We start from the raw sequence: 461,373 nt of genomic DNA, 5'->3' as shown, positions 1-461,373 counted from the left end.
GTAACTGTTCCGCTCTGCCACTTTCCTACAGTAAGGTCTACAACGGTCTGGTCTTTAATAGAGGAGGCCATTGATTCAGCATTTGCTGCCGTAATAACTTTTCCATTGATTTTGGTAATAATCATTCCCCGTTCCAGGCCTGCATTGAAGGCCGGAGAATTTTGAAGAACCAACTTAACGACTGTAATGACCTGGTTGCTGGCAAGCTTTACAACTGTATAATCGAAACCGTACATATTCCTTATGGAGCGTGGATAGCTGGAAGAATCCTCAGTGTTCACCATGAAAGAAAAGCGGTCCTGGGAAGACAGAAGGCTTTTAAAAAAATCCTTTACAGGAAGCCTGTAATCAGGTTTTTCAGGCATCTGATCTGCCCAGTAATAATACCGTTTCATACTGTCCTGAACCCAGAGATTCACAGATTCTGTACTTCCCTCCGGGAAAACGGGTGCGCTTTCGTCATTATTTGTGCACGAAATGAGAAGGACTACCAGCGCAATCAGTTGAAGTTTTAAAAAGTTTTTCATATACAATTACAGATATTCTGCTACATCAATATCTCCTTTTACAACCCATTCCCCATTTTCCATTTTTTCCTGAAGAACGATCATGTTTGCACCCGTATGCTGTTTCAATTTCACTTGAATCATTTTAGATCCGGCATAAGGTTCTGTAGTTCCCGGTTTATACAATTCCAGATATATTGGAGCTGTAGAACTGAAAAAACTATAGATTTTCACTGCGGTAAAGTTGTCTTTCCCGATATTGTCAAATTCTGCCAGAACTACTCCATTTTCTCTTTTCAGAACACCTTTTACATTTTCCAGTGAAGTCCCTGAAAGTTCGCCCAGGTTGGGGAAAATAAATTCAAACCCTACTTTCCCAAGATTAACCTGAGGTTTTACAGCATAAGTCTGCAGATAAATCCCCGGAAGATTGAAAAAGTATAAGTTTTTATAATCATTTATATTGTCATAAGTAATATTGTATTTTGCAATTTCAGTTCCTGTTTCATTATTATATACAGACAGCTTGTTGGTTTCTCCCTGATCCAGGACAAACTGAAGCTGGGTTTCTATTTTATTGGTATAGGACGTTTTTCCATCAATGGATACGGGAGCTCCGTTGAATCTCAGCTGAAGGATATCAGGCTTGGAAAATCCTTTGACATTAACCTCTCCGGGTTTCTGTACTTTATCATACAACTCCATCGTGTTACTGTCTGTGCATGAAAGCAGTGCAGTAAATAATAGTAGTAATGCGAAGATTCTATTCATCTTTCTTCAATTATTTCATTGTAAAACTTAAAAAATATTGCCCTACCCAAGAGCAGGGCAATATATAATTATAAAAAAACTAGTTGGATATGTTCTGGATAGCCTTTATCAAATACTATCCATTCTTTTATATTAAAAATTCATGGTGTTTCTAGAATCAGTTTCTAAGGAAGAAGGATTATTTTTTAATAAACTTCAACCTTTCCGTAGTCTTTCCATCTGTGATTTCTGCTATATAAGCTCCAGATGTAAGCCCTGCTGTATTAATCGCTTTGGAATACTGAGCGGTAAGTACTTTTTGTCCTGCTGCGTTATAAATGGTTACCACCGTCATATTTTCTTTCAATGCCGGGTTAAGCTGCAGCTGTAAAGATTCTTTTACCGGATTTTCTGCTATTTGTGTTACAATTTTGTTTCTTTTTACATCCTTAGTTCCCAAAAATGAAGTAGCGTAGATTCCCATTTCATCAATATTGATATTCTGGACATTATTTCCGCTTGTTTTTCTGTTTGACCACATTCCTATATAGATTTTCTTCCCTGCAAAAGCAGAAAGATCTACAAGAGACTCTACAAACTGCGTAAGATCAGCCGGAAAAGGATTGGCTGAATCACCTACCTGTATTCTATAAATACTCTGAACATCATTTCCACTTGCATCTACAGTCATTGCCTGGAAGTCTGATAACTCAGGAACTTCTTTCTGCGGTGTGCTTACATAGATAAAAAGCTCTCTGGCAACAATAGTATGAGTAGATCTCTGTCTCCCGATATAGGCGGCCAAAGTAACAGTTCCTGCAGTATTTGTAAGATCAATCTGAGGAGAAATAATCCAGTCACTTTCTGTCCCAAACCCTGTAGCACTTCCACTTGGAACCAAACTTATAGAGTGACGAAGAACGCCGGCAGTTCCATACACTAAGGATGTTCCGTTGTGATAGATGTTCTGTCCCTGTACCCATCCGTTGCCATTGTTGTTCAAATCATGGAAAGTCCATCCCTGAAGGTCAGCAGGAGTATCAAAAGAATTTCCCCATACCAGAGACTGTGCTGCAGCCAGGTGAGATAAAAACAGAACAGATGATAAAATTATTTTTTTCATAATGCTGAATATTAAGGTTTTTGAAGTAAAAGCAAGGAATCAGCATGTGCTGTTCCCTGCTTTTTTAAAGTTTTTATTATTCTACAATTGAGAAATTGTATTTTGTCCAAAGTCCCTGGAAGTTTCCACAGTTTCTTGGAGATACATTCCAACCACCTTCGTTGAAGAAAGGCTGACTCATACCCCATAGAGCTGCAGGAGTTCCTGTCTGTAGGTTAGCTGCAGGTATTCCTGCTGTTCCTGTACCCGTAACTGAAGTAGTAAATCCGTGAATCTGGATAGTGTTGTATGCTGAAGCTGAAGAAAGTTCAGAACCTGTACCTTCTACTTTGATTCCCACAGGGTATCCTGTAACTACAGCGTTATTTAATGTTAATCTTCCGTGTCTTCTGATGTGGATTCCGTTTTCATACAAAGCACCTTTAGTAGAGTTCTTAGAACCAACGATAGTAAGGTTGTTGATAACCGGATGAGTTAACAATGATGTAGAAGAACCGTCTGCGTTGTTATCAAGCTCGATACCGTTAGAATCCGGGCTTGATCCGCTAAGACTGTGTGTAGAGTTGTAATCTGCCAAAGCAAGAGCACAAGTAATAGTTCCTGTATATCCGTTATCGAAATCGAAGTTATCATCATCCGCAGCGAAAGAAACAAGGTTTGAAGCGTTTACAGTACCACCGAAGAATTCAAAAGAGTCATCTTTCCCGAAAGATACCTGAATATGATCCAAAGTAGTTCCGTTTCCTACTCCACCTAAAGTAAGACCATTGATTTCGTTTCCTGAATTCGGAGCTAAAAGATCGAATCCTGCAAACTCAATACGCACATACTTCAATGTTCCACCGTTGTGAGAAGCATTAGTACCACCGTAATAGAAATCCGGACCAGATAGTCCTTCAATTGTTTTTGTGAACGGAGTGTTGGTAGGAGCATCTCCTAATATGATAACTCCTCCAAAATCACCAGGAGCAGCAGTTGTATCTTCATTTCCATCCAGCAATTTGTAGCTTGTGAAGATGATTGGCTGCGCTTCAGTACCTGCTGCGTTAATTTTTCCTGTTTTAGCAATTACCAAAACTCCTGTAGCAGTATTGCTTGTGTTTGGCTTAGCTTTAATGAATGTACCCGGTTGGATTGTTAGTGTAGCACCATTTTTTACCGTTACAACTCCATCTAATTCAACTACACCGCTCCATGTAGTATTTGAAGTAATAGCACCACTTACGCTGGTTACCGGAAGAGCCGAAGCTGTAAGGTACTCAGCAGAAGTAGATTTCATTTCGAATGGAGATGATGAATCCGCCAGTTGATCGTTTTGACAAGCTGTAAGAGATAATGCTGCCACTGCAATTAGAGTTAGTCTTTTCATTGTTATAATTTTTAATAAATCCGGTCGTGTTATTTTATACCAGATCAGTTTTTTAATATTCAGGAATATCTGCCTCTCTATTCCTTCGATTTGGTTTTTAGAATTCATCCGTCACTGCAGGAGGAGCTGCATTGGGGAAGTTCCCATAGAAACCGTTAATACCCGGGAAAAGCCATTAACGCTCGGTTTTTTTCTGAACCGGTACTGCTGTGCGCATCATCAGTATTTTTCCAGTTTTTGATCAGGTTACCGAAACCTGTACGATGCTATCTTGAGCTCTTTTTTATAATTATGGTGTTTGGTGCATTTATTTTTTAAAAAGTATAATTCACGCTTAGGCTGAACATTCTTCCGCTGTAAGCCCGAAACATAATCTTGTCAATATTTTTATCATACCTGTCTGTTGCTCCCGGAAGAAGTTCCCAGCCTTCCCTTTCTGTTCCCACATTACTTCCTCCTCCATCTTTTGCAGCCAGATAAGAATTGAAGTTGTTATAATATTCCTTTACCCTGTTGAAGAGGTTTCTTACATTAAATTTCACTTCAAAGTTTTTATTACGTAGAAATTTATAGGAGATCTGAGCATCTGCCACTGCATAAGGACGTTGGATTTCTTCACCTTTATAAGCGTATCCTACTGTGATGTACTGGTCTCCCTTCGCGTTATACAAAAAACTAAGTCCTAAACGGTCTCCATCATAGGTCAATCCAAGGTTATAAGCATAGGGTGTCTGGCCGTAAAGCGGGCGTTTCACTTCATAGGTTTCATCATTATCACCTGTTTTGTACAGGTCTTTAAAGGCAACTACTTTCGTATGGTTATAAGTAAAGTTTCCGCTTATGAAAAGTTTTTCCAGAAAAGTTCCGTCAGCAATAAAACCAAGATTCTTTCTTACTTCTGCCTCAACTCCCAAAAGCTTTGCATTTTTTGAATTCCCATTATACAGGAAAAGGTTTCCTTCACTGGAAATATGACCTTCACGTTCGATAGGTCTGTCAATATTTTTATAATACAGTCCTGCAGAAAATATCTCTCCCAATCCCGGAAACCATTCAAACTTAAAATCATAATTATTAATCACTGATGAACTCAATTCCGTATTGTAAATTAACCCATTGGCAATGGGATCAAAATATGGAAGTCCTGTTCTTTCATTGAACTGAGGACGTATTACAGATTTGTTGTAGGCAAGCCTCAGGTTGATCTTATTGGTAGGGCTGTACGTAAAATTCACAGAAGGCATCCACTGCCATGGTTTATCATCTATAGCTGTTCTCGTGATGTATTTGGAGTCAGAAGCATCCAGCTGCTGGGAAATCATGTCGTATTTAAAATATTCTGCACGCAGCCCCCAGACAAGTCTCAATTTATTCTTCCAACGGTTGTCAAACATAACATACACAGCATGCTGATTGACTTCTCCTTCATACTTGTCATTTTTGTACAATGCCTTGGTTTCCCAACCAATACCACCCGGAACATAATGGGAACCATTAAACCAGTCAGCAAGTGAACCATACATCGTCAAATAGTTCTTCTCGCTATTCGGAACGTCCCGGTTTTCATCAACACGAAGGAAAAACTTCTGCTGTTGATTGGTATTGTTTTTTATAGCTCCGGCATATCCGGTTTTAATAGTGTTCTTAAAACTTCCTGCATCCATATCCCATTTCACAGAAGCGCCATAGTTGTAATCTGTTTCTTTGTTTTCAATATATCCTCTGTAAAAATCTGCTCCGGAATTGTAGATCTTATGAAAGGTTAAGATTTCATTTCCAATAAAGTCATACCGGGTAATATACTGTGTATAATCTTTGGTATCGGAAGAAACTCCTGTACGGGCCCCAAACCAGCTGATTTCTGTGTTTCCTATTTTATGATTTCCTTCAATTTTATTTTGTAAAAGGGTCTGAAAAATTGGATAGTTGGTATTATCAGTATAAGGTTTATCTAAGGTTTTGATCTGAGCCGGGTCATTATTGGGTATAATTCCGTTATAAAAATAATTATAGGCTAATTCTGCATTGGCAGCCATTCCGCTCCCGGTTGAGTATTCATTCCATCCGGTTACCCTTGTCAAAGTATTATCAAAAATATGGGTGTAGGAATTCCGGAATGAAATTCTGTTTTTACCCAACTGCAGGCCGAAATTAAGCATCCCTGCCAACGTGGAATTATAGTTGTAGGAAGCCCCGCTGTTTTTGAAGTTGTAAAACGGAATCTGCCCGTTTGCATCCGGCATTCCTGTAGTATCCAGCCAGTTTCCTCTTCCCGTATGGTCTATATCCAGTTTATTCTGTTCATTTCTGATAACAAATGCTCCGGCAAATCCCCATTTATTATTGTTTTTAAGCGCATATGTTCTTCCTAATGCCAGCTGTATATTGGATCCCATGTCACCTCTGGTTTTATAGGTGCTGAAATTGTCATTGGTAAATTGTTTGGACTGTTCAAAAAATTTCGGATCCGTCCAGTTTACCGCTTCAAGTCCTTTGGGAAAATCCCTTGTCCCGTCATCATATCCGAAATAATCATACTTTCCCCGCTTACGTGTCAGGAACTCTTTAAATGCTGACTGATCGTTATAGGAAGTTCCCATTGTTACGGTTGTAAAATTTTCATTGGGAATATCTTTGGTTCTCACTTCCACATAGCCTCCTGCAAAGCTGGCATTCATATCAGGTGTTGCAGATTTACTCACCACTACACTCTCCACCATGGCAGTAGGAATGATATCAAATGAGAAATTCTGATTATATGCCTCCGTACTTGGGAGATTAATTCCGTCCATGGCTGCGGTATTCCAGCGTTCGCCCATAGACCGTACGACTACATATTTATTATCAATAGTGGTAATTCCCGTTACTCTTTTCAGAGTTCCTCCTACATCGCTGTCCGGTGTTTTAGAAATCTGTTCTGCTGAAATACCGTCACTCATCTGTGCCGCTTTTTTCTGTTGAGCAAGAAGTCCTGCCTGAGTATCTGCTTTACGCGCTGCCGTAATCACAACTTCTTTAATATCTGTAATTTTATCAGAAGCTTTATTCAGGGCAAATGATACGGAGTTGGTTTCTTTATTGATTACAGATAATTTTTCAACTCTCAGCGTATTGTATTTTGGAGCTTTTATCGTTAGATTATAAGTTCCTGAGGGAAGATCTACTGTAAAATCTCCGTTATTATCTGTTACTACAGTTTTCTGGGCAATATTAATTTCTGCTCCGGCAATAGGATTTCCTACCTCGTCCACTATTTTACCGGAAATACGTCCGTTTCCCGGTACAGAGATATTAGAACTTTCATATTTTATAGAAATAAGATCACCAAGCAGACGGTACACAACGGGAAGTCCATTGGTAATATCTTTCAGACAGTCATTAACGGATGTATTTTCACATTTCACTCCTTTTACCTTCAGCTCTTTAATATCTACCTTGGAATAAGCCAGTCTCATCCCCGTTTTTCCGGCAAATTCCTCCAAAACTTCAATCAACGGTCTGTTGGCAGGTACAGAAAATGTTACTTTCTGAACCAGCTCCTGTGCTTCTACAGCTACAGTAAAAAATAAGGCTGCTATGGTAATCCCACATTTCAAACTTTTCATACTTAAAGTGTTCTCTTGATTATGATTATTTAATTTTTTGTGTAATGTTTTATTTCTTTAGGATATAGGTGTTTTCTTTTTTCTGTACTTCCAACCCCAGGATGAAAGCCAGTGATTCAATATTTTCTCCGACTGTTCCTCCGGTAAAGTCAGCAGTGATCTTCTTGTCTTCAGCATCTTTAGGATATAATACTTTTGTGTTATAATTACTCTCAAGAACAGCTACCACTTCTTTTAAAGGAACATCATTAAAGCTTAAAGACAGTATTGCAGAAATTTTCCTGGCCGCATTTTTCACCGGACTTATTGAAATGATCGCTGTAGTATGTGCAATTCCGAAATTTGTCCATTTCTGATTAGGCTTAAGGAAAGAAACCGGAACTCCGGGAGAAGATACAGCCACCTTTCCTTCATAAAGATCAACCGCTTTTTTCTTTCCGGACTGTGAGATCTTAAATACCGTTCCTAATACTTTAGTACTGAAACCGTCAGCACGTACTACAAAAGGATGTATTTTTGATTTAGCCACGGAAAAAATGGCATCTCCTTTTAAATCCACAACCCTGGTAGAGGCAGGAAATGATTTTTCAACAGTAAGTTCAGCACCTGGTAAAAGAGTAACTACAGATCCGTCTTCAAGATGAACAATACGGTTTTCTGATTTTGCAAGATAAACATCAGGCTTAATGAACATTGTATAAGTGAAAATACCTCCCAACGACAAAAGCAGAATAATAACCGCTGCAATTTTATATAGATTTGTTTTAAGTCTTTTTACAGAATGTATAGAAATAATATCTGTTTGAGGAAAATAATGTTCCAGTCCGGATAACACTCTTTCTCTGGATTCTTTTCTATGAACAGCATCCAGATCTTTTTCAGTCTGGATTCTCCATTGTGTTAAAAGTTCATTTTCCTTTTCAGAAATTGAGTCATCAGAAACTTCCCGTTCCCAAAGTCTGAAAACAAAGGCTTCAATATTTTTATATGTTAAATGTTTTTTCATAAAGTCTTTCATAGTATTCACAGATACTTCTATCTATAAGACAGTGAAAATGAAAAACTTCCCCAGGGCATTATTAACGTTATATTCACATTACAGCCAAATTGTTAATAATTTTCGTTGTTTTTCACATTTACTAAACATTAACATCCTATTTAACCCTCTTTTTTTAGAAATATTTAATCTTATCCTACCCAAAGTTCACAAAAAGTTAATTTTCCTTTAGGTAATTTTGTAACACAATATGAGCCCAACAGACTATACATTATTAAAGAAAATAAAATCAGGCGACCGCCCTGCATTTATGCTGCTGTATGACCGTTACTGGGATAGTCTATATAGCTTTGTTTTTGTACGGACCCGGGATAAAGAAATCGCGGAGGAAATCCTTCAGAACCTATGGATAAAGATCCTTGAGAATACAGATACGATACAAACTGACGACTCCGAAAGTGCAAAAGGCTACCTTCTCCGCCATCTTCATTACCGTATCCTTGACTTTTATAACAATTATAGAAAAGCCCCTCCCACGCTGAGTATTGATGAGTTTGACATCCCTAATGAATTTGAGATATCAGATACAGATTATTTTGAGATCCTTGAAGAAAATGAAATCAATAGTTTATTATTAATGATTGATGAAGTGGTTGCCCAGCTTCCTTCAACGGAGCAACAGGTATATGATATGAGAATCCGGAAAAATATGTCCGTTAATGAAACCGCAGAAGCATTAGGAATAAGCAATAAGACGGTAAGTAATAAATTAAGCAAAGCTTTGGGGGAAATCCGCGAACAACTGAATCCTGAATATCAGTCGTCTAAAAAACTGGTCTCTATTCTAGTACTGATGGAGATTTTGATGAGGTATTGAGGGGTTAGGTTTTTATCAATGGTCAATTTGCTGCGCAGCCAGTAGTCAATAATTTTTGTCTATATTCAAAATTCACAGCGAAGCGGATTCACTATTCACCACTCATTCTTCACTAAACACCGGAAGAAATGCTGTATTAAAATCCAATATTTTAAAATCGGCAAGATCCGAGTGTATGCTTTCATCATTATTAGTGAAAATTACGGTCTGCATTCCAGCACCTTTCGCTGCCTTTAATCCTGAATGGCTGTCTTCAATCGCAATGCAGTGTTCGGGAGAAACGCCCAGATTTTTTGCGGAAGTAAGATACACAGCCGGATGAGGTTTCCCATGCGTTTCAAATTCAGATGAATGAACGGTATCAAACAGATCACGAACCTGAAGTTTTTCAAGAACCACATGTGCTACACGCAAAGGTGCATTGGTCGCCAGTCCTATTTTATATTCTTTATTCTTAAGATTTTTAATAAACTCCTGTACTCCAGACATCGTACAGTCTTGGTTTTGTATCATTTCAATCACTCTTGTGACTACTTTATTTTCTAAATCAGACGCATCAAAATTTTCCCAGGGAAATCTTTCATACCAGAATTCTGTTACTTCCTGAGTGGTCATATATCTGGTTTGTGCTGCGAGATCCTCCGTGACCTGCACTCCATAAGATGAAAATACGTCAAGCTCTGCCTGAGTCCAGAATTTTTCTGAATCTATCAGAACTCCATCCATGTCAAATATTACTGCTTTTAAAGCCATCTTTTGAATGATAAATTATAAGTTATGAATGATGAATTACTAACTGATTTTATAGACACAGCGCTGACCGCCGGAAATAATATGATCTATTCTTTCAACCTTATATTCTTTCCCTATCAGCGACTGAAAATTAGATAATTCTGCGCGGCAAAACCCTTGACATTCTGTTGCCGCAGCACATATCGGGCAATGGTTTTCAATCAGAAAATAATCTTTCCCTTCTTTTTTCCATTCTGCCATATATCCTTCTGCACTACGTATTTTTGCCAGGGATTCAAGGCGCTGTTCCAAAGATTTTGCCTTAGAAAGTACTTTTTCGTATCGTTCATGAGTATTCTTCTCACGATCACTGATTAATAATTCCAATGCGTTTTCACCCAAAAGGTTTTTTACTGATTTCAGAATCTGAACGGTTACATCTGCATGGGTATCAGGAAACTGAGCCAATCCTTTTTCTGTAAGGGTATAGTAAGTAGAGGGACGCCCCACTCCTTCGCTCTTCACCGAAGACCGGATCAATCCTTCCTGAGCAAGATTCAATAAATGTTTTCTTGCCCCTTCTTTGGTAATCGACAATTCTTCGGCAATAAGAAGTGATGTAACCTCACCTCTCATCTTTAAAAACATCAGAATGCGATCCGCTGCCGGTTTCTTCATTTGGCAATATTTAGGTTGTTTTATTTTTCAACAACAAATATAGTAATTTTCTATAACCTCCAAAAAAGATAGATAAATCAAACATTTACAAACTGTTATCTTTTCAAACCACACAATCAATAAAACAACTCAAAAGTTGTTTTATTTAAATATATTTATACCTTTGTCTAACAATAATCAAAAAAATAAATACGATGAACCCATTTACATTGCCTCAGCTACCTTACGCTTATGATGCTTTGGAACCTTTTATAGATCAAGAAACAATGACAATTCATCATCAGCGCCATCATCAGGCCTATGTAGATAATCTGAATGCTGCGCTGGCACAAACCAATGAAACCAATCCTGATCTTGATTCTTTATTGCAAAGGATAAGTGAATACAGCCCTGCTGTAAGAAATAATGGCGGAGGACACTATAATCATTCATTATTCTGGGAAATTCTTTCACCTCAGCCCAAACTTAATCCCGAAGGTGCACTTAATGATGCTGTAATCGCAACTTTTGGAAGTCTTGAGAGCCTTAAAGCAGAAATTAAAAAAACAGGCTTGTCACAATTCGGGTCTGGATGGGTATGGCTTTTTGTAAAATTCAATGGATCTCTGGCCATAAGTTCCACACCTAATCAGGATAATCCTATGATGGATATTCTTTCGATGAACAGAGGCTTCCCTATTCTTGGGATAGATGTGTGGGAACATGCTTATTATCTGAACTATCAGAATAAAAGAGCAGATTATCTGGATTCTTTCTGGTCTGTTCTTGATTGGTCTTCTGTGGAGAGAAAATATGAAGAGGCTTTGTCAAAAGTAAGATAATTAACACTGAATGTAAATAAACTATGACTGAGGAAACATTTATCAATAAAGCAAAAACTTCAGGTATCATTGCCCTAGATCTTTCAGATTACAAACCGACAACAGAAATTGTGGAACTGGATATCAAAGACCATCTCTTCATGGGAATGATTGTCAAGGAGAAAGAGTTTAAAGAATCAATTGCTGCGGTGGATTTTTCTGTCTATAACGAAAAAGCAGTTGGAATCATCTGTTCTACGGATGCTATTATCCCGCCCTGGGCTTATATGCTGATCATGGAAAAACTATCTCCTTATGCTTCTTATGCCGATTTGAACAATGCAGAAACGGTTCTTCTCGATCTCTGGAAACGTCGTCTCATTTATGCAGACCTGAAACATTACAGAAATCAGAAAGTGGTCGTCCGGGCAAGTACCAATCATGATCCCGCACTCTATTTATTAGCTGCAGGACTGCTGAAACCTTTGGTTAAGACACTGATGTATGGTGAGATAGGATTACCCAAAGTAATTTTTAAACAATAAAAAAATGAAAGCAATCATATTCAATGGATCTCTGGAAAGAAGAACACAATCTACTTCCGGACTGATTTCCAACTATTTTTCAGAACGTCTGAAAATACGTGGAATTCATACTGATATTTTTACCCTTGCTGATTCCGGCATTCCGCTATTTGATGTCACACTTACCAAAACTCCTTTGGCAGTAGAACGCATGACCCAGATGTTCACCGATGCTGAGCTGCATATCTGGCTGGCTCCGCTTTACCATGGAAGTATTCCGGGAGTAATGAAAAACTGTCTGGATTGGCTTGAAGTGACCGCCAACAGATATGAGCCTTACCTCACGGATAAAACTGTCGGCTTGGTATGCTGGGCAGATGGACTTCAGGCCATGCAGGGAATCAATACCATGGATTCTATTGCCAAATCACTAAGAGCGTGGCCATTACCATTCAGTGTTCCTATTGTGAGATCATCGTTATTTGATTCTGAACATTCAAATGAAATTTCAGAACTCTATTCCGGTAAATTTGATAAACTTATCAGCATCGCAACCTCTAAAAAAATAGAAAGCCTGAATTCTTCAAATTTAATAGAACCAGCGGATTAGCCTGCCAGATCCACCTTACAGCTCAGATAGATGAGCTTGTGGTAGAAATTGCTGCAGATTAGTGATTTAAAAATAAAAATTAGCACACTTTATGCTGCTTATTTTCAAAGAACAGTGTTGAACTGCTGTAATTAAGTTTAGCAGGGATTTCCGAACCGTTCAACGTTAAAGAAATCCCTTTTTTAAAACCCTCTAAACATACACAATATGGCTATAAAAATAACGGATGCCTGTATCAACTGTGGGGCCTGCGAACCTGAATGTCCCAATTCAGCCATTTACGAAGGGGCCATCGACTGGCGCTGGAAAGACAAAACAAAACTTTCAGGTCATATAACATTCCCGGACGGGACGGAAGCTGATGCTGATACTTATAATGAAGCTGTTTCAGACGAGGTTTACTATATCGTATCCGGAAAATGCACGGAATGCAAGGGGTTTCATGAAGAACCTCAGTGCAAGGCTGTATGCCCGGTAGACTGCTGCATAGATGATCCTGATCACCAGGAAACGGAAGAAGTACTATTGGAACGGCAGAGATTTATGCATAGTGCCTGAGCTTATATAACGGTTCACTCTGATACATTATTGTAACAAGAACTCCGAATCTCCTACTCATCGGGAAAACAAATGACATCAATAATTTAAATTTAATGCTATAAATTATGAAACCGATATTATTTATTCTCGCTTTGTTACCTGCCTTTTTCTTTGCCCAGAGTGATGTTCAGAAGCTCAAAAAAGAATACATCCAGCTTTTAAAGAGTTCCCATTATGGTAATAATTCTAAAGCGGGTAAATATTATGATGTCAATGGAATCAAAATGTATTGTGAAACCTATGGCCAGGGACAGCCATTACTTCTCATTCACGGAAACGGAGGTTCTATTGTGGACTTCTCTAAACAGATTCCTTATTTTTCAAAGAAATATAAAGTCATTGTCGCTGACAGCAGAGCTCACGGAAAGTCAATTGATAAAGGAGATGCTCTTACTTATGAAATAATGTCTGATGATTATGCTGAGTTACTCCAGAAAATGAAAATAGATTCTGCCTTTGTGATTGGCTGGAGTGATGGTGGTATTAATGGGCTTTTGTTAAGCATGAGACATCCGGAAAAGGTAAAAAAGCTTATTGTTACAGGAGCTAATTTAAGACCGGATTCTAGTGCAGTACAGGCGGATATATTTAAAAGAGTAAGCGCCAATTATTTACAATTTAAAGAACAATTTGCCCAAAAGAAAGACAAAACAGATCTTGATTACACTGTTCTCAAATACAAGAGACTATTGAGTGAACAACCCAATATAGATTCTAAGTCTTTACACAGCATTAAAGTTCCTGTTCTCGTTATCGGAGGAGATAATGATGTTATAAAACCGGAGCATACCCTGGAAATTTTCAGAAACATTCCTAAAGCTGACTTATGGATTTTACCCAATTCCGGACACAGCACTTTGGTGGTGTATACCAATGAGTTTAATGCAAAAGCAGACACATTTTTTAAAACAAAATTCAGGACGATCAAAGACCGGGACCGGGAATTTTAATGACGGGACGGACAGATACGATATTGAATACGGGAATTCTTAAGAAATTTCTATCTTTTATATTTAATTTTCAATAGAGGCGGGTTTTAACCCGCCTTTTTATCCTACTTTTTTATTTGGCTTTAGCCCATCTATTTTCTTTAATCTCCGTGTAAATTTTTTGAGTAAAAGGAGTTTCGATGCCAAGTTCTGTTCCATATTTTAAGACAGCTCCGGCAAATAATTCCAGCTCATTATCTTTCTTTCCCGAATGAATATCAAGCTGTAAAGAAGTTGGGGTGTCAAAAGGAAATGTAGATGCTTTTTCAAAAGTTTTATCGATGATATCGTCCTGAAGGGAAATTCCTTTTTTATCTGCAATCTGCTTTATTTCATTCATAATTTCGGTGGCTTCATGCTTTTGCTGTTCATTTGTACATACAGCCCCGATGGATGAATTATGCTTAGCCGTTACCAATCCGAAACTGGCAATGAAAATAAATTTCGTCCAGATATCCGATAATGAATTGTCTTTAAAATCGAAATCAATTTTACTTTCACTCAATAGATCAGCAATCCATTCTACAGGGGCAGAAAAATGCTCGGGATCTTTTCCCACAATCATTTTCCCTGCTTTCCCCTTATGCTCCACAGTTCCTCTTTCTTTAATATGGGAAGCCACATAAATGCAGGTTGGCAAAACCGTATGATCTGGAATGACTGTACGTATTCTGTCGTAGATATCTGCTCCGTTCATCATCGGAAGCAATATTGTATCTTTGTTGATGACTGGCAGCAGCTGCTTACACACATTTTCAAGGTCATATTCTTTTACACAAATCAGGACCAGATCAGGACTTTTGATCTCACTGATATTCTGAGCTATAGCATTAGGATGCGTTTGGCTATTGGAGTGTTCGGGAGATAACAGAATCAAGCCATTTTCTTTCACTTTCTCATAGGTTTCTCCCCGGGCAACAAAAGAAACAGTATATTTTCCGGAAGTTTCATTGGTTTGATTTATTTTAAATCCAAAGTAACCGCCTACCCCACCTAATCCTACAACGACAATATGTTTTTTGTTCATGAAATTATTTTTAGCAAATATCAGTGATGATCTCTGAAATATCACTTGACAAATGAAAAGAAATTAAATTTTATGAATATCCCTTCTGATCCGGCTCAATGAACTGTCTTTGATGCCTAGATAAGAAGCAATTACCTTCAAAGGAACATGCTGAAAAATATCAGGATCTTTCTTCATGAGATTAAAATATCTTGTAGAAGCCTTCTGACTTGCCATTTCTATCAGCCTGTCGTGAATATTATAGTAATTAAGGACAAGAAGAAGCCTGCTGAACTCTCTGAATTCAGGAATATTGTGGAAGTTATGTTGTACATTTTCCAATCCTGTTTCCCAGAAAACACATTCAGTCACGGTCTGGTATATTTCTTTAGTAGGCTGTTGTTTGAAAAAAGACAGAAAATCATTAACGAAGCAGGGGGCTTTATAAATATTAGTGGTAATCTCCTCATTATCTTCGTTCAATATATACGACCGCACATAACCTTTTTCCAGAAAGTATGTTTTGGTACTGATGGCATCTTTATCCAGCAAAACAGTACTTGCTTTTAATTCAAAATGATTAAAAGTTTCAGTGATCTTTTCAACCACTTCCGTTTTGATGCTGAATAAAGAATGAAAGTAGGTATTAAGTGATGATTTGTCCATAAGATAGAAGCTGCAGCATATTTATTTTTTGAAATCTGTCTGGGACAAAAATAGCATTTATAAACTATTAAAATAAACTATAAACTTTTTTAATAGAACAGATGTAATTTTGTAATTTCCTTGTTTAAAAGACAGATAACATTCATATGGACAATGACTTCACTTATAATTTCGTCGAACCTGATAAAGAGATCGCAGATTTCGTTGAAAATCTGGGAACATTTCAGAACTTTTCGGATGAAGCTAAAGAAGTGGTGATCATTCCTGACGGAAGAATTGATTTATTTTTTTCACAGTCCGCTTCAGAACCTTTTCATATTACCCTTCTCGGACTGGAAACTTATCCTGAACAAAGGTATATCGTTCCACATACAACTGCATTTATCGTCAGCTTCAAACCTCTTGCTGTTGAATATATTTTAAATACCTCCATCGCAGATTTATTGAATATTGGAAAAGAACTCTCTCCTGATTTCTGGAATTTTAAAGCTGAAGACTTAAAGGATTTTAATCATTGCTGTAAAAAAGCAACTCAAAAAATAAAAGAACGGCTTCCTCAAAAGGTAGATGAAAGAAAACAGAGACTTTTTGAATTGGTTTATGCCTCAAAAGGTGAAATGAGCGTACAAGAAATTTCTGAAAAAACAGGCTGGAGCAGCAGACAGATCAACCGTTATTTTACCAAACAACTTGGTTTGTCATTAAAAGCCTACTCTACTATTTTGCGTTTCAGAACATCATTGGAACACATAGCACAGGGAAGACTCTTTCCTGAACTCAATTATACTGATCAGAATCATTTCATCAAGGAAGTGAAGAAATTTTCAGGGGTTGCTCCCAAAGAATTATCCAAAAATAAAAACGACCGATTTGTACTATTATCCGTGTTGAAAGGAAAATAAATTTGCATTGTAAAATTTAAATTAACAATGCTGATAGACAATAAATCAATAGCAATCGTTGGTGGTGGCCCTGCAGGACTTACACTGGCAAGACTTTTACAGTTAAAAGGTGCAGACGTAAAAGTATATGAAAGAGACTTCAATAAAAATGCACGGGTACAGGGTTCTCCTCTCGACATGCATGAAGATTCGGGGCTGGCGGCTATACGCAAGGCAGAACTTTTGGAGGAATTTAAAAAGACTTTCCGTCCCGGAGCAGACAGAACACTCATAATGAATGAAAAGGCAGAAATATTTTTTAATGATCACGAAACAAAGCCTGAAGAAGATTTTGGGCATGAACATTTCCGTCCGGAAATAGACAGAGGTCCGTTAAGAAATATGCTGCTGGATTCTCTACATCCCGAAACAGTAATCTGGGACAGTCATTTTCTCTCTATGGAACGTCAGAATGAAGGCTGGTTGCTACAATTTAAAAATGGAAATTCTGTGTACGCAGATCTTGTTATTGCCGGAGACGGAGCCAATTCCAAAATACGTTCTTATCTTACTGATATTAAACCGATTTATTCCGGAGTCATTATGCTGGAGGGAAATGTTTCAAAAGAAAATGCACCTCAGATTGATACTATGATCAAAGGTGGAAAAATAATGGCATTTGGAAATACCAAAAATATTCTGCTTGGACAGAAAGGCAACGGAGATCTGGGATTTTATGCAAGCTTTAAAGCTGATGAAAACTGGCCTGCCGACAGCGGTCTTGATTTTTCCGATCATGCACAGATGCTAAAATGGTTTAAAACAGAATATAACGGATGGAGCCCTATCTGGAATGAATTGTTTGAAAACGCCGTAACACCATTTATTCCACGTCTGATCTACTCTATGCCTTCAGATCAGACCTGGGAAGCACAAACCAATCTAACGCTGATAGGTGACGCCGCCCACGTAATGCCACCATTTGCAGGGGAAGGTGCTAATATGGCCATGCTGGATGCTCTTGAACTAAGCGAATATTTAACGAACAACAGCTACAGTACATTACAGGAAGCTATTTCCGACTATGAACATCATATGCGTAAAAGAGCAGCCATTTCCACACAGGAATCTCTTGAAAACGGAGAACGGATGCATTCTGAAAAGTCATTAGCAACCATGTTGGATTTTTTTAATGGTCATCAGACTTCATGATAAACAAAAGGCTGCCTCAACCAGAGACAGCCTTTTTCAGTTAAATAAACCGTTTTTCTCTCCGTTTTTTTAGATCCTGATACGGAGATTCATGTGTGTTATTTCTTGATTAACTTAGTATTATAAGTATTCTTGTCATCTTTTATAGTGATCACATACATTCCTTTTACTAAAGAAGCAACATTGATTTTACCTTCAATTTTACCTTCCTGAACTAATCTTCCATCTGCACTGTAGATTTTGTAGTCTGCTTTACCTTTAAGATTTTTCACTTCTACAAATGTATCTGCAGGATTAGGGTAAATAGCTATTTCCGAATATTTTGCATCTACTGCTTCTCTTACTGCAAGGTTAGCATTTTCTGAAATTTTCACAGAAAAATCTCTGAAAGATCCTACAGAAACAATTCCTCCACCATTTACAGGTACGGTAGGGCTTCCGCAAGGTCCGCTGGCTGCATTAAAGAAAGTACTTGCCACTCTCATTCTCAACAGTTTATCACCAGAATAAGCAGTATCAGGCACTGTAAATGTTACATTTCCATCACGAAGATAAGCTTGAGCAGCGGCAGCATAAAAAGGAAGTGCTCCACTAGTAACCACTTTTTCAGAACTTTCGAATACTCCGTTTCTGTTGTAGTCTATCCAGATTTCAAGCCAGTCATTATAGTTTCCTCCCGCAAGGTTTCTAAAGCTGGCGGTGTACTGAGTCCCTTTTGTTAAGTTAACTACTTTAGTAGCATCTTCACTAAAGTCAAGATATGTTTTATAAACATCCAGCCCTGTATATACATAAGCCAGATTAGATAGTGTCAGTTTTACAAGACCACTATTAAAGTTTCCGCCATTTCCTCCTGTCGTCATTAAACAATAATCTGTACCAGTTCTCAACCCTTTTGTTTTAAAGGCATAATTAGCTGAGAATGCCCCCGGAACACTATTCACAACAGCAGCTACCTGTACTTCATAATTGGTTTCATCCTCCAGATTTGACAACAATACGGAGTTTGCAGCGCTTGTTGTATTCGACCAGCTTGCAGTTCCCACTTTTCTGTAATTGACAGAGTAAGTAGCTCCCGGTACTTTATTCCAGGATATTCTTGCAGTCGTTTTCAAAACTTCTGTACCTATTGCAGATACCCCTGTTGGAGCAGCAGCAGGAGAAGTAGGAGATGTTCCTACTGTTACAGCAGGAGATACTGCATAAAAAACATTACCTACTGCTGATATTCTTAATTTAACAGTACCAGTTACATTAGCCGGCATTTGTACAGCATAGCTTCCCGTATTGGGTGTAGAAGCTATCAGGTCTGACCATGTAGTCCCATTATTGGTTGTATAATCTATTTTTACAGTGGCTACATTATAAGGAGCATTATTGGTGTTTGCAACATCCCACGTGATGGTATTGGATGCATCATTGTATAAGACAGATGCTGTTGTAAGTCCACTGAATTTGAAAGGTCCGTCAGCACCTACTGTCACAGCTGTTTCAGCGGTGGAGGTCATTGGTCTTAACGCATTCTGATCTCTTACTGTTACTGCATAATTCAATGTTCTTGGGATATAGGAAACGGTTTCCCATACTTGTTTGTCTGTCAGTACGCCATTCAATACAGTTTCCAGCTTAGGGAAATATCTTCTGCTGTTAGCTGTTCCCGGCAAAGATCTTGCGATAGCTCCTTCTGCATTATAGCCCCATCCGCTGTCTCCGGAAATTGTATTCCTGTCTCCTACACTATTATATTGTTCCCATGTATAGGTAACAGGGTCACTTTCTGCATCTGCTGCTACAGCATCCAGATAATAGGCCGTTCCTTTAGGAATAGAATAATTAGTAAGTGGTGTAATCACTGGTGCAGTATTGTTTATGATATCAGTAGCAATACCACATCCTACTTTAGCTTCCAAATTATTTAATACCTGTGAAATAGATTTATAATGGAAATAACCATCCATATTTGCCTGAATATTATCTTGTGTAATTCCAGGATATCCCATGATCGTTGTTCCTCCCCAAGGCTCTACATTAGCTCCCGAAGCTTCGGTTCTCATAGAAAAGGTATGGTTAGCACCCAACTGGTGCCCCATTTCGTGAGCTGCCATTAAATCAAATACTTCTCCTACAGGATCAGGGCTCATTGAAAAAGCAGATCCTTTTGCTAAAGAATTATTAGTTGCGGGATTGGTACAAACAATTCCTATCCCTCCCGCGTTTCCATTTCTGCTTTGTCCTGCATTACAATGAAATACGTGCCCAATATCATAGTTTGCATTTCCTACATCTGCTGTAAGTTTTTGTTGAAGCTGTAAGTTTAGTGACGGATCATTTGCAGCGGCCTGAGGGGTATAAAAATCAGTAGCAGGATCTGTATAAATAATTCCAGGAAGATCCAGAACATTAAAGTGAGCTCCGAAATCTCTTTCAAAAACCCCATTGATTCTTGTCATTGTGTTATTAATAGCTGCAACCGCTCCGGCAGCTGTACCACCATGAAATTGTGTATATTCACCGGTAGCAGCAATAGCCATTCTGAAAGTTCTATATTTGGTATTAGTAGGTCTTTTTGTAATTCCTACATTGGAAAGCATCTTTTTCCCATTTTCCACCAATTTACCAATATCTTTAAGATCATGCTCCGTATCACATTCAAACCCATGCATGTCTCCTTTTTCCTTTGTTTTATAAAATACACCATAAGTTTGTTTATCTTTGCTTATGGGTTCTATAAACTGAAACACACCGTCTTTGATGATCATAGACTGCATATCATTCGGGGATGTACTGAATCTTAAATACTTAGAAGAATCATCTACACCAATTCCCACATATGATCCCAGCTGATATTTGTCTGCAAGTGATTTATCCATTACAGGATTGCTATAGACAGCAAATTTTTCAATCTTTCCTTCTACTGTTGGTAAAGAAATAATAACAGGACGTGCATTTTTTCCCGTTTCTTCAGCATTTTTCAGCATCTCTCTAAGAGACTTCAGATCCACTCTGTAAGAATGCTGTACTTCTATTTCTGTTCTTATCTGTGAGTTTTTTTGAGAGACAGATTCCCATCTCTGAGCATTGAAAACCGTAAAACAAGACGCTAGCGCGCAAACTAATAAAATTCTTTTTTTCATAAAGCTATTTAAAGTTATTTTGGGAGAGTATATTGCAATTTTTATTGAAAGTATCATTTAACTTCTGCCTTTAAAGACACCAAACAATCATTATCATAAATTCAACAAAACGAAACATATCATATGATATTCACAACAAAACTCCTTACAAAACTTATATTTTTTGAATAAAAAACAAAAAAAGATGATACTACATAGATACAACATGATTATAAATAATTAAATATCAGTGATTTATATTTTAATCCTAATTATTTATTTAATCCATAAAAATTTTGAAAAGGTGAAATTATTTGAAAGTTTTTATCAAGATACTGGTAAAAAAATATTGAAAATCAGACTAAAAAATATTTTCAAAGAGCACATTATTTAAAAATATAAGCTAAAAAACGAGCTGTTTTAAAGTTGTTGGTTCTTTATTTTAAAAAAAAACAATAAATCCAACATAAAAAAACAACACACTAATTATCAATTGATTAAAAACATAAAAACACGATGTAGTATTCGTGTAGTATAGCTTTTTTTCTTGTTTTCGTTAAAAATTTTCATATTTGAACAAAGAGACCACTAAAAAAATCCAAGTGGTGAAAAGAGAATATTTCGAGTACTGTCTGACATAATGAATCAGACAGTTTTTTTTTGAATTATTTCAAAGTATCAAAGAAATGATAAATATCTGTTTCTCCGGGAATATTCAGTTTCTTTCTGATTCTGTATTTTTTCTGCTGGACACTTCTGTGCTGAACCAAAGTATAATTTGCAATTTCTTTGGATGTAAAATGCAGTTTCAGCATCGCACAAAAAATCAATTCAGAACTTTCAAGACCAGGATTAATTATTAAAAGTTGATCTATAAATTCAGGATAAGCTTCTTTAAAATGATTCAAAAATTCAGGATCATTCTTTTTACCAAGTTCTATGATCTCTTCCTGCTTGTTGTCATTCATCCTGATTTTCAGATTTTCGGCTTCTATTGTAAGTACCTCTTTTCTTTTTCCCAAAGCCCGGATGATTCTCCATGCATATAATCCTAGCAAAGAAAGACCTGCCAATGATAAAAAGAAAATCCAGTATATTTTACTTTTATGATGCTCTGCATCCTGCTGAGCTCCGGTAATAAAAGACTCCATATCCTGATTAATCGTAGCCAGTAAAGATGTATTGGTTTTATAATAAGCCTCTGTATATGCTTTCAAATAAAGGTATGCTTTTTCTTTATCTCCCGTGCGTTCATATAACATCCTGAGATCGTTATAGATATATTTACCATAGTAGGCATAGATACGTTTAGTTTTCTCATTGATCTTCAGGGCCTTCTTAAGTGTTTCTTCTGCCTTATCATATTGTTTGTAGGTAAGAAAATATTCTCCCATAATTGTATTGGCATACAGGGCAATTCCGTCTTCCTTCCCTCTTATATTAGCTTTATTATAAGCAGTAGTAACGTATTTGTATGCAGAATCTTTATTCTTATGCATATAAACATAATCACCTATAGCACAGTCGGTAAGACCTGTGCTATCCATTTTTTTTGCCCTGTGAAAATATTCAAGTGCTTTTTCGTAATCCTTTTTTTGGATAAAATAAATGGCCTGTCTGAAATAAATACTGAAAAGAAGATCATTTTTAAGCTCAGACTGACCGCTTTTCTGTATCAGGCTCATCGCTTCATTATTATATTGAAAAGCTTTGTCAACCCTTCGGAGTTCTATATTGAACCGGCCGTAAACATTATAAAACCTGGCTTTATGTATATTATCTTCTGAATGATCCAGAATTTCTTTTGCGTTATCAAAAAGAATCTGAGATTTCTGAAAATTTTCTAATGAAATATTAAGCTCAGCCAGATTGATGTAGCACAGTGCTTTTCCGTCCGCATAATTTATTTTATCGGCCAGTTTGTAATATCTTTTATTGAGATTGATCAGAGAGTCATATTCTCCGGCTACCCTGAATTTCTCATTCTGCTTCAGCAGAGAAACATCAAATTTCTTTTCAGCCTCTTTCTTTGAATGAGAATGGCACGAAACTAAAGTAATAAGTAAAACAGCAAGAAAAATACTTTTCATATGTTTCTCTATTTAAGCTAAATTCCTATATAAATTATGATTAAAACCTTTTATAAAACAGAATCCGGCATTTTTTATTGTGATGAAATTTTTTATTCTGTTAGGTTTTCAAAAAAGTCATAAATATCCGTTTCTCCGGGAATATTCAGTCTTTTTCTGATCCTGTATTTTTTCTGCTGTACAGATCTGTGCTGTACAAAAGTATAGTCTGCAATTTCTTTGGCAGAAAAACGAAGTTTCAGCATGGCACAGAAAGTCAGTTCTGAATTTTCAAGGTCAGGATTGATTTTCAGAAGTGATTTTATAAAATCAGGATACAGTTCTTTGAATTTTAATAAAAAGGAAGAATCATTCCGTTTGGCGAGCTCTATTACTTCTTCCAGCTGCTTAGTCTCCACATGGTTTTTCAGTTCATCCGTTTCTTCTTTTAAAGAGTTTTTCTTCAGCTTTAACTTATTGATTATTTTCCGGACATATACTCCTGAAAAAGTAAGAACAGTGATAGACAAGGCAATAAATAAAGGAAGATCATTTTTATGCCAGTCCGATTCCTGTTTTACTTCAGAAATAAAATCCTCGGTTGCCTTATTCATTGTGGTAAATCGTGCAGCGTCAAACCGGCCTTCTTCTTCCATATATTTTTTCAGATAGAAATAAGCTTTGCCTCCGTCATTCTTTTTCTTATACAGCTCTGCCAGTGCCTTATAAACCTCTTTTATATGTGAAGAATAAGTACGTCTTGTTTTAATATTGATGTCCAGTGCTTTTCTAAGTGCTTTCTCAGCCTGCTCACTGTTATTTACTTCATTATAGTAGTATCCCATGGTATAATAAACCCAGAGGGATTCTACATCAGTTGTCTTCTGGCTTAACATTTTCTCATCAGCCCGCTCAATATATATTCCTGCAGAATCAGGCTTATGAACAAATAAATAGTATTGGGCAACCATACAATTGCTATAGGCCGAGTTTTCCAGTACATTCGCTTTGGTGAAACATTTTAAAGAAGTTCCAAACCACCCTTTCCAGGCATAGTAAATTCCTTTGTTCACATACAGTCTCGGAAGAAGTTTTCGAGCAAGACTAGTTTTTGCGGCCTGTTTTAAATAATAAAATGCTTTATTATTGCATTCAATAGCCTTGTCATTTATTTTAAGATGAGAATAATACAGGCTGTAGTCATTATAGAAGGTTGCTTTATGATAATTATTCTCAGAGTTTTTCAGATCTTTCTCTGCTTTGTTGAAAAAAAAGCGGGCTTTATCATAATTTCCTGCTGAGACATTCACCCCTGCCATATTCAGGTAGCAAAGACCTTTTCCGGCTTTATACTTCATTTTCGCAGCTTTTTTCAGATATTTTATATTCAACCGGATAAGAGCTTCATATTCCCCTGCTAGCTGAAGGTCTGAAGTCTGATTTAATAAAGAAGTATCAAAATTTTCTCTTTCTTTATCCTGAGAATCATGGCTGCACGAAAGCATACATAAAAATAACCCTATGCAGATTGTACAGGCTATTATTTTTTTTAAATCGTTTGAATATATTTTTTTATTCTTAAGAATGATCAAATTAATTCTTTCCATCAGTACCACTTTTCCCTATGTCTACCTATACATATTTCATTTAAACATGTTAATAATTCTCTACTGTTATTCTATTATTATTCCCCAATAAGTGTTATAAATATACATAATTTATCATGCTTATTATGGAATAAGCAGTTAATTTTGCAAAAATGTAACATTTAAATAAAGTACCAAAATTTCCCCCTAAACAAACATTTTTTAAACTTTCCGGACGGCTATGTAAACTTTTCCGGTCAAAAAAATGATTGCTTTTGTTTATAATAAGACTAACTGAAATGGAATTTGTTACAAATACATCGTTTAGTTTTAAAAATTTTAATACAATTGTTGAAATTCTGCCGGGCATACTAAAAAGAAGTTCAAAATAATCTACATATTTGTATCCGGATATTAATGAAAATGACTATCCCAATAACTATGACAAATATTAGCTACCGAAAACTTATCCCTGAAGAAAGTAGAATTTACCGAGCCATCCGCCTGGAAAGTCTGGAAAAATTCCCTGAATCTTTTGGAGCAACCTATAAGGATGCCCTGAGTATTGAAAAATTTCGTATAGAAAGCGATATTGAAGAACAAACACCGGAAAGATTTGTATATGGAGCTTTTGCTCAGCAGGAACTTGTGGGCATCTGTACTTTTGTTAAAAATGAAAACAATACCGGAAGTATTTACCAGATGTATGTAAAAAGAGAATTTCAGGGAAAAAATATCGGCCAGGGATTGATTGAGGCTGTTATTTCCGAAGCGTGTCAAAAATTTAACGGTATTGAAATCATTCTAGAGGTTATTCCCGGAAATGATAAGGCTTACAATCTGTACCGGAAAATAGGGTTTCAGGAAATGCCCCATACTTCTCCTGAAGAAATCAGTATGAGATATGTTCCTAAGTAAGAATATTATTTTTTAATATTAAATCTTAATAATGAAAAACTTATCATTCCTGTCTCCTCTACTTACAACTTCAAAACCATTAACCAATAAGTAAAATACGGCTACGTTCATGCATTGCTCATGATCCATGAACTTGTCAATGCTTATCTGTAAAAATGACATGGGATTATAACAGACCGTTAACTAAAAAGCGATTTGGTTTGATATTTTTGAGCTGCCAGAAAAAACTGATATTAAATAGAAAAAGGCGCCTTTTTATGCGCCTTTTTAACTGTTTAAAACCTGAACAGGTTTTGGTGACCCCATTGGTACAAAACTCGAACTTTTTGTTGGAGGATTTAAGAAAACTAAATACTCTTGATCATGCATTTTTACCTTAACAGGTGGTAAATCTTATAATAATTAGATAATTACATATAAAATCCAAGCAAATACAAGTACTATTCTTTAGCGACCAAAAGAGTGTATGAAGAATTCTTAATTCAATTTCGAACTGTTTAATGAGATTAAATCACTGAAATATACTACTTACAAATAAACCTTTTCACAGATATAATTATTCTTTTATCTAAATTCTTCCAATAACCCAATAAGTTGTTCCATCGTCCAAAACGATCACCCCTGAATACGGCTGGCTGATTGAAAGATCAGACTGTGCATCAATCTGGTTCGGTGACTGAACTACAATATTATTACTGGAACCATCTGTTTTCTTAATAATAATTTTTTTCCCTTTTTGGGATGGAGCAGGTAAAGTAAGACTAAGGTCTGCAAAGGAAGCATCAGCTAAAATAATTTCATCTGTTCCGTTAATCGTATAATTTGCTGTGATCTTTTTTACAGAAGACTGTATTTCAATAATATCACCCTCACTGTTGGTTCCAAGTCTAAATGTATTAACCAAATTCGTAAGTCTCAATCCGGAAGTGCCAGGCTGTTCACTTTTCACTTCCAGATTGTTACCCGGCGAAGCTGTATTAATTCCTATACTGGCATAGCTATTCCCACCTGCATTCACATTGCTACCATAAATACTGTTTCCTATATTAAGCTGATTACTTCCCGAGGTATTTTTTAAGTCGATATCGGAGCCAATGACAATATTGTTTGATCCGGAGGATTGGTTCCTTGCAGCACTTTTTCCTATCATAATATTGTTGTCACCCATCATTAGTCCTTGACCTGAATAAGCACCCAATGTTACATTCTGTCTTCCCGATGACATGTTTCCAAGGGAAAGAAAACCAACTGCTGTATTTTCAAATCCGTCATTTAAATGTCCTGAGGCACCTTTGCCAAGGGCCGTATTGTAATTACCTGTCCTGTTGCTGCCTAAACTTTGATGTCCTACTCCTACGTTCCACTTCCCGGTTCTATTCAACATTAATGCCTGATAACCTATCCCTGTATTTCCTTCACCATCATAATTTGATGTCAAACTATGGCTACCAACTGCGGTATTGTCATGGGCAACCATATTTTCATTTTCTCCTTTAAGACTTTCGAATCCTATTGCTGTATTCCATCGTCCTACAAATCCTGGATTTCCTTTGTAAGATCCTACTCCAAAAGAGGTATTATAAATTCCTACCCCACTTAATTTTCCTGCGATAACACCTCCTCTTTTGAATATCAGATCCTGATTATCTGTAGTCCCTATAAAGTTGGTACCAGGATTGGTCGCACTGTTCCCATAAGTTCCCCATGTATTTTGGGTATCTGACAACAAGGTCCAGTTATTTCCGCTCCAATAATAATACCCGGGTACAACAGCATTTGTACTGTTACCTGCTACCGCTGTATTATATATTAAAAGTCCGGCTGCCGGATCTTTAATCGTTATACTGTCCCTGACCTCTTTCAGAGCAATTCTTGGAGGCAGAAATCCTTTATTGTCTCCCGCAACCTCTAAAGCCGCTGATGAATGAGGCTGGGTGGTATTGATTCCTACCTGACCAAAAATATTTATTGAAGTAAATACAGAAAGTATTACTGTAATCATTATTTTTTTCATTACATTTTTGTTTTAATTATTTACTATTTTTCGCTACCGGAAAAACCTTATATCATTCTACCAATTATTTTATGTTGCACCTATTTTTATAAATGCTGTTCTAAGATTTAAACTTATTTAAACAAGAAAAAGGAAAAGAAGATTTCTCTAAATAAGCAATCCTTGCAGCAGACATATGAAACTGTGTATTAATATGTATTGGAAAAACTTTAGTAGATTCTCCAATTCTTATCAATTGATCCTTAATTGACATGGCAAAATTAAAAAGGTCTCTGGTGCTATGAAGAAAAAAAAGTAAAAAGCCTCACTGACAAATCATCAATTTTATTTTACAATTTCACAAACAACTGATATTCTTAATATTACAAAATAAAAAAAATCAGTAACAAATCAATAAATCAATGTAACAATTTACAGTTACGGCTCTTATTTCTTATGATAAAAAATAGTAAAACAAATCTTATTCATCATTTTTTTACCGTAGAATTCTCATAAAATAATGTATAAATTTCTTAATCCATATGGGTATCTAAATTTATTCATTGCAACTTTTTTTCGGGTACTTTCGTAAAAGAGTTTACTATCATATCGATCATCTGAGGCAGTAAATTTTAGAAACCTTTAAGAAAAGTCAATAACATACAAATTCCAGTTAGAGTAAAAAAAACGGATTGAGAATTAAATTTCAATCCGTTTCATTTTTTTATTTTATCGTTTGTAATAAGCAACGATACTCGCTTTGGCTAACGTCTGGTTCCAGAGATTAAAACCAACAATTGCGGGATTTTTGTTTTCATCCAATCCTAATTTATCGGTTTTCAGGGCATAAACAGTGATAATGTATTGGTGAAATCCGTGTCCTTCAGGCGGGCAAGGTCCTCCAAACCCTTTAATTCCGTAGTCCGTTATACTCTGGACAGCACCTTTTGGAGCTAAATTCAATTTAACATTCCCTGAATTGGTTACTAGTTCGTTTACATTGGCAGGAATATCAAACATAACCCAATGCCAGAATCCACTACCTGTTGGTGCGTCAGGATCGTACATTGTGACAGCAAAACTTTTGGTTCCCTTGGGTACATTTTTCCATGATAATTGAGGGGATTGGTTATCTCCCGAGCAACCAAATCCGTTAAACTCTTGTATTTTGGTAGTTTCTCCACCCAAATCTTCACTTAATAACGTAAATGTTTTTTGTCCGAAAAGTGCTGTTGAGAAAATTAAAGACAACACTAAAATCAAATTTGCTTTTTTCATTGTATAATGATTTAAATTTTAAGCAAAATTAGGCTGGATAATACCAAATAAATTGAGAACAATGTTCAAAAACTGTTGATAAAAGCTCAATTTTTATGATGTTGTTTTGGAGTAATACCGTATTTTGATTTATAGGCCTGAATAAAACTAGATAAACTTTCGTAACCCATTTCAAAATAAATTTCAGTTGAAGTTTTTTTCTCTTGATTCAGCAAATAATGAGCATGTTCCAGCCTTCTGTTCTGAAACCATTTGATAGGCGATTCAGCATAATGTTTTTCAAATTCCCTTTTAAAAGTGGATATGCTCATATTGCACAAAAAAGCCAATTCCTTTAATGTCAGTTTACTTAACTGATTGGTTTCAACAGTGCGGATAAATTTTTGTGTAGTATCGTTACTGTTTTCTATTAGCGAATAAAGAAATTCGGTCCCGTGTATTTCCGTAAGATATAGTATTATCTCTTCAAGCTTCAAAACAAGCAATTTCTTTTGTGTATCTCTTGAAAGTTTGGAAATATCCAACAAACTGCTTACAAATCGTTGCGTAAATTCATCGTAGCCAAACGAATAAACGGATTTATATTCAGTGGGTTTGATTTGGTTTAGTTCAGTTTTCCGGATGAATTTCAGTAAAGTTTCGTTTGAAAAAAACAGAAGCACACTTCTATAATTCCGGATGTTTGAGAGCCTTTCGGTCATAAGGCAATGCCCGGATTTCATGATGAGGAATTTAGAATTATCTATTGACAGAGCTGAATTGTCAAAAATAACGTCTTTAGTTCCTTCGGTAAGAAAACTGAATGTATTTTGGTTTAATACAATTTGTTGTTTTGCTATTTCCTTTGAACTTTGATAATCAAAAATATGAACGGATTGTGATTGGTCTACATTGAGTTCGTCAGGAAGGGTGATGATCTTCATTTACTTTTTTCTTTGTTTGAATCCACATTTATGGAAAGTATTGCTTACAACATTTGGGGCTATGCATTGCATTGATGGGAAAATCGAAATACAAATATTGTTAATGGCAATTTATCCGTTATTTATATTTTATTTTATCAATTTTACTGTTTTTAAGGTAGTCAAAAGGTCATTTTCAGACTTTATTTCCCATAAATTCTTCATATTCTTCAAAATTAAGAAAAGGTAAGAAATGAAAGTGGTTATTCATTACAGCTTTTTTCAATTTTTTTCCAGATACTTCCATTATAAAGCTTAATATCACCTTCCACGGTATCATAGATCAGCATTCCCTCAACAGGATTTGTAATCTGTGAAGTCCCTGCAATTCTTGTCATTACAAATCCTTTCGTTTTTGAGTCCAGAACAATGAAAGCGCTGTAATGCTGTGGCCAGCCATCAGGCTGATTTTCTAATGATGAAATGCCTATCAGAGAGATATCTGCGGGAACTGAGGAATTACCTGGCTTGGTACATTCATTACAGTTAAGTTTTTCGACCACAGTTACTGTAGAAGTTGACCTTATTGGCCGAAAAATTTTAAACTCTGAATAATAGTAAAAAGGATAGTAAGTACCTGCCTCTACTGCTGACGGATCAGCAACAGGATCTCCTCCATGATGATCGTTGGTATACCAATATAGGTTTGGAGGATTTATATTGACCCCGCCAGAAGTCCAGGGTTCAATAATACCAGGAACTGTAAGGTCAGCTTTTTCTCCCGGACAAACAGTTAGTTGAGGCTTAAGGACAAACGGCTCTCCACCATTGGGAAGATTGGTACATGGTGTTGGAGGCACATTATTAGAAGAAATATTCAACCGTGGTGATGCATACTTTCTATAAGTTCCAGAAAGTTGATGATATGCTTTATTTGCATCATGGTATCCCTTGGGACCATAATAATCGATTGCCGGATCATAATAACGGGGAGAAACCGTACCTCCCCCTGAAGCATGTGGATTTGGAACTTCCAATAGATTAGTCCAATAAGAAGTATCTACAACATTAGCATTAATCTGTAAATCCGTATTAACACTACCCACCGAATACCATTTTACCACTGTTCCCGGGGTTACCATACCAGAAGCAGACGGAACTTCTAACAAAGTCAGATCAATTGGCTCACATATTGAAATTCTGTATCCCATACCCCCTGTTACAGCAGGATCATCAAATTCTGTATCAGTATACAGTCTTACCTGTGGGAAAGGAGCAATCTTTTTTATTTCCACGGCCTGCAGGGGCCCTTTACAGATTTGCCCGTTAAAATTTTGCTCATATCTGGTGTAAAAAGTTTTAGTAGTAGGGGGCAGCCCCGGGCTGGAGGGTCCGGTAAAATTTACGAGCGCAGGATTAGGAACAGGAACTGTACCTGAAGCATCTGAATACCACTTTACAGAAACACTTACCCCAACAGGTAGACGCGAAGTATCTTCCAACGCTATCAGGTTAAACGTTTGACCGAAACCAAAATACCGGGCTTTATTATTAAGATAAACCGGAGTATCCGAAAGTAATATGACGGAAACCGGATCTGAAGGCAGACTATAACAACTGGTCGCCGTATGGTAATAAAAGGCATAATAAGTACCTGTCTGAGTAATATTTCCACCATTTACCATACTTCCGGAAGCATTAGGATTATCATACCATCTTACCTCAGCTCCTTGAGGAATATCTCCTGAAATAACTTTAGTATTAATGCTTGTATTGATCCCGGGACAATGTGAAAATTCATTGTTTATAGAAAGATTTAACGTGGGAACCACTTCGTTACACTGCTGCGCCTTCATGGCGGTAAAAGGTAACATGATAATCAGCATTACCATTGCCAGTAATTTCTTTTCAATTTTTTTCATACTATTATTTATTTGCTATTTCCAGTAATGCCATTGATTACCATCAAATACTGCCAGGGTTTTGCTTACTGTATCATAACATAGAGTCCCAATAACAGGATTGGGAATATTCAGATGGGGATTGGCAACTTTAGGCAGGATAAGTGCTTTATTTTCAGACTCCAGGACCAATACTCCTTTCGCAGGAGAATCAGGAGCCCCAATGATGACTCCCCGACCGGTTTCAGCAGATGGATTTATCATACGTCTATCTGAATTTCCAGGGACATCCGTTAAAGAAATCCAGTTTCCATTACTAAATACCTTTACCTTCAGATCACTGTTGTCAACCACGAAAGTTCCGGGAGATGGGCTAGCAGGAAGATCAGGTAATAAAGGCAGTACAATTCCTTTTGGAGAATCGCCAAAATCCAGTATCCCGTCTCCATCCACCGATGTCTTTCCAATACCAATCTGCCCATTGCAAGGCATAAAAACAAACAAACTCAGAGGCAGGAATATTCCTGCAAAATGAGCACTTAACATTTTGCTGATCATAATTTTACTTTTCAAATAATAATAAAAACCAGTAATAAGGATATACTTCTTATTCATCAAAAACGATCAGGAGTTATATCTCAGCCGGAAAAATAGTGTAGTTACCAGGTTTTATGACAGCAAAAGTACTCGTATATCCGTCAAAGGGTGAAAAAAACGTAAAAACACAACTGACAAATCAGCAATTGTAATTTATATTTTTACAAAACACTGGATCATAACCATCCAGTTAAGATTTACGTTCGGAATGAACAGGAAATAATTCTCTGCTAAAGTTAGTATTTGGATTAAAACGGAAATGTCAGAGTAAAAAGAACCGCTTCGTTATTGGTTCGGTCCAGCATTAACAGCAGACTTTAAAATTTTCTCACTCCTTTTAAAGCTTTGATGGCTTCTGAAACCTGCAAGGTAAACCAATTCTTCCTCATCAGCCATTTTGTTTTCCGGGAGCTCTTTTAATCTCTGAAATTCTTCCAGCCTGTATCGGTTGATGTACATGCTGAAGTTAAGCCCATATGTTGTATTGATAAAAGAAGACAGATAGGTACGATTGGTACCAAAAGCAGTGATCAGATCTGTAATTTTAAGATTAGGGTCCAGATAAGGTTTCTTTACATCCATGTATTTTGAAACTACTTCATGGCTAAGAGGTTCCCTGGATTCCTTTTCCTGTTCTGACAGCCTGTCTGCTATGATATCTTCTGTAAGCAGTATAAAGTTCTGTCTGAAAATATGGTAACAAGTAGTTACATTTAATAGCAATATGAATAGAAGAGGAACTACCAATCCGACAAACTTCGTATATACCTCTGATCCAATAAAATAATATAATACAGGAAATGGAATAACCAAAAAAAGCACACCAAAGATCTGATAAAGCCATGCCAAAGAAGTTTCTTCCATATTGGAAGAATATTGCACTATTTCTTTTCTGTAACGAATTACTCTGTTGGCTGCCAGACCTAAATAAATCAGACTCAGAATCAACCTTATATAAAAACGACTGTAATCAAAAAAAATAAAGCCTTTATAACCCGCTATCCATTGAATATCTTTTGCATCCATAAGCAACAGAATGCTCCAGGGTGTTAATGCAAACCATAATCCATATCCTGCAGCCAAACTCAATGGGAGTACGTAATGCCAGAATGAAAATTGCTCAGCAGTCCGGAGTCTGGTTATTTTAAAGATCAAATGATAAAACATGACTGGTAACAGCAGCATTGTCAAAAAATTAACAGGTTTGGTCTGAATAAAAGTATCTTTATCAAAATTATAAAAGAAAATAGTAATCACATAAATAATTTCAACTATATACCCACTAATAAGAAGTATAATTACTCTTTTTATAAATTCATCTTTATTCCAAAACAGTCTTATCAAAAGCAATATACTGCAAAAAAGAGCAGAAAATACAGCAATAGAAAATGACATGATTAATAATAAACGTTCAATTTCCATATTTATTCATTGTCTTTTTGTTCAACCTTTTGTTCTGCAGCTTTTTTGGCTCTCCAGTATGCTCTTGGAGTAGAGAACCCAGCCATCAGAGCGAGTTCTTCCTGGTTTTTATCTTTATGTTCAGGATGTTCCAGAAGATATTTCATCTCTTTTAGTCGCCACAGGTTATTGTATTGGGAGAAATTGACTCCAAAGGTTTTATTGATAAATCCTGAAAGATAGGTTCTGTTCGTTTCAAAATAAACAGCAAGGTCCTGCATCTTAAACCCGGCATTCAGATAAGGTTTACTCTCTTCATAGTATTGTTCCAGCTCTTCCTTGGCAAGAAGCAGTGATGCATTGCTTACAGGTTTAGCCTCCTGATTATTAAATACATCTGACAATGCAATAATCTCCCCTCCTGCGATCATAACGGTATTATGGTCACCGAAAGATAATATTGCATAATTTCTCATCAGGATATTATAGACAATGATGATATGCTGTACAGGAACAAGAAGGGTCATTGCTATCAATACAAAGTTAAGCTGCAAAGGATTACATATAAACAGGATAAGAAGCAAAAATCTTACGACCATCAGTGGCACCATCCAACGCATCACTTTCCATTTTTCTCTTCCGTGTTTTTTTATCAATATTCTTTTATACCGGATAACTCTTATGCTTCCCAGTATCGCATAGCAAAGCATGAAAAAGAAAACTGAAAGAGATGTATAGGGCATAAATAACGATGAAACGGCGTCGTTTGAAAGCTGATTAATTCCCGTAAAAGTTATCATAAAAATTCCTGAAACAAAGAGAAGGATCAGTGGTATAATATAATGGACTTTTATATGAAACAGATTGTCTTTTTCTACAGGGGTCAGCAGGCTGATAAAATGATAAAAAATAACCTGATTGAGCTGCAATACAAAACAGACTAGAGGAAGGTAATATTTCAACAGATGCTCATAGTTAAAATTAAATTGGACATATACCCAGCTTAAGACCATAAAAGCAAAATAAACACCCAGTAATTTCTTGACCTGCTCCTCCACTTTGGTTAGTTCCTGTCCGTAAGCGACGACGAAAAGCATACCACAAGTGAGTGAAGAGATCATTGGTAGTGAAGTATATATATACTTAAATAGCTCTGCCATATCAATATCTGGTTATAAGTCCTCTTTCCTGAGGCTTACAAAAATAACGATTTTAAGTCTTATTTTTTCTCAATATATCTACTTTCTAATGATATTCTAATATTTTAAGAAAGCAAGGGCAGAACTTATATTTCCTGTTTCTTATTATTATATTTTATACTGAAAATATTTTTTCCATTTTGCGATAGTATTACGGCTGATTCCCAACTCCTTGGCTAAGCCAATATTTGTCATACTATTGTCATACTGATATTTCAATATTTTTGTTATTGAATTTTTATCATAAGACCTGTGTTTTCTTTTCGTCTTATTTTTGCCAAATATGATTCTGTTTATCTGGATCACATCAAGAGCAGTAATCTTAGTTTTTTTTAAAATTATACTACATGCTTCTTTCTTTTCAGGATATTTCATTTCAAGTAGATCTTTATAGATCCTTTTATAATCAGGACTTGCCTCATTGATTAATGGATTTTTCATCACTATCTATTATGGTTATTATTATATTTTTTTATTTGCTCCGTACTCTAATATACTTTTCCTTATCATTCCGTTGGTTTTTTGTTTTCTTGTGTAAAACCCAAGATAGGATATACTTATATAGATGTCCTTTATCACTTCTTGTTCAAAAATGAGAACAAGATGACGGGCAGATTCCCACCATCTTATTTTCAGTGCATAGCTCCAGGAACGTGCAGGAAAAAAATTGAATTCACTGCCCAGCATTTCTCTCACTTCATACTTCGTAAGCCCCTGAAGATTATAATATTGATTATTTTCAGATCTTTCCATATACTTACCTAAAAAGATAAACGGATCTACTATTAGTTGTTGATCTGGCCAAAGGATTTCTATAGATAGCCCTTGCAGATAAATGAGAAGCTTTCTCTTCTTCAAATTCAATAAACAATAAAGTTTTCTTCAACCAGGAAGTATCCAGCACATAACACCACATTTCTTTTGATTGCTCATCAGGATCTCTACCCATATCACAACAAATCTGATCCCTGCTTTTCCCTAACAGATTAAAATTTTTCATACTGTTATTGATTTTCAAATACATATTTATTATTAAAATTTCGTTTATAATACCTTTTTACAATGGGTATCTATTCATAATAACCTGATAGCTATCTGGCCCCAATGTGCACTAAAATTTTGCTCCAAAAAATAATAGATTAAATTTTGGATTTTGCTTTTTTGAAGGGATTTTACAGTGGCTATGAATATGCAAGGCCTTACACCCGCTTTAAAGTAGACCATAACGGGGAGAAAAATCTCCCCATTGGGCAGGCTATATTTGTGTATATCTTTCATGATTTTGTGTTTCATCATTTTTTATTCATTATTGCGTTTTCCGATACACTATCAAAAGCCTGCCAGGTCTTTCTAAAAAAGAATGCACACTCGATTTAAGTTTCTATATAGCATCGAGCCAAAATGTTCAGAAACATTAATTTCTAGTATGCAATCCTACCACATCACTTATATGTTTTACAATCACACTTTTAAGGAAAAAAAGATTTTATTTAGAGCTATTGTTAATTGTATCCATTGCCATATTTTCTTTCTGTTTCTTCCTGTACTTAGTTATCCATTTATACAAAGTTGTTTTAGGAATTCGATAATTTTCAATGATTTCTATTTTTGTTTTTTCCCCAGTCTCAATAAGCTCCAGGATAAACTGAATAATCTCGGGAGTGTAGATGTTTTTCCTGAATCGGGGCATAGAACCTTTTCTACTCTCTGTTTCCCTTCCGGTTTCCCTGGCTCCGGCAGGAGCATACAGCATGATATGCTGAGAATATAACCTAAAAAAATCATAACGCAGCAATTTACTCCAGCGAAGCAATATTACTGTATCTAAAGAAGGACTTGAAAGCATTTCTTTAATTTCTCCCTCTGTATTATTCATAAAAGCAGTGATCCTGTCCATGTCCATTGCAGATTCTTCAATTCGCTTTTTAATAAATTCTCCTAAATGGATATTTTTAAAATCTTCCATAACTCTCATTTTCGGATTAGGTAACACCCGATTTTAACTAAGCTTATTAATTATAGACAGACATGATGAGGAGAAATCTCCTCATCGGAAACTTTTTTAGCATACTCATTATCATTTGTGTTTTTCATCATTTGCTAATTCATCATCCATTGGACTATGCTTAGAGTTTTGTCTATCTGAAAAATTGAGATTAATCATAGTATTCAGTCGTATCATAAATAATTTTTATGCATACCCGGGTCTAAAACATCAGGCAGTGCTCTGAAACTTTGATGAGACAAAACTATAACCTCAAAAAAAAAATAAAGAAAAAAAGGTAAAAACAATAACTGACATTTTGTAAAACAGCATTTACAAAACAATCAAAACATTGATTTACAACCAAATATGAAATATTTTAAATTATTCAGAAAAGTACAGTAATTCCCATTTAATGATTTTGATCAATAAGTAATAATACCATTGTAACTAAAAGGATACAAAAATGATCATTACAGGAGAAGAGAATATATAGCATACTATATACAATCGCATTAAACAGATTAGGGTATAAAATACAATTGTTTTCATCTACGCATATATTGTGATTTAAGTAAATTAGCCCAAAAATAAAATATGAGAATTGCAGTATTTGGAGCGCATAATGTTGGTAAGACAACATTAGCAGAAGAACTTTTGGAGAGCCTTCCTGGCTATACCCTTGAAACAGAACCTTACTGTCAATTAGAGCTTTCAGGTTATGAATTTTCAGAACATCTTAATGCTGAGGATTTTGTTGAACAATTTAATTACTCGGTCCATCTTATTTCCCAAAGCGGAAATGACGTTATATTTGATCGGTTTGTCCTTGATATCCTTGCCTATCTGCATGTTATTGATCCAAATAGAAATATTCAATCCTTTTTTGAAAAAACTCAAACACTCATTGCAGAAATTGATCTCTTTGTTTTTGTTCCCATTGAAGAGCTGGATCTGATGCAGAACTATCAGACAAACCTTCCAAAACTTAGAAGTAAGGTTAATGATTTACTCTACGATTGGATTAGTGATTTTGGAATAGAGGTAATTGAAGTAAGAGGTACAGTATTGAATCGCAGAAACCAAGTACTTGATAAAATTTTATAATCGGCATCCGAACTGTTTCTCTTCATTACAAAGATACTTGATCTATTAGTACTGATAATAGAAGAAAGAAGCCATAAAAGGCCGATATCAAATCAATGTTATTTATATTACAGACTATCCTAATAATATCCGGAAGATTTATTAAAACTGTTTCTGATCAGCTGATGAACATCAGAAAGCTTATAATATAATTTACCGCTTATCGTATAGTACGGCAGTTTTTTGTCTGACCGGTAACGCTGTAGTGACCGTGAACTGATTTTAAGCATCTGAAGAACGTCCTGGTTATCCAGTAACTGCTCACAATCAATAGAAGACAGTTTATTTTGTTTGGTGCTTATTTTTTTATGAAGGATATCAAAACGAGTCATAATTCTCTCCATCCAAGCCATAAATTCTATTCTGTCAATATTCATGATATTTTTTTATGAGTAGAACAAAGTTTCATGGAGGGTTTTATAAAAATTTCCCAAACTGACATTCAGCGATCTTTCAGTAAAGCGTATTACCTCACTAAATTCAATATTTCCACCGTTAAAGCAACGTGTTTGATGAAGGGCATATAAAAGTTCAACCAATCCGGACTTTGAAGAAGACCAATCCAATGGAGACTGATCATTTATCTTTTCAAAAACATATCCTTCGGCTTCGCTTATAGATTTCAAAAGATATTTCTCCAGGCGGTCGTTAGCCAGAATCTGTGCGACTAAGTGGTCATGGGAAGTAACGAACTTTTCATCATAGTTATACAATCCCGATTCAAGTTTTGTTTTGTAAATCGTCATCAAGAAGTGAACATTAGATATTAAAAAGTTAAGGAGTGTTTTCATAAAAAAGAGTAATTTTAATTATAACATTCTATTATCCGGGACATGGCAATGATAAACCCAATGCTCGTGCAGAATATTAAGAAAGCGATATTACCATACGTTTTGAGTATGGTAATACCGCTTTGAACGAAGATGGCAAACAAAGACAACTATACAATTAACGTAAGCATGTAGCACTCATTACCTTTGATTCAAATCTGTCATCGTTATATGAATTTCATATCTTATAATGTTTTGTTGAAATTACTATTTCTTACTTTGAATAAAATATAGAGCAGGTACGAAAAGAAAAATAGTCCCGGATATATACACGGTTATCAAACTTAATGGAATACTTAATAGATAAAGTCCCATTGTCAACCAACTCATCTTCCGGTCAAACCGTATATTCTTTTCATTTTCTGATTGGGTGATACACTCCTGAAAGATTGCGTAGAAAAGTACAACCAATGTCGTAACAACACCATAGAACATATGGTTAGAAGTATCAAAAAAAGATTCACTTAAATGCGCTGTAGCAATAGGGATAAATGATATTACAAACAATAATCCGAAATTAATCCAAACAGAATTGATCCCTATCTTCTCTTTATGCAAAGTGATACGATGATGGTTAAGCCATACAATGACTACAGTCACAAAGCTCATGGCATAAACAAATATCTGATACAAAATACCAGGCAAATGTGCAAATGATAAATTTGGTATTTTGATATCCATAAGCATAAGAGTGCTTATCACAGCCATTATCCCATCCGTAATGGCATCTAATCGTTCTTTTTTCATAGTCATTAATAGCTAAACAGTAAAATTACCTAATCCAATTTTCCTGTTTATTTCTTCATGGTTCAAATAAACATTGTTAAAGGGCTCAGTAATATTACTTTTCAAGAGAATATTATATATTATTCACAATGGAACATCCATCCGCTATTTCTTAACGAATACACTATGAGGTATTACAATTTCATCACCCTCTCTTCCATATTGTGGAACAATGAATCCTTTTGGTTCATATCGATTGGTTCCTGAATTATAATACCAGTTTGCACAGCCACTTATTTGTAATTTGATATGTTGGATATGATCATATACTACTTCCTGGAATTCTCCAAAATCTGGTAGAGATTTATGCAAATCATTAAGCTCCTGGCAATATGCATCATGCAGTTTCATCGCTTCTGTACAAGAGTCCTGGTATGATAGATTATACTGGTTACTCAGAATGAAGATGATGTTCAAACTTTCACTTTCTATTTCAAGCTCTTTTTTTAAAGAGGCAAAATCATTCTGAATAACAATAACCAGAGAAAGTATTTCCCTGCAGCGCTGTACAATGGGATGATTGTAGAGGTGAACAGGTAACGGGGAGTCAGTGGCAGGATCTATCAGGTCACCATAAGGCCACATTCCGATTGAGTATTTCCTGAAACTCAGATAATGGGCAAGCAAGGGATAGGTTCTATTTTTTACTTGCCTGAAAGGAATTTCCTCTGCCATGCCATACATGATGAATTCATAGAAATTGATGGAGACACGGTCTATCCAAAATTGTGGCATTCCATTGGCCAGCCATTCTTTTCTTGCCTGTGCCATTTGTCGGAGGATTCCAATCTCATCCGGATTGGGCTCATCCCCCATCATTACCTCATAAACTCTATCGGCCATAACTTTCAATTCATCTCTTGGTGTTATTCCAAAATAATCATCAAAAATGGTGATATAGATCATCAACCTTGCACAGGGGCGCATAAGATCAATACTTTTGCAAGTTGGATTCATATAAGTGGCAACCCGAGACAAAAATTGAGGTTTACATCTCTTTATTCCTTCTTCAGAAATAAAAGTATAGTCATTGTCATACCATTCTTTTTCTTCTTCATCAAAAGCATTGGCAATAGGACTCTGGACTGTTTCCCAGGGATAATAGCATTTAGGAACAATTAATTCTTCTCTGATACTCATAGGTTTATTATGTATTTAAGATTATATGATTATTATATTTCATTTAGTTTTGCCTTCAGCTCTCCGGCATCCGGAAAATCCATAGCATTATATCTTCCCAACTTTGTAGATATATTCTTCCAACCACTCAAAACCATGCTCATGTAATGTACCCAATTAATAACCGCTTCCTGCCATTCACCAAAATCCGGAAGAGAGACTTGCAGTGCTAGAAATTCATTCAAGTCTTCATTATGCAGACGTAAATCTTCAAGACATGCCTCCATCAGAGACATTTGTCTTTCGTTCTGAATGACCTTCACTATGTTATAATACACGCTGTCTGTAGCTTCATCTTTCAAGACAGACTGAACTTCATTGAAATAGGTAACCAAATGACAGGCTAAAGTTTGTAAACGTTGTATTACCGGATTTGCATGAATTTCCGGTGGAAGAACGATTCCTGTTTCCACTTCAGTAAGTTGGAGGAAAGGATACAGGCAAATAGAGTTTTCGCGTAAAGCAATACACTCTACTACACTGGGATAAGTTTTGTTCTTCTTATAGATCAGCTCTGTTTTCAATCCCATAAAATATTTATCGATCATCTGTGTAAAACGGAAAAGTGATTCTTCCGGGATAAACTGTAACAGCTCCTGTCTCAAGGAAGCCAGCATTTTACCCAAAGGGATTCCGGAATCTTCACCGGTAACCTCACCCCTAAGTACAGCAATTGATTGTGCATGTACGTATTCGATGTTTTCAAGTTCACTTTCTTCATAGAGGTCATCATTATACAAGGTCCATAACATCAGTCTGCAAATTGGCCTCAATCGTTCAGGAGAAGCCGTAGGAAACCAATGGGAAGCAATATGTGCCGTCTTGGTCATCTTATACTTCTTACGAAGGTTGGGGTTTTGTTCGTAGAGCCAAAGATACTCTCCATCAATCCATTGATTCTCTGTTATTTCCTGCAATAGATCCGCATTAGGGTTCTTTAATGTAGGGAACGGATACTTAAATTGGGTTTTAAGTAGTTCAAGTGTGTTCATAGTCTTATTTTTTTGAATTTGACACAAGCTAATTACCATCCGAATATCCACCCAACTTGAGAAACAAATGGACAAAGGATGATGTACAAAAACTCATAAAACTCAGACTTAAAATGAGGTCTGAATATTTAGTTGTTTTATTATCGGAATGTAAAATGAGGTTGGAAGAATTAATTCCAAATCAATCACTGTCGACGGTATAAGCAATGGATTGATTTAACGTGCGGTTCTATTTATTAAATATAATACCTGCCTGGATAGTGGGGAGAGCAAGTTATTAGAAAATATTTTTAAAAAAAATCAAATTCTTATCAATTATTATTTATTAGTATATTTTTTACGATTGGATTTTGTTTCACTAAGTTAAAAAAAAGAAGATACATTCAATATTTTTTTCACTTAAAATTGATTTTCAATAAAAAAAATAAAATAAAACACTAATAACCAAATAGTTAACAAATTCATTCAAAACAAAAACAGCTGTAATAAATTCGGAATTTCTTTCTAATTCAACCATTCCAAACATTAACAATTCATTCAAAATAAATAATTATAATTAACAATATTAAACTACAAAAAAAAATGGTAACACGATCTAAAATATATCTATTTCAATACCTACATCAATATCTTTCAATTCAAATAGATTTTCTCCCTTATATTTAAACTTCCCTTTCACTGTAAAAGCTTTATTATAAAACTCATTGTGTTTATTTCCATTTCTAACGAACGTTATATATGAAGATAGAAAACCATCATCAACAGCAAACATTCCGGAATTAAGATCAATATTGATATTCTTTGAATCGATATCTACCTTCCAATGATTACAAATATAACCTTCCGGCTGAGTATTGTTCAATACAGTATGCCATGTATTAAAATCATTACATAATAGCACTGCGAGTTGATTTTTTAAAGTATCAATTTCCATAATTAATATTTTAGGGCTGTTATCAAAAATAAAAACACCCACAAAATATGAGTGTTTTCTTTATTTATAGAATTTTAATAAAAGTGAAAAAAAAAATCACAATAAACATAACAAGCTCCTAATCTAAGTAAGGAGTTTCCAGATGTTATGATCCACTAAAATAGCTATTGCAAATACATTAAATCTTCTTGCTTTAACTGGCTGATAAAATAAGAAGGAGTCATTCCCGTTTCTTTTTTAAAAATAACTGCAAAGACTTCCCTGGATGTAAAACCACATTCCTCTGCCAGATAACTGATTTTATACTCTCTGTATACAGGGTTTTTATAGAGTTTATTGGTAATATAGCCAATTCTTAATCCATTAATATAATTATTGTAACTTTTTCCTTTATGTTGTTTTATAATTTCAGATAAATATCTGGGATTTGTATTCAGCTCACTGGCAAGAAATGTGAGTGTAAAATCCTTTTTGATAAATTTCTGTGAATTTTCAATTTTCTTCAGTTTTGACAAAATATTATCTACAGTATTATTTTTAATAATAAGGTTTGATGTTTTTTCATGGGGATAGACAATATTTCCAGCATTTTCTATGACCAGAGTATCAGCATGAACATCCTTTTCTTCAGCAGATACAGATTCTGCTTTTTTTAAGTTTTCGATGATCTCCTCATAATTTTGATGTAAGATTTTATTTCTTCTTTTCCAATAGATCCATCCTCCTGATATTGAAAGAACAAATAAAGCTGCCCCTGTTATCAATATTCTATTCATTGAATCATGGTTATCACTCTCTTTTTCAGATAAAATATGTTTCATTGGAGTATTAATCGTTATCTTTTCTGCATTTACAATACTATCATTCAACTTGGTAAATTTCGCCATGTATTCGGCAGACTCTTCTTTATTTCCTTTCTCTACTTGGGATTTAAACAGAATTTCATAAATATCTCTTCGGATGTATGGAAAACTGAATTGCTTCTCCATAACAGCAGCTTCTCTAGCATATTGTATAGCTTTGTCATAGTTTTTCTGATCAAAATAAAGCCACGCAAATTCGTTTAAAACGAGTATCTCTGTTTGTACATTTATTGAGTAATTTTTATTTCTGCAAATTTCTAAAGCTTTGGTAAAATACTCTTCTGCTTTTTTAGGGTATCCCTTCGCTACATTCATCATTCCCAAATTCGTATAAACATTGGAAATCAGGTAATATTTTTTACTTACAAAGTTTTTATCAGCACTCATCTTCAAAGCTTCAGTCAATGTCTTTTTTTCATAAGACATTACAGAATCTACGGGAGCATTGATATGGGCCATATAGCTTCCTATCCCTGTATAGATAAGAGCTCTATAATAAAATTTGGAATCAGAAGATGTGATCTTTTCAGATATTTCTAAAGCTTTGGTAAAGTCTTTTAAGCTTTCATCATTGAATCCCAGCTCAGTATAGGCTGAAGCTCTGAGTCTGAAGGTATTTGATAAGTCTTCCGCATTATCTAGGTTGCTTGACAGAAGTTCTGCTTCTTTGCTGATTTCAATTACCTTTTTAAAATCTCCAAGATCAAAATACTTTGCCATCTGGATCATAAGATTGCCAAGCATGCCTTTCTTATAGTCTATTTTTTTTGCTGAATTATAACTTTCTATTGAAAGTTGAATAGCTTTTTTAGGATTAACACTGTTTAGTTCCCTTAGTTCATTAATCTCTTTGTCTAGATCTTTTTCAGATAAAGCCTGGGAATAGATACTGCTAAAAAAGAAACACAATATGAGGAAGATAAAATTTTTCATGGTTGATGTTTATAATATGTAAAATAAACATTAATTCAAGCAACTTGGTTAATTTTTTTTGTTATATTTTCGGAATCCATCACATAACAAATTACAATTAACATACTGTATTACAGATAGATAAAATCATTAAACCATCGCTTTAATTCGTTACAATTTCTGAATAGAAATGAACCAGATACTTAAGATTATATCCAATTTAAGGCAATTTAAATTGAGTATTATAAGAACATAAGTGTTGATAATACAATCACTATCTTCAGCTTATTTTGATATTGATTCTATTTTTAAATCAATACTCTCAAGATATTGCATTAATCTATGGTGAAGCAAAGTATCAACTGTCAAAAGACCAACAAACATTATGGCAAAACCAAGCGTTAAACCTTTATAATAACCATCAGGCATCACCAGATATAATATTAAAGAAGTAATAATTAATATAACCCAGATTTTCTTCAGCACTAAAAAGACAGTGTGATCTTTTTTTAGTTTTTGGGATTCATTTTTAAGAGATTCGTCAGCGGATGGTTTTATATGCATTTCCACTTTTTGTCCCTGTTGATTTCTATTCATCATTAAATAGCCTCCGTATCCAATATTAACTGCAAAAAGTAGAAAAAGCGGCAGGGTCATCCCACGCAAAATTACATTACTATTTTTCACGAGCAGTATCAAGACAGGAACCAGAAGAACCGCAGCGGTTACCATCCATTTTCCCTGTTCTATTTCACCTTTGGTCCAAGCATAATAATTTTGGAAAAAATCATTTCTCATATTTATGTAAGTCTTTGAAATTATAATTATTAATTATTTTCACATTGTTTTATTTGATATTCAGTAGAACTTCTATTATTTTTATATTTGGTTTCTATATTGTCAAAATTATAATAGCTTCACTTTATTATTGTTGGTAGTTAGTCCAATAATATATTGTTAAAAAGTCCATAAACTTAAAGAATACCTTCTAACCGTATCAGAAATTCTACTTACCCTACCAACAGTTAATTTTAACGTTGAACAATCTAAGAGAAGAGTGTTGCCGCTTTTATTCTTCCATATATTCACTATACTTATTCAGCCATTTGTAAAGGGTTGTTTTGGGGATCCGGTATTTACTGATGATTTCTTCTCTGGTCATCTCTCCTTTATTGATTCTTCTGATGATAAATTCAATAATTTCTTTTGTATAAATATTTTTACGAACCTGAAGCTCTTGAGTATGTACCTTTTTTTTGATTTCTACCTGATTATATCTATTAGCATTCGGAGGAGCATATAAAACCAAATGTTGAGAGTACAACCTGAAAAAATCATATTGCAATAACTGAGACCATTTGATTAAAATATCTGTATTCAAAGCATCCGCGCTATACATCTGTTCAATCTGTTTAGCTTCGCAATTAAAAAAGCCACACAAGCTTTCTATTTTAATATGATTTTCCTTTACACTGTTCTCAAGTAATTGTCCGATATTAATTTGTTTTAAATCCATCATAAGTTCATTTGCTTTTATTGATCCATTCTATATATTTTAAGTCTAAAAATGTATATTCCAGTTCTATTTCCAGTACAACAATATGGTTTTAGGTGAATACAGAAAAAAGAACTGTGTGATAGATTCTGAATACATTGCGATAAATGCTTAAAAAGCATATCAAGCTCTATCCAATTAATCAAAATATTACGACTCAATCTTGAAAGAAATTATCTTGCATAAGGTGGCTACTTAAACTACTGATAAAGCATGAAGGAGTAATTCCAGTTTCTTTTTTGAAAGTCACCGCAAAAACCTCTCTTGACGAAAATCCACACTCTTCAGCCAGATAACTTATTTTGTACTCTCTGTAAATAGGATTCTCAGCGAGTTTTGTTTTAATATAGGCTATCCTCAATCCATTAATATAGTTACTGTAGCTCTTTTTTTTATGCTGTTTTATAATTGCTGAGAGATACCGTGTATTAGTATCAAAATCATTAGCCAAGGAACTAAGACTTATATCCTTTTTTAAAAATTTCTGAGATTTTTCGAATTTAACAAGTTTAAGCAATATTGATTTTGTTGTATAGTCAGGAATGTTTAGATTTTTCTCATTTGAAGATTCCTGAGATTCATCTTGCATTACTGTGTTATTTTCCGTGTTTATTTTATATAATTTTTTCCATAAAACGGGACAACCTATTATAAATAATAATGATAACAATAATCCAGATTATGATATATTACCCTGCTTTGTTTCCGTGTCGCCTGTTTGTTTGCCTATTACAGATTCTTTTCTATTGTTATTCACCCCATTCTTCTCTACATTCACAAGACTGTCATTTAACTTGATGTAAAGATTGGTGTATTTTCTTGCGGGAGCCTCTTGTTTTAATGCCGAATATGCTTTAAAGGAAATTTCATAAATGTCTCTGCGAACATAAGGTATACCCACCTTCTTTTCTTCCCTTTCTGCCTGATTTGCATATCGCACAGATTTATCATATTTTCTCCGTTCATAATACATCCATGCAAATTCATTGAGTATACTTACTTCAAGATCTTTATGGATATGATACTTTTCATTCTGGCAAATCTCCAGGGCTCTTGATAATTTACTGATAGTTTCTTCGGTGTTTCCCAAAGCTGTATTCATCACCCCTAAATTCATATAAGCTACAGCCAGAGTATGGTACTTTCTCTCCTGAAAATCTTTGTCATCATCAATATTCATAGCAGTTTTCAAGCACTTATTCTGATAATACATTACCGAATCAATGGATGCATTCACATGAGAGAAATAAGTTGCAAACTCTTTATATACAAGAGCTTTCATATAATTCTTATCATTTTGAAGCTCTATTTTATCTGCTACCTCAAGAGCTTTTTTAAGCTCCTGAAGACTTCTATTATTAGAATTCAGTTCAATATATGCAGATGCCTTATATCTGTGGGAATTAACCAACATTGTATCATTTTTGCCAGCCAGTTTTTCTATCTCGTTACACAGTTCAATGGCTTTTTTAAAATTTCCAATCTCACAATATTTATTGATGAGAAAGCTGTTAATTTCCAGTACGCCCTTTTTGTACCTTATATTCTTGGCAATACGATATACATCTGTAGAGAGTTTAATAATTTTATTGGGATTATTGTCTGGAAGGTTTTGAATCTTTTTAATTTCTTCTTCAATTTGTGATTCTTTTAATGATTTTAAGCTTGTAAATGAGAGTATACAATACAAAAAAATCAAAATTTTTTTTTCTATCATTAGTCGTGTTTGTGTTAACAAATTAAATAATAACCCATTGATCCACACAAAAGAACAATGTAAGTTTTTCTGAATTCAACTCGTATTTAACTATGTCTAAAATTTTTATAGTCAAATAATTAAGTACAACATCAATCATATTGGATTACCTAATTTTCCATAAGAATATTTTCGAAAAAAATGGGACATATTCATAAATCATCTTGTATTAAACTTTCTCTGACAGAGGCAAAGGTGTAGGTTTGCAAACCTGTTAATCACAGACCGGTTGAACACCAAACTAAAAAAACATAAAATGAACAAAAAATTATTGACTGCAATTACAGTCCCTTTATGCCTTTCGCTTTACGCTCAATCCAACAGTGTAGGTATCAGTACTTCCACTCCCACAGAAATCTTAGATATTAATGGTACGGAAAGAATAAGAGAGCTTCCGCTGGACGGAGCCTCAAACGTTATCTATACTAAACCAGATGGAACAAAGTCCATTAATAAGGATCAGTCTTTCAAAGCTCTTAAAACTCTTGTAGCCGATTCTAATGGTGTGATAGGTTCCGTAAACTGGATTCCTGCACAACCTTCCGTAATTATTGGCGGTGTCGATGGTTTGGATGCTGTACCAACCACCAGTACAATATCAGCCGTAAACGGTGAACTCACTACAACACCAGTTTTAGCAACAAAAACCTTCACTCTGTCTAAAAAATCAATGGTTACATTTTCTTATAATATTTCTGCTTCTGATATTGTAAAAGCCAACGGGGACGCTCTTTTTGACGGAACTTCAAAAAGAATAGGTGCTAAACTGATCTTAAACTCCAAGGATATTATCAATTCAGGTATTCCTTTTACCAATAGCGGACAAAAATATGTCTTCGGTGTTTTTTACCTGAATGGAAACAGAAGTATTGTTTTAAATGAAGGTACCTATACTGTTAGCCTGGTTGGTAATGTATTTGCCTACACCGGGGACACTATGGGTATAAGAGCTACCTTTGGAGCTACTTCTACAGATCAGTTTGATATTATTGCAATCCCTGTTCAATAATTTATTCTTCCTAATCGAGAATTATATTTCCCTAAAAACAAAATACATAATAACATTCATTATTAACTTTAAAAAATCATTTACGATGAAAAAAACATTATTCGCAGGATTATTACTTGCAACATTAGGAACTGCTAATATCAGTGCAAATACACTAAATATTAAAGATGCTGAAACAGCACAATGCTATAGACAAGTATGTACAATAATTACAGTAAAAGAAGGAAATTGTACTGTTACTTATAAAGTGACAAAAACTTATTTCCTTTGTTTTGTTGTTTGTGAAAAAAGAACTGAAGTAAAAAGAGACTGTTCCGGAGGTGGAAATGGTAATTTTACAAAGTAATTATTTAAACAATCCTTAACAAAAAAAGCAATTTTGTATAAGAAAGGAGACCGTTTGGTCTCCTTTTCATATATAAAAGGTTGTTTTCTTTAACAAAAATTATCTTTTTTAACACCATTGATATTACCTATAACAGGAACAGTTTTTTCCATTTAGCTACTGTATTTCTACTTAATTTAAAATGATTGGCAAGCTTCATATTACTCATGTTATTCTTTTTCTGATATTCCAATATTTCAAAGATGTCATTGGAACTGTAAGATCTGTGTCTTTGATTGAATCTTTCTACTGACTTATCTACCTTTCCAAAAATTTTTTGATTTATCTGTAATATCTCCAAGACAGACAATGTTGGTTTTTCAAGTAAATTTTTAAATTCATCCATTCTCTCCGGATATTTATCAGAAAGGATATCGTAATATATCATTCTATAATCAGGCATCAATTGTTGGCTTTTTTCATCCATGCGTATAGTGTTGTTTTAGGAATTCCGTAATCTTTTATAGCCTCCCTATGGGTTGTTTCACCTTTATTGATCTTTTCAAGGATATGATCTTTCATTTCCTTCATATAAATATTCTTACGGAATTGGGGTAATTGGGTTTCTATATTTTTATTTTGTCCTTTTTTAATCGGATTATAGAGTATTAAATGCTGAGAGTAGATTCGGAAAAAATCATACTCAAGTAATTTACTCCAACGCAGTAGTGTATTAGTATCCAGATTCTCTTCGTTATACATGCTGATGACCTCTTCTTCGGAGCATTTGAGAAAACTACAGATACGGGACATTTCTACCTCATTTTGCGCTACGGTTTCTTTAATTAATTCTCCAATATTAATGTTTTTTAAATCCAAATCAAGGGTATTTTAAGTGAGTTTAAATATCAATGGAGCTTTTCCTTTACTAACCGGAAAGATTGCTACAATTGTTTACAAGTATGTTATCCATACTAAAAACACTCAGTTTTAAGCTTTACGAACTACCGACATAAAAATCTTCTTTTGTCCGGATACTTCCATACACCACCATTTAAATTCATACCACCTGTAAGTACTATTATCAATCTGTATTTGAAGATTTGTAGTCTCAACCTCTGCTGCGTCTGTACGCCAAAATACTATATTATTAGCATCAATCTGAAGATAACTTCCTGCCTGCAGATTGTTATTTAATGAAGTTTCATTTTCATTACCAACTGTAGCAAACGACTGATAACTAACAAGTAAAGCTCCATTAGATGTATTATATATACGTGGGTCATAATAGTCTGAATTAACTCCTTGTAAATTCATTTCCAAACCATCAATAGATGGTAAGGACTGCAACCCATTGGCTACTATATAATTTTTTAAATTAAATGTACTAGACTGAGCAGTGGCAGCAGGAACGGAATAAATTCGTGTAATAGCATCTCCTATATCCAAACCTCCACCATTGGATTTGGGTAATCCATCAATATATCCCAAAACTCCATTTGCATCTGCTACCACAGTTTTAGTTGCTATAAATGACTGATCTTTATTGTCTGATTTCGAACCGTCTGGTTTTGTAAAAATAGAATTTGCCGTCTGATGTTTGGGAAGTATTCGTACTCTCTCATTACCATTAACATCCAATATTTCGGTTGGATTTCCAGTATTGATTCCTACTTGGCTATAGGCATTGACAAAAAAGAAAACTGCCAGGAAACTAATTTTTTTCATAATGTTTTTTTAACAAAAGGATTATACAATTATTTTATTATTCTATGTTTAGGGGCTATTTCAGATTGATCAACTACAATTCAATACAGCACACCTTATATTAAACAGATGCAGGAATTCCGTGCATCCCCGTTGGAAAGTTTGGGAATAATATTCCCAGCCATATATTAAGACATTTGTGTTTTGTTTCAGAAGTTATAAAGTATTAAATGCTGAGAGATTACAGTTGTTTATTCATATATCTCACAGAAGGTATTTAGCTTTAAGCTTTACGAACTACCGACATAAAAATCTTCTTTTGTCCGGACACTTCCATACACCACCATTTAAATTCATACCATCTGTAAGTATTACTATCAATCTGTACCTGCAGATTTGTGGTCTCAACTTCCGCTGCTGTTGTACTCCAATACACTATGTCATTAGAGTCAATCCGAAGATAGTTTCCCGCCAGCAGATTATTATTTAATGAAGTCTCATTTTCATTAACCACTGTGGCAAATGACTGATAGCTGACAAGTAAAGCACCGTTTGATATATTATATATACGAGGATCATAAAAATTTGAACTAACTCCCTGTAAATTCATTTCCAAGCCATCTATAGAGGGTAAAGCCTGTAAACCATTGGCTATTATATAATCTTTTAAATTAAACGTATTAGACTGAGCAGTAGCAGCAGGTACAGAATAAATCCTTGTAATAGCATCTCCTACATCCAAACCTCCACCATTGGATTTGGGTAATCCATCAACATATCCCAAAACTCCATTTGCATCTGCTACCACAGTTTTAGTTGCTATAAATGACTGATCTTTATTATCTGATTTCGAACCGTCTGGTTTTGTAAAAATAGAATTTGCCGTCTGATGTTTGGGAAGTATTCGTACTCTCTCATTACCATTAACATCCAATATTTCAGTTGGATTTCCAGTATTGATTCCTACTTGGCTATAGGCATTGACAAAAAAGAAAATTGCCAGGAAACTAAATTTTTTCATAATGTTTTTTACTTAAGGATTATATAATAATTTTTATTATTTCTATAACTAGGGATCATTGTAAACCCAATGAATTACTATTCAATATCTTTATCCCTTATATTAAATTGATCCGGGGAAGTAATATTCTATCCCCTGTGAGAGGGCTGGGAAATAATATTCCCAGCTATATATTAAGACATTTGTGTTTTATTTCAGAAAATACAACTGCTTGATTTTCTTGACAGGTGCAATATTAGATAAAAAGAACCCTAACACTAAAAAAAACAGTTTTCACATCTACTTTCACACCTACTTAGTTATACTCAAAGCAAATAACCAACTGAATATCAGTAAATAATTAAAAGGTTTTTATAATATATAGATTCAAATCAGTTTCTGTAGGAAGATTAATTTTCTTACGAATCCTATGCTTTTTATTCTCCACAGCACGGATAGTTGTGTTAGTCGCAATTGAAATTTCCTTTGTGGTTAAGTTTAGTTTTAATAAAGCACAGATTTCTAGTTCTGATGAGATGAGATTTGGGCAGACTTCTAAAATTTTTTCAAAAAACTCAGGAAATTCAGATTTAAAATAGGTAATAAAAAGTGAGTTCTTACTCATTGCTAATTCATACAATTCATTGGACGAACTTATCTTATCTGTTTTCTTTATAAAGTCATTAAGCTTCTCTTTTTCTATATAATATTTTATGATCATTTTTTCCTTCCTATGTATAATATACATCCCAACAAAAGTGCAAAAGGAGATCTCCAATGCCTTATAAACTCTTATATACCAAAGTTTTACAGGAGATAGATTTTGATGAAGAGATGAAAATATAGAATAGTCCGTGATGATGTTGATCAAAAAAAATATTACATAGGTAACCACAAGCATAAAAATGATATACTTATCCTTATCATAGTCAAAAAAAAATGCTACAGCGATGGTAAGAGATATATATGACAGATAATTCATAGCCCCATTTCCACTTATAGTATCACAGTAAAAAATCACCAATCCCAGAAACCAGAAAAGAAGCATTAAAAGATACCTGTTAAACCGTATCTTATCCGGCCAAAGCAATGTACACAACATAAAAAGAACCATTCCGAAGAATATTCCACCATACACAAGTTGATTTAGAAAGAAAACATTCAGGACTACATTGCAACCAAGAATCAATACAAGTACAAGAGTATAAATATCAAAGTAAAGACTTTTTTCATACTCAATCTCATCAGCAGCCAGCTGCCTTTTTTCTTTTATATAATTTAACATGATAATTTATATAATCCAAAATAGAGCATTTTTTCACCAAAATATCTGTCATTTAATCCAAGTACATTAAACTCAAGAAAATACACCTGCAAAACCTCCAATAACAACAATTTACCTCCTTGATTTAGTTGTAAGAATTTCCGAAAATAACAGATTTTTCTCGTCAAAAATCTAAATTTCACTTGAAATTAAAGCCTTCCGTACTCATGTCACAGGGTAAAACCATAAAATTTTCTTAGAAAAAATTCTCTTCTCTGTAATTATTTTAAGATGCTGCAGTGTTTTAGTCTAAACCTTGTTTTGTACTACTCAATAGTTATTAATCTGAATTTTTACAACATTAAATGAAGTTATACTGTAATTTGAGAAAACTCACCATAGCGCTCTGCTTATAGCAATGAAACAGGCCTGCCATATAGAGAATTCCACCAATGATCACTCCCCATTGTAGTAGACTTTCTATATCTTATGGCAAAGAATTACAAGAAACCCATAGTAAAGAAAGTTTCAAAACCTTAATGAGAAATCGAACTTTTAAAAAATCTCACGGGATAAAACAAAAAGCATTTTTTTAGAAAATTTTGTTCAGGCTTTTAAAGGGTATAGTTTAAAAATCCAACTATAAATATTTCAAAATTAATACATTGAAATCCTATTACAAAAAGAACTTTTTTAAAACACAAACTCCGACAAATGCTCACATTACGAAACTAAAGGAATTGAGAGATGCTATTGTTCACACAAAATCAAATCATCTATTTATGGAACAATCAAAACTCATTGAAGCTCTACTTAAGTTTAAATACGATGATACACTTTTGGCAATTAGAAAGTTTATGAATTTTTATAAAGCAGAATATATTGTAGATTGTGATTGTAATGCAGATTTTTAAAGACTTTCAATCTTAGAAGGAAGATAACAGACAGGGGAAAAATTTAGATGCACCAACCACAGAGGTTTCCATGACTGACAAAAATGCATAGGTTATTAAATAGTTTGCAAAAGGATAATGATAAAAATAAGCGTCTCAACTGAAGTTCTTTTAGAACATGAGGATGGACACTAAATCTTATTAGAGAATAATCTTTTCCATTTGGCAATTGTATTCCTGCTTAATTTAAAGTGAGATGCTGCTTCCGTATTATTAAGAGCGTTGATTTTCTGGTACAGTAGAATCTCTAAAATAGCTGTTTCATCATAAGAACGAAGTTTTTGGTTAAAATTTTCAGACTCGTCACTAAACAGTATAGAGTTTAACTTAATCACATCTAAAGCAGATAAAACTTTCTTTTCCAGCAATGCTTTACATTTAAACTCTTTCTCCGGATATTTTAATTTAATAAAATCTATGTAAATCCTACGATAATTGGGATATCTATTCACTTTTGAAATTTTTTCATCCATTTATACAGTGTTGTCTTAGGTATACGATATTCCTCGATAATTTGAGACTTTGTTTTTCTACCGGATGTTATCAGTTCTAAAATAAATTCAATAACTTCTTTTGAATAAATTCCTTTTTTAAAAACCGGCATTCCGGTCCTGTTCTTTTGAACTTGTGCCCCTTTAGATGGTGAATACAAGATCAGATGCTGAGAATAAATACGAAAAAAATCATAGTCAGTCAACTTAGATATCCGTAGCAGTAAATCACTATCAATGCTTGCAGCCTTATATATTTGCTGTAAACCTACTTCCGTAACATTCAAAAAACTACAGATACGGGATACTTCTATCCCGTTCTCTGCAATTTTCTGTTCTATCATTTGTCCAATATGAATGGTTTTAAAATTCATAACAAAAATTAAATAGGTATATATGTAATAAAAACAGTCGATCCTGGTGCTGTCCTATACTGTTGGTCCCCATTACGGAGACATCTTGATTCTACGGTAATATTACTATTTGCATTTAGTATCATCGTTCTTGTTACATTTGTTGTTCCATCACCTAGTTCCCATCTACTCCCGATTAACTGGGCGGTTTTTCCACCTGTATCTACCTTTATCGTACATCCTGTTCTTACTCCATCATTAGCTTCAGGAATATCGGAAAATAATCCCCATACTTCTACGGTATAAATTCCATACTTATTTACTCTAAAAGTATTAGGACCTGTTTTGGTAATATATGCATTGTCCACTTTATTAACATCATCAAAAGCCAGGGGTCTGGGTACTCCATCAGCATTTCTGGTAACCGTTTGCGTACTTGTCGCAAACAATCCAAATGAGGGAAGAGCGATATCAAACTTCTTTAAAATTCCTTCACTGGTAATTCCAACATATTTATCTGTGTCATTTAAAGCTCCTAAAGGAACTGCCCTAATGCGGGCATTCCCATCCACGTCCAATTTATTCTCAGGGTCAGCCACTCCAATACCTAATCTACCTGAAATAATTCCGGTTCCCTGAACATCAAGTCTTTTGGAAGGTGTTGTTGTACCAATTCCCAAATTGCCGTTTTCATCGAGCTTCATATCAACATTTGAAGTACCGCTGGTACGGAAATCTATAGAAGATTCATTTCCAGTTCCATTTCCCTGATAACTGCTTACAATTGTTGATAAAGGAGTATTATCAACCCCATTTACTCTTCCGTTAAAATTAAAATATCCAATAAGATTTCCATTTGACAAATTGGTTCCGTTATTGTTGCGCATCAAATTAATATTAGCAGGATTAATACCATTGGAAACGATATCGATATGAGTATTTCCAGACTCAAACTTACCATTCCCGCTTACTTCAAGTTTTTGAGTAGGAGAAGGATTACCAATTCCAACATTTCCATTATCTTTAATGACAAAGTCCGAACCTGCAATTCTGGAACTTCCTGAAGAAGAAAAGCCAAGTTTGACCATATTGTTGGCAATATCATCTATAAAAGCATCCGGTGACGGATCTCCATTAAAAGTTCCGCCGTACAGTTTGATCCATATACTGCCATCGAAATAATAATATCCGGCAGAAATCACATTAGCTGTTTTAATACTTGCCGGATTTACACCTTCAGTCACGTATACCATTGCTCCCTTAAGTTCATCTGTATACAAAGCATCTTTTGCTTTTAGCTGGTTTCCGGTAATTCTTGGTGCTATTACGCCATCTGCCTTTTTAACATCAGTTTCAAAGCCATGAATATCCAGAGTAGCTTTAGGCTGGGAGATGTTGATTCCAGTCTGAGAATACAGAAGCGTTCCGCAAAGAAACGCTCCTGCTTGAAATAATGTTTTCTTCATTTATAAGAATTTTATTGTGTTTTTTAATTAAAATTCACTCAATTTTTTCTTAACAAATTCTCAGAGGGCTAAATATCTTCAATAAGACAGAAAGTTATACCAAGATAAGCAGTGGAATTACAAGGGTATAAAATTGAGTGAAGCATCTGTTGTGTTTTTAGAATCTTTTAATTTTTGTGATTTTAGACTTAACATCTCAAAATCACAGAACAGGTTTGCTTTTCTACATTATTACTGTATTTTGATTTAATAAAATTTTTAATTAAGTAGGTAATCATAGTTGGTTATTCATTGTTCATTTGCAAAACGAATGTATGTGATCAAAACAAAAGAATTCATACTGCATTTATACTTCAAAATACAAAACATTGATTTTCAAATCATTTAATCACAAGAATGAAAGTAGGTCAGAAATCATTAATCCATTTATAGAGATCAATATCCCTGGACAAGTTTAATTTCTTTCTCAACCTATATTTTTTTGATTCAGCAGTTCTAACCGATATGTGATCATAATCAGCAATCTGCTTGTTGGAGAAGTTTAGTTTAAGAAATGCACATAACTTCAAATCATTTAAGTTAAGATCTGGATATTTTGAAAGAAGGCCATCATATAAATCCGGATATGAGTCTCTAAACTTAAGCATAAAAGATGGATCTGACTGCCTAGCCAGCGTAATCAATTCTTCATAAGTGTATGATAACCTTTGTAAAGAACTTTCTGATTCTTCTACCCTCACATACATCAAAGAGCTCTTAATTTTTTCCCGCCTTATCAAAAACTTATAAATAAAGCGCACAGTCATTGCACTCAATAAAAAGCCGCCAAGTGTGATATAAAAAAAAATATAATTTTTCCTCTTTTTTTCATCTGTCTGCTCACTGCTTAATATCTTAATCACTTTATTAACTCCAGCTTTTTCTTCTTGTTCTATGCTATCATTTAGCAAACCATATTTTATCAGATATTCGTTCTGATACTCAGGAAGATTTAATTCTTTGTATACCTCAGCAATTAACTTATAGGATTCCAGTGTACCATTTTCCAAATGTGCTTTTGAAGTAATATTTACGGAACTAAGTAAATAATCCAGTGCTTTACTGTAATTTCTCTTTTCAATATTTAACTTTCCAAAAGCCCTAAGCACATTAGCCTTGCCTTCAATAGGTATCTTCCTGGTATAGAGCAAGTTATTTGCTTTATTAATATAATATTCAGCTGAATCTATATTTTTTAACTTAAAATGTCTTTCAGCAATTGTTATATAGAGCATTGGCATAGGTGATTTCATACATTTCCGCTCATTACTGTAGACAGAATCCATGATTCCCAGATGTTCAAAGCTGTTTCTTTTCCAGTCATAAATGCTGTAAAGCCTATACTCCTTTTCTTTTTCGTCTTTGATCTTGTGAGCTATTACAAAAGCATCATCAAAATATTTAATTGCCTGCTCATGTAATCCCAAAGAATTATAGTTGGTGCCGTAGACAAAATACATATACGATTTAAGTCCATAATCATCTTCATCTCTTAATGCATTCTCTGCTTTTTCAAGCATCTGAAGACTCTCTTTGTTTTTTTTCATTACATTCAATACAGTTGCTATATCAAGATAGCCTCGGATCTCACCTTTTTTGTAATGTAATTTCTGACATTCTTTTCGCAATTTAGTTTCTAATTGTACGATTTTATACAATTCGCCGTGCATAAGGAGTTTACTAACAGATTGGGTTTGCATACTATCAATTTTCGCAATGGTGATTTGAGATTGAAAATGACTTATCAGAAAAAATGGCAGAACAAAAAAAATGTTTCGCAAATGAGTCATAGATATTAGAAGATAGGTTAAAATAAGTTTAGGATAAATTGTAAGTAAATATATGTAGAATGTCGTTTTTATTTGCAGCTGTTAATCGTTAAATATTTTTATTTAGAGATTAAGAAGTTAAGCCATTTATAGTAGTTCCAAATACTTTTCATCAAAATTAGGGAGTGTTTAAAAATACAATTATTTCAAAAAATAATGTGCTGTTGTCATCACAAAATTGACCTCTTTTATATTTTAGAGGCGATTTTAAAATCGCCTCTAAAATAACAGTACACTTACTTAAAGCTTTGGTGAATAAAAAACACAGTGTACTATAGCAACTAATTTTCACCTTTTATCATTTCATATGATTACTGCTATGCATTATCCGATACAGTAGATTGATAAACGTTACTTCATAAACTCATTTAGAATAATTTCATTTATAATGAAGTATAGATAATATGCATAAAAGATTGCCCTTGAGTATAGCTAGGGCTACCAATACCCGTCCTTGTTTCACAATAAATAACATCTCCCACATTAAGCAACTTTACGTAAGTCCCACCTAATACAAAAAAATTCCCTACTTGACTAGTCCCGTTGAATGTCCATACCTGGCCACCTGCATAAATATAAAGTCCATAATTTGCACCACTAGTAGTATTTTCCAATTTTGCTCCTGCTACAATATGATAAATCCCCTTTTTGGAAACAGTGTAACTATTATTAGTCGAATTCCATGTGCCCGCCCCGGCAGTATCAATATTAACTGTTCCAAATACAACTCTGTTAGAAGCTCCACCTCCAGGTAGGGTGGTTGCAATACTGGTCGTCTGCTCAGCATTAAAAATATTATTTGGAGTTTTCAAAGTGTTAATAAAGTCATTACTGCTAATCTGCGAAACAACTCCAGAGCCATCAGAAAGCAACATATTTGAAGTCCCAAGTGTGGTTTGTATGGGTAACGAACGAAATCTAGCATTACCGTTTACATCCAATGTGTTAGTTGGTGTAGTTGTAGCAATACCTACATTACCACCTGCAGTCATTGTCACTCGCGAAGTGTTACTACTTACCAGGTTTAAATCATGTGATGTTATTGTTCCCATCCAGGCAGCACCTGCTCCAATATAAGATTTAAGGCTAACAGTCCCATTCGTATGATGGAAACCAAAACTATTATCTGGTGTAGTGATTGTTAGTTTAGTATCCGGTGAAGCTGTACCAATGCCCACCCTATTATTAGCAGCATCTACTGAAAATGTATTTCCGGCTACTGAAAAAGCATTGGGTTGAGTTGCTGTAAACGCTAAGGTATTAGCTCCCTGTGATACAACTCTGTTACTATTGAGTGTACCATTTGCTGTATAAATATTAACTGGAATTGCGCCTACAGTTCCTCCATCAGTAGCTCTCCATCCTGCACTGCTGTACACAAATTCCAGAGCTTTCGCATTTGGGATTGTAACCCCATTCAGCGTTGCACCAAAACCACCTGATGTATTGTTAAAAACAACAAGTCTTTGTCCGGAATTAGGTGCAGCCGGAGCCGAAATTGAAACTGTTCCCGTAGCAGCTCCTGTGAGCTGTACCTGACTTATATTAGCGGGAACAGTAACAGCATTACTGACAACATTAACTGTTGTTTCACGATTGGTAATAGCTCCGTTAACATCAAGTGTGGTACCTGGTGTTGTTGTATTAATTCCTACATTGCCGGTTTGCGCAAAAAAAGCTACACTTAGTAATGACAAACCAATTGAAAATAAATTTTTTGTGTTCATTTTTGAATATGTTTTTGTTAAGGGATAATTTAAATTTCTATTCAGTTCTTGTTTAAACGGCTTTGTACTTATTCCAACTTGTGCTAAATACAATCCGTAAAAAGGGATTAACAGGAAAAGGTAATATCTTACCTTTTTAATGGGTTCAATTTTTTTAAATAGCCCGAGAGCTATGATTTAGATATGCAATAAAATTATAAGAATTTCTCTCATCAATCCTTACTGCATTTATACTGCAAATCATAAAGAACTGATTTTCAAAACCATTCAGCACTAATATGGCTCGATTTGATTTTAATAATTAAATCTAAAACTTGTTTCCTGCGGGATTTACTGAAAGCAGAACGTCCTATTCAGCCAGAATAACTAAATGTTGCTTTCACTGATTTTGAGAAATATACAATACTGATGATTGGTCTGAAACTGAGCAATTTGACCTGTAAATCAGCATCATAATAATCGCAGTATAAAAGCAGTAATATTTTTTTGTTCTAATTGGATAAATTTGTACAGGAAATTAACAAGTCAGCTATTATCTCCAACCGTACAGATTCACTAGAGTTTAGCCATTTCCAAAAGATAGTCTAAATGTAGTAGATAATATTATTCTACAATTACAAAGATTTTTAATCTCTGCAATCTCTTGTACGGATCAACCTCCGATTCATTCTAAACCATATACTATGAAAAAAAATATTATACTTATTGCATTACTGTGTATAGTAAATTTAAAGGCACAAATTGGCATGAATACCACCACTCCTTCTTCCACTTTAGATATTACTGCGAAAATCCCTACCGGAAACTCTACTGAAGTTGATGGGTTATTAATTCCCAGAATAGACAGACAAAGAGCTCAGAGTATGACTCCAGTACCAATCTCTACACTTATCTACATAAATGATACTTCTACAGGAACACAAACAGGTTCTGCAATAAACATTGATTCTACAGGATATTATTATAATAATGGAAACTTTTGGGTGAAACTGACTCCCAACAGTTGGCTTATCAACGGCAATACAGACACAAATCCCGGAACTAGTTCTGTAGGATATGCTATTGACGGAAACTTTATTGGAAATTCAGATGCTAAAGACCTTACATTTGGAATTAACAATATCAAAAAAGGAGTTCTGGATACTCGTGGAAATCTTATTATAGGTGGTGCCCAAGATAATCCAGCAAGCGGAACAAAAAACATGATTTCCGGAGCTACTTCTGTTGATAACCTTATAGTAGGATCTAATAATACAAGCAATTCACGTAACGGTATCATACTCGGAACCGGCAATACTTCATCGGGTTCGTATTCTATTGCGCTAGGTAACAGCAATTCAGCATCTTCTAATTATGCCTTTGTGCAGGGGCTAACCAATACCGCAACTGCCCAGTTCGCACAAGCTTTAGGAGAACAGAATAATGCCTCTGGAATTCATTCATTAGCCTTGGGATTTACCAATGTAAGTTCTGGGATATATGCTAAAGCGTTAGGATCTTTTTTAACTGTACAAGCATTTAATGATACAGCAATTGGCCAGTATAATGCTTTTACCGCAGGAAACTCTTCATCATTTATAGCAACCGACCCAATTTTACAGGTAGGTATAGGGCAATCCTCAGCTACTGCTGAAAATGCTTTTACGATACTTAAAAATGGTAATACAGCCGTGGGATCACACACAACAAAGCCAGCAAGCACATTGGAAGTAAATGGTACAATTGCTGGTAAATTAATAGTAATCAGTGGCAATATACTTGATCTGAACAACACCAGTGCCTACTCTATTATTAACCCTTCAGGGAATGGAAATGTAACAATTAACTTACCAGCGGCAAATAGTTGTCCCGGGCGATTATACAGAATTATAAATCATGACTTCGGAAACGGAACCGTTACTTTCAGTACTGGAATTAAATATGCTAACATAACCACTACAAATTTAGACAATATGGACCTGGAAGGCAGTTCTGGAACAAATATTACCAAAGTAACAATTCAGAGTGATGGTACAAATTGGTGGATGATTGGGAATTAATTCCATATTAAACATTAATGAGAGAAAATACCAACTTTATAATATACTCATAATAATCTTAAACAACATACAAGTACAGTATTTTTTAATAAATTCTTTTCTTGGGACATATTTTAACAGCAACAATAGTTAAAATTAGTATTTTACAAATTTCCCCCCACTTCCTGGGAATGAAATGGTAGAGTTTATAATGTGAACCTATATTAATAATAATTAATTTTTTGATGGAAATTTGCTGATCATTACAATATTTTTCTTTAATACAAAAAAAAGTATTACAACCTAAATTTTGGTATTAATATTACCCAATAAAAAGAGCTGTGTAATTCTTTTTTATTGGGCCCAAACGAACCCAATCATCGATAAAAGTGTTGAAGATACACTCGTGAAGGGTCTCCAAAAGTCAAATGGCACTAACTGAAGACAGTTAGTGCCATGTTTATTAATAAGAATAAATTATTCTTAGGTGATAAAAACATAATCAAAGTTTACATTGAGGACTTCTCTGCCAAGACCTTTAATAGACCTGAATGGCAAAAATACCTAGCAACTCTACGGAGAATAAAAAAGAATACAACAGCTTCGCTATTACTATTCACAAAATGGGATAGGTTTAGCCGTAATGCTGGTGATGCGTACCAAATGATCAATCTGCTGCGCTCATTTAGCGTAGAGCCAGAAGCCATTGAACAGCCCCTTGATTTCGACATTCCAGAAAACAAGATAATGCTTGCATTTTATCTTGCTACTCCTGAAGTAGAAAATGATCGTAGATCACTGAATACTTTCTATGGAATGAGACGTGCTAAAAAAGAAGGCCGGTATATGGGGACAGCACCTTTAGGCTACTGCAATAAAATAACAGAAGATAATAAGAAATATATCGGTATACATGAAGTCAAAGGACCTTTATTAAAATGGGCTTTCGAACAAATTATTCTAAACAATTACAATACTGAACAAATATGGAAAATGCTCCGCTTTAAAACCGGTGGCAAATACAGATTCAGTAAAAATAATTTTTGGGTAGCTTTAAGAAACCCGTTGTATTGCGGAAAAATATTTATCCCGGCCCATAAAGATGAAAAAGCACATTTTGTTTGGGGACAGCATGAACCACTCATAACCGAAAGTATGTTCAATGAAGTTCAGCAAATACTTGATGGAAGGAAGAGAAAAATCAAACCCAAGGTAGTTTCAATTGACAACTTGCCTTTACGAGGATTCCTGAAATGTCATAAATGTGGTAAAATGCTCACCGGAAGTGCATCAAAAGGAAAAATGGGAGTCTATTACAATTATTATCATTTTTCAAGCTCATGTGGTGTTCGATTTAAAGCAGAAATTGCTAATGATGTTTTTCTCAAACAACTTAAATCCTTAATACCTAAAAAAGGAATGATTGATGTTTTTATAGAAGCATTCACTGAAGATTTTAAGGCACACACGAAAACTCAAAACGCAGAAAGAACAAATATATTAAATCAAATTGCAGAATTAAACAATCGTAAAAGGAAAGCTCTTATCCAAAAGATTGATCGTGATATTGAAGCTGATGAGTATATTTTTCAGAAAAATATACCACTGAAAAAATTGAACAATTAGAAGTAAGATTGAATAATTTATCTTCTGTAAACAACGAAATCAAAGATCTATTTAAGTCTGGGTTAAAAAAGATTGCAAATCTTGACATACGCTATCAGAACGGAAATACAGAAGAAAAGAGACGTATCATAAGTTCGATGTTCCCTGATTTTTTGGTTTTTGACGGAACACTACATCGAACTCTAGGAATGAATTCAGCAGTCGAACTTATCTATCAGGATACCAACAAATTAAATGGTAAAAAAATGGGACAAATCTATCTTTTTTAGATTTGTCCCAACAAGTGACCCGGCTGGGATTCGAACCCAGGACCCATACATTAAAAGTGTATTGCTCTACCAGCTGAGCTACCGAGTCGGTCACTTATTTTTTTAAGTAAATCCCTTTATTTAAGGGACTGCAAAGATAGAAAGTTTTTCTTTATTTACAATACTTTCCAGACATTTTATGAGCAAAACCCTGCTAACTTTTACAAAATCAGAGACAAAAATTTCATGCTCTATTGCAGATCAGATTATTTGAATTTTAAATATTACAAAATGAATAAGAAATATAATTCAAGTAAAAATGGATAAAGAAAAAAGGTAAAAACAACACCTGACATTTTGTAAAATTACATTTACAAAACATTCAAAATACTGATTCAATTACAATTAAATGATATTAAAAAATAAAAACAATCTAACTTTATTATTTAGCAATTATATTCATTCCAGCTTTTTGAATCAATGGAATAATAGCATCTTAAACTTAACCTCTGCTAAGTTATATATATCTTGTAGTTAGTTTTAATACACTTAAATGTACCAATAGAGATATATGAGGATTTATAGGCGATCATACCTTTAAAGTTATTTAATTATTTCTTACAGCATAACAACCAGTTTGCCTAGAATATCTTTTCAATTTTCCTATCTTTAAACTTTCAAGTAAGAATTTTTCTATGAGCAAGTCTTCTGATCCCAATGCAGAAATGATGAAACGCCTGCAGGAAATGCAGAAAGAACAGTTTATTATTTCTCGTTTAACAAAAGAGTTGTCTACCATTCTGGACCCAAAACAGCTTCAGCTTGTTTTAAATAAGTCTTTCAAAACAGAACTGGGATTTAATGATTTTATGGTTATAAAGGATTACAAACAAACTGTTGAAATTCTCAGCAGCTGGGTAGAAAATCAAAATTGTACTATAGATAATCAGCTTGATATGTATGTTAAAAGCTGTCTTGATTCTGCGGACCCCCTGCTTTTTGATCTGAAAGAACTGTCACCGCTTCCTTCTTGTTTTACCAAAGCTAAAAATTCGGGAATGCGAATGGTTATCGGGTTGGGTTTGCCTGCTGTCAGTGAAAGTAAAAGCGTAATTTTCCTTTTTTACAGAAATTTCATTTTGTCCAATGATATTCCGGAAAGAATTTTAAATGGTATTTCTACCCAGCTTTCAATTACCCTTCATAATATTGATGTTCAGGAACAGTTGATAGCACTTAAGGGAAATATTCAGAACTTCCCGAAAGAAGCCGGAGAAGAAAAGAAAAGCGGATACGGTTTTCAGGGAATTGTGGGAGAAAGTGAAGTGATGCAGCATATTTTCGAACAGATCTCACAGGTTGCTCCTTCGCAATCCAATGTAATCATCTTTGGAGAAACGGGCACAGGGAAAGAACTTATAGCACAGGCCATTCACGAACTTTCAGAATTTTCCGGGAAAAAGATGATCAGAATAAACTGTGCAGCCATTCCTGTCAATCTGATAGAATCTGAACTGTTCGGACATGAAAAAGGCAGCTTTACCGGTGCAACGGAACAGCGGAAAGGAAAATTTGAACAGGCACACAACAGTACTATCTTTCTGGATGAAATAGGTGAACTTCCCCTGGAATTACAAGCCAGGCTTCTAAGAGTTCTTCAGGAAAAAGAGATTGAAAGAATTGGTGGAAACAAAAGAATCAGAGTAAATGTACGGATCATTACAGCCACCAACAGAAACCTTGAAAAAGAAGTAGCGGAAGGACGGTTCAGAAGTGATCTTTTTTACAGACTTAATGTATTTCCTGTTCATCTTCCGGCATTACGGGAAAGAAAAGAAGATATTCCTTTGCTGGCAGACTATTTTCTTGAGAAACTATCCCTGAAAACAGGCAAAAAGATCAAAGGTTTTTCACAGAAAATAATAAAAATGATGATTGCCAATCCATGGCTTGGTAATATCCGTGAACTGGAAAATATGATTGAAAGAAGCATGCTGACTGCAAAAGGAGATATGATCAGGGAAATGGATCTTCCGAAAGTTATTAACTCTCAAAACACGGATCAGGATTTTCAGGTTAAAACGCTACGGGAATTTGAAAAGGAATATATTTTAAAAATAATCAAAAAATGTAACGGACGTATTTTCGGGGAAACAGGTGCTGCAAAGCTGCTGGGATTACCACCAACTACACTGATTTCCAAAATGGGGAAACTTGGAATAGAAAAAAAGCACTATTTCAAGGAATCTGAATAATCTTTATCTAATGTCATTTCAATTTTTCCGGAAGACAACGCCCAGAAAATCCAAAGCCCCAAAATGATCAGTAAGGAAACTGCAGGAAACCAAAACGACAGAATCAACGCAATAATATAGATAGGCAGCCCATATAAGTAATTATTACGGATCTGTTTTATAGCAGCATTGGTAATTCCGGGGCGTAAAAGCTTTTTATTACGGGTGGCCACAAACCACAATAGATTGTAGGCAAGATTGATCAGAACAAAAATACTGGTATAGATTGCCACGACAACGGAAGAAGCCTGACCGTCAAAATAACGGGCCAGCAAAGCTGTAGGATAAGAAACTGCCGAAACCAGAAAAAGGATCAGCCCATTGGCAAACATGATGGCAGAATTCCTGCTGTAAATCTGTTTGAAGATTTTATGATGATTCACCCACATAATGAAAATGCTGAAAAATGAAAGGATAAATGCCAAAAATGAAGGCCATTGATTACTCAGAAAAATCATCAAATCATTTCCACTCTTTATTGAATTTTCCTGGGGGAAGTGAAGGTCTAAAACTAAAAGAGTAACGGCTATTGCAAAAACAGCGTCGCTGAATCCTTCTATTCTAAGTGTTTCTTTTTCCATAATGATCTGATTATTTGTTCATTGATTATTATACGTAAAGGCGTAAATATTTTATCCTCAAACAATTTGAAGAGTGATTATTAATAAAATTAAAAGGAGATATTGGCTAAAGTCTTTCCCGGACTAGCTTTGCTCCCGATTATTTATACCCTTTGTCGATTCCTAATTTTTTCATTTTTGAGTATAAAGTCTGGGGCTGAACCTTCAACAGCTCTGCAGCGCCGCCTGGCCCGGAAACTTTTCCGTTGGAGTTCTGAAGCGCATTCATAATATGATCTCTTTCCATATCTTCCAATGACTTCAGCTGGTATGGTGTTTCAGAAGGTTTTTCAATGATCTTAGGCAGATCGAAGCTTTCTATTTCTGTGGTTTTTGTCAATAAAACACTTCTTTCAATAAGATGTTCCAGCTCACGGATATTTCCAGGCCAGTGGTAATTCAAAAGTTGTTCTAATGCCTTTTCGCTGATTGAAGTGATATTTCTTCTTGAAGCAGCAGCATATTTATTCAGGAAAAAATTGGCCAGCAATATGACATCTTCCTTTCTTTCTCTCAGCGGAGGCAGTTCAATAGGAAAAACATTCAAACGGTAATACAGATCCAGCCTGAATCTTCCTTCGGCCACTTCTTTTTCCAGGGAACGATTAGTAGCTGCAACAATTCTTACGTTTACTTTAATGGTATTATTTCCTCCCAGTCTTTCGATTTCCTTTTCCTGTAAAACTCTTAGCAATTTAACCTGCGAATCTAATGGCAGCTCACCTATTTCATCCAGAAATACCGTTCCTCCATTAGCCTGTTCAAATTTTCCGATTCTCAATGTATTGGCCCCTGTAAAGCTTCCTTTTTCATGACCAAAAAGCTCGGATTCAATAAGCGCATGAGGCAGTGCTGCACAATTTACTACAACAAGAGGATGAGTACTGCGATCTGAAAGCTCATGAACAGAATGGGCCACCTTTTCCTTTCCTGTTCCGCTTTCTCCTACCACCAAAACAGAAGTTTCTGTAGGGGCAACAACTTTTATTTTTTCAACAACATCCTGAAGCCCTTTACTTTTTCCGATAATTCCTTCAATCACTTCATTATTTCCAGTATCAACGCACAATTCACGGCCCCTTTCCATATCATAACGATATTTTGCTATATCAAGCATGACAATCATATCACGTTCACGGAACGGCTTTACCATAAATCCGTAGGGCTGTGTTTCTTTCACGGCTTCCAAGGTTGACTGATTGGTATTGGCTGAAATATAAAGAAAAGGCAGGTTGATTTCACGCAGTTCCCAGGCAAGATCAATTCCTGTAAGATTACCTTTTAAGATGATATCAAGTAGTACCCAATCAGGTTTGTTTTCTGCAATCAGTTTTCTGGCCTGAACCACTGAAGAAGCAATTCCTGTAATCTGATAACCGGCTTTCATCAGCATCAGTTTCAGATCATTGGCAACAATAAATTCATCTTCTACAATTAATATTTTTTCTTTCATTATAATCAGCTTTAGTTTGAAGGAGTAATTTCTATATTTTTTCTGAAGGTAATCATCACTTTTAATCCATCTTTATTTTCGAGATGGAATGTTCCATCCAGCTGATCGGTAAGCCCCCGCATCAGATTCATTCCCAAAGATTCCGTTTTCTCCATATCAAAATCTTCAGGAAGTCCTACTCCATTATCTGAAATAATCAATTCGCAAAGGTCCTCACCTTTATTTTTGAACGAAACAGTCACTTCACCTTTCTCATCCTCCGGAAAGGCATATTTTACGGTATTGTTAACCGCTTCATTGACAATCAGCCCCATGGGAACTGCCTGTGCAACATCAAGAAACACTTTGTCTGTATCCACCGTAAAGTTGATTTTCCTATCTGATGAATAACACTCTTTGATATAGGTAATCAGCTCATAAATGTACCATGACATATCAATCATTGAAAGATTATCAGACTGATAAAGCTTTTGATGGATAAGGGACATGGCGTGCATTCTGTGCTGGCTGTTCTGAATGGCCATCAGGGCATCTTCATTGTCAAGATAAGCTGACTGTGTGTTCAGCAGACTGATCACAATCTGCAGATTATTTTTTACCCTGTGATGGATTTCCTTTAAAAGCCATTCTTTTTCTGAAAGTAATTTCTTCAGCTGTTCATTCTGTTCATCAATCTGCTTACGTTTCAGTTCCAGGTTTTTATTTGCATTACTTTTTAATCTTGAGCGGTTATACAGCAAAGCAGCAAAAAGGATCAATGCCAGAATGCTCCCAATAAAGACATATCTGATAAAGGTATCATTAGCAATTTTAATATCCTGCAGTTTTGCTTTTTGTGTCAGCAACTGAATATTTTTATCCTTCTGCTCAGTCTCAAACTGAATTTTAAGACTGCCGATCTGCTTGCTTTTTTCACCATTAAAAACAGAATCAGAAAGCTTTTTGTACAGCTGGTAATGTTTTATGGCATCAATGTACTTTCCCTGTACGGAATCTGCTTTGAACCACATTAAATGATTTTCTGAACGAAGCATATCATTCCCGTTATTTTTGGTTATTGAATCGAAAAGTCTGGCTTCACGATACATTTTATCAAAATTCCGGGTCTGGTAATGATAAAAAACAAAACTTCGCAGCAATGAGGCCTGCTGATTATTTTTTTCCGCATTTTCACCGTAATAGGCTACCAATTTTTTGTAATATGCTTCAGCACTGCCAAACTGCTTTAAAATAGTATAGGTGCTGAACAGAATATAGTTTTCGGACATTTCAAAATCCTGGTCTACAATCGGGTACCGTTCCTTGTATTCTTCTATCATGGTTATGGCCTGCTTAAACTTTTTCTGTCTGATCAGCATCGTAGAAATATTATTGGCAACCGTTCTGATATAGGTATTATCTTTATTCTTTTTTGCAGTAGCCAGGGACTTTTCCCAGTATTTCATGGCGTCATCATTCTGACGAAGATAATAATATACCATTCCGATATTGCTGTAAATAGAGCACATCTGCAAAGAGTAATCATTTACATTTTCCGCTGTTTTTTCTGCAAGAAGGCCATAGCGGAGGGCTTCCTCATAGTCCGCCTTCTGAATTTCAACCTGGGAAATAAGATTGTATACACTCTGTAATTCTCTGAATTTCAACGATTGATAAACAGACAGGGATTGTTTGAGTAATCCCAGAGCCTTATCAGGGGTTTCTTTGATATAATAAAGCTCGCCAAGATCTTTTAAAACACCTGCCTGATTCAGCTTTGATCCTGAATTTGTAAAAAGTTCCAATGCTTTTTCTTTCAATTTAATTTTAGTATCAAAATATTCAGGTTTGTTGTCATACATATAGGATAATTCATTGTATGCTTCTCCGGACTGTTCCTTAAATTGATGGATTTCAAAATAAGAAAGAGCCTCTTTCATTCTGGAAAAGGCAATTTTTTTGTTTCCTCTTTCTTTATCTATTTTAGCATCCAGAAATATCAGTTTTCCTGCAGACATAGGATCTCCGGACTTCATATTCAGCGCTCTTGCCTGTCTGTTCAGAATAGCTGCACTGTCGAGATCAGCTTTAAATTCTCCTTTTTTAGTAATGTAATAATTGCTCAATCGCAGCAATAAAGTGATTTTCTGAGCATTATTTATTGAAGAGGAAATCTGTTTTCTCAACAGTGCAGGATTTTCTTTGGTCTGTGCTTCTGCTATGCATGAAAACATAAAAACCAATGAAAAACATACTATCTTTAGTAGATTTTTAGATAAAAAATACAGGCTGAAATTCATTTTTTAAAGGTAATCTATTATCCTGTAATCTACCACAGTCCTGTGCTAGTTTTTACGGTGGTAAAAATAACAGATTATCATTGCCAGCCCCGGTAGAATCAGTGTTACCAGCCCTAGCTGCTTTCCTGCATAAGCCCCTAAAAAACAGCCCACCAGAAATCCGAGTATGGTAATCAGCTGCTTTTTCAGGCTTGCCAATGCTTCAGGATTGTGAAAGCCGTTTGACAAAAGTGTTCCGAAATCCAGAGAGGCCTGGGTTACATTTCCTGTCATCATTGTAGTCGGACCATGAGTTTCTTTCGCATACAGTTTTCCGAAAGCATTCTGAAGCCCCATAGCAAAGACAGTAATCATAGCAACAGCATACATCACCACTTCCGAAAATATTCCGTAATAACTGAAAACTGCAACAATAGTTCCTGCTGAAAGAAGCAATGCTCCTTCCCAGAATAACAGTGTATAATGATTGATGACTTTCCCAGCAATCCTTCCTCCCGCCATAACAGCGAGAATAAATACCGGAAAAGTAAGCAGCTTTACCCATGCATGAATATCCGATCCCTTCACAAACTGATAGGCAAATACAATAAAGTTTCCTGTAACATGTGCAGAAAAAAGAGCATCTGCCGCTACAAAGGTTACTGTATCACAGTATCCGGCAATCATGGTTAACAATAAGGTAACAAAACCGATATTATGTTTTACTTCCATTTTTCTATTTTAAGTGTGAACGAAGCATCCAGGCCATTTTCTCATGTGTTTCAAGCAATCCGGTAATATAATCGCTTGTGCCTGAATCACGGAATTCAACAGCAAAGTTTTCAATATTTTCACGAAAATGAATGATGATACTTTCGTGGTCGGAAAGCAGTTCTCTGATATAAGTCAGACTGTCGTTCGATTCCAGGTGATGCTCAGACAAATGCGTTAAAGCAAGATATTCCCTTAAAGTAGCCGGCGCATAATGTCCCAATATTCTGATTCTTTCAGCCAGATCATCGATCATACCGTCCAGCTGTTCATACTGTGCTTCAAAAAACAAATGTTTGTTGTAAAAATCCGGACCTTCTACATTCCAGTGTGCCTTTTTTGTTTTGGTATACAATACAAATTCATCTGCTAAAGTTTTAACCAGTACTTCAGCAACTTTTGCTAAATTTTCGTTTTTAATTCCGATTGAAGTTTTCATTTTATAATATATTTAATAAGTAATAATCAAGTGAATATCTTCCTGCACCCAATGCAAGAATGAGTAACAGCGACAGCGTGTACATAAAAGGAACATCCCGCACTTCCAGTGAATCCTTTCTGTGAACCACAAAATATCCGATTGCCGTTACTCCTATAGTTGGTAATACCGCAAGTCTGGTTCCCAATCCTAAAATAATCAGAAACGGAACCACCAGATCAGCAAATGAAGCTGCCATAGCATTGAGTTTATCTGGTAATCCTAAAGGATTTGGTATCATTTCTCTTTGTCCGTTTTCCAGTCTGAATTTCTTTAAACCATGTACTCTGAACAGCTGAATAGCAAGGAGTGCCCGGAAAATCAGAAATGCAGTATTATTCATTGGTGAGCCTAAATCTGAGGAAAGGATCTGTTTTAAAATTTCCATAATTTTTACGTTTAAAAAGCAAAACAGGAACAACCTAAAGCTCCCCAGAATGCGTGGTAATTATTAACAGGCACATTGCTCATTCTTGCCTGGTTGTGATTATGATAGTGAATGTCACAGTTCCCTGTACAACTATGAATTTGGGAGGTTAATGTTGGTTTTACATACTTTTTATCATTTTTCTCAATTTCTTTCTGCAAATGTCCGCCGGCTGAATAATACCCATTATAAAGATTTGCAGGAGACCAATCCGGAAGTACGGGGATGGATGGCGGTGCATAGGATGAAAATATTCCTTTTGCATATACTATTTTTCCGTCTACAATGGTCATTTCCGCTTCAATATTTTTAATTTCTTCATCCTCAACACTAAAGTAATCTTCATTAAGAACTGCCAGATCAGCAAACATTCCTACTGCGATATCTCCTTTTTTCTTTTGCTCCTGAGAAAACCATGCACTGCCTTTTGTGTATAATTCCAAAGCTGTTGCCCTGTCCAATCTGGTTTCATGGTACAATTGAAGTCCGCCAACTGTTTTCCCTGCTGTTAACCAATACATAGAAACCCATGGATTATAGCTGCTTACTCTTGTGGCATCCGAGCCTCCACCTACAGGAACTGCCATTTCCAGCATTTTTTTTACGGGTGGTGTACTTTCTGCAGCAAAGGAACCATAACGATCTGCGAAATATTCTCCCTGGTAAGCCATCCTGCTCTGAATGGCTATTCCTCCGCCAAGCATTTTTACCCGTTCGATATTTTTTTCATCAATGGTTTCTGCATGATCAAAAATCCATGGAAGACCATTAAAGGGAATATCCAGGTTTACTTTTTCAAAAACATTTAAAAACCTGGTGATACTTTCATTATAGGTTGCGTGAAGTCTGAAAGGCCAGCGGTTTTCTACAAGTAAACGGACTACTTTTTCAAGATCAGCTTCCATATTTTCAGGCAGATCCGGTCTTGGCTGAAGAAAATCTTCAAAATCTGCAGCCGAAAATACCAGCATCTCTCCTGCCCCATTGTGACGGTACATGTCATCACCCTGATATAATTTTACGGTATTGATCCATTCACTGAAATCTTCAAATTCATGCTTAGGTTTCTGTGTAAACAGATTATAAGCAATCCTTACAGTAAGCTGTTTTTTTTCATTCAGTTCATTCACCACCTGATAGTCGTCCGGAAAATTCTGGAATCCTCCTCCTGCATCAATAACACTGGTAATTCCGAATCTGTTCAGTTCTTTCATAAAATGTCTGGTAGAATTCAGCTGATGTTCATAAGAAAGCTTTGGGCCCTTTGCCAATGTTGAATATAAAATCATGGCATTGGGTGTGGCAATAATCAGTCCCGTAGGTTCACCGTTAGTATCTCTTTCAATATGTCCTCCTGCCGGAGCCGGAGTGTCTTTGGTAAATCCTACCGCTTTCAAAGCTGCTCTGTTCATTAAAGCTCTGTCATATAAATGCAGGATAAAAACCGGTGTTTCAGGAGCTATGGCATTAATTTCCTCCAAAGTTGGCATCCTTCTTTCTGCAAACTGGAACTCTGTCCATCCTCTTACTACACGTACCCATTGCGGTGAAGGTGTACGATCTACCTGGTCTTTTAACATTCTGAGTGCATCGGCCAGTGAAGGAACACCATCCCATCTTAATTCCAGATTATAATTCAATCCGCCGCGAATCAAATGGATATGAGAATCATTAATCCCAGGTACCACTCTTTTCTTTTTAAGATCAATCAATTCTGTAGAATCATCTGCAAACTGATCTGCTAATCCGTCATTTCCAACTGCAATAATTTTCCCGTCTTTAATGGCTACTGCAGAAATTTCGGGTGTTTCTTTATTGAAAGTGTGTATTTTTCCGTTGTATACAATTAGATCTGCTTTCATCTTTGATTATTTACTGTTCAACTTTGAAATAGCATCCTGAATTCCTCCTCCTGCAACGGTAAAAAAAGATGGACCGGCCAGCAGAATCAGTTTTTTTAATTTCATTCTGTCAGATAAATGCAGGGTATTTAAATAAGACTGTGTACGATAAGCATCAAAAGCACCCAAAACCACATTTTCTGCCACTAAGGCTGTTGGAGAATCAATCCCGGCATCTTTGATATCGCTGGCAAATGATACGGTGTGTACCTGCAACTTTAGGGCTTCTCTCATCGCAACACTTCCTACCTCTTTCATAAGCTCAGCATTAAAAGAATTTCTGTTTCCCAATCCGATCAGCAGGAGTTTTCCAGAAGCAAGACTTCCTTTTGGAGGATTAATTAATAATGTTTCCAAAGCATGGCCTTTGAACTGTCCTTTTTTACGAACTTCTGTAATAACTCCTTGTAGTGCTTCATCCAGATGGACCATTCCGTTCAGTTCCTTAGGGAGCGCAGGCGGATTGAAAATATCTCCTTCGGTGTACTCGAAAACACAGGCGATCTGTAAATCTGCTTTGGCAGCAGAAGGTCCCTGTACCAGGCCTACCACAGAAATCCCGTCAACAATTCCCCATGTTTTTGAGGTTCCGACCACTGTTTTTTCTACGACAGCCTGTGCTGAAACGAAGTTTGTCCCCGCTGTTGTCAAAATCAATGCTGTAAAGATTGATTTTGACCAGTTGATGTATTTTGAAATTGAATTTTGCATAATAAATGATTTAGTAATGATTAAAATTTGAATCCCAGACGGACATTCCAGAAAACACCGCTTTTTGCATCCTGAATGATATCTTCAATAAAAGGACCTTTGTGGAAATACTGAAGTCCGCTCACCAAAGAAAAGTATTTGTTGAAACTATATGCTAAGCTTGTTAAATAAGCGGTTCCAACATACCTTTTATTTGAGCCGCTTCCCGGACGGTTTAATACTCCGCTAGGCCGGTAGACCCCATCATTCAGAGAGTATCGCCAGTTGAAGACAACATCCATCTGCATTTTGAGCTTAGAAGTCATATCCAGGGTCATATACGGATGAATATCAATTAAATTGACGGGCCCCACCTGCGGGCTGAAGCCAAAATATCCTCCTTTCGGATATAAAGGATTAAATGTATTGAGCTTTCCGTCGTTTTTTGAATGATCTCCTGATATATAATCGTTTCTCAGGTTGATGCTTGGACTGAATTTAAAGTTTTCAAAGAGGTATCCGATATCCACAGAGCCTGTCCAGGCGCTGATGTCTTCATTTCCAAAGCGTCCGAACTGGTAGGCAGCTTCCAGATTATATATAAATCCGCCGCCATATTTCCAGAGTCTTCCGCCGATGGTGTGGCGTTTTTCTTTTGCCATCCCCGCTTCGAAAGCCGACTCGTCCCTGCGGATTCCCAGGTAATATAAATCCAGGTTTCCGGCTTTAGGAATAATAATTTTGGAATAAAGCCCCCAAAGATTGAGCTGCTTAGAAATGAGATTATCAAAAACCCCGGTATTGACAGTATCTGCCATCATCGCAAAAGCATCTACAGAAAAACTTTTATAGGAATACATGATTTTAGCTCCTGTAAATGGCAACCTTGCATTCGGTCCCTCCCTTACAGAAATTAATCTTCCGGAACCATAGTCAAGCTCCTGTCTTCCAAGTCTGAATACCAGCTTCTGATCTTCTTTGTTCACTAAGCTGGCATCCACAAAGAGGTTCTGAATACTCAGCTGGTCTTCATCAATACCTCTTGAACCGTTTTTCCTTCCATTTTGCAAAGCACTTCTGATCTGTGAAAATATTCTGAAGTTTTTCCCGAAATGCCAGTCTGCATGAAGATCATAGCGCTGCAGAAAAAAGTCGTTATGTCCTATGTTAAGCCTTCCCCAATCTTCATTGTTGAAATCCACATATTCATACCTTGTTTCACCACCCAATGAGAGATAGATATTCTTCTTTTCATTGAGAGGAAGATATTTAATTTTATCATAAAAGCTTTTTGTGGAATCTTTCAGGTATTCATAATTTTCATCATACCGCAGAAGTTTAAAACTCTGAGATGAGAAAGTTTCAGAAAATAAAAGAACTGTTATGATAAAAGCTTTTAAAAGCAGTATTGAAGGTGCAGATTTCAACATTGAAAGAGGTATATAGGTTTTAGTGATTCAGCATATGATGGGCATAGTGGATACCCAATCCGTAAGAAGCACCATATTTTTTCATCAGATCAGTTACAGGACCATATGTTTCCTGGCGTGCCCAGTCTCTCTGAAGTTCCAGGATATACTGAATTGAAGTCATAGGCTTTACTCCTGAATGGATCATTCTCTGGATGGCTCTTTCGTGAGCTTCGTCACTTACATCTCCGCAAGCATCAGTGATTACGTAAACATCATAGTTTTCCTCGAGAGCAGACAGTGCTGGGCCTACAATGCACACCCCTGTCCATAATCCTGCGAAAACCAGCTTCTGTTTCTGTGTTCCTACGATTGCTTTATATGCAGCTTCATCTTCCCAGGTATTCATTGTTGTTCTGTCGATATAGCCTGATGTTGCCATAGGGTATGCTTCCTCAATTTCCGGGAAAACAGGACCTGAAAAACTTTGTTCAGCAACGGTTGTAACGATGGTTGGAACATTGAATATTTTAGAAGCTCCACAGATTACCGCAACATTATTACGCAGCTCATTCATAGAGATACTTTTGGTTGCAAATGCCATTTGTCCTTCAAAGTCGATCAATACCAGCGCGTGATTTTCAGGAGAAGGTAATTTTGATGATGGTTTCATAAAGTTATTTAGATGTTATTTTAGTTTAAATTTTATTGCGTAAGAAATTTCAATAATTCTTCATTGAATTTGTCTTTTTCTTCTAGGAACAATGCATGTCCGCTGTTTTCAAAAGGAATAAGCTTAGATCCTTTTATAGCTTTGTTCATTTGCTCTGCCAGAGCGTAAGCCACTATTCTGTCCTGTTTTGCCTGCATGATAAGGGTCGGAATCTTGATTTTCGGTAAATCTCCACGAAGATCTTCGTCTCTTAAAGCAATTAACGCCTGCTCCATTGCATAAGCAGATGACTGCATTTCGATCCCTCCCAACCAGGTACCTACACCAGGTGAAACAGAAGTTGCAGATAAAACGAATCTTTCACCTATCGTATTCAATAATCCCGGTCTGTCTACGCTTACAAGGTCTATCCATTTGGTAATGTCTTCTTTGGTAAATAACGGATAAGGATAATCAGGTTTTTTAGTATGAACAGGTGCAGCAGCAGCGAATAATGCCAATTTACTGATATGAGCACTATTGTATTTCGCCACATAATGCAAAGCAATTGCACCGCCCATAGAATGTCCACCCAACGTAGCATCTTTGATATCTAATTTGTCTAAAACAGTTTTGATATCAGAGGCAAACTGATCATAATCATATTTCCCATACGGTTTGTCCGACTGTCCGAATCCTCTCAGAGTGATTCCTATAACACGATAACCCGCTTTGATTAAAGGAAGATATTGGTACTCCCAGGAAGCATCACTTACCGGATAACCGTGAATTAAAACAACTGGTTTTCCTTCTCCAAGGTCGGAAACATGAAGTCTTACATTAGGTTCCACTTCGATATATTCTGCTCTGCCTTTTGTAGATTTCGCCGTATTTTGTGCGTTCATATTAGTAAAGAATACCGTTGGCAATAACACGGCAGCACCAAGAATTAATTTTAGTTTCATAACGATGATATTTAATGGTTGATTTTTGACAGATTTATTTTAAACATGTCAAGGTGGTAATAAAGTATTGAATCAGCTGCCTTCCTTAAAAAGGGTTTCTATTTAAAAAGAAGACAGCAGATTCAAAAAAAGGAATTATCTTTTTAGTAAATATTTATGCTGTCCTTCCAACACGAGTTCAGATTTTTGATTATAGACTGTTACTTTTGTAGTAACTATACCTTTGTCTCCCTGTGGTGTTAAATCGGTAATTTCTAACGAAGAATACATAGTATCTCCTGAATGTACCTCCTTCAAAAAATTGCATGATAATTCTAAAAAAGCAATGAAAACATTTCCGAAATAGTGAGGCAAAAGAGTTGCTCCTGGTGCGGTAAAAGCCAATACCTGCAAACCGTGAACTACGGGAGCTTCGTGGCCGTATCTTTTTGCGTATTCCACATCATAATGAATCGGATGATTATCACAGGAGACCGTTTGAAAAGCTGAAGCATGTGCATCAGTAAGAGTTCTGCTTGGTGCTCTGAACACTTCACCTACTTTCAGTTCGTCGAACGTACGAGCCGGAACAATAGAAAAATCTTCAGGATTGAATGGCGATTCGTAAGTTTTTGAGTTTTCCATATTTTTGGATTTGAATTGAGTGATGATTATTCAGCAATAAATTCCAAAAGATCTTTATTGATTGTCTCATGCTCTGTAGTCGGCATACCATGTGGAAAACCCGTATAAGTGATCAGCTTTCCGTTCTTCAATAATTTAATTGATTTTAATGCTGCATTTGCAATAGGAACAATTTGGTCATCTTCACCATGCAACACCAAAACAGGAATAGCAACAGCTTTTAAATCTTCGGTTAAATCTGTTTCTGAAAAGGCTTTGATACCGTCATAATGGGCAACAATTCCTCCCATCAATCCCTGTCTCCACCAGTTTCTCTGTACTCCTTCTTTTACGTTTGCTCCTTCTCTGTTATAACCATAGAAAGGGAAAGTCAGATCAAAATAAAACTGATTTCTGTTGTTCAGAGTCTGTTCTCTGATATTATCGAAAACTTCCATAGGAACACCATCAGGATTGTTCTCACTCTGAACCATTACCGGAGGAATGGCACTGATCAGAACCGCTTTTTTAGCCCTTCCATTAGAATATTTGTTGACATAACGGATCACCTCACCACCGCCTGTTGAGTGTCCAATGTGTACAACATCTTTTAAATCAAGAAATTCTACCAGTTCAGCGGCATCAGAAGCATATTGTTCAATAGTATGGTTGTAGATATTCTGGCTGGAACGGCCGTGACCTCTTCTGTCGTGGGCAATCACTCTATAACCTTTCTGTAAGAAGAAAATAACCTGCGCATCCCAGTCATCAGATGATAAAGGCCATCCGTGGTGAAACATCAGTACAGGTCCCTGCCCCTGATCTTTGTAAAAAATTTCTGTTCCGTCTTTTAATGTTAATGTACTCATTGTTGTATATTTTTTTGAATTAAACTTATGAGCATAATGCCAAAAAGTAACCCAAAATAACAAACAACCTGATTTACAATACATTATTTAAACAATCACAATAAAATAAACTACGAAATATCGTATTTTTATGATTACACTATTCAATTTTATATAAAAATTGCCTTTTTATTTAATCTTATTTTGTTAAAGTTCTCCAATATACCTGAGAATATTACTGAATAGTATAATCTTTGGCATCCACTTCTTACAATCTGAAGTAACCCAAAGGTGCATTGGCAGAATTGGTTGAGTTACTAATATTTCCATTAACAGAAGTAGGAGTCGTAGAAAACGGACCGCTGTCAGAGCCGGAAGCATTCAGTAGTTTGCGGAAATAATCATAATATCTTTTAGAAACTGCAATCAGCTTAATATTTACAACATCTCCTGCAGCCAGGTCTTTTGCCGTAACAACCACTTCATCCAAATGATGTCCTTTTTGCTGCATAACAAATGGCTCGGCAAATTTAAAAGCTCCTTCTGTCAGCTCAATCTCTCTGGTGATACTTTCAAATCCTACTGAACTAAGTATTAGGTAATATTTTCCATATGCTATGCCTTCAAATTTGAAATACCCCTCGTATACCTTTATAAGATAAACAACCGATAGCAGATTCATTTTAAATCATTTATCATTATTTTTAGAAGTTCAGAATAACTTTTTCCAGAACCCTTTCATAAAGTCTTTTGTTATCAGTCAAAATCTCTCCTTCTCCAACTACTCCATCCGAAAGAATCGTATCGCCCGCAGCTGTGATCGCCAAGTCTACCATATACTTCTTTTCATCACCGTTTACCGTTTTGACAGTATTTCCCAAAAATGAAACTTTTATCACCTTTGCTTTTATGACTCCGTATTCTTCATGAGGAAAATTGTTGAGTCTTATCAGTACATCCTGGCTTTGTTTAATTTTACCCAATCCAAAATCTGAGATAAGCATCTGGCCATTGACTTTATTGGATGCTGGAACAATCGCAAAGATGGGATCCTGATGATTTATATATTGATTATTTTTCAGAAAACTTAAAAATTGCACCTTTCCACCAACAGGAGCAATAATCAAAAAAGCCCTTTTCCAAGCCCTGATTTTATTAATAAGGTCATTATAGCTATTGTACAAATCGGAGATAAGTTTTTCTTCTTTTTCCGTTTTCAGAATCCGTGCCTCTGTACTTTTATTTTTTGTACTCAGAATTTCCTGGTCCAGTTTATGAATCTCCTGTTTAGTCGTATTATTATATTGTAGCGCGCTGAGATAGTTTTGCTCTGTATCTTCAAATTGCTGCTGGCTAATTATCTGGGCATCCCTAAGCAGGGAATCTCTTGTAAGCTTATTATACCCCAATTTGTCATTCTTGTTGATCAGTTTAACCCTGTCTTTCTGTAGGTGCAGCTGCTTCTCCTGTTTACTTGCAAGATTGTCTAATAGCTTTTGCTGTTTGTCATAAAGGTCGTTCTTGGAAAAAAGGACATATTGCTGTAAGGCATTAAGGAAAGTAAAATAGTTGTTATTGATTTCTCCAACATGAACAATTTTGGGAAGTGAGTGGTAAAATGAGGCAAAATCTGTATCCGCATTAAAATTTAGCATTGTCTTTTCCAACGCTAACATTTCCTGAAAAGATGCTTCATTTTCAATATAAGCTACAATATCTCCTTTATTAACAGCATCGTGATCTTTTTTCAAAATAACTACCGGACCCTGATGATTGGCCACAAGAGATATGGATGGATTATCGGCCACGATCGTAACAGATCCTTTATAAGAATCTGGATATTTTATCGCAAATAAGGCTATGATAAGTACTAATAAAAGTAAACTGATCAGAGCAAAAATCCGTATACTGATATTACTCGGTATTCGTGAAACTAGAAAAGTAATTTCTTCCGAATTATGCTGTGGTGGTCTCTGTATGTAATTTCTCGGCTCCATTTAAAACATTTATTTGACTTTCAAAAAGCTTATAATAATGTCCCTTTTGATTCATAAGAGTCATGTGGTTTCCTCTTTCTATAATCCTACCGTCTTTCATTACGATAATCTGATCTGCGTTCATAATGGTACTTAAACGATGAGCAACAATTACAACCGTTTTATTAACGAATACCCCGGAAAGGGAATGAACAATATTTTTTTCATTGATTGAGTCAAGTGCATTGGTCGCCTCGTCCAGAAAAATATATTTCGGATTTCGGTATAAAGCTCTTGCTATAAGGATTCTCTGCTTTTGTCCACCGCTTATTCCCCGTCCGTTTTCCCCAATTTTAGTTTTGTATCCCAAAGGCATGTTCTCAATCTCTTGCGTCATGTTGGCAATCGCAACGACATCTTTTAGCAGTTTATAATCAATAGTACCTGTGTTGAGGACAATATTATTTAATACGGTATCATTAAATATCTTACCGTTCTGGAAAACACTTCCACACTGATCTCTCCAGTTAGAAATACTTATATTCTTATAATTCATCTCACCCACTGTAATATCACCGGCAGAAGGCTCGTACAATCGCAGTAAAAGCTTTAGTACTGTAGATTTGCCACTACCGCTGTCCCCCACAAAAGCAGTAGTCTTTCCTTCGGGGACGACAAAGTTTAGATTCTGTAATACGTATGGCTGGCGGGCAGAATACTGAAAGTACACGTTTGAAAACTTTAAGGTTCCCGAGGAAGGCAGCGTAAAGCTGTTATTTTCATAATTATCTTCTTCGGGCAAACTTTTGATCTCGCGAATTCGGCTAAAGCTTAATTTCGCCATCTGGAAACCCAGAAAAAACTGAACCAGTTGCTGAATGGGACCATTCAACATTCCCAGTATCATTTGAATGGACAAAAGCTCTCCAAGAGTCATTTTAGCATTAATCACCAGCACTGCACAGTAAAAAGTAATTGATACATTTTTAAGATTATCAATAACCTGCGCTCCCACGTTCTGCCTGTTCGTAATGGACTGCATCTGCAGATTCTGTTTAAAAATTTTGGCCTGTATTTCGTCCCATTTCAGTTTTCTGGAAACTTCATAGTTATTGATCTTAATTTCCTGAATATTATTAATCGTTTCAATCCAGAATCCCTGGTCCTTACCCATTAAAGCAAAATAATTCATATCAACCTGTTTTCTGGCTTTAAAAAAAAGAAAGATATAGGTAAGATAAATTGCAGTACCCGCGATGAAAATAAGGAAAACGGGGATGCTGTAAATAACAAGAACAAAAATGAAAGCAGAAAATGATAAAAGGGAAAAAATAATATTCAAAGAATTTCCCATGATAAAACTTCTTATTCTTTCATGGTCATGGGCTCGCTGCAGGATATCTCCAGGATGTTTGTTCTCAAAAAAACTGAAAGGCAGTTTTAACAGCTTTGATAAATAATCTGAAATAATATTAACACTTACTCTGTTTGAAACCTGCAGGATGATCCAGTCCCTTATAATCGTTGAGAAAAAAGAACAGATAATAAGCGCCAGATTAGCGATCAGGATCATCTTAATAAACTGTAAATCCCTTTTGTTCACCCCAATATCAATTACAGACCTTGAGATAAACGGCAGAAATAAATTCAATCCCGTAATTATAGTCATTACTACAAGTAATAAAAACAGTATTTTTTTGTAGTTTGAAAAATACCTGAGGAAATCGAACAGTGTATTCTTCTGCTCAATGACTTCTTCAATATGGACAGTTTTAAAATTATGGGCAGGTTCAATCAAAAGGGCAATCCCCTTTTCATTGTTTTTTTTCCATTTGCTTTGAAATTCATCCAGCCTGTAAACAACTTTCCCCCTTGCCGGATCCGATATATAAATCTTATCTCCCTTAATTCGATAGATAACAACAAAATGACTTTCACCCCAGTGAAGAATCGCGGGTAGATGAACCTGTGAATTTAATTCCTGAAAAGTACAACGTACTGCGTGAGACTTGATTCCGATTTTTTCGCAGGCATATATAAGGTCAGCCAGAGAGACCCCCTCTTTTGTTATGCTGCATAAATCCCTCAGAAATTGTAACGAATAATATCTTCCGTAATGTTTGGCTATTATCTTCAGACATGTTGGACCACAATCCATCTTATCATACTGCCTTTCGTGCGGAAAGCTTTTGATCATTAGTTTTTTTTGCAAAATAATAACCTCTAAGAATATAAAAAAAACCATAATTCAACAATTAATAGAATGTTCACAATCCATTCACACCCGTGCAATTTTTATGTTCTAGTTTTGACATCAGTTAAATGAAACGATTGATGAGAACGAAGAAATACATTATAATTGTGGCGGCTGGTGAGGGTAACAGAATGGGTGCTGAAAACGCAAAACAGTTCCTTCCCCTTGATGGTAAACCAATTCTCATCCATACCATCGATACCTTTTTAAGCCACCCCACTCTTATTTTTGACATAATCCTGGTTCTTAATAACTCTCATTTGGAAATTTGGGATGATTTATGCCAGAAATACTATTATCTCAAGCCCATTAAAATTGTCATCGGAGGCAGGGAAAGGTTTCACTCCGTAAAGAATGCAATTGACACCATTACCGATCATGAATGCTATATCGGAATTCACGATGGTGTCAGACCATTCGTAAGTGAAACGGTCATTGAGAGTGCTTTCTCAGAAGTAATTAAACATGATGCTGTTATTCCCGTTGTCGCCATGGTTCCTACCATAAGAATGACAGATGGTGAAAATAACCGGAGCATGAACCGCAGCGATTTTAAAGTTGTTCAAACACCCCAGGTCTTCAAGTCTGAAATTATAAAAAGAGCTTATCAGATGCCCTATCAATCAACTTTTTTTGATGATGCTACAGTGGTTGAGTTTTACGGACATACTATAAAACTTATTGAAGGCAATGAGGAAAATATAAAAATAACACTTCCCATCGATTACCTTACTGCAAAAGCCTTACAAAAAACAAAACTAATACATGATATTTCAAATTAAAGAAGGAGCCGTGTACTCCACTGCCGGCAATGAGACAGTTGAAATCAGTTCCAATATAACGGAATTACCCAATGATCAAAATTTCCATAAAGATAAATATGGGTTTGAAATGTCTCCGACAGACATTCAGAATTACGCTGCCCACATTTTTATTTGGGAATATATTTTAAAAAATGACATAACAATACCCTGCATTATTATTGAGAATGATGTTAAACTTAAGCATACATACGAAGAACTGTGTAAAGACATCAGTTCACTTCCAAATGAGTGGGATTTAATCATTCCATACAATAAATTGCAAGAGGATACCATCCCCAGGAACGAAATATTCCCCAGCAGACTGGGCTATTATTGGGGCAGTTATATTTACGTTATCAATGGAGAAAAAATCACATCAATGGACTGCTTAAAAAGTATTAAACAGCCAATAGATGAAGAAATACTGGAGTGTTCCTTTAACAACTCTTTAAAGACCCTTGTGGTTGACACCGGCTGGTTTGAATATGATGAGGAAAACTGCCCAATCTATAAAAGCAGAGGATCGTTTTTTATTGAGAAAATAAAGAAGATTAATCTATGGGAAGAAAGACATAAAGAACAGGCAGTAGAAATACTCAAATACCTGGGAGAAAAAGCAAAGGAACTTGATTTGAGTCTTTTTGCTCATGCAGGAACGCTTCTGGGGATCATAAGACATGATGATATTATGCCATGGGATGATGATTTAGACTTATGCATGGATGAGAATGAAATTCAGCTCCTACTGCGTGCAGTGGAAAATGACAATATCATCAGATATACAAAGCGTATCTGGCATAAAACAGGATCTGAATATTACAAGTTTTTCTATAAAGATGGAGAATACAAGGAAGGTTATGATTACACATTTCCATTTGTGGACATCTGGCTGCTTTTTCACAAAGAGGAAAGTTCATATATGACTTCAGACGGCTATGAGATACTAACTACTGATTACTTTCCGGGAAAGGCTTATGAACTGTATAAGGCCCCTATCCTTGTTCCCCATAATCATGAATCAATTCTACAAAAAATGTATAAAAACTGGGACAAATACATTAAAGTTTTCTCATGGTCTCACCGCAAAAAAGAAAACTGCATTGATAGTATTATTGCCCCTATCCAGACTGACGGCAAAGGCCGTCTTATTAACTAAAACTAATAACCTTTTTAAAATTTAAATACATGAGAAACTCGAAAGTACTCGAGCTCAACAGTACATTGGAACTGTTGACAGAAAATGAATTGTATGCATTCAAGGGAGGTCTTGAAGGCGGACAGAGCGAACATGAAATTCCGGAAGTCATTATTACTGTTCCTGGAGGAGATGATGGCGGAGGAAATGATCCGGGCGGGAACGATGATGGCAACCCTCCAACCTGGGATGACGATGATCCTCCTTATGGGGGTGATGGTGATGACCCGTTTCCTCCCGATGGAGGTGGTGATCCAGATGGTAGTAATCCAAGTGAGGCAGATGGAATTTTAGAAACCCCTACAGCCAGGGAAGTCCTGTGGCTATTTTTGAATACATCAGGAGCAGATCGTGATAAGATGCGACATAACGCAGCCTTAGCAGCTCAATATGGAAAAGGACAGGTTGACAACGTCTATGATGCATTAAGACATGCGATGTGGTCAGCAATGGATGCCGCAGATATCGGGCTGGATAAGGCTAAAGAATTTCACACTCTTCATGAAACCGTAAATCCAGGAAACGATAATACAATGGATCTGCATAATAATGATTGGGGGTTCAATTGGTTTTCCCAGCACGGAAATCCTGATAACAACATGCAGCAGTTTATCAATGACTTTAATGCAGCAGTAGCAAGCGGACAAATACAAACCCATCCATAAAATGAGAATAAAAAGGCTAAATTTTTTGATTCTAATACTATTAGCATCTCTTACATTTTCCTGCCATGCACAAACCAATACGGAATGCTTAACAAGGCTTGAACAAAAACTTTCTCCTAAAATTAATACCAATAATAAGGTAGGAGAAATAATAAACGTTCGAGATGAAGTAAACTGTTTCGACTGGGATACATTAGTCGTACAAATGGCAATAAACCCTAAAGAAATGACCGAGCAAGCGCTCAGCATTAAAATTCCACAAAGCTACGACTACAGTTGGGAGAGTGATAATACAGCAATGCTGTTATTTTTAAAAGGCAATACTGTTGTTCACTATATTCTTCAGAAGCCTACTGTTGATAAGCAGACATTTGACTCTGCTCAATCAATCAAAGCATATGATTTTCTGAAGCTGGTGAATAACGACGGAGATAATGCATATGCAAAAATTCCAAAGGAGAAAGCTGTTTTTGAAACGTATCAAATTTATTATCATGATGCAAAAGGTCAAAAGACAAGCAATCCAAAATTTGGTCTTGGAATAAGGGTGAAAAGTTAGAACTACAACTATTAACTCACATTCTTTTTGTTTTATTAGGCTGTCTTTGGACAGCCTTTTTTAATGATTCATTCCGCCTATAACATTAATCTATTTTGCAGGAGATTCTCGTAGATTGGTTTTCCCTCATACATAAAAGACTTCGTGACCTCCAGACGTTTACAAATTGCAGTGAGAGTGTATCGTATGATGTATACAAAAAAAACCTTAGTTACTCGAATCTGTGTTATTTGAAACGATTAACGTTTTGATGTTATTAATGCTCCCACGTTCTATGTAACATCAAATGGAACAAGCTCCCATCAACATAAAGAACCGGATTTTATCCCATATATTTAAATAATTTATATCTTTATAAACGAGATATCCTTTTTACAAATCTCTACAACAAAATTATAACCTGTAAAACCATCGAAACAACATCATGAAAAACAGAGCAGTAAGCGAATACACAAATGAAGAACTCATCAGTAATGAAAAGAAAATTAAAATTATTACTATCATACTGGGCATTGCAATCCTCTTATTATTTCTGAGTAATATATTCTTAACATTCAAACGGGGATTTAGTGCTATGAGCGTAATTCCTATCGCTCTGGTTCCGATCCTAATTCTGAATATCAATAACTGGAACCAGTTAAAAAAAGAGAAGGCAAATAGAAATTTATAAAGATAAAAGTCAGGTTCAGTGCATTTATCCCCGAAGCCTGATGACTAGTGGTCAATGAAGTGTCCAGATCCGCCATTCATCATTAAGACTTCTAAAATGCTCGTACTAACAGCTTTAACCAGCTCATCTTGATCTTCGACCGGAGCAAAATGATGATTTTTAACATATCCAAGCTGCCCATCTCTCCCTCCAAAACCAACTATATATTAAGGGATATCATTAACTATAATTCATTCCAGACCTTTCCATCTTCATATGATGTGCTAAAAATATGAATGGAATAATTTTTCAGAATAGTGAAGTAAGTGTAGGCTGTTCAGCTAAATTTTTATTCAAACCCCAAAACCGCTCAAAGAACAATTCCTACAATAGCCGAATTTGCAAGTAATGAAAAAGCTTATGTCGCAATTGAAAGGGTGCTTTCTTCCGAAGTGATTATACAAGGAAATAATTAAAAAATATTCAATCCCAACTTCTAAAATCTTGCAAATCTAGGAAAGGTAATGTCCTACTTCAATAAATATATTTTCGAACCAGAAGTAGAAAGCATAACTGTTCCGGATTTTTCTAGGCGACTGGCTTATTGCTATACCACCTTTAATCAATTTTTGATGCAGATCATCGACCGCTTTTAGATCATCTAAAATAAAACCTATATGGAAGTCTTTTGGATATGTGGTATCTTCATTTTTACTGTTCATTAGAACGAGTGTAAAATTTTCTTTATTACTTAATATAGCAATTATGTGCTCTCCTTTTATAAGCTCACAAGTGAATTCAAAATATTTCTCAAAAAAAAGAACCGATTTACTAACATCGGTAACGACGAGGTTTAAGTGATTAATTGTCATAATATCAATTTAAAAGGTTATATATTATCGAACATTCATTCGATTAAAATTTAAAATTTTTATAAGCGCAATGCTTTTGCTACCAGCTCGAAAGTTTGACGTAAATTTTGGACAGTCAATGAAAATGGTTTACCGGACATTGTAGCTTTATCAAGATGGAATTTGATGAGTGTATAAAAAGGTCCATAAGCGACAGTCCAAAACACCTCAATTGGTAAATCCGGTATCTCTTTACGTATCACTGCATTTTTAACAAAATCATTCATTATTTTCCTGAAAACAGTTTGCTGCATTCCATTCATATTGATCAGTGGAGAATTCCTAAATTGTTCATGGAAACGGTATTCCAAAGGATTTCGTAAAATATTTTCAAGTCGGTTTTTCCATTGAAGCCACAATCCTTCTTCAAATTTCAGATGAGCATCAAACCCTATCAATGCTTCCTTTTCAAATCTGTTATGCACATCAATATAGAGCTGATTTACCAGATCTTCACGGCTTTTAAAGTAAACATAAATGGTAGATGGAGAAATAGCAGCCTTTTTTGCCAGTTTCTGCATACTAAATCCATCAAAGCCACTTTCGACGATCATCTTTATGGCTTCCTGCCGAATGATCAATTCCTTTTTGTCATCTTTTAATCTCACTCTGCAAATATAATCGAATAATCATTCGATTAAAAAAAATTAACACTTTTTCTAATATATGCAGCTGGATTGTTTAACCAGCAGACAGAAGAAGCTCACTACCATGCAAGAATTAAAACAATTTTGTCTACATGTTACTTACATATTTAGGCATCTTTGGTTAAAAAAGATTTAAAAAAAATGAGCCTACCCTGAAGTACCTACAGCTTAACTAATAATATAAGTTATTCTATTTTCCGGGACCACCGCAGTGATCGCAATAATATTCCCTTTTTTTGGGTGTTATTGTCTTACATGGCTGATCGTTTTGTGAGATTAATTTAGCTGAAATTTTCTAGATCAGCAGAACCTTGAATTCTTTTTAAAATCAACGTTCTTAGCCGATCCTCATGTTGATCTGCCCATTGACCTAAAATACTTATTACAGGAATCAAACTTTTACCAAACTCAGTTAAGCTGTACTCTACTTTTGGAGGCACGACCGGATAAATTTTCTTTGTAACCAATTCGTGATCTTCCAATTCCTTTAACTGAATGTTTAAAACCCGTCGTGTTGCATCCGGTATCTTACGCTGTAATTCACTTGGTCTTTTATGCCCCTGATCAATAAACCAAAGCAAACGTATTTTCCATTTACCATACAGTACTTCACCGATCAGATCAAGACCGCAATTTAAGTTCGGTATTATTTTTCTCTCATACATATTGCAAAATTAAACGTATGTTCCGATTAGTGCAATAGGGGAATAATTTATCCCTATATGAATCGTAATTCCGTACTTGTGCAAACTGTTTTTATACCCCAATTTTGTCCTATAAATAATTCTAAAAAATGGAACAATTTAATTTCAACAATGAGTTATCAGGCAAGATTGCATTGGTAACAGGAGGTACAAAAGGAGCAGGAAAAGCAATTGCAGAAAGGTTGCTACAAGCTGGCGCAACAGTTATCATTTCTGCTAGAAATGCACCTGAAAAAGAAAACAGCAATCTGCATTTTATTGCCTCCGACCTGAGCAAGGCAGAAGGAACACAAAAAGTAATCAGCGAAGTATTGTCTACTTATGGAAGGCTGGATATTCTTGTAAATAACCTTGGTGGATCATCAACACCCGCCGGCGGCTTTACTACATTAACAGATAAAGATTGGGAATCAACTCTACAAGCTAATTTGCTTGCTCCTGTTCGACTGGACAGAGGTTTTTTACCACAAATGATCGATAGGAAAAGTGGTGTTATCATTCACATTGCTTCCATCCAGGGTAAACTCCCTTTGTACGATTCAACTTTGCCTTATGCAGCTGCAAAAGCAGCTTTGAGAAACTATAGTAAAAGTTTATCAAACGAAGTTACCCCTAAAGGTGTTCGGGTTCTGACTGTTTCGCCAGGCTGGATCAATACGACAGCATCTGAAGCCTGGCTGGGCGAAATTGCAAGAAACGCAAACAGTACTGTAGAAGAAGCGCAACAAAGTGTAATAGATGCATTAGGTGGAATACCTTTCGGTAGACCTGCCGAACCAAAAGAAGTAGCTGAATTAGTTAGTTTTCTTGTATCACCAAGAGCCGGCTATTTATCAGGAACTGAATTCGTAATCGATGGTGGCACAGTACCAACAATTTAATAATCTTAAAAAAAATAAAATATGAATTTACCAAAAGTAATCACAGAATTAGTAAAAGCTCAGAACGATTTTAATAGCGTTGCCTACGCAAATTGTTTTTCTGATACAGCTGTTGTTTTTGATGAAGGAAAAACACACAATGGAAGAAAAGAAATAGAGCATTGGATAGCAGATTCCAACGAGCGTTACAAATCGGTTATGACGCCTGTCAGTTATGAAGAAAATGGCAGTTCAAGTGTCTTATCTGCAGAGTGTTCAGGTACATTTCCTGGGAGTCCAATTATATTAAAATTTCATTTCGAAATTGTTGACGGACAAATACAACATTTGAAAGTAACTGATTAAAAAACGGCTAAGTTTAGCCGTTTTTTTTGAATAACGGGCAAACCATTCTCGGAAGTGATTTTTATTGTTTTTTGAAATTTTAAATATTTGTATTTATAAAATACTCCAAACATTCAGCAAGTATTGCGCAGAGATATGTAAAATCTCAAAATACCACCCTTATTTAAAATTGACAACTCCCTGAAGGCCGTGAATAAAAAAGGTGAAACTTTAATAGTTGATTTAAACCACTATTTTAAATACATACTTTTGTCCCCGAAAGCAAAAGCCTTCTCACAAAGGCTTTCACATCCCCTCCCTCTCTTCCTGCTCTTCCCTTTCTCCGCCTTCCACACATTCCTAAACGAAAACTCAAAACGCAGAAAGAACAAATATATTAAATCAAATTGCAGAATTAAACAATCGCAAGAGGAAAGCTCTTATCCAAAAGATTGATGGTGATATTGAAGCTGATGAGTATATTTTTCTAAAAAAATATACCACTGAAAAAATTGAACAATTAGAAGTAAGACTGAATAATTTATCTTCTGTAAACACCGAAATCAAAGACCTATTTAAGTCTGGGCTAAAAAAGATTGCAAATCTTGACATACGCTATCAGAAGGGCAATACAGAAGAAAAGAGACAAATAATAAGTTCGATGTTCCCCGAATATTTAGAATTTGATGGCAATCAACATCGAACTCCAAGATTAAACTCAGCTATCCATCTTATCTATCAGAATACTAACGAATTAAAGAGCAAAAAAATGGGACAAATCTATCTTTTTTAGATTTGTCCCAACAAGTGACCCGGCTGGGATTCGAACCCAGGACCCATACATTAAAAGTGTATTGCTCTACCAGCTGAGCTACCGAGTCGGCCACTTACTTTTTTAAGTAAATCCCTTTGTTTAAGGGACTGCAAAGATAGAAAAACAGTCTTTAATTCCAAATTTTTCCATGCTTTTTTGCAATAAAATTTACAGCTAAAAAGTCAAACAACTGTTTATAAATTAATTACGTTAATTATTTTTTTCCAATAAAAATCTTAGGAATAATGGGATTTGCCAATGAAACAGTTTTTTTGGCCATAAAAATATTTGACTAGATCAAAAACAAATATTATCTTAGCAACTAAGATAATTATAAAATAATTAAATTAATGACTAAAAATACTATAACGCATTTTCGCGAATCCAGCAGAGCGTACTCCGATGCTTCTATTTTTATGCACGAAGCTATTGCCAGAAAGGCAGGACTTTCCAGTGCTGATCACAAGTATCTGGGACTTATTTTGCAGTATGAATCTATTACAGCCGGTGAAATATCAAAATTAACAGGTCTTACTACCGGCGCTGTGACAGGGTTGATAGACCGTCTGGAAAAAAAGAACCTTCTTAAGAGACAATTTATCCGGGAGGATCGAAGAAAAGTAATCATTATTCCAAATGTTGAGAACAGTATGAAATTATTGGGACCTATTTTCGATGAGCTACAGCAAAAAACGCTTAGCCTCATTGCTACTTTTTCTCAAAAGGAAATAGAATCTATTGAGCGGTATTTCAGGGAAGCAACCATCCTCATGAAAGAAACAGCAGATCACTTAAACAACCCATAAAACCATAATAAACTCATGGAAAATTTAACCGTCACTTCAATTGCCCGGGCAGAAATATGGCTTTGTATTACAACATTGCTTTACTTCCTTATGAATGGTGCACAGATTTTCGAAACTCTTATATTTGTGCCTAAATGGGCTTCTTCCCCACCCGAAACCTTTAAGATACTTCAGGATGGAAAAGGAACAAGTCTGAAGATTTTTTGGATCATCCTTCATTCCCTTCACGAAATCGCCTTCATTCTTGCCATTATTTTTTGCTGGAAAGTTGATCCGGTAAGGAACTGGCTTTTAGCTTTATTCATCATTCATGCAGCTGTAAGAGTCTGGACATTAACATTTTTCGCGCCAAACATTATACAATTTCAAAACCTGGTATCTTCTTCTATTTCAGAAGAAATAATATCTAGAATCTTGCTTTGGAAAACCCTTAATTATATTCGGGTAGCTATTTATATTGCCGTTTCAATCGGCCTTATTCCTCTTTGTATTAAACTATTCAGTTTCCATGATTAATTACTTTCTAAAAATTATTTTCGCCGGCTGTAAAAGCCGGCGAAAATTTTAAAATCAAATTAATTAAATTGAAATATCAGCTTTACCATTCTGGTATTCAAAAAGTTTAATAATGGTATCCACGGTTTCCTGACCAAGACGTTTTCCAATCATATAAAGAGCAGCATCAATTCCGGCTGTAATTCCTGCAGTAGTTATCAGCTGTTCCTGGTCAATATAACGTACATTCCGGATTACATTGGCTTCCGGATTGTGCTGTTCTAAAACATCTAGAAGCATACTATGAGTTGTGATATCATGGCCTGCAAGCATACCTGTCCCGGATAGCAGCATACTTCCCGTGCATACTGTAAATACAACAGTTCCGGTATCATAATGATTTTTAATCCATTCCAGTACAGTTTCGCGGAAATCTTTATCCTGAATACATTTCATAATCTGATCAGGATTTGCTCCGGGAATGACAATCATATCTGGCTTTGGACACGTCTGTAAGTCATATGTAGGAATAACAATCATTGTATTCGCTTCTGTATTTATGGCTTCTTTTGTTTTTCCGACTGTAAAGCAATAATAACTATTGGGTTGTATGACATTGGCTTTAACAAAAACATCCAAAGGGCCGCTTAAATCAAGTACTTCCACCTGATCATAAACTAAAAATGCTACATTCATTGTTTCACTGTTTTGTACGTCTTTCATAATTCTATTATTTTTAAGATTGTTATTTGAGATAAAGGCATAGGTTTTTCCTGCCAACCATTGATGATGATCAGTTTCATTTTAAATCAGTAAGAAAAAAAAATTAATCTGTAGTCTTGAATGCTTTCCGGTATTGTGCCGGAGAAAGGGAAATATTTTTAAGGAATACTCTGCGAAGCGAAACTGAGCTGCTAAATCCAGATTTATTGGCAATCATATCAACACTCATCTCAGTATATTCCAGCATATTTTTAGCCTGATCCAGTCTCATTTTTTCAAGAAATCTGCCGGGAGTCATTCCTGATTCTTTTACAAATACTCTTGAAAAATTACGAACACTCATGTTCAGGAATTCTGCAATGTATTCTATTGTTATAGTTTCTGCCAGCTTATCTTTCAACAGATCCCGAACTTCTTTTGTAAAAGGAGACATTACTTCATATTCCGGCAGTGCATCTCCAAACTGCGATTGTATTCCGGATCTTTTTAAAGGCAAAACAAGATGCCGGGCAACTTCTGTGGCCAAAGGTTTTCCAAAGTCTTCTTCCAAAAGAGCCAATGCAAGATCCATTCCTGACGAAACACCTCCTGAAGTATAGATAGGTTTATCACGAATAAAAAAAGGATTGACATTCACCTCCAGCTTTGGGTAGGATTTCTGCAATGTATCTGCAAATTTCCAATGGGTAGTCACTTGTCGGCCATCCAGCAGACCTGCTTTGGCAAGTACAAATGCTCCCACACATACTGATCCCATCCGTCTTACTTCTGGTGTTATATTTTGAAGATAATGATAAACATCGGGACTAATCTCATCCAGCATACTCAAACTAGTACCAGCAACGAGTAAAGTATCTATAGGAAAGTCAATATCATAAATGGTATAACTGCATGATAACGGCATTCCAGAACCAGAATATATTATCTTTTCTGATGTGCCGGATACCAAATGAACATGATAACCGGAATTCTGTTTTTCGCTGTTCAAAAAACGGTTTGCTGATGTAAAAACATCCCACGGTCCGGCAATATCAAGCAGCTGTACCTGTGGTAATGCCAAAAGCACTATGTTTTTCTTCCCGGTATTTTGCACTTCTTTCTTCATATCTCGTTCTGTATGAGTACAAATGTAGAGAGAAAGTTCCTTGTCTGCAATGACAAAAAACATGCAGTTCCGGCCAAAATGTTTTTATTTTTTTCTGCCATAACAAAAGAGACTGCCTTGTGAAGACAGTCTCAGCACTCTACTATAAAATTAGCTTAACAAGCTATACTTTCAAAATATTAAAAACTTCACCTAAGCTGGCGACAGTCTTCGGGATTTCAAATAAAGAGCCGTACGGTTCAAATAGGGAAAAAGAAAAATTAATAACAGCGAAACCGCAAGAAGCCACACCATTATTTCATAATAATCCATAGCAAAACGGACATGATCCTGAACATTCATTCTTCCTACCAGCAGCTTATTGGCAGCTTTTACCGCCTTGTCCTCAGGCATTCCTCTGGAAATAAGTTTAGCGGTCTGATAATGAAGAAAATTTTTGACTGCCGGATCCACAACACTTAAATGATCTTGAAAAGCATTATAATGGCGGCTTTTTTCAAACAATTCAAAAAAATTGATCAGCGCTATACTGATGCAGAATCCCAGGTATCGGACTGCCAGAGCAGCTGCTGCAGCTGAAGGACCAATAATAGCAGGAACTGAGGAAATAATAAAAATAATCGTCGGAACCATAATCAATCCTACTCCCAATCCCTGAAGAAATAACGGAATATAATAATTAAACTCATCAGCCTGAACATCAAAAGAGTAATACATTAATCCATGAAAGATCAACAGCATTAAGAATCCGGAACCCCAGATGTACCGTATATTTTTCTTTTGTAATACCATACAACAGGCAATAATCACCCCAACAACCAACCCTGCAAGGTTAAAAATATTTATATAGGAAATATGAAAAGGATCCAAATGCAGTTCTGAAGCAAAATAATTGTTGACAATTCCTGATGCAAACCGACAGATATACATTACAAAAAGGATCAGCAGCCCTATTTTAAAATTTCTGTATTTAAAAATCCGTAAGTCAATATAAGGTCTTTTAATGGCCTGCTGGCGGAAAATGGATATTCCTCCCAAAACAACAATCCCTATGACACTTCCCAGAATCCGGTTATCTTCCAGCCAGTAATATTCCTGTCCAAAAATGGTAATATATCCTATCAGTACCAGTATAGTACTGAAAAGCCCAAAGCTCTGCCAATCTAGTTTATACAGATGAAATCTCGCATGAGTTCTGTAATTGCTCATGGCAAGGGTGAGGAAAATAAGCCCGGGCAGGTAAGAGAATATAGCAGTTTTATAGACAATATTAAAATTATATGAATCAATAAGATCTGCAGTAATCAGATTATTAAATGGCAGAGCACAGATCAGGATTCCAAAGAATACTGAAAAACTAATCTCCCTTCCTCTTTCACTGCTCAGTCTCGTAAAAATAAGAGTCAGTGACAGATTCACGTTTCCTGCAAATAACATTCCCTGTATGAAACGCACCGGAAACAGGATATAAATTTCACAGGTTAAATAACATACCAGGCAGGCCAAAATCTGCAGTGTGGTAAACAGAAGAAAGTATTCCTTTGCAGCAAGAAAGCTGAAAAACCTTCTTTCCAGACTGTAAAATCCTACATATCCTGCATAAAACAGTGCTACAGAAAACTGAATATCCGCTGGTTCACTCCCATAATATCCCGCTGCTGCATTCACATTAGCCAAAGGAAGAAAAAATATAATGATTCCCGGAAGAGTCATTGAAAAGAGAATGATCTTGATCAGCCATTCGGGTGCCCATCTTTTGAAAAACGGCATTTGTCTTTTAGCCATTAGAATGTCTTTTATCGGCATATACATTCACATTCATTCCCACTTTCAGGACATCAATATCTTTCCTTACTCCATCTACTTTTATTCTTACAGGAATACGCTGTACAATCTTCACATAGTTCCCGGTAGAGTTATCCGGTGGCAGCAATGAAAAACTTGATCCTGTAGCCGGGGATAGCGAAATGATGGTTCCTTTAAATTCTCTGTCAGGATAAGAATCTGCTACAATTTTCACATGATCCCCGATATGCATATCCTTGATCTGTGTTTCCTTATAATTTGCAACCACCCATTTGTCCGTTTCATTATTAACAATAAATGCCAGCGTTTCTCCGGCATCAATCATCTGCCCTACTTCAACGGTTCTTCTTCCCATTCTTCCGTCATAAGCAGCAGTGACTGCGGTATAGCTTACATCCAGTTTATGGCGGTCCAGCAGTGCTTCCAGTCTTGTAATTTCTGCCAGTACAACTGTTTTTTCCGCTTGAATATCATTTATTTTTGATTTCGAAGCAGCATAATTATCCTGAGAAGATTTGTAATCACTTTCATTTACATCCAAAGTTGCTTTTACATCTTCAAGCCGCTGTTTTGTGGCAGATTCTTCATCATAGAGTTTTTTATATCTGTTATAATCAAGCTGCTGCTTCCATACTTTTGCTTTATTGGCATCTATCTGAGCCATTGCTGCAGCGGCTTCCTTTTCTGTGGTACCTGTATTGCTTTCCAGTACTTTCAGCTGGGCGCGGGCTTTCTGAAGAGCTGCCTGAGTCTGTTTTTGCTGAAGGATATATTCACGGTTATCTATAATCAGAAGCGTATCCCCTTTTTTAACTTCCTGGTTTTCTTCAAATTTCACGGCTACGATGAATCCTCCGGCTCTTGAAATAATAGGGTTTACATATTCCTGAACCTGTGCATCATTGGTCTGTTCATATGTATAATAATTCTTTAGAGTAAAACCGCCCCATACGGCAAGTGCGGCAACGATTGCAACTGAGATCCATCCTGTGATCTTTGTAATTAATCTATCGGTGGGAGTATATTTTTTTTTCATTGTATTATAAAACGCCTGTAATGTTTTGTAGTAAATAATAATTGTTCTGTGCCATAATTTTTGCTGCTTCCAGTTCAAATTTTGTCTGAAGAAGCTGTATATCTGCATCCAGCAGCTCTGTAATAAGAGAAGTCTGACTGAAGTAGGTATTCTTAATAATGCGCGCATTCTCTTTGGCCTGGGTAACATTGGCTTCTGCTACCTTTATCTGCTCAAGAGCTTCCTGATATCTCAGATAGGCTTCTTTCACCTGCTGTCTTACTTTATCCTCAGTATCCTTGTGTACCTCCTCTTCTTTTTCAAATTCCAGCTGTGCGGCTTTTACTTTATGGGTATTATGATAAAGGGAAGAAATGGAAAATGAAGCCTTAATTCCCACTATTCCTAATGAATACCAATAAGGATTGTAGGGATAAAGAAAAATCTGCGGATTGGCATAGTAAAATTCACCATACATCCCGATTTTAGGTCTTACATTAGCTTTTACCTGCTTCAGCTTTATCTTACTCAGTTCTGTCTGTTGTTCAGAGACATGATAACTGAAAGAGTGATCCATTGCCAGTTTCAAATAGTCGCTGTAAGTAATATTTTCATTCCATTGATTAAATGGTGCTTCAGGAATGACAATCTGCTCATCAGGAATACCCAGGATAATGTTCAGTTTTTGTGTAGCAAGGAGAATATCATTTTCTATGGTCACCAAAGCCATCTTTCGCTTTGAAAGCTCAAGCTCAATCCTTAAAACATCACTTTTTAAAACGACCCCGTTTTTATAAAGGGCCTGAATTTCTTTAAGCTGTGCTTTCTGATCGGCAATATCTTGCTGGATAAGGTTTCTGAAAATTAAAGTTTTCTGAAGTTCAAGATAAAGAGCTGCCGTTCTGTAATGAATATCAGAAACAGACTGCTCTTTCTGGATATCCTTAATTTTCTGAAGGGTCTGGTTTTCCTTAATCTTAAGATTCAGCTTGTTTCCGTTATAAATGTTCAGATAAAAATCTGCTCTGGCCCGGTAAAGCGTGTGAATGACTTCATGCTGGGTCGGTTTGGAAAAGATTCCGTTTTCATAGATAGGAATGTTGGACGCTTTTTCGGCAGAACCTTTAACTTCTATTTCCGGAAGCCGTTCTCTTTTCGCATCTTTTACTTCCGCTTCAGCAATGTCAAGGTTGATAGTATTAATTCTGATGTGACGGCTGTTTTCTTCAGCTTTTTGCCATGCATCTTGTAAGGAGAGCCGTAGAGTATCCTTTGTTGGACTGCCTGTCTGAGCTGATATTGTGTAGGAAACTCCCAGCATCAGCAATCCGGCGACATAAATTTTCATTTGAATTTTTGAATTATTGCACTGCAAATTTATCTTCAATCCGGAAATTATATTTATCTAAAATAGTCAACTTTTACATGATTCCGGCCAAATTATTATATTTGCATTTTCATTGGTATTTTATATTTTTTATGGGATTAATTGCTGCACTTCCGGATATTGATAAAGACGACAAAAGTGTATTTGTTATGCACGAAAAATCGGAAAAACTGATTCCTTTCCACAAGCATACAAAAGGACAGCTGAGTTATGTAGAAGGTGGTATTGCCTATATTACGATCAACAACAGAACGTATGTGGTTCCGGCCCGGCATTTTTTCTGGATTCCGCAGGGAATGGAACATATTTTAGAGATCGGGCACTCCGCCACTGTTCTGCGTTCTCTTTATTTCTATGCTCATGATGACTTCTCAGATCCTTTCTACAGCAGACTTGGAATCTATCCTGCATCGGAACTGCTGATTCAGATGATAAAGTATACTGAAATATGGGATGAAAAACATGTTACCGCAAAAGACGAAAATTTTGAATTTCTGGCAGCTTTAAAAAAAATTCTGCCAAAAACTCATCAACAGCCGTTACCCATTATTCTTCCTGCTACTCACAACAAGCAGATGACGAGAATTGTATCTTATCTGGAATGGAATATCGGGGAAAAACTTACTTTGGCCAATGTAAGCAGCAGATTCGGACTGAGTGAACGCTCTATGTCCCGACTTTTCAAAGCAGATATGGATATTTCTTTTCTTCAATACCTGAAAACGTTAAGAATCATCAAAGCTATTGAGCTACTTTTAAATACAGACAAACCTATCAATGAAATTGCTGATGATGTAGGCTACAGCTCCATTAGCGCCTTTAGTGATACTTTTCGTGAATTTACCCAGTCCAGGCCTTCAGACCTGAGGAAAAGTAATAAAACTTCTCAAAGCATAACAGGGTAAACTGCTTTACAATAAATGACTTTCTAAAACAAAAACAAAAGCCTTTAAATATTGAATTTAAAGGCTTTTCCATTTATAATTTATTGGGTTGCTTTCATCATAGCATTGGTAATTTCAATTTCTTTTTTTCTGGAATAAGCAGAATCAAAAGGCTCCATGACATTGAACAAATACTGGTAAAAAGGAGCAATCTGGCGGACATTTTCTGATTCTTTAATCGCTTTTTCTTTGCTCATTTGCTGCAGTCCTTTTATAAAAACTCTGAACTTTTTATCAATTGGTTCTATTGATCGCAAAAGATAGGCATGTGCTTTTTCATTCTGTCTCAACGTTTTGTAGGCTTCTGTAACTGCGGAAACCACTAATGCATATTCCATTGGTTTTGACCTCATCTGTTTTCTTGCTGCTGCTTTAAATGTCGGAGAAAGGTTTTGATAATAATCATATTCTTCAAATACCCCTTTCTTAAGGGTTTCTGCCAACTGAAGACCTTTCTGCTCCTGCCCTGCAACAATATATCCGGTTACCATTGAACTTAATGATCTTGGGTCATTGTATTTTTCAACAGGAATTTCTTTTGCCGCAAGATCCAACAGCTCTAACGCCTTAGCTTTCTGTCCATTAACCACAAGTGCAGATACAGCCCTGCTTACTGACATTCTGTAGCCTAAAATATTGGAAGTTGCGGTTTCATTATAATAAACACTGAGGTCTTTAAAATTTCCCCATCTGAAGTTTTTCACCACCTGATAAAGTGAATTGGCATCCACCCTTCCTTTATCCCCATCCGGACTCTGAGGCGTGTGAATAGGAACCAATCTGTAACTGAATCCATCAAACTGCAGATATTCATCAAGATAAAAAATATTCTCACTGTCATACATTCCGCCTGATGAGAAATTTACAGGACGTTTCCAGTCGAAATTGGCCAGCATATCCAACATCATCAGATTGCTTTTGTAAAGAGTATTCGCTTCATAATTGATGATAATCTGATCTACCGCTTTGGAAAGATCAGCCTTATTGATGATCCCTGATTTTACAGCATTTTGCTTATTTACGGGAAGAATAAATTTACTTACCGGAAGAATATTATATTTCTCATATTGCTTTTCCCCGAAATACATCTTCAGCAATTCATCTTTTTCGGATGATTTAAGTTGAAGGAATCTGATAGCATCTTTCAGCGTCAGAGAATCCTGAGTAAGGTATTTTCTGAATTCCTGAAAAGTAGTGTCTGGTGCACCCTGCTCTTTCAACATTTTGAAAATACCTTCCCAATCCTCTTTTTTCATCAGATAAACCTGATCATTGACACCATCCCTGTACTCTTCATGAGTTAGCGCTCCCGGAATTCCCCTGGCATTGTATGTTCTTCTTTTTACCTGGTCTATATTCCATGGAGTGGCTAAAAGGGTAAAATTAACCGTTTTCACATCATCTCTGAATCTTTCTGTCTCCTGAATCGCCCATACGGGAAAAGTATCATTATCACCATAAATGAAAATAATATCATCTTTGGGCAGCGAACGTAAAAATGAATAAGCATAATCACGGGCTGCAGTCTTTTTACTCCTGTCATGAGAAGTATAATTCTGGAACCCCATCATAAAAGGAATTCCCAACAACATTATTCCCAAAACAATATTAGCCGCATTAGATTTAAGTTTAGACTGAATCAGCCAAAGTACAGCTCCTGCTCCCAGACCGATCCAGATGGCAAAGGCATAGAACGAACCTACCATCGCGTAATCTCTTTCTCTTACTTCAAATGGTTTTACCCCGGTATAGAAGACGATTCCCATACTTGTAAGAACAAACAGAGAAAGAATAGCATAAAATCTCCCGAAGTCCCTGTTCAGCTGGAAAAAGAAGCCTATAAGTCCTAAAATCAATGGCAGAAAGAAAAACTTGACAGTACTTTCATTTTTAAATTTAGCCGGCATATGATCCTGATCACCCAACAACGCATTATCAATAAAAGAAAATCCTGAGATCCAATTGCCATTGGTATTTTCCATATGTCCCTCAAGATCGTTCTGTCTTCCGACGAAATTCCACATCAGATATCGAACAAAATAGTATCCGTTCTGGAAAGAGATGAAATAATCCATATTCTGAGCAAAAGAAGGACGTTGTACCTTGATAAGATCATAAGGTTTTACTTTCAGGTAATCTTCTGCTGTGATGGAATCTCCTTCATATTTTGCTCTCAGTTCATCAAAAATCCTTTTAGCTTCCGGATTGTCTGCTACGTCTTCATTATCATAATTGAAGGTAAAATCAGGAGCACCATACAAGGCGATATAATTTGCGGTCACTTCTTTATCCTCATTGAACATCCTCGGCATAAAGCTGATGTGTGATTTATTGAACACATAATTGAAACGTTCCCCGGTTTTTCTGTAGGTTCCGGTTTTTTCATCTTTTTCATAAATATCTCCTGTCACATCTCTTTTGTAGCTTCCGTCTTCATCTTTTTCCAATCCGTTTTTGTCGAGAAATGCAGTGTAGTTTTGTCCGTAAATTGTAGGCCAGTCACCATATTGTACCCTGTTATAGTAATCTCTCATTCCTATTGCAGTATCCGGATCATTGAGGTTCATCGGCGGATTGGCATTTGCCCTGATGGGAATCACCAGCCAGCAAGAGAAACCAATCATCATATACACAAGGGATAAAACGATGGTCTGATAAACTTTTTTTTTCGTTTTTCTTGCGTATTTAATCAAGAAATAACTGATTGCTGTCATAAGAACAAACGCCACAATTGTTCCTGAATGGAAAGGAAGTCCCAACCCGTTTACAACGAAAATCTCAAGTTTTCCAAAAATTGTCATGACCAAAGGGAAGATAATCTTGAATACGAATACAAGAATTCCTAATGTAATCATATTGGCAGTCATGAAACTCTTCCAGGAAAAAGTATAGTTTCGGGCGTAATATACCAAACATATGGCCGGAATTGCCAGCATACACATCATATGCACGCCTACGGAAAGTCCTATTGTAAAGAAAATAAGAATGATCCATCTCTCGCTGTCAGCAGCTTTAGATTCATTCTCCCATTTGGTGATCAACCAGACCAACAATGCGATAAACAGAGAAGCCATTGCATATACCTCCCCTTCTACTGCTGAAAACCAAAATGTATCTGAAAATGTAAAACATAAAGCCCCAATAACCCCGGCAAACAGGATTGAAATTTCCTGCGATCTGGTAACATCGTCAAAATCTTTATTCAAAAGCCGTCTTAAAAAATGGGTAATTGTCCAGAACAGAAACAGAATAGTAAATGCACTGAATACTGCTGACATCGCATTGATCACAAGGGAATAATGCTCTTCCTTCCCCAATGCAAAAATACTCACTACAGCTCCCATAATCTGGAATAAGGCGGCTCCCGGAGCATGAGTCACCTCAAGTTTTACCGCAGAAGAAATATATTCTCCGCAATCCCAAAAGCTCAGGGAATGCTCCATTGTTGAAAGATAAGTGATCAGTGCAATAACGAAGAGGAACCAACCCAGTACGGTGTTCCATTTTTTAAAAGACCAGTTTTTCATATAATATTTTCAATATTGATATGACAACCGGGGGAAATGGTTTATTACATTTTAATAGGTATTATTCAGCCCTCCGTCCAAAGGAATACTTGTTCCGGTGAGATATCCGGCATATTCTGAAGCCAGAAAAGCCACCAGATGTCCATATTCTTCCGGCTGCCCGAATCTTTTCATAGGAATCTTATTTTCTCTTGCCTTTTTTATTTCTTCCGCCGGAGCACCGCTTTGCTGAGCTTCATGGGTAACCAGATTTTGGATTCTTTCGGTGTCAAAATATCCTGTCAGAACATTATTCACGGTGATGTTATGCTGTGCAATTTCATTCGAAAGGGTTTTTGCCCATGCAATTACCGCAGAACGGATAGAATTTGACAGCGCCAGATTTCCGATAGGTTCCTTAACTGATAAAGAAGAAACATTGATAATACGGCCTTTTTTCTGTTGGATCATATGAGGTAAAGCCAATAATGTTGTTTCACAAACCGTTTTAAAAAGAAGATCAAACGCTTTCTGATAATCATCTGGATTTTTATCGAGTGCCAACCCTGGCTCCGGACCGTTTGTATTATTAACCAGAATATCAACAGAATGGTCATTAAAATATCCTGTTATAATTTTTTTATAATTTTCAAAGTCCGAGAAATCGGCTACCAGATATTCATGTTTTTGTTCAGGATTGATGACCGGCAGTGAAGAAACGAAGGCTTTAAGTTTTGTTTCATTTCGGGCCATAACCGTAACATTGGCTCCGCATTTTGCCAGCTCTATGGCAATTCCGGCGCCAATACCCTGTGTAGCTCCACCTATTAAAGCATTTTTTGAAAAAAGTTGAATATTCATAAGATCTTTGGATATAGTAATTGGTTAGGATAAATGTAGGAAAAAACCTCCAAATTATATTTTGAAGGTTTATTTTTTTAAGCCCAATTTCTCATTTATTTTACGACTGTAGCTTCAAGTTCCACTTTTAAAGTTTCAAACAAAGCTTTTACTTCAAGCATTGTTACAGCCTGCTGAATTTTATGTTCGGCAATCCATTCCTGAAGAATTGGAAAATATGGCCAGAGTTCTTCAGTAGAAGTTGTATAGATATTTAATCTTACGATGCCGTTACATTCATATCCCGCTATGCGGATTACTTCTTCCAGATTGGCCAATAGCCTGTTCCAGCTGCGATTTCATATCCTTATCACTGGACGTTCCATCAGGATCAATAGCCGCTTGTCCTGAGCAGTATAAAGTACTTTCAACATTTTTTACCTCTACAGCCTGAGAATAACTTCTTTCATCCTGCCATTTCCATGGGTTAACCGTTCTTTTTTCCATTGTATGAATTTGTTATATGTTACGGTACAAAATTGCAGAACAAATACAGCAAATCCCTGTGATCCGGATCACGATTATTGTGTGAGTTCCATCACAGTTTTACAGTGGAAGGCGGCTTAAAGTTTCTCTGGAAACGCCTAAATAAGCAGCTAAAAGAGATTTCGGAACACGTTGAACAAGGGAAGGATATTTTTTCAAAAGCTGGTCATACCGCTCTTTTATTCCGGTTGTCATCATGGAAATGGTTCGCTGCTGAGCGGTAATAAATCCCATATATGCTTTTTCCAGAAAAAAATGTTCCAGTTTTGGCAGATGGGCACAGAGTTTTTTATAGTCATCTAACTGAAGACACAATACTTCCGTATCTTCAAGACATTCTAAAGACATCGTTGCCAAAGTTTGCTGATAGTAAGCCGGAAAGTCTGTTTCCCACCAGTCTTCCATTGCAAATCCAATAATGTGTTCTTTTCCGGTTTCATCAGTGTAAACCAGTTTCAGAAGGCCTTTCAGAACAAAATAATTATAAGGCACCGTTTCTCCTTCCTGTACTAAAAACTGATGTTTCTTATATTTTTTATAGGTAAAACAGGATGATATGAATTCAAATTCTTCATCATTAAGAGGAATTATTTTTTCAATGTGAGACCTTAGCAAATGCAGCATGTTCTATTTCTTGTAGTATAAAAGTACTCTTTTATCATCAAGACATTTAAATTCATTGTCTTGATGATATAAACAGTGTTAAAATGTAAACGGATAAATATCACTTAATGCTGGATGAAGCCTATTCAAGGTTTTATAAAACTCTTGTTGAACAGGTTCCGGGATGTTGCCGTATTCATCGAAATACATATCCAACTGGCGGATAACAAAAGCCATTTGCAACCATTCTTCAAAATTAATATTCATAGGTTCCATCTTTTCATCATAATCATGATTATAGAAAAAAACCTGATCATCAGTATTCAGAAACCATCGATCGCCCTGCCCGTTACCTGCAAAACACCAATAATCAGTAAGAGCAAATTCTTTATTCTCATTGACAGCCTCAACCGAATTATACAGGACCGTTTCAGAAGATATTTCTGCTGTTGGTATCTGAGTGACCCAATTCCTGTACCGTTCAGAGAAAGGAAATGGTATTGTTTTGGAAAAATTCTGCACAGGACTTTTCACTTTCAATATTTCAGATTCTATTTCTACTAGAGTTAATATGGCAAAAGAAATCATAAGCTGTAAAAATTAAGGCTTTTGCTTCAACAGTTCATCAATCTGCTGGTAAAAAGAATCTTTACTATAATCTGCCAATCCTTTATGATGCAGACGTATTTCTCCTTTTTTATCCAGCACTACCGTTGTGGGTAATGATCCACTGTAAAGTACTCCGGGAATATTGCCAGCCGGCACCAGAAAAGGAACTGTAAAGCCTTTTTCCTTTAAATAAGATTTTCCAAGAGCCGTGTTATCATCAAGATTTACGGTAAGAAATACGATGTCCGGATTATTTTTATACTGATCATACAGCTTCTGAACGGAGGGAAATTCTGCTCTGCAGGGTGGACACCAAGACGCCCAAAAGTTAATGAAGACCACTTTATTTTGTAAAGCAGAAGTATCAATAACAACTCCTTCTTCATTTTTCAGCATAAACCCAGCATAAGAAATCCTTGCTGAAGTATTTTGACTCTCTTTTGATTCGGATATACTGGAATTGAGGATTCCCGTGGAAGCAACCTGTCTCATCAGCCATGCTTTTGCATCTTTATTCACCAACACGATAATGAACAATATTGTCAGTACTGCAGTGGAGGCATTTTTCCTGATCCATATTTTTACATTTTCCATACTCTTTCCTCTTAATTCTTAGCCAAGATAAGACTAAAATTCCGATCAAAAGCTCTAAAGGAGCGTTTTTAAGCTAAAAAAGTCTTTACATCACAGGATATAAAAATCCTTTAAATGTTCTGGTGTATAATTTTTATAACAAATAGCAATAAAGTTCACATAACAACCGTTAATAATTTATTTTTTAACATAATTAACTAAAAAACAATTAATAAATCAACATACAATGCATAACATTGTTTTTTATGTAACAGTCTTATTTTATTCTTGCTTTTACCATTTTTAAAAACACATTTTTTCAATGGATTTATTTCATAATTAATTTGTTACATGTAACAAATTCACTATTCATCTAACTAATCGTACATCAACAAAACATTAATTCCTATACAAGAGATCTACTACTTTAAAATAAACTAATGCAAACATCCTTTTTAAAAATTACCGCTGCCACCGCAGCGCTCTGTTTCAGCACCTTGGCAATAGCCCAACAGACCTATTCTGTAAGTGGAACTGTGAAAGACAAAAAAAACGGTGAGCTGTTAATCGGAGTATCAGTAAAAGTAAGTGAAGATCCTTCCATCAACGTTGCAGCCAATGAATATGGATTTTATTCTCTATCATTACCTGCAGGCAATTATACCATCATTATTTCCAATCCGGGATATAAAGATTTTGAACAGCAGATTACAGTAGATCAGAATATAAAACTTGATCTTCCTCTTCTGCCGCAGGAAGAAGTTACAAAAACAATTGACGAAGTAGTGGTATCCGCTGTCAAAAAGGATAAAAATTTAACATCCGCTCAAATGGGAACGGAAACATTAAGCATTAAAAATATTGAAAAACTGCCTGTCCTTTTTGGGGAAAAGGACGTCATGAAAACCATACAGCTTTTACCGGGTATCAAAAGTAACGGTGAAGGAAGCAGCGGATTTAGTGTAAGAGGTGGTGCTACTGATCAAAACCTGATATTACTGGATGAAGCTCCGGTTTATAACGCATCTCACCTTCTTGGGTTTTTCAGTACATTCAACAGTGATGCCCTGAAAGATGCCAGCATCATTAAAGGAAACAGCCCCGCCCAATATGGGGGCCGCCTTTCTTCTGTTCTGGATGTAAAAATGAAAGACGGAAATAATAAAGACTATAACCTGAATGGAGGAATCGGTCTGATCAGCAGCAGGCTGAGTGTAGAAGGCCCTATTCAGAAAGAAAAATCATCATTCATTGTTTCGGGAAGAAGAACTTATGCCGATTTGTTTCTTAAAACGAACAAAGATTATAAGGATAACAAGTTATACTTTTATGATCTTAACCTGAAAGCCAATTATCAGATCAATGAAAATAACCGTATTTATCTTTCAGGATACTTCGGAAGAGATGTTCTGGGGTTGGGAGATACGTTCAATACAGACTGGGGAAATACAACAGCCACATTAAGATGGAACAGCATTATCAGCAGCAAGCTATTCTCCAATACATCTTTCATCTACAGTAATTATGATTATAAAATCAGTCTTAAAAATGATGATACTGTATTTGATTTAAATTCAAAAATACGTGACTGGAACCTTAAGCAGGACTTCACCTGGTTTGCCGGGAATAAGCATTCTGTACGTTTCGGTCTTCAGTCTATTTATCATACTCTTACTCCTAGCAGTGCTTCCGGTACTACGGTGAGCAGTTTTCCAAGAAATCCGAGATACTCATGGGAAAATGCGGTTTATATTAACGATGATTTTAAAGCAACGGAAAAGTTAACCATCAATTACGGAGTAAGACTTTCCATATTCAGTGTATTGGGAGGAGATACATTTAATACCTATGAAAACGGGATACTTACTGACAGTGAATTCTTAGAGAAAGGAAAATTCGGAAAAACGTATGTGAATCCTGAGCCGCGAATCAGTGCGAACTACCGCATCAATGAAGTAAGCAGTGTGAAGGGAGGCTATTCCCGCAACACACAGAATCTTCACCTTTTAAGCAACAGCAACAGTGGAAATCCTACTGACCAGTGGATAGGAAGCAGCTATACGGTAAAACCTGAAATTGCAGACCAGATCAGTGTGGGCTACAGCAGGAATTTCAACAACAATAATTATGAATTGAATGCTGAAGTTTACTACAAATCCATGAAAAATCAAATCGACTTCAAAAACGGAGCTCAGATTGGGTTTGATGCCGGATCTGATGTAGAAAGTGAACTGTTGTTCGGAAAAGGAAGAGCTTATGGTCTGGAACTTATTGCTAAAAAGAAAAGCGGAAAACTTACAGGATGGATTTCCTATACCCTTTCTAAAACGGAAAGAAAGATCAACGGAATTAATAATAATGAATGGTATAATGCCAGAATGGATAAAACCCACGATCTATCCATTGTTGCCACTTACCAGCTTAATCCAAAATGGAGCTTCTCAGGATTGTTTGTTTACAGCACAGGAAATGCCGTTACCTTCCCTACCGGAAAATATGAGCTGAACGGTCAAACAATATTCCAGTACAGCAACAGAAATGCTGACAGAATGCCTGCGTATCACAGAATGGATCTGAGTGCAACTTATGAACCAACTTCCAATAAGCGATTCCGTGGTTCATGGACGTTCGGTATTTATAACCTATACGGTAGAGAGAATGCCTATACCATCAATTTCGAAGACAATCCTGACCGTCCCGGAACAACACGTGCGATGCAGACCTCTTTGTTCCGCTGGGTACCCAATATCACTTATAACTTCAAATTCTAAATCATGAAAAATACTTTTTATATCATATTATCTCTCTTTGCATTAACCTCTTGTGAAAAAGAGATTGATCTGGATCTGAATAATCAGAGCGGAAATATTGTCATCGAAGGGAATGTAACGAATCAATCAGGACCTTATACGGTAAAAATTACAAAATCAGTTAGCTTTTCAGAACCTAATCAATATCCTGCTGTCACAGGAGCTCAGGTTGTTTTAAGTGATGATATGGGGCAGACTGAAACGCTTCAGTATGCAGGAAACGGAATGTATCAAACCACCACTTTTGTAGGAACGCCTGGCAGAACTTACACGTTGAAAGTACAGGCGGAAGGAAAACAGTATACTGCTCAGAGCAGAATGCCTGAAAATGTTCATTTTGACGGGCTTGAACAGAGTTCGTTCAAGTTCGGTGATAAAATTACGTATACTCTCTTACCAATCTTTACAGATCCGATGCCACTTGGGAACCGTTATCTTTTCAGTTTTACGATCAATGATCTTCCTAAAAAATACATGAATACTTTTTCAGACAATGTAAATAACGGAATGCCTAATCAACAACCTCTGATTCTGCCAAATGACGATAACAAAGGAAGAGACCATGAAGTGATTGTGGGGGACAAAATCCATGTAGAAATGCAGTCTATTGATAACAATATATTCACTTACTATAGTGCTCTGCTTCAGATTTCCGGAGGTAATGGCGGAGGCACTACTCCAGCCAACCCACCAAGTAATATCAACAACGGAGCTTTGGGCTATTTTTCCGCCCATACAACAGATACGGAGACTTTTGTGATCCAGCCTGTAACTCCATAAATTTAAAAGGATATTCCAATCACCGGAATATCCTTTTTTATTCTGGTTATCTCAACTTTCTTTTCAAGGAATAATATCTGTACAATGGTTTATCATACCGTATTACACAGAACAATAATCACCTTTAAGCAATTATTTCATATTGCTAATTTTTATTAGTAAAATGATTTAAATTAAAAAGCTTCAATTCTTCTACTGACAATCTGTTGTCATAACTACCTATTACCTTTGTTTAAAATTAGTTTAAACAAAAAATACCCTATGAAACTTACCTCATTACGACTCATCAGCAAAGACATCAAAGCAGCAGTGGAATTTTACGAACAAACCATGGGAGCAACTGCCAGATGGTATACTGAAGATTTTGCAGAGCTTTCTACAGATTCTATAACTATTGCGATCGGAAGTACCCGGACGATGCAAATGTTTTCAGAAGGTCTTACAGAGTTCGCAGGAACAAAATCAACTATTATTGAATTTATGGTTAAAAATGTAGATGAAGAATATGAAAGAATAAAAAGTATTGCTTCGGATATTATTCAGGAACCTACAACAATGCCCTGGGGAAACAGATCACTTCTGTTCTGTGATCCGGATGGAAATATGATTAACTTTTTTACTCCTGTAAGTGTAGAAGCTGTAAAGAAATTCAACTAAGTTTTTCATCAATAAAAACAATAACTCGCTGAATTCCACAGCGAGTTTTTTATTAATATGAATTTTAAAAAAAATAAATTTATTTCCCTAGGAACTCAATCGCTTTCCCTACAAACATATCATGGTATTGATAGAAAGAGGCATGTCCTGAATCCGGGAAAATCACCAATTCTGCCTGATCTAAGTTCTGAGCCATATTTTTAGCATTCTGAACAGACACTGGAAGGTCATTCTCACCGTGCACAATCAATACCGGATTTTTGATTTTTTTTATTTCCGTAAGAGCATCAGCGCTAGGCTGGGCCCAGCTCAATACCGCTGTAAATTGTGAATTTGAAGCATTATCATTTAATGGAAGATCTCTATCTACTGTACGAAGCTGGATTCTTGCATAAGATGCTTTTCCTTCCGCAGTACTCTGAGCCGACTCTGTAAATCCAAATTTCAGAAAGGAAGCTTCAGGACTTAATCCCGCTGTTCCCGCAATAATATTAGGTAAGTTCGATAATCCGATTGCCCCCTGAGGTCCTGTTCCGGTTAAAATCACTTTATTAATTAATGAAGGGTGGGTCAGTACTATTCTCTGTGCAATAAAACCACCCATGGAAAATCCCATGATATTCACTTTGTTCAAATTCAATGCATTGATAAAATCGACAGCATCATCGGCCATTGCCTGAACAGTATTGGGGGTAATTCCCTTTGAAGAAGCAACTCCTTTATTATCGAAGATAATTACTTTATATTTTTTGGCCAGTCCATCAGTCACTGCAGGATCCCAGTCATCCATTGAACCGCCTAATCCCGGCAGAAGAACTAATGGAATTCCATCTTCTTTTCCTAAAACGCGGTATGCAATGGCATTTCCTTTAACGTTTATGAATTGGGTTTTGGCAGTTTGGTGGTTTCTGTTTTGTATCTCCTGTACCGTGGGAGGTTCATTTTCTTCAGTGCAGGACACTGTCACTACGGTAAAAAGAGTTAAGCATAGCAGGCTAACGGCTGAAATTTTTCTGATTGTTTTCATTGTTTATTTTTGTTTGATTATGGTGCAAACATAAAACATAAAAACTGGCAGAACATTCAAAAGCTTTATCAACAGGACATTTTAGGAATTCAATTAGACATTTTTGAAGGTGAAAATTTGAAGCGAAAGTTTAAAGATGATTTCTTGAAAGTTCTTAGACCGTTTTCAAGACATGGAGAGTTTTCATTGCTTTTTCAGCATCTTCTTTTGCAATAAAAATATGATCATGAAAATAAGCAGCAACTACATTACAGCTGATATTTTTCTGTTTCAGCGCATTTGCAAAGGCTGCCGTTAGCCCTACAGCTTCCAGGGAAGAATGAATATTCAGAGTAATCCATGAAGCAATATAACTGTAAGTCATACTCCATTCATCTGCAACCTCTTTTTTTAAAACAATGGTAACCGCCTCAGTTTCCCGAAAGAAAAATAAGATCTTTTCTATATCCGGAATCTCTCTGGGGGTTTCAACAGCACAAAACACATATTCTCCGGCATTTAATATTGGTTCCATATTCTGAAGCAGAACGGCCAGATCTTTTTCTCCTGACATCTTTTTGGGTACAAAACTAAGATATAGATTGCAACATCAATTTATCAAATGATAAAAAAACAAAAAAGGAGGCTGTATGCCTCCTTTTTTGTTTTGTAATTATAACCTTTCAACAGAACCTCTTTATATGTATTTGTGTTTTTCATTTGGCTTTTTAAGAAGCCCGTTTAAGGTTATTCATCACTCCGTTTAATTTCATCAGTGTTTTATTAATTTCATCATTTGTGTTTTTATAACTATCGTTTATTAATTATATAGTTATAATCATTTGTTGTTTTGTGTATGAAATTTAAAATCTGAATAAGCTTTTTCATTTACTTTTTTCATTACTTAAATTTCACAGTACAAAGGAACAACATTACAAAATAAAATCTTCTATAAACCCCATCGATACATCTCGATTTACTTATAGATATTTATCGATAAAACAAATTCTCTGACAATAAAAAGTGAAGAATATCCTACAGACTGCTATAGTTTGTGGTGTGTTTTTATGAGGTCTACCAGTTCAACCATATTCTCTATCTTTAGTTTTTCAAAGATATTTTTTTTAATTGTGCTTACTGTATTCTGTTTGATATTCAAGCTGTTTGAAATTTCAAGGTTTCCATATCCCTCAGCATAGAGTTCTGCAATCTGCAGTTCCCGTTTGGTCAAACTGTTGAGAGGGCTTATCAGGTCCGGATTGTAAACAAGCTGTACCAATAAGTTTCTTAAAAGGTCAGAAAAATATTCTCCCTTCTCTATAAAAGTTGTGATCGCTTCCCTTACCTCTTCCTCTTCACTCAGTTTGCTTAGGTATCCGTTAGCACCCGCTTTAATAAATTTAAGGCCATGCAGATCCTCTTCAAGTCCCGTAAAAATCAAAACTTTAAGATCAGGATTTACACTTTTCATCTGGGGCAGAATATGCAGGCTGTTCCCGTCCGGGAAATGAGCATCAATGATGGCCATCTCAACGCCCTTTGATTCTATCAGCTCCAATACCTGATGTAAGGATGAAGTCTGATAAACTTTGGCATTGGGAACAATATCATTTATAACAATTTCCATTCCCTGGCGCACAATGCTGTGATCATCTGCCAGCAGGAAAATAATTTCTTTATTTTGAATTGATGTTTCCATTATTATTAAGATTTAAATTGATCCTGAATGTCACTTTCGTTCCTTTGTGCAGTTTACTTTCCACTGATATATCACCGTCGAAAAGTTCTACGATTTCCTTTACCAGATTAAGACCAAGTCCTGCCCCCAGATTATCTACTTCATCAGATACCATTCCCTGATAGTAAGGATCAAAAATTTTACCAAGATCAGATTCTGATATACCTACTCCGGTGTCTCCTACCGTTGTAATCAGAGAAATTTGATTTTTTCCTATGGGTTCTGTGGTCATAACGAGATCAATCTGTCCGTTTTCTGTAAATTTATTGGCATTCCCCAGAATATTCATGAAAATCTGGTTGATTCTTATATTATCAGAATATACCACTATCTCATCAGGAATTCTGTCTGTTACCACAAACCTGTTGTTTCTGGTTTCCAGATAAGGAGTAATTACTTTCACAATAGAACTGATCTCATCTTTAAGATTGAAAACCGATTTTATAAGTTCTTTTTCAGCATTCTCATTTTTAGTGTATTCAAGGATTTGGTTAGATTGCAGAAGCAAAGTACTGTTGGTAAACTTGATAGATTTAAGATAATCCTTTATTGTTTCATCCTCTGTAGTTCTGTGGATCTTATCTATAAAAATATTGATAATTTTTAACGGAGATCTGAGATCGTGGCTCAGCATTCCCAGAATTCTATTTTTAAAGTTAAGATTCTTTTTAATCTCTTTATTCGCAGCATTAAGTTTTTGTTCATAAATAAATGCTACTCTTGTAAAATACATGATCAGAACAGATACAATAAACATAAGAATCATTAATCCCAATACCAGATAGGTCCTGATCGTGTTATTATTGGAACTCTGCTCGTTGTATTCCTTTTCCAGTTCTGTTTTAAAATCCTTGATGGCATTTTCATAAACCTCTATCAGTCCGTTACTATAAACAAGTAATTTACTGAAATTGCTGTAAAACTGTAAGTTATTTTTCTGATTTTGGGCAGCAAGCAGCTGTACTTTCTTTACTTCAGCAGCATAATGTTTATCCATAGACTTTATCGTGTTGTCCATTTTAGATTTAACCTGAGAAAGATCCAGCGTCTTGTTGTTGGTCATTGTGATTACCGTGCTTTCTTTCTGAACATCCACTTTCCCTGTTACAGCATCTTTTAAACGACCGAAGAAGCCTTTCTTTTTAACAGTATCGGCATAAGTACGGGTCTGAATTTTAAGATCTTCAAAGTCATTTTTATACTTTGCGGGCTCATATTGCTTATCCTCTATCTTTGCAGGCGGATTCAAAGAAGTCTGGTATACTGAATCTATCAATGTTTTCAGTTTTGCAGTCTTCACCATATCCTGGTTATGAAGAGCCAGGGTCTTTTTCAGTCTGGGACTTGTATTTTCATATTCACCGATTTTATCAAAATTGATTTTAAGTTTTCTCAACGACTGAAAATATAACTGCAGCTCTTTATTATCCTGAGCAGCCATGTATTTCTGAAGATGTTCCTGGGCATCCAGAAAATCTTTTCTGGAATTATCCGTCAATCCTCCCAATGCACGGCTCTCTTCCAGCTGATCTTTAATAAATTTCAGCTTCTTCCCGTTGACAAATTCATTATAAAAAAATATGGCGATAATGACCTGTATCAGTAAAATACAAAGGATCAATGAGTAATGAACAACTTTTCTCAATTTAAAATTTAAGAATTTATATTTCATATCTGTTTATCAGTTAAATCAATTTCCTGACTACATAAGTCTATTTGGTATTAATTTTCAACAATATACCATTATTTTCAATAATTCCGTAATAATGATATATTTTCCAATTCGCAAAGTTAAAGTAATTTTTGTCTTCTTATAATAATGAATATTTGATTAAACCCACAAAAATGAATTTTATTTTTTATCAAAACGTCTTATAAGCATTAAGTTTTATTCACGTAAACTCATTTTTTTAGATCAATTGTAAAAAGTGAGGTACAGTAAAATATTCTGCATCTGCTTATTTTATTATATCTACCGAATAATATCTGATCAGATGGAGCATGAAAAAATCAACCCGCCACTTCTATATTCAGTTATTTTAAAGAACCATTCTTACTCTCTCCAACAAACTTTCCGCCCATTAAGTATTTCTACTCAATACCACAATTGGTTATTTACACTCTAAGAACATATACCCTCTTCTTTGTTACTTTGAAATGCTTATTAATACGGTAGAAAACCATGAGATGGGCCACAAAATTCACGCCTTTCTTAGGTAAAATCATGTCTGATCTCGCATTAGACTGACATACCGATTTTGACATTACCCCTTTCCGATTAGGATATAAATATTTCTTAGCATTTAAAAAAATTATAAAACCATGAACAGAGAAAACGTAAATAAAGATACACCGCTGTATCCGGGAATGCAGCCCGACCTGAAAGTAGAAGTAGCTATTATTGGTGCCGGAACTTCCGGACTATACACTGCTTTCCGTTTGGTAACGGACAATAAGTATAAAGGTAATGAAGTCCAGATTTTCGACATGAGTGACAGATTAGGCGGAAGACTGGAATCCGTAGTCATGCCGGGAATGAATTTCTGGGGTGAGCTAGGAGGTATGCGTTACCTGACTTCTCAGGAAATTGTAACCACACTGATAGAAGGTTACCCATTGAAAGAACAAGATTTAAACAAAAGGACTCCTGTTCTGAAAGATAAGATGACTCCTATTCCATTCCATATGGGAGAGCCTGAAAAACTTCTTATGTACATCAGAAAAGAACGTTTCAAGCAGAATGCCTGGACAGAAGAACAGAAACATGACAACAAACTGATTACCCGCTATTACCTGAATGAGGAGGATGAAGGATTTAGTTCTGATCAGTTATTCAATAAAATTATTTACAATGTTTTAATGGCTGATTCATGGGTAGCTGAAACCTATAAAGAACTGATCATTGCAGACCCTAACGGGTATGATTATACATTTAAACTGACCAGCCGGGACTGGGATGCTATAAAACCAAGACTGATTTATAATTTCCCTGGTTCCCCTTATGACAAACGTCTGGTAAATGATATCGGTTTCTGGAATTTAATCAAAGACCAGGTTTCTCAGGAAGGTTATGAGTTTTTGGCCAATGCCGGAGGATATTATTCCAATACCATCAACTGGAATTCTGCTGAGGCATTTCCGTATATGGTAGGGGATTTTTCTGCCGACACCACCTACAAAACCATTGAAGAAGGATATGACAGCATTGCTTATGCGGTAGCTAACGCTTACATGGAACATGAAGGTGCTCGCATCTGGTCTGAAAATAAGCTGATTACTTTCACCAAAGATCATCATTTGACCCATACTCATAAATATGAACTTACTTTCCTGAATATACAAAGCAATACAACCTGGAAAGTATATGCTAATTCATTAGTATTAGGTATGCCAAGAAAATCCCTTGAGCTTCTGGATCAGAACAACTTCTTCTTCGATGCCAGCAAGCAAGAGAAATTGAATGAAAATATCCGTTCTATCATTATGGAACCGGCTTTTAAAATCCTGATGGGCTTTGAACGTCCTTGGTGGAGAGATCTTGATATTCATTCCGGACATTCTATTACAGACTTACCTATGAGACAGTGCTATTATTTCGGTACCGATGATGAAACTAAAAATTCTATGCTGTTGGGAAGCTATGGTGATATGGAAACCGAAACGTTCTGGAAAGCACTTTCTGATGACAAAGTTCTGTTTAAAGTAAAAGCAGCCAAATCAGCATCGCTGGAAGCCTTACACAAGCTTGATGATGTTCAGGCGACCCAATTTATGGTTAATGAATTGATGAATCAGCTTAGAGAACTACACGGTGACAGTGTTGACATTCCGGAACCTTATGTAACCTATTTCAGAGACTGGACGGATGATCCTTATGGCGCAGGATATCATGCATGGAAAGCCGGCTTCTCTGTGAAAGAGGTCATGCCTTATATGAGAAAGCCATTGGCAGATGAGCAAATCCACATCATCGGGGAAGCCTATTCTGATCAGCAAGGCTGGGTGGAAGGCGCTTTCTGTGAAGCTGAAAAAATGCTTCAGACCCATTTTAAATTAGACTGGCCGTACTGGCTGGATCGTGAATATTATTTAGGATGGTAATCTTGAATACATAATAATAAGATGATGTATATTAATAAAGCTCCGGACTGTTTCGGAGCTTTATTGTTTTTATTTCAACCTCATATAACACACTTAATGTAAGTACTTTAATTTACTTAATAATTTTTAGATCAAAATATTTATTGGAATATTTATTAATTTACTACATTTGCATAACTAGTTATATAATCAATTATACTTATGGATTTATTTAAAAAAACAGGGAAAATTGCATTAGGCAGCAGATTGCGGTTTATGGCCTCAAATATTACAGAAGAAGCAGCAAAAATCTATGAACTATATGATGTTGATTTTTCACCAAAATGGTTTCCGGTATTTTTTGTTCTTTCCGAAGAAGGTTCAAAAACAATAACTGAGATTGCAGAAGAAATAGGACATTCCCAACCTTCTGTAACCAAAATCATCAAAGAAATGACCACAGCGGGATTGGTAAAGGATAACCAGAAGTCACAGGATAAAAGGAGAAATATTGCAGGACTTACCGAAAAAGGAAAAAAGCTTTCTGCTAAAATAAAAGTTCAATGTACAGATATTGACCATGCTATTGATGAAATGATTAGCGAAGCAACACACAATCTTTGGGAAGCTCTCGCAGAGTGGGAACATCTGTTTGAACAAAAGTCTTTGCTCGCAAGAGTAAAAGAACAGAAAAAAGCCCGTGAAAGCAAAAATGTAAAGATCGTTGAATATGAACCAAAATACCAATCCGCATTCAAAGCACTCAACGAAGAATGGATCTCAACTTATTTTGAGATGGAAGATGCTGATTATAAAGCGCTAGACAATCCTGAAGAATACATTTTAAATAAAGGAGGAAAAATTCTTGTAGCCTTATACAATGAAGAACCGCTCGGGGTTTGTGCTCTTATAAAAATGAATGATCCCTATTATGATTTTGAACTGGCAAAAATGGCTGTTTCTCCAAAGGCACAGGGAAAAAATATAGGCTGGCTGCTGGGACAGGCAATCATCAGAAAAGCAAAAGACTCCGGAGCATCAAAAATATACCTTGAAAGCAATACGCTGCTGAAACCTGCCATTAATCTCTATTACAAACTAGGTTTCCAGAAAGTAACCGGACGATCTACCCCTTATCAGCGCTGTAATATTCAAATGGAATTAAATGTAAATGATTAAAATATGTATAATAAAAAAGTAGCCATCGTCATTAAGGACGACCTGTTACCATGGCAAAAGCTCAATGTTGCCTCTTTTCTGGCAGGAAGTATTGCTATTGAGTTTCCGGAAACTCATGGTGAAAGATTCGTAACTGCAGATCAGGAAGAGTTTTTACCCTTTATAAAGCATCCTACTCTTGTCTACAAAGCGGAAAGCACAGAAAAGCTTCAAAGAGCATTTCGCCGCTCGAAAGACCGCGATCTGGCTATTGGAATTTATACTCAACAACTTTTTGAGACCCGCTCAGGTGAAGAGAATGTTCTTGAAATAGCAAAACATACTGCTGATGAACTGGATCTGGTTGGTATTATCGTATATGGTGAAAATAAAAAAGTAGATAAAGCTTTGGATGGACTCAAATTTCATGAATAAATACAGGCAGAAAGAGCACTTACCATTTGTGAGGGCTATGTTTATGATCAAAAAGAGGAAAAACTTATTGCAAAAATGACGGCAAGAATGATTGTCATTCAGTCATAAAGCCAATTTTTTCTCATAATACTTAAAATGCATGAATCTTCTTGTTTGTGCATTTTTCTATATAAATACTGATATTCATTGCACTGGATATTGCCAAAGTATGAGCTGTTATATACTAATTCCATATCGACATCATTAGTTTTTTCTATTTCTCAAGAGGAATCTTGAGGTGATATTTTCCTAACTTTTCAGTTTGAAACAAAGTAAAGGAATACTGAATACTTCAGACCGTTCATTTTATAGTAAACTGAAATATTCACAACAAATAACAGCAAAACAGCTTCATCATCTTATGACAGATAAAAATTTTAATCCTCAGAAAGGCTTTATATTCAGTAAACATATGCCGGAGGAATTATCACATTTTGACCGGGTCTTTGATGTTTTCAAAGATTTGCTCACCCATACCTCCGGAGATATTGAAGAAGCCTTCGAATGGCTTGATATGCTTGATAAAGAATATGACATTTTTGACGAGGAATATACCCTTCAGGATTTTGAAGAAGATTTGAAAAAAAGAGGTTATATCAAAGAGGAAGACCCTGAAGAAGGTAATACCGGAAGTGGAAAAGGTAAAAATATATTAACTCCAAAACTGGAAGCAGCTCTCCGTGAATATGCTTTAGACCAGATTTTTGGAAAACTGAAGAAAAATGGGGCAGGAAATCACCGCACCAGCAAAACAGGAATTGGTGATGAGCGTGATGGTGAAAACCGTTCCTTCCAATATGGAGATGACTTAGCCGCAGTGAATATGACTGAAAGCTTAAAAAATGCCCAGATCAATAACGGAATTTCAGACCTGCGCCTTACAGAAGATGACCTCATTGTAGAAGAAACCAAACATAAGGCACAAATGAGTACCGTCCTCATGATCGACATCAGCCACTCTATGATCTTATACGGTGAAGACCGCATTACTCCAGCGAAAAAAGTTGCCATGGCACTCGTGGAACTGATTAAACGAAAATATCCCAAAGATTCCATTGACATCATCGTTTTTGGAAATGAAGCATGGCCAATCAAGATCAAAGACCTTCCCTATTTAAAAGTAGGCCCTTACCATACCAATACAGTGGCTGGACTTGAGCTTGCAATGGATATTCTCCGCAGAAAAAGAAATACCAACAAGCAGATTTTTATGATCACAGACGGAAAACCGAGCTGTATTCAGTTACCAAGCGGTGAGTTTTATATGAACAGTTTTGGTTTGGATGAAAAGATTGTTAACCAATGCCTCAACAGAGCAGCACAGGCCAGAAAGTTGAAAATTCCCATCACTACTTTTATGATTGCCCAAGACCCATATCTGCGTCAGTTTGTAGAAGAGTTTACAGCTCAGAATAAAGGTAAAGCATTTTTGACAGGGCTATCAGGTTTAGGACAAATGATCTTCGAGGATTACGAAAAAAACAGAATAAGAAGAATATAGAGGTCGTACTTCAGACTTCATCAAAGCATTAAAATAAAAATCTTACCAGATAATTAGCAGTATAAGAAAATGAAAAACGATATTACATTCAAAGAATTAAAAGGCTCCGGCTATACCCATAAAACGATTAATGAGGAAATCCAGGCGAACCTGATTGCCAGGATTAAAGCTAAAGAACCCGTATTTGAAGGGCTTTGGGGCTATGAAGACACCGTGGTTCCACAATTGAAAAAAGCTATTCTTGCCGGCCACCACATCAATTTATTAGGTTTACGCGGACAGGCAAAAACAAGAATTGCAAGAAGCATGGTCAATCTACTGGATGAATACATGCCTATTGTAAAAGGATCAGAAATTAATGACAGTCCGTTTCATCCGATTTCAAAATTTGCCAAAGATCTCATTGCAGAACTGGGTGACGAAACCCCGATTTCATGGGTACACCGCTCTCACCGTTTCTATGAAAAACTGGCAACTCCGGATGTGAATGTTGCTGATTTAATTGGTGACATAGACCCTATTAAAGCAGCTACTTTAAAACTTCCTTATTCCGATGAACGTGTTTTACATTACGGAATGATTCCACGTGCTAACCGTTCTATTTTTGTTTTAAATGAACTGCCGGATTTACAGGCACGCATCCAGGTTTCCCTGTTTAATATTTTACAGGAAGGTGATATTCAGATCCGTGGATTTCAACTGAGAATGCCTCTTGATATTCAGTTCGTTTTCACAGCCAATCCAGAGGATTATACCAACAGAGGAAGTATTGTAACACCATTGAAAGACAGAATCGGATCACAGATTTTCACCCACTATCCAAAAACAATTGCTCTTGCCAGACAGATCACAGAACAGGAAGCCCTGATTTCTGCTGAAGATAAAGCACAGATACAGATTCCTGATCTGGCGAAAGATCTTTTGGAGGAAGTTGCTTTTGCAGCCCGTATCAGTGAATATGTAGATGCAAAAAGCGGTGTCAGTGCCCGTCTGACCATTAGTGCCATGGAGAATTTAATTGCAGCAGCCAAACTGCGTCTGATTGAATCCGGGGTTGAACAAACCACCGTCCGCCTGCTTGATTTTATGTCAATTATCCCATCCATCACAGGAAAAATTGAACTGGTCTATGAAGGAGAACAGGAAGGCGCAGATTATGTCGCCAAAATATTGATTGACAAAGCAGTTATGACCCAATTTGAAAGTATTTTCCCACGTATTTCCAAACTGGAAAAAGAAGGAATCAAGACTCCATACACCGATCTGATCAGATGGTTCAATAAAAATCATTTGGAACTTTATTACAATGATACTGATGAAGAGTTTTATTCTAAGCTTGATAAAATAGCTCCTCTGGCAGCCGTAGTGGAAGAAAATACCTCTGAGTTGAGCAAAGAAGACCAGAATTTCTGCAAAGAACTGGTGCTATGGGCATTAACCATAAGCAATAAAATTGATAAGTCTGAGAATCAAAATACTTTTACCTTTGATTCTCCGGGGATCGGACAATTCTTACGTAACTAAAATCAGTAAAATAATATAAAAATAAAACCTTCAGTTGATCTGAAGGTTTTTATATTTTAAAGAAACAAGAACAGTTTTATACCAAGTTGTCATTTTTAAGTACAGCAGAACCAAAAGGATTATCTATCAGCCACAGCCATTCACCGTCTTCATTTTTTTTCATAATACAGGAAGTATGACCTGTCATGTGTATTAAATGCCCGTCAGGAGCGGTTCCCGTCATTTCCCACTGATCAATCCACATCGCAAGATCATTCACAACGGTTACATGTGGAGTTTCGCCTTGTATATCCAGTTTTAGTCTGCAAATTTCATTCATTGCAAGCTCTATCTGGTTAAGTCCTCTCAGCTCTCTCCCATCTCTGTCTATGTAGACTGCTTCAGGGTGAAAACAACTTAATGCACCCGCTGCATCTCCATTCTTTATACAATAACGGAAATAGGCTACAGCGCCCACTTCTGTTTTTCGGTTAAAATTCTGCATTTACTTTAGATTTCTGGAAATTAATTCTTTTTCAAGTGCTTTCTTGTTTTTATTCCAGCTGTTCACGGCAAGACCTACAAATAATAGAGGCAACGCTGTAAAAAGTACCAAACCTTCGGTTACGGCACTATAAATCGAAATCCCTACCAGAGTGCCTAATATTATGGCATTGAGAATCTCGTTGGACTTGAATTTTCTTTTCTTCTCCAGCAGTTCCTGATCGCTTAGTTCTGATAATTCTTTTTCCATGGTTTGTTTTAGGTTTTTCAGTTATTCTCTATTTTAAAACGATAAAATTTATGATTTCTTTACCTATTTTTTTGAAAGCTAAAATACAATATTGTGGAGACATTTTTTAATTTCTTTTATTTGTAATTTATTTCATGCTGTCTGTTTCTGAAAATTTCAAAGCTTATGGAAGACAACCTGAATTCTATTTACAGAGTTATCAATTTCATAGAAAAGAATTATGATCGGCCTGTTTCTGTAAAGGAACTGGAAGATATCTCTCATTATTCTTACCGGAATATCCAGCGTATTTTTAAATACAGCTGCGGAGAAACAATAGGTGCTTTTCAGCAAAGGCTAAAGGTAGAAAATGCTTATAAGCGGATTCTTTATACTCAGGAAAACCTTACCACTATTGCTATTGAAGTAGGTTTTTCCAATATCGCTTCTTTTTCCAAAGCTTTTAAACAGCATTTCGGGATTTCTCCAAAAGCAGCAAGATTAAGTAAGGAAAAACTTTTGTGTGAAGAAGAGATCATTCCGATAACATCTGACGAACTGCTGGAACCGGAGATTGTTTACCTTAAACCACTGCAGGTTTACTATCAGAGTATTAAAACTTATTATAACAATGAAGAAATTGAAGTACTGTGGGAAAAATTCATGGAAAATGAGTTTCCCGATTCCGGAACAGAATATTTTGGTGTAATAGCAGATGAACCATTAATTAAAACTAAAATTAACTGCCGATATGATTCATGTGCTTCTGTACAGCCCATCAATAAAAAGCTGCCTTCAAAAACAATATTTGGAGGTAAATATGCCCGCTTTGCCCATACAGGCAGCTACGAAACAATAGATGAAACATACACTAAAATTTATTCCCGCTGGATTTTTAATTCTGGTCTTGAATTTTCACATTCTCCTATCATAGAAAAATACGAAAGACATGCTGAACAGGAAGAACAGCTGACTTATATTTTACTGCCTTTGAAGTAAATTGTCAATTTGGGACAAGTTTTCACATTTTTATCGATCTAATTTTGCCCTGTTAAAAATAGATCAATTATGCAAAAAAAGAAAATAATGTCCCTGTTATTACCAGCTCTTTTACTTTCATGCTCTCAGACAGAATTACCACAACCTCCAGGTACAACAAATCCAGGCACTGCTGTTTACAAAATGCCGGAAGAATCTGCAACACATGAAGGAACCTGGCTTCAATGGCCACACCAGTATCAATATGGAACCACCTACCGCAACCGGCTGGATGCAACCTGGGTGGCAATGACCAAAGAACTGGTACAGAGTGAAAAAGTTCATATCATTGCTTATGACAATATAGAAAAAAACCGTATCACAGGGTTATTAAACAGTGCCGGAGTTCCCCTTACCAATATCAATTTCAGACTTTATCAGACAGATGATTTCTGGATTAGAGATAATGGTCCTATTTACGTAAAGGATCAAAATGGCCAGTTATTCATTCAGGACTGGGGATTTAACGGCTGGGGTAATAAGGCGGATCACAGCAGATGTAATACAATTCCTTCAAAAATAGCGGCAGACACCAATATCCCGAAAATCAATCTCAATTCGGTGATGATCAATGAAGGCGGAAGTGTAGAAATTGACGGAAACGGAGTATTGATGGCATGTAAAAGTTCCATCCTTAATAACAACAGAAATCCGGGGATGACCCAACAGCAGGCAGAAGCCATATTTACTAAGAATTTAGGAGTGACTAAATTTATCTGGCTGAATGGAAAAGCAGGTCTGGATATTACCGATATGCATATTGACGGTTTTGCCCGATTCGCAAGTTCATCTACTATTATCACCATGAACCCTGATGATCTTAACTACTGGCAGGTTCCTGACGGCGACATTGATAAATTATATGATGCCACCACAAAAAATGGCTCTCCTTACCAGTTTGTAAAAGTTCCGTTAACCAGAAATGATGTGATAACCACTTACGGAAAAAATGTAGGCCGTGCTTCTTACATCAATTATTATATCGCAAACAACCGTGTATTGGTACCTAATTATAATGATCCGAATGATGCCGTTGCCAATAATATCATCCAACAGCTATATCCCGGTAAACAGGTTGTTGGAATAGACTGCCGTAACTTATTTGCCAATGGCGGTATGATACACTGTGTAACGCAGCAGCAGCCACAATAAATAGTCTTAAAAATAAAGCCTGCTCATTTTCAGCAGGCTTTACCGATAGAGAATGCCAGTCGCCAAAAAATAGCGTAAATTTGTCCTCCCCATCTTTGTAAGAGATGGCTTTCTATTGTAAGTATTATGAAAAAAACAGCACTTTCTTTATTCATTTTCCTGAATATTGTTTGTCAGGCACAAAATTTTGATGTAATTCCTTTAGGAATATATGGCGGTGAGCAGGAAGATAACTTATCTGCCTATCTGGTAGGCGCTCCAAAAGACAATGCATTTCTTTGCCTTGATGCCGGTACCGTAAATGCCGGAATACGAAAAGCGATTGAATTGAAAAGTCTTGAAGGATCCACAGAAACAGTTCTCAAGGATCAGATAAAGGGATATTTTGTATCACATGGTCATTTGGATCATTTATCCGGACTTATCATCAATTCCCCGGCAGATTCCAAAAAGGATATTTTCGCTATAGCTCCGGTAATTCAGATTTTGCAGAATCATTACTTTATCACTGATACCTGGATTAATTTTGCTGATCAGGGGCAGAAGCCTATCCTTGGAAAATACCATTATAATGAGCTTCAGGAAGGAAATGAAATCCCGGCACCCCAAACCCCATTTTTCATAACAGGCTATGGACTGAACCATGTAAACCCCTATAAAAGCAGTGCTGCGTTGGTAAGAAGAGATAATCACTACCTGCTTTATCTGGGAGATACAGGTGCAGACCGCATCGAAAAATCCGACCGTCTCGATAACCTGTGGAACACTATTGCTCCGCTTGTCAAAAAAAGACAGTTAAACACCATATTAATTGAAGTTTCTTTCCCAAACAGCCAGCCTGAACATCTGCTGTTCGGACACCTTACTCCTAACCTGCTGATTGAGGAACTGAGTAAGTTGAAAGAAAAAACCGGACAAAGCAGCCTTGAGGGACTCAACATTGTAGTTACTCATAGAAAACCAACTGGTGATAATCCCGAACTTATCAAAAAAGAACTGTTGAAAAACAATCCTCTGAAAGTAAATTATATTTTCCCTGAACAAGGCAAAAAGATTAGTTTACCATAAAAACAAATAAAAAGATGAAGCATATCTCTGTTTCATCTTTTTTATTTTCGATATTATCAAGCATTAAACAAATTCAACAAATTCAAAATCAATTACTTAAATCAAAATTATTAAAATTAATTAAATTTTTCATGCTTATATCAATTTAACATCGTAATATTGCAATATAAAAATAAAACAATGGGAGTTACTAAAACCGAAATCTATACTGAAGAACAAAATAAACTGGCTTCACTTCTTAAAGTTTTGGGACATCCGGCAAGAATAGCCATTTTACAGTATATCATCAATCAAAAAGCTTGCATCTGCAATGATCTTGTTGAAGAACTTGGATTGGCTCAGGCTACCATTTCTCAACATTTAAAAGAGCTGAAGAATATAGGAATCATCAAGGGTTCCATTGAAGGAAAGTCTGTATGCTACTGTATTAATGAAAGCATCTGGAAACAATTTCAAAACGAGTTTAACCTGTTTTTTAATCAGGATGTCACGATAAAACAATGCTGTTAAGGCATTTTTTTGAATACAATTATCGTAATATTGCAATATAACACTAAATAAATTTTAATCTAATGAAACTATCAGAAATCAAAGAAATTCTTCCGACACTGGAAAATGTAGAATTTCAATTGGAAAACGGCACTTTTGTTCCTGAGCATTTCCATGTAACAGAAGTGGGACAGATTGTAAAAAGATTCATTGATTGCGGCGGCGTAATCCGAAATGAGAAAGCAGTCAACTTCCAGCTATGGGATGCTGATGATTATGAACACCGTCTGAAACCGGGAAAACTGCTTCATATCATTCAACTTTCTGAAGAAAAACTGGGAATAGAAGATTCAGAAATTGAAGTAGAATATCAGGGAGAAACCATCGGTAAATATGATCTGGAATTTAACGGTAAAAATTTCGTCCTGAAAAGCAAAACGACAGCCTGTCTTGCTCAGGAAGCCTGTGGAATTCCTTCTGAAAAACAAAAGAAAAACCTTTCTGAATTATCTGCAAACCCAGCACCAGCTTGTAATCCGGCTTCAGGCTGCTGCTAATTAATCCTTATAAAATAGTATGTATCGAGAATTATTAAACACGGTTCAATCTTTACAATGGGAAAATATAGGGCCCCACAGAAAAGAGATTCTGGAACCATTGATAAGTTTTATCCAGCAAAAAGTAAATGAAGGAAAAGAAATTAATCTGAATTTTATCTGCACCCACAATTCACGCCGCAGTCATTTGGCGCAGGTTTGGGCACAGGCAGCGTCTGCTTTTTTTACAATTCCACAAGTTCATTGCTATTCCGGAGGCACGGAAACAACGGCATTATTCCCAAAGATAGCAGAAACTTTATCTGAACAAGGTTTTACAGTCTTCAGTATTGCAGAAACAGAAAATCCGGTGTATGCTATTAAATATAATGAAAATAGCCTGCCAGTTATTGGCTTTTCTAAAAAGTATAACAGCCCATTCAACCCTGTTTCAGGATTCGCAGCAATTATGACTTGTTCGCAGGCAGATGGCGGATGCCCATTTATTCCCGGTGCAGAAAAAAGAATTCCGATCACGTTTGAAGATCCTAAAATCTCAGATAATACCCCTGAGCAAAGAGCAGTATATGCTGAAAGAAGTTTACAAATTGCAGAAGAAATGTTCTATGTTTTTTCTAAAATAAAAAAATAATCATGCAGCCCAGATTAAAATTTCTTGACCGTTATCTTACCTTATGGATCTTTCTGGCTATGGGTATAGGGATTGCTTTGGGACACTTTTTCCCTTCCATTCCTACTATTATCAATTCGCAGTCTATAGGGACTACAAATATTCCATTGGCACTCGGGCTCATCCTTATGATGTATCCGCCATTGGCAAAGGTTGACTACTCTCTTCTGCCAATGGTATTTAAAGATAAAAAAGCAATCGGTGTTTCCTTATTTCTCAATTGGATCATCGGTCCGGTTCTGATGTTCGGTCTCGCGATCCTCTTTTTAAGGAATGAACCCGATTATATGGCAGGTCTGATTCTTATCGGGCTGGCAAGATGTATCGCTATGGTCATCGTCTGGAATGATCTGGCCAAAGGGAACCGGGAATATGCCGCTCTGCTGGTTGCTTTAAACAGTATCTTTCAGGTGTTTACTTATAGTTTTATGGTTTGGCTGTTCATCAATGTACTTCCCAATCAACTGGGGCTGGCCAGTTTCAATGTAAATGTTTCTATGAAGGATATTACAGAAAGTGTGCTGATCTACCTTGGAATTCCTTTCCTGGCAGGTTTTCTCAGCCGTTATTTTCTGATAAAATCTAAAGGTACAGAATGGTACAACAGAAAATTTGTTCCTCAAATATCTCCTGTTACGCTGTATGCCTTATTGTTTACAATCGTGTTGATGTTTAGCTTAAAAGGCTCCGGAATACTGGAATTACCCATGGATGCAGCTAAAGTAGCAGTACCACTTATTATCTATTTTATTCTTATGTTTTTCGTGAGCTTCATAATCAACAAAGCTTTAAAAATTACATATGATAAAAATGCATCTATTGCCTTTACAGCTACCGGAAACAATTTTGAACTGGCTATTGCAGTGGCCATTTCGGTATTTGGAATTCATTCACCACAGGCATTTGTAGGAGTGATTGGACCGCTGGTAGAAGTTCCGGTATTAATACTTCTGGTAAAAGCAGGTTTATTATTGAAAAGGAAATGGTATCATGAATAATCCAATAAACTGGATAAAAAGCATCACAGGAATAGTGATGCTTTTTATTATTCCGTCTTTGCAACAGATAGATATTTTTAAAAGTTTCATTGGTAACTAAATTTCATCAATAACAGATCTATTCTTCTCATCTTTCGAATTGACATAATCGTAAACAAAATACCATGTAAGGAAAAGGAATTTCCGTTGAATACCAAGCTCCCGTTGTTTTGATCTTGGCAATACGAAATCAAGCTTATTTCTATTTATCTCAAAACGATAAAATACTTTAGTTTGAAAATATGATCTGTCTCAACTGATCAATGATAGTTATGTCATTAATTATTCTTGTGATTACCTTCGAGCTGTGATACGTCACAATTTATATAAGGTTACTCATTCAATTAAGTTTTAAACAGATTATTTCATTAATATTCCCTTTTGTTATATAAAATATGGCCATTTTCCTTTCAAATAGCTATAATTTGATTAAATTTACGTCAATAATGTCTGCTGTTCAGACATCTTAAAAAATGCTCAGAAAAATCAGTATGAATAAAAAAAATGCCACAATATATGATATTTCCAATAAGCTCAACGTAAGTGTGGCAACTGTTTCGAGAGCATTGAATGATCATCCGAGAATAAGTGAGGCAACCAAAGAGCTGGTACGTAAAACGGCCAAGGAAATGAATTACAAGCAAAATAACCTTGCCAAAGCTTTAAAAAGTGGTGAAACCAAAAACGTTGGAATTATTGTTCCATATATCAATACCAATTTCTTTTCATCTGTGATCAGAGGCATCGAGGAAGAACTTTCTCCACTCGGCTATCATGTTATCATTTGTCAGAGCCATGAAGATGTCAATGTTGAAAAAAGACAGCTTAATACATTGCTGAATGCTCAGGTAGATGGTATTTTTATGTCCGTTTCCAAAACAACAACGGATATCAGCCATATTCAAAATATTATACATACTTCCAATACACCGGTTATCTTTTTTGACCGTAAAAAAGATATTTCAGGCATCAGTACAGTGACCATTGATGATTATCGTGGCGGATATATGGCTACAGAACATCTTATCAAAGAAGGTTATAAGAATATATGCCATTTTGCAGGGGATCTTAATCTTGAAATTTATCAAAACCGTCTCAATGGTTATAAACAGGCTTTAGCTGATCATCATCTTCCTGTAAAAGAGGATAATATTATTTTTACAGGCAGTTCTATTGAAGAAGGAACGGAAGCCATCAAAAAACTTTGGAGTAAAAAATCTGTTCCCGATGCTATATTTTCTTCCAGTGATTTTGCTGCGTTGGGTGCCTGTCAAGAATTGAAGAAACGAAATATTAAAATTCCTCAGGAAGTTGCTATTATCGGGTTTTCTAACGAACCTTTTACCCAGTTTATGGAGCTTCCGATCAGTTCTGTTGATCAGACACCTGTATTGATGGGGAAAATGGCGGGACAGGTATTTTTAGAAAGTGTAAAAGAAAACGGATCAGGAGTTTCTATTGAGAAAAAAGTTGTACTTACACCGCAGCTTTATATCAGAAAGTCATCGAAGAGAAAATAGTTTTCTTTACTATACAGATTAAATGGACTAAAACCTGCTCTTATTGAAATATATGATTGCAGTTCTTTATCGTAATCTTGCTCATGATTAATTGAGTTCAATTTTTAGAAAAAGAAAATACCTCCTAGCAATCTAGAAAGCATTTTCAACCCTAATTAATATTTATATTAAAAAAACATTTTATAAACTAACGCCTCTTCTCCAGGGAATAAAATCGTTTTGATTTAAAATAGCTGCCTTTGTTTTTATTTCTCCGCTGGCTACTTTAATAATATATTCCAGCAGTTCTTGAGCCTTTTCGTCAATTGTCTTTTCACCTGTGATTACATCGCCTGTATTGAAGTCGATAATATCCGGCATTCTTTCTGAAAGTGAGGTGTTAGACGATATTTTCACTACAGGAGCTACAGGATTTCCGGTAGGAGTTCCAAGGCCCGTTGTAAATAGTACGATATTAGAGCCTGAGCCCACAAGGGCTGTTGTACACTCTACATCATTTCCGGGTGTACAAAGTAAATTCAATCCGGGTTTCTTAATGTATTCCGTAAAATCAAGAACATCATTGATGGGTGATGAACCTCCTTTTTTAGCCGCTCCTGCAGATTTCATGGCATCAGTGATCAACCCGTCTTTAATATTCCCCGGTGACGGATTCATATCAAAACCAGATCCTGCAGCAACGACTGATTCTTCAAAATCTTTCATCAATTGTAAAAATCGTTCCGCATCTTTTTCATTAACGCAACGGTTCACCAGTTCCTGCTCTACTCCGCACAATTCCGGGAACTCTGAAAGAATGGTTGCACCACCAATTCCAGCCATTAAATCTGAAAGCTGCCCTAAAACCGGATTGGCAGAAATTCCTGAAAAGCCATCTGACCCGCCACATTCTAATCCTAATACCAGTTTTGAAACAGAAGCAGGTTTTCTTTGAATCTCATTGGCTTTCTTAATCGCTTCATAAGAATCTTTGATAATCCCGCTCAGCATTTCATCTACTGTTCCGGATTTTTGCTGTTCGTAAACAATGATTGGCTTTTTATTTTCAGGATTAATCTTTTCCAAAGCATCTTTGAAAATCTGAACCTGAAGATTCTGACATCCCAGACTTAAAACGGTTGCTCCGGCTACATTCGGATTATTGACATATCCTGCCAATAAACGTCCCAAAGCTTCGGCATCCTGACGAATTCCGCCACAGCCGCCCTGATGAGTAATAAATTTAACTTCAATATTTTTAAAAATTCTTTCATTCTGATCTTCTTCAGCGATAATTTCCGTATCTGAATTATTAATCAGAGATCTCAACAATAGCTGATGTTTTGTTACTTTTTCAAATAAAAGTTCTTTTTCAAAAACATCTTTTAAAATCTCCACATTTCTGTTTTCACAAAAAACCAGAGGAAAAAACAGCCATACATTTTCCGTTCCTACCTGTCCGTCTTCTCTGTGATATCCCATGAATGTTCTGTTTTTCCATTCATCAACGTTAGGGGCTATCCAGGCAGTGGTTTCTGTTTTACCTTCTACTTTTGCGCTTTGATGTTTTACGTTTTCAGTAGTAATTACTTCACCTTTTTGAATCGGCTTGCTGGCCTTTCCAACCAAAACTCCATACATTATGACGGCATCCCCTGATGAAAGATCTTCCGTGACAAACTTATGTTTGGCTTTTGTATTTTTTATTATTTCATAGGTAAGTTGATCCAAAGTAACCGTTTCACCCTGCATAAGATCCACCAGAGCTACAGCTACATTATCTTTGGGATTTACTTTCAGTACTTTCTTTTGCATGGTTTTTAAGAATAGAATTGAACAAAATTATAGTAAGCTGTTTCCAGATCGTGATGATCTATTTCCCACAGGGCTTTCTCCACCGCGTCTTTCAAGCCTTCAATCTGAGTCAGATCTGTATCCCAGAAAGATTTTTCACTTAAGGCAAGTTCTGCTACTCGTTTATAATCATTTGTCAACCAGATTTCTTTGAATCGATTGATAATTGTCGCTTCATCATTCAATGGAAGAGATTTGTCTTCAAAATTTCCATGATAAAATCTGATGAGTGTTGCTAAGGAGAACGTTAAATTGAGCGGTAATTTTTGATTGGTTTCAACATACCCCAACAAACTTGGAAGGATTCTCACCTTAAATTTAGAGACAAAATACAAAGCAATACTTTCCAAATGATGCTTAATAAAAGGGTTTCTAAACCTGTCAAAAACTTCTTCAGCAAAATTTTTCAATTCATTTTCATCCAGTCCTAAGGTTGGGTTAACTTCATTGAAAATTGCATCTTTTAAAAACTTTCCGATGAACGGGTTGTCAATGGATTCCTTTACCGTTTCTTTTCCTGATAAAATGGCCGGAGCCAGCATCAAAGTATGTCCTCCGTTCAGGATTCTTACTTTTCTCAGACGATAAGGCTGGATATTGTCTACTATAAGAATCTGCTCATTAATTTGATCAAAAGGTATTCTTTCCTTTAAATTCTTAATATCCTGAATGACAAAAAGTAAAAATACTTCAGAAACCACCATCATCTGATCTTCATAATCCAACTGCTCTTCATACATTTCTGCATCGTCTTTAGGATAGCCCGGAACAATTCTGTCTACCAATGTATTGTGGAAGTAATTAGATTGTTCAAGCCATTGTGCAAAACTGTCATCTAAATTCCATAGTTGAGCATATTGAAGAATGATATCTTTTAAAGCAAAAGCATTATCCTCAATAAGTTCGCAAGGAATGATTCTTAACCCTTTTTCCGGTTCACCATTGAAATGTTTAAATCTCTCATATAGTAAAACCGTCAGTTTCGCTGGAAAGTTTTTATGGGGTCCGGCATATTGATCTTCAGTTTCATCATAAGCAATTCCGGTCTCTGTGGTATTGGAAAAGATAAATTCAAGCTCTTCTTCTTTTGCCAGATCTAAAAATTCATCATATTGTGCATAAGGATTTATTGATTTCTGAATAGACGAAATCACTTGTTTTTCATCAATAATTTTACCTTTTTTTATTCCTCTTGTAAAAAGAGTGTACAGATTATCCTGTTCTTCCAACTTGTGAACAGAACCTCCCGGTGTAGGCTGAACATTTACAATTCCTGCATTGAAACCTGCTTTTTTATTTAATTGATCAATAATATAATCTGTAAATCCTCTCATGAAATTTCCCCCTCCAAACTGTACGATTTTAATCGGAAGCTTTTCCTGAGAACCATTGAATTTTCGATTTAATTTTTGTTTTATCTGATTTTCCATTTTTTTAATCTTGATATATTTTTGAATTGTAATGCAAAGCTGCAAAGACCAGTAACATTGCGCATAATTTCGTTCGCAAATGCTTTTACCCGGCTGAAAAGCCTGGTGTACCTTCTGTTGATCTTTTATTTTATCACTTTATATTTCGGGACCAGTGTTTTCATAATGCTCCATGCAATAAGGTAAGCCACTGCGCATACAGAGAAAATAATCATATATCCCTTATCAATTCCATCGGAAATAATAGCTCCTGATTTTTCCAGATCGTGAAGAAAATTCTCCGGCAAACGTTCATTGATGTATTGTGGATACTTTTCCAGTAAAGGTGTTCCGTCAACAGTAGTCCATGCTTTATGAGCATGATCAAATAACACTCCCGATGATTTATTGATTAAAAAGGAGCCGATTCCTCCTGCCATTCCACCGATTCCTGTAATGGTAGCAATGGCTTTTTTGGGAAACATATCGCCTACCGTTGAGAAAATATTTGCTGACCAAGCCTGATGAGCCGCTCCTGCTACTCCAATGATCAATACCGGAATCCAATATGAAACAGAACCTAAAGGTTGTGCTAAAAGAGCCAGCAAGGGGAAAAATGCAAATATCAGCATCGCTTTCATTCTTCCTGAATAGGCATTCATTCCTTTTTTCTCTACGAAATACTTAGGAAGCCATCCTCCGATAATAGACAATAAAGTGATCATATAGAGAACAAATAATGGCAAGGCACTTTGTGTAGAATCCATTTTGTAAACAGAACTAAGATAAGCCGGTGTCCAGAAAAGGAAAAACCACCAGATACCGTCTGTCATAAACTTTCCGAAAGCAAAAGCCCAGGTTTGTCTGTAACTAAAGCATTCCCTGAAAGAAAATCTCTTTTCTGATGCTGATAAACCCTCCGCCGCAAAATCATCCTGATCCTGCTGAATATAGGTAAGTTCATGTTCATTTACTTTATGATGATCTTGTGGTTTTTTATAATAAAACACCCAAAGCCCCATCCATACAAAACCTAAAGCCCCAATGATGATAAATGCCCACTCCCAGCCCATAGATTTTGCAATAAAAGGAATGGTAACCGGTGCAGCCAAAGCTCCAACCGTTGCACCAGCATTAAAAATACTGGTAGCCAGTGCTCTGTCTTTTTTAGGAAAATATTCTGCTGTAGTCTTTATTGCGGCAGGAAAATTTCCGGCTTCCCCCACTGCCAGAACGAAACGGGCAAAAATAAACAATGTGACACTGGTACTGATAATTGCACCAATATTATCTACTCTTCCAATGATATCTTTGGATTCTTCAAAGCTTACGAGCCAGTTTCCTGTAAGAACCCCTGAGGTAGTAATACCACAGAAAGCATGAACAACAGCTCCTATAGACCAGATTCCTATAGCCCATAGAAAACCTTTTTTGGTGTCCATCCAGTCTACAAACTTCCCTGCGAAGAGCATACTTACTGCATAGAAAATAGAAAATAATGCAGTGATATTCCCATAGTCATTATTATTCCAGTGAAACTCCGGAGCAATGAAATCTTTCCAGGTGAGTGACAGTACCTGCCGATCCATATAATTGATGGTCGTTGCAATAAAAAGAAGCATACAGATCGTCCATCTGAAGTTACTCGGTTTCGGGGATATTTCTTTTTTCATATCAATCGTTAATAGTATTGATTTTTATTGATTTTAACAACAAAACGGAGCAAAAACCCCTTATCCATGCTATTTTAGCGCAGAGATAATTAATTTTTTAAACCATTTGAATTTGATAAGGGATTAACAAATAATTAGATTGAATATTATTTTCTGTTTGGTCTCTAATTCATCTTTCTGAGTTCCCTTTATTGTCTGGTTAAAGTGATAATCCAGTTATCTTAGTTCTTTAATAATCAGTATTGAATGAGCTACAGCTTCTGTAATTTTTGCATAATCATATTCTCCATTTTCATTTTTCATAAACAGCTGTGAACCCAGCCCTACGCAATAAGCACCAGCAGAAATCCATTCACTAATGTTTTCTTTCGCAGGAATTACTCCGCCCGTAGGCATTATGTTTGACCATGGCATCGGACCTTTCACAGCCTTGATGAATTCCGGACCACCTACCTGCGTTGCCGGAAAAATCTTCACAATTTCTGCTCCGAGTTCTTCAGCATAGGAAATTTCGGAAACAGAGCCGCAACCCGGAATCCACGCAATTTTTCTTCGGTTGCAAACCTTTGCTACTTCAGGGTTTAATGAAGGAGCCACAATAAAGTTTGCTCCATTCTGGATGTATAAAGAAGCTGTTGCCGAATCAAGGACAGATCCAATTCCCAGGATCATTTCAGGAATTTCCCTGCCTGCATATTTCACCAGTTCTGCAAAAACCTCGTGGGCAAAATCTCCTCTGTTTGTAAATTCAAAAACTCGGGCACCTCCATCGAAACAAGCTTTTACAATTTTCTTGCAAACATCAATATCTGCGTGATAAAATACAGGGACAATCCCTGTTTGCTTTGCCATTAAGGTGACTTCTATTCTATTAAATCTTGCCATAATTATCTTTTTATTCTTCCTCCTGAATTTCCGTTCATCACTTCCAGAATATCTTCCACACTTGCATAATTGATATCTCCTGGAATGGTATGCTTGACAGCACAGGCTGCATTGGCAAAACTCAAGGCTTTTTTATGATCAAAATTCTTTAAACCATAGATCAATCCTGCAGCAAAAGCATCTCCGGTTCCAATTCTGTCTACAACAGGGTTAATTTCAAGAAAATCAGTTTCAAAATAGGATTCATCTACCCATGCTCTTCCCTGAGTTTGCTGAGTGCTTGCCGTAACACCAATTCTTATTTTATCAAAAACCTTATGAACAGAAGGAATCTGTTGCTTTAATTCTCTACAGGCTTCAATGAAACCCTCTTTGTCTGACGAAAACTGAGTCCCGAGAATTTCATTGATTTCATTCACTCCTCCAATAAAAATTGTGGAATAAGAAACCAGTTCTTTAAGTACTTCATCCCCTTTTTTACCGTATTTCCAGAGATTAGAACGATAAGCAGGATCTGTAGAAATCTCAATTTCCATATTCTGAGCGGTTTTCAGACCTTGTTTCAATGCTTTGTAAGCAGATTCGGAAATTCCGGGACTGATTCCTGTCCAGTGAAAATATTCACAGTCTTCAAGCAAATTTTCCCAGTTTATATTTTCAGGATTGATATTGGCAAAAGAGCCATTCAATCTGTTGTAAGCAATTCTGCTGGCACGGACTGATGAACCTACCTCAAGAAAATACAGTCCTAAGGGATATTCATTTTTATTAATGAAAGTGGTATCAATTCCAAAGCTTTGAATGAAAGAAACTGCAGATTCCCCTACAAAATCATCCGAGACACAACTGATATGTCTTACTTCGCAGCCCATTGTTGCTAGTGAAGAAGCAACGTTCAGCTCAGTTCCTCCGAAAAAGAATTCCATTTCGTTGCTTTGTTTCATCATTCTGTTTCCAGGTGGGGAAAGTCTCATGATCACTTCACCGAATGTGACTATTTTACCCATAACATTTCAATTAAAAATCAAAATAATTTTTCGCATTATGGTAGCAGATATCTGAAATGGTCTTCCCGATCAGTTCTATATCATCTGGCAATTCACCGTTTTTCATTTCTTCACCGAAGAGATTACACAATACTCTTCTGAAATATTCATGTCTCGGATAAGAAAGGAAACTTCTGGAGTCTGTCAGCATTCCTACAAAACAGCTTATTAATCCCATATTGGAAAGGGCATTCATCTGTTTGATCATCCCGTCTTTCTGGTCAAGGAACCACCATCCGGAGCCAAACTGTACTTTTCCTTTGATGCTCCCATCATTGAAATTCCCGATCATCGTTGCAAAAATTTCGTTATCCGCAGGATTTAAATTGTATAAAATAGTTTTTGTCAGTTTATCCTTCCCATCTAAAGTGTTTAAAAATTTAGATAACGTTTCCGCCTGTACAAAATCACCGATTGAATCCCAGCCAGTATCCGGTCCCAAAATCCTGTGCATTCTTTCATTATTATTTCTCAAGGCTCCTAAATGAAATTGCTGAACCCATCCATATTGATGATAGGCCTCGCCAAGGAATAATAGAATAGCCGTTTTATACTGGTTAACCTGCTTTTCTGCAATTACGTTTCCTGCTAATTTATCATTGAAAATAGCATTTACTTCTGCTTCTGTAGCTTCTTCAAAAGAGATATTGTTCAAGCCATGATCACACAGTCTGCATCCGTTTTCGTGGAAATATTCTATCCTTTTCATCAAAGCATCACATAAAGTCTGATAAGAATTGATTTCAATACCTGCTGATACTCCCAGTTTTGCGATGTAATCTGCAAAGTTGTGATTTTCAATCAGAATTGCCTTATCAGGACGGAATGCTGTGCTTACTTTGATGCTGAAATCACTTTTCGCCAGATCCTGATGATAGTTCAAAATATCTGTAGGATCTTCTGTGGTGCACAAAGATTCTACATTCATCATTTTCAACAGGCCTCTGGTAGATTTCTCAGGAGTTTGAAGCTGAGAGGTAATGTTTTCATAGATTTCAGATGCATTGTCACCATTCAAAAGTTCATCAATTCCGAAATATCTTTTTAATTCCAGGTGAGTCCAGTGATACAGAGGATTTCTCAAAGTATACGGAACTGTTTTTGCCCACGCTTCAAATTTTTCTTTGTCTGAAGCATCTCCTGTGATAAATTTTTCATTGACACCCATCGTTCTCATGGCTCTCCATTTGTAGTGATCGCCAGCAATCCAAACTTTGGAGATATTATCAAAAACAGTGTCTTCTGCAATATCCTTAGGAATCAAATGATTGTGATAATCTATGATAGGCTGCTTTTCTGCAAATCTGAAGTAAAGTTCTTCAGCGTATTTATTTTGTAATAAAAATTGGTCTGTTATAAAAGGTTTCATTTTTTGTTTAATCAGTTGTTATTCATTAGCAGGTTTTCCAATGGTAGCAAGGATTCCTCCATCCACATAAATAATCTGCCCGTTGATGAATCTGCTTGCATCTGAAGCAAGGAAAATCGCAGTTCCGGCAAGGTCTTCCGGATTACCCCATCTTCCTTCAGGAGTTCTGCTGATGATAAAATCATTGAAAGGATTTCCATCCACGCGGATGGGCTCTGTTTGAGAAGTCGCAAAATATCCGGGACCAATTCCGTTCACTTGAATATTATGTTTTGCCCACTCTGTTGCCAGATTTTTGGTAAGCATTTTAAGTCCCCCTTTTGCAGAAGCATAAGCTACAACATTATCACGCCCCAGCTCACTCATCATAGAGCAGATGTTTATAATCTTTCCGGATTTTCTTTTGATCATATATTTTCCGATTAATTTCGACATGATAAAAGGTCCGGTAAGGTCTACATCAATTACTTTTCTAAAGTCTTCCACTTCCATATCAATAGCCGGAATACGTTTGATAATTCCGGCATTATTGACAAGAATGTCTATTTTTCCATGAGTAGCTTCCATTAAAGCTACTTTCTGAGCGGCTTCCAGTTCATCCGTCACATCAAAAATATAGCCTGTGGCTTTATACCCTTTTTCATGATAATAATTCAATGCTTCTTCAAGTTTTGATGGCGTTGTACTGGTGACTGCCAGTTCAGCACCTGCCGCGGCAAGCCCTTCTGCCATTGCCATTCCTAACCCGTGAGTACCGCCGGTAACGACAGCTATCTTGCCGGATAAATCAAATAAATTCATTGGAAAAGTTACTTTAGTTCGTTTGTTTTAATGCCGTCCATATCACCATAGTCCATATTTTCTCCGGCCATGCCCCAGATAAAAGTATAATGGGCTGTCCCTACTCCAGAGTGAATAGACCATTCCGGAGACAACACTGCCTGCCTGTTCGTCATAAACAGATGGCGGGTTTCATGAGACTGTCCCATAAAATGGCTTACTGTCTGCCCTTCTTCCAGATCAAAATAGAAATAAGCTTCCATTCTTCTGGTGTGGGTATGAGCAGGCATTGTATTCCAGACACTTCCCAGATGAAGCTCAGTCATACCCATTTGAAGCTGGCAGGTTTCTAAAACAGAGTTGACAATCAGTTTGTTGATTGTACGCTTATTGGCATACTTTTCATCTCCCAGCTCCACAATTTCTGCTTCATTTTTTGTAATTTTCTTTGTAGGATATGTATGATGCGCCGGAGCCGAATTGATATAGAAATAAGGCTGTTCTTCACCTGTTTTCTCAAAGATTACTTCCTTAGCTCCTTTTCCAATGTATAAAGCTTCTTTATTTCTAAGATCATATACATTTCCATCTACAGTTACTTTTCCTGCACCTCCTACATTAATGATTCCCAGTTCTCTCCTGTCCAGAAAATTTTCTGCCTTCAGATCATCGGTAGGTACCAGTTTTAAAGCTTTTGATATGGGCATTGCACCTCCTACAATAAGCCTGTCATACATAGAATAGACCAGTTTTATATTATCCCCATTGAATAAATCATCGATCAGAAACTCCCTCCTGAGATCTTCTGTGGTATATTTTTTTACATCTTCAGGATGATGGGCGTAACGAAATTCTGATTGTGTCATACTACTATTTTTACTTTTACTTTTTTGCGGTTTTCTCAAACCCGTTAAACATAATGTAATCGATTGCATAAAATTACACTAAAATTGCAGAAATACTTGTGGGATAAATATATAATTAATCTTTAATTAGTTAACAAAAAATTAATTTTATTTTAAAAGTCTTTGATTATCAAATAAATAAAATTTAAAATCAAAGGAAAATTTAGAAAAAAAAGAAAATAAAAACTAAATAAAAATACCCAAAATAAGGGAGTAACTCGACTTAAAATATAAAACCGTGCCAAAAAACATGTAAAATAACAAATACTATATTGATTAAAATAAGATTAATTTAATACACATATGATATATAATAATAAATATTACTAAAAATAACAAAATACACAGGCAATGATAATTCCAAAAAGATGACAAAAATCAGAAAATGAGTAAAATTTTTCTTCTTGAGTATAAATTTCGGGAATTTTTATGCTCAAAAATAGACTTCTTTTTAAGCAATTTTTAAATTTTAAAATAATTAAACACTCCAGAAATTAATTTTTTTCAAAGCTTTTTGAAGCAACTTTATATAGGTTTTAAAATATTGATAATCAAAACATTAAAAACGAAAATATATTTTTAATATTATTAAAATCTATATGTTAAACAAATAAATTAATGAAAAAATAATATTTTTTTCTTTGCGTATTAAAAAATAATATTAGTTTAGAAGCCAGAATAAAATATTATGAAAAATTACGCAATCGATTGCACTAAAGCGTAAAAAAATGATAAAAAAACGTAATGGCCACTAAAATCCGCAGAATACCTAACAATCCTAAACAAAAACGATTGAAAAAACTTTCAACCAAGAATTAAAACTATAAGGATACATAATGGATAAAAGAGTACAATCAATAAAGTGGTTATATTTAACTGTTTTTCTGCTTCCTGTCCTTTCAATGGCTCAAGAAAAAGAAACGAAAAAAGATAAAGAAACCAAACTGGATGATGTGGTTTTGGTAGGCTATACAAAGGTTTCCAAAAAAGATGTTACCAACGCTGTTTCTTCCGTGAAAGGCGAGGCTCTTAAAGATATGCCTTCCACCAATGCCGCTGAAGCTATCCAGGGAAGACTGGCTGGTGTACAGGTTTCTCTGAGTGAAGGATCTCCCGGTGCAGATGTGGATATTGTAGTCCGTGGAGGAAACTCCATTACCCAAAGCAATGCCCCACTCTATATTGTGGACGGTATACAAATGGATAATGCGCTGACAATCTTGTCTCCTAAAGAAATAGAATCAATTGAAGTATTAAAAGACGCTTCTTCTACTTCTATTTTTGGGTCAAGAGGTGCTAACGGTGTGGTTCTGATCACAACAAAAGGCGGAAGAAAAAGGGGAAAAACAACGATTAACTATAATGGTTTTGTAGGAGTAAGAAGTATTCAGAATAAGATCAATGTGCTGGATCCTTATCAGTATGTGCTTTATCAATATGAGCAATATTATAAGAATGGTGACATAAAAGATATTGAAACCTTTAACGGACGTTACGGAACTTTTGATCAGCTGGATAAGTATAAATCTGTCAAGAATGTAAACTGGCAGGATAGGCTTTTCGGAAGAGAAGCATTCAACTTTACACATAATGTGGCATTATCCGGAGGATCTGAAAATTCTGCATTTTCTTTGACACTTAATAACGTGGAGGAAGATGGTATTATGATTGGTTCCGGATTTAAGCGTAATATGGCCAACTTCAGATATGATTATGATATTTCAAAAAAACTGAGCATTGGTCTGAATGCCCGTTACAGCCGTCAGATGATCTACGGAGCAGGAACATCTGCATCCGGATCACAAAGCACAAACCGATTGAGAAATGCCATCAGATATCAGCCTTTTGAAGGCGGATCTACAGTGGATGTTGACGAATTTGATCCTTTATTTGCAGATCAGACCAACCTTGTAAACCCAGTTTTACTGGCTAACGACGAAGTAAAAGAAAGCGGAAGAAACGATTTATTACTGAACGGAACAATTGAATATAAAATCAGCAAAGATTTTACTTTCCGAAGTGTAATCGGATACGTGCAGAGGGATCAGATCGTCAATCAGTTTTCCGGTCCGGTTACTAGCCTTGCAAGACAGAACAATGACCAGCCGGTTGTATTTATGAGTAATTCTCAAACCAGAAGAATCACCAATACCAACACCCTGAATTATAAAAGAGCATTTGGAAATCATAAATTTGATCTCTTAGCAGGTCAGGAAACCGTGAGAACAGATGGCGAATCTACTTCCATTAATATCAAATGGTTCCCGAAATCTTCTTCGGCACAGGAAGCTTTTGCCAATTCACAGCTGGCTTCACCGCCATCAGGAATGGTTCAGGATGCTCCTAAAACAGCAAGAGAAGTAGATCGTTTGGCATCTTTCTTTGGAAGGGTAAATTATATCTACAACAACAAATATATTGCAACTGTTTCAATGAGAGCGGACGGTTCCAGCGTTTTCAAGCCAGGACCTAACCAATGGGGATATTTTCCGGCAGCCTCTTTAGCCTGGAAAATCAAAGAAGAAAATTTCTTAAAACAAAGCAATTTTGTTAATGAACTGAAACTTCGTTTGGGATACGGAAAATCAGGAAATAACAGAATCGGAGCTTTTTTATATGATACATTCTTTACTTCTTCTTCGGATTATGGATATGCTTTCGGAACCAGTGTAACACCAGGAGCTACCACCGGAAACATTATGGCTAATCCTAGTGTAAAATGGGAAACAGCTACCTCTTATAATGCAGGATTAGATTTTGGTTTCTTTCAGGGAAGACTTTACGGAACGCTTGATGTCTACAAAACCCACACAAAAGACCTTTTACTGCTGGCGAAAATCCCACAGACTTCCGGATACGAGTATCAATATCAAAACTCAGGAAGCAGTGAAAACAAAGGGATAGAATTATCAATGGGAAGTACAATCATCAGTAAAGAAAATTTCTCTTGGAAAATTGACGCCAATATCTCTTCTAACAGAAATACCATCAAAAGCTTAGGAAGCAATGCCTCTGCAAGTGCTAATTCCTACTACTACCCTTCCGGATGGCAGAATAATCTGTTTGACTTCCTTGTGCAGGTAGGTAAACCGGTAGGTACTTATTGGGGATATGTTACCGCAGGAAGGTATGAAGTAAGTGATTTTAATTATGATGCAGCCACGCAGATTTATACTTTAAAGGGAGGAATTGCAAGTTCTGCTGCAGTAGCTAATGGTGCAAAACCTGTACAGCCAGGAGATCTCAAACTTCAGGATCTGAATGGCGACGGAGTGATTGACAACAAAGATATGACTGATCTTGGAAGCGCACAGCCTAAATTCTATGGCGGTTTTACTCAGACATTCCGTTACAAGAACTGGGATATGAGTTTACTTTTCAATTTCTCAATTGGAAACAAAGTGTATAATGCCAACAAAATAGAATATACTACTCAATATCTGTATAAAGATAATAATATGCTTGCTGAAGTGGCAGACCGCTGGAGATGGTTTGATAATGCAGGAAATAAAGTGACAGATCCTACTGCCCTTGCTGCTCTTAATGCCAATACAACGATGTGGACACCTCCTGCAGGAGCATATTTCCTTCATTCTTATGCCATTGAAGACGGCTCTTTCTTAAGACTGAATAACCTGACTATAGGATACAGCCTTCCAAAAGGATCTCTGGACGCAATTGGGGTTAAAAACCTGAGATTGTATGCTACCGTTAATAATTTATTTACGATTACCGGCTATTCGGGATTTGATCCGGAAGCCAATACAAGAAGAAATCCATTAACTCCCGGAGTAGATTATTCTGCTTATCCAAGAAGCAGATTTATCCTATCAGGAGTAGATATTACTTTCTAAAACGAATGCTAGCTATGAACAAAAATAAATTTTCAAGCCTTTTCTTATCTCTTGCCTGCGTGGTTACTCTTAATTCCTGCAGTGATTATCTAGAGGTAGAAAATCTTTCCAATACAGCTGAAAAACAACAATTCGATTCAGCACCAGATACTTTTGCTGCCCTTGTTGGAGTCTATAACAGCGCTATGGGTGATAATACTTACGGGCAAAGAATGAATCTCATCCTTTCTCAATCCGGAGACGATCTCAGAACGTCCGGAGACTATAATGCCAACGACAGAAGAGGAGTCAGCTGTTTTGGTGCTGTTCCTACCAATACGGAATTATTAAGACCTTTTCTGGATACTTACACCGGCATTGAAAGAGCTAATCTTGTGATCAAAAACATCCCTCTTTCTCCAGTTTACCAAACCGGATCTGTAGCCGATAAAAAGCTGATGGACCGCTATCTGGGAGAAGCATTAACATTGAGAGCATTATTCTATTATGATCTCATTAAAAACTGGGGAGATGTTCCTTTCCAGGATGCTCCATCAGCAGATCTTCCATCCGTTTATCTTCCGAAAACAGACCGTGATATAATTTATGAAAAACTTCTTGACGATCTGGCTAAAGCATCAGCTCTCGTACCATGGAAATCTGAAGGAGGAACAACCCCACAAAGACTTTCCAAAGCAGCTGTAAAAGGATTAAGAGCAAGAATTGCTTTGGCAAGAGCCGGATATTCCCTTAGAAGAAGTCCACAACTTATGACGCAAGGCACAAATCCTCAGAAATATTATCAGATTGCTTATGATGAATGCAAAGACATTATCAATTCCGGACAGCATAAGCTGAATCCAAGCTATGAAGGACTTTTCAGATCACTGCATACAAACAGTCCGGATACGACAAATGAGATTATTTTTGCCATCGGAGCCTTTGGTGGAAATTCCAGAACGGATTCAAAAATCGGCTATTATAATGGCTTAAGACATGATGATTCTGACTGGAAATCAGCTGGAGGTATCAGTGCTATTCCTACGTATTTCTATGAATTTAGTAAATATGATTTAAGAAGAGATGTTAATATTGCCATTTTCAGAGTAAGTACTTCAAAACAGGAAGATCTTCAGACTTCCATCAACTGGAATGACGGAAAATTCAGAAAATCATGGACGAGCATTACAGGAACTTCCCAGAACTTAGGAATTGATTGGCCATTACTAAGATATGCAGATATTTTATTAATGTTTGCTGAAGCTGACAATGAACTTCATGGCGCGCCTTCCCAGGAAGCCATTGATGCTGTAATGGCAGTAAGACAAAGAGCTTATGCTGGAAATCTAAGTCAGGTAGGAACTATCCCTACTACCAAGAATGAGTTCTTTAAGTATATTGTTCAGGAAAGATTACTGGAATTCGGAGGCGAAGGTCTGAGAAAATATGATCTGATCCGCTGGAATCTTCTGGAAACAAAGATCAATGAAACCAGACAGAAACTCACAGATTTCATGAATGGTACCGGAGCTTATGCCAATGTTCCTGAATATATATTTTATAAGAAACCGGCTTCCACTGTTGTCAATTATGTTCCAACAAAAACTGCCCAGCAAAACGTACTGGATATGGACATCTATGTCAACGGCATTAGCAAAGCTGATGTTTTCTATAATCCTAATCAAAGTGTTGCCACCCCTTCAGGATATACAAAAGTAAACTGGAGACTGGCTATGACACAGCCTTATATTAACGGAGACCCTGTGAAAAGTTATGCTTATTATTTCCAGCCAAACAAAAAGGAACTTCTTCCTATTGCACTGGATGTGATTAATTCAAATTATAACCTTACTCAGGATTACGGATATTAGATAGTTTAACATTCATATCAAAGTACAGGCTGTCTCCCACAGAGGTCAGTCTGTATTTTACCTCAAAAATGCTTTATGAAATATTCCATGTTTTTTAAAAACACAGCTCTGCTTTCTGTCATCCTGATTGCTTTATTCAGTCTCCTTTCTTTCAGAATCAAAGATAAAACCATTGTGGTTTCGAAAGACGGAAAGGGTGACTTTACAACCGTTCAGCAAGCAATAAATGCCATTGAAAACAATTCTTCAACAAGAACAAAAGTTTTTATTAAAGCAGGGATTTATAAAGAAAAGATTACTATCCCCGAAACAAAGGGCCCTATACTTCTGGAAGGTGAAAATCCTGAAAAAACGATGATTACTTACGATGATTATGCCTCAAAAAAGAACATGGAAGGAAAAGAGATCGGAACTACAGGCTCATCAACAATATTTATTTACTCAAATGATTTTACAGCAAGAAATATTTCGTTTGAAAACAGTTCCGGAAGAGTCGGACAGGCTGTTTCCGTATTAACCTCCGGTGACAGAATTGCGTTTGAGAACTGTAAATTTTCAGGCAATCAGGATACTTTATATTTAAAAGGAGCTCAGGATCTGGAGGACAAAACAAAACCATCCAGAAATTATTTTAAAAACTGTTATATCGAGGGAACTACTGATTATATTTTTGGAGCGGGAACTGCCGTTTTTGAAAACTGTATCATTTATTCCAAAGAAACGGCAAGCTATGTTACAGCAGCTTCTACTCCACAGGGAAATGAGTTTGGTTTTGTTTTTATCAATTCAAAAATTATTGGAAATGCAAAAGACCACTCCGTATATCTGGGAAGACCGTGGAGACCTTTTGCTAAGACAGTTTATATTAACTGTGAGCTCAATTCAACCATAAAGCCTGAAGGATGGCACAACTGGAATAAACCAGAAGCGGAAAAGACAGCATTTTATGCAGAAAGTAATTCAAAAGGAACTGGAGCCAACATCACTCAAAGAGTTGCATGGTCTCATCAATTAAATAGAGAAGAAAGAAAAAAATATACTCCGGAGAATATTCTTAAAGGAAAAGATAACTGGGACATAAAAAAAAGCTTGCAATAAATTAAACCTACTTCACAAGAGAACCTTCAATTATGACAAAAAACTTCATCAAACTGTTCAGCACAGGTTTTTTATGCAGTATTTCCATGCTGGCTAACGCACAGGAAGTATTGAGTTTTCCCGGTGCTGAAGGTTTTGGAAGATTCACAACAGGCGGACGCAGCGGAAAGGTATATTTTGTCACCCATCTGAAAGACGATAATTCTGAGGGAAGCTTAAGATATGCTTTGAATAAAAAAGGGCCGAGATATATTGTATTTAAAACTAGTGGAACAATTTATCTACAATCTCCTTTAAAAATAAAAGAAGGCAATGTTACTATTGCCGGACAAACCGCTCCCGAAGATGGAATTACCATTGCCAATTATGAAACATTTGTAGCTGCTGATAATGTCATTATCCGTTTCCTGAGATTCAGAATGGGAGATCAGAAAAAGTTTGAAGGAGATGCTTTGGGAGCAAGATTTATCAAAAATCTTATGGTGGATCATTGCTCGATGAGCTGGTCTACAGACGAAACTGTTTCTATTTACGCTAATGAAAAAACGACCCTTCAATGGTGCATCATTGCGGAAAGTCTGAGAAACTCTGTCCATCAGAAAGGTGCTCATGGCTACGGTGGAATTGCAGGAGGTAAATTCGCATCCTTCCATCATAATATATATGCTCATCACGACAGCAGAAATCCAAGACTGGGTGAATACGCAGGAAGCAAATTTGCTCTCACAGATCTTACTGATTTCAGGAATAATCTTATCTACAACTGGGGACATAACAGCATGTACGGAGGTGAAGGCATGAACGTGAATATCATCAATAATTATTACAAACCCGGACCTGCAACCCTAACCAGAAAACGTATTGTCGCCATCGATAAAAATGAAAATCCAAAAACAGAAGTTTATAATATCTGGGGCAAATACTACATCAACGGAAATGTAGTGGAAGGAAACCCTGAAATTACCAAGGATAACTGGACAAAAGCTGTTTTTGATCAAATGAAAACAGCGTACAACTTAACAGAAAAAGATAGAAAATCTATTCAAATCACTAAGCCTCATGATATTGAAAATAATATCAAAACACAATCTGCAGAGGAAGCTTATAGAAAAGTCATAAAATTTGGCGGAGCAAGCTTGGTAAGAGATGCCGTTGATCTTCATGTTATAAAAGATATTGAAACCGGAAGCTTTACTTATAAAGGTTCAAAAGGAAGTAAAAATGGAATCATTGATTCGCAAAATGATACAGGCGGATTTCCACTTTTAAAACAGTCATCCCCCCTCCCCGATTCAGACAATGACGGAATGCCGGATGAATGGGAAATTAAACATCTTTTAAACCCCAAAACAGCCAATGCCAACGGCAGAGATCTGGATAAAAACTACGACAATATAGAAGTGTACATAAATGATATTGTCCGTAAAATAACCGATGAATAAAACTATTAACCATGAAAACTCTTAATCAGAAATCGGTAACCCAAACAGGAAAAATATGAAACTTAGTTTATTTAAAATAGTCATAGCAGGAGCTTTTATCAGCACAAATTTATCAGCACAGACTTCTGTAGTTGAAGCCATTAAGAAAAACCCCAAAGCACCATTTTCGTATGCTGAACTGTCTGTAAAAGAAGGCGGAAAATGGCAAGGCAGTCAATATATCGGAGGAGCTTTCAAAAATGTTCAGGAACTTACCATTCCTGAAGCTCATACAGATCACTCTTCTTATATAAGATATGAAGGAATCGGTCTTGAAAACAACCAGATCGGCTACAGGCTCTATCTGGACTGGAGAAATGCTACAGACATTTTCGGTAAGAAAGTAACAGGACTTGTACTTCCGGAAGTGGGACAAGACGGCTTTGAATCTTATCATCATGATGCTCCATGGGGTCAGGATATTCTGAAATCCGGCCGTACCATCGGAATTGGCTCTTATGGAAGATATGATGATCAGAATGATTATGTTGAAACCTTTAAAATCGTAAAAAGTACAACCGCAAAAGTAATCAATGAAAAAGATCAGTCTTATACCCTTATTAACTACCAAGGCTGGAAAACCTGGGGTGATGCCGTAGATCTGCAATCAAAACTGACGATTTTTCCCAAAGACCGTTTCGTAAAAGTAGATCTTAATCTGAACAGCAGCCTTTCAGGTCTTTGTACCGGAATCGTTGCCTTCGAAGACATCCCAATGAAACAAGGAATCAGTAAAAATAAAAAATGGGCCTATATTGCTACTTATGGACAGCAGACTCTGGCGAAAAAAGAAGACAATCTGGGAATGGCAATCTTCTACCCTCTTGACAGCTTCGACAAATATGTAAAAACAAAATCTACCCATACCATCATTTTCAAAAAAACTAAAAATGTATCCTATTACTTTATGGGAGCCTGGTCTCAGGAACCCAATGGCTTAACAACCGAAGAGTCTTTTTATCAGGATCTGGATAAAAAGCTGGATATTCTCGATAAAACTCATCAACTTTAAAGTTTAAAATCATGAACTTTATCAACCATTCTATTAAAATCTATGCACTTGCAACCGTATGTTCCGGATTCTTTTTTTCCTGTGCTCAAAAACCATTGCAAAACCTATCATCAGAAATACAATCGGAAACAAACAGGAAAATTTCTGAAAAGCTTCCCTGGTCTCAAAGAATGCTTCTTTCTGAAATAAAACGTTTCCCTGAAGCCTGGATGCTGGACTACAACAAAGCCCCGAAATGGAGCTATCCGACAGCAATCGTACTGGAAGGTGCAGAAAGATTATATGAAAAAACAGGAAACAAAGAATATTATCAATATATCAAAACCTTTGGTGACACAATGGTAAAAGAAGATGGAAGCATCGTTTCTTATGATCTTTCCAAATACAATATCGATATGCTGAATTGTGGAAATGTTCTTCTCTACCTCTATCAGCAGGAGAAAAAAGATAAATATTTAAAAGCCCTGCAAACCCTGCGTTCTCAGATTGACGGCCAGCCCAGAACCTCAGAAGGCGGATTCTGGCATAAGAAAATTTATCCCAACCAGATGTGGCTGGACGGATTATATATGGGAGAACCATTTTACGCGCACTACACCCAATATTTCTCAAAAGGAGAAGAAGATGAAAAAGCTTATAATGATATCATCAATCAGTTTGACCTGATTCAAAAGCACCTTTTAGACAAGAAAACAGGTCTCCTTTATCATGCTTGGGACGAAAGCCGTCAACAGCAATGGGCAGACAAAGAAACAGGACTCTCACCCAACTTCTGGTCAAGAGCGATGGGCTGGTACGGAATGGCTATGGTGGATGTATTGGATTATTTGCCTAAGAATCATCCAGGAAGAACAAAGCTGATTTCTTACTTAAAATCTTATTCTGATGCTGTTATCAAAGTGCAGGATTCCAAAACAGGACTTTGGTATCAGGTACTGGATAAAGGAGGAGAAAAAGGAAATTATCTGGAAGCCACAGGTTCATCCATGTTTGTATACACCATGATAAAATCTGTAAACCAAGGATATTTGCCCCAATCATATAAAGCTTACGCAAAAAAAGGATATGAAGGCATTATCAAAAACTTAATCACTGTAGATGAAAACGGTGTGGTAAGCTTGAATAAATGCTGTGCAGTGGCAGGATTAGGCGGAACACCTTACAGAAGCGGCTCTTATGAATATTACGTAAATGAAGAAATTCGTTCCAACGATCCAAAGGGAACCGGCCCTTTTATCCTGGCGAGTTTAGAATTTGAAAAATAAAAAGGATTGAGAAGCCGTACTCCATCCATGTCAAGGTTTAAAACCTTGACATGGGGTGATAAGACAGGTAAAGTATAATTGATTGTATGAAGACGAAAAATATTTTAAATATCATTGCCATTACGGCAAGTTCAGTAGCATCAGGTTATCTTCAGGGACAGGAAAAAAACTCTGTTTCTGAAGTCTGGACCGCTGATCAGGGAAAAAATTACAGAAATCCGGTTCTGTATGCAGACTACTCAGATCCGGACGTTATTCGTGTTGGCAGTGATTATTATATGACTGCGTCCAGTTTCAATGAAGCTCCGGGACTTCCCATCCTGCATTCCAAAGATATGATCAACTGGAAACTGGTTAATTATGCTATTCAGGACATCCTTCCTCTGGAACATTTTGCCACTCCAAAAAGAGGTGATGGAGTCTGGGCACCAAGCATAAGATTTCATAAAGGGGAATTCTATATTTATTGGGGTGATCCGGATTTTGGAATTTACATGGTGAAAACCAAAGATCCTCTGGGAACTTGGGAAAAACCTTTGTTGGTAATGGAAGGAAAAGGATTAATAGATTCATGCCCGTTCTGGGACGAAGACGGAAATGCTTACCTTATTCATGGCTGGGCAGGAAGCCGTGCCGGAGTAAAAAGTATTTTAACTCTTAATACAATGAATCCTGAAGGAACAAAAGTTCTGGATAAAGGCATCCATATCTTTGATGGTCATGATGCACATCCTACCATTGAAGGTCCTAAAATGTATAAAAGAAATGGCTACTATTACATTTTTGCCCCTGCTGGAGGTGTGGCGACAGGATGGCAACTCGCACTAAGATCAAAAAATATTTATGGCCCTTATGAAGAGAAAATAATATTGGAACAAGGTTTAACAACCATCAACGGACCTCATCAGGGAGCCTGGGTAGATACTCCATCTGGTGAAGACTGGTTTTATCATTTTCAGGATGTGGATGCCGGAGGAAGAATTATTCACCTGCAGCCTATGAAATGGGAAAAAGACTGGCCGGTAATGGGGATTGATCATAATAAAAACGGGATTGGCGAACCTGTTTTAACATATAAAAAGCCTGATATTGGACAATACTATCCTATTTCCACTCCTCCGGAAACTGATGAATTTGATGAAAAAAAACTAGGATTGCAATGGCAATGGAGTGCTAATGAAAATATTGTATGGTCTTCCAAACTTCCCGGACAAAATTTTTTAAGACTATTCTCTATCAAAGTTGCTGAAGGAGAAAAAAACCTCTGGAATGTCCCGAATCTGTTAACCCAAAAATTTCCGGCTCCTAATTTTGCAGCATCAACAAAGGTGAAGCTAACTCCCGAAGATGCCAAAGAAGGAAAAACCGCAGGATTATTAATCATGGGACTAGATCACGCATCATTAGTGATCACCAACAAGCCTGATGGCTATTATCTCCAATTAAGAAAAGCGGAGAAAGCAGATAAAGGCGGGGAAGAAAAAATATTATTTGAAACTCAATTAAAAAATAACGAAGCTTATTTAAAAGTAAATGTCAATGAACCTAATGGTTTATGCCAATTCAGCTACAGCGAAAACGGTAAAAACTTCATCAAAGCCGGTGAAATTTTTCAAGCAAAACCCGGAAAATGGATTGGAGCAAAAGTAGGTTTGTACAGCATCAGTACTGCAAAAGCACCACGAGGTGGCTATGCTGATTTTGAATGGTTTAGAATAACTAAAAAATAAATAATGCAGGTAAACGCTAAGACGCAAAGGTATTATTTTCAATAAAATTAACAACCAGTCAACTTGCTGGAAATCTTTGTTTTTTTCGCCTAAAATAAAGAGTAAAGAACTAAAACCATGCGTTTTTGCGGTAAACCAACAAACAAAGAGTCATGAAGAAAAGAAAATATAAAACCGTTTCATTTTTATTCAGTGTGATGCTGCTCTCAGCATGTCAGTCGCAGGATATAGCACAAAAGACGACAGTAAAACCAGATAGAAAAATAACTCACATCTACCTCATCGGAGACTCTACAATGGCTGATTACACAGGAGATTATGATCCCGGAAAAGATTATATGAAAGTTCGGTATCCCATCACAGGCTGGGGACAGGTATTTCAGCCTTTCTTTATAAAAGACAGTCTTAAAGCTCTTAAGCCAGCTATCACTACAGATTCGGTGGCCGTTATTAACAGGGCCCATGGCGGAAGAAGCACAAGAACTTTTTTCCAGGAAGGAAGATGGCGTTATGTTTATGAACATCTTCAGCCCAATGATTATGTGATCATTCAATTTGGGCATAATGACGGTTCAGAAAAGCATCCTGAGCGCTATGTGAATATTCAGGGGTATAAAGAATTTTTGCGGTTATTTGTTTCACAGACAAGACAAAAAGGTGGAAATCCTGTTATTCTAACCCCTGTAGCAAGAAATTACCCTTGGAAAGACGGAAAACTTGAAAATGTGCATGGAGAATATTGGCAGGCCCCCATCGATATTGCTAAAGAAATGAATGTTCCTTACATTGATTTAAACAAATTATCCATGGAATATTTTACTAAAAAAGGACAGGATTTTACCACAAACCACTATTTTATGAATCTTCCGGAAAATACTTACGAAGCTTACTCTAAAGGACAGAAAGACAATACTCATTTTCAGCCGGAAGGAGCAAAAGCAGTGGCTTCAATAGTCTATCAGGAATTTAAAAATATAATTAAAACTCCAAGAAAATAACATGAAGAAGTCACTTACCATTATCAGTTTAGCAGCAGCAATGATGTTTTCAGGGCAGATATATGCCCAGAATCTGGATATTTATAAGAACATTGAGTTTACCATGCCTCAGGTTGCAGAAACCTCTTTTCCTGCCAATACGGTTTCTATCACCCAGTTCGGAGGAATTTCAGGTGGAAATGTAAAAAATACACAGGCCTTCAAAAAGGCAATTGATGACCTTAGCAAAAAAGGAGGCGGAAAACTGATTGTACCAAGAGGAATGTGGCTCACTGGACCTATTGAACTGAAAAGTAATATCAATCTGCAAATAGAAGAAGGAGCCTTTATCATTTTCAGCAAAGATAAAAATGATTATCCATTGGTAGACATAAGTTTTGAAGGACTCAATACCATTCGATGCCAGTCTCCTATTTCTGCTAAAAACGCCACCAATATCGCCATCACAGGAAAAGGTATCATTGATGGAAGCGGAGATGCCTGGAGAGCCATCAAAAAAAGTAAAGTAGCAGAGTCGGAATGGAAAGAAATCATAAAATCTGGCGGAATATTATCTTCCGACGGCAAAACATGGTACCCTTCCGAAAGCTATAAAAAAGGATTCGAAAGCAGCTCAAACTTCAATGTTCCTGATAAGATCTCTAAAGATGAACTGAATACTGTAAAAGACTTTCTGCGCCCGGTAATGGTAAGTCTGGTAGGCTGTGACAAAGTATTGCTAGATGGCCCTACCTTTCAGAATTCCCCGGCATGGAATCTTCACCCGCTGATGTGCTCCAATCTGATTTTAAGAAACCTTACCGTAAGAAATCCGTGGTTCTCACAAAATGGTGACGGCGTAGACCTGGAATCCTGTAAAAATGTGTTAATCTATGATAATACATTCGATGTGGGTGATGATGCGATCTGTATTAAATCAGGGAAAAATGAAGACGGTAGAAAAAGAGGAATGCCTACCGAAAATGTCATCATCAAAAACAATATTGTATATCACGGTCATGGAGGTTTTGTTGTAGGAAGTGAAATGTCCGGAGGTGCTAGAAATATTCATGTCTCCGACTGTACTTTTATAGGAACAGATATCGGGCTTCGTTTTAAAACCACCCGTGGAAGAGGAGGAATTGTTGAGAATATTTACATCAAAAATATTGATATGATTAATATTCCCACACAGACTATCGGTTTCAATATGTTCTACGAAGGTGCCTCCCCGGTTTTAGAAGACGGACAGAAGCTGGAAGGGAATAAGACCCCTGAAAAAATATATCCGGTAACAGAGGAAACTCCAATCTTCAGAAATATATTCTTTAAGAACATCAATGCAGTCAATTCTTACGAAGCCATCACATTATTTGGTCTTTCTGAAATGAACCTCAAAAATATAGTGATTGAAGATTCAAAATTTGATACCAAGAAAGCATTTACCATCGTGGATGCAGACGGCATTCAATTAAAGAATGTAATCTTTAAATATACAGAAGGAACGGGAGCAACGGTTTACAACAGTAAAAATATTAACCTTTCCACTGTAAAATTTGAATCACCGGTCAAACCTTATGTCAAAGTCTTAGGAAGCAAAACCACAGCTGTAGTTCTACCAAAAGATGTACTATCTGATAAGACTGCAATTTCCATAGGAACGGAGGTATCGAAGAACGCAGTTAAGTAGTTAATTACCTCAAAGATGCAAAAAACCACTTTACATCTCTGCAGTTTTCCAACATCTATAAAATTAAGAAATTCCCTTATCGGATGATTTTTAACAAAAGACATACTTATATTTCTATTTTCTTCGTAGGGACGATGGCATTCGGGCAGATAAGCAGACCGAATGCTTCTCCTTACACCAATGAAGGAACTTTTGAAAAATTAAAGAAAAAATATACTTTTATTACACCTATTGACCGTCCTGTTCCTAAAAACATTGGAATCGACAGGGATATTGAGTACACCAACATTCACGGAACCTCATTAAAAGCTGATATATACTACCCTCTTGATACCTCAAAAAAACATGCAGGGATCACAATGGTTCATGGTGGTGGATGGATTTCAGGCAGTAAGGAAAATGAAAAATATATGGCCATGGAATTAGCTTCAAAAGGATTTGTAGTGATCGCTGTTGGTTATCGTCTTTCGGATGCTGCGAAATATCCTGCCGGAATTGAAGACATAGAAAGCGCTATTCTGTGGATACGGACACATCACAAAGAATATTCTTTAGATAAAAAGAAAATAGCAGTTTGGGGCGAATCTGCCGGAGCGCAGATGGCAACTCTGGTTGGAGTACGAAAGAAAAATAATATAAAGGCTATCATCAATATCGACGGAATTGTTTCTTTTATTCATCCTGAAGCTGAAGAAAGTACTTATGCCGCGTACTGGCTGGGTGGAGACCGGAATACACACCTAAAGAACTGGGCAGAGGCCTCACCTTTGGAATATATAGATAAAAATACACCACCTACCCTTTTCATCAACAGTTCCCAGCCCAGATTTCATGCAGGAAGAGATGATATGATGAAAAAATTAAAAGCTTACAATATTCCCACTGAATTTCATGAAATTAAAGATTCACCCCATTCATTCTGGTCAGCAGAACCATGGTTTACTGAGACATTGAACTATACCGTTATTTTTTTAAATAAAGTTTTGAAATAATTTTTAACCTGATCTTATGAAAAAATTATTTTTAATTCTGTTTCTGCCAGCAATTCAATTTCTATGGGCACAAAGCAAACCCTATATCACCATTACAGTTGCTCAGGATGGAAGCGGCAATTTTACCACGATTCAAAAAGCAATCAATTCTGTAAGAGATCTTGGTCCGGCAGAAGCATTAATCAGGATCAAACCGGGAATTTATCCTGAGAAACTGGTTATTCCCTCTTCAAAACACAAGATAACCCTTGAAGGAGAAAATAAACACAATACTATTATCACCAACAATGATTTCTCTGGAAAAACAGATTCTTTCAATGAAAAGATGACTACTTTCAACTCCTATACCCTTCTGGTAATGGGTGATGATATCAAAATCAACAACCTTACCATTCAAAACAGCTCATGTAATGAAGGACAGGCTGTTTCACTGCATGTAGAAGGCGATCGTTTTGTTATGAAAAATTCAGATATCCTTGGTTGTCAGGATACTCTTTATTCCGCCACCAACCACAGCAGGCAGTATTTTGAAAACTGTTATATAGAAGGCACTACCGATTTTATTTTCGGACAGGCAACGGCCGTTTTTAAAAACTGTATCATTAAAAGTCTTGCAAACTCTTACATCACTGCTGCCGCAACAGAAATCGACAGAAAATATGGCTTTGTATTCCTGGATTGCAAGCTTACCGCTAAAGATAATGTTACTGAAGTTTACCTCGGAAGACCCTGGAGACCTTATGCCAAAACCGTTTTTATCAATACGGAAATGGGAAAACATATCCTCCCTGAAGGTTGGAATCCCTGGAAAGGAGACAAAATATTTCCCGATAAAGAAAAAACTGCCCATTACGCTGAATCTGGAAGCAAGGGTGATGGCGGAAATACATCCAAACGCATCAGCTGGTCACATCAACTGACAAAAAAAGACCTTAAAAAATACACTTTAGAGAAAATCTTTGACGGCTGGAATCCTAATATGAATAATAAGCAATAGAATATCATCTATACAAAGGCATTTTAATAAATAAAACATGAAAAAAAAGCTTACCCTTATCATTTTCTTCCTTTCAATTATAACATTTGCCCAGCAGCCCACTCTGTTTCTTATTGGTGATTCTACCATGGCCAATAAAGAAAATCCGGATAAAAATCCTGAACACGGCTGGGGACAGATGCTTCCACCACTTTTAACATCAGAAATAATTATTCAGAATCATGCAACCAACGGAAGAAGCTCCAAAAGTTTCAGGACGGAAGGCAGGTGGAACAGGGTCTTGAATCAACTTAAAAAAGGAGATTTTGTAATCATTCAATTCGGACACAATGATCAGAAAGTAAATGATTCTGTTCGTTTTACCAATCCATATACACAGTACAGGGCCAATATCGAAAGGTATGTAAACGAAACAAGATCTAAAGGGGCAATTCCAATCCTTATGACTTCTATTGCAAGAAGGAATTTTAATGAAAACGGTGTTTTGGTTGATACCCACAAAGAATATCCTATTGTGGTAAGAATGGTGGCGGATGATCTTAAAGTATCTTTTGTTGACTTGCAGTTATTATCAGAGCAGCTTGAAATTTCATATGGTCCGGAAGGCTCAAAGAAATTGCATCTTCATTATAAAAAAGGAGATCAGCCTTATTACCCGGAAGGAAAAGATGATGATACCCATTTATCAAAAATGGGGGCAGAATCTATTGCAAAACTGGCAGCCACTTCTTTGAAAAGTCTGAAAACCGGTCTGGAAAGATATATTAAATAATAAGGGCTTTTAGTCTCTCCTATTTTTAGGTTAAGTTTTAATTAAAAAAGATAAAAAATGGATTTCAAAAAAGAGGCTTTCTTCGATGGAAACTCGGCATGGGAAGATTTAGGAAATGGTATTTCCAGACAGTTTGTGGGATATAATTCCCAGGTAATGATGGTAATTGTAAAGTTTGAAAAAGGCTCCATAGGAACTTTACATCAGCATTTTCATTCTCAGATCACATATGTTGCTTCCGGAAAATTTGAAGTTACAGTTGATGGTAAAACAAAAATTTTACAGGAAGGAGATGGATTTTTTGCTCAGCCTACTATTTTCCATGGCGTGAAATGCCTTGAAGAAGGAAAGTTAATTGATGCTTTTACGCCTTTCCGGGAGGATTTTCTTGTATAATAAGAAGCTGGAGAGTTGGAATACCGTAAAGGCGCAAAAAAAATTTTATCCCTAATAAAATTGAGGACTGAAAGCTACAAAAGAAATATTGAACACCTAAGTTGCTTTTAACAAGCATTGTGCACAAAAGTCAATCTAAGTTTTGAAAATACTTGTTTTTCTTAAGTGAAATAAATCACTCATAATAAGCATATTAGCATATATTTCAGGTTAAAAACGCCTGACATTCATCAGATAAATAAGTCCTTAAATATTCTACGCTTTTCAGCATATTTTAAAAAATAATAAAAATTTGACTAAACAATAAAATGCAACCGATTGATCAAATAAAATATATAACATTATAATTATATAAATATTAATACAATAAAATATAAAACACTTTAATATCGAATTTGTAATTTTACACCAGAACAAATCACAAAATATAAACTATGAAAACAACGTTCAAGGCGGCCTTAATTACAGCCGCTCTAAGCTCAGCTTTTGCCTTATCCGGATGTGGTCAGGAAGAAATCAATAACGACATGACAGAAAGAGAAGTCAACCTTAAAAATTCTCTGACTCAAAAGATCGTTCCTTTAGCAAATTGTATAGCTCCAGGATGGGCTTCACAAAACGGTGGTACTACCGGTGGTGGAACGGCAGCAGAAACAACCGTTTCTACATATGCCCAATTAAAATCCGCTATTGAAAATACGGCTGTAAAAGTTATCAAAGTAACCGGAACCATTACAGTCACTACCCGCTTATCACTTCAGGATCAGACAGGAAAAACAATTTACGGAACAGCCGGAGCCAAACTGGTCTCTACAGATCAGACTAAAGATGGTTCAGGAATAATCAATATTAAAAGATGTAATAATATCATTATCCGAAATCTTATTTTCGAAGGTCCGGGAGCGTACGATACTGATGGCTGGGATAATGCCATTCTGGACGACTGCCGGAATGTATGGATAGACCACTGCGAATTCAGAGATGGTGTTGACGGAAATTTTGATATCAAGAATAAGTCTGACTATATTACAGTTTCCTATACGAAGTTCCATTATCTGAAAGCACCAAAACCTGGCGGCTCAGGAGGAACGGATGACCACAGATTCTCCAACCTTATCGGATCCAGTGACGGCGCCACTGCTGATGCAGGAAAACTGAATGTAACTTTTGTTCGCTGCTGGTGGGCACCGGGATGCAGAGAACGTATGCCGAGAGTAAGATTCGGTAAGATTCATATCCTTAACAGTTATTTCAACAGTTCTGTAAGTAACAAATGTATTGCTGCTGGAGTACAGGCTAATATCCTGGTAGAAAGAAATGTTTTTGAAAATGTAAAAGAACCCATCAGTTTAATGACCGGATTTACAGCTGTAACCCAATCAGGAAGCAGTTTTATCAATGTTACCGGAAATACGGCAGGAAGCGGAACAGCATTCACTCCGCCATACAGCATCACTAAACTTAATGCAGCGGATGTAAAGGCAGATGTAACCGCCAATGCAGGAGCTACTTTAGGTGGAAATGTTTGTGATGCATTTTAACAGAAGGCTTTAATAATAGTAGTAATAAAAGAACGAGGGTATCTCAGAAATGAGATGCTCTCGTTTTTATTTTCAAAACAAAGGTTAAAATCCGGCTATTTGAAGAAATAAACGGGTTGAAACCCGCTCCTATTGAATATCAATTATTCACTTAATTTATTTTTTTCCAGCCATTTCGGGTATTCTTTAGCTAAAAGCTTTTCCGCAAAATCACCAAACCAGCTGTATCCGTTTCTTCTTTCTTCCGAAACCTCATTATAATTATATTTTACACTTCCGTCACGGTCTCCAAACAAAGGTTTATTGGTATGGATATCATAAAACCTGGCCCAGATCACAGAATTTTTATCTTCAGCTAATACCCTTACTGCTTTTCCATTTTGTTTGGTCACATTGTAGCTGTAACCTTCTATTTTATTCTGTCTGAACCACTGTATAGCAGCTCTTATTGATTTTTCAATCTCAGGAGTCACCGACTGCAACATTAAAAATCTAACAATACCTACCGATTCTCCGGTCGCTAATGAAACGGGCTCAAAAGCTCTTGCCTTATCCGGCTGCAGAGTAATCTCATTATACTGATCTGCCCAGATGGAAGGAATACCCTTCTGAAGAACCTGAGTTTTTAAAATGCATCCAATTCCTTTTTGTACGGCAGTTCTTGATTTTTCCTTTAATGATAAAGAGACCACGTTGAAATCACTATTTCCTTCCGCAACATTATAAAGAACTGTCAAAGCATTGATCATCGCATTATCATTATACGTCACTTGTTTTCTATAGAGCCCTGTGTTGGGGTAATACTGAGGAAAACCTCCGTTATCATACTGCATAAGAATAAGGTAACTGATTCCTCTTTCTGCTGCTTTTAAATACTCCGGATTTTTTGTGGTTGAATATGCTTTAATCAATGCATTGATTTCCCTTGAAGTGGCATTGTTATCAATAGTGGCATGATCATCACCTGTAGATTTTATCTTTTTGAAAAGCGCTTTATCAATAGGCAGATTATAGTTAACCACCGATTTATCTTCAAGCTGTTTCCCCCACCCTCCATTGGGAAGCTGATAGATCAGCATTTTCTCCGCCAGTGTATCCTTTGTCTGGGCGGAACAATGAAAACCTAACAGCCCTAAAGCCAATGTAAATATTTTTAAATTCATTTTTTATTATTTAGAAATTAGACAGAATATTTTATATAAATTACATTCAAGCTATTCAACACTGCAACATTCAACTACTATAACCCTTCTGCTCTCAAACTAAAAACCTAGTCACTTAGCTAATTTTACCATCAATGGCTTTGCAGTGATCTCAGACTGTTTCCAAAGCAAATTTCCCCAATCATTAAAAACATGCATCATGCAATCGATTGCGCAAATTAAACTTAAAAGGAAAAATCCGGGTATCAACATAATTTATTCAATGAGTTAATAAGTCAAAAGTATAAATAATTTGGCAATTAACAGCCAAAATATAAAGTGAAAGAATAGTCTGTAGGAGTATTTAAGACTACATTTTAAGGAGTATGGCAATAATATACTTAAATGTACCAGCTAGATACAAAATCAGTTTATAGTAAAAAACTACAAGATACTGTATAACATTTAAAATAGAGCATGATTTTATCTCTTTTACTATTGGCACATTTAAGTATATTAACTCAACTCCATTAATCATAGGATTGTTTTAAAGACCTTTAAAATTATTCTTGACGAATGTATTTTATATCATAATCTAAAGGTTTTTCGCCTTGTACACCATATTTTGGGGTTGCAAAACCTTCAACTTGATAACGTTTTGTTCCAGATCGGTGATACCATTCATTCAGACAGGTAACCATCAGCTTGGTATGATAAACATAATTCTCAACTTCTTTTTGATATGATCCAAAGTCTGGCAAGCATTGGGAAATTTCTTCTAATTCGATCACAAAACTGTTATGAATATCCATTGCCTTAGTAAATGCTTCTTCAAGCGAAAGATTATGAGTATGATGAAGTAAAAGAATAATGTTAAATGTTTCATTTTCAGTTGCCAATTCCTTCCTTAATGAAAGAAAATCATTTTGTATGGCAATTATAATTGATTGAAGAAATAATACCCTTTGAATTGCCGGATGATTATAAATATGCTCCGGAATTGCTGAGCCAAGTGCCGGATCAATCAGATTAGAAAAGGCTATCTGACCAATTGAGCGGCTCCTGATTATTAAATAGCGGGATAAAGTGGGATAGGTTTTGGTAAGTTTAAAATGGGTTTCCTCCATAATTCCGTAGGTAACAAATTCCCAAAAGCTGTTTGCTAATCTTTCTATCCAAAATTGTGGCATACCGTTCGCTAACCACTCTTTTCTTGCTTGCTCCATTTGTCTGAACATTCCAATTTCATCGGGGCGGGCATTATCTCCCGTCATTACCTCAAAAGCGCGATCCCTAAGTGCTTTGACCTCCTCTAACGGCATGATTTCCACATAATCATCGAAATAGGTTTCATATAGCAAAAATCGGCAATTAGGTATCAGCATGTTTGGATCCGTTGTTGTCGGGGACATGTAGGGCACAACTTTTATTATATTCTGATGGATATACCTTCTCATACTTTCTGTCCCCAGATAAGCATAATCTTCTTCTATCCATTTTTTTTCTATCTCATCAAAAGCAAACATTAAAGGGCTTTCAACATATTCCCAGGGATATTTAGGAATCGGGATGTGAAGTTCTTGTTTCATAGATTTGAATTTTATTGGTGAATGAAAAGCAGCTGTGGGAAACCATTAAGTTATATGAGCAGTTTTGGTCTTCTTGTACTTTTTACGGATTTGAGAAACCATACAAAAGCGTGCATAGTGAGCTATTTTAAATTAGCCTACAGTACTATACACCAAATAAATACAATCATGAAACAATACTTTAAAGATAGAAAATAATTTCCATATAATCCTAAAAAACAGTGGTTTAATATTATTTTATTCTAAAAACATTTATTATATAGAGTTATTAAACAACTCATTTTCAGAAACACTGATTATTAATATCAAACATATGGATCTAATGACAAATTCTATATTTCAATTATTTTATGAGATTAAGTAAACGCATCAACCTGATACAGTCGTCATCCAACCAAGAGTAAAATATACAATAATGAAAAACAATATTTCAAAACCGAAATTATAAAAGAAATGCAATACTGTCTGGTAATATTTTCTCTAATATATACAGAAATCTGTTTTTTTATGAGCCAGATCATAAGATGAAATACTCTTGATTATTTGCATAAAATGTATGGTCTTAAAATTGCAGTTATTAATTCTCACCACTAAATCTATTATTATGGCAATCAAATCCACCACAAAAAAAAAGAGTCCAAGCAAATCAACCGCTGCAAAAAAAACAATTAAAACTCCTGCTAAAAAAGGAGCAGCTAAGGAGCTTAAAGACTTATTTGAAAATTCACTGAAAGATATTTACTGGGCTGAAAAGGCTCTAGTAAAAGCTTTACCCAAAATGCAGAAAAATGCTACAGACAAGAAGCTTAAGACGGCAATAGAGGCTCATTTACAGGAAACACAAATTCATGTCAAGAGACTGGAGGAATGCTTTAAATCACTAAAGAAAAGACCCCAAGCAAAGAAATGTGATGCTATGCAGGGGCTACTGGATGAAGGCAAAAGTATTATGGAAGAAACACAGGCAGGACCTGTCAGAGATGCGGGTATTATTGCAGCAGCCCAAAAAGTGGAGCATTATGAAATTGCCACGTATGGAACACTGGCAGCGTATGCAAAGGTTTTAAAAGAAAACTTCTGTCTTAAGAATTTCCTCGCTACCCTGGGAGAAGAAAAAAAGTGTGACGCTCTCTTAACTAAAGTTGCCGATACAAGACTTAATAGTCAAGCTCTACAATAGTTATTATTGTATATTTTAGGCAATGATATACTTAAATGTACCAGTTAGATTACAAAATGAGTTTTATAATAAAATTTACAAGATACTGCATAACGTCTAAAATAAAATCTAGAATTTGGTACATTTAAGTATATTTAACTCCAGGCAGTACAGTTCCTCTTTTTAAGCATAATGGATTATCCTTATAATGCTTTAGGTAGGAGCGGGATATCTGTGTCAGATTTTGATTTTTGCCTGCTGGACATGATCCAAGCATTTCCATCATTAGCTTCTTTAATATCTTCCCATTTGAGCTGGAAAGCATCGATATAGGACAATCCTGTATTATAATATGTACGGCAACTTTTGGTTGCCGTTAAATTATTATTGATTAAGGTGACTTAAAAATTAGTCTTCCTCATAAATACTTAAATACAATGGTTTATCTTCTTCCAGACACTTTTTTATAATATCGTGAAAGACGTAATAAATCTCGTAATGCTTTATCATTATCATTGATATCAATAGGCCGGATATCAAGTTCTATAGTTTCTCCTTTATAAATTACAGTATCCGTTCCTTCTTTTATTGGAATATGAACTCTTAATGATAACCAATATTCGATTTGTTTTTCCAAAGCCTCATTAAAAGCCAGTATTTCTTCTTTTGTAAGAGGTAAATCTTTGTAATCTGAAGACTTTAATCTGTTAGGAATAGATTTCTTAATTAATTCCAAGTACTTTCCATCAGAATACATATACTTTGAACCATGTACATATCTATTTGCTTTGTTAGCAATAAAATCAAAATGATCTTGATTATGTTTTATCGCATTACTAAATATAATTTTCATTTTATTTTTTTAAAAAATTAATAATTACTTGATCTTCTTCAATGTTATCAATTTCATACCGCACTTTTCCAAAACCTTTTGCTTTCATCCTAGAACCTGTGAAAGTTGATAGTGCTGCTTCTTCAATACTTTTTCCAGCAGCTCTTGCTTCCCAGAATTTAGTTAGGTTAATAGATTGACCTCCATAATCTTCATACATTGTCGCTTTTTTCCACCATCCTATAACACCATCCAATTGTCCAAACTTTTTATTAGTTTGATAAAAAGCCATTGCATCGGAAAGAACTAAATCTCCTAATCCTGAGTACTTATCAGTAATTGTTTTAGGAATATTAAAATCTCCCATAAGCATCCTTTCATTACCATAAACAGGTAAACTATTTGCTTGAGCACTTTTTTCATCTATAAACGGGTAAACAGATATCTAATTAAATTGCAATCAAAAAAAGTTAACCGTCAAAAATTGAACGGTTAACTTTTTAACTAGTCTTATTATCCGTATAAATTAGAATGATCAAAAATCATTATAAGTTTGGCATCGGACTTGGCTTTGCCCCTTGACTTATTAATCGCGTTTTCATATCTCGGAAATATTTTATGTCACCAAAAGTTCCATCTGAAAATTCTTCCTTATAATCTCCATTTCTCAATGTATCATGTAGAAACATTGGAAATACTTTATCTAAGCTTTGTTTATTTTTAGAAGAAACTCCCGGGTCATTTTTATACAAACTAATACTATCTATACCTACCCAGTTATATAAAAAACGAATATCTTCAAAATAGGGTCCGTCATCAATATATAATCGGTAGTTTGTAGGACGGTCAACTTTTCGAATAATATACATCCAATCATCCAGATTAAAATCTTTCCATAATTTGGGAATAATCGTAAAAAGACTTCTTATATCTGTATATCTAAAATCTTTTGTATCAAGCAGTTTAACAATTAAATCTTTTGAATTATAAGTTAATAATTCATTTTTTAAAGGCTTATAAGAGTCCCAGCCACTTTGTTTTATTCCATGATGTAATTTTTGTATAATCTGTTCCATTATTTTATATTTTGTATGTATATTATTTTGTCCTTCCCAGTCCGCACTACCTTTCCTCTGCTATTTATACCTAAAGGAGTGATTTCATTACGTGCTCTTTTAACAGGTATTTCAAGCTCATTTAGTATTTCTTCTAATCTCTCAGCTTCTTCTGCTGTTGGTCTATAGTGACCAGACATATTATTAAATTCTACTATTTTACCATTTTTAAATCGAACACCTCCTGCAGCTAGAACTTCATTTCGATTACCCAATAAATGATGCTTACTCCCTATTCTTAATTCACCTGATTTTGTAATTACAAAATCAAATTCTCTTGAAGGAAAAATATTATCATTCAATTGTCTAAAAACTCCCTGAGAATCCATTTTATACTCGAGAACAAATCCATCTTTTGGCAACTCTTCTATAGGATATTTATTTGCAATTTTCGGTATTCTTTCACAAAAAGCATTTATCCTATATTCCTCTAAAATCTTTCCAACCTTTTCAGCATCATAACTGACTTTTCTTATATCCTGCAAAACTTTCTGGTAAGCTTTATCATAACGGCTTCCCTGAGCAATAATCTCACCTTTATACACCAAAGCAAATCTCCTATTACTGCTTATTGAGCTGATGGCATCAGGATTAACATCTCCTTTTTTTCCAATACTCTCCATAATAGCAGCTGCATCAAGCTCCATAAAGAATGCCCCATTTTGTATCAAAGCATCACATTCCGATGTTTTTGAAATGAACCCTGCACTTGGGATTACCCATTCTGTAGGACTAAACATACGGAGATCTTTCCTTTGAAAGACTCCGCTGTTCAAATCCAAAAAATATAGAAAGTATAAATGAAAAACCGCTCAACGGATTGAGCGGTTGGCCTTTTCTAATTTCAATGTTCAGATATACTTAAATAAACAGGCTTATTTTCTTCTAAACATTCTTCACAAATTTTGTAAGCGCTAAAAAACATACTTATCCAATTATCCTGATGATTTATACCTAAAGGAGTGAAGTTTATACCAATAACTTGTCCTAAAAAATCAATTTTTGTCCTCACATCTGGCTCTGGACCCCTTGTAGATAGCAATTCTTTGATCTTATCCTCTAAATGCTGTTTTAATTCTGAAGTTTCTTCTGTAGTCAAAGGTTCATCTTTGAACTCTTCCCTCCCAATTCTTTCCAATATTTTTTTAGGAATAGCATTATCTTCAATTCCAAACGTCCTATATCTATTTTTTGGATTTCTTACAAAATCATCAAAAGATTGATTAAACCTAATTGTATTTGTAATATGTATCATATTTATTATTTTAAAAAATTAATTTGCACTCTTTCTCTTTCCACAAAATTATTTTTAATATTGCTTCGTAATTTGGTAAATCCATATTTCTTGGCTTGCTTTCCTGCAAAAGTTTCAAAAGCAGCTTTTTCATAAGGCATTCCATTATCAACTGCTTTCCAAAATTGCTCCAGATTTACAGATTGTCCACCATAATCAGTATAAATATCAGCCTTTATCCAAACGCTTATGGTTCCATCTACTTTACCATATTTTTTAAAATCGAAAAAGGCTGCAAAATGCAACCTTCAATTTTTATTAATCTTAGTTCTAGGAAGTACTTAAATATATGGGCTTATTATTTTCCAAACATTCTTCACAAATTTTGTAAGCTCTGAAAAATTTATCTATCAATAGGTCTTGGTCATTTCTCCCAAAAGGCGTATAGTTTAATCCAATAGTTTGACCTAAAAATTCAATTTTTGTTCTTATATCGGGCTCTGAAACTCTTATAGATAACAATTTTTGAATCCTATTTTCCAAATGTTGTTTTAATTCTGTTGACTCCTCTTTTGTTAAAGGCTCATCATTAAATATTACTTTTCCTATTCTATCTAGTACTTTTTTTGTAATAACACTATTTTCTTCATTAAACCCTTGATATCTTGTTTCATGGATTCTTGTAAAATCTTCAAAGGATTCATTAAATCCTTTTGCATTGGTTATAATGTATATCATGTTTTTATTTTAAAAAATTAATTATTACTTGATCTCTTTCAACAAAATTCTTATCCTTTATATCAAATCTTACCTTACTAAAGCCAAACTTTTTAGCTTGTTTTCCCGCAAATGTTGAAAAAGCAGCCTGTTCTATACTCATACCAGCATCTCTTGCTTTCCAAAACTGATCCAAATTGATGGATTGGCCGCCATAATCTGTATAAATATCTGCCTTTATCCAAACACTTACAGTTCCATCTACTTTCCCATATTTTTTTGCATTTAAAAAGTATTTTAAACCGTCCTCATAAATAATTTGTCCCAAACCAGAATATTTATCCGTGACTTCTTTTGGGATATTAAGATCTCCATATAATAAATGTTCACCTTCTTTTATCGGTAAACCTCTTAATCTATACTTATCATCCAAAAGCTTAATCGTACTTTTAATATCAATTTCTTTACCTCTAAATATTAACCTATAATAAAGATCGTTTTTATTAGGTGATCTGATAAGTTGTCCTATATTGTTACCAAGTTCATCAAACAAATTAAACAACATTTTTACTCCTTTATCTGGGGCTTTCCCTAAAAGTGAGACATCTTCAACTGAAACAACCCTTCTTCGGTTAACAAAAGACTCTAATATTTCTCCAACTTTCTCTGAGCTATAGCTTACCTTTCTTATTTCCTGTAAGACTTTCTGATATGCCTTATCATAACGGCTTCCCTGAGCAATAATCTCACCTTTATACACCAAAGCAAATTTTCTGTTACTGCTTATTGAGCCGATGGCATCAGGATTAACACCTCCTTTTTTTCAAATACTCTCCATAATAGCAGCTGCATCAAGCTCCATAAAGAATGCCCCATTTTGTATCAATGCATCACATTCCGATGTTTTTGAAATGAACCCTGCGCTCGGTATTACCCATTCCGTTGGATTAAACATACGAAGATCTTTCCTTTGAAACACTCCGCTGTTCAAATCCAAAAATAATAAAAAGTATAAAAATGAATAATCCGCTCAAGTACTTGAACGGATTATTACTAATTTTCCTCTGTAATACTTAAATAAACAGGTTTGTTTTCTTCTAGACATTCTTCGCAGATTTTGTAAGCTCTAAAAAAATTGTTAATCCAATTATCTTGGCGATTTTTCCCCAATGGGGTAAAATTTATACCAATAGTTTGTCCTAAAAAATCAATCTTTGTTCTTACATCTGGCTCAGGAATCCTTGTAGACAAAAGTTCTTTAATTTTATTTTCAAGAATTATTTTTAATTTTTCTGCTTCTTCTTTACTTAAAGGTTCATCTTTAAAAGGGACTTTTGATAGTTTTTCTTTAAATAAATCTAAAGCTAATCCTTCTGCAAAAGCAAAATTACTCCAACCTGCTGCTTTGTAAAATTTATTTATACCAACATTTTGAAACCATTCATCTTCAGATTTATCTAATCTTGTGGTATTAGATAATGATATTCTTTTCATATTAATTATCTTAAAAAATTTAATTGTACTTCATCTCTTGTTATTTGCTCTTGTTCGTTTATAATACGAACTTTTGTAAATCCAAACTTCTTGGCCTGTTTTCCAGCAAAGGTTGAAAAAGCGGCATCCTCAATACTTAATCCCGCATCCCTTGCTTTCCAGAACTGTTCTAAGTTTACAGATTGTCCACCATAGTCTGTATAAATATCTGCCTTTATCCAAACACTTACAGTTCCATCTACTTTCCCATATTTTTTTGCATTTAAAAAGTATTTTAAACCGTCCTCATAGATAATTTGTCCCAAACCAGAATATTTATCCGTAATTTCTTTCGGAATATTCAGATCTCCATATAGCAAATGTTCACCATCTTTTATTGGTAGATCATTCAATTTATATTTATCGTCCAAAAGTTTAATCATACTTTTAATATCTGTTTCTTTACCTCTGTAAATTAACTTATAATAAAGCTCATTTTTATTTGGTGATCTTACAAGTTGTCCTATATTGTTACCAAGTTCATCAAACAAATTAAACAACATTTTTACTCCTTTCTCTGGGGCTTTCCCTAAAAGTGAAACATCTTCAACTGAAACAACCCTTCTTCGGTTAACAAAAGACTCTAATATTTCACCAACTTTCTCTGAGCTATAGCTTACTTTTCTTATTTCTTGTAAGACCTTCTGATACGCTTTATCGTAACGGCTTCCCTGAGCAATAATCTCACCTTTATACACCAAAGCAAATCTCCTATTACTGCTTATTGAGCCGATGGCATCAGGATTAACACCTCCTTTTTTTCCAATACTCTCCATAATAGCAGCTGCATCAAGCTCCATAAAGAATGCCCCATTTTGTATCAAAGCATCACATTCCGATGTTTTTGAAATGAACCCTGCGCTTGGGATTACCCATTCTGTAGGACTAAACATACGGAGATCTTTCCTTTGAAAGACTCCGCTGTTCAAATCCAAAAATACGGAAATTGCACTTGCACGCAACCCCTGTTTCACATTTTCTGCAACATTCGCTGATGTTCTCAATAAACTTAAGCAACTTCTGTAAAAAGCGACAGTAAGCTGCGCTAAACCAACAGCAAGCTGTGGTACTGCTACAGCAGATCCCAATACGTTATAAATAAGATCCCATTGCCGCAGAAACTCATCTCCTCCGGGAAGTTTGGCAATTTCCTCCCGGAACGCCTGTATGGTGAGATCCGGTAATGCCAAACTAAGATCTGCAGCGGCAGCTAATAACAGGTACGGGTTTCCGGATAATGCTAATGTTCCGATTCCAAAAACGACTCCTACCATGTCGGCCACAATCCGGATCGTTTCATTAATATCTTCCCATTTTTCTGCATCAGCCAGCGCTTTTACATAAATAGCCGGAACCATCATAATAGTACCCTGCTGTTCTCCTCCTTCATTGGTTTCTGATGTATGCTGCTCGATGAAATAAACCATGTCAAGAGGATAAAACTCAGCTCCTTCATCCAGATCTTCTGTTACCTGTTCTGTTGCATTAGGATCTCCTTCCTTGGGTACAATGAAAATTCTCTTTGTTACTTCTTTCTGCTGCTGAAGAAAAAAAGTTTTTTCATCTGATTTTCCAAAGCCCAATAGATCTCCCGCAAGCCCAAACACTTCTGTATTTACTTTATACTCATTTCCTATTTTGAAAGTAGGAGCTCCTGCCTTCGGACGACTATAAGAAAACAGGCAATACTCCATCAAAATAGTAGCAAAAATGATACGGTTGGATTTCATTTCTCCATTGAACTCGCTTACTCCGTCAAGATTAAAATAAATCCTGTTACAGAGTTCAGGACTTTTTCTGAACTTATTCAATATAAAAATATGATCAGGAAATGCCTTCAAGACATTGACCAGAGCTGAGCTTCCATCTTTCCATCCGCTGAAAATCCCAGTATCATCAAGTTTTGTCAAAGCAAGCAGATGCCCGAATAACGTTTCATTTTCAAGAGCCATTCCCTGAAGGACAAACTCAGGAGTATTGGTATAAAGGAATTTAAGCTCATCTGCACTCTTTGCTTTAAGAAAACTTGATTTAAAGATTTCAATGAAGTAGTTTTTGTATTCTGTATGGTTTTCGAAATCATCATATCCCACATACTTGACCAGACTCCTAAACTCTTCGTAGGAAAAGGTTTCCAGTACAATTGCTTTCCTCCTTCTTAGTTCTTTTTTCGCAGCTTCTCTATAATAAAAATAAATAAGCTGGCAGGAAATCTGCTCTTGTGCAGCATTAATCACAAATTTGATTTCACACTCTGGCTGTGCCAGGTCAACAATCTCAGCGTTCTTATTGAGATATGTCTTTAAGTATATAATGCTCTCTTTATCATCTTTTATATATTTTTCTTCTGTATTTTCATCATAATCATTGATGTTATAATCCAGCATAAACTGCTGATTGAATTGATTACTGTATTTTAGTTTATTACATAACAGCTGTTTTCTTATATAATCATCAGTACGCCATTCTTTACTGATGATTTCTCTAAGTTCAAGTGTTTCCATAATTTTTTCTTTTTTGAAAAAGACAGGGCTTTAAGGCCCTGCCAGTAAAATGGTTATTGAATTCATCCAAATAATCTGTAATTAAGACAGCTTATTGAGTTCATTGCTTTTCAACTCAACAAACTCCTGTAAATAGCTTTTCAGAAGATCCAGAAAGCCTACTTTATTGTTCTTAACAAGCCAAAGCATATAATGATGGGTATTCACTTTGATGATAGACGTTTTAGGATATCCCTCCTCATCCAGTACAGGGTTCTGCGTTTCTTCATCTACCAGAGGAACAAGTATTCTGTCAAAGTTTTCATCTCTAAGGCTTGACCATTCCTCTTCTCCAATCAGCCATTCAGGAGTCGGAAGGTTTGAAGGTTCTATTTCATTGGTTTCTTTATCTCTTAAAACCTGCTGATAAAAAAGGTAAGTTCTTGGAAGCTCTGTGTCTACCACCATTTTATTGATTCTGATAAACCTATTAAAAGATGGAAGCAAAGGATGTTCAGAGATTTTGATTTCCCCAAGGTTGAGATCTGTTGTCTTAATTTCGTTTAAAAGTTGCTGTACCTTTTCAGGTATTAATAATTTTTCTTTCATTGTTTTAAAATTTTGCTGGTTTAAATAACAGTGCCTATCAGTTCATAGACATTGCTTGCTTGAAAGGCAGAATTTTCAGGCTCTGCCTTTTTATTGATTTTATCTTAAGGTTATAGTTTATACAGTTCAACGATATTGGCGCTTACTCCAGTATTTCCCATTGTGTTCATATTGTACATTCCAAAGGCAACCGGACCAGTATAGCCTGTTTTGGTATAGGTGACTGTCTTATTATTGAAATTGACAATAACCGTCCAGCTTCCCCCACGTCTTATAAATGTTGCATTAAGGGCGTAAGTAGGCTCCGCAGTAGTGACTGATTCTGCTGAATTATCCGGAAATATTTTTCCCATAGGATACCAATAAGACTGTACAAGCCTAACATTGGCAACGGTTTGATTTAACAGGTCTACTCCATTGCCTGCATTGACTAATCCTACAAAATGGGTCATCGTACCAAATCCGTTTGCTCCATTAATCGTTGCAGTTTTACCTGTAATTTCAACACTCATATAAAAATCTTCATCTGCTCCAATCAATTGGTTTGTCTTTCGGGCTGCGATGAAAGAAGAGTCATCAGCAAGTGCTTTTACATTACTATCAGAACTGTAGCTTACAGCAGCTCCTGCCTGTGTAATTGCTGGTGATACCGCATTATTGTATATTTTCTGTTCCCAAACAATGTTATTGAGAGGGATACGCTGTATCTGGGTTACTACACGGATGGTAAAACTTGTCAGATACCAGGCTACTCCATTCCACAATCTGATTTTATATTCTCCTACAGGAATATTTTTGAAGTTGTAATAGAAAGTGAGGTCAATTCCATTGGTATACAGCTGAACTTGTGAGCCAGGTATTGTAGCGACAACAGTAGCTGTATCAGCAGCAACACTGTCCTGGGTACATAATTCGACTTTAAAGCTGGTGGATGGAAGATTTAAATTAGCTCCCTTAAGATTGATCCAAAACGGTCTGTCTGTTTTATCTACAATTGGTGGCGATATAACAGCCACACTCATTGTATCCGTAGTCCAACCTCCGTTCATTTTTGTTTTCCATGCTGATCTTTCAGCTTCCGTCATTTGGTTTGGCATTTCCAACAGTAGATTTTTACTGTCTACCAAAGCGTTTAAGCCGCTGGTATTTTGAACTACAACTTTTTGAAAATTAGTAGTATCAGAATTCTTATTGGGCAACCCGGATAATACATAGGGATTTCCTAAGGTATTGATTGAAAATGAAGCATTAAGGGTATGACTTCTTGCTGAGCTGTTTGACAGGTTTGCATTCATCATATTTTTTCCTAAATCACCTGCCGGAAGTTTGGCCACATTTCCATTATCATTCAATCCTATAATTTTAGGATAGTCCTGGGCATTCCCATCTGTCAGAGGAATTTCTAGTTTCTTAGCTAATTTCTCTGTTGTCTTGATATTATACTGAGCCTGGCTTGCTATTCCTTCTGCTAAAAGGTCAGCATTTGAAATACTGACATGGCTATCAGCTAATTCCAGGGGAATAGTTCCATCAACAACAGCATGGGTCTTTAAATCACCGTTTTCATCAACGGCATAATCCGTGTAAGATAGAGAACCCGGAGCTGCTACCTGATAAATAGCATTAGTTTCCCTTTCTCCAATTGGAGGTAATTCATTGACACGTATAATTTTTCCTATAATTGGCATTTTTTTATTTTTTTAGGTTAATAACTATTTTATTTCCAGTCTCCTGAAATAACTTTCTGTCCTTCCAGAGATTCTACTCCCAGAAGATTATTATTGGGTTCAAAATTGGTCCCGCAGACTTCTCCCAGTTCATCATCGAACTTCACTCCCGGTTCACAGTTGCAAGGCAAAGCTTTCTCAACTTTTAGTCCAATAGATCCTGCCTGAAGAATGGTAAGGGATGTAGGAATTTTCTCTCTCCATGGTTCTCCTTCTTTTGTAGCTTTTGGTGAACGTAATTCATCCACAATGGATAAGAATAGAGGATCATCAATAACAGGAACTTCGCCTCCATTCCAAATTTGTCCTGTAGCAAGGAAATGTCTCACGGCTTCCTCGAATCCTGGTCTTACTGTAACAATAACCCTTGCCATCCCCGACTGCATAAAGGCTCTGAATGTAGGATCATTATCATCAAACTGATATAAATCTGCCCAGGATTTTCTTTCCCCCCAATAATAGGGATAGAAATAATAACTCATAATCTCCCATTCAAATGCCTGTTCCATAAATTTGATAAATGCAGCATATTGATCCAGTTTTTCATCCACTTTGATGTCTGTATTCTGGAAGGTTTCTATCGAAGCATTATCATTGGTATAATATCTTTTTTTACCAAAAGTGAGCAGTGCATCAGGACTTTGGTTCAGCATATAGGAGATACAGTTTCTTCTTAAAATGGTATTTTCTATTTTTCTGTAGAATCCCGGATTAGATCCTTTGATCTGGGCTCCTACAGCTTTTGCATCTGCCAATGCCGCTTCATATTTGCTGAGCTCCACTTTATAGGCTTCAATAATTTTATTGAATGCTTTCTGCAGCCAGCCATTTTTATATTCTTCCTGCAATACACATTTGATATTAACCGTGGCATGGAAATAATGGGCATTTGTTGTTGCAATAGTGATAGGAACCTCTCTTACAAATTTTAAAAAGGCATTGGATGCACCATTTCCTCCTACTAACAAACTAGCCCCATTTCCCCAACCATTATAACCAGGGAATGAATTACTGCTTTGCACAACATAGGATTCAGTGATATAATGCTCCGGAATAGCAATAAGATCAGATTTTGAAGAGGCCTGTTTTGATTCTGTGGAAGAGTAATCAATAGATTTTCCAACATACACCACAGGCTCCAGCTTTTCATCTACTTCAACATTATAATAACCCAGCCAGTATTTTAGTTTTGTGGAATCTGTAAGCGCACTCCAGTCTTTGATCTGCATCCCGGCGGATTCTCTCGGATCAATAGGCTTTACCAATTGATTTTCGGTAACACTACTTACCTTCATTCCTAATGAATGTAATTTTGCCGGCTCAGGAATCATAAACTCAAACATCATTCGCTTTCCATAGTTGAAGATCTGGTTTTTGACTACTTTGTCTACCCAACGGTATACTCCTACTACATGGTTGCTTCCTTTGGTATTATCAAAACCATGTTTGTTATTTTCCTCATATTCCTCAAGGATTTTATCAATTCGTTCTTCTTTCACTTTGGTAACAATCCTTTCTAAGGCTCTTGCTGTAACATCTTTAGCCTCGGTAACAGCCTGTCTGTTACTTTCTTCTTTAGAACTGTGGGTAGCATAGTTAGCAGCAGTATTTAACATATATCTTGGAGAAGCACTTCCTCCCCATGATGCATTAAATCCTGCCTGGGCTGCAAAATCCTTAGATTCCTGAAGGACTTTAGAAATTTCGCTTTGCATCTCATTTCTTTCAGTAGAAGTTGTGTCCGTCAATTTCTCTTTTTCAGATTCCGTAGATTTAGTAGTTTGAGATTCACTTCTTTTTAATCTTCGTGAAGATTTTTCTCTATACTCCCTTGCCATAATATTTTCGATGTGTGAAACATCTCCTTCTACATAACAGTAAGTACTTTGTTCTACTTTTCGGTAATCTGCAATACCAATATTTTTCATTCCAAAGCCTGATGGGATGAATGGCTGATCATCCTCAGATGTGGTCGGGGTATCTTTACTTTTCAAACAAACGCTTCCTTCACCTGTCAGATTATAGGTTTTTGTTACTGAATCTATTCCTCCTGCCATATATATTGTCATAGGAATTTTGCAGGTATATAATTGTCCGTCGTCAAGGGTAAGCTCTGCTTCAAGCTGGCAGCCATTCTTTATAGGATCTGTAATTTGTAATTGAGGTAAAATGCCATCGCTAAACAGGGATAAGTAATCTCCTCCTCCTGCAACTTGTAATTGATTTGAGGTTTGAACTACAGTCCCATTATTATCCAATATTTTGATGGTTCCTGAAGCTGATGAAAATAACGATGTAGTCTCTTTAGGCGTCATACTTAATAACCATCTGTCTGAATAGTTCTGAAAAGATCTGGTCCTTAACAAAACAGGCAGGCAGTTACCGGTTCCTCCATCACCTCCGGTGCCTCTATTTTTTAATGTAAAGGTTCCAGGTCCTTCAAATCTGTACATTCTGTTTGCCGTCCACAATAACTTTGCTTTCATGGTATAGGCAAGCCCATCATTAAGAATAACCTCGCCTTCCAATAGCAAAACTTCATTTGTATCGATAACAGCAACAGGAATTTTTTCCGGAGCAAGGAATAAGGAGGTCACGTTGGGAGCATCAAATGTATAAGCATTGGTTCCACCTGCTAAAAGTTGATCATCATAAGACTTTATAGTGTAACTTCCACTTACAATATGTTTAGGAACATTGATATCAGTGGTCAGAATCATACAATGATCCCCCAAGCCCATATTGCCACTCAATGTTCTCACAAAAAAAGGAACTTCTTGAGTATTTAGAGATTGCGTTACAGGAATAACTACACCTCCTACCGTTGTAGAAACCTGTGGAGTAAGATTTGTATTATTTAAGATCGTTTGCTGTAATTGCTGGCTGTTTTGTTCAATGGTTTGAAAAAGCTCTGTAAAGGTTGATACTTTATTTAATGTACCTGCCAGATCAGAAGTACCAAAGATTCGTTGTAAGGACTCATTATTTTCCTGGTTTAATTGTCGCTGCAGATCTTCTGCCTGAATTTCAGGACGAAAATTAAATGTAAAGGTTTCGACTTCCGGAACCGGAATATATTTTAAACTTGATAGGCCTTCACGATTATCTGCTGCCAGAAAAATTTCTTTCTGATATTCCTGTTCTTTTACAAGAGCATCATATCTGGCCTGTTCGGGTCTTACCTGTTCCTGATATTGTTTATAAGCAGTATCATATGCCGCTCCATATTCTTTTTGATAATTTTTTTCAAATTGTTCCAAAGTTCTTTTAAGCTCCTCATTTCCTTTTAAGTTTACTGTCGCCTCTGCAAACTTCAGGGCACTATCACTAAAAGGAGTACTTTGTATACTGCTTCTCTCTCGTGAAACAACTGTATTTGAAGAAACAGATTTTGCGCTAAAAAGTTCCTTAGGAAGGACAACTTTGGCGTTAATAACATCTTCATACTGCGCCTCAGTAGCTCCATCATAATTGGAAAGAATATGATCCAGATGTAAAAATTGCATTAAGGTTTCCTTTGCATAAAAATCTTTTTGAGTGACCACCTGATAAATAAGATTATCCCAAATGTTAGAGTCTATTTCAATAATGGGCTTCGGGGTCTCTTTATAAGTCTTGATTTTAGCATCAAATTCCTCTTTGGTTGCTTTTACTTTATTTTTTGCAATCCAAACTGACAATTCATAAAATTGTATACTTTTAGCTTTAAGAGACGCTTCTGTTTCTATTGTTAAACCTGTGATCTTTTCACAGACGTTTTTCAAAGATTCTCCAGCTTCTACTCTTGGGTCAATTACTCCCTTCTGTCTTAGATAGTTTCTGAAAATAAATCTTTTCTCCCTATTCTTTGGATCAGATAATTCTGCGCTGCGCATCGTTGCAAATCTGAATAAAGTTTGTGAGCTATTATTTTGATTAGTTGCTTCCATTTTTTAATTTTGTTTTGGTTTTTATAAAGGTTAGGATCTGAAGCTCTTTTTTAGTAGATTGTCTTCAGGTTTTAGCCTTATTTTTTTAGGTGGTTTCCGGCAAAAGATATCCACCATCAGCTTTTAAGTCTGATTTCATTTTCTGTGTTTTTTCTTGAAGCAAAGATCACCCCCAGAAGCGACAGAACTCGTCGTATTAAATTTTATTCAGAAAAAAAAGAAAACTCCAATACAGGAGTTATAACCTCGTAGAGAAAAAACAAAATGAGTTCGAAGATAGTACTATTAGAAAGTCTCTAAAAACAATAGTATGAATAAATTGACTTTATTTTAAATAAAGAACTACTCTTTTCACGTTGATATTTCATAAACCCACACTTATGAAATCAGCGTATTTATATGTCAGAGTTAGTACTGATGAACAAATGAGAAAAGGTTATTCTCTTCCCGAACAGGAATACAGATTGTTGAAGTATTGTATGCAGAACCAAATTGTTGTTAAAGAAATCTTCAGGGAAGACTTTTCAGCAAAGGACTTTAATCGGCCTGAATGGAAAAAAAATAATTAAAACTTTAAAAATAACAAAAAAAGGCCTGCAGAGAATATAGTATTCGTTAAAATAGGACCGCTTTAGCCGTAATATTGAAATTCTTATCAATGCTTGGTATCCTAAGAAGATTAAACATCCAACCATTCGATATTGACCAACCAATTAAAAACCAATAAATTATAAGCATAAAAAAGGGAGACGTTAAAAAATAAACGTCTCCCTAAGCGGAGAGTGAGGGAAATGAACTTTGTTAGAATTATTATAATGCATTATATATAAATATACTAAAAATCAATATTTTATGTATATTTACATAAATGAAAACAAATCGTTTTTATGGTTAATTATATAAGTATTAGCACCTAAATTAGCACCTCATGAATTCTACTTTTAAATTGAAAGAACCTAACAGTGAAAAGGAAACATTAATTTATTTTCGTTCTTACTTTGGCAGTGAAAATAAGAATTTTATTTATTCCACAGGTGAAAAAATAAAATCTTCTGAATGGGATTTTGAAAACAGGCAGCCCAACGATCTTAACGGAAGGACTAAACGAGCAGAGAATCATAGAAGCATCAAAAGGCAGCTCAACAGATACACAACTTTTTTCTTAGAAATTGTCAATCGTTATAAAAACATCGGGGAAGAGCTAACCGTTGATATTATCAGGCAACGTTTTGATGAAGAATTTAAAAAAGTTAAAATAAAGAATGATTTTTTCAGGATATATAATGAATTTCTTGAAGAAAAAGAAAACGACTATTCTGGTAATTCTATTTCTAAGTCCACTAAAGACCGATATGATTATAACAAAAGGCTGTTAGAAGAATTCCAGGAGAAATACAAATTAAAATTTACTCTAGGGAATTTTGATGAAAAGATTTATAATAAGTTTCTAAAATTCTGTATTGAAGATAAAGACCATTCGGCAAATACTGTCCACAGGAATGTAGGATTATTGAAAACATTCCTGTATTGGACTTTGAATAAGAAATACACCTACAATAACAGCTTTATTAACTTTAAGAAACCTCCTAAGTTTCGTACTGATGAAGTTGCTTTAAATTACCAACAAGTTGAAGAAATTTATAAATATGACTTCAGTAAGAATAAGAGATTGGAAAGAGTAAGAGACTTATTTATCTTTGGTTGTGTCACAGGAATGCGTTTTGGAAATTACAACCGTATTTCAAAACATGATATTCAGGGCGATTTCATCAGGGTTATTGATTTGAAAAGTAAAACCAAGAATCTTTCTATCCCACTCAATAGTATTTCACGAGCAATTTTAGAGAAATATGATTACGAGCTTCCTAATATTTCCAATCAAAAAATGAATGAATTTATTAAAGAGGTTTTTAAAGAAATGAAATTTACAGAAGATATTAAAAAGACCATGAAATACGGTGATGAGCTGGTAGAAATGAAATTCGAATTTTGGAGCAGAATTTCCTCACATACTGCAAGAAGAAGTTTTATTACTATAATGAAAAATAAGAGAGTTCCAGACAAGGTAATTATGAGCTACACAGGACATACGAGTTTGGAAGTCTTTAATGCCTATTATAGACCAAGTGAAGACGATAAAGTTAATTATATGAATGAAGTTTTTAAATAATTATTAATTTAGTTTATGGATCAGAAGAAACTATACGGACGATGGAATCTTTGGGAAGAATTTGTAGGTTATCCTATGATGATTTATTATCGTATCAGAGGAGAAAGAATTCAAAAGTTGCTATCAAAAAGAATTGACAAAGCCAAACAGAAAGCTGGCAAAATTATTCTTACTGAAAAAATGAAAAATGAGTTTTTGATTCAGTATGAAAAGTTAGATAATTTTTTCAGTTTTCATTTTAAAGACATTTACGCATCCAGAAATCATAATTTTGAAGAGAAGATCCAATACTGTTTAGACCAATACAGAAAAGAATCTAACAGCCTAATAAGTTCAAGTAATATGATGAAGTTGCAGGGGAATTTTCTCAACGGTGCTGAAGCTACCCTTTTTCTATATTTTGCTTTAGACAGCAAAACAAAAAAAGAGATTCTACTTTCCGATATTATGATCGGTAATAATAGTTCGAAAATTTTCATTGCTTTTTTGAAAGATAAAAAATTCATCGATGAAAATCACAATCTACTCGTAGATCAGAAATCTTCTTTCATCAGAATTCATCGATTCTTGAAGGACAATCATATTATTAATCCGGATTTTCAAGACACCACTATTATTGAGGCGATGGAAAACGAGTATAATGCCAATTTTGATAAAGGAACATTTTCAAGGGCGATCATTGTTAAACCCAGTCATTTTGAAGAAATTGTTTATCAAGAACTATCTAAATTGCTTAATATAAAGTATTAAATTTTATGTAGTTACTAGAATTGAATCAACATTTTACAATCAACAAATTGCGTATATTTGGATATTAGTATTTCAAAACAATATGCCGTTAAAATATTACCTCTTACTGATTACAATTTTCAAATTTAGTTTCTCGTTTAGTCAAACAAATTTACCTTTTGATGAAAATTTATTGTCAAAACTTACAATGGACTATAATAAAGACACGATTTTCCCAACTTACAAAAAATCAAATTTTGTTTATGTAAACCTAAAAACGAATGATACGCTTTTCAACAAAAAATTTAAAGAAGCATATCCTTTTATTAGAAATTCAGCTTTAGTTTTTGATGACAATTCAAATTCCTATAATGTTATTGATAGAAATGGAAATTTTAAATTTCAACAAGGAATTCTACAAAAAATATTAGAAACTAATCATCCTCTTAAATCAGTTATTCGATTTCTTAAAGTTGAAAACAATTTACAACAGGAAATTCTTTACGATTTATATGATGACAAAATAGTAAATGAATATGTTAAACCAAATATTTGCGCAGAATCTATCCCACCTCCGACAATCCAAAAATTGAATAATGGTAAATATACCTTGATACTAAAAAATGGTGAAAAAGTTTCTTATGATTATATTAAAGACATTAATTCTTATGGATTTATTGTAAAGAAAAATAATCTTTTTGGTGCAATTGATTATGAAACTGGAAAAGTGATTATACCAATTGAATATGATGACTACTCAAATTTTAATTCGGGGCAAGTTATAGCTCTAAGAAAAGGAAAAATATGGCATTATCACGGTTTTAAATTGCAGAAAAGTAAATATTTATGCATAGTTTATTTTCCCCAAGATGACTTTGATAAAAGATTTGGTATTTATAAAAATAAAAACCGATTTAATATTTTATTTAAAGACGAATCTTCTTTAACAAAGGAATTCGATTGGATTTCCGAAAATGGAATTCTCGCTAAAGTTCAAAACAATTTTTATTTTATTCCATTTAATACAAAAAATATTATTCCATATTACGAAATCAAATAAGAAACTACAGCTATTCAAATCCCAAATTTTAGCACATAAGAAATTGCATTTAATTCCATAATTAATCTCAGTTACTTAATATTAAGTATTAAACTTTACCCAATTGACAACGATTTATCATTTGTTATTCCAATCGTACAATTACGTATATTTGATTGTGTTCATTATTGTATAATACAATTCGAAAAATATGAGACAAATTATTACAATCCTATTTTTAACATTTTCAATTACCTTATTTTCTCAAGCTAAAATTGAATTTGATAAATTTCCCTTTAATATTGAAGCACTAAAGGATTTATCCTATAAAAAAGATTCGATAATGCCAAAATTTATTGGAGATAAATTTTATTATATCAACATAAATACAAATAAAAAAATATCAGAAGTTGGTTTTCAAGTTGCTTATCCTTTTGTTGGCAGGAAATCAACAATAATAAAAATGGAAGATAATTTTGGGGTAATTGACATTAATGGAAACGTATTGGCTAAACCAACATATAAATCATTTCAATTATGGCGCACACCAATGAGAGAAAATTTTGCTGCATTATGTCGGACAAATAATTGTTCTTCTTTTGAAGTTTTCGATTTAGCTAAAGGTGATTTTGTCATCCCAGACAATGGTTGTGCAATTCCTTATTTTGAAAGAGAAAGATTAATTTCATTTAAAAGTAAAAATAAGAAGTATGGTGTAAATCAGCTTGATGAAAATTATCAAAATCCCAAAACTGTTATAAAACCTGTTTTTGATTCCATATATGATATCAGAAGAAATTTTATTACCGCCAAAAAAAATGGGAAAATAGGCGTAGTAGATGGAAATAATAAAACGATATTACCATTTACATACGGCAAAATTATCCTTTCAAACGAGAGACCCAATCTTATTGGTTTAAAAAACAATTCGATTTGGGAATATTATAATTTATTCGATAAACTAGGTTTAGTTTTAAAAAGCAAATATGAATGTAAAAATATTGGTGAAATAATCATAGATGATGGTTTTGGAATTTATAAAGTAAATGATAAATACAATATTTTATTTAACGATGGGACTTCATTAAATCAAAACTATGATTGGATTTCCGATAAAGGTACAATTGCAATAGACAGTGATAAAGTTTATATATTCGGAAACGAAAAAGTCCCTTTTCTATATTACGAAAAATAAAAAAAATACCAACTAATTCCGATTAAGTATTAAACACTACTCAATTGATTAAAAATACATCTAAACGAGAAACTCAAGTAAATGACAAATATAATGAAGTCCATAGGAATAATAGCAACAATAGTTGGGATTGTATTTTTGGGAATATTCTACTATTCACTTGAGGACTTTTTTTATAGTGATTTTGGATGCGGTTGTAGTTCGGCTTGCATTGGGTACTATCCAGATATGCTTTCGAGGGTTATCGGCTACGGATTGTTAATTGCTTCAACAATTTTGTTAGTGGCAAGTATATGGAAGTTTAAAAGACTTTCAAGATTTTGGACAATCCCAGCATTATTTATTTTCGGAATCGCTTTTTATGGCAATGGGTATATGATTTTTGATAAAGGTACTTGTGGTTACTCATTAAATAAAACAACATTTTTTGTACATCAGACAAAACTTGGCGACTATGCTAAGGCAGACGGCGAAACCATAGACCTTAATAGCTTAAAAGTCGGAAAACTAAAGGGAAAATTACTAGGTTATGCAATTTACGGTAACGAACTGACAGCTTTCAGAATTGGAGAAAAACCTTTAAAAATCAAAACAAGTTTCCTGTTTTGGAAAGTTCAAAAAAATGTTATCATAAATCACATTTCTTATGGACTAAATACTTTCCGAAATATGGAAGCTGAAAAAATAAAAGGTCATTATGAATTTATTGGTGGACAAGGAATGACAGAGAAAGACTTCTTAAATGAGCTTGTTTTGACTCAAAAAGAATTATCAGGTAGATTAAAGAACAAAAAAATAATAGATAATATTGACGGAACTACTAGATTTTTGTTTGAAAAAGATTGATTGAAGAAATTATATATCAGGAATTATCTAAACTGCTTAATGTCAATCATTAAATTCTCCTCGATTGAATAGAGATACATAATAAATTATACTATTATGTATATTTGATTGTTATTCTTTGTTGAGAAAATAACCACACTATATATATATTTGAGAGTTAGCTGTTATTTTAGCAAAGCACTTCTATAAATAATTTTATTATGAAATATTTTTCTTGCCTTATTTTGTTTCTATTCATTTCGCAAAATTTTTTGTCACAAATTAGTAATAATAGTTCTGATGAAAATTGTGAGAAATTCTTACAAAATGAAAATGTTAAACTGCAAAAATTTAAGGAAAATGAAAGTAAATATAAAATTGATTTTTTGAAATTAAGAAATGAAGTTTTTAGTAAAAAGAATCTTAACAAAATAAAAACTAAAAATATTGGACTGTACATTTTATCAAATACTTTTGTAAATGACCATATAACAAATTGCGAATCAAGGTCGACATTACATTATAATAAAATGTTATTTCTTGACCAGATTTTTTGGTGTGAAGAAAACTTAAAATACATTAGTGTAAAATCAAAAAAGAATATATTTCCCGCTATCAACTATGGAACAAAATTCATAACAAATGAATTATTGGATTACTTGAAAGATGATTTAATTTCATATAATTATTTGAAAAATCTTCCAACTATTGATAACTATAAATACATTCAATCAAGTAAAGATTTAATCCAACATTTAGGATTAAATTATACAAAAGTTTTAGTAAATTTTACACAATACGAAAGTAAAAAAATGGTTAGTGTCCAGATTACAGATTTAAAAGAAAGAAACCAGAAAAATTTGATTTATAAGTTTGATGGAAAATGGATATTAATTTCTGAATCCACAAACAGAATATAAGAGATGCTATAACCAACATAGTATAGGTAAAATACGGGAAATCGAATCCAATGATTTTGAAGAAGACACCCATCAAGAACTATCTAAACTACTTAATACGAATCATTAAACTTTACGCAATTGAGTAAAATTGCATCATTAGTTATTCCAATCATACAATTTTGTCTGCAAATAAATATTACAGATTATGCAGACAACAAATCCATTCCAAACCATTCTTGATGAATTAGGGGAAGTAAAAGACCTACTCTATTCTCTTAAAAAAGAACCTGACATCGAGTTAAAAAAGAGACTGTACTCTATCAAGGAGTGTTCAGAAATTCTTAAACTCGATTACCAGACTGTACGCTCGCACATTTTAAAAGGTAACATTAAAGCAGAACAAATAGGACGGTTCTACCGAATCAGTCATTTGGATCTGATGAGTGCTTTGAGCGATGTTAAATCGCTAAAATACAAAAGATAGACGACTGCACTTGTCTATCTGAATCATTATTGTTCAACCTTCCCGTACTTCAGTACGGAACCAAACCCTTATAAAATGAGCGAAAAAATTCCTTATCTAAGAGTAGGAACAACGTATTATAAAACCATAGAAAAACCTTTAATTTCCGGAGATAAGATCTCAATATTAGTTCGCTGGAATCGGGAGACCATTATCAGCGACTACGGCAAAGTATACGTTTCAAAAGTTCCGAAGTATGATGGCTTCTGCTGTATTCCTTCAAATCTGGACTACCAGCAGATCATTCAAGGATTTTACAATACCTATAATGAAATCCCTTACCAACCAATTGTAGAGAATTTGAAAATCGATTTCCTTCAAGAAAAAATTCCATTTTCCCTAAAATTTATGGAACATATTTTCGGAGAACAGTTGGAACTGGGTTTAGACTATATTAAAATATTGTTGCAATATCCAATACAAATGCTCCCGATCCTTTGCTTGGTAAGTAAAGAAAGATCTACTGGAAAATCCACATTTATTAAATGGCTGAAATCAATCTTTGGACTTAATATGACCTACATTAAAGGCGACAGCTTCAGCAGTCAGTTCAATTCGGATTGGACATCTATGTTGATTGTTGCTATTGATGAAGTATTCTTTGACAAAAAAGAGATCACTGAACGGTTAAAATATCTTTCCACCACAGATAAAGATAAGAAAGAGGCTAAAGGAAAAGACCGTGAAGAAGTAGAATTCTTTGGCAAGTTCATTCTCTGTTCCAATAATGAAGACAATTTCATTCAAATCGATGAAAATGAGATTCGGTTTTGGATCATCAAAGTAAAATCAATCACAACGGAGAATACCGAGTTCCTGTACAACCTGAATAAAGAAATCCCTTATTTCCTTCGATACCTGATCCAAAGACCTTTTCACAGTCGCAAAGAGACAAGGATGTGGTTCACTGATTCCCAGATCAGAACAAAAGCCCTTCAGAAATTGGTTTGGAAAAACAACAATAAACTGGAATCTAAAATCAACGAACTGTTATATGAATTTTTTGAAAGCGCAGAGGATAGCAAGATCCATTGTATTCCACAGGATATTTTCAGTATGCTGGGTAAAATGTTCAGCAAACAATACTGGACAGTCAACGATGTCCGGAAAGTACTGAAAGAAAACTGGAAACTGGAACCTCAGAGCAATTCGTTAGCCTATATCAAATACGACATTGATTACAGCGGAAGCTTTTACCAGCAGAACAAAACAGGACGATATTTTACAATAGAAAGGGATTTTATTCTTAAAAAATATGATGAAATGATGAGTTAAGGTATAAATGAAATAAAATCAATTGGTTATATCTCATCAAAAGCCTCATCAAATTTTAAACCTTTGATTTTTGATGAGAGAGTGATGAGAAGAATATCTCAAGTTTGATGAGATGATGAGAGTTTGATGAGGATATAAAATATTATAATTCAATTAATTACAAGGATTTATCATCAATTCATTAAAAATTAGTCAAAACCAAAACCATCCGTTTTAACTGACAGGACACCTACTATTTATTACCAAAAAACATTAAAAATTACAACAATGAACTGCAAACAATTCAACAGCATATCGTTGGAAGAAGTCCTTCTTTCTATCGGACACCTTCCAACGAAACAAAATGAAAAAGAAGCTTGGTATCTCAACCCCTTTGCCAGCGAATCCCAAGCCTCTTTTAAATTGGATAAAAGACTCAACGCTTGGTATCTTCATTCAGAAGGTATTGACGGAAATAATACGGATTTTATCAGGAAATATTTCAGTTGCTCAATAAAAGAAGTTTTAGTCTGGGCATCAACCCGAAACTTTCCTTCTTTTCATAAGCAGACAAATACACAATCATTTTTTTGATAAAGCAAAGAATATCAAGCCAGATTATCAGATTGATGAAATAAAGGATATTGAAAATCAAAATCTTAAAAACTACCTTCAGGAAAGAGGCCTTAGCAAAAATGTATACTGCTATGTAAAAGAAGTAATGCTTATGATAAAGGGTAAGCAGTTATATGCGATCGGATTTGAGAATCAGTCAGGAGGTTTTGAGCTTCGAAACTCCTTTTATAAAGGAGCTTTTCTAAAGAAAGATATTTCAGTTATTGAGTTAACAGCAGAAAATAAATTATTAGGTATTAAGAGTAGTCATACAAATAACATTCAAACTAAGATTAATACCACTGCCAAAGATAAAGATAATGGTACATATAGAAAGACCGTTGTTTTTGAAGGTTTTATGGATGCGCTATCTTTTATAGAACTTCAAAAGCTTTTATCGGGGATGTATTGATCCTTAACCCCACTTCACTTTTAAAGAAAGCAAAAGAGCAGTTAAAAAGCTACTCAGAGATCAATCTCTTTCTGGAAAATGACAATGCTGGAAGAAAATGTAAATCGGAACTATTGGAATTATTTCCTGATGCAAAGGATTATTCCGGTTTATATGCCCCTCTCAAAGACCTTAATGACTATTTAATTTACAAAACAGGGATAAAGACGAAAACAGCGGAAGTGAAAACAGAACTCAACTCCAAAAGTTCTAGGCGGCAATTTGCATCTCAAATAGAACCAGCTGAATTTATCCAGCAAAAATCATTGCCTATTCCAAGGCTCCAGAAACAGGTTCCAAATGAACACAAAAATCAGGAAGAAACCATAAATCAGGAAAAACAACAGGAACAAACGACAACGCAAAATAGGCAAAGCTACAGAAGGAGAAGGTAAGGAAATCAGGGCTGGGTAAATTTTACCCAGCTTTTATGGCAGTCTGGTACTATTTTATCCAGGTTCTCATAATACCTGCCAAGTTAACTACCCTTAATACTGCAATTACATACCATAGTCGTTCCGGCCTGATTTCAGCTTAGTTACTGAACCACCAGTTTTTTACCAATGTTACTTTTAATCCTATTGAGAAAGAACTCATGCTGGCCATATGATCCAGATCTGTAGTGGCATACGTCTTGGCAAGTCCTTTTGAATAGAGAGCAAAAACTTCCATCCTATCGGAAATAATATAGCCTGCTCCTCCATTCAAAACATAATCCAGTTTTGTTGATCTGTACAGCCTGTCTTTATTGCCATACTGATAGTTTAATTTCCAGACTACATACTCAAACTTTCCTCCAATAAGTAAAAAAAATCTTCCTTTTTCAAAATTTTGGTTAATATATTTTTTCAGATGTACTCCACCAGCATATGTTGCAAACTTTAGATTACTGTTCAATGGATTCTTAGCTGGCAAAGAAGTTTCAACAAAAGGCTGAAGGTATAAGTCACTGGAATCAAAGTAAAAGACCTCTGAAAGAGCTACATCTACTGAAAGTGTTGCGGTATATTTACTGAGCCACCTGCTTGTTCCTTCTTCTTTATTGGGAAGAGCCCCCCCGGTATAGTTCAGTCCCAGATTCCATTTTACAAACTGAGATCTCCTGTCACTATAGTTCTGTGAAAAAGCGTGCATGGAAAACATTAAAATACTGCTCAAAAGCATAATTTTTTTAATCATATCATATTAATTTTTAATATTAACTACCCTGCTGGCAGCCAAGAATGTGTTTTTTTTATATAACTCCAGATTATTTGAAATGATCACAGGAATCCTGTTATAGCACATTGGAATCTATGAAATAAGGGAACTCTAGCAGACCAAAATCCCTGTCAACAGGTAAAGGTTATCAACACAGCCATAGAGTATGAGGTATAAAAGGAATATGACATTGCTGTACTCATGAGCATAAAAGGACAGCCACATATCACTTATCTTCATAAGAGATTTAGCTTCAGTAAAAAGAGAAACCTTCAACTGTGTTGATTCGGAACTTAACAAAGGAAAAAGTCTGAATGAGGAAAGAAATTTTTTTGCAGTAAAGGGAATCCAATTCCTCCACCCAATAAGTGAGCTAGAAAAGGAAAATCAGCGTCAGATTATAATCTTTTAAAGCAACACAAATCACAAAAAAATAATGTGTGTTGTATTATTTTATTACATATTTCTTGACAGATACAAATTTCCGAAATGTCTTCTTTATTCGTAATTTACAGACCTTATCGTCTTTAAAATACAGGACCAATATTACTTTCTGTCCTATCCAGTTTCTTTTCAAATAAGACTCCCATTTACAGGATAAATAATCTCTGGACTGATTGCTTAATTCTCTATCTAATTGCTGTTTACTCATCCCAATATACCTGTGATACTTATCTTTAATTTTCATTTGAAATCTTGCTACTTTAGAAGGATTTATATTTTATTTTTTGAAGCTCTGAGTATTTTCTTCATTGCCTGGTTTCCAATCACACGCAATTTTGTAATCCATATTATTATTTATCATTAATTTCACTTTTGATTGTTTATACCAATCTATCCATCCTTATATATCCTACTACTCTGTTTTTCAATGTTATTTGCAACATCTCTATAAAAATTCATTGACAACAAAACACCTATATTCACGGTTATACCCATTCATCTTTTATGGTAGATGAAATGGATTTCCTCCAAAGTTTGCAATTTTCAGAAACTTGAAGCTTCCGAAAAGTCAACCAACATTTTTAACATTCAACTCAGAAAGAATATTTTTTTTCTCATTTTCAATTAAAAACTCTTTCAAAGCAGAATAAAGCTTTCTACCCTGATAGCCATACATTACAAGGTCTAAATCGGTAATCTTTATATAATCACCTTTCTTCATAATAAACCATGCGTTGCATCGAACCGGCCAGTTAAGAGTTTGTAGAGGAATTTCGACACTTATCTTCTCAACTGAATCACAGGTGGTTTTTTGGTTAGCTGGTAATACAATGCTACAAAGAGTTATATCTTTAATTTCTATTTCACCATTCTTATAAAAGATTATTTCTCTTTCAAGCAAAGCATAGAAACAGAAATAAATTATTCCTCCTACAGATATTAAAACCATAAAAAACATTAAAATTAAAAATCTATTATAATTTCCATCAATTTCATGTTCTGATGTAGAGGTTACCACAGTAATAGCAATTACACATAACAGAAATAAAAATATGACCCGAGGTACTAAAAAAAAATTTCGCCCCTTAGTACATAAGTCTCCACTATCTAATTTATATGTACGAAATCCAAGTAAATGTGGGAAATTCATTTTATTTCTTATGGGTTAACAAAAAGTTGATTTTAGGTAATATCATTTTGGAGCAATACTATCAATCCAAGATTTATTATCTCCAGCAAGTAAATTATTCCTGTTTAAAAGTATTTAAGTTTTGATAAAAGCAGAGATAATAAAATACCTCTGCTCTGTCAAACCGACGATCAAGGATGAAAAAAAATTCATTTCAAATTTACTGATATTACACCTCAATATTTATACGTCAAAAAAACTTCAATTCATAACTTAATGATTATTAGCATACTAAATCTAAATTGAAGTACTTTTAAAGTACAAAGTATACAATTCATTTATAGATTCTCTTTAAAGAAGGAAAAAACTATTCACCAGGTGATCCCGTATATCGCTCTTTGCCATTCTTACGGTTGGCCGCTTACTTCTTGAAGCGCTTTGAAACCAAAGTCTGGCGTGTTGCCTGTTTGGCCCTGCATACATAAAATTTGTTTTGATACAAAACTTTCAAGTATATTTTCCATTATAGTTCTAATATCCATTTTTGAAGGTCCACATGCTGTGGCAATTTCAATTTTTTCTTCAATCTGTACCTCTTCGTCTCAGCACCTCTTAAACTTATACTTTCGTATTTGCAGATTTCTTTATTGGTCAGATTTAATCTCAGATAAGCACTGAACTTAACATCATGGTAGGTAAGATCAGGAGTATGTTCGATCAGTTTTTCATAAAATTCCGGATATACTTCTTTGAAACGTTTTAGAAATAGAGGATTCCGGTTTTCCATAAGGTGTATAACCTCCTCAAAGGAATCATTCACTTTCAGTTTAAGGGTTTCAACTTCTACTGTTTTCTTCCTAATAAGTCTGTCTTTTTTTAATTTATTTCTTTTATAGACTTTCCGGTTAAAATATATCAATCCTACAAAGACTATGAGGATTATTACAACGATCAGATAAAATACTCTCCTTTCCTGTCCCTTATCTTCATAATTCAATTCAACCAACTTATTGACAGCAAGATTTACAGCTTCTTTCTCATTTTTATCTAAGCTATCATTTAAGACTGTATACTGTCTTAGATATTCGTTTGATTTTTTAATTTCATGAAGTGATTTGTAAACATTGGAAATTGTATCATATGCCGTAAGTAAAGCAGGCTTATTTTTCGTTTGCTCAAAAATGTCAACAGTCTTCAGATAATACTCTAAGGCTTTTCTTTTATCTCCTTTAGTATTGTATAGATCTCCATAACTAAAAAATGCTATGGCTTTATCAGTAATGCTTGCAGTATTGAAATTAAGAACTGCTTTGTTCATATAATACTCAGCAGAATCTAAATGAATATTTTTATCAATAAAACCATCTGCTATTCTTGTATAAGTAAGTGTACCCGGCATCACATCCAGCATCTTCTTCTTCATACTATGTAAAGAATCAGCATCTTTAGTTCTTATAAAGTTTGTACATTTCCAGGAATAATTATAGAACAAAAGAAATTTTCTTTGCTTTTCATTTGAAACCTTTCTGATATAGTGTTCCGCTTTATTAAAAGCGATATTAGATTGTCCAAACAACCCTAATCGTGTATAGTTTCTGCCATATTCGTTATATAAATTTCCGGTTAAAAACGGAGAATTGATATTGTTCATCTCTTTTTTTGCTTTGTCAAGATACTCCAGGCTTTCTTTGTGCTTACTGAAACTGCAGAGAATACTTCCAATATTAGTGTACACCATAATAATTCCTTGAGTATCTCCATTGTTTTCATAATCCGTAAGGACGTGGGTATTAAATTTCAAAGCTCCTTCAAAATCTCCTTTTCTTTTATACGCTAATGTTGTTTTCATGGGTTCAGGGAGAAAAGAATAATTTTGAGCATTAAAAAACAAGAAAAGGAAAAGAGAGAATAAGGATAATATTTTAATTGTAAAATTTGGGAACATGTTTAGGGAAAGCATATTTATAAAAATATTTCATAGTTTTTTAGATATTAAAATATAATATCATAATATAAATAATGTGAATTTTTTCCAACAAGCTGCTGTGGATTATCATACAAATGTATTGGAGCATATCTTGAATAAAGCTAAATTGTTTTGACAAAAGCAGAGATAATAAATACCTCTGCCCTGTCAACACAACTACAAAGGATGAAAAAGTTATTTCGTTTTGAATATATCAACTATACAGCTTACCATCGATACATCAAAAAACCGTCACATCATAACCGCTTAATTATGTATTCATGACAATACAAATGAAGTAAATTAGAAGTAAAGGATATCAGGCTTAAATCCTCCATTCAAAAAACATTTAAATGCAGCAACTAAATGAACAGCATCTTTATATGATATAGTTCTATTTTTACATCTGCCTTTATTCCAAGTTATTTCTTACTATCAGTGCATCCTAATATGATGAATTCTCATGCAAAACAAATAATTTCTTCCACCTTGCTAGAGTATTGCGGCTTAATTTGAAATGTGAAGCTAATTCTGTATTGTTAAGTTTATTTTTTACTTGATAATCTAAAATTTCCATCACTGTTTCCTTATTATAGGATTTATGTTTCTGACTAAATTGCCACATATTTTGATCTTCACCTTCCCAAATGATGTGATTCAGTTTGAACATATCTAAAATTGTCAGTTTATCTTTATGTAATAGAGATCTACAGAGCCTCAACTTATCTGGATATTTTGTATTAATAAGGTCTGTGTAAATCCTTTTATAATCCGGCTTTAATTTTCCCATTGTGTAATTTTTTTTAATTCTTAGTGACCATTATTCCACAAGCTCTTTTGAAAAGGCAGGGGAATATCCCCATCCCCCCTGCCAGCAAACACAAACACTTTTCGAACATGAAAAAGTGAAAGAAGAATAACTTCCGGATAAATGTATCAACATTAGCACAAAGCCTTATTACATCAAATACACGTCAACATATAACAGACTTAAAATCAGTACACTTAATTTAAAATAGCGTAGATTTGAAGTGGAATAAAATATTCTATTGAGCAAAACCGATGTACCTTAACATGATTAATCAATCACTAAAATGATAGAATAAACCAATAAAAACAGCTTCAATAATTAAAACCACATTTATTATAGGAAACAATAACAACAGCCAACTATAACGCTTAACAGAGCAGTATTTAATTTTAGTAAAAGGTTTGCTAATTCTTATTGATTATAATTTTTGACCATATTTACTTATCCATTTATAAAGCGTGCTCTTTGGAATTCTATATTCTTCAATCACCTGAGATTTGGTTTTACTCCCGGTAAATATTAATTCTAAAACAAAATCTATGATCTGTTTGTTATAAAGATTCTTCCGGAACTTAGGTAAGGAACCCTCCACCTCAGAATACTCCTTATCACTCATAGAGCTTGGTGGTGAATAAAGGATAAGATGCTGACTATATAATCTGAAAAAATCATATTGTAACAATTTGCTCCATTTTAAAAGCATTTCAGAATCTATACTTTTCTGAGTAAACATTTCCTTAATTATTATCCTGTCCTTTCCGAAAAAATTGCACGTTCTCTCCATAGGAATATTCATATCTTTCCATCTGGTCTCAATCACTTCTCCAATATGTATGCTCTTTATATTCATTATTTTATTTTTAAAAATTTTTCAATTTGCCATTTAGAGTTTTTAATCCATGAACATTTCTTAATCTGATCATGGATTTTCAGATTAAGAAATATTAAAGTTTCTTGAAAAAACAAGGGGTATCAAAAAGTAAGGTACTTTTATAATACCCCATAAAAAAACAAGGTTGAAAATATTATACTAACACAGTTTCATCAATTTGGAAGCATATAATACCCAATTGTAACTTTTTCCTCCTTACTCTGTCGGAATTTTACATTGTACAGACATTGGCTATAAGTAGACGCTTTATATTTATATAATGAGATTTTATGTATGATAAACAATAATGTCAAACCCAACTATTTTATTTCGGCAAGACTGCTTATACCTTGTCAATCTATCATTCTTTAGTACCTTTTTTCCCAAAAATTTTTAACAATGATACTAGACAACATTACTATACCCTCTTCAAAAAAAATACACAGGTATTTTTTTCTCCAGAAATGATCCTTCTCTAAATAAAAGATCCATTCATCAGAATGTGGATCATTGAATTGATCATCTTTTATAGTTTCCAAAATTTCCTTTTTTGTTTTACCGGAAAGTTTGTCAAAATCTTTTTTCATAATTTTTTCATCAGCACCCGAAAGGGTAAGCAGAAAGCTATTCATTTGTATTCCTTTCATTATTTATCAAACTTATACTTAGAAAGTATTTTGTACCATTTTTCTTCTCCCAGCTGATAATTTTTCAAATTATAAAGAGTTCTGTTTCTAAAACTATGATACAACTTCGATTCTAATTTTAAGCTTATCATTTTGTAATCATTGTCAAAACGCTTTTCATCTTTCAGTACAGTTGTATGAAGTCTGATCCATAAATCAATGACTGCCATCCAACGACCGGAAGTATACAATACATTCCAATCCAGATCATTTGTAATCCAATCGGCATTATTACGCGCTTTTTCATTTTCACATTCAAGTAATTGAGTACCCTGCCCTCTTGAAACATTTTCAATTTGTAGAAACTTACTAACGTAATCATTATTTTTTCCTAATTGAATTTGAAAAGATTCGTATAGCTTTTTTTGCTTTATGCGTTCTGTATTGAATATACTATAGTTTTCATCCTCTTTTGAAAATGCAAAAACAGCCATTTGCATTGAAAGGTATCGGTCTACAATCCTGTTGTGCATTTGTGATAATTCATTTAGCTTTTCGTTTTCTTTAGTATTTCTGTATATAATGTTTTCTTTGGGCCATTGTATAGATTTACAATGTATAGAACAATTTTCTCCGGATATATATATATCTAAACCAGCAACTTCACAGGCATGATCATAAATAAGCAAACGTCCCATTCCCTTGTAGTTATTAAATTTCTTAGAGATATTTATTATAATCCTTTCATTTTCAGGAATGATACCCTGGCTTATTGTTATACAATTTTCGCCTTGATAAATTACAAAATAATAAGTCTTTCCTGAAAGTCCTGAGAAATACATTTTTATACTTTCAGTTTTTGAGTTGTTCATATTTATGTCATTAAAAATATTTAGAATAATGATATTAGTGATATCCATTATTTAAGCTCCTCATCATGTGTATTAGTATTTTTTACTACCTGTTTCAAATGTATTGCTGTTACTGTATAAATTAATTACTTCAAATTTACGCCAACGACCTACCGTGCTAAATATCAATAAAATAGCTTTAATTAATAATTCATTGAGGCGGATGTAAATGAAAATATTTATTTAGAAGTCCCCCTACTACATTGTACGTAAATATTACGAAGCAATCCAATCCGCATAATACTTTTCCCGGACCTTTCTCTTTTAATAAAAACAGATACATGGTTAAAATGTACCTGTCAATCAAATCAATCAAAATAAAAAAACAATGATTTTAAAACTTCTTTTTTAGGTTGCGATGATTTTTGTTATTATTGAACACTTCGAAAGTTTTGTTGCATAAGCTTAATATTATTGAATAACACATTTACCTGTTGTAGAAGTTCCTATTGGAACTGATCCGAATCCATAACCCCCTCCATTCCAAAGGCTTCCTGCAGAGCATGTATAATTGAGAAGGACTAATGTGTTATTACTATATCGGAAACATTCATAATAATTATTCTTTCCAGCAGGCCCAAAAAGATAACATGCTGAACCTGATGTACTACCAATATATCTTGAACATGAAACGGTTGTTGGTGCTACCTCTACTGTAAACGTACATAATCTTCCTCCAATATTTATCGCGAAACTGGCTGTTACATTATTTCCGGCTGATATTGAAGGTGTTCCGGTAATAGTAAGTGTAAGATTTCCACTACCATTAGCAAAACTCCCTGCAGCCAAAGTGGCTGTTAAACCTGTTACTCCTGTAGATGTTACGGTTTGTCCATTATGTAAGCCGCCGTTCCCACCTGTATAAGATTACTGAATTAACCCCTGAAGCTGCAGTACCTCCAGTTAAAGTACTATTATTAACTGCATTTGCACAATTTATGTAGTTATAGCTCTAGTACAATTATCCTTCCAGACAACACCATTCCAATATTGCATACAATACTATTTACGTAAACTAGTGTAGAGGGAACTACACTTGTCATCGACTGAGCTCTCTGTCTGTCTACCCGTGGGATCAGAAGCCCCTCTGCTATTGAAGAAGTTCCTGTACTGTTTTTAGCATTAATATCAAATGTTGCTTTAGGCTCCGCGGTGTTGATTCCAACCTGAGAAAAAGCAACACTTGAAAAAATCAATGCCAATAAAGTAATTGTATTTTTTTTCATTTCCTTAATTTGTTTAACATTAAATTTTTTATCCTTGTGTGTTTAGAATCGTAAATCAATCTCAGAAAATGACCGGTTAAAAAATTTTCATCATTGTTTCGTGATTACAGTTGCAAATTTATACCCTCACTGACAAAAAAATGGTACTACAACTCTACACAAATTCATTACACATTGATTTAAAGGTATTTACATCCATATATGTAGTAGAAATTAAGTAGAACAAAAAAGAGATGATAATAAAATAATGACCAAAATATTGGTTTTTCAGATCTAATGATTACTAATTTAAATCACTATTTGTTTTTTTATCAACTAAAATAAAAGAGATATGTATATTTCCAGATTATAAGTAAAAAGAAGCTGGTAATAAAATTATTACCAGCTTCAAAATATAAACAAGTGAAAAAAAATTGTTAGTATATTTTCCAATTATTTTTTTACAACCAATCAACAAGATATTATATAAACTCAATTAGCTTTTATTAATACTTTTTAAACTTAGCGTAAATCTAGGTAATAAGTAATACTACAATACTACGCATCGTATTATCTTACCAATTATCAATGATTTACAACTCACAGTAAGTAGAAATATAGTATATCTTATAAACAGTTAATAATTTTTTATATCTATAAACTTTTATTAATAATTTTAAATTATTACATTTGTTTTACGCAAAAAATAGATAATGTTCCCCAATTATATTATAAAGTTTTTTTCCCTATTATTCTTACTATTCGTTACACAATATCATTCACAGGATATTTCTTTTTTACCCGGACCCATAAAAATTAATGCAGAATACCTAAATAAGGGTGATTATCATGGGGCATTAGAATTTAATCTGAATGCTTTAAAGAGCTATGAAGAGAACAATGACACAGAGGGTATGGCAATGATTTATACCAATGTAGGGAATATACTTTTGATGTTCGGTAAATATAAAGAGAGTCTTCATTATCTGGATAAAGCCAAGGACAAAATAGGAAAAAATAAAAACCCTTTGTTAAATGCAAGACTATACAATGAGTATGGGAAAAATTACACCAAGCTAGGGTTGTTCAAACAATCTAATGCAGCGTTTGATAAAGCGGTACAAAATATAAAAAAGATTGCCAATGAAAAACAAAAGATATTTTATCTAGCAAGTAACTATTCGTGGAAGCGGAGTAATTTTCTAGAACTGCATCAAATAGATTCTTTACGAAATATAGAACAGAAATACTTAAATCTCAAATCTGGTGTTATTGCATATACAAGAAGGGCAGATTACTTTATTGCTCATAAAATGCATTTAGATTCTGCAGAATATTATTTGAATAAAGCTCTTTCATCACCAGATAAAACTTTTATTTATGATAAAGCTATCACATTGTTCAGTTATGGAGATCTGTATACGGTAAAAAAAGAACATGAAAAAGCGTTAGAATATTATTTTAGTTCACTCGAAATTTTTAAAAAAACAAAAACCGCAAATGCAATAAAGATAACCTACGACTCAATTTTTGGCGCCTATAAAGCTCTTAATAACATCGAAAAATCAAATGAATATTTAAGAAAATATACAGCTTTAAATGACAGCCTTAATAAACAGGAAAAAGAAGCTGTAGCTATAGTTCTAGACAGACTTCTTCTGGAAGAAAAAAAAGAAAAAGACCAGGAAAAAAACAAACTCTACTTGCTCATTTCTATTATTACCATTAGTTCCCTGATCTTACTATATTTTATTCGTAAGGCTTATATCTCCAATCAAAAGAAAAAAGATCAGTTGATTGAGAAACAATCTAAAAAATTAGAAGTACAGGTCAGTAAGTCTTTTGATCAGCTTACTGAGTTAGCAGCATCCGGGAGTCCTTTTTTTCTCATGCGTTTTAAGGAAATTTATCCTGAATTTTATGAAAGCTTACTATTATATAATTCTGATCTTACAGACTACGATTTAAAGCTTTGTGCCTATATAAGGATGAGTCTTACTACTAAAGAAATCGCCAAGTATGATAATATCAGCCTAAGAACGACTGAAACCAGAAAATACAGGCTTAAAAAGAAATTAGAACTGTCTCAGGAAACCGATCTCAATAAATGGATATTAGATTTATAAACCTAAATGCAGCATTCCCTATACAATAATAATATACCCACTATTATTCATTTAATAATTTATCAATAACCGCATCTAAAATATCTGCCTTTTGAATAGCAGCAAACAATGCAATTTTCGATTTTTTATCAATAATAAGTTGAGTTGATATGCAAATACATTGTATTGATTGATTATATTGTTTGCTTGAGGCACAATGTTATATTTAAACTCTTTTTTTGATAAAAATTTTGTCAAGGCAGCCTTATCACTAAAAGTTAGCCCTAAAAAAACGACATCCTTTCCTGAGTATTTATCTACCAGATGATTAAGTTCGGGCATTTCCTTTTCACACGGCTGGCATCCTATAAACCAGAAATTAATCACAATTACTTTCCCTTTAAGATTTTCTAAAGTATAGGTAGTATTGGCTAAGTCTACCGCTTTAAATGGTTTTGCAAGCTTTTTTGGCCCTTCTAATTTTTTAAGAAAATTATCTTTTGAATTATCAGAGACCTGTGGTTTCTCATCCTGAGAAAGCTTTCTTAATACATTCACTTTTATTTCCCCTTTTTCATTTTGATAAAAAGTAGATGCATATTCATTGCTATCAAGCAAACTAAGTAACTCTTCTATAGAAAGTTCTTCTCCTTCAGGTGAAAAAGATATAATTTCATCAAAATAGACAGGACCTTTCATTTCGTCAACTTTCTTAAGCCCTATTGCCACTTCATTAGATTTTTTGGCTGCACTAAGTTTATGTATAGAAGAGTTATCTTTTGGACCATTTGATGTATTTGCATTTACCTGAGCAGAATACATACAGGATAGTACAATCGCTGATAATATTAAGCATTTTTTTTTCATTATAAACCTGTTTAAACTTTTATTTTTCTAAGGAACAGAGGTAAAACACTTTCCAGCAAGTTTTTTTGCTTTTCATATTGGTTTTCTGTCCCGCCAACAGAATATTTATCTGCAAAGTCTCTTTCTAATTCGGCAAGCTTAAAAAAGAAATAAAAGTTTTTTCATGTTTGAAATTAAATTAAAATTACATTGGCCCTGATAGAAAGACCTCAACTCTTTTCAAAAAATAAATGAACAAATATTGCCCTTCAATATATACAAACATCAAAATAACTGTCTGTTTATTTAATTAAAATTCAATCATTTGTTAAAATTTATATAATTATTTAAAAACTCTCAATAAAACCAATCTTATATAAAATTTAAATATTTTTTTTCTACAAAAAAAGACAGCCAAGTTAGTCATCTTTAAAATATACTATCAATTCAAATTATTACTTAATAGTTTTAAACATTTCTGTTTAAAACCGTCTTTAAATATGTAATGTTATTAAATAGAATGTATTCTTTGAATATTGTTAATACAAAAAAGTCTCCCCTAAGGAAGACTAAAACACAAATGATGAAAAAAAAATTCTATCTCAAGTGTACAATAAAAAAAATAAATAATAAGACAAGTTTCTTATTTGTAAGGGAGGGAAATCTAATTTAATACGAAGCCATTTTGGTAGATTTTTGACTTTTTGACTCAGGTTCATGGTGAAAAACAACCATATCAAAATCTTTTCTCAAAAAAGTCAGCAACTCCATTTTCAAATGTATCGAAATCAGAAAACAATTTTTCACTTTTTCTTTCAACATTACCCGACTCACACAGATTTTGCATCCTCATAAATTGAGGATAATCAGTAATTATTCATAAAAATCCAAATATATTTAGTATAATCTAGATTTTCCTCATCCCTATTTTAAGACTTATCACTTTAGACGTTTTACACCAAAATAAGTTGATGGAAAGCCACTTAATTGCCCTCTCACAAGAGCCCCACCACTTATTCCTGTTTGATCTATTGCAAATGTATACGTTTTTCCTGATTCTAATTCCATAGCTACATTAAAACCTAAATTTTTCACACTTCCAGCTGGTAAATTAACTGTTTCCAGATTTCGAGAAAGCCATGAATTATCTGTTACACTACGTATCCCATAATAACAATTCCCACTTATGCTTCCCTGAGGCTGTATAGAAAAATTCATAGTTACCAGATAAGTTCCAGAATTGGCTACCTGAAAAGAGTTAGTTGTTGATGTTCCTGTAAATGAGTTATAATTATCTATAATTTCTGTAGTTATATTTCCTATACTAACAGCTGTAGCATTTACCATAGGCCAGTCGGCAGACATCCTAGCAGATATTTCTTGGGCAATCTGTTGCTGCCCGTTTATTACAATCAGGGTTCCGGTGCCATTGGGAAGGTTTAAAGATGGTGTAGTCACGGCTTGCCAAATTGTTCCGTCAAAAGAATAATTGCCGGGACTTGTCACATTTACAGTTTGCCCTGCAGGAGCTGTATCTGCAGCGGTTACATATACTAATGCTCCTGTTTGGTCAGTAGTATATGTTTTTGCTCTTAGTTGATCGCCGGTAAGCCGCGGGGCAATAATACCGTCTAAGCTTGAAGGCAATAGCGGTTTCCCTACAACATCCAGAGTAGCCTGCGGAGTAGACGTATTAACCCCAATTTGCGCACTGAACAGACCTGCTGTTGCTAATGCCAATAATAAAGTAACTTTGTTTTTCATTGTTTTTTAAATTTTTTGTGTGTTTTTTTTGTGTGTTTTTAGAATTGTAAATTTTGACGCTTAAAAAACGATATAAAAGTTTAGGCCGATAAAGTTAAATACTACTTAATTAAAAGGCACTACTGCAATTATACTACTCAATCATAGAGGTTTTAAAAAAAAATCAGTTATAGTATTTAACAAATAATAAGATAAGCTTCTTATTTGTAAGGGAGGGAAATTCAATTTAATTTAATACGAAGCCATTTTGGTAGATTTTTGATTTTTGGGCTCATTTTCATGATGAAAAACAACAATATCAAAATCTTTTCTCAAAAAAGTTAGCAACTCCATTTTCAAATGTATCAAAATCAGAAAACAATTTTTCACTTTTTCTTTCAACAAAAGCTATATTACTCGACTCACACAAATTTTGCATCCTCATCATTTGAGGATAATCCGTAATAACAGCATTTCTAACCTGTATTCTTCCCAATTCGGACTAAGATTTATCTTTTATTAAAAAGTATTACTCATCCAAATATTATAAAACTCAATTAGATATTAAACATTTTTTTCCATTTTGCCACAGAATTTCTACTTATTTTAAAATGTCTGGATACTTGAGAATTATTTAATTCATTTTTCTTTTGATATTCAAGTATTTCTAAAATCGCTTGCTGGTCATAAAACCTATGCTTTTGATTAAATACTTCAATATCTTTATCAGGTGCCCCACATATGAGCTGGTTGATTTTAATAATATCTAAAACAGATAGCACTTTCTTATTCAAAATACCTGAGCAAATAAGAATCTTCTCAGGAAATTTTTTAGAAAGCATATCTTCGTAGATTTTTTTATAATCAGGACTGTTTATACTTTGTTGCTGTATTTGTCTATCCATTTATATAAAGTAGTTTTTGGAATTTTATATTCTTTAATAATTTCTAGCTTGGTTTTTTCACCGGTATTTACTAACTCTATTAAAAACTCAATAATTTCTCGAGTATAAAGGTTTTTTTTAAATAGTGGAAGATTAGTATCTTCCTTTGCCTTTTCGATATATCCATTTGAAGATGGAGGAGAGTATAAAATAAGATGTTGTGAGTAAATTCTAAAGAAATCATACTCTAATAATTTACACCATTTAAGAATCCTATCCGAATCAAGTGTTTTTTCCCTCAACATCATTTGAATTTCACTTTCCGTAGAGCTAAAGAACTTGCATGCTCTCTCCATTGTAATGTCGCCTTCATTCCATTTAGCTTCTATTAACTCCCCTAATGAATATTTTTAAAATCGAGCATATTATTATTTTTTTAATAAAAAATTAAATACAATACTTAAATTTAAGCATTATAATGTAATTATGATTATTTTTCTTAACTCATCCTAAAAATATCATTTTTTTACATCAAATTTAAATTTATAAACATTAATTATTATTAATAACATATAAAAATTGTCACAAAAAACATTAATTAATTCAAATAAAGCACTGAAAATCAATACACATAAATTACAAAGCATTAGTAATGTATATTTATCTGCTAAATACCTTAAAAGAGAAATCTATTTTCGATTTTAATAAATTATACTTTTAGCATTATAAAATATTGTACACCCCATTATGCATTTAGAAAAAATATCATGGGATAAATCTTTTTTACCACCTGGAATTTCAGAAGTCGCTAAAGTACTATTAGAATCTACAACAAAAGTATCTGCATAAAGTTCCCATTGATCTGTATCCGTAGTATGTATAGCAATATATACAGTTTGACCAATGTAAGCCGACAAATTGAATGTTTTTTGTATCCAGGTGTCCGGTGCTTTTTCTTTTGCCTGAAGAACTGTTGTAAACGCTCCAATTGTTTGATTGGTAGTAGAAAGCAAAATTCATAATTTTCTAAGTAAGCAAAACTTCTTGGTCTGACATAAAAAGAAATTCTGTCACTCATTCCTGCTTGTACATTAATTGTTTTTGTAATTAAATAATCATCATGTGCATTGGCATCAAATAGGATAGAAGCTACATTTGCACCAGATTGAGCTGTCCCGGAACTTTACACATCAAAAAACCACTCTTCACCACCATCATTATTAATGACAGCCCATCCAGCAGGCAAGGTAGTTCCTGTAATAGAATTTTCTGTCCATTGCCCAAAGCTTGCAATGGGCAAGCTTAAAAAACGATATAAAAGTTTAGGCCGATAAAATTAAATACTGCTTAATTAAAACTCACTTAGTGTGATAAACTCGATATTTGCTTAAAATTTTTAAATCTTAGATAAATATTAGTTCCAACACATGTACGAATATGTTAAGCGATCATTTGAATCCATTATGGAGTTGGTTGATGCTTGTATTCTTATTGTATGCAAACCCTGGGTTAATTTAGAAGGGGTTAAATAGCTATAAGGAACAACAATATGTAAATTACTAGGCGAGGTTATAGCAGTCTGTACGGTTGACTGTAAAACATTATCAATATAAAATCGAGTTCCTATACCATTAATGTTTGAAGAAAATATTGAAGGGTAAATATCAAACTTACATTTTCCAGACGCAGGAAGTGTAAGTTGAAACTGATGATAACCTGTACCATTATTACCTGTTGAATTACTTGGAGCAACTGATGAACTCGTACCATCTGCCAAAAAAATATTTTGTATAGGAATGCTATTGCTCTGTCCTAATTTTGTCCAAACAGTGTCAAAATAATAAAACCCTACATTATCAATATTAATAGCGGCACCTGTCTGAGAACCTGTAGAAATATCATTAATATAAATTAAAGTCGAATTAGGAACAGCAGCCATATTTTGAGCTCTTTCTCTATCTACTCTGGGGATTAGTATTCCATCTATATTAGTTGCAGTCCCTGTTGGATTTTTTGAAACTATATCTAGACTTGCTGTAGGAGTTGTCGTATTGATTCCTACCTGAGAATAAACTAAATTTGAAAAAATTAGTGTTAATAGAATAATAAATGTTTTTTTCATTGTTTCTTAAAATTTTTGTTGATTTTTTTTGTGTGTTTTTAGAATCGTAAATTTTGACGCTTAAAAAACGATATAAAAGTTTAGGCCGATAAAATTAAATACTGCTTAATTAAAACTCACTTAGTGTGATAAACTCGATATTTGCTTAAAATTTTTAAATCTTAGATAAATATTAGTTCCAACACATGTACGAATATGTTAAGCGATCATTTTGATCTATTATGGAGTTGGTTGATGCTTGTATTCTTATTGTATGCAAACCCTGGGTTAATTTAGAAGGAGTCACATAACTATAAGGCACAATAATATGTGTCGAACTCGGTGAGGTAATAGCAGTTTGCACGGTTGACAATAAAACGTTATCAATATAAAATCGAGTCCCTATTCCATTTATGTTTGGTGAATATGCAGAAGGATAGATATCAAATTTACACCGGCCAGTGGTGGGAAGGGTAATTTGAAACTGATGATAGCCTACACCAATCGAACCAGCCACAAAATTACTTGGAACAACTGATGAACTCGTACCATCTGCCAAAAAAATATTTTGTATAGGAATGCTATTGCTCTGTCCTAATTTTGTCCAAACAGTGTCAAAATAATAAAACCCTACATTATCAATATTAATAGCGGCACCTGTCTGAGAACCTGTAGAAATATCATTAATATAAATTAAAGTCGAATTAGGAACAGCAGCCATATTTTGAGCTCTTTCTCTATCTACTCTGGGGATTAGTATTCCATCTATATTAGTTGCAGTCCCTGTTGGATTTTTTGAAACTATATCTAGACTTGCTGTAGGAGTTGTCGTATTGATTCCTACCTGAGAATAAACTAAATTTGAAAAAATTAGTGTTAATAGAATAATAAATGTTTTTTTCATTGTTTCTTAAAATTTTGTTGATTTTTTTTGTGTGTTTTTAGAATCGTAAATTTTGACGCTTAAAAAACGATATAAAAGTTTAGGCCGATAAAATTAAATACTGCTTAATTAAAACTCACTTAGTGTGATAAACTCGATATTTGCTTAAAATTTTTAAATCTTAGATAAATATTAGTTCCAACACATGTACGAATATGTTAAGCGATCATTTTGATCTATTATGGAGTTGGTTGATGCTTGTATTCTTATTGTATGCAAACCCTGGGTTAATTTAGAAGGAGTCACATAACTATAAGGCACAATAATATGTGTCGAACTCGGTGAGGTAATAGCAGTTTGCACGGTTGACAATAAAACGTTATCAATATAAAATCGAGTCCCTATTCCATTTATGTTTGGTGAATATGCAGAAGGATAGATATCAAATTTACACCGGCCAGTGGTGGGAAGGGTAATTTGAAACTGATGATAGCCTACACCAATCGAACCAGCCACAAAATTACTTGGAACAACTGATGAACTCGTACCATCTGCCAAAAAAATATTTTGTATAGGAATGCTATTGCTCTGTCCTAATTTTGTCCAAACAGTGTCAAAATAATAAAACCCTACATTATCAATATTAATAGCGGCACCTGTCTGAGAACCTGTAGAAATATCATTAATATAAATTAAAGTCGAATTAGGAACAGCAGCCATATTTTGAGCTCTTTCTCTATCTACTCTGGGGATTAGTATTCCATCTATATTAGTTGCAGTCCCTGTTGGATTTTTTGAAACTATATCTAGACTTGCTGTAGGAGTTGTCGTATTGATTCCTACCTGAGAATAAACTAAATTTGAAAAAATTAGTGTTAATAGAATAATAAATGTTTTTTTCATTGTTTCTTAAAATTTTTGTTGATTTTTTTTGTGTGTTTTTAGAATCGTAAATTTTGACGCTTAAAAAACGATATAAAAGTTTAGGCCGATAAAGTTAAATACTACTTAATTAAAAGGCACTACTGCAATTATACTACTCAATCATAGAGGTTTTAAAAAAAAATCAGTTATAGTATTTAACAAATAATAAGATAAGCTTCTTATTTGTAAGGGAGGGAAATTCAATTTAATTTAATACGAAGCCATTTTGGTAGATTTTTGATTTTTGGGCTCATTTTCATGATGAAAAACAACAATATCAAAATCTTTTCTCAAAAAAGTTAGCAACTCCATTTTCGAATGTATCAAAATCAGAAAACAATTTTTCGCTTTTTCTTTCAACAAAAGCTATATTACTCGACTCACACAAATTTTGCATCCTCATCATTTGAGGATAATCCGTAATAACAGCATTTCTAACCTGTATTCTTCCCAATTCGGACTAAGATTTATCTTTTATTAAAAAGTATTACTCATCCAAATATTATAAAACTCAATTAGATATTAAACATTTTTTTCCATTTTGCCACAGAATTTCTACTTATTTTAAAATGTCTGGATACTTGAGAATTATTTAATTCATTTTTCTTTTGATATTCAAGTATTTCTAAAATCGCTTGCTGGTCATAAAACCTATGCTTTTGATTAAATACTTCAATATCTTTATCAGGTGCCCCGCATATGAGCTGGTTGATTTTAATAATATCTAAAACAGATAGCACTTTCTTATTCAAAATACCTGAGCAAATAAGAATCTTCTCAGGAAATTTTTTAGAAAGCATATCTTCGTAGATTTTTTTATAATCAGGACTGTTTATACTTTGTTGCTGTATTTGTCTATCCATTTATATAAAGTAGTTTTTGGAATTTTATATTCTTTAATAATTTCTAGCTTGGTTTTTTCACCGGTATTTACTAACTCTATTAAAAACTCAATAATTTCTCGAGTATAAAGGTTTTTTTTAAATAGTGGAAGATTAGTATCTTCCTTTGCCTTTTCGATATATCCATTTGAAGATGGAGGAGAGTATAAAATAAGATGTTGTGAGTAAATTCTAAAGAAATCATACTCTAATAATTTACACCATTTAAGAATCCTATCCGAATCAAGTGTTTTTTCCCTCAACATCATTTGAATTTCACTTTCCGTAGAGCTAAAGAACTTGCATGCTCTCTCCATTGTAATGTCGCCTTCATTCCATTTAGCTTCTATTAACTCCCCTATATGAATATTTTTAAAATCGAGCATATTATTTATTTTTTAATAAAAAATTAAATACAATACTTAAATTTAAGCATTATAATGTAATTATGATTATTTTTCTTAACTCATCCTAAAAATATCATTTTTTTACATCAAATTTAAATTTATAAACATTAATTATTATTAATAACATATAAAAATTGTCACAAAAAACATTAATTAATTCAAATAAAGCACTGAAAATCAATACACATAAATTACAAAGCATTAGTAATGTATATTTATCTGCTAAATACCTTAAAAGAGAAATCTATTTTCGATTTTAATAAATTATACTTTTAGCATTATAAAATATTGTACACCCCATTATGCATTTTAGAAAATATATCATGGGATAAAACACGGCAAGGCTATCAATATTTTGTTTTTGAATGGAGGGGATATACAAAAATGAGACAACTTAAAAAGCCATCTCGTTTTTATTTGAATTAAAATCACATCTACTTTTTAATTATTTTGGTTGTTTGCTTAGAACCATCTTTCATCTTCAATGTCATCAAATATAACCCTGATTTTAACTCTTCTAGCAAGAGTGATGAAACGGGACTATCAATCGTTTTCACCAATTTCCCTGAAATATCCGATACAGAAATAGATTTTACATTAGTTATATCTGAAATATTTACCATTTCTACAAATGGGTTCGGATATACCTTAATCTCTTTTTTATCACCTGAAATTTCAGAAGTCGCTAAAGTACTATTAGAATCTATAACAAAAGTATCTGCATAAAGTTCCCATTGATCTGTATCCGTAGCATGTAGGGGTCAGCTCACGAAAAGTAAAAAAAAACAGGTTAAGGATAAAATCTATTGAGAATGCTAATTTTAATAGTTATTATGAATTGTTATTTGTTCTCAATGGTCTTAACTCTCCCGGTTTTAAAGTTATTTTATTATTCCAGACATAATCACCTGTTAGATGGATGTGTTCCCAGCCTAAAGGTGAAAGATACTGGAGTAGTTCCGGATTAATTTCTTCGCCCTGCTCTTTCAGATTTTCCACTACTTTTTCAATGTATACTGTATTCCATAAAATAATGGCAGCTGTCGCTAGGTTAAGCCCTCCGGCTCTGTACCGCTGACTTTCAAAACTTCTGTTTCTACCTCTCCGAGACGATTAAAATATACTGCTCTTGCCAAGGCATTCCTGGCTTCTCCTTTATTGAGCCCTATAGTAACCCTTCTTCGCAGAGTTGGGTCCATATACCATTCAAGCATGAACAACGTTCTTTCTATTTTGCCAAGTTCTCTTAAAGCTGTTGCAAGTCCATTCTACCCTGGGTAACTTCCAATTTTCCGGATAATAAGAGAAGCGGTCACTGTTTCATTTTTTATAGAGGTGGCCAGTCGCAGAATTTCATTCCAGTTTTGAGTAATTATTTTAGTGTTAACAGTTCCTCCGATATGTTCTGCCAAGACTGAATAATCATGGTTTCCTGGAGGTATATATAATTTTTTCTCATTCAGATCTCTTATCCTAGGAGCAAATTTGAATCCTAATAGATGCATTAAGGCAAATATATGATCCGTGAACCCTGCAGTGTCTGTATAATGCTCTTCAATCTGTAGATCTGATTCATGATAAAGAAGTCCGTCCAGAGTATAGGGAGCATCTCTTGTACCTACAGTAATGACTTTTGTATGATAAGGAGCATATTGATCTGAGATATGGGTGTAAAACTGAACACCCAGGCTGCTTCCATATTTGGGATTAATATTTCCTCTTTTCTGGGCATGGCTTCCTACAGCAAAACGCTGGCCGTCTGAAGAAGAAGTTTTACCCTCACCCCAATATACAGAAAAAGGATGTCTGTACTGATAATTTATAACTTCTACTAGAGCTGAAGAATATGTTTCATCCCGGATATGCCAGGCTTGAAGCAAGGAAAGTTTAGAGTAGGATATTCCGGGAGAAGCTTCTGCCATTTTCCTTAATCCCAAATTAATAGCATCAGATAAAATAACAGTAAGCATTAAATTTTTATCTTCAGCTTTATCTCCCGATTTTAAATGGGTAAAGTGATCTGAGAAATGAGTCCACCCATCGACTTCCTGAAGAAGGTCCGTAATTTTCATATAAGGTAATAGTCTATATACTTTTGCAGGCAAGGCTTCTGCTTCAAGGGAGACAGCATTGTCCAATGGTTTAATTTTTATTCTGTCATTACTTAGAGAAGCTTCCTGAAGAGCATTTTCCTGAGCCAGCCTACATGCAATTTCCATCTGATCTTCCAGCTGTTTAATTTTTTCATTTAAATATTGAGTTGCATCCAAAGATATATCCAATGGAAATTTGTTCTCATCCTTTATTGCTGAAAATAAGTCCTCGGGTATAAGATAGTCCTCAAAATCTTTATACTGGCGTGATCCCTGTACCCATATATCTCCGGAACGCAGATGGTTCTTCAGTTCAGAGAATACACAGAGTTAATAAAACTTTCTATCTGTTCCATTTTCTGTAAATACCAGTTCTTCCCATCTTTTTCTTATAAAGCTTCCGGGAAGCTTTTCCGGGAGTTTTTTTATTTCTCCTATAATAGCTGCCGGAGGATATCTACTGCTTTTAGTATATCGGTTGCTATTGGCGCTGACCGGACGTCAAGCTCTTGCAGGAATTCTCCGGCGTACCTCTTTATACTGGAATATTTATCAGCGGTCAAATACAGATAATCAAACTTTTCTTTTGTAGCTAGCTGTTTTGTTTCCATTATACTTTTATAAAGTTCTCCCAGGAGATCACTGATTCAACAACATCAAAGGCATCCTCTCCTGTTTCCCGGGCTTCAAGAAGTGCATTTCCAATTTTAAGGTAGAAGCTGAGCTGTTCTCCTATAGACTTTCCTGTGGATTGAAATATATGATTCTGAGTATTCTTGGCATAGCGGAAAATTGAACCTATGATTTTATCATTCATTTCTATGATTTCATCAATAATTGTAGCTTTGATTTCAATAAGTATGGCTGCCATTGTAGCATACCTCCGGGAAGCTTCAAAATCCTTAAGGTGTTGCTGAGTCATTTGCCTTCCTTCTCTGGCTATTTTTAAAAGGCGGTTCTGGTGAATTTCTTTCCCTAAATTTTCAGGAAAATGAAGCGATTTAATTATCCTGTGCCTCTGAATGTGTTCAGAAGATACTTTGAATTAAAAGCAGAAGGAGATTGTTTAAGCCAGCTGAGATAGCTGATGCTTGTTTTATCTTTTATGGTCAAAAGAAAATCAAGAGAACGTTTCTGATCCTGGGATAAAGAAGAAGACAATTTATCATAAATTTCTTTTTCTGCATAGGATGATGCTTCGGAACATATTTTTTCTATAACTGAAACTTTGGGAAATATAATCTTATTTATTCTTAAAAATTTTATTAGCTCTAATGCAAGATGTATCCCCTTATCGGTCTGTAATGTAAATTCTTTAAGGTGCTGTAAACTATTATCAAACCAATGGGAGGAGAAATTTTGATATCCATATCTCTTTCTAAGAAACTGAATATGATCCTGCCTGGTTTCACTTTGTACGGAATAATTTTTCCAGTCTCTTTTATTTATTTTTAATTGGCCACTGATAATTTCCATGATTCTGTCATCAGGAATAGTATCGGCAGGAAGAATTAAACCTGGAAATCTGATATAGCTTAATAATACCGCCACCCTGAGATGGTACATCTTTCCTCTAAAGGACGTTTTTATAAATAAGATATCATCTTCAGTAAGAGAATAAGTCCTTATCAATTCTTCTTCGGTTTCAGGTAGTGCATATAGAGATTCCTTTTCTTTCTCTGATAGTAATTTTCTTAGAGCCATAAAAAAAATGACCGTTTTTGATGAAATTATAATTAAATAAAAATAGATATTTTTATTATACATTTTTATATAGAATAACAAAGTATTTATAACTTTACTTTTAAAATAGCTTTTATTTCAAAAAATATAGTTTATCTAAGAGTATCAACAGCAGACCAGGATCTTGAAAAAAACAAAGCGGAAATTTTATTTTTAGCAAATGATAAATCTTTGGGGAAAGTAGATTTTGTAGAAGAAAAGATCTCTGGAAAGATCCATTGGAGAAAACGTAAAATAGGTGAGATAATAGAGCATCTGCAAAAAGGAGATACTATCCTTTTAAACGAATTTTCCAGATTGGGGCGTAGTATGCTTGAATGTATGGAAATAATTTCTATCGCTACAGATAAAGGCATTAATATTTACACTGTCAAAGGCAACTGGCAACTTGGATAATACCATTCAAAGCAAAGTTATGGCAATGGTATTCTCAATGGTTTCAGAAATTGAACGAGACTTGATTTCCAAAAGAACAAAAGAAGCGCTGCAGACAAAAAAAGCAAACGGAGTTAAATTAGATAGACCAAAAGGACCAGGAAAAAGTAAACTCGATGTATACAGGTTAGAAATAGAAGCTCTGCTCAAAAATGGTTCTACTAAAATGTTTATTGCAGATCGTTATAATTCTACTCCTGCGAATCTTCATAACTGGATACAGAAGAATCAATGTATTAAATACTAATCCTACAAAAAAAACACTAAACTCTCTTGGAGTGTTTAGTGTTTTTTTGTAGAAGAAAATTATTATAGATTCAATAGAGAGTTTATAATCAGAGAGGAATTTGCCGAATTTCCAGAATAAGTTACAGTTCCTACCCGTACTACGTAACTACTATCAAGATAGGCCTCTTTTGCAAATAATTTAATGGTATAAGTGTGTCCTTTAACAATATCGATTGGGATTAAACTCGGACTTGCTGCTGCATTGAGCCCCTGATTAGCAACAACCAAGACTGGTGAAATTAATATAGTTCCTTTTTGCACAATTGAGGTTGTCGTATCTGTCACCTGAATTTCACAATATGTATTGGAAACCTTTGGATTAGCATTATTGCCCATTATGGAATAAACAATATAATTTAAAAATATATTTCCATCAGAAGGTGCTGTATAAGTAGTACTAAGTTGTGTAATTTCTTGCAGCGTACTTGTCATCACTAAATTGGAACTGGTTTGTTTAAATTCTACAAAGTCATAAACCTTTCCTGTCAGGTTGAATTGCTTAGGAATCTTTATCCAGGTTCCATCTAAAAAATAGTAAAGACCTTTTCCTTGAACAAGGTTTGCATTTGTATTCCACACAAATAACCCTTCTGCTGGATTTAGTATCGTGGTGATATCAGTTATGGATTGCAAAGACACTCTCGGAAAAAGGACCCCTTTATTTTGACTTGTAATATCCAAGACAGCAGATGGGGCAGGCGTTGTTGTATTTATTCCGACTTGAGAATAAACTAAATTTGAAAAAATTAGTGTTAATAGAATAATAAATGTTTTTTTCATTTTAAGTAATTTTTGTTAGTTAAAATTCTTTTTTGTATTTAGAATCGTAAATTTTGACGCTTAAAAAACGATATAAAAGTTTACGTCGGCAAAATTAAATACTTCTTAATTAAAAGGCACTACTGCAATTATACTACTCAATCATAGAAGTTTAAAAAACAAGCAGTTATAGCATTTAACAAATAATAAGATAAGCTTCTTATTGGTAAGGGAGGGAAATCCAATTTAATATGAAGCCATTTTGGTAGATTTTTGATTTTTTGGCTCAGGTTCATGGTGAAAAACAACCATATCAAAATCTTTTCTCAAAAAAGTTATTTCACCTTGGATATCCAAGTAACGATATTCGGCATCTTCTGCAGTATAATTGGGCATATCATTATTTTTTTTAAGCTGATATGTTTGTCCTTCCAGATGTATGGTTGCTGTATTTTTAGTATGATTAATCACAACTTCCATATCGTCTTCTCCAAATTCGTCGTCAGTATAAACATTTTTAACAATATTATCAGTACTGGTAGTTTGGTTTTTAGCTGTAAAGGCTTTCCCTTTTCCAGGCTGCTTACATGCTGTTACTGTAAGGGCAGTCAGCCCTAAAACTGTTGATAAAAGTAAATGTTTCATGGTAATAAATTGTTTTCGGTTGTTTCATCTGTATGTTAATATTCTATAAAATTAATAAAAAAATCAATTAATTACACCAATAAATAAATAAAATTAACAAATAATTAATAAATATAATTCTTTCTATTAAAAATATTAAAGTGATTACAAATTCCATTTTTTTTAGCCTGTATCGTGTATTAACACATATAGAAAGAGAAAGAGAAAGAGAAAAATAAATACTATACCAAGTTCAATAGGATTAGCTGTTTACTTTTTCGGTATTTTACTAAAATCTATAAAAAAACAGCAGGGACTAATAAATGGGAATGTCCCTGCATGTCAAAAACACAAACACTAAGGATGTTATTTATTGATGTTCAATTAATAGATTAAACTATCAAATCTTATACTTGATATTAATTTGTAATAACAGCTTTCATACAAACTATTTTTTTTAGAATCTATAAAAACAGCAGGGACTAATAAATGGGAATGTCCCTGCATGTCAAAAACACAAACACTAAGGATGTTATTTATTGATGTTCAATTAATAGATTAAACTATCAAATCTTATACTTGATATTAATTTGTAATAACAGCTTTCATACAAACTATTTTTTTTAGAATCTATAAAAACAGCAGGGACTAATAAATCGAGATGTTCCTTCATGCCAAAACACAAACACTAAGGATATTAATTCCGTTCATGTGACGGTAATATTTTTTCGCCTATAGAATCCCTATCCGAATGATAAATTAATCAAAATCTATGGTTTCCAAAATGTCCATACAGTTCCATTAAAAACAGCCAACATTTTGTTTTTTGTATCATAAACCAACATTCCAGCATCAGGCTCAATAATATTTAGGTGAGGTTCTACTATCTTAGGCAATATCATAGCTTTATCATTATCAGCCAGAGCTAAAATCACCCTGCTTAAATCATTAACTCCTTGATTTGCTGCAATTGATACTTTTGCACCAAGATGTTCTTCCCGATCTTGATCTTGTACAGAAAGATCGACTGCCCCTGTATTATCAATACTCAGATCAAACCAAGAGTCCGAAGTTTGCAGATATTTTACTTTATGATCTACAGTATCATAAATTATTGTTCCTGTTTCGGATATATTTACTTTATCCATAACATAGGGAACTATCAATCCTCTATTTTCTGAATTATTAAATTCTATTGATACAGATCCGTTGGAAATATTAGGAGTAAGTATTCCTATTTGTGCTTTTATAGTTGCTGTAACAATTATTACAGAAATATTTAATATTTTTTTCATTGCTTAAGTTTTGAATTTAATAATATGATTTTATTCCGGGCAAGCTTGAGTTGCCATACAATACCATCCATAGGTAACTCCTAAATTTTGAGTAGTATATAGCTTTAAACATTGATTTGTTCTGTCATACACCGCCATTCCCTCTACAAAGTTTTGTGGTGGTATGCCAACAGGGTTTCCGGAAGCATCAAAATCAACCTTGTTCAGAATAAATCCTTTTGTTTGAGATTCTAAAACCAGCCATGCACCTTTGCGTACTGCCGGCCAGTTATCCTGAATGGATTGCAGTCCAGTTCTTTTCAAAGAGCTTATACCGGTAAGACTTATAAGCGCAGGTTTGCCCGGTGAAGATACCGCTGAAGGTTTATAACAAGGTGCAGAGTCACAATTTTCATTCACAACTTTTACTACAGCAGATTTTACACTGCCTGCACCGTTCGTAATAACTGCATAATAATAATCAGTTCCCGCAGCTGATGAAGCAGGAGGATTGTATGAAGATCCTGTAGCTCCTGAAATCGCTACGCCGCCAGAATTGCTGTTAATATTATTTTTATACCATTGATAAGTCAAATTAGTTCCGGATGCAGACACATTAATAGGTGCAGGAATTTTAGTTGTGCAAACCGTTTGAGTATTAGGTGATATTCCGGAAACTGCCGGAACAATTACAGCATTCACTTCGCAAAGTCTCAGGAAAGTTAAACCATTCGCAAACGATCCACCTCCTGATCCACTAATCGTTATTTTAGTATATGCAGAGGTCGTTTTTATAACAAAATTCCCTCCAGAGCCCGGACCCAATAATTTAACTTGATTACCTGAGACCTGACTGTTGCAAATCGGTCCAGGGTAATTAATCGGAATAATTTGCATAGATCCTCCATTCGTTGTAAATGTAATTGTTTCTGATCCTGTATATTTCCTACTTCTTCCAAGCATAAATGTCAGATTATTCACTCCTTTAGATAAACTAAAAGTTATTGACCATGCTGATGAATCACCAATAGTTTGAAATCCTGTTGAAAAAACACAAGATCCATTAAGTGCTCCTGCATTCCCATCACCTGAATACTCTCCCAGACCTCCTGATATTGGAGTCATCATAACCGTCTGCCCACCAATACTATAAGACTTGCCGTAGTAGACGTTTGTGGGTAGTTCTTTTCCTGCCCCCGCCATGCATGAATAATAAGTTTGAGCAAATGTAATATTTGAAATTAGTATTGTTAAAATATATAGGACAATCTGTTTTCTACTTATGTTACTAGTCATACATTTTTTTTCATTTCTTAGGATTTGTTATCAATTGTTTATTAGAATCAAAATAATAGATGAAGTTGAAAATAGATCATCCTCTGTTAATCCCGTGCAATGATCCTTTGACGTAGGCGTATTAATACCCACCTGACCGTATGCACCGGTGGCTAAAAATAAACCTGCCGAAAAAAATAAAATCTTGTTTTTCATTTTCCTTAAATGTTTTTTTTATTTAAATTATATGATTTATAATTTGACAATCTTAGTGTTTGGTGATGCAAATACGATCAAGAGTTCTAAGTTCGGAGGGCAAAAATAGTACTAAAGCAGATAAAGATAATTACTGCATTTACACTACAATACTATAACATGTGATTATCAGATATACCCCCTAACAGGTGTATTATTTACACCCAAAGAAAAATATATTGCTAATGCTTTTTACTTCACAAATAACTAAAAATCAATTATTTATAAAACGCCCATTAATATCTTATGTATATTATTAGAAAAGAGAATGTTCGAATATTTTCGTTTTTATTATCAAAAACATTGTATTTATTGCGACCCTTTCTTTGTTACTAATAAAAAAAATATGCTTTATCAAGAACTGTTAAACTGATAAATCAATAAACATTAATATCAAATATTTGCAACCCAGTTATTGTTTATTATAAAACATAAACAAATCATCGGAAAAAGTTTAAACAGCTATTTTAACATTCCAGGTATATATGAAAATAAGTCGGAAAAATTTTCCGACTTATTTTTTTAGCTTTTTTACATTGAATGAGGGATTTACAGCAAATACTTAAACAGACACTCATTATATAGAATATTAATATCTTGTGCCTGAATCTGATATTAGTTCAAAATAATAGCTTTGGGCTGTCTAACTATATTCATATCAATAGTTGCAATGGGGAACACAACTAAGCAGATATTCGCAGCTAATCCTGCGTTGATGCTAATTTGTAGTAAAAGCTTTTCATACAAACTATTTTTTTAATCAGTGATATTTTTTTTCATTTATTGTTTTCTAGAATCGCTTATTAAAGAAGCATATTTTTTAGTATTAAACTGCATGCTACAATAACAAGACTAAGAATTGAATTATTACTTTGATGTTATTAAAAATAGAGCCTTCTTTATTTATGATCATGCCTATCTTGTATTCTTAAGCTCGTCAAGGAGCTCTATCAAAGCTGCCGTTTTCCGGAGAACTTTTCCTGCCTTGCTGATGAGAAAGATTGTGGGAGTGCCTGAAACTCCATAATTTTTAAAATTAATCCCTTTCTCACCTTCATAGTCGCAATAAGTATCTTTCCATGGGAACTCTTTTGCTTTGCTTTTGAAAGCTTCTTCCTGCTTATCTGCTGCTATCGAAATAACACGAATTCCTGCCGACTTAAGAAGCTCATATTTCCCCGTAAGCTCATCCAAGACCTGCTCGCAGCTTCCGCAATCTGATTTATAGAAAAGCAACAAAGTTTTGTTGTACTTTCCCTTAGAAAAGTCACGGCTTTTAAGCACAGCATATCCTGAAGCCACCAAATCCAGATCAGGAGCCTGCGTACCTTCCTTCGCAGAAACATATACTGCCAATGCTCCTTCGTAAGATCTGATCTTACCGGAAGCAACAACCAAAGGAGCTATTACTTTGATAAAATTGTCTTTCCCGTTTTGGGTTAGGGAGTACGCTACTCTACCCGCAAAATCATTATACTGCTCAGTATTTTTAATCTTTTTATCAATCTCTGCAAAAGCAGCAGCAAAAGTATCCGGATCATTAAAAACCTCAGTATGTATAGCTACCCATGAAGAAATAACACCAGACCAATGCCCTGAGGTATAGAGCATCTGCCAATCCATCTCCTTAGCCATATAATCTGCAATATTTTTGGCTTTATCCTCTTCCGAGCTCAAAATACGGGTACCAATGCCCTGTGTAATATTAACAATATTAGTAAACCCCGCAGGATAATCACCCTTTTTCCTAAGCTCTTCCTGAAAATCTTCGTAGGCTTTGAGCTGATTCTGATACTCTTTTTCAAAAAGCGGATAATTTTTATCTTCTTTTGGGAAAGCTTTGATAGCCTGAAACATTGCATCATGCTTTGAGAAAATACCCTGCTGCTTTTTATAGAGCCTATTGAGTTCCTGTATTTCTTCGCTGCCTTTGTAGATAATATTACTATTATCAGGTTTAGCATCCTTACAGCTTACCGAAAAATCATGCCCGGGGATCAGCATGTCCAGCCCGCCGCCTTCCTGCGTACCGGTAATCAGCCAGCGGCTCATCCCGGTATAGGGAGCATATTCTTTAGGAATGCTGAGTGTAAACTTACCATCTGCCGGGATAGTACCCTGTACCACCATTTTGGTACCCGAACCCTGAAAAATAATAAAGTCGTAGGTTTTTCCTTTAAAATAAGGAAACTCCATCCGGATATTCTGGGAATACAAATTACTAAACAGAACGCCCAATATTAGTACTATTATTTTATTCATAAAATTTTATTATTTAATTTTAAAGATATAATACAATTGTACAAAATAAAAAAGTTTTGAATTGTATTAACTTTAATTTCTAATAATCTCATAAAATACAGTTTAAAAACCAGCGGCTTCAAACCGCCGGTAAATTGTTAAATTAATAAGAATAAATAATCTATTGTGATATACAACGAAGGTGATAGCCCCTTACTCGAGTGTTGGAGACCACTCCCCCACTGCCCTCGTTGGCCTGTAGGTAGAACGAGTTCTGATAATACATACTACTGCTCCAGTAGTTCCCAAGACCGCCACGGGATTGCAGAGTACCACTATACGAGTTCCAACGATAGCCTCCGGCAGGCAATGTCAGTTTATTATTTCCACTACTTAATACCTTAGCAGCTCCGAAATTGCTGGGGCTATTTGCTGTCCATGTTCCCACATTGCTTTTAGTGGTATTATTCCATAAATTTGATAATTGCTGCGACGTAGGAACACGAAAGCCTGCAGGACAAGGATCATTCGCTGTTTTGACAGTATCCTGCCATGAGTTGTCAGCAGCAGGATTTGGATTCCAACCCGGGATGGCTCCCTCAGGAGTATAGGCAGTAGCTACGGCAGCAGGCCTTCCCCACTGATAATAGTTCCCAAAGATCGCCTGAACAGGCACATCTGGATCCAAACTGTAATCCGCACCAAGGTTATGACGCATCCAAGCCTGAGGGTTTCCGGGCATTACAACTGTACTCCCAACAGCCACTGTGGTGTTTACATTACAGGCTGATCCTCCAAAAGATACAGGAACAGTCATTGCTCCGGAAGTGGCAGGTGTACCATTCACATTATACACCAAATTGCCATTACCATTTACCAGATTTCCCGCAGGAAGAGTAAAGGTTAATCCATTCTGGGTGAAAGAAGACTGAGGGTAGGCAGCACCGTTCCCACCTACATATGGCACTGTTAATGTACCACTATAAGCTGTTCCCTGGCTAAGAGCAGCCGGTGAAAAGACCGCTGATCCGCAGGTAAGCGAGCCTACAGATGCGAAAAGATCTGTTACCGGAATGTTAAAGCTGCAAGACTGGCCTGCTATAGAAATGGTAAAACTTGCAGTACCTGTACCTGCAGGTATCCCGGTTATATTAAATACCAAGCTTCCATTTCCGTTATTAAGCGTGCCACTCGGAAGACTGGCGATAAGGCCGCTAACCCCAGTGGAATTGAAGCTTGCCGCCTGGTATACGCCACCATTCCCTCCGGTATACGGAACCGTCGTTGTGACACCACTAGTGTTTTGCCCGTCATACAGCGTTCCGGAAGTCACAGCACTGGCACAGTCTAAAATTAACACAATCGGGGACGCAGCATTGGATGAGCACATAGAGCCCCATTGAGGAACCGAGGGATCTACAGAGTCATTCACCATTAAGCAGCCTTTTCCAGCACCTAAAAAATCGGTACAGTAGACCACCAGCCCCGGAGCAGGATTCACAATAGCATCCACCTGTGCTCTGGTCATTCTCGGAGGGAGAAAACCTCGCGTACTGCTTTGCAGCTCTAAAACAGATGAGGGATGTGAGCTACTAACCCCCACACTCATTCTGCCATTTACAAATCCCATGGTGCTGTTATTCATATCCATCGTACGTGCACTCGTTAAGGTACCATCTGACTTGTAAATAGTACTTCCGTTACCTACCTTTTCCCATCGGTTGGCAGATGCATCAAAGTAGTAGTATCCAGGAGCGTCTATATTCGCAGTCTGCCCGGTATCATTACCCGGAGAAACGGCTTGTGTAACATACACAATAGCGCCATCCTGATCGTTACCGTATTGTGGTGTTGTACCGGATCCTGCTGCAAATAGAGCATCCCCTGTCAATCTCGGTGCAATGATCCCTTCAGGAGCTGTACCATCGATTATTTTAGCAGTCACATCTAGTGTGGCTCTTGGCGTAGGCGTATTAATACCCACCTGGCCGTATGCACCGGTGGCTAAAAATAAACCTGCCGAAAAAAATAAAATCTTGTTTTTCATTTTCCTTAAATGTTTTTTTATTTAAATTATATGATCCATAATTTGACAATCTAAGTGTTTGGTGATGCAAATACGATCAAGAGTTCTAAGTTCGGAGGGCAAAAATAGTACTAAAGCAGATAAAGATAATTACTGCATTTACACTACAATACTATAACATGTGATTATCAGATATACCCCCTAACAGGTGTATTGCTTACACCCAAAGAAAAATATATTGCTAATGCTTTTCATTTCACAAATAAGTAAATATCAATTATTTATGAAGCATTCATTAATATCTTATGTATATTATTAGAAAAGAGAATGTTCGAATATTTTCGTTTTTATTATCAAAAACATTGTATTTATTGCGATCCTTTCTTTGTTACTAATAAAAAAAATATGCTTTATCAAGAACTGTTAAACTGATAAATCAATAAACATTAATATCAAATATTTGCAACCCAGTTATTGCTTATTATAAAACATAAACAAATCATCGTAAAAAGTTTAAACAGCTATTTTAACATTCCAGGTATATATGAAAATAAGTCGGAAAATTTTTCCGACTTATTTTTTTAGCTTTTTTACATTGAATGAGGGATTTGCAGCAAATACTTAAACAGACACTCATTATATAGAATATTAATATCTTGTGCCTGAATCTGATATTAGTTCAAAATAATAGCTTTGAGCTGTCTAACTATATTCATATCAAAGTTGCAATGGGGAACACAACTAAGCAGATATTCGCAGCTAATCCTGCGTTGATGCTAATTTGTTGTAAAAGCTTTTCATACAAACTATTTTTTTAATCAGTGATATTTTTTTTCATTTATTGTTTTTCAGAATCATTTTAAAAGAAGCATGCTTTTTAGTATTAAATTGCATGCTCCAATAACAAGACTAAGAATTGAATTATTACTTTGATGCTATTAAAAATAGAGCCTTCTTTATTTATGATCATGCCTATCTTTTATCCTTAAGCTCGTCAAGGAGCTCTATCAAAGCAGCCGTTTTCCGGATCATTAAAAACCTCAGTATGTATAGCTACCCATGAAGAAATAACACCAGACCAATGCCCTGAGGTATAGAGCATCTGCCAGTCCATCTCTTTAGCCATATAATCTGCAATATTTTTCGCCTTATCTTCTTCCGAGCTCAAAATGCGGGTACCCTTGGGAAAGCTTTGGTAGCCTGAAACATGGCATCTACCTCTAAAAAGCTTAGAAATCGAAGGCAGAAATAAAAACTCTTTGATGAATCTACCTTCGATATTTCTTAAAAATACTAAATGAAATTTGGAGATATAAATTTTTTAGATTCTTAAAAGAAATTATTGTTTAATACACTTTTTCGTGGGAGCGTCATAATATGCGTCTGGTTCTGCGCAAACGTATTTGAATTGTACCCATGAATTAAAATTAGGATAGAAAACGCAAGCATAAAACCCTCTAGGATTATTTGGATCTGGGTAATAACCATCTGCTTGACAAGCAGGTAAAGCTATTGGATTGTAAACGGTTCTTGTAAAATTACATTGAACACCATTTATATTGATTGAAAAATGCGCTTGACCAGTTCCTGATGGTAATCCAGTTATAGTGTATGTAAGATTACCATTTCCATTAGCTAAGCTTCCTGTTGCTAAAGTTGCCGTCAATCCCGTAACTCCTGTGGATGAAACAGATTGGGAAGGGTATGATGAACCATTTCCTCCTGTATATGGAATAATTGTGGTTACATCAATATTATAAGTATTTCTAAGTGTTCCATTATGGGTTGCTGCACCACAGTTTAAAGAAAATACAGATACTGTTCTGGTCAAAGTACAAGTTTGTCCTCCTATATTAAGAGCAAAACTTGCTGTTCCCGCAGCAGAAGGTGTTCCTGTAATGGTATAGGTAAGCGTTCCGTTTCCATTGGCGAGACTTCCTGCAGATAAAGTAGCCGTTAATCCTGTAACCCCCGTAGAAGCGACAGTCTGACCTCCATGAGATGCTCCGTTTCCTCCTGTATAAGAAATTACAGATGATACTCCTGAAGCCCCGGTTCCCGCAGTTAATGTACCGCTATTGGTAGCTCCTGCGCAGTTTAAACTACCTATCGTACCTACAAGAGCATCTACCGTTCTGGTCAAAGTACAAGTTTGTCCTCCTATATTAAGAGCAAAACTTGCTGTTCCCGCAGCAGAAGGTGTTCCTGTAATGGTATAGGTAAGCGTTCCGTTTCCGTTGGCAAAGCTTCCTGCTGATAAAGTTGCTGTTAACCCGGTTACTCCTGTAGAAGCTATTGTCTGACCTCCATGAGATGCTCCGTTTCCTCCTGTATAAGAAATTACAGATGATACTCCTGAAGCCCCGGTTCCCGCAGTTAATGTTCCGCTATTGGCAGCTCCTGAACAGTTTAAACTACCTATCGAACCTACAAGAGCATCTACCGTTCTGGTCAAAATACATGCCTGCCCGCCAATATTAAGAGCAAAACTTGCTGTTCCCGCAGCAGAAGGTGTTCCTGTAATGGTATAGGTAAGCGTTCCGTTTCCATTGGCGAGACTTCCTGCAGATAAAGTAGCCGTTAATCCTGTAACCCCCGTAGAAGCGACAGTCTGACCTCCATGAGATGCTCCGTTTCCTCCTGTATAAGAAATTACAGATGATACTCCTGAAGCCCCGGTTCCCGCAGTTAATGTTCCGCTATTGGCAGCTCCTGAACAGTTTAAACTACCTATCGAACCTACAAGAGCATCTACCGTTCTGGTCAAAATACATGCCTGCCCGCCAATATTAAGAGCAAAACTTGCTGTTCCCGCAGCAGAAGGTGTTCCTGTAATGGTATAGGTAAGCGTTCCGTTTCCATTGGCGAGACTTCCTGCAGATAAAGTAGCCGTTAATCCTGTAACCCCCGTAGAAGCGACAGTCTGACCTCCATGAGATGCTCCGTTTCCTCCTGTATAAGAAATTACAGATGATACTCCTGAAGCCCCGGTTCCCGCAGTTAATGTTCCGCTATTGGCAGCTCCTGAACAGTTTAAACTACCTATCGAACCTACAAGAGCATCTACCGTTCTGGTCAAAATACATGCCTGCCCGCCAATATTAAGAGCAAAACTTGCTGTTCCCGCAGCAGAAGGTGTTCCTGTAATGGTATAGGTAAGCGTTCCGTTTCCATTGGCAAAGCTTCCTGCTGATAAAGTTGCTGTTAACCCGGTTACTCCTGTAGAAGCTATTGTCTGACCTCCATGAGATGCTCCGTTTCCTCCTGTATAAGAAATTACAGATGATACTCCTGAAGCCCCGGTTCCCGCAGTTAATGTTCCGCTATTGGTAGCTCCTGCGCAGTTTAAGCTTATTATAGTACCTGTCGGAGGAGCAGTGACTGCACAAGTAGAAACCCATGCACTGGAGTTCCAGAAATCCATACAATTGGTATTAACGTTGTAGATCATCAATCCCGCAGGGATGTTTGTCATTGCATCTCTTTGAGCTGTAGTAAGCCTTGGAGGAAGAAAACCTTTGTTGGTAGAAGTAATCTCTAATGCAGCATTACTGTTGGGGGTTGTAGTACCAACTCCAATGTTTCCTATTGTATTATTAATCGTTAAATCTTCACGCCCGTCATTTCCTAATGATAAACGTCCTCCCGTTCTGTTATCAAAATATCCTTTCGGACCTACTCCGAATACTCCTGAACCACTGTCTGCTCCTACATATAATCCCCCGGAAGCTGATGTTATAGCGATATCTGCACGGCTGTTTGCCCCTGTATTAGCATTTTGGAAATAGCTTCTGGTAAGACCGTCACTATCACCCCTTACCTGAAAATTACCGGTTGTTGCTTCAAAAGTCAACCATTTGTCATCTATATTTACAGTCCTGCTTCCGGTAAGTGTTCCGTTTGAATTGTAGATGTTAACCTGGTCTGCATTTATATCATCTCCATTCATTACTTTTGTCCAGACAGAACCGTTAAAATAATAAAGTCCTACAGCATCAATTTTAAGAGCTGTTCCTGTTTGCGCTCCTGTAGAGACGTTGTTTACATAGATTAAAGTAGACACAGGAATATTTGTCATACTCTGGGCTCTTTCCCTGTCTACCCGGGGAATCAAAAGGCCGTCTACATTATTAGATTTCCCTGTAGCATTTTTGGCCATAATGTCCATCGTTGTTTGGGGATCACTGGTATTAACCCCGACTTGGGCACTCAACAGACCTACTGTTGCTAATGCCAACAGTAAAATAGTTTTGTTTTTCATTTCTTAAATGTTTTTTATTATAAATTATAACAGCTAATATCTGTTATCTGTTATCTGTTTCCTTAGTAAGCTTTAACAACAACAAATAATCAATTTGGCTAAATCCGGGGCGAAAATAATACTAAAACAGATAAAGATAATTACTGCATTTACACTACAACATTACAACATATTGACTATCAGACACAAAGCCTCTAAAAAGTGCATTGTTTACACCCAAAGAAAAATATATTGCTAATGCTTTTTATTTCACAAATAACTAAAAATCAATTATTTATAAAACACCCATTAATATCTTATGTATATTATTAGAAAAGAGAATGTTCGAATATTTTCGTTTTTATTATCAAAAACATTGTATTTATTGCGACCCTTTCTTTGTTACAAATAAAAAAAATCGGGTTATTTACAAGCTGCTGAAATGCTTACAAACCACCGCAATATATTTTACATCACCCTGTTTTTAGCTTTAAGTGATGAGAAAAAATTCAACTATAGTATCAAAAAAACAATTATTTTGATAACTAAATCTTAAGTTTATAATTAAAGGGATTATAAAAAAGTAAACAAAGCTACTCTCAAAGAAAACTCAAAGTCGTGTAGAACAACCAGTATATTTACATTATATGATACTACACAGCCAATATTAATTGATATACCATTCTATTATAAAATAGTTATAATAAAAGTTTGATATTTCCACAAATATTGTAAATGTTTAGAATTCCAGCTGAATTAATGTATTTATTCCCAGGTGGGAATGAATTAAAAGGTCATACATTCCAAGGTTTGAAAGTAAGTTATTGTAAATAAAACACTAATGACAGGCATATATAAATTATTATTTGAACTTTTCTAATAAGCAAATAAAATTTTATTCAGTAAATTTGGTTTTTAAAAGAAAATCTTTTAAATATTTCCCTATACGTTCTACAGTTAAATTTCTTTTTTTGCTCTTTTGTAGAAGGCAAACCATTTAACAACTGTTAATATAAACCACATATATTATTATTTCACATAATAATATACATAAAAACTACATTTTATCAAAATAATAATCTAAAATTGTGACAATAATTGTTTAAATTGCATTAAAAATTCAGTATTCAACAGTTTTGTTTCGTTATATGAAAAATATTTTACTCTTTTTATTTACTTCATTAATACTAAATTCATGTCGTTCATCTCAAAATGACCTTAATGAATATTTTCATGCTATCAATGGTGAGGTTTCTGTTGTGATCGATCAACCTAAAAAAATAAAAGCATTATACGATAGAGAATTACAAAAATACAGGAAGCATCCCACAATGCAATATCTTATAAGCACTAAATACATAGAGCTGTCCCTGCATAAAGATAATAATAAAAAATTAAAAATGGTGTATGAGCTTCTAAAGCTGAATGATGACAAGTATGATTATATCTCCATTGCCTGTAATTATAACCTTGCATTACAATTTGAGCAGGCTTCCCCGGAATTAGCTTTACAATTTTTAGACAAAGCCATAGAACTCGATGAAAAATCCGGAAAAAAATATTTTCTGCCTCATTTATTTCATCTAAAAGGACGGTGGTTTTATAATAAAAAAAATTATTCTAAAGCATTCTTTTATTTTAAAAAGTGTCTGGATAATCTAGATAAAAACGATATTTTATACATTGCTTCTATGCATAATAACTTTGCACTATGCTACAGCAAGATGAATAAAGTGAATCTGGCTATTGAAGAAACTAATAAAGCAATAACGATATTAGAGAAAAAAACAAATAAAATACCTGAGGATAAACTTTTCTTAAACTATATAAAAGGAAATCTTGGAGATTATTTTTTCCAAAAAAAAGATTATCAAAAAGCAGAAATTCTAATTTCTGAAGAATTAAAATTCTATCATGAAAATAATTATTCAGATGAGACTATCAATCCGAGTAAAAGATTATTTACACTTTACACAACAACAAATAATACAATCAAATTAAGAGAACTTATAACTTTTTTAATTAATAATCAATATAAATTAGAATCTCTTGTAGATAAAATTGAAACAAATAAGATAATTCAACTTTACTACAGTAACAATAATGATATCAAAAATTTAAAATATTTTTCAAAAAAATTAATTGAATTGAATGAAGAATATAATGAGAAGTCTAAACAAAATCTAAGTGAAACCTCTGATTTATTGAATAATTATGTCATAAAGAATGTAAACCAAAAATATGATTATCAAAAAAAGAAGAGTTTTCTATTGATTTTATTAGTCCTATTATTTAGTCTCGCAATCATCATTTTCATATATACTATCATTAATATTAGAAGGAACAGCAAAAAGGAAAAAGAAATTGCAGAAAAACAGAAAATAATACTAAATAACAAAAAAGAAATTCTTCAACAAGGGCTTAAGATTCAAGCGGAAAAAATCAATAGCCTATACTTAAGTCTTAATTTAAAAATAGAAACAGAAAAGGCATTTTTAGAAAGTCTTAAAAAAATTAAAAAACAAAAAAATACTGATCCTGAAGAAATATTTAAGGATTTACTGCTAAAAGTAAACAATCTCCTTCAGATTGACAGAAGGAACTATGACTTAATTAACGAGAGCTCTCTACAAAACGAATTGTTTATTAATAAACTTTCAGATAAGTTCCCCATGCTGACAAAGCAGGAATTAAAACTTTGTGTATACTTTAAACTCGATTTGTCCTCCAAAGAAATTTCATCTTTTGAAAGCACTACTCCAAACACAATTAGGGTGTATAAGGCAAAAATAAAATCTAAAATGAAATTAGAAAGAGAAACTGAATTAAATAGTTTTCTCGCGACAATATAATGTTATGAGTTTGAGCATATGTACCTGTCCTTTTTAATATAAGGGAGCCATAAGGATTTATTATGACCCCTGTTTCAAAAAATGATTGAAGTATGCAAGTACTTTATCAGTATTCAACAAAGAAGAAATATCAATAATGATTAATTCCCCAAATATGATATAGTAAAGGAACGGGTGCTTACTGTATAGGTAGATCCTGCACTACAACCATTACATGGAATTCCTCCCAAGGATAATATGGTATTCTGATCCAAATAAAGGACAATTACCCCTCCCCTATTATATGTGAAGGTTGGATTAACCCCTGCTATGCTACTAAAATTATAATCATCATTTCCATACTTTAAATTCCAAACAAAACTATTATTTGTACTTGGAGTGTTGGGTACAACAAAGCCATGCAAACTTATTTGATAAAAACCTGTTTTAGAAGTAGTATATGTATTATTGGTAACATTCCAGCCACCATCATTAGCTGCTACTGTAAAAACCCACTTATTAAACCCCGAACTATCAGCTATATTAAAGCTATTACTTGCTCGTCCGGCTGCAACAACAGTTGGTATAAAAACATTTGTACTGCCCGCTGAAATTGATAATTTAGCCCAACTACTACCATTAAAATAATAATATCCAGGGGCATCAATATTTATTGCCGTACCAGTCTGCGTTCCCGTAGAAACATTGTCTATATAAAGCATTGTAGAGACTTCAACCCCAATCATTGATTGAGCCCTTTCCCTGTCTACTCTAGGAATTAAAATACCTTCCGGATTAGAAGATGTACCTGTCCCAATTTTAGCAATAATATCTAAGGTTGCTTTTGGCACAGGCGTATTAATACCAATTTGTGCGTAAATTCTATTAATCGTAAGTATGGTTAATAGTAAAATAATTTTGGTTTTCATATATAATATACATTATTGGTTGTTAGTGTTTATTTCCATGACTTTAGACATCTTTAATATTAAGCCAATTTAAACTTACATTATGAATTCTACAAAAGCACCTAAAAGAATAAGAATATTTGGTTTTAAAAACTTATGGCTCTTCTTTCTTACAGTCCAAATCAAATTTAAATAATTAATGTATTTGTCAATATGTAAAAAATTCCTTCATTAAATTTAAAAATTTTCTAACACGTATTGCAACTATAATTTATTTATAAAAAGACCCCATTCCTTCTCATCATAAATGCTGAAATTGATATGGGAACAATACATTTTGGGGCCTTAATTCTATAAACAATCTATTTACATTCCGTCTTTATATTTTTGTTGGATTATCCCCACATCAATAAACCTAAAGGGATAATTTTTGTGGTTTGTGCATGAAAATTGTTATGATGGAATACTATAATTATGAAAATTACTCCGACATTTAATTTAAAAAAAGAGGTTCATTTTTCTAATAATTCGATTGTTCATTGGTTTTGGCTTTTATTCATTAATTGAGTATTTCTATGAATTTTTTGATTCTAAATTCATTTATACTTCTAATTGTCATGCAATTAAATAATTTAAAGATAAAATTAATAATGTTCGATTAATTTGTACATTTTTAAGTATTAATATGTATTAGCAAAAATGGATTTTTTTAATTAATTTATTATCCAACACACACATAAACAATTGAAAATCAACTAACAATATATATAAAAACATTAATAAATGAAATTTAAAACAAGAGTAATAAATTGTGTGAATTAATTCGATTTTTTATACAATTTCAAACACAAAAAATCATTAAATTTAAATAATTGATTAAATTCACATGTAAGCAGCAGTAGTTTTTAAAAAAAGGAGACCTTCCAAAATATGTAACAAACCATCCTGAGCCCAGTATCCTTACAAATAACAGATTTCTTACACCAGTCAAGTATTTCATTGGATGGACTTTTTTTCTGAATTTTGACGCAGGCTTTGATGCTGAAAATCTACGTTAAAAAGCTTTAGAATTGGGAATTGATCATCAACTATACAAAGAACGGCATGCCATAGAAAGAACAAATGTATGCCTTGACAGCTTCAGAACATTACTCAATAGGTTCTACCAAGCTGGAAAGGATTCAATTATTTAGCTTTTATTGTGATTGCTATTAGAAAGTTTCAAAAAATAAAGTCGAGATGAATTCATTGAAAATACCTTAAAAACATATAGTGTGCCTATGAATAGTTCGGATTTTACTTGAAAAATATTTTGTGTCTCTTATTTTGCGGTTAATTTTTTACGGAATTTGAATTTAAATCATTAAAAACCAAGTAGCTACAAACATTTCATTTAATCTAATATCCCCCTTTTCTAAAAATACTCCCAAAATAAACATTGTTTAAGGGGCATAAATTTTATTGATAAGCATTATGCTAAAAATAAAGTATGCCATAGTCGTTTACTTTATTTTGTTTTTGCCTTCTAGATATGATAGTATTTTATATGCAGTCTCTACTCTTTGTTGTATAGGATAATTTTTATTAGCAAATATCACAATGCCTATTTTTTTAGAAGGTACGTAGACAACATAAGATGCAAACCCGTTTGTGGAGCCTGTTTTATTGATTAACACATCTGAATTCGGTTTTTCAGGAGGCGTTAATTTATTGATCGGATTAGGCTTATAGATCATATCATCCGAATTTCCTGCCAGCAATTGGTTTAAAGTTACCGGATAATTATACTGTTCCCAAATAAGATCTTGAACCATCTCTGAAGTTTTAAAATATCCTATATGAGTATTTTCCAAAGCCTTAGCCAAATGATCATTTATGTTTCCAATTCCCATATTTGCATCTACAAACTTTATCATATCATTTGTACAAGACTTAATTCCATAAGCCTCATCTGCAAGAATAGCAGGATTTAATCTCACGGGATCATTGGTCTTATTGTATCCCTGTGCATACTCTTCCATTTTATCAGGTGGTACGGTATAAAATGTATTACTCATTCCTATTTTTGCAAAAACATTTTGAGTCATTGCTTGAGTAAAAGGTTCTTTCATTGTTTTTCCCGCAATAACACCCAATAGTCCAATACTTGCATTAGAATACACTCTGGTTGTACCAACGGCATAAAGAGGTTTCCATGTTTTGTAGAAATTCATAAGCTGATCAGTATTTGTAATATCATCCGGTATCTGCAAAGGCAACCCACCAGCAGCATGGGTTGCTAGATGATATAATTTTACTGAATCAAAGACAGTATCTCCCAAATTAGGTAAATATTTACTTACCGGATCAGAGAAATTAAGATTACCATTCATTTGAGATAAAGAGGCAAGAGTAACTGTAAATGTTTTACTTACAGAGCCTAGCTCAAATAAAGACTGATTAGTGACTTGTTTATTATTTTCTTTGGAAATTATTCCATAATTAAAAAAAGAATGTTTTCCATCGACCGTTACAGCTATACTTAGCCCGGGTATATCATTTTCACTCATCAATGGCTGAGCCAGATTATCTACAAAAGATTTAAGATCTGCTGTGGTGTCGTTTTTAGTTTCTGTACAGCTATAAAAACTCAGCAAAAAACATAAAATTAATTTTGGGGCAAATAACATTGCTTTCTCAAAATTCACCATTTTTGTGTAATTCATATTCATGTTTTTGATTTAGATTAACCCATAATTAATTCTTCCTAAAGCTAAAATTATGCCAGTAGAACAGACATATTTTCTTAATTTTTAATATTACAAATCAAGTAAATGACGTTGGAAATAAGTGCTAACGCTACAAACTTTCCTTTAAAAAACTGTCTTAAAAGTTTTAAGGCAGCTCTTTATATTGAACTTGTTTAAACTTTTTTAAGGAAAGAGTTTCCAGAAAATTAGCAATTTAGAGTTGAAAAAAAGAACTAAAATCTGGAACTCATAAGTAAAGATAAACTGAAAAAATAGATTTTACCTCATTTAAGTAAAGGGAACGAAGATTTTCTACGAGATTTGATTTAGGAAAAATCTTTAAACTCATTGTCAAACGACTAAAAACAGGCTTCCAATGGCGGGAATTAAGTCTCAAAGAATATTTTCAAAAGAGACAATAATAAGTTGGCAATTGATTTACTATTACTTTAATAAATGGCTTAAGGACGGTTCTTTCAGACGACTTTGGGCTTGTCTTCTGCAAAAACAATAAAAGAAAGCTGGATTTTTCCAGTGCCCAATTGGGTGGAAGTCATACTCACAGCAGAACAGGAGGTGAATCAGTAGGCTATCAGGGAAGAAAATCCAGGACTAGTAATTGTATTTTCCTTTGTGATAATCAAGGGCAAATGCTTTCAATGGGAGAACCTGTAAGCGGAGAGCATTATGATTTATATAATATTAAAGAAACCTTTGAAGATATCCTGGATCTTCTCGATGAAGCCGACATAGAATGTAAAGGATTATTTCTCAATGCAGACTCTGGTTTTGACAGTAAAAAACTCAAGGATATTCTGGATAAAAAAAAATTATTGAAAAAATTAAAGAGAATCCTCATAATGGGAGTACGAAGCATGAAAAATATTTTGATGCTGAGCTATATAAAAGGAGATTTAAAATAGAAAAAGTACATGCCTGGCTGGATAGCTTCAAGGCTTTATTAGTAAAGTTTGAAACTTTGAATATAGTCTGGAAAAATCTGCAATTATTTAGCCTTTTCAATTTGGTTTCTAAGGAAAATAAAAGTTTAAACAAGTTTATATTTTTTTAATGTCAAAAGATGTCACTGAATTTTATTTAGTTGCCTATATAAATAAAAGAGCTATCATGGTTCGTTTTATTTAATCAATTTTAGATTATTCATAGATAAATAGTCTTTTATAATTAAATATGTCATTGATAGTAATATGACGGTTTATATCATCTAGCCATGGTTGGATAGGGGTCGTATCCGGATCAAAAGACGGATGATATTCTGGTTCATTCACATACTTAGAATTTGGATAAAGTTCCTGCCAATCTGCCCATATTTTATCAAGCATACAGTGATGCAACCAGAATATTGGATCGTTTGGTGAAGCAGAGCTTCCCATAGCCCCGCCCACATCATTGTGAACCTCATCGTGCAGTTTTTTATTGAGATTGTATCCAAACCCTTCACCAGCCGCGTCTGGAAATGCAAAATTTTCTCTAGCTAATGTTTCCGATAGAATTGCAGGCTCAACCATAGGTTGCCCAAAAAGATTACTGCTTTTTGCTCTCATTAACCAAGTAATAGGGTTCCAATCACTATCAGGAACAATATTCCAGTTTCCTTTGGTGTGCGCAAAAGGACCATCTAATACCTCTTGAGTCCCCGTATCATCATCTTCTTTACCGGTAGTACCCATAAAATTATCCGTAAAAGGTAATACATCTCTTTGAGCTACCTGTGTCCAGTCCCAATAAGGGACCGTTACACTCTCGAATTCCGGCTGAGCACAAAGAAGACTTTCAAAATGATAGATAAAAATGCGATGCCATGGTAATAAAATGTTTTCATGTGCACTCCAATCATGATTAGTAAAAGTATCCATATGTACTTTTACAAAATCATCATAAAGAGATCTGAAAGTAATATTGTTTACATTATTTTTAAGCGCTAAAATTGCTTGGATAAACAAATCTCGTTCATCCTGAGACATATTAAGAATATTTTTTCTAATTCTTACCGGTCCAGGGTTATTCAGGTCTGGAAGCCCTTGGGGAAGACGACCTACACGGCCTTCCTGCATTTGGCTAAGCTCTCTGCCATCCAAAGCAATTACGGCTGCATTGGCGGTTTCTTCCAATGTAGTAAAAGTTTTAAAGGGAGTAACAATACTATGATAAGCTGAACCTTCCTGCCAAATTGCAAGAGGTTGGGTATTGATGAAGATGGTATTTTTATTTAAACTTATGTTACCTGGCTTCAAATCTGATTTGATCTCTACTTGGCATCCATTAAATTCATAAATTAATGGGTAATTATTTTGATTTTTAAAATCCATGGAATTAATAGTTAATTAAGTTGTTTTTCATTTATTCATAAGTATATAATCTCCTGTAATTCAGAATATCAATAGGTGTTATATTCCTAGTAACATCAATTAGCCATGGTTCTAATGGCGTGTCCGGATAAATTGGATTATCAGGCCTTGTGCTTTCATAATGTGGAATGCCTTGGTTGAGGTCTTGCCAATCTGCCCAAGTTTTATCGACCATACCATGATGGAGCCAGAAAATAGGATCACCAGGAGATCCCATACCTTGCATGACACCACCTATGTTGATATGTATCAATCCATGTATTCCATTAATTTTCCCAAAGAATTCGGGGTAAGAAATAGAAGATAATGCATCTTCTAGCTCTGTTGGTCCCACAAAAGGATAATCATAAAATCCTTCTGTATTTCTTCTCAAGGCAGTAGGTTCATCATCTGAAGAAGGCACTATCTTCCATCTTCCTTTTGTATAGGCAAAAGGGCCGTCAAGTACTGCTCCGAACGGATGTTCAGGAGCATAACCACCTAGACCTCCCATAAAGTCATCAGAAAAAGGTAGCTCACCTTCAAAAGAAATCCCCGTCCAGTCCCAATAAGGAACAGTTACAGTCTCGAATCCGGGCTGAGCCCGTAATAAGCTTTCAAAATGATATACGAAAAGTCGGTGCCAGGGAAGCAATGCATCTCCATGTCCACCCCAGTTAGGATTGTTCATAATATCAATATGTACTTTTACAAAATCATCATAAAGAGATCTTAAAATAATATTGTTATTATTTTTAAGAGAAAAAATAGCATTAATGAATAAATCTCGCTCATCTTGGGTCATATTCAGAATGTTTTTTCTGATTCTTACAGGCTCTGGATTGTCAAGATCTGGTAATCCTTCAGGTAAATGTCCCAATCTTCCCTCATGCTGAAGAGGAGTCAGACTCCTGCCATTTAATGCATTTACGGCATTTACTGTTTCCATCAAAGTCGAAAATGTTTGATAAGGTGATACAATACTACGAAAACCTGAACTTTCATGTTGTATGGTAAGAGGTTGTCCATTGATAAAAATAATAGCGTTTTTTTTCATTGTTTTTAATTTTTTTAATGGATAATTTGTTTGTGTATTTAGAATCATATGTTGCGATTTGAGGGAACAAATCAGCGATATTTTATAGTAAGTTTAACCAATTAGCTCCTTCTTAGTAATGAAATCACTATAAATACATTAAGTCTACATATAGACTTCAGCTATTAAAGAGAAGCAGTAAATGATAGTATAAGTTGGGATTCTTTTAGAATGGTTTGAAAAATCTCAGATACTCATAGAAAAGCGTATCTGAACATATTTTGGCGCAATTAAAGAAAATAAGGTTTTCGTTTCTCATAATTTAGATATTTTAATGGTTATTACTTTTAAAGAATGTATTTTTTACTGAAAAGGGCAAGCTTTATTAAAACAACTTACATTTTTAGTATACAATACCTTACAATAGATATAGCCGAATACAATCATGAGAATACGAGGGAAATTTACAAATTAATTTCTATTACACTTATTTTTTTTTCATCAGTTTAAAAAATACAATAATCATAAAGCTTTTGATTACTTGTTTTTATGATAACTCAAATTATTGGATACAGAAACTCAACCATTCAATGGCTAAAATAATCCTGCAATGTATAAACTTCCCCTGCTCGCCAGTGATTAAAAGGAATTTTTTGTAATCATTTGTTTTGCTCTATAACCCCGCGTCAGAGAAAAGAAATTAGTGAATGAAATAAAATGATATAGGAATTTTAATTTCGAACCTGTCTAAACTTATCAAAAATCTTCGATTTTTTAAACCAGTAAAAAATAAAGTATAGTTAAGATTAATCATTTTGACTTTTAAGCTTAAAGTGAAGCTTATCTTAATACTCTTCCCCTCTTTAATGTTTCAAAAAAAGTTTAAACAAGTTCTTCCTATATCATTTGTCTGTAATCTTTTATTTCCAGAAAAACCATTCGGTACCATTATACACGCAAATCATTTGAGTCCCGGGATCATAACATATCATTCCTGCGGCCGGAGACTTCACATTAGTAACCGGGTCCGTAACTTTGGGTAAAATAAGGGCCTTCGTATCCGATTCTAAGACCAATACACCTGTTGCAGCTGAAGATGCAGCACCAATAATTACCCCTGTAGTGGCAATATCATTTCCCGGAAGAAGCACAGGACTGTTCCCTTGTTTATCTGAAAGATCTTCCCAGATACCATTGAAATATTTTACCCGGGAAGATGCTGAATCAAAAACCAAAGTTCCCGGCACTATAGCATTCATAGTTCCAACATCAATAACACGTGGAAGAATAATACCATTGGTAGTGCCTGTTTGAAAATCCAGAAGACCACTTCCATCAATTTGAGTCTTTCCGATAGCAACCTGCGCATTGAAGATCGCAGAAAATAGTAATAATAGAATTAGTTTTTTCATTTTAGTTACATGTTTGTTGTATACAATTCCAGGATGTTCCATTGTAAAGCTTGATACAGTTGTCATCAATATCATAAACGATCATTCCTTCCACCGGTTGTGCAATTGCTGTTTCAGGGTCACTGATTCTGGTAATAACAAGTCCTTTATTATTACTTTCCAGCGTAATAAAACCATTATTAACATCCAGGGGCCAGTTGGCTGAGCTTCTTACGTCTCGTATGGAAATCCCTACTTTTGTCCCTGAATTTGGTGTCCCTACTGCACCTGGTTTAGAACATGGGCATGTATCGCTGGTCACAAAGTTCGAATCAATAGTACAGCCCCCCAAAGTAGTTACTACAATACTATATTCTGCCGGAGAAGTATCCGTAACAGGAAGGGTATATGTATTATTTATAGCTGTAGGAATAGCAACTCCGTTCTTAAACCACTGATATGTCCCTAATCCTGCTGCTACAGATAATGTAGATTGTCCAATACAGGCTTGCGGATAAGGAGTACTAAGGCTGATATTAACAATAGGGCTTGTTCCGAATCCTGAAAAATAACCTCCAAAACCCGCATTCGTATCTGCTCCCAGCAAATCAGCCTGGATGATTCCTGTAGAAGTTACCCTTACATTTTTTACGTTATTAACAGCATCACCAATCAGATAACGATAGCTTACCCAATCTGCATTTCCGTCAACAGACGCCGCTATTTGCGTTGGTGTTACCGGAGCTCCGTTTATTGTGACAGTAGGCGTATTGCCTGTTGTTGTAAGAACAGATAAAGTAGTATTGTCGTAGCCTGTATTTCCAATTTTATGAGCATCAGGAATTAAATCAATTTCATTCTGTCCAAAACACGATAAAGGTGCTACAACAACTATATTATTAGTAGCTCCTCCTGAACTTCCGTAAATTTTATGATAGACATATGACGGTTTACTAGTCTTTATAAACATATTCCCATTAGCATTAAAATTACCCGCGGCATTGATAATGGCATAATCACCGGCATTAGCCAGTGTAGTAAGGGGAGTTCCCGATCCATTTAAAGAAACTGTTGTATTATCTGCAGTAGCAACTACAATTACTCTTTCATTATTTCCACCCGCTCCCTGCATTACAATATATTCAAGACCAATCTGATTTACCGGAACCAATTGATCCAACCCAAAATCTCTGGCAGTTCCCGCAGCTCCCAGCATCATAAGCCCACCAACAATAACACTTACATTTTTATTTGAAACAATCTTTGCTCCTATCCATCCTGTATCCTGAATGGTAGCTCCACCTGTTTTTACAGGAGCATACAGTATAAAAGTTTCCCCTTTCTGTAAAGACCTGTAAAATGAGTTACCTATAAGAGGCGTGGAAGAGCTTCCATTAAGAAATTCCATACCGGGCTTAAGGTTTGAGATTTCTATATTTGTATTATCATCTGTAGCCATTACGGAAAGAATATTCCCAACATCTGCAGTTGCCGTAGTATTTTGTGTGGGAGCTCCCCCCCAGCGAAATTCAGTTCCCAATGCAGCTCGGCCTTTTGTAAGCACTGTTCCCGCATGGTTTGTATGCCTTCCACGATAGTTAACGTAAAAATTACCGGTTGATGTAAATACCAATCCTGCTGCATTACCTGAAATAATGGTTCCTGCATTTACCGAAGGAAGCGTAATTGGCGACTGTCCGGGAGCAATAATGAGATCAGAAGTATTAACAAAGCTTATTCTTTTTGGTTGTGCATTATCCAGGGTAATTGAACCGTTTGTTACAATAGTAGCTATATTAGTAGTAAGATCTAAAACAGACATTCTGGGTGAACCTATTCCGGAAGCAAAGTTTACTGACACATTAATTGCTGATATTGATGGTGTAGAGAGATAAATATATTCTTGTGTAATATCTAATGTATAATTAGTAAATACAACAGGATTTAGATAGTGAATATTATCAAGCTGAAGATCCCCGCAATAAGAGGGAATCTGTAATGCATGTGAACTTTTGCCGTACTCAAGAATCCAATTTCCGTTATAACCTGTAATATCGGTAGAAGCGGAGATTTTGACTTTTAATTTTTTTTCCAGATATGTGACAGCTTCTACTCCTTCCTTCCCTTTCGCAAATTCACATCCATAGATTAATAGTTCTTTTTTGCCATTGATTTTCTTTTTAAGAAACTCAAACAGTTTTTCTTTTCCCAACCATTCTCCATTGATAAAAAGACGGCCTGGTTTTCCATGAGAAAAAAGATGAAATAAATTTTGATCTTTTTCTAATTTGATTACAGGAAAGTGATTGAGTGACGCATCAACAAAAACAAGATCAGAGTTTTTACCCATACAAAAAAGCCATATGAATAAAAGGGTTATTGATAAAATTTTCTTCATAATATTAAAGCAATTGTGATTTAAATAAAAATATTATTCTAAAGAAAGGCTGTTAGAAAAATGTAGGAAACCTTCCAAATTAGGATGAACATTTCTTCCTGATACGCTAACTGGTATTTTAGTTTGGATATTAAAGTTTATTATCAAGACTTCAAAAAACAACAACGCAACAATTCTTACATTGTTTTTTTCATTTTGCAATAATCATTTTCTTATTAAGTAATCTAATAAAACCAAACTGTTATAACTTTTCAAATAAAATGTATTTGATTTTCTATTTGTGTGTTTAGAACCGCATCTTCATACTCTATATTTAGCAGGCTAAAAAATGGAATAAGAGTATTCTCTGGTTGTGTTTTGTAAATTCATCATTCTCAATCTTACAATTACAGCAACTTAATAACTCCTATTTAAAGGAACATAAATACTTATCATATTCCTCAAATTAAGATGGGTTGATGCAAAAGCTGAAAATGTTGTTATTGGGATTATTATATGAAATAAAGAAAAGTTTTTTACATGTAGGTTTATTAGTTTTTAAAGATTAAAATCTATTTAAAAGAAAGATTATGTCTTACTGTAAACGTTATTAATAAGAAGCCATTCTTGTGGATTTCTCTTTTTCAGGTTTGGGATTATAATGAAAGAGAACCATGTCAAAATCTTTTTTCAAAAAAGTGATTTCTCCTTTGATGTTAGAGTATTGATATTCGTCATTAGAAGCATTGTAATTGGGCAAATCAGTACTTTTTCTCAGCTTATATGTTTTTCCGTCCAAATGTATGATTGCTGTATTGGTGGTATTATTTATTGTAACCTCTATATTATCTCCAAGTTCATTAACAAAAATATCTTTTATACTCCCTTTGATATTTGTTTCTGCGGGGCGGTCAACTGCAGTATTGAATTTTTCTTCAGGGTGTTTACATGCTGTTATTATAAGAGTAGCTAAAGCTAGTCCTAAAAATATTTGTAGTAATAGTTTTTTCATGATAATAAATTGTTTTTAGGTGTTTCATAGGTGTTATTATTGTTATTGAAAATTATTTGCTGAAAGTGATCATAAAAAGTTTAGATATGTCACCATTGATATGGGGTAAGCAGATTAATCATTTCCCGATTTCTACCTCGTTATATTAAATTGAAGTATTAAAAAATAATATTCTTCAATAGTACGACTGTGATATCAATAAAGGAATGCTAAAGTACACATGGGTTAGAATGTTGTTTTCATATTTTGCTTATTAATTTTTCAATCAAATATAACAAAAATATCAACATATATTGAATATTATATATAATTCATTATCATAAACATAATATACTGCCATAACCATTAAAAAAATAAAGTACCAAAGTAGTAAATATAAAAATGGAATGCTATTACATTTACTACAAGAAATAAAATAAAGTGAACAAAAATCACTCATTTGTATTTCCTCTGTGTATGTAGCGATTAAAATCTTATTTTTTTTCATTTTATCGGTTTTTGAGATTATTTAATCGGTTTTTCGCAAATATTTTCACGAACACTATAGGCTATCGAATCTGGTAGAAAGAAGCCATAAAAGGCCGATATCAAATCAATGTTATTTATATTACAGACTATCCTAATAATATCCGGAAGATTTATTAAAACTGTTTCTGATCAGCTGATGAACATCAGAAAGCTTATAATATAATTTACCGCTTATCGTATAGTACGGCAGTTTTTTGTCTGACCGGTAACGCTGTAGTGACCGTGAACTGATTTTAAGCATCTGAAGTACTTCCTGGTTATCCAGTAACTGCTCACCATCAATAGAAGACAGTTCATTTTGTTTTGTGCTTATTTTTTCATGAAGGATATCAAATCTTGTCATAATTCTCTCCATCCAAGCCATAAATTCTATTCTATCAATATTCATGATATTTTTTTTATTAGTAGAACAAAGTTTAGGCTTTACATAGAAATTCCTTCGGTAGGCATTCGTAACTACCGAAAGATTTTATGCTAAAAAATAATAGAAGTCAAATTCAGCGGTCTGAATCCAAAAATGCCTGATTCAGATTATCATTTAAAAGCTGAAGAAATTTGGTCCTGTTTATTTTACGGTTCTTGATTTCATGGAGTGTTTTGTAAAAATTCCCCAAACTGACATTCAGCGATCTTTCAGTAAAGCGTATTACCTCACTAAATTCAATATTTCCACCGTTAAAGCAACGTGTTTGATGAAGGGCATATAAAAGTTCAACCAATCCGGACTTTGAAGAAGACCAATCCAATGGAGACTGATCATTTATCTTTTCAAAAACATATCCTTCGGCTTCGCTTATAGATTTCAAAAGATATTTCTCCAGGCGGTCGTTAGCCAGAATCTGGGCAACTAAGTGGTCATGGGAAGTGGCGAACTTTTCATCATAGTTATACAATCCCGATTCGAGCTTTGTTTTAAGGTCAAATTGACTGCGGACAAAATATTTGTGATCCAGAAATGCCGCTTTTCTCCTGTAATACTCATAAAAATCAATATGCTCCTGATAAAAATCTTTTAGCACCTCCAGTTCGCAGTGATAGTACTCTTTAATACTTAACTGCCCTGCATTCGGTTTTGCTGCCTCAATGGATAACAGTCTTGAATAATAGATAAAGCGGGAAATAAAAAGAGGCTTGAGTTCCTTAAAGAAATGGATTTCATCTCCTGCTGCCGAAAACTTGAGGACAACTACCATTGATTTAATATCTCTAATCGCAATATCAATCTCCATTAGCGATTTTTCACAGCATCCTATCCTGTCTTCACTATTTTCAAACTCAATCCTGTCCAATTTTTTATCCAGCAGGGCTAGTAATTTTTCACACTTTTTAAAAAACAACTGAGATTCCATATTTTTTTACATAAAAAGGTACAAAAATAAAATCAGCCACCTCTCAACCCTTATATTATCAACTTATTATTCAACCCCCTGTTCGATTTTCCTGATAAATTCAACGGGGCTCATCGCAGTCATTTCCAGAAACAATTTTGAAAAATTTGATCTATTTGAGAAACCGCATTCTCTGGAAATATCATCAATAGCATATTTTCGCCAAAGAGGATCATTAGTCAGCATTTCTTTGGCATACATAATCCTCAATCGGTTAATGTAGGTATTAAAATTACAGCCTTTATGCTCATTAATAATCGCAGAGAGATATGCAGTATTGGTTTTTAGTTTCTTAGCCAATTGACTTTGTGTCAACCCTTTTTCAAGATAAAAGTTCTTTTCTTCCATATGCTTCAGTTTATTTAAAATATCCGCAACCAGATGTTCTGGCAATTTGAAAGATTTAACAGAATTGGTTTCCTGAGATTCTTCACCAGAAATTTCCATCACTGCCTGAGTCCTCACTAACTCTCCTTTTCTCTTTTTCCATATTCTTTGATAGCCAACTCCAGAAATCACTAAAAGCCCAATCAGACAGAATGCTGCTATGGCGTATCCGAAGCGCGAGGTATTTTCTAATTTTTTCTTTGACTCAATCAGTACTTTTGTATCATATTCCTTATGAATCTTAGTAGACAAATACTTAAAATCTGCTGATAATATTTTATCAAATTTCAACAGCTGATTCGTATAATAAAGTTCTTTTTTAGGGTCTGTATTATTTCTGTAATAATCGATAAGCAGTTCATACGTTTCTCTGGTCGCAGGCAATACAAAGCTGTTTTGCTGAAAGATCGAATCTACTTTTTTAAGATAACCAACACCCTGCTGATCCTGGTTATTTCTGAGCAGAATTTTACCTTTCAAATAATAAATAACCGAAACATTCGTAAAATCATTCACTTTTTCAATACCTGCCAGTGCCGTATTAAAATCTGCTAAGGCTTCCCGATCATTTCTTTCCAAGTACCCCAGTATGGCTTTCAGTTTATAGAAATAGCTTCTTTCGAGGTCAAAATCCTTATCATTAGCAGATTGCTGAAGACCTTCCGATACCAATGGTTCAGCATCCTTATACCTGAACAAGAGTATCAGACATATACTCATCTGATTAAGACTGTTTAGGTATCCCCTCTTCCGGTTATGCCGAAGATTAGGCTGTGTTTCCGAAGCGTTCTGTGTATTATAGTACTGGCGGCATTTTGAAAAGATTTTATAGGCTTCTTCATAATATCCCAGGTAACTTTTAACTACCCCAATATGATACAGATTCTTGTGGTACAGATATGAGTCTTTAGAGTTTTCAAGATAAGCCCATGCTCTCAGATATTCGTCCAAAGCTTTTTGGTATTTCCGCAGCGTAAAATAATAGATACTTCCTTTAGTTAAGTAGGCATTACCGATTACGTCAGAATCCTTTGCTAAGGAAGCAGCCCCTATTACACTGTCTGCATACATAAGTTTTTTTTCTTTGCTGAAATAGACTGCATCCCGGTAAGCCTGTGAAAGTTCTTTATAATTCTTTACTTTTTTCGCTTCCCTGATATAGACATCAACAAATTCCATGGCATGGCTGTCATTTTCATCAAAATTATCATACCGTGCTCTATAGTCTGAAAATTTCTGACCATTCATTAAAACACCAATACACATGAAAAGAAATATTGCTTTTTTCAAAACGGAAAAAGTTTTATTAATAAATTTTTAAGATCTGATGAATATTATTCAAAAGTACGTAAAATGAAACAGGAATAAAACTATTTCAACGCACAGGGAATTTTACCACTGACAAAACACAAAACAAATAACTGATTATCAAATAATTAAACTCTAAACAAAGGCTGAATTAATTTACAAAACGGCCATATATTTTTTATAAATCAGCCCAAAACATCTTTTTTTTCAGCAAATACTTGTCCTACATTCGTTCTCAGAATTCTAGAGAAAACCGGCCGGGATTATTAATTTTTAAATCCCAAATCATGAAGAATGCAATTTATATTTCTATGGGAATTATATTCTCATTACTGTTATTTTCCTGTCATCCAAACGATCTTACCTCTACTGAAGACATGGAAGAAATGAATGAAAACATTCAAAACTACAGTACTTTTTCAGCCAAGGCAGACAGTACTACTTATAAAGATACTGATCCACCTAAAGACCGTGATCATTGGAGACCTCCAGGAATCTATAATGAGAGGAAATGAGCACCAAAGTGAAATTACCTGTAACCGCAGCATCCGGACAATTATGTCCAGTCAGCGGAGTTTGGAAAAACAAAGGAACTTTTACGACAATAATAACTATTTCGGAGAAAACAACGATGCCGGAATACTGCGGAGTAAAGGTTGTATGGATCTTATTATATCAATACTGAACTAATTACCATGAGAAAATTAATTCCCTTACTACCCACAGCGGTTACCTATTTTTTTGTATTATTATTTACCTACGCTTCGGTTAATAAGATCCTGGATTTTGAAAATTTCCAGATCCAGATTGCCCAGTCTCCACTTCTCACCGCATACGCTGGACCCATCTCCTACCTGGTTATTATCGTTGAAGTATTGATTGTCATGCTGCTGCTGATTAGAAGTACACGGCCGCTAGGTTTGTTTTTCTCCTTAGGAATGATGATGAGTTTTACTGTTTACATTTATCTGATCTTACACTATAGTGAATCAATCCCTTGTTCCTGCGGAGGCATTCTGGAAAAGATGGACTGGAAAGAACATCTCCTATTTAATATAGCCTGCGTAGTATTGGCCGTCATTGCCCTTATCTCTATCTATTTTAAAAGAAGATACAGAAGTAAGGTTTACTTACAAATAGCTGTAATGATTTTTATAAGTTCACTGCTTGTTATCCTGCTATATATAAGTTCTGAAAATACAGTTAGAAAAGAAAATAATTTTACCCGCCGTTTTCTGGCTCATCCTATTATCCAGGATAAGGTCCTGGAGCTGGACAATGAGTACTATTATTTTGCAGGAAACAGCCAGGGAAAAGTCTTTCTGGGGAACGCTTCTTTTCCACTACTGCTCACCACTATTGAAAGAATTTTTAAAACACCGGAATCAAAGAGAATACACCCTGATCATACTGATTTTAATTACACCAATTTACAGTTCAAAGTATCGGGACCTTATTATTATCTGTATGACGGCAGCGTCCCTATTATCTACAGAGGAAAAATAAAAGACTCTTCAGCACATACCATCAGCTATAATGACGTATACTTTAATCAGCTGGCGGTGATAGATTCTTCTCATTTTGCACTAAGAATCCGAAGCAGTGAAACAGGGGAATATGAGTTAGGACTGCTGGCTCTGAATAAACAGCCTAAATTCAGCTTAGCTGAGGAACTACTGCAAAAACAGATTGACGGAATATTCGATGCAGACGGCCAGCTGGCCGCTGATCAAAAAAGCGGAAATATTATCTATATGTATTCTTACAGAAACCAATTTCTAATCATGAATAATAGTCTGCAGTTAAAAGATAAGATGAAAACCATTGATACCATTTCAAAAGCACAGGTTGAGCCTGTTAAACTTTCAGACGGCACAATGAAGCTAAAGTCCCGCCCCTTAAAGGTTAACTCAGCAATTACTACAAACGGCCCCTTTCTATTTAACCAATCCCACTTAATGGGAAAACATGAACCCAAAGAACGCTGGAAAAATGCAACGGTAATCGACATTTATCGTACAGACCGGCAGGAATATGCAGGGAGCTTTTATATAGACCATATCGATCACAAACCTGTATCCCAGATTATGGTAACCGATCAATACCTGTATGCTCTTATCGGGAAGAAATTAGTCCGTTATCGATACAGAACAAGCAATGTAAAATATTTTACGACAGGGGAAGCTGAAAACCTGAACAACGAGTAAGCAATCATTTACCAAAAACTTCAATTATTATGAAAAAGTTTCTAATTCCTACCGCCCTGATAATTATGGGCACAGGAGGTGCATTAGCATCAAACATCGAAAGTTCATCCAAAGTAGTTACTATTGGATACAGAGTCGGAAATTTCGGAGAACCTACTTGTGTACCAGTTAAAAACTGTGAAACAACAAACACTGGAATTCTTTGTACCTACACAGATGCCACTGGCCCTCACAATCTAAAAAGAATGAGCGGCTCGCAGTGTTTTGGAGATTTGTTTGAAATTCTACCGTAAACCAACTTTCCATTAACAAAGAGAAGGATGCCACAAGGTATCCTTCTTTTTATATATCCCCGACTCTACCTATCCAATAAAAATTCCCGACAAAAAGTACCACACTTGCTACTAATGGCAAAAAAATTGTAATTATTTGAATAAATATATATCGTATGAACAATACAGTAAAAATAGCATTGGCCTTAGCGGCAGGGAGCTCTTTGCTTTATATGGGCCTGCGAAAAAGAATCAAACAGAAAAAAGTATACCTCGCCCCTGACGGAAATACTTATAAGGAAAATCAGATTTACCGTACCTATGACAACAAACTCTATAAAAACGGTAAAGAATTCCATTATAATCTTCCGGATCAACATGATGAACTAACCTCCAATATGAAGAGCATCAAAGTAAATAAAAATAGCCCCTTGAATTACAATACCACTCAGAAAAACACTGCTTACCATCATAAAGGAGTAAGGCATCATTAGAATTAATCATAAAAATATTACACCACTAACCACAAAAAATAATATTATGAGAAATTTATTATGGCTTATTGCAGTAATCTGCATCGTTGTATGGCTTTTAGGAATGCTTGGAATTATTCCTGGTATGAATACGGGGAGTCTAGTACACACCCTGTTGGTAATTGCCATCATTGTTGTTCTGATCAATATTTTTACCGGCAGAAAACCTCTTAATTAGAGAAACATTATACTGTAAAAGGATGCTTAAAGCATCCTTTTACAGTATAATGTTATATTGGATCGTTAGAAACCAAATTAATAAAAGTTTACGAAGCACTATATTTTCATTATCTATGTTTTACATTCTTATTATTCCAAATTACTAAGCCAATCTTTGAAATATCCTTTTTGTTATATTTTCAGTCTGTTGTTATTCTATTCACGAGTGTATTAATCTTCCGGATTTTAAGATTTTTTTAAGTACCACATCTCAGCAAATAGGCTGTTTAAGGCATGACACTTGCAAAGTTAATACTACCATTCAAAAAATATACAGTATGAACAACCAAAAAACAGTGTCAGTACTAAACGATTTACTGAACATTACAAACGACAGAATTCAAGGATTTTCTAAAGTTGAAGATAAGGTATGGGAGCAGTATCCTCTGCTACGGTCAGAATATGACACCATGGTATCGCAGTCACATACTATGAAAAATCAGCTTACCGATCTGATAACGGAGAGAGGAGGCACACCTGATCAGTCAGGTTCTGCGGCAGGCGCTATTCACAGAGCCTGGATTGATGTGAAAAATTCTTTTTCGGCAGACAAAGCCGATACAACTATAGGAAATGTGGTATATGGTGAAAGTGCTGCTATTGATGCTTATCAGGATGCCTTAGACAGCGATGATTTATGTCCGGAAAGTTCCAGAGTCATACTTGATCAGCTTCACCAATTAAAAGCTTCTCATGATAAATTTGAGAATCTTGAAGATTTAAAGAATTAAGAAAATATCTGCTTCATAATGATGAGCAGCATTCTATTGCCAGAAGGATAAGCTCGTTCATTTCTTTTAACCTAAAAAATTTAATTATGTCAAAAAAAATTGCAATATTGGCCACACACGGCTTCGAAGAGAGCGAACTAAGCTCCCCTAAAGATTATCTGGAACAGCAGGGATGGACTACGCACATTGTAAGCCCTGAAACGGGAGGTATCAAATCCTGGGCAGAAAAAAACTGGGGCAAAGAATATCCTGTAGATCAAAACCTGGAAAATGCAGATGCTTCAGACTACGATGCTCTTGTATTACCGGGTGGAGTTATTAATCCTGATCAGCTAAGAACCAATGAAAAAGCTATTGCCTTTGTAAAAGATTTTTTTTCCCAGCATAAACCCGTAGGGGCAATCTGCCACGGACCTCAGATTCTCATTAATGCTGGCGTTGTCGAAGGAAGAGATTTAACCTCAGTCTACTCTATCAGCCAGGATTTAAAAAATGCAGGAGCCCGTTGGGAAGATCAGGAAGTCGTTGTTGATTCCGGGCTTGTTACTAGCAGAACTCCCAAAGACCTTCCCGCGTTCAACGCAAAACTCGTAGAGGAAATCAATGAAGGTAAACACTAGAATTATCGGGGATTCAGCATTAGAAATTGAGGGAATAACCTGTTATAAATAGTTACAAAAGTATGTCAGGGTTTTAAAATATCACCCATATAAAATGGAAAAAGGATGCTAATCAGCATCCTTTTTGATTTGGTTGTCAATCCATGGGATGTCTCTCTTCCCTTTCAGAAAATAATCCCACCAATCCTGTATTCTTAAAGCCAGGTCTTTCTCTGCTTTTGAACCTATGGTAAAAACATGGGCTTCTCCCGGATAAAACAAGGCTACAACATCTTTCTTATTCCGTTTCAGCCCGATATAAAATTCCATGGTCTGGTCCCACACAATCCTTTTATCTTCCATTCCAGTCCATAAAAGCATGGGAGCATTTACTTTATGTACATTTTCAATCGGATTATTATCCATATACAGCTTTTTATTCTCTGCAAAAGCAGCATGCATATTATACTGTCCCTCTTCAAACTGCCAGTAAAAAGGAGTAGACGAGGTCTCATTATATGAAAAATACATTCTGGTCAGATCACTGGCTCCTGCACCCGAAATATAAGTTTTAAAACGATTGGAATTTCCTGCTATAAAATTCGCCCGGTACCCTCCAAAAGAATGACCGATCAATCCTACATTTGTAAGATCAACGTCTGTATGAGTTTTTAATACATCCAGTGAGCTTTCTACACAATCCAATGCTGACTTTCCTACCCCTGAAGGTCCGTTCACAATATCCGGCAGATACACAAAATACCCTTCCTCTAATAGCTTTCTAATCGAAAACCCCACCGGAAAATTATTCAGAGGGGATAGATACTGATTCGGATTCCTGCTCTGCACTTCATAGATATGAACCACGATTGGATATTTTTTCCCCTCAATATATCCAATAGGATAATATAAAAGTCCTTTCAGAGCCGTTCCTTCCCTATTGTTAAAACTAATCACCTCCCTCCTTATTGACGCTGATATTTTATCATGCACATTACTCTGAAATAAAATATTCCCTTTTTCTTTTCCTATCTCCTTATAGACAATCCTAGGCGGAAAATGAAGACTTTCTTCTACATACACCACCTTTTTTAAAGATTCATCCGTTTTATACCATGTTATATTCGAAGCTGAAGAAGCCATGAGTGTATCAAGCCTGCCCTTCTCCCATTTCAAAAAGGTTTTCTCAATCGTTCCTTTTCTGGTAACTGCCAGCAGCACCGGTACATCTACATTCAGTATACTTCTCCTAAAATTATAACCCGAATCAGGATACAAATCCGTTTCATCTTTCGTAACTACCTTTACTTCATTTTCATGATCGATATTAAGTGCGATAAACTGTCCCTTCTTTATTTCATACTTCCAAAGATCGCTACTACTTTCAAAATAGATCGTTCTGCCATCTGGACTGAAATATGCTTTTGTCAAATCTTTCTTCTCCAGCACTGTTCTCCTCGAAGTCTCCCTATCTACCAATACCCATAAGCACTCCTTATTTTTATATATAAAATGACTTCCCCGGTCTGACACTGAAACTTCTGCCTGTAGTATACCCAGATCCTCATACCTACCCTTTTTACGATCATACAGAAAACCGTGAATCAGAGGAAACAGTGTTGAATAATTCTGTAACTCCTCCCTGTTAAACATCAAAAAATAATCAGGATTATTCAGGCTTATTACTGTTGAAAAACGGTCAGAGGGAACACTCATCAACTCATTACCATCCTTTTTCCATATCCAGTACCTCTTTACAAAAGAACCTTCCTGCTTGGCTTCCAGATTACCATCATTTCCATACCAGATATCAACCGTACCCTTTTCCACCGGAATATGGGTCATTCCTGTAATCATCATAGCACTTCCGTTTTGTATTTCGGTAAAACGCAGGTATTCTTCTTTTCTAACCTCACCTATATTAGGAAACACCAGTTCCCCTCTCTTTGTATCCAGCAACACAACCTTCTGAAATGAACTGTTTACACCTCCTCCATCTCTTGTTTCTTCTTTAAGAATCAAAAAACTTTCTGAAGGTGTTTCTTCCATACTCCGGATCATACCCGGCGCAGCATACACGCTCTCTACTTTATTACCGGAATACTTTACCAGCTGAGTCTCCCTGCCTGATTTTTTTACGATATACAATACAGATCCTGAACCGCTCACCTTAAAATACTGCACCCGCTCTACTTTCTCCAGCAGAGCAGATTTCGCATCATAGATATGAAGAATACTGTCACTAGTCTGCAAAAAATACTTATCCCCTTTCTCCATCACTCCACTCTGCATTACATTTACTGATTCTCTGCCCTCCCGGCCTGTCTTCGGTTCTTTCTGCATTCCGGTCCGCAGATTCCACAGCACTGCTTTTCCCTGCCCCAATGCCAGCAGCTGGTCACCTTTTACAAACGAGTACTGGTATTTTTTGGTCAGTGTGCCTACCAGGGATGTTACCCCTGACCTCCCTGTAGCCAGTACTACTGCCGTATCATAATTCTGCCTGTAGACTTTTGTGGCCACTATCCACTTCCCGTCATCAGACACTTTGTTAACGGCAATATTGTAAAATTCTGAACTTTCATCTCTCACTGAATCCTGCCGAAACTGTCCATAACAGATCATCCCCATAAGAATCAATAAAAGAATTATCAGTTTATTGATATTAATAGCCATTATTCTGAGGTTTTAAATTAGGATTAAGCAACAGATCTTTCTGGGGAACCGGCCATAGGCTGTGAAAAGATTTCCAGTTTGGTTTTACCGCCTGCAAATCAACAAGTCTGTTATTTCGTTTTAAATCCAGGAATCGGTGTCCCATTTCGGTAAAGAACTCCCTCCTGTTTTCTAAAAGGATTTCACTCAGCAACACTTCTTTTGAAACTGATGCTAAAGCATTCAGTCCTGCTCTCTGCCTCACCGGATTGATATACTGCAATGCTTCCCCAACTTTATTCTGCTGAGTCAGTGCTTCAGTGAGCAGTAAATACACTTCTTCCAAACGAAACACTATAGAATCCTCCGTATCATTACTAGTTATATTTTTATACTTATTCACGCGATACCAGGTATTTCCTCCTACAGTTACCGCAGCCATCCACTGCTGTTTTCTAAGGTCTCCCGCTTCAAAAGAACTCATCAGACTTTCAGACAGCGCATATCCCGTAGGCGCTGCCCCTGAAAAGTAATACACCATGGCTTCTTTCACAGGATCACCGGGATTCGCAGGTTTTATCTGCCATATTATATGTTTTGAATCCCTCTGAAACACTTTTGACAGGTCATTCTGAAAATTATACAGCGGACTTCCCAGAATCGTTTTCAGGACAGTTTCTGCCTGAGCCCACTTCTGCTCCAGCATATACACTCTGGCCAGCATCAGCTCAGCTCCTTTACGGTTAGGATATACCCTTTCGGCATCCCTGTACTGATCTGGAAGCAACTCTCCACAACGTACAAGATCCGCTTCCAGTCTTGACAGCACTTCTATAGATTCTACCCTTGGCAGAGACTGATTTACTGTATAATCCGTACTTACCGGGTAAGGAACCGCCCCAAAGAGTTGCTGAAGATAAAACAGCATGATGCTTCGCACCAGAAGGGCTTCCCCTTCTATCCTATTCTTTTCATTACCCGGCAGCGCAGATGCTCTGACGCCTTCAATAATAGCATTGGCAGCATAGATGTGCTGATAGGCCGTAGACCATACCGAATACACCGTAGAATTGGTATCGGTCTGCTGGTTATGATACAGCGCCAGTACGCCATTGGTATCCGTTAAGGCATAAGAATCCAGATCATCCGTATAGACTCCTAGGAAAGCTCCCAGTGACTCCCCTGAGAGCGGTGAGTTATCTCTCAATCCTGCATACAACCCAGCCAGCGCTGCATTAGCGGTCTGAACATCCGCAAAGACCTTATCCTTTCCGATCTGATTGGAAGGCGTTTCCACTTCCAGCATCTTCTCACAGGAGAAAAGAAGCACACACAACAGCAGGACCAATCCCCTGCTTCTAAAGAACCTCATCAATTGACAACATTGATTTATATTGATTTTAGAATTTTTCATTATTAATTTTTTAGCTTTTATATTTTATAGTGTAATCAAAACCCCCATTGAATAGGTTTTTAAAGGAGGCAGGAAGCCAATATTCCTGAACTCAGGATCAGGCCCGAAATACTTCGTAAAAGTCAGCAGGTTCTGTCCCTGAAAATAGACCTTCACACTTTTAAAAGCTCCTTTTACCGGAACCTTATACCCCAGCTCCAGGTTCTTAAGGCGGATGAATGAAGCATCAGACACCGCTGCCGTACTGTTCATAAAAAATACATGAAGCTGATTCTTGATCCCATTGCTCCCTGAAGAATACGGCATATAGGTTCCGACCGGATTCTCAGCAGACCATACATCCATTACCTCCTGAGGCTGGTTATTCATCGTTCCCGGTATGGGCATGATATTGTTATAATTCCAGTTTCTCTGTTTCACAAACTGAAAGAGAAATGACAGGTTCCAGTTCTTAAGGCGGAGGGTATTGTTCCATCCCCCAAAATACCGTACACCGATATTTTCTATGGCCTGCCTGTCGTCCGGAGCTGAGATCTTCCCATCCCCGTTAAAATCTTTGAACCGATACAGTCCTGTAGCCGGATCAATCCCTTCATACTGATATACTTTTACCGATGTAATGGGCTGTCCTATAACATAGGTATTGGCATAGGTAGAACCTGCCAGCCCCGGAAAAGAAACCAGCTTGTTTTTAGGAAAACTGATATTGATCCCGGATTCCCACTGAAAATCTCCTCCTGAAAAAGGTTTAGCGGAAAGTTCCAGTTCCCAGCCTGAATTCTCCACTACGGCATCCAGATTGGCCAGTACACTTGGAAACCCTGTTATAGATGGAAGCTGATAACCTACCAGCTGGCTTGAAGAACGGTTCCTGTACCACGCCGCAGTCAGGTTAATCTTGTTCTTGAAAAATCCCAGCTCCAAAGCTGCTTCCAGCTTAGTGGTCTTCTCCCAGCTGTAATTGGGATTATACAACCTTGAAGGATTCAGCCCTGCGGTATTGTTATACAGGTATTCTGAGAGGTCATAGGTATCCAGATACCCATAGTCTCCTATATTATCACTTCCGGTAGTTCCGTAGCTGCTACGAAGTTTCCCAAAGCTCAGCCATTTCTTATTTTTCAGGAAAGATTCCTGAGAGAATATCCATGCTGCTCCCACAGCCCCGAAATTCGCAAACTTATTACTGGGACCAAATCGGCTGCTTCCATCCCTTCTTCCGGTCACATTCAGGATATACCTTCCGGCATACTGGTAATTCACCCTTCCAAAGAATGCAGCATACCGGTATTCCGTTCTGATCTGATCGGTAATGATCTTCGTCCTGGCTGCTCCTACATTCTTTATAAAAGCATTGCTCTCAAATCCAATTCCGATCATAGAACCCTGCGTGCCTGTTTCCCGCTGAAAGGTAGTCCCTACTAGCACATCCAAGGCATGTCTGCCCTTCTTCATCCGCCAGTTGAGCTGAGGTTCCAGAATAAACGAAAACCGATCCTGATTACTCTTATACGACTGCGAGCTTGCACTGGACTGTCCCTGATAGGAAGCAGGATTATACATGGTATTAGGCTTTAAGGACCTTTCATCAAAAGACTGGTAATTCAGTCCCCCATTAAATTTCAGAAACCAATGTTCGAGCAGTTCATACTGCACATTCATATTGGTTAAAAACTGCTTGTTCTCATAGGAATAAGAACTGTTATAGAGTCCTGCCGGATTGTTAAAGGTATTGTTCTCCCAATTGAGGCTTCCATCCGCCAGATACAAAGCCGGAGCATTGGGTACTATCAGGAAAGCCTGTCTGGTGATATCCTCACTCAGTACATTATTCTTTTGAAGCGAGAACCTGCTGGAAACACTCAGCTGAAAACGTTTATCTTCAGAACTGTGGCTGATATTGGCAGAAAGATTATCCGCCTTATACTTAAAGTCTTTTGAAAACACGGTAGATTGCTCATTGTGTCCATAGCCTACCAAAAAACTTGTTCTCTCATTCCCTCCGCTTAGAGAGACATTCGTGGTAAAAGCATCTGCGGTATTTCCGATCAGTGATTTCCTCCAATCCATATATCTCCCCTGATCCCACACTCCATTGATATCATAGGCATTAGCCGGATAGGAAGAAATCCCGTCATTCTGATAAGCCTGCCTTCGCATCCTTAGATAATCCCCAGTCTTCATCATGGTAAGGTTATTAATCACAGAACTTACTGCATAGGAAGTCCCCACATTTAATCCCAGATTCCCTGCTCCTCCTGCACCTGCACCAGCTTTCCCGCTCTTCCCTTTCTTCGTGGTCACCAGCACTACTCCATTCGCTCCCCTAGATCCATAGATCGAGGTTGCATCCGCATCTTTCAGAATCTCAATACTCTCAATATCCGCAGGATTAATACTGTTAAGCGGGTTGATACTGCTGGCAGGCAGTACCGCTCCTGAAAACTGGGAAGCCATTTCTCCTCCTACCGGAACCCCGTCCACTACATACAGTGGATTATTTCCAAGAGACCTGAGACTATTCTTCCCTCTTATCTGAATATCATACCCTCCACCCGGCATTCCCGAGTTCTGTACAATATTCACTCCCGCTACCCTTCCCTGAGCCGCTGAGAGTACATTGGTGACAGGTTGATTTCCGATATCTTTTGCTAAAACTTTGGCGATACTACCGGTTCTTTCTTTGTCTTTAACCTTATAGTAGCCAGCGTTGAGAATAACTTCTTCGATTCCCTTTACTTTTTGTTCTAAACTGATATTAACGACTTTCTGATTAGTGAGTGTGAATTTTTCTTCTGCATAATCAGGGTGTCTGAACAATAGGATGGTATTTTCTGCTGAAACCTGTATTGTGTAGGTTCCGTTGTTGCCGGTCATGGTTATCTGATCCCTACCCTCTTGGGAGATTATAACTCCCTGTAAAGGTTTGCCGGATGAGGTTACAGTACCGGAAATGGTGCGTGTTTGGGCTTTTGTATCGATGCTTACAGCGGTAAACATGAGCCCAAAGAAAATGCCTCCTATATGGTAATAGGAATTTTTCATAGATTTGTAAAGGTTTTTAATTTTTAAAGATTAATTACTGAACTACGCTCTTTCCCGTTGGTCTGCAAACTCTATGGGAAGGGGCTTTTTTCTTTCTTCTGATTTTTAAGTTGAGTAGTTTTTTGATTCATTTATTAAATAAAGACTTTCCTGATGCCCTTTGGTATGAAAAAGGACTGGTGAAGTTCTGTAATCAGTGACCTTTAGGGCACCGGAAAGAATTTAATATGAATGAAATCTGTGTTCCCGTGTAAGCTTTTTAAAGCCGCAATAGGTTGTACCCTCCTATTGTATCGTGTAATCTGATACTATTTTTGAAAGCGGGCTTAGATTTTTATGTAAAGATAAAGCGAACAGCATTGAAAAAAGACGGCGTGGGAACTCTACATTATCCGATTCGGGGTACTGGTATACCTTACATGCAGATAAGAGAGCCCACGCCTAGGTCGTGAGCTTAATACTTATCGTCTCGCATGTTAAAAATTACCAGTTTTCGAATCGAGATTCTAAGCAATAGCTTCTATTATTCTTTGAAGTATCGCAAAATTACGTTTATTGTAACTTATTTTACAAATATAAGAAAAAAAAGATATTCGATACAAATTTGTATCGAATAATATTATTTAATATTTCAATTTTTACTATATGAAAGAATATAGTAATGACGAAATCTATGCTCTAGGTCTGCAAATTGGTTGTATAATTCGAACTGAAAGACTCAAGAAAAAAATTTCTCAGGAAGATTTGGGTCTCCTTATAGGTTCTAATAGTACAACTATCGGTAGAATAGAAAGATATGAAAACAGTACTAGCTGGGAACTTCTAATTAAAATTTGTCAATCATTAGAAATTGACTTTTACTCTTTATTTAAGTTACATCCTTTGAGTTATATTTTAATGACAATCAAAGAGGCATTAAGTCTTGAGACTAAATTAACAAAACAAAAAGAACAGTACTATTCAGATCTTGAAAAAACAGTAAAGCTTGCATTTAAGAAAATAAAAACCTAACAAATACAAGTTTATTAATTCTATTCTATGACCAGTTAAATTTTTTTTGACCTAAAAATTTTATCTCCCACTGATAATATTAACTTACTTTATTCAACAGTAAGCAACCTATTATAACCAAATTACATTATTTCTACAAAAATTATTACTAATAACAATAGATTTAATATTACATAATCATATGATAAGAGGTGAGCATTCGATAATTGTCCTATAAAACTTCAAAAACCAGTCAAACAAGTCCATCAAAAACTTTATCTTTGTTTGCTAAATTCGCTTTGAACATTAGAAGTAATGAAAGGAAAAACAACAACAAAATCAATAGAACCAAATATTGCAGATTTAGCAAATGGATGGCTTAAAAAATATAAATTAGATTATAAATTAGAGCAGGAGTCACTGAACAACGAAATTGACAAAGCTCTTTCAGACTATTTTACAAAGAATGGCGGAGTAGGAGCAAATCGACCAGATGTAAAACTACTATTACAAGATAAGTATCAAAATTTTTTTCCTGTATTAATTGAATATAAAGGCTACAAAGGCAAACTCGTAAAATTAGATGGTGATGGTCAAGTAGAAAATAGAACGGTAAAAAATGAACCTAATTTAAAAAACATCAATTCATATGCTGTAAACGGAGCAGTGCATTATGCAAACGCCTTACTTCATCATACAAGTTATACCGATATTATCGCTATCGGAATGACTGGTTACAAAGATGAAACAGAAAAAATTCATCATGAAATAGGTGTTTATTATGTTTCAAAAAGCAATTTGGGAGCAGGGCAGAAAATTGGTAATTATACTGATTTTTCATTTTTAGCACCTAAAAATTTTGACACTTTTATTGATACTGTTAAAACTCTTCAACTTTCACAGGAAGAACTTGATAGACTTAAGGAACAACGAGAAAGAGAAATTGACCAAAGTCTTGTAAAACTTAACAATGACATTTACCAAAATGAAAAAGGTTTAGGAGAAAATGACCGTGTTTATTTAGTAGCTGCTTCAATTATTGCAACACTTGGTATTCCAGGAAAAGTCTCACCTCTCGAAAAATCAGACTTAAAATCATCAAAGGAGAAAGGTTATAGGGATGGGGATTTAATGATTAAAAAGATAGAATCATTTTTAAGTCATAAGGAGATTCCAGATGAAAAACGACAACTAATTGTAAGAACATTATCTAACACACTATTAACGGAGAACATTAATAAAGTTGAAGACGGAGAAAGCCAACTAAAAAGAGTGTTTGGTAAAATTGTAGATGATTTAGGCATCTATTACAAAATTGGCTTGACCACAGATTTTACAGGCAAACTGTTCAATGAAATGTACGGTTGGTTAGGTTTTTCTCAAGACAAATTAAATGACGTTGTACTTACACCTTCGTATGTTGCTTCTCTATTAGTAAAACTTGCAAGAGTTAACAAAGATTCTTATGTGTGGGATTTTGCCACAGGCTCAGCAGGTTTGTTAGTTGCCGCAATGAATGAAATGTTGAATGATGCTAAAAACACTATTCAATCCCCAGACGAACTAACCCAAAAAGAAATTAAAATCAAAGCAGAACAATTGCTTGGTTTAGAGCTGCTATCAAGTGTTTATATGTTAGCAATCTTAAATATGATTTTGATGGGTGACGGTAGTTCTAACATCTTAAATACAGACTCAATTAAAGACTTTGACGGTAAGTATGGATTTGGAAAACCTAAAACCAAATTCCCTGCGAATGCTTTTATTCTCAATCCTCCTTATTCTGCTTCAGGAAATGGAATGAACTTTGTCGAAAAAGCATTGAATATGATGAATAAAGGCTATGCTGCAATCATTATTCAACACTCATCTGGTTCAGGTAAAGCAGTTGACTATAATAAAAGAATCTTGACTAAGCATACGCTTTTGGCAAGTATCAAAATGCCAATTGATATTTTCATTGGTAAATCTAGCGTACAAACCCAAATCTATGTGTTTAAAGTAAACGAAAAACATCATAAAGATGAGATTGTAAAATTTATTGATTTTAGTAATGATGGTTACGCAAGGTCTAACCGAAAAAAATCCAGTAATAATTTAAAAGATATCGATCGTGCCCAAGAACGCTATCAAGAAGTTGTTGATTTGGTCCGTTTTGGTAAAAGCAAATTGAATATTTTTAAAGAAAATGAATACTACGAAGGCCATATTGATCCGAATAATGGAGCCGACTGGAATCAATCTGCACCAACTGAGACCAAACCAACTCTGCAAGATTTAAAAAAAACAGTGAGCGCCTATTTATCTTGGGATATAAGTAACTTACTAGAACAAAATTCAGTTGATGAAGAATTGGGAAAGTAGAATCCCCGCTTAACAAAAAATTGAAAAATGTTGAGTGGGGGAAATTTAGAGTTGGTCAATTATTCAAAATTGAAAACACTCTTAGTTTTAATACTAATAAATTGGTTTCAGGAAAACAATTTGATTACGTAACAAGAACATCTCAAAACCAAGGAGTTTTACAAAAAACTGGTTTTGTAAATAGTAAAAATATAAACCAGGCAGGCAATTGGAGCTTGGGGCTTCTGCAAATGGATTTTTTCTACCGGCAAACCCCCTGGTATGCAGGTCAATTCGTTCGTAAAGTAGTTCCTAAAATTGATATTAGACCCATAACAATTCCTTTTTTTACATCAGCATTAAATAAATTAAAGCAACCCTTATTGTCAGTACTAGTTAGAAATGTGGATAAAACATTTTTAAATTCGGAATTAACCTTACCAATAAAGAAAAACGGAGATATTGATTTTGACTTTATGGAGCGTTTTGTTGCTGAGTTGGAAGCAGAACGAATGGAAAAACTTGAAAAATATCTTTCTGAAAATAGATTAAGTAATTATGATTTAACAGAACAGGAGACGAACGCTTTAGAGAACTTTGAAAATATTGAATGGAGCGAGTTTAAAATTGGAAATCTATTTGAAAGAATAAATACAAAAAAGTTACCTTTCAAAGCGGATGAATTATCAAAACATATGACAGAAAAATATAATCTTCCGTGTCTCACATCTAGCTTCAAGAACCAAGGATTGAACTACTTTGTACCTAAAGAGGGAGCAACTATTTTAAAGAATGTGATTTCTATTCCTTCAAATAGTGATATTTACCGAGCTTACTACCAATCTAATGAATTTACGGTTTTATCAGATGCTTATGCAATTCGCTGGATTTTAGATGACAATAAATTATTGCCGAATCAGTATTTATTTGCTGTTCAATGTATTAATAAAGTAACTGATTTACCTTTATATTCATATAAAAATAAATTAGGTGGATGGAATGTAGTAAAAAACAAATACATTCAATTACCTGTCAAAAATGATAAACCTGACTATGAAATAATGGACTTTCTAATTTCCGCCATTAATAAATCAATAGTCCGAAAGGTAGTTTTGTATGTAGAGAGAAAAAAGACAGAATTAAATGAATTGATTGAAAATGCCAACGCATGAAGCGTAATAGTCATGACTTAATCTGACCGTTAGGGTTAAAATCATTGTAAATTATCAAAAATCCTTACTTTTGGAAGTAAGGATTTTTTTACTACTTCAGACTCTCTAAGTCGTCAACAGGATCATATTCCTTCTTATGAATCTTCTTACTCGTCAAATCAATTTTAACAGTTTCAATAAAGTCTTTAAAATCATTATTCATTGCCAGCTTATTCATTGTTTCAAAGTCTAAATTCTTTTTGTATTTAGCCGGAAGAATCACATCAGAAGAATGCGGATCGTCGAGATCAAGCTCGATAACCCCAATACCAAATGATGCAGCTAACCTCGACAATTCATTCATAAAATCTTCATCCTCTGATATTCTTGCAGCCACTAGATAAGACTCATTTGCCCAAGAAGAATTTGAAACACATTGAAAAAAACTTTCTCTCAAGTTGCCGAAGCTTAACTCTCTTTTGATTTCAAATGAATATAAAACGATGGAATTTACGCCAACGGCACTGCTAAATTCATTGATTTCCGGCTTCCAATCTTCCATACGATAATAGCATCCCACCATATCAGGGTGCACCCATTCTCCAAATTCTTTCTTACTAGAAGTATGATGCTTTATTGTTTTGGTATAACAATTTAAATGATAATAAACGAAATAGGTTAAGTATTTATGAAGGTCTTTTTCTAAAAAATCAAATTTCTTTTTTTTCAGTGGTGGTAGATCTTCTGGAATTGTATTTTCATAATCTTCCAATACCCCTTCCATTGATTTTAGATAAAATCTTTTCGGTCGTGAATCTGTTTTAGCAAAAACTGATTTCGGATTGTCTTTGCTATTCACATAGATCTGAGCTCCTAATGTTGACCATGGAGTCTTTCCCTGTGAATTTAGTTTTTTATTGTATCCTTTTTCGACAGCAAGGTTCCAAATCTCAGTGGCTGTCAATGGTTTCTTTTCTTCTTTTAATATGGATTGAGCAAGTTCTAGAAAGGTCATTGCACGTTTTTTTAATTAGATTAAATATCTAGCATTTATGTATTTAAATATTGATAATTGCCGATATCAATTAACTTTTAGCCAAAGATAACATATCTAAAATTTCCATGCACTAATTAAGATAAAATTATCAATCCCAAAAAGCAATCAAAGCAACTAAAACTTGAACAAATTCAAAAAGCTATTAAAAGAAATCAATAATATATTGTTTTTCATATTTAATTCAGTGAAAATACTGATCTACAAAAGCTAAGTAATATCTATTTTTGATTTTACGGAAAACCGTAATTATTACAATTATATATAAACTATTTTTTGATAACATTTTAAATATTACGATTTATTCAAAAGATTACAAAAAAGTAAAAGAATGAAATATTTATATCAGTTATTTTTAGCTTTTAACTCAACTTGGCTGATTGCTGTGGTATTTCTTGTAAAAGACAAATATGTATTTATAGTTCTTGAAAAATATTCGATGTATTTTTCCTGGGGCTTATTTATATTGATTCCAATTCTTTTGACAGCTCTGAGTTTTATGATTGCAAGAAAATTACCAAAAGATAATTTGCAAAGTGGTTCAGTGATGGAAATTGAATTGGCAAATAACAATTTCTTACCAACTTATTTAGGATATTTTTTTGTGTCTTTGGGTGTAAATGATATTCCAACTTTAATCGTAGTTTTTTTAATCATCTATATTTTCACCTACTTATCACAGACACTTTATTTTAATCCTATTTTTTTACTATTTGGTTATCATTTCTATTTTATAAAGACCTCGGCAAATATTAAAATATTCCTGATAACGAAAAGACAGCTAAAGACTCCTGGTAATGATCATTTTAATAATTTAAGGAGAATCAATAATTATACATTTATAGAACTTTAAAACACTTTGTATATGGCAACTTTTATTTATGGTAAAGTAAAAAGAAAACATAATATATTTCGAGTAATTGAAACAGAAGAAGAGGTATATAATACTTCGCAATTAAATTTAGTTGGAGTAGATTATAACCCAGTTACATTAATCGAAAATGAAGAGCTTTATAAAGTTACGCAGTTTTCTCAATCAGGCTATTCATTTGATTTTATTAATAATGATTTGAACTCTGTAAATCATGATCAAATAACAAGAAATGATCTTACAAAATTATCTTTTATTTGTACCGTACAGAATAATCTGTACTTTTTTCAAATTATTAACTCTAGCTTCTTTATCAGCAAAAAATGGTTTTCAATTGATGAACTAAGAATTGAAACAGAAAAACCAATTATCACAGTGAATCCATTTGCTGATGCTATATATGATAAGAATACTGATATATTATACTTCAAAAAGCTACCTGCGGCTCAGAAAATTTTTAAAGGAATGGATCAGTTATACAAAGAAGCAACTGCTTCAGAGACTGATTCCTTTTTACAAAACGATTTTCTTGCAGTAGATCCTAATTTCAGTAACAGAAATGTATCAGTCCCTAATAGAAAAAGAATTGCATTAGTAATGGAGACGTTAAATAATTTATCTGCTCCTGAAAAACAGGCTGTATATTCTTATACCAGTCAATACAGCCAAATAGTATTTGAAAATGGAAAATTTAAAATTGAAACAGATGAAGATCTTAAATTTGTTTTATGGGGAATTGAACAGAGATTTTATACCACTCCAATCGGAGGTGAAAAGAGAATTGCCAATTCAATCATTAGTATTTAGCTAATGTCAAAAGAATCTTTGTTAAGTTTATCCCAGTTGATAGAAAATCGAGGATGATTTAATTTGACAGTATCCCAGGAAGTATGTAAGATAAAATCCTCTACCTCGTACCCCCTCTATTTCAATACACTATAAGCCTTTAAAATCTTTCTCATTCTCCGTATTCTTAAACGAAAGTTTCCCATCTCTCTACCAAACCTCACACACTTGATACCTTTTCGCCATTACAAAGAAAAGTTTGTAAATTTTACAGAGTTGAATTTTATTTCAATATTTTAGAGCTTATCTACTCACAGATAGGCTCTTTTTATCTAATATATGGTGAATTTACTTAAGTGGCCTGATCATAGAATAAGTTGGTAAAATATGATTTAACCTCCTGTTTTAGGATCTGTAAATATTTCTAATTCAAGACGTATTTTAAACTCCCATGTATCCCATTTGCGAAGTCGTTGTTGATATTGATCGAATGTACAGTGCAACTCGAAATGCCGCTTATTTTCATCCCCATGAAATTCTACGATGGCACTTTTATCATCTGGATGAATTTCTTCCCTTATAGTAGCTTTAAGTTTCATAATATATTTTTTCAAAGCTATAACGGTAATACGACAGAATGTGTCATAAAATAAAATATAAATTGAAAAGTTTCCCCCTCACAACTTCTTCCCTTTCGATTTGCCAGAAACCTTCTTGAAGTCTTTCTCCTCCTTCCACACATTCTGGTCTTCATAAAATAGCTAAGACAGTCTTTTAAATTTAAGATCTACTTTTTCATTACAAAATATATCATCCATTACATCGATATCTAAATATTTATATGTAAACTCTACCAAAGTATACAAAGAAAAAGGACTGGTAAAGTTTTCAATCAAAGTGATTACATCATTAAAAATTAGCTTTTCCCATAGCTCTGGTAAACATACAAATAACTGAACACTATAGGTCGGGTTCATTTTTTCTAAATTGTAAAAAAGAAATTCTAAATGATTCGCTGATAATATTTTTCCTAAATAATTATTATCAACTATATAAAATCTGTCTATTGGGTAATATCTTAACTGTTCTGTTTTTCTATTATTAAATAAAGAATCTGATAATTCTTTTATAGGCGATGTGATATTAATTTTATTCATTATTCTTTAGATATTGTTAACTTAGCGTTACTTGTGTTTACTTTAGTACTAAAGAATAGTTATCTCTGTAAGCTATAAGGAAATGTTTTGTCTTGTGTTGTTTTATTTTTTAACCTTGTCAACATTATTCTAAACCTTAATTAAGCTCCATTTTAAATAACATATGTAGTCTAAAAAATATCTATTTCAATCTCAATTTTTATTTCCTCCATTTTTAGATTGCTTGCATTATCTAGGTTAAATTTACCTTTTGCAGTAAAGGCTTTATTGTAAAATATATTTTCATTATCTAACTCTAATAATGTTCCACTAGTAGAGAAAAAGCCGTCATTAACCAAAAAGACTCCATTAGGAATATCAATCTCAATATCCGTTGGACTGATGTCTACTTTCCAATGGTTACAAACAAAATCCTTTGGCTGTGTATTATTTAGCACATCATGCCATGTACTGCAATCATTGCTCAATTTTTCTGCAAGCCTGTTTTTTATTTTATTAATATTCATATAAGATCAGGTCAAAGGTCAAAGCCGCGTGGCAGATCGTTTTTGATTTTTATTCTTTTGGCTTCATTTTGTTATGTTGATTTAATTTTTAATATTCACACATTTTCTTTTGATAAGAATTTACAGTAGCTGGTCCATATTGCCGTTTATATTTCTATTTAGCTTTTGAATTGCCTTTCTTAAACCTGATCAGGTATAAGAAAAACATTGGGATTCAATCAACCTAAGATTTTATCGTATTCAGAACCGGGATCAGGATAGCCTCCTATATCATTATAGCGCACGCTATCTCCAAACTGATACCATTGGTTAATGCCGGCAATCATGTATTCGTAGTGTGTTATATAGTGATCTATAGCTTTGAGGTGCGCCCCAAAAACAGGGTGATCGGGCCCAAAATCGGGAAGCGCCTTATGTATAGCATGGAACTCTGCTACATCGGCATAGTGTATTTTCATGGCCTCTTGGTAGGCTTCCTCCAATGATATTTTGTTTTCATGTTGAATGATCAATATTAAATTCATCATTTCCAAACTTCCTCTTGACATCTCTCTTGCCAGGGATGACACATCGTTTTGTACTGCAATAATTCTATTCATCAGAACAACCAAACGCTGGATCATCGGATGCTTAAATACCTCTGGCGGCAGATAACAATCGGTTGCAGGCTCAATCATATCAACATAAGGGCACATACCTACTGTAAATTCATGAATATGCATATAATGAACCAACGAAGGGAAGCGTTTCTTCTCGGCCACTTTGTAAACAGCTTCTTCTATAATACCATAAGTTATGTATTTATAAAATGAATGCGCCAGACGATCAAACCAAAAGCCCGGTGCTCCAAGCGCCCTGATTTCTTCAGTGGTTTTAGCGATTTGTCTGAAAAGCCCAATATCATTCTGATGAGGTTTTGCCCCCAATACCACGTCAATGAAATGGTCTCGTATTCCATATAGTTTATCCACAGGGCAGTTCTCGAAGTAATCGTCAAATACGGTATGATATATTAAATAACGAGTGACAGGCATAATGCGATGCCATTCTGTGACGGTAGGCAACATCCAGACAGTTACCTGCGAGAGACCGTGTTGCTTGTATTTTTCTCTAGCTTTAGGCGACAAAAATGTATAGTCGGTATCGTACCATTCACGTTCTTCATAAAAGTCTCTCCTCGCAAAAGGAGAAACAGGAGCCGTCCATGGATATGTTGGCATAGGAAAAATTAGTTTTATAGTTTCCATAAATAATTAGTATTTTGTTTTATAATTAAGTATTTTTAATTTAATAGTTTTATAATATTACCTCGAATTTTATTTTCTCATTTCGGTTGCTTTTGGTTCAGCTTTTTTCTTTTAATTCCTTAGCATTTGGAAACTCCATATCATTATAACGGGCCAGTTTTGTAGAGATATTCTTCCATCCACTTAAAACCATGCTCATATAATGGATCCAGTTGACAACAGCATCCTGCCAAATGCCAAAATCGGGAAGAGAGGATTGTAATTCCACAAACTCCCTAAGATCTTCATTGTGAAGGCGCAGATCTTCCAGGCAGGCTTCTTCCAGGGAAATTTGCCGTTCGTTCTGGATGACTTTTACAATGTTATAATAAATACTTCCTGTAGCTTCATCCTTCACTACAGACTGCACTTCATTAAAATAAGTTACCAAGTGGCAGGCTAATGCCTGTAAACGACGTATCACGGGATGTTCATGAATTTCCTGAGGAAGGATAACACCGGTTTCCACTTCTGTCAGCTGCAAAAAAGGATATAGGCAGATTGAATCTTCCCGCAGGGCGATACATTCCGTTATTGTCGGGAATTTTTTATTTTTTTTATACTGCACTTCTTTTTCTAATCCGATGAAATATCTGTTAATCATTTGAGCGAATCTTGAGATTGATTCCTCCGGGATAAATTGCAGAAGCTCCTGTCTCAGTGAAAATAGCATGGCTCCCAAAGGAATGGTTGATTCATCGGTATTAATTTCACCATTCAGAATAGCGATAGATTGGCTTCGAACGGCCTCAATATTCTCTGGCTCACTTTCTTCATAGATATCATCATTGTAAAGTGTCCAAAGCATCAGTCGGCAAATAGGCTTAAAACGTTCAACGGGTGCAGTTGGAAACCACTGAGCAGCGATATGAGCCGTTTTGGTTTTCTTGTACTTCTTTCGCACGTCTGGATTTTGCTCGTAAAGCCACAGGTATTCTCCGTCAATCCAGTCATTTTCGGTAATCTCCTGCAAAAGATCTGCATTAGGATTTTTTAATGTTGGGAATGGATACTTAAAATGATTATTAAGTAGGGATAGGGTGTTCATGGCGGTATTATTTATTAATTTTTCATAGGGAGTATTTATTTTATTGATCAAAAAATCAGTGCTGATGGAATGATCAAGTTTCATTAATAGAGTAATATCTAAAAACCTAATGCAATCCATCACTTTAGTTTTTTTAAGATTGGGATCGATTATATAAAACAGAGATAGGCAAAACAATTTCTATCCCAAGTCAATCACCACAAAGCGTAGTAAATCTCTACTGATGATTACATAACGGTACCGGATTCAGGGGAGCTAAATATCTGTATGAATATTTATTGGAAAATTAAAAACGTGGATGATTTCAATTTTCTATTTTATTAAGGAGTATATTTTTCATATTTAATGATTTGGTAGTTAACATTTTGTGGTATTAATTTCTCTTACTAAATTAAAAAATTATTTAATATAAGTTAATTTTTTAAAGGAAATTTTAAACTTTAGCTTTTATGGTTAAAAAAATATATGGATTGTGCCTTTGATGATTCATTTTCTTTTGTGAGTTGAAATGGTTACAGGAAATAAGTTTTATGATGTGACAGCATATCTTGGTAGTCTTCTTTTTTTTTGAACATATGATCTGTATTTTCCTGTTGATAACTATTAGTGCTTTGATGTAAGGAAAAGGATTAATTTCTAAAATTTTAAAAAAATTTTCTTGGCGGGTGTATCCAGACGTTCATTTCAGTTTCAATTGCACCGGTTTCTTCTGTGCTCAGAAATTCGCTATTAGCCATCACATACTCGTACCCTATCGCTGTTTGATTATAATTAGGATTAATTCTTTCAAACGGGTTTCCTGGCCGAGGTCTTAGAATTAAATGATTTATGGTTTCCATATCTTGTTTATCGATCTCCACAAATTCCCAATCAGCAATAGTATAACCTTCGGGCTGTACAATTTCCTTCCCTTTTTTATCAGAAATTTCTCTCCTTTTATATTCTGATAGAAATAGGAGTAAGTAAATTTTTTCCCAATTGTGTATATGATATTATTGCTGTTATAAACTTCATTATATGTTCTGATGCCGTCAGGTTTTTCAACCGTTATACCATCATCAATAATATATTTTTCAGGATCCGTTTGTGAAAAACAAGAAATACTCAATAAATACATCTCAAGATTGAGACATATTAAAATTAATTATTTTTTTTAGATAATACAGTAAAATCGGTTACAAAAGATTGTATTCCAGACAATCCAAGCCAAATACTCACCTTTAGTGCCATCTTCATCTTATCTTATGCTATTACCCATAACTTCAATGGTAATTCAAAATTTAATATCATGGAAGATAGCACAAACACTCAAAACCCTGATCCCTCTTCACTCAATACTCTATTGGTTTTCAATCCCAAAACCCAGAAGATTGAAGCGGTAAAGACTGTTGATGAAAAAGGAGACCTTATGACAGTACCCAATACTCAAAAAAATCAAAATCAGTTTTTAAAAATTGATAAACATGGCGATTTACTCTCCAACTTTTTTTCCAATTTTCTGAGCCAGCTCAAAAACCCGACTTTATTCAACTTCTTCACCTGCCCACTCAAAGAATCTGAAAAGATTGGAAAACAGATTCAAAATCACCTCGAGCATCCAAGTACGGAGGGCCAAGAATTTCTAAACACCTATAAAATAGTAACCCCAAACACCAATAGTATGAGTACAAACCCATTATCAGAAAAAGAGAATCAATATTCCCCGGACCAGATTGACTGGGAAATGATGTCAAAATTTGGCTTAACCCAGGAAAAATTAGAAAAAGCAAATGCTTTGGAACCTATGTTAAGAGGATTTAAAACAAACGGCCTCGTTCCCATTAGTCTGAATCTCGGGTCAGCGCTTATCCGAATAGACGCCCGTCTTTCACTGAGCACCAATGATGCAGGAGATGTAAGGATTAATCTCCATGGCATCAGAAAAGAACCCAATTTCAATTTTAAGTTTCTGGGCCATGAATTTACCGCTGAAGACAGACAGAATTTAATCGAAAACGGAAATATGGGACGTGTGGTGGATCTTATCAACCCAAAGACAGATGAAATCATTCCTTCCCTTATCAGCAGAGACCGGCTGACCAATGAACTGGTTGCTTATAAAGTAGAGCATATTAAAATTCCTGATGAGATCAAGGGTATCAGATTAGATGAATCCCAAAAACAGACGTTGATAGAAGGCAAAGCCCTATATCTGGAAGGAATGATTTCTACCAAAGGGGAACCCTTCAATGCCCATGTTCAGTTTAATGCAGATAAAAAGTATGTTGAATTTCTTTTTGATCACAAGCAGAGTCAGCAACAATCTCAATCACATTCACAGACCGAAGTCCCAAGAACATTCAGAGGCAAGGAATTAAATGATGAGCAGTATGACCGTTTTAAAGCTGGCCAAACGATTTATTTAGATGGACTGCTGGATAAAAAGAATCAGCCTTACCAGGGATATATCACCCTTAATCAGGAGAACGGAAAGATCGATTTTTCATTTAAGGACCCTGATAAAATCCAGCAGCAGGCAAAACCTACGGAGGAGCACAAAACACAGACAGCGGTGAATTCGGAAGGCAAGACCAACGAAGCCACCAAACATCTAAAGGAACCTTTACAGAAAGGCCAGCAATCCCCGAAAGACAAAAGCCAGCAGGTAAAGCAGGACAAACCTCAGCCCCGCGCTAGAAAACGCATATAAATACCAACTTCAATCCATATTATTATGAAAGTAGTATTAGCAGAGAAGCCAAGTATTGCCAGAGAAATAGCCATAGCCTTAGGAGCAACAGAAAAAAAAGAGGGATATCTGACAGGTAATGGCTATGCTGTTACCTGGGCTTTTGCCCATTTAATAACATTGGGTATGCCGGAAGATTATGGAATTTCAGCTTTTAGCAAGCAGCAGCTGCCCGTTTTGCCAAGCACTTTTAAGCTGGTCATCAGAAAAGTAAAAAAAGGCAGCCAGCTGATCACTGATCCGTTCGCATCCAAACAATTAAAAATAATAGAAAAACTGTTTAGTGCATGCAGCAGTATAATCGTTGCTACGGAGCCAGGAAGAGAAGGCGAACTGATCTTCCGGTATATTTATGAATATCTAAACTGTACCCAGCCATTTGAAAGATTATGGATCAGTTTTCTCACTGAAAAAGCTATAAAGCAAGGTTTTCAAAACCTGAAGCCGGGTCATCTATATGACGGGTTGTTTCAGTCTGCTCAATGCAAAAGCAGAGCCGATTGGTTATTAAGCATCAATACGACTCAGGCATTGGGTATAGCAACAGGTGACGGCTTATATTCACTAGGCAGGGTTCAGACTCCGACATTGGCTTTACTCTGTAAACGTTATCATGAGCATACAAATTTTAAGAGTCAAAACTACTGGCAGATTGAGCTGATACATCAAAAAGATTTTACTGAGTTCAAAAGTCTTGGTGAGTTCAAGTTCAGCGAAAGAAAACAAGCTGAAGACCTTATCAAATCACTAGAAAGAACCCGGGCAACAGCAACAGTCTCCTCTATTAATACAAAAATAATAACAGAACAGGTTCCCCTTCTGTTTGATTTGAGCGGCCTTCAAAAGGAAGCCAACAAAAGATTCAGCTTTAGTGCTGAGAAAACACTGAATATTGCCCAAAGCCTCTACGAAAGAAAGTTCATTACTTATCCACGGACCGGCAGTCCATACATTCCTCAAGATGTATGGCCGCGCATTCCCGATCTCATAAGAATTCTGCAGGAACAAGAACCCTATAATAGCACAGCAGGCACAATTCCATGGGGAAACTTCAATAAAAGCATTGTGAATGATGCTAAAGTTACCGATCACCACGGACTGCTCACTACAGAAAAAATTCCTTCGGCACTTACAGCAGAAGAAAAAGCAATATACAACCTGATTGCTTTTCGATTATTTGAAGCTGTTTCACAACCCTGTGTCAAAGAAATCACAGAGATCAGTTTACAGGTGCTTCACTATGATTTCACAGCTAAAGGAGACAAGATATTGCAAACAGGCTGGCGCAATATCAACGGTATTATTTCAACCGACAATGAGATGATTTATGAATTTCCTGAAGTAAAAGAAGGAATGGAGCTAAAGATTAAAACGGTTGCTGTTCTGGAAAAGAAAACCCAGGCTCCAAATCTTTTTACTGAAGGGACTCTGCTGTCTGCAATGGAAACTGCAGGCAAAAGCATTGAAGAAACAGAACAGCGAAAAGCCTTAAGGAAGATTAGCATCGGCACTCCTGCAACACGTGCATCCATTATTGAAACCTTGATTGATAGAGATTATATCAGAAGAGAAAAAAAATTACTTATTCCTACTGATAAAGGCTTACAGGTTTATGATTTAGTTAAGGACAAAAAAATCGCAGACATTTCTAAGACTGCAGAATGGGAGCAGTCCATACAGAATATTGAGAATAATGAGTTGAGTCCAGCTGAATTCCAAAAGAACATTGAGAGCTATACAAAGTCTGTTACGGAAGAATTGCTGCAGATTCACCTTGAAAAACCTTATCTTCCTGTCCTTCTGTGTCCTAAATGCAGAACTCAGCAATTGATTATTAATGATAGCATTGTACAATGTCCCGATATACATTGCAGCTGGCATCAATTTAGAAATGTCTGCGGAGTCCGGATCGAACCTGCCGACCTTGAAAGACTTATCAAAAATGGAAGGACTTCATTGATTAAAGGCATGAAAAGCAGATCAGGAAAAAGTTTTAACGCCTTTATTATCCTAAAGGACAATGCTGAAAGTTCTTTTGAGTTTGAAAGCAAGCAAGGAAAAACAGCGAAACCCGTCTAGTTTTTAGCCTCTGAAAACAACTCTCATAAAAATCATTTAATTATAATACCACACATAGACTGAAACTTCTCTCTTTATTTTAAATTTGCACCCGATTTCTCATGTTAATTTGAGTTTTCATGGTAATTAGTTTTATCCCCGGCTTACGGGGATTTTTTTACTTTATTCCTTTGGTATTAAATGCTGCAACTCAGGGTCAGCTTTAATGCGCTCCATTTCATTTTCAATAATCGTTACAATATCAAGCTTCACTTTTTTATAATTTTCTTCAATAAGCGGTGTCATCCTATCTTCTCCATTCTCATTAACAAACGATAAAATCTCAGGGATGGGCTGATAGGATTTAGTTTCGGCCGCTACCTTTTCATGATCAACGACGATCTCAGCATGGAACATTTTCTGCTCGATACGTTCATCAAAATTATCAGATACAGCTCCCACAAACATTCCCTGGCTTAATGTTGAAATTTTAGAGGCCGGTATTAAACTGTCCAATTGAGTAGATATAGAGCTCGATGTATCATTTCGGTTGATGGTCAGGCTCTGTCTTTTCTGCAAAACCTTTCCAAAACGCTCCGAGAGACTTTTAGCGGTATCTCCTACCACCTGTCCGCTGAATATATTACCAACGGTATTCTGAATCACTTTACTTTCTTTGTCTCCGTAATCTCTTGTCAGCTGAGAAAAATCCTGAAACCCCAGGCATACCGCTACCTTATTGCTTCTTGCTGTTGCAATCAAATTATCAAGTCCCCGGAAATAAATGGTGGGAAGCTCATCAATTATGACTGAACTTTTTAACTGTCCTTTTTTATTGATAAACTTTACAATTCTGGAATTATACAAACCCAGCGCCGCCGAATAAATATTCTGTCGGTCAGGGTTATTTCCGACACATAAAATCTTAGGTTCTTTAGGATTGTTGATATCCAGAGAAAAGTCATCTCCGGTCATGACCCAGTATAACTGGGGAGATATCATCCGTGATAAAGGAATCTTTGCAGAGGCAATCTGTCCCTGAAGTTGATCCTGCGCCCCGCCCTGCCATGCATCCATAAAAGGAGAAAGATAATTTTCCAGATCAGCATAGGAAGTCAAAATGGTAAAAACATCGGAATACTTTTTATTCAGCAATTCAATGGCATGAGGAAAAGTACAGTATTTACCCTTTTCATAGATCTTCAGGAACCAGATAATAGCTGCTAGTAATATAATAGGAGATTCGACAAAGAAATCTCCCTGCTTTTGGATCCAGCTCCGGTTCAGATTTAACATGATGGTGTATGCCGCCTCATAGGCATCTGATATATCAGTCATAAAATCAGGATTCAAAGGATTACATCGGTGGCTTCTTCTCGGATCATCAAAATTAATCACATAAAACTTCGGTTTTACTGTATACCGATCATGATATTTCAGTACATGGTTATAGGCAATAGTCGAGAGATCATCAAACTTAAAATCATAGATATACATAGAAAAACCCTTTTCTATCTGCTGTTTGATATAGTTGTTGACAATAGCATAGGACTTCCCCGATCCTGGCGTTCCCAGGACAATAGTTGCCCGAAAGGGATTGACAATATTAATCCAGCCCTGATTCCATTTTCCTTTATAGTAGAATTTAGTCGGAAGGTTGACAGAATATTCATTTTCCATCAGCCGGGTTTCCTGCATAAAGCTTTCATTCTCATTGTTAAAAACATCATTCATAAGATTATTCTTCAATAAACGGCTCATCCATACGCCTGCCATCATCAAAGAGATATACCCTGCTGACATTGAAAACATATAGAGCATGTTTCCGATATTTCCAGACCGTCTTAACAGAAAAGTATTAGAGAAAAACAATATACACCCAATTCCCAGAACCCCAATAATCTGAGTCCATGTGAGTTTTTCATTTTTTACCCCTTTTGTTCCCAGGCAGCTTAAAGAGAGTAAGAGAAGGATAAAAACTTTCGTATACAGAGGGTGAGAAAACAGTCCTGCCGTTCTCTGGAAATTGTACAGTATTGTATTGATGACTTCCAATGTCCATCCTTTTTCAAGAAAAAAAGAGTAACAGTACCAGTAATAATGCATCAGCAGTATTACAATGCTGACCGCTCGCATGAATGCCATAATTTTGGCTAACCCTCTGAGATCATCTTCACCCTGCATATCAATTTTTTTAAGTTAGGATGATGAATTTAGCTGTTGATGGAAAGCCAATTTTTATGCTGGCAGTTCCTGTCGTTATAAGGAAGTATTTGGCACCATAAAAAAACTGATTTTCTGCTGAATCATTTAAGCTATTGATAAAGGAATTTCTAAATTTGCCTTATAACAAAATGCCTATGAAACCTATCCCATCAAAATATACAGATCTACTCGACAGCATAGGATCCGCTATTGAGATAGCAAGACAAAATGCAGTGAAAGCGGTCAATACTGAACTGGTGAAAGCAAACTGGGAAATTGGCAGGCACATTGTGGAGTACGAGCAGCATGGTGAAGAACGGGCCGAATACGGAAGTAACTTATTGGCCACACTTTCCAAGGACCTGAGGCAGCGTTACGGCAAAGGTTTTGGCAGGCGTAACATTTTGGATATGCGCAGGTTTTATCTGGCGTATCAAAAATGGCAGGCAGTGCCTGCCAAATTAAGCTGGACCCATCTTGTTACTTTATTAGGAATTTCTGATGATACGGCAAGAAAATTCTATGAAAAACAGGCCGTACTGGAAAACTGGGGGTATCGTGAACTGGAAAGACAGATTGGTTCTTCCCTTTTTGAAAGACTGGCTCTGAGCAAGGACAAAAAAGGCGTATTGCAGCTGGCAGAAAAAGGTCATATCATCACGGATTCCACAGAAGCCATAAAAGATCCTTATGTTCTTGATTTTCTCAAATTACCGCAAAGCCACCGTGTTACGGAAAAAGCGTTGGAACAAAAGATTATTGATAATCTGCAGATGTTCCTTCTGGAACTCGGAAAAGGTTTCGCATTTGTAGGAAGACAGTATAAGATATCACTTAGAAACAGGCATTTTTATATTGATCTTGTATTCTACCACCGTATCTTAAAATGTTTTGTCCTGATTGATTTAAAAATAAAGCAGGTTGAACATAATGATATCGGACAAATGAATTTGTATCTTAATTACTTTAAATCCGAAGAAAATGTTGCAGACGACAACGAACCTATAGGGATCATCCTTTCGGCAGAAAAAGATGAGGTTCTGGTAGAATATGCAACAGGCGGAATTTCCAATAAAATATTTGTTTCCAAATACCAGCTGTACTTACCGGACAAAAAAGAATTACAGCGCAAAGTTCAGGCTATTCTGGAGAAAGAAGGATAGCATCCATTACCATTTTCTTTTCCTTTTGCGCTTGCTTATCTGCCGGGCAAAAACTTCCTCTTCATGATCTTCTCCCTCTGCCAAAGGTAAAAGTCCGGGAAACAGAACTGAAGTTTCATCATTTGAAGGATTATCACTACTCTCATTCTTCAGAAATCCGAATAAAGGGTGAAGCTGATCAGACCGTAATTGATCTGACGGCGAAGATTTAGACAGGGGAAATTTTAGTTCAGAAGCTTTTTCCATGTTTTGCTGATCCTTCCAAAGATCATTAAAAGCATTGGCTGAATACTGCTTTCCCAGATTTGAGCCATTCCATACAGTTTTTGAATGGTGATCAATGAATGTAATCCCATAAATACGTCCGGATTCATTTCTTCTGACAACGGTACTAATATCCCATGAATTTAGCCTTTTAACAAAATCATTTTCCCCTTTACTATATTTGAGAACATTATCAATTCCGGTTTTTATCTCAGACCTGCCGGAAGAGTTTAAAACTAATTCTTTGCTTTTTAAAAAGTGTAACTCCAATGCAGCCAGTCCCGCATTCTTCCCTATCCTTGAAGCTTTGAAAGGATGTCCTATCTTGTTTTTATTTTTATCCAATGCAAAATACACCAGGCCACGCTGAGGTTCACCGTGCAACTCACCTTCAATTTTTTCAACCGCTATATTAAAAAGTGAAAGCAGAGCATTATACTCTCCAAGGGTCTTAAACGAATACTCCCCAGGTATATTTCTGATCACGGAAGCTATCTGGCGTTTGACATTTCCCTTATGATAATCAACAGGACTAAAAATCAGGCTATTTTCAGAACTCTTCTGCTCTACTGCGGGCAGTAAATTATAAGTCTTTTCCAGTTTCCTGCATATTTCCATTGAACGTCTTTTTTCAAACTTATCTGAGATTTTCCGGCCGTTTTCATCAACGCATACGGAAACAATATGCAAATGAGTACGGTCAATATCGGTATGCTTGAATATAATATAGGGTTGCTCTCCATAGCCCATCTCCTTCATGTACTCTTCTGCCATCTTTATAAAATATGTCTCACTGACCTTGTCCTTGGGATCCGGGTTAAGTGATAGATGCAGAGTATACTTTTCCGTATTTCTATTGGCTGCTAAATAAGGGTCAAAAGATTCTGCCAGCTGTGGTATGGTATACCTGCCATTTGGAGTTTCAACCATTTTATTCATGAACAAAATCTTACCTTTTTCCTGCTCTACTTTATTATGATTGTAAGCCAACGCGCCATACAAATTACTGCTTCTCCCAATTTTCGCAACCATTATGCTGTTATTTTTTTAAGCTCCGGCTGTTAAATTCGTCAGCCAATTCAATAATTTCCCTGCATAAAACCGCCAGTTCAGCGGTATTTTTTTCCAGCCGATACAGAAATGTCGCTGCTTTTTTTTCAGTAAAATGCGTATATAATAATTTCACCACCTGATTGTAATTGACTCCTACTGCTCTGAACTGAGCATAAAAAGAAGTTAATCTCATGTAAAAATCAACAGTTCCCTTATCTATTTTCACTGTTTTTATCTCTTTTGAAAACAGCAAAGACGTTATAAACTGAGCTTTATTATCCATTCCCGAAGCTTCAAAAAGAGACAGGAACTTATTATTGTCCTTATCATTCAGCCGAAAAACATACCGGTGGATGCAGGGATCTATCTTTGGCTTTCTTCCGCCCTTATTCCTTTGTTTTTTTCTCTGATCGTTCATTAGACATCCATTTAAAGTTAATAACCTCGACTTTGGAGAGCGTTTCCATGCTCCCCGGCAGGGCAAGTTGTTTTGAGGCACAAAAAAACAGTTATGAGGCACTCAAAACACAACTTGCCGTGTTCCGGTGAACACCCCTGTCTACCTCATCAAAAAAGTTAGCGCAACAAGCGTCCAACAGAATTAAGATGTTGTATTGAGCTACAAACTCCCCTCTAAAAATCATTACAACAATGTATATAGAATCAACCAAATACATACAATACTACCGACTGCCAATTACTGCCAAATCATTCCATTAATCACCTGGAAATTAGCATCGGTTTTGATTTTTTTTTCATTTACAGTAAAATATAAAACTGATTATAAAAGGGGTAAAAAATAAAGAGGTAAAGTTTTACAAGTGTAAAAGTGTAAAAGCAATTGTAACTCTTTAAGAGTTATCATATAGCCAACAAAACAATTGCAGATAGAAACAGAAAAGAAGGTAAATATATACAGATATTCAAAATCATACATCCATTAAAAAATATGTAAATACATACTGATCAAAAGAAAATAAAATTACAAAGCAATAATAAACAAGTACATAATGAAAGCAACAAAAAATCCTTTAAAAGTAAGTTTCTTTACCCAAAAAGGGGGTGTAGGAAAATCAACGATGACCACATTAATGGCCAGTATACTGCATTACCGATTGGGTTTTAATGTTTTAGTCATGGACTGCGATTTTCCACAATACAGCATAAGCAATATGAGGGAGCGGGAAAAAAAGGCAATCATACTCCATGAATACCATAAAAAAGCAGCAATGAGACAGTTTCAATTAATCAATAAGAAAGCTTATCACATTATACGTTGCAAAGCAGAGAATGCATTAGAGGAAGCTTCTCAATACATCAGCCAGGCTTCCGTAATTCCGGATATTCTATTCTTTGATCTGCCGGGTACCGCTAATACCAAAGGCGTTCTGACCACCTTAAAAACAATGGATTTTATTTTTGCTCCATTAACCGCTGACCGGCTGGTTGTAGAAAGTACATTGGGATTTACCAAAGCATTCCTGGGTCTTCCCCATGCAGCGCATGGCAGTAAAGAACAAGCGATCTGGCTATTTTGGAATCAGATTGATGGAAGAGAGAAAACAGGATTATATGAAATATATGAAAAGACTATTGCAGCACTCCAGCTGAATATCATGGAAACAAGGATCATGGATAGCAAAAGGTTTCGCAAGGAGTCGGAGGATATGGGTAACAGCATTTTCAGGTCTACTCTATTACCTGCAGATCTTTCACTCTTAAAAGCGACCAGAATGAATCTGTTTATCGAGGAATTCCTACAAATCACACCACTATAAAACTTGAACAATGAGAACGGATAAAGAAAAAAAAGATTTTGAAAAACCACATGTTGATGAAGAATACCTGATGCAGATAATCAGTGGTGACCAGAATGCTCCAGAGGTAAAGAGCAATGAAGCTAAAGAATCTATGCATCAAAAGCCAAGGGAAAAAGCACGAAGCAGTACATCCAAAAAAGCACATTATGAGGACCTCTTTCTCATCAACCGGTTTCCTTCGGGGCGTAGTGGTAAGGTTGTTTATATAAGACCCGAATACCATGAAAGACTGTTGAGAATCGTACAGCTCAGCCGGGAGGAAAGAACAACATTATACTCATATATCGATAATATCCTTGAGCAGCATTTTCTGGAATACGGAAATGAGATCACTGAGTATTTCAACAATCATTTTAAACCCATTTTATAACCATGGAAATTCTCATTATTATAAACCTATTGATCATTATCCTGTTATTACTGCATAAAAAAATCGGTATTAAAAAATCCCCTTTTCCCATTATAAAAAATCAAACAAACATTGAAAGCCCTTATCACATTATAGGAGAAACCAAAACTTCAGTAAGCCACCCGGAGACAATATCCTCCCCTGAAAGACAAAAGGAAGAAACTGGGTTTGATCCCTCTAATTTAGACATAGCATATGACATCAGTGAAAATGTACATCTTCAAAATCCGCAGGAAGAACCGGAATATGGTTTTAATAGCAACCTTGATTTTACTGAAGAGGAAGAAGAATGGAAAAAATATAGAATTATTGATGAAAATGACGGTTTTGCCCAGGGAGCTACCTTTGAAGAACTAAGCGCTGTGCAGATGATCTTACAGCAAAAAGTTGGTGATCCATCTGAAAAGGAAACAGCAGCAGCGGCAGTTCAGAAAATATATGGAACCGAATTATTCAACCTATTGGAAAATTCTATGGAAAATGCTTCCCAAATCATTGCCGAGCTATTGGATAACAGTTTTACACATGCTGAGGAAACCGGTTCTTCCACTTTGCGGACAGACGATATGAAAGATTTCAATATTGAAAACTTCACCTGATCCTTTAATTGAATGAATTCCTGAATTCTACAGGAGAAAGACCGGTCTGAACCCTAAACATTTTACTGAATGACTGTGGATGTTCAAAGCCTAATTCATAGGCTATTTCAGCTACCGTCAAATCAGTGGAAATCAATCTTTCCTTAGCTTTTTCAGTAACCTTCTCACGAATGTACTGCTGGGTATTTTTCCCAATCACCGATCGTAAAACATCACTCAGATAGCCGGGTGAGATACTGAGCTGATCAGAGAGATACTGCACGGTGGGAAGACCCTGATGCATTGATTCCTGATCGTTAAGGTAATGGTCCAGGATGGTTTCTGTTTTTTGAAGAACATCGCTATTGACTACTTTTCTAGTAATAAACTGACGTTTGTAAAATCTGTTGACATAACTCAAGAGCAGTTCTATCTGCGCAATCACTACCTCCTGACTGAATTCATCAACGCGGCTATTGAGCTCCTGTTCCATAATCCTGAAAACAGAAAGAATGATCTCCTTCTCAGTGTCTGACACATGCAGAGCCTCATTAGATGAATACGAAAAATAGCTGTACTGCTTTATTTTACCGGCTATAGGATGTCCCAGCAGGAAGTCAGGATGAATCAACAGCAAATAGCAGTAAGTTTCGCTGTTATAATCCGTGCTCCCTACCAATTGATTAGGAGCCAGAAACAGCATGCTGCCCTCATTATAGTCGTAAAAACTTCTGCCGTACTTAAGTCGTCCTTTGTTTCTTGTGATAAAAGTAATCTTATAGAAACTCAAGAGATTATACACAGGTGCCATTTCCGCATTGAAAGGATTGTCTTTATTGAAATGAATAAGACTGATCAAAGGATGCTGCGGGGCAGGCAGTCCGAAGGCTTTATGGCTTTCCGATATCGATATAAACCGTATCAATTTATCCTCTTTGCTTTTCATACTATAAATGTATAAAAAACCTATGACTGTGGATCATAGGTTTAATGTTAAAAATCCTACCACGGAAGAACGTTGTCTTTTCTGCCGAAATTCGCCGGACCGGTAAAACTACCTGTAGGAAGATCTTCTGTCAAGGCTACTCTGATCGGTTCCTTCGAACCTTCTTCAACAGAGTCTGTCCCCTCAAAATTATTAAGTGCCGTGGCCGTGAATCCCGGACTCACCATATGAACCTTGATATTGGTCTTCTCCAGTTCTATGGCTAAAGAGAGAAAAATTCCATTGAGTGCCGTCTTAGAAGCACCATATACCGCATCGAAATGTACACGATATGGGTTTTCGGGATTGGCATTGATCGTAAGAGAACCCAAGACACTGGAAACCGTCACAATACGTGAAGCAGGCGCTTTATGTAATAATGGCAGGAAAGCCTGTGTAAGAGCAAGGGTTCCAAACACATTGGTATCCCATACCGATTTCAGTTCATCTATAGTTGCAATGCTGGCACGCTGCGAACCCAATATTTCTTCCATAGTACGGCTGGCTTTTCCCGCATGTGAGATTGCCGCATTATTAACAAGCAGTGTAAGGTATCCGTATTCACCTTCAATAGTTTCTACAGCGGCTCTGATCGACTCATTATCGGTAATATCCAGCTGAATCGCTTTTGCCTTCCCACCTATTTCAGCTGTGGCCACCTGACCTTTTTGTAAATCGCGGGAACCTGCATAGACCACGTATCCGTTTTCTGCCAGCGCTTTAGCAATCTGAAATCCCACCCCGGTGTTAGCACCTGATACCAGTGCTATCTTATTTTCATTATTCGTTATCATATTCATTGATTTAAATTTTGTACAGCAAAGTTGCAGAATACAGAAACTATACGCGTAGTCAGATTGAGGATATCTGAAGCCGTATTGAGGTTTCAATGGGAATGTAAAAAGATATAATTCTTCCAACAGAAATCTGACAAGATAACTTATCAATGCCAAACAATTCCTCCGGATTCCTAATTTCAATTTAGCATCCTGCTACCCTACATCTTTGTCTCAGCACCCGTAAAGTGCGGGTTTCATCAACCAAAAAATCTATTATTATGAAAAGACAAAGAAAAAAAATCATGTTCACAGCTTTACTCCTGGCAATTAGCTGGAGTATCAATGCCCAAGGTAACGGTTCCGCCGGAATTACTGAGGCCACACAGATGGTCACTTCTTATTTTGATCCTGCCACAAAGCTTATCTATGCTATCGGCGCTGTGGTAGGCCTGATCGGAGGAGTCAAAGTATATAACAAATTCAGCAGTGGTGATCCTGATACCAGTAAGACTGCTGCCAGCTGGTTCGGAGCCTGTATCTTCTTAATAGTAGCGGCAACCATCCTCCGCTCATTCTTCCTTTAATTGAATAATGATGGACACCTATCACATTAATAAAGGAATAGGAAGAACCGTTGAGTTTAAAGGACTGAAAGCACAGTACCTGTTTATTTTTGCAGGCGGATTATTAGCAGTACTGATACTGGTGATGATCATGTATATGGCTGGTGTAAACACCTATCTCTGTCTTATTCTCGGCGGAGTCAGTGCCGGTATTCTGATCTGGAAAACCTTCTCTCTCAACAGAAAATACGCAGAGCACGGCCTGATGAAATTGGGAGCTAAAAAGAAGCATCCCCGATATATTATCAGCCGTAAGTCAATCTATAGATATCTAAAATCGAACTCCAAAAAAGCTTCACCATGAGAAATCAATCAAAAGCGGCAACATTGGAAAGCATGTTTCCACTACTGGCAGTTGAAGAAAACTGTATTATCTCTAAAGATGCAGATGTTACCGTTTGCTTTAAAGTCAGTTTACCTGAACTGTTTACTGTAGCTTCAACTGAGTATGAAGCCATTCATTCAGCCTGGTTCAAGGCAGTGAAAACACTACCGGACTATTGTATTGTGCATAAGCAGGATTGGTTTATTAAGGAAAACTACAGACCGGATCTCTCCGGTGATGATCAAAGCTTTCTATCCAAATCATTTGAAAGGCACTTTAACGAAAGACCTTTTCTGAATCATTACTGCTATCTCTTTATCACCAAAACCACTAAGGAAAGAATGAAAATGCAGAGCAATTTCTCATCCCTCTGTAAAGGAGTTTTAATTCCTAAAGAAATAAGGGATAAAGATATCATCACCAGATTTATGGAAGCGGTGGATCAGTTTGAAAGAATTATGAATGACAGCGGATATATTTTTCTGAAAAGAATGACCGCTGACGAGATAACCGGAACTGATAAACAGTCGGGATTGCTGGAACAGTACCTGACCTTATCCAGAGAAGCCAACCCATCATTACAGGATTTGAATCTTGGCGCAGAAGAAATGCGTATCGGAAACAACCGTATCAGTATGCATACATTGTCTGATACAGATGATCTTCCGGCAACCGTTTCTTCCCACAGCCGGTATGAAAAGCTCAGCACGGACCGAAGTGACTGTCTGCTTTCATTTGCATCTCCGGTAGGACTGCTGTTAAGCTCTAATCATATCTACAATCAATACCTGTTTATTGACAACAGTGATGATAACCTTCGCCTATTTGAAAAATCTGCCAGAAATATGCATTCTCTGGCAAGGTATAGCAGAGCCAATCAGATCAACAAGGAATGGATTGAAAAATATCTGAATGAAGCCCATTCCTATGGACTTCAATCCATCCGTGCCCATTTCAATGTGATGTCATGGTCGGACAATCCAGCTGAACTCAAACAGCTAAAGAATGATACCGGGAGCGCCTTGGCACTTATGGAATGTAAACCCCGTCATAACACCACAGATACCGCTACATTATACTGGGCAGGTATTCCCGGAAATGCCGGAGATTTTCCGAGCGAAGAAAGTTTCTACACATTTATAGAGCCTGCGTTATGTTTTTTCACTGAAGAAACCAATTATCAGAACTCACCATCCCCTTTTGGTATCAAGATGGCTGACCGGCTGACAGGTAAACCCATTCATCTGGATATTTCTGATCTTCCAATGAAGCAGGGCATTATTACCAACCGAAACAAGTTTATCCTCGGACCTTCGGGAAGCGGTAAATCTTTCTTTACCAATCACATGGTTAGGCAGTATTATGAACAGGGAGCTCATGTACTCCTGGTCGATACCGGAAACTCTTACCAGGGATTGTGCGAACTGATCAAAGGCAAAACCAAAGGCGAAGACGGAGTTTATTTTACCTATACAGAAGATCATCCAATTGCTTTTAATCCTTTCTACACTGATGACGGTGTATTTGACATTGAGAAAAGAGAAAGCATTAAAACACTGATTCTGACTTTATGGAAAAGAGATAATGAGCCACCGACACGTTCTGAGGAAGTGGCACTGTCTAATGCTGTCAGTGGATACATTGAAAATATTAAAAGCTATGACGGGCACTCTTCCTTTAATGGCTTTTATGAATATGTCAAAAATGATTATCAAAGAATATTGGAGCAGAAAAAAGTCAGGGAAAAGGATTTTGACATCGCCAATTTCCTGAATGTTCTGGAGCCTTACTATAAAGGCGGCGAATATGATTATCTGCTGAATTCAGACAAACAGTTAGATCTACTGTCCAAACGGTTTATCGTTTTCGAGATTGATGCAATTAAAGACCATAAGATCCTTTTTCCGATTGTAACCATCATTATTATGGAAGTCTTCATCAATAAGATGCGGAGACTGAAGGGAATCAGAAAACTCATCCTGATTGAAGAAGCCTGGAAGGCCATTGCCAAAGAAGGGATGGCAGAATACATCAAATACCTCTTTAAAACGGTAAGAAAATTTTTTGGGGAAGCGATTGTCGTGACTCAGGAGGTAGATGATATCATACAATCGCCGATTGTTAAAGAGAGCATTATCAATAATTCAGATTGTAAGATTCTACTTGATCAACGTAAATACATGAACAAGTTTGATGACATTCAGACGATGTTAGGATTGACTGACAAAGAAAAATCCCAGGTTTTATCAATCAATATGAACAATGATCCTAAAAGGCTCTACAAAGAGGTATGGATTGGATTGGGCGGGACTCATTCAGCCGTCTACGCTACAGAAGTATCCACAGAGGAATATCTGGCTTACACCACAGAGGAAACTGAAAAAATGGAAGTCATGGATCTGGCTCTGGAACTTGACGGCAATGTAGAGCATGCCATCAAGAGGATTTCTCTTAGGAGAATCAAACCGCACAAAAAAGAACATTAAATCAATTAAAATATTACGACAATGAAACATTCAATCATTACAACAATGATAATACTTGCTATGGCAATATCATCATTTGCAAAAGCACAATTTGTAGTTACCGATCCTGCCAATCTGGCATCAGGGATTCTGAATTCAGCCAATGAAATTGTACAGACTTCATCCACGGTTTCGAATGTGATTAAAAACTTCAATGAAGTCAAGAAGGTGTATGAACAGGGCAAAGAATATTATGATAAACTTAAAGCTGTAAATAATCTGGTTAAGGATGCCCGTAAGGTTCAGCAGACTGTTCTTTTGGTCGGTGATGTCTCGGAGCTGTATGTCAACAATTTCGGGAAGATGCTTAATGATCCTAATTTCAATACGCAGGAACTCACAGCCATTGCCAATGGCTACTCTACATTACTCAATGAAAGCACCGAACTGCTCAAAGAATTAAAGCAGATTGTCACTTCAACCAACTTATCATTGAATGACAAAGAAAGAATGGATATTATTGACCGGGTATACAAAGAGGTAAAGGATTATCATAATCTGGTTAGATATTATACCAATAAGAATATCTCTGTCAGCTACCTAAGGGCTAAAAAGCAGAATAATACCCAAAGGGTCCTGAATCTGTACGGAACAGCTAATCAAAAATACTGGTAAGATGGAACCTAATAATTTACATGAAGTCCTACGTTCTGTTTATGAAGAGATGATGCCATTATGCGCAGATATGGCTGCCGTAGCAAAAGGAGTAGCTGGATTAGGTGCATTATTTTATGTATCATTAAAAGTATGGCAGGCATTAAGCCGCGCCGAACCTATTGATCTGTTTCCGATGTTAAGACCCTTTGCTATCGGTATCTGCATCATGTTTTTTTCAACGCTGGTGCTGGGAAGCATTAACGGGGTTTTGAATCCCGTTGTTCAGGGCAGCCATTCGATGCTGGAAGGTCAGGTCTTAGACCTTAATGAACTGCAGCAGAAAAAAGATTTTCTGGAAAAAGAGGCCATGCTTCGAAACCCTGAAATGGCCTATCTGATTTCGGATGAAGAATTTGATAAAAAGCTGGAAGAGCTCGGATGGTCACCGTCAGATCTGGTCACCATGTCAGGAATGTATATCGAAAGAGAAATGTTCGCCATTAAGAAAGATATCAGAGACGGATTCCGTGAATTTCTGGAAATACTCTTTCAGGCTGCCGCTCTGGTCATCGATACGATCAGGACATTTTTTCTCATTGTATTATCTATTCTCGGACCTATTGCTTTTGCCATATCGGTATGGGATGGTTTTCAGTCTACTCTTACACAATGGTTAACCCGGTACATAAGTGTGTATTTATGGCTTCCTGTAGCAGATATGTTCAGTGCTGTTCTTGCCAAGATCCAGTCATTGATTATTGAAAGGGATATCGAGATGCTCGCTGATCCCGACTTTATTCCTGACACTTCCAATACGGTCTATATCATCTATATGATTATTGGAATCATCGGGTATTTTACGGTTCCTACGGTTACAGGATGGGTCATTCAGGCAGGAGGTGCCGGCAACTTTATGCGCAATGTTACGCAGATGGCACAGAAATCAGGAAATGTCGCAGGTGCTGCGGCCGGTTCAGCAGCGGGCAACATATCCGGCAGACTTCTTAAATAATAAAATCATAAAACAATGGAATTTAAAATCTTAAGAAATATAGAAAACAGTTTCAGGCAGATCAGGCTGTTCACTTTTGTATTTGCCCTGCTATGCTTGGGAGTTGTTGGTATAGCTGTTTATAAGTCATACAGCTTTGCAGAGGAACAGAGACAAAAGATTTATGTATTGGACAATGGTAAATCATTGATGGTTGCACTTTCTCAGGATATATCCATCAACAGACCGGTAGAAGCAAGGGAACATGTTAGGCGTTTCCATGAGCTTTTCTTTACAGTAGCTCCCGATAAAAGTGCAATTGAAAGCAATGTTAAAAGAGCATTCAATCTGGCTGACCAGTCGGCGTTCAATTATTACAAAGATCTTTCTGAAAAAGGATACTACAACCGAATCATCAGCGGAAATATACAACAGAGAATTGAAGTTGACAGTATAACCGCAGATTTCAGCAGCTATCCCTATGCAGTCAAGACATATGGCAAACAGTTTATTATTCGTTCAAGCAACCTGACCATAAGAAACCTGATCACCCAGTGCTCATTGGTTAATTCTGTCCGATCTGACAGCAATCCCCAGGGATTTACAATTGAAAAGTTCAATGTCGTTGAGAATAAAGATTTAGAAACAGTTAACCGATAAAGGAAAGAGCATGAAAAAATTAAGAATAAGAATTGATCAGTGGGTAAAAAGTACGGAGGCCCAATGGAAAACATTTCCCATAAAAAGACAACGTTTTCTGACCGCACTGTTTTTTACAGGATATTCACTGATGACCTTACTGATGATCATCATTCAGATAGCATCGAAAAAAGGAAGCGACAGCAAAGATATGCCACCCATAAGGCATATCATTACTAAGCCTGCAGATGTAACAATCAAAAATAAAGCAGGTTACCACTCACTCTATAATTCCTCACAAAATAATCAAGATGAAAAACCAAAATAGTTCCAATATCAGAGTAACGGAAGGTGATAAAAATGATGAACCAAAAAACCGTAAGCTGACCATTGAGCAGTTGAAGAAACCTGTCATTTACTTTCTAATGACCATTGTATGTGCAGGTTGTTTGTATTTGATTTTTAACCCCAAAGAAGAGAAAGACCATAGTGCAAAGATAGGGTTCAATTCAGTTATACCCCAGGCCTCTGATGGCCAGCTGCAGTCCGATAAGCAGAAAGCGTATGAACAGCAATTACTGGAACAGAAAAATGAAGAAAAGAAAAATGCGCTCAAAACCTTATCGGATTACTGGACTGATTCTTCTCAAGGTACCTCAGCTCCAAATCCAATACTTTTACAAAATGAATCTGGCACTGCACCAGTATCCAATCAGAATCCAACCAGCAGTTACCGGAATGCCCAGCAGGCATTAAGTTCATTTTACAGTAGGGATGATAAGGAAGTGAATACTCTTAAAAGGGAAATCCATAGACTAAAAACAGAAGCTTCACAACGCGAAGCAGTACCTGTCGGCACCAGCATTAATGATCAACTGGAACTAATGGAAAGATCTTATCAGCTGGCCGCCAAATATCTTCCGGCATCCAAGCATGAGGTGCCTGAAAATAAAAGTGGGATAAAAGAAGTATCAGCTTCTGCTAAAGCCAGAATCACTGTTGCAACACCAGTCACGCATTCTGTGGTTTCAAGTTTGTACCGGGATTCTGCAGACAGTATCATTTTCCGTAGTTTAAATGATAAAAGATTTACCGGAATTCAAGATAAGCAGTTCCAGGAATCTACACCCGGCAACAGCATCCGGGCTGCTATCCATGAAACAAAAATGGTCACCTCTGAAAGCATGGTCGCAATAAGGCTATTGGAGTCTCTCATGCTTGGAAAAATAAAACTCCCTGTCGGAACCGTGTTAAAAGCTAAGGTTAACTTTCAGGGTGGAAGATTACACCTGAACATCTCTACCATAGCGTACGGGGGAATCATTGAACCTGTTGATGTTAATATCTATGATAATGATGGACAATTGGGACTGTATATACCCTACTCCTCTGAACAAAACGCTCTCAGTGATATTGCAGCCAATATGGGTCAGAACTCAGGAACAAACATCATGATGACCCGGTCTGCAGGACAACAGGTGACTGCTGATCTGACCAAAGGACTCATTCAGGGAATATCAGGATATTTTCAGAAAAAAGTCAGACAGCAAAAAATTACAGTCAAAATAGGACACCTTGTGTTTTTAGTTTCAAAAAATAATTAACAAATAACCATATAATAATGAGAATAACTTTTAATATAAAGCTCTTAGCAATTGTTTTAACTTCTTTCCTATCCATTGTTACAGCGCAGGATACCATTGGGTTTAGAGCGCTATATAAGGCAAGGATTGATCCACAGAAAATGCAAGTCACGTATGATAAAACAACACACCTCTTATTTCCTTCTCCTATACGATATGTTGATTTAGGCAGTGATTATATTACGGCTGGCAAAACTGATGATTTGGAAAACGTTTTAAGAATTAAAGCAGCCGTAAAAGATTTTGAACCCGAAACCAATTTTTCAGTGATCACCAAAGATGGCAAATTCTATAGTTTTGATGTATTGTACAGCCCTTATCCTGAGGCTCTCAGCTATGATCTTTCAAAATTACGAATGGACAATTACAAAGGCAATAATTCTGAAATACTTTTTGAAGAACTGAAAGGTGATTCCTCCTCTGTTACAGATCATATCATGAAAACACTTAGTGAAAGTTCAAAACGCAGTACCCGGCACATCCATTCGAAAAGTGATGGCATAGAATTCATAGTAAAGTCATTGAACCTATATAAGGGAAGGTTCTATTTTGTTCTGCAAATTAAGAACAGCCGAAATATTAATTATCAGGTTGATTATATCAATTTCAAAATCACTGATAAAAAAAACCTGAAGCGTACCGTTGTTCAGAATAAAATATTATACCCACTTCGGATATACTCCCCAGCCGAAAGTATTGAATCCCAATCTACATCTAGCAGTGTTTATCTTTTTGACCAATTTACGTTACCTAACGATCAGGTATTGTTTATTGAAATATTTGAAAAAAATGGCGGCCGACATCAGCGGATCAAAGTAAAGAATAAAGACTTAATCAAAGCAGAGCCCATCGAAAAACATTTCTAATACCAAAATAAAATTTACTGCGAAAAGACACTTTGACTGTAGGGAGATCTGTCTTTTCGCCCGAAGTTTAGAAAGCAAAAACGGCAATTAAAACTTGCCGTTTTTTTACTATTCGTAAAATTTCAAAATTACTTATAGTAATCCTTCATCAGCAAATGATAGATATTCCGTAGAAGTTAAAATACAATGGTCAAGCAGTTGTATATTTAAAAATTCCGATGCATCCTTTATTTTATTGGTCATTTTTACATCTTCGGATGATGGTTTTAGATTTCCTGATGGATGATTATGCGTAACAATAAGAGATGATGCATTACATAAAAGTGCGGCCTGCATAATAATTCTAATGTCTACCAAGGTTGAGGAAATTCCTGATTCCGAAATTCTTTTTATTCCCAGAACCTTATGGGCGTTATTCAAATACAGTGCATAAAATGATTCCCTATAATCAATTTCACCACTATCAAAATGTGCCCTGAATACTTCAACGGCATCATTGGAATTAGTTATTAATTTTTCAGCATTCCCCTCCCTTGAATAGGTTAATTTAATTTCGTTGACAATATTAAACTTCATTTGTTTTGCTCCGTGTACGGCGGAGCCTTTATTTTCCCGTACCTGCTTAATAATTAATTCCCTTTTCCTATCAAAGCTTTTGGGCCTTGCTAATATTTTTCAAAAGAAAAACCGGAAAAAAGAAAGCAGAAAATTGTTACGGGCAAGGTAAAAGTCAAAAGGAAACGGAATAAATGGAGGGTACCATTTGGGAGGAAACCGTTTATGCCGTAGTCTTTTGGCAGGGCTAGGAAGGCTGGCCGTTACAACTTGGCTACCTTTTTATCGGTTTATTATGGATATATTAATAAAGAACAGATACAGCACAAATCTCAAGAAACTATTAACCAATCTGTATTCATTATACTTTTCATTTTTACATTTTTTTAAAATAAAATTTTAGCGAATTCGTCTGCAAACTTTTTAAAGCTGGTAGCCCCGGGCAATACACGCTGACTTTCTTTAAAAAAGGCTCTCAGCAAAGTTCCTTCCCTTAAAGCAATTCCCATATCTATAATATATGTATGGGCCACTTCAGGACTCATTCCCTGCTTTAAAAGACTTTCAAGCAATTGCTGATTGGGAAATTCCACCCATCGCAAATCCGGAATATTTGTGGCCTTTCCCAAAGTTTCTGCAATTTCTTTTCCTGTAATTTCATTACTTACTACATACAAACTATTTTTCTTATTAAAATTACGATGATGTAATGCTTCAAATGCCGCCTGCGCTATATCATGAGGATGAGAAAGGGGCAGGATGATATTTCCACCGAAGTTATTGCCGATGATATGTTTTAGAATGGGCTGAAAAGTACAATTCTATTAAGGATTTATTGGCTGAAGAAAGCGAATTGAAATTTAAACCTGAAAATTTATCAATCACACTTTTCACCGCTAAATACATCAGATTTCAAGAAGAAAAAAATCAAATATCTCAATATATTCTGCTGGATCGGTAGATCGATGACAGGTAAAGTCAGTAAAGATCAGAGCCTATCAGTTGTTAAAAAGATATTCAACAGACACCAAGCCTTATTTATTGATATCATTGGAGGAGAAATCAGACCGACCATTTTTGATGATCATCTTGAGGATAACACAATGGAGACGTTTCAGGCATTTTACAGCTATAATACTACTTATGATATGACATTTAAATGGATTACAGAGAAAGGACCTTTTAAATATGAATATCAATGGTTGACCACTAAATATTCAAATGAAGAGAAGATGATATGGAAGTTACGATTAATCACAGTAAAAATACAGCAAACAATACATTTGGAAGGACAAACATATCAGCTAAAAAAAGTAATGATTTGCCAAACTATACAGCAGAAGATACTGAATATCGATACTCTGATATTAATGGTGAGATAACTCTTTTAAGAAAAGATTTTGACATAGTCGTTTTTTACCATGAACGAGAGCCTCAAACTCAGAAATCTACTAAGATAACTTCATATTAAACTATATCTTTCCTTCTCGACAGTTCAAAATATTATATTCACAAATTCTGTAAACCATATATTTATTGTCTGTCGAAAAACTTAAACAACTTTCATCTGTGAAGCTCGTAGGATTTGCTCTGTATTCTTTCAAAAACTTCTCGAAATCTTCTGCTTTTGATGGTACAATGACAATCTCAAAATAACGAAAAGTCAATAAATCCTCTAAACTTTTCAAAATTTCTTTTTTGTGTTGTACAGCCTGATTGTAATTCATAGCTATTATGGATTTCTTTTATGGCTAATTTACAAAAATATATGGCTAATCATTATATATAAGTTAAGTTTTTAACTATATATCGATAATATTTTTAATTATATATTGTAAATGTTAATTAAAATATTTAAATTTGAGATACCCGATTAAATATTAAGATATTATTCTTAACGCTATTGCCACATTTTTGTGGCAATATTGTTTTAAACAATATTTGTGAGAATTTTAATATTACTTATGAGAATTTTCTGATATTTATCAACTCAATGTTGAATTGTAATTAGTCTGAGAAATGCAAAAGAATCAAGTGTAATTTTATAGTAAATATTAAAATAGTATTATTTTTTTATTGAAATAGTGAAATTCATGTGTTTTAAGGTCTTCCTTTTATAGGAAGGCTTTTTAAATCATACTGAGATAAATTACAATCTATTTATTCATAAAAAATACAATGGAAAAAAAATCACACTTTGCTATTCATAGCAACTTATCTTACGTGCTATACATAAATCTATTTACTTCTAGAAACATCAAAAAAAAATATTTAATAAATTATCAATATGGCATATTGGAAGACAATTGCATTAAAGAATGCTGATAATCTTTTTAGTTTATCATTTTATAGTGTGTGCATTCATTCATTTCATATTCCTAAAAGACTAATATTGTTGTTTATATTTAAAAAAAGTAAAAAAATCGTTAATTCTAGAGGAGTTTTTCATTTTCAGAGCCTAAAGTTTATAAAAGTCAATTAAAAAATAAAACTTCCAATATAGTAAGTAAAAATAAAGCGAAAAAAGAAACATATTGAATGAATTATGAAAAAGTAGTTTCGAAAGATTAAGGTTTAAATCATTAAAACCCCTTCTTGATAGGGAACTCTTTTCTCATCATGTGCGATTATTCAAGAGGTTAAGAAGGGGAATCTAAAATAGTATATGGAGAAAGTGACTTTCTTAAATCAAATATAATCAATTCTATAATAATAATTAAATTTAAATGTTAAATAACTGTAATAATATTGTTTTTATTATACATTTGAGAACGAAAATTTTTTTTTTCATCATTTGTGTTTTTTGAATCCTCCTTTATGGGAGACTTTTTATTTTCAGTCTAAGTGTTTAACTCAGGAAATCCGTGGGGAGAAAAAACAGATATTGAGCTAGGCAAAATTCAGATTATTGGCGGGAAATAAAAAATAGTAAATCATCTCCTCACTATTATGACCTAAGAGCAAAGTACAATAAGCTACTAGGGACGTATCAACTTAATACCATAAATCTACATGGCCTACTTCTTTATTGTCAATAAAAAGAAAATATTCATTTTTTTTTAACAAATTCTTCTTGGGATACTCACTTGGTGTATAGAAGCTATATCTAATGGTATTTTTTACATTATTCAATTTGGATCTAGTAAAATATTTGCTATTTATCTTATAATCTCCTTGATTATTATAAAATATAAATTGATTTACCTTTTTCTTTATCATCAATTATTCGATATTCTAGACGCACAATATAGCATTATTATTCTTTGTGTCCACTATTTTCCACCAATTTATTCTTTGTCCTGCATTGTTTATATAGCCCTCAACTAAATACTGGCTAAAACTGCCTTCAATTTTTATTAAGGAATCGCTCAAGATAGTTTTGTTAACTTTTTTCAAAGTTTTCAAATTTGTCGCAATTGAAAAATAATCATTAGTAATAATATCTGTTTTTCCTTCATTCTCCTTTTTAGGTTTACTACAGGAAACAAATAAAAGTATATTTATAAAAATAAAAATCTATATTTTATTATTTAAGCTTTTTGATTTTTGCCTGTCTTGATGAATCTGTTCTATCTATTAAGCGCGGATAAGCTAATGTATCATTTCTCCTACGCCAGATACCAGGAATACATTTTGCTCACTCCAAACAACAAAAAATCCTTTAAACACTAAGATTTAAAACATCTTACAAAACTATGATGAATTTACACATCTAAAAGCATTACAGCAAATTGATTTAAACGATTCACAAGCTGTCGAAATTTTTAAGGAAACCCACTTTGTAACAGATGAAGATATTACTTTGATGCAGGATATTACATTGTTACCAGACAGAACCGTTCAGGATTACCACTCAACGTATAATGATGTCTGCGATTGGTTCAGACGAGAAAAGCAAGGCAAAGAAGCCGAAGAATCTAAGATAGATTGGGATGATGTTGTCTTTGAAATCGATTTATTAAAATCGCAGGAAATAAATCTTGATTATATTCTAGAACTGATTTTTGAACACAACAAGAAAACCAAAGATAAAGGAACTTTAGTTGAAGAAGCGCGTCGTGTTATTAGAGCCAGTATTGGAAATAGGGCAAAAGAAGGTTTGGTCGTTGATTTTATCAATGAAACTGATTTAAACAGTATACTAGATAAAGCGAATATCATTGATAGGTTCTTCGCATATGCACAAAACAAACAAAAAGAGGAAGTTTCAGAATTAATTACAGATGAAAATCTGAATGAAGAAGCTGCCAAAAGATATTTAGCAACATCATTAAAAAAGGAATTCGCTACTGAAAATGGAACAGAACTAAATGCAATTTTACCTAAAATGAGTCCTCTAAATCCACAGTATTTAACAAAGAAACAAAGCGTTTTTAAAAAGATTATTGATTTTGTTGAAAAATTTAAGGGTATTGGTGGGCAATTGTAAGCATTTTTCTAGATCTTGAATTGGATAAAATATATTATCAAAAATTTTTAAAATCATATGAAAGTTTATGGTTAGATTCTGAACCAACCTGGAAATCTCTTCAAAAAATCAGATTAAATAATGGTCTACTTAAATATACAGTCGATCTTAATTACACCGATGAAATGGGAGTTGACACCAAATTAGCAGCATCAATAAATTCTGTTGGTGGTAACATTGGCCGGTGTATTTACTGGAATCACAAAGGTTATGTACAGGTTTGAGGTGGAGTTTTGGCCAAAGGATCAAATTTTATAAAAAATAATTACACGAGAATCTTAATTTTTAAATAATCAATTGTATTACTATTTTGAGATTAGTTTTTTTTAGGTGAGACTTGAGGTGAAAAGTCAAGTTTAAATTCTTTTCCTAAGCCCTTTCTTATATACATAGAAATATCGCTAATTTTTGCAAGAAAACAATAGTCTTCGATCTGAGTTATTTTGATGACGCTTAGATTTGATTTGAGAGAGAATTCCTTTTTTGAACATAGGCGTTTTGCTTTAAGCTTTAGACCGATAATAAATAATTGGTATTGATATCCAAATATTTCTTCGCTTAAATTTAACTCTTTTAGCAAATCCTCTTTTAAACTTTTCCAATCATTTTTAGCTTTCTCATCAGGTTTATTAAGAACATCTTCTGGTATTGAAAAAAGAAACCTACTATAATGTTTGTAAAATGGTGTTCTTAATTGTTTATCAAAACCTAAATTTTGATAATCTGGATATGTACCAAAATTCGTATTATAGTCATAATCCTCATAAAGATATATACTCGCTTCTAACATGAATAGCATTCTCATTTGTTTATTAACATCTAATGATCTTAGATATTCTAAAAACTCGTCCATTGAAAAGTTATAATATGGGTTCATATATTCTTACAAAAAATTATCACTTGAAAAATACACCACTCTCACTATATTAAAGTGCTTAAGTGATTACTCGTTATTTTATTTGCCATGAAATTAAAAATTATTTTTGTAAAAGGGTTAATTGATAAAATAATTGTGTAATTTGTTTGATTTAGTATATTTGAAAAATTTATTCATCTTTAAAAAATTTCACATGTGTTCATGATGAAAACAAACTTAGATAAAAACTAATAAACTTTTACCATGGAATATGATTATATAATTGTTCAAAGTGTTCTAACAAACGAAAGAGGAAAACATGGTCCTATACACATTAAACCTCTTCCCGGACAAGATCCTTATGATGAAAATATGTATGTGCAGTGTTCAAAAACAATGTCAAATGATTATCCCGTTGGAACAAAATTTAGAATAAAAGCTAAAATTGTTTACCCAGAAAACAAACGACCCTTTATCTCTACACATTATACTTGGGCGTTTGACATTGTTGAAGATTAGTAATTGTAATGTAAACTTTTTGATATGGATAACCTTTTAAAATCATTTAAGTTTGAATCTGAGAATATTATATTGTTTTTAGATTTAAAAAAGGAGATTTCTGATACAGCTATAAAAATGATAATCAGAGCTCGAATAGAAAATAACAATCCTGAGGTTACTATGACTGAATCTTTTAATGGTTCGTCTCATGATATATATCTGAAATATAAAACAGGCTCTTTTTTGTATATTGGATCAAATGATTGGAAAGGTGTCCGCTGGGATAAGTCTAAAAACGAATCTAAGTACATAATTTATCGAAGCATTAGTGAAATGAAGGAAGCTTACATAAAGCAAAGAGAGTTTATTATCCTTATCTCAAATTATTTCTATGATTCGATAAAAAAATTTAAAAACCTAAAGCTTCTTTTTGAAACTCCATTGGAGGATATATATTCAGATGAATAAAATCAGTTATAGAATTTTTAGACTTAAAGGTACTTTTGGAAAGATACTTTTTTAAGGTAAATTAACTAGACTCTCACTAAAATATCTAAAACTCATATACTAATTATCATTTGTACCATGAAATCATCAAATATAACAGCCATACTAACCACACTAATTTCAATTTGTGCTCTCGTTATCGCAACACTTAGTTATCGAAGAGATCGTAATAAGTCAAATCAAGATTTTCTATTTCAAGAAAAAGTTCTTGCATACAAAGAATTGATTTTTCATGTCAATTTTATATTTGAATCATTTTTTGATATAATGGATGAAATGCTAGATCACGAGAGATTCACTATAAAATGGGAAAAATTTTTGAATAAAGAATCAGAATATTATGATAGTCTAGTTGCTGATCTTTATTAATCAATATTCAGAGCTCTACCAATGATTCCGAGCGACATTTACAAAGAACTTATAAAATTCGGTCAAGATTCAACACAATTTATAGATTCTGCATTTGACAAAAATGAAGCTCTTACAATAGAAGTGCATGAAAAGCTTGACAAAAATTTAAGAAAGATTATTAATCTTGTAAGAAAAGATTTAAATGTAGATAATTTGAATCTTTCTTTATCCAATAGATTGAAATAATCGAAGGTGTAAAATTCTTAACTTAATAAGTTGCGTAAAAATCTGTAAATAAAATCTCGGTTCACTTTTTGGAGCATAGTACGACAACGAGAGCGAAGAAAATTTTAATGGTAGTGTCTCACTAACTTTTTAACTTACACAGTTAGTGAGACACTACCTAAAAAATAACTGATAGCATAATTTTAAGTTTTGCGTGCTATTAACGAATAGATTTTTATGAAAATTTCGTTTTGTTTTTCTTTCAGTTCAGTAATTGTTTTTAGTTTTTCATTAAAAGCTTTCAAAACTTCGATACTCATAAGTTTTTCAGCATTAGCTATTTTTGCTACCTGGTTGATGTTATTTTCAATCTTCGCAAAAAGATTATCCTGCTTTTCTATGAATGCAAGTATTTTTCTTCTTTCATCATCAAAAATTCTACTTTCTACTGAATCAATAATTAAACTGCTCAAAGAAATTCCTTTTTTAGAACAGAGTTTTTTCCAATTTTCTTTACGATGTTTTTGGAACCTTATGAAAATACGTTCTTCTTTTCCAGAGTTCTTCATTGTGCTTAATAATTGTTAAAAATTCTGACCCAAAATTAGTATCAAAAACAATAACAAGTCAATAGTAATGAGTACGTTTACCTCAAATAAGGTTATTCTGGAATCACATAGAGTTTCAAAAGATTAAAAAATAATAAATTGGATTATTTTGGAAGCTTAAACCTAATTTCAAGGAAAATAAAAACTAAGTTACGAAGTTTTTCCCATTGCAAAAAAGGCAAGATTACCTATAATATATATACACATCTCCATGGCGATCAAACTTGATTAGTATTTCATCTTTGAGAACACTTGCTGTTGATACTATTGAAGAGGTAATACTATTTCGATAGTTGATAAATAATTAATAGTCAATCAAATAAAAAAAAGAATATTACCTTAGAATCTTATCAATGAGCAAAGTTCATTTTCAAACGTAACTAAAATTAATGATGAAAGCATCTTAAGAATTTGTTTCAATTACGTAAAAAAATAAATTCTTACGTTTGGAGTTTTTTTAGTCTTTTATGCTTTCTAAAGTTGTGTATAAACTCTATTGTAATTATTTACCATTAGTGATAAAGCTTCTCGGTTATAATTGATATAATTCTCAATTGAAATATATTTACTATTATCCGGTACTATAATACCATTATCTAATGTCACAGGTTCATTTGATATCTTTTCATCATCGACAATAATCGTTCTTGTTATAAAATAACATAATCCCATTCTTAAAGCATCCATTTCATTATCAGGAGCAATCTGTATACGAAATATCTCATTGGCAACCTCATTATATTCTGTTGCTGTAAAAAGCTTTGAGTAGGGTTTAATTCCAAGTGAGCATACTCCTCCTGTATAAACTTCAGATTTATTATCTGTATAATCAATAAAAACCTGAAATAAAGGAAGATATCCAGCATTACCAGTTAACAAAGTAAAATATAATGATGTAACTATCGAATCTGGATTATATATATCTACAATTACTTTAAATTTTTCTATACTTTTTTCAAGTTTAGAAAAAACATGATTAATAAACTCTGCCCATTGTGGAGTATGATGAAGGCTTTTTTGACAGTTTACCCAGATTTCTTTTAATCTCTCCTTTTGGATTGATTCTGAGAAACCCACAAATTTATTAAAGCTACCACCATCATAGCCTTTTAATTCTTTTAAGAGTAACTCATTATTGTACCTTGGATCCGTATTAAAGATTCCATATCGGTTTATTGATATGATTGACCATTTTTGTGCTTCTATAATACTTTCAAATTTCTCAGAATAACCAACTTCGATAGTATCAGTATAAAGTCCCATTTCGAGAGATGCTATAAATACTTGTTCTAGATAATCCAAATATTCTTCATTACTTTCAAAATCATCTTTTACCATATCCAAATGCTGCTCCCCATCTAATATATCAATAAAGTTCAACAGTTCTTCTATTGAATATTTTTGGAATGCTGCATTTATAGCAAAACAATATGGAAGTGCCTTATTAATAGGGGCATCCAAATCGATGGCTATATAATCAGAAACTCCCGCTTTTTGTAATTTTTGATTAAGGATTTGGTGTGCTTCCCTTCGTTTCTCGATGGAGTTAAACAAATATAATATTTGTGTAGACATGAATTTTCGGGAGAAAACCCTAGAGGAAATTGGAATTACTTCTTCCATGGCTTCAGGCATATTTGTTTGAGGATTGGTGTAAATTTGTAACCCTTTTATTAAAAAATTTGATGTAAAGCAAGCATGGGAAAAAGCACGGATAATTTCGTTCCAATGAGTGGAAATTATAATGATTTTTATCTCACTATTACGGGCATTATATATTTTTTTAATAAGTTCTGCATATTTAAACACTTCTGTAAATGTTTGTCTAGCCGCAGAATCAGATCTTTTAATTTCTATAATTACAAAATTATTATAAATATCCTTACACAAAATATCAATAAAACCACTGCTCCCCATTTCGTCTGGTAAATAGTGCTCTTTTTCTATAACTTCCAATCCTTGTTCTATGAAATCAGGATGGAGAACCAGCCAATCTCGTATAGTGTGTTCAATTTTCATAAGTCCATTTATTAACAATTACTTTTTTCTCTCGACTTCATTTTCTCTTGCCTTAAATAAAGTGAAAAACAATTAAGATTAAGTTTACAGATTAAAATTAATAAATATTTGGATTAATAAATTTCTAAATACAAAAAAGAATAATCTGGACTAATTTGAAAACTTTGAATAAAGTTTCAACAAAAAACTGAGTTCCGAAGTTTTTCCCCTTTTTGCAAAAAAGGCAAGATCGTCTTTGTAGGTACAACTTGAAAAGTTTGTACGTACAAAGACACATCTTGCCGTTACTTTACATTAATTAAATAGAAATATTTTAGAGCTTTAAAAATATGAAAGTATTATTATTCAAACCACTAGTAATCAATGCTTTAATTTTTACTAAAATAATTTTTACTGCTGAAAGAAAAAAGAGTCGATTGGTAGGAAAGGAAAAAATAGACCGACTTGTATTCTTTTTACTCACGTTGGAGCATAACCTGTATCTATTTACGTACCCTACCTGTGAAGGGTGCGTAAAATAAACACAGCTTGGAAGAAACCTGCGTAAAAATTACACAGGTGTTACAATAAAATGGATGAGGATTACTCATGATTAAATAATAATATTTTACAACTCTCAAATATCACATATTGTGTTAATTATAAATTATAACCAATATAGCATCTACAGGGTGAACATTACATCTTGCCAGGCGTCAAAGACCTATAGGTAGCATTTGTCACTGTAGTTTGCTTTCATGTTGCTTGGTAACCTGTATCTATTTTACGCAGGTGCTACAATAAGGTGGGTAAATTTTACCCAGATAGAAAGAAAACCTGCGTAAAAATTATGCAGGCTACGATCTTTCCATTTGATTTTAGTTGATTTCTGTTAGGGTAACTTTTCGATCGAATTGATTCGGTTTCGAGGACACTCGACTTTTTCTTTTCCTTAACAATTGTAAAGCAGAACTTTTTATTGATGAGTTTCTGATTAGGTTAGAGTAATTTTGATTGAATTGATTCGTATGACTGAGGTTCCGACTTTTTCTTTGACCATGACCCATAGTGCAGGATCAGGCACATAAAACCGGAATGGAAAGCCTTGAAATGGAGGCTCCGAAATCTTTTTGTCCGCAGGATTCAGGAGTTTCTGAAAAAATTATTGAAACCTAGTTGAAAGAATTTTTTGAGATACCCAAAAAGATTTTTTTATGTGAATGATGCTGTTCTAAATTTGCAAAAGTAAAAAGTAACAACAGTTAGAAAATTAAATAGTTTTTTAGCTTTCAAATCACAATAACGGACTTCTCCGCAAAACCAAAGCCGATTACAGAACTGCAAAACAGAATAATTGCACACTTTAAAACAAGAATTCTGTTCTGTAATCCAGTGCTTATGCTGGTGAAAGAAAAAAATGTCCGGCTTATGCTTTAAGTACCCTCGCAAAATCAATAAAGTATGAAAGGCCTAAAAATCAAGATCTCAAAAAGGAAGCTTCAAAGAAAACACTTTTTATGAAGTGAATCTTATTTGTAAAAAAAGCTTAGGAAAATAAAATTTCATTTTCAACCTTGAAGAGATTTTTAAGAACAAAGAAAGAATCAGTTTCTATTTTCTTTGTTAAAAAGAGACATTCAAAGAACAAATATTGATATTTCCCAAGAAGAAAGTGAGTATCAAAATTTAATGTCTAATCAATCTAGAATAGCATAAAGAGTATATCAATTTTGTCTCAAAAATAGTTGCAAGTTGAATACCTTCCAGTTATCAATAAGTGTACATTTATTGAAAAACTTTAAAGATAATTTTAATACGTCAAGTTTTGTCGTTACCAACTCTGATCTTCGCAACAAGAAAAAATAATGAAAAAAGATGAAGATTATTAAGGAAGTCCTGAACTCATTGTTAAGGAACACATCATTATTAATAATAAGTTTTCATACTATGATAAAAACTCAACAGATCCTGCATTATTTAATTAATAATACATTAGATCGTGTTAAAATAAGTTAACACACGACGACACATGGTACTTTTATTATATATTTAACAAAACTATTTATAAATTAATAACCATTAATATCCCTAAGAATACTCAACATCTTTTTACAAATTTTCCAATCCCAACCTAGTTTAATAGCTTATTTTATTAGACAACCTCAATAATATAAACAAAATCAAATCACTACAATGACAGAAAATGAGATCACTGCAGATCCTATTGCAGAAAACACACCCACCCAAACACTTTTCAGATTTGTGAGCTTACGAAGCCCCCAGCTTTCTGATGAAACAGACCAGGATAAAAGGTTTATTTTTTTTCCAGAACAGATGAAGTCCGATACGGTTTTTTATAAGCCGGTAACGGAAGGTACAGGACCTAAACAAAAGCTTTTAAGAGAAAGAGCCGAGGTTTTTAAATCAAATGCTGACCGTATCGAGAGCCTGGCTGATTTTAAAGCCGACTATCCTGAACTGTATGCATTTGCCACTTGGCTGGCGGTCAATAAGACGAGATGCAGTTACGAAGAATTTGAAGCAACAAAACAAGAGATGTTACCACCGGGTTATCCCGCCCCTGAGCTTCATGTTTTATGGAATAACTTAATCTACCAGGTTGTCACACAAGAAAATTTCTATCTCAAGGAGACTCTTATACAAATGCTCCTGGCCCTTCATACGCTTGCTGTTACGGGTGAGAATAATGTCCTGTTAGCCCTTACAGCAAAAGTCGTTCTTCCCAAAGAGCTGATGATGGATGATCAGAACATAGCCACAGCACCTTCCAGCTCTAAGGCCCTGGGTAGGGAGGTTGTGCCCTCTCTTCCTACTGATGATATGAAAAAACAGCAGGAAATGTCTGCTGTAAAAATGAAGCTTAGTAGAATTGAGCTGCTGAACAGGAATCTTTCTGTCATCGTAAAACAATACAATAAAGACTACCAGGCAGAATTTAAAATTCAGAATCAAGCACATCAAGAGAGAGTGATTCCTCTTCTTGAAGAATATAACAAAGCTGTTGCTGATTCTAAACAAGAATATTGCAGCACCAGACCTCCCGGGACAGAATACAACCCTGAAGACCCATGCCAGCAGCTCCCGGCAGTTCCTTTTCCAAGACTGCCGGAGTTCGAATTCAAGTTTAGGGATGAGGTAAGTGCGGAATCGTTGGTAACAGAACTAAAACCGGAAAATTTAGAAGCTTTACTCGATGTCCTGGGATATAAGTTTGATCCCGAAAAAGAGCCGTCTCTACGTTCTGTGGAAGAAAGCATTAGTGATCTTGAATCTGTTTTAGAAGGGAGGAATACATTTGTAGAAATCAATACTGCTGTTGATAAAAATGTCGAGGAACTTAATAACCTAATCGTCCAGAATTTTCAGGGAAATGAAGAAGTTTATAAAAGCATCGGAGGTATTCTCATTCCCGCCTCAAGGACTATTTCTGTTCCATTTACTTTCCAGGTTTGCCCATATTTCATATACAAATGGTATACTCTTAACCTGGCTTTGAATGTTCCGGATTCTTCATGGGATGTGAACTTGTTATCCTATACCCTCACTCCCAATGGATCACCCACCTCAATTGACGGAGACTACTTTGTTAAAACCAGAACGGGAAATACCATTTTCTTAAATGATTTATACAGTCCAGGTGTAGATTTTTATGCCATTCAGGATTCTACCTTAAGGGTTAAAGTGGTGTTTGTTAACGGTAGGGTTGCCGAGTTTACCGTTCCCGGTATTACGGCAAGAGCATGCAATACAGGAGATTTTGTTCTTCAGGTTGAAGAAGGGGAAGATCCTGAGATCATTGACGATGAAAATAACTTTATCCCTTCCGGGTTTGGGTTTAAAAACATTGGTATCGCCGATTATTTAAAGGTGGAGCAAAGTACCCATGCTTATGTAGAGGGCGAAGTTGCCCATATAGAAAACGTGATGGCCAGGGAATACCGCGAAAAATCTACCAGAAGATTAAGAAGAAGTGAAAACACAACCACTACATCATCAGATACGGAACGGGAACAGCTTACGGATACCACTACAGCCAATCGTTTTGAAATGCAGAGCGAGATTTCAAAAATTTTGCAGGAAGCTTCCGATAACAGCACACAATTTGGTGTAAGCGCAGGTTATAGTGGTGGAGGCTTTAATATTAATACAAGTTTAGGCTTAAGTAATGCTCATCAGACATCAAAAGAAGAAAGCACCAGACAAGCCACAACACAGGCTCAGGATATCACCTCCAGGGCGATGGATAGGATTGTAACAAAAATTCATGAAGAAAGAATTGAAAAAATCATTGATGAATTTGAAGAAAATAATTCTCACGGCCTGGATAACAGAAAAGGTGATAAACATGTTGTCGGGGTATATAGATGGGTTGATAAACTCATGAAAAACCAGATCTATAATTATGGCAAAAGAACGATGTTTGAGTTCATGATCCCTGAACCCGCCAGGCTTCATTTATTAGGGATGAAAGAAATAAAAGACCCTGACCAGATGGACTTGATAAAACCTGTTGATCCGAGAGCAGATAGTGATATGCAGATTAGTGATTACAGCGCTTTATCCAATGAGGTGAAATTGAAATACTGGATGGGTAAATATAATGCAGAGCTTGATGAAAAGCCCATGGAGTCTTTTTCCATCACCAAGGCTTTTACGGGTCGGGATCCTGGATTTAGCGGTAAAGATGACGGAAATACCCAGGTCGTAAATGGAAACGGGGAAGTTATTATTCCTGAAGGATATGCTGCTACCAGTGTTGAGTATGTGTTCAATACCTGGCCTCATGGCTTTCTTGGTAACCATGCTGCCTTTATGTCTATAGCGGGTAAAAGCACGTCATGGATCATGAGTACCGCAGATACCCAAAAAAGCGGCACCATCGACGGGTTAAATGTAAAAGATAAACTTGAATTCTCATTTGCAACAGGAGAAAGCCCAATTATGCAGGGGGCTTTAAATATCACGTGCCGGCTTACTCAGGAGGCTAAAAATGCATGGCTGCAAAAAACCTTCAATGCTATTATCAATGCCTATGAAGATGCTCTTATAGCTTACAATAATGCTAAAGCTGAGGCGGATAATAAAGCCGTAGTTATTAAGGATTCAAATCCAAATTTCTACAGACAGATTGAAAATACTGTTTTACGCAAAAATTGTATTTCCTACATGTCTGACAGAGCTGCTGGTTCTACCCATGGATATGGTTTATCCGGACTTACACAGGGAGGCTCATTTAACGATTATGAAACCGTACTTTCTTCAAAACTCGACAAGTACACAGCTTTTGTAAAATTCATGGAACAGGCTTTTGAGTGGGATAATCTCTCTTATTACCTGTATCCTTACTATTGGGCGAACAGGCAAAACTGGGTGGATTTGTATCAGTCAGAAAATACGGATCCTTTGTTTAGAAATTTCCTACAGAGCGGTATGGCTAGAGTAATTGTAACGGTGCGTCCCGGTTTTGAAGATTCCGTTCAGTTCTACCTGGCTACCGGCAAGATCTGGAATGGCGGCGAAGTTCCTGTTATTGGGGATGAATTGTACTTATCGATCGTAGATGAAATGAAAGAACCTAAAGGTAAAAAAGAAGGAAAGGCATGGCTGACAAGAATCCCTACGGCATTAAATATCCTTCAGGCAGAAAGTATTGGTTTAAAAGTAGCGCATGCATTACCATTTACTACAGAAAACCCTGATGATTTTGAAGTGCCGTCAGAAGTAATTACTCCGGAGAAGTTCAATTTTGTACCAAATGATAACCTCCTGGGCGTGCAGCCGGGTGAAGAACAAAAAATCATTACCGGAGACTGGCTGTAAAAAATCCTTTAATTAAAAAATAAAAAGCATGTCCAATATAGGAAAAATTATAAGAGTAAATGCCCTGCCTCCAGCGGGTGAAAGGGAGATTAACGTCATTTACCAGGTAGCGGCATTAGGCTCTGCTACTTATACAGACTATGCCATTGATTCCAATGGAGACTTAAAAACCCATGCCGTGGTTGAAGGATCAATCCCGGTAGAGCTGTCAGACGACCATGTCAGCATTTCAGATCTGGATCTTATTTCAGAAGGAATTACAACCCAGGCGCAGTACAATACCAATACCCGGGAAAGATTAACCCTAAAATTAGATATTCCGGAGGTAGATGGTAATGCCCAGGATTATCCAAAGATCATAGGATTGAATGTTAATGGAGAAGCTGCAAAACTTCCTGCGGGAGACCTGGGCAAGAATATTGCCAATTCATCCCTGACAACAGTGGCCGGAGCCGGGCTTACCTTAGGAGCCAACTGGACGCTCAATACTTCAGGGCTTTATTATTCGATTACAGGACTTAGCGATAAATCCGCAGATACAACATTCAGCAGGATGATGGTTCAGAATGCTTCCGGACAGGTTTCCTGGACCAACGGAAAAAATATAATCTCAAATTATCCTTTATTACTAAACGATACTGAAAAAACAGCATGGAGAAATAATATGAAACTTTCGACAGAAAATTTCTCAACAGGAACTCCAAGAATTGATGTGCTGTTATTACCTTTTATTGATAATACCAAAAACTTCATCCAGTATACCACATTGGTTGGTCTCAACCTTTTTGTTGATAATATTTCACCCAATGCCTATATCAAAATTAAGAGGATTAAAGATGTAAACGGAACTAACCTTCCTGTTCCTGAAGAGTATAGTGTAGATAATTTTACGGTGATGCAGAATTTCCCTAATAATCTCAATTTCGGAATCAACTGGAGTACAAAGCCGGAAGGCTATTATCAGGTATTTGTAACACATAATGGGTTAACTAATGTCAGCTCACCGGAATTGGTTGTAAAAGCAGGCCTGACCTATAGTCAATTTAATGGTATAGCCAATTGGGTTATCAACAGTGGCTCAGGAACGATAAATGATACTGCGGTTGCTTTAGGATTGCTATGTAATACGACCTCCGACTACCTTATATCTACAAGTGATATTAATTCAGGATTTATGGTTTCGTTCGCTGTAGATAATGCACAAGGAAATAATGGAGCTAATTTCGTTACCTGGTGGCAATGTGGGTTGATCGGTGATGATAACGTATTCTATGGAGTCGTATATGCGGGAGTTTCTGGCGAATGGAAAATATATAACGGTCCTAATTTAACACTTACCCGAAATGATACAATTCATATCGCCTACTACAATGGGGTCATATATGTAATTGCGGAAGGCAATGGCCAAACGTATCAACAGTTTAACAGTTCTTATGACCTCTATCCCAGAAGGTTTATGGCCACAAGAGGCGGCGGGGGGATAGGATCATTAAGTATGACGCTAATAGGGAAAATATTATTGTCTTAACACATTAAAAAAAATAAAATCATGAACGAACATTTAATTATACCTCAAAACATTCAGGAAGTGCTTAATAATATCGAAGGGACTTCTTTAGGCCTTGCAGAACTACCAATGCACGCACATCCAATCCTTTCCCAGTTTGATAGAAGTATCCGTGTACTGGACATTGATGCTAAATCTGAACAGCAGTTTATCTATTTCAGATATGAGCAGGTCTTGAAAGATAAAGAAAGCGGTGAAGAGCTGAAAATCTCTTTGCCGGCTCCGGAATGGGTGATCTACAAAGAAACGACGAGCTATCTTCTTGATGATGAATTCAGTAGCCCGATAGAGCTTCCGCTAAAAGAACCGACAGAAGATATGACCCATGACAAGGTAAAAGTACCGAGCTATAAATATATGCTATGGCTCTTGAAAAACAACAAAGTCAGATTTTTAGAACTTTTGACCTATTATCTCCAGGAGTTCGCGAAAGCTCACAAAGATGAACTGGATAAACTCTCATAATTAAAATAAAGGCAGAGCCTGAAAACTCTGCCTTTTTAATCTTAAAAATCACAAAATGAGTTTAGATCTTTTAAATAGTAAAGGAAGGGGGAATCTAATTGGTTCTAAAGTCCTTTCAGAAGATGATATACAAAATGGATTGCTTGGTAAGCAAAACTTCTTCAATAGTAAAAAAAATACTTTTGAAGAAATCAGTGCATTTAAAGACAGTCCTTTTGGACAGTATTGGGAAAAAAGATTACCGTCATTTGCATTAGCCGATTATGGACCTGCAAGAGTCTTCAATGAAACAAATTTCAGTATTATTGATCTCCCTAAAAAGTTCAGTTCTGCATTGACTTCATTTTACAACAATTCTATAAATGAAAACTGGGATGATATAAAGTTTGTGGTATATGCTAATCCTGACGGACAGGAAATTCTAAAACAATATGCTAATCCGGACTTTAAACCAAAAGAGAATGAGGTTATGTTTTTAATAGAAACAGATGATGGGAGATTTGATTTTGGAAGAATTGTAAGGGTAAAACTTGGTATAAAAGCAGTACAAAAACTAAATCATCAGTTCCCATTATTAGGGCAAACAGATGCGGAAGAACTAACAGCAGAATTTTTAAAAAGGCCCTTTGAGTTAAAAAATGATTCAAGTTTAGAATTTGCTGCAACCAGTAAAGAAACGAAACTTAATACCGGTGAATTAAAAAATCTTTTAGCAAAAGCTATAAAATATGATTACAAACAAAAGAAATTTGATGACTTATCATGGTTTTTACTTTTTTTACAAGGTGAAGAGTATATTGGTTTAAATACTCCTAAGAAGATATTAGAAATCTCTCAACAGATGAGATTGAAAAAATATGAAGAGGAAAAGTTTTGGAATGCATTATTAGAAAAAGGTTTTACACCAGCCTTTCTACCAAATGTTATAGTTCCGCAAAATAGAGAAGGTATAAAAGAATCAATAAAAGCAAAGCTAAAAAAGCAGATTGAAAACATCACAAAACCAGAACAAAATGATGTAATTATAGAGAAGATCTTTAAAGAAATATTAAACAATGTTTTATTATATTTGTTTGATAAGTTTTCTTCCTTGATAGATAGCGGGTTAAAAATACTGGATGATATTTTACCTGCGGGAGAAATGCTTAATGAGATTTACAATCTCAATGCTTTTTTAGTTGGTCTTTGGAATGGATGTATAGAGTTTGTTGCCGGAATTGTAGATTTAGTCTCTTTACTAATGATTATTGCAAGAGATGGAATTGGCTTTGCGCTGACAGATGCATTAGGAGAAGCTTTCGAAAATCTTTTAAATGAAATTGTTTATAATTTTGAAGATTTTCTAAAAAAGCTATGGGAGAAATTTCGGACTGCAATAAAAGAATTCCCCGATTGGTATTTAAAGTATGGTAGTAATCAATATTTCCGGTATAAAGAACTTGGAGAGCTGATGCCAGACATTATTACTCTTTTAGTTCCGGCATTAAAGGCTGGAAAAGCAAGCAAGATTGCAGAGGAAGCTTCTTTATTGAAAAATCTTTCCAAAGCTGAAAAAGAGTTAGCACTAGAAAAGCAAACTCAAAAATATCTTGAAGGTTATTATGAAACTTTGAGGAAAGAATCTGATGATTTTTCTAAGAAACTGGAAGGGAAAACTGCGGAAAGTGAAGTTAAAGAAGTTTTTGATGATGCCGAAAATGAATTAGATGAAATAGTTAATACTAAAATCTTTGAAAAACTAAAAAAGTTTAATTCAATCACAAATAAATATCCAAATGATCCAAATCCTTTAGATGGGAAATTTTATGGCATTGTACAAATTGATAATGGTTTGCTAAGAATTGTAGATAAGCTAATTAATTATGAAGATGTAGATTTTGTTATTACAAATAATGGAGAATTGAGATTAGGGTTCAGACATGTATTTCTTGCGAATGAAAACGAAATAATAGCTGCAGGTGGCCTTACTGTAAGAAAGGGAACTGTAAAGAAAATTACAAATTTATCAGGTCATTTTTGGCCAACTTTAGATGAGGCACACATATTTCCTGATATTTTTGAAACATTAGGAGTAAACTTAGATAAAGCTTGGTTGCGTATAACCTATGAAAGTAAAGAATCACTTGACGGGACAAAAACTATTCAAAAAAAGATAAAAAAATAATTATTATGAAGGCATTAGATATTATTGATCAAATACAAAATAACAATCAAGATCTAAACGACTATAGCACATTTTTTAAAAATCTTGATAAAAAAAGCAAAAAAGAATTTTGGGTTGAATCTTTTTCAATTGATAATATACTTTTAAAAGAAGATCTATTTATTGGTCTACCTGAGATCTGGATGAACTTTGATAAAGAGGATTGGATAGATGTTTTAAAAGAAAACTCTCCAAGACCAGTTATAGAGAAAAATTCTGATTCTAGAATTTGGGATATAAATAATTTCAAAGATTTAATAATATTAAATAAATATTTTAAAATTAATCCTTTCGATTTATTATTGGAAAATAAAGACCAACTTACAAAGACTGATTTAAAAAGTTGTTTTAATTACGGAATTTTATTAAGTGGATTATTTTATGATCCCGAAGATTATATTATAGAATTACTTGAAGATAGTAATTTAAAATATTCTGATCTCAAAGAAAATTCAAATAAACTAAAATTACAAGGCTGCAAAGAAAGACTTGACAATCCTGATTTATTAAAAAATTGGTTAAATGAAAAATTAGAATTCTTTAATTAGAACTAGTTTGCTACAGAAATTGTTTTTTATAAGTATGATTCAGCAGGCATAGTTGGCTTTGCGCTGACAGATGCATTAGGAGAAGCTTTCGAAAATCTTTTAAATGAAATTGTTTATAAATTTGAAGATTTTCTAAAAAAGCTATGGGAGAAATTTCGGACTGCAATAAAAGAATTCCCCGATTGGTATTTAAAGTATGGTAGTAATCAATATTTCCGGTATAAAGAACTTGGAGAGCTGATGCCAGACATTATTACTCTTTTAGTTCCGGCATTAAAGGCTGGAAAAGCAAGCAAGATTGCAGAGGAAGCTTCTTTATTGAAAAATCTTTCCAAAGCAGAAAAAGAGTTAGCACTAGAAAAGCAAACTCAAAAATATCTTGAAGGTTATTATGAAACTTTGAGGAAAGAGTCTGATGATTTTTCTAAGAAACTGGAAGAAAAAACAGCTGAAAGTGAAGTTAAGGAATCTTTTGATAATGTAAAAAATGAATTAGATGAACAAATCCCGACACAAAAAGAAATTTTAAAAAATAAACTTAAAATTAAATATGAAAATAATGTTAGAAAATATTTTTATGAAGACGTTGAAATGGGAAGTGCCAGTATCTCTAATGGGGGATATCTTTCTTTTGATATTAATATTCCTAGAAACCTTCAAAAACAAAAGTTTAGCACAGAAATTATTGAAGAATCCATCTCTTTTTTTGAAAAACAAGGCAAGATGGTAAATGGAATTCAGGCAAGATGGCTATCTGCAGCAAAATATGAAAATGGAGTTTCAACAAACTTAAAATCATTTTCCTTTGATTATTTAGATAATCATCTATCTAAAGAAATTTCTGCATTTAATACTCCTACTGGGAAAATAGCTAAGAAAAATGGATTTACAAAAGTATTAATTGATGACTGGGATGTTCTCGACCTGGGAGGTAATAGACCTGCCGAAATATATTGGATTGAATTGAAATTTAAAAAACCATAAAAATGAAAAAATTATATACATATGATAATAAAAGAATTACTGTTTGTAATGATTTTGAATTAAAGTTTAAGAGCTTTTTATCTTTTATAAAAAAAGATGATGAAAAAATATATTTACTCCTAATCAATTCTTCTGACTTTAATATAAACAGGGAAGTACTTTTGGAAAAATTCCAAGGATTTTTTGAGAATTGGTTAAAAGACCATTTTGCCCTAAACCAACCTCTATCAATTAATAGTTTAGAAATTATTTTTAATGAAATTAAAATGACCGATAATAGATATGAGGAATTTTTTTCATATTATAATTTCTATAAAAAATTATTTGACTCAAAAGATATGAATTTGTTTTTTTATGATTCACAATCAAAAACACCACATGGACATTTTAAAAAATATTTGAATGAACTTTAAATTTTCACGTAAGTTTTTATAATGTCTTTTATTCCACTCAAAAATAAAGCACAACGGTTTGCTTCATTAATCCGTATATGAAATTTGAGCGTAAAAAAGATTTTTGTTAGAGAAAAAAATGAAATTTAAAACAAATATTCAAGCTCAATTTGAAAAAGTTCAGGGAATTTGGTTTGAAGTAGAAGATAAGATAAAAAAAAGACAAACCAATCGAGTTGTTTTACATCTAAAAATTTGGGATGGCGATATAGCAAAACTCCAAAAGCAGTTTTCAGATTGGCCTATAGAAGGACTGGAAGAAGTAATGTATATAACCAAAGAAGGAAAAATTAACTATTTAACGATAAAAAAGTAAAAAATATGTCGCTTACTTATTACTTAAAATTTAAAAGAAAAGTCGAAGAGAAAAAAAATTAGCTGATTTAATCGAAAAAAATAAAAGCTCAATTTTCTTAATTTCAGATATTCGTTCCTCAAAGTTTGGATATGTTCATGGTAATTTTGACAATCAAATCGTTGATTTAGAATTAGATAACGCTTCGTATATTTCCATGGATGTATTACAAAAAGACGCAGATCCAATATTGTTAAGAAAATCGGTATTACAAATGGTTCATAAAATTGTCAGTGAAATTTATCCTGATGACGACTACTATTTTGATCTTAACGGAGATTATATTTTTGAAAAAAGAGAAAATGGTATTGTTAAAAGAAATAGCAATACTGACTTTTATGATGGCTTAGATTAAATAGAAAAAATTAAAATCATATCATATCATTTCATATCATATCATTTCATATCATTTCATTAGATTATTAAACAACAGAAAATTTGCAAGGTGGGATTGGCTTTGCGCTTACTGATGCATTAGGAGAAGCTTTCGAAAATCTTTTAAGTCAAATCGTTTATAATTTTGAAGATTTTCTAAAAAAGCTATGGGAAAAGTTTCGCATTGCAATAAAAGAAATTCCTAATTGGTATTTGAAATATGGCAGTAATCAGTATTATCGCTATAAAGAACTTGGAGAGCTGATGCCAGATATTATTACTCTTCTAGTTCCGGCATTAAAAGCCGGGAAAGCCAGTAAAGCCGCAGAGGAAATTTCTTTATTGAAAAATCTTTCCAAAGCAGAAAAAGAGTTAGCACTAGAAAAGCAAACTCAAAAATATCTTGAAGGTTATTATGAAACTTTGAGGAAAGAGTCTGATGATTTTTCTAAGAAACTGGAAGAGAAAACGGCTGAAAGTGAAGTTAAAGAAGTTTTTGATGATGCCGAAAATGAATTAGATGAAATAGTTAATACTAAAATCTTTGAAAAACTAAAAAAGTTTAATTCAATCACAAATAAATATCCAAATGATCCAATTCCTTTAGATGGTAAATTTTATGGTACTGCAGAAGTTGAAAATGGATTAATTAAGATTGATGGAGCTCTGGCAAATTATCCACAAAATGTTGACTATATAATTACAAACGATGGTAAATTGCTATTAGGACGTAAACATCACTTTTTGGGAGAAGCAAAAGATGTTTTAGCAGCAGGAGATTTGAAATTGGTTAAAGGAAAAGTAAAAAGAATATCAAATTTGTCGGGGCATTATCAGCCAACAAAAATAGAAGCTGAACAGTTTCCCGAAATATTTAAGATATTAAATGTAGACTTAAAAAATTCTAATTTGAATATAGGTTATCAAACTACAGAAAATTTGCAAGGATGGAAGGAAATTACAACAAAAATAAAGTAATGATATGAGTGCAATAGATTTTATAAAAATGATGGATAGCAATCCTAATATTGATTATTCGGAATTATATAAAGAATACTTCAAACAATTCTCCAAAAGAGAAAGGATTGATGCTTTTATATATTCTATGACTTTATATAAGGTCACTAAAGGTTTATTTATATCAAATCCGGAATTATGGATAGATTTTACAAAGCAGGATTGGCAAGAGGTTTTGATAAAGAACACTAATAGGCCAGCAATACCTGACAATCCGGATGGAAGGATTATCGATCTATATGAATATGATGATTTGATCATCTTGAATAAATTTTTAAAAATAAATCCGTTTAGTATTATACTTGAAAATAAAGATAAAATCAGTAGGAATAATTTATTGAATTGCCTCAAATATGGATATTTTATGTCTACTTTTTTCTATCAGTCTGATGAGTTTTTAGTTGAAGATTTTGAAGATTTTTCTAACATATCATATGTTGAAGTTCAAGAATACTCCAAAAATTTAATTACAGAAGGATGTGAAAAACGACTAAATACTCCAGAGGAATTATATTCTTGGTTGGAAGAAAAAATAAAAGCAATCTAAATTTTATCCTCAATCAATTTAGATTTTTGACCAGAGTAATGCTGAGTAACCTAATATTTGAAGATTAACGTGAATAAAGGAGAATTGATAGAGCTAGGATATAAAATAGTAAACAGTGAAGGAACTGAAGAAGAAATAGATGAGTATTACGAATTATTCAGTAAAATGTTCCTCATCCTAATGGAGCTAATCTATTTTTTTATCCAGAAAATTATAACGCACGAACAGATGATTTATCTAAGTATGATCCTAGTGTCGAGGAAATTGTAGAACTGGCATTATCTTATCAATCTAAGACAATGTAATTTAATCAGCTCGAGCTACAGTTAATATATGATCTTAAAATTAAAAAAAACAATCCAAGACACAGCTAATCTTATTGGTGGCTTTGATATCGGTACAAGTTCATTCTTTTGAAGATATTATTGAGAGTGAAGGTAAAGGAAATCGTTTTTATAATAACCCGGTTCCAGTAGGAGGTTTTATTGCCGTGGGTGATTTTCTGGATAACGTGTATGTATTTGAACCAGAGTAATGCTGGGTAATGTTCCAAATATGTTGGTTTCTTTTATCAATGGGGCTTGACATAAATTATTTTAAATAAATTAATCAAGAACAGGCAATCTAAAATGTATAAACGGCAAAACAATTCATCCAAAAATATAAGTAAAGCATCCGATTTGGATGCTTTTTTTAAATACTGTTTAAACCCTATTTAACTGCGGTTTCACCATTAATAAAATCTTTTAATTATCTTACGGGTCCCCTGTCTATTTGAAACTGTATTAATGTGAACTAGTTAATACTTAATCTGTTTTAAAGTTATTCAATTTGATTATAACTGTCAGATTAAGTATTGACTAATTCATATAATATGGGAAAAATTTTTCTACTTAATTTTCGATATTCTTGAAAATTACAACAATATAAAAAAAGCTCAATCATCTGATTGAACCTTTTTTTATATTGTTGTAATTATTTATTTAACCTGAGTTCGGTTTAAGCAAAATTTAAAAATAGTTGACCGTCATTTACTTTTTTCAAGTTAAATGACGGTTTTTTTGGAACACTATCCCATAAAGTGTGTAAGTTAAAAAGTCAGGGCTTAGATTTTATAATCTGAGCCTTTTTTCAAAAATAAGCATAAATTGGTTGAGAACAACACCCCAATTCTGAATAGGCATCGACCATTTTTTAGTAGCTTCTTTTAATGCGAGATACACTGATTTCATTACGGCATCATCTGTCGGAAACGGATCATGAATTTATCATTATATATTCCTGAAATTCAAAAGTATTTTGTAAAACAAAACAGTGACAGTTATTATCTTTTAAATTTGATTGAAGAAGTAAAGAGGGATACTAATGAAGATGAAATGTATAAAGCTTTTACCATTGCAGAACATAGTTTATTCTTCTTGATTAAAATACGGCTTGATCATTTTAAAAATCTAATAAAAAACAGCTTTGCTGAAAAAGAAAACACGGATAACCGATTAATTACTGATATTACCGATCAGAAGGATGAACCCCTTGATATGGCAGTTGAAACCATTATATCATCTAAAGAACTCGAAGAGATGTATCTCTTTCATAAAGTTGTATACGGAGAAATCACCACCTATTATTTATTGCTAATCGGATTTAATATCAGCAATGATTTTCTAAGGAATATCAGGCATAAAATAAGAAACAGAAGTGCTGAAACTAACGATTATGTTCTCATTGCTCATGACCGCCAATGGATTCAGAAAAGTTTATGTATCCAACAACCTTTTTTTGTTAATATCATACAGAAAAAAAACAAAATCTATGAATCTAACCCTTATCATCCTGAGCCTCATTGGGAAAACCCTCATGATACTTCTTATTCGAATTATCTTAGTTTACAAAGCTTCTGTAAATCCACAGAGAGCAGTGCTAAACAGTTTTTGGGTATTGTAAAGAATAAAGAGGAAAACTATCAGGGACTACCGTATGTATTTTCTTTATTTTTCCTTTCATTTTGCAGGACTTATATTTTTGCAAAGCTTTGCTACGAACCCCATTATCTTCCCAGCCATTTTTTATGGAAATTATGCCTGTATGCAAATCCTGAATTAAAAAGACATGAATACTTATTTGATGAGTTCAGGCTTAAATTTTTCTCTTTTCTGGATCACAACAGAACACTGCATCATCGGGAAGATTATTTTGAAAGGAAGATATCGAAAAAATGAAAGCCATTGTAAACAAGCTGATGAATGAACTGTATGAATTAGTTGCAGAGAAAGGATTAATTTCTAAAATTGAGAAAAATGAAACAGCTGAGTGAACCTTTAAGTGAATCTATTGTAGATTTTATAGAACGTCATCCTCCCAAAACTTTGAAAAGAAATCTTTTCTCTATATTTGTTGAATATGTATATTCTGTCAGAGAAATGATTCCTAATGATCTTTGTGAAGTTACTTCTGATTTTAAAGCGCTCTTCCTCCTTCTTGATAAAATAGAGGATGAAATCGAAAAATATAAGGTCAGCAAAGGGGAATCTACTATCTAATTTGATGAACTATATATAATTACCAATAAAAATATTTAGCACCTAAATTAGCACCTGAAAATAAAAAATCCCTGTAAATGGTCATTTACAGGGATTTTGGCGGAGAGTGAGGGATTCGAACCCCCGGACCTATTACAGTCAACAGTTTTCAAGACTGCCGCAATCGACCACTCTGCCAACTCTCCCTAAACTCCGGCTATACCGTTGTTTTCAGTGGTGCAAATATAGAACGATTTTTAATTTCCGCAAAACTTTTGCAACACAAATTTTAACAAAACTTAATAATAGACTAGAAATCAAGGGAATTATTTTTCCCGAACAGATCATCTATTCCTTGTCTACGATTGTAATGAAGCTGTTTTTTAAAAGATCAGACGGATATACAAACTGATCTCCATCTTCTCCCTTAACCACAATAGCCCCCTGCTCATCGTTCAGGCATTTGTCCAGCTGGCTTTTCAGTTCATTAAGTTTTCCATGAGGAGCCTCAATGATGTAGGTTCCGGTAACGTGTATTATTTTGATGACTTTTGATTCCATATTCTTTTTAATAGTCGTTAAATGTAGGAATTTTACTTTAAGTATGAAGACATTTATTATAATGAATGGAACTCCTTTAGAAATGATTCAAAAACACGACATATGAAGCTTGACTAAAAAATACAAATCTCCTACATTGTAGTAAGAGACTGTATTCTATTTTTTAAAACTCTTGGGCCTTCTGTTGTAAAATCAATCGGGTTACTCCCCTGCCGGTTCAAATAATTCGATCTTGTTTCCTTCCGGATCAAGGATGTGTACAAATTTTCCATACTCGTAAGTAGCCACCTCATCCAGAACTGTTACACCTTCTTTTTTTAATTCCTCTACCAATGTTTCAATATTTTCTACATGGTAATTGATCATAAATTCTTTGGATGAAGGTTCAAAATATTGGGTAGACTCTTTAAAAGGGCTCCATAGTGTATATCCTTTCTTTTCAGACTCTGCTTCTTTCCAGTCGAATTTGGCTCCGTATGGACTGGTTGGTAATCCGAGATGGGTTTTGTACCATTCGTTTACTTGTTCCGGGTCTTTACACTTAAAGAAGATGCCTCCAATGGCGGTTACTCTTTTCATTTTTTATTCGTTTTTTGTTCAGTTTATAGTTTCTTACATGCAATTTCGAGTCGTTTTGTAATTTCACAAATATATCAATGTTTTTATTAGATATTTCATGAATTTTCATCTGAATATTTGGTATTTCTTACGTCTTAAAAATTATACATAAAGAACTAAAAAAATTGCGCCTTTGCGATTCTCCAACAGAATATAAAACAAAAAAGCGCACCCATCGGGTACGCTTTTATTGTAAACTGAATAATATTAGTGTAATTCAGCTAAGTATTTCTCTGCATCCATTGCAGACATACACCCGCTTCCTGCAGCTGTAATAGCCTGTCTGTAGATATGATCCTGAACATCTCCAGCAGCAAATACTCCCGGAAGATTTGTTCTTGAAGAACCTTTCTCTGTTAAGATATATCCATTCTCATCAAGATCTACCTGACCTGCGAAAATATCAGTATTCGGTTTGTGGCCAATTGCGATAAAGATTCCTTCAACATCTACTGTAGATTTCTCCTGAGTCTGGTTGTTGATGATCACAGCTCTTTCTACTAAGCTGTTTTCTCCTTCAATCCCGATTAATTCATGGTGAAACTTCACTTCAATGTTCGGAGTACTTTCCACTCTGTGAACCATTGCTTTTGAAGCTCTGAAAACGTCTTTTCTTACCAATAATGTTACTTTCTTACATAGTTTTGCAAGGTAAGTAGCCTCTTCAGCTGCTGTATCTCCTGCTCCTACCACTACTACATCTTTTCCTCTGTAGAAGAATCCGTCACACGTAGCACAAGCAGAAACACCACCTCCTGCATATTTTTTCTCATCATCAAGACCTAAATACTTTGCAGTAGCTCCTGTAGAGATAATTACTGTTTTTGCCAGAATCTCTTTGTTTCCTGCATATAATTTGTGAACACCACCAACTTCCTTAGAGAATTCAGCTTTAGTGATCATTTCATAATGAACTTTGGTATCAAATCTTTCTGCCTGTTTTTGCAGATCCATCATCATTTCAGGACCTGTAATCCCAGCTGGATACCCTGGAAAGTTATCCACTTCCGTAGTTGTAGTTAATTGTCCGCCCGGCTCCAAACCTGTATACAATTCAGGTTTCAAGTCTGCTCTTGCTGCATAGATAGCAGCGGTGAAGCCAGAAGGCCCAGATCCAACGATCACACAATCTAAAATGTTTTGCTCCATAATTTACTTTGTTCGAAAAGATTTAATTTGAATTAAGACTGCTAATTTCGGAATTTTTACCGTCTTTTTAAAGTTATTTTAATGATACTTGTCAATATCTGATATGTTGAATTTCGATAGTTGTTGCAGGGTTGGGATTCAGGGTTTCGGATTGTAAAAATTAAAAACTTCTGTTTTCATTTCCCGTAATCAGCATATCCCGCAAACTCACCTCACACCTTCATTTTGATCTTATCTACATTGATGATCTTATATACAAGTTCTCTGATCAGTTCCGCTTCTCCCATATTCACAGCTCCAAGCCCCTTTCCTTTCATATCGAATTCCCGTAAAATAGAAATGACTCTTGTGGCATGTTTTAAAGGATAAAGCCTGGCACTTTCCGCATAATCTTTGATGAAGTAAGGATTTACCCCCATCTGGGATGCAATTGCCTGTGGAGGCTGCCCAGCCATCGTTTGATAGATAATAACGTTTGAAAAGTAATTATAAAGACTTGCCAGCATCATTACAAAAGGATTGTTCTTCGGGTTCTTTCCCATAAAATGGGCTATTTTAAAGGCTGCATTGGCATTTTTAGTTCCTAAAGCCTTTTGAAGTTCAAAAATATTGTATTCTTTACTGATTCCGATATGATTTTCAACAATGGTTCCGTCAAGGATTTCTCCTTCTTTAAGAATGATTTTTAATTTGTTGAGTTCATTGACAATTCTTGACAGATCGTTACCAAGATATTCTGCCAGAAGATGAGAAATATTGGGCGCTGTATTGATTTTAAGTTTCACACATTCATCTGAAATCCATTTGGGAAGATTGCTTTCCTTTACAGATTCACTCAGAAAAAGTGCTTTGGCTTTATCTAAAGCTTTAGCAGCCTTTTTTCGGCTGTCCAGTTTCTTGTGTTTGTGTGCAAAAACCAATACTGTAGAAGGAACAGGGTTTTCTACATAAGATTCTAAAATTCTGTTTTCCTCTTCATTGAATCGTAAATCTTGAGCTTCTTTCACTATAATCACCTGCTTGTCTCCCATCATCGGAAACTGTCTTGCCAGAGAAAGGACTTCCTGATAAGAAGTATCTTTTCCGTAGGTAACCGTTTGGTTGAAAGCTTTTTCATCTTCTTCCAAAAAGTTATGTTCAAGGGCTTTCACAGCGACATCAATAAAGTAAGCTTCTTCTCCGTGGAAAAAATAAATAGGTAAAACTTCTTTATTTTTAATATTTTTGAGGATTAAATCTAATTCTTTCATCTTATTAATGGAACTTCCAAAACTGAATTTTCAGGAAACTTTTGATTTTAAATTCAAGAAAGACAAAGATAAGTTTTTTATTTATGATTTGGTTCGTAAAACTTATCTTCTGCTCACTCCTGAGGAATGGGTAAGGCAGCATTGGATACATTATTACCTTACTGTAAAATCCTATTCTACATCAGCCCTGATCACCGAAAAAAAGATTGTCCTGAATGGGCTGACCAAACGTGTTGACCTTCTGGTGACCGAGAAAACAGAACCTATAATTCTGATAGAATGCAAAGCACCGCAAATCAAATTAACGGAAAAAACATTCGAACAGACGGCCAGATATAACTCGATTATCGGAGCCAGAGAAATTATTCTGACCAATGGGCTTCAGCATATCAATGCGTACTATAAAGACGGGCAGTATCAGTTTTACAGACCAGAATAAATAAAGCCTGATTTTAAGACTAAGCACAATACCAATTAATATGAAAATCAAGAACATTATTTTCGATTTCGGAGGTGTACTGATGGACTGGAATCCGAGATATTTTTTCAAAGATTATTTTAACGATAACGAAAAAATGGAATATTTCCTGGAAAATATTGCCCAGGATGAGTGGAATGTAGAACAGGACAGAGGAAGAAGCCTTGCTGAAGGAACAGAAATCCAGGTGAAAAAATTTCCTGAATGGGAAAAAGAGATCCGGGCTTTCTACGATAATTGGACCGTCATGCTGAAAAGTGAGATCCCACAAAATGTAGAAGTGCTGAGAAAACTGAAAAACACGGATTATCACCTGTTCGGACTCACTAACTGGTCTGAAGAAACCTTCCCTTACGCATTGGAAAACTATGATTTCTTTCAGATATTCGAGGGCAAAATTGTAGTTTCGGGAACTGAAAAGCTGATAAAACCTGATCCTGAAATCTGGCATGTGCTGTTGGAAAGATACAATATCAAGGCTGACGAATCGGTTTTCATTGATGATAATCCGAAGAATATTGAAATGGCACAGTCACTGGGCTTCATTACCGTTCAGGTTTTTCCGGATACCGATTTAACGAAGGAATTGAAGAAGTTTGGAATTAATCTTTAATTCATTTAAATATTTCTTAATTTTAATCTGTTTTACAATTCACTAATTCACAAATAATTAATTATGATACGTTCTATTTTATTAGCCACAATGATTATGGCTTCAGGAACCTTATTCAGTCAGAAACTTAAAACTGTTTCCTATCAGGACGGTGCACAGAAACTGAATGGCTTAATCACCTCCAATGCAGGAAAAAAACTTCCGGGAGTTCTTATTCTCCCAGCCTGGAAAGGGATTGATGAAGAAGCTAAAACAGCCGCTCTTGAACTTGAAAAACAAGGTTACATTGCCTTTATCGCTGATATTTATGGTGAAGGAAAAATTCCTGCTGACAATGAATCTGCTGCTAAAACTTCAGGATACTACAAACAGAATTATAACGAATATCAGAAAAGAATTTCGCTGGCTTTGGAACAGCTGAAGAAAAATGGTGCTATTTCTGATAAAACAGCTGTTATCGGCTATTGTTTTGGCGGCACCGGAGCATTAGAATCAGCCAGAGGACACCTTCCTGTTGCAGGAATAGTTTCTATCCATGGAAGTCTGGGGAGAGATCAGAGCAGAAAAAATGAAGCATTAACTGCTAAAATCCTGGTTGAAAATCCAGCTGATGACAGAGGAGTAACTCCTGATGATTACAATAACCTCATCAAAGAGATGAATGAAGGAAATGCCGACTGGCAAATTATCACATATGCCCACTCAAAACATACTTTCACGGATCCAAAGTCACCGGATTATAATGAAACCATGGCGAAAAGAGCATGGAACCACACCCTGATGTTCCTGAAAGAGATTTTGAAATAAACATAAAAAAGGCAAATCCATAGATTTGCCTTTTTATATTTTTAAAATTTTCTTAATCTACTCCTTCCTCTTCCCTATGCACCAACTCCATAGAAAATGCAGGCAGACAAATTGCAAGATATTCGCAAGGTTCTGAAAATGGATTACTGTAACGGATTCTCGCTCCTTTTTCAATAAGAATACTCTGGCCTTTTTCCAGTGTAATGATTTCTCCGTCTATTTCAAATTGCTTTTTTCCTGAAATAATATAAGTAAATTCATCAAATTCGGGCGTCTGATGAGGCTCGCTCCAGTCTGGAGGTGCTACCATATGGGCAATAGAAACATTAGAATTCCCGGTAGAGTTTCCCCAATGTTCTTCGATCAGTTTGCCATCTGTAGTAGGCACTACAAATGGTGACTGTTGAATTTTATATTTTTTCATACCCAGGCTTCTTTTGTGATTTCATATACAAAATTGGTTCTTGTAGGCTCTGCAAAATAAGCAACTTCTTCTTCAGCAATTTTTTGCCCTCCAAGTCTTTCCAAAGCTGTCTGTGAACGGAAATTTTCTTTTCCGATATGAAAATGAACCTTATCTACAAACTGGAAGATATAATCCAGCATCAGCTTTTTAACCTGAGGATTGATTCCTTTTCCCCATGATTTTGTTCCATAGAAAGTATATCCGATGAAAATATGATTATCTTCTTCATCAAAGTCATAATAACGGCTGCTTCCCAATACATCTCCGGTAGCTTTCTCAATAATTTTGAAAGCACCTTTACTCTCCATAGCTCCTGTAAAAAAGTTTTCAAAAACCTCTTTCTTATAACGGTCTTTGTTTGGGTGTTGTTCCCAGACTTTGGGATCGGAAGCTACTTCATATAAAGATTCAAAATCCCCTTGCTGTAAAGGGATTAATTGAAATTCTTCATTCTCTAAAACAGGCTGAACAGAAAAATTCATTGTTTAGCTCTTTTTAGTAGAATCTGATTCTATTTTCTTGATTTCTTTCAATTTGTCAGAAATCTTGATTACAGTGTCTAATTTTGATGGCTTCAAAGGAACTTCTGCCTGAGCCATATCCCATTTGATGACTAAGTTTCCGGTGTTTTCGTCTGTAGGATTCAGGGTGATTTCAAACCACTCCTGTTTGTCTGTCAGTTTATTTACTGGTACGGTAACATCCACTACGTCCTGTTTAGGATCATAAGTATAAGCTCCCCACTGTTGGAAATCTTTATTCAGGATCACTTTCCATTCTTTTTCTGTAGGAACAATGAATAATCCATAGGTTCCTGCAGGCACTGTTTTCCCACCGAAATTAACGGCCTGTCCGAAAGTAATTTTCGTAGATGAGTTAGCTCCTGCTCTCCAAACCTGGCCATAAGGAACCAATTCTCCGAAAATCTTGCGTCCTTTCACTCCTGGTCTTCCATAATCGATAGAGATCTTGGACATTGAAAACTGCTGCTCTACCTTCTGACGCGGGCTTGCTGCCGGCACAGAATAATCCTGAGCAAAACTGAATGCTGAAACTGAAATGCAAACTGCTGCTAATAACTTTTTCACGTGTAAATTTTTGTTTAAAATTACAAAAAATCAAAATAAAATAACCTTTTCCAGCTCTACTAATTTTTGTTTTCCCGATATTTTTCTATTAACATATTATTCCGGTCTAATCTTTTTTAAAATCAATACCTGGCCATTGGAAATTTTACTTCTTTTAATCATTTTTCCTTTTTCTCAGCTGGATTGAGTGAAGAAACATTTTAAAAAAAATTACTAAAACAAAATAGCCTTTTCCAGCTCCAGTAATTTTTGTTTTCTCCAGATCCCTCCTCCATAGCCAGTTAGTTGTCCGTTGCTACCAATCACACGGTGACAGGGTATCATAATGGATATTTTATTCAAAAGATTGCAGAGTGTTTTACAACCGAAAAATGAACATCTATTTTTCAATAATCTCTAAATTCTAACTTCAGTTTTAAAATAGAATAGCTTTTTCAAGCTCCAACAGCTTTTGTTTTCTCCAGATACCACCGGCATAGCCTACCAATTCTCCATTGGAACCTATCACACGATGACAAGGGATTAAAATGGCAATTTTATTAATTCCGTTGGCTGTTCCTACAGCACGTATTGCCTTTGGATTTCCTAATATTTCTGACTGCTGCTTATAGCTTCTTATTTCTCCCATCGGAATTTCACGGAGAAGCTGCCAGACTTTTTCCTGAAATTCTGTTCCTGTGGTAAACAATGGAACTTCAAAATGGTTTCTTTTTCCTTCAAAATATTCTTTCAACTCTTCTTCCAGCTGTCTGAAATGAAGATGTTCTTTTTCTACAATCTCTGCTTTCAAAACCTTTGACAAAGCCTTCAGTTGTTTTTCAATATTCTTCCGGTCTGTGAATTCAAGCAGACAGATTCCCTGGTCTATGGCACAGGCAATCATTTCTCCCAATGGAGTTGATATGTTTTTTTGGTGTATTTTCATTTTGTGACAATAAAAAACCTCATAAGTTTTCTTACGAGGTTTAAATTTATATAAAAAAAAAATTAATATCCATAAATAGCAGATATTCTGAAATCATCATTTGGAGTATTATCTGAAATCTTCTCCTGATAATAAATTATGGAAGGGAGGCCATCATTTTGATACTGAGAAACCATTTTAAATTCTTTTTTTGGACTATCAGGCAACGAACCAAAATAATACTTTATCTTTTTATGCACATTATTCCTGGAAATTTGTGAATAATCCTGAAGCATAAAAATATTATAAGCATATTCAGGTAATGCCAATATTCTGTTTCTGTCAATCAAAAAATCAGGGTTTATATTCTGATCATATTCATAGGTTATCACATCCCTCAGCTTGGATAAATTTCCTTCCTCATATCTTTCAATTTTGGAAACATTCTGATTACTTATAAAGATTTTAAGCATTTCTGTGTTGAAGGGTGTTCCGAAATAATTAATATAGTTTTTAACCATAATGACATCTGCGGATGGATATTCAAAGGTTTTGTAATTCTTTTCGTAGTTTGGATTTAAATTTTCTACTTTTACAAGTCTTTGATTATCATCATAAATAAGCTTTCTTTTTTCACTAAACGGAGAAGGGTCAGATAGTCCGGGATAAGTGTTTCCTTCGATAGAAATTGAGGTTAGTAATCCATTGGTGTAGCCAAGATTTTCAGTATAATTGCCATTAAGATCCCAGATCTTAACCAATTTATCATTGTTGTATTCAAACTTAAAATCTAGTTTTTCGATAAGGGAAACTGTACCATTTGCCAGTTCTTCATCTTTAATGGTAAGCGTTTTAATTTTACCTAATGGAGGTTCATTAGTGGATTTTAGATTATCAAGATCATCTGAACTTCCACATGATACAATCGAAAATAATAAAATTCCCAGTAAATATTTTTTCATAAAAGGTTTTTAGCTCCGCAAAACTAGGAAAATTTCATCTACAACTCCAACTTTTATGAATTGAGTATTCTCTGAATCTGCCCAATATGTCTTTCATTGTGATAAATAACAAAACGGAAGGTATCTCCCAGCTTCAGCTTGATCAGCTTTGAAATGCTTATATTAGTCTTTACCTTTTCCAGATTCGTGTGTCGGGCTTCTTCCAATAATTCAAGTAATTTTTCCTGTTGTTTTATGAAGCTATCAATTACCCCTTTATTCATCTGGCTGTGGATAGGATTCATTGTTTTAAGCGTTTTCATCTTGTTCGGTTTCTCTTTGGGAAGCATACTTTTAGCAAAATAATTCCCAAGAATTCCAGGCTTAAAATAAGGTTGTGGAGTCTTCCCGGCAGAAGAAATATTATGGCTGATTTCAGGAATATAAAAATTTCCGTAGCGATTGAGATGTTCCAGACATTCTAATGTACTCCAGCTGTCTGCTGAAGTTCTGAAATTCAGCTCTTCTTCTGTTTTTAGGGTGAGGGTCTGCGCATATTCTAAATGCTGGCTGGTTCTTTCCTTTAATTCATCTAATAATGCTGAAGCTGAAATTTTCATTACGTTTTTTATGCAAATATCCTGAACAGATCATTCTTAAATCTTGACTGAACTCAAGATTTTTTAAGCCTTGATAAAGTTTCCGGTGACATCCTCAGATAATTAGCAATGTATTTATTGGGAACTTCCTGAAACAGCTTCGGGCTTCGTTTTAAAACTCTCTCAAAGCGTTCTCCCGGAGCATTGATGAGTAAATCTTTTTCTCTTTCTAGCTGCTGCAATACCAGATCTTCCAGAATACTCATCCAAAATTTCAGGTGTTTTTCACCGGATTGTACAAATTCATAAAAAGTTTTTTTTGAAGCTATTTTTACTGTTGTTTTCTTAATCGCCTGAATATAAAGCTCCGAAGGTTTCCCTGATAAAAAGGAATCCAGGCTGACAATAATATTTCCGGTGTATCCGAAACGAATGATTCTTTCTTCATTTTCATCCATCATAAAAATCCGGATACTTCCATTTTCAATAAAATAAATAGAGGTATCTGTACTGCCAGAAATCTTCAGGAACTCATTTCGTTTGAATTCTTTCTCTTCCCAATGGATTCCGCTTTGAAGTAACTTTTCAACCATTTCATTTTATTATTTGCTTTTCCAAAGATAATAGGTAATTTTAAAGTTTTAAAACACTAATCACTGATAATGCTCAAAAGAACAGTCCTTTTCATGCTGCTTTCTATTGGATTTTCCGGTATGAAAGCCCAGCAAACCATTCCTTTCCGGATCACAAAACACAATAATATCATTGTGAAGACCCTTGTCAACAAAAAAGATTCGCTGGACCTGATGTTCCAGATCGCAATGAAAGATTATTCAATTTCCCCCGAACGAAAGCGGAAAGCGGATCATATTGTTTTCAACAAAGATGAAGTCAGTGACCATAATACCGTAGAAATTGGGAAAATCACCCAGAAAAATGTACGCTTTTTTGATAATCAACTAACCGGACATGAAGCTGACGGAAAAATCGGCACCAGTATTTTTGAAGGGAAAGCATTTAAAATTGATTACGACAACAATCAGTTTGTGATGTATGATAAAATGCCAGACCTGAAAGGTTACCAGCCTGTCAATATTATTTTAGACCATGATGGGTTTTATCTTGCAGCAGATAATATTATTGATGGTGATCAACAGCAGGAAGCATATTTTGTACTGCAATCCGGATTTTCAGGAACGCTTCTTTACAGTAACGAGTTTGCTGAAGCAAAGAATCTGGATAAAAAACTGAAGGTAACAGGAGAGAAGACACTGAAAAATTCTGAAGGTAAAACTTTAACGACCAAACAGGCCATTCTTCCATATTTCAAGCTGGGAAATAGTGTATTTAAAGATGTTTCCGTAGGATATTTCTCCGGAGAACTGAAAACACAAAATGTGAGTTATCTCGGTGCTGATATGCTCCGCAGGTTTATCTGGATCTTTGATGCAGAAAGGAAAATGGCTTACATCAAACCAAGCAAATACTTTTCAGAGCCTTACTACAAAATGAATTAGAATATAATAAACTCGTAACTATTAACAAAGATGAAGATCAAAACTATCGCAACCCTTTTATGTTTTCAACTGGTTATTCTCAGCTGTCAGAAAGAAGAGAAGAAAACAGCTACCACAGAAACAAAAACCACGAATGATACTTTAAAAACAGTAAAAACTGAAGAGAAAATAGATTATACTCATTTTAATATTTTCAGTTTATCTGTCATTTCATCTGCGGAAAAAAATTCTGATATGGATATTTTCATTTCTGTTTCAGATGTCTATAAAGGAAAGCAGCCTGTTCCTGCAGATATTATTAAAAATCAGAAGCAGATGTCTTTTGAAGAACGCCAACATTTTGAACTGGATGCTCCCAGCAGAAAAAAACTGCTCAACGGAATTCAGCTCACTGAAAATGATTCATTGTATATTTATGAGTACGGTTCTAATAAACTTCAAAGAATGCCGATCAGCCAATTAAAGGCAGTAGCTTATTTAAGTCCTTATTCAGATGATGAAGAATTAGATCCGGAGTCTTATATGATGGGATTTCAGGTAGCCACTCACCAAAAAACAACAGAGTACGACCGATACAATAATGCCATCGCCTATTTTGGGAATAAAAATCCTTTCGTAGAAAATAAAATGCAGGCTATAAAATGGCAAAAAGCAAGTACTGATGTTTCAAAAAAATACTTTAGCCAATCAAGATTGATTCACGGAAAGACTTATCAGGCACAGTATGATAATATGACCTATTATCTGCAGGATTATCTTGAAGAAGGAAATGTCACAGAACGCAAGCTTGTAGCCATCAATGATCGTAAAGAAAAGATTGCTGAGAAGACGTTTAGTCTTGCAGGAAGTGATGGTGGAGAATTCAGGCCTCTTTATGGAATAGATGCCGATAAAGTCAATGCTTCCCAGTGGACAGGTTATCTTTTTAAAGGAAAACCTCCTGTTATTTTTGGGTTCATTGCGCAGTCTTTTGGATGTCCCTCTATTAGTTTTTTAGATCAAAAGGAGAAAGATTTTCCAATCAATTGTGATAATAGACATTAAGAAAGGGTTCTTGGAAAGAATCAGCGCAATCAGCAAAATCTGCGAGAAAAAACAATAATCCATTGGCTTTAGCCAAACTTCATTTTAGAATTATAATGCATAAAAAAAGCAAATCTGTTTATAAGCGGATTTGCTTTTTATTTTAAATTCATTATTTCTTAGGATAATATTTATCTTTCAGATTCATAAAATAGGTTTCGGACTCTTTAAAACTATTGCTCTTCATGAATTTGATCACTACATTCAAATAAGCTTCCGATGGGATAAAGTCTGCTCCCATTTTTTCGGAAAACTTTTTATAATCTTCTTCAAGAAGTTGGGGATTTTTAGCAAGTTGCTTTATATCCGTCCTGAAGCCTTTAAATATGAATTTTAAAGCCTCATAATTCCCTGGATAAGAAACAGTTCCGTGGGTTTCTCCTTCAAAAAAACTATGTTTATAGTTCAGAGATCCGTTCTTTTCTATGATCCCTTTAAACTCTTCAATTGCCTGCGTCATATCGGAATTCCAGTTTTTCTGCTGTTCTTCATTATCTGCCTGGGAAACATATAAGGATTTCTTTGCCGGAAACTTTTTATTCTTTTCTAAATAGTCTTTTGATCTTGAAATCATAATTTTGTTATCCCACCATAAGCTCGGGTCATTAGCAACATAGGCATTGAAATAATCAGGATGTGAAAGAAATGTATTGATAGCAAATAATCCTCCGAAAGAATGACCTACCAACACAGAATAGTCCTGAGTTCTGTAGTTTTTATTGATGAATGGTTTCAGCTCTTCCTGCATAAATTTTACAAAATTTTCACTTCCTCCGCTGTCTGCAAAAAGAATAATATCTGTATTTACCGGGCTTTTCTTCTGAGCTTTCGTTGGCGTAAGATCTCTTGTTCTTTCTGTATTTTTAATTCCTACTACAATACATTCCGGAATATCGGCATACGGAGTTCTGGCAATGAAATCCGCTAATCCTGAATAATATTCAAAATTGATTTCTCCGTCTAAGAGATAGATCACCGGATATCTTGCAGGATTGATGGCATTATCGTTATAGGTTTTAGGCAGATGAACCCAAATTTCCCTGTTTTCGTTTAAAACTTTTGAAAATAAGTTTTGCTTCTCTCCTATTGTCAGTTTTTCCTGAGCTTTTCCTACTATGAAAAGTAAAAATAAGGGAAGATATATAATTTTAAACCAGCTGTTCATGGTGTGAATCTTTTCTGTGTTGATGAATGTTTTTAATTTCTTTATTCTTTTTTGGCGATTTGTTTCTTCTGCCCCACCAGATCAGGAATCCGGTAATCGGGAGACTTGTACAGATAATTCCGATAATGAAGGTGAATATTTTACCGAACATTCCGCCCCAATATCCTACATGAAGATCAAAATTCATATGCTCTATCACTTCATGCATCTGAACTTCTTTAGGATAATCAATTTCCTTTCCTGTGTATTTATCCGTTTCCATGCTTTTTCCGTTGACAAGGCTTTTTAAGCCAATAAACTGAGCTGCAACCACATGATAGACTGTTGCTGAATCATTTCTTGGAATACTCATTCTGAACTGTTTCGCCTCTGGAAATTCCTTGAATTTTTCGTCTACAAAATCAGCATAGGTTAAAGCTTTTTTCTCAGGATCAAATTTTGGCTCATACTTTTCTGCAATGGTATGAGCATCTACAGCTCCACCAAAAGCCTGCTGGGTAAGATTGGTTAAGACCTCATACGCCATAATCAGTCCTGTAATGGTAATAAACACTGCCGGAAGCAATGAATAAAAGCCAAATACATTATGAAAATCGTAGTTTTTCCTACGCCATTTTGTTCCGGATTTGATTTTAAAAGCTGTTGTTCTTGTTGTTTTGTTCCATTTTTTAGGCCACCAAAGGATCAATCCGCTGATAAGCTGGACAAAAAAGATGATAGACGCAATTCCGACTACGGTTTTTCCGAACTTCCCTGCCAGCAGCTGGGCATGAATATGGGCTACAACATAAAAAAATTCATAGCTTTTTGTAGAACCGATGACTTTTCCGGTGTAAGGATCAAGGTAATGATAGGCAAATACTCCTCTTGGGCCACGACCTTTCTTCTTTGGTTTTTCTGCTTTATCTGCGTTTTTGTCTTTAGGCGGCTTCGTTGCCGATGCTACTCTAAAGCTCCTGTCTGCTTCTTTATAAGTATCAAAATAGAATGCTTTTCTGTCCGGAACCTGTTGATGAAACCGGGCAAGCAATTCTTCAGGTGTCATTTTTTTAGCATGAGCCGGTGCCTGAACGTATTTAGCATTTCCGCCGCACAGGTCTATGATTTCGTCACAAAAGACAAATACAGTCCCCGAAAGTGTAACTGTAAGCACAATGATTCCTGAAACCAGTCCGAGCCAAAGATGCAGCCAGCCAGTGATTCTTTTGGTAAGGGATTTCCCCTGCCTTTTTTTAGGATTAGTTTTTTTATTCTCCATATCTGTTTTCATCTACTCAAGAATGTAATTGTAGAAAATGCAAAGGCGCAATACAATTTATAACGGCATGTTTGTAAAGTGAAAAGAGTTATTCCTTGCTGCCATTTACTTTAGCATATTTGAAGGCATCAGAAATAGGTATGTATTATAAATCAAACACTTGCACCTTTGCGGTTTTCATCCTTATATTTTCGTTGAGATTATTTTCTGTTTTTTCAGGTATTAAAATTTAAATGCAAAATTGGCAAGGATTTCTCTTGGTTTCTGTGGTTGTCCGTAGAAGTTCCAATAGTTTTCATTCAAAGCATTATTCATTTTCAGACCGATTCTGTATTTTTTCTTGTCATAGAAAATTGTAGCACTTACCGTTGTATAAGGAGGGGCAAGAAAAAATGATTTACAATGTTGATATATGTTTGGTCTACAAAATTAAATCCGGCTCCGAAACCAAGTCCTTCATAAGCTCCATCCATAATTTTGTAGCTTGTCCATAGGTTAGCTACATGTTTTGGGGTCCAGGCGATTCTTTTTCCGCTGTCTTTGCTTCGATCATCATATTTGTTATCGTTATATCCATATCCGGCAACGATATTCCATCCTCTGAAAGGGTTGGCAATGATACCTATTTCCAGTCCCTGACTTTTGATATTACCATCCTGCATACTTCCTATTCCACCCGGATCCGCAACCAGTCTGTTTTTTACATTAATATTATAATAGCTCACCGTTGTCAGTAATTTTTTATGGAAAAGATCTACTTTAAAACCTGTTTCAATCTGATTTCCCTGTTCCGGATCCCATTTTGTCAAAACACCGACTTCATTCAGTGACGGAGCGTAGTTTTTAAATCCATTCACATAATTGGCGAAGAATGAGATCTGATCTTTTACAATTTCATAAACCAATCCGAACTTTGGTGAAAACTGTGTCTGGCTGTAGCCTGTAGCTTTATTTTCCGGATATCCATTCTTGGTTGAAACCTCTACACCGTTTACCACTGTATCATCATTTTTATAGCTGTCTACTCTCAAACTGGCCATTACCAGTAAGTTATCTGTGATATTCAACACATCAGAGATATAACCACTAATCGTTCTGAATGTTGTAATATCCGATTCTGTGGATTTTCTCTCCTTATTCATGAATTTGTTTCTTGAGATAGGATCCCACGCTGAAGAGCTGTCGAGATTCACTTTGTCATAAGGCATGAAAACATTGCTGTATCCGTTGGCTTCATAGTATGGGAATTGATATTTTGTTCTTTGCTGGAAATAATCTATTCCTACAACCAAGCGGTTTCTTAGGCCTCCTATTTTAAAATCTCCTGTAAAATTCTGCTGGATATTATCTGTCGTCACTTTAAAGCTGTCGAAAGGACGGATCATTCTTTCTACCTGATTGTTATTCAAATATTTAAGAACCAAAAAGATAGATTCATTTTCATTGGCTTCACCTCTTTGGTAAGATGTTCTTGAGGTCCATTGATCATTGAGTTTATGAGTCACCTCAGCCATCGTTACAAAGTTTGTTCTTTTGGAACCGATATCATTACTTGTAAATGCTCTTTTATAGGCAACTTCCAGATCTTTCATTGAATGCAAGGTCAGTTTTTCTGAGTTTCTTACGTAAGCATTCAATGTTTTGTCTGGTGCGTGGAACTCGGTATCAAGTGTTACTGTGGTTTTGTCGCTTACTTTATACAAAACACTTCCTGAGAAGAACAAACCTTTGTTATAGCCTGCATCCTGAAAAGAATCCTGAGAATACGCTGCAACATTGAATCTAGCCAATGCTGTTTTTTCTTTATTCAATGGAGTATTCACATCTGCTGTAATTCTGTTCATTCCCCAGCTTCCGGTAGTATAATTGATAATTCCTCCGAAATTTTCCTGTGGCTTTTTAGTGACTATATTCACCACACCTCCGTAGTTGGCTAAAGTTCCTCCGAATAAGGTTCCGGATGGCCCTTTAATTACTTCTACTCTTTCAATATTAGCAATCTCAGACTGTACTCTTGGGTTTTGGATCAGTCCGTTTCTGAAACTTGCATTGGAACTGAATCCCCTCATGAAAATATCATTCCCGCTGTCGTTTACACTGTTGCTTACAACCACTCCTGGAGCAGAAGCCATTGCTGTGTTGAAATCCATTGCTCCCATTTCACTGATGATTTCTTTGGGAACAAGGTTATAAACAGTAGGATTTTCAAGGTTTTCCAGAGGAAGTCTTGCTATGGATTCAGATTTTTTGGTTCTGTAGTTATGGGTTCCCTGAAGGGATACGGACTGGATTTCAGCCACTTTAATAGTATCCGTTTCCTGGGCCCTCAGCATACTTACGGCTAATAGAACTGCAGAAATAATAGTTTTTTTCATTTTTATAATTAAGTTAGTTCCGCAAAATTATCTTATTTTTATTAATTCTAAATAAAAATATGACACAAATCATAAAACTTACTTAATGAAATAGCCCATTAATAGAGAGTTTTATTAAAATCTGAAATGATATTACTATTGATTATTTCCTTTGAAAATAGTATTCTGTGTAATTGGAATTTAGATTTTTCTTATATTAATACCTTTAATGAATCTATTCTTAATTATAAATTTCAACAATGAGCAACAATATCCAAGAGAACATTCAGCAATTTCTTCAGTTTCTTTCGGAGAGAAATCTTACAGAATTGATCAACCTATTTTCTGACACAGTAGACTGGTATATACCTGGAGATGAGCAAAAAGCGCCCTGGCTTGGAGAACGGAAGAACAAACAGGAAATATCTGATTTTTTTGAACTATTATGGAAAAATACAGAACCCGTTTCTGCTAAAATTGACCACATCTTCAACGATGATGAAAATGTAGTTATTACAGGAGAATTTGCGACAAAAATGCTTGTAACGGGTAATATTGTAGAGTCTTTATTCTGTATTCAGATGCGTATTCATAATGATAAAATTATACGCTACAGACTATTGGAAGATAGTTTAGCTGTGTCAAAGGCTTTAGATAGGTAATTAAGAACTATCTAGTTTATTGATAGTAAATGAGATTCTTCCTGCGTCAGAATGATATTTCTGTTAAGGTTTAAAACTATTTTTTATATCACGGCAGATGCTATCATCGACATATAATAATTGGCACAATGCAGTGCATTAATTAAAACAATTTCTCTTTCCGGAAAGCTTTCAAACGCATCAGATGTTGTAATCTGGTATTCGTAATTCAGGGAAGCCCATTTCAGATTGGGCTTTATAATCATCAGCTCAACTCCTTCCTGATCTGTAAGGACAAATGATTCTTTAAAGATGCCTCTGTGCTTAAAAAGATAGCCACTCTTCACGCCATCAAAATAAGTCTGCACCACAATTTCCCCATTCCAGTTCATCCTGAATTTCAAAAGAACTCTTTCATGATCTTTGAGCTCAATGGTAGTCCCCCAAAACCCTTTTGGTTCCACCTGATAAGTCTGACCATCCGCAATTTCAATGACAGCATTAAATTTAAACCAACTTGTATAAATAAGTTTTCCAATTAATTTTTCTTCTCTTGTAACTTCAAAAGATAAAGAATTGCTTGATTTTGCGTAATATTCTGCCATGGTTATATTTTGATTTGGTGGAATTTTTATTAGTTTTTTAAATAATAATAACAGCTTGAATTTTAACGCTCTAATTTATAAATAATTCGGTAAACATAAATGCATTTTTAAGATGGTGTGATAAAAATGATTGATAATTAGTTGAGAGTTATGCTTTTTCAATCAAGTTTTTCATAATAATGATTCGAATCCGCACTTAGAACAATCTTAGGTTTTTCAAAAATCCCATTTAAAAAATAGGTTTTATAAGCAGCTGACTGACCAAAATCTGTATAATGAAGTTCTATTTCAGGATTTATTCCATTATCTAATTTATATGTCCCAATCCCGTAAAATTTACTTTTAAACGTATTATCTTTATATAAAACTAAAGTATCAGCGGTATGAGGAGCTTCCACACAGCAAATTGGCTTATCAAAATTCATGTTAATATATTTTCCATAGATATTTTGCTTTCTTAATGGAAAATTGATATTGAGAATAAATATAACTCCCAATACAAAAGTGAATGCAAAATTTTTTTTTTTCATAAAATAATTGATAATGCCACGATATTCTTAATCGAAATATTTACTGACCTAAATTATAAAATTTATAGAAAAAACCTCATAGATTTCAGAAATCTATGAGGTTTGAATTGTTTTCAGATCAATTTTATTCAATCTTTGTAAGTGTCATTGTTTCATCATGATCTATACTTTCAGGCCGTTTCCCATTCATGTTGATCAGCATAAGGAATTTTGAATCGTTAACCGGAACTATAATTCCTAGCAGTCTTCCTTTTTCCTGATTATCTTTTACTGCAATAAAATCAATTTCAATTGGTGTTTTATCCATATCAATTTTATATTTTAGTTCTCCCTTTTGTCCATTATTAGGACCTCCGTGGATGATAAAATTCTTGCCGTCAATTTCTTCTCCGTTAATTGTAATGGATACATATCCATCTTTTGTAAAGCCTGCTTTGCCTTTACTCTTCCAGTAATCAATGGATTCCCAGTTTCCGACAATATTAAACTCGGATTTTTGAGCTTTGGCCTGAAAACCAATAATAAGTATAAACGCTATTACGCTTTTTAGAAAAGCCCGTTGTATTTTCAAATAAAAATTCATAGTCAACTTTTAATTAATTTTATAAACATAATCCTTACTGATATATCTGTTTTTATTTATTAATTCTGAAGGATAAAAAATGGTTCCATTAATCTCAACACTCTTAATCCTATATCTCCAGCTTCCATTATGGCTTTTGTAAATTTTTGTTGTTGAATTTGGATAAAGCTCAAGAACAATGGAAGAATCTTTTATTTCTATTTTTTCAAGAGACTTTGGATTTTTGATTTTATAGAAAGACCGAGGTGACAATATTCCACTTTCATAATTAAATGCAAAGCTGTCGGCTTCATTATCAATTGCTTTTGAGATGGGATAACTGTAATTGATCTTAATTATTTTTTTGGAGTCAGTCAGGTTTTGAATATAGAAATCAGTTATCCAGGAACATCCTGAAAGCACTGCTACGAAAATACAACATAGAAATCCTATCGTAATTGATTTTATACTCATTGTACTGGAGTTTAAATGGCTTTTGCAAAAGTAAACAGAATCCTTTATTTTTTCTGGATTAATTGATAAAAAAATCCCACAAGAAAACTTGTGGGATTTTAATATTTATTCTAGTTCGAAATTACATCGTCTCCATTTTGAAACTCATACTTTCGATTACTTTTAAGATGGCCTCTACAGTATCCATTGAAGTTAAACAAGGAACACCGTTTTCCACACTCATTCTTCTGATCTGGAATCCGTCTCTTTCAGCCTGCTTACCTTTTGTAGTAGTGTTTACAACATACTGAACTTTTCCTTTCTGGATCAGGTCGATAAGATTTACACTTTCTTCTCCTATTTTGTATCCTATTTTGCAAGGAATTCCTTTTTCTCCGAAGAATTTCGCTGTACCTTCCGTAGCCCAGATTCTGAATCCTACTTCATGGAATCTTGCTGCAAGCGCTGCTGCTTCTTCTTTGTGCTTATCTGCTACTGTAAAAAGGATAGATCCGTGCATAGGAACTTTTCTTCCTGCTGCAACCAATCCTTTATAAAGCGCTTTTTCAAGGGTCGTATCTTTCCCCATAACTTCTCCTGTAGACTTCATTTCAGGGCCTAAAGAGATATCAACTTTCGTTAGTTTAGAGAAAGAGAATACCGGTACTTTTACAAATACTCCTTCTTTGTTTGGTACCAATCCGTTTTTGTATCCTAAATCTTTCAGTTTCTGTCCCAGGATTGCCTTTGTTGCAAGGTTAGCCATTGGAACTTCTGTGATTTTGGATAAGAAAGGAACTGTTCTTGAAGAACGAGGGTTTACTTCGATTACGTATACATTTCCTTCGAAAAGAACGTACTGGATGTTCATTAATCCGATAACCTTCAATCCTTTTGCCAGTCTTTGTGTATAGTCTACCAAAGTATCAATTTCGCTTTGGGAGATATTTTGCGGCGGATACACTGCGATAGAGTCTCCGGAGTGAACTCCTGCTCTTTCGATGTGTTCCATAATTCCAGGAATCACTACAGTTTCACCGTCACAGATGGCATCTACTTCAATCTCCTTTCCTACCATGTACTTGTCTACCAATACAGGGTGTTCCGGGCTTGCTTCAACTGCATTTTCCATGTAGTGAGCCAATTCTGCTTCTGCATATACAATTTCCATCGCTCTACCTCCAAGAACGTAGCTTGGACGTACTAATACCGGGTAACCGATCTCGTTAGCAATTTCTATAGCTTCTTCTTTCGAAGTTGAAGTTCTTCCTTTTGGTTGAGGAATTCCAAGTTCCTGAAGTGCTTTTTCAAATTTATCTCTGTTTTCGGCTCTGTCAAGATCTTCTAATGAAGTTCCTAAGATCTGTACTCCATGAGAGGCTAATTTATCTGCAAGGTTGATCGCAGTCTGCCCTCCGAACTGTACTACCACTCCTTTTGGCTTTTCAAGCTCGATGATGTTCATTACATCTTCTTCTGTAAGCGGCTCAAAGTATAATTTGTCAGAGATTGAGAAGTCTGTAGAAACCGTTTCAGGGTTGTTGTTGATAATAATGGCTTCGTAACCCATTTCTTTGATCGCCCATACTGAGTGAACAGTTGCGTAATCAAATTCAACTCCCTGTCCGATTCTGATAGGTCCTGAACCTAGTACGATGATTTTTTCTTTGTCTGAAACAACACTTTCATTCTCTTCTTCGTAAGTTCCGTAGAAATAAGGGGTTTCACTTTCAAATTCAGCCGCACAAGTGTCTACCATTTTGTAAACCGGCATGATTCCATTTTCTTTTCTGAAGTTGAAAATCTCACGTTCTTTTACATCCCAAAGAACTGCGATATTGATATCTGCGAAACCTAATTTCTTAGCTTCAATTAATGTTTCTTTATCAAATTTGTTGGCAGCGATTACTTTTTCAAAATCAACTAACTTTTTCAGTTTCCAGATAAAGAACTTGTCGATTTTGCTCCATTCTACGATCTGTTCCCAGTCGTATCCTCTTCTTAAAGCATCTCCGATGATGAATAATCTCTCATCATCACATACTCTGATTCTTCTTTCGATTTCTTCAGCAGTAAGTGCCTCAGCCTGTTTTGTTTTTAATCCTAAATGCTTGATTCCTGTTTCTAATGAACGGATGGCTTTCTGTAAAGATTCTTCAAGGTTTCTTCCGATAGCCATTACTTCACCTGTCGCTTTCATCTGAGTAGAAAGTCTTCTGTCTGCAGTTTCAAATTTATCGAATGGGAATCTTGGGAATTTTGTTACTACGTAGTCAAGAGCCGGCTCAAAACATGCATATGTTTTTCCTGTTACCGGGTTCATGATCTCATCAAGCGTTAATCCTACAGCAATCTTTGCAGCAATCTTTGCAATCGGGTATCCTGTTGCCTTACTTGCTAAAGCTGATGAACGGGAAACTCTCGGGTTTACCTCAATGATATAATATTCAAATGAATGCGGATCTAAAGCCAGCTGTACGTTACATCCTCCTTCAATTCCTAAAGCTCTGATGATCTTTAATGAAGCATTTCTCAATAACTGATACTCTCTGTCTGAAAGGGTCTGAGAAGGTGCTACTACGATAGAGTCTCCTGTGTGAACTCCTACCGGGTCTATATTTTCCATGTTACAAACCACAATGGCGTTGTCGTTTGCATCACGCATTACTTCGTATTCAATTTCTTTGAAACCAGCGATTGATTTTTCAATCAAACATTGGGTAACTGGGCTGTGCTTTAATCCTAATTCGGCAATTTCTTTCAATTCAACTTCTGTGGAAGCAATACCTCCTCCTGTTCCTCCCATTGTAAAGGCAGGACGAACAATTACAGGATAACCGATTTCATCTGCGAAAGCAAGTGCTCCTTCTACCGTATTTACGATATCAGATTCCGGAACCGGCTCGTTCAATTCTCTCATCAGCTCACGGAAAAGGTCTCTGTCTTCCGCTCTGTTGATTGCAGAAAGCTTTGTTCCCAATACTTCCACTTTGCATTCTTCAAGAATTCCTGATTTTTCCAATTCTACCGCCATATTCAGACCTGTCTGGCCTCCTAGTGTCGGTAATAATGCATCAGGACGTTCTTTTCTGATGATGTGGCTTACAAACTGTAATGAAATCGGCTCGATATATACCTTATCCGCGATTTCCACATCTGTCATAATTGTTGCAGGATTTGAATTGATCAAAATTACCTTGTAGCCTTCTTCTTTCAGAGACAGACAAGCCTGCGTTCCTGCGTAATCAAATTCAGCTGCCTGACCGATGATGATAGGTCCTGAACCGATTACTAAAATTGTTTTTATATCGTTTCTTTTCATAGGGGTTTAAAATGTAACAATTTATCAATCTAACAGTGTAACAATGTTACTGTCCGTTTTCATTTGATAAACTTGTGCTTAAAATTTTATAAATAATCTTTCCAATTTCTATAATCTGTGTTTCCAAGTTTTCATTAATGGATAACTTTGAGAATGTTTACACAGATATAACCAATATTTTGTTTCTTCAAGCTCTTTAGCAGCAATTTTAATTTTATTCACAAAATCTTTTTTACTGTAGGGATTTTGTGCTTCAAAAGAATTTGCGCCAATACTTGTTCCAGAACGTAATAATTGTTTAGCAATAATAAATTTCTTTTTACTTTCCAATAATTCACAGAACTCTATAATATCTAATGAGAACTTAACGGTTTTTTCAATTAAAGGATTGTTTTCGAAATTGATCATTTTAATTATTGTTAAACTGGTACATTTTTAAATTGGTACATTAGATCAATGAACTCATCAAACAGGTAGTTTGCATCTTCCGGGCCAGGGCTCGCTTCAGGGTGATACTGCACAGAGAAACAAGGGTGGATTTTGTGTCTTAATCCTTCGTTGGTTCTGTCGTTTAATGCAATATGAGTTTCGATAAGATCTGTTCCTTTTAAACTTTCCTGATCTACCGCATATCCGTGGTTCTGAGAAGTAATGGCTACTGTATTTTTCTCTAAATCCAATACCGGGTGGTTTCCTCCTCTGTGTCCGAATTTCAGCTTGAAAGTTTTTGCTCCACAAGCAAGGCCAATTAACTGGTGTCCTAAACAGATTCCGAAGATTGGAACTTTTCCTAATAATCCTCTGATCATATCTAAAGCGTGTGGTACATCTTCCGGGTCACCAGGACCGTTTGACAGCATGATTCCGTCCGGATTCATCAATAAGATTTCTTCTGCCGTTGTATCATGAGAAACCACAATGATATCACAGTTTCTTTGAGACAGTTCTCTGATAATTCCCAATTTTGCACCGAAGTCTACCAATACTACTTTGAAACCTCTGTTAGGGTTAGCATAAGGTGTTTTTGTTGAAACCTCTTCTACCTGATTGGTTGGGAAATTTGTTGATTTCAATTCAGAAGCTACTGCCGCGTCATCCGCATCAGCGTTTACAATTTTTCCTTTTACTACTCCAGAGTTACGAAGAATTCTTGTCAGTCTTCTTGTGTCAATTCCTGAAATTCCTGAAAGGTTTTTCTTTTTAAATAATTCATCTAAAGTAATCTGAGTACGGAAATTGGAAGGAAGATCGCAAAGTTCTTTTACGATAAGCCCTTTGATTGCCGGCTCAATACTTTCATAATCATCACGGTTAATACCATAATTTCCGATAAGCGGATAGGTCATACAAACTATCTGACCACAATACGACGGGTCAGAAATCAATTCCTGATATCCTGTCATTCCGGTATTGAAAACTACTTCTCCTGCAGTTTCCAACTCTGCTCCGAAACCTTCTCCATGAAACACTTCACCGGACTCCAGTATTAATTTTTTCTTCATTTTTAAAAATTAGATTTTCTATTATTTTTTTGTACAATGTATTCACGTACTAATGTATTCATGAATACTTTTTACATTTTATTTTTTACAACTTATTTAAAGGTAAACCCTTTTTCTTCCAACGCTTCTTTCAAAATGGCCATTCTGGCGAAAACACCGTTTTCCATTTGTTTGAAGATTCTTGATCTTTCACATTCTACAAGATCTGAATCTATTTCCACTCCTCTGTTGATGGGTGCTGGGTGCATAATGACTGCTCCTTTTTTCATGGCTTTCTCTCTTTCTTTGGTCAGTCCATATCTTTTATGGTATTCTGAAGCGGTAAAACTCATGGCGGCATCGTGTCTTTCATGCTGTATTCTCAATAACATCAGAACATCTACTTCAGCAATCAGCTCATCTACTGAAAGATAGGTCCCGTTGATCAAAGCTCCTTCATCAAACCATTGTTCGGGTCCTGAAAAGTATACTTTAGCACCTAATCTTCTTAATGCCTCTGCATTTGAATTGGCAACACGGCTGTGTTTTACATCGCCTACAATTCCTACTTTTAATCCTTCAAACTTTCCGAATTCCTGATAGATGGTCATCAGATCCAGCATACATTGTGAAGGATGGTTTCCTGTTCCGTCTCCTCCATTGATTACAGGAATCTTAATATTTTTCAGTTCTTCAAAGTATCTGTCTTTCTTATCGCGGATTACCACAAGATTTACTCCTATACTTTCAATGGTTTTTACTGTATCATAAAGGCTTTCCCCTTTGTTTACCGAACTGTGTGATGCATCAAACGGAACTACCTGAAGTCCCAGTTTTCTTTCTGCAAGATCAAAACTTGTTTTCGTTCTTGTACTGTCTTCGAAGAAAAGGTTTGAGCAAAAAACTTCTCCTTCAATTTTAGCAGTTTTACCGTTCGCAAAAGCCAGCGCTTCTGTCAGTATACTGTTGATTCTCTCGGTGCTTAGTTCTGTAATCGTAAACATAATTCTTATTTTTGGGCATAAAAAAAGCGAAGACAACAATCTTCGCTAATAACAATAAATATCGTAAAGGGCGCTTTCGCCCGGTAAATCTAATGATATAAATGCTTTTTTATTCATTAGGTGCAAAGATACAACAATTTTATGAACCCACAAAAACAAAGTTTAAAATAAATTAAAAACCTCAGTATTTCCTTATTCTCATTTAAAATTAATATTTTTGTTACAACTCAAATTATTTTATGGATTTAAAAGACAAAATGATTCTCAGCATTATTCAGGAAGACTCTACATTATCGGTTAAAGAAATTTCCGAAAAGATTGGTCTTACCTTTACTCCTACGTATGAGCGAATCAAACAATTGGAGAAACATGGGATCATTCAGAAATATGTAGGACTTTTAAACCGTGAAAAACTGGGGCTAAATATTGTAGTCTACTGTAATGTCCGTCTTAAAGAACAATCCAAGAAAGTATTGGAGACTTTTGAGGGGCACATCGGAAAATATGATGAAGTACAGGAAATCATCAGCCTTTCCGGAGAGTATGACTACATGCTAAAGATCATTGCCAAAGACATTAATTCTTATAATGAATTTGCCGTGAATGTTATTTCAAACATTCCTAACATCGGGCAATACCACAGTTCTATTGTACTTCATGAAGTGAAAAAATCTACCAAGTTTAAAATTGATCTGGAATAAATTCTTTTAATTAAACCATTAAGAGCTTTTAAGAGGTGAAAGATAATTAAGGAATTCGCAAGCGAATTTTAAAACTATACAGCTAAAAAACGCAGATTTTCTTAACTTACCTTACAGTCTTCATCTACCTTAATGCTTCGGTTTATCAATCATCAAATTCAAAGAGCAGAGTAAAATCCAACCATTAAGATCACTTAAGCAGATAAGATTTATAAGATTAAGGCTTTCACAACGAAAAGACAGCAGGCTAAAATAATTTTAGAAATTCCACTGATTTTTTGCTTAAATTTTTGATGACCTTAATGGCTTAGATTCTAACCCAATAATTTATTTTTCAGTTTATTGAACTGATATTCTATTTTATCCAGACAGAGGTTTCCGATACTTCCCTGGTGGGTATGTTCCAAATTTCCAGGTTCAAACTCAAACGCATTGTTCTCAATCTCCTGCCCTACTTTCACATAAGCATCACGAAATGAGCTTCCGCTTTTCACTTCTTCATTAATCTTTTCTACGCTGAAAAGGTATTTATATTTTTCATCTTCCAGAATTCCGTCTTTTACCTGAATATTGGGTAAAGTATAGCTTAAGATTTCCAGACATTCCTTTAAAGAATCTATCGCAGGGAAAAGAATTTCCTTGGTCAATTGTACATCTCTGTGATATCCTGAAGGCAGATTACTTGTCAGAAGAATCAGTTCGTTTGGAAGTGACTGGATTCTGTTACACCGTGCACGAACCAGCTCAAAGATATCCGGATTCTTTTTATGAGGCATGATACTGCTTCCTGTTGTAAATTCCTTTGGAAAACTGATAAAATCAAAATTCTGGCTCAGATACAGACAAACATCATAAGCAAACTTACCAAGTGTTCCGGCTAAAGTAGCCATTGCCATTGATAACATTTTTTCCGACTTTCCACGGGTCATCTGAGCATACACCGAGTTATAATTCATCGACTGGAAGCCCAGATTATACGTGGTGCTTTCACGATTGATCGGAAACGAAGAACCATAACCAGCTGCAGACCCCAGTGGGTTTTTATTAATGATATTCTTTACTGAAAACAACATTTCCACATCATCTAAAAGCGCTTCTGCATAAGCTCCAAACCACAATCCGAATGATGAAGGCATCGCAATCTGCAAATGGGTATATCCTGGAAGTAAAACATTCTTATGCTGATCTGCCAGTTGAATTAAAATCTGGAAAAACTCGTCTGTAAGAGCAGTTATTTCACGGATCTCATCCAGTAAGTATAATTTTATATCCAGTAAAACCTGATCATTTCTTGATCTTGCTGTATGGATTTTCTTTCCTGTATCGCCTAATTCTTCAATGAGAATAGCTTCTACCTGAGAATGGATATCCTCAGCATCTTTATCAATTTCAAAACTACCATCTTCAATTTTATTTAAAATAGTATTCAAAACAAACAACATCTGTTCTGATTCTTCCTGAGTGATAATTCCGGTTTCTGCCAGCATTTTGCAATGTGCCATAGAACCTTTAACGTCATATTTGGCTAAACGCTCGTCAAAGTCAAGATCTTTCCCGACTGTAAATTGATTGACTAATATATTGGTGGCAAGGTCATCCTTCTGCCATATTTTTTTCATGATACAATTTGATTTAAAACATTTGTTGGTTTTGACATGCCCGGCAAGGCAATCCTTATTACTATTAACTATAAAAAAACATTTCCTTATCCAAAGCTTTCATTTCTAATTTTCTTTTTGCATAAATCTTATTAAAAACTAAACTTCACTGCCTGCCGGGCGGAGTCAAAACATATATTGTGCTGGAAGCCTCAAGCTGGAGACTGGAAGCTAATAACATACTGTAATAACTTCCCTCTTCCTACACCCATCTTCCATTTTTATAACACTTTTTCTAAAATTCTGATGTAGATTTCTATTCCTTCTTCTATTTCGTGGATATAGATAAATTCATCTGCAGTGTGAGAGCGCCTACTGTCTCCAGGGCCCAATTTTACCGATGTGCATGGAATAATCGCCTGATCTGAAGAGGTGGGCGAACCATACGTTGTCCTTCCAATTTCAATCCCCGCTTTTACAAACGGATGATCCATTTCAATCTTTGAAGAATTCAGTCTGAATGATCTCGCCGTTAAAGTAGATTTCATCTGAGACTGGATGATTTCAAATGCTTCCTGATTAGAATACTCATCTGTCACCCTCACATCCAGCGTAAAATTGCACGATTCCGGAACGACGTTATGCTGTACTCCTGCATGAATTCCTGATAAAGTAACTTTAACTTCTCCCAGATATTCTGAAACCTTTGGAAATTTAAAGTCTAAAATATTCTGCAGATCCTGCAAACATTTTATAATTGAGTTATCATTATTAGGATGAGCAGCATGAGAAGGAGTACCTTTCATTTCTCCATCAATCACAAGAAGTCCTTTTTCTGCAATCGCCAGATTCATCTGCGTGGGTTCTCCTACAATGGCGAGTTCTACGTTGGGCAGCTGCGGAAACAGAGCTTCAATTCCGTCAAATCCTGAGATCTCCTCCTCTGCCGTCAAAGCAATAACTAAATTATATTTTAAATCTTCTTTATCATAAAAATGTAAAAAAACCTGCGCCATAGAAACCAAAGAAGCTCCGGCATCATTACTTCCCAATCCAAACAGTTTACCGTCTTTTTCAATAGGAACGAAAGGATCCAGCGTATAAGCTTTATTAGGTTTTACCGTATCATGATGGGTATTCAGCAAAACGGAAGGTTTAAAAACATCAAAATGTTTGTTCACCGCCCAGATATTGTTTTTAAAACGTTTGGTAGGAATCTGGTGTTTTTTGAAAAAATTCTCAATTTCTACCGATGTATTAAACTCATCTTTACTGAATGAAGGAATCTCAATCAAATTTTTAAGCAATCCGACCGCATTATTCAATAGCTCTTCTTTATTATAAACAGATTTCAGTTCCTGCATGATGATTTTCTATATGGTTTTTCAATTCTGTTTCTTTGATCAGAAACACTTTATCTACATTATTTTTTATGGCTCCCAGAGCATTTTCAAGTTTGGGTAAAATCCCTTTGTGAAGCTTTCCTTCTTCTTTTAATACAGTAAAATCTTCTTCAGTAACACTTTTGATTACTGATTCAGGATCGTTCACATCTTCTAAAACTCCTTCTTTATCAAAACAATACAATAATTCAACTTCATATTTCTCTGAAAGAGCCTGTGCCATTACAGATGCAATGGTATCTGCATTGGTATTGAAAAGATTTCCTTTTCTATCATGGGTGATTGCTGAAAACACAGGAACAAGATCCAGCTTGATCAGTTTTGAAACCAGCTTCCTGTTCACACTTTTCTTATTGATATCTCCAACAAATCCAAAATCGATTTCAGGATGTACTCTTTTTTTAGCTTTGATTAAGTTTCCATCAGCTCCGGAAAAACCTATGGCATTGCATTTCTTATGCTGCAGCTTCTCAACAATATTTTTATTGATTCCTCCCGCATACACCATCGTTACAATATCCAGAGTTTCTTTATCCGTGATCCTCCTTCCGTTGATCATTTTCTGCTCAATGCCCAGCTTATCAGCCAGCGTTGTAGCCAATTTGCCTCCACCATGTACAAGGATCTTCTTTTCCTGAATTTCAGAAAATTGTTCTAAAAATTGAGTTAATAATTCCTCATCATCAATTAAAGCTCCGCCAATTTTTATGATGTATAACTTTTCTTTCATTTGTAAACTTTTTGAGATCCTTACCTCTTCTATCCTTGTCAAGATTTTGAACCTTGATAAGGGTCATTATTTGGCTTTTAATTCATCTAAAATTTCACTGAACACAGCCTGTGCAGAGAAAATACGGTTTTTGGCCTGCTGGTAGATGATAGAATGGTCTCCATCCATTACCTCGTCACTCAGCTCCACATTACGGCGAACCGGAAGACAATGCATTACTTTTGCATTATTGGTATTGGCTAATTTTTCGTTGGTAAGCATCCAGTCACCTTTTACTTCAGGCATTGCTGCATAATCATCAAAAGAAGACCAGTTTTTTACATAAATAAAATCTGCATCCTTTAAAGCTTCGTCCTGATCATGGATTACTTTCACATCTTTTGTAAAGTTTTTATCCAGATCATATCCCTCAGGGTTTGCAATGACTAACTCCACATCCATTTCCTGCATCCATTCTGCAAAAGAGTTTCCAACTGCATGAGCGATAGGCTTGATATGCGGCGCCCAGGTCAACACGACTTTTGGTTTATGATCTTTTTTCCAGTTTTCTGTAATCGTGATACAGTCTGCTAAGCTTTGTAGCGGGTGACGCGTGGCAGATTCCAATGAAATAACAGGTACTTTTGCATGCTTTTCAAACTGGCTTAAAATGCTTTCATTCACATCGTCTTCTTTGCTTTTCATTCCCGCAAAACAACGTACCGCAATGATATCGCAATATTGGTTTAAAACTTCAATTGCATCTTTGATATGTTCCACTGTATCACCGTTCATGACAGCTCCATCAGCAAATTCAAGATTCCAGGCTTCCTGTGCAGCATTTAATGTCAAAATATTCAAACCAAGATTTTGTGCTGCAATCTGACTGCTCAGACGGGTTCTCAGGCTTGAGTTTAAAAATACAAGTCCAATTGTTTTTCCCTTTCCTTTTTCTGTTTCAGTAAGGGGGTCTGCTTTTATCTGTAAAGCTTTTTTTATGATTTCCTGTAAGTTTTCTACATCACTTACAGAGGTAAATTTTTTCATTTGAATTAATTTTAAAGATTTTGTTTTTAAATCCCTTAGATATTCCCCAACACCACTTTCAAAGCGCTGATGAAAAGATCTGTTTCCTCTTTTTTGATATTCAGTGCCGGAAGAATCCTAAGTACTGTTTTATCATTCGAGTTTCCTGTGAAAATATGATGACCGAACAGTAATTCTTTCCTTACTTCCGAACAGTCTCTATCGAGTTCTATTCCGATCATCAATCCTTTCCTTCGAATGGATTTAATATGTGGTAAATCTTTAATTTCATTTTCAATATACCCGCCCATCTGCCGAGCATTTTCAATAAGATTTTCATCTTTCATGACATCAAGTACAGCAATTGAAGCTGCACAAGCCAAGTGATTTCCTCCAAATGTAGTTCCTAGCAAACCATTGCTTGCCTGGAATTTAGGATGGATCAAAACTCCACCCACAGGAAATCCGTTCCCCATTCCTTTTGCTGTAGTAATAATATCTGCCTCTACACCAAATTCCTGATGGGCAAAGAAATATCCGCTTCTTCCATATCCGGACTGCACTTCATCCAAAATAAGAACAGCATCATATTTTTTGCACAGTTCTTTGATTTTAGATAAAAATTCAGGCGTTGGAATCATAATTCCTCCTACTCCCTGAATTCCTTCAATGATTACCGATGAAATTTCACTTCCAAATTTCTCAAAGGTTTCTTCAAGCTGTTGTACATCATTCCATTCTGATTTGATGAATCTTTCGGAAAAGTTAACCGGTGCAACAATTTTTGGATTATCAGTTACCGAAACTGCTGCGGAAGTTCTTCCATGAAATGAACCTGAAAAATAAAGCACTTTGCTTTTTCCGTTATGAAAAGAAGCCAGTTTCAAAGCATTTTCATTGGCTTCAGCTCCAGAATTACATAAGAAAAGGTTGTAATCTTCATATCCCGAAAGCTTTCCTAATTTTTCAGCCAATTCTGTCTGCAATTCATTCTGAACAGAGTTGGAATAGAAAGATATTTTTTCCAGCTGATCCTTTAATTTGTTTTGATAATAGGGATGGTTATGCCCAATGGAAATAACAGCATGACCTCCGTAAAAATCAAGATATTGTTCTCCTTTATCATCCCAAAGAAAAGATCCCTGAGCTTTTACCGGATTTATGTTGAATAATGGATATACGTTGAATAAATTCATTTTTTTGTTTTTTATTTTTCTTTTGTCTTGAAACAAAAGAAACAAAAGTTCAAGACCTGGAAACTTCCGCTAAAAATTAGTTCTATTCTCTAAAAATTCTAAAACTTGTGCGAAATCCAAATGGGTTCTTCGGTTTTATATTTTCCTCGCACTTCGAACAGTAGAATTTTCTTAACGTTCATAGAATTAATTTTCTTAACGCTCTTTTTCCTAAGTCAGATTTACTTCTTATTTAAAATTCTCAATTAATTATTGTCAATTTAAAAGGCTATCGGTTTCAGGTTTAATCCTGCATTTTCTTCCCAGTTCATAGCCAGATTCATATTCTGGACTGCCTGTCCTGAAGCACCTTTTAACAAATTGTCAATCGCTGAGTGAATAACTACCACATTTCCACTCTTCTCTATCTGAATCACACAGCGATTGGTATTGACAACCTGCTTTAAATCAATTGCCCTGCTACTTACCGTAACGAAAGGCTCCTCCGCATAAAAATCCTGATACCATTGTTCTATTTCCTCCAGCTCAAAATCCGTCTTCATGGTGGAACTTGTAAAAATTCCTCTTGCAAAATCTCCTCTCCATGGAACAAAATTCAAGTTTACTTCTTTATTATTAAATGAAATCAGCTGCTGCAAAATCTCATCTACATGCTGATGAGTTAATGTTTTATATGCTGATACATTATCATTTCTCCAGGTAAAATGAGTTGTCGCCTGCAAAGACTGTCCGGCTCCTGTAGAACCTGTAATCCCTGTAGTAAAAACTTCACTTAATGCTCCTTTTTCTGCTAATGGCAATAAGGCCAATTGAATGGCTGTTGCAAAACATCCCGGGTTCGCAATGCTTTTTGCACCTGCCAGTTGTTTTTTATTGATTTCCGGTAATCCGTAGATAAAATCTCTGTTTCCGAAATCCCCTTCTAAACGGAAGTCGTTTCCAAGATCTATAACCAGCGTTTCATCTTTGACAGGATTCTGAGTTAACCAGTTTTGACTTTCCTTATGGGGAAGACACAGAAAAAGAATGTCTGCGTCTTCAGGTTTATCGGTCAAAACCATTTCACAAACTGTCGTTAAATCCGGGTACAGATCCGAAATTCTTGTTCCCGAATTCGAACGACTATATAAAAAACTCAATGTCACATGGGGATGAAAAGCCAGTAAGCGTATCAGCTCACTTCCTGTATAACCGTTGGCACCAATTATTCCTACTGTTTTCTTCATTTTGATTCTGGCAGAATTTTATTCTGTCTTTCATTAATCGTCCCTTCGGAACTAATTGATATTTTGGTTAATCTGGTGGTATATATTTAAAGAATTGCTTACAATCTTTGTATAACCTTTCACGTCATCTCCCGTCCATGCTCTGTTGGCTTCTCCATAGCTTCCGAATTTATCAGACATCAGGTCATGATCAGATTCAATTCCATTAAGAATAAATCTGTATGGATGAAGAGTCACAAATACTTTTCCGCTTACTGTTTTCTGAGAATCCGTAAGGAAAGATTCAATATTTCTCATGACAGGATCTAAGAAAAGTGCTTCATGAAGCCAGTTTCCATACCAATCGGATAGCTGTGATTTCATCATTTGCTGATATTTTGAAAGGGTATGCTTTTCTAATAAATGGTGTGCTTTGATGATTACCGATGCGGCGGCAGCTTCAAACCCTACTCGTCCTTTAATCCCCACAATCGTATCACCTACGTGAATATCACGGCCAATTCCATATGCTGAAGCCAATTCTTCTATTTTTTGAATAGCATATACTGAATGCTCAAAGCTTTCTCCATTTACTGCTACTACTTCTCCGTTTTTAAACTCGATCTCCAGTTCTGAAGGCTGAGTTTCTTTGATTTGAGACGGAAAAGCTTCTTCCGGAAGATAATTTCTTGATGTCAATGTTTCTTTTCCTCCTACTGAAGTTCCCCAAAGTCCTTTATTTACGGAATATTGAGCTTTTTGGAATTCCATTTCATAACCGTGGCCTTTCAAAAACTCGATTTCTTCTTCACGGGACAAAGCCATATCGCGGATTGGCGTAATAATCTCAATATTCGGACACATTACCTGGAAAATCAAATCAAAACGAACCTGATCGTTTCCAGCTCCTGTACTTCCGTGAGCAATAGCATCTGCATGTACCTCAATTGCATATTTTGCAATTTCCTGCGCCTGAATAGTACGCTCAGCACTTACAGAAAGAGGATAAGTATTATTTTTCAATACATTCCCGAAAATCAAGTATTTCACACATGAATTATAATAATCTTCCTGAGCGTCTACACACTTGTATTCTTTTACCCCAAGGTTTAAAGCTTTTCTCTCCAACTCTTTTTCTTCTTCTTTTGAAAAACCTCCGGTATTTACAGTAACTGCATATACATCATATCCTAGTGTTTCACTAAGATATTTAGCACAGTAGGAAGTATCTAAACCTCCGCTAAACGCTAAGATGACTTTCTTTTTCATCTGGACTTTTTTTATTATTATTAATGGTCACATGGAATTCATCAATTTTTTTTTGAATCATTCCATCATATTTACTTTCAGGCAGATTATGTACTACCTCATCTTTTTTTTTATCATTTTCAGGAACAAATAACATGGCTGTACACAGACAGTTTTTACGTTCCTTCATCATTAAAATCTCATAGTTCACACAGTTCTTGCATCCGTTCCAGAATTCCTCATCCTGAGTAAGTTCAGAATAGATTACCGGTTTATAGCCTAAATCGCTATTGATTTTCATCACTGCCAACCCTGTTGTTAATCCAAATACCTTCGCATCTGGATATTTATCTCTAGATAATTGGAAAACCCTCTGCTTGATTTGAGTTGCTACCCCTCCGTTCCTGAACTTCGGCGACACGATCAGCCCTGAATTAGCCACGAACTTCCCATGTGACCAGGTCTCTATATAACAGAAACCTACCCACTCACCGTTTTCAGTGGCTACCACAGCATTGCCTTCTGAAATCTTCTTGCTCAAATATTCTATAGAACGTTTTGCGATACCCGTTCCTCTGCGCTGTGCAGAATCGTACATTTCCTGCTGTATTTCACTCACATACATTAGATGTTCGCATGAGGAAATTTCTATTTCCATTTATTTATCTAATTTTTTTGGCAAATTTAAAATATAATTTCTTTTAAATCCAAATAAAAAAGATATTTTTTTTTGTTTTAAAGTTTTAAACAGGTAAAATTATCTTTATACAAAAATATACATTTGCTAATTTATTATATATTTGCTAAAATAATATAGTTATGGAAAATATGTGCCCTAAATGCAACAGTACCAAAGTAGTAAAAAGCGGTATCATCAATGAAAAACAACGCTTCCACTGTAAAGACTGCAAATATTATTTCACCGTTAAAAAGCTGGGAAAACAGATTGATGATTATTATGTCACCAAAGCACTTCAGCTGTATTTGGAAGGACTTAGCTATCGCGAAATTGAAAGAATTATCGGAGTTTCGCACGTTACTATAAGCTCATGGATTAAAAAATACAATATTACGAGACCTCCCCACTCCGAGTTCCATCCTGTTTATAAAATATTAAAACAGAATGAGCTCATTGAATATATCGCCCAGGAAGAAAACATTAAAAATTCGGGAATTATCATTACTCAGTTTGCTGATAAGTACATGCTGATTAAGTGGGAACGGTTTAAGAAGTAGATGCAGGGTACAGATATGGAGTGATAGTTTCAGGATGTGAATTTGAGTTATATGACACAAAGTTGAAAGGTGTGGATCATGAGGCATGAAATACAAGATCAGAGCATAAAAAATAAAACACTGAATATCAATCAATTAAAACAAATAATAATAAAAAACAAACCTCAAACCTCGAATCCTGCACCCCGAAACCCTGATCCCAAACCCTGAAGCTCACAACCCTCAACAACTCATAACTATACTATTACCATTAATATATATTAAATTTTCATAAATAAATTATTAATTACAATTTGGCATTCACAAAAAATAACGCCAAAAATTGATAATTTATGAAGAAATTACTTACATTCATTGGATTGGCTTTAATCAGCAGTTCTGTATACTCACAAGGTTCTCCTGATTACGGCAATGGCTTAAAAATAAATCTCAATCCGGATGGTGATAAATTCGTCCGATTTATTTTATGGGACCAGCTTTGGCTGAGAAATACCTCTATGAATCCCGGAAGTATGGTAGGCAATGAACCCACAGACAACTCCTGGAGCATAGGAAACAGACGATTACGTGCTTTAGCGTATGCACAAGTCTCTAAAAGATACATGATCCTCCTTCATTTCGGAATCAACAACCAAACCTTCATCAATGGCGGGGCCACAGGTACTTCCGGCACCGGAGGTTACGGAAACGGAAAGAAAACCCAGTTATTTTTTCATGATGCCTGGAACGAATATGCAGTTATTTTACCTGGAGAAGCAGGAAAATTCAGTTTATCTTTAGGGGCAGGCCTTCATTACTACATGGGACTTTCCCGTATGACGATGGCTTCTACGCTTAACTTCCTTACATTAGATTCTCCCGTTTTTTCATGGCCTTTGATTGATAACTCGGACCAATTCGCAAGACAGCTGGGATTGTTTGCGAAAGGTAAATACGGAAAACTGGAATACCGTTTCAGCTTAAATAAACCTTTCGCTACAGATCTTATCCCTGTGAATGTGACAGATCCCTCAAAAGCTGTTGCGGTAGACAACAACGGAAATCCCAGTTTTTCAAAAGCAGGGTATGTGGAATATCAGTTTCTTGATGAGGAATCAAATACGCTTCCATATAAAGTGGGATCTTATCTGGGAACAAAGAAAGTCTTCAATGTAGGAGCCGGTTTCTATCATCAGGCAGACGGAACAAGAACTTCTGTGAACTCCAACATTGAGAAGCATGACATTACTCTTTTTGCGGTAGATGCTTTTGCAGATATTCCTTTGGGAGAAGCAAAAAACAAAATGGCAGTCTCTGCTTATGCAGGATATTATAACTACAATTTCGGGCCAAATTATGTAAGAAATCTTGGAACAATGAATATTGCAGCTTCAGATCCTAATTTTATCGGAAATAAAGCCATCGCAGGACCAGGAAATCTACAACCGACGATCGGGACAGGTAATATTATCTACGCACAGGCAGGTTTACTATTACCAAGCCAGGCAGAAAAGCCAAAAATCAGAATACAGCCTTTTGCAGCCTATACTCACAAAAGCTTTGAGGCTTTCGATAAATCATCCTCTCAGTTTGACGTTGGAGCCAATTGGTTTATAGACGGACATCATGCAAAAATCACTACACAATATTCAACGAGACCTGTTTATACAAGTCCTACGGAAAGTCCTTCTTCTAAAGGAGAATTTATTGTACAATTTCAGATCTACTTGTAAAATTTAAACCATTAAGAATCGTAAAGAAATTAAGATAAGTTAAGCTTCATCAACGATGGATAGGAAGAATACAGCTGAATAAAATAGCTTTAGCTATAATCTTAATTATTCTTATCAACTTAAAATCTCTTAATGGTTCAAAAGCAATTTCAAATAAAATCCTATTCCATTAACATCAAAAACTAATCTATATGAGCGAAAATCATCACGAAAGCTACGAAAATATGACCGACAGGCAGAAAAACCGCACCATCTGGAGCGTCATCACTGCGTCATCACTCGGAACACTCATAGAATGGTATGACTTCTACATCTTCGGAAGTTTAGCCGTTGTTTTAGCAACCAAATTTTTCCCTGCTGATAATCCTACTGCTGCATTTTTATCCACTCTGGCTACTTTTGCTGCCGGATTTGTTGTAAGACCCTTCGGAGCTTTATTTTTCGGAAGACTGGGAGATATCATCGGAAGAAAATATACTTTCCTTGTTACTTTACTGATCATGGGATTTTCTACTTTCCTGATCGGCTGTATTCCAAGTTATAAAACCATTGGATTTATGGCTCCGGTTTTAGTTTTAATTTTAAGATTGCTTCAGGGCCTTGCTCTGGGAGGAGAATACGGAGGTGCCGCCACTTATGTTGCAGAATATGCCCAACCTCACCGAAGAGGCTACTGGACTTCATGGATTCAGACCACCGCAACAGCTGGGCTTTTCATTTCACTGATTGTGATTCTCATCACAAAAACTACGCTTTCTGCAGAAGAATTTGATACCTGGGGGTGGAGAGTTCCTTTCTGGATTTCCATTTTAATGGTAGCCGTTTCTTATATCATCAGAAAGAACATGAAAGAATCTCCACTTTTTGCTAAGGCTAAAAGCGAAGGAAAAACTTCTAAAAATCCTTTAAAAGAAAGCTTCGGGAATAAATACAATTTCAAGTTTGTATTATTGGCTTTATTCGGAGCTGCAATGGGACAAGGGGTAATCTGGTACACAGGTCAGTTCTATGCGATGAGTTTCCTTCAAAAGGTAATGAATGTGGAATCTGCACAGGTGGATTCATTGATGGCTACCGCTTTATTTTTAGGAACGCCTTTCTTTGTATTTTTCGGATGGCTGTCTGATAAAATCGGGCGAAAAGCTGTAATGATGACCGGAATGCTGGTTGCTATTTTAGCTTACAGACCTATTTATGACAGTATGTTCAAAAGTGTAAACCTTGAAAGTAAAACTGTTGCTGCTAATGGAATTACGGAAAAAAGAACTGCAAAAATCCATAGTGATATTGCGACAGACAGCCTGGTTACTTTTCACAAAGAAACTCTTTATACAGACGGAACTTTAATCAAAAAAGACAGTGTAGTTCACTGGTCACCTGCAGGGGTTGTTATGAAAGACGGAAAAGCGGAAGAAGCCAAAGTTTCTCAAAGTTTAAAGTTAAGTGATAACACCAAGTGGTATCTCGTCTTCCTTGTATTCATCCAGGTTATATTTGTAACTATGGTATACGGGCCTATCGCTGCTTTTCTTGTTGAAATGTTCCCTGTGAGAATCCGTTATACCTCAATGTCATTACCTTATCATATCGGAAACGGTGTATTCGGAGGTCTTCTTCCGGCAGTAGCAACCTATCTGGTAACCACCGGAAAAGAAGCGGGACATGCGACGTGGTATCTGGAAGGACTCTGGTATCCGATTGGAGTTGCCACAGTATGTTTGATCATCGGATTATTTTATCTTAAAAATAAGAATAATAATCTTCACGATTAGGTACTGAATCACTCAAATTTTTATTAATTTTAAAACTACTAAAATGAACGGACTAAAAAAAATATTAGGCATTGTCTGGATTGCAATCGCGGTAATTGTAGGTTATTTCGGAATTACAGTATTGGGAATCCCGAAAATAACATCCGGAAAACAGGAAGATCTGGTTTTTGGTATCATTATTCTTTTTGTACTGATGCCGATTATCTCAGGCGGGATGGCCATTTTCGGTTACTATGCCTTAAAAGGAGAATATTCTGACGATAAAATTTAAAAGCAATATGGATAATTGATGAATGCAGTCATTCATCAATTATCTTTTATCAATTATAAAAAAAATGAACATCACAATTAAAGCAATTCCTCACCCCTCTGAAGATAAAAGAGCTATTGATCTAATCCATAGATTAAATACTTCTCTTATTACAATCTCTGGTGAGAGTGGAAGCAAAAGCGCAAACCTTGACGACTTTACTCAGGAGAAAGCTTTGTTTATAATTGCTGTAAGTGATGAAAAAGCTATTGCCTGCGGAGGTTTTCGCCCTATCTCACCGGAGATATGTGAAGTTAAACGCATGTTTTCTCTAAAGAAAAATATGGGACTAGGCGGAAAGATTCTCTCAGCATTAGAAATAGCGGCAAAACAATTTGACTACAAATACATTTACCTGGAAACCCGTAAAAAAAATGAGAATGCTGTAAAGTTTTATCTGAAAAAAGGATATAAGGTCATTGAAAATTATGGAATTTACACTGGACGTGAAGAAGCTATATGCTTCAGTAAAGAACTAAGATAATTATGAAAAAGAGACATGAACAAAAACTGATTATTCTGAGCTTCGGAATGATGATCGCTTTCAGCATCCCTATTTCTCTTCTGTTCAACAATGAGAAAGAAGTTCTGGGCTATCCTATGATCCTGATTTACCTGTTCGTGATATGGATGATTTCCATTATCATTTCTTTTGTAATTGTAAAAAGGTATGATGAGTAGTTTTGCCTTATTTTTTGTGGTTCTGTTTTATCTGGCTCTTCTATTCTTAGTTGCTCATCTGGCGGAAAAGAAAAGAAGTAAGATATGGATCAACAATCCCTACATCTATGCGTTGTCTCTTGCAGTATATTGTACTGCATGGACCTATTATGGAAGCATTGGCGTTGCTGCAACAAGCGGATTAAATTACCTGCCAATTTACATTGGCCCCATTATGATTATTCCGGCATGGATTTATATCAACACCCGGATTGTGAGAATTTCAAGGGTTAATAAAATAAGCAGTCTTGCTGATTTCATTTCATTAAGATACGGTAACAGCAGAAGTCTGAGTGCCATTATCACGGTGGTTTGTCTTCTTGCAATCGTTCCTTATATCGGACTGCAGATCAAAGCTATTTCTGAAACCTTCCATCTGGTAACTGAAACTCCAATGTCGAAAGATATTCTGACCGATAATGCGACCTTTGTGGTGGTTTTAATTGCCTTATTTTCCTCTTATTATGGAACCCGATATGTGGATGCTTCGGAAAAACGTCTGGGAATTATCTCAGCGATTGCTCTGGAAAGTTTTTTAAAGTTATTCTTTATTATTATTCTCGGACTTTTCGTGATTTATTACGCCTTCGATGGATTTTCAGATATTTATGAGAAGGCAAGCAAATTCGAAGATTTTAAAGAAAAAAATACATTCAACGGGATTGAAGGTGCTATGAACTGGATGATTCTCTGCATGATTTCTGCTACGGCGATCTGCATTTTACCGAGGCAGTTTCACACCGCGATTATTGAGAACAGACAGGAGAAACACATCAGAACAGCCATCTGGTTTTTCCCGCTTTACCTGTTGATCTTTACTGTTTTTATTTTCCCGATTGCCTGGGGAGGAAGATTGATTTTTGACGGACAGAAAGTAAATCCTGAGTTCTACTCTATTCTTATTCCGCAGCATTTTAATAATACCTTAATCACAGTGCTTGTTTTTCTTGGTGGACTGAGCTCATGTATTTCCATGATCATTATTTCTGCCATTACCCTCTCCATCATGCTTTCCAATAACCTCATCATTCCATATGGGTTGCTTGGAAAATTAAAATCTGAAAATGAAGAGAAAAATACAAGAAGTATTACCAATATCAGAAAATTCAGCATTTTCGCTCTGATTATCATGGCTTTTGCCTTCTATAAATATTTCATCCTGAAAACCTCACTGGACTCTGTAGGATTGATCTCATTTGTTGTCATTGCTCAACTGGCACCTGCATTCTTCGGAGCTTTATTCTGGAGAAGAGGAAGTTATAAAGGCGCCGTCACAGGACTTTTAGCGGGATTAGTGATCTGTTATTTCGGACTGATCATTCCACAGTATTATTTTTCGTACAACCAAGAGTTTAAAGGAATAATCAGGGAAATGTATGACGCTTTCGGCTTTTTCACCATTCCTTATTTGGGAAGAATTCCGCAGATCTTTTTCTGGTCGATGCTAATAAATACAAGCCTGTTTGCCATTGTTTCCGTAAGCTCTAAAGGGAATTACCGTGAAAGAAACTTTGCTGAGCTGTATGTAGATATTGACAAATACATTCAGAATCATGAAAATGCTTTTATCTGGCGCGGAACAGCTTATATTTCCGATATTCAGAATATTCTTGAACGTTTTTTAGGCAGAAATAAGACAGAGCAAGCACTCCGAATTTTTAATTTAAAATATAACATCGATTCCAAAACGGAAACAGCAGACTCAAGATTTATCAAATTCTCGGAAAACCTTTTAGCAGGAAGAATTGGGACAGCTTCAGCAAAAATACTGATCGAAGGGGTAACCAAAGAAGATAAAATATCTTTAAAAGAAGTTTTAAACATCCTTGAAGAATCAAAAGAAAACATCAGCTTAAATAAAAAACTTACCGAACAATCTGTGGAACTGCAGAAACTTTCTGATGACCTGAGAACCGCCAACGAAAGTCTGATTGTTAAAGATCGCCAAAAAGACGACTTCCTTGACTCTGTTGCCCACGAACTGAGAACTCCGATCACCGCTATCCGCTCTGCCGGAGAAATTTTAGCTGACGACGACGATATTCCTTTTGACATCAAACAGGAATTTTTAAACAATATCATCACAGAATCCGACAGATTGAGCGAAATCATCAACGATATTCTTTATCTGGACAAACTCCAGCACGGTGAAATTTCTTTACATATTCAGGAAAATAATATTATTGAAACTTATAAAAAAGCATTAAATCCGCTTCTTCACCTGATACAGCAGAAAAATATTCATTTAAGTGAAGTTAATCTTCTGAATCAGTTTATATTTGAATATGATGAAGCGAGAATGATTCAGCTGTTTCAGAATATTTGGGGAAATGCCTTAAAATTCACAGAAGAACAAGGAACAATCCAGACCAAATTATTTGAAAAAGATCAACAGTTGACCATTACCATTTTCAACACTGGGAAACACATTCCGGAAGAGGATCTGGAAATGATTTTTGACAAGTTTTATCAGTCAAAAAACCAAAACATTTTAAAACCTACAGGAAGCGGACTGGGACTGGCCATTTCCAAAAAAATTGTACAGGCACACGGAGGAAGTATAAAAGCAGAAAACAGCGGACTGGGTGTAACTTTCACCATAAGCATTCCCGAAAAAACTAAAAAAGAGATTACAAATGAAGTTGAACACCATTAAAACCTTCTTATGAAAAAGATAATCATTGCGGATGACGAACACAAAATATTAATGTCGTTAGAATACAGCTTTAAGAAAAACGGATACGATGTCTATATTGCCCGTGACGGAACAGAAGTCCTTGAATTTCTTAAAACAATGGTTCCCGATGTGATCCTTCTTGACATTATGATGCCTAATCTTGATGGATACAGCACTTTAGACCTTATTAAGCAGGATGAAAAACTAAAAGACACCAAAGTTATCTTTCTGAGTGCCAAAAACAATCCCAGAGATATTGAAAAGGGATTGGAAATGGGCGCTGATGCTTACGTAACTAAGCCCTATTCGATTAAAAAACTGATGCAGCAGATTGAGGAAATGTTTTAACATGTAGAATTAAGATCATTAAGAGATTTGCTTCGCCTTTGGCTTGCAATTATCCTTGTCAAAGTTTAAAATCTTGACAAGGGTAAAAAAATCAAACACAAGACTATTGACATGAATACCGATATTTTATTTAAGCAAAGCATAGAAAACAAAGAAGATTTCTGGAAGGAACAGGCCGGACAAATAAAGTGGTTTGATTTTCCTACTCAGATTCTCTCTAATGACGAAAATAACTACCCACAATGGTTTTCTGATGGAAAGCTCAATATGTGTTACTTATGTATTGACAAGCACATTGAAGGCGGATTCGGAGATCAGATTGCAGTCATTTATGATTCGCCTGTAACCAATCAGAAGAAAACCTATACTTTCAATCAGGCGAAAGAGGAAATTTCAAAATTCGCTGGAGGACTGGCTTCTTTAGGTTTAAAAAAAGGAGACACAGCAGTTATCTATATGCCAATGATTCCTCAGACTCTTTTTGCTATGCTTGCATGTGCGAGAATCGGGGTTATTCATAATGTGGTCTTTGGAGGCTTTGCTCCACATGAACTTGTGGTAAGAATTGATGACTGTAAACCTAAAGTTTTAATTACTGCTACAGCCGGTGTGGAAATTGCCAAAAGAATTCCCTATCTGCCGTTAGTAGAAAAAGCGATTGAACTGGCACAGGATAAAGTAGACCACATTGTTGTGTACAACAGAAAATTAGTAGATAATCAGGATGAAATGTTTGACGGACTGATTGATTATGAAGAGCTGGTTGAAAAATCAGCTCCAGCAGACTGCATTTCTGTGGAATCTGTCCACCCGCTTTATTTACTTTACACTTCGGGAACTACAGGCAAACCCAAAGGTATTGTTCGTGATACCGGAGGTTACGCAACTGCTTTAAAATTTTCCATGACGTATGTCTACGGAGTGGAACCGGGAGAAACTTATTGGGCTGCCTCAGATTTCGGATGGGCAGTTGGCCATAGCTTTTCGGTTTATGGACCATTAATCAACAGAAATACAACTATTATTTTTGAAGGAAAGCCTATCATGACTCCTGATGCAGGTACATTTTGGAGAATAATTTCAGAATATAAGGTTTCAGTAATGTTTACTGCACCTACTGCTATCAGAGCAATTAAAAAAGAAGACCCAAATGGAGAACTGGTAAAAAAATATGATTTAACCCATTTCAATAAGCAGTTTCTGGCTGGTGAAAGATGTGATGTTGCTACTCTGGACTGGTTTGCAGAACACATCAGAGTTCCGGCCATAGACCACTGGTGGCAGACAGAATCCGGATGGCCTATGCTTGGATTGCTGACTTATGATGAAAATTATCAGATCAAAAGAGCTTCAGCAGGAAAACCTGTTCCGGGATATGACATTAAAATTTTTGATGAAAACGGACTGGAACTCGATCCTCATCACGAAGGTTATCTGGTGATCAAACTTCCTCTCCCGCCCGGTGCTATGCTTGGAATATGGAAAGATTATGAACGTTTTGAAAACAGTTACCTCTCTCAATACAAAGGTTACTATTTTTCAGGAGACGGTGCTATTCAGGATGAGGACGGCTATATTTTCATCACAGGAAGAGTGGATGATGTAATCAACGTTGCGGGGCATAGACTTTCCACTTCTGAAATGGAGGAAATTGTTTCTTCACATCCGGATGTCGCAGAATGTGCTGTGGTAGGTATTGATGATGATTTAAAAGGACAGGTACCTTTTGCTGCTGTTGTTTTGAAAAACGGCTCTGCTATTTCTAAAGAAGACATTGAAAAAGATATTATCCAGATGGTCCGCAACAAAATCGGAGCGGTAGCTTTTCTGAAAAACGCTATGGTTGTCAAACGATTACCTAAAACACGCTCCGGAAAGATTTTAAGAAAACTGATCCGAACTTTACTTGACGGAAAGGATTTCCAGATTCCTTCAACGATTGACGATGAGAAAATCATTGATGAAATTCAGGAAAAAATCAAGGAATACAGGGCTTAAGCCGGAAATTAAACATAAATTTAAATAAAATAAATTCAAATTTCAAAAAACGAAAGGGATATGAGAAATTACTTAATAGAAGATTTACCACAGTATTTTGAAGATTATAAAAAGTCTATCAAAAATCCTAAAAAATTCTGGGATAAGGTAGCAGATCAAAATTTCGTGTGGTACCAAAGATGGAGCAAGGTTGTTAAGTACGATATGAATGAAGCTAAAATTACCTGGTTCAAAAACGCGAAACTGAATATTACCAAAAACTGTATTGACAGACATCTTGCCGTAAGAGGAGATAAAACGGCCATCATCTGGGAACCCAATGATCCAAAGGAAGAAGCACAGCATATTTCCTACCAGGAATTGTATACCCGTGTGAATAAAACGGCTAATGTTTTACATGATATGGGTATTAAAAAGGGAGACAGGGTGTGTATTTATCTCCCTATGATCCCTGAATTGGCTATTACAATGCTTGCCTGTGCAAAGCTTGGGGCAGTGCACTCCGTTATTTTTGCAGGATTCTCTGCTTCTGCAGTTGCATCAAGGGTAAATGATTGTGAAGCAAAAATGGTGATCACATCGGATGGAAGCTACAGAGGAAATAAAGTTCTTGACCTGAAAAGTATTGTTGATGATGCTTTGGAAAAAACACCAACGGTTGAAAACGTTCTTGTAGTCAAGAGAACCCACAACGAAATTAAAATGAAAGAAGGAAGAGACCACTGGATGGCCGATTTATATGAAAAAGCTTCTCCTGATTTCGTAACGGTGATTATGGATTCTGAAGATCCGCTTTTCATTTTATATACTTCCGGATCTACAGGAAAGCCCAAAGGAATGCTGCATACCTGCGCCGGCTATATGGTATATACCGCTTACACTTTCAAAAATGTATTTAACTATAAAGAAAATGATATTTATTGGTGTACTGCAGACATCGGATGGATTACAGGACATTCTTATATTCTTTACGGACCTTTATTAAATGGTGCTACAACCGTAATTTTTGAAGGCATTCCTACCTATCCTGAACCGGACCGCTTCTGGGAAGTGATTGAAAAACATAAGATCACTCAGTTTTATACCGCTCCTACAGCTATCCGTTCTCTAGCAAAAGAAAGTGCAGAATGGGTAGATAAACATGACCTAAGTTCCCTGAAAGTAATTGGTTCTGTGGGTGAACCTATCAACGATGAGGCATGGCATTGGTTCAATGATCATGTTGGAAAGAAAAAATGTCCGATCGTTGATACGTGGTGGCAAACTGAAACAGGAGGAATCATGATTTCACCGCTTCCTTTTGTTACCCCAACGAAACCTACTTATGCCACTCTTCCACTGCCAGGTGTGCAGCCTGTTTTGATGGACGATAAACGAAATGAAATTACCGGAAATCAGGTGACCGGAAATCTTTGTATCCGTTTCCCATGGCCTGGAATCGCGAGAACCATCTGGGGTGACCATCAACGATATAAAGAAACGTATTTTACGGCTTTTCCCGGGAAATATTTCACCGGAGATGGCGCATTAAGAGATGAAGTGGGTTATTACAGAATTACGGGACGTGTAGATGATGTGATCATCGTTTCCGGACACAATCTTGGAACCGCTCCTATTGAAGACAGCATCAACCAACACCCGGCCGTTGCGGAATCCGCTATTGTAGGCTATCCGCATGATATCAAAGGAAATGCACTATACGGTTATGTAATGCTTAAAGAATCCGGAGAAGGACGTGATAAGGAAAACCTGAAAAAAGAGATTAATCAGTTGATTTCAGATCAGATCGGGCCGATTGCGAAACTGGACAAAATACAGTTTGTTTCCGGACTTCCGAAAACACGTTCAGGAAAAATTATGCGTAGAATACTGAGAAAAATTGCAGAGGGTGACTTCAGTAATTTTGGAGATATCAGCACACTTTTAAATCCTGAAATTGTAGAAGAAATCAAAAACGAAAGAATTTAAATGTATTCAATTTTTTAACCAATGAAAGCCCTGAAAGTTATTTTTCGGGGTTTTTTTGTGGTATTTGCACTTTAAAAAGTTACGACAAGTTTTGTCGCCTCATAAAGATAATTTTACATCATCATAAAACAAATTTTATTATAAATAAAGAGATTTAAATAATTAATAGTATGATTTACAGCATATCACATTAAAGTAATTTTGATATCTTAAAAAATGTTAAATTCGCAAAATTTCTAATTAATAACTCAGAAAACAACATTGAAATGAAAAAGTTCTATATCAGTGCATTTACTTTATGCACAGCCATGGGTATCTCTGCCCAGATACTACAACTATTGATCAGCAATATCTGATTACTGGAAGTTCTATTTGAAGTAATAAGTTGTAATCTTTAGATAAAAGCCATGGCTTTACAGTGCAATACAAAATCTGTAAAAAGCTTATGTTTTTACAGGATATCCAAATCTAAAACTTACAGAATTAAAATAATGGGAATAAAAAGCAAATGTAAGATTGTAAAAAAAAAATAAATTAAAATGAAAAAAAAGATATTCACAATATATTTACTAAGTTCAAGCCTTGCTTACAGTCAGAAATTAAGTTCTGAAAACATGAAACAATACTTACCTGATGTAATACCTGCAGCTCCTTCTGTAGCAAACTTGATGAAATTTGAAGAAGTTCCAGTGAATAACTATACAGGGGTTCCTGATATATCTTTTCCTCTAGGAAGTATACCTACATCAATCCCCAACATCCCAATAAATATAGCATTAAAATATCATATCTATAATGCTAAATCAGATTCAAAAGCAGGTGAAGTGGGATTAGGCTGGAGTTTATTGGCTGGAGGATCTATTTCGAGAACTATAGTAGGAAGTCCTGATGAGATGACTGTTTCACTTTCAGCCAATAAAGTAAAAATTGGAATATATTATGATGAGCTTACAAGCAGTATTGCAAGTAGGAAAAATTATTTTCATATGATTATTGATGACCCTAATTTAGCTTCACAGTTTATCGATATCAATCAATATGCATTTGATACTTATTTTGGCAATAAATATGATTCACAATATGACTTGTATCAGTATAATTTCATGAACTATACCGGTAGATTTATTGTGAAGAAAGTTGGAAATATCTTACAGGCTGTGAAGTTGGATAAAAATAATCTTAAAATAAAGGTTAATCATAGTATAACTGTTGATACTAGGTCTGCATTTGAGCCTTTGTCCTTTGAGATTACTGATGATCAGGGAAATGTCTTTATTTTTGATGTGACGGAAAAGTCTACAATGAATAAACTATCCAGCTCGGAGGGTTTATTTGGACAGTTATATACTGACGGATCTACATTGGTAAACAACTATAACAGTGCCTATCATCTAAGTAAAATCAAAAAAAATGAACAGGATGTTGTAAGATTAAGCTACGCGGCTCCTACAACAATAGTAACAGCAGACAGAGTTTGGTACAGTAACCGATATGTGTCTACTATAGACCAGCAGGCTTCGGGTATAATAGCTAATGAATCTTCACTTCCAAGAAAAAGTGAAAATCATATGACAACTACTAGAACAGAATCACGATCACTGCAAGAGATAGAAGTGGTTGACAGAGGAAAGATAAATTTTGAGTACGAGTATGGTAGACAAGATAGTAATTTTGAAGTAGGGTCCAATCAACCTAGCCTTAAGAGAGTCATTATAAAAAGTAAAGATGGACAATACGATGAAAGCTATGACTTTAATTACAATTATAAAAATAAGGGAATTTCCAAAAGATTATTTCTAAGTTCTGTTGAGAAGAAAAATAAAAAAGATAATAACTATATACTAAATCAGAAATATACTTTTGGATATTATGGAGACAGTGGAATAATACTTCCTTCTTATCCTGAGTTGGTAGCAGGTAATGATCGCTTTTTTTCCTGTGCGGGAAATCTTGCTTTTACAAAATGTCCTTCAGCTGAAGTTTTACAGTCAATTATATATCCAACAAAAGGAAAAGTAGAATTTGTATTTGAATCTAATACCTACAGTTATAAACCGCAGACAACTTCGGACCAGGCAACAGGAGCAGAAGAAATTACAAATTTTGATGGTAATCCCTTAAATTGGGATACTTATAATACAGATGTATCTTTTAATAACTTTAATCAGGGGTATAAATTTGCTTTTAGTTTTATTAACCAGACCAATGTAAGTATTAATATTAATTCTTCACAAATAGATCCATACAGCTGGCTGATAAAAATATACAGAAAGGAAGGGAATAATTACATTTACATCCCTGGAGCTGATTTTGGAAGTGCTTTTGATCAAAACCTTCAGGCACCCGCTTCAGTTGAGAGGCAGTTATCTGCTGGGGAATATTATTTTAAACTGGTAAAGTTAGATAATAATAATTATCCGGATTTCTTGTCTAATTTCCACTCAACCTATAGTGTAAGAAACTCAAATAATTACAAATTTTTATTTGATAATAGGGGAATCCGCATTGGAAATATCAGATACTTTTCCACTGACAATGAGAGTACTCCGGATAGAATTATGAATTTTAATTATCAGGATCTGAATGATTCTAAAAAGAGCACTGGTGCCCTGGTTTTTCCCTTACCTATAACTTCTTATGATGAATCTTATCGCACCATTCTGGAATACGCTTTTGGACAAGGAATAACTACAGAGGATTTTTCAGCAGAACTTACCAGAACATCCAGCAGAGATTATCTTGCTGCACAAAAAACAAAAGGCAGTGATATAGGATATCAATATGTATCAGTTTATGAAAGTGGTAAAGGAAAAACGGTATATCAATATACGTCTCCTATAGATAAACCAAACCTATATTCTCCTTCCGGCCAACCACCTTTTATTCCTGTACCGAATTATGATTTTATGAGAGGAAATCTGCTCAACAAAAAAGTATATAATCAAAATAATACACTTCTATCCGAATCAAAATTTCAGTATAATTTTAATTCGTTTATGATTTCTACCGGCGTGGGATTTGAAGCCAAGCAGAAAGGGTCGGCAGGATATTATTTGTACGGAGGTAAATATCCTACTTATTTATCTTATGTTATAGCAGCAAATGGAGGTGGAGGCGCGGCTTCTGTATTTGGAACTGATGTAAGTTCGTTTTTACAACAGATTAGCTATTCTGAACTGGTAGGAACTACTAATATGATTCAAGAAGAGCAAATTCAGTACTATCCAAATCAGCATTCTGTAAAACAAATTCAGGATAATACTTATAATACTTTAGATTATCTTACCCGCAATAAGATAACCTATTCTGATAATACAATAACAGAAACAGCCTATCAATACGCTTCAGAAAAAGGTAACCAGTTGATGATTAGTAAAAATATGATTGGGATTCCTTTAGAAACAGAAATCAAAAAAAATGGGGAAACAATTTCTAAAGTGGAGTCTCTATATCCGATAAGCCAGGCCGATGCAGATACAAAAACTTCAGGGCTGGCATTACCTTACCAGATTAATTCTACTGATTTATCAAATACAATTTCGAAAGAGGTTTCGTATGATAAATATGATGAAATGGGAAACATACTGCAATATACCGCAAGAGACGGAGTTTCAACAGTTATTATCTGGGGGTATAATAAAACCCTTCCTATTGCTAAAATTGTAGGGATTACTTTAAGTGAAATTCCGGATGCTATCATTACAGCAGTGGTAAATTCTTCCAATGCTGACGCAGCCAATCCGGCTAATGAATCTGTCTTAATTAATGATTTGATTACTTTCAGAAAAGCAGTTGAAGCCCTACCGAGAAGAATACCTCAAATTACAACTTACACACACGATGCTTTAATTGGGGTAACCACCATTACTCCTCCATCAGGAATCAGAGAAAATTATATTTATGATTCCGCAGGCCGACTTGAAAAAGTGATCAACATGGACGGTAAATTGTTGAAGGAGACGAAATACAATTATAAAAACTAAACATTAGCAGGAGGAAAAATACAGCAAAAGATAAAAAGGGGAAAATGAAATTTAATTTAAGAAAAGGAATTGATAATATAATTATTAATGGAGATTTTGACAATAAGTAGAGTGTTACATTTTCAGAATACTTCCCCGGTATTGGAATGCATATGAATTAATATTCAATCTCCTCCCGGCTGACGTAAGCGTTTCGCTCGTATCCATAGAGGAAACAGAAAAAACTACTGTGTTGGCAGTAATTTTATTTTATTTAAGCTGTTATCCAAATGCCGCTAGCTCATAAAGCTATGCGTTATAGTATCAAAGATTTCGCTAAACCCAATATTATCCAATTGTTAAAATTAAACACCCGTTCAATGATTATTCTCAAATATTGTCCCAGTCTATTAAAAATAGAATATTAATTAACAAATTATATTACCTTAAACGCAATGATAATCAGAAAATTATTACTAACTTTAGTCATAACTTTAAAACCAATTAACTATGTCACATATATTAGCTGGACTATTTGATTATCACAGCGACTACAAAAAACTGGAAAGTGATCTGGAAAATTCAGGATTTGAAAACTCAGATTACATTGTGTATCTTAACAGTGGTTCTAATAATTCCCAATATCTGGCAAGTGTTACCGTAAATGATATCAATCAGATTGACCTTGCACGGAGCGCATTTATTCAGAATGCAGCATTGAAATCATACCTATTTGAAAACATGAATATCAATGAAACGAATTATGATACCATTAAAAAGTATATTGATGCAAGAAACAGAGCTGAAATTCAGAACAGCCCTGATATTAAAATCAAAACATCAAGTGACGGTATGAATTCTGAAGTTAAATTCTAATCGATATAAAATCTAATAGCCGGAGATCCGCAGTGTATTCTGCGGATCTTTTATCTTTGAAAAAACTAAAAAATTTCGTATTTTCGTCTTATTATAGGCACGTGCACAAATGAGTTACGATTTAGAACAAGAGAATAAGGAGATCCTTGCAAGATATAAGGACCTGATTTCTAATACATACAGAACATTGGATGAGGAAAACAACAAGCTCATCCGAAAGGCATTCGATATTGCATTGGATGCCCACAAGGATCAAAGGAGAAAATCCGGAGAACCTTACATCTACCACCCTATTGCTGTTGCTAAAATTGTAGCAACAGAGATTGGCTTGGGGGCTACTTCTATTGCCTGTGCCCTTTTGCATGACGTAATTGAAGATTCCGATTATACTTACGAAGATCTGAAAAAAATCTTTGGAGAAAAGATCGCCAGTATCGTGAATGGGCTGACTAAGATCTCCATCATGAACCACCAGAATATCTCTGTGCAATCTGAAAATTACAGGAAACTGTTATTGACTTTATCTGAGGATTTCAGAGTTATTCTGATTAAAATTGCAGACCGTCTTCATAATATGAGGACCCTGGAAAGTATGGCTCCGGACAAGCAGAAAAAAATCGCATCAGAAACGGTTTATATCTACGCTCCGATGGCCCACCGTCTTGGATTGTACAACATCAAATCTGAGCTGGAAGATCTTTCTTTAAAATATAACAGTCCCGAAGTATACAACGAGATCACCGAGAAATTGGAACTCGCCAAGGAAAGCCGTGAAAGATATATTGAAGAGTTTAAGAAAGAAGTATCAGAAAGACTTCGTGAAGAAGGCTTAAACTTTAAAATCAAAGGCCGGGCAAAAGCTATTTCCTCTATTTACAGAAAAATGCTGAAGCAGGGAGTTTCCTTTGAAGAGGTTTTTGATAATTATGCTATCAGGATTATCTATAAATCAGATGCAAAAAATGAAAAATTTCTTGCATGGAAGATCTACTCTATTGTTACGGATGTATACCACAGTAATCCGTCAAGAATGCGTGACTGGATTACACAGCCCCGTTCTACAGGATACGAAAGTTTACACTTAACGGTTTTAGGTCCGGACAGAAAATGGATTGAAGTTCAGATCCGTTCTGAGCGTATGGATGAAATCGCTGAAAAAGGTGTTGCCGCTCACTACAAATACAAAGAAGGCTACAAACAGAGTTCTGATGACAGAAACTTTGAAAAATGGGTAACCGAAATCCGCGAAGTTCTGGAACAGCAGCAGAACCTTTCTACTTCGGAGCTTTTGGATAATATTAAGCTAAATTTATACTCCAAAGAGGTATTTGTATTTACCCCGAAAGGAGAAATTAAGATTCTCCCAACCAATGCTACTGCTCTGGATTTTGCATTCTCAGTCCATTCCGACTTAGGAATGAAATGTTTGGGAGCTAAAATCAATGGAAAACTGGTTCCTATTTCCTATATCCTTCAAAACGGGGATCAGGTGGATATTCTTTCTTCGCAGAATCAGAAACCAAAATCTGACTGGCTGGAATTCGTAGTGACTTCTAAGGCCAAATCAAAGATCAAAAGTTATCTGAACTCTCAGAAAAACCAACTGGTAGAGGAAGGAAAAGAAATCCTGCAAAGAAAGCTGCGTCATGCAAAAATCAATTTCAATGATGAAGAAATTAATAAACTTCAAAAGTTCTTTAATTTAAAATCTTCTCAAGAGCTTTTTCTTAAATTCCAAAGCAACGAACTCGATGTCAGCAGTTTGAGAAAATATATTGAAAGCAAAAACGTATTTAACAATTTACTGTCCAGATTTAGAAAATCTCCGCCAAAAAATCAACATTTCGAGGAACCCAAAGAGGAAAACCTTGACATGATTATCTTTGGGAAAGATGAGGAAAAACTAAACTACAGTTATGCAAAATGCTGTACGGTAATTCCAGGGGACAAAATTTTCGGATTCATCACCATTTCGGACGGAATTAAAGTTCACAGTGATACCTGCCCAAATGCCATCAACCTGAGAGCGCAGTATGACTACCGTGTAATTCCTGCCAAATGGGTCAATGCAGAAAGCTTTAAGAACAGAGTGAAAATTGAAATTGAAGGACTTGACAGAATGGGTATGATCAATGATATCACTACTGTCATCAGCGGAAGTATGGGTATGGACATGAAAAGTCTCTCTATTGAATCCAATAATGGGGTTTTCACAGGGAATATCATTCTCGAAGTTAAAAATAAAGGCCAGCTGGAAGAGACCTTCAAAAAACTTAAAAATATTAATGGTGTTTCAAGAGTGAGACGACTACAATCATAAACATGAATTTATCTCTATATTTTAAAAAATTTTTCAACAATAGCCAGTCTTCAGGAATTATTCTTATTTTCTGTGTATTGGTTTCATTGCTTATTGCCAATTCATCAGCTGCAGAAAACTTCCAGCATTTTTTGGACAAAGAAGTGGGTACCCATCTTTTTGGACTGGAATATCCTGTGAGCATCTGGATTAATGACGGATTGATGGCAGTATTCTTCCTTCTCGTAGGCCTTGAAATAAAACGGGAGCTTGTAGAAGGTGAACTTTCATCCTTTAAAAATGCTTCGCTTCCCATTTTTGCTGCTGTAGGCGGAATGCTTGTTCCGGCAGTGATTTACAGTATTTTCAATACCGGAACAGAATATGGCAATGGCTGGGGAATTCCCATGGCTACGGATATTGCTTTTTCACTGGCAATTATTTCGATGCTGGGAAAAAAGATTCCCAATTCTATCAAGATATTTTTAGCAGCATTGGCTATTGTAGATGATCTTGGAGCTATTCTTGTGATTGCAATTTTCTATACTGAGCAAATTCACTGGAGCTATCTCCTATTGTCTTTTGGAGTAACTGCCCTGCTTTTTATTTTAAATTTTTTAAAAGTAACCAAAACTATATTTTATATTATTCCCGGACTGTTTTTATGGTATTTCCTTCATCACTCCGGAATTCACGCTACCATAGCAGGTGTGTTACTTGCATTTTCAATACCTACCAACGCTTCCAATGTAGAAATATCACCATTGGAAAAACTGGAGCATAAGCTTCACATTCCGGTAAGCTTTCTGATCATGCCTGTATTTGCTTTGACGAATACCAATATCACTTTTTCCAGTGAAATGGTTGCCGGTGTTACCAGTACATTAGGGTTGGGAATTATTTGTGGTTTGGTATTGGGTAAACTAATCGGTATCAATCTGTTTTCACTGATTGCTATTAAATTAAAACTTAGTTCTCTGCCTCAAAACAGCAACTGGCTTCAAATGATTGGCGTAGGTCTATTGGCCGGAATTGGATTTACTATGTCCATTTTTATCGCATTGCTTTCCTTTAAAGGAGAAATTCCTATTCAGGATGAAGCGAAATTTGCTATTTTGATTGCCTCCTTTATAGCTGCTATTGCAGGATTTACCATATTAAGTATAAGTTCAAAAGAAAACCCTGAACTGGAAGAGAATTAGTCTTTCTTTGGGGTTTCCAGTTTTCTTTTATGCTCTTCATCACCCTCGAAGTCAGGTTCTGTAATCTGGGTGTGATAGTGTATGGTTTCTCTCTGGATCTCATCAGACAGCAGTTTTTCAATTCTGAGCTTTCTGATGGCCATATTCAGTTCATTACCGAATAAAAGCAGATATACATTTACATTCACCCAAACCATCAGCAGAATCATACTTCCGATGGATCCATAAAGAACATTATAACGAGCAATATCCTTTACATAAATAGCAAAAATATAAGTAGTAACAACGAAGAGTATCGTGGTTAAAATAGCACCGGGAACTGCTTGTCGGAATCGTGTAATCTTCACGGTTCCCAGCCAGTAAAATAAAGTCAGAAGAATAAAGTAAAAAAGAGGAAAAGAAACGAATCCTATAATACTGGAGAGGTTATCTACAAGCCAGGTAATATCATAAGCTGGTGTAAAAAGCTTCATCACAACTTCCACATAATACACGCCGAAAAGTGCTAAAAAAACAATAGTGATAAAGCCTATTGTAATAAAGAATGAAAGAATAAATTCCTTTACATCACTCAGTTTTTCATCTGTATTTTCATTAAAACCATTGATCAGGGAAAATGTACCGTTCGTGGCAAAAATAAGTGCCAGAACAATGGTCAGATTACTGATCCCTCTCATATTTGGAATAATATTATTTTCTATATACCCTCTTACATCTCCTTCCATATTTGAAGGGAAAACATTATGCATTAGCACATCAAAAATATAGAACTGCAGTTTATCATAATGCGGCATATAAGGCAAAACGGAAAGCAAGAACAGAATAAACGGAAAAAGGCTTATGGTAAAGCTCCAGGAAATTGCAGCTGCTTTTCTACCAATTTTACCTTTGAAAATCCCGGAGATATAGATCTGAAACATCTGCCAAAGCGATATTCCCAAAACAGGAATATGGATGCTGTCAAAAAACTCTTGAATCTTCAAAATAAATCTGGGAACCTTTACACTCATCGATCTGTTTGTCTTTATACAAATGTAGGGGAATTAAATTAAATAAGGAAAAGATGAAAAGTTATATGTGGCAGATAGAAGGTGGCAGGGATTAGTAATTAGGGAAAATATTCTGTGAAATAGAAATGAAGGTTCATTGAGTCAAGAGCAAGGAGCCAATAATCAAGGTAATAACAGCCAAAATAGAACCAGGAACAAAAAGAAACTAACAACTAGCAACAAAAAAACCACCAGTAACCTTAAACCTTGAACTTTAAACATCCTGCAACATTCAACCCAAAACTTTGAACTTTGCTCCCCGAAGCCCTATCTTTGCTCTCTGAAACTTCTTACAATGCGAATCAGTTTACTTTGTATCGGTAAAACAGACGATAAAGAAATTACGTCTTTAATTAATTACTATCTCAACCGTTTGCCTAAACACTGGAATTTTGAAATTACTGAAATCCCGGATGTGAAAAATGCTAAAAACCTTTCCCCTGATCTTCTCAAAAAGGAAGAAGCTAAATTGTTTTTAAATCATATCGACAAAAACGACCTGGTAGTGATTCTTGATGAAAAAGGAAAGCAGTTTACCAGCCGTGAATTTTCGCAGAAAATTGATACCTGGATGAATGCTTCTGTGAAAAAAGTACATATTCTGATTGGGGGCGCTTATGGCTTTTCTGAAGAGATTTACAGCAGAGCGAATGAAAAAATGTCTTTATCCAAAATGACCTTTACCCACCAGATGATCCGTCTGTTTATTGTAGAACAGCTTTACCGTGCTGATCAGATTTTACAGGGTAAACCTTATCATAACGATTAATACAAAAGAAAACTGTCTCAAAAATCAAATAGTTTGACTTTTGAGACAGCGTATTTTTATTTCTTTAGGTTTTACTGCCTTTTATTGAAATTTACTATTTCAGATTGATCTGTCTTTTTGCTTCACCCACTACAAAAGCAACGGAATTGGCAATATTAAAGCTCCTGATCAGTTTAGACATAGGAATTGTAAGATGATTTTCAAAACGATCCAGAACCTCTTTGCTCAGGCCTACACTCTCTTTTCCGAAAACCAACCAATCCCCATCCTGAAAATCGGTTTCCAGATATGATTTTTCAGCATGTGAACTCATTAAAAAAACACGGGACTTATCAGGAATCTGTTTAATCCATTCTTCAACATCTGCATATTCAGAAACATCGAGATGTATCCAGTAATCCAGTCCGGAACGCTTCAGGTTTTTATCATTAATTACAAATCCAAATGGGTGGACCAGGTGTAATCTGCTTTCGGTTCCTACACATAATCTTCCGATATTCCCAGTATTATTCGGTATTTCGGGTTCTACAAGAACAATATTCAACATCTCTATCTCTTTATTCGCTTTTTTAAACGGTTAAACCAGGTTTTAGTATTTTCGTTTGGATTTATTTAAATAATCAGGTTGTAAATTTTAATTTATTTCTTGCCACATTTAGCATAGGAATCTGTCAGCACCGCTTTTTCGTAGCCCAAAGCAACCGCTTTATCCAGGTTTGCGCAGGCTTCCTTAAGTTTGGAAGTATCCAGCAGAATCATGGCTTTGCTCACATAAGATTGTGCAAATTTCGGATCTATAGAAATGGCTTTATTGGCATCGGTAAGTGCTTCTTTATATTTTTTCATTTTAAAATATACATCAGCACGTCCGTTGTAAAGCAATGATTCCGGTTTTTCAGCAAGAAGTATGTTGTAATCTTTTAAAGCGCCGTCCAGATCTCCGTTATTTTTTTTCAGATTGGCAAGTCCTGTTTTTGCAAAAATATTATCTGGTGCAAAAATCAGAATCTGATTAAGATCTTTGATGGCAAGGTCCTTTTTTCCCTGGCTGTCATAGATTTTGGAACGGGTAAGGTATAAATCCGGCGTTTCAGGATTCACTTTCAATCCTTTTTCTACATATTCCAGTGCCTTTACCTTATTCCCTTTCTGGCTGTAAAGCGATGACAGGTTCACATAAACGGAAATAGACATAGGATTTGCTTTTAAGGCAGAATCATAGGATTTAAAAGCCTGAGTAGTCTTCCCCAGCCTTCTCTGAGCTGTTCCGAGATAATCATAATATTCCGACTGAAATTTTTGAATCTGTTCTTTTTCTGCCAGTTTTAAGTATTGCTCTTCGGCACACTTATAATCAGCTTTATTAAAACAGTCTTCCGCCAGTTTTTTATCCTGAGCATAAAAATTAAGAGAGAAACAAAGGGATGTTACTAATAATAAAGTTTTTTTCATGAAGTTATAGTTTGTTTATTGATCACTTTTTTGGCGAGTGCACCAAATATCACTCCCAATAAAGATCCAACAAACGCCCCCACCAAAATATCAATTGGGAAATGCACTCCTAAATAGATTCGGCTGTAAGAAACAACCAGAGCCCATGCAAATATAGCATAAGGAAACCATTTAATCTTCTTTTTCAGTAAAATACCTAAATAAGTTGCCAAAAAGAAGGTATTGGAAGCATGAGCAGAATAAAACCCAAACTGTCCGCCACATTTCACAATTCTCATATGATGCTCCAAAGTAGGGTCATGGCACGGTCTCAACCTCGCTACCCCATATTTGAAAATATTGGCAAGCTGATCAGAAACTACAGCCCCAAGCCCAATAAATATAAGAATAAAAACTAAAGTTCTTAGTTGATAATTTTTGTATAAAAAATAAAGAAAAATAATATAAAGAGGTACCCAGATCCAGGTACTTGAAATCAGCATCCAAAACTGGTCGAAAGATGAATCGCCCAAATTATTAAGGTAAAGAAATACCTTTTTATCTTCCTGAATAATCTCCTCCATGATTATCTGCTTACAGGTCCTTCATAAGTCTCATCATCAGCAGGCTTCGGCTTTGGAGGTTCATTAGAAGCAAGAGTACCTGGTTCCGTCAGAATATCTTTTTCGATATCCTTCATCGGGTTGAAATCTTTCGCAGCATCTTTTACCTTTTCAATCTCACGCTTTATTTCAGAAACAGGATTATCTGTCTCCTTCATGATTTCAGTTTTGATATCTTCTACTGCTCCACGCATTTTTCTAACGCCTGCACCTAAGTCACGCGCAATCTGAGGCAGTTTATCCGGTCCGAATAATACAACGATTGCAATGGCAATGAGTGCCATTTCTCCAATGCTTAATTCCATGGTGTAAAATTACGAAAGATTATTGCATTTATGGATGGCAAACTAAAAATTTAAACAAATTTTAAGATTTTGTAAAAGTTCAGGGTTTTGAGCTCAAAGTTTAAGGTTTAGGGTTGCTGGTTGTTTTTTGTTGCTACCTCGATTCTTGGTTCAAGGGTTAGGGTTTAAAAATTAGGGTTAGAAGTTAAGAAATTGAATATTGATCATTATGGGAAACACTCCCCCTAATCCCTAATCCCTGCTACCTTTAAATTAACAAATAATTAATTCAAAACAATGAGAATTACATAACAATTCAGTATATTTATAATGCACAACCAAATAAATATATATTATGAAAAAACTAGTGACTACTTTTAAAGTTTTCGCCGTATTATCGGTATTGGCATTCAACAGCTGCCAGAATGAAAACAACGAATTGAACCAGCAGGAAACAGTTCAGGCAAAAATAACCGCCGCTGACCTGAAAAAAGAGATCACCCCTCTTTCTTCTCAAATTGTTCCTGAAGCAGTACAGCTTCAACTGAATGAATCCGGAAAAAACCTTGAAACTTATCTGAACAACGATCTGCAGATTGCTGAAGTGAAGGTATTGGGAAAAATCTCAACCCAGAAAGGCATTGACCTCTCCAAAAGTATGATCACTGACAAAGACCAGTTTATTGCAACAGGAAACATCATGGATCCGTCTTCAGTAAAGATTGGAAAAATTGGAGATTTATATAGCGGAGATGATCTGACAACTGCCCAGCAGGGATTGAGAGAGGCTGTCACTGAGGAAGTGAAATCAGGTACCAACGTTATGGAAATAACATGGAACAGCAAAAATGGAAAATTTACTACATTGTGTTTTTACAAAGATTCAGGGATTATCTGGGACAATATTTTCGGAGGTCTTATCATGATGGATCCACGTGGAAATACGGAAGCTTCCAACAACAATCAGGCAGCAAAAGTGGCTTCTACCTGGTATAAACAATGGTGGACAGCCAGCTGGCTATGGGGTTCCAAGAGAGGTGAAGCCGGATATCAGATTACGATTTATTATTCCGGTTCTACAGTTTCCAATGCAGATGTAAGTGACTGGGGATATATCAGTTTAGGGAAAGCGAAAAGTGAGAGCAAGATTACAAAGAGAACAGGAGCTTATGGACAATGCCGTTATGCGCTGGGACTTTGTACACCTACAGGTTCTTTAAGCTTTAATAGCAGTAATTTCTCAGTGTCATTTTCAGGATTGGGCAGTAATATTGTAAGTAACGGGACAAAATCCCTTTATCCATAATTTTCATAAAAATCAGATTTCAAAAAAACGGGGAGCTTGCTGAGCTTCCCGTTTGTATTTTATATCAAGGCTATATTTGAAGGTATCAATTTTTGATTTTTTGATTTCAATACTTCTACTGCATTTTCTTTCAGTCCGAAAGTATTTTTCAGCATGTCAAACAATTCTTCATTATTATTAATCAAAACCGATTCTTTTCCACCATTTTCATATCTTATATTCAGTGTATTTTGACTGAAAGTATAACGGGCTTCTTCATCTACCTTAGAAAGTACAAGGTTTTTCTTAAAATTGGATTCAGGATGTGTAGACAAGTACCAGTTTGAAATTTCAAGATCTACATGTTCTACCAGTTCTAATGTAAAACGATAAATGGGCAGCCACTTTTCATTCCATATCCAAAGGAAATACATTCCTTCTTTTTGTGAAATCTTAAAGAGTCCGTTTGGTGTCTGTTGTGGTTCTTCGTTATTCAACAATAAAGGTGTAGTAAGTGTAGTCGTCCCAAAACCGCAATCTACAAGATATTTTTGCCCTTCTATATCAGCAATCAGCATCAAATGGCTTTTGGCAGCACTGCTGTTTTCTTCTCTTCTCCATACTACCCTTCCCAATTGTAATTCAACATGGAATCCCAAACTGGAAAGTACTTCCCTTAAAAGTAAATTTTGTTCATAGCAATATCCTCCTCTCGATTCTGTAACCAGTTTTTTAAAAATATCATCCAGATCCAGAGAAGGCACTGTTCCTGTATAGGAGTCAATATTTTCAAAAGGAATGTGTTTAGGATGAAGCTGATGTATTGTTTTCAATACCTCCATACTCATTTCCGGAGTTCCGGAGAAATGAATTCGTTCGAAATACTTTTCCAGGCTAAATGCATTCATAATTTATTTGTTTTAAAAAGTAGAAAGACTACTTCTGTAAAATTATTGAATAGATTGAACCCGGAGCGGTATATATGTTCAGAATAGAACAAATCTATTGTTTCCGAAAATCTTTTTCTGAAGTTACATCAACTAAATTTTTATTTTTCTTCTGAAAAGCAGAATAAGTAATCACTACACTGACAGCCATTAAAATAAACGCTAAAAAGAAAGGTGCACCGGAAAACTTAAATGGCGCTTCATCATGCGTGAAAAAGTAAAATAAATTCGTCATCATTGGAGGTCCGATAATAGACGTTGCACTCATTAAACTCGTCAATGCTCCCTGAAGTTCACCCTGCTCATTGGAAGGAACACTTTTCGTGATAACAGACTGTAAAGCCGGGCCACAGATTCCTCCTAAACAATAGGGAACCAAGAATACGAACATCATCCATCCTTCAGAGGCAAAAGCAAACAGCAACATTCCTACTGCATAGAAAGCCAATCCGTAATAAATACTTTTCTGCTCACCAAGCCTTGGAGTAGTCCATCTGATAAGCCCACCCTGTACCAAACCGACCAGTAAGCCTACTACTCCTAATGAAATCCCCACCATCCTTTCTGTCCAGTTGAACTTATACATTGTAAAGAAGCTCCAGTTACTCTGTACAGCATGACCTGCAATATAGATCAATATTAAGGAAAGAATAAGTCCGGAAATTTCAGGGTGCTTACCTAAAAATTTAAATGAACTTATAGGGTTTGCACGTTTCCAGTCAAACTCTCTTCTTTTATCTTTATCCAAACTTTCAGGAAGAATGAAATACCCATACAGGAAATTAAGCAAACATAAGCCCGCAGCCGCATAGAAAGGAACTCTGGCACCATAATGACCAAGTACCCCGCCCAGGACCGGACCTATAATAAATCCGAGCCCAAAAGCAGCTCCTATCAGTCCAAAATTCTTGGCTCTGTCTTCATCAGTGGAAATATCTGCAATATAGGCACTGGCAGTGGTGACACTTGCACCCGTTATCCCGGCAATAACTCTTCCCAGAAACAGCCACCAGATTGTGGGAGCCAGTGCAAGAAAAATATAATCCACGGCAAATCCGAAAAGAGAGATCAGGATCACAGGTCTGCGTCCATATTTATCACTCAGATTTCCAACAAGCGGAGAAAATATAAATTGTGTAAATGCATAGGCAAATCCGAGCCAGCCACCATATTTTGCGGCTTCACTAATATCTGCGTGAATAAGTTCCTCAATTAATTTGGGAACAACGGGAATGATGATTCCCCATCCCGTAATATCTATCAGTAAAGTAATAAATATGAAGCCTATAGCCGCTTTTTTCTTTGAATTTTCCATGATGGTGCAAAATTAATCAAATCTGGAAAATAATGATTCTAAATTTTAGCATATTAAATAAGCATAATATGAAATAGTAAAATAAAATACACAGCATACATCGAAAAAGCCTGCTTCAGACTTATTGTTGAAACAGGCTTTTATCATTAATTTGAAATCATTTGCTAATTGCTCTTCAGCTTAGTATACAGTACTCTGTTGGTAATAATACATTTGATCAGGCAGCTTTGTTTTAAAGTCACTTTAACCATATTACTGTACTGGTAGGCCGTCGTATTCCCATTCAGTACAGATCTCACTCCTCTTCGGTAATAGGTTGTCTGTGTAACTGGCGGTGCATCATACGTAGTAGATGTAGCATTGGTAATATTTATAAAAGTTACATTATCAGTTGAACTTTGCCATTGGTATTCCGCAAAGCCGCTTACCTGCGCAGCTGTAATCTGATTAAATGCAACGGGATCATTGCTGATATCCATACACACCGTTTGGTCTGCAGCAATAGTTCCAGGGTCATTTACAGAGTTCACAAAAAGTCTTCCCACAGTAGAAATTGCCTGGAAGGAACATGTATGGAAGCTGGAGTTGGCAACTACACGGTATTGATTATTATTAAATCCTACAGGAACATTGCTAATAGTAAGAGTGGATGAAGTCACATTGCTGTAGTTGGTACCATTGGTCAGATTGATCCACGTACTTCCGTTAAGAACCTGCCATTGGTAAGTAATATTATCCGGAGTTTCATCTGTAGGAGTATTATTGATCACTGCAGTCATTGTTGTAGAACCACCTGCTGCTACCGTTTTATCTGAAGGCTGAGACAGATAAGTCATAGGAGCCAGATAATACTCTGAAAGAATGTTATACACTCTCATCTGACTGAATGAGAAACCTATTCCTATAGCTTCTCCAAAAGCCAGCTGTACTTCATCCCATGCTGCTGTGGGAATCACCTTAATGATCCGGCGCTCCTGGTTATCGCCAAAATCAAAAAAGAAATGTCCGTTGATACCTGTACGGTAGACTTCCTGTCCATTATTGTAAAAAACAAAGTTCCCCCCATTAAAACTAGGGTTAAAATTGAAACCATCCGAAGCAAAGTCAATATATACAGGTTTATTCGCCTGAAAATCGGCTCCATTGGTTCCTACGCCTACATACATACTACAGAAGAGGCCTGCACCTGTACCTGGTTTTAAAGAGGCGAATGAATTGACATCTGTATCAGTCATATTGTTAGGATTAACCGCTTCTTTTCCCAATCTGAAACAAAGGAAACCACCATCACTTGAACTTGATGTATTCGTGTCCAATAGCCTTCCGCATCCCCCGTTGGGAAGTGTTACCATTTCTTGAGATGTCATTTTACCTGATATAAAAAGACATAATGCTATAAGCACATATTGTAATATTGAATTTTTTTTCATAATCAATAATTTTTAAAGTTAATTATACACGGGATACTCATCCCTGAACAAGGATGATCATAATGGCTGTGTGCCTCTTAAAATTATTTGATTACAAATACAATATTCACGAAAGAGCAGGCAGTAGCCGATCCTATTACATCATAGTGAAGTATTCCATTGGCATCAATGCTTACATTGCTTAAAACCGTACTGTCAAAATCAGTCACATAATAATACAGATCCGATGCATTCGCAAAGAAAGGGATCACACCCGGAGCTCCCGTACTAGAAACTTTTGGGGCAGAAAACTGAGCTTTATAAAGCTGAAATAAGTCTTTCGTTCTTCCTGTTCCTAACGTAGAAGTATCAATACTGATGGAAGGCATATAAAAGAATTTAACAATATTCCCACTAATTGGGATCCAGTTTGGGCTGGCAGGTGTTCCTATATTCTGGGTCAAGGCCTGCCTTTTAAGATCATAAACCAGCAAACCATTAGCTGGAGTAGCTATTGTTGAGAGATCGGAAATCCTGGGGATCAATACGCCTTTATTGGTACCGGTAACATCTAATGCAGAACTTTTATCAGGATTTGAAGTACTAATCCCTACCTGCGCGTGAAGGAAGCTGACAGCACATAACACTGCAGCAGCGAATAATTTTTCGAATTTCATTTTTGTTTTGTTTTCAGTAAATATAAAATAATTTATTACATAAAACTCTTATTTTTTAATAATTTTTAAACAAAACAACCATTTTATTACAAACCCATAAAAATCCTTTATTATCCAGTGATTACACATAAATAAATTAATCTCTGAAATTTGACTTATTATAGATAATTCCACTTTACATCAATTTATAAAAAACGAAATTCACAAAATAATTAAAGAAAAATAGATTACAGAAACACAAATAAATAATTACAAATAGAAAAAGAATAAAATAATTATAAATTAAATAAAAAGTCATCCATTTACCATGAAAATATCCAGAATAACTGTAGAGAGATGCATTATTTGCCATCAGAAAGATAAATCCTTCAAAAAACCTAGAGGCATAAGGAAGAATAAAAAAAGACCGTTTCTTTCGAAACGGTCTTTACTAATTTATTGTAGTTTGTATTACTTTGAAGCAAGTTCTTCTTTTGTAGAAGTGGTTTTTCCATGTACCTCTTCTTCTTTTCCTGTTTTAAGGAAGTCATAAGCAATTGCAGACGCAATAAAGATAGATGAATACGTACCGAATCCAATACCAATTAACATAGCAAACATAAATCCTCTCAGGTTATCACCACCGAAAATGAAAATCGCAAGGATAACAAGAATTGTAGTAAATGAGGTGTTGAATGTTCTACCCAATGTACTTGAAATAGAGTCATCAAACAGACCAGCTAACGTTAAAGATTTTTTCTCTCTCAGGTATTCTCTAATTCTATCGAAGATAATTACTGTATCATTGATTGAGTAACCTAATACTGTAAGGATTGCAGCAACGAAATCCTGATTGATCTCCATGTTGAATGGCATGAACTTATGAAGTAATGAATAAGCTCCCAAAATGATAACAGCATCGTGGAATAACGCTGCAACAGCACCAAGAGAGAACTGCCATTTTCTAAATCTTACCAGGATATAGATGAAAATACCTGCTAATGCTGCAACTACAGCAAGAATACCATGAGTCTTGATATCATCTGCAACAGTAGGTCCTACTTTCTCAGAAGAGATAATTCCTGAATGATCTTTATCTGCAGATTTGAAGTCTTTTAATGTCATGTTTGCAGGTAAGCTGGATTTTAATCCGTCATACAATTTCTGCTCAACAGTCTGGTCAGCTTTCAAAGATTCGTCTTCGATAAGGTAATCTGTAGAGATCTTCAGCTGTTTGTCATTACCGAAAGTTTTAGCTTCTACAGAAGAGTTTTTCCCATCCTCAGTCTGGAACACTTTTACTAATTTAGCTTCAACATCTTCAGCATTTACAGCCTTATCAAATCTTACCACATAGTTTCTACCTCCTGTAAAGTCAATACCATATTTGAATCCGTGGATTGCAATAGATGCGATACAAACAATGGTTAAAATACCGGAAATGATGTAAGCATATTTTCTTTTTCCAATAAAATCAATCCAAGTATTTCTGAAAAGATTTTTGGTAGCACCTGTCCAAACAGAAAGGTGTTTTCCTTTATTCAGTCTTGAGAAGATCATTACTCTTGAAATCAATACTGAAGTAAAGAATGTCATCAAGATACCGATTCCTAATGTCAATGCAAAACCTTTGATTGGCCCTGTTCCAAAAAGGAATAGCACACCTGCCGTTAATAATGTCGTTAAGTGACCATCAACAATTGCATTTAATGCATGTTTGAAACCGTCTTTGTATGCTTCAAGAATACTTTTTCCTGCGAAAAGTTCTTCTTTAGTTCTTTCATAGATAATTACGTTCGTATCTACCGCCATGGCCATTGTAAGTACAATACCTGCGATACCAGGAAGCGTAAGTGTAGCATCCACGGAATCCATAATTCCGAAAATGTAGAATAAGTTGATTATCATTGCAATTACTGCATAAATACCGGCTCCACCGTAATAGAAAATGATATAAGCAATAATTAATAAGAATGCGATACCAAATGACATAACACCAGCATCAATAGACTCTTGTCCTAATGAAGGACCTACAACCGTAGCCTGAACTACTTTTGCACCTGCCGGTAATTTACCTGCTCCTAAAACATCTACCAATTCTTTAGCTTCTTCCTGAGAGAAGTTACCAGAGATCTGTGTTCTACCGTTCGGAATTGCATTTACAACGTTTGGTGCAGTATAAACTCTACCGTCAAGCGTTACAGCAACCGGCTTACCAACGTTTTTCTCTGTTAATGTTTTCCAATCTTTTGCTCCTTTGGAGTCCATCTGCATATCAACTACTACTCTGCTCAGCTCATCATAGCTGATGTTTGCAGTTTCTACTGCACCGTCTACCGGAGCTTTTTGGTTGATATTACCTCTGATTGCATACAAAACTAAGCTTTCAGTATCTGTAGCTTCAGGTTTGTACCCCCACATGAACTGTGTATATTTAATGTTAGCCGGACGTAAAGACTGTCCTACTTTGCTGTTTAAAATTTTATTTACAACAGCAGTATCGGATAATTTTACATTAGCAACACCATTCGTTCTTAATTTGTCAAGCTGTAAAAGGCTCATGAAGTTCACATTCTTTGCCACTCCCATAGAATCTCCTTTTGCAGCAACCATAGTTGTCAAAGTCTGGAAATAAGGTGCAATCTCAGGAACCTGCTGTACTTCCCAGAACTGAAGTTTTGCAGAAGTCTGAAGCATTTTTTTCACTTTATCGATGTCCTTCATACCAGGCATTTCTACAGAAATTCTAGCTGTTCCAGGTACTCTCTGAACGTTTGGCTGCACAGCACCCATTTTATCAATTCTCGTTCTGATTACCTCAAAAGCTGTTCCTACAGATGCATCAATTTTTCTTTTAACAATGCTTTTCACCTGCTCATCAGGAGTGTTGTACTTCACCTCAGTAAGGGTTGTATTTCCGAAAATTTCCGGATCTGCCAACTTAAGGTTTGTACCTTTAGCTTTGTTAACTACATCGAACTGCTCGAAGAAATTATCGATGTAAGCTTTTGTAGAATTCTTCTGTGCTTCATCAGTTTTGTTTAAAGCCTCAATAAGAACAGGATTTGTAGAATAATTCGTTAAATCATTCACAAGATCTCTCTGGTTGATTTCCAAAAGAACGTTGATCCCTCCTTTCAAGTCAAGACCAAGTTTCATTTCTTTGTCTTTGGCTTTAGTGTAATAAAGTTTTGTGAATCCTAGATTCAAAGTATCCTTAGAAAGTCTAGCAATTTCTTTCTGATACTTCTCCGGATTGTCTCCTGCAATAGCAGTCGCCTGCTTTTCAATTTTGCTGGCGTACCATGTTGGTAATAGCTCGTTTAAGCAAATCAACCCTAGTACAATAGCGACAATTGTAATAAGTCCTTTTCCTTGCATTTTGTTATAACTACGTTAAATTAAGTCGGCAAATATAATGATTTTCTTGTATTTTATGAATTTTTAACAACAGAAATGGTTTATTTTCAGATATATTGGTATTCTGAGTTCTATTTAAGATTTAACAATTTTTTCATGGTATCATAATGAAGTCTTCAAAATTCGATTGGTACAAAATTTTCATTCACTTTATCAACACCTTAACTATCAAAATATTATGAAAAAACTACTTTTTACCATTAGTATCTTTTCTTCCCTAATTGCTAATTCTCAAAGCATTAATTTGGAAGAATTTGCCACGGGACTTACCAGCCCGGTAGAGATTACAAACGCCAATGACAGCCGGCTTTTTGTTGTTCAGCAGAACGGAATTATTAAAATTATTCAACCCAACGGGACAATTAATGCCACCAATTTTCTGAATATCGGTTCAAAAATTATTTTTGGCGGAGAAAGAGGTCTTCTGGGACTTGCATTTCATCCACAATACTCTACCAACGGGTATTTTTTTGTGTATTATAACAACCCGGCCGGCAATATCATTGTAGCAAGATACAGTGTCAGCTCAACTGATCCTAATGTGGCTGATCCTGCTTCTGAAAAAATACTGCTCAACATTCCCAAACCATTCGACAATCACAATGGAGGAAGTATTCATTTTGCTCCTGACGGAAAATTATGGATTATCACCGGAGACGGAGGAAGTGGCGGAGATCCGAATAATAATGCCCAAAACAAGAATTCATTGCTTGGAAAAATGCTGAGAATAGATGTGGATGCTACCGGTCCCTATAATATTCCAACGGATAATCCTTTTGCAGGAACCATAGATGGTGCTGATGAAATATGGGCGTATGGTCTAAGAAATGCCTGGAAATTTTCCTTTGACCTGACTACAGGAAATGCGATGATTGCAGATGTAGGTCAGGGAGCTATAGAAGAAATCAATAAAATGCCTATAACACAAGCCGGCTTAAACTATGGATGGCGCTGCTATGAAGGAAATAATGCCTACAATACAGCAGGATGTGCTGCACAGTCTACAATGACGTTTCCTGTTGCTGTATATGATCATTCAGGTGGAAAATGTTCCATCACGGGTGGTTATGTTTACAGAGGAACACAATATCCGTCACTTCAGGGAAAATATTTTTTTGCAGACTACTGTTCTACCCAGATCGGAATTCTGGATAGCAATAATACCATTACATGGACGAGTCCGTATTCGGGAAATAATTTTTCTACTTTCGGCGAAGATTATCAGAAAGGGCTGTACGTAGCTGCTGTGAACAGTGGAAAAATCTTTAAAATATCCACAGGAAGTTTAGGAACTCAGGAAAATACTTTAGGAACCGTAAAAGTTTATCCTAATCCTGCTTCAAAAGAAATTTTCATTGATGGCGTTACAGATAAAAAAGCAACCCTGGAAATTATCAGTACAGAAGGAAGAAAAGTGCTGGAAACAGATCAGATCACTCATGGCAAAAGTATAAACATTTCAGGAATACCTGCAGGCGTATACTATATCAATCTGAAATCCGGAGATTTGAAATCATATACTCAGAAATTGATTATCAAATAGAATTATTCTTTAACATAGCACAATTCTGGTCTGCTCAGCATGACAACTATTTTGGCCATAGATTACTATTTCAACTAAAATTTTAATTCAAAATAAAAGCGGCTCAGATTTGAACCGCTTTTAATTTATATTGTCATGGAGAAAATCCTTGTTTCAGGTTTATTTCTCATCATTCTCAGGTCAAAAACCATAGCTACATTTCTTGTGAATGCTCTTCCGGCTTCTGTAATTTTAACTTCAGTTCCATTAATCTCCACCAATCCGTCATTTTCCATTTTCTTTCAACATTTCTAAGGCATTTTCAAGCTCAGGAAAAGAATTATTGATATCAAAAGTTGTTTCAAGCTGGCACATCAGATTCAGAATATGTCTTCTTACAATCAGATCTTCTTCACTCAGAACATGTCCTTTTACGACAGGGATTTCACCTTCTTCAACCATTTTCTGATATTCTTCCACTGTTTTTACATTCTGGGCAAAAGCATACCATGAATCTGAAATAGCAGACATACCAAGTCCTACCATCAGTTGGGTTTTGCTTGAAGTATATCCCATGAAATTTCTGTGAAGTTTTTTATGAATCAAAGACTGATACAGATCATCATGCTCAAGAGAGAAATGATCCATTCCTACCTCGATATATCCTAAATCCTGAAGCAGTCTTTTACCATCTTCATACAAACGGCGTTTTTCTTCTCCACTTGGAAGGTCATTTTCATCAAAACCTCTCTGCCCAACTCCTTTCACCCATGGAACGTGTGCATAAGAGTAGAAGGCAAGTCTGTCCGGCTTCAATTCCATTGTTTTTCTGATTGTGTGTTCCATTGCCTCCCAGTTCTGATGCGGAAGTCCAAACACAAGATCATGGCTGATTCCTCTGTACCCGATTTCCTTTGCCCATTCTGTAACATTTTTTACGTTTTCAAAGGGCTGAATTCTGTTGATTGCTTTCTGAACTTTGGGATCATAATCCTGAACTCCAAAGCTTACTCTTCTGAAGCCAAGGTCATATAAAGTCTGAAGATGTTCTTTCGTTGTATTGTTAGGATGCCCTTCAAAAGAAAATTCCGGGTGTTCCGCAATGTCTACTGTTGAAAAAATTCCCTCCAACAATGTTTTTAAGTTCTCAGGAGAGAAAAACGTAGGAGTACCGCCTCCTAAGTGTAATTCTTTCAGTTTAGGTTTTTCGGTGAACAGGTCAAGATAAAGTTTCCACTCTTTCAAAACACTTTCCAGATAGGGCACTTCAACGCTGTGCTGTTTGGTAATACGTTTATGACATGCACAGAATGTACACAAAGCCTCACAGAAAGGCAAATGGATATAAATAGAAATCCCCTCCTCTGCATTACTCTCATGAAAAGACCTGATTACTGTTTCTTTCCATTTCTCCTGTGAAAATGTTGATTCATCCCAATATGGAACGGTAGGATAAGAAGTGTAACGCGGTCCGGGAATATTATACTTATCTATTAAAGAGTTCATCTTGAAAATTAAAATTTTATAAGGGCATGAAAATTAACATCATTAAATTTCATCTTACAAAATTAACCATTAGTTATGAATTTTAACCTATGAATTATATTAGGTTCTATTTTATAATGAGTCTAAATACGTATGATCAACCTTTTGGCAAATAGTGATAAATTCTATACCTTATATTTAAAATTTTAATTTCATCACTGCAATTCTGCTATTTCCAGCAAGAACAACATTATTGCCATCTATCCATTGGCAGACGAAGAAATTTTTTTCATCAGAAATTTTTTTCCATGTCTTTCCAAAATCTGAAGAATAGCTGATATGCTTGTCTCCAACTGCAATGATTTCTTTTCCTTTTGATCCGGGCTTAATTTTCACACAGGTTGTATATCCAGCATTCTGTCCTGAAGCCTGAATCTTCCAGGTTTCTCCGCCATCATTAGTTGTTGCAATATTATTGACATTGGCATCCTGCTTTGTATAATCTCCTCCTGCTGCAACCCCAAACTGATCTTTATAAAAATCTATAGAGTACATCCCCTGAGAAGATTCTCCCTGTACAAATGGTGTATTGAAGATTTCAAACTTTTCATCTTTCAGATTCATTCTTAGAATTCTTGAAGCTTTTCCTCCGGTTGCAATCCACAGATATTTTTTAGATGATGAAATATTGGTATTACTGGCAGCAAATGCAGCCTCACCCTCGTTTAATTTTACATTATTCTTAAACATGCTCCACTTATCTTCTTTGTATATGGCCAGCTTCAGCATCTGATCTTTATCTGCATCGCTGAAAGTATAGGCTATTTTATCATTAACAAAATGTAGAGCATCATAAAAAGCTGTTTTTGCAGTGTCTTTAAAGACAATCTGTGATTTCAGATCTTTTTTATCTATTTTAAAAAAACGGGCAGGGCTTTCAATATTGATAGCATAGAAAGAAACTTTATCCTGTGCCAGCGTTCTGAACTGAAGCTTATCTTCAGATAGTTTTATCTGCTTCTGATTTTTATAATCTTCTAGATCTACAAACCCGAATTTGGAATCCGTACCGCTATACCAGACCTTGTTGTCATATAATTCAAGAGCTCTGATACTGATTTTATCATTAAGAATGGTTTCAAAGCTTTCCACTTGCTGGGAAAACGCTGTAAGCCCAATGGACAAAAATAAAATGGAAAAAATCTTTTTCATATTACAGGAAGATAAAAAAAACCGCCGAAGCGGTTTATATTGTTATTATTCTGCGTCCTGATATTTTTCAGGATTATTAAGTTTACTATTTGATTTTCCATAAAGGAAATAGACTAAACCTCCTAAGAACAACCATACAGCAGAAAGTTCCAATGCATGGGCACTTAAGTTAAATATCAAATAAATATTGATAAACACTCCCAATGCTACAACTATTTTGTAAGCCGGAACTTTGAAAGGTCTGATCAAATTAGGTTCTTTTTTTCTCATCACCCAAACAGCAATACAAACCAGTGTAAATGCAAACAGGGTTCCGAAACTTGTCATATCTGCCAACGTTGAAATTGGAGTAAATGCAGCGATCAGTGCCACTACAATTCCTAACAAAATAATTCCTTTGTAAGGTGTTTTTGTTTTTGGATGAAGCTGACCGAAGAATCCAGGAATCAACCCGTCTTTTGCCATCCCGATGAAAATTCTTGACTGTCCCATCATCATTACCATTACTACAGAAATTAATCCTACAGTAGCAGCAATCGTTACTATATTACTTGCCCAGTGTTTTCCGGCAATTTCAAAAGCATAGGCTACAGGTGCTTTAATGGCATCAGGATATTTCCCTTCAGGATTAAAGTCTGTATAATGCATCATACCTGTCAATACAAGCGATACACAAATGTAAAGCGCTGTACACACCAACAAGGATGCAATAATTGCAAAGGGAACATCTTTTTTAGGATTAATAGCTTCTCCAGCTTGTGTAGAAACAGCATCAAAACCAATATAAGCAAAGAAAATAGCTGCTGCTCCGGAAATAATCCCTTTAATACCATAGGCGGAAACCAGATCTCCTTCAGAATTTTTGATCTGTACCTGATCCGGAATAAAAGGTTTCCAGTTTTTAACACCATCTACAGCGTTGTAAAGATCAGTATTAGAAAAAATGATATAGACTCCTGCGATAATTACAAAGATAACTGCAGAAGTTTTCATCAAAACAATCAGGTTATTAGCCCCTGCCGCTTCTTTAGTACCTTTTACCAATAATGCAGTAATTAAAAGAACAAGAATAAATGCCGGCAGGTTCATTGAAAAACCATCTCCTGTATAACTGGCAGGATCTGATGTAAGATAGGCCGGTAAATGAATATTAAATATTTTCAAAAATTTGTTAAAATAACCGGACCAACTCACGGAAACGGCCATACTCGCCATGGCATATTCGAGGATGAGACACCACCCCATGGCCCATGCAAAAATTTCTCCTACTGTTCCATATGCATAGGCATAAGCTGAACCTTCTACAGGAATAATGGATGCAAATTCTGCATAGCATAATGCAGCAAAAACGCAGGCAATACCTGCTATGATAAAAGAAATGGCAAGTGCTGGCCCTGCATGATAATAGGCTCCCGTTCCGGTAAGAACAAAGATTCCACCACCGATGATAGCACCCACTCCAATTGCTGTTAAACTCCATTTTCCAAGGACTTTCTTCAGCTCACTTTTCTTCATATCTGCCTCATAGGCACTTAGTGGCTTTTTAACCCAAATTTTCGACATGTTTTTTTATTTATTAAGGATTTACGAAAATATAAAAAATTTAGAGACTCTCACGTTAATCGTTAAAATTTCCTTATTTATTTTACATTAAAGCCCTTAAAAACCTGAACAACATATTATATAATCCATTTTAAAAAGTCCATTTTTTTGCTTATTTTTGATTACATGAATTTATATGATCTTTTTGTAAAGCCTTATGAAAGCTATGATTCCTTACAAATTACATTGGAAGCATCAGGTGCTATTTTCGGAATACTGAGCGTATATTTTTCCATTAAGAAAAATATATGGGTATACCCTACCGGCATTATTTCAACCCTGATCTATGTATACCTTCTTTTCAATGCCGGGCTGCTAGGAGACTGTATGATTAACGTCTATTATACTGTCATGAGTATTTACGGCTGGGTTCTATGGGCAAGAAATTCTGAAGATCATGTTCATGTAGAAGTTACATGGGCTACCCGAAAAGAATGGATATATGCAAGTATTCTTTTCATACTGAGTCTGGCACTTGTTACTCTTATTTATTATTATAAGCCATATATTGATAATCAGTTTTCTATGGAGGGAACCAGTTTAGGATTGTATCATTTGGACTGGGCAAATTGGATGGATGTTTTTACAACTTCAATATTTTTAGTAGGAATGTGGTTCATGGCCAAACAGCGCATTGAGAACTGGATTTTCTGGATTATCGGAGATATTATCTGCATCCCTATGATGATTTTTAAGGGACTTGGAATCACTTCGGTTCAATATTTGGTATTTACTATAATGGCTATCTTAGGATACCTTAATTGGAAAAAAAGTTTTAAAGAAAAAAAAGTACAATAAAGTCATGAAAAATTTATTTAAAATAGCAGTCAGTATTTTTGCTATTACCAGTTTAACATCTTGTTTAGCATATACCGATGGATACGGAAGCAATAATGGTGGTTATGGATATGGTGATCCCTATTATAACAACGGGTATTACTATGCACCTTCCGGATATTACGGAAGCGGTGGGTATTATGGTAATGACGGCTATTATTACAGAAATAACGTTAATTACTACTATGATAATGGAATTCCTTATTACTATGACAGTTATAATAACTCCAGAAGAAAAGTCTATGTAGAAAGAAGATCTTCTTCTTCCTCAAGACCTCAAAACGGATTCCAGAATACACGTACAACAAATAGTAACGGTTCATACAATAATAACGGAGGATTCAATAATAATAGAAACTCCAATAGTAACAGTGGATTCAGAAACCAAAATAGTGGTTATCAGAACAATCAAGGTAACCAAAACAACAGCGGATTCAGAAATTCCAACAGTAATAGCGGATTCAGAAATCAAAGCAGTGGTAGCCAGAATAATCAAGGTAACCAAAACAACAGTGGATTCAGAAACCAAAACAGCGGCAGTCAAAACAGCGGCAGATCAGAATCTTCCAGCGGTGGATTCAGAAACAGCTCAAGCGGCCAAAGCAGTAGCTCAAACAGACAACAGAGCGGCGGAGGCGGCTTTAGATAAAACGATTATAAATAAGGAAACGAACAGTTAACACTGTTCGTTTTTCATTTTAAATATATTAATTTTGCTTCTTCATTTAACAAAAAAATATGGAATTTTATAAATATCAGGGAACAGGGAATGATTTTGTAATGGTAGACAACCGTGATCTGCAATTTACTAAAGACAAAGGTATTATTGAAAAACTATGTGACAGACGTTTTGGGATAGGTGCTGACGGCCTTATTCTGCTGGAAAACGATCCAAACTACGACTTCAAAATGGTGTACTACAATTCTGACGGAGGAGAAAGTACCATGTGCGGAAACGGAGGAAGATGTCTTGTAGCTTTTGCTTTTTTCCTTGACATCTTTGAAGATAAATGCAAATTTATCGCAACAGACGGAGAACATGAAGCTGAAATCCATAACGGGATCATTAAATTGAAAATGATTAATGTAGACACCATTTCACAAGATGGAAATGACTTTGTTCTGAATACAGGATCTCCACATTATGTAAAATATGTAGAAAATCTTCCGGATTACAACGTGTATAGTGAAGGAAACGGGATCAGAAATTCGGAAAAATATAAAGAAAAAGGAATCAATGTAAACTTTGTAGAAAAAATTTCTGATAATGAAATTTTTGTAAGAACCTATGAACGAGGCGTTGAGGACGAAACTTACAGTTGCGGAACAGGAGTTACAGCTTCTGCTTTAACTTTTCTTCAAAAACATAATCTAACCTCTGTAAAAGTTAAAACTTTAGGCGGAAATCTTAAAGTACATGCTGAAAAAAGCGGAGATACATTCCAGAACATTTGGCTGGAAGGTCCTGCAAAGCAAGTTTTTAGAGGTAAAACAGATCTTCTTTAAAAACAAAAACTTTTAATCAATATTTATAAGAATGAAAAAAGCTATTCTCATTATTATTCTGCTGGTTTTTGTAGCCGCAGGATTTTTTGGTTTGAGATTTTATAATAAATATTTAGGAAATAACGTAGAAAAAGACGGTTATGTTCTGATTCCTCATAGAGCTGGTTTTAAACAGATCCTAGACTCTATTGCTCCTTATATTAAAGACAGAGAGTCTTTTGAAGCTGTGGCTAAGGAGAAAGGTCTTGAAACTAATTTTAAAGCAGGACGTTATCACATCCAGAGCGGAACAGGAAATAAGAACCTTGTCAATATGATCAAAGCAGGTAATCAGGCAGCAAACTCTTACAGAATCGGGGATTTTGGGGATATGTATCAGATGATTGGTAAGGTAACTAAAAAAACGGAAATTGATTCGTTACATTTTATAAATGATCTGGATGCTGTGGCACAGGAGAAAGGCTATAAAAATGTTGAGGATTTAAAAAAATATTTTTTCATTGATACTTATAATTTCTTCTGGACCGTAAGCCCGAGAGAATTTTTTGCAAAGTTTGAAAATCAGTATAATGATTTCTGGACGAGTGAAAGAAAAAACAAAGAACAGCAGTCTGGCCTTACAAGAGATCAGATTTATGCACTCGCTTCTATTGTTTATAAAGAATCCGGAGGAAAAAAAGATGAGATGAAAACGATTGCCGGATTGTATTTAAACCGTTACAGAAAAGGGATGAAACTTCAGTCTGATCCTACTGTAATTTATGCGATCAATAAGCAGACTAATTTTAAAGAATCTATTAAAAGGGTATTATATAAGCATTTGTCTACACCATCACCTTACAATACTTATGCAAACGCAGGTATTCCTCCTGGACCAATCTGTGTAGTGGATAAAAATTCAGTTGATGCTGTTTTAAATGCTGAAAACAACAATTATATATTTATGTGTGCTGATCCGGCAAGATTGGGATACCATAAGTTTACGGCAAGTGCTGAAGAACATGCTGTGAATGCAAAGGCCTACCAGGACTGGCTCAACTCAAAAAATATAAAATAAGTTTAGAAAGCACCTAAAAATTTATACAGTTAGAAAAACAATAAACAATCATAATATTTTGAAGATCAGATTGATATGGATATTCAAAATATTAGGGGTTATCCTTTCACGATTTTATACAAAAAAATAACCTATGAAGAATAAGACAGAAATTGTCAATATTTTCACCAGAAAAACTTTAGGACTTACGTTAGTACTTTCAGCTGCAGCGATGGCTTTTGCACAGGAGAAGGCTGGAGTTTCGGGGACTATTGTCAACAAAAAAAACCAACCGGTTCCTTATGCCTCTGTAACTTTCAGCAATAAGGCAAATAAAGCATTAAGTGATGCGGTACTGGCAGATGAAAAGGGGCAGTATAAGCTTGAGCTTGTGCCGGGAGATTATGATATTACGGTAGAAGCTATTGATTATAAAAAAAATGTAATCAGTAAAAATATTGCAATAGCAGGTAATATCGGAGCATTATCTTTAGAGCCTGAAGCTGCTACAACTATTGATGGAAAAACAAAAGAAATCCAGGGTGTTGTGATCACTGCTTCAGCAGCCAAACCTTATAAAGTAGAACTTGACAAGAAAACATATGATCCTTCACAGGATATCGTAAGCAAAGGAGGAAGTCTTCAGGATGTATTGACCAATGTTCCTTCAGTTTCTGTAGATACGGATGGAACGGTTTCTATGAGAGGGAGTACTAATGTAAAATTTCTGATCAACGGAAAGCCTTCTGCCCTTCTGGGAATAGATGATGGTGCCAATGCCTTACAAAGTATCCCGGCTGATCAGATTGAAAGAATTGAAGTAATTACCAACCCTTCTTCTAAATTTGAAGCAAGCGGAACTTCCGGTATTCTGAATATCATCCTTAAAAAGAACAAAAAAATTGGATTTAACGGTAGCGTTGTAGGGTCATTAGGATATTTCCCAAGAACCTCGCTTAATACCAATCTGAGCTGGAGAAAAAATAACTGGACCTGGTTTGTGAACGGAGGTGGCGGCTACACGGAAAACAAAACTAAAAATAACTCGGAAACGACTTACCACAATATTACTTTTCCTAAGATACTTCCTAATACGCAGCCAAATGATGTTCTTGAGCATCAGCTGCAAAACTCCACCAGTAAAACGTATAACAAAAATTATAATGTAAGTGCTGGTTTTGTATATGATCTGTCTGACAAAACATCCATCAACGTAACAGGATTGGTAAGAACTTTTGAAGGAGACGGAAATGAGCTTCTGCAGACTTATGACAGTTTCCACAGATTTTTCAAAGATCCTTCAGATCCTAATGGAACTGCGGGAACATGGCAATTATTAAACCCTTACGGACAAAGAGAATCTAAAACTATATTTAATAACCTTGCATTCCAGGGAGATGTAGGTGTAGATCACAAATTTGATGATAATGGTCAAAATTTATCAGTATCATTAAGTTTACAAAGAAACAGAAGTAATAATAATGCTGATATTCTTGAAACCAATGACCTGCTTCCGGATATACAGGATATTACCAGAAGACATTCTGTAAGTAAAACGGTTATCGGGAAAGCAGACTACGAATTGCCAATAGGAGAAAAGTCTAAGATTGAAGCAGGATACAGATTGGATGTGAATGATAATACTTATGATAACTTCGTAAGCAGCACTTCCAGTAATCCTTATATCCCGAACTATAATAACAATACGGATTACAGGGAGATCTTCAATGCTTTCTATTTACAGTTTAAGAGTAAAATCGGAGAAAAATTTGCTTATCAGCTTGGTTTAAGGGATGAACTTTCCAATGTAAAGATCAATTACATCAATCAAAATCCTAATGATCCACAAATAAATAAAACAAAGAACTACAACAATTTATTTCCGAGTGTATTCTTAAGCTATGATATATCTAAAAACAATCAGATTTTAGTTAATTATTCCCGTAGGATAGACAGACCAAGATCTTTCTTTATGGTTCCCTTCCCGAATTACAGCAACAGCCAGAATATTTTTGAAGGAAACATAGATCTTAACCCATCTTATGTAGATTCATTTGAAGTAGGGTATAATATTACAAGAAAGAAGTTTACTATTAATCCTACCCTATACTACAGACATGCCACTGATGACACTAAAATGCTAGTCTACAGACCTGATGAAAATCTGGGAGTATTCTATACAAAACCTATCAACCTTGGAAGTGACGACCGTTATGGTTTGGATCTGAACTTTACCTATGACCCTTTTGCGTGGTTAAAAATAATGGGTAGCTTAGACATGTTCGGATATAAAACTACCGGAATTGCTTATTATGATGCTTTCGATAAGAATAAGCAGAAGCAAACCCGAAATATGGACTTTACCGGAGATGGTTTCTCTACCAGAGCACGTCTTAATACGACATTCAAACTTGATAAAACGTTAAGTGTACAGTTGCAGGGATTCTATAGAGGAGCTCAGAAATCTGCCAACCAAAACACTCAGGACATGTATGCCCTGAACCTTGGTGCTTCCAAAACGATCTGGAAAGGAGACGGAACAATTTCCTTCAATATTCAGGATATCTTCAATACGAGAAGCAGAGAAGTATTCAGTTTCAATGAGGATTATACACGAAGAAACTATATGCAGTGGCAGCCAAGACAGTTTTCTATTTCTTTAACCTATAGATTTAAGCAGGGTGAAAAAGTAGATCAGCCTAAAAAGAAAAAGGATATCAATTCCAATGCAGCCGGAGACGACCAACAAGGTGGTCCGATGTAATACAACAAAAATCCCGAAAAATAATTTTCGGGATTTTTTATTACTGTTATTTTACAGGTTCAGCTCTGGAGTCTTTTTCTTTTTCAGCTTCATAGATTCTTCTTCTCAGATCACTGGTGGAAAACCTATGGTCTCTTTTGTTATAAAAGATCTCAATTCCTTTTTCTTCACAGTATTTCTTACCTGTAAAGTCTTTGTCCATATAATCATCCCCAATGATTCTTACATCAATCACAAATGATTTTAAAATATCCAGAAGATCTTCTTCCGTATAATAAGGAATGATCTCATCCACAGCATTTACTGCTTTCAGCTGAATATACCTTTCAACGATAGTCTGGCTTGGCTTATTTTTGTTGGGACGATCATGGGAAGGGTCGATCTGAAGCCCAACGATTAAATAGTCACATACAGTTTTAGCTTCTTCAAGCATTTTGATGTGCCCTGCATGTAATAAGTCAAATGAGGAAAATGTAATCCCTATTCTCTGTGTCTTCATATTAATTTTGAATTAAAACTTCACTGAAATAAATGTTCTTTTAAATAAGGATAAAAGACAGAAGATTCAGGAAGACGTTTTGTAATTTGTTTATATAATTCGTTTTTAAATTGTTCTTTCATATGGTCAGGAAAATTTCATGACCATTGAAATTATGCATTCCTTGTATTCAAATACTTCTGCCATTCCCAAACCGTTCTTAAAGATTCTTCCAGAGACGTTTCAGACTTCCAGTTGAGTTCTTTCTCGGCCTTTTCAGCGTTGGCATACGCAACAGTGATATCTCCTTCTCTTCTGGCGCAGATCTGATAGGGCACCTCTACATTATTAGCCTTTTCAAATGCTTTCACTACTTCCAGCACAGATGATCCTTTTCCTGTTCCCAGGTTATAGGTATCAATCACAGCTTCAGATGAAGAGTCTTCTATCAGTTTCTTTAATGCTGCAACATGTGCTTTCGCCAGATCAACAACATAAATATAATCACGAACGGCTGTTCCATCCTCTGTAGCATAATCATCTCCCCAGACATTCAGTTTCTCACGTACTCCTGAAGCCGTCTGCATCACATAAGGTACCAGGTTATTAGGAACACCTATTGGCAGCTCTCCAAGTTTTGCAGAAGGATGGGCTCCAATCGGGTTAAAATATCTTAATAACGAAACTTTACGGTGATAGGCATTTGCAAAATCAATCAGGATCTGCTCTCCCATTTGTTTTGTTTTCCCATACACACTTTCAGGTACTTTTAAAGGAGTATTTTCATCAATCGGCATTACATCAGCCTGTCCGTATACGGTGCAGGATGAACTGAAAATAAAGTTAGAGATTTCTCTTACCTTAAATTCCTGAAGAATATTGATTAATGAGAACAAATTATTCTCATAATAATCCACAGGTTTTATCTGGCTCTCTCCTACCGCTTTAGAAGCCGCAAAATTGATACAGCCATCAATCTGATGGGCATCAAAAACCTGAGTAAGAAGTTCTTTCCTTCTTAGATCAAAAGGATAAAAAGCCGGCTTTTTACCTGTAATTTCTTCTATATTTTTTAAAATAAATCTTTCCGTATTGGATAAATCATCTACAATAACTACTTCAAAGCCGCTATTGATAAGTTCTACCACCGTATGAGAACCAATATAACCAAGTCCTCCCGTAACAAGTATTGCCATTTTATTTTTTAATCTTCGCGTTTTCCTATATTTTCTATTTCGTTAACTCCCTTATATCTTTTCACCTTAAACATATTTACAATCAGTAAACTCAATATCAATGCAATTAAAAATTTAAAAGTAAAATGTCCTGTAACATAATATCCATTTAAAAATCCAAGTAATAAAGGATAACCCAAAATAACTATGGATAAAAATAAACTAAGATTCAGGAACAAAATAGCTTTATCATATTTTTCAACTAAATTGACAAATGCAAATGAATTAATAACTAACGAAATACCAATAATTAATGTTTTAAATAGACTAAAATCATTAAATATATCAAGAACCAAAAATGCTGATATTATAAAAAGTAACAAGCTGGTGATTATCGCTAAATAGTATACCAACTTGTACTTAAATATCTTTTTTTTCATTAATTATTTCATAAACTCAAGAACAGCATCCGTAATATACTTCAGTTGTTCTTCGTCTAATTCTGTATGCATTGGTAAAGAAATTACCTGATCCAACAGCTTGTCTGTATTCACAAAGTCTGCATCATTACTTTCCTGGAAATAAGCTTTTTGCTTTCTTAATGCTACCGGATAATAGATCATTGCAGGGATTTCTTTTTCTGTTAAAAACTTCTGAAGCTCATTACGTTTTCCGTTCAGAATTCTTAAAGTATACTGGTGGAATACGTGAGTAGAATTCTCAGCTCTTTTTGGAGTCAGGATATTGGGGTTTCCTTCAAATGCTTCATCATAAAAATCTGCGGCTCTTTTTCTTGCTTCGTTGTAAGAATCAAGGTGAGGAAGTTTTTTTCTTAAAACCGCAGCCTGAATGCTGTCCAGACGGGAGTTTACTCCTACCTCATCATGGTAGTACCTTTCGTACATTCCATGGTTTACAATCCCTCTCAAACGGTGTGCTAACTCATCATTATTAGTGAAAATAGCTCCTCCATCTCCGTAGCATCCAAGATTTTTTGAAGGGAAGAAAGAAGTTGTTCCAACTGTAGACATTGTTCCTGCCTGTTTTACACTTCCGTCGGAGAATGTATATTCTGAACCGATTGCCTGAGCGTTGTCTTCAATAACATATAGATTGTGCTCTTCAGCAATTTTCAAAATTTCTTCCATATTGGCGCACTGTCCGAAAATGTGCACAGGAATAATCGCTTTTGTTCTTGGCGTAATAGCTTTTTTAATCTGTTCTGTAGAAATGGTGAATGTATCATAATCTACATCTACCAATACAGATTTTAACTTAAGCAGGTGAATTACTTCTACTGTTGCAGCAAAAGTAAAATCAGCTGTGATGATCTCATCTCCTTCTTTCAGATCCAGGGCCATTAAGGCAATTTGTAATGCGTCTGTACCATTGGCACATGGAATCACATGTTTTACTTCTAAATAAGACTCCAATTCATTCTGGAAAGACTTTACTTCAGGTCCGTTAATAAACGCTGCAGAGTCCATTACATTCAAAACGGCATTGTCTACATCATTCTTTATTTTGTAATACTGACTTTGCAAGTCAACCATCTGAATTTTTTTCATATAATAAATATTTCTGTAAAAATAAGGAATTTAATATCCTATCAAAAATTTTATTGATTTTGTTTTTATCTTTATACAAAATAATCTTATGAAAAAACTTTTACTCTTTTGTTTCCTAACGGGTTATCTTCATGTATCTGCCCAAACAGAACTTGTGTTTGTTTTCTTTACGGATAAGCCCAACAAAGCTGCGTTTTATGCCAATCCGCTTTCTGAACTCAGCCAGAAATCACTCAACAGACGTACAACGCTGGGAATTCCTCTCAACGATCAGGATGCCCCTATTGAACAGTCTTATCTTCAGAATCTTCAAAATTTAGGATTTACCGTTACAGATTATTCAAAATGGCTTAACGGAGCGGCAGTCAATGCTACTCCTGCCCAAAAAACACTGCTGCAGGCTCAATCTTTTGTTTTATCTGTTGAAAGTTTTGCAAGAAACAGTTCTACTACCGTAAAAACATTACCCGTAAAATGGAAAGACGATGCAAGTGTCAATAAAATACTCACCAACTTTAATTATGGTTCAGGTGCCGGCCAAATCGACCAGGTCAATATCCGGCCACTTCACCTGGCAGGTTATACCGGAACAGGGATTTCTATAGCAGTCATTGATGCCGGATTTCCAACAGTAAATACAGGAACAGCTTTTTCAAGATTATGGAATGGTAATCATATAAAAGCGGCCTATGATTTTGTTACCAAAACCGGAAATATTTACAATACAGCACTCAGTCCCCATGGTTCTGTTGTTTTAGGAGCTATTGGCGGGTATCTGGAAAATATATTTGTTGGCGCTGCTCCTGATGCTGATTTCTATCTCTACCGAAGTGAAAATGCCAATGTAGAGGTTCCTGAAGAAGAACTATACTGGATTGAAGCTGCTGAGGAAGCAGACAGAAAAGGGGTAGAAATCATCACCTCATCACTGGGATACAATATTTTTGATGAGAGCCGTTACAATTATACGTATGCAAATATGAACGGAAGTACTTCTTTCATTGCGCGGGGAGCAGGTATTGCTGCTGAAAAAGGAATTTTTGTTCTTGCTGCTGCCGGAAATTCCGGGCTGCAGCCATGGCATTATCTGATGACACCGTCTGACAATGCTAAAGTATTTTCTATCGGGTCTGTAGATTCAGCCGGAAATGCATCCGGATTTTCTTCTTTCGGGCCTAACTCTCTTGGAGTGGTAAAACCTGACGGAAGCACTCAAGGAACCGCTACAACTACAGTGTATGATAATGCTACTACAATTGTGAACGGAACATCCATTTCTACTCCTATTGCTGCCGGAGGTGTGGCATGCCTTATCCAGGCATTTCCAACGATGAACAGGGAGCAGATGAGAACAAAGCTAAGGCAAACTGCTTCACTTTATCCTGCCCATTCAGATCAGACAGGATATGGTATTCTTAATTTCGGAAGTTTGTATAATCTCGTTCTGAATACTTCTGAAATCGTAAAAAAGGAAAACTTTTCTATATTCCCGAATCCTGTTAAAAACATCCTGAATATAGCATCAGAGCAGGAGGTTCTGTCTTTGGAAATTTATGATAACCTTGGAAGGCTAATCAGAAAAAGCAACCATCAGAAATCTATAAAAGTGGATGATTTTGCAAAAGGGACTTATTACCTGAAAATTCAGATGAAGGATAAAGTTTACTATGAGAAATTCTTAAAGGAATAATTTTTTTGTCTCTCGCAGATTGAACTGATTTTTGATGTAGTATTGAATGTGTTGAATGTGCGAGGGATTTTCTTCTGAAACTGTGTACAATCTATTTTAGCTAAAGCCGATGGATAGGTTAATAAAAAAAGAATGGGCTAAAAGCCCATTCCTATTAATATATTACTGTACGTTAAGTACAAAAAATTGATATAAAATAACTTAAGCAGAGTTTCTGCTTGCATTAATATTCCCGAATAAAGAACGTGTTACCAGCTTTTCATAAGCTTCTTTATTTCCTTCTCCTTTCTGTATTTTCATCAAGGCATATTGTTGAATGCTCAATAACGGAAGTACAATCTTTTCACGGATCTTCACTGATTTTCTTGACAAAGGATCTTCTTCCTGAAGCATTTTGAAGCCAGTCAGTTCCAGCATAATTTCTCTTGAAAGCTCATATTCATCAAAAAGAATATTCCAGAATGCACCAAATTTCGGGTTGCTTTTAATATAATAAGTCAAAGGGAAATAAGATTTGTTCATGCTCATCATGGAGTTCAATACTAGAGTTTTAAAGAAATCAGAACCTTTATACAGTTCTCTTACTTCTTCAAACCTTCCCTGCTCTTTCATCTTTTGCATTGCATATCCAAAGCCAAAGAACCCAGGAACGTTCTGTTTCAACTGTGACCATGAGCCCACAAACGGAATAGCCCTCAGATCTTCAAACTTCAGTTCACTTCCGTTTCCTCTTTTTGAAGGGCGGCTTCCGATATTTGTTTTCCCGTAATATTCAAGGGTACTCATTTCCTGAAGATATGGAACAAACATAGGATGGGCTTTTAAATCTGAATATTTTCCATAGCTGATATCCGCCAATTCGATGATTAACGCTCTTTCCTTTTCCGTAAGCTCTTTTTTTGCATTTTTAAATACATCATTTTCCACACCAGCTGTCAGAAGCTGTTCAAAGTTGTATTTTGCCTGCTCTTTATTTCCAAAAATACTGGTAATGGTCTGACCTTGGATCGTAAGTTCAATCTTATTATTGGCAATAGTTTTTCCCTGAGAAGCATAGAAATCGTGGGTTTTTCCTCCTCCTCTGGCTGGCGGTCCTCCTCTGCCATCAAAGAAAACGACTTTGATGTTATTTAGCTCGGAAAGCTTGGTCAATACTTCTTTTGCTTTATAAATTTCCCAGTTGGCTTTTAAGTATCCACCATCTTTGGTCCCATCGGAAAATCCAAGCATAATGGTCTGTTGGTTTCCTCTTTTTTCCAGGTGCTTTTTATAGACAGGATTGTGATAGAGTTCATTCATCACATTCTCAGCATTGGCAAGACCTTCCATCGTTTCAAAAAGCGGAACGATATCCATATTAATATCTTCATCTTTATAACCACAAATCTTAAAGAATGCATAAACATTCATCACATCTTTTACCGCATCAGAATTGGAAATAATATAACGGTTCATTCCTCTTAATCCATTTAGATTCTGAATGTCTGTAACCTGTAAAACTGTTAATAAGGTATCTTTCACAATATCTTCAAAATCTTCAGCATTTACCGTTTCCGAAATCTGAATAAGTTGATTGAATTTCTGTTCGTAATCAGCATCTTCATTGGTATAGATTTTTGCATAAACCTCATCAATCACTTTCTGATGAATCCTGCTGTCCTGGCGGATATCCAACGTCGCAAAGTGAGTTCCGAAGATCATTACACGATCTCTGAAATTAGCCAGAAGATCTAAAAACAAAGAATTATGCTCATTGACTAATATTTTTTCTGCTTCTGCAGCTTTCTTTAAAATATCTTCAGCTGTAATATTTTTTCCATCAAAAATGGCAGCGTAGAGCTCTTCACTTAATTGGGTTAAAACTTCAGAAACCCCTCTGAAACTCAATCTTCTTCTGATGAATTTCAAATGGCTATAATAGGACTTCAGAATTGCGGAACGAAGTTCTTCTGCTACCCTTTTCGTTACATCTGCTGTTACAAATGGATTTCCATCCCTGTCTCCTCCAGGCCAGAATCCAAGCTGGATAATATCTTCATGAAGATGAAAATGCCCGTTTCCGAAAGTCTTTTTAATCTTCGTAAACAATTCGCCAATGGTATCGTAATACACATATCTCAGGTATGAAATGATACTCAAAGCTTCATCTATAGGGGTCGGTTTTTCTTTGTTGACAAAAGGGGTTTTTCCCAACTGCTGCAGAAGCATATCGATCTGAGTAACGGAGTCGCTGGTAATCGCTCCTCTTAAGTCTTGAATAATCCTTTGTACCGAACTTGGATAAAACTGAGTGGGATGTGCCGTAAATACAACCTTTACACTAAAATCTTTTAATTTTTCGCGTACTTTTTCAATTTTATGATCCTGAAAAGAGCGTTCAAAAAGATTGGTTACAGTACCACTGTCACTTTCAGAGTGGAGATTGGGAAAAGCAGCATCTTCAATGCTATCAAACAAAACTACCTGTCTTTCTATGTACTGAATAATCTTGAAAAGCAGTTCGAGTTTCTGTTCCTCGGTCTGAAGATCGGTATGGTTTTTAAAAAATTCTTCGACGATATTTTCGGGAGTTTTTCCTGCTTCATAGCCGGTTCTGCTTTCCTCATAAAGAAACGGAAGCAGCATTCCGATATTCGTCATTTTATCATAAGGCAGGCTCATAAATAATGAATTGTAGATCTGGAACTTATTTTCCACGATCTGCCTGAATTTTTCTGCGCGTTGGTCGTGTATCATACTAACAAATGTAAGCGATTTTGAAATTAGTTGGATTGACAAATGACAAAAATTAAGGTTATAAAAATGAAATTTATATTAATTTTTGTTCAGAGTGTTAGTGATCTCTCTAAATGAGTTTCAAAAAGGTTTGGTCGGATTTCCCTACCTTTGCAGGATAATTCAACCCAATGGGCTATATCAGAGAATATTACGAACAAATCGTCAAACTGCAGGAATCAGAATGGGCATTTATAGCAGGACATTTTCACAGAAAGGTTTTTACTAAAAATGAGATCATCACCCAGCAGGGCCATACAGAAAATTACTTATCTTTTATTGAATCGGGATTGGTAAGGTTTTATATTCCTGATGATGAATATGGTTATACTTTCAGCTTCAGTTTTGAAAAAGAATTCAGTTGTGCTTATGACTCTTTTCTTACCCGAACTCCTTCTGAATATGAGATGCAGGCTTTAACGGAAACTGTAGCATGGCAGATTTCTTATGATGATCTTCAGAAAATTTACAGCCAGACCAATGTAGGAAATCATTTGGGCCGTTTTGCTTCTGAAAAATTATTCCTCAACAAAAGCAAGAGAGAACTTTCTCTACTAAAGCTTACGGCAAAAGAACGCTATCTGAAATTATTTACTGAACAACCGGAAATACTGAAACGTGTTCCCTTAAAATATATCGCTTCATATATCGGAATTACACCACAGGCTCTAAGCAGAATCCGCAGACAGATTAATTAACATAGGTTCATTGTATATCTTTTCTCTTCTGCTGAACTTTGCAGGAAAATACAACAATGAATTTATCTATTCTGGCTTATGGCAATCCTATTTTAAAACAAAAATGCTTACAGATCAAGGAAAACGCTCCGGAGATACAGAAACTGGTAACTGATATGTGGGATACGATGGAAAATGCCAATGGCTGCGGCCTTGCCTCTCCCCAAATTGGAAAAACATTACAGCTTTTCGTTGTTGACAGTCAGATTACGTATAAAAACCTGGATACAGAAGACCAGATCTTATATTTCGGGAAAGATGATAAAGGTATTAAAGAAACCTTCATCAATGCAAAAATCACCCACAGTTCAAAAGAAACCTGGGAAGATTATGAAGGGTGTCTGAGTATTCCCGGACTTTCTCAAAAAGTAAAAAGACCCTGGGGGATTACGATTGAATATCAGGATCAGAACTTTACAAAGCATACGAAAACCTTCACAGGATTAACCGCCAGAATTATCCAGCATGAATATGATCATACTTTGGGAATCTTATATACCGATCATCTGAAACCTCTGACCAAAAAAATGATGGAATCTAAGCTTAAGAAGATCACTAATGGAAATGTTATGGTAGGATATCCGATGAAGTTTTTATAAATTTGACACCAACCATATATGTCAAATTCTTTTCAATGATAAAGCTAAATTTTGGAATTATTTTTTACATCATTTTAGGCACGTTAGCCCTATTCGCAGGTATTTATCTATTACAATATTTCATTCCTCTTTCACTTATTTTTTTCATTGGTTCCTTCATCAATGCAGTTTTCATTTATAAAGAATATTCTCTTCAAAAAAATGATAAAATTCAATATGATGAAAATTCAATTCCGGATGAAATTATAGTCAAATATTCACGTTCGGGTAGAATTATTGCTATTGCTACCTACAGTATGTTTATAATTCTAGGATTATTTTTTCTTTTAAGTCTTAAGTTTAAATTCAATGGAACAGCAATATTTGTATTATTTATACTTCTTGGATTTACCGGCTATTTTGTTTTTAAAATAGTTTCAGAGATCAAAAAAATATCACAAATTATTATTTCCATCAATGGAAAAGGAATTCAGGTAAAAAATAATTCGAGGTATTTGTGGAGTGAAATTCAGCTTGAAAAGATTATTGTAAAACGTTTAGTAAGCCGTGAATCCAAACATGATTACAAGCCTGAAGTAAATTATTTATACTTTTTTCACCATAATGAAAAAATAGAAATCAACATCGATGATTTTGATATCACAGATGATCAGCTTGCACAGGTCTTGAAAATATTCAGAGCCCGTTTTAATAATTCAGGGTTAATATAATTTTGGTTAATTTTACTATTCACCAACATCCATAATCCATGAAAAAAATATTTACTTTTTTACTCATAGCACTTCTGTTCATCTCTTGTGAAAAAGACTGTTACAACGCACCGTTACCCATCATTTTTGAGTTCGTAAATTCCAACAATGAAAATCTTATTGCCAACGGGGCATTGACTACCTATTCAATTCTGGATGAAAACAATGTTAATGTACAATTAACCAAAACATCCGACAACAAGGTTATTGTAGAAAATGTAGGCGCCTATAACGGAACAAAAAATTATAAATTCTATTCTAATATTAAAAACCTTGATCTTTCAATACAGTCATCAGAATTTAAAGGTGCTTGTGATGGGTATCAAATCAATAAACTGACTTTTACAGGGATAGATATTGAAGTAACGGATGAAAAAGGATATTATAAAATTGTATTGGAATAATTCTCTTTAAATTTGCACTGAAAACACTTTCTCTATGAAAATCATCATCGCTTTTTCCCTGATCCTTTCCAATCTGCTTTTTGGCCAGATCAAGGTTCCTGATGATTATAAAAAAATCCCTGATATCCTTGATACGGTAGATTATCTCTACCCTTTCATTGTTCCTGATAAAGATTATGCCTACTGGCGGGTACTCAGCAATGATACTGATTATGAAAAAGCAGTGATCTATGAAAGCCAGGCTCCCGATTTTATGACCATCAATGAACCATTTCCGGAAAGGGGATTTTTCCAGAAGTGTATTGGCAACAACTGTTTTTCATACATTCTTGCATGCAAAAATGAAAGATCTGTTTATTTTTCCAATGAACAGCAGTTAAGAGATTTTATCGGAACAGTAGACAATCTTCCGGAAGCTATTTTGCTGGCAAAAACCTATGGTTATTCGGTAGATACCAGCAACCGCTATACCGGAGCCTATAAAATCGAGGACCGTCATATTTCCATGTACCTTATGCAGTCTAAGGGTTGTCCGGCTGTGAAAGAGTCTTTTTTTGTTAAAATCAATAGAAAAACCGGAAGGTTGGAGGCAAAAAACAATGGAGTGTATGCCAAGGATGAAAACTGCACTTCTTTATAATTTTTTGAAAACGCAAAGGCGCAAATAAATTTACATATATCCTGTTTTAAGACACGAGGATTTTACCTGTGATAAAATTGATAAACCGATAAAACCATTAAGATTTTTAACATTATTTCTTTATATATTAATCGCTCCCTGTCCGGATGCAATCAGATAAGCTTCCTTCAAAGTTTCAGAATAGGTTGGATGGGCATAGGAAATGCGGAACATATCTTCTGCCGTTACTTCATATTCCTGAGCAATAACACCCTGAGCAATCAAATCAGCTGCTCTGGCCCCAATGATATGAACTCCCAGCACTTCTCCGTATTTCGGATCTACCAAAACTTTTGCAAAACCTTCCATATCCATTGAAGCCCGGGCCCTAGCACTGGCAGAAAACGGGAATTTTCCAACGTTGTAAGCTATATTATTTTTTTTCAGATATTCCTCGGTATACCCTACTGAAGCTACTTCAGGCCATGTATACACTACGGAAGGAATCCGGCTGTAATGAATGTGGCGTTTTTGTCCATTAATGGTTTCTGCTACAAAAACACCTTCTTCTTCAGCTTTATGAGCCAGCATTACCCCACCGATAACATCACCAATCGCGTAGATATTGGAAGCTGATGTACGGTTATTTTCATCCACTTTAATAAATCCTCTCTCGTCAAGCTGTACGTCTGTATTTTCAAGACCGAGACCTTTTACGTAAGGACTTCTCCCTACAGCAACCAAAATATACTCTGCATCCAGATCTCCTTCTGCTCCGTTTTTATCTTTAAAAAAAACCTTTGCTGAAGAACCTGTATTTTCAGTTTTATAAACAGCTTGGTTAAGACGGATATCAATCCCTTCTTTTTTAAGGATTTTGTGAAGATTTTTTCCCAATTCATGATCCATTGCAGCAATCAGATGATCTGCATATTCCAGAATGGTCACTTTCGTCCCGATACGATTGAAAATAGAAGCCATTTCCACTCCAATCACTCCTCCGCCAATAATCACCATAGATTCAGGTTTTTCTGTTAGAGACAGTGCTTCAGTAGAAGTAATGATTCTTTTCTTATCAATGTCCACCCCCGGAATACTTGAAGGTTTTGACCCTGTAGCAATGATATAATGCTGCGCTGTTAGTTCTTTTGTTTCGGGCCCGTTTATAATTTTTACAGTAGAATTATTGATAAAACCTGCTGTTCCTTTCAGTCGGGTAATTTTATTTTTGTTCATTAAAAAATCGAGACCTCCAGTATTTTTAGAGACTACGTCTGCCTTTCTTCTGTACATTTGGGAGAAGTCAAGCTCTATCTTACCCAGCCTGATGCCATGTTCATTGAATTTATGCTGTGCTTCTGCATAGTGGTGGGTACTGTCCAATAAAGCTTTAGTCGGAATACAGCCCACATTGGTGCATGTTCCTCCCAATGTATCATACTTCTCTATAATTACTGTTTTATATCCAAGTTGTGCGCTTCTTATCGCTGCTACATATCCACCAGGTCCGGAGCCAATTACGGCGATGTCATAATGATCCATTTGATTTATTAATTTTTTATGATTAAATTTACTTGCAAAACAAAAGCAAAGTTAAAATAATCACTTTTATTTTGCAAGTATTATTTTGAAATTAACGATATGAGTAAAAAAAGATCAGACTGCCCGATCAGTTGTTCACTGGAAATGTGGGGTGATAAATGGTCTCTGTTAATCATAAGAGATCTTATGCTGAAAAAGGAATGCACTTATGGCGACTTCCTCAAAGCAGATGAAAAAATCGCTACCAACATTCTGGCTTCAAAGCTTCAAAATCTTCTGGACAATGGGATTATTGATAAAAAAGACCACCCGGACAGCAAGTTGAAGATTCTCTATTTTCTGACTCAAAAAGGCATCGATCTTATTCCAGTGATCGTTGAAATCAATCTTTGGGGAGATCAATACCTCACTATTCCTGATGACCGGAAAAAACTATTGGAGGAGATTAAAAAGGATAAGGAAAATTTTATCAAAAGAGCTAAAGCCTATCTCTCATCTGAGGTTTAATAGACTTCAAAGAGAAATATAATTCAGGGTTTCAGAACCGTTAACAGCAATAGCTTTCATAAAATATAATAATAGCAATTTTAAAATTTCGTTAACTCAATTTTCCTTTTTCATTCCGTAAATTTGGGTAAAATAAATTTAGAACAATGCTTAATTTCGAGTTTAAGAATCCAACAAAAATACTTTTCGGGAAAGGTGAAATTGCCAAAATTTCCAAAGAAATCCCTAAAAACGCCAGAATATTAATGATTTACGGAGGTGGAAGCATCAAAAACAATGGTGTTTACGACCAGGTAAAAGAGGCTTTGAAAGATCATGATGTATATGAATTTGGTGGAGTTCCTGCCAATCCGGAATACGAAGTCTTAATCAATGCCTTAAGCTTTATTAAAGAAAACGATATCAATTACCTTCTTGCTGTTGGTGGCGGATCTGTGATTGACGGTACGAAATTTATCTCCGCAGCAGCTAATTATGCTGGTGAACCATGGGATATTCTGAGAAATTCGGTAAGAACTTTTGAAGGAGAAGGAATGCCGTTCGGAAGTATTTTAACGCTGCCTGCAACCGGTTCAGAAATGAACTCAGGATATGTTATCTCAAGAAGAGAAACGAATGAAAAATTGTCTTCAGGAGGACCGGGACTTTTCCCTCAATTTTCTGTACTGGATCCGGAGGTAATCAGATCAATTCCAAAAAATCAAATCGTAAACGGGATTACAGATGCCTACACCCACGTTTTGGAACAATATATGACGGCTCCTTCTTCTGCTGATCTGCAGGAAAGAATTGCAGAAAGTATTCTGATCAGTCTTCAGGAGACCGCTCCTAAAGTATTAGCTGATGATTTCAACTATGATGCTGCCGGAAACTTTATGTGGTGCTGTACAATGGCTCTGAACGGCCTGATCCAGAAAGGAGTAATTACAGACTGGGCAGTACACGCAATGGGGCACGAACTGACTGCTTATTTTGGTATTGATCATGCAAGAACACTGGCAATCATTGCTCCATCGCATTACCGTTACAATTTTGATGATAAAAAAGGAAAATTGGCCCAATATGCAGAGAGAGTTTGGGGAATCAAAGACGGAAGTGTAGAAGAAAAAGCAGAGCAGGGAATCAAAAAAATGGAAGAATTCTTCCACAGCCTTCATATCAAAACCAAACTTTCTGAATATACAGAAGATTTTAAAGGAACAGCTGAAAAGGTTGAGAAAGCCTTTACAGACAGAAACTGGCTAGGTCTTGGAGAGTATAAAAAACTGACTCCACAGGATGCTTATAAGATTGTAGAAATGAGCTACTAGAAGTTCAAAATTTAAGATTATGCTGAGTCTATTAAATTTTGATTGAAGCCGGAGTAGCAATTAATTTATATGAGAAGCGGGTTTAGCCCGCTTCTTTTGATTTTGATGATATTCACAGGTATTGTGTTGTATGCTCTTTAATCAATTTCTTAAGTTTTAGCGGTTTTATTCGATTGAAAATACTGATTCCACTCTCAAAATTATTCAATTTACAAACATTCGTTTAAAAAATCATTATTTCATTATAGATATTTCAAATTTATTTATATTTTAGCATATTCTTAAATTTGTGAAAATGAAAAAACAGCTACTTTTATTTGCCTTTTCTGCCCTGGCGCTTACTTCTTGTAAAGATGACAATCTTGATGCATATGAAATGGATATCATGAAGGGAGATTGGAAGGAAGTTAAAAGGGAAATAATTTCCGGAAAAGATAATAAAACAGTGCTTCAAAGCTATCCAAACACCGGATGTGCAACTAAAAACACTCTTTTCTTCAGAACAGATTATTACGTAAGCTATACAGCATATACAGGAGTAGGTGCAGACTGTCAAATGGATCAAAAAAGTGAAGGAAGATACACTTATGATGCTGACTCAAAAGTCTTGGGAATTAAGCTTGGTGATGAAGAAGCATCGGCAAATTACAGAGTGGATGTCTTGACAGGCAAAGAACTTAGGCTTGCCCAGCAGTTTGGAAATTTTGATCTGGATGGAGACAAAATTCCTGAAGTTACTTATGTTACCTACAAAAGATAAATCATAAAGCTCCCGTTAATCGGGAGTTTTTTATTACTTTTATATTTAATTTAAAACTGAATATAATGAAGAAGATTCTATCAGCATTTTTGTTGCTGTTTTTTACTATTGCCTTTTCTCAGGAAAAAAAACCAATGTTCTGGCAGGACATTCAGGAATTCAAAAAACAAGATCAGCAAAACCCGCCGCCAAAGGATGCCATTTTATTTCTGGGAAGCTCATCATTCACAAAATGGACTGATATAGCAGATTATTTTCCTGATAAAAAAATTATCAACAGAGGATTTGGGGGATCCAGACTTACAGACCTTAATGATTTCGCGAATGATCTTTTAGCTCCATATCAGCCTAAACAGATCATTATTTATTGTGGTGAAAATGATTTTGCAGACAACCATCAGCTAAAAGCAAAAGTAGTGGTTGACAGATATAAAGCTTTTTATAAAAAAATACGTGAAAGATTTCCCAATATTGAAGTTGATTATATCTCTATCAAGTACTCCCCAAGCAGAGAAGTGATTTGGCCACAGATGAAAATTGCCAACAAAAAGATCGCTGCATTTATGAAAAAAGAACCCAATGCTGAATACATTGACGTTACTAAAGCAATGGAAGATGCTGACGGAAATGTAAGGAAAGATATTTTTGTGGAAGATATGCTTCATTTTAAACCGGAAGGATATAAGATATGGACAAAGGTTATTACTCCTTACCTGAAATAAACTACAACCCATGATAAAAAAACCAATAACCATTTTATTTTTTGTTTTATTATATTCTCTTTCATTTTCTCAGGAGAAACCGGATGAAAAAACAGTTCTTCAGGAACTATCAGAAAACGCCTGTAAATGTGCTGATTCTATTTCTCTGTCTAACAGGAAGAAGGAAGATATTATAAAAGATGTTCATGAATGTATTGACAAATACACCGGAGCGCTTCAAATATCTACCCTTTTGAAAGGAGCAGAAAAACAGTCTGAAAACGCACCTAAAGTAAACGGGAAAAAAGAGATTAATCTGACTTTTAATACAAGTAAGAATTCACAACAGTACAAGGACAGCTATAATGAACTGGAGCGATATCTGATGCAAAACTGCGAAAGTGTAAAAAAAGCTACCACAGCTTCAGAAACCAGTTATGACAAGTTTTCAAAAAATAAAACAGCACTTGATTTCTATGAGAAAGCCATTGACGCATCCAAACAGGAAAACTGGAAAGAAGCTATTCAGAATTATGAGCAGGCTGTAAAAGTTGATCCAAAATTCATTTATGCATGGGATAATCTGGGAATTTCCTATAGAAGAATCGGAGAATATGATAAGGCTCTTAATGCTTATAAACAGTCATTGGCTGCTGATCCAAAAGGTAAAATGCCTTTACAGAATATAGCAATCACGTATGTTTATAAAAAGGAATATCAGAAAGCTATTGATGCATATAATGATTTTGACAAAGTATATCCCGGTGATCCGGAAGTTTATTATGGAATGGGGCAAGTCTACTTCGCTCATCTGAAGAATAATGAGAAAGGTCTTGATAATATTTGTAAAGCATACAGGATTTATTCCGAACAAAAATCACCTTACCGGTCTGATGCTGAAAAAATGATAGGCTATATTTACAAAAGTATGAAGGAGGAGGGCAAAGCAGATAAGTTTAAAGAAATTTTAAAAAATAACAATATTCAATTCGATTAAAAATAAAAAACGATTCCTGATATGGGAATCGTTTTTTATTTTATTTCTTTCTTTTCGATTTTGATATTGCTTTCTGTTGGGCTCTGTTGGCTCCAAACTTCTTAGGTGCTTTTCTTTTGGAAGGCCCACCCCAGTTTTCTTTTGTGTTTTTAGCTTTTTTATCATGGAAAGCTCCTCCTCCATCATTCAGTTTTACCTGTGCAGGATTTTTCATAATAACCTGATCTTCTTCATCAGCGATCTTTTTAGGATTGATCTTAACTCCTTCCGGGAATTCATTAAATTTCAATTCTTTATCCATCAATAGCTCAATATCAAGAATCAAAGGTTCTTCTTTTTTAGTTACAAAAGTAACCGCCTTTCCTTCTTTGTCAGCTCTACCAGTTCTACCGATTCTGTGGATATACTGCTCAGGAATATCAGGTGTTTCAAAGTTGATAACATGCGTAACATTTGAAATATCAAGGCCTCTTGCCATTACATCCGTAGTAATCAAGCCTCTTACCTCTTCATTCTCAAAGCTTTTCATAGCCTTAAGTCTGTAATTCTGAGACTTATTAGAGTGAATCACATCAAACTGTTCAGGGAAAAGCTCATCAATTTTAGTAAAGAGCATGTCGGCATGTCTTTTATTATTGTTAAAAATCAAGACCTTGGACATATCTGTATCATTCTTCAGTAAATATTCAAGTAAGTTGATCTTAGTATTGAAGTTTTCTACTTTATAAGCAGTCTGTTCAATTTTTTCAAGCGGCGTTCCGGATTTTGCTAATGAAATTTCAATCGGACTTGCAAAATATACATCCAACATTTCATCTACTGCTTCCGTCATGGTTGCAGAGAAAAGGATATTTTGTCTCTTCGCTTTCATCATTTCAAAAATATGAGTAAGCTGCGGTCTGAAACCTAGGTTAAGCATCTCATCAAATTCATCAATGACCAATTTCTGAACTTCTTTAAGAGAAATGGCGTTGTCTATGGAAAGGTCCATTACTCTTCCCGGTGTTCCTACCAAAATATCACAACCATCGTTGAACAATAGTTTTTGAGTATTGATATTTTTCCCACCGTATATTCCGATTACTCTTGCAGTAATATTTTCTGTCAGTTTCTCAAGGATTTCAGTTACCTGTACCACCAATTCTCTTGTAGGAACAAGCACTAAAACAGTTGGATTTCCTGTCTTGCTGTATTTCCATGTTTTCAGAACGGGCAAAAGATAAGCTAATGTTTTTCCAGTTCCGGTCTGCGCAATTCCCATTACATCTCTTCCAGAAAGAATAGGCTTTAAGCTCTTCTCCTGAATGGGTGTAGGTTCAAATAATTCCAAATCCGCTAAAACATCAAGAATTTTAACCGGAAGGTCAAAATCTGCAAAAGTGAGTTTTTCCATTTTGCAAAGATAGGTATTTAATTTTGTAGTATGGAAGCATGAAGTTTGAAGCTGGGAGATTATCAAACGTTATTCTAATTTTTTGAATTTACTATGAAACAGTTTGATGTATTAACAGGAATCATTATCTTCCCTTTCCAGCCTCCATCATCCAGCTATTATAGTCAATTCACCTTTACGCTTTTACTCTTAATTTTAATGTCATCATCTTCCCATTTGCTGGAGGTAACAATAACGTACCCTTCCTTTTTCAGGTCTTTTTTGATAGGGAATTTATCTTCTTCCCACTGATTACAGTGAGTGGAAATAGATGGCAACAATGGTTTCCAGCCCGTTTTACTTAAAGTATATACATAGAACGGATGCCAGCAGCTGGTGCACCAGTTGGGATAAAAACCAATCTCATCTTTCCCGTCATCATTAAGATCTCCCAGATTATACAGACTCCCTTGGTTCGCAGGTGTAATAGTTATAGGTTTTATATTTTTATCACTGAAATATATGGTAGTTTCACACTTTCCTTCACATTCATCACCACAGTCACTTACTTTTGTATAGGCATATTCTTTTGTTCCGTTCCCGTCAAAATCTCCCTGAAGATTCTCTTCATTTCCCTGCTGTGCACTACAATATGAGCTGAATAAGGTGATTGCTGTTATAATAAGTGTTTTCATTGTGGGATTATAAGTTATGGGTTACGATGTACGTTTTTTTGGGTAATTAGTTTTATTACGTTTATTTTCTTGTTACTCTCAGTAGGAGGATCAGGACTAAAATGACTGAAAAAATAAAACCTAAGACTGCCACCAAAGACAACTCTCCGATTCTAGGACCGGATTCTGAACTAAACACAATTGCTGTCGCAATAATATTCGCTCCTAAGACCATGGCCAAAATCAAATTGACAACACTGGATTTGATCAGTTGGTTGGTTTTGTCTATATTTTTGATCTCACTGGAAATAGTAAACTTATTTTCATCCAGTTTTTGAAGCACGGAACGAAGCTCTTTCGGGATTTCATCCACGTTATCTGTGAAATTCATCATCCGGTCCATTCCTGTTTTTAAGAGATTCTTTGGATTTATTTTTTTGGTGAAAATCTTTTTGGTGTAAGGATGAAGACTTTTCACAATATCCAGATCAGGATTGATGCTTCTTCCAACTCCTTCTATAAGGCTGATTCCTTTAAATAAAAGATAGAAATAATCTGGCATATAAAGCCTGTTGTCCTTTAAAATATCCTTCATCTTGTTGATGATCACCTGTACATTGATATCCTGTAATGATGAGCTGTGAACAAAATTCAGAATATCATCAACATCATTTTCAAACCGCCTTTCATCAGGAATTTCATAGCTTATAGCCATTTTTTTGAGTGACCGGACTATTTTATGTGAATTTTTCGCGACAAAACTTACGATAAGATTTTCAAGAATTTCTTTATCATTAGGCTGAATTTTTCCTACCGCTCCAAAATCTATGAACACTATCTTACCGTCTTTTTTCACTAAAATATTGCCCGCGTGAGGATCTGCATGGAAGAATCCATAGTCTAAGATCTGTGATACGAACAGTCTTAATCCCGCTTCGGAAACTTTTACAGGGTCTATATCATTTGCCAGAAGTACTGATTTATCCGTAACCTTTATTCCATCAATGAACTCCATACAAAGAATATTGTTGTTGGAAAATTCTTCATAGACTTTAGGAACATATGTTTCTTTATTATTCTTAAAATTTAAACGGAACTGCAGTATATTATTTTTTTCATTAATCAGAGAAACTTCTTCCAGTAAAGACCTTTCAAAAGTGGAAATAGCCTGCTTCAGATTCAGTTTTTCTCCTATTTCCGAATAGGCAGATATCAGCTTTTCAATATCTTTAATTAAAAGTAAATCATCTTCAATGACTGATTGAACATCAGGTTTTCTCAATTTTAAAATTACCGGACTTCCATCCAGCAAAACAGCTTTATACACCTGTGCAATGGAAGCTGTAGCCAGAGGCTGTTTCTGAATTTCCAGGAAATAATCTTTAACGGAAATATTGAATTCGTTCTCCAATGCTTCTTCTACATCCATATCAACCGTTTCCACCTTGTCCTGAAGCTTCTGTAGCTCCTGAATAAGTTCCGGTGGCAAAAGGTCTTCCCGGTTACTGAATGTCTGGCCAAGCTTTACAAAAGTAGGTCCCAGCTCTTCGAGAGCCAGTCTTATTCTTTCGTAAACGGTTCCTTTTGAAATAATCTCGTCTGAATTGGAGGTGTCTTCCTGCTTATTTCCTCCATTCATCCTTGCCAGCATATCTTTGAATCCATATTTACTCAATACGGAAATCAGTCTTGCGGATCTTTTCAGTTTCCTTTGGGGCTTGTCAAACATAGTGTATCAATAGTTGGTGCAATTTACTCCAAAAATTGTTCCTTTATGAAAAGAATTATTGATAACACTACTACCCCACAAAATTAAAAACAACAACACATAATCAATATTTTAAAGAATAAAATACATCAATAATAACAAAAACCATCACATATCATAAAAATCAATATATTTACAGCGTACAAATAAAACAAACCAAAAGTATTAGAACATGAAAAATTTACGTAGCAACAAACTTTCAAGAGAGCAATTAAAAGGGATTGCAGGAAGCGGAATCATTATCGGAAACTGCTCCAACCAATGCTGCCCTACAGATGGAAGACCAAGATGTCCGAAACTAATCTGCCCTGCTGTAGTATGTCCTGAGTATATGTAATTCACTCAAAGAAAATTTCAGGTAAAATAAAAACAGAATGCTTTCGCATTCTGTTTTTATTATTTAAGATAGGTTTCGTACAGATCTTTTCGGCGGTCTTTCATCACCTGAACAGATCCGTTGTGATGGAGATCTTTTAACAGATTCAGGTCTACGTCTACAATCAGAGTCATTTCTGTATTGGGAGTCGCTTCTCCTTTTACGGCGTTTGACGGGAAGGCAAAATCAGAAGGGGTAAATACGGCAGCCTGTCCAAACTGGATATCCATATTGTTTACCTTCGGAAGATTTCCTACACAGCCGGCAATGGCTACATAACATTCATTTTCTATAGCTCTTGCAGCAGCACAGTGGCGTACCCTCATATAAGCATTCTGAGTATCTGTCAGATAAGGAACAAACAGGATTTTCATTCCCTGATCGGCCAGAATTCTTGGCAATTCCGGGAATTCCACGTCATAGCAGATCACAAGACCTATTTTACCACAGTCGGTATCAAAAACTTTGATTTCATTTCCACCTTTCATTCCATAATATCTTTTTTCATTCGGGGTAATATGAATTTTTCTGTACTCATCCATACGGCCGTCGCGGTGTAAAAGATAACTTACATTATACAAATCATTATTGTCATTATCAAAAACAGGCATACTTCCGGAAATAATATTCACATTATAACTGATCGCCAGGTCTGAAATTTTATTTTTGATCTCTTCAGTAAGTTTTGCCAGCTCTATCATACTGTCCCTTTCGGAAAGGTTATTGAAGGGAGCCAGTAAAGGGGTATTGAAGAGTTCAGGGAAAAGAACAAAGTCTGATTTATAATCTCCCATTACATTGACGAAAAACTCCACCTGTTCATAAAAAGCATCTATATCTTTGAAGTGCCTCATCTGCCATTGAACTAATCCAAGGCGGATAATGCTGTCCTGCATCGTATTTGGTTTTCTGCTGTAATAGATGTTGTTCCATTGTAAAAGAACTGCATTTTCTCTCGAAGCTTCATCTTCAGGAAGATATTTTTTCAGGATTCTTATTGGAAGAAAGTTATTGGAAAGCTGGAAAGACAATACCGGATCATAAATTTCTTTATCCCTTACTTTTCTGATATATTCTCTTGGAGAAAACTCGTGGCTGTATTTGTGATAATTCGGGATTCTACCGCCCAGAACAATAGATTTCAGGTTTAAATGCTCACAAAGCTCTTTCCGGGCATCATAAAGTCTTCTTCCCAAACGCAGTTCACGAAACTCAGGGTCTACAAAAACTTCTATTCCGTAGAGAACATTTCCTGTGGAAGAATGGGTATTGAATGTATAATTTCCTGTAATATCACTATAGGTATGATCATCCCCAAATTCTTCATAATTGACTATGATAGAAAGCGCTACAGCAGCCAGCTTCCCGTCTACCGTAATACAAATCTGTCCATTAGGGAACATTTTTGTAAGCTTATCAATACTTTTTTTGGACCAAATGGATTCCGACATCTGCGGGTAGGCCCTTTTCATCGTTTCCGCCAGTTCATCATAATCCTGAAGAGTCAGGTTTCTTGTTTCTATTTGCATTTGATGTAATTTTACTTAAATTTAGTGAAAATTTGTTTTAATAGACTATTACCAAGCAAAACATTAACCAAAATACCAATTAGAAATGGCAATAATTTTTCTTAATCAAAGTGAATGCCCTATTTGCAAAAAAAACTTTAGACGTAGGACAGGACATTGTTTTATTTCCACCTTTTACTTCTGATAAGAATAATAAGTTTTACATTTTTAATGACGAAGGAGTTCACCGTTCTTGTTTACAGAAAACAGAGCTTGGTATAGAAGCACTACAATTTTTAGAAACAAAATTTCCAATATAAATAAAAAATCCCACCCAAAGCGGGCAGGATTTATATTTTAAATTCAAGTCAAAAATTATTCCCACTCAATAGTTGCAGGTGGTTTGCTTGAAATATCGTAAGCTACTCTGTTGATTCCTCTTACTTCGTTGATGATTCTGCTGGAAACAGTATCAAGGAACTCGTAAGGAAGTCTGCTCCATGTTGCTGTCATAAAGTCAATCGTGTTGGCAGAACGAACTACAGCGGTGTATTCATATGTTCTTTCGTCTCCCATTACTCCTACAGATTTCACCGGAAGAAGAACAACGAATGCCTGAGATACTTTTTCGTAAAGATCATTTTTGTATAATTCTTCGATGAAGATATCATCAGCTTCCTGAAGGATTCTTACTTTCTCAGCATCTACAGCTCCCAATACTCTGATTCCAAGTCCCGGACCTGGGAAAGGGTGTCTGTATACCATGTGGTGAGGAATTCCTAATTCTTCTCCTACTCTTCTTACTTCGTCCTTGAAAAGCTCTCTTAACGGCTCTAATAATTCGAAGTCCATATCTTCAGGAAGTCCACCTACGTTGTGGTGAGACTTGATTACTGCAGATGGCCCGTTTACAGACTGGCTTTCGATAACGTCAGGATAAATAGTACCTTGAGCAAGGAATTTAGCGCCTTCAATTTTGTGAGATTCTTCGTCAAAAACGTGGATAAATTCGTTTCCAATGATTTTTCTCTTCGCTTCAGGATCATCTACTCCAGCTAATTTTGTAAGGAATCTATCCTGAGCATCTACCATTTTAATGTTCATATGGAAATGTTCTCCGTACTGATCCATTACTTTTTTGCCCTCATCCTTTCTCAATAGTCCCGTATCTACGAAGATACAAGTCAACTGATCACCGATTGCTTTGTGGATCAAAACAGCCGCTACAGAAGAGTCTACACCTCCGGAAAGTCCAAGGATTACTTTGTTGTCTCCTACTTTCTCACGGATTTCCTCAACTGTTTTTTCAATATAGTTAGTCAGTTTCCAGTTTTTCTCTGAGTTACAGATTCCGAAAACGAAGTTTTCAAGCATTTTCCCTCCTTCTTCTGTATGAGAAACTTCCGGGTGGAACTGAACACAGTAGATTTTACTTTCTTCGTTAGAGATAGAAGCAATTACTCCTGATTTTGCGTTAAGCTCAAAACCCGCAGGCAATTCTCCTACTTCGTCAAAGTGGCTCATCCAAACTACAGAGTTCTGAGTAACTCCCTTTAGTAAAGAACTTTCTTTAACGATCTCAAGGTTTGCTTTACCATATTCTCCTTTTTCTCCTTTGTTTACTTTTCCTCCTAAAAGGTGAGCCGTCATCTGCATTCCGTAGCAGATTCCCAACACAGGAACTCCCTGTTCGTATAATTCTTTTTCAACCAGGTGGGCATTTTCTGCATTTACAGAGCTTGGTCCACCGGAAAGGATGATTCCTTTTGGCTGTTTTGCTAAAATATCTTGTAATGGTGTATTGTAAGGTAAGATCTCAGAATATACACCCATCTCACGGATTCTTCTTCCGATAAGCTGGTTGTACTGGGATCCGAAATCTAAAATAATAATACCGTTGTTCATTGTTGATAATTGTGATAAATGATGATTAATTTAAAAGCTTAAAGCGATAGGCTTTTTATACCGCAATAATCGTACTGCCTGTAGCCTAAAGCTTATTGCTTATTTAACTGTTTTACAAAAAAAGACTTGGAATTGCTCCAAATCTTTTTTCGTGATTTTTATTAAAACTTTCCGATGTCGTCTCTGTAGAAGCCGTAATCGAAATGTACATGACTTGCATCTTCGTAAGCTTTTTTGCGGGCATCTTCGAAAGTAGCACCTGTAGCTACAATGTTCAGAACTCTACCACCGTTGGAAACCACTTTGTCTCCTTTGCTGATAGCTCCTGCGTATAAAAGTTTGCTATGTTTAAGCTTATCTTCTCCTGTAATTTCGAAGCCTGTTTCGATGTTTCTTGGATAACCTCCTGAACACATTACAAGACAAACTGCTTTTTCGTCTTTAAATTTAAGCTCAATGTCTTTTCCTTCCATACAATCCTGGATCACATCAAGAAGATTGTTTTCCATAAGTGCCATCAATACCTGCGTTTCAGGATCTCCGAATCTCATGTTGTATTCAAGAAGGTAAGCTCCGTTTTTCGTAACCATCAATCCGAAGAAGATGATTCCTTTAAATCCGAAACCTTCTGCTTTAAGCCCTGTAATGGTAGGCTCTAAGATATTTTTCTCGAAATCTGCATAGTGCTCCTGAGTAAATTCTGGGCTTGGTGCTATTGAACCCATACCTCCTGTATTAGGCCCTGTATCTCCGTTTCCAGCTTTTTTATAGTCTTTTGCTGCTACACATGGGAACAATTTATCCCCGTTAGAGAAAGCAATGATAGACGCTTCAAAACCTTGTAAATATTCTTCAATAACTAAGCGGATTCCTGCATCTCCATAGATTCTTCTGATCATGAAGTCGTGGATGGTAGCTTCAGCTTCTTCAAGGTTATCACAAATAACAACACCTTTTCCGCCTGCTAAACCACTGGCTTTGATCACCAAAGGATACTGCTGTGTCTGCACATATTCTTTAGCATCGTTGTATGAATCAAATACTACCGCCTTAGCTGTTTTGATATCATAGGTCTGCATAAATTTCTTAGAGAAAGCTTTACTTCCTTCAAGGCTTGCTACTTTCTGAGTAGGACCGAAAACTTTAAGATCGTGTTTTTTAAATTCGTCCTTAATACCCGCTACAAGAGGAGCTTCCGGACCTACGATCGTAAGATCAATCTTTTCTTTAATTGCGAAATCTCTAAGTTCTTTAATTTCCGATAAATGAACATTTTTCCCTATTACATCGGTAGTAGCATTCCCGTTGGCAAAAAACATTTTAGAAATTCTTGAGTCATTCTGAAGCTTTGCCGCTAAAGCAGATTCTCTACCGCCTTCACCTATGATTAATATTCTCATACTTTATATTATTATCTAGTCTTATTTTACAAATATATAATTTTGAATGCTAAAAATACAATCCCTAATTATTTTTTAATTCTATTTTAATTAGTGGAAAAAGTGTCTAACACCTGTAAACATCATTGGGATACCGTGCTCATTTGCAGCCTCTACGCTATCCTGATCTTTTACACTTCCACCTGGCTGAATAATTGCCTTGATACCTTCCTGAGCGCAGAAATCTACCACATCACGGAAAGGGAAAAATGCATCTGAAGCCAATACCAGATCTCCGGAGAATTTTTCTTTTGCTCTTTCGATAGCCTGCTGAGTCGCCCAGATTCTGTTTACCTGTCCGCCACCGATACCGAATGCCTGAATTCCGTTGGAAACTACAATTGCATTAGACTTCACATATTTTACCACTCTCTGAGAGAAAAGTAAAGCTTTTTTCTGCTCTTCTGTAGGTTGTACTTCTGTAACTACTTTGATATCGTCAGAGAAGTGAGTATCATTATCCTGAACCAGAATACCGCCATCTACTTTTACCCAAGTCTGTTTGTCAGAAACAGGGTTTACGATTTTGATAATTCTTAAGTTTTTCTTTTTTCTTAAAATTTCAAGAGCTTCTTCATCAAATTCAGGAGCCATTACAATCTCAAGGAATGTTTTATTTAGTTCTTCTGCTGTTGCTGCATCTATTTTATAGTTCATTGCAACAATTCCGCCAAAGATAGAAACCGGATCACATTCGAATGTTTTCTGGTAAGTCTCTAACGCTGAAGTTCCGATAGCAACTCCACAAGGGGTAGAGTGTTTTACGGCACAACAAGCCATTTCTTCTTTGAATTCATTTACCACTTTCCAGCAAAGGTCCATGTCACGAAGATTGTTGAAAGAAAGTTCTTTACCTCCAAGCTGTTCGAAGTCTTTCATTGCTCCGTTTTCGAAAGTAGAAACATAGTAAGCTGCTGTCTGGTGAGGATTTTCTCCATATCTTAAATCAGCAACTTTTTTATAAGAAGCGTTCAGATATGTAGGATATTCTTCGTCTAAAAGCATTCTTGAAATGGCTGCATCGTAGGCAGAAGTAAGGTTGAATACCTTTCCTGCAAGCTTTTTACGGGTCTCAATGTATGTATCTCCGTTTTGCTCCATTTCGATTTTTACTGCCGCATAGTCCTCCACATCGGTAATTACCGTTACAGAATCAAAGTTTTTAGCTGCAGAACGAAGCATTGAAGGACCTCCGATATCGATAAACTCTACTTTCTCATGTAAAGAAATGTCTTTGTTCACATTTTCAAAGAAAGGGTAAAGGTTTACGATCACCATATCAATCAGACCAATTCCGTGCTCCTGAACGGTTTTCATGTGCTCTTCATTGTTACGAACAGCCAATAATCCACCGTGAACTTTCGGGTGTAAAGTTTTCACTCTTCCATCCAACATTTCAGGGAAATTGGTTACCTCATCAATCTGAATAGGATTTAAACCAGCGTCTTTCAAATGTTTGAACGTTCCTCCTGTAGAGATCAACTCATAATTCTGAGCTTCCAAAAACTGCGCGAATTCTATTAATCCACTTTTGTCAGAAACACTGATTAAAACTCTCTTTTTACTCATTTTACTTTCAATTTTTTACTTTTTACAGCTATTTCAAACTGTGTCCGGGTCTTTCACCTCCGAACTTACTTTTATTTTACTTAGATTTTTGCTAATGTAGCAATGTATCAGTTTAACAATGTAACAATAAACTATTGGTAAATTGATACGTTGTTAGATTGGTACATTATTTATTTCCCAGGACCTTATTGATCGCTATTGGAAATATTTCATATTCAATCTGGTGAACTTTCTGAGCCAGGGTTTCAGGAGTATCGTCAGCTGTTACTTCAAAAGATTTCTGAAGAATAGCTTCTCCTTCATCAATGCCTGATGTTACAAAATGTACAGTCGCCCCACTCTCTACTTCTTTGGCTTCAATGACTGCATTGTGAACGTTCATTCCCCACATTCCTTTTCCTCCGAATTTCGGAAGCAAAGCAGGATGAATATTGATTATTTTACCGTTCCAGTTTTCACAGAATTCAGATTTTAAGATGGATAAAAATCCTGCCAATACGATCAGATCGGTATTTTCAGGGATTACTTTAGCCAATTCACTGCTGAAATTCTTTCCTCTTGGAATAAGTATGTTTTCTATATTGTGATTCTTTGCTCTTTCCAGTCCGAAACATTCTCTGTCAGCTACTACCAAAGATACTTTTGCATTCTGGATTTCCCCAGCATCAATGGTATCAATAATTCTCTGCAGATTGGTTCCTGAGCCGGATACAAGTACAACGATGTTCTTCATGTCAATAATGTAACAGTGTATCAGTCTAGCAATGTAACAATAATTAAATTGGTACACCGGCACATTGTTATATTCTTATATTGTTATAATGATAAATTGATTTTTTCTACTCCTTCAGTGATTTCTCCGATTTCGTAAGCGTCATCTAAAAGGTGTAATACTTTTTCAGCATGTTCAGCATCTACAACGATTACCATACCTACACCCATATTGAATGTTCCATACATTTCCTCACGTGTCACCCCACCTCTCTTTTCAAGCTCAAGCATTACACTTGGAATTCTCACTTTAGAACCATCAATAGAAGCACAAAGCCCTTCAGGAATGATTCTTGGAACGTTTTCATAAAGACCGCCTCCAGTAATGTGAGCAATTCCGCTTACTTTTACTTCTTCCAATACTTTATGGATATCTTTATAGTACAGTCTTGTAGGAACTAAAAGGGTTTCATATAAAGGTTTTCCTTCAAATTCTTCTTCGAAGTTAGGGAATACTTTTCTTACTAAAGAGAATCCGTTTGAGTGAAATCCTGAGCTTGGTAATGCAATAATTTTGTTACCTGCTTTGATCGTAGAACCATCAATGATCTGATCTTTTTCTACGATTCCTACGCAGAATCCTGCAACATCATAATCTCCAGGCTGGTACATTCCCGGCATTTCAGCAGTTTCTCCACCAATTAGTGCACAGTTGTTATCCTTACAAGCGGCTACCATTCCTAAAACAATTTCTGCAGCGATTTCTGAATCAAGTTTTCCGCAAGCCAGATAATCCAGGAAGAATAAAGGTTTTGCTCCGTGACAAAGAATATCATTGGCACACATTGCGAAACAATCTACCCCAATAGAATCATATTTTTTGGTATCTAAAGCTACTTTCAGCTTTGTTCCTACTCCATCTGTTCCTGATACAAGAACCGGATTTTTGTATCCACCGATCTCATAGAAAGCACCAAAACTCCCCAAGTGGTTCAGTACATTGGAATTGTGGGTTTCACCGACCGCTTTTTTGATCTTGTCAACCGTTTTGTATCCTTCTTCTTTGTCTACTCCTGCTGATTTGTAAGTGTTGCTCATGTTTAATAATTTATAATAATCTAACAATATAACAATCTAATTAATGTAACAATAAGTTGAATTGTTAGACTGGTACATTGATAAATTGGTACATTACATATTTACTTTTATACTCGATTTTAGAAAACAAAAAAGCCGACAATCTTTTCAGATTATCGGCCGTTATTTTATCTCAGAATTTCAGAGCCCACAATTTTCCCTTTATGAGAAAAACATTGTTTATAGGAGGTCTGAATTTTCATCTCTTTTCTTTTTGCAAAAATAGTAATTTTAAATGAATATTCAAATTCTATTTTTCAAGGATGGTTTCAATAGCCGCAATCTTCTTTATTTTTTCTTTTAACTCATTGACCTTCTCTTCATTAGAAATTCTCTGAGTTCCTTTATCAAAGTTATCATTAAAGAAAGGAAGAGAAAAAGTTTCCACCACATTTCCTCCATGGAAAGGGAAACGCTTTGATGCGGCTTCCAAAACTCCAGCTCCACCTCTACCTCCAGGAGATGTTGACATCAATAGCATTGGTACTTCATTCCAAACTGTTCTGTCTTTGATTCTGGACACCCAGTCGAACACATTCTTGAATGCTGTAGAATACGTTCCGTTGTGCTCTCCCAAAGAAACCAATAATACGTTAGCTCCATCGATTTTTGCTGCAAAATCATGAGCTTCCTGAGGAACACCATTTGCAAGTTCTCTTTCATGCTTGTAGATTGGCATTTCGAAAGGGTTCAGATCTATTACTTCTACTTCTGCATTTTCAAATAATGTTGACGCGTATGCTACCAATTGTTTGTTCATTGAAGCTTCTGAGTTACTTCCTGCTATTGCTAAAATTTTCATAGGTGAGATTTATTTTTAAGATTACAAATTTAGTTTTTTATTTAAGATAAGACGGCAGTTCCATTGGTACTTCCATTAATAATACTTCTGTGTCTTCTACAGCTTCAATATTAAAACTCTGAGTATCCCAGATTCCCAATCCGTCTCTTTCATTCAGAACACGGTCTCCAATTTTTGCGCTTCCTTTTAAAACAAATGCATAGACTCCGTTTCCTTTTTTGTTGAGCATATAATTTTTGCCGTTTCCTTTTGTAAAATTGGCCAAATTAAACCATGCATCCTGATGAATCCAAACTCCGTCATCATTTTTATTAGGAGATAAAATCTGTTGGAATCCGTTGATCTTTTCACCTTCTTTAATACTTTTCTGATCGTATCGCGGTTCAACATCCAGTTCTCTTGGAAAAACCCAGATCTGTAGAAACTTTACTTCTTCATCTTTATTTTTATTATATTCACTGTGCTTAACTCCAGTTCCGGCACTCATCACCTGGATTTCTCCTTTTTTGATCACCGCTGTAGTTCCCATTGAATCTTTATGCTCTAAATCTCCTTCCAAAGGAATGGATATAATTTCCATATCCCTGTGCGGGTGTGTTCCGAAGCCCATTCCCTGAGAAACGGTGTCATCATTCAATACTCTTAAAACACCAAAGTTCGTTCTGTCTCTGTTCTGATAGTTGGCAAAACTGAATGTATGGTAAGAATTTAACCATCCGTGGTTGGCATGGCCTCTTGAATCTGCTTTATGATATACTGTTTTCATTTTCTGTGATTATTTATGGTACAAATGTACGGTATAGGGGTATTTTAAAAGTTGATGTAGGTTAAGAAAGGATGTTTATAGGTTAAAAAGGTTGAGGAAGTGAAAATATAGGATAGGTTGGATTACGCAAAGACGCAATTTTTTTACATTCGATATTTTTTAAGACATAAGGATTTTATCTGCGATAAAATTTCATGCCACGAATATCCTTTTTTCCGAAGATCAAGTAGATATGAATAAACGTAAACATCTGTGTTATCCGTGAAATCTGTGGGAGGCTAATAGATTCTGAACAGTAATTATAGATTTAAGTTTGGGCTAAAGCCCCTATTGAATTTTATTGTTATTATTTTTTAAATAGTATTGTAGTATAATCCGTATTATAAGTTCTTGTTTCTATATTGAGTTTATTTAAAAGCATTTCGGCTTCAAGTCTTATATTTTTCCATGTTTCATGTTGGTCTAAAAAGTCCCAGTCCCAAATTTCCACAGGGATACCATCTACTTTCTTTTTAAATTGCAGCAAATCTTCTTTAAATGATTCATCAATCCGTTTATTTCTAAAGACAGAATCAAACAAAACCGGGATGAATGCATAATCAAGCTCCTCATAAAGTTCCGTCAATGGATCTATTAAAATGGGAGCCATTTCACCCAATTGGTTTACATTATAAGTATAAAGAATCAATGAGTTGATGATATTGGCATAATAGAAATCTACGTGTTTATCGTATTGAAGCATTTCTTCCTGAAGTAATTCTTCTTCAGTGAACCATCTATAATTAGTAACATTTTTCTTTTGTAAGGAAAAAATTTTATTCAAAATACTAAATTTCATTAATTTATGTAAAAAATTGGTTCTTATACAAAAATAGATAAGTTTTGGCTAAAGCCAATTGATAAACGCGTAAAAAAAGCGGGCTAAAGCCCGCTCCTATTGATATTTCAAATTTAAACTTGTTCAATTTTTAAAAATGCACCTGTTTGATTTCTTCTTCAATTTCCTTAGGGGTTTCATCTTCTGATTTAACAAAAATCATGGTCACTACAGCTCCTATCAGCATACAAACACCTCCTACCACAACATAATCCATGGCCTGTTTTCCGAAAACACCGCTTACAACAGGACCTCCAAATAATCCATTGATTATCTGCGGAATAACAATAAAGAAATTGAATATCCCCATATAAACTCCCATTTTTCTCTGTGGAATCACTTCAATAAGCATCGCATAAGGCATTGCAAGAATACTTGCCCAAGCGAAACCTAATCCGATCATTGATATCCATAAATTGTCGACATCTTTAATGAAATACATTGAAACGAGCCCCAAACCGCCACACAATAAAGCCAAAGCATGAGTCTGTTTTTTACCGATCAGTTTCGCTATAGGTGTCAATAAAAAAGCAAATGGGATTGCCCATAAATTGTACATTCCGAAAAGCTTTCCAGTTAAATCCCCGGCATCATTAAATGCTTTGGAATGGGTATCTTCCGGAGAAAGACCAAAATGATGGGTAGCTAATGCACTGGTGGTAAAAACCCACATGGTAAATAAAGCAAACCATGAAAAAAACTGAACAATTCCCAGCTTTTTCATCTGTACAGGAATTGCCGCAAAATCTTTGAAAATATCCGAAAACTTAGATTCCTGCTTCTCAACTTCTTTTCCATCTTCAAAATCAGCAAACTCCTGTGGAGAGTATTCCCTGGTTGTCATTATGGTGTAAAGAATTGATATGATAAGCAATCCTGCTCCTATATAAAAAGAATAAATCACATTATCTGCTACAAACCCTGCCGGGGCTTCGTTGGAAATCCCCATTTTTGTTAACCAATCCGGTAAATAAGAGCCCAATACAGCCCCGATTCCAATCAGAATTGTCTGTACTGAAAATCCTATTGTTCCCTGATGTTTCGGGAGCATATCCCCTACCAAAGCTCTGAAAGGCTCCATCGCAATGTTTACGGAAGCATCCATCATAGCAAGGAATATTACTGCTAATAAAAGCGCATTAGCAGCGAACATCTGAGTCACAGAAGCAGCATTCGGAAGAAGCACCAGTCCAATAGCACATAAAACTGCTCCAATTAAAAAGTAAGGTTTTCTTCTTCCCAGTGGACTCCATGTATTGTCACCCATATGGCCGATAATAGGCTGAACAATCAAACCTGTAACAGGAGCAACCAGCCAGAACCAGGACAGTTCGTGAACATCAGCTCCTAAATTACCCAGAATACGGCTTGCATTTCCATTTTGTAATCCGAATGCCATTTGAATCCCAAGGAATCCCATACTCATATTAATAATCTGGAGCATGGATAAATCTGGCTTTTTTCTTTTTCCAAATGGCCCCGTATTATATCTCCCCACCATTTCTGCCATTATGACTTCAATTTTTGGATTAATGCGTCCTCGATAGGCGTTTTTTCAACCACCACTTTATCAACCACCTCATTAGGAACCGTCACAGAAAGGACATATTGTTTTACTTTCCAGCTTCCGTTGATTTTTTCTACCACTCCGGAGCCTCTGCATATTTTCATCTGGGTATCCAATAGTTCATCGAACCACGCCAGTTTACCATCTTTGCTGAAGTAGATATTTCTTTTAAGAGCTTTAAAATTCCAGGTTTTCTTTTTGTCAAAATAAGGTTTTGCCCATACCATAAATGCTTTTTTATCCCAGATTTCGGTAGCATCCGTTCCAATGAAGGTAGATTCGTCCGCAAAGAGATTAAAATAGGCGTTGTAGTCCGCTATCGCCGCAGCTGCATTGAATGCATCAAGCATGGTACTGATTTCCGATTTTTCTTTCTCAAATACGGTCTTCGACTGTGCACTCAATAAAGAAAATCCCAGTACAAAGAGGATTAATGTATAAGCAGTCGTTAGTTTTTTCATATGTATTAATTATTTTTCAAGTTCAATGATCAATGGAGTTTTTGCAGAAATATTGATTGTATTCTGCAACATAAATTCTTTTCCTGAAATAACCTCTTTCCCTTTTGTAAATCCATTAAGTGATTCGGCAAATCGTTTCAAGTTTAACATCTGATCTTTTTCATTATTGTTGATGACCACCATTACACTTTCTTTTTCATTGTATCTGAAATACACAAAAACACCATCCTGAGGAACGAAATTTTTAGTTTTCCCATTATGAATAACTTCCTTACCTTTTCTCCAGTTTAGTAGTTTCTGAGAAAACCTGAAAAATTCCTTTTGTTCCGGAGTCTGAGCAGATGGATTGAAAGCATTCTGAGAATCAGACTTCCAGCCTCCCGGAAAATCCCGTCGGCTATCTGCATCACCTCCCTTCGTCTTATCTCCTCTCATTCCTATTTCTGATCCGTAATAGATCTGGGGAATTCCTCTTACTGTTGAGATGAGAGCAAGTCCTATTTTGTAGGCGTCAGGATTTGCATTAAAGATTTCATTCCATCTTTCTGTATCATGATTTTCAAAGAAAACCAGAAGGTTATTAATATCCGGATAAAGGAAATCACTTGTAAAAGAGTCATAAATTCTAATCATACCTTTATCCCAGCTTTCCTTTTCTTTAAGAGCTTTAGGCATATTTTCAAATAGCATAAAATCCATTACCGATGGTAAATTTGAATTATATCCTTCTATTTCTCCTATTTTCGAATTTTTCTGCCACGCTGCAATTTGTGCTGCCGTATAAAGCCAGGTTTCTCCAACGATATTGAATTTTGGATATTCATCGGTAATCGCTTTAGCCCATTTTGCCATACCATCTTTATCATTATAAGGATAGGTATCTACCCGAAATCCTCCTAATTCTGCATATTCTATCCACCAGATTGCATTTTGAATCAAATATTTCAAAACCAGTGGATTTTTTTGATTAATATCTGGCATGGTGGTATCAAACCATCCGTTCAGCGCATATTTTTTATCAATATCTGAAGCATTGGTATCGAATTGCGTTGTCGTTTTATAATTGGAACGTTTAAACCCTTTTTCTCCTTCATCAAACCAGTGTATCCAATCTTTTGAAGGAAGATCTTTGATCATCCAGTGTGAACCGCCCCAATGGTTGGTGACATAATCCATCACCAACATCATATTTCGTTTATTCAGCTCTTTGGATAAAGTTTTATAGTCTTCATTGGTTCCGTAGCGGGCATCAATTTTATACAGATCGGTCTGGGCATATCCGTGATAGGAATACACTTTCTCATTGTCTTCATTTACCGGAGTCAGCCAAACTGCTGTTGCTCCCAGATTCTGAATATAGTCAAGATGATTAATGATACCGCTGAGATCTCCGCCATGTCTTCCATTAGGCAGAGTGCGATCTGCTTTTTCTGTAAGTTCCGGTTTTGAATCATTTTTTTCATTACCATTGGCAAAGCGGTCCGGCATGATCAGATACATGACATCTTTTGAGGTAAACGATTCGCGGTTGGCAGATCCGGGATTCCTTTGCTTCAGTTCATATGTGTAGGAACTTAGATTTTTATTCCCTTTTTTAATATTAATAGTAAACTTCGGAACATTTATTTCGTTGGTATTTACAGTAATAAAAACGTAATTCGGATTATCAACTTTCCGAATATCTTTGATCTGTATTCCATCTGAAAGTACAATCTCGTTATAGGCAACGTCTTTTCCGTAAACAAGAATCTGAAGTTCAGGGTTCTTCATTCCTTTCCACCAGAAAGCCGGCTCTATTCTTTCCAACACTTTTTGGGAAAAGGCTGCAGAAGCTATTGAAAGGGCTAATGCTGCAAATATTGTCTTCATATTAGTGTTCAATTTAGCATTTAATTTTCATATAGACATTCAAAATATAGTAGAATGTCCCCTTTTTTCATCCTGGCACCTGTAATTTTTCAAAATTTGGCTTTCATTTTTTAACTTTTATAGAAAAAGATTAAATTTTTCATAAAAAATTCATCTTAAAAGTTAATTTATCCCCCTTTTTATCTTTAGTTTTACAGAAAAAATGTTTGATTTCAGTAGTATGTTCCAAGCTGAGGGTCCAGATGTTGTTTATACATGGACCATCCCTGTATTTGCTGTAATTATTTTTGCAGAGATGGCTTACAGCCATTTTAATAAGGAAAAAATTTACGAAACTAAAGATGTAGCAACCAATGTCCTTTTTGCTTTGCTCAACTACGGATTAGACATCATCATGAAAGGGTTCTCTTTGTTTGTCATGATGTTTTTTTATCATCACCGCATTTTCGACTGGCAAGAGGGAATTTGGTATTGGATTGCTGTATTTCTGGCTCAGGATTTCGCTTATTATGTTCATCATTATGTAGATCATCACTCACGAGTCTTCTGGGCTGTACATATTACCCATCACAATTCTGATTATTTCAACATCAGCACAGGATTCAGAAGTCCCGTATTTCAGCCATTATACAGATATTTGTTTTTCTCTCCTCTAGCGTTTATGGGCTTCCATCCATGGCATATTCTGGTAGCGTATTCTGCGATACAGATTTACGGCACCTTTGTTCATACACAGTCTATTAAAAGTATGGGATTTTTAGAATATATTCTGGTTACTCCTTCTCATCACAGAGTACATCATGCCTGTAACATCAAATATCTGGATCGTAATATGGGAATGGGACTGATTATCTGGGATAAAATTTTCGGAACTTTTGAAAAAGAAGATCCCGAAGTCCCTGTGAAATATGGTGTATATCCAAAAATAAAGTCCAAAGATCCAGCAACCATGCTTTTCTATGAATGGAGAAGAATAGGAAAAGATATCAGACAGCCCGGACTTTCTTTCAAAGACCGTATAAAGTATCTTTTTTATTCGCCGGGATGGAGACATGATGGTACCGGAAAAACGGTAAAGCAGTATCAGAAGGAATACAACAAGCATAAGGAAAAAATAAAAAATGAAAGTACCCCTTTAAAGGAGCAGACACCCGGCACTGAATATCAATATTCACAACTGAACCAGCATGCAGCAGATAAATAATCTGTCAAAAAAATACCCCGGACATCGAAAAACCGATGAACCGGGGCACCTTAGTGTCTCTTTAAAATTATTTTACTGGTTTAATTGAAATTGCGAAACCGCCGCTTCTTGCCATTTTAAAATTAATTTTTGACTTGCCTGTAATCTCTTTCTTGTAGATATTATAGCTTTGAGGATTATCAATATAATCAGCATCTTTTCCATCTTCATAGATCGTTGCTTCATATTTTTTTCCTTTATCCAGGAACGAGAAGTCTACGGTATACTCGCGTTTGTTTTCATCGGTAATACCTCCTACAAACCAATTTTCAGTACCTTTTGCTTTTCTTGCTGTAACTACATAATCTCCCGGTTCTGCAGATAAGATTTTTGTATCATCCCAATCTGCTGCTACATCCTTGATAAACTGGAATGCATCCATATGCTTTTTGTAGTTTTCAGGAAGATCCGCAGCCATCTGAAGCGGCATGTACATTGTTACATAAAGGGCCAATTGTTTTACCAGAGTAGTTTTTACGAAACGGTTATCTCCAGGGAAATAATAATCTAATTTCGTCTGGAAAATACCAGGTGTATAATCCATAGAACCTCCCATCCATCTTGTAAACGGAAGGACCGTCTGGTGATCTGGCTTGTTTCCTCCGAATGCTTCATATTCTGTTCCACGTGCTGCTTCGGCAGAGATATAGTTCGGATAGGTACGGCTTTCTCCTGTAGGACGTACAGATTCGTGAGAATTGACCATGATTTTATAGTCGTTTGCCTTTTCTGCAATTCTATAGTAATGGTTAATTGTCCATTGAGAATAATGATGTTCTCCTCTAGGAATAATATCTCCTACATATCCTGTTTTCACAGCATCATAGCCGTATTTATTCATGGTTTGGAATGCTTTATCTGCCCATCTTTCGTAGTTCGTTGCAGAACCTGAAGTTTCATGGTGCATGATCAGCTTAATTCCTTTTGAATGGGCATATTCATTCAACATTTTGATATCGAAATCCGGGTAAGGGGTAATGAAGTCAAAAACATATTCTTTTGAGTGTCCGAACCAGTCTTCCCAACCGATATTCCAACCTTCGATCAATAATCCCTGGAATCCATTTTCTGCCGCAAAGTCAATATATTCTTTAACTTTTGTATTGTTGGCTGCATGTTTTCCATTCGGTGTCAATTTAGCAAAATCAGTTTTACCTAAATGAACATTTTCAGCTGTGGAATACGCCCACTGAGATTTTCCGATGATCATTTCCCACCAAACTCCCATGTACTTTGTAGGATGAATGTAAGAAGTATCTGTATACTTTGTAGGCTCGTTAAGGTTGAAGATCATTTTAGAATCCATCACCTGCTCTGCTTTCGGAGCTACGATAATTGTTCTCCAAGGGGTAACTGACGGAGTCTGAATATATCCTTTTGCTCCCTGTCTGTCAGCAGTTAAATGTGTTTTAAACTTAAAGTTCTGCGCATCTACTTCCAGGTGTGAAGCCGGATAATCCAACACCGCTGCTTCAGCAACGTTGATATATAAGGGCTCTTTTCCTTCTCTTTTAAGCATTAACGGAGACTGAACTGCATTTTTCACCAAAGACTGTGAAGCGTTTGCATCATATGCTTTATCCCATTTTGCCGGAATTTCAGATACTTTTGTTTCCTGATACTGATATTCCTGAGAGTCATAATCTGCTACCATCCACCATGCCTTCATATCGGTAGGAAAATCAATTTCAGAATCTTCTTCTCTGATGACAAAATAATTAAGATTCTTCTGCTGTGGGAATTCATATCGGAATCCTAATCCATCATTAAACAATCTGAACTTCACCACGATGCTTCTGTCTGTAGAAGCCTGATTCAAGGTAACTGCCAGTTCGTTATAATGATTGATATAATTTTTCTTTTCTCCTAAAACCGGCTGCCAGGTTTCATTTTTGGAGTCTCTTTTTTCATCTGTCTTCGCAAAACCGTTGTTCAGATCGAATTTTGCATCTTCTGGTTTAGCTATCTCAGAAGCGAATTTTATGGCTGTGTCTTTAAATAATCTCAATCCCAATTTAGAATCTTCAACTACCACTGCTCCATTATACTTCAGGTTGTAGTAAGGTACTCCTTCTTTCAACTGAAAATTCATTTCGAACTTTCCGTCCGGAGATTTTAAAGATTGGGCTTTCACACCTGTAAACATCATTGAGAGCAAAAGCGCTCCAACTGTAATTTTCTTCATAATGACTATTTATTAACTTAAAAAATAGATAAAGTGCTGCGGTAAAGCAGCACTTTACTTTATTTAGTTTGATTTATAATTTTGTAATGGTTAGCTTATAATATGCTGAATTATGTAAATCCAGTTCAATTTTATAATTACCTGCCTGTGATACTTTATATCCTGGATCTCCTGTTACAGTTCCTTCTAAACTTAAATAGGATTGAACACCTGTTCCTGAAACCAAAGTCTGATCTGCATCTTTTGGTTGGAACTTTATGGCCCAATCATCATTAGCTCTGAATTTAAATACTCCTGTATTGGATAATGCGATGGAATTGATCACATACGTTTTGGTTGCAGGATTATACACAAAATCAGTATCTGATCCCCATCCCGTAGGCGTTGCGTCGCCAATAATTCCGAAGTTTGCTAACACAGCAGAATATGTATTTGCTGCCCAGTCTACTTTCATGTAATACGTTCCTGCTGCTGCAGGAACTATATCTGACCCATCAACTTTTAGTTTTCCGGTATTGGTTCCATCATCCCCTTTATTTCCCGGCCAATCCTGATTAATTGCAAATTTGTATTTCCCATTATCACCTGAAGCATCTTTAATGAAGATAAATCCTCTGTATTTATCATTTTTCTCAGGAGAAAAAAGATTCGGTGAATTGGATGGAGTCCAGTTTGCATAACCCGCCGCTCCTGCATATGCCCCAGGTACATTGATCTTTGGATATACCAAATCAGGGTTTGGAGTATAAGGAGTTACTTTAAGGGCAATTACGTTGGAGTAAAAAGCAGCTGATCCTACAGAAGTTTTCAGTCTAACTTCAATATCATTAACAACATCTGGCACAGCTCCAATTGCAAACATTGCTGCGTTCATAGTTGCATGAGTTACAGAACCCGAAGTCATATCATTGGAAAAATCAACGGTAGCACTTTTTTTGAAGCCATCACCTTTGATTCCAAATTCTACTTTCTGATTGGGAACTACGGCAATACTAAATGTCGGTTTTGTCCATGTAAAAGTAATGATGGCATCATTGGCATTAAGCTCATTAAGAACAACTGCACTTTTATCAGCAGATATTTTACCAGCAGAAGTTTCATTAATAACTGCCTGATCTTCGTCTTTTTCGCAGGAAATAATGAAAAATCCCGTAAAAACCAGGGCTAATATTTTAAATAAATTTTTCATGTTTAACAGGATTTAAAATTAATATCCAGGATTCTGAACCAGATTAGGGTTTGCTACAATGTCTTTAGCGGGGATCGGGAAAAGGTTTCTGTAACTTTCTACTGCTTTACCATCTTTTACATTTCCTTTCCATGGCCATAAATAATCTGCTGTTGTAAATTTGTTGAAACGTACAAGATCACTTCTTCTGGTCATTTCCCAAGACAACTCTCTTCCTCTTTCATCTAAAATAAAGTTGAGATTTATAGAAGATACATCTCCACTTGTATTTCCGTAAGCACGTTGTCTCAGCTGATTAATATAACCGATTGCTGTAGCCTGACTTCCTCCAGCTCCTCCTCTAAGTACTGCTTCTGCATACATCAGATAGATATCTGCCAAACGGTACAATGGGATATCAGCTTCAACCCAGTTGGTATGAGCGCCGACAGATCCATTACTTTTAACATTTTTAAATTTAATAAAAGCATAACCATCTGTAAATGATCCCAAATCATTAATTTCTAAATTCTGTCCTGAAGTAAAGAATCTTCCTCTTTTATCACTTCCATTAGTAGGGAATAAGCCTACAAATGCTTTTGTAGTTCTTAAACCACTCCATCCACCATTCACTCCAAAATCAGCAGCTTTCATATCTCCGCCTATTGCAGCATGTACCAGGAAGGTAGTTCCACCATTGGTTTGTGTATTGATCCCGTCAAAATTTACACTTAAAATCTGCTCTGGGTTATTGATGTTATTATCAGCAAGGAATAAATCGTCATACTTCGGTTTTAAAGAATATCCTGCTGCAATTACCTTATTACAGTATGTGATACAGTCTGTATTTCTTTGAGTTCCTGTATAGACTTCAGCGTTTAAATATAATTTTGCCAACAGTGACCATACAGCTGCTTTATCTGCTCTTCCATACTCATTGGTTTTAGGGTCTTTTAATTCTCCTGCTACGGCAAGTAATTCAGATTCGATATAATTAAACAATGCTTTTCTTTCTATCCTTTGTGGCGGATTAATAGATCCTGGTAGATATGATTCGTCTACAAAAGGAACATTTCCGAACATATCAATCGCATGATAATACGACTGTGCTCTCAGAAAACGAGCTTCTGCTCTCATTAATTTTGCCTGATTAAGATTGTCTCCTGTAATATTATTGGAAGCTAATTTTTCATCTGTCACATTTCTCAGAAATTCATTACAAAAAGCAATTTCGGTATATATCCTGTAATACATAGCAGCAATAAATTCATTGGAAGCATCCCAAGTCATTTTGTGAAGCGTGTGAAGGTTACCGTCATTCCATCCAATAACAGCCTCATCTGTTGTTACTACATTCAGATTGTACATCAATCTGGTATACTGAGAAAAACCACCATTGATTCCGTTGATATCACTATCCGGCTGATCACCGTCTCCGCTTACCTGGCCCCCCATGGCAAGTCCTCCATAAAGTTTTGCCAAAACATTTTTATAATTGGCAAAATCTTTATAAATACTGGCTGAAGTAACATCTGTGATAGGTTCTCTTTCAAGATCTTTCACACAAGAAGCTGCTGTCAATAAAAATACTGCTGAAAGAGGCAATACTATATTTTTAAGTTTAATTCTATTTAGTTTCATTGAATTCTTATTTAAAATTGGAAGTTAAAACCTAAAGAATAAATCTTAGGCATTTGGTAGTAACCGTTATCTATTCCACCAAAAACTTCAGGATCTACTCCAGAGTATTTAGTGATCACAAAAACATTCTGTGCCATTGCATATACTTTCAGATTGCTTCCTTTAGTGAAAATTTCTCCGAAATTATAGCCAACATTGATATTATCAAGTCTTAGGAATGAAGCATTCTCAACATAAATATCAGATTTGTACTGAGGAACAGCAAACTTATACTGAGGAGCTGTAGAGAATACGTTCTGAAGGTATTCGTTTGTAGATGCTGACTGCAGTGAACTATTTGAAGCAGCGTTATTATATACATAGTTTCCTAATACTGCCCTTGCACTTAATGCAAAATCCCAATTCTTATGAGATACTTTGGTAGAAAAACCTAAAATTGCATCAGGTGTTGTGGATTTGTAATAATACATATCTTTTGTACTGATCACACCATCACCATTTCTGTCTACAAAGGCACCATCAACAGGCTTTCCATTTGTATCATATACCTGCTGATATACCCAGAATGAATTAGGAGCATATCCCACTGCATGTGCCTGAATTCTGTTTCCTGAACCTCCTTCAATACCTCCTACTTCCATATTAAATGATTCATCAGCTCTATCTTTAAGTTTAGTAACAACCGGCTTGTAATGAGTGGCATTAAAACTTACTTCCCACGTGGTATTTTGGTTTTTAACCGGGATTACTGTAATGCTTCCTTCAATCCCTTCGTTTTTCATATCACCTACGTTCTGCCAGCTTGCATTACTTAAACCTCCTGCAGGCTCATCTGCATATACAAGAAGATCTTTTGTATCTTTTCTGAAAACATCTATTGATCCTGTGATTCTGTTTTTATTAAAACCAAAGTCTAATCCTAAGTTTTTAGTAGTGGTAGTTTCCCAGGTAAGATTCGGATTATAGTTTGCAGGTCTGAACATAAAATAGAATTCATTTCCGAACTGATATCCTGCTCCCTGATAACTTGGATTATAAGCTGCAAAAGCCGGATAATTATTTGGTTTATTACCGTTAAGTGCCGGCAATTCCTGCTGACCTGTTTTACCCCATCCTGCTCTCAATTTTAACGTGCTGATTGAGGATATATTTTTGATAAAATTTTCTTCATTAAGCTTCCAGGCTAAGGAAACTCCCGGGAAAACACCCCATACATTATCTCTGGTACCGTTAAAGAATCTTGAAGAACCATCTTTACGAACCGATCCTGAAATAACATATTTATTAGCTATTGTGAAAATAGCTCTTCCATAGAATGAGATCAATGTATTTTGAGTTTTGAAGTCTAAATCTTGCGAGTTAATTCCTGTTCCCCTGTAAGTGATAGCTCCTGGAAGATAAATATTGAAATCCTGATAAGAATACCCTGCAGTAATATCCACACCAGTATTAATGGCATTGATATTTTTCACATAATTAAAGTAGGTTTCCAAAAGCTTGTTTTTCTTTTCCATAGAATAGAAATTTGAGCTTCCTTTATCTTCAAAACCTGGTCTCAGACGAGCATCTTTAAACTTGTGTCCGTCACTTTTTGTATAATCATATCCGGCATTTACATTGAAATGAAGGTCTGGAAGAAAGTGAAACTTATAATCTAACTGAATATTTCCCAACCCTCTAAGGACAGAAGATATATCTCTTATCCCATTGATCATTCCAAGTGGATTGGAATTGGCATTTACGTTATAACCTGTTGCAGATCCTGCATCCAGCCATTCATAATACCCTCCGTAATTAGAGTTTCCTGAATATACCGGTTGAGTAGGATCAAAATAAGTAGCTGCCTTGATCACTCCACCGTCTACAAATCTGTTATCGGTAAATGTTCCCTTTGCATTTACATTTACGGATAAATGATTATCAAAGAATTTAGGGTTTAAGTTCAAACCTACAGAAGTTCTGCGGAAAGAATTTGATTTTACAATACCGTTCTGCTCATTATATCCTAATGATAAACGGTATGGCAGGCCTTTAATACCTCCTGAAAGGGCAACGTTATTATCTGTACCCCATGCTGCCTGATAAATTTGATCCTGCCAATCGGTATCAGCATTTCCAAGTTTGGTTTTATAACCAGCAGGTGCATACGTATTAACAAAATCTCTAAACTCCTGAGCATTTAATACGTCTACCTTGCCCATTTTAGTAGAAACCGAAGTAACTGTTGAGAAATTAACTTTAAACTTTCCTGCTGTTCCTTTCTTGGTTGTAATGAGAATAACCCCATTGGAAGCTCTGTTACCATAGATAGCAGTAGCGGAAGCATCTTTAAGGATATCGAATGTTTCAATATCGTTCGGGTTAATTAATGATAAAGGATCAGAAACACCATTCATTCCCACGAAATCCTGAGGAACTCCATCAATTACAATCAAAGGAGAGTTTTCTCCACTTAAAGAAGATGTTCCCCTGATCCTGATCTTGGTCCCGGAGCCCGGAGCTCCACTGTTATTGGTAATCTGTACACCTGGAGTCTTCCCCTGAATCAGCTGTCCGGCAGAAGTTGCTCCCCCGTTAAAGTCTTTTGCCGTAACAGAAGTTATAGAACCGGTAAGATCAGATTTTTTCTGCTTTCCATACCCGATTAATACAACTTCCTCAATTTTCTTCTCCTGAGGAACAGAGTCTTTTGTCTGCGCATGCATTATTGTGCTGGCCAATAAAAAAGCAGGCGCGATTTTCAATACTGTTGTAAAATTATTCACAATCATATTTTTTTATAGTTTCGTTTTTTCAGTCTTAATTCGGCTTCTAGCCAGACTCGCAATTTAAAAAAAAATTAGAATTATTATAAATTTAATATAATTTTAGTTAAAATTATGTATATTACGAAACCGATTTTAGTTAGTTTTTTAGGATCCAATATTTTACAGCGTCTTATGCTATGCATAACATTTGTTTTAAATTAATAAAATGTTAAACAACCGTTTAACTTAATTTCATATTCAGCACTTAAAATTTGCATTCTGCATCATAATAACACCACCAATAGCGGTATTCAACAGATATTCCTTATCTTTGCAGTCAAAACTTTACTATAAATGTCAAACAGAAAGATGATTACGGCAGCTTTGCCTTATGCAAACGGGCCGGTTCATATAGGACATTTGGCAGGTGTTTATATTCCTGCGGATGTTTACGCAAGATTTCAGAGAAGATTAGGAAAAGATGTAGCGTTTATCTGTGGTTCGGATGAGCACGGGATTCCTATTACCATAAGAGCTAAAAAAGAAGGGGTAACACCTCAGGATATCGTTGATAAATATCACGAGATCATTAAAAAATCTTTTTCTGACCTTGGAATTTCATTTGATGAGTATTCCAGAACAACGTCTAAAAAACATTATGAAACCAGTCAGGATTTCTTCAAGGTTTTATACGAGAAAGGAAAATTCACTGAAGAAGTTTCTGAGCAGTATTTTGATGAGCAGGCAGGAGAATTCCTTGCTGACCGTTATATTGTAGGAACGTGTCCTAATTGTGGTAATGAGAACGCTTACGGAGACCAGTGTGAGAAATGTGGTTCTACCCTTTCTCCTTCTGAGCTGATCAATCCGAAATCAATGCTTAGCGGAAATGTTCCTATCCTTAAAGAAACAAAAAACTGGTATCTTCCATTAAATGAATACGAAGACTTCTTAAATGAGTGGATCATTGAAGGCCATAAAGACGACTGGAAGCCTAATGTATACGGACAGGTTAAATCATGGTTAAATGACGGCCTTAAGCCTCGTGCCATGACCAGAGATCTGAACTGGGGTGTTCCCGTTCCGCTTCCGAATGCTGAAGGAAAAGTATTATATGTATGGTTTGATGCTCCAATAGGTTATATCTCTTTTACCAAAGAATGGGCAGAGAAAAACGGAAAAGACTGGAAAGACTACTGGCAAAGTGAAGACAGTGATCTGGTACACTTTATCGGAAAGGATAATATTGTTTTCCACTGTATTATTTTCCCTTCGATGATGAAAGCGCATGGAGATTATATTATGCCGGCTAACGTTCCTGCTTTTGAATTCCTGAACCTTGAGAATGATAAGATCTCAACGTCAAGAAACTGGGCAGTATGGGCTCATGAATATGTAGAAGATTTCCCTGGACAACAGGATGTTTTAAGATATGCTCTTCTTTCATCTGCTCCGGAAACAAAGGATAATAACTTTACATGGAAAGATTTCCAGACTAAGAATAATTCTGAATTAGCTAATATTTTCGGTAACTTCATTAATCGTGTTGCAGTATTAATTAACAAAAACTTTGAAGGAAAAGTTCCTGAAGGAGATATAAATGCACCAGAATTAGAAGAAATCAGCAAAAGAGCTGTAGAAATCAGAAACTCTCTTGAAAATTATGAATTCAGAAATGCCTTAACAGCATTTATGAATCTTGCAAGATTTGGGAATCAATACTTGCAAAATGAAGAGCCTTGGAAAACGGTTAAAAATGACATTGAGAAAACCAAAAATACATTATTTATTGGAGCCCAAATTTCAGTTGCACTAGCAAATTTAGCTGAACCATTTTTACCTTTTACAGCACAAAAATTATATGAAATTTTTAATGTAGAACAAAAAACATGGTCTGAAGTTGAGAATTCAAAAGTATTAATTGAAGCTGGTCATTCAATAATGGCTAATGCTCCAATTTTATTCTCTCAAATTTCGGATGATGTCATCGAAGCTCAAATCCAAAAGCTGGAAAATACAAAACAAAACAATAAAAAAACAAACCCTAACGCAAACCCTATGAAAGAAGAGATCACATTTGATGACTTTACTAAAATAGACCTTAGAACAGCTACCATTTTAGAAGCTGAAAAAGTAGAAAAAGCAGATAAATTATTAAAACTTACTGTAGATACAGGAGTAGATGTAAGAACTGTTGTTTCCGGTATTGCAGAAAGTTTCACTCCTGAAGAATTAATCGGGAAACAGGTAATGATCCTGTTGAACCTTGCTCCAAGAAAAATCAGAGGAATTGAATCTCAGGGAATGTTATTATTAACAACAAAACCAGACGGAAAATTATCTTTCGTAACACCGGATGACAGCAATGTTGAAAACGGTATTGAGATCGGATAATTAACCTCATGATAAAGATAACAGGCTGTTTCAATAGAAGCAGCCTTTCTTTTGATAATACAATTTATGGTCAATAAAAGTGTTTTAAGAAAACTCTCCAACAAGGAATTGGAGGCTTATTTACAAGAAGGCAACCGCTTTGTTCCGGAGGCCGTTCAGGCAGCTTTTGAAATTCTGGAAGAAAGAGGACTTGTTTTCTGTGAGCAGGAAAAAACAGCCGTTCAGCAATTGATTCAGCATAAAAAGGAAGAAGAGGAAGCAAAATTTACGGAAGAACATGAACTTTGGAAAGATCATATTACCGAAGATTCAAATGCTATTAAACTTTTCCCGAGAGAATTTATTTTACTGATCGGCGGACTTTTGGGAACCATCCCTGGAGCTTTATTATTAGGATTGAATTTTATTAAGCTTAAAAAATACGGAGCCGCAATTCTGACATTTATTTTCGGGATTGTCTTTTTGCCTATCCAGAACTTTTTAGTTCCTCTCATTTATAAGGAAAGTACACAAGGCTTTTTTACTTACAGAAAAAGTCCGGAATTTTTCATGGCTGCTGTAAGTACTTTAATTTTACTGGTGTTCTGGGTATTGTTTACACCAAAAAAGCTACCCTACAGAGCAGCTTCTTATATATTTCCGGGTATTCTTTCACTGATAATGTTAGCAATTATCATCAAGTATCCCGAATGGTTTTCCGGTTACCTCTTAATCAGTTTTGCTAAATAAGAATCTTCGTCTTTCAAAACTCTTTCTATTTTAAAGCCGTTATTTTTAGCTGCATTTTTCAAAGTGTTGAAATCAAGGTACAGCCAGGTAATTGGTTCTTCAGATTCGCCTTTATAATGAACCACATATTCCAGTTCCCCATAATATCCGCCTGCAGGAATATACACGCCGCCATCTTTATCACGGTCAAACATATAAAGAATATCCGTACTGTCAATCAGAATTTGTCCTCCCTTATTTAATAAAGAATATAATTTCTGAAGGTAGGTGTCAATTTTCGCAAGGCTTTCAAAAACTCCGGTACCGTTCATCAACAATAAAATGGTATCAAAAGTTTCTCCTGAGAAATCAAGCATATTTTCACAAACTGCTTTTTTAATTCCTCTTAACTTACAGACCTCAACGGATTTGGGTGAAATATCCAATGCTGTCACATCAAGATTTCTTTCGTTTTGAAGGTATAGCGAATGAGAACCTGCACCTGATCCAATATCCAAAATTCTTCCTTCAGATAATTGCAGTGCTTTCTGCTCTATATCATTCATTTCTTCAAAATCTCTGAATAAATAATCCACCGGAAGTTCATCCAGCTCAGAAATTGACGTTTCAGTCTGCAGATCTTCCGGATTGTCATTGTTGTAATAATCCCAGATCGCTCTGCCCATTAAATCTTTCATAGTGCAAAGATAAGGGTTCAGGGTGATAGTTGCCAGTTTATTTTGTTGCAGGGTGCTGGTTTAGGGATGCGGAGTACGAGTTGCAAGTTGATGGTTATTTTTATTTCTAGTTACCCACACATTAAACTCTCAAACTCAAAATCCCTAATCCCTGCTACCTACTTCATCGAATCCTTCTCCTTATGTCTGTCTGCCTGCGATTCATTTTCTGCTACACCTGCTTTCCAGTACGAATAAGCGTATAATTCCTGAGAGGTCCAGTTTTTTTCTTTTCTGAGATAAGTACGAATTTCTTTCACGCTTGAGAATTCACATGCAATGTAACCAAATTTGGTTGTCTCGGGAAGATCAATACTTTTTACAGCATCTGAAATTTCACTGCTGATCTGCGGTTGTGCATTGTGTAACCATTTAAAATCAATTTGGGCTTTCGTTTCAAGCAGCTGCTCGTCTTCTTTTCCATGAACTTCAATCATACAAATACCTTTTGCTGTTTCGGGCAGTGTTTCCAAAATAGCACTGATGACCGGAATGGCTGTAGCATCTCCTACCAGCAAATACCAATCTGCTGCAGGATACAGTTCTTTTCCTTCCAAACGCATCATTACACCCAGTTTTGAACCGGCTTCAGCTTCTCTTACCCATCTGGAGGCAGGACCGCCATCTCCATGGTCTACAAAGTCGATGATCAGTTCATTTTTTTTCAGATCAATTCCCCTGTGGGTATAGGTTCTGATGGCCGGAGCCACTTCTTTAGGTGGATAAACCCACTGATGATTTTCGTCCAGCGTCGGAAAATGAATCTCGTTCAGTCCAGCCGGAGGCACTGCAATCTTATTATTGTCGCCTATCATGGTATTTTTGAATATCTGAACTTCCGGTGAGTATAAATACACTCTGATAAAATGGTCAGTAATGTATTCTTTTCTGGTGACTTCGGCAACAATCTGCCCTGTTGAAGTTTTTGCCATAACTGATTTTTTTTAAGTTAAAATCCGGTTTCCGATAATCTCAGAAACCGGATTTGAAATACAATATATTTTTCAGATCAAGGCATTTTTACCTTCATCTTATTTTTAAAATTCAAAAGTGTAAGAAAGGTTGAATGTTCTGCCTCTTCCTTTATAATTAAACAATTCCGGAAGTCCGTAAGTAGAATATAAAACCTGAGAACGCTTGCTCCATATCGTCTGATAGTCTGTATTGAATAGATTCTGGATTCCTAAGTTGAATTTTCCAAAATGGAATCTGTATCCTATCATCAAATCTGAAGTATTATAGCCTTCCACAACATTATTAAGCTCGTCTTTCTGTTTGAAATTCTGCAAAGACTGGAATCTGAATGACCAGTTTTTAATGTTATATCCAATATAAGTCACTAATTTTGAAGGGGAAGCATTGTAAATTTCCTGTTTTTGCCACTCTCCTTTATTATCTACCTCAGATTTGATCAGAAGTCCGCTTGCTCCGAAATAAACTCCATTGCTTAGGGAATAAGAAACCTCAGCTTCAATTCCCATGTTCCTTAATTTCAAATCATTGACAAGAATCTGAAAGGTCTTTTTATCTACAGCAACCGTTTTATCAGAATTACTCAGAAATCCTGCAATCTGAGCTCTTAACCCTCCTCTGTTGACACGGTATCCTACTTCAAACTGATTGGTTTTGATAGCTTGAAGAGGCTGTTCTTTTACATTGATACTGGATACTACATCCCAGTTGGTTCCAACAAGTTTATACTGGCCAATTCCATAAAACTTAGCTGGATCTGCTAAGCTTGCTCCCTGGGAAAAAGTTCCCCAAACCTGATGCTGCTCATTAAATTTATATAATAATCCAGCATTCATTAGTGTCACATTATAAGAGCTTTCCCCTCCCGGAATTGCAGATGCTGAACTTCCATAGCCCATGGCAATCTGTGTCTGCTGTTCTGAACCGACAAAGTCATCCATTTTCACATTGATATGCTGATAACGGATTCCTCCATTCACTTGCAATTTTGGAAGAATATTATATTTTGCCTGAACATATCCTGCGTAGCTCTGTGAGTGATTGGTTGGATATCTTCCCAGACTGTATTTGGTTTCATTGACTAAACCTCCGCTGGACATTGTCTTCGCAATATCATAAACAGATTGTGTTCCCTCAAATTTTTCAAAATCGAAGTCTGCTCCATAAGTCACGTTCAATCCTCGCCACGATTTTGATAATAAAGCCTTAATTCCTGAATAATAGGTATCCTGCTGTGATGAGGACATATAAGGTATTTTCCCTGTCTGCAGAGTAACATTTCCCGGGAATGGATAAAATCCTAATTTTTCACCACGGGTAGCCACTTGTACATATAAATCCTGTCCGCCTAAAATTCCGTTTCCGTTATAAGCTACCGTTGCCATATAACGCTCCGTTCCAACATTTTTATCTGATGAGAAGCCATCTCTCATTTCGAGTAATGAAGCATTTTTGGTAGTAAATGCACTTAGATTTTCACCTAAAAACAAACTTCTGTCCCCATTAAATTTGGAATTGTAATATTGAACAGAGGCTGTAATTTTGTGCTTATTATTAAACTGATATCCTCCTGTAGCAAGGATGTCAATTGATTGGTTGTATTGAAGGTCAGTCTGTGTAATGTCTGTAAAAAGCTGTTTCTGATCTGCTCCATACACACCGCCATTCTGTTGATAAGCAACTCCCAATCTTCCGAAGAACTTATCTCCTTTTGCTGCAATAGACTGTGCTGCACGGAAATCATGATCATCTTTTCCCATAAATCCGGTACGTACTCCCAGTTCAGTTTCACCGCTGATTCCTTTTTTGGAAGGTGTTTTTGTAATAATATTGATAATCCCACCGGTAGCATTGCCTCCATAAATTGAACTTGCTCCAGAAAGCACTTCAATTCTTTCAATATTAAAAGGATCAATAGCATCCAGCTGGCGACTGATTGCACGGATACTGTTCAGAGAAACTCCATCAATCATTACAAGTGCTGAACGTCCTCTCATGTTCTGTCCGTAATTGGTTCTTCCCTGGGGACCAATATCCATAGAGGGAATCAGAATCGACAACATTTCTTTGATGGGAACTCCGCTTTTAGCCTGCTCCTGAATCTTTTCTTTTTGTACAACCCAAACCGTTCCGGGAACTTCAGAGATTTTTGTAGGTTTTCTGGAGGCTACGATCACCACATCTTCAATACCTTTAGAGGCTATAGAATCTTTTACTGTCTGGGAAAGCATAACTCCCGAAACCAAAAGACCTATGAATGCATACTGCTTTTTCATTCTTTCTACTTCAAAGTTTTATAATTCCACAAAGATAATTCTTATTTAGAAAGAATAAAAATAACAAAGTATGAGATTTTTCCTCTTTTAAAAAAATAGAAGCTGGAAGTTATTTATGATCTTTAATCTAATAAAAGTTATAATAACTTCTTTTGGATTAAAGATTTTAAATAAAATAAATAGCTATAAACCGTCTTTCATTACTTCCCTCTTCCAGCATCCAGTTTCTCCTTTAAAAAGCGTAAAATCCCAGCCCAATGAAGGACCAGGATTTTACTAGTGAAAAACAAGGTATTTTTATATTGCAGGCCCAGCCGCATCTTTTATTTCTTCTAGTAATTTTTTCCTTTCACGAAGTCTTCTTCTCGCAATAACAGATTTACCGCCAAGAACTCTCACAAATCTGAAATACTGAAAACGTTTTGCTCCAAAATGATGGGTGGCAACATAAATCAATACTCCAAATCCGACTAAAATAATATATCCGAATATCTTTTTGGTAGCTATGATGATTGCATTTAGCTGAATGGCTTTCATATTAGCCGCTACATTCTGAGGAGTAACCGTCATTCCGTCCATATAAACGGCAAGATCACCAATTGCTGTAACCTGAAAACGATACTGAAACCATGAATAGAGCGTTGAAAAAATTCCTACGGCAAGGAAAGTTCTCCAAACCAATACAAGTCCGATGGCTGCCAGCATTTCATCCATTTCAAGCTTATCCAGTGTATAAAACCATACGGAGATAAACAGTGAACACATTCCGTAACCCTTTAAAAACATAGGCAGATACCAGTTGTCATAACTGAATTCCAATACCATAGAAAAGTACATAATAATGGCATATGCAACCATTGCAGAGAAACCGGAAAAAATATACATTTTTAAAGGTTTTTCTTTTTTGAACCAGAAAATGGCAATGACTCCGGCTAAAATAATTCCGGGAATCATCAGCAGACTCAGTCTGGTATTTGTCAATTGGTCATAGCCCAACACACCAACCGCAAAAGTATTCTGAATAGAAGCTGTTCCTAAAAACATTCCCAGCCAGAAAAGCATGAACAAGCCGTGCTGTACATTATTTTTTGTAAAAATTTTAAAAGAAAGGTATGGTCTTTTTAAAGTTAACTGACGGATAGAAAGCAATGCAAAACTCACAAAAGCTGTAATACTTGCATACATAATATTCTTCGAATTGAACCAATCCTGCTGTCTTCCGAATGAATACACATAAGCCGAAAACATGAACGTTGAAATGAAAAGCAAAATACTTAACCAGTCAATATAATGCAGTGGAACTTTTAACGCAAAATATTTATTATGCATAAAAATCCAGTGTATTAAAGCTAAAATAAAACATAAAACGGCTGTGAACAGGTAAAACTGCTGCCAGTTGTAGACAAGTGCAAATTCAGCTGCATAATAGGTTGCCACCTGATTCATCACAAGAACGAAGGTATAGAAAGCTCCGTAAAACATACCACGGTTTCCAATCATGACCATCAGTGGCAGGAACAGTTCTATGGTGACCATCATTTTCATAAAACCTATCACTAAAGAGGTAAATATGAAAATCATTGGCTGTAAAGTAGTTCCGTTTACATAACTGAGCAATCCTAAAAGTACCAGAAGTAAAACCATCTTATCCCTTACTTTGAACCTCATTTTGATTCTGAGAACAACAGGCATACAGGCTCCCATCCCAATGGTAGTGGCATAGTTAGCCCACATAAAATATTCTGTCATGGCACCGGTACCACTTACCAGAGAACTGATATTTCCGGTATACACCCCACCGATTGGCATTACCACGGCAAGCAGTAATACAATCAGCAGCAGCTGTACGGGTTTCGGTACCCAATCGCTATATAATCCTTTGTTGTACATGATTTTTTAGGTAATAGGTTTCAGATATCAGATGACAGACTTTCAACATTCAGCCTCAGCTTTCCACAGCATAATGTCTGAAATCTGATATCTTCCGCCTTCTAGTCTTTATTAATATTCACATTCATATTCATTCCTGCACTCAACTTATCCATATCTTCTTTTTTATTGGATGCTGTAAACTCGATTCTTACAGGAATTCTCTGCTGTACTTTAATGAAGTTTCCGGTAGAGTTATCGGTAGGCACACTTGAATATCTTGATCCGGTAGCCGCTGAAACCGCTGTTACTACTCCTTCAAATTTTTTACCGCCTAAAGCATCAGCTGTCATAGAAATTTTTTCTCCTACTTTGATATTTGGCATCTGGCTTTCCAGGAAGTTGGCTGTTACCCATTTCTGACCATTCAGAACGATAGTTGCAACCTGTTGTCCCGGCTGAATCAACTGACCTTCAGAAATGGTTCTTCTTCCCATTACTCCATCGTAAGGTGCGGTAATAACTGTATACGAAAGATTGATTCTGGCCATATCCAAAGCAGATTTTGTTCTTTTAATTTCAGCATCATTAATTCCCAATCTGCTTTTCACTTCTGTAGTAGAAAGATTTGCAGATTGTTTCTGATTCACTAGAGTTTCATAGGCTGCTTTTTGCGCATCATATTCCGTCTTCACCTGATCATATTGCTGTCTTGTAACCGCTTCGGCTGATAAAAGATTTCTGTATCTGTTTAAGTTCTGTTCTGCATTCCATAATCTGGCTTTTGCTCCCGCAATATTAGACTGCATTACGTTGATATTGTTGGAAACAGTATTCACAGAAGAACTTGTTGCAGTTTTTTGCGCCATAGCATTCTGATAAGCTGCTTCTGCCTGTCCCAGCTGTGTAAGAATTTCACGTTCGTCAAGAATTACCAGCGTATCTCCTTTTTTTACGCGCTGATGTTCAATAAACTTAATTTCTTTGATGTATGCCGAAACTCTTGTATTGATGGGGTTGATAAATTCTTCTACCTGTGCTGCTTCCGTATAGGTTTTGCTTCCGATGTGGAAATATTCACGTATCAACCAGAATAATCCGAAACCGATCACCAGAAAAACGATGATATTAGAAATGATGGCTCTGATTTTATTGGTTTTATTTTTCTTTTTCTTATTTTCCGCAACAGATGTTGCTGGAGTTGGTGTCGTATTTTGAGTAGTTTGTTCCTTGTTTTCCATTGTGTTGATTGTCAGTTTTAAAAATTAAAGTGTTCCTGTAGATTTCAAAAGGTTGTAATACTGATACAAAACATTGATTTCAGCATTGGCATAATCAAGTTCCGACTGTAGTTTCTGGTTCTGAGCATCAATCATTTCTGCCTGTACAGCCAATTGATTCAGATATTTGGCTTCTGTAATCTTGTAGTTTTCTTCTGCCAGTCTTTTGGAATCATTCAGAATATCTGCCTGCTGAATTGCTTCCTGATATTTTGTATAGGCTGCATTCACTCCCATATCTACATTCTGCTGTACAAGAGTCATGGCATCATTCGCTTGGTTCTTTTGCAGTTCCCCTAATTTTACTTTTTCTTTCGTTTTATAAAGGGTATCAATATTATAACTGAGAGAAACCCCGGTCTGCCATCCTCCTGAGTACATATCCAAAACTGGATTTCTAGTCGTGATCGGTCTTTGGAGTGTATATCCTCCAAATCCAGCCAGTGTAGGTGCATTGTCCGTTTTGATAATCTCAATATTTTTATCTGCAACCGCAATATTTTTTTGAGCAGACTTCAACAATGGATTACTTTCATGAGCAAGATCTGTATAGTATTCCATGCCTATTCCGAATTCTTTGTTTTCTAAACTTTCTGTAGGAACAATCTCCGTGTCAGAAGATAAGCCTAAAGCAATATTCAAATTATAATTAAGGATTTTCCTATTGTTGGTAAGAGTAAGAATTCCCTGATCCAGGTTTTTAATAGCCAATTCTCCACGAATGACCTCATTTCTGGTTACCATCCCCTGCTGGTAGAATTTCTGAATGTTTTTAAGACGCTCCTGAGCGAGTTTTTTGTTATTCTGAAATACTTCTTCCTGATTGATGATTTTATAGACATCCAGATAATTGGAAATCACTAAAAATTTTACATCCTGTTTATTTTTCTCTAAATCCAGTTCGGAAAGCTGCTCACGAAGTCCTGCCATTTCAACAGACTTATTCACCAATCCTCCTTTGAAGATAAGCTGTGTTGCCTGTACCGCGTACGAACTTCCGTAATGTGGCATCGGAACTTTTGTAGAATTCGAGAAGTCTTTGTCAATAGCTACCGCGTCTCCTAAATAGAACTGACTCGTAGAAGCGGTGATTGTAGGAAGTTTCTGAAGTTTAACAACATTTGTATTCTGCTTTGCAATATCAATGTTCTGAGCAGAAACTTTGAGCTGCTGGTGATTTTGAACAGCAAGTTCCGCCACCTCACCTGCGGTCATCTGTTTAATCTGTTGTGAAAAAAACAGCGCAGGAAAAGCTGCTATCAATACAGATAGTGCTGTTTTTATTTTTTGTGTCATTTTACCTTGTTTTACAGATGCAAAGTTAGGTCAACAATAAAATCAATCAAATGTTTGATTTTTGGAAAAAGATGTTCAAATGTAAGATTTCAGCTTTCGAACTGATGTCTATACTGTGTAGGACTTACCTCCAGATGCTTCTTAAAAAAGTGAGAAAACGAGTATTGATCACTGAATCCGAGAATAGAAGAAACCTCTGAAACCGGTTTATTGGAAGAGTTTAAGAGTACTTTCGCCTCATTGATGACAATTAAAGCGATGATTTGACTTGCAGATTTGCCTGTAATGGTCTTCACCACAGAAGATAGATGTCTGGTTGTAATTGACTGCCGTTCGGCATAAAACTCAACGGTTCTTTCTGTAAGATGGTGTTCCGCGATATCAGTAAGAAATACAAACACGATTTCTTCCTGCCTGGACATCTGATTCATAGAACTGTTATCTTCCTTGGAAATAATCCCGGCCATCTGATAGCAGAAAACAGAGAAAAGATGCTCTACCATTTCTTTCTTATAGAGCATTTCGGTTTCAGAATCCAGAATATATTTCAGGAAATTGACACTTTTCCAGACTACTTCCATTTCGTCCTCAGGAAAAGGAACTCCTTTATTCATCTGCTGTCTGAAATAACGATAGGTAATGAGACGGTTAAATTTCAATGACAAAGCTGAAATAAATTCTCTCTTATAGGAAACCATCCTGGACTGAAAATCATCAGTTACTCCCACCACTTCATAAATGGTTTGTGGATCGGTTACCATAAACATATTGGCAGAAACCTCCAGATCACTGAAATGCTGGCGAAGTTTTATAGTTCCTGATTTAATAAATATAAAAGCAGGATTATCGGGACGAAACGGTTTACCCACAGCTATTCGCTCGAAAATATTATGTTCCGTAAAAATATCAACTCCGAATTTTTCTAGGGCAGACATAAAGCAAATGTAAGCAATCTTACCAGTGATTACAAAATTTTATTATTTTAGCATTAATCCAATTTCCTGTCAGTATGAGAAAGGTTGATTTATTATTTGCCGAATACAGTAAAAGCCATAGAAATGCGACCAACAAGTTCATTCACTGGATTTGTGTGCCTTTAATCTTCTGGACAATTCTGGGCTTTGCTTCCCTGATTCCCTCACCTCATTTCTGTGCTTCATATTTCGGATGTGTCAGTATCATAAGCCTTATTGTGATTATTCTGATTACTCTGTTCTACATAAGACTGTCTTTTTTGATCGCTATCGTGATGATTGTGATAATGCTTATCATGGAGCATTTCATCTATCTGACCAATATCAGTGTCGGAAGGCAATCATGGATGGTTTATCTTTCTGTATTCATCATCACCTGGATTTTCCAGTTGATAGGACATAAAATAGAAGGACAAAAGCCGTCCTTCCTCAAAGATCTTCAGTTTCTTTTGATAGGACCTATCTGGCTTTTAGGTTTTATTCTGAAAAAAATCGGAATCAAATATTAATCTTCCAGAGCATATACGGCAAAACTTGCCAGCCAGTGGTCTCCGCCATAATTTCCCTGGAAAAGTAGCGGCAGTCCGTTGGCAAGAAATATATCTGCCGTTTTTCTGAATTCTTTTTTCAGCGGATGGTTGACAGGAAGTGCGTTTGAAATTCCTTTCATACACCATGCTTTGGAAAAAGATAATCCCACAAGGTGAACGGTCTGATAATCGCTAAGATCACTAACTACAGGGATTTTTTCTACATTTTCCAGGCTTCTTTTTTCGTAGAAAGCACTCAGCCACTGTACAAATTCTTTTTGAGGAAGAACTCTGCGCATCAGATCTGCAATTTCCAGACTTGGCGAAAAGAAATCCGATCCGTCCGGTTCCAGATAAGCAGGAGTTTTCTGATCTTTTAAGAAAAAGTATTTGGCCTTTTCTATCAGCTGGTTTTCAAACTCTTTATCTTTATTGGCTCTTGCCCAATCTATAGCAAATGCCATTGCAAAAGCAGTATTGGGATGAACTCCGGTTCTGTTTGGATAGGTTTGCTTGGGAAGATAGGTTTTCCAGGATTTCAGAATCTGATCTGTAAGTGGTTTCAGGTTCTCATGCCATATTTTAGCTTTTGGATGATCCCAGTTGGTAAGTTCTTCATCCAGTTTTAGGATCCATGCCCAGCCATAGGTTCTTTCGAAAGTTCCTGTTAACTGATATTTTGTAAAATAATCTGCTTCTATCTTCAGTTTATCTTTCTGAAATGATTCATCCAGAATTTTTTCAATTTCTTTGGCACTAGACAGATTAGGTTTTGTTTTCAAAAGTCTTGTCAGCATCCAATGTCCATGAACAGAGCTATGCCAGTCGAAACAGCCATAAAAACTGGGGTGAAGATCTTTGGGAGTCAAAGGAACCTCCCCTGCATTATTAATGATATGGGCTGTTTTATTCGGGTATTCCTGATTGATACAGTGAAGAGGTTTGTCGGACAATTTCAACGCCATTTCGTCTGTAAGTTTCGGAGCTTCCTGAGCATACATAAGAAATGGAGAAAACACAAATGCTAAAAGACTTTTTTTCATGAATTAAAAATAAAAATAATTTATGAGTCTCAGCAATTTTCAGGTCAGTTTTAAACCCGTTTATTGATTTTGCATTCAACATTCTATCGTTTTAAATTTTCACCCATTTTACAAATGATCATTTTTGAGCACACTTTTTGATCATATTCATAAAAGCTAACTAACCCATGAAAAAAATTATTTTCCTATTATCTGGTCTTATTCTGATCAATTGCAGCAAATCAGGCGGTGACAAACATGAAGTGAAAGCCGACATGATGGAAGTTCTAATCGAAAATAAAGCGCCTTCTGCAGAAGCTGTATCTCCACCACATTTTATTTCCGAAAAGTTACTTACAGATGACAATGGAACAAACAAAGATCTTTATACCCAAAAGAAAACAGATACAATCTCCAAAAAAATCATCAAAAACGGTGATATGAAGATTCAGGTGGGTGATATTAAAAAAACACAGAACCAAGTCAATGAGATCATCAAGAAAAACAATGCTTATATCCAAAAAGAAGAGTTTCAAAATACGGATATGGATGATAACCTTACTCTGATCATCCGTGTACCTCATAAAAATTTTGACGCTCTCATCAACTCATTTTCGGACGGAGTAGGATCTGTTTTGTCTAAAAATATTTCATCCAATGATGTGACGGAGGAATATACTGATGTAGCCATTAAGCTGGCCAACAAAAGAATATATCTTGAAAAATACCGTGACATGCTTAAAAGTGCCAGCACAACTAAAGATATGCTTGAAATTCAGGAAAAGATCAGAGAGCTTGAAGATGAGATTGATGTTGCTGAAGGCAGACTTCGCTTTATTGATGACCGTGTGAATTACAGTACGCTGAATTTAAACCTGTATAAAGAGAAAGTAAGAAGTTCAGCTACCTCAAAAATAGGTTTTGGAAGCCGTTTTATAGATTCTCTGACGGAAGGCTGGAACAGTTTTGTAAGCTTTCTGCTAGGAATGGTTTCATTATGGCCACTCTTTTTGCTTATTCCTGTTATTATTGTTCTTTGGAGAAAATGGAAATCAAAGAAGAAAGATCAGAATTAATTTATTAAAAATCCGGGCATCTTCGATGCCCGGATTTTTACTGCATTATCAACAATTTATACTGTTTCCAGTAGAGTGTTTAAAAACAAGAATAATGCAATAGTCTTGTTAACAGCTGTTAAATATTTTCGAAAAAAAAGAAATTAAAAATTTCTAAGACAGCGAAGAATTCATTTATTTAGATCCCAATAATTTATGATAAAAAAAGCCGCCTTTTATGATAAGGCAGCTTTTGTTATTTTCTATATTCTTTTGTTATTTTCTGATGGTTTTAGTGATACTGTTTCCATCTTTGTAAAGGATCTTCACAAAATATATTCCAGATTGAAGACTGCTGATATTCATATTGTCTTTTCCTGGGTTCATAAAGGTCATGATCCGAAGTCCGTGAGGAGTAATGACCTCTACTCTGCGTATTTTATCATAGAAGCTTTCAGGTGCAAAATTGATCAAATGCTCAGATACGATCACTGAAAGATCATTTTCTTTACTGGTAAGACCTGATGTTTTACAACTCTGTCCTTCATTGCAGTCGCTTACAACTTTCCACACAGCATTACTTCCCGGTGCTTCTCCAGGATTTGCATACCACTTGTTTTCCCAGATCTTGCAGGCATAGAAAACCTTCGTTCCTGATGTCGGATAAGTTTTTACAGGATTATATTCCTGTGCCCCACAATAAGTCACCGGACCGCTTGATTCACAGCCAGGACCTTCTGTACATGCACTTACTTCCTCCCATACCATATTGGCTCCTGGAAGTTCTCCCGGATTTGCATACCACTTGTTTTTCCAGATTTTACAGGAGTAGAAAACTTTCATTCCGGCTGTAGGATATGCATTGGCTGCATTATATTGCTCTGCTCCACAATACGTCTGACCATTACCCGGTGTAACTTTCTTCGTTCTGACTTTTAATTCATTACTCATATCAGAGAGCTGATCGTTCATCGCAACAGATCTTACTGTATAACGATATTCTGTGTCTTGCGCTAATCCTGTTCGTATAAAACTTGTTTGCACAGTTTCTCCTACTTTGATCCCATTTTCAAATACATGATAATTTTTGATGCCTTGTGTATGTGTAGAGGCCATCCACATGAGTGACACGGAGTTCTCTGTAACTCCCATTGAATGGAGGTTTGATGGTGCTGTAGGTTTTTCGAGAGTACCTTCAGTATTCGTTTTTACATTGAGTGGTGCACTTTTCCCTGACGTAAGCCCTGAAGAACCTTTTGCCTGTATTTCATACGTATAAACTGTATTAGCAGTCAAACCGGTATCTTCAAATGTTGCCACACTTACCTGCTGAATATTTTGTCCGTTGCGGAAAATAGTATATGACACTGCATCTGACTGTGGAGTCCAACTTATTTTAGCTGAAGAACTGGTAACTCCCAGCTGGGTTAATCCTGTAGGAGTGGCAGGTGCAGAAACTCCTGTTCCGGAGGTTACGTTAACATCAATCACATTATAAAATGCATTGGTAGTATCTGCTACATCCCAGACCGCTAAAATTATATGATAGCCTGTACGGTTAGCAGGAACTGTAATCTGATGAGAAACATTATCCTGCGGCGGTGTCCCATTATGCACAACTGTACCAATAAGCTCAAGATCCTGACGGGAAAGAGGCTGATTAGGATTCCAGCCCTGCTTTGTCATATAATAATGCCATTTCGCAGAGGCATGGTAAGCCAGATATTTCCATATAAAGGCATTCACTCCGGTGGTGATATTGGTTTTCTTCCAGCGGTCAGCTGTTTGAATATCCAGTGTAGTGTCTCCACCAATACTTCCATTAGCGGAAGCAATCTTTCCATCTATAGGACCAGATGCTGGAAAACCTTTTGGAGCTTCCAGAGACCCCGGTTCATTAATTACTGAACCATATTTTCCAAATGCTACAGAATAACCAAGCGAAGCCTTATCCAGACTTCCCTGATATCCTCTTGAAGCAGGACTTAGTACATATCCGTGTGCGGACAGATGAATTAAAGAAGGTACCAGTATGGCCAGCATCAGCAATACCGGAAAAAAAATTTTACGTGTAATCATATTTAAATATTTGGTGTTGGTTGTATTGAATCAATTTTATATAAAACTGAATTTTTAACCTGTTGTATTCTTAATAACTAAATGAATACAAAAGATATTATCTTAAAGCTACGAAAACAGTTTAAATTATAAAATATTAAATAAAATTTAATTAAAATAAAACAAATTAGTTAATATTATAAATTACAATACGAAATAATAATTCATAATATATTATATTTATATATAAATTTAGAATACTATACAATAGAAAAAGGTGAAAAATACGATAATATTAATCACCTTTTATTGAAATATAATCAATTTGAGTTATGATTGAGCAGCCAGAAGAAAGAAAAAAGGCTGAAAAATTGATCATGAAAACCAATTCCCAGCCTCTAAATCTAAAAAACTCCTTATGTTTAAATTTATTAAATCTAAAGGAGTTAAATTTATTTCCCAAGCACAAATACCGCTGGTATTTTATGAAGTTCCGGTTTTTGTTTTTGCCAGTCTTTTATAGATTTTGTTTTGATGAGTTCATGTTCCGGGTCGTTGATATTGGCCGCAATACACAGTTTGGTATTGGGTGACAAAAACTTACACAAATCTTCAAAAAGCTGATTATTTCTGTAAGGTGTTTCCATGAAAATCTGTGAATATCCGGTTTTCTGAACAAGGCTTTCAAGATTCATGATCTGTTTCTTTTTCTCGCCTTTATCAATAGGAAGATAGCCATGGAAGCTAAATTCCTGTCCATTAAATCCGCTGGAAATCAAAGCAAGTATAATAGATGAGGGGCCTGAAATAGGGATTACTCTGATGTTTTTCTCATGACACCATTTCACAATCAGATTTCCGGGATCTGCAATACAAGGCAGACCAGCTTCTGATAACAATCCGAAATCCTGCCCTTTCAGCATCAGTTCCTGAGCTTCTTTGATATCTGCATTTTCCGTGTATTTGTCTAATAAAAATAACTTCAGATCAGCCTGCTTTTTTTCCGGAGCAAAAAATTTAACAACCTTTCGAGCTGTTTTCTCATTTTCCACAAAGAAATAGTCTGTCTGCATAATATAATCCTTCAAAACAGGTGAAAAGTGGTTGATAGAAGTATTTTCTGATAAGTAAGCAGGGAGTAAAAAAAGCATTGTATTATTTTTTAATTCTTTCGTTTAATGAAGGTTGAGGGTAATATTTTGTCAGATCCATGGAAAAGGTAACGGAAGTAATCTTCCAGGTTCCGTTGATCTTCATCAATGTCCAGATCTCTTTTCCCCAGTTTTCCATTTTACCATCGTACCAAAAGCTGTAATCGAAATTAGCAGAAGCTACTGCTCCATCTTCTACGATCTTAATATTGTCAAATTTTTCTTCAGATTTGCCATCTTTAAAACTTTTGATGAAATCTTTATAGTTATCTGCAAAGTAGTAATCCGCTTTAGGATTTTTCTCCAGACGCTTTGCCTGTGTTCTGTCTTTATAAATTCCGGTCCAGAGTACAGGTTCCTGGAATAACGAGAGATATTTGGCTTCATCTCTGGATTTAATGCACCCCATAAAGTCACTCATTACTTTACGGATTTCAATTTCATCTTTGGTTTGGGCAAAAGAAAAATTAAAGCTTACCAAGAGCAGCAACAGCAGTTTTTTCATAATTATGATTGGAGTATTTGGTTTTTAATAGCATCACATCCCTTATCCAGAAGCTGAAAGACCTTTTCAAAATCGCTCATATCTCCCCAATAAGGGTCCGGAACCTCAGCATTTTTATGATCTCCCAATATTTCCAGAAACAAAGATACTTTCTGACGTTCTTCTTCATTCCTGGTTTTAGAGACCACATCTTCAAATACATCAATATCCATGCAGTAGATCTTATCAAAAGTTTCAAAATCTTTTCTGGTAATAGGTCTTGATCTCTGTTTTGAGATGTCAATATTATGTTTGGCAGCAGTTTTAACAGCTCTTTTGTCTGGATGTTCTCCTTCATGCATTGAAATAGTTCCGGCTGAATCTACCACAAAGTTTCCCGGCACCTTGGTTTTCATAATTCCCTCTGCCAGAGGGCTTCTGCATATATTGCCCAGACAGACCATTAATATTTTCATATCCTATCTATTTAAAAAGAGTCTTTTGTTCCAACAAAACTAAATAAAAAATGAAGAATAAAACTATCCTTCATTTCAATTTATGTTTGTTCAACAATGTTATTGTTTGATTCTTTCTGTAAGGTCTTTTACATACTTCTTGATTTCTTTATCAATTTTAGATACATCTTTGATGGTATCACAAGCATACATTACCGTAGAGTGATCTTTGCCTCCCATTTCTTCACCGATTTTAGTAAATGTAGAATTGGTGAATTCTTTAGAGAAGTACATAGCAAGCTGTCTTGGTAATGCAATCTCTCTTTTTCTTGTTTTTGACAGTAGCTGTTCTTTTTTGATTCCAAAATAATCACATACTACTTCCTGGATGTAAGGAATGTTGATGATCTTTTTCTGGTTGGCAGCAATCCTGTTAATGGTCTCCTTAAGCAATTCAAGACTCAGGTCTCTCTTGTATACTGTAGAGTAAGCGATCACAGAGTTAATTACTCCGATAAGTTCTCTTACATTGGTTTTCGTTTCCACAGCAAGGAAGTCAAGCATATCTCCCGGAAGAACAATTCCGTCTCTGCTTAGTTTATCTTCAATGATTTGCCTTCTTGTGGATAGATCCGGAGATTTGATTTCTGCAGAAAGTCCCCATTTGAAACGGGAAACAATTCTGTCCTGAATATCCATAATATCAGCAGGAGCCTTATCTGATGTAAGGATAATCTGTTTTCCGTTCTGATGCAGATGATCAAAAATATGGAAGAAACTATCCTGTGTTGCTGATTTTCCGGATAAGAACTGAATATCATCAATAATCAGCACATCCACCATTTGGTAGAAATTCGCAAATTCCGTCTGCTTGTGTGCTTTGGCAGCAGAGATAAACTGCTGGATAAACTTTTCAGAAGACAGATAAAGAACTACTTTATCAGGGAACTGGTTTTTTACTTCAAGACCCACAGCTTGTCCTAAGTGGGTTTTTCCAACTCCGTAACCTCCGTATAAGAATAACGGGTTGAAGGCAGTTGCGCCAGGTCTTTTTGCAATGGATCTGGCTACAGTGGCTGCAAATTTATTGCTTTCTCCTTCTACATAACTATCAAAAGAATAGTCAGGCTTAAGGTTAGAATCTATATTTACTTTTCTTATTCCAGGAACTACAAACGGATTTACAATATTAGCAGAGAATCCTTGTGGCATTGTTTCCTGTGTTTTTGGAGTAGGAACACTTTGTCCCTTGATGTTCATGGTAACTGGCTTTTCTTCACCTTTTGGTCTGTTTTCCATCACAGAATACCATAATTTCACTCCTTTTCCAATATTTTTCTTCAGGGCAGCAGAAAGTAAGGACAGATAATTGTCCTCTATATATTCCTTGTAAAAATCACTCGGTACGATAAGCGTAAGGTTGTTTGCTACTAATGAAAGCGGCTGAACCTTATCGAATAACATATCGAAAGATTTTTCAAGTTTTTTCAAGTCAGAATTGTCTTCAGCTGCGTTCAGGTTATCACGCATAAACTGAAGGCATTTCTGCCATATCATCATTAAATTGTCATCCAT

General features: G+C 35.5%; 407 protein-coding genes, 3 tRNA genes and 5 pseudogenes (1 of these 415 only partly in view). 165 read left to right on the top strand and 250 right to left on the bottom strand.

What is annotated here, in order from left to right; translation table 11 throughout:
* The 6 genes from KIK00_RS02070 to KIK00_RS02045 all read right to left on the bottom strand — a co-directional run.
* Nucleotides 1-527, bottom strand: the 5' portion of a protein-coding gene (locus KIK00_RS02070) for a S41 family peptidase (protein WP_255814919.1). It extends 811 nt beyond the left edge of the window; 527 of the gene's 1,338 nt are visible here — the first part of the coding sequence; its start codon is at nucleotides 525-527; its stop codon lies off the left edge, out of view.
* A gap of 6 nt (nucleotides 528-533) precedes the next feature.
* Nucleotides 534-1,277, bottom strand: a complete 744-nt coding sequence (locus tag KIK00_RS02065; protein ID WP_255814918.1) for a hypothetical protein — start codon at nucleotides 1,275-1,277, stop codon at nucleotides 534-536.
* 178 nt (nucleotides 1,278-1,455) lie between these two features.
* Entirely contained in the window at nucleotides 1,456-2,379 is a 924-nt protein-coding gene (locus KIK00_RS02060) for a T9SS-dependent choice-of-anchor J family protein (RefSeq protein WP_255814917.1), read from the bottom strand.
* Nucleotides 2,380-2,455: 76 nt separating this feature from the next.
* Nucleotides 2,456-3,748, bottom strand: a complete 1,293-nt coding sequence (locus tag KIK00_RS02055; RefSeq protein ID WP_255814916.1) for a hypothetical protein — start codon at nucleotides 3,746-3,748, stop codon at nucleotides 2,456-2,458.
* A gap of 314 nt (nucleotides 3,749-4,062) precedes the next feature.
* Entirely contained in the window at nucleotides 4,063-7,353 is a 3,291-nt protein-coding gene (locus KIK00_RS02050; RefSeq protein ID WP_255814915.1) for a TonB-dependent receptor, read from the bottom strand.
* A 49-nt stretch (nucleotides 7,354-7,402) separates the two neighbouring features.
* Nucleotides 7,403-8,359, bottom strand: coding sequence for a FecR family protein (locus KIK00_RS02045; protein ID WP_255814914.1), 957 nt, complete (start codon nucleotides 8,357-8,359; stop codon nucleotides 7,403-7,405).
* Between the two features lie 241 nt (nucleotides 8,360-8,600).
* Here KIK00_RS02045 and KIK00_RS02040 point away from each other — a divergent pair, with 241 nt between their 5' ends.
* Nucleotides 8,601-9,227: an RNA polymerase sigma factor gene (locus KIK00_RS02040; RefSeq protein ID WP_255814913.1), complete on the top strand. Its 627-nt coding sequence runs from the start codon at nucleotides 8,601-8,603 to the stop codon at nucleotides 9,225-9,227.
* 102 nt (nucleotides 9,228-9,329) lie between these two features.
* Here the strand turns inward: KIK00_RS02040 and hxpB are convergent, their stop codons facing one another.
* Nucleotides 9,330-9,980, bottom strand: a complete 651-nt coding sequence (gene hxpB, locus KIK00_RS02035) for a hexitol phosphatase HxpB (RefSeq protein WP_255814912.1) — start codon at nucleotides 9,978-9,980, stop codon at nucleotides 9,330-9,332.
* A gap of 39 nt (nucleotides 9,981-10,019) precedes the next feature.
* Nucleotides 10,020-10,637, bottom strand: a complete 618-nt coding sequence (locus KIK00_RS02030) for a metalloregulator ArsR/SmtB family transcription factor (protein WP_255814911.1) — start codon at nucleotides 10,635-10,637, stop codon at nucleotides 10,020-10,022.
* A gap of 194 nt (nucleotides 10,638-10,831) precedes the next feature.
* Between KIK00_RS02030 and KIK00_RS02025 the strand changes: the two genes are divergently transcribed.
* The 5 genes from KIK00_RS02025 (at nucleotide 10,832) to KIK00_RS02005 (ending at nucleotide 14,121) form a co-directional block, all read left to right on the top strand.
* Nucleotides 10,832-11,458, top strand: coding sequence for a superoxide dismutase (locus KIK00_RS02025; protein ID WP_255814910.1), 627 nt, complete (start codon nucleotides 10,832-10,834; stop codon nucleotides 11,456-11,458).
* Between the two features lie 23 nt (nucleotides 11,459-11,481).
* The gene (locus tag KIK00_RS02020) at nucleotides 11,482-11,982 is read left to right on the top strand and encodes a DUF2480 family protein (protein WP_255814909.1); all 501 of its coding nucleotides are present in this window, start codon (nucleotides 11,482-11,484) and stop codon (nucleotides 11,980-11,982) included.
* A gap of 4 nt (nucleotides 11,983-11,986) precedes the next feature.
* Nucleotides 11,987-12,571, top strand: coding sequence for an NADPH-dependent FMN reductase (locus KIK00_RS02015; RefSeq protein WP_255814908.1), 585 nt, complete (start codon nucleotides 11,987-11,989; stop codon nucleotides 12,569-12,571).
* Nucleotides 12,572-12,778: 207 nt separating this feature from the next.
* A complete protein-coding gene (locus KIK00_RS02010) occupies nucleotides 12,779-13,129 on the top strand; it encodes a 4Fe-4S dicluster domain-containing protein (protein WP_255814907.1) in 351 nt (116 codons plus the stop codon).
* 107 nt (nucleotides 13,130-13,236) lie between these two features.
* Nucleotides 13,237-14,121, top strand: a complete 885-nt coding sequence (locus KIK00_RS02005) for an alpha/beta fold hydrolase (protein WP_255814906.1) — start codon at nucleotides 13,237-13,239, stop codon at nucleotides 14,119-14,121.
* 112 nt (nucleotides 14,122-14,233) lie between these two features.
* On the opposite strand, the gene KIK00_RS02000 is transcribed toward KIK00_RS02005, so the two are convergent.
* Nucleotides 14,234-15,187 carry a ketopantoate reductase family protein gene (locus KIK00_RS02000; protein ID WP_255814905.1) on the bottom strand — a complete coding sequence of 318 codons (954 nt, stop codon included), beginning with the start codon at nucleotides 15,185-15,187 and terminating at the stop codon, nucleotides 14,234-14,236.
* A 63-nt stretch (nucleotides 15,188-15,250) separates the two neighbouring features.
* Entirely contained in the window at nucleotides 15,251-15,832 is a 582-nt protein-coding gene (locus KIK00_RS01995) for a Crp/Fnr family transcriptional regulator (protein ID WP_255814904.1), read from the bottom strand.
* A gap of 146 nt (nucleotides 15,833-15,978) precedes the next feature.
* Here KIK00_RS01995 and KIK00_RS01990 point away from each other — a divergent pair, with 146 nt between their 5' ends.
* Together KIK00_RS01990 and KIK00_RS01985 are read left to right on the top strand one after the other, a co-directional pair.
* The gene (locus tag KIK00_RS01990) at nucleotides 15,979-16,734 is read left to right on the top strand and encodes an AraC family transcriptional regulator (protein ID WP_255814903.1); all 756 of its coding nucleotides are present in this window, start codon (nucleotides 15,979-15,981) and stop codon (nucleotides 16,732-16,734) included.
* Between the two features lie 27 nt (nucleotides 16,735-16,761).
* Nucleotides 16,762-17,925, top strand: a complete 1,164-nt coding sequence (locus KIK00_RS01985; protein ID WP_255814902.1) for an NAD(P)/FAD-dependent oxidoreductase — start codon at nucleotides 16,762-16,764, stop codon at nucleotides 17,923-17,925.
* 98 nt (nucleotides 17,926-18,023) lie between these two features.
* Here the strand turns inward: KIK00_RS01985 and KIK00_RS01980 are convergent, their stop codons facing one another.
* From KIK00_RS01980 to KIK00_RS01970, 3 genes are all read right to left on the bottom strand, one after another.
* Nucleotides 18,024-21,059 carry a reprolysin-like metallopeptidase gene (locus KIK00_RS01980; protein WP_255814901.1) on the bottom strand — a complete coding sequence of 1,012 codons (3,036 nt, stop codon included), beginning with the start codon at nucleotides 21,057-21,059 and terminating at the stop codon, nucleotides 18,024-18,026.
* 644 nt (nucleotides 21,060-21,703) lie between these two features.
* Nucleotides 21,704-23,128 (bottom strand): hypothetical protein, encoded by a 1,425-nt coding sequence (locus KIK00_RS01975; protein ID WP_255814900.1) that lies wholly within the window; start codon nucleotides 23,126-23,128, stop codon nucleotides 21,704-21,706.
* A gap of 92 nt (nucleotides 23,129-23,220) precedes the next feature.
* A complete protein-coding gene (locus KIK00_RS01970; RefSeq protein ID WP_255814899.1) occupies nucleotides 23,221-24,714 on the bottom strand; it encodes a hypothetical protein in 1,494 nt (497 codons plus the stop codon).
* 420 nt (nucleotides 24,715-25,134) lie between these two features.
* Here KIK00_RS01970 and KIK00_RS01965 point away from each other — a divergent pair, with 420 nt between their 5' ends.
* On the top strand, nucleotides 25,135-25,611 hold the full coding sequence (locus KIK00_RS01965; protein WP_255814898.1) for a GNAT family N-acetyltransferase: 477 nt from the start codon (nucleotides 25,135-25,137) through the stop codon (nucleotides 25,609-25,611).
* 18 nt (nucleotides 25,612-25,629) lie between these two features.
* On the opposite strand, the gene KIK00_RS01960 is transcribed toward KIK00_RS01965, so the two are convergent.
* The 12 genes from KIK00_RS01960 to KIK00_RS01905 all read right to left on the bottom strand — a co-directional run bounded on the left by KIK00_RS01960 (nucleotide 25,630) and on the right by KIK00_RS01905 (nucleotide 36,848).
* Entirely contained in the window at nucleotides 25,630-25,773 is a 144-nt protein-coding gene (locus tag KIK00_RS01960) for a hypothetical protein (RefSeq protein ID WP_255814897.1), read from the bottom strand.
* A gap of 406 nt (nucleotides 25,774-26,179) precedes the next feature.
* Nucleotides 26,180-27,625 (bottom strand): hypothetical protein, encoded by a 1,446-nt coding sequence (locus tag KIK00_RS01955; protein WP_255814896.1) that lies wholly within the window; start codon nucleotides 27,623-27,625, stop codon nucleotides 26,180-26,182.
* A gap of 708 nt (nucleotides 27,626-28,333) precedes the next feature.
* A complete protein-coding gene (locus tag KIK00_RS01950; protein ID WP_255814895.1) occupies nucleotides 28,334-28,882 on the bottom strand; it encodes a YbhB/YbcL family Raf kinase inhibitor-like protein in 549 nt (182 codons plus the stop codon).
* Between the two features lie 86 nt (nucleotides 28,883-28,968).
* The gene (locus KIK00_RS01945) at nucleotides 28,969-29,805 is read right to left on the bottom strand and encodes an AraC family transcriptional regulator (protein WP_255814894.1); all 837 of its coding nucleotides are present in this window, start codon (nucleotides 29,803-29,805) and stop codon (nucleotides 28,969-28,971) included.
* A gap of 242 nt (nucleotides 29,806-30,047) precedes the next feature.
* The gene (locus KIK00_RS01940; RefSeq protein ID WP_255814893.1) at nucleotides 30,048-31,706 is read right to left on the bottom strand and encodes a hypothetical protein; all 1,659 of its coding nucleotides are present in this window, start codon (nucleotides 31,704-31,706) and stop codon (nucleotides 30,048-30,050) included.
* A 15-nt stretch (nucleotides 31,707-31,721) separates the two neighbouring features.
* Entirely contained in the window at nucleotides 31,722-32,243 is a 522-nt protein-coding gene (locus KIK00_RS01935) for a hypothetical protein (RefSeq protein WP_237390894.1), read from the bottom strand.
* A 324-nt stretch (nucleotides 32,244-32,567) separates the two neighbouring features.
* A complete protein-coding gene (locus tag KIK00_RS01930) occupies nucleotides 32,568-33,704 on the bottom strand; it encodes a hypothetical protein (RefSeq protein ID WP_255814892.1) in 1,137 nt (378 codons plus the stop codon).
* Nucleotides 33,705-33,706: 2 nt separating this feature from the next.
* On the bottom strand, nucleotides 33,707-34,843 hold the full coding sequence (locus KIK00_RS01925) for an AraC family transcriptional regulator (RefSeq protein ID WP_255814891.1): 1,137 nt from the start codon (nucleotides 34,841-34,843) through the stop codon (nucleotides 33,707-33,709).
* 147 nt (nucleotides 34,844-34,990) lie between these two features.
* Complete coding sequence (locus tag KIK00_RS01920) at nucleotides 34,991-35,323, bottom strand: transposase (protein WP_255814890.1); 333 nt, start codon at nucleotides 35,321-35,323, stop codon at nucleotides 34,991-34,993.
* A 21-nt stretch (nucleotides 35,324-35,344) separates the two neighbouring features.
* Complete coding sequence (locus tag KIK00_RS01915; protein ID WP_255814889.1) at nucleotides 35,345-35,635, bottom strand: hypothetical protein; 291 nt, start codon at nucleotides 35,633-35,635, stop codon at nucleotides 35,345-35,347.
* Nucleotides 35,636-35,639: 4 nt separating this feature from the next.
* Nucleotides 35,640-35,882: a hypothetical protein gene (locus KIK00_RS01910; RefSeq protein ID WP_255814888.1), complete on the bottom strand. Its 243-nt coding sequence runs from the start codon at nucleotides 35,880-35,882 to the stop codon at nucleotides 35,640-35,642.
* A 486-nt stretch (nucleotides 35,883-36,368) separates the two neighbouring features.
* Nucleotides 36,369-36,848: a transposase gene (locus KIK00_RS01905; protein WP_255814887.1), complete on the bottom strand. Its 480-nt coding sequence runs from the start codon at nucleotides 36,846-36,848 to the stop codon at nucleotides 36,369-36,371.
* 615 nt (nucleotides 36,849-37,463) lie between these two features.
* On the opposite strand from KIK00_RS01905, the gene KIK00_RS01900 reads away from it, so the two are divergent.
* Nucleotides 37,464-37,973 (top strand): AAA family ATPase, encoded by a 510-nt coding sequence (locus tag KIK00_RS01900; RefSeq protein WP_255814886.1) that lies wholly within the window; start codon nucleotides 37,464-37,466, stop codon nucleotides 37,971-37,973.
* Nucleotides 37,974-38,092: 119 nt separating this feature from the next.
* Here KIK00_RS01900 and KIK00_RS01895 read toward each other — a convergent pair whose 3' ends face one another.
* The 11 genes from KIK00_RS01895 to KIK00_RS01845 form a co-directional block, all read right to left on the bottom strand.
* The gene (locus tag KIK00_RS01895) at nucleotides 38,093-38,389 is read right to left on the bottom strand and encodes a helix-turn-helix domain-containing protein (RefSeq protein ID WP_255814885.1); all 297 of its coding nucleotides are present in this window, start codon (nucleotides 38,387-38,389) and stop codon (nucleotides 38,093-38,095) included.
* 9 nt (nucleotides 38,390-38,398) lie between these two features.
* The gene (locus KIK00_RS01890; protein ID WP_255814884.1) at nucleotides 38,399-38,803 is read right to left on the bottom strand and encodes an RteC domain-containing protein; all 405 of its coding nucleotides are present in this window, start codon (nucleotides 38,801-38,803) and stop codon (nucleotides 38,399-38,401) included.
* 246 nt (nucleotides 38,804-39,049) lie between these two features.
* Nucleotides 39,050-39,589: a TMEM175 family protein gene (locus tag KIK00_RS01885; protein ID WP_255814883.1), complete on the bottom strand. Its 540-nt coding sequence runs from the start codon at nucleotides 39,587-39,589 to the stop codon at nucleotides 39,050-39,052.
* Between the two features lie 144 nt (nucleotides 39,590-39,733).
* Nucleotides 39,734-40,768 (bottom strand): hypothetical protein, encoded by a 1,035-nt coding sequence (locus KIK00_RS01880; RefSeq protein ID WP_255814882.1) that lies wholly within the window; start codon nucleotides 40,766-40,768, stop codon nucleotides 39,734-39,736.
* 32 nt (nucleotides 40,769-40,800) lie between these two features.
* On the bottom strand, nucleotides 40,801-41,799 hold the full coding sequence (locus KIK00_RS01875; protein ID WP_255814881.1) for a hypothetical protein: 999 nt from the start codon (nucleotides 41,797-41,799) through the stop codon (nucleotides 40,801-40,803).
* A 595-nt stretch (nucleotides 41,800-42,394) separates the two neighbouring features.
* Nucleotides 42,395-42,733 (bottom strand): hypothetical protein, encoded by a 339-nt coding sequence (locus tag KIK00_RS01870; RefSeq protein WP_255814880.1) that lies wholly within the window; start codon nucleotides 42,731-42,733, stop codon nucleotides 42,395-42,397.
* A gap of 164 nt (nucleotides 42,734-42,897) precedes the next feature.
* Nucleotides 42,898-44,529, bottom strand: a complete 1,632-nt coding sequence (locus KIK00_RS01865; RefSeq protein WP_255814879.1) for a tetratricopeptide repeat protein — start codon at nucleotides 44,527-44,529, stop codon at nucleotides 42,898-42,900.
* A gap of 264 nt (nucleotides 44,530-44,793) precedes the next feature.
* Entirely contained in the window at nucleotides 44,794-45,306 is a 513-nt protein-coding gene (locus tag KIK00_RS01860; RefSeq protein WP_255814878.1) for a hypothetical protein, read from the bottom strand.
* Nucleotides 45,307-45,577: 271 nt separating this feature from the next.
* Nucleotides 45,578-46,027, bottom strand: a complete 450-nt coding sequence (locus KIK00_RS01855; RefSeq protein ID WP_255814877.1) for a transposase — start codon at nucleotides 46,025-46,027, stop codon at nucleotides 45,578-45,580.
* Nucleotides 46,028-46,220: 193 nt separating this feature from the next.
* The gene (locus tag KIK00_RS01850; protein ID WP_255814876.1) at nucleotides 46,221-46,652 is read right to left on the bottom strand and encodes an AraC family transcriptional regulator; all 432 of its coding nucleotides are present in this window, start codon (nucleotides 46,650-46,652) and stop codon (nucleotides 46,221-46,223) included.
* 90 nt (nucleotides 46,653-46,742) lie between these two features.
* Nucleotides 46,743-47,753, bottom strand: coding sequence for a tetratricopeptide repeat protein (locus KIK00_RS01845; protein ID WP_255814875.1), 1,011 nt, complete (start codon nucleotides 47,751-47,753; stop codon nucleotides 46,743-46,745).
* A gap of 322 nt (nucleotides 47,754-48,075) precedes the next feature.
* On the opposite strand from KIK00_RS01845, the gene KIK00_RS01840 reads away from it, so the two are divergent.
* On the top strand, nucleotides 48,076-48,828 hold the full coding sequence (locus tag KIK00_RS01840; protein WP_255814874.1) for a hypothetical protein: 753 nt from the start codon (nucleotides 48,076-48,078) through the stop codon (nucleotides 48,826-48,828).
* A gap of 85 nt (nucleotides 48,829-48,913) precedes the next feature.
* Entirely contained in the window at nucleotides 48,914-49,174 is a 261-nt protein-coding gene (locus tag KIK00_RS01835) for a hypothetical protein (protein ID WP_255814873.1), read from the top strand.
* Nucleotides 49,175-49,301: 127 nt separating this feature from the next.
* Here KIK00_RS01835 and KIK00_RS01830 read toward each other — a convergent pair whose 3' ends face one another.
* The 10 genes from KIK00_RS01830 to KIK00_RS01785 all read right to left on the bottom strand — a co-directional run bounded on the left by KIK00_RS01830 (nucleotide 49,302) and on the right by KIK00_RS01785 (nucleotide 59,982).
* Nucleotides 49,302-49,640, bottom strand: coding sequence for a helix-turn-helix domain-containing protein (locus KIK00_RS01830; RefSeq protein WP_255814872.1), 339 nt, complete (start codon nucleotides 49,638-49,640; stop codon nucleotides 49,302-49,304).
* Complete coding sequence (locus KIK00_RS01825; RefSeq protein ID WP_255814871.1) at nucleotides 49,616-50,032, bottom strand: transposase; 417 nt, start codon at nucleotides 50,030-50,032, stop codon at nucleotides 49,616-49,618. Before KIK00_RS01825 ends, KIK00_RS01830 begins: the two co-directional genes overlap by 25 nt.
* Nucleotides 50,033-50,143: 111 nt before the next feature.
* A complete protein-coding gene (locus KIK00_RS01820) occupies nucleotides 50,144-50,881 on the bottom strand; it encodes a hypothetical protein (RefSeq protein ID WP_255814870.1) in 738 nt (245 codons plus the stop codon).
* Nucleotides 50,882-51,143: 262 nt separating this feature from the next.
* On the bottom strand, nucleotides 51,144-51,881 hold the full coding sequence (locus KIK00_RS01815) for a hypothetical protein (RefSeq protein WP_255814869.1): 738 nt from the start codon (nucleotides 51,879-51,881) through the stop codon (nucleotides 51,144-51,146).
* A gap of 340 nt (nucleotides 51,882-52,221) precedes the next feature.
* On the bottom strand, nucleotides 52,222-53,145 hold the full coding sequence (locus KIK00_RS01810) for a hypothetical protein (protein ID WP_255814868.1): 924 nt from the start codon (nucleotides 53,143-53,145) through the stop codon (nucleotides 52,222-52,224).
* 1,063 nt (nucleotides 53,146-54,208) lie between these two features.
* Nucleotides 54,209-54,550, bottom strand: coding sequence for a helix-turn-helix domain-containing protein (locus KIK00_RS01805; RefSeq protein ID WP_255814867.1), 342 nt, complete (start codon nucleotides 54,548-54,550; stop codon nucleotides 54,209-54,211).
* Entirely contained in the window at nucleotides 54,526-54,942 is a 417-nt protein-coding gene (locus tag KIK00_RS01800) for a transposase (RefSeq protein ID WP_255814866.1), read from the bottom strand. Before KIK00_RS01800 ends, KIK00_RS01805 begins: the two co-directional genes overlap by 25 nt.
* 8 nt (nucleotides 54,943-54,950) lie before the next feature.
* Nucleotides 54,951-56,387 carry a hypothetical protein gene (locus KIK00_RS01795; RefSeq protein WP_255814865.1) on the bottom strand — a complete coding sequence of 479 codons (1,437 nt, stop codon included), beginning with the start codon at nucleotides 56,385-56,387 and terminating at the stop codon, nucleotides 54,951-54,953.
* A 407-nt stretch (nucleotides 56,388-56,794) separates the two neighbouring features.
* Nucleotides 56,795-57,973 carry a hypothetical protein gene (locus tag KIK00_RS01790; protein ID WP_255814864.1) on the bottom strand — a complete coding sequence of 393 codons (1,179 nt, stop codon included), beginning with the start codon at nucleotides 57,971-57,973 and terminating at the stop codon, nucleotides 56,795-56,797.
* Between the two features lie 665 nt (nucleotides 57,974-58,638).
* Nucleotides 58,639-59,982, bottom strand: coding sequence for a hypothetical protein (locus tag KIK00_RS01785; RefSeq protein ID WP_255814863.1), 1,344 nt, complete (start codon nucleotides 59,980-59,982; stop codon nucleotides 58,639-58,641).
* A 683-nt stretch (nucleotides 59,983-60,665) separates the two neighbouring features.
* Here KIK00_RS01785 and KIK00_RS01780 point away from each other — a divergent pair.
* On the top strand, nucleotides 60,666-62,021 hold the full coding sequence (locus KIK00_RS01780) for a hypothetical protein (RefSeq protein ID WP_255814862.1): 1,356 nt from the start codon (nucleotides 60,666-60,668) through the stop codon (nucleotides 62,019-62,021).
* Between the two features lie 435 nt (nucleotides 62,022-62,456).
* Nucleotides 62,457-63,626, top strand: coding sequence for a recombinase family protein (locus KIK00_RS01775; RefSeq protein ID WP_255814861.1), 1,170 nt, complete (start codon nucleotides 62,457-62,459; stop codon nucleotides 63,624-63,626).
* 284 nt (nucleotides 63,627-63,910) lie between these two features.
* Here KIK00_RS01775 and KIK00_RS01770 read toward each other — a convergent pair.
* A tRNA-Lys gene (locus KIK00_RS01770) sits at nucleotides 63,911-63,983 on the bottom strand.
* 586 nt (nucleotides 63,984-64,569) lie between these two features.
* Here KIK00_RS01770 and KIK00_RS01765 point away from each other — a divergent pair.
* Nucleotides 64,570-66,129, top strand: coding sequence for a sigma-54-dependent Fis family transcriptional regulator (locus tag KIK00_RS01765; RefSeq protein WP_255814860.1), 1,560 nt, complete (start codon nucleotides 64,570-64,572; stop codon nucleotides 66,127-66,129).
* On the opposite strand, the gene KIK00_RS01760 is transcribed toward KIK00_RS01765, so the two are convergent.
* The 16 genes from KIK00_RS01760 to KIK00_RS01685 all read right to left on the bottom strand — a co-directional run bounded on the left by KIK00_RS01760 (nucleotide 66,108) and on the right by KIK00_RS01685 (nucleotide 83,416).
* Nucleotides 66,108-66,749 carry a TMEM175 family protein gene (locus tag KIK00_RS01760; protein ID WP_255814859.1) on the bottom strand — a complete coding sequence of 214 codons (642 nt, stop codon included), beginning with the start codon at nucleotides 66,747-66,749 and terminating at the stop codon, nucleotides 66,108-66,110. The two genes, KIK00_RS01765 and KIK00_RS01760, sit on opposite strands and share 22 nt — an antisense overlap.
* A gap of 139 nt (nucleotides 66,750-66,888) precedes the next feature.
* A complete protein-coding gene (locus KIK00_RS01755; RefSeq protein WP_255814858.1) occupies nucleotides 66,889-68,241 on the bottom strand; it encodes a sigma-54 dependent transcriptional regulator in 1,353 nt (450 codons plus the stop codon).
* Between the two features lie 11 nt (nucleotides 68,242-68,252).
* On the bottom strand, nucleotides 68,253-70,454 hold the full coding sequence (locus KIK00_RS01750; RefSeq protein WP_255814857.1) for a histidine kinase dimerization/phosphoacceptor domain -containing protein: 2,202 nt from the start codon (nucleotides 70,452-70,454) through the stop codon (nucleotides 68,253-68,255).
* A gap of 111 nt (nucleotides 70,455-70,565) precedes the next feature.
* Complete coding sequence (locus tag KIK00_RS01745; RefSeq protein ID WP_255814856.1) at nucleotides 70,566-71,231, bottom strand: YoaK family protein; 666 nt, start codon at nucleotides 71,229-71,231, stop codon at nucleotides 70,566-70,568.
* Between the two features lie 4 nt (nucleotides 71,232-71,235).
* Nucleotides 71,236-71,709, bottom strand: a complete 474-nt coding sequence (locus KIK00_RS01740) for a Dps family protein (RefSeq protein WP_255814855.1) — start codon at nucleotides 71,707-71,709, stop codon at nucleotides 71,236-71,238.
* A 1-nt stretch (nucleotide 71,710) separates the two neighbouring features.
* A complete protein-coding gene (locus KIK00_RS01735; protein WP_255814854.1) occupies nucleotides 71,711-72,136 on the bottom strand; it encodes a DoxX family protein in 426 nt (141 codons plus the stop codon).
* A gap of 11 nt (nucleotides 72,137-72,147) precedes the next feature.
* Nucleotides 72,148-74,037 carry an amidohydrolase gene (locus KIK00_RS01730; RefSeq protein WP_255814853.1) on the bottom strand — a complete coding sequence of 630 codons (1,890 nt, stop codon included), beginning with the start codon at nucleotides 74,035-74,037 and terminating at the stop codon, nucleotides 72,148-72,150.
* A 6-nt stretch (nucleotides 74,038-74,043) separates the two neighbouring features.
* Entirely contained in the window at nucleotides 74,044-74,787 is a 744-nt protein-coding gene (locus tag KIK00_RS01725) for a M17 family peptidase N-terminal domain-containing protein (protein WP_255814852.1), read from the bottom strand.
* 20 nt (nucleotides 74,788-74,807) lie between these two features.
* Nucleotides 74,808-76,196 (bottom strand): alginate export family protein, encoded by a 1,389-nt coding sequence (locus KIK00_RS01720; protein ID WP_255814851.1) that lies wholly within the window; start codon nucleotides 76,194-76,196, stop codon nucleotides 74,808-74,810.
* 19 nt (nucleotides 76,197-76,215) lie between these two features.
* The gene (locus tag KIK00_RS01715; RefSeq protein WP_255814850.1) at nucleotides 76,216-76,848 is read right to left on the bottom strand and encodes a hydrolase; all 633 of its coding nucleotides are present in this window, start codon (nucleotides 76,846-76,848) and stop codon (nucleotides 76,216-76,218) included.
* A 32-nt stretch (nucleotides 76,849-76,880) separates the two neighbouring features.
* Complete coding sequence (locus KIK00_RS01710; protein WP_255814849.1) at nucleotides 76,881-77,792, bottom strand: alpha/beta fold hydrolase; 912 nt, start codon at nucleotides 77,790-77,792, stop codon at nucleotides 76,881-76,883.
* A 135-nt stretch (nucleotides 77,793-77,927) separates the two neighbouring features.
* On the bottom strand, nucleotides 77,928-78,416 hold the full coding sequence (locus tag KIK00_RS01705; protein ID WP_255814848.1) for a MaoC family dehydratase: 489 nt from the start codon (nucleotides 78,414-78,416) through the stop codon (nucleotides 77,928-77,930).
* A gap of 26 nt (nucleotides 78,417-78,442) precedes the next feature.
* Nucleotides 78,443-79,264, bottom strand: a complete 822-nt coding sequence (locus KIK00_RS01700; protein WP_255814847.1) for an alpha/beta fold hydrolase — start codon at nucleotides 79,262-79,264, stop codon at nucleotides 78,443-78,445.
* A 247-nt stretch (nucleotides 79,265-79,511) separates the two neighbouring features.
* Nucleotides 79,512-79,925: a carboxypeptidase-like regulatory domain-containing protein gene (locus KIK00_RS01695; RefSeq protein ID WP_255814846.1), complete on the bottom strand. Its 414-nt coding sequence runs from the start codon at nucleotides 79,923-79,925 to the stop codon at nucleotides 79,512-79,514.
* 22 nt (nucleotides 79,926-79,947) lie between these two features.
* Nucleotides 79,948-81,240 (bottom strand): HlyD family efflux transporter periplasmic adaptor subunit, encoded by a 1,293-nt coding sequence (locus KIK00_RS01690; RefSeq protein ID WP_255814845.1) that lies wholly within the window; start codon nucleotides 81,238-81,240, stop codon nucleotides 79,948-79,950.
* Nucleotides 81,200-83,416: a peptidase domain-containing ABC transporter gene (locus KIK00_RS01685; protein WP_255814844.1), complete on the bottom strand. Its 2,217-nt coding sequence runs from the start codon at nucleotides 83,414-83,416 to the stop codon at nucleotides 81,200-81,202. Before KIK00_RS01685 ends, KIK00_RS01690 begins: the two co-directional genes overlap by 41 nt.
* 125 nt (nucleotides 83,417-83,541) lie before the next feature.
* Here KIK00_RS01685 and KIK00_RS01680 point away from each other — a divergent pair, with 125 nt between their 5' ends.
* The 5 genes from KIK00_RS01680 (at nucleotide 83,542) to KIK00_RS01660 (ending at nucleotide 87,365) form a co-directional block, all read left to right on the top strand.
* Complete coding sequence (locus tag KIK00_RS01680) at nucleotides 83,542-84,255, top strand: 2-C-methyl-D-erythritol 4-phosphate cytidylyltransferase (protein ID WP_255814843.1); 714 nt, start codon at nucleotides 83,542-83,544, stop codon at nucleotides 84,253-84,255.
* Nucleotides 84,239-85,432, top strand: coding sequence for a LicD family protein (locus KIK00_RS01675; RefSeq protein WP_255814842.1), 1,194 nt, complete (start codon nucleotides 84,239-84,241; stop codon nucleotides 85,430-85,432). The genes KIK00_RS01680 and KIK00_RS01675 overlap by 17 nt, the downstream gene beginning before the upstream one ends.
* A gap of 29 nt (nucleotides 85,433-85,461) precedes the next feature.
* Nucleotides 85,462-86,136 (top strand): hypothetical protein, encoded by a 675-nt coding sequence (locus KIK00_RS01670; protein ID WP_255814841.1) that lies wholly within the window; start codon nucleotides 85,462-85,464, stop codon nucleotides 86,134-86,136.
* A gap of 25 nt (nucleotides 86,137-86,161) precedes the next feature.
* Nucleotides 86,162-86,695, top strand: a complete 534-nt coding sequence (locus KIK00_RS01665) for a hypothetical protein (RefSeq protein ID WP_255814840.1) — start codon at nucleotides 86,162-86,164, stop codon at nucleotides 86,693-86,695.
* A gap of 424 nt (nucleotides 86,696-87,119) precedes the next feature.
* Nucleotides 87,120-87,365 carry a redox-active disulfide protein 2 gene (locus KIK00_RS01660; RefSeq protein WP_255814839.1) on the top strand — a complete coding sequence of 82 codons (246 nt, stop codon included), beginning with the start codon at nucleotides 87,120-87,122 and terminating at the stop codon, nucleotides 87,363-87,365.
* A gap of 491 nt (nucleotides 87,366-87,856) precedes the next feature.
* On the opposite strand, the gene KIK00_RS01655 is transcribed toward KIK00_RS01660, so the two are convergent.
* The 3 genes from KIK00_RS01655 to KIK00_RS01645 form a co-directional block, all read right to left on the bottom strand.
* Nucleotides 87,857-88,216: a VOC family protein gene (locus KIK00_RS01655; RefSeq protein WP_255814838.1), complete on the bottom strand. Its 360-nt coding sequence runs from the start codon at nucleotides 88,214-88,216 to the stop codon at nucleotides 87,857-87,859.
* Between the two features lie 59 nt (nucleotides 88,217-88,275).
* Nucleotides 88,276-88,863 carry a TetR/AcrR family transcriptional regulator gene (locus KIK00_RS01650; RefSeq protein ID WP_255814837.1) on the bottom strand — a complete coding sequence of 196 codons (588 nt, stop codon included), beginning with the start codon at nucleotides 88,861-88,863 and terminating at the stop codon, nucleotides 88,276-88,278.
* Between the two features lie 320 nt (nucleotides 88,864-89,183).
* A complete protein-coding gene (locus KIK00_RS01645) occupies nucleotides 89,184-89,567 on the bottom strand; it encodes a helix-turn-helix domain-containing protein (protein WP_255814836.1) in 384 nt (127 codons plus the stop codon).
* A 128-nt stretch (nucleotides 89,568-89,695) separates the two neighbouring features.
* On the opposite strand from KIK00_RS01645, the gene KIK00_RS01640 reads away from it, so the two are divergent.
* Nucleotides 89,696-90,487 (top strand): SDR family oxidoreductase, encoded by a 792-nt coding sequence (locus KIK00_RS01640; RefSeq protein ID WP_255814835.1) that lies wholly within the window; start codon nucleotides 89,696-89,698, stop codon nucleotides 90,485-90,487.
* A 21-nt stretch (nucleotides 90,488-90,508) separates the two neighbouring features.
* A complete protein-coding gene (locus KIK00_RS01635) occupies nucleotides 90,509-90,832 on the top strand; it encodes a nuclear transport factor 2 family protein (RefSeq protein WP_255814834.1) in 324 nt (107 codons plus the stop codon).
* A 787-nt stretch (nucleotides 90,833-91,619) separates the two neighbouring features.
* On the opposite strand, the gene KIK00_RS01630 is transcribed toward KIK00_RS01635, so the two are convergent.
* A tRNA-Lys gene (locus KIK00_RS01630) sits at nucleotides 91,620-91,692 on the bottom strand.
* A 283-nt stretch (nucleotides 91,693-91,975) separates the two neighbouring features.
* Between KIK00_RS01630 and KIK00_RS01625 the strand changes: the two genes are divergently transcribed.
* Both KIK00_RS01625 and KIK00_RS01620 read left to right on the top strand, forming a co-directional pair.
* Nucleotides 91,976-92,431, top strand: a complete 456-nt coding sequence (locus KIK00_RS01625) for a MarR family winged helix-turn-helix transcriptional regulator (protein WP_255814833.1) — start codon at nucleotides 91,976-91,978, stop codon at nucleotides 92,429-92,431.
* Nucleotides 92,432-92,446: 15 nt separating this feature from the next.
* The gene (locus KIK00_RS01620) at nucleotides 92,447-92,947 is read left to right on the top strand and encodes a transposase (RefSeq protein ID WP_255814832.1); all 501 of its coding nucleotides are present in this window, start codon (nucleotides 92,447-92,449) and stop codon (nucleotides 92,945-92,947) included.
* A 63-nt stretch (nucleotides 92,948-93,010) separates the two neighbouring features.
* Here KIK00_RS01620 and KIK00_RS01615 read toward each other — a convergent pair whose 3' ends face one another.
* The 5 genes from KIK00_RS01615 to KIK00_RS01595 form a co-directional block, all read right to left on the bottom strand.
* Nucleotides 93,011-93,649 carry a DJ-1/PfpI family protein gene (locus KIK00_RS01615; RefSeq protein ID WP_255814831.1) on the bottom strand — a complete coding sequence of 213 codons (639 nt, stop codon included), beginning with the start codon at nucleotides 93,647-93,649 and terminating at the stop codon, nucleotides 93,011-93,013.
* A 103-nt stretch (nucleotides 93,650-93,752) separates the two neighbouring features.
* Entirely contained in the window at nucleotides 93,753-94,754 is a 1,002-nt protein-coding gene (locus KIK00_RS01610; protein WP_255814830.1) for a GlxA family transcriptional regulator, read from the bottom strand.
* A gap of 192 nt (nucleotides 94,755-94,946) precedes the next feature.
* Nucleotides 94,947-96,539: a beta-carotene 15,15'-monooxygenase gene (locus KIK00_RS01605; protein WP_255814829.1), complete on the bottom strand. Its 1,593-nt coding sequence runs from the start codon at nucleotides 96,537-96,539 to the stop codon at nucleotides 94,947-94,949.
* A complete protein-coding gene (locus tag KIK00_RS01600) occupies nucleotides 96,532-97,596 on the bottom strand; it encodes an HlyD family secretion protein (RefSeq protein ID WP_255814828.1) in 1,065 nt (354 codons plus the stop codon). The genes KIK00_RS01605 and KIK00_RS01600 overlap by 8 nt, the downstream gene beginning before the upstream one ends.
* Before the next feature lie 4 nt (nucleotides 97,597-97,600).
* Entirely contained in the window at nucleotides 97,601-98,923 is a 1,323-nt protein-coding gene (locus KIK00_RS01595) for a TolC family protein (RefSeq protein ID WP_255814827.1), read from the bottom strand.
* 131 nt (nucleotides 98,924-99,054) lie between these two features.
* Between KIK00_RS01595 and KIK00_RS01590 the strand changes: the two genes are divergently transcribed.
* The gene (locus tag KIK00_RS01590; RefSeq protein ID WP_255814826.1) at nucleotides 99,055-99,867 is read left to right on the top strand and encodes an AraC family transcriptional regulator; all 813 of its coding nucleotides are present in this window, start codon (nucleotides 99,055-99,057) and stop codon (nucleotides 99,865-99,867) included.
* 80 nt (nucleotides 99,868-99,947) lie between these two features.
* On the opposite strand, the gene KIK00_RS01585 is transcribed toward KIK00_RS01590, so the two are convergent.
* From KIK00_RS01585 to KIK00_RS01560, 6 genes and pseudogenes are all read right to left on the bottom strand, one after another.
* A complete protein-coding gene (locus tag KIK00_RS01585) occupies nucleotides 99,948-103,433 on the bottom strand; it encodes a DUF2723 domain-containing protein (protein WP_255814825.1) in 3,486 nt (1,161 codons plus the stop codon).
* Nucleotides 103,434-103,484: 51 nt separating this feature from the next.
* Nucleotides 103,485-104,273 carry an SDR family oxidoreductase gene (locus tag KIK00_RS01580; RefSeq protein ID WP_255814824.1) on the bottom strand — a complete coding sequence of 263 codons (789 nt, stop codon included), beginning with the start codon at nucleotides 104,271-104,273 and terminating at the stop codon, nucleotides 103,485-103,487.
* A 95-nt stretch (nucleotides 104,274-104,368) separates the two neighbouring features.
* A pseudogene (locus KIK00_RS01575) lies at nucleotides 104,369-104,759 on the bottom strand (RidA family protein).
* Between the two features lie 99 nt (nucleotides 104,760-104,858).
* On the bottom strand, nucleotides 104,859-105,422 hold the full coding sequence (locus KIK00_RS01570; protein WP_255814823.1) for a Crp/Fnr family transcriptional regulator: 564 nt from the start codon (nucleotides 105,420-105,422) through the stop codon (nucleotides 104,859-104,861).
* Nucleotides 105,423-105,500: 78 nt separating this feature from the next.
* Entirely contained in the window at nucleotides 105,501-105,935 is a 435-nt protein-coding gene (locus KIK00_RS01565) for a hypothetical protein (protein ID WP_255814822.1), read from the bottom strand.
* Nucleotides 105,936-106,001: 66 nt separating this feature from the next.
* Complete coding sequence (locus KIK00_RS01560) at nucleotides 106,002-106,604, bottom strand: TlpA disulfide reductase family protein (RefSeq protein WP_255814821.1); 603 nt, start codon at nucleotides 106,602-106,604, stop codon at nucleotides 106,002-106,004.
* Between the two features lie 419 nt (nucleotides 106,605-107,023).
* Between KIK00_RS01560 and KIK00_RS01555 the strand changes: the two genes are divergently transcribed.
* From KIK00_RS01555 to KIK00_RS01545, 3 genes are all read left to right on the top strand, one after another.
* Complete coding sequence (locus KIK00_RS01555) at nucleotides 107,024-109,354, top strand: TonB-dependent receptor (RefSeq protein WP_255814820.1); 2,331 nt, start codon at nucleotides 107,024-107,026, stop codon at nucleotides 109,352-109,354.
* 3 nt (nucleotides 109,355-109,357) lie between these two features.
* Complete coding sequence (locus tag KIK00_RS01550) at nucleotides 109,358-110,173, top strand: DUF4249 domain-containing protein (protein ID WP_255814819.1); 816 nt, start codon at nucleotides 109,358-109,360, stop codon at nucleotides 110,171-110,173.
* A 261-nt stretch (nucleotides 110,174-110,434) separates the two neighbouring features.
* Complete coding sequence (locus tag KIK00_RS01545; RefSeq protein ID WP_255814818.1) at nucleotides 110,435-110,830, top strand: VOC family protein; 396 nt, start codon at nucleotides 110,435-110,437, stop codon at nucleotides 110,828-110,830.
* A 79-nt stretch (nucleotides 110,831-110,909) separates the two neighbouring features.
* Here the strand turns inward: KIK00_RS01545 and KIK00_RS01540 are convergent, their stop codons facing one another.
* The 4 genes from KIK00_RS01540 to KIK00_RS01525 form a co-directional block, all read right to left on the bottom strand.
* Nucleotides 110,910-111,857 carry an alpha/beta fold hydrolase gene (locus KIK00_RS01540; protein WP_255814817.1) on the bottom strand — a complete coding sequence of 316 codons (948 nt, stop codon included), beginning with the start codon at nucleotides 111,855-111,857 and terminating at the stop codon, nucleotides 110,910-110,912.
* A gap of 154 nt (nucleotides 111,858-112,011) precedes the next feature.
* Nucleotides 112,012-112,410: an ACT domain-containing protein gene (locus KIK00_RS01535; RefSeq protein ID WP_255814816.1), complete on the bottom strand. Its 399-nt coding sequence runs from the start codon at nucleotides 112,408-112,410 to the stop codon at nucleotides 112,012-112,014.
* A gap of 471 nt (nucleotides 112,411-112,881) precedes the next feature.
* Nucleotides 112,882-113,535 (bottom strand): response regulator transcription factor, encoded by a 654-nt coding sequence (locus KIK00_RS01530; RefSeq protein WP_255814815.1) that lies wholly within the window; start codon nucleotides 113,533-113,535, stop codon nucleotides 112,882-112,884.
* Entirely contained in the window at nucleotides 113,513-115,246 is a 1,734-nt protein-coding gene (locus KIK00_RS01525) for a HAMP domain-containing sensor histidine kinase (protein WP_255814814.1), read from the bottom strand. Before KIK00_RS01525 ends, KIK00_RS01530 begins: the two co-directional genes overlap by 23 nt.
* A 650-nt stretch (nucleotides 115,247-115,896) precedes the next feature.
* On the opposite strand from KIK00_RS01525, the gene KIK00_RS01520 reads away from it, so the two are divergent.
* The 5 genes from KIK00_RS01520 to KIK00_RS01500 all read left to right on the top strand — a co-directional run bounded on the left by KIK00_RS01520 (nucleotide 115,897) and on the right by KIK00_RS01500 (nucleotide 122,311).
* Complete coding sequence (locus KIK00_RS01520; RefSeq protein WP_255814813.1) at nucleotides 115,897-117,675, top strand: FAD-dependent oxidoreductase; 1,779 nt, start codon at nucleotides 115,897-115,899, stop codon at nucleotides 117,673-117,675.
* Nucleotides 117,676-117,876: 201 nt separating this feature from the next.
* The gene (locus KIK00_RS01515) at nucleotides 117,877-118,833 is read left to right on the top strand and encodes a helix-turn-helix domain-containing GNAT family N-acetyltransferase (RefSeq protein ID WP_255814812.1); all 957 of its coding nucleotides are present in this window, start codon (nucleotides 117,877-117,879) and stop codon (nucleotides 118,831-118,833) included.
* Nucleotides 118,834-118,836: 3 nt separating this feature from the next.
* Complete coding sequence (locus KIK00_RS01510; protein WP_255814811.1) at nucleotides 118,837-119,247, top strand: DUF2000 domain-containing protein; 411 nt, start codon at nucleotides 118,837-118,839, stop codon at nucleotides 119,245-119,247.
* 400 nt (nucleotides 119,248-119,647) lie between these two features.
* Entirely contained in the window at nucleotides 119,648-120,787 is a 1,140-nt protein-coding gene (locus tag KIK00_RS01505; protein ID WP_255816706.1) for a VWA domain-containing protein, read from the top strand.
* 69 nt (nucleotides 120,788-120,856) lie between these two features.
* Entirely contained in the window at nucleotides 120,857-122,311 is a 1,455-nt protein-coding gene (locus KIK00_RS01500; protein WP_255814810.1) for a sigma 54-interacting transcriptional regulator, read from the top strand.
* A 76-nt stretch (nucleotides 122,312-122,387) separates the two neighbouring features.
* On the opposite strand, the gene KIK00_RS01495 is transcribed toward KIK00_RS01500, so the two are convergent.
* Together KIK00_RS01495 and KIK00_RS01490 are read right to left on the bottom strand one after the other, a co-directional pair.
* The gene (locus tag KIK00_RS01495) at nucleotides 122,388-122,795 is read right to left on the bottom strand and encodes a DUF4440 domain-containing protein (RefSeq protein WP_255814809.1); all 408 of its coding nucleotides are present in this window, start codon (nucleotides 122,793-122,795) and stop codon (nucleotides 122,388-122,390) included.
* Nucleotides 122,796-123,044: an FUSC family protein gene (locus KIK00_RS01490; protein ID WP_255814808.1), complete on the bottom strand. Its 249-nt coding sequence runs from the start codon at nucleotides 123,042-123,044 to the stop codon at nucleotides 122,796-122,798.
* Between the two features lie 165 nt (nucleotides 123,045-123,209).
* On the opposite strand from KIK00_RS01490, the gene KIK00_RS01485 reads away from it, so the two are divergent.
* The 8 genes from KIK00_RS01485 to KIK00_RS01450 all read left to right on the top strand — a co-directional run bounded on the left by KIK00_RS01485 (nucleotide 123,210) and on the right by KIK00_RS01450 (nucleotide 130,554).
* Nucleotides 123,210-124,022 carry a GyrI-like domain-containing protein gene (locus KIK00_RS01485; RefSeq protein ID WP_255814807.1) on the top strand — a complete coding sequence of 271 codons (813 nt, stop codon included), beginning with the start codon at nucleotides 123,210-123,212 and terminating at the stop codon, nucleotides 124,020-124,022.
* A gap of 87 nt (nucleotides 124,023-124,109) precedes the next feature.
* Nucleotides 124,110-125,213: an agmatine/peptidylarginine deiminase gene (locus KIK00_RS01480; protein ID WP_255814806.1), complete on the top strand. Its 1,104-nt coding sequence runs from the start codon at nucleotides 124,110-124,112 to the stop codon at nucleotides 125,211-125,213.
* Between the two features lie 126 nt (nucleotides 125,214-125,339).
* Nucleotides 125,340-126,281: a 3',5'-cyclic-nucleotide phosphodiesterase gene (locus KIK00_RS01475; protein WP_255814805.1), complete on the top strand. Its 942-nt coding sequence runs from the start codon at nucleotides 125,340-125,342 to the stop codon at nucleotides 126,279-126,281.
* A gap of 180 nt (nucleotides 126,282-126,461) precedes the next feature.
* Nucleotides 126,462-126,791, top strand: a complete 330-nt coding sequence (locus KIK00_RS01470) for a helix-turn-helix transcriptional regulator (protein ID WP_255814804.1) — start codon at nucleotides 126,462-126,464, stop codon at nucleotides 126,789-126,791.
* Between the two features lie 62 nt (nucleotides 126,792-126,853).
* A complete protein-coding gene (locus KIK00_RS01465; protein ID WP_255814803.1) occupies nucleotides 126,854-127,327 on the top strand; it encodes a DUF6428 family protein in 474 nt (157 codons plus the stop codon).
* Nucleotides 127,328-127,346: 19 nt separating this feature from the next.
* The gene (locus KIK00_RS01460; protein WP_255814802.1) at nucleotides 127,347-127,958 is read left to right on the top strand and encodes a low molecular weight phosphatase family protein; all 612 of its coding nucleotides are present in this window, start codon (nucleotides 127,347-127,349) and stop codon (nucleotides 127,956-127,958) included.
* Nucleotides 127,959-127,960: 2 nt separating this feature from the next.
* Complete coding sequence (gene arsB, locus KIK00_RS01455) at nucleotides 127,961-128,995, top strand: ACR3 family arsenite efflux transporter (protein WP_255814801.1); 1,035 nt, start codon at nucleotides 127,961-127,963, stop codon at nucleotides 128,993-128,995.
* Between the two features lie 530 nt (nucleotides 128,996-129,525).
* Nucleotides 129,526-130,554, top strand: a complete 1,029-nt coding sequence (locus KIK00_RS01450) for a LacI family DNA-binding transcriptional regulator (protein ID WP_255814800.1) — start codon at nucleotides 129,526-129,528, stop codon at nucleotides 130,552-130,554.
* Nucleotides 130,555-130,734: 180 nt separating this feature from the next.
* Here the strand turns inward: KIK00_RS01450 and KIK00_RS01445 are convergent, their stop codons facing one another.
* The 8 genes from KIK00_RS01445 to kduI form a co-directional block, all read right to left on the bottom strand.
* Nucleotides 130,735-132,348, bottom strand: a complete 1,614-nt coding sequence (locus tag KIK00_RS01445; RefSeq protein ID WP_255814799.1) for a UxaA family hydrolase — start codon at nucleotides 132,346-132,348, stop codon at nucleotides 130,735-130,737.
* 5 nt (nucleotides 132,349-132,353) lie between these two features.
* Nucleotides 132,354-133,817 carry a tagaturonate reductase gene (locus KIK00_RS01440; protein WP_255814798.1) on the bottom strand — a complete coding sequence of 488 codons (1,464 nt, stop codon included), beginning with the start codon at nucleotides 133,815-133,817 and terminating at the stop codon, nucleotides 132,354-132,356.
* Between the two features lie 125 nt (nucleotides 133,818-133,942).
* On the bottom strand, nucleotides 133,943-135,469 hold the full coding sequence (locus KIK00_RS01435) for an MFS transporter (protein ID WP_255814797.1): 1,527 nt from the start codon (nucleotides 135,467-135,469) through the stop codon (nucleotides 133,943-133,945).
* Between the two features lie 216 nt (nucleotides 135,470-135,685).
* Nucleotides 135,686-136,354, bottom strand: a complete 669-nt coding sequence (locus KIK00_RS01430; RefSeq protein ID WP_255814796.1) for a bifunctional 4-hydroxy-2-oxoglutarate aldolase/2-dehydro-3-deoxy-phosphogluconate aldolase — start codon at nucleotides 136,352-136,354, stop codon at nucleotides 135,686-135,688.
* A gap of 2 nt (nucleotides 136,355-136,356) precedes the next feature.
* Nucleotides 136,357-137,361 (bottom strand): sugar kinase, encoded by a 1,005-nt coding sequence (locus tag KIK00_RS01425; protein ID WP_255814795.1) that lies wholly within the window; start codon nucleotides 137,359-137,361, stop codon nucleotides 136,357-136,359.
* Nucleotides 137,362-137,371: 10 nt separating this feature from the next.
* Nucleotides 137,372-138,769 (bottom strand): glucuronate isomerase, encoded by a 1,398-nt coding sequence (gene uxaC / locus KIK00_RS01420; RefSeq protein ID WP_255814794.1) that lies wholly within the window; start codon nucleotides 138,767-138,769, stop codon nucleotides 137,372-137,374.
* 18 nt (nucleotides 138,770-138,787) lie between these two features.
* Nucleotides 138,788-139,570, bottom strand: coding sequence for a gluconate 5-dehydrogenase (locus KIK00_RS01415; RefSeq protein ID WP_255814793.1), 783 nt, complete (start codon nucleotides 139,568-139,570; stop codon nucleotides 138,788-138,790).
* 8 nt (nucleotides 139,571-139,578) lie between these two features.
* Nucleotides 139,579-140,415 carry a 5-dehydro-4-deoxy-D-glucuronate isomerase gene (gene kduI / locus KIK00_RS01410; RefSeq protein ID WP_255814792.1) on the bottom strand — a complete coding sequence of 279 codons (837 nt, stop codon included), beginning with the start codon at nucleotides 140,413-140,415 and terminating at the stop codon, nucleotides 139,579-139,581.
* Nucleotides 140,416-141,290: 875 nt separating this feature from the next.
* Here kduI and KIK00_RS01405 point away from each other — a divergent pair.
* The 14 genes from KIK00_RS01405 to KIK00_RS01340 all read left to right on the top strand — a co-directional run bounded on the left by KIK00_RS01405 (nucleotide 141,291) and on the right by KIK00_RS01340 (nucleotide 160,109).
* Entirely contained in the window at nucleotides 141,291-144,308 is a 3,018-nt protein-coding gene (locus KIK00_RS01405) for a TonB-dependent receptor (RefSeq protein ID WP_255814791.1), read from the top strand.
* Nucleotides 144,309-144,322: 14 nt separating this feature from the next.
* The gene (locus KIK00_RS01400; protein ID WP_255814790.1) at nucleotides 144,323-146,158 is read left to right on the top strand and encodes a RagB/SusD family nutrient uptake outer membrane protein; all 1,836 of its coding nucleotides are present in this window, start codon (nucleotides 144,323-144,325) and stop codon (nucleotides 146,156-146,158) included.
* 75 nt (nucleotides 146,159-146,233) lie between these two features.
* Nucleotides 146,234-147,256 carry a pectinesterase family protein gene (locus tag KIK00_RS01395; RefSeq protein WP_255814789.1) on the top strand — a complete coding sequence of 341 codons (1,023 nt, stop codon included), beginning with the start codon at nucleotides 146,234-146,236 and terminating at the stop codon, nucleotides 147,254-147,256.
* A gap of 32 nt (nucleotides 147,257-147,288) precedes the next feature.
* A complete protein-coding gene (locus KIK00_RS01390) occupies nucleotides 147,289-148,698 on the top strand; it encodes a polysaccharide lyase family 1 protein (protein ID WP_255814788.1) in 1,410 nt (469 codons plus the stop codon).
* 55 nt (nucleotides 148,699-148,753) lie between these two features.
* Nucleotides 148,754-149,749 (top strand): DUF4861 family protein, encoded by a 996-nt coding sequence (locus tag KIK00_RS01385; protein WP_255814787.1) that lies wholly within the window; start codon nucleotides 148,754-148,756, stop codon nucleotides 149,747-149,749.
* An 11-nt stretch (nucleotides 149,750-149,760) separates the two neighbouring features.
* On the top strand, nucleotides 149,761-151,014 hold the full coding sequence (locus KIK00_RS01380) for a glycoside hydrolase family 105 protein (RefSeq protein ID WP_255814786.1): 1,254 nt from the start codon (nucleotides 149,761-149,763) through the stop codon (nucleotides 151,012-151,014).
* Between the two features lie 86 nt (nucleotides 151,015-151,100).
* Nucleotides 151,101-152,744, top strand: a complete 1,644-nt coding sequence (locus tag KIK00_RS01375) for a glycoside hydrolase 43 family protein (RefSeq protein WP_255814785.1) — start codon at nucleotides 151,101-151,103, stop codon at nucleotides 152,742-152,744.
* A 152-nt stretch (nucleotides 152,745-152,896) separates the two neighbouring features.
* A complete protein-coding gene (locus KIK00_RS01370) occupies nucleotides 152,897-153,742 on the top strand; it encodes a rhamnogalacturonan acetylesterase (protein ID WP_255814784.1) in 846 nt (281 codons plus the stop codon).
* 1 nt (nucleotide 153,743) lies between these two features.
* The gene (locus KIK00_RS01365; protein ID WP_255814783.1) at nucleotides 153,744-155,411 is read left to right on the top strand and encodes a glycoside hydrolase family 28 protein; all 1,668 of its coding nucleotides are present in this window, start codon (nucleotides 153,744-153,746) and stop codon (nucleotides 155,409-155,411) included.
* A gap of 83 nt (nucleotides 155,412-155,494) precedes the next feature.
* On the top strand, nucleotides 155,495-156,403 hold the full coding sequence (locus tag KIK00_RS01360) for an alpha/beta hydrolase (protein ID WP_255814782.1): 909 nt from the start codon (nucleotides 155,495-155,497) through the stop codon (nucleotides 156,401-156,403).
* A gap of 16 nt (nucleotides 156,404-156,419) precedes the next feature.
* Nucleotides 156,420-157,400 carry a pectinesterase family protein gene (locus KIK00_RS01355; protein ID WP_255814781.1) on the top strand — a complete coding sequence of 327 codons (981 nt, stop codon included), beginning with the start codon at nucleotides 156,420-156,422 and terminating at the stop codon, nucleotides 157,398-157,400.
* 37 nt (nucleotides 157,401-157,437) lie between these two features.
* A complete protein-coding gene (locus tag KIK00_RS01350; protein WP_255814780.1) occupies nucleotides 157,438-158,172 on the top strand; it encodes a rhamnogalacturonan acetylesterase in 735 nt (244 codons plus the stop codon).
* A gap of 57 nt (nucleotides 158,173-158,229) precedes the next feature.
* Complete coding sequence (locus KIK00_RS01345; protein WP_255814779.1) at nucleotides 158,230-158,568, top strand: cupin domain-containing protein; 339 nt, start codon at nucleotides 158,230-158,232, stop codon at nucleotides 158,566-158,568.
* A 434-nt stretch (nucleotides 158,569-159,002) separates the two neighbouring features.
* Nucleotides 159,003-160,109 (top strand): polysaccharide lyase family 1 protein, encoded by a 1,107-nt coding sequence (locus tag KIK00_RS01340; RefSeq protein ID WP_255814778.1) that lies wholly within the window; start codon nucleotides 159,003-159,005, stop codon nucleotides 160,107-160,109.
* 143 nt (nucleotides 160,110-160,252) lie between these two features.
* On the opposite strand, the gene pelA is transcribed toward KIK00_RS01340, so the two are convergent.
* Both pelA and KIK00_RS01330 read right to left on the bottom strand, forming a co-directional pair.
* Entirely contained in the window at nucleotides 160,253-161,272 is a 1,020-nt protein-coding gene (gene pelA / locus KIK00_RS01335) for a pectate lyase (protein ID WP_255814777.1), read from the bottom strand.
* A gap of 542 nt (nucleotides 161,273-161,814) precedes the next feature.
* Entirely contained in the window at nucleotides 161,815-162,840 is a 1,026-nt protein-coding gene (locus tag KIK00_RS01330; RefSeq protein ID WP_255814776.1) for a terpene synthase family protein, read from the bottom strand.
* A 604-nt stretch (nucleotides 162,841-163,444) separates the two neighbouring features.
* Between KIK00_RS01330 and KIK00_RS01325 the strand changes: the two genes are divergently transcribed.
* Nucleotides 163,445-164,020: a ferritin-like domain-containing protein gene (locus tag KIK00_RS01325; RefSeq protein WP_255814775.1), complete on the top strand. Its 576-nt coding sequence runs from the start codon at nucleotides 163,445-163,447 to the stop codon at nucleotides 164,018-164,020.
* Nucleotides 164,021-164,441: 421 nt separating this feature from the next.
* Here the strand turns inward: KIK00_RS01325 and KIK00_RS01320 are convergent, their stop codons facing one another.
* From KIK00_RS01320 to KIK00_RS01260, 13 genes are all read right to left on the bottom strand, one after another.
* Nucleotides 164,442-164,852 carry a hypothetical protein gene (locus KIK00_RS01320; RefSeq protein ID WP_255814774.1) on the bottom strand — a complete coding sequence of 137 codons (411 nt, stop codon included), beginning with the start codon at nucleotides 164,850-164,852 and terminating at the stop codon, nucleotides 164,442-164,444.
* A 1-nt stretch (nucleotide 164,853) separates the two neighbouring features.
* A complete protein-coding gene (locus KIK00_RS01315) occupies nucleotides 164,854-165,198 on the bottom strand; it encodes a hypothetical protein (RefSeq protein ID WP_255814773.1) in 345 nt (114 codons plus the stop codon).
* A gap of 178 nt (nucleotides 165,199-165,376) precedes the next feature.
* Nucleotides 165,377-165,907 (bottom strand): hypothetical protein, encoded by a 531-nt coding sequence (locus KIK00_RS01310; protein ID WP_255814772.1) that lies wholly within the window; start codon nucleotides 165,905-165,907, stop codon nucleotides 165,377-165,379.
* Entirely contained in the window at nucleotides 165,907-166,686 is a 780-nt protein-coding gene (locus KIK00_RS01305; RefSeq protein ID WP_255814771.1) for a hypothetical protein, read from the bottom strand. The genes KIK00_RS01310 and KIK00_RS01305 overlap by 1 nt, the downstream gene beginning before the upstream one ends.
* A 104-nt stretch (nucleotides 166,687-166,790) precedes the next feature.
* Nucleotides 166,791-167,201, bottom strand: a complete 411-nt coding sequence (locus tag KIK00_RS01300) for a hypothetical protein (RefSeq protein WP_255814770.1) — start codon at nucleotides 167,199-167,201, stop codon at nucleotides 166,791-166,793.
* A gap of 5 nt (nucleotides 167,202-167,206) precedes the next feature.
* The gene (locus KIK00_RS01295) at nucleotides 167,207-167,485 is read right to left on the bottom strand and encodes a hypothetical protein (RefSeq protein ID WP_255814769.1); all 279 of its coding nucleotides are present in this window, start codon (nucleotides 167,483-167,485) and stop codon (nucleotides 167,207-167,209) included.
* Between the two features lie 25 nt (nucleotides 167,486-167,510).
* The gene (locus KIK00_RS01290) at nucleotides 167,511-167,918 is read right to left on the bottom strand and encodes a hypothetical protein (protein WP_255814768.1); all 408 of its coding nucleotides are present in this window, start codon (nucleotides 167,916-167,918) and stop codon (nucleotides 167,511-167,513) included.
* Between the two features lie 4 nt (nucleotides 167,919-167,922).
* Complete coding sequence (locus KIK00_RS01285; protein ID WP_255814767.1) at nucleotides 167,923-168,657, bottom strand: hypothetical protein; 735 nt, start codon at nucleotides 168,655-168,657, stop codon at nucleotides 167,923-167,925.
* Nucleotides 168,658-168,950: 293 nt separating this feature from the next.
* The gene (locus KIK00_RS01280; RefSeq protein ID WP_255814766.1) at nucleotides 168,951-169,391 is read right to left on the bottom strand and encodes a hypothetical protein; all 441 of its coding nucleotides are present in this window, start codon (nucleotides 169,389-169,391) and stop codon (nucleotides 168,951-168,953) included.
* Nucleotides 169,392-169,396: 5 nt separating this feature from the next.
* On the bottom strand, nucleotides 169,397-171,934 hold the full coding sequence (locus KIK00_RS01275; RefSeq protein ID WP_255814765.1) for a hypothetical protein: 2,538 nt from the start codon (nucleotides 171,932-171,934) through the stop codon (nucleotides 169,397-169,399).
* 81 nt (nucleotides 171,935-172,015) lie between these two features.
* Nucleotides 172,016-172,522, bottom strand: coding sequence for a hypothetical protein (locus KIK00_RS01270; RefSeq protein WP_255814764.1), 507 nt, complete (start codon nucleotides 172,520-172,522; stop codon nucleotides 172,016-172,018).
* A 110-nt stretch (nucleotides 172,523-172,632) separates the two neighbouring features.
* On the bottom strand, nucleotides 172,633-174,210 hold the full coding sequence (locus tag KIK00_RS01265) for a hypothetical protein (protein WP_255814763.1): 1,578 nt from the start codon (nucleotides 174,208-174,210) through the stop codon (nucleotides 172,633-172,635).
* A 29-nt stretch (nucleotides 174,211-174,239) separates the two neighbouring features.
* On the bottom strand, nucleotides 174,240-178,178 hold the full coding sequence (locus tag KIK00_RS01260) for a hypothetical protein (protein WP_255814762.1): 3,939 nt from the start codon (nucleotides 178,176-178,178) through the stop codon (nucleotides 174,240-174,242).
* Between the two features lie 380 nt (nucleotides 178,179-178,558).
* On the opposite strand from KIK00_RS01260, the gene KIK00_RS01255 reads away from it, so the two are divergent.
* From KIK00_RS01255 to KIK00_RS01200, 12 genes are all read left to right on the top strand, one after another.
* On the top strand, nucleotides 178,559-178,747 hold the full coding sequence (locus KIK00_RS01255) for a recombinase family protein (RefSeq protein WP_255814761.1): 189 nt from the start codon (nucleotides 178,559-178,561) through the stop codon (nucleotides 178,745-178,747).
* Between the two features lie 359 nt (nucleotides 178,748-179,106).
* Complete coding sequence (locus KIK00_RS01250) at nucleotides 179,107-180,348, top strand: tyrosine-type recombinase/integrase (RefSeq protein WP_255814760.1); 1,242 nt, start codon at nucleotides 179,107-179,109, stop codon at nucleotides 180,346-180,348.
* Nucleotides 180,349-180,363: 15 nt separating this feature from the next.
* The gene (locus KIK00_RS01245) at nucleotides 180,364-181,098 is read left to right on the top strand and encodes a hypothetical protein (RefSeq protein WP_255814759.1); all 735 of its coding nucleotides are present in this window, start codon (nucleotides 180,364-180,366) and stop codon (nucleotides 181,096-181,098) included.
* A gap of 187 nt (nucleotides 181,099-181,285) precedes the next feature.
* On the top strand, nucleotides 181,286-182,137 hold the full coding sequence (locus tag KIK00_RS01240; RefSeq protein ID WP_255814758.1) for a hypothetical protein: 852 nt from the start codon (nucleotides 181,286-181,288) through the stop codon (nucleotides 182,135-182,137).
* 190 nt (nucleotides 182,138-182,327) lie between these two features.
* On the top strand, nucleotides 182,328-183,311 hold the full coding sequence (locus KIK00_RS01235) for a WG repeat-containing protein (RefSeq protein ID WP_255814757.1): 984 nt from the start codon (nucleotides 182,328-182,330) through the stop codon (nucleotides 183,309-183,311).
* Between the two features lie 93 nt (nucleotides 183,312-183,404).
* Nucleotides 183,405-184,157, top strand: coding sequence for a hypothetical protein (locus tag KIK00_RS01230; RefSeq protein ID WP_255814756.1), 753 nt, complete (start codon nucleotides 183,405-183,407; stop codon nucleotides 184,155-184,157).
* 251 nt (nucleotides 184,158-184,408) lie between these two features.
* Nucleotides 184,409-185,056: a hypothetical protein gene (locus tag KIK00_RS01225; RefSeq protein WP_255814755.1), complete on the top strand. Its 648-nt coding sequence runs from the start codon at nucleotides 184,409-184,411 to the stop codon at nucleotides 185,054-185,056.
* Between the two features lie 187 nt (nucleotides 185,057-185,243).
* Nucleotides 185,244-185,522 carry a helix-turn-helix domain-containing protein gene (locus tag KIK00_RS01220; protein ID WP_255814754.1) on the top strand — a complete coding sequence of 93 codons (279 nt, stop codon included), beginning with the start codon at nucleotides 185,244-185,246 and terminating at the stop codon, nucleotides 185,520-185,522.
* A gap of 75 nt (nucleotides 185,523-185,597) precedes the next feature.
* Nucleotides 185,598-186,836 (top strand): primase-helicase family protein, encoded by a 1,239-nt coding sequence (locus KIK00_RS01215; protein WP_255814753.1) that lies wholly within the window; start codon nucleotides 185,598-185,600, stop codon nucleotides 186,834-186,836.
* Nucleotides 186,837-187,103: 267 nt separating this feature from the next.
* The gene (locus KIK00_RS01210) at nucleotides 187,104-187,409 is read left to right on the top strand and encodes a hypothetical protein (RefSeq protein WP_255814752.1); all 306 of its coding nucleotides are present in this window, start codon (nucleotides 187,104-187,106) and stop codon (nucleotides 187,407-187,409) included.
* A gap of 133 nt (nucleotides 187,410-187,542) precedes the next feature.
* Nucleotides 187,543-187,842: a toprim domain-containing protein gene (locus tag KIK00_RS01205; RefSeq protein ID WP_255814751.1), complete on the top strand. Its 300-nt coding sequence runs from the start codon at nucleotides 187,543-187,545 to the stop codon at nucleotides 187,840-187,842.
* Nucleotides 187,839-188,276, top strand: a complete 438-nt coding sequence (locus KIK00_RS01200) for a toprim domain-containing protein (protein ID WP_255814750.1) — start codon at nucleotides 187,839-187,841, stop codon at nucleotides 188,274-188,276. The genes KIK00_RS01205 and KIK00_RS01200 overlap by 4 nt, the downstream gene beginning before the upstream one ends.
* A 139-nt stretch (nucleotides 188,277-188,415) precedes the next feature.
* Here KIK00_RS01200 and KIK00_RS01195 read toward each other — a convergent pair whose 3' ends face one another.
* The 9 genes from KIK00_RS01195 to KIK00_RS01155 form a co-directional block, all read right to left on the bottom strand.
* On the bottom strand, nucleotides 188,416-189,060 hold the full coding sequence (locus KIK00_RS01195) for a hypothetical protein (RefSeq protein WP_255814749.1): 645 nt from the start codon (nucleotides 189,058-189,060) through the stop codon (nucleotides 188,416-188,418).
* Nucleotides 189,061-190,093: 1,033 nt separating this feature from the next.
* On the bottom strand, nucleotides 190,094-190,675 hold the full coding sequence (locus tag KIK00_RS01190) for a hypothetical protein (RefSeq protein ID WP_255814748.1): 582 nt from the start codon (nucleotides 190,673-190,675) through the stop codon (nucleotides 190,094-190,096).
* Between the two features lie 502 nt (nucleotides 190,676-191,177).
* Nucleotides 191,178-192,503 (bottom strand): lipopolysaccharide assembly protein LapB, encoded by a 1,326-nt coding sequence (locus tag KIK00_RS01185; protein ID WP_255814747.1) that lies wholly within the window; start codon nucleotides 192,501-192,503, stop codon nucleotides 191,178-191,180.
* 562 nt (nucleotides 192,504-193,065) lie between these two features.
* Nucleotides 193,066-193,410 carry a helix-turn-helix domain-containing protein gene (locus tag KIK00_RS01180; protein WP_255814746.1) on the bottom strand — a complete coding sequence of 115 codons (345 nt, stop codon included), beginning with the start codon at nucleotides 193,408-193,410 and terminating at the stop codon, nucleotides 193,066-193,068.
* A 439-nt stretch (nucleotides 193,411-193,849) separates the two neighbouring features.
* Nucleotides 193,850-194,281: a transposase gene (locus KIK00_RS01175; protein ID WP_255814745.1), complete on the bottom strand. Its 432-nt coding sequence runs from the start codon at nucleotides 194,279-194,281 to the stop codon at nucleotides 193,850-193,852.
* A gap of 389 nt (nucleotides 194,282-194,670) precedes the next feature.
* On the bottom strand, nucleotides 194,671-194,889 hold the full coding sequence (locus tag KIK00_RS01170; RefSeq protein WP_255814744.1) for a hypothetical protein: 219 nt from the start codon (nucleotides 194,887-194,889) through the stop codon (nucleotides 194,671-194,673).
* A gap of 59 nt (nucleotides 194,890-194,948) precedes the next feature.
* Nucleotides 194,949-195,848, bottom strand: coding sequence for an alkyl hydroperoxide reductase (locus tag KIK00_RS01165; protein WP_255814743.1), 900 nt, complete (start codon nucleotides 195,846-195,848; stop codon nucleotides 194,949-194,951).
* Nucleotides 195,849-196,250: 402 nt separating this feature from the next.
* Complete coding sequence (locus KIK00_RS01160; protein ID WP_255814742.1) at nucleotides 196,251-196,628, bottom strand: hypothetical protein; 378 nt, start codon at nucleotides 196,626-196,628, stop codon at nucleotides 196,251-196,253.
* 155 nt (nucleotides 196,629-196,783) lie between these two features.
* Entirely contained in the window at nucleotides 196,784-197,065 is a 282-nt protein-coding gene (locus tag KIK00_RS01155) for a hypothetical protein (protein WP_255814741.1), read from the bottom strand.
* 893 nt (nucleotides 197,066-197,958) lie between these two features.
* Here KIK00_RS01155 and KIK00_RS01150 point away from each other — a divergent pair.
* Nucleotides 197,959-199,170 carry a hypothetical protein gene (locus KIK00_RS01150; protein ID WP_255814740.1) on the top strand — a complete coding sequence of 404 codons (1,212 nt, stop codon included), beginning with the start codon at nucleotides 197,959-197,961 and terminating at the stop codon, nucleotides 199,168-199,170.
* A gap of 75 nt (nucleotides 199,171-199,245) precedes the next feature.
* Here the strand turns inward: KIK00_RS01150 and KIK00_RS01145 are convergent, their stop codons facing one another.
* The 12 genes and pseudogenes from KIK00_RS01145 to KIK00_RS01095 form a co-directional block, all read right to left on the bottom strand.
* Nucleotides 199,246-200,016: a TlpA disulfide reductase family protein gene (locus KIK00_RS01145; RefSeq protein WP_255814739.1), complete on the bottom strand. Its 771-nt coding sequence runs from the start codon at nucleotides 200,014-200,016 to the stop codon at nucleotides 199,246-199,248.
* Between the two features lie 918 nt (nucleotides 200,017-200,934).
* Complete coding sequence (locus KIK00_RS01140; protein ID WP_255814738.1) at nucleotides 200,935-201,759, bottom strand: hypothetical protein; 825 nt, start codon at nucleotides 201,757-201,759, stop codon at nucleotides 200,935-200,937.
* 536 nt (nucleotides 201,760-202,295) lie between these two features.
* Complete coding sequence (locus KIK00_RS01135; protein WP_255814733.1) at nucleotides 202,296-202,643, bottom strand: helix-turn-helix domain-containing protein; 348 nt, start codon at nucleotides 202,641-202,643, stop codon at nucleotides 202,296-202,298.
* The gene (locus KIK00_RS01130; RefSeq protein ID WP_255814737.1) at nucleotides 202,613-202,978 is read right to left on the bottom strand and encodes a transposase; all 366 of its coding nucleotides are present in this window, start codon (nucleotides 202,976-202,978) and stop codon (nucleotides 202,613-202,615) included. The genes KIK00_RS01135 and KIK00_RS01130 overlap by 31 nt, the downstream gene beginning before the upstream one ends.
* 345 nt (nucleotides 202,979-203,323) lie before the next feature.
* Nucleotides 203,324-203,635: a choice-of-anchor J domain-containing protein gene (locus KIK00_RS01125; RefSeq protein ID WP_255814736.1), complete on the bottom strand. Its 312-nt coding sequence runs from the start codon at nucleotides 203,633-203,635 to the stop codon at nucleotides 203,324-203,326.
* 401 nt (nucleotides 203,636-204,036) lie between these two features.
* Nucleotides 204,037-204,744 (bottom strand): hypothetical protein, encoded by a 708-nt coding sequence (locus tag KIK00_RS01120; RefSeq protein WP_255814735.1) that lies wholly within the window; start codon nucleotides 204,742-204,744, stop codon nucleotides 204,037-204,039.
* A gap of 172 nt (nucleotides 204,745-204,916) precedes the next feature.
* Nucleotides 204,917-205,627: a hypothetical protein gene (locus tag KIK00_RS01115; protein WP_255814734.1), complete on the bottom strand. Its 711-nt coding sequence runs from the start codon at nucleotides 205,625-205,627 to the stop codon at nucleotides 204,917-204,919.
* Between the two features lie 171 nt (nucleotides 205,628-205,798).
* Nucleotides 205,799-206,509 carry a hypothetical protein gene (locus tag KIK00_RS01110; RefSeq protein ID WP_255814734.1) on the bottom strand — a complete coding sequence of 237 codons (711 nt, stop codon included), beginning with the start codon at nucleotides 206,507-206,509 and terminating at the stop codon, nucleotides 205,799-205,801.
* Nucleotides 206,510-207,045: 536 nt separating this feature from the next.
* Nucleotides 207,046-207,393, bottom strand: a complete 348-nt coding sequence (locus KIK00_RS01105) for a helix-turn-helix domain-containing protein (RefSeq protein ID WP_255814733.1) — start codon at nucleotides 207,391-207,393, stop codon at nucleotides 207,046-207,048.
* The gene (locus KIK00_RS01100) at nucleotides 207,363-207,797 is read right to left on the bottom strand and encodes a transposase (protein ID WP_255814732.1); all 435 of its coding nucleotides are present in this window, start codon (nucleotides 207,795-207,797) and stop codon (nucleotides 207,363-207,365) included. The genes KIK00_RS01105 and KIK00_RS01100 overlap by 31 nt, the downstream gene beginning before the upstream one ends.
* Nucleotides 207,798-208,252: 455 nt before the next feature.
* Nucleotides 208,253-208,441, bottom strand: coding sequence for a T9SS type A sorting domain-containing protein (locus tag KIK00_RS22870; protein ID WP_370647729.1), 189 nt, complete (start codon nucleotides 208,439-208,441; stop codon nucleotides 208,253-208,255).
* A gap of 208 nt (nucleotides 208,442-208,649) precedes the next feature.
* Nucleotides 208,650-211,615: pseudogene (locus KIK00_RS01095) on the bottom strand (Tn3 family transposase).
* Between the two features lie 84 nt (nucleotides 211,616-211,699).
* On the opposite strand from KIK00_RS01095, the gene KIK00_RS01090 reads away from it, so the two are divergent.
* Both KIK00_RS01090 and KIK00_RS01085 read left to right on the top strand, forming a co-directional pair.
* Nucleotides 211,700-212,050, top strand: a complete 351-nt coding sequence (locus KIK00_RS01090; protein WP_370647759.1) for a recombinase family protein — start codon at nucleotides 211,700-211,702, stop codon at nucleotides 212,048-212,050.
* Nucleotides 212,051-212,069: 19 nt separating this feature from the next.
* Nucleotides 212,070-212,336 (top strand): recombinase family protein, encoded by a 267-nt coding sequence (locus tag KIK00_RS01085; RefSeq protein WP_255814731.1) that lies wholly within the window; start codon nucleotides 212,070-212,072, stop codon nucleotides 212,334-212,336.
* Nucleotides 212,337-212,398: 62 nt separating this feature from the next.
* On the opposite strand, the gene KIK00_RS01080 is transcribed toward KIK00_RS01085, so the two are convergent.
* The 8 genes from KIK00_RS01080 to KIK00_RS01045 form a co-directional block, all read right to left on the bottom strand.
* The gene (locus tag KIK00_RS01080; protein WP_255814730.1) at nucleotides 212,399-213,157 is read right to left on the bottom strand and encodes a hypothetical protein; all 759 of its coding nucleotides are present in this window, start codon (nucleotides 213,155-213,157) and stop codon (nucleotides 212,399-212,401) included.
* Between the two features lie 225 nt (nucleotides 213,158-213,382).
* The gene (locus tag KIK00_RS01075; RefSeq protein WP_255814729.1) at nucleotides 213,383-213,781 is read right to left on the bottom strand and encodes a hypothetical protein; all 399 of its coding nucleotides are present in this window, start codon (nucleotides 213,779-213,781) and stop codon (nucleotides 213,383-213,385) included.
* Between the two features lie 749 nt (nucleotides 213,782-214,530).
* Nucleotides 214,531-215,055: a hypothetical protein gene (locus KIK00_RS01070; RefSeq protein ID WP_255814728.1), complete on the bottom strand. Its 525-nt coding sequence runs from the start codon at nucleotides 215,053-215,055 to the stop codon at nucleotides 214,531-214,533.
* Between the two features lie 30 nt (nucleotides 215,056-215,085).
* The gene (locus tag KIK00_RS01065) at nucleotides 215,086-216,330 is read right to left on the bottom strand and encodes a hypothetical protein (protein ID WP_255814727.1); all 1,245 of its coding nucleotides are present in this window, start codon (nucleotides 216,328-216,330) and stop codon (nucleotides 215,086-215,088) included.
* A 1,149-nt stretch (nucleotides 216,331-217,479) separates the two neighbouring features.
* Entirely contained in the window at nucleotides 217,480-218,826 is a 1,347-nt protein-coding gene (locus KIK00_RS01060) for a thioredoxin family protein (RefSeq protein ID WP_255814726.1), read from the bottom strand.
* Nucleotides 218,827-218,986: 160 nt separating this feature from the next.
* Complete coding sequence (locus KIK00_RS01055; RefSeq protein WP_255814725.1) at nucleotides 218,987-220,852, bottom strand: fibrobacter succinogenes major paralogous domain-containing protein; 1,866 nt, start codon at nucleotides 220,850-220,852, stop codon at nucleotides 218,987-218,989.
* 973 nt (nucleotides 220,853-221,825) lie between these two features.
* Entirely contained in the window at nucleotides 221,826-221,999 is a 174-nt protein-coding gene (locus tag KIK00_RS01050) for a hypothetical protein (protein WP_255814724.1), read from the bottom strand.
* Between the two features lie 171 nt (nucleotides 222,000-222,170).
* Entirely contained in the window at nucleotides 222,171-225,092 is a 2,922-nt protein-coding gene (locus tag KIK00_RS01045; RefSeq protein ID WP_255814723.1) for a hypothetical protein, read from the bottom strand.
* Nucleotides 225,093-226,219: 1,127 nt separating this feature from the next.
* Here KIK00_RS01045 and KIK00_RS01040 point away from each other — a divergent pair.
* Nucleotides 226,220-227,923 carry a hypothetical protein gene (locus tag KIK00_RS01040; RefSeq protein WP_255814722.1) on the top strand — a complete coding sequence of 568 codons (1,704 nt, stop codon included), beginning with the start codon at nucleotides 226,220-226,222 and terminating at the stop codon, nucleotides 227,921-227,923.
* Between the two features lie 140 nt (nucleotides 227,924-228,063).
* Here the strand turns inward: KIK00_RS01040 and KIK00_RS01035 are convergent, their stop codons facing one another.
* Entirely contained in the window at nucleotides 228,064-228,831 is a 768-nt protein-coding gene (locus KIK00_RS01035) for a hypothetical protein (protein WP_255814721.1), read from the bottom strand.
* Nucleotides 228,832-230,312: 1,481 nt separating this feature from the next.
* Nucleotides 230,313-231,515: a class C beta-lactamase gene (ampC, locus tag KIK00_RS01030; protein WP_255814720.1), complete on the bottom strand. Its 1,203-nt coding sequence runs from the start codon at nucleotides 231,513-231,515 to the stop codon at nucleotides 230,313-230,315.
* A gap of 566 nt (nucleotides 231,516-232,081) precedes the next feature.
* Between ampC and KIK00_RS01025 the strand changes: the two genes are divergently transcribed.
* Nucleotides 232,082-232,462, top strand: a complete 381-nt coding sequence (locus tag KIK00_RS01025; protein WP_255814719.1) for a hypothetical protein — start codon at nucleotides 232,082-232,084, stop codon at nucleotides 232,460-232,462.
* Nucleotides 232,463-232,696: 234 nt separating this feature from the next.
* Here KIK00_RS01025 and KIK00_RS01020 read toward each other — a convergent pair whose 3' ends face one another.
* The 8 genes from KIK00_RS01020 to KIK00_RS00985 form a co-directional block, all read right to left on the bottom strand.
* Nucleotides 232,697-233,869 carry a tyrosinase family protein gene (locus KIK00_RS01020; protein WP_255814718.1) on the bottom strand — a complete coding sequence of 391 codons (1,173 nt, stop codon included), beginning with the start codon at nucleotides 233,867-233,869 and terminating at the stop codon, nucleotides 232,697-232,699.
* 31 nt (nucleotides 233,870-233,900) lie between these two features.
* Nucleotides 233,901-234,944 carry a tyrosinase family protein gene (locus tag KIK00_RS01015; protein ID WP_255814717.1) on the bottom strand — a complete coding sequence of 348 codons (1,044 nt, stop codon included), beginning with the start codon at nucleotides 234,942-234,944 and terminating at the stop codon, nucleotides 233,901-233,903.
* A gap of 899 nt (nucleotides 234,945-235,843) precedes the next feature.
* Complete coding sequence (locus KIK00_RS01010) at nucleotides 235,844-236,335, bottom strand: hypothetical protein (RefSeq protein WP_255814716.1); 492 nt, start codon at nucleotides 236,333-236,335, stop codon at nucleotides 235,844-235,846.
* A 1-nt stretch (nucleotide 236,336) separates the two neighbouring features.
* Complete coding sequence (locus KIK00_RS01005; protein WP_255814715.1) at nucleotides 236,337-238,712, bottom strand: DUF4347 domain-containing protein; 2,376 nt, start codon at nucleotides 238,710-238,712, stop codon at nucleotides 236,337-236,339.
* 589 nt (nucleotides 238,713-239,301) lie between these two features.
* Entirely contained in the window at nucleotides 239,302-239,703 is a 402-nt protein-coding gene (locus KIK00_RS01000) for a hypothetical protein (protein ID WP_255814714.1), read from the bottom strand.
* A gap of 619 nt (nucleotides 239,704-240,322) precedes the next feature.
* On the bottom strand, nucleotides 240,323-240,619 hold the full coding sequence (locus tag KIK00_RS00995; protein ID WP_255814713.1) for a helix-turn-helix domain-containing protein: 297 nt from the start codon (nucleotides 240,617-240,619) through the stop codon (nucleotides 240,323-240,325).
* A 109-nt stretch (nucleotides 240,620-240,728) separates the two neighbouring features.
* Complete coding sequence (locus KIK00_RS00990) at nucleotides 240,729-241,580, bottom strand: RteC domain-containing protein (RefSeq protein ID WP_255814712.1); 852 nt, start codon at nucleotides 241,578-241,580, stop codon at nucleotides 240,729-240,731.
* Between the two features lie 66 nt (nucleotides 241,581-241,646).
* A complete protein-coding gene (locus KIK00_RS00985; RefSeq protein WP_255814711.1) occupies nucleotides 241,647-243,296 on the bottom strand; it encodes a helix-turn-helix domain-containing protein in 1,650 nt (549 codons plus the stop codon).
* 305 nt (nucleotides 243,297-243,601) lie between these two features.
* Between KIK00_RS00985 and KIK00_RS00980 the strand changes: the two genes are divergently transcribed.
* The 8 genes from KIK00_RS00980 to KIK00_RS00945 all read left to right on the top strand — a co-directional run bounded on the left by KIK00_RS00980 (nucleotide 243,602) and on the right by KIK00_RS00945 (nucleotide 247,896).
* Nucleotides 243,602-243,829 carry a hypothetical protein gene (locus KIK00_RS00980; protein ID WP_255814710.1) on the top strand — a complete coding sequence of 76 codons (228 nt, stop codon included), beginning with the start codon at nucleotides 243,602-243,604 and terminating at the stop codon, nucleotides 243,827-243,829.
* On the top strand, nucleotides 243,826-243,999 hold the full coding sequence (locus KIK00_RS00975) for a hypothetical protein (protein ID WP_255814709.1): 174 nt from the start codon (nucleotides 243,826-243,828) through the stop codon (nucleotides 243,997-243,999). The genes KIK00_RS00980 and KIK00_RS00975 overlap by 4 nt, the downstream gene beginning before the upstream one ends.
* Before the next feature lie 10 nt (nucleotides 244,000-244,009).
* Nucleotides 244,010-245,521 (top strand): DoxX family protein, encoded by a 1,512-nt coding sequence (locus KIK00_RS00970; protein ID WP_255814708.1) that lies wholly within the window; start codon nucleotides 244,010-244,012, stop codon nucleotides 245,519-245,521.
* 29 nt (nucleotides 245,522-245,550) lie between these two features.
* Entirely contained in the window at nucleotides 245,551-245,814 is a 264-nt protein-coding gene (locus tag KIK00_RS00965; RefSeq protein ID WP_255814707.1) for a DUF6520 family protein, read from the top strand.
* A gap of 155 nt (nucleotides 245,815-245,969) precedes the next feature.
* A complete protein-coding gene (locus KIK00_RS00960) occupies nucleotides 245,970-246,287 on the top strand; it encodes a hypothetical protein (protein WP_255814706.1) in 318 nt (105 codons plus the stop codon).
* A 46-nt stretch (nucleotides 246,288-246,333) separates the two neighbouring features.
* A complete protein-coding gene (locus KIK00_RS00955; protein ID WP_255814705.1) occupies nucleotides 246,334-246,504 on the top strand; it encodes a lmo0937 family membrane protein in 171 nt (56 codons plus the stop codon).
* Between the two features lie 319 nt (nucleotides 246,505-246,823).
* Nucleotides 246,824-247,276: a PA2169 family four-helix-bundle protein gene (locus KIK00_RS00950; RefSeq protein WP_255814704.1), complete on the top strand. Its 453-nt coding sequence runs from the start codon at nucleotides 246,824-246,826 to the stop codon at nucleotides 247,274-247,276.
* Between the two features lie 86 nt (nucleotides 247,277-247,362).
* A complete protein-coding gene (locus KIK00_RS00945; RefSeq protein WP_255814703.1) occupies nucleotides 247,363-247,896 on the top strand; it encodes a type 1 glutamine amidotransferase domain-containing protein in 534 nt (177 codons plus the stop codon).
* 108 nt (nucleotides 247,897-248,004) lie between these two features.
* On the opposite strand, the gene KIK00_RS00940 is transcribed toward KIK00_RS00945, so the two are convergent.
* The 3 genes from KIK00_RS00940 to KIK00_RS00930 are packed head-to-tail and all read right to left on the bottom strand — an operon-like array spanning nucleotide 248,005 to nucleotide 254,989.
* Nucleotides 248,005-250,551 (bottom strand): S9 family peptidase, encoded by a 2,547-nt coding sequence (locus tag KIK00_RS00940; protein ID WP_255814702.1) that lies wholly within the window; start codon nucleotides 250,549-250,551, stop codon nucleotides 248,005-248,007.
* Nucleotides 250,541-251,944, bottom strand: a complete 1,404-nt coding sequence (locus KIK00_RS00935; RefSeq protein ID WP_255814701.1) for a RagB/SusD family nutrient uptake outer membrane protein — start codon at nucleotides 251,942-251,944, stop codon at nucleotides 250,541-250,543. Before KIK00_RS00935 ends, KIK00_RS00940 begins: the two co-directional genes overlap by 11 nt.
* A gap of 24 nt (nucleotides 251,945-251,968) precedes the next feature.
* Nucleotides 251,969-254,989, bottom strand: coding sequence for a SusC/RagA family TonB-linked outer membrane protein (locus KIK00_RS00930; protein ID WP_255814700.1), 3,021 nt, complete (start codon nucleotides 254,987-254,989; stop codon nucleotides 251,969-251,971).
* 645 nt (nucleotides 254,990-255,634) lie between these two features.
* Here KIK00_RS00930 and KIK00_RS00925 point away from each other — a divergent pair.
* From KIK00_RS00925 to KIK00_RS00915, 3 genes are all read left to right on the top strand, one after another.
* A complete protein-coding gene (locus tag KIK00_RS00925) occupies nucleotides 255,635-256,000 on the top strand; it encodes a helix-turn-helix transcriptional regulator (RefSeq protein ID WP_255814699.1) in 366 nt (121 codons plus the stop codon).
* A 294-nt stretch (nucleotides 256,001-256,294) separates the two neighbouring features.
* Nucleotides 256,295-258,343, top strand: a complete 2,049-nt coding sequence (locus tag KIK00_RS00920) for a class I SAM-dependent DNA methyltransferase (protein WP_255814698.1) — start codon at nucleotides 256,295-256,297, stop codon at nucleotides 258,341-258,343.
* Between the two features lie 20 nt (nucleotides 258,344-258,363).
* Nucleotides 258,364-259,494, top strand: coding sequence for a restriction endonuclease subunit S (locus KIK00_RS00915; protein ID WP_255814697.1), 1,131 nt, complete (start codon nucleotides 258,364-258,366; stop codon nucleotides 259,492-259,494).
* Between the two features lie 91 nt (nucleotides 259,495-259,585).
* Here the strand turns inward: KIK00_RS00915 and KIK00_RS00910 are convergent, their stop codons facing one another.
* Nucleotides 259,586-260,488: a COG2958 family protein gene (locus KIK00_RS00910; protein WP_255814696.1), complete on the bottom strand. Its 903-nt coding sequence runs from the start codon at nucleotides 260,486-260,488 to the stop codon at nucleotides 259,586-259,588.
* Nucleotides 260,489-260,858: 370 nt separating this feature from the next.
* Here KIK00_RS00910 and KIK00_RS00905 point away from each other — a divergent pair, with 370 nt between their 5' ends.
* Both KIK00_RS00905 and KIK00_RS00900 read left to right on the top strand, forming a co-directional pair.
* Nucleotides 260,859-261,380: a hypothetical protein gene (locus KIK00_RS00905; protein WP_255814695.1), complete on the top strand. Its 522-nt coding sequence runs from the start codon at nucleotides 260,859-260,861 to the stop codon at nucleotides 261,378-261,380.
* A gap of 12 nt (nucleotides 261,381-261,392) precedes the next feature.
* Nucleotides 261,393-262,205: a hypothetical protein gene (locus tag KIK00_RS00900; protein WP_255814694.1), complete on the top strand. Its 813-nt coding sequence runs from the start codon at nucleotides 261,393-261,395 to the stop codon at nucleotides 262,203-262,205.
* A 371-nt stretch (nucleotides 262,206-262,576) separates the two neighbouring features.
* Here KIK00_RS00900 and KIK00_RS00895 read toward each other — a convergent pair whose 3' ends face one another.
* From KIK00_RS00895 to KIK00_RS00870, 6 genes are all read right to left on the bottom strand, one after another.
* Nucleotides 262,577-262,783, bottom strand: a complete 207-nt coding sequence (locus tag KIK00_RS00895) for a hypothetical protein (protein WP_255814693.1) — start codon at nucleotides 262,781-262,783, stop codon at nucleotides 262,577-262,579.
* 162 nt (nucleotides 262,784-262,945) lie between these two features.
* On the bottom strand, nucleotides 262,946-263,341 hold the full coding sequence (locus tag KIK00_RS00890) for a hypothetical protein (RefSeq protein ID WP_255814692.1): 396 nt from the start codon (nucleotides 263,339-263,341) through the stop codon (nucleotides 262,946-262,948).
* 170 nt (nucleotides 263,342-263,511) lie between these two features.
* Nucleotides 263,512-263,847, bottom strand: a complete 336-nt coding sequence (locus tag KIK00_RS00885) for a hypothetical protein (protein WP_255814691.1) — start codon at nucleotides 263,845-263,847, stop codon at nucleotides 263,512-263,514.
* Nucleotides 263,848-264,065: 218 nt separating this feature from the next.
* Nucleotides 264,066-265,094 (bottom strand): terpene synthase family protein, encoded by a 1,029-nt coding sequence (locus KIK00_RS00880; RefSeq protein ID WP_255814690.1) that lies wholly within the window; start codon nucleotides 265,092-265,094, stop codon nucleotides 264,066-264,068.
* Between the two features lie 97 nt (nucleotides 265,095-265,191).
* Nucleotides 265,192-266,181, bottom strand: a complete 990-nt coding sequence (locus KIK00_RS00875; protein WP_255814689.1) for a terpene synthase family protein — start codon at nucleotides 266,179-266,181, stop codon at nucleotides 265,192-265,194.
* A 644-nt stretch (nucleotides 266,182-266,825) separates the two neighbouring features.
* The gene (locus tag KIK00_RS00870) at nucleotides 266,826-267,020 is read right to left on the bottom strand and encodes a hypothetical protein (protein WP_255814688.1); all 195 of its coding nucleotides are present in this window, start codon (nucleotides 267,018-267,020) and stop codon (nucleotides 266,826-266,828) included.
* 449 nt (nucleotides 267,021-267,469) lie between these two features.
* On the opposite strand from KIK00_RS00870, the gene KIK00_RS00865 reads away from it, so the two are divergent.
* Nucleotides 267,470-268,870, top strand: coding sequence for a DUF3945 domain-containing protein (locus KIK00_RS00865; protein ID WP_255814687.1), 1,401 nt, complete (start codon nucleotides 267,470-267,472; stop codon nucleotides 268,868-268,870).
* 24 nt (nucleotides 268,871-268,894) lie between these two features.
* Nucleotides 268,895-270,988 (top strand): type IA DNA topoisomerase, encoded by a 2,094-nt coding sequence (locus KIK00_RS00860; RefSeq protein ID WP_255814686.1) that lies wholly within the window; start codon nucleotides 268,895-268,897, stop codon nucleotides 270,986-270,988.
* 162 nt (nucleotides 270,989-271,150) lie between these two features.
* Here the strand turns inward: KIK00_RS00860 and mobC are convergent, their stop codons facing one another.
* Nucleotides 271,151-273,151 carry a conjugal transfer protein MobC gene (mobC, locus tag KIK00_RS00855; RefSeq protein ID WP_255814685.1) on the bottom strand — a complete coding sequence of 667 codons (2,001 nt, stop codon included), beginning with the start codon at nucleotides 273,149-273,151 and terminating at the stop codon, nucleotides 271,151-271,153.
* A gap of 176 nt (nucleotides 273,152-273,327) precedes the next feature.
* On the opposite strand from mobC, the gene KIK00_RS00850 reads away from it, so the two are divergent.
* Nucleotides 273,328-274,335 carry a YhcG family protein gene (locus KIK00_RS00850; RefSeq protein WP_255814684.1) on the top strand — a complete coding sequence of 336 codons (1,008 nt, stop codon included), beginning with the start codon at nucleotides 273,328-273,330 and terminating at the stop codon, nucleotides 274,333-274,335.
* A gap of 6 nt (nucleotides 274,336-274,341) precedes the next feature.
* Here KIK00_RS00850 and mobB read toward each other — a convergent pair whose 3' ends face one another.
* Together mobB and mobA are read right to left on the bottom strand one after the other, a co-directional pair.
* Entirely contained in the window at nucleotides 274,342-275,631 is a 1,290-nt protein-coding gene (gene mobB, locus KIK00_RS00845) for a conjugal transfer protein MobB (RefSeq protein ID WP_255814683.1), read from the bottom strand.
* Between the two features lie 7 nt (nucleotides 275,632-275,638).
* Complete coding sequence (gene mobA, locus KIK00_RS00840) at nucleotides 275,639-276,070, bottom strand: conjugal transfer protein MobA (protein WP_255814682.1); 432 nt, start codon at nucleotides 276,068-276,070, stop codon at nucleotides 275,639-275,641.
* A gap of 592 nt (nucleotides 276,071-276,662) precedes the next feature.
* On the opposite strand from mobA, the gene KIK00_RS00835 reads away from it, so the two are divergent.
* Genes KIK00_RS00835 through KIK00_RS00825 form a run of 3 tightly spaced genes read left to right on the top strand, consistent with a single transcriptional unit; the run spans nucleotide 276,663 to nucleotide 278,480 of the window.
* On the top strand, nucleotides 276,663-277,430 hold the full coding sequence (locus KIK00_RS00835; RefSeq protein WP_255814681.1) for a ParA family protein: 768 nt from the start codon (nucleotides 276,663-276,665) through the stop codon (nucleotides 277,428-277,430).
* A gap of 10 nt (nucleotides 277,431-277,440) precedes the next feature.
* Nucleotides 277,441-277,842: a DUF3408 domain-containing protein gene (locus KIK00_RS00830; protein WP_255814680.1), complete on the top strand. Its 402-nt coding sequence runs from the start codon at nucleotides 277,441-277,443 to the stop codon at nucleotides 277,840-277,842.
* A gap of 2 nt (nucleotides 277,843-277,844) precedes the next feature.
* Nucleotides 277,845-278,480, top strand: a complete 636-nt coding sequence (locus tag KIK00_RS00825) for a conjugal transfer protein TraD (protein WP_255814679.1) — start codon at nucleotides 277,845-277,847, stop codon at nucleotides 278,478-278,480.
* A gap of 4 nt (nucleotides 278,481-278,484) precedes the next feature.
* Here KIK00_RS00825 and KIK00_RS00820 read toward each other — a convergent pair whose 3' ends face one another.
* Nucleotides 278,485-279,405: an AraC family transcriptional regulator gene (locus KIK00_RS00820; RefSeq protein WP_255814678.1), complete on the bottom strand. Its 921-nt coding sequence runs from the start codon at nucleotides 279,403-279,405 to the stop codon at nucleotides 278,485-278,487.
* Between the two features lie 56 nt (nucleotides 279,406-279,461).
* Nucleotides 279,462-280,244: an SDR family NAD(P)-dependent oxidoreductase gene (locus KIK00_RS00815; RefSeq protein ID WP_255814677.1), complete on the bottom strand. Its 783-nt coding sequence runs from the start codon at nucleotides 280,242-280,244 to the stop codon at nucleotides 279,462-279,464.
* A gap of 257 nt (nucleotides 280,245-280,501) precedes the next feature.
* On the opposite strand from KIK00_RS00815, the gene KIK00_RS00810 reads away from it, so the two are divergent.
* From KIK00_RS00810 to traN, 9 genes are read left to right on the top strand one after another with little or no spacing between them, the layout of a single operon-like run.
* Nucleotides 280,502-280,807, top strand: coding sequence for a DUF4134 domain-containing protein (locus KIK00_RS00810; protein WP_255814676.1), 306 nt, complete (start codon nucleotides 280,502-280,504; stop codon nucleotides 280,805-280,807).
* 10 nt (nucleotides 280,808-280,817) lie between these two features.
* Nucleotides 280,818-281,150 (top strand): DUF4133 domain-containing protein, encoded by a 333-nt coding sequence (locus KIK00_RS00805; protein ID WP_255814675.1) that lies wholly within the window; start codon nucleotides 280,818-280,820, stop codon nucleotides 281,148-281,150.
* Entirely contained in the window at nucleotides 281,147-283,657 is a 2,511-nt protein-coding gene (locus tag KIK00_RS00800; protein WP_255814674.1) for a TraG family conjugative transposon ATPase, read from the top strand. The genes KIK00_RS00805 and KIK00_RS00800 overlap by 4 nt, the downstream gene beginning before the upstream one ends.
* Before the next feature lie 45 nt (nucleotides 283,658-283,702).
* Nucleotides 283,703-284,311: a DUF4141 domain-containing protein gene (locus tag KIK00_RS00795; protein WP_370647758.1), complete on the top strand. Its 609-nt coding sequence runs from the start codon at nucleotides 283,703-283,705 to the stop codon at nucleotides 284,309-284,311.
* Nucleotide 284,312: 1 nt separating this feature from the next.
* The gene (gene traJ / locus KIK00_RS00790) at nucleotides 284,313-285,305 is read left to right on the top strand and encodes a conjugative transposon protein TraJ (RefSeq protein ID WP_255814672.1); all 993 of its coding nucleotides are present in this window, start codon (nucleotides 284,313-284,315) and stop codon (nucleotides 285,303-285,305) included.
* A gap of 15 nt (nucleotides 285,306-285,320) precedes the next feature.
* Complete coding sequence (traK, locus tag KIK00_RS00785; protein WP_255814671.1) at nucleotides 285,321-285,944, top strand: conjugative transposon protein TraK; 624 nt, start codon at nucleotides 285,321-285,323, stop codon at nucleotides 285,942-285,944.
* 10 nt (nucleotides 285,945-285,954) lie between these two features.
* Nucleotides 285,955-286,251 carry a hypothetical protein gene (locus KIK00_RS00780; RefSeq protein ID WP_255814670.1) on the top strand — a complete coding sequence of 99 codons (297 nt, stop codon included), beginning with the start codon at nucleotides 285,955-285,957 and terminating at the stop codon, nucleotides 286,249-286,251.
* Nucleotides 286,235-287,527 carry a conjugative transposon protein TraM gene (gene traM, locus KIK00_RS00775; protein WP_255814669.1) on the top strand — a complete coding sequence of 431 codons (1,293 nt, stop codon included), beginning with the start codon at nucleotides 286,235-286,237 and terminating at the stop codon, nucleotides 287,525-287,527. Before KIK00_RS00780 ends, traM begins: the two co-directional genes overlap by 17 nt.
* A gap of 17 nt (nucleotides 287,528-287,544) precedes the next feature.
* Entirely contained in the window at nucleotides 287,545-288,432 is an 888-nt protein-coding gene (gene traN / locus KIK00_RS00770) for a conjugative transposon protein TraN (RefSeq protein ID WP_255814668.1), read from the top strand.
* A 132-nt stretch (nucleotides 288,433-288,564) separates the two neighbouring features.
* Here traN and KIK00_RS00765 read toward each other — a convergent pair whose 3' ends face one another.
* Both KIK00_RS00765 and KIK00_RS00760 read right to left on the bottom strand, forming a co-directional pair.
* Nucleotides 288,565-289,008 carry a JAB domain-containing protein gene (locus tag KIK00_RS00765; RefSeq protein WP_255814667.1) on the bottom strand — a complete coding sequence of 148 codons (444 nt, stop codon included), beginning with the start codon at nucleotides 289,006-289,008 and terminating at the stop codon, nucleotides 288,565-288,567.
* A 365-nt stretch (nucleotides 289,009-289,373) separates the two neighbouring features.
* On the bottom strand, nucleotides 289,374-289,664 hold the full coding sequence (locus KIK00_RS00760) for a hypothetical protein (RefSeq protein ID WP_255814666.1): 291 nt from the start codon (nucleotides 289,662-289,664) through the stop codon (nucleotides 289,374-289,376).
* Between the two features lie 288 nt (nucleotides 289,665-289,952).
* Between KIK00_RS00760 and KIK00_RS00755 the strand changes: the two genes are divergently transcribed.
* Nucleotides 289,953-290,369 carry a hypothetical protein gene (locus KIK00_RS00755; RefSeq protein WP_255814665.1) on the top strand — a complete coding sequence of 139 codons (417 nt, stop codon included), beginning with the start codon at nucleotides 289,953-289,955 and terminating at the stop codon, nucleotides 290,367-290,369.
* 2,297 nt (nucleotides 290,370-292,666) lie between these two features.
* A pseudogene (locus KIK00_RS00750) lies at nucleotides 292,667-293,416 on the top strand (type I restriction endonuclease subunit R); the annotation flags it as partial.
* 355 nt (nucleotides 293,417-293,771) lie between these two features.
* Here the strand turns inward: KIK00_RS00750 and KIK00_RS00745 are convergent.
* Nucleotides 293,772-294,308: a hypothetical protein gene (locus tag KIK00_RS00745; protein ID WP_255814664.1), complete on the bottom strand. Its 537-nt coding sequence runs from the start codon at nucleotides 294,306-294,308 to the stop codon at nucleotides 293,772-293,774.
* Nucleotides 294,309-294,575: 267 nt separating this feature from the next.
* Here KIK00_RS00745 and KIK00_RS00740 point away from each other — a divergent pair, with 267 nt between their 5' ends.
* Together KIK00_RS00740 and KIK00_RS00735 are read left to right on the top strand one after the other, a co-directional pair.
* The gene (locus KIK00_RS00740) at nucleotides 294,576-294,830 is read left to right on the top strand and encodes a hypothetical protein (RefSeq protein ID WP_255814663.1); all 255 of its coding nucleotides are present in this window, start codon (nucleotides 294,576-294,578) and stop codon (nucleotides 294,828-294,830) included.
* A 24-nt stretch (nucleotides 294,831-294,854) separates the two neighbouring features.
* Nucleotides 294,855-295,280: a hypothetical protein gene (locus tag KIK00_RS00735; protein ID WP_255814662.1), complete on the top strand. Its 426-nt coding sequence runs from the start codon at nucleotides 294,855-294,857 to the stop codon at nucleotides 295,278-295,280.
* An 818-nt stretch (nucleotides 295,281-296,098) separates the two neighbouring features.
* On the opposite strand, the gene KIK00_RS00730 is transcribed toward KIK00_RS00735, so the two are convergent.
* Complete coding sequence (locus tag KIK00_RS00730) at nucleotides 296,099-296,464, bottom strand: hypothetical protein (protein ID WP_255814661.1); 366 nt, start codon at nucleotides 296,462-296,464, stop codon at nucleotides 296,099-296,101.
* A gap of 513 nt (nucleotides 296,465-296,977) precedes the next feature.
* Nucleotides 296,978-298,522, bottom strand: a complete 1,545-nt coding sequence (locus KIK00_RS00725) for an endonuclease NucS domain-containing protein (RefSeq protein WP_255814660.1) — start codon at nucleotides 298,520-298,522, stop codon at nucleotides 296,978-296,980.
* Between the two features lie 2,172 nt (nucleotides 298,523-300,694).
* Between KIK00_RS00725 and KIK00_RS00720 the strand changes: the two genes are divergently transcribed.
* From KIK00_RS00720 to KIK00_RS00665, 12 genes are all read left to right on the top strand, one after another.
* Nucleotides 300,695-304,342, top strand: a complete 3,648-nt coding sequence (locus tag KIK00_RS00720) for a hypothetical protein (RefSeq protein WP_255814659.1) — start codon at nucleotides 300,695-300,697, stop codon at nucleotides 304,340-304,342.
* A gap of 28 nt (nucleotides 304,343-304,370) precedes the next feature.
* A complete protein-coding gene (locus KIK00_RS00715; protein ID WP_255814658.1) occupies nucleotides 304,371-305,870 on the top strand; it encodes a hypothetical protein in 1,500 nt (499 codons plus the stop codon).
* 21 nt (nucleotides 305,871-305,891) lie between these two features.
* Complete coding sequence (locus tag KIK00_RS00710) at nucleotides 305,892-306,374, top strand: hypothetical protein (RefSeq protein ID WP_255814657.1); 483 nt, start codon at nucleotides 305,892-305,894, stop codon at nucleotides 306,372-306,374.
* A 55-nt stretch (nucleotides 306,375-306,429) separates the two neighbouring features.
* Nucleotides 306,430-308,538 (top strand): hypothetical protein, encoded by a 2,109-nt coding sequence (locus tag KIK00_RS00705; RefSeq protein WP_255814656.1) that lies wholly within the window; start codon nucleotides 306,430-306,432, stop codon nucleotides 308,536-308,538.
* A 5-nt stretch (nucleotides 308,539-308,543) separates the two neighbouring features.
* A complete protein-coding gene (locus KIK00_RS00700) occupies nucleotides 308,544-309,125 on the top strand; it encodes a hypothetical protein (protein ID WP_255814655.1) in 582 nt (193 codons plus the stop codon).
* A 240-nt stretch (nucleotides 309,126-309,365) separates the two neighbouring features.
* The gene (locus KIK00_RS00695; RefSeq protein ID WP_255814654.1) at nucleotides 309,366-310,109 is read left to right on the top strand and encodes a hypothetical protein; all 744 of its coding nucleotides are present in this window, start codon (nucleotides 309,366-309,368) and stop codon (nucleotides 310,107-310,109) included.
* Nucleotides 310,110-310,111: 2 nt separating this feature from the next.
* Nucleotides 310,112-310,522, top strand: a complete 411-nt coding sequence (locus KIK00_RS00690; protein ID WP_255814653.1) for a hypothetical protein — start codon at nucleotides 310,112-310,114, stop codon at nucleotides 310,520-310,522.
* A 118-nt stretch (nucleotides 310,523-310,640) separates the two neighbouring features.
* Nucleotides 310,641-310,877 (top strand): hypothetical protein, encoded by a 237-nt coding sequence (locus KIK00_RS00685; RefSeq protein ID WP_255814652.1) that lies wholly within the window; start codon nucleotides 310,641-310,643, stop codon nucleotides 310,875-310,877.
* A 253-nt stretch (nucleotides 310,878-311,130) separates the two neighbouring features.
* On the top strand, nucleotides 311,131-311,271 hold the full coding sequence (locus KIK00_RS00680; RefSeq protein ID WP_255814651.1) for a hypothetical protein: 141 nt from the start codon (nucleotides 311,131-311,133) through the stop codon (nucleotides 311,269-311,271).
* An 83-nt stretch (nucleotides 311,272-311,354) separates the two neighbouring features.
* Entirely contained in the window at nucleotides 311,355-312,269 is a 915-nt protein-coding gene (locus KIK00_RS00675) for a hypothetical protein (RefSeq protein ID WP_255814650.1), read from the top strand.
* Nucleotides 312,270-312,273: 4 nt separating this feature from the next.
* Nucleotides 312,274-312,855: a hypothetical protein gene (locus KIK00_RS00670; RefSeq protein WP_255814649.1), complete on the top strand. Its 582-nt coding sequence runs from the start codon at nucleotides 312,274-312,276 to the stop codon at nucleotides 312,853-312,855.
* Between the two features lie 388 nt (nucleotides 312,856-313,243).
* Entirely contained in the window at nucleotides 313,244-313,390 is a 147-nt protein-coding gene (locus tag KIK00_RS00665; protein WP_255814648.1) for a hypothetical protein, read from the top strand.
* Nucleotides 313,391-313,967: 577 nt separating this feature from the next.
* Here KIK00_RS00665 and KIK00_RS00660 read toward each other — a convergent pair.
* Nucleotides 313,968-314,108, bottom strand: a pseudogene (locus tag KIK00_RS00660) (IS256 family transposase); the annotation flags it as partial.
* 6 nt (nucleotides 314,109-314,114) lie between these two features.
* On the opposite strand from KIK00_RS00660, the gene KIK00_RS00655 reads away from it, so the two are divergent.
* Complete coding sequence (locus tag KIK00_RS00655; protein WP_255814647.1) at nucleotides 314,115-315,074, top strand: hypothetical protein; 960 nt, start codon at nucleotides 314,115-314,117, stop codon at nucleotides 315,072-315,074.
* A 78-nt stretch (nucleotides 315,075-315,152) separates the two neighbouring features.
* Complete coding sequence (locus KIK00_RS00650) at nucleotides 315,153-315,395, top strand: hypothetical protein (RefSeq protein ID WP_255814646.1); 243 nt, start codon at nucleotides 315,153-315,155, stop codon at nucleotides 315,393-315,395.
* 97 nt (nucleotides 315,396-315,492) lie between these two features.
* On the opposite strand, the gene KIK00_RS00645 is transcribed toward KIK00_RS00650, so the two are convergent.
* From KIK00_RS00645 to holA, 5 genes are all read right to left on the bottom strand, one after another.
* Nucleotides 315,493-315,580 (bottom strand) — tRNA-Ser (locus KIK00_RS00645).
* Between the two features lie 142 nt (nucleotides 315,581-315,722).
* Nucleotides 315,723-315,935, bottom strand: a complete 213-nt coding sequence (locus tag KIK00_RS00640) for a glyceraldehyde-3-phosphate dehydrogenase (protein ID WP_255814645.1) — start codon at nucleotides 315,933-315,935, stop codon at nucleotides 315,723-315,725.
* A gap of 201 nt (nucleotides 315,936-316,136) precedes the next feature.
* Nucleotides 316,137-316,514 carry a VOC family protein gene (locus KIK00_RS00635; RefSeq protein WP_047376726.1) on the bottom strand — a complete coding sequence of 126 codons (378 nt, stop codon included), beginning with the start codon at nucleotides 316,512-316,514 and terminating at the stop codon, nucleotides 316,137-316,139.
* A gap of 246 nt (nucleotides 316,515-316,760) precedes the next feature.
* Nucleotides 316,761-317,702 (bottom strand): thioredoxin-disulfide reductase, encoded by a 942-nt coding sequence (gene trxB, locus KIK00_RS00630; RefSeq protein WP_255814644.1) that lies wholly within the window; start codon nucleotides 317,700-317,702, stop codon nucleotides 316,761-316,763.
* Nucleotides 317,703-317,914: 212 nt separating this feature from the next.
* Entirely contained in the window at nucleotides 317,915-318,952 is a 1,038-nt protein-coding gene (gene holA / locus KIK00_RS00625; protein ID WP_255814643.1) for a DNA polymerase III subunit delta, read from the bottom strand.
* A gap of 7 nt (nucleotides 318,953-318,959) precedes the next feature.
* Between holA and KIK00_RS00620 the strand changes: the two genes are divergently transcribed.
* The 3 genes from KIK00_RS00620 (at nucleotide 318,960) to KIK00_RS00610 (ending at nucleotide 320,850) form a co-directional block, all read left to right on the top strand.
* A complete protein-coding gene (locus tag KIK00_RS00620; RefSeq protein WP_255814642.1) occupies nucleotides 318,960-319,391 on the top strand; it encodes a type I restriction enzyme HsdR N-terminal domain-containing protein in 432 nt (143 codons plus the stop codon).
* 40 nt (nucleotides 319,392-319,431) lie between these two features.
* Nucleotides 319,432-320,043, top strand: a complete 612-nt coding sequence (locus KIK00_RS00615; protein WP_255814641.1) for an HAD family phosphatase — start codon at nucleotides 319,432-319,434, stop codon at nucleotides 320,041-320,043.
* Nucleotides 320,044-320,106: 63 nt separating this feature from the next.
* Nucleotides 320,107-320,850 carry a dienelactone hydrolase family protein gene (locus KIK00_RS00610; RefSeq protein WP_255814640.1) on the top strand — a complete coding sequence of 248 codons (744 nt, stop codon included), beginning with the start codon at nucleotides 320,107-320,109 and terminating at the stop codon, nucleotides 320,848-320,850.
* Between the two features lie 52 nt (nucleotides 320,851-320,902).
* Here the strand turns inward: KIK00_RS00610 and KIK00_RS00605 are convergent, their stop codons facing one another.
* The 8 genes from KIK00_RS00605 to KIK00_RS00570 form a co-directional block, all read right to left on the bottom strand.
* Nucleotides 320,903-321,274 (bottom strand): cupin domain-containing protein, encoded by a 372-nt coding sequence (locus KIK00_RS00605; RefSeq protein WP_255814639.1) that lies wholly within the window; start codon nucleotides 321,272-321,274, stop codon nucleotides 320,903-320,905.
* Nucleotides 321,271-321,798, bottom strand: a complete 528-nt coding sequence (locus tag KIK00_RS00600) for a GNAT family N-acetyltransferase (RefSeq protein ID WP_255814638.1) — start codon at nucleotides 321,796-321,798, stop codon at nucleotides 321,271-321,273. Before KIK00_RS00600 ends, KIK00_RS00605 begins: the two co-directional genes overlap by 4 nt.
* Nucleotides 321,799-321,801: 3 nt before the next feature.
* A complete protein-coding gene (locus KIK00_RS00595; protein WP_077414838.1) occupies nucleotides 321,802-322,404 on the bottom strand; it encodes a DUF2911 domain-containing protein in 603 nt (200 codons plus the stop codon).
* A 213-nt stretch (nucleotides 322,405-322,617) separates the two neighbouring features.
* The gene (locus KIK00_RS00590) at nucleotides 322,618-322,728 is read right to left on the bottom strand and encodes an MGMT family protein (protein ID WP_370647728.1); all 111 of its coding nucleotides are present in this window, start codon (nucleotides 322,726-322,728) and stop codon (nucleotides 322,618-322,620) included.
* Nucleotides 322,729-322,819: 91 nt separating this feature from the next.
* Nucleotides 322,820-323,329, bottom strand: a complete 510-nt coding sequence (locus KIK00_RS00585) for a methylated-DNA--[protein]-cysteine S-methyltransferase (RefSeq protein ID WP_255814637.1) — start codon at nucleotides 323,327-323,329, stop codon at nucleotides 322,820-322,822.
* Between the two features lie 62 nt (nucleotides 323,330-323,391).
* Entirely contained in the window at nucleotides 323,392-324,270 is an 879-nt protein-coding gene (locus KIK00_RS00580; RefSeq protein ID WP_255814636.1) for a hypothetical protein, read from the bottom strand.
* A 53-nt stretch (nucleotides 324,271-324,323) separates the two neighbouring features.
* Nucleotides 324,324-324,869, bottom strand: coding sequence for a DinB family protein (locus KIK00_RS00575; protein WP_255814635.1), 546 nt, complete (start codon nucleotides 324,867-324,869; stop codon nucleotides 324,324-324,326).
* 53 nt (nucleotides 324,870-324,922) lie between these two features.
* Nucleotides 324,923-325,441 (bottom strand): Crp/Fnr family transcriptional regulator, encoded by a 519-nt coding sequence (locus KIK00_RS00570; RefSeq protein ID WP_255814634.1) that lies wholly within the window; start codon nucleotides 325,439-325,441, stop codon nucleotides 324,923-324,925.
* 69 nt (nucleotides 325,442-325,510) lie between these two features.
* Here KIK00_RS00570 and KIK00_RS00565 point away from each other — a divergent pair, with 69 nt between their 5' ends.
* A complete protein-coding gene (locus KIK00_RS00565) occupies nucleotides 325,511-326,365 on the top strand; it encodes a hypothetical protein (RefSeq protein ID WP_255814633.1) in 855 nt (284 codons plus the stop codon).
* 30 nt (nucleotides 326,366-326,395) lie between these two features.
* Nucleotides 326,396-327,409: a hypothetical protein gene (locus KIK00_RS00560; RefSeq protein ID WP_255814632.1), complete on the top strand. Its 1,014-nt coding sequence runs from the start codon at nucleotides 326,396-326,398 to the stop codon at nucleotides 327,407-327,409.
* 151 nt (nucleotides 327,410-327,560) lie between these two features.
* Here KIK00_RS00560 and KIK00_RS00555 read toward each other — a convergent pair whose 3' ends face one another.
* From KIK00_RS00555 to KIK00_RS00545, 3 genes are all read right to left on the bottom strand, one after another.
* Entirely contained in the window at nucleotides 327,561-328,613 is a 1,053-nt protein-coding gene (locus KIK00_RS00555; protein WP_255814631.1) for an alpha/beta hydrolase, read from the bottom strand.
* Nucleotides 328,597-329,871, bottom strand: a complete 1,275-nt coding sequence (locus tag KIK00_RS00550) for a PepSY domain-containing protein (protein WP_255814630.1) — start codon at nucleotides 329,869-329,871, stop codon at nucleotides 328,597-328,599. The genes KIK00_RS00555 and KIK00_RS00550 overlap by 17 nt, the downstream gene beginning before the upstream one ends.
* A 362-nt stretch (nucleotides 329,872-330,233) precedes the next feature.
* A complete protein-coding gene (locus KIK00_RS00545) occupies nucleotides 330,234-332,246 on the bottom strand; it encodes a TonB-dependent siderophore receptor (RefSeq protein WP_255814629.1) in 2,013 nt (670 codons plus the stop codon).
* 239 nt (nucleotides 332,247-332,485) lie between these two features.
* On the opposite strand from KIK00_RS00545, the gene KIK00_RS00540 reads away from it, so the two are divergent.
* The gene (locus KIK00_RS00540) at nucleotides 332,486-332,887 is read left to right on the top strand and encodes a nuclear transport factor 2 family protein (RefSeq protein ID WP_255814628.1); all 402 of its coding nucleotides are present in this window, start codon (nucleotides 332,486-332,488) and stop codon (nucleotides 332,885-332,887) included.
* A gap of 83 nt (nucleotides 332,888-332,970) precedes the next feature.
* On the opposite strand, the gene KIK00_RS00535 is transcribed toward KIK00_RS00540, so the two are convergent.
* The 8 genes from KIK00_RS00535 to KIK00_RS00500 form a co-directional block, all read right to left on the bottom strand.
* Nucleotides 332,971-333,471 carry a hypothetical protein gene (locus KIK00_RS00535; protein WP_255814627.1) on the bottom strand — a complete coding sequence of 167 codons (501 nt, stop codon included), beginning with the start codon at nucleotides 333,469-333,471 and terminating at the stop codon, nucleotides 332,971-332,973.
* Nucleotides 333,472-333,629: 158 nt separating this feature from the next.
* Nucleotides 333,630-334,001 carry a hypothetical protein gene (locus tag KIK00_RS00530; protein ID WP_255814626.1) on the bottom strand — a complete coding sequence of 124 codons (372 nt, stop codon included), beginning with the start codon at nucleotides 333,999-334,001 and terminating at the stop codon, nucleotides 333,630-333,632.
* A 124-nt stretch (nucleotides 334,002-334,125) separates the two neighbouring features.
* Nucleotides 334,126-334,584 carry a hypothetical protein gene (locus KIK00_RS00525; protein ID WP_255814625.1) on the bottom strand — a complete coding sequence of 153 codons (459 nt, stop codon included), beginning with the start codon at nucleotides 334,582-334,584 and terminating at the stop codon, nucleotides 334,126-334,128.
* A 9-nt stretch (nucleotides 334,585-334,593) separates the two neighbouring features.
* Nucleotides 334,594-335,037, bottom strand: coding sequence for a hypothetical protein (locus tag KIK00_RS00520; protein WP_255814624.1), 444 nt, complete (start codon nucleotides 335,035-335,037; stop codon nucleotides 334,594-334,596).
* A 121-nt stretch (nucleotides 335,038-335,158) separates the two neighbouring features.
* Nucleotides 335,159-338,338, bottom strand: a complete 3,180-nt coding sequence (carB, locus tag KIK00_RS00515; RefSeq protein WP_255814623.1) for a carbamoyl-phosphate synthase large subunit — start codon at nucleotides 338,336-338,338, stop codon at nucleotides 335,159-335,161.
* Nucleotides 338,339-338,446: 108 nt separating this feature from the next.
* On the bottom strand, nucleotides 338,447-338,746 hold the full coding sequence (locus KIK00_RS00510) for a four helix bundle protein (RefSeq protein ID WP_370647727.1): 300 nt from the start codon (nucleotides 338,744-338,746) through the stop codon (nucleotides 338,447-338,449).
* An 11-nt stretch (nucleotides 338,747-338,757) separates the two neighbouring features.
* A complete protein-coding gene (locus KIK00_RS00505; protein WP_255814622.1) occupies nucleotides 338,758-339,840 on the bottom strand; it encodes a carbamoyl phosphate synthase small subunit in 1,083 nt (360 codons plus the stop codon).
* Between the two features lie 92 nt (nucleotides 339,841-339,932).
* Nucleotides 339,933-340,823, bottom strand: a complete 891-nt coding sequence (locus KIK00_RS00500) for an aspartate carbamoyltransferase catalytic subunit (RefSeq protein WP_047376748.1) — start codon at nucleotides 340,821-340,823, stop codon at nucleotides 339,933-339,935.
* Nucleotides 340,824-341,062: 239 nt separating this feature from the next.
* Here KIK00_RS00500 and KIK00_RS00495 point away from each other — a divergent pair, with 239 nt between their 5' ends.
* Entirely contained in the window at nucleotides 341,063-341,524 is a 462-nt protein-coding gene (locus tag KIK00_RS00495) for an Lrp/AsnC family transcriptional regulator (protein WP_255814621.1), read from the top strand.
* A gap of 314 nt (nucleotides 341,525-341,838) precedes the next feature.
* Here KIK00_RS00495 and argH read toward each other — a convergent pair whose 3' ends face one another.
* The 8 genes from argH to KIK00_RS00455 form a co-directional block, all read right to left on the bottom strand.
* Nucleotides 341,839-343,143 (bottom strand): argininosuccinate lyase, encoded by a 1,305-nt coding sequence (gene argH / locus KIK00_RS00490; protein WP_255814620.1) that lies wholly within the window; start codon nucleotides 343,141-343,143, stop codon nucleotides 341,839-341,841.
* Nucleotides 343,144-343,403: 260 nt separating this feature from the next.
* Complete coding sequence (locus KIK00_RS00485; RefSeq protein ID WP_255814619.1) at nucleotides 343,404-344,486, bottom strand: M20 family metallo-hydrolase; 1,083 nt, start codon at nucleotides 344,484-344,486, stop codon at nucleotides 343,404-343,406.
* Entirely contained in the window at nucleotides 344,461-345,255 is a 795-nt protein-coding gene (gene argB / locus KIK00_RS00480; RefSeq protein ID WP_255814618.1) for an acetylglutamate kinase, read from the bottom strand. The genes KIK00_RS00485 and argB overlap by 26 nt, the downstream gene beginning before the upstream one ends.
* 66 nt (nucleotides 345,256-345,321) lie before the next feature.
* On the bottom strand, nucleotides 345,322-346,281 hold the full coding sequence (locus KIK00_RS00475; RefSeq protein WP_255814617.1) for an N-acetylornithine carbamoyltransferase: 960 nt from the start codon (nucleotides 346,279-346,281) through the stop codon (nucleotides 345,322-345,324).
* Nucleotides 346,282-346,316: 35 nt separating this feature from the next.
* Entirely contained in the window at nucleotides 346,317-347,456 is a 1,140-nt protein-coding gene (locus KIK00_RS00470) for an aspartate aminotransferase family protein (RefSeq protein WP_255814616.1), read from the bottom strand.
* A 260-nt stretch (nucleotides 347,457-347,716) separates the two neighbouring features.
* Complete coding sequence (argC, locus tag KIK00_RS00465; RefSeq protein ID WP_255814615.1) at nucleotides 347,717-348,682, bottom strand: N-acetyl-gamma-glutamyl-phosphate reductase; 966 nt, start codon at nucleotides 348,680-348,682, stop codon at nucleotides 347,717-347,719.
* A 51-nt stretch (nucleotides 348,683-348,733) separates the two neighbouring features.
* The gene (locus tag KIK00_RS00460; RefSeq protein ID WP_255814614.1) at nucleotides 348,734-349,930 is read right to left on the bottom strand and encodes an argininosuccinate synthase; all 1,197 of its coding nucleotides are present in this window, start codon (nucleotides 349,928-349,930) and stop codon (nucleotides 348,734-348,736) included.
* Entirely contained in the window at nucleotides 349,902-350,567 is a 666-nt protein-coding gene (locus KIK00_RS00455) for a GNAT family N-acetyltransferase (RefSeq protein WP_255814613.1), read from the bottom strand. Before KIK00_RS00455 ends, KIK00_RS00460 begins: the two co-directional genes overlap by 29 nt.
* Nucleotides 350,568-350,728: 161 nt before the next feature.
* Here KIK00_RS00455 and KIK00_RS00450 point away from each other — a divergent pair, with 161 nt between their 5' ends.
* From KIK00_RS00450 to nhaA, 14 genes are all read left to right on the top strand, one after another.
* Nucleotides 350,729-351,145: a helix-turn-helix domain-containing protein gene (locus KIK00_RS00450; protein ID WP_255814612.1), complete on the top strand. Its 417-nt coding sequence runs from the start codon at nucleotides 350,729-350,731 to the stop codon at nucleotides 351,143-351,145.
* A 332-nt stretch (nucleotides 351,146-351,477) separates the two neighbouring features.
* Entirely contained in the window at nucleotides 351,478-352,857 is a 1,380-nt protein-coding gene (locus KIK00_RS00445) for a porin (protein WP_255814611.1), read from the top strand.
* Between the two features lie 191 nt (nucleotides 352,858-353,048).
* Entirely contained in the window at nucleotides 353,049-354,629 is a 1,581-nt protein-coding gene (locus tag KIK00_RS00440; RefSeq protein WP_255814610.1) for an MFS transporter, read from the top strand.
* A 43-nt stretch (nucleotides 354,630-354,672) separates the two neighbouring features.
* Nucleotides 354,673-354,900 carry a DUF6814 family protein gene (locus KIK00_RS00435; protein ID WP_047376759.1) on the top strand — a complete coding sequence of 76 codons (228 nt, stop codon included), beginning with the start codon at nucleotides 354,673-354,675 and terminating at the stop codon, nucleotides 354,898-354,900.
* A gap of 64 nt (nucleotides 354,901-354,964) precedes the next feature.
* Nucleotides 354,965-355,423 (top strand): GNAT family N-acetyltransferase, encoded by a 459-nt coding sequence (locus KIK00_RS00430; protein WP_255814609.1) that lies wholly within the window; start codon nucleotides 354,965-354,967, stop codon nucleotides 355,421-355,423.
* Between the two features lie 2 nt (nucleotides 355,424-355,425).
* Complete coding sequence (locus tag KIK00_RS00425) at nucleotides 355,426-355,620, top strand: hypothetical protein (RefSeq protein ID WP_255814608.1); 195 nt, start codon at nucleotides 355,426-355,428, stop codon at nucleotides 355,618-355,620.
* Entirely contained in the window at nucleotides 355,613-358,315 is a 2,703-nt protein-coding gene (locus KIK00_RS00420; protein ID WP_255816704.1) for an ATP-binding protein, read from the top strand. Before KIK00_RS00425 ends, KIK00_RS00420 begins: the two co-directional genes overlap by 8 nt.
* Before the next feature lie 9 nt (nucleotides 358,316-358,324).
* Nucleotides 358,325-358,684 carry a response regulator transcription factor gene (locus tag KIK00_RS00415; protein WP_110367230.1) on the top strand — a complete coding sequence of 120 codons (360 nt, stop codon included), beginning with the start codon at nucleotides 358,325-358,327 and terminating at the stop codon, nucleotides 358,682-358,684.
* A 111-nt stretch (nucleotides 358,685-358,795) separates the two neighbouring features.
* Entirely contained in the window at nucleotides 358,796-360,682 is a 1,887-nt protein-coding gene (locus tag KIK00_RS00410; RefSeq protein ID WP_255814607.1) for an AMP-binding protein, read from the top strand.
* A gap of 60 nt (nucleotides 360,683-360,742) precedes the next feature.
* Nucleotides 360,743-362,650, top strand: coding sequence for an acetate--CoA ligase (gene acs, locus KIK00_RS00405; RefSeq protein ID WP_255814606.1), 1,908 nt, complete (start codon nucleotides 360,743-360,745; stop codon nucleotides 362,648-362,650).
* 539 nt (nucleotides 362,651-363,189) lie between these two features.
* Nucleotides 363,190-366,633 (top strand): hypothetical protein, encoded by a 3,444-nt coding sequence (locus tag KIK00_RS00400; RefSeq protein ID WP_255814605.1) that lies wholly within the window; start codon nucleotides 363,190-363,192, stop codon nucleotides 366,631-366,633.
* A 489-nt stretch (nucleotides 366,634-367,122) separates the two neighbouring features.
* Complete coding sequence (locus KIK00_RS00395) at nucleotides 367,123-367,488, top strand: hypothetical protein (protein WP_255814604.1); 366 nt, start codon at nucleotides 367,123-367,125, stop codon at nucleotides 367,486-367,488.
* Between the two features lie 109 nt (nucleotides 367,489-367,597).
* Nucleotides 367,598-369,808, top strand: coding sequence for a bifunctional (p)ppGpp synthetase/guanosine-3',5'-bis(diphosphate) 3'-pyrophosphohydrolase (locus KIK00_RS00390; RefSeq protein WP_255814603.1), 2,211 nt, complete (start codon nucleotides 367,598-367,600; stop codon nucleotides 369,806-369,808).
* A 2-nt stretch (nucleotides 369,809-369,810) separates the two neighbouring features.
* On the top strand, nucleotides 369,811-370,989 hold the full coding sequence (nhaA, locus tag KIK00_RS00385; RefSeq protein WP_255814602.1) for a Na+/H+ antiporter NhaA: 1,179 nt from the start codon (nucleotides 369,811-369,813) through the stop codon (nucleotides 370,987-370,989).
* On the opposite strand, the gene KIK00_RS00380 is transcribed toward nhaA, so the two are convergent.
* Nucleotides 370,986-371,999: a YihY/virulence factor BrkB family protein gene (locus KIK00_RS00380; RefSeq protein ID WP_255814601.1), complete on the bottom strand. Its 1,014-nt coding sequence runs from the start codon at nucleotides 371,997-371,999 to the stop codon at nucleotides 370,986-370,988. The genes nhaA and KIK00_RS00380 overlap by 4 nt on opposite strands.
* A gap of 334 nt (nucleotides 372,000-372,333) precedes the next feature.
* On the opposite strand from KIK00_RS00380, the gene KIK00_RS00375 reads away from it, so the two are divergent.
* Nucleotides 372,334-372,807 (top strand): 23S rRNA (pseudouridine(1915)-N(3))-methyltransferase RlmH, encoded by a 474-nt coding sequence (locus tag KIK00_RS00375; RefSeq protein WP_255814600.1) that lies wholly within the window; start codon nucleotides 372,334-372,336, stop codon nucleotides 372,805-372,807.
* 94 nt (nucleotides 372,808-372,901) lie between these two features.
* Here KIK00_RS00375 and KIK00_RS00370 read toward each other — a convergent pair whose 3' ends face one another.
* From KIK00_RS00370 to KIK00_RS00355, 4 genes are all read right to left on the bottom strand, one after another.
* On the bottom strand, nucleotides 372,902-373,354 hold the full coding sequence (locus KIK00_RS00370) for a tRNA (cytidine(34)-2'-O)-methyltransferase (protein ID WP_255814599.1): 453 nt from the start codon (nucleotides 373,352-373,354) through the stop codon (nucleotides 372,902-372,904).
* Nucleotides 373,355-373,446: 92 nt separating this feature from the next.
* Nucleotides 373,447-374,259 carry a lipopolysaccharide assembly protein LapB gene (locus tag KIK00_RS00365; RefSeq protein WP_255814598.1) on the bottom strand — a complete coding sequence of 271 codons (813 nt, stop codon included), beginning with the start codon at nucleotides 374,257-374,259 and terminating at the stop codon, nucleotides 373,447-373,449.
* Nucleotides 374,256-374,822: a phosphatase PAP2 family protein gene (locus KIK00_RS00360; RefSeq protein ID WP_184552725.1), complete on the bottom strand. Its 567-nt coding sequence runs from the start codon at nucleotides 374,820-374,822 to the stop codon at nucleotides 374,256-374,258. Before KIK00_RS00360 ends, KIK00_RS00365 begins: the two co-directional genes overlap by 4 nt.
* 2 nt (nucleotides 374,823-374,824) lie before the next feature.
* Nucleotides 374,825-375,166 carry a twin-arginine translocase TatA/TatE family subunit gene (locus KIK00_RS00355; RefSeq protein ID WP_047376773.1) on the bottom strand — a complete coding sequence of 114 codons (342 nt, stop codon included), beginning with the start codon at nucleotides 375,164-375,166 and terminating at the stop codon, nucleotides 374,825-374,827.
* A 334-nt stretch (nucleotides 375,167-375,500) separates the two neighbouring features.
* Between KIK00_RS00355 and KIK00_RS00350 the strand changes: the two genes are divergently transcribed.
* Complete coding sequence (locus tag KIK00_RS00350) at nucleotides 375,501-376,451, top strand: hypothetical protein (protein WP_255814597.1); 951 nt, start codon at nucleotides 375,501-375,503, stop codon at nucleotides 376,449-376,451.
* A gap of 59 nt (nucleotides 376,452-376,510) precedes the next feature.
* Here KIK00_RS00350 and KIK00_RS00345 read toward each other — a convergent pair whose 3' ends face one another.
* The 5 genes from KIK00_RS00345 to secD all read right to left on the bottom strand — a co-directional run bounded on the left by KIK00_RS00345 (nucleotide 376,511) and on the right by secD (nucleotide 384,138).
* A complete protein-coding gene (locus tag KIK00_RS00345) occupies nucleotides 376,511-377,338 on the bottom strand; it encodes an arylamine N-acetyltransferase (RefSeq protein ID WP_255814596.1) in 828 nt (275 codons plus the stop codon).
* Between the two features lie 94 nt (nucleotides 377,339-377,432).
* The gene (locus tag KIK00_RS00340) at nucleotides 377,433-378,692 is read right to left on the bottom strand and encodes a TCR/Tet family MFS transporter (protein ID WP_255814595.1); all 1,260 of its coding nucleotides are present in this window, start codon (nucleotides 378,690-378,692) and stop codon (nucleotides 377,433-377,435) included.
* A gap of 164 nt (nucleotides 378,693-378,856) precedes the next feature.
* Nucleotides 378,857-380,122, bottom strand: a complete 1,266-nt coding sequence (locus tag KIK00_RS00335; protein WP_255814594.1) for a hypothetical protein — start codon at nucleotides 380,120-380,122, stop codon at nucleotides 378,857-378,859.
* 83 nt (nucleotides 380,123-380,205) lie between these two features.
* Nucleotides 380,206-380,778, bottom strand: coding sequence for a hypothetical protein (locus KIK00_RS00330; RefSeq protein WP_255814593.1), 573 nt, complete (start codon nucleotides 380,776-380,778; stop codon nucleotides 380,206-380,208).
* A 450-nt stretch (nucleotides 380,779-381,228) separates the two neighbouring features.
* Nucleotides 381,229-384,138, bottom strand: a complete 2,910-nt coding sequence (secD, locus tag KIK00_RS00325) for a protein translocase subunit SecD (RefSeq protein WP_255814592.1) — start codon at nucleotides 384,136-384,138, stop codon at nucleotides 381,229-381,231.
* 217 nt (nucleotides 384,139-384,355) lie between these two features.
* On the opposite strand from secD, the gene KIK00_RS00320 reads away from it, so the two are divergent.
* Nucleotides 384,356-385,720 carry a sorbosone dehydrogenase family protein gene (locus KIK00_RS00320; protein WP_255814591.1) on the top strand — a complete coding sequence of 455 codons (1,365 nt, stop codon included), beginning with the start codon at nucleotides 384,356-384,358 and terminating at the stop codon, nucleotides 385,718-385,720.
* Nucleotides 385,721-385,845: 125 nt separating this feature from the next.
* Here the strand turns inward: KIK00_RS00320 and hemN are convergent.
* The 3 genes and pseudogenes from hemN to KIK00_RS00305 all read right to left on the bottom strand — a co-directional run bounded on the left by hemN (nucleotide 385,846) and on the right by KIK00_RS00305 (nucleotide 389,959).
* Nucleotides 385,846-387,205: pseudogene (gene hemN, locus KIK00_RS00315) on the bottom strand (oxygen-independent coproporphyrinogen III oxidase).
* Between the two features lie 177 nt (nucleotides 387,206-387,382).
* Entirely contained in the window at nucleotides 387,383-388,396 is a 1,014-nt protein-coding gene (locus KIK00_RS00310; protein WP_255814590.1) for a glycosyl hydrolase, read from the bottom strand.
* A gap of 45 nt (nucleotides 388,397-388,441) precedes the next feature.
* On the bottom strand, nucleotides 388,442-389,959 hold the full coding sequence (locus tag KIK00_RS00305) for an amino acid permease (protein WP_255814589.1): 1,518 nt from the start codon (nucleotides 389,957-389,959) through the stop codon (nucleotides 388,442-388,444).
* Between the two features lie 165 nt (nucleotides 389,960-390,124).
* On the opposite strand from KIK00_RS00305, the gene pnuC reads away from it, so the two are divergent.
* From pnuC to KIK00_RS00280, 5 genes are all read left to right on the top strand, one after another.
* Nucleotides 390,125-390,796 carry a nicotinamide riboside transporter PnuC gene (pnuC, locus tag KIK00_RS00300; RefSeq protein ID WP_255814588.1) on the top strand — a complete coding sequence of 224 codons (672 nt, stop codon included), beginning with the start codon at nucleotides 390,125-390,127 and terminating at the stop codon, nucleotides 390,794-390,796.
* A gap of 4 nt (nucleotides 390,797-390,800) precedes the next feature.
* A complete protein-coding gene (locus KIK00_RS00295) occupies nucleotides 390,801-391,484 on the top strand; it encodes a hypothetical protein (RefSeq protein WP_255814587.1) in 684 nt (227 codons plus the stop codon).
* An 89-nt stretch (nucleotides 391,485-391,573) separates the two neighbouring features.
* The gene (gene dapF / locus KIK00_RS00290; protein WP_255814586.1) at nucleotides 391,574-392,341 is read left to right on the top strand and encodes a diaminopimelate epimerase; all 768 of its coding nucleotides are present in this window, start codon (nucleotides 391,574-391,576) and stop codon (nucleotides 392,339-392,341) included.
* A gap of 31 nt (nucleotides 392,342-392,372) precedes the next feature.
* The gene (mltG, locus tag KIK00_RS00285; protein ID WP_255814585.1) at nucleotides 392,373-393,398 is read left to right on the top strand and encodes an endolytic transglycosylase MltG; all 1,026 of its coding nucleotides are present in this window, start codon (nucleotides 392,373-392,375) and stop codon (nucleotides 393,396-393,398) included.
* 133 nt (nucleotides 393,399-393,531) lie between these two features.
* Nucleotides 393,532-396,141: a TonB-dependent receptor domain-containing protein gene (locus KIK00_RS00280; RefSeq protein ID WP_255814584.1), complete on the top strand. Its 2,610-nt coding sequence runs from the start codon at nucleotides 393,532-393,534 to the stop codon at nucleotides 396,139-396,141.
* A gap of 46 nt (nucleotides 396,142-396,187) precedes the next feature.
* Here KIK00_RS00280 and KIK00_RS00275 read toward each other — a convergent pair whose 3' ends face one another.
* The 4 genes from KIK00_RS00275 to KIK00_RS00260 all read right to left on the bottom strand — a co-directional run bounded on the left by KIK00_RS00275 (nucleotide 396,188) and on the right by KIK00_RS00260 (nucleotide 399,362).
* The gene (locus KIK00_RS00275; protein WP_255814583.1) at nucleotides 396,188-396,640 is read right to left on the bottom strand and encodes an adenylyltransferase/cytidyltransferase family protein; all 453 of its coding nucleotides are present in this window, start codon (nucleotides 396,638-396,640) and stop codon (nucleotides 396,188-396,190) included.
* Between the two features lie 152 nt (nucleotides 396,641-396,792).
* Nucleotides 396,793-397,815: a UDP-glucose 4-epimerase GalE gene (gene galE / locus KIK00_RS00270; protein WP_255814582.1), complete on the bottom strand. Its 1,023-nt coding sequence runs from the start codon at nucleotides 397,813-397,815 to the stop codon at nucleotides 396,793-396,795.
* Between the two features lie 8 nt (nucleotides 397,816-397,823).
* Nucleotides 397,824-398,234, bottom strand: a complete 411-nt coding sequence (locus tag KIK00_RS00265) for a hypothetical protein (protein ID WP_255814581.1) — start codon at nucleotides 398,232-398,234, stop codon at nucleotides 397,824-397,826.
* 3 nt (nucleotides 398,235-398,237) lie between these two features.
* Nucleotides 398,238-399,362: a DegT/DnrJ/EryC1/StrS aminotransferase family protein gene (locus KIK00_RS00260; RefSeq protein ID WP_255814580.1), complete on the bottom strand. Its 1,125-nt coding sequence runs from the start codon at nucleotides 399,360-399,362 to the stop codon at nucleotides 398,238-398,240.
* An 88-nt stretch (nucleotides 399,363-399,450) separates the two neighbouring features.
* Between KIK00_RS00260 and KIK00_RS00255 the strand changes: the two genes are divergently transcribed.
* Nucleotides 399,451-401,052: a S8 family peptidase gene (locus KIK00_RS00255; RefSeq protein WP_255814579.1), complete on the top strand. Its 1,602-nt coding sequence runs from the start codon at nucleotides 399,451-399,453 to the stop codon at nucleotides 401,050-401,052.
* Between the two features lie 201 nt (nucleotides 401,053-401,253).
* Here KIK00_RS00255 and KIK00_RS00250 read toward each other — a convergent pair whose 3' ends face one another.
* Complete coding sequence (locus tag KIK00_RS00250; protein ID WP_255814578.1) at nucleotides 401,254-403,788, bottom strand: phosphoenolpyruvate carboxylase; 2,535 nt, start codon at nucleotides 403,786-403,788, stop codon at nucleotides 401,254-401,256.
* A gap of 170 nt (nucleotides 403,789-403,958) precedes the next feature.
* Here KIK00_RS00250 and KIK00_RS00245 point away from each other — a divergent pair, with 170 nt between their 5' ends.
* From KIK00_RS00245 to KIK00_RS00225, 5 genes are read left to right on the top strand one after another with little or no spacing between them, the layout of a single operon-like run.
* Complete coding sequence (locus KIK00_RS00245; protein ID WP_255814577.1) at nucleotides 403,959-404,525, top strand: Crp/Fnr family transcriptional regulator; 567 nt, start codon at nucleotides 403,959-403,961, stop codon at nucleotides 404,523-404,525.
* Between the two features lie 56 nt (nucleotides 404,526-404,581).
* Entirely contained in the window at nucleotides 404,582-405,163 is a 582-nt protein-coding gene (def, locus tag KIK00_RS00240) for a peptide deformylase (RefSeq protein ID WP_255814576.1), read from the top strand.
* 35 nt (nucleotides 405,164-405,198) lie between these two features.
* Entirely contained in the window at nucleotides 405,199-405,873 is a 675-nt protein-coding gene (locus KIK00_RS00235; protein WP_255814575.1) for a hypothetical protein, read from the top strand.
* Between the two features lie 38 nt (nucleotides 405,874-405,911).
* Nucleotides 405,912-406,316: a hypothetical protein gene (locus tag KIK00_RS00230; protein ID WP_255814574.1), complete on the top strand. Its 405-nt coding sequence runs from the start codon at nucleotides 405,912-405,914 to the stop codon at nucleotides 406,314-406,316.
* Between the two features lie 34 nt (nucleotides 406,317-406,350).
* Nucleotides 406,351-406,956, top strand: a complete 606-nt coding sequence (locus KIK00_RS00225; protein ID WP_255814573.1) for a hypothetical protein — start codon at nucleotides 406,351-406,353, stop codon at nucleotides 406,954-406,956.
* 120 nt (nucleotides 406,957-407,076) lie between these two features.
* Here KIK00_RS00225 and lpdA read toward each other — a convergent pair whose 3' ends face one another.
* Nucleotides 407,077-408,477 (bottom strand): dihydrolipoyl dehydrogenase, encoded by a 1,401-nt coding sequence (gene lpdA / locus KIK00_RS00220; RefSeq protein WP_255814572.1) that lies wholly within the window; start codon nucleotides 408,475-408,477, stop codon nucleotides 407,077-407,079.
* Between the two features lie 99 nt (nucleotides 408,478-408,576).
* Between lpdA and KIK00_RS00215 the strand changes: the two genes are divergently transcribed.
* The 5 genes from KIK00_RS00215 (at nucleotide 408,577) to KIK00_RS00195 (ending at nucleotide 412,752) form a co-directional block, all read left to right on the top strand.
* Nucleotides 408,577-408,984 (top strand): helix-turn-helix domain-containing protein, encoded by a 408-nt coding sequence (locus KIK00_RS00215; protein WP_255814571.1) that lies wholly within the window; start codon nucleotides 408,577-408,579, stop codon nucleotides 408,982-408,984.
* A gap of 146 nt (nucleotides 408,985-409,130) precedes the next feature.
* Nucleotides 409,131-410,294, top strand: a complete 1,164-nt coding sequence (locus tag KIK00_RS00210) for an iron-containing alcohol dehydrogenase (RefSeq protein WP_255814570.1) — start codon at nucleotides 409,131-409,133, stop codon at nucleotides 410,292-410,294.
* Nucleotides 410,295-410,589: 295 nt separating this feature from the next.
* A complete protein-coding gene (locus KIK00_RS00205; RefSeq protein WP_047376804.1) occupies nucleotides 410,590-411,054 on the top strand; it encodes a lipocalin family protein in 465 nt (154 codons plus the stop codon).
* Between the two features lie 65 nt (nucleotides 411,055-411,119).
* Entirely contained in the window at nucleotides 411,120-411,776 is a 657-nt protein-coding gene (locus KIK00_RS00200) for a GDSL-type esterase/lipase family protein (protein ID WP_255814569.1), read from the top strand.
* Nucleotides 411,777-411,786: 10 nt separating this feature from the next.
* Entirely contained in the window at nucleotides 411,787-412,752 is a 966-nt protein-coding gene (locus KIK00_RS00195; protein WP_255814568.1) for a tetratricopeptide repeat protein, read from the top strand.
* Between the two features lie 40 nt (nucleotides 412,753-412,792).
* Here KIK00_RS00195 and KIK00_RS00190 read toward each other — a convergent pair whose 3' ends face one another.
* The 3 genes from KIK00_RS00190 to KIK00_RS00180 all read right to left on the bottom strand — a co-directional run bounded on the left by KIK00_RS00190 (nucleotide 412,793) and on the right by KIK00_RS00180 (nucleotide 416,527).
* Nucleotides 412,793-414,145: a DEAD/DEAH box helicase gene (locus KIK00_RS00190; RefSeq protein ID WP_255814567.1), complete on the bottom strand. Its 1,353-nt coding sequence runs from the start codon at nucleotides 414,143-414,145 to the stop codon at nucleotides 412,793-412,795.
* Nucleotides 414,146-414,309: 164 nt separating this feature from the next.
* Complete coding sequence (locus tag KIK00_RS00185) at nucleotides 414,310-414,819, bottom strand: hypothetical protein (RefSeq protein WP_255814566.1); 510 nt, start codon at nucleotides 414,817-414,819, stop codon at nucleotides 414,310-414,312.
* Between the two features lie 61 nt (nucleotides 414,820-414,880).
* A complete protein-coding gene (locus tag KIK00_RS00180; RefSeq protein WP_255814565.1) occupies nucleotides 414,881-416,527 on the bottom strand; it encodes an AarF/ABC1/UbiB kinase family protein in 1,647 nt (548 codons plus the stop codon).
* A gap of 211 nt (nucleotides 416,528-416,738) precedes the next feature.
* On the opposite strand from KIK00_RS00180, the gene KIK00_RS00175 reads away from it, so the two are divergent.
* Nucleotides 416,739-416,903 (top strand): hypothetical protein, encoded by a 165-nt coding sequence (locus KIK00_RS00175; RefSeq protein WP_255814564.1) that lies wholly within the window; start codon nucleotides 416,739-416,741, stop codon nucleotides 416,901-416,903.
* Between the two features lie 59 nt (nucleotides 416,904-416,962).
* Here the strand turns inward: KIK00_RS00175 and KIK00_RS00170 are convergent, their stop codons facing one another.
* The 12 genes from KIK00_RS00170 to KIK00_RS00115 all read right to left on the bottom strand — a co-directional run bounded on the left by KIK00_RS00170 (nucleotide 416,963) and on the right by KIK00_RS00115 (nucleotide 431,553).
* Nucleotides 416,963-418,471, bottom strand: coding sequence for a bifunctional GNAT family N-acetyltransferase/carbon-nitrogen hydrolase family protein (locus KIK00_RS00170; RefSeq protein WP_255814563.1), 1,509 nt, complete (start codon nucleotides 418,469-418,471; stop codon nucleotides 416,963-416,965).
* A gap of 354 nt (nucleotides 418,472-418,825) precedes the next feature.
* On the bottom strand, nucleotides 418,826-420,355 hold the full coding sequence (gene guaA / locus KIK00_RS00165) for a glutamine-hydrolyzing GMP synthase (protein ID WP_255814562.1): 1,530 nt from the start codon (nucleotides 420,353-420,355) through the stop codon (nucleotides 418,826-418,828).
* Nucleotides 420,356-420,516: 161 nt separating this feature from the next.
* On the bottom strand, nucleotides 420,517-421,755 hold the full coding sequence (gene purD / locus KIK00_RS00160) for a phosphoribosylamine--glycine ligase (protein ID WP_255814561.1): 1,239 nt from the start codon (nucleotides 421,753-421,755) through the stop codon (nucleotides 420,517-420,519).
* Between the two features lie 90 nt (nucleotides 421,756-421,845).
* Entirely contained in the window at nucleotides 421,846-423,363 is a 1,518-nt protein-coding gene (gene purH, locus KIK00_RS00155; RefSeq protein WP_255814560.1) for a bifunctional phosphoribosylaminoimidazolecarboxamide formyltransferase/IMP cyclohydrolase, read from the bottom strand.
* A 166-nt stretch (nucleotides 423,364-423,529) separates the two neighbouring features.
* Nucleotides 423,530-424,096 carry a phosphoribosylglycinamide formyltransferase gene (gene purN, locus KIK00_RS00150; RefSeq protein WP_255814559.1) on the bottom strand — a complete coding sequence of 189 codons (567 nt, stop codon included), beginning with the start codon at nucleotides 424,094-424,096 and terminating at the stop codon, nucleotides 423,530-423,532.
* A gap of 83 nt (nucleotides 424,097-424,179) precedes the next feature.
* Complete coding sequence (gene purM, locus KIK00_RS00145) at nucleotides 424,180-425,172, bottom strand: phosphoribosylformylglycinamidine cyclo-ligase (protein WP_255814558.1); 993 nt, start codon at nucleotides 425,170-425,172, stop codon at nucleotides 424,180-424,182.
* Between the two features lie 289 nt (nucleotides 425,173-425,461).
* Nucleotides 425,462-426,013, bottom strand: a complete 552-nt coding sequence (locus KIK00_RS00140) for an NADPH-dependent FMN reductase (RefSeq protein WP_255814557.1) — start codon at nucleotides 426,011-426,013, stop codon at nucleotides 425,462-425,464.
* Nucleotides 426,014-426,050: 37 nt separating this feature from the next.
* Nucleotides 426,051-426,779 carry a pirin family protein gene (locus tag KIK00_RS00135; RefSeq protein WP_255814556.1) on the bottom strand — a complete coding sequence of 243 codons (729 nt, stop codon included), beginning with the start codon at nucleotides 426,777-426,779 and terminating at the stop codon, nucleotides 426,051-426,053.
* A gap of 346 nt (nucleotides 426,780-427,125) precedes the next feature.
* Nucleotides 427,126-427,602 (bottom strand): hypothetical protein, encoded by a 477-nt coding sequence (locus tag KIK00_RS00130; protein WP_255814555.1) that lies wholly within the window; start codon nucleotides 427,600-427,602, stop codon nucleotides 427,126-427,128.
* Between the two features lie 145 nt (nucleotides 427,603-427,747).
* Nucleotides 427,748-429,166 carry an MFS transporter gene (locus KIK00_RS00125; protein ID WP_255814554.1) on the bottom strand — a complete coding sequence of 473 codons (1,419 nt, stop codon included), beginning with the start codon at nucleotides 429,164-429,166 and terminating at the stop codon, nucleotides 427,748-427,750.
* A complete protein-coding gene (locus KIK00_RS00120; protein ID WP_255814553.1) occupies nucleotides 429,166-429,684 on the bottom strand; it encodes a nuclear transport factor 2 family protein in 519 nt (172 codons plus the stop codon). Before KIK00_RS00120 ends, KIK00_RS00125 begins: the two co-directional genes overlap by 1 nt.
* 9 nt (nucleotides 429,685-429,693) lie before the next feature.
* Nucleotides 429,694-431,553 (bottom strand): glycoside hydrolase family 13 protein, encoded by a 1,860-nt coding sequence (locus KIK00_RS00115; RefSeq protein WP_255814552.1) that lies wholly within the window; start codon nucleotides 431,551-431,553, stop codon nucleotides 429,694-429,696.
* A gap of 202 nt (nucleotides 431,554-431,755) precedes the next feature.
* On the opposite strand from KIK00_RS00115, the gene KIK00_RS00110 reads away from it, so the two are divergent.
* Nucleotides 431,756-432,757 carry a sterol desaturase family protein gene (locus tag KIK00_RS00110; protein WP_255814551.1) on the top strand — a complete coding sequence of 334 codons (1,002 nt, stop codon included), beginning with the start codon at nucleotides 431,756-431,758 and terminating at the stop codon, nucleotides 432,755-432,757.
* A gap of 67 nt (nucleotides 432,758-432,824) precedes the next feature.
* Here the strand turns inward: KIK00_RS00110 and KIK00_RS00105 are convergent, their stop codons facing one another.
* The 4 genes from KIK00_RS00105 to KIK00_RS00090 all read right to left on the bottom strand — a co-directional run bounded on the left by KIK00_RS00105 (nucleotide 432,825) and on the right by KIK00_RS00090 (nucleotide 440,561).
* On the bottom strand, nucleotides 432,825-434,981 hold the full coding sequence (locus KIK00_RS00105) for a glycoside hydrolase family 97 protein (protein WP_255814550.1): 2,157 nt from the start codon (nucleotides 434,979-434,981) through the stop codon (nucleotides 432,825-432,827).
* A gap of 73 nt (nucleotides 434,982-435,054) precedes the next feature.
* Nucleotides 435,055-436,170 (bottom strand): SusE domain-containing protein, encoded by a 1,116-nt coding sequence (locus tag KIK00_RS00100; protein ID WP_255814549.1) that lies wholly within the window; start codon nucleotides 436,168-436,170, stop codon nucleotides 435,055-435,057.
* Nucleotides 436,171-436,188: 18 nt separating this feature from the next.
* Nucleotides 436,189-437,790: a RagB/SusD family nutrient uptake outer membrane protein gene (locus KIK00_RS00095; RefSeq protein WP_255814548.1), complete on the bottom strand. Its 1,602-nt coding sequence runs from the start codon at nucleotides 437,788-437,790 to the stop codon at nucleotides 436,189-436,191.
* Nucleotides 437,791-437,801: 11 nt separating this feature from the next.
* Nucleotides 437,802-440,561 carry a SusC/RagA family TonB-linked outer membrane protein gene (locus tag KIK00_RS00090; RefSeq protein WP_370647726.1) on the bottom strand — a complete coding sequence of 920 codons (2,760 nt, stop codon included), beginning with the start codon at nucleotides 440,559-440,561 and terminating at the stop codon, nucleotides 437,802-437,804.
* A gap of 330 nt (nucleotides 440,562-440,891) precedes the next feature.
* Here KIK00_RS00090 and metG point away from each other — a divergent pair, with 330 nt between their 5' ends.
* Both metG and KIK00_RS00080 read left to right on the top strand, forming a co-directional pair.
* A complete protein-coding gene (gene metG, locus KIK00_RS00085) occupies nucleotides 440,892-442,931 on the top strand; it encodes a methionine--tRNA ligase (protein ID WP_255814546.1) in 2,040 nt (679 codons plus the stop codon).
* Nucleotides 442,932-442,997: 66 nt separating this feature from the next.
* Nucleotides 442,998-443,660, top strand: coding sequence for a hypothetical protein (locus tag KIK00_RS00080; RefSeq protein WP_255814545.1), 663 nt, complete (start codon nucleotides 442,998-443,000; stop codon nucleotides 443,658-443,660).
* Here KIK00_RS00080 and KIK00_RS00075 read toward each other — a convergent pair.
* From KIK00_RS00075 to KIK00_RS00045, 7 genes are all read right to left on the bottom strand, one after another.
* Nucleotides 443,633-444,337 carry a bifunctional 2-polyprenyl-6-hydroxyphenol methylase/3-demethylubiquinol 3-O-methyltransferase UbiG gene (locus tag KIK00_RS00075; RefSeq protein ID WP_255814544.1) on the bottom strand — a complete coding sequence of 235 codons (705 nt, stop codon included), beginning with the start codon at nucleotides 444,335-444,337 and terminating at the stop codon, nucleotides 443,633-443,635. The genes KIK00_RS00080 and KIK00_RS00075 overlap by 28 nt on opposite strands.
* 158 nt (nucleotides 444,338-444,495) lie before the next feature.
* On the bottom strand, nucleotides 444,496-445,308 hold the full coding sequence (locus KIK00_RS00070; protein ID WP_255814543.1) for a siderophore-interacting protein: 813 nt from the start codon (nucleotides 445,306-445,308) through the stop codon (nucleotides 444,496-444,498).
* Nucleotides 445,309-445,413: 105 nt separating this feature from the next.
* The gene (locus tag KIK00_RS00065) at nucleotides 445,414-447,624 is read right to left on the bottom strand and encodes a TonB-dependent receptor (RefSeq protein WP_255814542.1); all 2,211 of its coding nucleotides are present in this window, start codon (nucleotides 447,622-447,624) and stop codon (nucleotides 445,414-445,416) included.
* A gap of 297 nt (nucleotides 447,625-447,921) precedes the next feature.
* The gene (locus KIK00_RS00060) at nucleotides 447,922-449,514 is read right to left on the bottom strand and encodes an MFS transporter (RefSeq protein WP_255814541.1); all 1,593 of its coding nucleotides are present in this window, start codon (nucleotides 449,512-449,514) and stop codon (nucleotides 447,922-447,924) included.
* A 101-nt stretch (nucleotides 449,515-449,615) separates the two neighbouring features.
* Nucleotides 449,616-450,734 (bottom strand): HlyD family secretion protein, encoded by a 1,119-nt coding sequence (locus tag KIK00_RS00055; RefSeq protein WP_255814540.1) that lies wholly within the window; start codon nucleotides 450,732-450,734, stop codon nucleotides 449,616-449,618.
* A gap of 24 nt (nucleotides 450,735-450,758) precedes the next feature.
* Nucleotides 450,759-452,069 (bottom strand): TolC family protein, encoded by a 1,311-nt coding sequence (locus tag KIK00_RS00050; RefSeq protein WP_255814539.1) that lies wholly within the window; start codon nucleotides 452,067-452,069, stop codon nucleotides 450,759-450,761.
* 89 nt (nucleotides 452,070-452,158) lie between these two features.
* Entirely contained in the window at nucleotides 452,159-453,004 is an 846-nt protein-coding gene (locus KIK00_RS00045) for an AraC family transcriptional regulator (protein ID WP_255814538.1), read from the bottom strand.
* A gap of 74 nt (nucleotides 453,005-453,078) precedes the next feature.
* On the opposite strand from KIK00_RS00045, the gene KIK00_RS00040 reads away from it, so the two are divergent.
* Nucleotides 453,079-453,552: a DUF962 domain-containing protein gene (locus tag KIK00_RS00040; RefSeq protein ID WP_255814537.1), complete on the top strand. Its 474-nt coding sequence runs from the start codon at nucleotides 453,079-453,081 to the stop codon at nucleotides 453,550-453,552.
* Here KIK00_RS00040 and KIK00_RS00035 read toward each other — a convergent pair.
* Nucleotides 453,549-454,616: a DUF2891 domain-containing protein gene (locus tag KIK00_RS00035; protein WP_255814536.1), complete on the bottom strand. Its 1,068-nt coding sequence runs from the start codon at nucleotides 454,614-454,616 to the stop codon at nucleotides 453,549-453,551. The genes KIK00_RS00040 and KIK00_RS00035 overlap by 4 nt on opposite strands.
* Nucleotides 454,617-454,783: 167 nt before the next feature.
* Between KIK00_RS00035 and KIK00_RS00030 the strand changes: the two genes are divergently transcribed.
* Nucleotides 454,784-455,671: a DUF4349 domain-containing protein gene (locus KIK00_RS00030; protein WP_255814535.1), complete on the top strand. Its 888-nt coding sequence runs from the start codon at nucleotides 454,784-454,786 to the stop codon at nucleotides 455,669-455,671.
* Nucleotides 455,672-455,926: 255 nt separating this feature from the next.
* Here the strand turns inward: KIK00_RS00030 and KIK00_RS00025 are convergent, their stop codons facing one another.
* The 5 genes from KIK00_RS00025 to dnaA form a co-directional block, all read right to left on the bottom strand.
* A complete protein-coding gene (locus tag KIK00_RS00025; protein WP_255814534.1) occupies nucleotides 455,927-457,729 on the bottom strand; it encodes a lytic polysaccharide monooxygenase in 1,803 nt (600 codons plus the stop codon).
* 431 nt (nucleotides 457,730-458,160) lie between these two features.
* Nucleotides 458,161-458,859, bottom strand: a complete 699-nt coding sequence (locus tag KIK00_RS00020; protein WP_255814533.1) for an SAM-dependent methyltransferase — start codon at nucleotides 458,857-458,859, stop codon at nucleotides 458,161-458,163.
* Nucleotides 458,860-458,863: 4 nt separating this feature from the next.
* Nucleotides 458,864-459,364: a nuclear transport factor 2 family protein gene (locus KIK00_RS00015; RefSeq protein ID WP_255814532.1), complete on the bottom strand. Its 501-nt coding sequence runs from the start codon at nucleotides 459,362-459,364 to the stop codon at nucleotides 458,864-458,866.
* A 2-nt stretch (nucleotides 459,365-459,366) separates the two neighbouring features.
* Nucleotides 459,367-459,819: a low molecular weight protein-tyrosine-phosphatase gene (locus tag KIK00_RS00010; protein WP_255814531.1), complete on the bottom strand. Its 453-nt coding sequence runs from the start codon at nucleotides 459,817-459,819 to the stop codon at nucleotides 459,367-459,369.
* A gap of 99 nt (nucleotides 459,820-459,918) precedes the next feature.
* On the bottom strand, nucleotides 459,919-461,373 hold the full coding sequence (gene dnaA, locus KIK00_RS00005) for a chromosomal replication initiator protein DnaA (protein ID WP_047376841.1): 1,455 nt from the start codon (nucleotides 461,371-461,373) through the stop codon (nucleotides 459,919-459,921).

This window comes from Chryseobacterium sp. MA9, assembly GCF_024399315.1.
Taxonomy (GTDB): domain Bacteria; phylum Bacteroidota; class Bacteroidia; order Flavobacteriales; family Weeksellaceae; genus Chryseobacterium.
Note: the sequence above shows the minus strand (reverse complement) of the source record. Positions and strands in the feature narration are given on the sequence as shown.

Bases quoted from the DNA above. Each gene is read 5' to 3' on its own strand.
- KIK00_RS02065 (WP_255814918.1), bottom strand. From the start codon at position 1,277: ATGAATAGAATCTTCGCATTACTACTATTATTTACTGCACTGCTTTCA.
- KIK00_RS02060 (WP_255814917.1), bottom strand. From the start codon at position 2,379: ATGAAAAAAATAATTTTATCATCTGTTCTGTTTTTATCTCACCTGGCT.
- KIK00_RS02055 (WP_255814916.1), bottom strand. From the start codon at position 3,748: ATGAAAAGACTAACTCTAATTGCAGTGGCAGCATTATCTCTTACAGCT.
- KIK00_RS02050 (WP_255814915.1), bottom strand. From the start codon at position 7,353: ATGAAAAGTTTGAAATGTGGGATTACCATAGCAGCCTTATTTTTTACT.
- KIK00_RS02045 (WP_255814914.1), bottom strand. From the start codon at position 8,359: ATGAAAAAACATTTAACATATAAAAATATTGAAGCCTTTGTTTTCAGA.
- KIK00_RS02040 (WP_255814913.1), top strand. From the start codon at position 8,601: ATGAGCCCAACAGACTATACATTATTAAAGAAAATAAAATCAGGCGAC.
- hxpB (WP_255814912.1), bottom strand. From the start codon at position 9,980: ATGGCTTTAAAAGCAGTAATATTTGACATGGATGGAGTTCTGATAGAT.
- KIK00_RS02030 (WP_255814911.1), bottom strand. From the start codon at position 10,637: ATGAAGAAACCGGCAGCGGATCGCATTCTGATGTTTTTAAAGATGAGA.
- KIK00_RS02025 (WP_255814910.1), top strand. From the start codon at position 10,832: ATGAACCCATTTACATTGCCTCAGCTACCTTACGCTTATGATGCTTTG.
- KIK00_RS02020 (WP_255814909.1), top strand. From the start codon at position 11,482: ATGACTGAGGAAACATTTATCAATAAAGCAAAAACTTCAGGTATCATT.
- KIK00_RS02015 (WP_255814908.1), top strand. From the start codon at position 11,987: ATGAAAGCAATCATATTCAATGGATCTCTGGAAAGAAGAACACAATCT.
- KIK00_RS02010 (WP_255814907.1), top strand. From the start codon at position 12,779: ATGGCTATAAAAATAACGGATGCCTGTATCAACTGTGGGGCCTGCGAA.
- KIK00_RS02005 (WP_255814906.1), top strand. From the start codon at position 13,237: ATGAAACCGATATTATTTATTCTCGCTTTGTTACCTGCCTTTTTCTTT.
- KIK00_RS02000 (WP_255814905.1), bottom strand. From the start codon at position 15,187: ATGAACAAAAAACATATTGTCGTTGTAGGATTAGGTGGGGTAGGCGGT.
- KIK00_RS01995 (WP_255814904.1), bottom strand. From the start codon at position 15,832: ATGGACAAATCATCACTTAATACCTACTTTCATTCTTTATTCAGCATC.
- KIK00_RS01990 (WP_255814903.1), top strand. From the start codon at position 15,979: ATGGACAATGACTTCACTTATAATTTCGTCGAACCTGATAAAGAGATC.
- KIK00_RS01985 (WP_255814902.1), top strand. From the start codon at position 16,762: ATGCTGATAGACAATAAATCAATAGCAATCGTTGGTGGTGGCCCTGCA.
- KIK00_RS01980 (WP_255814901.1), bottom strand. From the start codon at position 21,059: ATGAAAAAAAGAATTTTATTAGTTTGCGCGCTAGCGTCTTGTTTTACG.
- KIK00_RS01975 (WP_255814900.1), bottom strand. From the start codon at position 23,128: ATGAAAAGTATTTTTCTTGCTGTTTTACTTATTACTTTAGTTTCGTGC.
- KIK00_RS01970 (WP_255814899.1), bottom strand. From the start codon at position 24,714: ATGGAAAGAATTAATTTGATCATTCTTAAGAATAAAAAAATATATTCA.
- KIK00_RS01965 (WP_255814898.1), top strand. From the start codon at position 25,135: ATGACAAATATTAGCTACCGAAAACTTATCCCTGAAGAAAGTAGAATT.
- KIK00_RS01960 (WP_255814897.1), bottom strand. From the start codon at position 25,773: ATGTCATTTTTACAGATAAGCATTGACAAGTTCATGGATCATGAGCAA.
- KIK00_RS01955 (WP_255814896.1), bottom strand. From the start codon at position 27,625: ATGAAAAAAATAATGATTACAGTAATACTTTCTGTATTTACTTCAATA.
- KIK00_RS01950 (WP_255814895.1), bottom strand. From the start codon at position 28,882: ATGAAAAAAGCAAATTTGATTTTAGTGTTGTCTTTAATTTTCTCAACA.
- KIK00_RS01945 (WP_255814894.1), bottom strand. From the start codon at position 29,805: ATGAAGATCATCACCCTTCCTGACGAACTCAATGTAGACCAATCACAA.
- KIK00_RS01940 (WP_255814893.1), bottom strand. From the start codon at position 31,706: ATGAAAAAAATTGAAAAGAAATTACTGGCAATGGTAATGCTGATTATC.
- KIK00_RS01935 (WP_237390894.1), bottom strand. From the start codon at position 32,243: ATGATCAGCAAAATGTTAAGTGCTCATTTTGCAGGAATATTCCTGCCT.
- KIK00_RS01930 (WP_255814892.1), bottom strand. From the start codon at position 33,704: ATGGAAATTGAACGTTTATTATTAATCATGTCATTTTCTATTGCTGTA.
- KIK00_RS01925 (WP_255814891.1), bottom strand. From the start codon at position 34,843: ATGGCAGAGCTATTTAAGTATATATATACTTCACTACCAATGATCTCT.
- KIK00_RS01920 (WP_255814890.1), bottom strand. From the start codon at position 35,323: ATGAAAAATCCATTAATCAATGAGGCAAGTCCTGATTATAAAAGGATC.
- KIK00_RS01915 (WP_255814889.1), bottom strand. From the start codon at position 35,635: ATGGAAAGATCTGAAAATAATCAATATTATAATCTTCAGGGGCTTACG.
- KIK00_RS01910 (WP_255814888.1), bottom strand. From the start codon at position 35,882: ATGAAAAATTTTAATCTGTTAGGGAAAAGCAGGGATCAGATTTGTTGT.
- KIK00_RS01905 (WP_255814887.1), bottom strand. From the start codon at position 36,848: ATGGAAGATTTTAAAAATATCCATTTAGGAGAATTTATTAAAAAGCGA.
- KIK00_RS01900 (WP_255814886.1), top strand. From the start codon at position 37,464: ATGAGAATTGCAGTATTTGGAGCGCATAATGTTGGTAAGACAACATTA.
- KIK00_RS01895 (WP_255814885.1), bottom strand. From the start codon at position 38,389: ATGAATATTGACAGAATAGAATTTATGGCTTGGATGGAGAGAATTATG.
- KIK00_RS01890 (WP_255814884.1), bottom strand. From the start codon at position 38,803: ATGAAAACACTCCTTAACTTTTTAATATCTAATGTTCACTTCTTGATG.
- KIK00_RS01885 (WP_255814883.1), bottom strand. From the start codon at position 39,589: ATGAAAAAAGAACGATTAGATGCCATTACGGATGGGATAATGGCTGTG.
- KIK00_RS01880 (WP_255814882.1), bottom strand. From the start codon at position 40,768: ATGAGTATCAGAGAAGAATTAATTGTTCCTAAATGCTATTATCCCTGG.
- KIK00_RS01875 (WP_255814881.1), bottom strand. From the start codon at position 41,799: ATGAACACACTTGAACTACTTAAAACCCAATTTAAGTATCCGTTCCCT.
- KIK00_RS01870 (WP_255814880.1), bottom strand. From the start codon at position 42,733: ATGGAAATTGATACTTTAAAAAATCAACTCGCAGTGCTATTATGTAAT.
- KIK00_RS01865 (WP_255814879.1), bottom strand. From the start codon at position 44,529: ATGAAAAATTTTATCTTCCTCATATTGTGTTTCTTTTTTAGCAGTATC.
- KIK00_RS01860 (WP_255814878.1), bottom strand. From the start codon at position 45,306: ATGAGAAATGATTTTTTCCAAAATTATTATGCTTGGACCAAAGGTGAA.
- KIK00_RS01855 (WP_255814877.1), bottom strand. From the start codon at position 46,027: ATGATGGATTTAAAACAAATTAATATCGGACAATTACTTGAGAACAGT.
- KIK00_RS01850 (WP_255814876.1), bottom strand. From the start codon at position 46,652: ATGCAAGATGAATCTCAGGAATCTTCAAATGAGAAAAATCTAAACATT.
- KIK00_RS01840 (WP_255814874.1), top strand. From the start codon at position 48,076: ATGAACAAAAAATTATTGACTGCAATTACAGTCCCTTTATGCCTTTCG.
- KIK00_RS01835 (WP_255814873.1), top strand. From the start codon at position 48,914: ATGAAAAAAACATTATTCGCAGGATTATTACTTGCAACATTAGGAACT.
- KIK00_RS01830 (WP_255814872.1), bottom strand. From the start codon at position 49,640: ATGGATGAAAAAAGCCAACAATTGATGCCTGATTATAGAATGATATAT.
- KIK00_RS01820 (WP_255814870.1), bottom strand. From the start codon at position 50,881: ATGAAAAAAATTAGTTTCCTGGCAGTTTTCTTTTTTGTCAATGCCTAT.
- KIK00_RS01815 (WP_255814869.1), bottom strand. From the start codon at position 51,881: ATGAAAAAATTTAGTTTCCTGGCAATTTTCTTTTTTGTCAATGCCTAT.
- KIK00_RS01810 (WP_255814868.1), bottom strand. From the start codon at position 53,145: ATGTTAAATTATATAAAAGAAAAAAGGCAGCTGGCTGCTGATGAGATT.
- KIK00_RS01805 (WP_255814867.1), bottom strand. From the start codon at position 54,550: ATGGATGAAAAAATTTCAAAAGTGAATAGATATCCCAATTATCGTAGG.
- KIK00_RS01800 (WP_255814866.1), bottom strand. From the start codon at position 54,942: ATGAATTTTAAAACCATTCATATTGGACAAATGATAGAACAGAAAATT.
- KIK00_RS01795 (WP_255814865.1), bottom strand. From the start codon at position 56,387: ATGAAGAAAACATTATTTCAAGCAGGAGCGTTTCTTTGCGGAACGCTT.
- KIK00_RS01790 (WP_255814864.1), bottom strand. From the start codon at position 57,973: ATGAAAAAAAACAAAGAGAGTCTTCAGATGCTTGAAAAAGCAGAGAAT.
- KIK00_RS01785 (WP_255814863.1), bottom strand. From the start codon at position 59,982: ATGAACACAAAAAATTTATTTTCAATTGGTTTGTCATTACTAAGTGTA.
- KIK00_RS01780 (WP_255814862.1), top strand. From the start codon at position 60,666: ATGAAAAAAAATATTATACTTATTGCATTACTGTGTATAGTAAATTTA.
- KIK00_RS01775 (WP_255814861.1), top strand. From the start codon at position 62,457: ATGTTTATTAATAAGAATAAATTATTCTTAGGTGATAAAAACATAATC.
- KIK00_RS01765 (WP_255814860.1), top strand. From the start codon at position 64,570: ATGAGCAAGTCTTCTGATCCCAATGCAGAAATGATGAAACGCCTGCAG.
- KIK00_RS01760 (WP_255814859.1), bottom strand. From the start codon at position 66,749: ATGGAAAAAGAAACACTTAGAATAGAAGGATTCAGCGACGCTGTTTTT.
- KIK00_RS01755 (WP_255814858.1), bottom strand. From the start codon at position 68,241: ATGAAAGAAAAAATATTAATTGTAGAAGATGAATTTATTGTTGCCAAT.
- KIK00_RS01750 (WP_255814857.1), bottom strand. From the start codon at position 70,454: ATGTTTTCATGCATAGCAGAAGCACAGACCAAAGAAAATCCTGCACTG.
- KIK00_RS01745 (WP_255814856.1), bottom strand. From the start codon at position 71,231: ATGGAAGTAAAACATAATATCGGTTTTGTTACCTTATTGTTAACCATG.
- KIK00_RS01740 (WP_255814855.1), bottom strand. From the start codon at position 71,709: ATGAAAACTTCAATCGGAATTAAAAACGAAAATTTAGCAAAAGTTGCT.
- KIK00_RS01735 (WP_255814854.1), bottom strand. From the start codon at position 72,136: ATGGAAATTTTAAAACAGATCCTTTCCTCAGATTTAGGCTCACCAATG.
- KIK00_RS01730 (WP_255814853.1), bottom strand. From the start codon at position 74,037: ATGAAAGCAGATCTAATTGTATACAACGGAAAAATACACACTTTCAAT.
- KIK00_RS01725 (WP_255814852.1), bottom strand. From the start codon at position 74,787: ATGCAAAATTCAATTTCAAAATACATCAACTGGTCAAAATCAATCTTT.
- KIK00_RS01720 (WP_255814851.1), bottom strand. From the start codon at position 76,196: ATGTTGAAATCTGCACCTTCAATACTGCTTTTAAAAGCTTTTATCATA.
- KIK00_RS01715 (WP_255814850.1), bottom strand. From the start codon at position 76,848: ATGAAACCATCATCAAAATTACCTTCTCCTGAAAATCACGCGCTGGTA.
- KIK00_RS01710 (WP_255814849.1), bottom strand. From the start codon at position 77,792: ATGAAACTAAAATTAATTCTTGGTGCTGCCGTGTTATTGCCAACGGTA.
- KIK00_RS01705 (WP_255814848.1), bottom strand. From the start codon at position 78,416: ATGGAAAACTCAAAAACTTACGAATCGCCATTCAATCCTGAAGATTTT.
- KIK00_RS01700 (WP_255814847.1), bottom strand. From the start codon at position 79,264: ATGAGTACATTAACATTAAAAGACGGAACAGAAATTTTTTACAAAGAT.
- KIK00_RS01695 (WP_255814846.1), bottom strand. From the start codon at position 79,925: ATGAATCTGCTATCGGTTGTTTATCTTATAAAGGTATACGAGGGGTAT.
- KIK00_RS01690 (WP_255814845.1), bottom strand. From the start codon at position 81,240: ATGGAGCCGAGAAATTACATACAGAGACCACCACAGCATAATTCGGAA.
- KIK00_RS01685 (WP_255814844.1), bottom strand. From the start codon at position 83,416: ATGATCAAAAGCTTTCCGCACGAAAGGCAGTATGATAAGATGGATTGT.
- KIK00_RS01680 (WP_255814843.1), top strand. From the start codon at position 83,542: ATGAAACGATTGATGAGAACGAAGAAATACATTATAATTGTGGCGGCT.
- KIK00_RS01675 (WP_255814842.1), top strand. From the start codon at position 84,239: ATGATATTTCAAATTAAAGAAGGAGCCGTGTACTCCACTGCCGGCAAT.
- KIK00_RS01670 (WP_255814841.1), top strand. From the start codon at position 85,462: ATGAGAAACTCGAAAGTACTCGAGCTCAACAGTACATTGGAACTGTTG.
- KIK00_RS01660 (WP_255814839.1), top strand. From the start codon at position 87,120: ATGAAAAACAGAGCAGTAAGCGAATACACAAATGAAGAACTCATCAGT.
- KIK00_RS01655 (WP_255814838.1), bottom strand. From the start codon at position 88,216: ATGACAATTAATCACTTAAACCTCGTCGTTACCGATGTTAGTAAATCG.
- KIK00_RS01645 (WP_255814836.1), bottom strand. From the start codon at position 89,567: ATGTATGAGAGAAAAATAATACCGAACTTAAATTGCGGTCTTGATCTG.
- KIK00_RS01640 (WP_255814835.1), top strand. From the start codon at position 89,696: ATGGAACAATTTAATTTCAACAATGAGTTATCAGGCAAGATTGCATTG.
- KIK00_RS01635 (WP_255814834.1), top strand. From the start codon at position 90,509: ATGAATTTACCAAAAGTAATCACAGAATTAGTAAAAGCTCAGAACGAT.
- KIK00_RS01625 (WP_255814833.1), top strand. From the start codon at position 91,976: ATGACTAAAAATACTATAACGCATTTTCGCGAATCCAGCAGAGCGTAC.
- KIK00_RS01620 (WP_255814832.1), top strand. From the start codon at position 92,447: ATGGAAAATTTAACCGTCACTTCAATTGCCCGGGCAGAAATATGGCTT.
- KIK00_RS01615 (WP_255814831.1), bottom strand. From the start codon at position 93,649: ATGAAAGACGTACAAAACAGTGAAACAATGAATGTAGCATTTTTAGTT.
- KIK00_RS01610 (WP_255814830.1), bottom strand. From the start codon at position 94,754: ATGAAGAAAGAAGTGCAAAATACCGGGAAGAAAAACATAGTGCTTTTG.
- KIK00_RS01605 (WP_255814829.1), bottom strand. From the start codon at position 96,539: ATGGCTAAAAGACAAATGCCGTTTTTCAAAAGATGGGCACCCGAATGG.
- KIK00_RS01600 (WP_255814828.1), bottom strand. From the start codon at position 97,596: ATGAAAAAAAAATATACTCCCACCGATAGATTAATTACAAAGATCACA.
- KIK00_RS01595 (WP_255814827.1), bottom strand. From the start codon at position 98,923: ATGAAAATTTATGTCGCCGGATTGCTGATGCTGGGAGTTTCCTACACA.
- KIK00_RS01590 (WP_255814826.1), top strand. From the start codon at position 99,055: ATGGGATTAATTGCTGCACTTCCGGATATTGATAAAGACGACAAAAGT.
- KIK00_RS01585 (WP_255814825.1), bottom strand. From the start codon at position 103,433: ATGAAAAACTGGTCTTTTAAAAAATGGAACACCGTACTGGGTTGGTTC.
- KIK00_RS01580 (WP_255814824.1), bottom strand. From the start codon at position 104,273: ATGAATATTCAACTTTTTTCAAAAAATGCTTTAATAGGTGGAGCTACA.
- KIK00_RS01570 (WP_255814823.1), bottom strand. From the start codon at position 105,422: ATGCTGCATTTGCTAAGGTCTCACATTGAAAAAATAATTCCTCTTAAT.
- KIK00_RS01560 (WP_255814821.1), bottom strand. From the start codon at position 106,604: ATGGAAAATGTAAAAATATGGATCAGGAAAAATGCCTCCACTGCAGTA.
- KIK00_RS01555 (WP_255814820.1), top strand. From the start codon at position 107,024: ATGCAAACATCCTTTTTAAAAATTACCGCTGCCACCGCAGCGCTCTGT.
- KIK00_RS01550 (WP_255814819.1), top strand. From the start codon at position 109,358: ATGAAAAATACTTTTTATATCATATTATCTCTCTTTGCATTAACCTCT.
- KIK00_RS01545 (WP_255814818.1), top strand. From the start codon at position 110,435: ATGAAACTTACCTCATTACGACTCATCAGCAAAGACATCAAAGCAGCA.
- KIK00_RS01540 (WP_255814817.1), bottom strand. From the start codon at position 111,857: ATGAAAACAATCAGAAAAATTTCAGCCGTTAGCCTGCTATGCTTAACT.
- KIK00_RS01535 (WP_255814816.1), bottom strand. From the start codon at position 112,410: ATGTCAGGAGAAAAAGATCTGGCCGTTCTGCTTCAGAATATGGAACCA.
- KIK00_RS01530 (WP_255814815.1), bottom strand. From the start codon at position 113,535: ATGGAAACATCAATTCAAAATAAAGAAATTATTTTCCTGCTGGCAGAT.
- KIK00_RS01525 (WP_255814814.1), bottom strand. From the start codon at position 115,246: ATGAAATATAAATTCTTAAATTTTAAATTGAGAAAAGTTGTTCATTAC.
- KIK00_RS01520 (WP_255814813.1), top strand. From the start codon at position 115,897: ATGAACAGAGAAAACGTAAATAAAGATACACCGCTGTATCCGGGAATG.
- KIK00_RS01515 (WP_255814812.1), top strand. From the start codon at position 117,877: ATGGATTTATTTAAAAAAACAGGGAAAATTGCATTAGGCAGCAGATTG.
- KIK00_RS01510 (WP_255814811.1), top strand. From the start codon at position 118,837: ATGTATAATAAAAAAGTAGCCATCGTCATTAAGGACGACCTGTTACCA.
- KIK00_RS01505 (WP_255816706.1), top strand. From the start codon at position 119,648: ATGACAGATAAAAATTTTAATCCTCAGAAAGGCTTTATATTCAGTAAA.
- KIK00_RS01500 (WP_255814810.1), top strand. From the start codon at position 120,857: ATGAAAAACGATATTACATTCAAAGAATTAAAAGGCTCCGGCTATACC.
- KIK00_RS01495 (WP_255814809.1), bottom strand. From the start codon at position 122,795: ATGCAGAATTTTAACCGAAAAACAGAAGTGGGCGCTGTAGCCTATTTC.
- KIK00_RS01490 (WP_255814808.1), bottom strand. From the start codon at position 123,044: ATGGAAAAAGAATTATCAGAACTAAGCGATCAGGAACTGCTGGAGAAG.
- KIK00_RS01485 (WP_255814807.1), top strand. From the start codon at position 123,210: ATGGAAGACAACCTGAATTCTATTTACAGAGTTATCAATTTCATAGAA.
- KIK00_RS01480 (WP_255814806.1), top strand. From the start codon at position 124,110: ATGTCCCTGTTATTACCAGCTCTTTTACTTTCATGCTCTCAGACAGAA.
- KIK00_RS01475 (WP_255814805.1), top strand. From the start codon at position 125,340: ATGAAAAAAACAGCACTTTCTTTATTCATTTTCCTGAATATTGTTTGT.
- KIK00_RS01470 (WP_255814804.1), top strand. From the start codon at position 126,462: ATGGGAGTTACTAAAACCGAAATCTATACTGAAGAACAAAATAAACTG.
- KIK00_RS01465 (WP_255814803.1), top strand. From the start codon at position 126,854: ATGAAACTATCAGAAATCAAAGAAATTCTTCCGACACTGGAAAATGTA.
- KIK00_RS01460 (WP_255814802.1), top strand. From the start codon at position 127,347: ATGTATCGAGAATTATTAAACACGGTTCAATCTTTACAATGGGAAAAT.
- arsB (WP_255814801.1), top strand. From the start codon at position 127,961: ATGCAGCCCAGATTAAAATTTCTTGACCGTTATCTTACCTTATGGATC.
- KIK00_RS01450 (WP_255814800.1), top strand. From the start codon at position 129,526: ATGAATAAAAAAAATGCCACAATATATGATATTTCCAATAAGCTCAAC.
- KIK00_RS01445 (WP_255814799.1), bottom strand. From the start codon at position 132,348: ATGCAAAAGAAAGTACTGAAAGTAAATCCCAAAGATAATGTAGCTGTA.
- KIK00_RS01440 (WP_255814798.1), bottom strand. From the start codon at position 133,817: ATGGAAAATCAGATAAAACAAAAATTAAATCGAAAATTCAATGGTTCT.
- KIK00_RS01435 (WP_255814797.1), bottom strand. From the start codon at position 135,469: ATGAAAAAAGAAATATCCCCGAAACCGAGTAACTTCAGATGGACGATC.
- KIK00_RS01430 (WP_255814796.1), bottom strand. From the start codon at position 136,354: ATGGCAAGATTTAATAGAATAGAAGTCACCTTAATGGCAAAGCAAACA.
- KIK00_RS01425 (WP_255814795.1), bottom strand. From the start codon at position 137,361: ATGGGTAAAATAGTCACATTCGGTGAAGTGATCATGAGACTTTCCCCA.
- uxaC (WP_255814794.1), bottom strand. From the start codon at position 138,769: ATGAAACCTTTTATAACAGACCAATTTTTATTACAAAATAAATACGCT.
- KIK00_RS01415 (WP_255814793.1), bottom strand. From the start codon at position 139,570: ATGAATTTATTTGATTTATCCGGCAAGATAGCTGTCGTTACCGGCGGT.
- kduI (WP_255814792.1), bottom strand. From the start codon at position 140,415: ATGACACAATCAGAATTTCGTTACGCCCATCATCCTGAAGATGTAAAA.
- KIK00_RS01405 (WP_255814791.1), top strand. From the start codon at position 141,291: ATGGATAAAAGAGTACAATCAATAAAGTGGTTATATTTAACTGTTTTT.
- KIK00_RS01400 (WP_255814790.1), top strand. From the start codon at position 144,323: ATGAACAAAAATAAATTTTCAAGCCTTTTCTTATCTCTTGCCTGCGTG.
- KIK00_RS01395 (WP_255814789.1), top strand. From the start codon at position 146,234: ATGAAATATTCCATGTTTTTTAAAAACACAGCTCTGCTTTCTGTCATC.
- KIK00_RS01390 (WP_255814788.1), top strand. From the start codon at position 147,289: ATGACAAAAAACTTCATCAAACTGTTCAGCACAGGTTTTTTATGCAGT.
- KIK00_RS01385 (WP_255814787.1), top strand. From the start codon at position 148,754: ATGAAACTTAGTTTATTTAAAATAGTCATAGCAGGAGCTTTTATCAGC.
- KIK00_RS01380 (WP_255814786.1), top strand. From the start codon at position 149,761: ATGAACTTTATCAACCATTCTATTAAAATCTATGCACTTGCAACCGTA.
- KIK00_RS01375 (WP_255814785.1), top strand. From the start codon at position 151,101: ATGAAGACGAAAAATATTTTAAATATCATTGCCATTACGGCAAGTTCA.
- KIK00_RS01370 (WP_255814784.1), top strand. From the start codon at position 152,897: ATGAAGAAAAGAAAATATAAAACCGTTTCATTTTTATTCAGTGTGATG.
- KIK00_RS01365 (WP_255814783.1), top strand. From the start codon at position 153,744: ATGAAGAAGTCACTTACCATTATCAGTTTAGCAGCAGCAATGATGTTT.
- KIK00_RS01360 (WP_255814782.1), top strand. From the start codon at position 155,495: ATGATTTTTAACAAAAGACATACTTATATTTCTATTTTCTTCGTAGGG.
- KIK00_RS01355 (WP_255814781.1), top strand. From the start codon at position 156,420: ATGAAAAAATTATTTTTAATTCTGTTTCTGCCAGCAATTCAATTTCTA.
- KIK00_RS01350 (WP_255814780.1), top strand. From the start codon at position 157,438: ATGAAAAAAAAGCTTACCCTTATCATTTTCTTCCTTTCAATTATAACA.
- KIK00_RS01345 (WP_255814779.1), top strand. From the start codon at position 158,230: ATGGATTTCAAAAAAGAGGCTTTCTTCGATGGAAACTCGGCATGGGAA.
- KIK00_RS01340 (WP_255814778.1), top strand. From the start codon at position 159,003: ATGAAAACAACGTTCAAGGCGGCCTTAATTACAGCCGCTCTAAGCTCA.
- pelA (WP_255814777.1), bottom strand. From the start codon at position 161,272: ATGAATTTAAAAATATTTACATTGGCTTTAGGGCTGTTAGGTTTTCAT.
- KIK00_RS01330 (WP_255814776.1), bottom strand. From the start codon at position 162,840: ATGAAACAAGAACTTCACATCCCGATTCCTAAATATCCCTGGGAATAT.
- KIK00_RS01325 (WP_255814775.1), top strand. From the start codon at position 163,445: ATGGCAATCAAATCCACCACAAAAAAAAAGAGTCCAAGCAAATCAACC.
- KIK00_RS01320 (WP_255814774.1), bottom strand. From the start codon at position 164,852: ATGAAAATTATATTTAGTAATGCGATAAAACATAATCAAGATCATTTT.
- KIK00_RS01315 (WP_255814773.1), bottom strand. From the start codon at position 165,198: ATGGGAGATTTTAATATTCCTAAAACAATTACTGATAAGTACTCAGGA.
- KIK00_RS01310 (WP_255814772.1), bottom strand. From the start codon at position 165,907: ATGGAACAGATTATACAAAAATTACATCATGGAATAAAACAAAGTGGC.
- KIK00_RS01305 (WP_255814771.1), bottom strand. From the start codon at position 166,686: ATGTTTAGTCCTACAGAATGGGTAATCCCAAGTGCAGGGTTCATTTCA.
- KIK00_RS01300 (WP_255814770.1), bottom strand. From the start codon at position 167,201: ATGATACATATTACAAATACAATTAGGTTTAATCAATCTTTTGATGAT.
- KIK00_RS01290 (WP_255814768.1), bottom strand. From the start codon at position 167,918: ATGATATACATTATAACCAATGCAAAAGGATTTAATGAATCCTTTGAA.
- KIK00_RS01280 (WP_255814766.1), bottom strand. From the start codon at position 169,391: ATGAAAAGAATATCATTATCTAATACCACAAGATTAGATAAATCTGAA.
- KIK00_RS01275 (WP_255814765.1), bottom strand. From the start codon at position 171,934: ATGGAAACACTTGAACTTAGAGAAATCATCAGTAAAGAATGGCGTACT.
- KIK00_RS01270 (WP_255814764.1), bottom strand. From the start codon at position 172,522: ATGAAAGAAAAATTATTAATACCTGAAAAGGTACAGCAACTTTTAAAC.
- KIK00_RS01265 (WP_255814763.1), bottom strand. From the start codon at position 174,210: ATGCCAATTATAGGAAAAATTATACGTGTCAATGAATTACCTCCAATT.
- KIK00_RS01260 (WP_255814762.1), bottom strand. From the start codon at position 178,178: ATGGAAGCAACTAATCAAAATAATAGCTCACAAACTTTATTCAGATTT.
- KIK00_RS01255 (WP_255814761.1), top strand. From the start codon at position 178,559: ATGAAATCAGCGTATTTATATGTCAGAGTTAGTACTGATGAACAAATG.
- KIK00_RS01250 (WP_255814760.1), top strand. From the start codon at position 179,107: ATGAATTCTACTTTTAAATTGAAAGAACCTAACAGTGAAAAGGAAACA.
- KIK00_RS01245 (WP_255814759.1), top strand. From the start codon at position 180,364: ATGGATCAGAAGAAACTATACGGACGATGGAATCTTTGGGAAGAATTT.
- KIK00_RS01240 (WP_255814758.1), top strand. From the start codon at position 181,286: ATGGACTATAATAAAGACACGATTTTCCCAACTTACAAAAAATCAAAT.
- KIK00_RS01235 (WP_255814757.1), top strand. From the start codon at position 182,328: ATGAGACAAATTATTACAATCCTATTTTTAACATTTTCAATTACCTTA.
- KIK00_RS01230 (WP_255814756.1), top strand. From the start codon at position 183,405: ATGAAGTCCATAGGAATAATAGCAACAATAGTTGGGATTGTATTTTTG.
- KIK00_RS01220 (WP_255814754.1), top strand. From the start codon at position 185,244: ATGCAGACAACAAATCCATTCCAAACCATTCTTGATGAATTAGGGGAA.
- KIK00_RS01215 (WP_255814753.1), top strand. From the start codon at position 185,598: ATGAGCGAAAAAATTCCTTATCTAAGAGTAGGAACAACGTATTATAAA.
- KIK00_RS01210 (WP_255814752.1), top strand. From the start codon at position 187,104: ATGAACTGCAAACAATTCAACAGCATATCGTTGGAAGAAGTCCTTCTT.
- KIK00_RS01205 (WP_255814751.1), top strand. From the start codon at position 187,543: ATGATAAAGGGTAAGCAGTTATATGCGATCGGATTTGAGAATCAGTCA.
- KIK00_RS01195 (WP_255814749.1), bottom strand. From the start codon at position 189,060: ATGATTAAAAAAATTATGCTTTTGAGCAGTATTTTAATGTTTTCCATG.
- KIK00_RS01190 (WP_255814748.1), bottom strand. From the start codon at position 190,675: ATGAATTTCCCACATTTACTTGGATTTCGTACATATAAATTAGATAGT.
- KIK00_RS01185 (WP_255814747.1), bottom strand. From the start codon at position 192,503: ATGAAAACAACATTAGCGTATAAAAGAAAAGGAGATTTTGAAGGAGCT.
- KIK00_RS01180 (WP_255814746.1), bottom strand. From the start codon at position 193,410: ATGGGAAAATTAAAGCCGGATTATAAAAGGATTTACACAGACCTTATT.
- KIK00_RS01175 (WP_255814745.1), bottom strand. From the start codon at position 194,281: ATGAATATAAAGAGCATACATATTGGAGAAGTGATTGAGACCAGATGG.
- KIK00_RS01170 (WP_255814744.1), bottom strand. From the start codon at position 194,889: ATGAAAAAAGATTTTGACAAACTTTCCGGTAAAACAAAAAAGGAAATT.
- KIK00_RS01165 (WP_255814743.1), bottom strand. From the start codon at position 195,848: ATGGATATCACTAATATCATTATTCTAAATATTTTTAATGACATAAAT.
- KIK00_RS01155 (WP_255814741.1), bottom strand. From the start codon at position 197,065: ATGAAAAAAAATACAATTACTTTATTGGCATTGATTTTTTCAAGTGTT.
- KIK00_RS01150 (WP_255814740.1), top strand. From the start codon at position 197,959: ATGGCAATGATTTATACCAATGTAGGGAATATACTTTTGATGTTCGGT.
- KIK00_RS01145 (WP_255814739.1), bottom strand. From the start codon at position 200,016: ATGAAAAAAAAATGCTTAATATTATCAGCGATTGTACTATCCTGTATG.
- KIK00_RS01140 (WP_255814738.1), bottom strand. From the start codon at position 201,759: ATGAAAAACAAAGTTACTTTATTATTGGCATTAGCAACAGCAGGTCTG.
- KIK00_RS01135 (WP_255814733.1), bottom strand. From the start codon at position 202,643: ATGGATAGACAAATACAGCAACAAAGTATAAACAGTCCTGATTATAAA.
- KIK00_RS01130 (WP_255814737.1), bottom strand. From the start codon at position 202,978: ATGGAGAGAGCATGCAAGTTCTTTAGCTCTACGGAAAGTGAAATTCAA.
- KIK00_RS01120 (WP_255814735.1), bottom strand. From the start codon at position 204,744: ATGAAAAAAACATTTATTATTCTATTAACACTAATTTTTTCAAATTTA.
- KIK00_RS01115 (WP_255814734.1), bottom strand. From the start codon at position 205,627: ATGAAAAAAACATTTATTATTCTATTAACACTAATTTTTTCAAATTTA.
- KIK00_RS01110 (WP_255814734.1), bottom strand. From the start codon at position 206,509: ATGAAAAAAACATTTATTATTCTATTAACACTAATTTTTTCAAATTTA.
- KIK00_RS01105 (WP_255814733.1), bottom strand. From the start codon at position 207,393: ATGGATAGACAAATACAGCAACAAAGTATAAACAGTCCTGATTATAAA.
- KIK00_RS01100 (WP_255814732.1), bottom strand. From the start codon at position 207,797: ATGCTCGATTTTAAAAATATTCATATAGGGGAGTTAATAGAAGCTAAA.
- KIK00_RS22870 (WP_370647729.1), bottom strand. From the start codon at position 208,441: ATGGTAAATATTTCAGATATAACTAATGTAAAATCTATTTCTGTATCG.
- KIK00_RS01085 (WP_255814731.1), top strand. From the start codon at position 212,070: ATGGCAATGGTATTCTCAATGGTTTCAGAAATTGAACGAGACTTGATT.
- KIK00_RS01080 (WP_255814730.1), bottom strand. From the start codon at position 213,157: ATGAAAAAAACATTTATTATTCTATTAACACTAATTTTTTCAAATTTA.
- KIK00_RS01075 (WP_255814729.1), bottom strand. From the start codon at position 213,781: ATGAAACATTTACTTTTATCAACAGTTTTAGGGCTGACTGCCCTTACA.
- KIK00_RS01070 (WP_255814728.1), bottom strand. From the start codon at position 215,055: ATGAAAAAAATATTAAATATTTCTGTAATAATTGTTACAGCAACTATA.
- KIK00_RS01065 (WP_255814727.1), bottom strand. From the start codon at position 216,330: ATGACTAGTAACATAAGTAGAAAACAGATTGTCCTATATATTTTAACA.
- KIK00_RS01060 (WP_255814726.1), bottom strand. From the start codon at position 218,826: ATGAATAAAATAATAGTACTAATATTGGGCGTTCTGTTTAGTAATTTG.
- KIK00_RS01055 (WP_255814725.1), bottom strand. From the start codon at position 220,852: ATGAAAAACAAGATTTTATTTTTTTCGGCAGGTTTATTTTTAGCCACC.
- KIK00_RS01045 (WP_255814723.1), bottom strand. From the start codon at position 225,092: ATGAAAAACAAAACTATTTTACTGTTGGCATTAGCAACAGTAGGTCTG.
- KIK00_RS01040 (WP_255814722.1), top strand. From the start codon at position 226,220: ATGAAAAATATTTTACTCTTTTTATTTACTTCATTAATACTAAATTCA.
- KIK00_RS01035 (WP_255814721.1), bottom strand. From the start codon at position 228,831: ATGAAAACCAAAATTATTTTACTATTAACCATACTTACGATTAATAGA.
- ampC (WP_255814720.1), bottom strand. From the start codon at position 231,515: ATGAATTACACAAAAATGGTGAATTTTGAGAAAGCAATGTTATTTGCC.
- KIK00_RS01020 (WP_255814718.1), bottom strand. From the start codon at position 233,869: ATGGATTTTAAAAATCAAAATAATTACCCATTAATTTATGAATTTAAT.
- KIK00_RS01015 (WP_255814717.1), bottom strand. From the start codon at position 234,944: ATGAAAAAAAACGCTATTATTTTTATCAATGGACAACCTCTTACCATA.
- KIK00_RS01010 (WP_255814716.1), bottom strand. From the start codon at position 236,335: ATGAAAAAACTAATTCTATTATTACTATTTTCTGCGATCTTCAATGCG.
- KIK00_RS01005 (WP_255814715.1), bottom strand. From the start codon at position 238,712: ATGAAGAAAATTTTATCAATAACCCTTTTATTCATATGGCTTTTTTGT.
- KIK00_RS01000 (WP_255814714.1), bottom strand. From the start codon at position 239,703: ATGAAAAAACTATTACTACAAATATTTTTAGGACTAGCTTTAGCTACT.
- KIK00_RS00995 (WP_255814713.1), bottom strand. From the start codon at position 240,619: ATGAATATTGATAGAATAGAATTTATGGCTTGGATGGAGAGAATTATG.
- KIK00_RS00990 (WP_255814712.1), bottom strand. From the start codon at position 241,580: ATGGAATCTCAGTTGTTTTTTAAAAAGTGTGAAAAATTACTAGCCCTG.
- KIK00_RS00980 (WP_255814710.1), top strand. From the start codon at position 243,602: ATGAAGAATGCAATTTATATTTCTATGGGAATTATATTCTCATTACTG.
- KIK00_RS00975 (WP_255814709.1), top strand. From the start codon at position 243,826: ATGAGCACCAAAGTGAAATTACCTGTAACCGCAGCATCCGGACAATTA.
- KIK00_RS00970 (WP_255814708.1), top strand. From the start codon at position 244,010: ATGAGAAAATTAATTCCCTTACTACCCACAGCGGTTACCTATTTTTTT.
- KIK00_RS00965 (WP_255814707.1), top strand. From the start codon at position 245,551: ATGAAAAAGTTTCTAATTCCTACCGCCCTGATAATTATGGGCACAGGA.
- KIK00_RS00960 (WP_255814706.1), top strand. From the start codon at position 245,970: ATGAACAATACAGTAAAAATAGCATTGGCCTTAGCGGCAGGGAGCTCT.
- KIK00_RS00955 (WP_255814705.1), top strand. From the start codon at position 246,334: ATGAGAAATTTATTATGGCTTATTGCAGTAATCTGCATCGTTGTATGG.
- KIK00_RS00950 (WP_255814704.1), top strand. From the start codon at position 246,824: ATGAACAACCAAAAAACAGTGTCAGTACTAAACGATTTACTGAACATT.
- KIK00_RS00945 (WP_255814703.1), top strand. From the start codon at position 247,363: ATGTCAAAAAAAATTGCAATATTGGCCACACACGGCTTCGAAGAGAGC.
- KIK00_RS00940 (WP_255814702.1), bottom strand. From the start codon at position 250,551: ATGGCTATTAATATCAATAAACTGATAATTCTTTTATTGATTCTTATG.
- KIK00_RS00935 (WP_255814701.1), bottom strand. From the start codon at position 251,944: ATGAAAAATTCTAAAATCAATATAAATCAATGTTGTCAATTGATGAGG.
- KIK00_RS00930 (WP_255814700.1), bottom strand. From the start codon at position 254,989: ATGAAAAATTCCTATTACCATATAGGAGGCATTTTCTTTGGGCTCATG.
- KIK00_RS00925 (WP_255814699.1), top strand. From the start codon at position 255,635: ATGAAAGAATATAGTAATGACGAAATCTATGCTCTAGGTCTGCAAATT.
- KIK00_RS00920 (WP_255814698.1), top strand. From the start codon at position 256,295: ATGAAAGGAAAAACAACAACAAAATCAATAGAACCAAATATTGCAGAT.
- KIK00_RS00910 (WP_255814696.1), bottom strand. From the start codon at position 260,488: ATGACCTTTCTAGAACTTGCTCAATCCATATTAAAAGAAGAAAAGAAA.
- KIK00_RS00905 (WP_255814695.1), top strand. From the start codon at position 260,859: ATGAAATATTTATATCAGTTATTTTTAGCTTTTAACTCAACTTGGCTG.
- KIK00_RS00900 (WP_255814694.1), top strand. From the start codon at position 261,393: ATGGCAACTTTTATTTATGGTAAAGTAAAAAGAAAACATAATATATTT.
- KIK00_RS00895 (WP_255814693.1), bottom strand. From the start codon at position 262,783: ATGAAACTTAAAGCTACTATAAGGGAAGAAATTCATCCAGATGATAAA.
- KIK00_RS00890 (WP_255814692.1), bottom strand. From the start codon at position 263,341: ATGAATAAAATTAATATCACATCGCCTATAAAAGAATTATCAGATTCT.
- KIK00_RS00885 (WP_255814691.1), bottom strand. From the start codon at position 263,847: ATGAATATTAATAAAATAAAAAACAGGCTTGCAGAAAAATTGAGCAAT.
- KIK00_RS00880 (WP_255814690.1), bottom strand. From the start codon at position 265,094: ATGGAAACTATAAAACTAATTTTTCCTATGCCAACATATCCATGGACG.
- KIK00_RS00875 (WP_255814689.1), bottom strand. From the start codon at position 266,181: ATGAACACCCTATCCCTACTTAATAATCATTTTAAGTATCCATTCCCA.
- KIK00_RS00870 (WP_255814688.1), bottom strand. From the start codon at position 267,020: ATGGAAACCATAAATCATTTAATTCTAAGACCTCGGCCAGGAAACCCG.
- KIK00_RS00865 (WP_255814687.1), top strand. From the start codon at position 267,470: ATGGAAGATAGCACAAACACTCAAAACCCTGATCCCTCTTCACTCAAT.
- KIK00_RS00860 (WP_255814686.1), top strand. From the start codon at position 268,895: ATGAAAGTAGTATTAGCAGAGAAGCCAAGTATTGCCAGAGAAATAGCC.
- mobC (WP_255814685.1), bottom strand. From the start codon at position 273,151: ATGCAGGGTGAAGATGATCTCAGAGGGTTAGCCAAAATTATGGCATTC.
- KIK00_RS00850 (WP_255814684.1), top strand. From the start codon at position 273,328: ATGAAACCTATCCCATCAAAATATACAGATCTACTCGACAGCATAGGA.
- mobB (WP_255814683.1), bottom strand. From the start codon at position 275,631: ATGGTTGCGAAAATTGGGAGAAGCAGTAATTTGTATGGCGCGTTGGCT.
- mobA (WP_255814682.1), bottom strand. From the start codon at position 276,070: ATGAACGATCAGAGAAAAAAACAAAGGAATAAGGGCGGAAGAAAGCCA.
- KIK00_RS00835 (WP_255814681.1), top strand. From the start codon at position 276,663: ATGAAAGCAACAAAAAATCCTTTAAAAGTAAGTTTCTTTACCCAAAAA.
- KIK00_RS00830 (WP_255814680.1), top strand. From the start codon at position 277,441: ATGAGAACGGATAAAGAAAAAAAAGATTTTGAAAAACCACATGTTGAT.
- KIK00_RS00825 (WP_255814679.1), top strand. From the start codon at position 277,845: ATGGAAATTCTCATTATTATAAACCTATTGATCATTATCCTGTTATTA.
- KIK00_RS00820 (WP_255814678.1), bottom strand. From the start codon at position 279,405: ATGAAAAGCAAAGAGGATAAATTGATACGGTTTATATCGATATCGGAA.
- KIK00_RS00815 (WP_255814677.1), bottom strand. From the start codon at position 280,244: ATGAATATGATAACGAATAATGAAAATAAGATAGCACTGGTATCAGGT.
- KIK00_RS00810 (WP_255814676.1), top strand. From the start codon at position 280,502: ATGAAAAGACAAAGAAAAAAAATCATGTTCACAGCTTTACTCCTGGCA.
- KIK00_RS00805 (WP_255814675.1), top strand. From the start codon at position 280,818: ATGGACACCTATCACATTAATAAAGGAATAGGAAGAACCGTTGAGTTT.
- KIK00_RS00800 (WP_255814674.1), top strand. From the start codon at position 281,147: ATGAGAAATCAATCAAAAGCGGCAACATTGGAAAGCATGTTTCCACTA.
- KIK00_RS00795 (WP_370647758.1), top strand. From the start codon at position 283,703: ATGATAATACTTGCTATGGCAATATCATCATTTGCAAAAGCACAATTT.
- traJ (WP_255814672.1), top strand. From the start codon at position 284,313: ATGGAACCTAATAATTTACATGAAGTCCTACGTTCTGTTTATGAAGAG.
- traK (WP_255814671.1), top strand. From the start codon at position 285,321: ATGGAATTTAAAATCTTAAGAAATATAGAAAACAGTTTCAGGCAGATC.
- KIK00_RS00780 (WP_255814670.1), top strand. From the start codon at position 285,955: ATGAAAAAATTAAGAATAAGAATTGATCAGTGGGTAAAAAGTACGGAG.
- traM (WP_255814669.1), top strand. From the start codon at position 286,235: ATGAAAAACCAAAATAGTTCCAATATCAGAGTAACGGAAGGTGATAAA.
- traN (WP_255814668.1), top strand. From the start codon at position 287,545: ATGAGAATAACTTTTAATATAAAGCTCTTAGCAATTGTTTTAACTTCT.
- KIK00_RS00765 (WP_255814667.1), bottom strand. From the start codon at position 289,008: ATGAAGTTTAATATTGTCAACGAAATTAAATTAACCTATTCAAGGGAG.
- KIK00_RS00755 (WP_255814665.1), top strand. From the start codon at position 289,953: ATGACAGGTAAAGTCAGTAAAGATCAGAGCCTATCAGTTGTTAAAAAG.
- KIK00_RS00745 (WP_255814664.1), bottom strand. From the start codon at position 294,308: ATGGACGAGTTTTTAGAATATCTAAGATCATTAGATGTTAATAAACAA.
- KIK00_RS00740 (WP_255814663.1), top strand. From the start codon at position 294,576: ATGGAATATGATTATATAATTGTTCAAAGTGTTCTAACAAACGAAAGA.
- KIK00_RS00735 (WP_255814662.1), top strand. From the start codon at position 294,855: ATGGATAACCTTTTAAAATCATTTAAGTTTGAATCTGAGAATATTATA.
- KIK00_RS00730 (WP_255814661.1), bottom strand. From the start codon at position 296,464: ATGAAGAACTCTGGAAAAGAAGAACGTATTTTCATAAGGTTCCAAAAA.
- KIK00_RS00725 (WP_255814660.1), bottom strand. From the start codon at position 298,522: ATGAAAATTGAACACACTATACGAGATTGGCTGGTTCTCCATCCTGAT.
- KIK00_RS00720 (WP_255814659.1), top strand. From the start codon at position 300,695: ATGACAGAAAATGAGATCACTGCAGATCCTATTGCAGAAAACACACCC.
- KIK00_RS00715 (WP_255814658.1), top strand. From the start codon at position 304,371: ATGTCCAATATAGGAAAAATTATAAGAGTAAATGCCCTGCCTCCAGCG.
- KIK00_RS00710 (WP_255814657.1), top strand. From the start codon at position 305,892: ATGAACGAACATTTAATTATACCTCAAAACATTCAGGAAGTGCTTAAT.
- KIK00_RS00705 (WP_255814656.1), top strand. From the start codon at position 306,430: ATGAGTTTAGATCTTTTAAATAGTAAAGGAAGGGGGAATCTAATTGGT.
- KIK00_RS00700 (WP_255814655.1), top strand. From the start codon at position 308,544: ATGAAGGCATTAGATATTATTGATCAAATACAAAATAACAATCAAGAT.
- KIK00_RS00695 (WP_255814654.1), top strand. From the start codon at position 309,366: ATGCCAGACATTATTACTCTTTTAGTTCCGGCATTAAAGGCTGGAAAA.
- KIK00_RS00690 (WP_255814653.1), top strand. From the start codon at position 310,112: ATGAAAAAATTATATACATATGATAATAAAAGAATTACTGTTTGTAAT.
- KIK00_RS00685 (WP_255814652.1), top strand. From the start codon at position 310,641: ATGAAATTTAAAACAAATATTCAAGCTCAATTTGAAAAAGTTCAGGGA.
- KIK00_RS00680 (WP_255814651.1), top strand. From the start codon at position 311,131: ATGGTTCATAAAATTGTCAGTGAAATTTATCCTGATGACGACTACTAT.
- KIK00_RS00670 (WP_255814649.1), top strand. From the start codon at position 312,274: ATGAGTGCAATAGATTTTATAAAAATGATGGATAGCAATCCTAATATT.
- KIK00_RS00655 (WP_255814647.1), top strand. From the start codon at position 314,115: ATGAATTTATCATTATATATTCCTGAAATTCAAAAGTATTTTGTAAAA.
- KIK00_RS00650 (WP_255814646.1), top strand. From the start codon at position 315,153: ATGAAACAGCTGAGTGAACCTTTAAGTGAATCTATTGTAGATTTTATA.
- KIK00_RS00640 (WP_255814645.1), bottom strand. From the start codon at position 315,935: ATGGAATCAAAAGTCATCAAAATAATACACGTTACCGGAACCTACATC.
- KIK00_RS00635 (WP_047376726.1), bottom strand. From the start codon at position 316,514: ATGAAAAGAGTAACCGCCATTGGAGGCATCTTCTTTAAGTGTAAAGAC.
- trxB (WP_255814644.1), bottom strand. From the start codon at position 317,702: ATGGAGCAAAACATTTTAGATTGTGTGATCGTTGGATCTGGGCCTTCT.
- holA (WP_255814643.1), bottom strand. From the start codon at position 318,952: ATGAAAGAATTAGATTTAATCCTCAAAAATATTAAAAATAAAGAAGTT.
- KIK00_RS00620 (WP_255814642.1), top strand. From the start codon at position 318,960: ATGGAACTTCCAAAACTGAATTTTCAGGAAACTTTTGATTTTAAATTC.
- KIK00_RS00615 (WP_255814641.1), top strand. From the start codon at position 319,432: ATGAAAATCAAGAACATTATTTTCGATTTCGGAGGTGTACTGATGGAC.
- KIK00_RS00610 (WP_255814640.1), top strand. From the start codon at position 320,107: ATGATACGTTCTATTTTATTAGCCACAATGATTATGGCTTCAGGAACC.
- KIK00_RS00605 (WP_255814639.1), bottom strand. From the start codon at position 321,274: ATGAAAAAATATAAAATTCAACAGTCACCATTTGTAGTGCCTACTACA.
- KIK00_RS00600 (WP_255814638.1), bottom strand. From the start codon at position 321,798: ATGAATTTTTCTGTTCAGCCTGTTTTAGAGAATGAAGAATTTCAATTA.
- KIK00_RS00590 (WP_370647728.1), bottom strand. From the start codon at position 322,728: ATGATACCCTGTCACCGTGTGATTGGTAGCAACGGACAACTAACTGGC.
- KIK00_RS00585 (WP_255814637.1), bottom strand. From the start codon at position 323,329: ATGAAAATACACCAAAAAAACATATCAACTCCATTGGGAGAAATGATT.
- KIK00_RS00580 (WP_255814636.1), bottom strand. From the start codon at position 324,270: ATGAAAAAATATTTACTGGGAATTTTATTATTTTCGATTGTATCATGT.
- KIK00_RS00575 (WP_255814635.1), bottom strand. From the start codon at position 324,869: ATGAAAATTTCAGCTTCAGCATTATTAGATGAATTAAAGGAAAGAACC.
- KIK00_RS00570 (WP_255814634.1), bottom strand. From the start codon at position 325,441: ATGGTTGAAAAGTTACTTCAAAGCGGAATCCATTGGGAAGAGAAAGAA.
- KIK00_RS00565 (WP_255814633.1), top strand. From the start codon at position 325,511: ATGCTCAAAAGAACAGTCCTTTTCATGCTGCTTTCTATTGGATTTTCC.
- KIK00_RS00560 (WP_255814632.1), top strand. From the start codon at position 326,396: ATGAAGATCAAAACTATCGCAACCCTTTTATGTTTTCAACTGGTTATT.
- KIK00_RS00555 (WP_255814631.1), bottom strand. From the start codon at position 328,613: ATGAACAGCTGGTTTAAAATTATATATCTTCCCTTATTTTTACTTTTC.
- KIK00_RS00550 (WP_255814630.1), bottom strand. From the start codon at position 329,871: ATGGAGAATAAAAAAACTAATCCTAAAAAAAGGCAGGGGAAATCCCTT.
- KIK00_RS00545 (WP_255814629.1), bottom strand. From the start codon at position 332,246: ATGAAAAAAACTATTATTTCTGCAGTTCTATTAGCCGTAAGTATGCTG.
- KIK00_RS00540 (WP_255814628.1), top strand. From the start codon at position 332,486: ATGAGCAACAATATCCAAGAGAACATTCAGCAATTTCTTCAGTTTCTT.
- KIK00_RS00535 (WP_255814627.1), bottom strand. From the start codon at position 333,471: ATGGCAGAATATTACGCAAAATCAAGCAATTCTTTATCTTTTGAAGTT.
- KIK00_RS00530 (WP_255814626.1), bottom strand. From the start codon at position 334,001: ATGAAAAAAAAAAATTTTGCATTCACTTTTGTATTGGGAGTTATATTT.
- KIK00_RS00525 (WP_255814625.1), bottom strand. From the start codon at position 334,584: ATGAATTTTTATTTGAAAATACAACGGGCTTTTCTAAAAAGCGTAATA.
- KIK00_RS00520 (WP_255814624.1), bottom strand. From the start codon at position 335,037: ATGAGTATAAAATCAATTACGATAGGATTTCTATGTTGTATTTTCGTA.
- carB (WP_255814623.1), bottom strand. From the start codon at position 338,338: ATGAAAAGAAACGATATAAAAACAATTTTAGTAATCGGTTCAGGACCT.
- KIK00_RS00510 (WP_370647727.1), bottom strand. From the start codon at position 338,746: ATGATCAATTTCGAAAACAATCCTTTAATTGAAAAAACCGTTAAGTTC.
- KIK00_RS00505 (WP_255814622.1), bottom strand. From the start codon at position 339,840: ATGAAGAAAAAATTAATACTGGAGTCCGGTGAAGTGTTTCATGGAGAA.
- KIK00_RS00500 (WP_047376748.1), bottom strand. From the start codon at position 340,823: ATGTTTACGATTACAGAACTAAGCACCGAGAGAATCAACAGTATACTG.
- KIK00_RS00495 (WP_255814621.1), top strand. From the start codon at position 341,063: ATGGATTTAAAAGACAAAATGATTCTCAGCATTATTCAGGAAGACTCT.
- argH (WP_255814620.1), bottom strand. From the start codon at position 343,143: ATGAAAAAAATATGGCAGAAGGATGACCTTGCCACCAATATATTAGTC.
- KIK00_RS00485 (WP_255814619.1), bottom strand. From the start codon at position 344,486: ATGCAGGAACTGAAATCTGTTTATAATAAAGAAGAGCTATTGAATAAT.
- argB (WP_255814618.1), bottom strand. From the start codon at position 345,255: ATGAAAGAAAAGTTATACATCATAAAAATTGGCGGAGCTTTAATTGAT.
- KIK00_RS00475 (WP_255814617.1), bottom strand. From the start codon at position 346,281: ATGAAAAAATTTACCTCTGTAAGTGATGTAGAAAACTTACAGGAAATC.
- KIK00_RS00470 (WP_255814616.1), bottom strand. From the start codon at position 347,456: ATGAATTTATTCAACGTATATCCATTATTCAACATAAATCCGGTAAAA.
- argC (WP_255814615.1), bottom strand. From the start codon at position 348,682: ATGAAGAAAACAGTAGGAATAATTGGTGCCAACGGTTATACAGGAAGT.
- KIK00_RS00460 (WP_255814614.1), bottom strand. From the start codon at position 349,930: ATGAAAAAGAAAGTCATCTTAGCGTTTAGCGGAGGTTTAGATACTTCC.
- KIK00_RS00455 (WP_255814613.1), bottom strand. From the start codon at position 350,567: ATGGAAATAGAAATTTCCTCATGCGAACATCTAATGTATGTGAGTGAA.
- KIK00_RS00450 (WP_255814612.1), top strand. From the start codon at position 350,729: ATGGAAAATATGTGCCCTAAATGCAACAGTACCAAAGTAGTAAAAAGC.
- KIK00_RS00445 (WP_255814611.1), top strand. From the start codon at position 351,478: ATGAAGAAATTACTTACATTCATTGGATTGGCTTTAATCAGCAGTTCT.
- KIK00_RS00440 (WP_255814610.1), top strand. From the start codon at position 353,049: ATGAGCGAAAATCATCACGAAAGCTACGAAAATATGACCGACAGGCAG.
- KIK00_RS00435 (WP_047376759.1), top strand. From the start codon at position 354,673: ATGAACGGACTAAAAAAAATATTAGGCATTGTCTGGATTGCAATCGCG.
- KIK00_RS00430 (WP_255814609.1), top strand. From the start codon at position 354,965: ATGAACATCACAATTAAAGCAATTCCTCACCCCTCTGAAGATAAAAGA.
- KIK00_RS00425 (WP_255814608.1), top strand. From the start codon at position 355,426: ATGAAAAAGAGACATGAACAAAAACTGATTATTCTGAGCTTCGGAATG.
- KIK00_RS00420 (WP_255816704.1), top strand. From the start codon at position 355,613: ATGAGTAGTTTTGCCTTATTTTTTGTGGTTCTGTTTTATCTGGCTCTT.
- KIK00_RS00415 (WP_110367230.1), top strand. From the start codon at position 358,325: ATGAAAAAGATAATCATTGCGGATGACGAACACAAAATATTAATGTCG.
- KIK00_RS00410 (WP_255814607.1), top strand. From the start codon at position 358,796: ATGAATACCGATATTTTATTTAAGCAAAGCATAGAAAACAAAGAAGAT.
- acs (WP_255814606.1), top strand. From the start codon at position 360,743: ATGAGAAATTACTTAATAGAAGATTTACCACAGTATTTTGAAGATTAT.
- KIK00_RS00400 (WP_255814605.1), top strand. From the start codon at position 363,190: ATGAAAAAAAAGATATTCACAATATATTTACTAAGTTCAAGCCTTGCT.
- KIK00_RS00395 (WP_255814604.1), top strand. From the start codon at position 367,123: ATGTCACATATATTAGCTGGACTATTTGATTATCACAGCGACTACAAA.
- KIK00_RS00390 (WP_255814603.1), top strand. From the start codon at position 367,598: ATGAGTTACGATTTAGAACAAGAGAATAAGGAGATCCTTGCAAGATAT.
- nhaA (WP_255814602.1), top strand. From the start codon at position 369,811: ATGAATTTATCTCTATATTTTAAAAAATTTTTCAACAATAGCCAGTCT.
- KIK00_RS00380 (WP_255814601.1), bottom strand. From the start codon at position 371,999: ATGAGTGTAAAGGTTCCCAGATTTATTTTGAAGATTCAAGAGTTTTTT.
- KIK00_RS00375 (WP_255814600.1), top strand. From the start codon at position 372,334: ATGCGAATCAGTTTACTTTGTATCGGTAAAACAGACGATAAAGAAATT.
- KIK00_RS00370 (WP_255814599.1), bottom strand. From the start codon at position 373,354: ATGTTGAATATTGTTCTTGTAGAACCCGAAATACCGAATAATACTGGG.
- KIK00_RS00365 (WP_255814598.1), bottom strand. From the start codon at position 374,259: ATGAAAAAAACTTTATTATTAGTAACATCCCTTTGTTTCTCTCTTAAT.
- KIK00_RS00360 (WP_184552725.1), bottom strand. From the start codon at position 374,822: ATGGAGGAGATTATTCAGGAAGATAAAAAGGTATTTCTTTACCTTAAT.
- KIK00_RS00355 (WP_047376773.1), bottom strand. From the start codon at position 375,166: ATGGAATTAAGCATTGGAGAAATGGCACTCATTGCCATTGCAATCGTT.
- KIK00_RS00350 (WP_255814597.1), top strand. From the start codon at position 375,501: ATGAAAAAACTAGTGACTACTTTTAAAGTTTTCGCCGTATTATCGGTA.
- KIK00_RS00345 (WP_255814596.1), bottom strand. From the start codon at position 377,338: ATGAATGCATTTAGCCTGGAAAAGTATTTCGAACGAATTCATTTCTCC.
- KIK00_RS00340 (WP_255814595.1), bottom strand. From the start codon at position 378,692: ATGGAAAATTCAAAGAAAAAAGCGGCTATAGGCTTCATATTTATTACT.
- KIK00_RS00335 (WP_255814594.1), bottom strand. From the start codon at position 380,122: ATGAAAAAAAATTCAATATTACAATATGTGCTTATAGCATTATGTCTT.
- KIK00_RS00330 (WP_255814593.1), bottom strand. From the start codon at position 380,778: ATGAAATTCGAAAAATTATTCGCTGCTGCAGTGTTATGTGCTGTCAGC.
- secD (WP_255814592.1), bottom strand. From the start codon at position 384,138: ATGCAAGGAAAAGGACTTATTACAATTGTCGCTATTGTACTAGGGTTG.
- KIK00_RS00320 (WP_255814591.1), top strand. From the start codon at position 384,356: ATGAAAAAACTACTTTTTACCATTAGTATCTTTTCTTCCCTAATTGCT.
- KIK00_RS00310 (WP_255814590.1), bottom strand. From the start codon at position 388,396: ATGAAAAAGATTTTTTCCATTTTATTTTTGTCCATTGGGCTTACAGCG.
- KIK00_RS00305 (WP_255814589.1), bottom strand. From the start codon at position 389,959: ATGTCGAAAATTTGGGTTAAAAAGCCACTAAGTGCCTATGAGGCAGAT.
- pnuC (WP_255814588.1), top strand. From the start codon at position 390,125: ATGAATTTATATGATCTTTTTGTAAAGCCTTATGAAAGCTATGATTCC.
- KIK00_RS00295 (WP_255814587.1), top strand. From the start codon at position 390,801: ATGAAAAATTTATTTAAAATAGCAGTCAGTATTTTTGCTATTACCAGT.
- dapF (WP_255814586.1), top strand. From the start codon at position 391,574: ATGGAATTTTATAAATATCAGGGAACAGGGAATGATTTTGTAATGGTA.
- mltG (WP_255814585.1), top strand. From the start codon at position 392,373: ATGAAAAAAGCTATTCTCATTATTATTCTGCTGGTTTTTGTAGCCGCA.
- KIK00_RS00280 (WP_255814584.1), top strand. From the start codon at position 393,532: ATGAAGAATAAGACAGAAATTGTCAATATTTTCACCAGAAAAACTTTA.
- KIK00_RS00275 (WP_255814583.1), bottom strand. From the start codon at position 396,640: ATGAAGACACAGAGAATAGGGATTACATTTTCCTCATTTGACTTATTA.
- galE (WP_255814582.1), bottom strand. From the start codon at position 397,815: ATGGCAATACTTGTTACGGGAGGACTTGGTTATATTGGTTCTCATACG.
- KIK00_RS00265 (WP_255814581.1), bottom strand. From the start codon at position 398,234: ATGAAAAAAAAGATATTTAAGTACAAGTTGGTATACTATTTAGCGATA.
- KIK00_RS00260 (WP_255814580.1), bottom strand. From the start codon at position 399,362: ATGAAAAAAATTCAGATGGTTGACTTGCAAAGTCAGTATTACAAAATA.
- KIK00_RS00255 (WP_255814579.1), top strand. From the start codon at position 399,451: ATGAAAAAACTTTTACTCTTTTGTTTCCTAACGGGTTATCTTCATGTA.
- KIK00_RS00250 (WP_255814578.1), bottom strand. From the start codon at position 403,788: ATGATACACGACCAACGCGCAGAAAAATTCAGGCAGATCGTGGAAAAT.
- KIK00_RS00245 (WP_255814577.1), top strand. From the start codon at position 403,959: ATGGGCTATATCAGAGAATATTACGAACAAATCGTCAAACTGCAGGAA.
- def (WP_255814576.1), top strand. From the start codon at position 404,582: ATGAATTTATCTATTCTGGCTTATGGCAATCCTATTTTAAAACAAAAA.
- KIK00_RS00235 (WP_255814575.1), top strand. From the start codon at position 405,199: ATGATAAAGCTAAATTTTGGAATTATTTTTTACATCATTTTAGGCACG.
- KIK00_RS00230 (WP_255814574.1), top strand. From the start codon at position 405,912: ATGAAAAAAATATTTACTTTTTTACTCATAGCACTTCTGTTCATCTCT.
- KIK00_RS00225 (WP_255814573.1), top strand. From the start codon at position 406,351: ATGAAAATCATCATCGCTTTTTCCCTGATCCTTTCCAATCTGCTTTTT.
- lpdA (WP_255814572.1), bottom strand. From the start codon at position 408,477: ATGGATCATTATGACATCGCCGTAATTGGCTCCGGACCTGGTGGATAT.
- KIK00_RS00215 (WP_255814571.1), top strand. From the start codon at position 408,577: ATGAGTAAAAAAAGATCAGACTGCCCGATCAGTTGTTCACTGGAAATG.
- KIK00_RS00210 (WP_255814570.1), top strand. From the start codon at position 409,131: ATGCTTAATTTCGAGTTTAAGAATCCAACAAAAATACTTTTCGGGAAA.
- KIK00_RS00205 (WP_047376804.1), top strand. From the start codon at position 410,590: ATGAAAAAACAGCTACTTTTATTTGCCTTTTCTGCCCTGGCGCTTACT.
- KIK00_RS00200 (WP_255814569.1), top strand. From the start codon at position 411,120: ATGAAGAAGATTCTATCAGCATTTTTGTTGCTGTTTTTTACTATTGCC.
- KIK00_RS00195 (WP_255814568.1), top strand. From the start codon at position 411,787: ATGATAAAAAAACCAATAACCATTTTATTTTTTGTTTTATTATATTCT.
- KIK00_RS00190 (WP_255814567.1), bottom strand. From the start codon at position 414,145: ATGGAAAAACTCACTTTTGCAGATTTTGACCTTCCGGTTAAAATTCTT.
- KIK00_RS00185 (WP_255814566.1), bottom strand. From the start codon at position 414,819: ATGAAAACACTTATTATAACAGCAATCACCTTATTCAGCTCATATTGT.
- KIK00_RS00180 (WP_255814565.1), bottom strand. From the start codon at position 416,527: ATGTTTGACAAGCCCCAAAGGAAACTGAAAAGATCCGCAAGACTGATT.
- KIK00_RS00175 (WP_255814564.1), top strand. From the start codon at position 416,739: ATGAAAAATTTACGTAGCAACAAACTTTCAAGAGAGCAATTAAAAGGG.
- KIK00_RS00170 (WP_255814563.1), bottom strand. From the start codon at position 418,471: ATGCAAATAGAAACAAGAAACCTGACTCTTCAGGATTATGATGAACTG.
- guaA (WP_255814562.1), bottom strand. From the start codon at position 420,355: ATGAACAACGGTATTATTATTTTAGATTTCGGATCCCAGTACAACCAG.
- purD (WP_255814561.1), bottom strand. From the start codon at position 421,755: ATGAGAATATTAATCATAGGTGAAGGCGGTAGAGAATCTGCTTTAGCG.
- purH (WP_255814560.1), bottom strand. From the start codon at position 423,363: ATGAGTAAAAAGAGAGTTTTAATCAGTGTTTCTGACAAAAGTGGATTA.
- purN (WP_255814559.1), bottom strand. From the start codon at position 424,096: ATGAAGAACATCGTTGTACTTGTATCCGGCTCAGGAACCAATCTGCAG.
- purM (WP_255814558.1), bottom strand. From the start codon at position 425,172: ATGAGCAACACTTACAAATCAGCAGGAGTAGACAAAGAAGAAGGATAC.
- KIK00_RS00140 (WP_255814557.1), bottom strand. From the start codon at position 426,013: ATGAAAATTTTAGCAATAGCAGGAAGTAACTCAGAAGCTTCAATGAAC.
- KIK00_RS00135 (WP_255814556.1), bottom strand. From the start codon at position 426,779: ATGAAAACAGTATATCATAAAGCAGATTCAAGAGGCCATGCCAACCAC.
- KIK00_RS00125 (WP_255814554.1), bottom strand. From the start codon at position 429,166: ATGGCAGAAATGGTGGGGAGATATAATACGGGGCCATTTGGAAAAAGA.
- KIK00_RS00120 (WP_255814553.1), bottom strand. From the start codon at position 429,684: ATGAAAAAACTAACGACTGCTTATACATTAATCCTCTTTGTACTGGGA.
- KIK00_RS00115 (WP_255814552.1), bottom strand. From the start codon at position 431,553: ATGAAGACAATATTTGCAGCATTAGCCCTTTCAATAGCTTCTGCAGCC.
- KIK00_RS00110 (WP_255814551.1), top strand. From the start codon at position 431,756: ATGTTTGATTTCAGTAGTATGTTCCAAGCTGAGGGTCCAGATGTTGTT.
- KIK00_RS00105 (WP_255814550.1), bottom strand. From the start codon at position 434,981: ATGAAGAAAATTACAGTTGGAGCGCTTTTGCTCTCAATGATGTTTACA.
- KIK00_RS00100 (WP_255814549.1), bottom strand. From the start codon at position 436,170: ATGAAAAATTTATTTAAAATATTAGCCCTGGTTTTTACGGGATTTTTC.
- KIK00_RS00095 (WP_255814548.1), bottom strand. From the start codon at position 437,790: ATGAAACTAAATAGAATTAAACTTAAAAATATAGTATTGCCTCTTTCA.
- KIK00_RS00090 (WP_370647726.1), bottom strand. From the start codon at position 440,561: ATGATTGTGAATAATTTTACAACAGTATTGAAAATCGCGCCTGCTTTT.
- metG (WP_255814546.1), top strand. From the start codon at position 440,892: ATGTCAAACAGAAAGATGATTACGGCAGCTTTGCCTTATGCAAACGGG.
- KIK00_RS00080 (WP_255814545.1), top strand. From the start codon at position 442,998: ATGGTCAATAAAAGTGTTTTAAGAAAACTCTCCAACAAGGAATTGGAG.
- KIK00_RS00075 (WP_255814544.1), bottom strand. From the start codon at position 444,337: ATGAAAGATTTAATGGGCAGAGCGATCTGGGATTATTACAACAATGAC.
- KIK00_RS00070 (WP_255814543.1), bottom strand. From the start codon at position 445,308: ATGGCAAAAACTTCAACAGGGCAGATTGTTGCCGAAGTCACCAGAAAA.
- KIK00_RS00065 (WP_255814542.1), bottom strand. From the start codon at position 447,624: ATGAAAAAGCAGTATGCATTCATAGGTCTTTTGGTTTCGGGAGTTATG.
- KIK00_RS00060 (WP_255814541.1), bottom strand. From the start codon at position 449,514: ATGTACAACAAAGGATTATATAGCGATTGGGTACCGAAACCCGTACAG.
- KIK00_RS00055 (WP_255814540.1), bottom strand. From the start codon at position 450,734: ATGGAAAACAAGGAACAAACTACTCAAAATACGACACCAACTCCAGCA.
- KIK00_RS00050 (WP_255814539.1), bottom strand. From the start codon at position 452,069: ATGACACAAAAAATAAAAACAGCACTATCTGTATTGATAGCAGCTTTT.
- KIK00_RS00045 (WP_255814538.1), bottom strand. From the start codon at position 453,004: ATGTCTGCCCTAGAAAAATTCGGAGTTGATATTTTTACGGAACATAAT.
- KIK00_RS00040 (WP_255814537.1), top strand. From the start codon at position 453,079: ATGAGAAAGGTTGATTTATTATTTGCCGAATACAGTAAAAGCCATAGA.
- KIK00_RS00035 (WP_255814536.1), bottom strand. From the start codon at position 454,616: ATGAAAAAAAGTCTTTTAGCATTTGTGTTTTCTCCATTTCTTATGTAT.
- KIK00_RS00030 (WP_255814535.1), top strand. From the start codon at position 454,784: ATGAAAAAAATTATTTTCCTATTATCTGGTCTTATTCTGATCAATTGC.
- KIK00_RS00025 (WP_255814534.1), bottom strand. From the start codon at position 457,729: ATGATTACACGTAAAATTTTTTTTCCGGTATTGCTGATGCTGGCCATA.
- KIK00_RS00020 (WP_255814533.1), bottom strand. From the start codon at position 458,859: ATGCTTTTTTTACTCCCTGCTTACTTATCAGAAAATACTTCTATCAAC.
- KIK00_RS00015 (WP_255814532.1), bottom strand. From the start codon at position 459,364: ATGAAAAAACTGCTGTTGCTGCTCTTGGTAAGCTTTAATTTTTCTTTT.
- KIK00_RS00010 (WP_255814531.1), bottom strand. From the start codon at position 459,819: ATGAAAATATTAATGGTCTGTCTGGGCAATATATGCAGAAGCCCTCTG.
- dnaA (WP_047376841.1), bottom strand. From the start codon at position 461,373: ATGGATGACAATTTAATGATGATATGGCAGAAATGCCTTCAGTTTATG.